382 protein-coding genes, 12 tRNA genes and 1 pseudogene (2 of these 395 only partly in view) are annotated in these 459104 nt (G+C 73.0%); 162 read left to right on the top strand and 233 right to left on the bottom strand.

Annotated features, from left to right (window positions below; translation table 11 throughout):
* Positions 1-876, bottom strand: the 5' portion of a protein-coding gene (locus ACFZA0_RS02690) for a glycoside hydrolase family 3 C-terminal domain-containing protein (RefSeq protein ID WP_391010076.1). The gene continues 1566 nt to the left of window position 1, outside the view; the window shows 876 of its 2442 coding nt (coding positions 1-876); it begins with the start codon at positions 874-876; its stop codon lies beyond the left edge, outside the window.
* Positions 877-983: 107 nt separating this feature from the next.
* Here ACFZA0_RS02690 and ACFZA0_RS02685 point away from each other — a divergent pair, with 107 nt between their 5' ends.
* On the top strand, positions 984-1601 hold the full coding sequence (locus ACFZA0_RS02685) for a TetR family transcriptional regulator (protein ID WP_391010074.1): 618 nt from the start codon (positions 984-986) through the stop codon (positions 1599-1601).
* A gap of 26 nt (positions 1602-1627) precedes the next feature.
* Here ACFZA0_RS02685 and ACFZA0_RS02680 read toward each other — a convergent pair whose 3' ends face one another.
* The 3 genes from ACFZA0_RS02680 to ACFZA0_RS02670 form a co-directional block, all read right to left on the bottom strand.
* The gene (locus ACFZA0_RS02680) at positions 1628-2002 is read right to left on the bottom strand and encodes a DUF2568 domain-containing protein (protein WP_391010071.1); all 375 of its coding nucleotides are present in this window, start codon (positions 2000-2002) and stop codon (positions 1628-1630) included.
* A 67-nt stretch (positions 2003-2069) separates the two neighbouring features.
* Positions 2070-2885, bottom strand: coding sequence for an EI24 domain-containing protein (locus ACFZA0_RS02675; protein ID WP_391010068.1), 816 nt, complete (start codon positions 2883-2885; stop codon positions 2070-2072).
* 120 nt (positions 2886-3005) lie between these two features.
* The gene (locus tag ACFZA0_RS02670) at positions 3006-4028 is read right to left on the bottom strand and encodes a zinc-binding dehydrogenase (RefSeq protein ID WP_391010065.1); all 1023 of its coding nucleotides are present in this window, start codon (positions 4026-4028) and stop codon (positions 3006-3008) included.
* A gap of 120 nt (positions 4029-4148) precedes the next feature.
* Here ACFZA0_RS02670 and ACFZA0_RS02665 point away from each other — a divergent pair, with 120 nt between their 5' ends.
* Positions 4149-4583, top strand: coding sequence for a MarR family transcriptional regulator (locus tag ACFZA0_RS02665; RefSeq protein WP_391010062.1), 435 nt, complete (start codon positions 4149-4151; stop codon positions 4581-4583).
* Positions 4584-4629: 46 nt separating this feature from the next.
* Here ACFZA0_RS02665 and ACFZA0_RS02660 read toward each other — a convergent pair whose 3' ends face one another.
* Positions 4630-5460: a hypothetical protein gene (locus ACFZA0_RS02660; protein WP_391010059.1), complete on the bottom strand. Its 831-nt coding sequence runs from the start codon at positions 5458-5460 to the stop codon at positions 4630-4632.
* A gap of 393 nt (positions 5461-5853) precedes the next feature.
* Between ACFZA0_RS02660 and ACFZA0_RS02655 the strand changes: the two genes are divergently transcribed.
* From ACFZA0_RS02655 to ACFZA0_RS02625, 7 genes are all read left to right on the top strand, one after another.
* Entirely contained in the window at positions 5854-7011 is a 1158-nt protein-coding gene (locus ACFZA0_RS02655) for an enolase C-terminal domain-like protein (protein ID WP_391010056.1), read from the top strand.
* Complete coding sequence (locus ACFZA0_RS02650) at positions 7008-8030, top strand: alcohol dehydrogenase catalytic domain-containing protein (protein ID WP_391010054.1); 1023 nt, start codon at positions 7008-7010, stop codon at positions 8028-8030. Before ACFZA0_RS02655 ends, ACFZA0_RS02650 begins: the two co-directional genes overlap by 4 nt.
* 118 nt (positions 8031-8148) lie before the next feature.
* A complete protein-coding gene (locus ACFZA0_RS02645; RefSeq protein WP_391010051.1) occupies positions 8149-9159 on the top strand; it encodes a hypothetical protein in 1011 nt (336 codons plus the stop codon).
* 6 nt (positions 9160-9165) lie between these two features.
* Positions 9166-10278: a multiple monosaccharide ABC transporter substrate-binding protein gene (chvE, locus tag ACFZA0_RS02640; protein ID WP_391010048.1), complete on the top strand. Its 1113-nt coding sequence runs from the start codon at positions 9166-9168 to the stop codon at positions 10276-10278.
* Between the two features lie 36 nt (positions 10279-10314).
* Positions 10315-11865, top strand: coding sequence for a multiple monosaccharide ABC transporter ATP-binding protein (gene mmsA, locus ACFZA0_RS02635; RefSeq protein ID WP_391010045.1), 1551 nt, complete (start codon positions 10315-10317; stop codon positions 11863-11865).
* Entirely contained in the window at positions 11862-13106 is a 1245-nt protein-coding gene (mmsB, locus tag ACFZA0_RS02630) for a multiple monosaccharide ABC transporter permease (RefSeq protein ID WP_391010042.1), read from the top strand. Before mmsA (ACFZA0_RS02635) ends, mmsB begins: the two co-directional genes overlap by 4 nt.
* Before the next feature lie 62 nt (positions 13107-13168).
* Positions 13169-14323: a galactose-1-epimerase gene (locus ACFZA0_RS02625; RefSeq protein ID WP_391010039.1), complete on the top strand. Its 1155-nt coding sequence runs from the start codon at positions 13169-13171 to the stop codon at positions 14321-14323.
* A 66-nt stretch (positions 14324-14389) separates the two neighbouring features.
* On the opposite strand, the gene ACFZA0_RS02620 is transcribed toward ACFZA0_RS02625, so the two are convergent.
* From ACFZA0_RS02620 to ACFZA0_RS02605, 4 genes are all read right to left on the bottom strand, one after another.
* Positions 14390-14953 (bottom strand): Uma2 family endonuclease, encoded by a 564-nt coding sequence (locus ACFZA0_RS02620; protein WP_391010036.1) that lies wholly within the window; start codon positions 14951-14953, stop codon positions 14390-14392.
* Between the two features lie 183 nt (positions 14954-15136).
* Complete coding sequence (locus tag ACFZA0_RS02615; protein ID WP_391011794.1) at positions 15137-15613, bottom strand: hypothetical protein; 477 nt, start codon at positions 15611-15613, stop codon at positions 15137-15139.
* A gap of 135 nt (positions 15614-15748) precedes the next feature.
* On the bottom strand, positions 15749-16198 hold the full coding sequence (locus ACFZA0_RS02610; protein WP_391010033.1) for a hypothetical protein: 450 nt from the start codon (positions 16196-16198) through the stop codon (positions 15749-15751).
* Positions 16195-16380, bottom strand: coding sequence for a hypothetical protein (locus ACFZA0_RS02605; protein ID WP_391010030.1), 186 nt, complete (start codon positions 16378-16380; stop codon positions 16195-16197). Before ACFZA0_RS02605 ends, ACFZA0_RS02610 begins: the two co-directional genes overlap by 4 nt.
* A gap of 164 nt (positions 16381-16544) precedes the next feature.
* Between ACFZA0_RS02605 and ACFZA0_RS02600 the strand changes: the two genes are divergently transcribed.
* The 6 genes from ACFZA0_RS02600 (at position 16545) to ACFZA0_RS02575 (ending at position 20426) form a co-directional block, all read left to right on the top strand.
* Complete coding sequence (locus tag ACFZA0_RS02600; RefSeq protein ID WP_391010027.1) at positions 16545-17372, top strand: Scr1 family TA system antitoxin-like transcriptional regulator; 828 nt, start codon at positions 16545-16547, stop codon at positions 17370-17372.
* Positions 17369-17587 carry a DUF397 domain-containing protein gene (locus ACFZA0_RS02595; protein WP_391010023.1) on the top strand — a complete coding sequence of 73 codons (219 nt, stop codon included), beginning with the start codon at positions 17369-17371 and terminating at the stop codon, positions 17585-17587. Before ACFZA0_RS02600 ends, ACFZA0_RS02595 begins: the two co-directional genes overlap by 4 nt.
* A complete protein-coding gene (locus tag ACFZA0_RS02590) occupies positions 17584-17799 on the top strand; it encodes a DUF397 domain-containing protein (protein WP_391010020.1) in 216 nt (71 codons plus the stop codon). The genes ACFZA0_RS02595 and ACFZA0_RS02590 overlap by 4 nt, the downstream gene beginning before the upstream one ends.
* Positions 17796-17999 carry a DUF397 domain-containing protein gene (locus ACFZA0_RS02585; protein WP_391010017.1) on the top strand — a complete coding sequence of 68 codons (204 nt, stop codon included), beginning with the start codon at positions 17796-17798 and terminating at the stop codon, positions 17997-17999. The genes ACFZA0_RS02590 and ACFZA0_RS02585 overlap by 4 nt, the downstream gene beginning before the upstream one ends.
* Positions 18000-18137: 138 nt before the next feature.
* Positions 18138-20015 carry an aminotransferase class I/II-fold pyridoxal phosphate-dependent enzyme gene (locus ACFZA0_RS02580; RefSeq protein ID WP_391010014.1) on the top strand — a complete coding sequence of 626 codons (1878 nt, stop codon included), beginning with the start codon at positions 18138-18140 and terminating at the stop codon, positions 20013-20015.
* Positions 20016-20063: 48 nt separating this feature from the next.
* Positions 20064-20426: a VOC family protein gene (locus ACFZA0_RS02575; RefSeq protein WP_391010011.1), complete on the top strand. Its 363-nt coding sequence runs from the start codon at positions 20064-20066 to the stop codon at positions 20424-20426.
* A 16-nt stretch (positions 20427-20442) separates the two neighbouring features.
* Here the strand turns inward: ACFZA0_RS02575 and ACFZA0_RS02570 are convergent, their stop codons facing one another.
* The 3 genes from ACFZA0_RS02570 to ACFZA0_RS02560 are packed head-to-tail and all read right to left on the bottom strand — an operon-like array spanning position 20443 to position 22605.
* A complete protein-coding gene (locus tag ACFZA0_RS02570; RefSeq protein WP_391010008.1) occupies positions 20443-20901 on the bottom strand; it encodes an Rrf2 family transcriptional regulator in 459 nt (152 codons plus the stop codon).
* Positions 20902-20953: 52 nt separating this feature from the next.
* Positions 20954-21835 carry an SMP-30/gluconolactonase/LRE family protein gene (locus ACFZA0_RS02565; RefSeq protein ID WP_391010005.1) on the bottom strand — a complete coding sequence of 294 codons (882 nt, stop codon included), beginning with the start codon at positions 21833-21835 and terminating at the stop codon, positions 20954-20956.
* Positions 21832-22605: an IclR family transcriptional regulator C-terminal domain-containing protein gene (locus ACFZA0_RS02560; protein ID WP_391010002.1), complete on the bottom strand. Its 774-nt coding sequence runs from the start codon at positions 22603-22605 to the stop codon at positions 21832-21834. The genes ACFZA0_RS02565 and ACFZA0_RS02560 overlap by 4 nt, the downstream gene beginning before the upstream one ends.
* A 191-nt stretch (positions 22606-22796) precedes the next feature.
* Between ACFZA0_RS02560 and ACFZA0_RS02555 the strand changes: the two genes are divergently transcribed.
* Positions 22797-23417 carry a hypothetical protein gene (locus tag ACFZA0_RS02555; protein ID WP_391009999.1) on the top strand — a complete coding sequence of 207 codons (621 nt, stop codon included), beginning with the start codon at positions 22797-22799 and terminating at the stop codon, positions 23415-23417.
* Positions 23418-23485: 68 nt separating this feature from the next.
* On the opposite strand, the gene ACFZA0_RS02550 is transcribed toward ACFZA0_RS02555, so the two are convergent.
* Positions 23486-23983, bottom strand: a complete 498-nt coding sequence (locus tag ACFZA0_RS02550) for a lamin tail domain-containing protein (protein WP_391009996.1) — start codon at positions 23981-23983, stop codon at positions 23486-23488.
* A 108-nt stretch (positions 23984-24091) separates the two neighbouring features.
* Positions 24092-24985 carry a RimK family alpha-L-glutamate ligase gene (locus ACFZA0_RS02545; protein WP_391009993.1) on the bottom strand — a complete coding sequence of 298 codons (894 nt, stop codon included), beginning with the start codon at positions 24983-24985 and terminating at the stop codon, positions 24092-24094.
* A 198-nt stretch (positions 24986-25183) separates the two neighbouring features.
* On the opposite strand from ACFZA0_RS02545, the gene ACFZA0_RS02540 reads away from it, so the two are divergent.
* Together ACFZA0_RS02540 and ACFZA0_RS02535 are read left to right on the top strand one after the other, a co-directional pair.
* Positions 25184-26359 (top strand): MerR family transcriptional regulator, encoded by a 1176-nt coding sequence (locus tag ACFZA0_RS02540; protein WP_391009990.1) that lies wholly within the window; start codon positions 25184-25186, stop codon positions 26357-26359.
* 85 nt (positions 26360-26444) lie between these two features.
* Entirely contained in the window at positions 26445-27056 is a 612-nt protein-coding gene (locus ACFZA0_RS02535) for a class I SAM-dependent methyltransferase (RefSeq protein WP_391009987.1), read from the top strand.
* Between the two features lie 362 nt (positions 27057-27418).
* Here the strand turns inward: ACFZA0_RS02535 and ACFZA0_RS02530 are convergent, their stop codons facing one another.
* Entirely contained in the window at positions 27419-31075 is a 3657-nt protein-coding gene (locus ACFZA0_RS02530; protein ID WP_391009984.1) for a S8 family serine peptidase, read from the bottom strand.
* Positions 31076-31364: 289 nt separating this feature from the next.
* Here ACFZA0_RS02530 and ACFZA0_RS02525 point away from each other — a divergent pair, with 289 nt between their 5' ends.
* Positions 31365-31970 carry a CU044_2847 family protein gene (locus ACFZA0_RS02525; RefSeq protein WP_391009981.1) on the top strand — a complete coding sequence of 202 codons (606 nt, stop codon included), beginning with the start codon at positions 31365-31367 and terminating at the stop codon, positions 31968-31970.
* A 468-nt stretch (positions 31971-32438) separates the two neighbouring features.
* Positions 32439-33476 (top strand): rod shape-determining protein, encoded by a 1038-nt coding sequence (locus ACFZA0_RS02520; protein ID WP_391009978.1) that lies wholly within the window; start codon positions 32439-32441, stop codon positions 33474-33476.
* A gap of 118 nt (positions 33477-33594) precedes the next feature.
* Here ACFZA0_RS02520 and ACFZA0_RS02515 read toward each other — a convergent pair whose 3' ends face one another.
* The 4 genes from ACFZA0_RS02515 to ACFZA0_RS02500 form a co-directional block, all read right to left on the bottom strand.
* On the bottom strand, positions 33595-34374 hold the full coding sequence (locus ACFZA0_RS02515) for an SDR family oxidoreductase (protein WP_391009976.1): 780 nt from the start codon (positions 34372-34374) through the stop codon (positions 33595-33597).
* Between the two features lie 115 nt (positions 34375-34489).
* Positions 34490-34945, bottom strand: coding sequence for an anti-sigma factor antagonist (locus ACFZA0_RS02510; protein ID WP_391009974.1), 456 nt, complete (start codon positions 34943-34945; stop codon positions 34490-34492).
* Between the two features lie 44 nt (positions 34946-34989).
* Complete coding sequence (locus ACFZA0_RS02505; RefSeq protein ID WP_391009971.1) at positions 34990-36315, bottom strand: SpoIIE family protein phosphatase; 1326 nt, start codon at positions 36313-36315, stop codon at positions 34990-34992.
* A 635-nt stretch (positions 36316-36950) separates the two neighbouring features.
* Positions 36951-37295 carry an STAS domain-containing protein gene (locus ACFZA0_RS02500; protein ID WP_391009969.1) on the bottom strand — a complete coding sequence of 115 codons (345 nt, stop codon included), beginning with the start codon at positions 37293-37295 and terminating at the stop codon, positions 36951-36953.
* Between the two features lie 214 nt (positions 37296-37509).
* On the opposite strand from ACFZA0_RS02500, the gene ACFZA0_RS02495 reads away from it, so the two are divergent.
* Together ACFZA0_RS02495 and ACFZA0_RS02490 are read left to right on the top strand one after the other, a co-directional pair.
* Complete coding sequence (locus tag ACFZA0_RS02495) at positions 37510-37923, top strand: ATP-binding protein (protein ID WP_391009967.1); 414 nt, start codon at positions 37510-37512, stop codon at positions 37921-37923.
* A 416-nt stretch (positions 37924-38339) separates the two neighbouring features.
* The gene (locus tag ACFZA0_RS02490; RefSeq protein WP_391009965.1) at positions 38340-38693 is read left to right on the top strand and encodes a hypothetical protein; all 354 of its coding nucleotides are present in this window, start codon (positions 38340-38342) and stop codon (positions 38691-38693) included.
* Positions 38694-38829: 136 nt separating this feature from the next.
* Here the strand turns inward: ACFZA0_RS02490 and ACFZA0_RS02485 are convergent, their stop codons facing one another.
* Entirely contained in the window at positions 38830-39702 is an 873-nt protein-coding gene (locus tag ACFZA0_RS02485; protein ID WP_391009962.1) for a SigB/SigF/SigG family RNA polymerase sigma factor, read from the bottom strand.
* A gap of 542 nt (positions 39703-40244) precedes the next feature.
* On the opposite strand from ACFZA0_RS02485, the gene ACFZA0_RS02480 reads away from it, so the two are divergent.
* A complete protein-coding gene (locus ACFZA0_RS02480) occupies positions 40245-42110 on the top strand; it encodes a glycosyltransferase (protein ID WP_391009959.1) in 1866 nt (621 codons plus the stop codon).
* Positions 42111-42213: 103 nt separating this feature from the next.
* Positions 42214-43722, top strand: coding sequence for a cellulose binding domain-containing protein (locus ACFZA0_RS02475; protein ID WP_391009956.1), 1509 nt, complete (start codon positions 42214-42216; stop codon positions 43720-43722).
* Between the two features lie 9 nt (positions 43723-43731).
* Here ACFZA0_RS02475 and ACFZA0_RS02470 read toward each other — a convergent pair whose 3' ends face one another.
* From ACFZA0_RS02470 to ACFZA0_RS02455, 4 genes are all read right to left on the bottom strand, one after another.
* Positions 43732-45759 carry a phosphocholine-specific phospholipase C gene (locus ACFZA0_RS02470; RefSeq protein WP_391009953.1) on the bottom strand — a complete coding sequence of 676 codons (2028 nt, stop codon included), beginning with the start codon at positions 45757-45759 and terminating at the stop codon, positions 43732-43734.
* 310 nt (positions 45760-46069) lie between these two features.
* A tRNA-Ile gene (locus tag ACFZA0_RS02465) sits at positions 46070-46143 on the bottom strand.
* 165 nt (positions 46144-46308) lie between these two features.
* A tRNA-Asn gene (locus ACFZA0_RS02460) sits at positions 46309-46381 on the bottom strand.
* A gap of 5 nt (positions 46382-46386) precedes the next feature.
* Positions 46387-46459: transfer RNA gene (locus tag ACFZA0_RS02455), tRNA-Asn, on the bottom strand.
* Positions 46460-46614: 155 nt separating this feature from the next.
* Between ACFZA0_RS02455 and ACFZA0_RS02450 the strand changes: the two genes are divergently transcribed.
* The 4 genes from ACFZA0_RS02450 (at position 46615) to ACFZA0_RS02435 (ending at position 52345) form a co-directional block, all read left to right on the top strand.
* Positions 46615-46920 (top strand): YtxH domain-containing protein, encoded by a 306-nt coding sequence (locus tag ACFZA0_RS02450; RefSeq protein WP_391009951.1) that lies wholly within the window; start codon positions 46615-46617, stop codon positions 46918-46920.
* 89 nt (positions 46921-47009) lie between these two features.
* The gene (locus ACFZA0_RS02445) at positions 47010-48464 is read left to right on the top strand and encodes an FGGY family carbohydrate kinase (protein WP_391009948.1); all 1455 of its coding nucleotides are present in this window, start codon (positions 47010-47012) and stop codon (positions 48462-48464) included.
* A gap of 219 nt (positions 48465-48683) precedes the next feature.
* Positions 48684-50417, top strand: coding sequence for an ABC transporter transmembrane domain-containing protein (locus ACFZA0_RS02440; protein ID WP_391009944.1), 1734 nt, complete (start codon positions 48684-48686; stop codon positions 50415-50417).
* Entirely contained in the window at positions 50417-52345 is a 1929-nt protein-coding gene (locus tag ACFZA0_RS02435; RefSeq protein ID WP_391009941.1) for an ABC transporter transmembrane domain-containing protein, read from the top strand. Before ACFZA0_RS02440 ends, ACFZA0_RS02435 begins: the two co-directional genes overlap by 1 nt.
* 71 nt (positions 52346-52416) lie before the next feature.
* On the opposite strand, the gene ACFZA0_RS02430 is transcribed toward ACFZA0_RS02435, so the two are convergent.
* Positions 52417-53703, bottom strand: a complete 1287-nt coding sequence (locus ACFZA0_RS02430) for a sigma-70 family RNA polymerase sigma factor (RefSeq protein ID WP_391009938.1) — start codon at positions 53701-53703, stop codon at positions 52417-52419.
* Positions 53704-53841: 138 nt separating this feature from the next.
* Here ACFZA0_RS02430 and ACFZA0_RS02425 point away from each other — a divergent pair, with 138 nt between their 5' ends.
* A complete protein-coding gene (locus ACFZA0_RS02425) occupies positions 53842-54540 on the top strand; it encodes a hypothetical protein (RefSeq protein WP_391009935.1) in 699 nt (232 codons plus the stop codon).
* Entirely contained in the window at positions 54537-55547 is a 1011-nt protein-coding gene (locus tag ACFZA0_RS02420; RefSeq protein WP_391009931.1) for a nucleotidyl transferase AbiEii/AbiGii toxin family protein, read from the top strand. The genes ACFZA0_RS02425 and ACFZA0_RS02420 overlap by 4 nt, the downstream gene beginning before the upstream one ends.
* Positions 55548-55559: 12 nt before the next feature.
* Here the strand turns inward: ACFZA0_RS02420 and dnaG are convergent, their stop codons facing one another.
* From dnaG to ACFZA0_RS02400, 4 genes are all read right to left on the bottom strand, one after another.
* Positions 55560-57488: a DNA primase gene (gene dnaG, locus ACFZA0_RS02415; protein WP_391009928.1), complete on the bottom strand. Its 1929-nt coding sequence runs from the start codon at positions 57486-57488 to the stop codon at positions 55560-55562.
* 47 nt (positions 57489-57535) lie between these two features.
* A complete protein-coding gene (locus ACFZA0_RS02410; protein WP_391009926.1) occupies positions 57536-58801 on the bottom strand; it encodes an FAD-dependent oxidoreductase in 1266 nt (421 codons plus the stop codon).
* 153 nt (positions 58802-58954) lie between these two features.
* Positions 58955-60295 carry a deoxyguanosinetriphosphate triphosphohydrolase gene (locus tag ACFZA0_RS02405; protein WP_391009924.1) on the bottom strand — a complete coding sequence of 447 codons (1341 nt, stop codon included), beginning with the start codon at positions 60293-60295 and terminating at the stop codon, positions 58955-58957.
* 113 nt (positions 60296-60408) lie between these two features.
* Positions 60409-61224 carry a CbiX/SirB N-terminal domain-containing protein gene (locus tag ACFZA0_RS02400; protein WP_391009921.1) on the bottom strand — a complete coding sequence of 272 codons (816 nt, stop codon included), beginning with the start codon at positions 61222-61224 and terminating at the stop codon, positions 60409-60411.
* 332 nt (positions 61225-61556) lie between these two features.
* Between ACFZA0_RS02400 and ACFZA0_RS02395 the strand changes: the two genes are divergently transcribed.
* Complete coding sequence (locus ACFZA0_RS02395; RefSeq protein ID WP_391009919.1) at positions 61557-62279, top strand: ElyC/SanA/YdcF family protein; 723 nt, start codon at positions 61557-61559, stop codon at positions 62277-62279.
* 33 nt (positions 62280-62312) lie between these two features.
* Here ACFZA0_RS02395 and ACFZA0_RS02390 read toward each other — a convergent pair whose 3' ends face one another.
* Together ACFZA0_RS02390 and cutA are read right to left on the bottom strand one after the other, a co-directional pair.
* Complete coding sequence (locus ACFZA0_RS02390; RefSeq protein WP_391009916.1) at positions 62313-62762, bottom strand: gamma-glutamylcyclotransferase; 450 nt, start codon at positions 62760-62762, stop codon at positions 62313-62315.
* A 92-nt stretch (positions 62763-62854) separates the two neighbouring features.
* Positions 62855-63202: pseudogene (gene cutA, locus ACFZA0_RS02385) on the bottom strand (divalent-cation tolerance protein CutA); the annotation flags it as partial.
* 371 nt (positions 63203-63573) lie between these two features.
* On the opposite strand from cutA, the gene ACFZA0_RS02380 reads away from it, so the two are divergent.
* The 4 genes from ACFZA0_RS02380 (at position 63574) to nirD (ending at position 68109) form a co-directional block, all read left to right on the top strand.
* Positions 63574-64107 carry a hypothetical protein gene (locus ACFZA0_RS02380; protein ID WP_391009913.1) on the top strand — a complete coding sequence of 178 codons (534 nt, stop codon included), beginning with the start codon at positions 63574-63576 and terminating at the stop codon, positions 64105-64107.
* Between the two features lie 105 nt (positions 64108-64212).
* Positions 64213-64833, top strand: coding sequence for a class F sortase (locus ACFZA0_RS02375; protein WP_391009910.1), 621 nt, complete (start codon positions 64213-64215; stop codon positions 64831-64833).
* Between the two features lie 178 nt (positions 64834-65011).
* Complete coding sequence (gene nirB / locus ACFZA0_RS02370) at positions 65012-67663, top strand: nitrite reductase large subunit NirB (RefSeq protein WP_391009907.1); 2652 nt, start codon at positions 65012-65014, stop codon at positions 67661-67663.
* Positions 67660-68109 (top strand): nitrite reductase small subunit NirD, encoded by a 450-nt coding sequence (gene nirD, locus ACFZA0_RS02365; RefSeq protein WP_391009904.1) that lies wholly within the window; start codon positions 67660-67662, stop codon positions 68107-68109. Before nirB ends, nirD begins: the two co-directional genes overlap by 4 nt.
* Here nirD and ACFZA0_RS02360 read toward each other — a convergent pair.
* The 4 genes from ACFZA0_RS02360 to ACFZA0_RS02345 all read right to left on the bottom strand — a co-directional run bounded on the left by ACFZA0_RS02360 (position 68088) and on the right by ACFZA0_RS02345 (position 75566).
* Positions 68088-69014: an oxidoreductase gene (locus ACFZA0_RS02360; protein ID WP_391011791.1), complete on the bottom strand. Its 927-nt coding sequence runs from the start codon at positions 69012-69014 to the stop codon at positions 68088-68090. The genes nirD and ACFZA0_RS02360 overlap by 22 nt on opposite strands.
* A 122-nt stretch (positions 69015-69136) precedes the next feature.
* Entirely contained in the window at positions 69137-71002 is a 1866-nt protein-coding gene (nhaA, locus tag ACFZA0_RS02355) for a Na+/H+ antiporter NhaA (protein WP_391011788.1), read from the bottom strand.
* A 174-nt stretch (positions 71003-71176) separates the two neighbouring features.
* Positions 71177-73933 (bottom strand): pyruvate, phosphate dikinase, encoded by a 2757-nt coding sequence (ppdK, locus tag ACFZA0_RS02350; RefSeq protein ID WP_391009901.1) that lies wholly within the window; start codon positions 73931-73933, stop codon positions 71177-71179.
* A 406-nt stretch (positions 73934-74339) separates the two neighbouring features.
* On the bottom strand, positions 74340-75566 hold the full coding sequence (locus ACFZA0_RS02345; protein WP_391009898.1) for an ROK family protein: 1227 nt from the start codon (positions 75564-75566) through the stop codon (positions 74340-74342).
* A 119-nt stretch (positions 75567-75685) separates the two neighbouring features.
* Between ACFZA0_RS02345 and ACFZA0_RS02340 the strand changes: the two genes are divergently transcribed.
* From ACFZA0_RS02340 to ACFZA0_RS02330, 3 genes are all read left to right on the top strand, one after another.
* A complete protein-coding gene (locus ACFZA0_RS02340) occupies positions 75686-77167 on the top strand; it encodes an amylo-alpha-1,6-glucosidase (RefSeq protein ID WP_391009895.1) in 1482 nt (493 codons plus the stop codon).
* 19 nt (positions 77168-77186) lie between these two features.
* Positions 77187-79124, top strand: a complete 1938-nt coding sequence (locus tag ACFZA0_RS02335; RefSeq protein ID WP_391009892.1) for a glycogen debranching N-terminal domain-containing protein — start codon at positions 77187-77189, stop codon at positions 79122-79124.
* A 1594-nt stretch (positions 79125-80718) separates the two neighbouring features.
* Positions 80719-82458, top strand: a complete 1740-nt coding sequence (locus tag ACFZA0_RS02330; protein ID WP_391009890.1) for a CDP-alcohol phosphatidyltransferase — start codon at positions 80719-80721, stop codon at positions 82456-82458.
* A gap of 50 nt (positions 82459-82508) precedes the next feature.
* On the opposite strand, the gene dusB is transcribed toward ACFZA0_RS02330, so the two are convergent.
* On the bottom strand, positions 82509-83642 hold the full coding sequence (gene dusB, locus ACFZA0_RS02325; protein ID WP_391009887.1) for a tRNA dihydrouridine synthase DusB: 1134 nt from the start codon (positions 83640-83642) through the stop codon (positions 82509-82511).
* A gap of 201 nt (positions 83643-83843) precedes the next feature.
* Between dusB and ACFZA0_RS02320 the strand changes: the two genes are divergently transcribed.
* A complete protein-coding gene (locus ACFZA0_RS02320; protein ID WP_391009884.1) occupies positions 83844-85289 on the top strand; it encodes a DHA2 family efflux MFS transporter permease subunit in 1446 nt (481 codons plus the stop codon).
* A 385-nt stretch (positions 85290-85674) separates the two neighbouring features.
* Here the strand turns inward: ACFZA0_RS02320 and ACFZA0_RS02315 are convergent, their stop codons facing one another.
* Positions 85675-87138: an MFS transporter gene (locus ACFZA0_RS02315; protein WP_391009881.1), complete on the bottom strand. Its 1464-nt coding sequence runs from the start codon at positions 87136-87138 to the stop codon at positions 85675-85677.
* Between the two features lie 200 nt (positions 87139-87338).
* Here ACFZA0_RS02315 and ACFZA0_RS02310 point away from each other — a divergent pair, with 200 nt between their 5' ends.
* Entirely contained in the window at positions 87339-87794 is a 456-nt protein-coding gene (locus ACFZA0_RS02310; protein WP_391009878.1) for a MarR family transcriptional regulator, read from the top strand.
* Positions 87795-87827: 33 nt separating this feature from the next.
* Here the strand turns inward: ACFZA0_RS02310 and ACFZA0_RS02305 are convergent, their stop codons facing one another.
* Both ACFZA0_RS02305 and ACFZA0_RS02300 read right to left on the bottom strand, forming a co-directional pair.
* Positions 87828-88832 carry an aldo/keto reductase gene (locus ACFZA0_RS02305; RefSeq protein ID WP_391009875.1) on the bottom strand — a complete coding sequence of 335 codons (1005 nt, stop codon included), beginning with the start codon at positions 88830-88832 and terminating at the stop codon, positions 87828-87830.
* A 267-nt stretch (positions 88833-89099) separates the two neighbouring features.
* Positions 89100-90482, bottom strand: coding sequence for a glycine--tRNA ligase (locus ACFZA0_RS02300; protein ID WP_391009872.1), 1383 nt, complete (start codon positions 90480-90482; stop codon positions 89100-89102).
* A 208-nt stretch (positions 90483-90690) separates the two neighbouring features.
* Here ACFZA0_RS02300 and ACFZA0_RS02295 point away from each other — a divergent pair, with 208 nt between their 5' ends.
* From ACFZA0_RS02295 to ACFZA0_RS02280, 4 genes are all read left to right on the top strand, one after another.
* Positions 90691-91659, top strand: coding sequence for a metal ABC transporter solute-binding protein, Zn/Mn family (locus tag ACFZA0_RS02295; protein WP_391009869.1), 969 nt, complete (start codon positions 90691-90693; stop codon positions 91657-91659).
* A complete protein-coding gene (locus ACFZA0_RS02290; RefSeq protein ID WP_391009866.1) occupies positions 91656-92492 on the top strand; it encodes an ATP-binding cassette domain-containing protein in 837 nt (278 codons plus the stop codon). Before ACFZA0_RS02295 ends, ACFZA0_RS02290 begins: the two co-directional genes overlap by 4 nt.
* Positions 92492-93391 (top strand): metal ABC transporter permease, encoded by a 900-nt coding sequence (locus ACFZA0_RS02285; RefSeq protein ID WP_391009864.1) that lies wholly within the window; start codon positions 92492-92494, stop codon positions 93389-93391. The genes ACFZA0_RS02290 and ACFZA0_RS02285 overlap by 1 nt, the downstream gene beginning before the upstream one ends.
* 65 nt (positions 93392-93456) lie before the next feature.
* Positions 93457-93882, top strand: a complete 426-nt coding sequence (locus ACFZA0_RS02280) for a transcriptional repressor (RefSeq protein WP_391009861.1) — start codon at positions 93457-93459, stop codon at positions 93880-93882.
* A 14-nt stretch (positions 93883-93896) separates the two neighbouring features.
* Here ACFZA0_RS02280 and ACFZA0_RS02275 read toward each other — a convergent pair whose 3' ends face one another.
* The 9 genes from ACFZA0_RS02275 to ACFZA0_RS02235 form a co-directional block, all read right to left on the bottom strand.
* Complete coding sequence (locus ACFZA0_RS02275; RefSeq protein WP_391009858.1) at positions 93897-94457, bottom strand: YcxB family protein; 561 nt, start codon at positions 94455-94457, stop codon at positions 93897-93899.
* A gap of 194 nt (positions 94458-94651) precedes the next feature.
* On the bottom strand, positions 94652-95491 hold the full coding sequence (locus ACFZA0_RS02270) for an isoprenyl transferase (protein ID WP_391009855.1): 840 nt from the start codon (positions 95489-95491) through the stop codon (positions 94652-94654).
* A 68-nt stretch (positions 95492-95559) separates the two neighbouring features.
* Positions 95560-96306 carry a DNA repair protein RecO gene (gene recO, locus ACFZA0_RS02265; protein WP_391009852.1) on the bottom strand — a complete coding sequence of 249 codons (747 nt, stop codon included), beginning with the start codon at positions 96304-96306 and terminating at the stop codon, positions 95560-95562.
* A gap of 103 nt (positions 96307-96409) precedes the next feature.
* Positions 96410-97483 (bottom strand): DUF6879 family protein, encoded by a 1074-nt coding sequence (locus ACFZA0_RS02260; protein ID WP_391009849.1) that lies wholly within the window; start codon positions 97481-97483, stop codon positions 96410-96412.
* Between the two features lie 145 nt (positions 97484-97628).
* On the bottom strand, positions 97629-98597 hold the full coding sequence (locus ACFZA0_RS02255; RefSeq protein WP_391009847.1) for an SCO2521 family protein: 969 nt from the start codon (positions 98595-98597) through the stop codon (positions 97629-97631).
* A 1-nt stretch (position 98598) separates the two neighbouring features.
* Positions 98599-99582 (bottom strand): SCO2522 family protein, encoded by a 984-nt coding sequence (locus tag ACFZA0_RS02250; RefSeq protein ID WP_391009844.1) that lies wholly within the window; start codon positions 99580-99582, stop codon positions 98599-98601.
* A complete protein-coding gene (locus ACFZA0_RS02245) occupies positions 99579-100496 on the bottom strand; it encodes an SCO2523 family variant P-loop protein (protein WP_391009841.1) in 918 nt (305 codons plus the stop codon). Before ACFZA0_RS02245 ends, ACFZA0_RS02250 begins: the two co-directional genes overlap by 4 nt.
* Positions 100497-100499: 3 nt before the next feature.
* Positions 100500-102344, bottom strand: coding sequence for an SCO2524 family protein (locus ACFZA0_RS02240; RefSeq protein ID WP_391009838.1), 1845 nt, complete (start codon positions 102342-102344; stop codon positions 100500-100502).
* A 63-nt stretch (positions 102345-102407) separates the two neighbouring features.
* Complete coding sequence (locus ACFZA0_RS02235) at positions 102408-103211, bottom strand: SCO2525 family SAM-dependent methyltransferase (protein ID WP_391009835.1); 804 nt, start codon at positions 103209-103211, stop codon at positions 102408-102410.
* Between the two features lie 266 nt (positions 103212-103477).
* Between ACFZA0_RS02235 and ACFZA0_RS02230 the strand changes: the two genes are divergently transcribed.
* Positions 103478-104002 (top strand): GNAT family N-acetyltransferase, encoded by a 525-nt coding sequence (locus tag ACFZA0_RS02230; protein WP_391009832.1) that lies wholly within the window; start codon positions 103478-103480, stop codon positions 104000-104002.
* Between the two features lie 64 nt (positions 104003-104066).
* Here the strand turns inward: ACFZA0_RS02230 and ACFZA0_RS02225 are convergent, their stop codons facing one another.
* Both ACFZA0_RS02225 and leuA read right to left on the bottom strand, forming a co-directional pair.
* Entirely contained in the window at positions 104067-104762 is a 696-nt protein-coding gene (locus ACFZA0_RS02225) for a TerB family tellurite resistance protein (RefSeq protein ID WP_391009829.1), read from the bottom strand.
* A gap of 198 nt (positions 104763-104960) precedes the next feature.
* The gene (gene leuA / locus ACFZA0_RS02220) at positions 104961-106682 is read right to left on the bottom strand and encodes a 2-isopropylmalate synthase (RefSeq protein ID WP_391009826.1); all 1722 of its coding nucleotides are present in this window, start codon (positions 106680-106682) and stop codon (positions 104961-104963) included.
* Positions 106683-107025: 343 nt separating this feature from the next.
* On the opposite strand from leuA, the gene ACFZA0_RS02215 reads away from it, so the two are divergent.
* The 3 genes from ACFZA0_RS02215 to ACFZA0_RS02205 all read left to right on the top strand — a co-directional run bounded on the left by ACFZA0_RS02215 (position 107026) and on the right by ACFZA0_RS02205 (position 109883).
* On the top strand, positions 107026-108096 hold the full coding sequence (locus tag ACFZA0_RS02215) for a M4 family metallopeptidase (RefSeq protein ID WP_391009823.1): 1071 nt from the start codon (positions 107026-107028) through the stop codon (positions 108094-108096).
* Between the two features lie 113 nt (positions 108097-108209).
* Positions 108210-108476: a protealysin inhibitor emfourin gene (locus tag ACFZA0_RS02210; RefSeq protein ID WP_391009820.1), complete on the top strand. Its 267-nt coding sequence runs from the start codon at positions 108210-108212 to the stop codon at positions 108474-108476.
* 99 nt (positions 108477-108575) lie between these two features.
* A complete protein-coding gene (locus ACFZA0_RS02205; RefSeq protein WP_391009817.1) occupies positions 108576-109883 on the top strand; it encodes a GH1 family beta-glucosidase in 1308 nt (435 codons plus the stop codon).
* Positions 109884-109923: 40 nt separating this feature from the next.
* Here the strand turns inward: ACFZA0_RS02205 and era are convergent, their stop codons facing one another.
* Complete coding sequence (gene era / locus ACFZA0_RS02200; RefSeq protein WP_391009813.1) at positions 109924-110874, bottom strand: GTPase Era; 951 nt, start codon at positions 110872-110874, stop codon at positions 109924-109926.
* A gap of 259 nt (positions 110875-111133) precedes the next feature.
* Between era and ACFZA0_RS02195 the strand changes: the two genes are divergently transcribed.
* Positions 111134-111472 (top strand): P-II family nitrogen regulator, encoded by a 339-nt coding sequence (locus ACFZA0_RS02195; RefSeq protein WP_391009809.1) that lies wholly within the window; start codon positions 111134-111136, stop codon positions 111470-111472.
* 59 nt (positions 111473-111531) lie between these two features.
* Here the strand turns inward: ACFZA0_RS02195 and ACFZA0_RS02190 are convergent, their stop codons facing one another.
* A complete protein-coding gene (locus tag ACFZA0_RS02190; RefSeq protein ID WP_391009806.1) occupies positions 111532-111885 on the bottom strand; it encodes a cytidine deaminase in 354 nt (117 codons plus the stop codon).
* 99 nt (positions 111886-111984) lie between these two features.
* Positions 111985-112806 carry a helix-turn-helix domain-containing protein gene (locus ACFZA0_RS02185; RefSeq protein ID WP_391011785.1) on the bottom strand — a complete coding sequence of 274 codons (822 nt, stop codon included), beginning with the start codon at positions 112804-112806 and terminating at the stop codon, positions 111985-111987.
* A gap of 157 nt (positions 112807-112963) precedes the next feature.
* Between ACFZA0_RS02185 and ACFZA0_RS02180 the strand changes: the two genes are divergently transcribed.
* Positions 112964-114457 carry an MFS transporter gene (locus ACFZA0_RS02180; protein WP_391009803.1) on the top strand — a complete coding sequence of 498 codons (1494 nt, stop codon included), beginning with the start codon at positions 112964-112966 and terminating at the stop codon, positions 114455-114457.
* On the opposite strand, the gene ACFZA0_RS02175 is transcribed toward ACFZA0_RS02180, so the two are convergent.
* The 6 genes from ACFZA0_RS02175 to ACFZA0_RS02150 form a co-directional block, all read right to left on the bottom strand.
* Complete coding sequence (locus tag ACFZA0_RS02175; RefSeq protein WP_391009800.1) at positions 114419-114778, bottom strand: MmcQ/YjbR family DNA-binding protein; 360 nt, start codon at positions 114776-114778, stop codon at positions 114419-114421. The genes ACFZA0_RS02180 and ACFZA0_RS02175 overlap by 39 nt on opposite strands.
* Positions 114775-116082 (bottom strand): CNNM domain-containing protein, encoded by a 1308-nt coding sequence (locus ACFZA0_RS02170; RefSeq protein ID WP_391009797.1) that lies wholly within the window; start codon positions 116080-116082, stop codon positions 114775-114777. The genes ACFZA0_RS02175 and ACFZA0_RS02170 overlap by 4 nt, the downstream gene beginning before the upstream one ends.
* Positions 116079-116576, bottom strand: coding sequence for an rRNA maturation RNase YbeY (gene ybeY, locus ACFZA0_RS02165; protein WP_391009794.1), 498 nt, complete (start codon positions 116574-116576; stop codon positions 116079-116081). The genes ACFZA0_RS02170 and ybeY overlap by 4 nt, the downstream gene beginning before the upstream one ends.
* 13 nt (positions 116577-116589) lie before the next feature.
* The gene (locus tag ACFZA0_RS02160) at positions 116590-117660 is read right to left on the bottom strand and encodes a PhoH family protein (protein WP_391009791.1); all 1071 of its coding nucleotides are present in this window, start codon (positions 117658-117660) and stop codon (positions 116590-116592) included.
* A 149-nt stretch (positions 117661-117809) separates the two neighbouring features.
* Entirely contained in the window at positions 117810-118931 is a 1122-nt protein-coding gene (locus ACFZA0_RS02155; RefSeq protein ID WP_391011782.1) for a PfkB family carbohydrate kinase, read from the bottom strand.
* 219 nt (positions 118932-119150) lie between these two features.
* Positions 119151-120458, bottom strand: coding sequence for an enolase C-terminal domain-like protein (locus ACFZA0_RS02150; RefSeq protein ID WP_391009788.1), 1308 nt, complete (start codon positions 120456-120458; stop codon positions 119151-119153).
* A gap of 165 nt (positions 120459-120623) precedes the next feature.
* Here ACFZA0_RS02150 and ACFZA0_RS02145 point away from each other — a divergent pair, with 165 nt between their 5' ends.
* Together ACFZA0_RS02145 and ACFZA0_RS02140 are read left to right on the top strand one after the other, a co-directional pair.
* A complete protein-coding gene (locus ACFZA0_RS02145) occupies positions 120624-121418 on the top strand; it encodes an IclR family transcriptional regulator C-terminal domain-containing protein (RefSeq protein WP_391009785.1) in 795 nt (264 codons plus the stop codon).
* Positions 121419-121640: 222 nt separating this feature from the next.
* Positions 121641-122960: an MFS transporter gene (locus ACFZA0_RS02140; RefSeq protein WP_391009782.1), complete on the top strand. Its 1320-nt coding sequence runs from the start codon at positions 121641-121643 to the stop codon at positions 122958-122960.
* A gap of 367 nt (positions 122961-123327) precedes the next feature.
* Here the strand turns inward: ACFZA0_RS02140 and ACFZA0_RS02135 are convergent, their stop codons facing one another.
* The 9 genes from ACFZA0_RS02135 to hrcA form a co-directional block, all read right to left on the bottom strand.
* A complete protein-coding gene (locus ACFZA0_RS02135; RefSeq protein ID WP_391009779.1) occupies positions 123328-124329 on the bottom strand; it encodes an adenosine deaminase in 1002 nt (333 codons plus the stop codon).
* Positions 124330-124401: 72 nt separating this feature from the next.
* Complete coding sequence (locus tag ACFZA0_RS02130) at positions 124402-125307, bottom strand: ribonuclease Z (RefSeq protein ID WP_391009777.1); 906 nt, start codon at positions 125305-125307, stop codon at positions 124402-124404.
* A 5-nt stretch (positions 125308-125312) separates the two neighbouring features.
* The gene (locus tag ACFZA0_RS02125; protein ID WP_391009775.1) at positions 125313-125666 is read right to left on the bottom strand and encodes an HIT domain-containing protein; all 354 of its coding nucleotides are present in this window, start codon (positions 125664-125666) and stop codon (positions 125313-125315) included.
* A gap of 123 nt (positions 125667-125789) precedes the next feature.
* Complete coding sequence (locus ACFZA0_RS02120; RefSeq protein ID WP_391009772.1) at positions 125790-129047, bottom strand: S41 family peptidase; 3258 nt, start codon at positions 129045-129047, stop codon at positions 125790-125792.
* Positions 129048-129157: 110 nt separating this feature from the next.
* A complete protein-coding gene (locus ACFZA0_RS02115) occupies positions 129158-129709 on the bottom strand; it encodes a hypothetical protein (RefSeq protein ID WP_391009769.1) in 552 nt (183 codons plus the stop codon).
* 165 nt (positions 129710-129874) lie between these two features.
* On the bottom strand, positions 129875-130624 hold the full coding sequence (locus tag ACFZA0_RS02110; RefSeq protein WP_391009766.1) for a 16S rRNA (uracil(1498)-N(3))-methyltransferase: 750 nt from the start codon (positions 130622-130624) through the stop codon (positions 129875-129877).
* Positions 130621-131742: a nitronate monooxygenase gene (locus tag ACFZA0_RS02105; protein WP_391009763.1), complete on the bottom strand. Its 1122-nt coding sequence runs from the start codon at positions 131740-131742 to the stop codon at positions 130621-130623. The genes ACFZA0_RS02110 and ACFZA0_RS02105 overlap by 4 nt, the downstream gene beginning before the upstream one ends.
* Positions 131743-131910: 168 nt before the next feature.
* On the bottom strand, positions 131911-133047 hold the full coding sequence (dnaJ, locus tag ACFZA0_RS02100; protein ID WP_391009760.1) for a molecular chaperone DnaJ: 1137 nt from the start codon (positions 133045-133047) through the stop codon (positions 131911-131913).
* Positions 133048-134064 (bottom strand): heat-inducible transcriptional repressor HrcA, encoded by a 1017-nt coding sequence (gene hrcA, locus ACFZA0_RS02095; RefSeq protein ID WP_391009757.1) that lies wholly within the window; start codon positions 134062-134064, stop codon positions 133048-133050.
* Between the two features lie 137 nt (positions 134065-134201).
* Here hrcA and ACFZA0_RS02090 point away from each other — a divergent pair, with 137 nt between their 5' ends.
* On the top strand, positions 134202-134927 hold the full coding sequence (locus tag ACFZA0_RS02090; protein ID WP_391009754.1) for an MBL fold metallo-hydrolase: 726 nt from the start codon (positions 134202-134204) through the stop codon (positions 134925-134927).
* A gap of 35 nt (positions 134928-134962) precedes the next feature.
* The gene (locus ACFZA0_RS02085; RefSeq protein ID WP_391009751.1) at positions 134963-135769 is read left to right on the top strand and encodes a DUF3097 family protein; all 807 of its coding nucleotides are present in this window, start codon (positions 134963-134965) and stop codon (positions 135767-135769) included.
* Here ACFZA0_RS02085 and ACFZA0_RS02080 read toward each other — a convergent pair.
* The 3 genes from ACFZA0_RS02080 to ACFZA0_RS02070 form a co-directional block, all read right to left on the bottom strand.
* Positions 135759-136343 (bottom strand): Uma2 family endonuclease, encoded by a 585-nt coding sequence (locus ACFZA0_RS02080; RefSeq protein ID WP_391009748.1) that lies wholly within the window; start codon positions 136341-136343, stop codon positions 135759-135761. The genes ACFZA0_RS02085 and ACFZA0_RS02080 overlap by 11 nt on opposite strands.
* Before the next feature lie 99 nt (positions 136344-136442).
* Positions 136443-137675, bottom strand: a complete 1233-nt coding sequence (hemW, locus tag ACFZA0_RS02075; protein WP_391009745.1) for a radical SAM family heme chaperone HemW — start codon at positions 137673-137675, stop codon at positions 136443-136445.
* 69 nt (positions 137676-137744) lie between these two features.
* Complete coding sequence (locus ACFZA0_RS02070) at positions 137745-139703, bottom strand: SpoIIE family protein phosphatase (protein WP_391009742.1); 1959 nt, start codon at positions 139701-139703, stop codon at positions 137745-137747.
* A gap of 176 nt (positions 139704-139879) precedes the next feature.
* Between ACFZA0_RS02070 and ACFZA0_RS02065 the strand changes: the two genes are divergently transcribed.
* Complete coding sequence (locus ACFZA0_RS02065) at positions 139880-140155, top strand: hypothetical protein (protein ID WP_391009739.1); 276 nt, start codon at positions 139880-139882, stop codon at positions 140153-140155.
* Positions 140152-140736 (top strand): response regulator, encoded by a 585-nt coding sequence (locus ACFZA0_RS02060; protein WP_391009736.1) that lies wholly within the window; start codon positions 140152-140154, stop codon positions 140734-140736. Before ACFZA0_RS02065 ends, ACFZA0_RS02060 begins: the two co-directional genes overlap by 4 nt.
* Before the next feature lie 33 nt (positions 140737-140769).
* Here ACFZA0_RS02060 and ACFZA0_RS02055 read toward each other — a convergent pair whose 3' ends face one another.
* Positions 140770-142644, bottom strand: coding sequence for an AMP-binding protein (locus ACFZA0_RS02055; RefSeq protein ID WP_391009733.1), 1875 nt, complete (start codon positions 142642-142644; stop codon positions 140770-140772).
* 318 nt (positions 142645-142962) lie between these two features.
* Complete coding sequence (gene lepA, locus ACFZA0_RS02050; RefSeq protein WP_391009731.1) at positions 142963-144837, bottom strand: translation elongation factor 4; 1875 nt, start codon at positions 144835-144837, stop codon at positions 142963-142965.
* 295 nt (positions 144838-145132) lie between these two features.
* Between lepA and rpsT the strand changes: the two genes are divergently transcribed.
* Positions 145133-145399 (top strand): 30S ribosomal protein S20, encoded by a 267-nt coding sequence (gene rpsT / locus ACFZA0_RS02045; RefSeq protein ID WP_391009728.1) that lies wholly within the window; start codon positions 145133-145135, stop codon positions 145397-145399.
* A 976-nt stretch (positions 145400-146375) separates the two neighbouring features.
* Here the strand turns inward: rpsT and holA are convergent.
* The 8 genes from holA to leuS all read right to left on the bottom strand — a co-directional run bounded on the left by holA (position 146376) and on the right by leuS (position 157950).
* Positions 146376-147356 carry a DNA polymerase III subunit delta gene (holA, locus tag ACFZA0_RS02040; RefSeq protein WP_391009725.1) on the bottom strand — a complete coding sequence of 327 codons (981 nt, stop codon included), beginning with the start codon at positions 147354-147356 and terminating at the stop codon, positions 146376-146378.
* Positions 147357-147424: 68 nt separating this feature from the next.
* Positions 147425-147670 (bottom strand): hypothetical protein, encoded by a 246-nt coding sequence (locus ACFZA0_RS02035; protein ID WP_391009722.1) that lies wholly within the window; start codon positions 147668-147670, stop codon positions 147425-147427.
* Positions 147671-147764: 94 nt separating this feature from the next.
* Entirely contained in the window at positions 147765-148646 is an 882-nt protein-coding gene (locus ACFZA0_RS02030) for a YceI family protein (RefSeq protein WP_391009719.1), read from the bottom strand.
* A 357-nt stretch (positions 148647-149003) separates the two neighbouring features.
* A complete protein-coding gene (locus tag ACFZA0_RS02025; protein WP_391009716.1) occupies positions 149004-151715 on the bottom strand; it encodes a ComEC/Rec2 family competence protein in 2712 nt (903 codons plus the stop codon).
* A 74-nt stretch (positions 151716-151789) separates the two neighbouring features.
* Positions 151790-153034 (bottom strand): helix-hairpin-helix domain-containing protein, encoded by a 1245-nt coding sequence (locus ACFZA0_RS02020; protein ID WP_391009713.1) that lies wholly within the window; start codon positions 153032-153034, stop codon positions 151790-151792.
* Between the two features lie 102 nt (positions 153035-153136).
* Positions 153137-153982 carry a DegV family protein gene (locus ACFZA0_RS02015; protein WP_391009710.1) on the bottom strand — a complete coding sequence of 282 codons (846 nt, stop codon included), beginning with the start codon at positions 153980-153982 and terminating at the stop codon, positions 153137-153139.
* A 90-nt stretch (positions 153983-154072) separates the two neighbouring features.
* Positions 154073-154798 (bottom strand): hypothetical protein, encoded by a 726-nt coding sequence (locus tag ACFZA0_RS02010; protein ID WP_391009707.1) that lies wholly within the window; start codon positions 154796-154798, stop codon positions 154073-154075.
* Positions 154799-155076: 278 nt separating this feature from the next.
* A complete protein-coding gene (gene leuS, locus ACFZA0_RS02005; RefSeq protein WP_391009704.1) occupies positions 155077-157950 on the bottom strand; it encodes a leucine--tRNA ligase in 2874 nt (957 codons plus the stop codon).
* A gap of 403 nt (positions 157951-158353) precedes the next feature.
* Between leuS and ACFZA0_RS02000 the strand changes: the two genes are divergently transcribed.
* Together ACFZA0_RS02000 and ACFZA0_RS01995 are read left to right on the top strand one after the other, a co-directional pair.
* Positions 158354-159622 carry a cytochrome b/b6 domain-containing protein gene (locus ACFZA0_RS02000; RefSeq protein WP_391009701.1) on the top strand — a complete coding sequence of 423 codons (1269 nt, stop codon included), beginning with the start codon at positions 158354-158356 and terminating at the stop codon, positions 159620-159622.
* Positions 159619-161229, top strand: coding sequence for an NADH-ubiquinone oxidoreductase-F iron-sulfur binding region domain-containing protein (locus ACFZA0_RS01995; RefSeq protein ID WP_391009698.1), 1611 nt, complete (start codon positions 159619-159621; stop codon positions 161227-161229). Before ACFZA0_RS02000 ends, ACFZA0_RS01995 begins: the two co-directional genes overlap by 4 nt.
* A 63-nt stretch (positions 161230-161292) precedes the next feature.
* Here ACFZA0_RS01995 and ACFZA0_RS01990 read toward each other — a convergent pair.
* The 9 genes from ACFZA0_RS01990 to ACFZA0_RS01950 form a co-directional block, all read right to left on the bottom strand.
* Positions 161293-161365: transfer RNA gene (locus ACFZA0_RS01990), tRNA-Ala, on the bottom strand.
* A gap of 277 nt (positions 161366-161642) precedes the next feature.
* Positions 161643-161876: a hypothetical protein gene (locus ACFZA0_RS01985; RefSeq protein WP_391009695.1), complete on the bottom strand. Its 234-nt coding sequence runs from the start codon at positions 161874-161876 to the stop codon at positions 161643-161645.
* A gap of 453 nt (positions 161877-162329) precedes the next feature.
* Positions 162330-162402 (bottom strand) — tRNA-Ala (locus ACFZA0_RS01980).
* A 93-nt stretch (positions 162403-162495) separates the two neighbouring features.
* On the bottom strand, positions 162496-163167 hold the full coding sequence (locus tag ACFZA0_RS01975) for a histidine phosphatase family protein (RefSeq protein WP_391009692.1): 672 nt from the start codon (positions 163165-163167) through the stop codon (positions 162496-162498).
* Complete coding sequence (gene rsfS / locus ACFZA0_RS01970) at positions 163164-163610, bottom strand: ribosome silencing factor (RefSeq protein ID WP_391009690.1); 447 nt, start codon at positions 163608-163610, stop codon at positions 163164-163166. The genes ACFZA0_RS01975 and rsfS overlap by 4 nt, the downstream gene beginning before the upstream one ends.
* A gap of 113 nt (positions 163611-163723) precedes the next feature.
* Positions 163724-165607: a LytR C-terminal domain-containing protein gene (locus tag ACFZA0_RS01965; protein WP_391009687.1), complete on the bottom strand. Its 1884-nt coding sequence runs from the start codon at positions 165605-165607 to the stop codon at positions 163724-163726.
* A gap of 16 nt (positions 165608-165623) precedes the next feature.
* Positions 165624-166298: a nicotinate-nucleotide adenylyltransferase gene (gene nadD, locus ACFZA0_RS01960; RefSeq protein ID WP_391009685.1), complete on the bottom strand. Its 675-nt coding sequence runs from the start codon at positions 166296-166298 to the stop codon at positions 165624-165626.
* An 82-nt stretch (positions 166299-166380) separates the two neighbouring features.
* Positions 166381-166542, bottom strand: coding sequence for a hypothetical protein (locus ACFZA0_RS01955; protein WP_391009682.1), 162 nt, complete (start codon positions 166540-166542; stop codon positions 166381-166383).
* 181 nt (positions 166543-166723) lie between these two features.
* Positions 166724-166885: a hypothetical protein gene (locus ACFZA0_RS01950; protein WP_391009680.1), complete on the bottom strand. Its 162-nt coding sequence runs from the start codon at positions 166883-166885 to the stop codon at positions 166724-166726.
* A gap of 132 nt (positions 166886-167017) precedes the next feature.
* Between ACFZA0_RS01950 and ACFZA0_RS01945 the strand changes: the two genes are divergently transcribed.
* Positions 167018-168136: a M48 family metalloprotease gene (locus tag ACFZA0_RS01945; protein WP_391011779.1), complete on the top strand. Its 1119-nt coding sequence runs from the start codon at positions 167018-167020 to the stop codon at positions 168134-168136.
* Positions 168137-168200: 64 nt separating this feature from the next.
* Here the strand turns inward: ACFZA0_RS01945 and ACFZA0_RS01940 are convergent, their stop codons facing one another.
* From ACFZA0_RS01940 to proB, 5 genes are all read right to left on the bottom strand, one after another.
* Positions 168201-169277: a hypothetical protein gene (locus ACFZA0_RS01940; protein WP_391009677.1), complete on the bottom strand. Its 1077-nt coding sequence runs from the start codon at positions 169275-169277 to the stop codon at positions 168201-168203.
* 105 nt (positions 169278-169382) lie between these two features.
* Positions 169383-169961 carry a hypothetical protein gene (locus ACFZA0_RS01935; RefSeq protein WP_391009675.1) on the bottom strand — a complete coding sequence of 193 codons (579 nt, stop codon included), beginning with the start codon at positions 169959-169961 and terminating at the stop codon, positions 169383-169385.
* A 99-nt stretch (positions 169962-170060) separates the two neighbouring features.
* Positions 170061-171347, bottom strand: a complete 1287-nt coding sequence (locus ACFZA0_RS01930; protein WP_391009672.1) for a glutamate-5-semialdehyde dehydrogenase — start codon at positions 171345-171347, stop codon at positions 170061-170063.
* Between the two features lie 81 nt (positions 171348-171428).
* Complete coding sequence (locus ACFZA0_RS01925; RefSeq protein ID WP_391009669.1) at positions 171429-171896, bottom strand: hypothetical protein; 468 nt, start codon at positions 171894-171896, stop codon at positions 171429-171431.
* Between the two features lie 180 nt (positions 171897-172076).
* Complete coding sequence (proB, locus tag ACFZA0_RS01920; protein WP_391009666.1) at positions 172077-173219, bottom strand: glutamate 5-kinase; 1143 nt, start codon at positions 173217-173219, stop codon at positions 172077-172079.
* A gap of 210 nt (positions 173220-173429) precedes the next feature.
* Here proB and ACFZA0_RS01915 point away from each other — a divergent pair, with 210 nt between their 5' ends.
* Positions 173430-174881 carry a polysaccharide pyruvyl transferase family protein gene (locus tag ACFZA0_RS01915; protein ID WP_391009659.1) on the top strand — a complete coding sequence of 484 codons (1452 nt, stop codon included), beginning with the start codon at positions 173430-173432 and terminating at the stop codon, positions 174879-174881.
* 78 nt (positions 174882-174959) lie between these two features.
* Here ACFZA0_RS01915 and ACFZA0_RS01910 read toward each other — a convergent pair whose 3' ends face one another.
* From ACFZA0_RS01910 to ACFZA0_RS01845, 14 genes are all read right to left on the bottom strand, one after another.
* Entirely contained in the window at positions 174960-176180 is a 1221-nt protein-coding gene (locus ACFZA0_RS01910) for a glycosyltransferase (protein WP_391009656.1), read from the bottom strand.
* Between the two features lie 262 nt (positions 176181-176442).
* Positions 176443-178557, bottom strand: coding sequence for a hypothetical protein (locus ACFZA0_RS01905; protein ID WP_391009653.1), 2115 nt, complete (start codon positions 178555-178557; stop codon positions 176443-176445).
* A gap of 170 nt (positions 178558-178727) precedes the next feature.
* A complete protein-coding gene (locus tag ACFZA0_RS01900) occupies positions 178728-180227 on the bottom strand; it encodes a D-ribitol-5-phosphate cytidylyltransferase (RefSeq protein WP_391009650.1) in 1500 nt (499 codons plus the stop codon).
* Positions 180228-180441: 214 nt separating this feature from the next.
* A complete protein-coding gene (locus ACFZA0_RS01895) occupies positions 180442-181632 on the bottom strand; it encodes a hypothetical protein (protein ID WP_391009648.1) in 1191 nt (396 codons plus the stop codon).
* Positions 181633-181763: 131 nt separating this feature from the next.
* Positions 181764-183314, bottom strand: a complete 1551-nt coding sequence (locus ACFZA0_RS01890; RefSeq protein WP_391009645.1) for an alkaline phosphatase D family protein — start codon at positions 183312-183314, stop codon at positions 181764-181766.
* 195 nt (positions 183315-183509) lie between these two features.
* Complete coding sequence (obgE, locus tag ACFZA0_RS01885; protein ID WP_391009642.1) at positions 183510-184946, bottom strand: GTPase ObgE; 1437 nt, start codon at positions 184944-184946, stop codon at positions 183510-183512.
* A 164-nt stretch (positions 184947-185110) separates the two neighbouring features.
* A complete protein-coding gene (gene rpmA, locus ACFZA0_RS01880; RefSeq protein ID WP_391009639.1) occupies positions 185111-185365 on the bottom strand; it encodes a 50S ribosomal protein L27 in 255 nt (84 codons plus the stop codon).
* Positions 185366-185381: 16 nt separating this feature from the next.
* Entirely contained in the window at positions 185382-185702 is a 321-nt protein-coding gene (gene rplU / locus ACFZA0_RS01875; RefSeq protein ID WP_007381993.1) for a 50S ribosomal protein L21, read from the bottom strand.
* Between the two features lie 185 nt (positions 185703-185887).
* Positions 185888-186502: a dTDP-4-dehydrorhamnose 3,5-epimerase gene (gene rfbC / locus ACFZA0_RS01870; protein WP_391009635.1), complete on the bottom strand. Its 615-nt coding sequence runs from the start codon at positions 186500-186502 to the stop codon at positions 185888-185890.
* Between the two features lie 164 nt (positions 186503-186666).
* Positions 186667-187698, bottom strand: coding sequence for a dTDP-glucose 4,6-dehydratase (rfbB, locus tag ACFZA0_RS01865; RefSeq protein ID WP_391009633.1), 1032 nt, complete (start codon positions 187696-187698; stop codon positions 186667-186669).
* Complete coding sequence (locus ACFZA0_RS01860) at positions 187695-188762, bottom strand: glucose-1-phosphate thymidylyltransferase (RefSeq protein WP_391009631.1); 1068 nt, start codon at positions 188760-188762, stop codon at positions 187695-187697. Before ACFZA0_RS01860 ends, rfbB begins: the two co-directional genes overlap by 4 nt.
* Before the next feature lie 229 nt (positions 188763-188991).
* Entirely contained in the window at positions 188992-192942 is a 3951-nt protein-coding gene (locus tag ACFZA0_RS01855; protein WP_391009628.1) for an Rne/Rng family ribonuclease, read from the bottom strand.
* A 261-nt stretch (positions 192943-193203) separates the two neighbouring features.
* Entirely contained in the window at positions 193204-193980 is a 777-nt protein-coding gene (locus ACFZA0_RS01850) for a TIGR03936 family radical SAM-associated protein (RefSeq protein WP_391009626.1), read from the bottom strand.
* Positions 193981-194133: 153 nt separating this feature from the next.
* Entirely contained in the window at positions 194134-195246 is a 1113-nt protein-coding gene (locus ACFZA0_RS01845; protein ID WP_391009623.1) for a hypothetical protein, read from the bottom strand.
* A gap of 74 nt (positions 195247-195320) precedes the next feature.
* Here ACFZA0_RS01845 and ACFZA0_RS01840 point away from each other — a divergent pair, with 74 nt between their 5' ends.
* On the top strand, positions 195321-195665 hold the full coding sequence (locus ACFZA0_RS01840) for a CU044_2847 family protein (protein WP_391009620.1): 345 nt from the start codon (positions 195321-195323) through the stop codon (positions 195663-195665).
* A 57-nt stretch (positions 195666-195722) separates the two neighbouring features.
* Here ACFZA0_RS01840 and ACFZA0_RS01835 read toward each other — a convergent pair whose 3' ends face one another.
* From ACFZA0_RS01835 to ACFZA0_RS01785, 11 genes are all read right to left on the bottom strand, one after another.
* On the bottom strand, positions 195723-197690 hold the full coding sequence (locus ACFZA0_RS01835; protein WP_391009617.1) for a TIGR03960 family B12-binding radical SAM protein: 1968 nt from the start codon (positions 197688-197690) through the stop codon (positions 195723-195725).
* 102 nt (positions 197691-197792) lie between these two features.
* The gene (locus tag ACFZA0_RS01830) at positions 197793-199292 is read right to left on the bottom strand and encodes a CHAD domain-containing protein (protein WP_391009614.1); all 1500 of its coding nucleotides are present in this window, start codon (positions 199290-199292) and stop codon (positions 197793-197795) included.
* 139 nt (positions 199293-199431) lie between these two features.
* A complete protein-coding gene (gene rodA / locus ACFZA0_RS01825) occupies positions 199432-200631 on the bottom strand; it encodes a rod shape-determining protein RodA (RefSeq protein ID WP_391009612.1) in 1200 nt (399 codons plus the stop codon).
* Positions 200628-202892 (bottom strand): penicillin-binding protein 2, encoded by a 2265-nt coding sequence (gene mrdA, locus ACFZA0_RS01820; RefSeq protein ID WP_391009609.1) that lies wholly within the window; start codon positions 202890-202892, stop codon positions 200628-200630. Before mrdA ends, rodA begins: the two co-directional genes overlap by 4 nt.
* 229 nt (positions 202893-203121) lie before the next feature.
* Positions 203122-203793, bottom strand: a complete 672-nt coding sequence (gene mreD / locus ACFZA0_RS01815; RefSeq protein ID WP_391009607.1) for a rod shape-determining protein MreD — start codon at positions 203791-203793, stop codon at positions 203122-203124.
* 14 nt (positions 203794-203807) lie between these two features.
* Positions 203808-204752: a rod shape-determining protein MreC gene (gene mreC / locus ACFZA0_RS01810; RefSeq protein ID WP_391009605.1), complete on the bottom strand. Its 945-nt coding sequence runs from the start codon at positions 204750-204752 to the stop codon at positions 203808-203810.
* Positions 204753-204917: 165 nt separating this feature from the next.
* Entirely contained in the window at positions 204918-205937 is a 1020-nt protein-coding gene (locus ACFZA0_RS01805) for a rod shape-determining protein MreB (protein WP_391011776.1), read from the bottom strand.
* A 369-nt stretch (positions 205938-206306) separates the two neighbouring features.
* Positions 206307-206720, bottom strand: coding sequence for a nucleoside-diphosphate kinase (gene ndk, locus ACFZA0_RS01800; RefSeq protein ID WP_391009603.1), 414 nt, complete (start codon positions 206718-206720; stop codon positions 206307-206309).
* A 175-nt stretch (positions 206721-206895) separates the two neighbouring features.
* A complete protein-coding gene (locus tag ACFZA0_RS01795) occupies positions 206896-207270 on the bottom strand; it encodes a DUF4233 domain-containing protein (protein WP_391009600.1) in 375 nt (124 codons plus the stop codon).
* A gap of 6 nt (positions 207271-207276) precedes the next feature.
* Positions 207277-208797: a glutamate ligase domain-containing protein gene (locus tag ACFZA0_RS01790; RefSeq protein ID WP_391009597.1), complete on the bottom strand. Its 1521-nt coding sequence runs from the start codon at positions 208795-208797 to the stop codon at positions 207277-207279.
* A 104-nt stretch (positions 208798-208901) separates the two neighbouring features.
* The gene (locus ACFZA0_RS01785; RefSeq protein WP_391009594.1) at positions 208902-211523 is read right to left on the bottom strand and encodes a valine--tRNA ligase; all 2622 of its coding nucleotides are present in this window, start codon (positions 211521-211523) and stop codon (positions 208902-208904) included.
* A gap of 138 nt (positions 211524-211661) precedes the next feature.
* Here ACFZA0_RS01785 and ACFZA0_RS01780 point away from each other — a divergent pair, with 138 nt between their 5' ends.
* Positions 211662-212639: a hypothetical protein gene (locus ACFZA0_RS01780; RefSeq protein ID WP_391009591.1), complete on the top strand. Its 978-nt coding sequence runs from the start codon at positions 211662-211664 to the stop codon at positions 212637-212639.
* A gap of 70 nt (positions 212640-212709) precedes the next feature.
* Here ACFZA0_RS01780 and clpX read toward each other — a convergent pair whose 3' ends face one another.
* The 5 genes from clpX to ACFZA0_RS01755 all read right to left on the bottom strand — a co-directional run bounded on the left by clpX (position 212710) and on the right by ACFZA0_RS01755 (position 217742).
* Positions 212710-213999 (bottom strand): ATP-dependent Clp protease ATP-binding subunit ClpX, encoded by a 1290-nt coding sequence (gene clpX, locus ACFZA0_RS01775; RefSeq protein WP_391009588.1) that lies wholly within the window; start codon positions 213997-213999, stop codon positions 212710-212712.
* A 183-nt stretch (positions 214000-214182) separates the two neighbouring features.
* Positions 214183-214863, bottom strand: a complete 681-nt coding sequence (locus ACFZA0_RS01770) for an ATP-dependent Clp protease proteolytic subunit (protein ID WP_391009585.1) — start codon at positions 214861-214863, stop codon at positions 214183-214185.
* Between the two features lie 129 nt (positions 214864-214992).
* Positions 214993-215598, bottom strand: coding sequence for an ATP-dependent Clp protease proteolytic subunit (locus ACFZA0_RS01765; protein ID WP_391011772.1), 606 nt, complete (start codon positions 215596-215598; stop codon positions 214993-214995).
* A gap of 445 nt (positions 215599-216043) precedes the next feature.
* Positions 216044-217450: a trigger factor gene (gene tig, locus ACFZA0_RS01760; RefSeq protein ID WP_391009582.1), complete on the bottom strand. Its 1407-nt coding sequence runs from the start codon at positions 217448-217450 to the stop codon at positions 216044-216046.
* 215 nt (positions 217451-217665) lie between these two features.
* Positions 217666-217742, bottom strand: a tRNA-Pro gene (locus ACFZA0_RS01755).
* 188 nt (positions 217743-217930) lie between these two features.
* On the opposite strand from ACFZA0_RS01755, the gene ACFZA0_RS01750 reads away from it, so the two are divergent.
* Positions 217931-218004: transfer RNA gene (locus ACFZA0_RS01750), tRNA-Gly, on the top strand.
* A 50-nt stretch (positions 218005-218054) separates the two neighbouring features.
* On the opposite strand, the gene ACFZA0_RS01745 is transcribed toward ACFZA0_RS01750, so the two are convergent.
* Together ACFZA0_RS01745 and ACFZA0_RS01740 are read right to left on the bottom strand one after the other, a co-directional pair.
* Positions 218055-218918, bottom strand: a complete 864-nt coding sequence (locus tag ACFZA0_RS01745; protein ID WP_391009579.1) for a DUF2785 domain-containing protein — start codon at positions 218916-218918, stop codon at positions 218055-218057.
* A gap of 37 nt (positions 218919-218955) precedes the next feature.
* On the bottom strand, positions 218956-219150 hold the full coding sequence (locus tag ACFZA0_RS01740) for a hypothetical protein (RefSeq protein WP_031130848.1): 195 nt from the start codon (positions 219148-219150) through the stop codon (positions 218956-218958).
* 596 nt (positions 219151-219746) lie between these two features.
* Here ACFZA0_RS01740 and ACFZA0_RS01735 point away from each other — a divergent pair.
* The gene (locus ACFZA0_RS01735; RefSeq protein WP_391009576.1) at positions 219747-220970 is read left to right on the top strand and encodes an acyltransferase family protein; all 1224 of its coding nucleotides are present in this window, start codon (positions 219747-219749) and stop codon (positions 220968-220970) included.
* Between the two features lie 76 nt (positions 220971-221046).
* On the opposite strand, the gene ACFZA0_RS01730 is transcribed toward ACFZA0_RS01735, so the two are convergent.
* Positions 221047-222225, bottom strand: a complete 1179-nt coding sequence (locus ACFZA0_RS01730; RefSeq protein ID WP_391009573.1) for a SpoIIE family protein phosphatase — start codon at positions 222223-222225, stop codon at positions 221047-221049.
* A 163-nt stretch (positions 222226-222388) separates the two neighbouring features.
* On the opposite strand from ACFZA0_RS01730, the gene ACFZA0_RS01725 reads away from it, so the two are divergent.
* Positions 222389-223630: a GNAT family N-acetyltransferase gene (locus ACFZA0_RS01725; protein ID WP_391009570.1), complete on the top strand. Its 1242-nt coding sequence runs from the start codon at positions 222389-222391 to the stop codon at positions 223628-223630.
* 22 nt (positions 223631-223652) lie between these two features.
* Here ACFZA0_RS01725 and ACFZA0_RS01720 read toward each other — a convergent pair whose 3' ends face one another.
* From ACFZA0_RS01720 to ACFZA0_RS01710, 3 genes are all read right to left on the bottom strand, one after another.
* Positions 223653-224471, bottom strand: coding sequence for a DNA-formamidopyrimidine glycosylase family protein (locus ACFZA0_RS01720; protein ID WP_391009567.1), 819 nt, complete (start codon positions 224469-224471; stop codon positions 223653-223655).
* A gap of 76 nt (positions 224472-224547) precedes the next feature.
* Positions 224548-225033: a ribose-5-phosphate isomerase gene (locus ACFZA0_RS01715; protein ID WP_391009564.1), complete on the bottom strand. Its 486-nt coding sequence runs from the start codon at positions 225031-225033 to the stop codon at positions 224548-224550.
* Between the two features lie 86 nt (positions 225034-225119).
* Positions 225120-227678, bottom strand: coding sequence for a protein kinase (locus ACFZA0_RS01710; RefSeq protein WP_391009560.1), 2559 nt, complete (start codon positions 227676-227678; stop codon positions 225120-225122).
* Between the two features lie 222 nt (positions 227679-227900).
* Between ACFZA0_RS01710 and ACFZA0_RS01705 the strand changes: the two genes are divergently transcribed.
* Positions 227901-228629 carry an LPXTG cell wall anchor domain-containing protein gene (locus tag ACFZA0_RS01705; protein ID WP_391009557.1) on the top strand — a complete coding sequence of 243 codons (729 nt, stop codon included), beginning with the start codon at positions 227901-227903 and terminating at the stop codon, positions 228627-228629.
* A gap of 67 nt (positions 228630-228696) precedes the next feature.
* Here ACFZA0_RS01705 and ACFZA0_RS01700 read toward each other — a convergent pair whose 3' ends face one another.
* Positions 228697-229278, bottom strand: coding sequence for a biotin transporter BioY (locus tag ACFZA0_RS01700; protein ID WP_391009554.1), 582 nt, complete (start codon positions 229276-229278; stop codon positions 228697-228699).
* A 369-nt stretch (positions 229279-229647) separates the two neighbouring features.
* On the opposite strand from ACFZA0_RS01700, the gene ACFZA0_RS01695 reads away from it, so the two are divergent.
* A complete protein-coding gene (locus ACFZA0_RS01695) occupies positions 229648-229821 on the top strand; it encodes a hypothetical protein (protein WP_391009551.1) in 174 nt (57 codons plus the stop codon).
* Between the two features lie 23 nt (positions 229822-229844).
* Here ACFZA0_RS01695 and ACFZA0_RS01690 read toward each other — a convergent pair whose 3' ends face one another.
* A complete protein-coding gene (locus ACFZA0_RS01690; RefSeq protein WP_391009548.1) occupies positions 229845-230507 on the bottom strand; it encodes a DsbA family protein in 663 nt (220 codons plus the stop codon).
* A gap of 212 nt (positions 230508-230719) precedes the next feature.
* On the opposite strand from ACFZA0_RS01690, the gene pepN (ACFZA0_RS01685) reads away from it, so the two are divergent.
* Together pepN (ACFZA0_RS01685) and ACFZA0_RS01680 are read left to right on the top strand one after the other, a co-directional pair.
* Positions 230720-233302 carry an aminopeptidase N gene (gene pepN / locus ACFZA0_RS01685; RefSeq protein ID WP_391009544.1) on the top strand — a complete coding sequence of 861 codons (2583 nt, stop codon included), beginning with the start codon at positions 230720-230722 and terminating at the stop codon, positions 233300-233302.
* A gap of 275 nt (positions 233303-233577) precedes the next feature.
* On the top strand, positions 233578-234627 hold the full coding sequence (locus tag ACFZA0_RS01680) for a hypothetical protein (RefSeq protein WP_391009541.1): 1050 nt from the start codon (positions 233578-233580) through the stop codon (positions 234625-234627).
* A 117-nt stretch (positions 234628-234744) separates the two neighbouring features.
* Here the strand turns inward: ACFZA0_RS01680 and ACFZA0_RS01675 are convergent, their stop codons facing one another.
* Both ACFZA0_RS01675 and ACFZA0_RS01670 read right to left on the bottom strand, forming a co-directional pair.
* Complete coding sequence (locus tag ACFZA0_RS01675) at positions 234745-236544, bottom strand: TIGR03767 family metallophosphoesterase (RefSeq protein ID WP_391009538.1); 1800 nt, start codon at positions 236542-236544, stop codon at positions 234745-234747.
* Between the two features lie 287 nt (positions 236545-236831).
* Positions 236832-237293 (bottom strand): NUDIX domain-containing protein, encoded by a 462-nt coding sequence (locus tag ACFZA0_RS01670; RefSeq protein ID WP_391009535.1) that lies wholly within the window; start codon positions 237291-237293, stop codon positions 236832-236834.
* Positions 237294-237708: 415 nt separating this feature from the next.
* Between ACFZA0_RS01670 and ACFZA0_RS01665 the strand changes: the two genes are divergently transcribed.
* Positions 237709-238725, top strand: coding sequence for an aspartate-semialdehyde dehydrogenase (locus tag ACFZA0_RS01665; protein ID WP_391009533.1), 1017 nt, complete (start codon positions 237709-237711; stop codon positions 238723-238725).
* Positions 238726-238897: 172 nt separating this feature from the next.
* On the top strand, positions 238898-241477 hold the full coding sequence (pepN, locus tag ACFZA0_RS01660; RefSeq protein WP_391009530.1) for an aminopeptidase N: 2580 nt from the start codon (positions 238898-238900) through the stop codon (positions 241475-241477).
* A gap of 221 nt (positions 241478-241698) precedes the next feature.
* Here the strand turns inward: pepN (ACFZA0_RS01660) and ACFZA0_RS01655 are convergent, their stop codons facing one another.
* The 4 genes from ACFZA0_RS01655 to ACFZA0_RS01640 form a co-directional block, all read right to left on the bottom strand.
* Complete coding sequence (locus tag ACFZA0_RS01655; RefSeq protein ID WP_391009527.1) at positions 241699-241983, bottom strand: hypothetical protein; 285 nt, start codon at positions 241981-241983, stop codon at positions 241699-241701.
* 227 nt (positions 241984-242210) lie between these two features.
* Entirely contained in the window at positions 242211-244415 is a 2205-nt protein-coding gene (gene malQ / locus ACFZA0_RS01650; RefSeq protein WP_391009525.1) for a 4-alpha-glucanotransferase, read from the bottom strand.
* Positions 244416-244745: a hypothetical protein gene (locus ACFZA0_RS01645; RefSeq protein WP_391009523.1), complete on the bottom strand. Its 330-nt coding sequence runs from the start codon at positions 244743-244745 to the stop codon at positions 244416-244418.
* Positions 244746-245070: 325 nt separating this feature from the next.
* Entirely contained in the window at positions 245071-245607 is a 537-nt protein-coding gene (locus ACFZA0_RS01640; RefSeq protein WP_391009520.1) for an HNH endonuclease, read from the bottom strand.
* A gap of 364 nt (positions 245608-245971) precedes the next feature.
* Between ACFZA0_RS01640 and ACFZA0_RS01635 the strand changes: the two genes are divergently transcribed.
* The 8 genes from ACFZA0_RS01635 (at position 245972) to ACFZA0_RS01600 (ending at position 258470) form a co-directional block, all read left to right on the top strand.
* Complete coding sequence (locus ACFZA0_RS01635) at positions 245972-247081, top strand: mechanosensitive ion channel domain-containing protein (RefSeq protein ID WP_391011769.1); 1110 nt, start codon at positions 245972-245974, stop codon at positions 247079-247081.
* A 267-nt stretch (positions 247082-247348) separates the two neighbouring features.
* The gene (locus tag ACFZA0_RS01630) at positions 247349-248821 is read left to right on the top strand and encodes a hypothetical protein (RefSeq protein ID WP_391009518.1); all 1473 of its coding nucleotides are present in this window, start codon (positions 247349-247351) and stop codon (positions 248819-248821) included.
* 20 nt (positions 248822-248841) lie between these two features.
* Positions 248842-249891: a transporter substrate-binding domain-containing protein gene (locus ACFZA0_RS01625; RefSeq protein ID WP_391009515.1), complete on the top strand. Its 1050-nt coding sequence runs from the start codon at positions 248842-248844 to the stop codon at positions 249889-249891.
* A gap of 101 nt (positions 249892-249992) precedes the next feature.
* Entirely contained in the window at positions 249993-251315 is a 1323-nt protein-coding gene (locus tag ACFZA0_RS01620) for a hypothetical protein (RefSeq protein ID WP_391009512.1), read from the top strand.
* Positions 251312-253972 (top strand): tetratricopeptide repeat protein, encoded by a 2661-nt coding sequence (locus ACFZA0_RS01615; protein ID WP_391009510.1) that lies wholly within the window; start codon positions 251312-251314, stop codon positions 253970-253972. Before ACFZA0_RS01620 ends, ACFZA0_RS01615 begins: the two co-directional genes overlap by 4 nt.
* Complete coding sequence (locus ACFZA0_RS01610; protein ID WP_391009507.1) at positions 253973-255433, top strand: protein phosphatase 2C domain-containing protein; 1461 nt, start codon at positions 253973-253975, stop codon at positions 255431-255433.
* A gap of 274 nt (positions 255434-255707) precedes the next feature.
* Positions 255708-257054 (top strand): VWA domain-containing protein, encoded by a 1347-nt coding sequence (locus ACFZA0_RS01605; protein ID WP_391009504.1) that lies wholly within the window; start codon positions 255708-255710, stop codon positions 257052-257054.
* 123 nt (positions 257055-257177) lie between these two features.
* Positions 257178-258470, top strand: a complete 1293-nt coding sequence (locus ACFZA0_RS01600) for an FHA domain-containing protein (RefSeq protein ID WP_391009502.1) — start codon at positions 257178-257180, stop codon at positions 258468-258470.
* A gap of 137 nt (positions 258471-258607) precedes the next feature.
* On the opposite strand, the gene ACFZA0_RS01595 is transcribed toward ACFZA0_RS01600, so the two are convergent.
* Positions 258608-259639 (bottom strand): methyltransferase domain-containing protein, encoded by a 1032-nt coding sequence (locus ACFZA0_RS01595; RefSeq protein WP_391009500.1) that lies wholly within the window; start codon positions 259637-259639, stop codon positions 258608-258610.
* A gap of 107 nt (positions 259640-259746) precedes the next feature.
* On the opposite strand from ACFZA0_RS01595, the gene ACFZA0_RS01590 reads away from it, so the two are divergent.
* The gene (locus ACFZA0_RS01590) at positions 259747-260151 is read left to right on the top strand and encodes a globin (RefSeq protein WP_391009497.1); all 405 of its coding nucleotides are present in this window, start codon (positions 259747-259749) and stop codon (positions 260149-260151) included.
* A gap of 48 nt (positions 260152-260199) precedes the next feature.
* On the opposite strand, the gene ACFZA0_RS01585 is transcribed toward ACFZA0_RS01590, so the two are convergent.
* From ACFZA0_RS01585 to ACFZA0_RS01555, 7 genes are all read right to left on the bottom strand, one after another.
* Complete coding sequence (locus tag ACFZA0_RS01585; RefSeq protein WP_391009494.1) at positions 260200-260874, bottom strand: hypothetical protein; 675 nt, start codon at positions 260872-260874, stop codon at positions 260200-260202.
* Positions 260871-261302 (bottom strand): thioesterase family protein, encoded by a 432-nt coding sequence (locus ACFZA0_RS01580; protein ID WP_391009491.1) that lies wholly within the window; start codon positions 261300-261302, stop codon positions 260871-260873. The genes ACFZA0_RS01585 and ACFZA0_RS01580 overlap by 4 nt, the downstream gene beginning before the upstream one ends.
* Before the next feature lie 2 nt (positions 261303-261304).
* On the bottom strand, positions 261305-262969 hold the full coding sequence (gene ettA, locus ACFZA0_RS01575) for an energy-dependent translational throttle protein EttA (RefSeq protein ID WP_391009488.1): 1665 nt from the start codon (positions 262967-262969) through the stop codon (positions 261305-261307).
* 248 nt (positions 262970-263217) lie between these two features.
* Positions 263218-264567, bottom strand: coding sequence for a Cys-Gln thioester bond-forming surface protein (locus ACFZA0_RS01570; protein ID WP_391009485.1), 1350 nt, complete (start codon positions 264565-264567; stop codon positions 263218-263220).
* Positions 264568-264882: 315 nt separating this feature from the next.
* Entirely contained in the window at positions 264883-265452 is a 570-nt protein-coding gene (locus ACFZA0_RS01565) for a single-stranded DNA-binding protein (protein WP_391009482.1), read from the bottom strand.
* Positions 265453-265800: 348 nt separating this feature from the next.
* A complete protein-coding gene (locus ACFZA0_RS01560) occupies positions 265801-268023 on the bottom strand; it encodes a GTPase (RefSeq protein WP_391009479.1) in 2223 nt (740 codons plus the stop codon).
* A 3-nt stretch (positions 268024-268026) separates the two neighbouring features.
* Positions 268027-269637, bottom strand: coding sequence for a dynamin family protein (locus ACFZA0_RS01555; RefSeq protein ID WP_391009475.1), 1611 nt, complete (start codon positions 269635-269637; stop codon positions 268027-268029).
* A gap of 334 nt (positions 269638-269971) precedes the next feature.
* Here ACFZA0_RS01555 and ACFZA0_RS01550 point away from each other — a divergent pair.
* From ACFZA0_RS01550 to ACFZA0_RS01540, 3 genes are all read left to right on the top strand, one after another.
* A tRNA-Arg gene (locus tag ACFZA0_RS01550) sits at positions 269972-270044 on the top strand.
* 440 nt (positions 270045-270484) lie between these two features.
* Positions 270485-270733, top strand: a complete 249-nt coding sequence (locus ACFZA0_RS01545; protein WP_391009472.1) for a hypothetical protein — start codon at positions 270485-270487, stop codon at positions 270731-270733.
* Positions 270734-270800: 67 nt separating this feature from the next.
* Positions 270801-271760 carry an NAD(P)-dependent oxidoreductase gene (locus ACFZA0_RS01540; RefSeq protein ID WP_391009469.1) on the top strand — a complete coding sequence of 320 codons (960 nt, stop codon included), beginning with the start codon at positions 270801-270803 and terminating at the stop codon, positions 271758-271760.
* A 19-nt stretch (positions 271761-271779) separates the two neighbouring features.
* Here ACFZA0_RS01540 and ACFZA0_RS01535 read toward each other — a convergent pair whose 3' ends face one another.
* On the bottom strand, positions 271780-272460 hold the full coding sequence (locus tag ACFZA0_RS01535) for a DUF2087 domain-containing protein (protein ID WP_391009466.1): 681 nt from the start codon (positions 272458-272460) through the stop codon (positions 271780-271782).
* A 209-nt stretch (positions 272461-272669) separates the two neighbouring features.
* Between ACFZA0_RS01535 and ACFZA0_RS01530 the strand changes: the two genes are divergently transcribed.
* Positions 272670-272993 carry a chaplin family protein gene (locus tag ACFZA0_RS01530; protein ID WP_391009463.1) on the top strand — a complete coding sequence of 108 codons (324 nt, stop codon included), beginning with the start codon at positions 272670-272672 and terminating at the stop codon, positions 272991-272993.
* 132 nt (positions 272994-273125) lie between these two features.
* On the opposite strand, the gene ACFZA0_RS01525 is transcribed toward ACFZA0_RS01530, so the two are convergent.
* From ACFZA0_RS01525 to chpG, 7 genes are all read right to left on the bottom strand, one after another.
* Positions 273126-273992 carry a tyrosinase family protein gene (locus ACFZA0_RS01525; protein ID WP_391009459.1) on the bottom strand — a complete coding sequence of 289 codons (867 nt, stop codon included), beginning with the start codon at positions 273990-273992 and terminating at the stop codon, positions 273126-273128.
* Complete coding sequence (locus ACFZA0_RS01520) at positions 273976-274551, bottom strand: tyrosinase family oxidase copper chaperone (RefSeq protein WP_391009456.1); 576 nt, start codon at positions 274549-274551, stop codon at positions 273976-273978. The genes ACFZA0_RS01525 and ACFZA0_RS01520 overlap by 17 nt, the downstream gene beginning before the upstream one ends.
* A 133-nt stretch (positions 274552-274684) precedes the next feature.
* Positions 274685-275206, bottom strand: coding sequence for a hypothetical protein (locus tag ACFZA0_RS01515; protein WP_391009453.1), 522 nt, complete (start codon positions 275204-275206; stop codon positions 274685-274687).
* A gap of 158 nt (positions 275207-275364) precedes the next feature.
* The gene (locus ACFZA0_RS01510; protein WP_391009450.1) at positions 275365-275862 is read right to left on the bottom strand and encodes a DUF5949 family protein; all 498 of its coding nucleotides are present in this window, start codon (positions 275860-275862) and stop codon (positions 275365-275367) included.
* Positions 275863-276215: 353 nt separating this feature from the next.
* The gene (locus tag ACFZA0_RS01505) at positions 276216-276506 is read right to left on the bottom strand and encodes a hypothetical protein (RefSeq protein WP_391009447.1); all 291 of its coding nucleotides are present in this window, start codon (positions 276504-276506) and stop codon (positions 276216-276218) included.
* Positions 276507-276776: 270 nt separating this feature from the next.
* Positions 276777-277367 (bottom strand): hypothetical protein, encoded by a 591-nt coding sequence (locus tag ACFZA0_RS01500; protein WP_391009444.1) that lies wholly within the window; start codon positions 277365-277367, stop codon positions 276777-276779.
* 244 nt (positions 277368-277611) lie between these two features.
* Positions 277612-277851 carry a chaplin ChpG gene (gene chpG, locus ACFZA0_RS01495; RefSeq protein WP_391009442.1) on the bottom strand — a complete coding sequence of 80 codons (240 nt, stop codon included), beginning with the start codon at positions 277849-277851 and terminating at the stop codon, positions 277612-277614.
* A gap of 290 nt (positions 277852-278141) precedes the next feature.
* On the opposite strand from chpG, the gene ACFZA0_RS01490 reads away from it, so the two are divergent.
* From ACFZA0_RS01490 to ACFZA0_RS01450, 9 genes are read left to right on the top strand one after another with little or no spacing between them, the layout of a single operon-like run.
* Positions 278142-279350: a DUF3344 domain-containing protein gene (locus ACFZA0_RS01490; RefSeq protein WP_391009440.1), complete on the top strand. Its 1209-nt coding sequence runs from the start codon at positions 278142-278144 to the stop codon at positions 279348-279350.
* 49 nt (positions 279351-279399) lie between these two features.
* Positions 279400-280581, top strand: a complete 1182-nt coding sequence (locus ACFZA0_RS01485) for a glycosyltransferase (protein ID WP_391009437.1) — start codon at positions 279400-279402, stop codon at positions 280579-280581.
* The gene (locus ACFZA0_RS01480) at positions 280578-282032 is read left to right on the top strand and encodes an exopolysaccharide biosynthesis polyprenyl glycosylphosphotransferase (RefSeq protein WP_391009434.1); all 1455 of its coding nucleotides are present in this window, start codon (positions 280578-280580) and stop codon (positions 282030-282032) included. Before ACFZA0_RS01485 ends, ACFZA0_RS01480 begins: the two co-directional genes overlap by 4 nt.
* Before the next feature lie 4 nt (positions 282033-282036).
* Entirely contained in the window at positions 282037-283434 is a 1398-nt protein-coding gene (locus ACFZA0_RS01475) for an O-antigen ligase family protein (RefSeq protein ID WP_391009431.1), read from the top strand.
* Entirely contained in the window at positions 283431-285281 is a 1851-nt protein-coding gene (gene murJ / locus ACFZA0_RS01470) for a lipid II flippase MurJ (RefSeq protein WP_391009428.1), read from the top strand. Before ACFZA0_RS01475 ends, murJ begins: the two co-directional genes overlap by 4 nt.
* Positions 285265-286029, top strand: a complete 765-nt coding sequence (locus tag ACFZA0_RS01465) for a polysaccharide deacetylase family protein (protein ID WP_391009425.1) — start codon at positions 285265-285267, stop codon at positions 286027-286029. Before murJ ends, ACFZA0_RS01465 begins: the two co-directional genes overlap by 17 nt.
* A gap of 50 nt (positions 286030-286079) precedes the next feature.
* Positions 286080-287234 (top strand): glycosyltransferase, encoded by a 1155-nt coding sequence (locus ACFZA0_RS01460; protein WP_391011766.1) that lies wholly within the window; start codon positions 286080-286082, stop codon positions 287232-287234.
* Positions 287231-287887: a lipopolysaccharide biosynthesis protein gene (locus ACFZA0_RS01455; RefSeq protein WP_391009422.1), complete on the top strand. Its 657-nt coding sequence runs from the start codon at positions 287231-287233 to the stop codon at positions 287885-287887. Before ACFZA0_RS01460 ends, ACFZA0_RS01455 begins: the two co-directional genes overlap by 4 nt.
* The gene (locus tag ACFZA0_RS01450; protein WP_391009419.1) at positions 287884-289029 is read left to right on the top strand and encodes a GNAT family N-acetyltransferase; all 1146 of its coding nucleotides are present in this window, start codon (positions 287884-287886) and stop codon (positions 289027-289029) included. The genes ACFZA0_RS01455 and ACFZA0_RS01450 overlap by 4 nt, the downstream gene beginning before the upstream one ends.
* 55 nt (positions 289030-289084) lie before the next feature.
* Here the strand turns inward: ACFZA0_RS01450 and ACFZA0_RS01445 are convergent, their stop codons facing one another.
* Positions 289085-290485, bottom strand: a complete 1401-nt coding sequence (locus tag ACFZA0_RS01445; protein ID WP_391009416.1) for a glycosyl hydrolase — start codon at positions 290483-290485, stop codon at positions 289085-289087.
* A 171-nt stretch (positions 290486-290656) separates the two neighbouring features.
* Here ACFZA0_RS01445 and ACFZA0_RS01440 point away from each other — a divergent pair, with 171 nt between their 5' ends.
* Positions 290657-291937 (top strand): ATP-grasp domain-containing protein, encoded by a 1281-nt coding sequence (locus tag ACFZA0_RS01440; protein ID WP_391009413.1) that lies wholly within the window; start codon positions 290657-290659, stop codon positions 291935-291937.
* Positions 291937-293208: an NAD(P)-binding domain-containing protein gene (locus tag ACFZA0_RS01435; RefSeq protein ID WP_391009410.1), complete on the top strand. Its 1272-nt coding sequence runs from the start codon at positions 291937-291939 to the stop codon at positions 293206-293208. The genes ACFZA0_RS01440 and ACFZA0_RS01435 overlap by 1 nt, the downstream gene beginning before the upstream one ends.
* A 99-nt stretch (positions 293209-293307) precedes the next feature.
* On the opposite strand, the gene ACFZA0_RS01430 is transcribed toward ACFZA0_RS01435, so the two are convergent.
* From ACFZA0_RS01430 to ACFZA0_RS01420, 3 genes are all read right to left on the bottom strand, one after another.
* Entirely contained in the window at positions 293308-294276 is a 969-nt protein-coding gene (locus tag ACFZA0_RS01430; RefSeq protein ID WP_391009407.1) for a chaplin family protein, read from the bottom strand.
* A 95-nt stretch (positions 294277-294371) separates the two neighbouring features.
* Positions 294372-294599, bottom strand: a complete 228-nt coding sequence (gene chpD, locus ACFZA0_RS01425; RefSeq protein WP_391011763.1) for a chaplin ChpD — start codon at positions 294597-294599, stop codon at positions 294372-294374.
* A gap of 319 nt (positions 294600-294918) precedes the next feature.
* Positions 294919-295329 (bottom strand): rodlin, encoded by a 411-nt coding sequence (locus ACFZA0_RS01420; protein WP_391009404.1) that lies wholly within the window; start codon positions 295327-295329, stop codon positions 294919-294921.
* Between the two features lie 274 nt (positions 295330-295603).
* Between ACFZA0_RS01420 and ACFZA0_RS01415 the strand changes: the two genes are divergently transcribed.
* The 3 genes from ACFZA0_RS01415 to ACFZA0_RS01405 all read left to right on the top strand — a co-directional run bounded on the left by ACFZA0_RS01415 (position 295604) and on the right by ACFZA0_RS01405 (position 297727).
* Positions 295604-296014, top strand: a complete 411-nt coding sequence (locus ACFZA0_RS01415) for a rodlin (protein WP_391009400.1) — start codon at positions 295604-295606, stop codon at positions 296012-296014.
* A 130-nt stretch (positions 296015-296144) separates the two neighbouring features.
* Complete coding sequence (locus ACFZA0_RS01410; RefSeq protein WP_391009397.1) at positions 296145-297170, top strand: LCP family protein; 1026 nt, start codon at positions 296145-296147, stop codon at positions 297168-297170.
* A 149-nt stretch (positions 297171-297319) separates the two neighbouring features.
* Positions 297320-297727, top strand: a complete 408-nt coding sequence (locus ACFZA0_RS01405; RefSeq protein ID WP_391009393.1) for a rodlin — start codon at positions 297320-297322, stop codon at positions 297725-297727.
* 100 nt (positions 297728-297827) lie between these two features.
* On the opposite strand, the gene ACFZA0_RS01400 is transcribed toward ACFZA0_RS01405, so the two are convergent.
* From ACFZA0_RS01400 to iolC, 8 genes are all read right to left on the bottom strand, one after another.
* The gene (locus ACFZA0_RS01400) at positions 297828-299747 is read right to left on the bottom strand and encodes an AMP-binding protein (RefSeq protein WP_391009390.1); all 1920 of its coding nucleotides are present in this window, start codon (positions 299745-299747) and stop codon (positions 297828-297830) included.
* 127 nt (positions 299748-299874) lie between these two features.
* Positions 299875-300738 carry an ABC transporter permease gene (locus ACFZA0_RS01395; protein ID WP_391009387.1) on the bottom strand — a complete coding sequence of 288 codons (864 nt, stop codon included), beginning with the start codon at positions 300736-300738 and terminating at the stop codon, positions 299875-299877.
* Complete coding sequence (locus ACFZA0_RS01390; protein WP_391009383.1) at positions 300735-303416, bottom strand: alpha/beta fold hydrolase; 2682 nt, start codon at positions 303414-303416, stop codon at positions 300735-300737. Before ACFZA0_RS01390 ends, ACFZA0_RS01395 begins: the two co-directional genes overlap by 4 nt.
* Positions 303417-303498: 82 nt before the next feature.
* The gene (locus ACFZA0_RS01385; RefSeq protein WP_391009380.1) at positions 303499-304908 is read right to left on the bottom strand and encodes an amino acid permease; all 1410 of its coding nucleotides are present in this window, start codon (positions 304906-304908) and stop codon (positions 303499-303501) included.
* A 375-nt stretch (positions 304909-305283) separates the two neighbouring features.
* Positions 305284-306786 carry a CoA-acylating methylmalonate-semialdehyde dehydrogenase gene (gene mmsA / locus ACFZA0_RS01380; protein ID WP_391009377.1) on the bottom strand — a complete coding sequence of 501 codons (1503 nt, stop codon included), beginning with the start codon at positions 306784-306786 and terminating at the stop codon, positions 305284-305286.
* Between the two features lie 14 nt (positions 306787-306800).
* The gene (gene iolD, locus ACFZA0_RS01375) at positions 306801-308684 is read right to left on the bottom strand and encodes a 3D-(3,5/4)-trihydroxycyclohexane-1,2-dione acylhydrolase (decyclizing) (protein WP_391009373.1); all 1884 of its coding nucleotides are present in this window, start codon (positions 308682-308684) and stop codon (positions 306801-306803) included.
* The gene (gene iolB / locus ACFZA0_RS01370) at positions 308681-309529 is read right to left on the bottom strand and encodes a 5-deoxy-glucuronate isomerase (RefSeq protein ID WP_391009370.1); all 849 of its coding nucleotides are present in this window, start codon (positions 309527-309529) and stop codon (positions 308681-308683) included. The genes iolD and iolB overlap by 4 nt, the downstream gene beginning before the upstream one ends.
* Positions 309526-310476 (bottom strand): 5-dehydro-2-deoxygluconokinase, encoded by a 951-nt coding sequence (gene iolC, locus ACFZA0_RS01365; protein ID WP_391011760.1) that lies wholly within the window; start codon positions 310474-310476, stop codon positions 309526-309528. The genes iolB and iolC overlap by 4 nt, the downstream gene beginning before the upstream one ends.
* A gap of 376 nt (positions 310477-310852) precedes the next feature.
* On the opposite strand from iolC, the gene ACFZA0_RS01360 reads away from it, so the two are divergent.
* The 3 genes from ACFZA0_RS01360 (at position 310853) to ACFZA0_RS01350 (ending at position 313206) form a co-directional block, all read left to right on the top strand.
* Positions 310853-311788, top strand: coding sequence for a helix-turn-helix domain-containing protein (locus ACFZA0_RS01360; protein WP_391009367.1), 936 nt, complete (start codon positions 310853-310855; stop codon positions 311786-311788).
* A gap of 490 nt (positions 311789-312278) precedes the next feature.
* Entirely contained in the window at positions 312279-312479 is a 201-nt protein-coding gene (locus ACFZA0_RS01355; protein WP_391009364.1) for a MerR family transcriptional regulator, read from the top strand.
* Positions 312480-312576: 97 nt separating this feature from the next.
* Positions 312577-313206, top strand: coding sequence for a GNAT family N-acetyltransferase (locus ACFZA0_RS01350; protein ID WP_391009361.1), 630 nt, complete (start codon positions 312577-312579; stop codon positions 313204-313206).
* On the opposite strand, the gene ACFZA0_RS01345 is transcribed toward ACFZA0_RS01350, so the two are convergent.
* A complete protein-coding gene (locus tag ACFZA0_RS01345) occupies positions 313181-314224 on the bottom strand; it encodes a zinc-binding dehydrogenase (protein WP_391009358.1) in 1044 nt (347 codons plus the stop codon). The genes ACFZA0_RS01350 and ACFZA0_RS01345 overlap by 26 nt on opposite strands.
* A gap of 315 nt (positions 314225-314539) precedes the next feature.
* On the opposite strand from ACFZA0_RS01345, the gene ACFZA0_RS01340 reads away from it, so the two are divergent.
* The 3 genes from ACFZA0_RS01340 to ACFZA0_RS01330 all read left to right on the top strand — a co-directional run bounded on the left by ACFZA0_RS01340 (position 314540) and on the right by ACFZA0_RS01330 (position 318196).
* Positions 314540-315490 carry a PrsW family glutamic-type intramembrane protease gene (locus ACFZA0_RS01340; protein WP_391009355.1) on the top strand — a complete coding sequence of 317 codons (951 nt, stop codon included), beginning with the start codon at positions 314540-314542 and terminating at the stop codon, positions 315488-315490.
* 52 nt (positions 315491-315542) lie between these two features.
* Positions 315543-315782, top strand: a complete 240-nt coding sequence (locus ACFZA0_RS01335; RefSeq protein ID WP_391009353.1) for a cation transporter — start codon at positions 315543-315545, stop codon at positions 315780-315782.
* A gap of 92 nt (positions 315783-315874) precedes the next feature.
* Entirely contained in the window at positions 315875-318196 is a 2322-nt protein-coding gene (locus ACFZA0_RS01330; RefSeq protein WP_391009350.1) for a heavy metal translocating P-type ATPase, read from the top strand.
* An 804-nt stretch (positions 318197-319000) separates the two neighbouring features.
* Here ACFZA0_RS01330 and ACFZA0_RS01325 read toward each other — a convergent pair.
* From ACFZA0_RS01325 to ACFZA0_RS01305, 5 genes are all read right to left on the bottom strand, one after another.
* On the bottom strand, positions 319001-320290 hold the full coding sequence (locus ACFZA0_RS01325; RefSeq protein WP_391009347.1) for a citrate synthase: 1290 nt from the start codon (positions 320288-320290) through the stop codon (positions 319001-319003).
* A gap of 179 nt (positions 320291-320469) precedes the next feature.
* A complete protein-coding gene (locus ACFZA0_RS01320; protein ID WP_391009345.1) occupies positions 320470-322770 on the bottom strand; it encodes an ATP-dependent RecD-like DNA helicase in 2301 nt (766 codons plus the stop codon).
* A gap of 310 nt (positions 322771-323080) precedes the next feature.
* A complete protein-coding gene (locus ACFZA0_RS01315) occupies positions 323081-323881 on the bottom strand; it encodes a TIM barrel protein (RefSeq protein ID WP_391011757.1) in 801 nt (266 codons plus the stop codon).
* A 64-nt stretch (positions 323882-323945) separates the two neighbouring features.
* Positions 323946-325127: a DUF993 family protein gene (locus ACFZA0_RS01310; protein WP_391009342.1), complete on the bottom strand. Its 1182-nt coding sequence runs from the start codon at positions 325125-325127 to the stop codon at positions 323946-323948.
* Positions 325124-326275, bottom strand: a complete 1152-nt coding sequence (locus ACFZA0_RS01305) for a Gfo/Idh/MocA family oxidoreductase (protein WP_391009339.1) — start codon at positions 326273-326275, stop codon at positions 325124-325126. The genes ACFZA0_RS01310 and ACFZA0_RS01305 overlap by 4 nt, the downstream gene beginning before the upstream one ends.
* Before the next feature lie 701 nt (positions 326276-326976).
* On the opposite strand from ACFZA0_RS01305, the gene ACFZA0_RS01300 reads away from it, so the two are divergent.
* Positions 326977-328023, top strand: coding sequence for a substrate-binding domain-containing protein (locus ACFZA0_RS01300; protein WP_391009337.1), 1047 nt, complete (start codon positions 326977-326979; stop codon positions 328021-328023).
* A 123-nt stretch (positions 328024-328146) separates the two neighbouring features.
* On the opposite strand, the gene ACFZA0_RS01295 is transcribed toward ACFZA0_RS01300, so the two are convergent.
* Positions 328147-329574: an alkaline phosphatase family protein gene (locus ACFZA0_RS01295; RefSeq protein ID WP_391009334.1), complete on the bottom strand. Its 1428-nt coding sequence runs from the start codon at positions 329572-329574 to the stop codon at positions 328147-328149.
* Between the two features lie 327 nt (positions 329575-329901).
* On the opposite strand from ACFZA0_RS01295, the gene ACFZA0_RS01290 reads away from it, so the two are divergent.
* Positions 329902-330795 (top strand): TIM barrel protein, encoded by an 894-nt coding sequence (locus ACFZA0_RS01290; protein WP_391009331.1) that lies wholly within the window; start codon positions 329902-329904, stop codon positions 330793-330795.
* Here the strand turns inward: ACFZA0_RS01290 and ACFZA0_RS01285 are convergent.
* Together ACFZA0_RS01285 and ACFZA0_RS01280 are read right to left on the bottom strand one after the other, a co-directional pair.
* Positions 330764-331447, bottom strand: coding sequence for an alpha/beta hydrolase (locus tag ACFZA0_RS01285; protein ID WP_391009328.1), 684 nt, complete (start codon positions 331445-331447; stop codon positions 330764-330766). The genes ACFZA0_RS01290 and ACFZA0_RS01285 overlap by 32 nt on opposite strands.
* A 97-nt stretch (positions 331448-331544) precedes the next feature.
* Positions 331545-332507 (bottom strand): EamA family transporter, encoded by a 963-nt coding sequence (locus ACFZA0_RS01280; RefSeq protein ID WP_391009325.1) that lies wholly within the window; start codon positions 332505-332507, stop codon positions 331545-331547.
* 87 nt (positions 332508-332594) lie between these two features.
* Here ACFZA0_RS01280 and ACFZA0_RS01275 point away from each other — a divergent pair, with 87 nt between their 5' ends.
* From ACFZA0_RS01275 to ACFZA0_RS01260, 4 genes are all read left to right on the top strand, one after another.
* Positions 332595-333506 (top strand): LysR substrate-binding domain-containing protein, encoded by a 912-nt coding sequence (locus ACFZA0_RS01275; RefSeq protein ID WP_391009322.1) that lies wholly within the window; start codon positions 332595-332597, stop codon positions 333504-333506.
* 375 nt (positions 333507-333881) lie between these two features.
* Positions 333882-335819, top strand: coding sequence for a glycoside hydrolase family 3 N-terminal domain-containing protein (locus ACFZA0_RS01270; protein WP_391009319.1), 1938 nt, complete (start codon positions 333882-333884; stop codon positions 335817-335819).
* Between the two features lie 182 nt (positions 335820-336001).
* A complete protein-coding gene (locus ACFZA0_RS01265) occupies positions 336002-337648 on the top strand; it encodes a hypothetical protein (RefSeq protein ID WP_391009316.1) in 1647 nt (548 codons plus the stop codon).
* 168 nt (positions 337649-337816) lie between these two features.
* Complete coding sequence (locus tag ACFZA0_RS01260) at positions 337817-338473, top strand: hypothetical protein (RefSeq protein ID WP_391009313.1); 657 nt, start codon at positions 337817-337819, stop codon at positions 338471-338473.
* 19 nt (positions 338474-338492) lie between these two features.
* Here the strand turns inward: ACFZA0_RS01260 and ACFZA0_RS01255 are convergent, their stop codons facing one another.
* From ACFZA0_RS01255 to ACFZA0_RS01230, 6 genes are all read right to left on the bottom strand, one after another.
* The gene (locus ACFZA0_RS01255) at positions 338493-338909 is read right to left on the bottom strand and encodes a hypothetical protein (RefSeq protein ID WP_391009310.1); all 417 of its coding nucleotides are present in this window, start codon (positions 338907-338909) and stop codon (positions 338493-338495) included.
* A gap of 227 nt (positions 338910-339136) precedes the next feature.
* Positions 339137-343015: an ABC transporter transmembrane domain-containing protein gene (locus ACFZA0_RS01250; protein ID WP_391009307.1), complete on the bottom strand. Its 3879-nt coding sequence runs from the start codon at positions 343013-343015 to the stop codon at positions 339137-339139.
* A 96-nt stretch (positions 343016-343111) separates the two neighbouring features.
* The gene (locus ACFZA0_RS01245; RefSeq protein ID WP_391009304.1) at positions 343112-344161 is read right to left on the bottom strand and encodes an esterase-like activity of phytase family protein; all 1050 of its coding nucleotides are present in this window, start codon (positions 344159-344161) and stop codon (positions 343112-343114) included.
* 64 nt (positions 344162-344225) lie between these two features.
* Positions 344226-344477, bottom strand: coding sequence for a hypothetical protein (locus ACFZA0_RS01240; RefSeq protein WP_391009301.1), 252 nt, complete (start codon positions 344475-344477; stop codon positions 344226-344228).
* 65 nt (positions 344478-344542) lie between these two features.
* A complete protein-coding gene (locus tag ACFZA0_RS01235; RefSeq protein ID WP_391009298.1) occupies positions 344543-344830 on the bottom strand; it encodes a hypothetical protein in 288 nt (95 codons plus the stop codon).
* Positions 344827-345171 carry a hypothetical protein gene (locus ACFZA0_RS01230; RefSeq protein WP_391009296.1) on the bottom strand — a complete coding sequence of 115 codons (345 nt, stop codon included), beginning with the start codon at positions 345169-345171 and terminating at the stop codon, positions 344827-344829. The genes ACFZA0_RS01235 and ACFZA0_RS01230 overlap by 4 nt, the downstream gene beginning before the upstream one ends.
* Before the next feature lie 126 nt (positions 345172-345297).
* Here ACFZA0_RS01230 and ACFZA0_RS01225 point away from each other — a divergent pair, with 126 nt between their 5' ends.
* Together ACFZA0_RS01225 and ACFZA0_RS01220 are read left to right on the top strand one after the other, a co-directional pair.
* Positions 345298-346086 (top strand): Scr1 family TA system antitoxin-like transcriptional regulator, encoded by a 789-nt coding sequence (locus ACFZA0_RS01225; protein ID WP_391009293.1) that lies wholly within the window; start codon positions 345298-345300, stop codon positions 346084-346086.
* Positions 346079-346288 carry a DUF397 domain-containing protein gene (locus ACFZA0_RS01220; protein ID WP_391009291.1) on the top strand — a complete coding sequence of 70 codons (210 nt, stop codon included), beginning with the start codon at positions 346079-346081 and terminating at the stop codon, positions 346286-346288. Before ACFZA0_RS01225 ends, ACFZA0_RS01220 begins: the two co-directional genes overlap by 8 nt.
* A 68-nt stretch (positions 346289-346356) precedes the next feature.
* Here ACFZA0_RS01220 and ACFZA0_RS01215 read toward each other — a convergent pair whose 3' ends face one another.
* Positions 346357-346629 carry a DUF4190 domain-containing protein gene (locus tag ACFZA0_RS01215; RefSeq protein WP_391009288.1) on the bottom strand — a complete coding sequence of 91 codons (273 nt, stop codon included), beginning with the start codon at positions 346627-346629 and terminating at the stop codon, positions 346357-346359.
* A 336-nt stretch (positions 346630-346965) separates the two neighbouring features.
* Between ACFZA0_RS01215 and ACFZA0_RS01210 the strand changes: the two genes are divergently transcribed.
* The 4 genes from ACFZA0_RS01210 (at position 346966) to ACFZA0_RS01195 (ending at position 350356) form a co-directional block, all read left to right on the top strand.
* Entirely contained in the window at positions 346966-347352 is a 387-nt protein-coding gene (locus tag ACFZA0_RS01210; protein ID WP_391009285.1) for a hypothetical protein, read from the top strand.
* Entirely contained in the window at positions 347352-348680 is a 1329-nt protein-coding gene (locus tag ACFZA0_RS01205; protein WP_391009282.1) for a caspase family protein, read from the top strand. Before ACFZA0_RS01210 ends, ACFZA0_RS01205 begins: the two co-directional genes overlap by 1 nt.
* Before the next feature lie 164 nt (positions 348681-348844).
* Positions 348845-349147 carry a hypothetical protein gene (locus ACFZA0_RS01200; RefSeq protein WP_391009279.1) on the top strand — a complete coding sequence of 101 codons (303 nt, stop codon included), beginning with the start codon at positions 348845-348847 and terminating at the stop codon, positions 349145-349147.
* 705 nt (positions 349148-349852) lie between these two features.
* Entirely contained in the window at positions 349853-350356 is a 504-nt protein-coding gene (locus ACFZA0_RS01195) for a hypothetical protein (RefSeq protein ID WP_391009276.1), read from the top strand.
* Between the two features lie 49 nt (positions 350357-350405).
* Here ACFZA0_RS01195 and ACFZA0_RS01190 read toward each other — a convergent pair whose 3' ends face one another.
* The 3 genes from ACFZA0_RS01190 to ACFZA0_RS01180 all read right to left on the bottom strand — a co-directional run bounded on the left by ACFZA0_RS01190 (position 350406) and on the right by ACFZA0_RS01180 (position 354723).
* Positions 350406-352091 carry a thiamine pyrophosphate-dependent enzyme gene (locus ACFZA0_RS01190; protein WP_391009273.1) on the bottom strand — a complete coding sequence of 562 codons (1686 nt, stop codon included), beginning with the start codon at positions 352089-352091 and terminating at the stop codon, positions 350406-350408.
* Between the two features lie 81 nt (positions 352092-352172).
* On the bottom strand, positions 352173-353141 hold the full coding sequence (gene speB, locus ACFZA0_RS01185; protein ID WP_391009271.1) for an agmatinase: 969 nt from the start codon (positions 353139-353141) through the stop codon (positions 352173-352175).
* A gap of 55 nt (positions 353142-353196) precedes the next feature.
* Positions 353197-354723, bottom strand: coding sequence for a sodium:solute symporter (locus ACFZA0_RS01180; protein ID WP_391009268.1), 1527 nt, complete (start codon positions 354721-354723; stop codon positions 353197-353199).
* Positions 354724-354925: 202 nt separating this feature from the next.
* Here ACFZA0_RS01180 and ACFZA0_RS01175 point away from each other — a divergent pair, with 202 nt between their 5' ends.
* Positions 354926-356512 (top strand): helix-turn-helix domain-containing protein, encoded by a 1587-nt coding sequence (locus tag ACFZA0_RS01175; RefSeq protein ID WP_391009265.1) that lies wholly within the window; start codon positions 354926-354928, stop codon positions 356510-356512.
* Positions 356513-357668: 1156 nt separating this feature from the next.
* Entirely contained in the window at positions 357669-358457 is a 789-nt protein-coding gene (locus ACFZA0_RS01170; RefSeq protein WP_391009262.1) for a phosphatase, read from the top strand.
* A 66-nt stretch (positions 358458-358523) separates the two neighbouring features.
* Here the strand turns inward: ACFZA0_RS01170 and ACFZA0_RS01165 are convergent, their stop codons facing one another.
* From ACFZA0_RS01165 to ACFZA0_RS01150, 4 genes are all read right to left on the bottom strand, one after another.
* The gene (locus tag ACFZA0_RS01165) at positions 358524-359543 is read right to left on the bottom strand and encodes a cation diffusion facilitator family transporter (RefSeq protein WP_391009259.1); all 1020 of its coding nucleotides are present in this window, start codon (positions 359541-359543) and stop codon (positions 358524-358526) included.
* 4 nt (positions 359544-359547) lie between these two features.
* Positions 359548-360429 (bottom strand): acyl-CoA thioesterase domain-containing protein, encoded by an 882-nt coding sequence (locus tag ACFZA0_RS01160; RefSeq protein WP_391009256.1) that lies wholly within the window; start codon positions 360427-360429, stop codon positions 359548-359550.
* A 35-nt stretch (positions 360430-360464) separates the two neighbouring features.
* The gene (locus tag ACFZA0_RS01155) at positions 360465-361622 is read right to left on the bottom strand and encodes an acyl-CoA dehydrogenase family protein (RefSeq protein WP_391009253.1); all 1158 of its coding nucleotides are present in this window, start codon (positions 361620-361622) and stop codon (positions 360465-360467) included.
* A 230-nt stretch (positions 361623-361852) separates the two neighbouring features.
* The gene (locus ACFZA0_RS01150; protein ID WP_391009250.1) at positions 361853-362497 is read right to left on the bottom strand and encodes a TetR family transcriptional regulator; all 645 of its coding nucleotides are present in this window, start codon (positions 362495-362497) and stop codon (positions 361853-361855) included.
* 85 nt (positions 362498-362582) lie between these two features.
* Between ACFZA0_RS01150 and ACFZA0_RS01145 the strand changes: the two genes are divergently transcribed.
* The 7 genes from ACFZA0_RS01145 (at position 362583) to ACFZA0_RS01115 (ending at position 371256) form a co-directional block, all read left to right on the top strand.
* A complete protein-coding gene (locus tag ACFZA0_RS01145; protein WP_391009247.1) occupies positions 362583-364238 on the top strand; it encodes a carboxyl transferase domain-containing protein in 1656 nt (551 codons plus the stop codon).
* A gap of 21 nt (positions 364239-364259) precedes the next feature.
* Complete coding sequence (locus tag ACFZA0_RS01140) at positions 364260-366245, top strand: biotin carboxylase N-terminal domain-containing protein (RefSeq protein ID WP_391009244.1); 1986 nt, start codon at positions 364260-364262, stop codon at positions 366243-366245.
* Positions 366242-367183, top strand: a complete 942-nt coding sequence (locus ACFZA0_RS01135) for a hydroxymethylglutaryl-CoA lyase (protein ID WP_391009241.1) — start codon at positions 366242-366244, stop codon at positions 367181-367183. Before ACFZA0_RS01140 ends, ACFZA0_RS01135 begins: the two co-directional genes overlap by 4 nt.
* Before the next feature lie 3 nt (positions 367184-367186).
* Positions 367187-368350 carry an acyl-CoA dehydrogenase family protein gene (locus ACFZA0_RS01130; protein WP_391009238.1) on the top strand — a complete coding sequence of 388 codons (1164 nt, stop codon included), beginning with the start codon at positions 367187-367189 and terminating at the stop codon, positions 368348-368350.
* A gap of 146 nt (positions 368351-368496) precedes the next feature.
* On the top strand, positions 368497-369543 hold the full coding sequence (locus tag ACFZA0_RS01125) for an ABC transporter substrate-binding protein (RefSeq protein ID WP_391009235.1): 1047 nt from the start codon (positions 368497-368499) through the stop codon (positions 369541-369543).
* A 101-nt stretch (positions 369544-369644) separates the two neighbouring features.
* Positions 369645-370202: a GNAT family N-acetyltransferase gene (locus tag ACFZA0_RS01120; RefSeq protein ID WP_391009232.1), complete on the top strand. Its 558-nt coding sequence runs from the start codon at positions 369645-369647 to the stop codon at positions 370200-370202.
* A 130-nt stretch (positions 370203-370332) separates the two neighbouring features.
* Positions 370333-371256, top strand: a complete 924-nt coding sequence (locus tag ACFZA0_RS01115) for a DUF4429 domain-containing protein (RefSeq protein ID WP_391009229.1) — start codon at positions 370333-370335, stop codon at positions 371254-371256.
* 109 nt (positions 371257-371365) lie between these two features.
* Here the strand turns inward: ACFZA0_RS01115 and ACFZA0_RS01110 are convergent, their stop codons facing one another.
* A complete protein-coding gene (locus ACFZA0_RS01110; protein ID WP_391009226.1) occupies positions 371366-372943 on the bottom strand; it encodes a fibronectin type III domain-containing protein in 1578 nt (525 codons plus the stop codon).
* A gap of 165 nt (positions 372944-373108) precedes the next feature.
* Here ACFZA0_RS01110 and ACFZA0_RS01105 point away from each other — a divergent pair, with 165 nt between their 5' ends.
* Entirely contained in the window at positions 373109-373366 is a 258-nt protein-coding gene (locus ACFZA0_RS01105; RefSeq protein WP_391009223.1) for a hypothetical protein, read from the top strand.
* Positions 373367-373443: 77 nt separating this feature from the next.
* Positions 373444-375261: a glutamine--fructose-6-phosphate transaminase (isomerizing) gene (gene glmS, locus ACFZA0_RS01100; RefSeq protein ID WP_391009220.1), complete on the top strand. Its 1818-nt coding sequence runs from the start codon at positions 373444-373446 to the stop codon at positions 375259-375261.
* Positions 375262-375451: 190 nt separating this feature from the next.
* Here the strand turns inward: glmS and ACFZA0_RS01095 are convergent, their stop codons facing one another.
* Together ACFZA0_RS01095 and ACFZA0_RS01090 are read right to left on the bottom strand one after the other, a co-directional pair.
* The gene (locus ACFZA0_RS01095) at positions 375452-376024 is read right to left on the bottom strand and encodes a GPR1/FUN34/YaaH family transporter (protein ID WP_391009217.1); all 573 of its coding nucleotides are present in this window, start codon (positions 376022-376024) and stop codon (positions 375452-375454) included.
* Between the two features lie 258 nt (positions 376025-376282).
* Entirely contained in the window at positions 376283-376810 is a 528-nt protein-coding gene (locus tag ACFZA0_RS01090) for a universal stress protein (protein ID WP_391009214.1), read from the bottom strand.
* Between the two features lie 576 nt (positions 376811-377386).
* On the opposite strand from ACFZA0_RS01090, the gene ACFZA0_RS01085 reads away from it, so the two are divergent.
* From ACFZA0_RS01085 to ACFZA0_RS01070, 4 genes are all read left to right on the top strand, one after another.
* Entirely contained in the window at positions 377387-377674 is a 288-nt protein-coding gene (locus tag ACFZA0_RS01085) for a hypothetical protein (protein ID WP_391011754.1), read from the top strand.
* 378 nt (positions 377675-378052) lie between these two features.
* On the top strand, positions 378053-379303 hold the full coding sequence (locus ACFZA0_RS01080) for a helix-turn-helix domain-containing protein (protein ID WP_391009211.1): 1251 nt from the start codon (positions 378053-378055) through the stop codon (positions 379301-379303).
* Positions 379304-379442: 139 nt separating this feature from the next.
* Positions 379443-380045 (top strand): oligoribonuclease, encoded by a 603-nt coding sequence (orn, locus tag ACFZA0_RS01075; protein ID WP_391009208.1) that lies wholly within the window; start codon positions 379443-379445, stop codon positions 380043-380045.
* A gap of 129 nt (positions 380046-380174) precedes the next feature.
* Positions 380175-380247: transfer RNA gene (locus ACFZA0_RS01070), tRNA-His, on the top strand.
* Between the two features lie 71 nt (positions 380248-380318).
* Here ACFZA0_RS01070 and ACFZA0_RS01065 read toward each other — a convergent pair.
* The 9 genes from ACFZA0_RS01065 to ACFZA0_RS01025 all read right to left on the bottom strand — a co-directional run bounded on the left by ACFZA0_RS01065 (position 380319) and on the right by ACFZA0_RS01025 (position 390075).
* A complete protein-coding gene (locus tag ACFZA0_RS01065) occupies positions 380319-380819 on the bottom strand; it encodes a hypothetical protein (protein WP_391009205.1) in 501 nt (166 codons plus the stop codon).
* Between the two features lie 61 nt (positions 380820-380880).
* On the bottom strand, positions 380881-381321 hold the full coding sequence (locus tag ACFZA0_RS01060) for a hypothetical protein (protein ID WP_391009202.1): 441 nt from the start codon (positions 381319-381321) through the stop codon (positions 380881-380883).
* Positions 381322-381429: 108 nt separating this feature from the next.
* Positions 381430-382737 carry a hypothetical protein gene (locus tag ACFZA0_RS01055; protein ID WP_391009199.1) on the bottom strand — a complete coding sequence of 436 codons (1308 nt, stop codon included), beginning with the start codon at positions 382735-382737 and terminating at the stop codon, positions 381430-381432.
* 68 nt (positions 382738-382805) lie between these two features.
* Complete coding sequence (locus tag ACFZA0_RS01050; protein WP_391009196.1) at positions 382806-383210, bottom strand: hypothetical protein; 405 nt, start codon at positions 383208-383210, stop codon at positions 382806-382808.
* Positions 383211-383432: 222 nt separating this feature from the next.
* Complete coding sequence (locus ACFZA0_RS01045; RefSeq protein WP_391009193.1) at positions 383433-383786, bottom strand: DUF4333 domain-containing protein; 354 nt, start codon at positions 383784-383786, stop codon at positions 383433-383435.
* A gap of 789 nt (positions 383787-384575) precedes the next feature.
* Positions 384576-386027 (bottom strand): GH1 family beta-glucosidase, encoded by a 1452-nt coding sequence (locus tag ACFZA0_RS01040; protein WP_391009190.1) that lies wholly within the window; start codon positions 386025-386027, stop codon positions 384576-384578.
* A 276-nt stretch (positions 386028-386303) separates the two neighbouring features.
* Positions 386304-387218, bottom strand: a complete 915-nt coding sequence (locus ACFZA0_RS01035; RefSeq protein WP_391009187.1) for an ABC transporter permease subunit — start codon at positions 387216-387218, stop codon at positions 386304-386306.
* Positions 387219-387232: 14 nt separating this feature from the next.
* Positions 387233-388225: an ABC transporter permease subunit gene (locus ACFZA0_RS01030; RefSeq protein WP_391009184.1), complete on the bottom strand. Its 993-nt coding sequence runs from the start codon at positions 388223-388225 to the stop codon at positions 387233-387235.
* Between the two features lie 524 nt (positions 388226-388749).
* The gene (locus ACFZA0_RS01025) at positions 388750-390075 is read right to left on the bottom strand and encodes an extracellular solute-binding protein (RefSeq protein WP_391009181.1); all 1326 of its coding nucleotides are present in this window, start codon (positions 390073-390075) and stop codon (positions 388750-388752) included.
* A 505-nt stretch (positions 390076-390580) separates the two neighbouring features.
* Here ACFZA0_RS01025 and ACFZA0_RS01020 point away from each other — a divergent pair.
* Complete coding sequence (locus tag ACFZA0_RS01020; protein ID WP_391009178.1) at positions 390581-391624, top strand: substrate-binding domain-containing protein; 1044 nt, start codon at positions 390581-390583, stop codon at positions 391622-391624.
* 353 nt (positions 391625-391977) lie between these two features.
* On the top strand, positions 391978-393453 hold the full coding sequence (locus ACFZA0_RS01015; protein WP_391009175.1) for a GH1 family beta-glucosidase: 1476 nt from the start codon (positions 391978-391980) through the stop codon (positions 393451-393453).
* A gap of 67 nt (positions 393454-393520) precedes the next feature.
* Here ACFZA0_RS01015 and ACFZA0_RS01010 read toward each other — a convergent pair whose 3' ends face one another.
* From ACFZA0_RS01010 to ACFZA0_RS00995, 4 genes are all read right to left on the bottom strand, one after another.
* Positions 393521-394576, bottom strand: coding sequence for a substrate-binding domain-containing protein (locus tag ACFZA0_RS01010; RefSeq protein WP_391009172.1), 1056 nt, complete (start codon positions 394574-394576; stop codon positions 393521-393523).
* A 299-nt stretch (positions 394577-394875) separates the two neighbouring features.
* Complete coding sequence (locus ACFZA0_RS01005) at positions 394876-396351, bottom strand: cellulose binding domain-containing protein (RefSeq protein ID WP_391009169.1); 1476 nt, start codon at positions 396349-396351, stop codon at positions 394876-394878.
* Between the two features lie 1136 nt (positions 396352-397487).
* Positions 397488-398861 carry an ATP-binding protein gene (locus ACFZA0_RS01000; RefSeq protein WP_391009166.1) on the bottom strand — a complete coding sequence of 458 codons (1374 nt, stop codon included), beginning with the start codon at positions 398859-398861 and terminating at the stop codon, positions 397488-397490.
* A complete protein-coding gene (locus ACFZA0_RS00995) occupies positions 398858-399562 on the bottom strand; it encodes a response regulator (RefSeq protein ID WP_391009163.1) in 705 nt (234 codons plus the stop codon). Before ACFZA0_RS00995 ends, ACFZA0_RS01000 begins: the two co-directional genes overlap by 4 nt.
* A 100-nt stretch (positions 399563-399662) precedes the next feature.
* Between ACFZA0_RS00995 and ACFZA0_RS00990 the strand changes: the two genes are divergently transcribed.
* On the top strand, positions 399663-400205 hold the full coding sequence (locus ACFZA0_RS00990; protein ID WP_391009160.1) for a hypothetical protein: 543 nt from the start codon (positions 399663-399665) through the stop codon (positions 400203-400205).
* Between the two features lie 45 nt (positions 400206-400250).
* On the opposite strand, the gene ACFZA0_RS00985 is transcribed toward ACFZA0_RS00990, so the two are convergent.
* Both ACFZA0_RS00985 and ACFZA0_RS00980 read right to left on the bottom strand, forming a co-directional pair.
* Positions 400251-401120, bottom strand: coding sequence for a fused MFS/spermidine synthase (locus tag ACFZA0_RS00985; protein ID WP_391009157.1), 870 nt, complete (start codon positions 401118-401120; stop codon positions 400251-400253).
* Positions 401121-401303: 183 nt separating this feature from the next.
* Complete coding sequence (locus ACFZA0_RS00980; protein ID WP_391011751.1) at positions 401304-401735, bottom strand: hypothetical protein; 432 nt, start codon at positions 401733-401735, stop codon at positions 401304-401306.
* A gap of 424 nt (positions 401736-402159) precedes the next feature.
* Here ACFZA0_RS00980 and ACFZA0_RS00975 point away from each other — a divergent pair, with 424 nt between their 5' ends.
* Positions 402160-403617 carry a hypothetical protein gene (locus ACFZA0_RS00975; protein ID WP_391009155.1) on the top strand — a complete coding sequence of 486 codons (1458 nt, stop codon included), beginning with the start codon at positions 402160-402162 and terminating at the stop codon, positions 403615-403617.
* A gap of 150 nt (positions 403618-403767) precedes the next feature.
* On the opposite strand, the gene ACFZA0_RS00970 is transcribed toward ACFZA0_RS00975, so the two are convergent.
* Positions 403768-404364, bottom strand: coding sequence for a histidine phosphatase family protein (locus ACFZA0_RS00970; protein ID WP_391009152.1), 597 nt, complete (start codon positions 404362-404364; stop codon positions 403768-403770).
* A 201-nt stretch (positions 404365-404565) separates the two neighbouring features.
* On the opposite strand from ACFZA0_RS00970, the gene ACFZA0_RS00965 reads away from it, so the two are divergent.
* The 7 genes from ACFZA0_RS00965 (at position 404566) to ACFZA0_RS00935 (ending at position 411007) form a co-directional block, all read left to right on the top strand.
* Positions 404566-405540 (top strand): phosphatase PAP2 family protein, encoded by a 975-nt coding sequence (locus ACFZA0_RS00965; protein WP_391009149.1) that lies wholly within the window; start codon positions 404566-404568, stop codon positions 405538-405540.
* Positions 405491-406657 carry a hypothetical protein gene (locus tag ACFZA0_RS00960; RefSeq protein ID WP_391009146.1) on the top strand — a complete coding sequence of 389 codons (1167 nt, stop codon included), beginning with the start codon at positions 405491-405493 and terminating at the stop codon, positions 406655-406657. Before ACFZA0_RS00965 ends, ACFZA0_RS00960 begins: the two co-directional genes overlap by 50 nt.
* The gene (locus ACFZA0_RS00955) at positions 406648-408282 is read left to right on the top strand and encodes a hypothetical protein (RefSeq protein WP_391009143.1); all 1635 of its coding nucleotides are present in this window, start codon (positions 406648-406650) and stop codon (positions 408280-408282) included. The genes ACFZA0_RS00960 and ACFZA0_RS00955 overlap by 10 nt, the downstream gene beginning before the upstream one ends.
* The gene (locus ACFZA0_RS00950; RefSeq protein WP_391009139.1) at positions 408279-409649 is read left to right on the top strand and encodes an AAA family ATPase; all 1371 of its coding nucleotides are present in this window, start codon (positions 408279-408281) and stop codon (positions 409647-409649) included. The genes ACFZA0_RS00955 and ACFZA0_RS00950 overlap by 4 nt, the downstream gene beginning before the upstream one ends.
* Positions 409650-409753: 104 nt before the next feature.
* On the top strand, positions 409754-410131 hold the full coding sequence (locus ACFZA0_RS00945) for a hypothetical protein (protein WP_391009136.1): 378 nt from the start codon (positions 409754-409756) through the stop codon (positions 410129-410131).
* A gap of 179 nt (positions 410132-410310) precedes the next feature.
* The gene (locus tag ACFZA0_RS00940; protein WP_391009133.1) at positions 410311-410943 is read left to right on the top strand and encodes a bifunctional DNA primase/polymerase; all 633 of its coding nucleotides are present in this window, start codon (positions 410311-410313) and stop codon (positions 410941-410943) included.
* Positions 410934-411007: transfer RNA gene (locus ACFZA0_RS00935), tRNA-Lys, on the top strand. Before ACFZA0_RS00940 ends, ACFZA0_RS00935 begins: the two co-directional genes overlap by 10 nt.
* A gap of 153 nt (positions 411008-411160) precedes the next feature.
* On the opposite strand, the gene ACFZA0_RS00930 is transcribed toward ACFZA0_RS00935, so the two are convergent.
* Positions 411161-412399 carry a M6 family metalloprotease domain-containing protein gene (locus ACFZA0_RS00930; protein ID WP_391009130.1) on the bottom strand — a complete coding sequence of 413 codons (1239 nt, stop codon included), beginning with the start codon at positions 412397-412399 and terminating at the stop codon, positions 411161-411163.
* A 728-nt stretch (positions 412400-413127) separates the two neighbouring features.
* On the opposite strand from ACFZA0_RS00930, the gene ACFZA0_RS00925 reads away from it, so the two are divergent.
* Positions 413128-415128 carry an EAL domain-containing protein gene (locus ACFZA0_RS00925; protein ID WP_391011748.1) on the top strand — a complete coding sequence of 667 codons (2001 nt, stop codon included), beginning with the start codon at positions 413128-413130 and terminating at the stop codon, positions 415126-415128.
* Between the two features lie 76 nt (positions 415129-415204).
* Here the strand turns inward: ACFZA0_RS00925 and ACFZA0_RS00920 are convergent, their stop codons facing one another.
* Positions 415205-416293 (bottom strand): MsnO8 family LLM class oxidoreductase, encoded by a 1089-nt coding sequence (locus ACFZA0_RS00920; protein WP_391009128.1) that lies wholly within the window; start codon positions 416291-416293, stop codon positions 415205-415207.
* Between the two features lie 162 nt (positions 416294-416455).
* Positions 416456-417187, bottom strand: coding sequence for a decarboxylase (locus ACFZA0_RS00915; protein WP_391009125.1), 732 nt, complete (start codon positions 417185-417187; stop codon positions 416456-416458).
* 477 nt (positions 417188-417664) lie between these two features.
* On the opposite strand from ACFZA0_RS00915, the gene ehuB reads away from it, so the two are divergent.
* The 9 genes from ehuB (at position 417665) to ACFZA0_RS00870 (ending at position 425524) form a co-directional block, all read left to right on the top strand.
* Complete coding sequence (ehuB, locus tag ACFZA0_RS00910) at positions 417665-418603, top strand: ectoine/hydroxyectoine ABC transporter substrate-binding protein EhuB (protein WP_391009122.1); 939 nt, start codon at positions 417665-417667, stop codon at positions 418601-418603.
* Complete coding sequence (ehuC, locus tag ACFZA0_RS00905; RefSeq protein WP_391009119.1) at positions 418600-419346, top strand: ectoine/hydroxyectoine ABC transporter permease subunit EhuC; 747 nt, start codon at positions 418600-418602, stop codon at positions 419344-419346. The genes ehuB and ehuC overlap by 4 nt, the downstream gene beginning before the upstream one ends.
* Positions 419343-419993, top strand: coding sequence for an ectoine/hydroxyectoine ABC transporter permease subunit EhuD (gene ehuD / locus ACFZA0_RS00900; protein ID WP_391009116.1), 651 nt, complete (start codon positions 419343-419345; stop codon positions 419991-419993). The genes ehuC and ehuD overlap by 4 nt, the downstream gene beginning before the upstream one ends.
* Complete coding sequence (gene ehuA, locus ACFZA0_RS00895; RefSeq protein ID WP_391009113.1) at positions 419983-420774, top strand: ectoine/hydroxyectoine ABC transporter ATP-binding protein EhuA; 792 nt, start codon at positions 419983-419985, stop codon at positions 420772-420774. The genes ehuD and ehuA overlap by 11 nt, the downstream gene beginning before the upstream one ends.
* 425 nt (positions 420775-421199) lie before the next feature.
* Entirely contained in the window at positions 421200-421997 is a 798-nt protein-coding gene (locus ACFZA0_RS00890) for an IclR family transcriptional regulator C-terminal domain-containing protein (protein ID WP_391009110.1), read from the top strand.
* A gap of 65 nt (positions 421998-422062) precedes the next feature.
* Positions 422063-422136: transfer RNA gene (locus tag ACFZA0_RS00885), tRNA-Lys, on the top strand.
* A 173-nt stretch (positions 422137-422309) separates the two neighbouring features.
* Entirely contained in the window at positions 422310-423542 is a 1233-nt protein-coding gene (locus ACFZA0_RS00880; RefSeq protein WP_391009107.1) for a tyrosine-protein phosphatase, read from the top strand.
* 174 nt (positions 423543-423716) lie between these two features.
* On the top strand, positions 423717-425087 hold the full coding sequence (locus tag ACFZA0_RS00875; RefSeq protein WP_391009104.1) for a tetratricopeptide repeat protein: 1371 nt from the start codon (positions 423717-423719) through the stop codon (positions 425085-425087).
* Complete coding sequence (locus ACFZA0_RS00870; protein WP_391009101.1) at positions 425087-425524, top strand: hypothetical protein; 438 nt, start codon at positions 425087-425089, stop codon at positions 425522-425524. The genes ACFZA0_RS00875 and ACFZA0_RS00870 overlap by 1 nt, the downstream gene beginning before the upstream one ends.
* Before the next feature lie 130 nt (positions 425525-425654).
* Here the strand turns inward: ACFZA0_RS00870 and ACFZA0_RS00865 are convergent, their stop codons facing one another.
* From ACFZA0_RS00865 to ACFZA0_RS00855, 3 genes are all read right to left on the bottom strand, one after another.
* On the bottom strand, positions 425655-426260 hold the full coding sequence (locus ACFZA0_RS00865; RefSeq protein ID WP_391009098.1) for a lytic polysaccharide monooxygenase: 606 nt from the start codon (positions 426258-426260) through the stop codon (positions 425655-425657).
* A gap of 167 nt (positions 426261-426427) precedes the next feature.
* Positions 426428-427561, bottom strand: a complete 1134-nt coding sequence (locus tag ACFZA0_RS00860) for an SPFH domain-containing protein (protein WP_391009095.1) — start codon at positions 427559-427561, stop codon at positions 426428-426430.
* Positions 427562-427710: 149 nt separating this feature from the next.
* The gene (locus ACFZA0_RS00855; protein ID WP_391009092.1) at positions 427711-429054 is read right to left on the bottom strand and encodes a peptidoglycan-binding protein; all 1344 of its coding nucleotides are present in this window, start codon (positions 429052-429054) and stop codon (positions 427711-427713) included.
* 218 nt (positions 429055-429272) lie between these two features.
* Between ACFZA0_RS00855 and ACFZA0_RS00850 the strand changes: the two genes are divergently transcribed.
* Positions 429273-429346 (top strand) — tRNA-Lys (locus ACFZA0_RS00850).
* 429 nt (positions 429347-429775) lie between these two features.
* Here ACFZA0_RS00850 and ACFZA0_RS00845 read toward each other — a convergent pair.
* From ACFZA0_RS00845 to ACFZA0_RS00830, 4 genes are all read right to left on the bottom strand, one after another.
* Positions 429776-430468 (bottom strand): class F sortase, encoded by a 693-nt coding sequence (locus tag ACFZA0_RS00845; RefSeq protein WP_391009090.1) that lies wholly within the window; start codon positions 430466-430468, stop codon positions 429776-429778.
* Between the two features lie 11 nt (positions 430469-430479).
* Positions 430480-431037: a hypothetical protein gene (locus ACFZA0_RS00840; RefSeq protein ID WP_391009087.1), complete on the bottom strand. Its 558-nt coding sequence runs from the start codon at positions 431035-431037 to the stop codon at positions 430480-430482.
* A 91-nt stretch (positions 431038-431128) separates the two neighbouring features.
* Positions 431129-431929: an HAD-IIA family hydrolase gene (locus ACFZA0_RS00835; RefSeq protein WP_391009084.1), complete on the bottom strand. Its 801-nt coding sequence runs from the start codon at positions 431927-431929 to the stop codon at positions 431129-431131.
* A gap of 71 nt (positions 431930-432000) precedes the next feature.
* Positions 432001-433038, bottom strand: coding sequence for an AsnC family transcriptional regulator (locus ACFZA0_RS00830; RefSeq protein WP_391009081.1), 1038 nt, complete (start codon positions 433036-433038; stop codon positions 432001-432003).
* Positions 433039-433471: 433 nt separating this feature from the next.
* On the opposite strand from ACFZA0_RS00830, the gene ACFZA0_RS00825 reads away from it, so the two are divergent.
* Positions 433472-434614 (top strand): FAD-dependent monooxygenase, encoded by a 1143-nt coding sequence (locus ACFZA0_RS00825; RefSeq protein ID WP_391009078.1) that lies wholly within the window; start codon positions 433472-433474, stop codon positions 434612-434614.
* Positions 434615-434669: 55 nt separating this feature from the next.
* Here ACFZA0_RS00825 and ACFZA0_RS00820 read toward each other — a convergent pair whose 3' ends face one another.
* Positions 434670-435650 (bottom strand): hypothetical protein, encoded by a 981-nt coding sequence (locus ACFZA0_RS00820; RefSeq protein ID WP_391009075.1) that lies wholly within the window; start codon positions 435648-435650, stop codon positions 434670-434672.
* A gap of 121 nt (positions 435651-435771) precedes the next feature.
* Positions 435772-437007, bottom strand: a complete 1236-nt coding sequence (locus ACFZA0_RS00815; protein ID WP_391009072.1) for an ROK family protein — start codon at positions 437005-437007, stop codon at positions 435772-435774.
* Positions 437008-437055: 48 nt separating this feature from the next.
* Here ACFZA0_RS00815 and ACFZA0_RS00810 point away from each other — a divergent pair, with 48 nt between their 5' ends.
* The 3 genes from ACFZA0_RS00810 (at position 437056) to ACFZA0_RS00800 (ending at position 439762) form a co-directional block, all read left to right on the top strand.
* The gene (locus ACFZA0_RS00810; protein WP_391009069.1) at positions 437056-438150 is read left to right on the top strand and encodes a Gfo/Idh/MocA family oxidoreductase; all 1095 of its coding nucleotides are present in this window, start codon (positions 437056-437058) and stop codon (positions 438148-438150) included.
* Entirely contained in the window at positions 438147-438656 is a 510-nt protein-coding gene (locus ACFZA0_RS00805; protein WP_391009066.1) for a heme-degrading domain-containing protein, read from the top strand. Before ACFZA0_RS00810 ends, ACFZA0_RS00805 begins: the two co-directional genes overlap by 4 nt.
* A 200-nt stretch (positions 438657-438856) precedes the next feature.
* Positions 438857-439762 carry a TIGR03620 family F420-dependent LLM class oxidoreductase gene (locus tag ACFZA0_RS00800; RefSeq protein WP_391009063.1) on the top strand — a complete coding sequence of 302 codons (906 nt, stop codon included), beginning with the start codon at positions 438857-438859 and terminating at the stop codon, positions 439760-439762.
* Positions 439763-439769: 7 nt separating this feature from the next.
* Here ACFZA0_RS00800 and ACFZA0_RS00795 read toward each other — a convergent pair whose 3' ends face one another.
* The 7 genes from ACFZA0_RS00795 to ACFZA0_RS00765 all read right to left on the bottom strand — a co-directional run bounded on the left by ACFZA0_RS00795 (position 439770) and on the right by ACFZA0_RS00765 (position 449544).
* Positions 439770-440537: a hypothetical protein gene (locus tag ACFZA0_RS00795; RefSeq protein WP_391009060.1), complete on the bottom strand. Its 768-nt coding sequence runs from the start codon at positions 440535-440537 to the stop codon at positions 439770-439772.
* A 7-nt stretch (positions 440538-440544) separates the two neighbouring features.
* A complete protein-coding gene (locus tag ACFZA0_RS00790) occupies positions 440545-445317 on the bottom strand; it encodes a putative T7SS-secreted protein (protein WP_391009058.1) in 4773 nt (1590 codons plus the stop codon).
* 53 nt (positions 445318-445370) lie between these two features.
* On the bottom strand, positions 445371-446009 hold the full coding sequence (locus ACFZA0_RS00785; protein WP_391009055.1) for a hypothetical protein: 639 nt from the start codon (positions 446007-446009) through the stop codon (positions 445371-445373).
* Complete coding sequence (locus ACFZA0_RS00780; protein ID WP_391009052.1) at positions 445999-446412, bottom strand: hypothetical protein; 414 nt, start codon at positions 446410-446412, stop codon at positions 445999-446001. The genes ACFZA0_RS00785 and ACFZA0_RS00780 overlap by 11 nt, the downstream gene beginning before the upstream one ends.
* 367 nt (positions 446413-446779) lie before the next feature.
* Entirely contained in the window at positions 446780-447637 is an 858-nt protein-coding gene (locus ACFZA0_RS00775) for a fumarylacetoacetate hydrolase family protein (protein ID WP_391009049.1), read from the bottom strand.
* A gap of 198 nt (positions 447638-447835) precedes the next feature.
* Positions 447836-449335 (bottom strand): sodium:solute symporter, encoded by a 1500-nt coding sequence (locus tag ACFZA0_RS00770; RefSeq protein ID WP_391009046.1) that lies wholly within the window; start codon positions 449333-449335, stop codon positions 447836-447838.
* Positions 449332-449544, bottom strand: coding sequence for a DUF3311 domain-containing protein (locus tag ACFZA0_RS00765; RefSeq protein WP_391009043.1), 213 nt, complete (start codon positions 449542-449544; stop codon positions 449332-449334). Before ACFZA0_RS00765 ends, ACFZA0_RS00770 begins: the two co-directional genes overlap by 4 nt.
* A gap of 219 nt (positions 449545-449763) precedes the next feature.
* Here ACFZA0_RS00765 and ACFZA0_RS00760 point away from each other — a divergent pair, with 219 nt between their 5' ends.
* Complete coding sequence (locus tag ACFZA0_RS00760) at positions 449764-450780, top strand: SEC-C metal-binding domain-containing protein (RefSeq protein ID WP_391009040.1); 1017 nt, start codon at positions 449764-449766, stop codon at positions 450778-450780.
* 220 nt (positions 450781-451000) lie between these two features.
* Positions 451001-452350, top strand: a complete 1350-nt coding sequence (locus ACFZA0_RS00755) for a DNA (cytosine-5-)-methyltransferase (protein WP_391009037.1) — start codon at positions 451001-451003, stop codon at positions 452348-452350.
* Here the strand turns inward: ACFZA0_RS00755 and ACFZA0_RS00750 are convergent.
* From ACFZA0_RS00750 to ACFZA0_RS00735, 4 genes are read right to left on the bottom strand one after another with little or no spacing between them, the layout of a single operon-like run.
* Entirely contained in the window at positions 452288-452743 is a 456-nt protein-coding gene (locus tag ACFZA0_RS00750) for a DNA mismatch endonuclease Vsr (RefSeq protein WP_391009035.1), read from the bottom strand. The two genes, ACFZA0_RS00755 and ACFZA0_RS00750, sit on opposite strands and share 63 nt — an antisense overlap.
* A gap of 49 nt (positions 452744-452792) precedes the next feature.
* Positions 452793-454649, bottom strand: coding sequence for an SNF2-related protein (locus ACFZA0_RS00745; protein ID WP_391009032.1), 1857 nt, complete (start codon positions 454647-454649; stop codon positions 452793-452795).
* Positions 454610-456046 (bottom strand): hypothetical protein, encoded by a 1437-nt coding sequence (locus ACFZA0_RS00740; RefSeq protein WP_391011745.1) that lies wholly within the window; start codon positions 456044-456046, stop codon positions 454610-454612. The genes ACFZA0_RS00745 and ACFZA0_RS00740 overlap by 40 nt, the downstream gene beginning before the upstream one ends.
* A 20-nt stretch (positions 456047-456066) precedes the next feature.
* Positions 456067-456756 (bottom strand): hypothetical protein, encoded by a 690-nt coding sequence (locus tag ACFZA0_RS00735; RefSeq protein WP_391009029.1) that lies wholly within the window; start codon positions 456754-456756, stop codon positions 456067-456069.
* A 492-nt stretch (positions 456757-457248) separates the two neighbouring features.
* Between ACFZA0_RS00735 and ACFZA0_RS00730 the strand changes: the two genes are divergently transcribed.
* Positions 457249-458049 carry a hypothetical protein gene (locus ACFZA0_RS00730; protein WP_391009026.1) on the top strand — a complete coding sequence of 267 codons (801 nt, stop codon included), beginning with the start codon at positions 457249-457251 and terminating at the stop codon, positions 458047-458049.
* A gap of 30 nt (positions 458050-458079) precedes the next feature.
* Here the strand turns inward: ACFZA0_RS00730 and ACFZA0_RS00725 are convergent, their stop codons facing one another.
* Positions 458080-458715, bottom strand: coding sequence for an ATP-binding protein (locus tag ACFZA0_RS00725; RefSeq protein WP_391009023.1), 636 nt, complete (start codon positions 458713-458715; stop codon positions 458080-458082).
* Positions 458716-458938: 223 nt separating this feature from the next.
* On the opposite strand from ACFZA0_RS00725, the gene ACFZA0_RS00720 reads away from it, so the two are divergent.
* Positions 458939-459104, top strand: partial view of a Scr1 family TA system antitoxin-like transcriptional regulator gene (locus ACFZA0_RS00720; protein WP_391009021.1) — the start only. 680 nt of this gene lie beyond the right edge of the window; 166 of the gene's 846 nt are visible here — the first part of the coding sequence; it begins with the start codon at positions 458939-458941; the stop codon falls past the right edge of the window.

Here is a 459104-nt window from a genome sequence, read left to right as displayed (position 1 = left end):
GGCTGCCAGGCGCAGGACGTTGCGCACGGCCTCGTCGACCTCGGCCTCGGTGGCGTCGCCGCCGCGCACGGCGGCCGCGAGCGCCTCGCCGTAGACCGTGCGGGGGCCCGGCATCGCGACGTCGAGACCGCCGCGCAGGGCGCCGAGCGTGGAGCGGGCCGCGGTCCAGTCGGAGACGTTGAACCCGTCGAAGCCCCACTCGCCGCGCAGCACCTCGTTCACCAGGTACCGGTGCTCGGTCATCGTGGTGCCGTTGACGGTGTTGTAGGCGGTCATGATCCCCCAGGGGGCCGCCTCGGCGACGATGTGCTCGAAGGGCGCGAGGTACAGCTCGCGCAGGGCGCGCGCCCCGACGAGGTTGTCCACGGTGAAGCGGTCGGTCTCCGCGTCGTTGGCGACGAAGTGCTTCACGGTGGTGCCGACGCCGCCGGACTGCACGCCTCGCACGTACCCCGCGCCGATCCTCCCGGTGAGGTACGGGTCCTCGCTGTACGCCTCGAAGTGCCGCCCGCCGAGCGGCGACCGGTGCAGGTTCACGGTCGGCGCGAGCAGCACGTGGACCCCCTTGCGGCGGGCCTCCTGGGCGAGCAGCACCCCGGCCCGGCGGGCGAGTTCCGGGTCCCAGGTGGCCGCCAGCGCCGTCGGCGAGGGCAGCGCCACGGACGGGTCGTCCGCGCTCCAGCGGACGCCGCGCACGCCGATCGGGCCGTCCGACATGACCAGTCGGCCGAGGCCGATCTCCGGCAGCGCGGGCAGGGCCCACATGTCCCGGCCGGCCAGCAGCCGGGTCTTGGCGTCCAGGTCGAGCTTGCCGAGAGCCGTCTCGACGACCGCCTCACGGGCCCGGTCGGCCGGGGTCGGGCGCTTTCCCGCCATGGAGGTGCCTCCTCGTTGAGTCCGGCCTCCCATCCTGCACCGGCGACCTGTAAGTCGGTAGGTTTCGTGACCCCGACGTTACTTCCGCGCGGTTCGGACGCGTCCGGATGACGTACGGTGACGCCATGAACGGCAGGGTCAGGAGCGAGGAGCGGCGGGACGCGATCGTCGGCGCGACGCTCGAAGTGATCGCCGAGCGCGGCTTCCGCGGCGCGAGCCTGGCGGCGGTGGCGGAGAAGGTCGGGCTGACCCAGCAGGGGCTGCTGCACCACTTCCCGTCCAAGGAGGCGCTGCTCGTCGCCGTCCTGGAGGAGCGCGACCGCTGGGACTCGATACCGGCCACCGGCTGGCGCCCCGAACTGCTCGCCACGCTGGTCGAGTACAACGCGATGCGGCCCGGCATCGTGCAGACCTTCTCGGCCCTGCTCGGCGAGAGCGTCACCGAGGGGCACCCCGCGCGGGACTTCTTCACCGGCCGCTACACACGGGTGCGGGAGGGGATGGCGACGGCACTGCGCGCCGAGTACGGCGACCGGCTGCCGTGCGGCCTCGCCCCGGAACGGGCGGCCCCCCTGCTGGTGGCGGTCCTCGACGGCCTCCAGTACCAGTGGCTGCTCGACCCGGACGCGGTGGACATGCCCGCCGCGTTCCGCGACTTCCAGGCACTGCTGGGCGACGGCGACGGCGACCGCGACCGCGACGCCGGAGGCGACAGCGGGAGCTGAACTCCCGTGCTGCGGGCTCCGGTTGACTACTGATGCCAGAGCACCGCGAGGCCCTTGCTCAGCACGACCACACCGGCCAGTACCAGCGCCGGCACCGGCGCCCCGGCGAGCAGCAGCGCGGCCACCCCGGCCCCGAACCACAGCACCTCGAAGGCGACCCGGACCGCGCCGCGCGTCTTGTGCGACGCCCCGGGCGAGCCGAACAGCGCCCACAGCACGACGAGTACGGCCGGTGCGCCGAGGCCGAGCAGCCAGGCCGCCGGGGTGCGCACGTCCCGGGTGAAGCCCCAGTAGGACACGGCGGCGAGAGCGGCGAGTTCGATCAGGAACAGCACGCCGAGGTTCACGCCCCGGGCGGCCTTCGCCGCCCCGGAGGCCCGCCCGGCGTTCACGGTCGTCATGCCACGGAGTATGGCCCGCCGGACGTGGCGCCCGCCCCGATTTCCGCGCGCGCGGGCGGAGTTGCGATCAGACGGGCTTGCGGAGCGAGGCCCTGCCGTCGGCGCCGTCGGCGTCCCCGGAGCCGTCGGGCGCTCCCGCCGTGGTCTCCTCGCCCATCAGGTCGCGGGCCATCAGCGTGGCACCGGCGACCGCGCCGGGCATCAGGAAAACGGCGACGAACGGCACCAGGAAGGCCAGGCCGAGCGGGGTGCCGAAGCCCCAGACCATGGTGCGGCGCGAGCGCAACAGGGCCAGACGCTCGCGGAGTTGGACGCCGCGCCGCTGGAGCGCGACGCCGGCCAGTTCCTCGGTGAGGAAGAAGCCGGTGACGAAGAAGCCGATCACCGGGACCACCGTCTGGCCGACGACCGGCAGGAATCCGAGCGCGAACAGCAGCACGCTCCAGATCAGGGCGCGCACCAGGATGCGCAGGCTGTCCCGGGCGGAGATCCACAGGTCGCGCCACAGCGGCAGGCCCGACTCGGGCGCGGTGCCGTCCGGGGAGACGTCGCGGTCGACGCGTTCGCTGAGGCTCTCGTAGAAGGGCTGCCCTATCACCAGCGTGGCCGCGGTGAAGGTCAGCACGGCGAGCAGCAGGCTGAGCGCGAACAGCACGGCGGTGAGCAGGCCGCGGAAGACGCCCGCCCACGACCAGTCGTCCGCGAACGGGGTGGCCCAGGTGACCGCGTCCTCGCCCCACACGGCCAGCGCGACGAGCGCCGCGATGTACAGGACCAGGGTGATCAGCCCGGGGAGCAGGCCGAAGCCGTACTGCCTGCCGTGCCGTGCCACCCATCGCTGGCCCTTGAGGAGATAGCCGAACCCCGCCCCGAGATCACGCATGACGGGAACTCTAGTGCCCATGACGGGCACATGACGGACAGGGCCGCGACGGATCGCCCGGCCGGTGCGGACCGGCCGGGCCACCGCGGGACGAACCGGGACGAGTCCCGGGGACCGCCGTCAGAGGCGGACGATCATCTTGCCCGTGTTGTCGCCGCGCAGGACCCCGAGGAACGCCTCCAGGTTGTTCTCGATGCCCTCGGCGAACGTCTCGCGGTACTTGAGCTCGCCGGAGCGCACCCACGCGCCGACCTCGTCGACGAACTGCGGCTGGAGGTCGTTGTGGTCGCCGACCAGGAAGCCCTGGATGCGGCCCCGGGTCTGGATCAGGCGCGCGAGGTTGCGCGGGCCGGGTGCCGCCTCGGTGTTGTTGTAGACGGAGATCATGCCGCAGACGGCGATGCGGCCGTCCCGGTTCAGGGAGCCGATCGCGGCTTCCAGGTGGTCGCCGCCGACGTTGTCGAAGTAGACGTCGACACCGTCGGGGGCCGCCTCGCGCAGCTGCCGGTGGACGTCGCCGTCCCGGTAGTTGAACGCGGCGTCGAAGCCGTACTCCTCGACGAGCAGCTTGACCTTCTCGTCGGAGCCGGCCGAGCCGATGACCCGGGAGGCGCCCTTCAGCTTGGCGATCTGGCCGACCTGGCTGCCGACCGCGCCGGCCGCGCCGGACACGAAGACGCTGTCGCCCTCCTTGAAGGAGGCGACGCGCAGCAGGCCCGCGTACGCGGTCAGGCCGGTCATGCCGAGCACACCGAGGTACGTGGACAGCGGCGCCGCGTCGGCGTCGACCTTGACGACCTGCTTGCCGTCGACGGCGGCGTACTCGCGCCAGCCGCCGAAGTGCAGCACGTGGTCACCGGCGGAGACGCCCTCGGCACGGGAGGCGACGACCTCGCCGACGGCGCCGCCCTGCATGACCTTGCCCAGCTCGAAGGGGGCGACGTAGGACTTGGCGGCGCTCATGCGGCCACGCATGTACGGGTCCACCGAGAGGTACTCGTTCCGCACCAGGACCTGGCCCTCGCGCGGCTGCGGGACCTCGGCCTCGACCAGGGCGAAGTCCTCGGGCTTCGGCCAGCCCTCGGGGCGCTGGAGCAGGTGCCATTCGCGGCTGACGGCGGGGAGTGCGGCGGTGTCGGACATGGAGACCCTTCTCTGTGGCGCGACCGGGGGCGTGCCGCGGCCGCGCAATTGCTTCACTACCTGAAACAACCATGCTCCTGAATATTTCAGGAAGTCAAGTAAGTGGGTACCATGAAGCCCATGGCCGTCCCGCACAGAACCCGCCCCGACACGCTCTCCCTGGAGGTCGTCGAGCTGATCGGCGACGTCGTGGCCAAGTTCCACGAGGACTACGAGGCGGCCGCCGCCGAGCACTCGCTGACCGGCGCGCAGGCGCGGCTGCTGAGCCTGCTGTCCCTGGAGCCGCTGCCGATGCGCAGGCTCGCGCAGCGGCTGAAGTGCGAGCCCTCCAACGTCACGGGCATCGTGGACCGGCTGGAGGCACGCCGTCTCGTGGAGCGGCGGCCCGATCCCGCCGACCGCCGGGTGAAGCTGGCCGCGGTGACGGAGGAGGGGCGCCGGGTGGCGGCGGGACTGCGCGGCTCCCTCCGCTTCGCGCGCGCACCGCTCGCGGGGCTCTCGGACGACGAGCGGTCGGTCCTGCGGGACCTGCTGCGGCGCATGCTGGAGGAGTGAATCCGGCCGGGGCGTGCCGGGTCGAGCCGCCCCTCGACCCCTGACGCTACGAGCACCACCACAGGAACCGCCGGCACGTGCTGGACGGCGCCGGCTGCGCGGTCGTGGCCGTCGCGCTCGGCTGCGCGGACGTCGTGCCCGTCGGGGTCGCCGGGGGACTCGCGGTCCCGGTGGCCGGGGCCGAGTCGCCCGTGGCGGGCGCGGAGGGCGTGGCCGGTGCGCGGGTCCCGCCGTGGGAGCCGCCGGAGCCGCCGCGGGTCCGGGTGGCGGCCGGGGTGGGCGACTTCGCGCCACCGGACGCCGTGGCCGCGTCCGCGGCGGCCGCCGTGGACGGCGCCGCGCTCCCGTCGGCGGTGCCGCTCGCGCTCGGCGCGGGCCGTGCGCTCTTCGTGGCGGCGGCCCGTGACGGCGTGGCCGCCGCCGGTTCGGCCACCTCTCCGGCGGTCGCCGAACGCGTGGTGGGCGCCGGCGCGTCGGTGCCGAGCTCGGCGAGACTCAGCCCGCCGGCCGCCAGCACGAACCCCGCGACGATCCACAGCGCGCGACGGCGGCGGCGCCGGTGCGCCGCCCTGCGGTCACGGCGGCCGGTGCCCGCGACCCCGGCGCGCCGGGCACCGCCGTGCGCGCCGTGGGTGCCCGACGCGGCCGGTCCGCCGTCCGCGCCCTCACCCTCGCCCTGTTCCCCGTGCGCCGTCGGGCCGGCGGGCACCCTGCCGCGCCGCGCGGCGCGGCCGCCCGCACGGGGGCCGCGCGAGGCGTGATGGCGCACGGGAGGGACAACGCCCGCGCCCTCGACGGGTGTTGAGGCCGGGGCGCCGCATCCCGGGCAGACGAGGGCTCCGTTGAGGTGCCGTCGGCAGGGGTCGCAGTAGTCCATGACGCGGGAAGAGTAAGGCGCGGGAGGGGGGATGCCTAGTGACCGATGTGAAGGTCGGGTGAGGAACCGGCCCCGGCGGCACGTCCCGAACCGGCCCGTTCCCGCGCTTTGTTCCGGGCCCCGCGCGTGTCCGTTCGCCCTCGTCCGCCCCTTCCGTCCCCCGCCCCGAACCCCTCGCGCCCCGTGCGCCCCACGGGCAGGACGGCCGCCGGCACCGCCCTCCGGCACCGGACAGCCCCGCGAAACCGTTGCCGAAACCGTTATGTGCCCGACCCATTGACACCCCCCGCGCGGGCTCCCTACTGTCACGCCAGCATTTCGAACGCGTGACGAAATCTCGAACACGAGCGCCGGGCCGACGCGGCGCGGAAGAAGCAGCGAGGGGCAACTGCCGTGCGCATCACCGGAATCAGCACGTTCGTGGTCGGGACACCCTGGCGGAACCTGACCTACGTCCAGGTGCACACCGACGAAGGGCTCACGGGTGTCGGCGAGACCCGGATGCTGGGCCACACCGACGCGTTGATCGGGTACCTGCGCGAGGCCGAGGCCAATCACATTGTGGGCTCCGACCCGTTCGCCGTCGAGGACCTGGTGCGCCGGATGAAGTACGGCGACTACGGGCGGGCCGGCGAGATCGTGATGTCGGGCATCGCGGTCGTCGAGATGGCCTGCCTGGACATCAAGGGCAAGGCCCTCGGCGTGCCCGTGTGGCAGCTGCTCGGCGGCAGGGTGACCGACAGGGTCAAGGCCTACGCGAACGGCTGGTACACCACCGAGCGCACGCCGGAGGCGTACCACAAGGCCGCGCGGGAGGTCGTGGCGCGCGGCTACCGGGCGCTGAAGATCGACCCGTTCGGCACCGGCCACTTCGAGCTGGACCACGAACAGACCCGCTACTCCGTCTCGTTGATCGAGGCGGTGCGCGACGCGATCGGTCCCGACACCGAGTTGATGCTGGAGATGCACGGCCGGTTCTCGCCGTCCACGGCGGTCCGCCTCGTGCGGGACCTCGCGCCCTTCGAGCCCGCGTGGCTGGAGGAGCCGGTGCCGCCGGAGAACCTGAAGGCGCTGGAGAAGGTCGCCGCGAAGGTCGACCTGCCGGTGGCGACGGGCGAACGCATCCACGACCGGATCGAGTTCCGCGAGCTGTTCGAGAGCCAGGCCGTCGACATCATCCAGCCGGACGTCGGCCACATCGGCGGCATCTGGGAGACCCGCAAGCTCGCCGCCACCGCCGAGGCGCACTACGTGCTGGTCGCCCCGCACAACGTGGGCGGTTCCGTGCTCACCGCGGCATCCCTCCAAGTCGGCTTCTCCACGCCGAACTTCAAGATCCTGGAGCACTTCAACGACTTCGCGGACGCGGAGATCAAGAAGGTCGTGAAGGGCGCCCCCGAGGTCGTCGACGGCTACTTCCACCTCTCCGACGCGCCGGGTCTCGGCGTCGAGCTGGACGTGGACGCCGCCGCCGAATTCCCGCAGCAGCAGGCCCGGTTCGACCTCTGGGCGGACGGCTGGGAGCAGCGCAGGCCGAAGGCGGACCGGTGAGCACCGCGGGCGCGGCGGGCTCCGCCGTCGTCGTCGAGGCGCCCGGCCGGCACGTGCTGGTCGCGCACGAGTCCCGCGAACCGGGGCCGGGCGAGGCGCTGGTGGCCGTGCACGCGGTCGGCGTCTGCGGCAGCGACCGCGAGGTGTACCAGGGCAACAGGCCCGAGGGGTACGTGCGTTACCCGCTCACCCCCGGCCACGAGTGGTCCGGCACGGTGTGCGCGGTGGGCGCGGGCGTACCGGCCGGCCTGCTGGGCCGCAAGGTGGTCGGCGAGGGCTTCCGCAACTGCCAGGTGTGCGAGCGGTGCCACGCCGGTGAGACGACGCTGTGCACCGCCGGTTACGAGGAGACCGGGTTCACCGAACCGGGCGCCATGGCGGGCACGCTGACGCTTCCGGCGCGGCTGCTGCACGTGCTGCCGGACGGCGCGGACCTGACGGCCGCGGCCCTGCTGGAGCCGGCCGCGTGCGTCGCCGCCGCCGCGCTCAAGGCGGGTGCCCGGCCGGGCGCGCGGGTCGCCGTCGTGGGCACCGGGACGCTCGGGATGCTCGCGGTGCAGTTCCTGCGCGCGGTCTCCCCCGCCGAGCTGCTCGTGGTCGGGACCCGGCCCGACCGGGCGGAGCTGGCACGGGAGTTCGGGGCCACCGCCTTCCGTACCCGGAACCAGGATCTCCCGGCCGACATCGATGTCGTGATCGAGACGGCCGGGTCCGCGTCCGCCGCGCGCACCGCTGCCTCCCTGCTCAGGCGCGGCGGACGCCTGGTCCTCACGGGCATTCCGGCGCCGGGTGCGGACGGCCTGGACCCCACCGATCTCGTCGTGCGCCAGCTGGAGGTGCACACCGTCTTCGGGGCGCCTCCCGACGCCTGGGCGCACACGGTGCGGGTGTTCGCCGCCGGGCTGCTCGACCCGCTGCCCCTGGTGACGCACGAACTGCCGCTCACCGCGTTCTCGCAGGCCATCGAGTTGGTGGGGGCCGGCGACCCGAAGGTCGGAAAGGTGTTGCTGCGGCCGTGACGGTCCGGTCCGCGCGCCGGCGCGGAGCCCCCTGACAGCTCCGTGCCGGCGCGCGTCCGCACCGGCCCGTACCCCGGACCGCGAACCTCGTCCGAAATACCGAACAAGAAGGACAGCTGTGACCGACGCTTCCGCCACGGCGGCCCGCAGGCCCGGTGAGCAGGCGCTCACCACCCTCGGCCTGGGCGCGCCCGACCTCTCCCCCGCCGACGCCTCGCCGCACGCCTTCCCCGGCGGCGGGCAGTGGCGCACCGAGATCCCCTCGTGCGAGGGCCCCGAGGCGCTGGCCGTCGTCCTCAAGGAGTCCGCGCGGCTCGACGTGCCGATCCACCGGATCAGCCAGGGCAGCGGCGTGTGGATGCTGACCGACGCCGAGATCACCGAGATGGTCGGCGCCGCGTCCGAGCGCGGCATCGAGCTGTGCCTGTTCACCGGGCCGCGCGGCACGTGGGACATCGGCGGCTCGGTGCGCAGCGACTCGCGCGGCGCGGGGCTGCGGGCACGCGGTCACGACGCGGTCGCCGGGTGCGTCGAGGACGCCATCCGGGCCACCTCGCTCGGCGTCACCTGCCTGCTCGTCGCCGACGAGGGCGTGCTGTGGACGCTGCACCGGGCGCGGGAGGCCGGCATCGTCCCGGCGGACACCACGCTGAAGGTGTCCGCGCTGATCGGACCGGTCAACCCGGCCTCCTACGCGCTGTTCGAACGCCTCGGCGCGGACTCCGTGAACGTCCCCAGCGACCTGACGCTCGACCATCTCACCGAGATCCGGCGGGTCTCCGCCGCGCCCATGGACATGTACATCGAGGCCCCCGACGACCTCGGCGGCTACGTCCGGATGTACGAGGTCGCCGAGCTGATCCGGCGCGGCGCACCGCTCTACCTGAAGTTCGGCCTGTCCCGGGCGAACGGGATCTACCCGTACGGCACCCACCTGCGGGACCTGGCCCTGGACACCGCCCGGGAGCGGGTACGGCGCGGCCGTCTCGCCCTGGACCTGCTCGCCCGGCACGGCGCGGACGGCGGCATGGCGCCGCTCGGATCGCGGCTGCCCGGCCCGCTGCACCGCTTCCCCGCGGCCCCGACCCAGGGGCGCACCACTGTGAACGACGAGACGAACAAGGACTGATGCATCATGCGCAACCGGAGAGCCGCTCTCGCCGCCGTCGCCACCGCCGCGTCCCTGGCCCTCGCGCTGTCCGCCTGCGGGCAGAACAGTGAGGGCGGGAGCAAGGACGACAAGAAGGACGCCAAGGGGTCCACGGTCGGCATCGCGATGCCGACCAAGTCGTCGGAGCGCTGGATCGCCGACGGCAACAACGTCGTCAAGGACCTGAAGTCCAAGGGCTACAAGACCAAGCTGGTCTTCGGCGAGGACGACCCGGACACCCAGGTCTCGCAGATCGAGAACATGATCACGCAGGGTGTGTCCGCGCTGATCGTCGCCGCGATCGACAACAAGTCCCTGGACAACGTCCTCCAGCAGGCGGCCGACGCGAAGATCCCCGTCATCGCCTACGACCGTCTCATCCTCGACACGAAGAACGTCGACTACTACGCGTCCTTCGACAACGAGAAGGTCGGCGAGCTCCAGGGCAACTACATCCTGGAGAAGCTGGGCCTGAAGGACGGGTCGAAGAAGGGCCCGTTCAACATCGAGCTGTTCGCCGGCTCCAACGACGACAACAACACCAAGTACTTCTTCAACGGCGCGATGAACGTCCTCAAGCCGTACATGGACAAGAAGCAGCTGGTGGTCAAGTCCGGCCAGACCGCGATGAACCAGGTCACCACGCTGCGCTGGGACGGCGGCACCGCGCAGAAGCGCATGGACGACATCCTCACCTCGTCCTACAAGAGCGACCGGGTCGACGCGGTGCTCTCCCCGTACGACGGCATCTCGATCGGCATCCTGTCCTCGCTGAAGTCCGACGACTACGGCTCCGCGAGCAAGCCGCTGCCGGTGGTCACCGGTCAGGACGCCGAGGTCGCCTCGGTGAAGTCGATCATCGCGGGCGAGCAGACGCAGACCGTCTACAAGGACACCCGCAAGCTCGCCGACGTCGCCGCCGGGATGGTCGACGACGTCCTCAACGACAAGAAGCCCGAGGTCAACGACTCCAAGACGTACGACAACGGCGCGAAGGTCGTCCCGGCCTACCTGCTCCAGCCGGTGAGCGTCGACAAGTCGAACTACCAGCAGGTCCTGATCGACGGCGGCTACTACACCGAGGCCGACCTCAAGTAACTCCCCTCCCGCTACGAGTGATTGGAAGGCACGACCATGGCGGGACCCGTCCTGGAAATGCGCTCGATCGTCAAGACCTTTCCCGGCGTAAAGGCACTGTCGGACGTCACCCTGACGGTCCGCCAGGGCGAGGTCCACGCCATCTGCGGGGAGAACGGCGCCGGCAAGTCCACCCTGATGAAGGTGCTCTCCGGCCTGCATCCGCACGGGAGTTACGAGGGCGAGGTGCTCTTCGAGGGAGAGGTCTGCCGCTTCAAGGACATCCGCGCGAGCGAAGAGCACGGCATCGTGATCATCCACCAGGAACTGGCCCTGGTGCCGTACCTGTCGATCGCGGAGAACATCTTCCTCGGCAACGAGCACGCCACCCGCGGCTTCATCAGCTGGAACGAGACACTGCGGCACGCGTCCCAACTGCTGCGCAGGGTGGGCCTCGACGAGCATCCGCAGACCCGCGTGGCCGACATCGGCGTGGGCAAGCAGCAGCTCGTCGAGATCGCGAAGGCCCTGTCGAAGTCGGTGAAACTGCTGATCCTCGACGAGCCGACCGCGGCGCTGAACGACGAGGACAGCGGCAAACTCCTGGAACTCATCCAGGAGTTGAAGAAGCAGGGCATCACCTCGATCATCATCTCCCACAAGCTCAACGAGATCCGCCGGGTCGCCGACTCGGTGACCATCCTGCGCGACGGGCGGTCCATCGAGACCCTCGACGTGAAGGCGGCGGAGACCACCGAGGACCGCATCATCTCCGGCATGGTCGGCCGCGACCTCGACCACCGCTTCCCGGAGCGCACCCCGCACGAGCCCGAGGAGGGCACGGCCCCCGCGCTGGAGATCCGCAACTGGACCGTGCACCACCCCATCGACCAGCAGCGCAAGGTCGTCGACGACGTGTCGCTGACCGTGCGGCGCGGCGAGATCGTGGGCATCGCGGGGTTGATGGGAGCCGGCCGCACCGAGCTGGCGATGAACGTCTTCGGCCGCGCCTACGGGCGCTACGCGGGCGGCACGGTCCTGAAGGACGGCACGGAGATCCGTACGAAGACCGTCGCGGAGGCGGTCAAGCACGGCATCGCGTACGTCACCGAGGACCGCAAGCACTACGGCCTCAACCTCATCGACACCATCGGCCGCAACATCTCGCTCACCGCGCTCGGCAAGGTCGCCACACGGGGCCTGGTCGACGAGCACGAGGAACGCCAGGTGGCCGAGGGCTTCCGCAAGTCGATGAACATCAAGGCGCCGACGGTCTTCGAACCGGTCGGCAAGCTGTCGGGCGGCAACCAGCAGAAGGTCGTCCTCAGCAAGTGGATCTTCGCCGGTCCCGACGTGCTGATCCTCGACGAGCCGACGCGCGGCATCGACGTCGGCGCCAAGTACGAGATCTACACGGTCATCGACCGGCTGGCCGCCGAGGGCAAGGCGGTCGTCTTCATCTCCTCCGAGCTGCCCGAACTGCTCGGCATGTGCGACCGCATCTACACGATGGCCGCCGGGCGGCTGACCGGCGAGGTGCCGCGGTCCGAGGCCACGCAGGAAGTGCTGATGCGTCAGATGACGAAGGACAAAGAGGTAACGCGATGAGCACCGATGTGACCGACAAGAGCCCGGCCGCCGCACCACCGGGCGGCGGCTCCTCAGGCGCGGGCGGCGGCCTGCTCGGCCTGATCCTCGAAGGCATGCGCCGCAACATGCGGCAGTACGGCATGCTCTTCGCGCTCGGACTGATCGTCGTCCTGTTCGCGATCTGGACCAACGGGGACCTGCTGCTGCCGCGCAACGTCTCCAACCTGGTGCTCCAGAACAGCTACATCCTGATCCTCGCGATCGGCATGATGCTGGTCATCATCGCGGGCCACATCGACCTGTCCGTCGGGTCGTTGACCGCCTTCGTGGGCGCGGTCGCGGCCGTCCTCATGGTCAACCACAAGATGTCCTGGCCGCTCGCCGTGCTGCTGTGCCTGCTGCTCGGCGCCGCCGCGGGCGCGCTCCAGGGCTTCTTCATCGCGTACGGCGGCATACCGTCGTTCATCGTCACCCTCGCCGGGATGCTGCTGTTCCGCGGTCTGACGGAGATCGTCCTCAAGGGCCAGACCCTCGGCCCGTTCCCGGACGGTCTGCAGAAGGTCGCCAACGGCTTCATGCCCTCGGTGGGGCCGAACACCAACTACCACAATCTGACACTCCTGTTGGGGCTGCTGCTCATCGCGTTCGTGGTCTTCCAGGAGTTCCGCGACCGGCGCAGGCAGCGGGAGTTCGCCCTCGACGTGCCGCCGGCCGGGCTGTTCGTGCTGAAGATCGTGGCGCTCGTCGCGGCCGTCCTGGTCGTCACGATGCTGCTCGCGAGCTACAAGGGCGCGCCCATCGTGCTGCTGATCCTCGGTGTGCTGGTGGCGGGCTTCGGCTACGTGATGCGCAACGCGATCATCGGCCGGCACATCTACGCCATCGGCGGCAACCTGCCCGCGGCCAAGCTGTCGGGCGTGAAGGACAAGAAGACCACCTTCCTGGTCTTCCTGAACATGGGCGTGCTCGCGGCCCTGGCGGGACTGGTCTTCGCCGCCCGCTTCAACGCGGCCTCGCCCAAGGCCGGCGTCAACTTCGAACTGGAGGCGATCGCCGCCTCGTTCATCGGCGGCGCGTCGATGAGCGGCGGCGTGGGAACCGTCCTCGGCGCGATCATCGGCGGTCTGGTCCTGGGCGTGCTGAACAACGGCATGAACCTCGTCGGCATCGGCACCGACTGGCAGCAGGTCATCAAGGGCCTGGTCCTGCTGGCGGCGGTCGGCTTCGACGTGTGGAACAAGCGCAAGGTCGGTTCATAGTCAGGTCCGCTTCCGGGCCCCGCCCCATGGCGGGCGGGGCCCCTCGACAGCAGGAGCCGCACATGGAACTGAGCAGACGCACCGTCATCGCATCGGCCGCGGCCGTCGGCGTCACCGCCGCCGCGACCGGCACCGCCCACGCGGCGGGTACCGGCAGCACACGCACACCTTCCAAGGAACTGTTCGGCGTCCTCGCGGACGGCACCAAGGTCCACCGCTGGTCGCTGGCCAACGGCGGCACCCGCCTCAAGGTCCTCTCGTACGGCGGCATCGTCCAGTCGCTCGAACTGCCCGACCGGCACGGCAAGTACGCGAACGTCTCGCTCGGCTACGACAACCTCGCCGACTACGTGGCGGGCACCACGTACTTCGGCGCCCTCATCGGCCGGTACGGGAACCGCATCGGCAAGGGGCGGTTCACCCTCGACGGCACCGCCCACCAGGTGGACGTGAACGACGGCGTGAACAGCCTGCACGGCGGCAAGGCCGGCTTCAACACCAAGGTGTGGGCGGTGGAGGGCTTCTCCTCCGGCCCGGACGTCGGCCTGCACCTGTCGTACACCAGCGCCGACGGCGAGATGGGCTACCCCGGCACCCTCCAGGTCCGGGTCACCTACACCCTGACCCGCACCGGTGCCTGGCGCATCGACTACCGCGCGACCACCGACAGGCCCACGGTGGTCAACCTGACCAACCACACCTACTACAACCTGGCCGGCGAGGGCAGCGGCGGCATCTACGACCACGAACTCACGCTGGCGGCGAGCAGGTACACGCCCACCGACAGCGGTCTGATCCCGACCGGCGAACTGGCGAAGGTCGCGGGCACCCCCTTCGACTTCCGGCACGCGAAGGCGATCGGCCGAGACATCCGCGCCGGACACCCGCAGCAGGTCCTCGCCAAGGGCTTCGACCACAACTGGGTGCTGGACAAGGGGATCACGTCCTCCCCCGTCCACGCGGCCACCCTGCGTGACCCGTCGTCGGGCCGCCGCATGGGCATCGCCACGAACGAGCCGGGCCTGCAGTTCTACTCGGGCAACTTCCTCGACGGCACCCTCACGGGCACGTCGGGCCGCACCTACCGGCAGGGCGACGGCCTGGCCCTGGAGACCCAGCACTTCCCGGACTCCCCGAACCAGCCGTCGTGGCCGTCCACGGTCCTGCGCCCGGGGCAGACGTACCGGACGTCGACGGTGCACACGTTCGGGGCGTAGCCGCTCCGCACCGCACGGGACACGGCGTGCCCGGCCTCCTCTCACGGGGCCGGGCACGCCGTGCGTCTACTGGCGGACGAGCCCTGCGGGGTCGATCTCGACGGGGAACGGGGCGGTGAGGCGGGTGGTCGCGCCCGCGAGAGCGGTGGTCCGCTCCACGTACCGGCCGCCTTGCAGCTCGTAGGCGACGAGCAGGGGAGCGGGGGCGAATTCGAGACGCCAGAAGTGCGGGACCGCGGCCTCCGCGTACAGCAGGGGCTTGACCTTGCGGTCCATGGTGCTGTTGCCGGGGGAGACGAGTTCGACGACGAGCTGGACGGCGTCCACGTCAAGATTCACGGGGTCGTCGGCGGTCGCTCCGGCGTCGGCCACGACCACGTCGGGAACGACGAGACCCGAGTGCAGGACGACGTTGACACCCTCCAGCACCTCCACTGCCGCACCGGCGACCCGGGCAGCCGTTTCCAGGGCCACATGGAGGCGGAACGAAGCACGCTGGTGCCGGATCCCGGGAGCCGGGGACATCACGAGGGATTCCCCCAGCAGTTCGTAACGGGTGGTGCGGTCCTCGGGCAGGGCGAGGACGTCGGTGACGGTCCAGGGCCCCGTGTGGTCGGTCGCAGCGCCCATTCCCTTTCGCCTCCTCGTCCGCGCGGACGGCGCGGATGTGCTCCGGCCGACGGTACCGCCAGGATACGGGCGCACCCACCCGCCGACATCTTTCCCAGCGCCACGGATGGCGCCTCGCACAGGCGTGCCCTGCCCTCCGCCCGCGAGGGACCGGGCAGACCTGCCGCCGTCCGGCGTGAGCACTCAGTACACCGTGATGTCCCAGTGGTTGCCCTCGTCGCAGTAGAGGTTGCCCGAGGCCGCCTGCCACTGCGGGTAGCCGTCGCCGCGGTAGCCGATGTAACTGAAGCTGTTGTGGACGTAGTTGTCGATGCACGTGTTGTGCGAGATGTCGACCTTGTAGCCGTTGTAGTGGCTGTACGTGCCCGACGCGTGGCCGACCTCGGTGCCGCCGGTGATGTTGATGGCGCAGCCGCTGGCGCTCTTCAGCGTGAGCATCGCGTTGACCGTGCCGGAGTTGATCTGGTCGAACGACGTACAGGTGGAGTTGGAGCGGGTCGTACAACCCCCGCTGGAACTCCAGGTGATGCCGGCCCCGGACAGCTTCGAGGCCGCCGCGGACTGGGTCATCTTGGTGCCGCTGGCCTGCGCGGCCGGGGCCGCGACCACGAGGGCGGCGGCCGCCACGAGGGTGGGGACGGCGAGCAGGCTGGGACGCATGGACACGGGGCCTCCTGGGGTGGGGGTAGAGGCTGGACACGTAGATCCGGCAGGGCCATACGCTAGTCGGAATCGCGGACATGACAAGTGGCCCTCGAAGGGAACTCGGAGATCGCTCTCCCGCCCGCACCGCCGTCACGGGCCGCCGGGCAGCCCCCAGCGCTCCGGAGCCTCGGCGACGTCCCGGGCCAGCGCCTCGACGGTCGGGTCGCGCACGTCCCACGCGTGCGGGACCGGGTGACCGGCGTGCAGACCGCAGGCGTCGCCGTCGGCGGCGGAGGCCGGACACCAGGCGAGGGTGGCGAAGCGGTAACGGCAGCCGCCGCCCGCGCCCTCGCCCTCACCGGTCCACAGGAACCACACCGCGTCGTCGGGACCGTCCCCGTCCCACAGGTGGTCGGCGTGCTCGCCCGGGTGGTTCTCCGCCAACTCGCAGAGTACGTACGTGCCTTCACCGCCCGCGAAGTCCACGGGAGCGCCGGCGAGGAACAGGGCGAGCGTCTCGCGCAGCGGCAGGGCCCGGAAGGCGGTGCACTGCACGGCGGGCCGCGCCTCCCAACGGCCGTTCCGGCGGGCGGTGTTCACAGCACCTCACCCCGGCTGCGGGCGTTGGCACGGGCGGTCCCGGCACGCAGCCGCTCCTCGGCGTCCGCCGGGCGGACCTCGTCCGGCCGGACGGTCCATTCGAGGCCACCGGTCACCGGACGCAGCGACCACGCCCCGCACCACTCGCCGCGGAATTCCCCGACCCGGCCCTGCGCGTCCACGAGGAGTATTCCTCGCTCGGGAACACGGACCGGGCTCTGATGTTCGACGGAAACGCCCTTTTCTGACACGTCGGTTCCTCTCCGCAGCCATTCCGCCACCGGGCCGCTTCAGCGTGTCCTAGGGTCGAAAGCCGTTCAACTTGTCGTGGGGGGAGGAAGAGGCATTGAATCTCAAGGACCTGAACCCGGACGGTTCGCCCCAAGCGGCGTTCGGCGCCAAACTTCGCAGGTCACGTGAGGCACACGGCTGGTCCCAGGAAGAACTGGGCAGGCGCATGGACTACTCGGGAACGCACGTCTCGGCCGTCGAAACAGGCCGCAAGATTCCGACTCTGCGGTTTTCGCGCAGCGCGGACCAGGCCCTCGGAACGGGCGATCTCTTCGAACGCACGTGGCGGGAGATCCGGCACGGGGTGCTGCTGGAGGGGTTCCCGGAATACGTGGGGTACGAGGGCCGGGCCGTCGAGATCAGGCTCTACGAAATCGGCATCGTGCCGGGTTTGCTACAGACCCCGGAATACGCCCGGATCCTCGCGCAGAGCGCGGTCGAGCGCGGCGCGATCACGCCCGAACTCGCTGAGGAGCGGCTGGCGTTCCTCGCCGAGCGGCAGCAGTCCCTGGAACGGCCCAAGCCGCCGATGGTGTTCGTGGTGATGGACGAGAGCTGCGTACGGCGGCCGGTGGGCGGCGCCAAGGTGATGGCGGCCCAGTTCGACCGGCTCATGGAGTTCGCACGGCAGCCGAACACGGTGCTTCAGGTGGCGCCGTTCGCGATGGGTGAGCGTCGCACGCTGGACCTCCCCGTGAACCTACTCACCATGTCGGACCGCTCTGTGTGTGCCTACGCGGAGTCGCAGTCCCGTGGCCACTTCGACCGCGAATCCACGGGCGTTGTCACGCTGTTGACCGCCTACCATCAACTCCAGGCCGAGGCTCTGTCCCAGGCGTCCTCCGTGGCCTTGATCACCGAGTTGCGAAAGGGTTCCCCGTGACCGAATCCCCCCGCTGGACCAAGTCCTCCTACAGCAACAACGGCGGCAACTGCGTCGAGGTCGCGGCCAACCTCGGCGCCCCGCACGGCATCGTCCCCGTCCGCGACTCCAAGCGCACCGACGGTCCCGTCATCACCCTCACCGCGTCGGCGTTCTCCGCTTTCGTGGCTGGCCTCACGACGGGCCGGTCCGACACGGAGGGGGTCGTGCAGTGACCCAACCCCGCTGGACCACGTCCTCCTACAGCAACAACGGCGGCCAGTGCATCGAGGTGGCCACCAACCTCGCCGCTCACCACGGCATCGTCCCCCTGCGCGACTCCAAGCGCACCGACGGACCTGTCCTCGCCCCGACCGCAGCGGCATTCACCTCCTTCGTGAAGGCCGTCAAGGCAGCAGGCTTCGGCACCGAGGGGACCATCCTGTGACCCAACCCCGCTGGACCAAGTCCTCCTACAGCAACAACGGCGGTGCCTGCGTCGAGGTCGCAGCCGGCCTCGCGGCTGCGCACGGCATCGTCCCCGTCCGCGACTCCAAGCGCACCGACGGCCCCGTCATCACCCTCACCAGGGCCGCCTTCTCGGCCTTCGTGACCGGAGTCTCGGCGGGCGGCTTCCGTCGCGGCTGAGTTTTCTCCCGGTGGTACAGGGTGGTGAACGCGGAGCGCCCGTGGGACGTATTCGTGTGTGGCCCGCGCTCCCCCGCGCGGGCCACCCGCCACGACGGGCGCCGGCCGTCCCCGCCGCGCCCGCCCCACGGAGGTTCCATGGCCGGCAACGTCACCTCGCTGTTCCGCAGCACCACCGCGCACAGCCCGTCGATGGCGGCACTGGCCCGCGAGGGCGGCGGCTCGGGGCCCGTCGACTTCTGCATACCGTGCAACCCGTACTTCCCCACCCCCGCCATGTTCGACGACCTGCGGGAGCGGCTGCACGAGATCATCACGTACTACCCGAGCAGCGCCGACACCATCACCGCCGAACTGTGCGGCCTGCTCCAACTGCCGCCGCAGGCCGTCGCGATGGGCAACGGGTCCACCGAACTGATCACCTGGATCGACCACTTGCTGGTCCGGGAGTCCCTCGCCGTACCCGTGCCCACCTTCGGGCGGTGGACCGACCAGCCGATGGAGACCGGCAAACGCGTCGACATGTTCCCGCTCCAGGAGTCCGACGGCTTCGCCCTCGACCTCGCCAAGTACGCCGAGTTCATCCGCAGGCGCGGCACCCGGACCGCCGTGATCTGCAACCCCAACAACCCCGACGGCGGCTTCCTGCCCCGGAGTTCCGTGGTGCGGTTCATGGACGAGATGGCCGACCTGGACCTGATCGTCATCGACGAGTCCTTCCTGGAGTTCGCCGACGCCGAGGCCGAACCGAGCGTTGTCCAGGAGGCGATGCTGCGGCCCAACGTCATCGTGCTGCGCAGCCTCGGCAAGAACTTCGGCCTGCACGGCATCCGCTTCGGCTACCTCGTCGCCAACCCCTCGCTGGCCGGCCGCGTCCGCTCGATGCTGCCCAAGTGGAACCTCAACTCCTTCGCCGAGCACGTGGTGTTCATGCTGAAGCACCACGGCACCGAGTACGCGCAGAGCCTGCGCCAAGTGCGGCGCGACCGGCTGGAGATGGCCTCGCAGCTGTGTGAACTGCCGGGTCTGACCGTCTATCCGTCGCAGGGCAACTTCCTCTTCGTCCGGCTGCCCGTGGGCGCCGAGGGCACCGTCGTGCGGGACCGGCTGCTGACGGAGCACCGGGTGCTGGTGCGCGAGTGCGGCAACAAGATCGGCTCGTCCAGCCGCTTCCTGCGGCTCGTGGTGCGCCCCCAGGACGACGTCCACCGCCTGGTGTCCGGCCTGGCAGGGGTGCTCTACGGGCCCGGGAGGGGAGCCGCCGTGCCGGAGCACGCCACAGGGACCGGCTACAGCTCCGGCACGGCGCTCGTGGAACGCCTGGTCAGTGAGACCAACGGCGCGGGCATGCGGGGCCTCGCCGACCGTGCGGTGAACGCGGGCGCCGCCGCCTCGGCGCCCGCGCTGCCGACGGGGGGCGGCTCGGTCGTCGTCCAGGCCGCGCTGGCCGCGCAAGCGCAAGCGCAAGCGCAGGCACAGGCGCACGCGCAGACGTACATCCAGGGCCAAGTGCAGGCCCAACCCGGGTACGCGGAGCAGCAGTTCGCGCAGGCGGCCGCCGGGGACCGACCGGACCGGGCCCCCGGCCCGGGGCGGTATCCCGAGCCCGAGCAGCTCCGGGCGGCTCCCGCACCCGCGCCGGTGCCGGAGCCGTACCTCGTCACCGACCCGTACGTCGCGTACGGGCAGACCGGCGCCCCGGACCCCATGACGGCGTCCGGCCCGCTCCCGATGATCGACCCGATGACGGCCTCGGGCCCGCTCCCCGTGGTCGACCCCATGACCGCGTCGGGCCCCCTCCCGATGGTCGACCCGGCCGTCCCCGCCCCGCCGCCCGCGCCCCCGCGCGGTCCGGTCGGGTACGTCACCGGCCGCACCCCGCCGGGCGTGCCCGCGGGTGGCGGGCTCACGGCGGCGCAGGTGAGGGGCGCCACCAGCCCGGCGGGCATGGCGTTCCCGATTCCCGTGGCGGGGCAGAGCTGGCCGGACGCGGCGGGCATGGGCCGGGCGGGCTGAGGGGCTAGCGTGGCAGGCGCCGCCGCCCCGACAACCCACGGAGAACCGATGCGAGCCGTACGTGTCATCAGCGTCGTCGCCGACCTTCAGGTGGACGACCTTGCGTCCGCCGAGGACTTCTACGCGGACTATCTCGGCCTGAGCCGGGAGGAGTTCAGCCTCGGCTGGGTGGCCCGCCGCACCTCCCCCGACACCGGCGCCCACCTCCAGCTCGTGACCCGGGACGCGAGTGCCCCGGAGAACCCGGTGGTCTCCGTCAAGGTCGAGGACGTGGACGCCGCGTACGAGGAGGCCGTGCGGCGCGGCTACGAGATCGTGCACCCGCTGACCGACGAGCCCTGGGGAGTGCGCCGCTTCTTCGTGCGCGCCCCCGACGGCAACGTCCTGAACATCGTGCGGCACCGGGAGTAGCCGCGGCCGGGAGCGGCTACGGGTTCTCCCACGCCGCCGGTTCCGCGGACAGCGCCCGGACCTCGGCGGGCAGTTCGTCCGCCGCGAGGTCCGCGACCGTGACGCCTTCGAGGATCTTGCGGACGTTGGCGCGCAGCGCGATCCACAGCGGCAGCAGCGGTTCGGCGGAGCCGGTGTAGGCGAGGCCGGTCGGGCGTTCGCCGCGGACCGAGACGATCGGGCCGTCGACCGCGCGGACGATGTCCGCGACGCTGATCTCCTCCGCCGGGCGGCCGAGCCCGTAGCCGCCGTTGCCGCCGCGCCTGCTGGTGACCAGGCCGGTGCGGCGCAGGTCGCCGAGGATGCCTTCGAGGAACTTGTGCGGGATGTCCTGCACCGCGGCGATGGACTCCGCCTTCACCGGGCCCCCGCCCTGCCGTACGGCGAGCTCCAGTACCGCCCGTACCGCGTAGTCCGCCCGTGCCGAGATCCTCATGCGTCCATTGTGAGCGGTACGGGGGGCCGCCGCGTGGCCAGGGGCCGCGCCGTCAGCCCGCGAACGCCGGCAGCGCGAGGCCCGAGCCCGCCCCCGGCAGCACCAGCAGGGAGCCCGCGAGCGGCGGCGCGGGGGCCAGGCCGGTACGGGCCGAGGTGACGTAGAGGTCGGTGAGGCCGGCGCCGCCGAACGCGCACGCCGTCGGACGCGGCACCGGCAGCGGCACGACGCGGTCGAGCGTGCCGTCGGGGGTGTAGCGGCGCAGGGCGGCGCCGTCCCACAGGGCGACCCACACGCAGCCGTCCGCGTCCACGGTCATGCCGTCCGGGTAGCCCGCGCCGTCCTCGACCGTCGCGAGGGGGCGGCGGCCGGTGGCCGTGCCCGTGTCCGCGTCGTAGTCGAAGACGTCGATACGGCGGGTGGGGGTGTCGGTGTAGTACATGAGGCGCCCGTCGGGGCTCCACCCGGTGCCGTTGCTCACCGTCACGTCGTCGAGGACGGTGAGCGCGCCGCCGTCGCCGGTGAACCGGGTCAGCGTGGCGCCGCCGGCCGCCTCGTCGTAGCGCATGGTGCCGGCCCACAGCGAGCCGTCGGGGGCGACGGCCGCGTCGTTGGCGCGGCGGCCGGCCACCGGCTCGTGGTGCAGCCAGCGGAACTCCTCGCCGTCGCGGACGAGTCCGATCCCGTCGCGCAGGTTGAGCACCAGGCCACCGCCCGCGCGGGGCTTCGCGGCACCGACGTGCTGCCCGGTGGTGCGGACCGTGCGGTGCCCGGTGGCCGGGTCGTACGTGTACACACGGGAGTTGAGGATGTCGATCCAGATCAGCCGCCGCGCCTCGGCGTCCCAGGTCGCGCCCTCGCCGAGGGCCGCCTCGGCCCGGACGGCCACGTCCACCGTCACCCGGGCGCCACCGGCCGCTGCTTCGTACGTCATGCCACGCTCCGGTGTCCCAGCCGCTCCGACAGTTCCACGGCGCCCTTCGCGGCGAGTTGTTCCAGCTCGCCGCGGCGTTCGTCGCTCCAGCGGATCATAGGCACCGAGATCGACAGCGCGGCGACCACCCTGCCCGTCCGGTCGCGGACCGGGGCGGCCACGCAGGAGACGTCCGGGTTGGACTCGCGGCTCTCCACGGCGATGCCCCGCCGCCGGATCTCCGCCAGCGCCTCGCGCAGGGCGGCGGCGCCGGTGATGCTGTTGGGCGTCATCGCGGGGAGTTCTGCGCCGTCGGGGATGCGGGACGACAGCTCGTGCTCGGGCAGCGACGCGAGCAGCATCTTGCCGACCGAGGTGCAGTGCGCGGGCAGCCGGCGGCCGGCCGCGGAGACCATGCGCACCGCGTGCGTGGAGTCGACCTTGGCGATGTAGATGACGTCGGTGCCTTCGAGGATCGCCACGTGCACCGTCTCGTCGCAGGTCTCGGCGACGGACCGGGCCACCTGCTGGCCCTCGGCCGCGAGGTCGAGCTGCTCGGCGTAGCGGCTGCCCAGCTGATAGGGGCGCACCCCGAGCCGGTATCGTCCGTGCTGTCCCGGTACGGGCACCAGGTAGGAGCGCGCGGCGAGCGTGGTGACCAGCTCGTGGACGGTGGTGCGCGGGAGTTGCAGCCTGCGCACGATGTCCGGGGCGGAGAGGGTCCCGTCCCCGTCGAGGAACAGTTCCAGGATGTCGAAAGCCCGGGTCACGGCTGGTACGAGGCGTCCCACGACCGGTCCCCCTCCCTTAACGGCCAGGCCGTTGCGTCGCGTCGTGTCGTGTCCGGTGTCGTGTCCCGGCGCGTGTGTTCTTGTTCGATATTTCAACAGGCGATCGGGATGACGAACACAGGCTAGTCACGAAGGGTGGTAGGGGCAATGGTCCACAGCGCCTCCCCGGTCCCGCGCGCGACGATGGACCCATGTCACCCGGAGCGCAGCGCACACCACCCGGCACGCCCTTCACCCCGCTCGACTTCCAACTGGTCCTGCTGCGGCGCATGGCCGACCACAACCCGGACCTCGTCGACGGGGCCCGGCACCGGCTGGGCGTCTCGGCCGCCGGCATGCGCGAGGCGAACCGGCGGTGGCAGGCGATGGCCCGCGCACCGCGCGGGCGGTCGGCGGCAGCCCGCTACCGCTCGGTGCTCGGCGCCCCCGAGTCGGTCGTCACGCGCCGCGTCGGCGACCTGGAGTGCGAGGCCCGGCTGTGGCCGGTGCCGCTCTGGCCCGGCCTGCGCTTCGAGGTGCTGCTCGCGCCGAACGGGGCGGTGTGGAACGAGTGGCTGGTCCGCGCGCCCGGCACCCCGGGCCCGGAGCCGGCGACGCTGGACGACCTCGCCCCCTGGTCCTGCACGGTCGACGAGGTCGCCCGCGCGTTCGCCCCGGCCCGCCCGCTGGAGGGCTCGGCGCCCACCCGGTGGGGCCTGGCGTTCACGGCACCGGACGCGGACGGCCGACTCCAGGACTGCGTGGCCGAGTTCACCTGGGGACTGCTGCAACGCACCGCGGTGCGCGGACCGGCGGCGCGGCCGGGTGCCTGAACACGCCTGCGGGGCCGCCCGGTCGAGGACGGCCCCGCAATGCGTGCGCCTGCGCGGCGCGCTGCGGCTCAGCCGTGGAACGTGATGTAGCCGTTGCCGTCCCGGTCGGAGCCCGACTTCGTGTAGGAGTGCACGTCCGCGCGGGTGGCGTTCGGCTTCACCAGGTAGATCGTGTCCTTGGTGTTGTTCCACATGAAGTTGCAACTCTGCCGGTACGCCACGTTGTTGGCGTCCGACTCGGTGCCCTTGCCCCCGCGCAGCTTCACGTAGTCGCCGGGCTGGAGGTAGTGGTTGGCGGTGAAGGCGAAGCGGTTGCCCGCGGCGTCCTTGACCACGTACCCCTTGAGGTTCACCGTCGCGGTCTTCGAGTAGTTCTCGATCGTCAGGTATTCCTGCTTGGTGTTGCCGGTCGCGCACGCGTTGGAGTCCGTGCCCGGCGCGTCGTACTGGATGCCGTGGATCTTCAGGGCCGAGCTGTACTCGGTGGCCTGGGCCGGCGCGGCGAGCACGAGGGCCGTCGCGCAGGCGGCCGCGGCGACGCCCATGTGGCGCAGGTGAATACGCATGAGGTTCCCCCCTCATTGGTGCGGTTGAAGCTCCGTGAGCCTACACATCACGTGAGGTCCGGGTGAACGGAACGTGGTGATCCCGTGAAGGCCGCCGCCCGGCCCGGGTCAGCGCCCGGCCGCCGCCATGACCGCGGCGGCCACCGCCCGGACCGACCCCGGGTGCAGCCACAGGAAGAAGTTCGGCTCCACCAGCTCCAGTTCCATGACGACGGGCCGGCCGTCGTCGCCGTCCACCAGGTCGACCCGCGCGTACAGCAGCTCCCGGCCGGTGGACGCCGCGTCGGGCACCGCCGCCAACGCCCTTTCGGCGACGCCCCGTTCGGCCTCGGTCGGGGTCCACCGTTCGAGGCCGGGGTGGGCCACCTTGCGCTCGTCGTAGGGCGTGCCCGGCGTGAGGACCGCACCCTTGCGGCTGGCGTGCAGGAGCCCGCCGCCGACGTAGAGGAGCGCCCGCTCCCCCGTGACGTCGATGTTCCGGGCGTAGGGCTGCACCATCGCGGTGAGGCCCTCGGCGTGCATCCGGGCGATCTGCGCCCGCGCGGCAGGGAGTTCACCGGGCAGGTACCGGGCGGCGAACCGGGCTCCGGCGCCGGAGGTCGGCTTGACGACGAACTCGTGGTCGCCGGGCAGCTCCACCGGCTCGCCGGGGGCGACGTACCGGGTGGACACGGTCGGCACGCCCGCGGCGGCGAGTTCGCCGAGATAGCGCTTGTCGGTGTTCCAGCGCACCACGGCCGCCGGGTTCACGATGCGGGTGACCTGCCCGCACTTCTCCGCCCAGGCGACGAACTCGGCGGCCCGCCAGCTGTAGTCCCAGGTGGAACGGATCACGACGAGGTCGAAGGCTGCCCAGTCGACGGCGGGGTCGTCCCAGACCCGGGCGGACGCCTCGGCCCCGGCCCGGCACAACTCCTCGACCAGCACCGGGAGATCGCGGTCCGGGTTGACCTGGGGCGCGGTACGGCAGGTGGCGAGGGCGACGCGGGGCTTGCGGGGCACGGCTGGCTTCCTCCTGTACGGGCTCGCCGCCGACGGGGCCCCGCCGGCGGTCCGGGCGGGCGGCCGCGGTGTCGTGGGACGGCCGCCCCTGCCATTCTCTCCCCGGCCGTCACGGCCGCCGGGCACCGCTTGACCTTCCCCTTCGGTGAAAGCCCAGCATCGGTCGTGGAAGAGGAACGGAAGAGGTCGGAGCACCCCATGCGGAACCAGGACAGTGAGTACGGCGTCGGCCGCTCCGGCGGCGACGGCCGGGGCGGAGGCCCCGATGCCGCAGCGGCCGGACTGACGATCGGCGCCTTCGCGAAGGCCTGCCGGCTGTCGCCGAAGGCGCTGCGCCTGTACGACGAGCTGGACCTGCTCAAGCCCGCCCGGGTCGACCCGTACACCGGCTACCGCTACTACGCGCCCGCCCAGTTGGAGCGGGCGCGGCTGGTGGCGTGGCTGCGGCGGATCGGGATGCCGCTGGCCGCCGTGCGGACGGTGTGCGCCCTCGAACCGCACGCCGCCGCCCGGGAGATCCGCGCCTACTGGTCGCGGGTCGAGGCGGAGACGGCGGTACGACGCGACCTCGCCGCGTTCCTCGTCGACCAGTTGACGGCGGCATCGGCGACCGCGCCGCCCGCCGCCGCACCGAGGAAGGACACCACCATGCTCGAACTCCGTTACTCCGCGCACTCGGACACCGGACGCGTGCGCCCCGCCAACCAGGACAGCGTCTACGCCGGCGACGGACTGCTGGCCGTGGCCGACGGCTTCGGCACGGCGGGAGCGCCCGCCAGCACCGCCGCCGTGACCGCGCTGCGCACCCTGGAGAGGGCCGACCTCCCGGCGGGCGAGGTGCTCAACCTGCTGAAGGACACGGTGCGGGACGCGGCCCGGACGGTGGAGGGACTGGCCGACGGACCGGACGGCACGGCGGGCACGACGCTGACCGCGCTGCTGTGGACGGGCTCGCGCCTCGCCCTCGTCCACATCGGCGACTCGCGCGCCTATCTCCTGCGCGACGGCGGCCTGTTCCGCATCACCCACGACCACACCGTGGTCCAGTCGCTGATCGACGAGGGCCGGCTGACACCGGAGGAGGCCGCGACCCACCCCCAGCGGTCCCTGCTGCTGCGGGCGCTCGGCGCGGACGGCGACGCCGCCGTCCCGGACACGGGGCTGCACGACGCGCTGCCGGGCGACCGCTACCTGCTCTGCTCGGACGGCCTGACCTCCGTGATCGCGGAGAGCGCGGTCCGCACCCTCCTCGACCCGGCCGCCTCCGCCACCCCGGACGACGCGGTGCGCGCCCTGGTCACGGCGGCGAACGACGCCGGCGGCCCGGACAACGTGAGCTGCGTGGTCGCGGACGTGGTGGAGACGGCGGCCTGACGCCCCGCCCCCGGCAGGCCGCCCGTCCCGCCCGCCCCCGCTCGGGCCCTGTCACCGCCGCTGCCCGCGGTGCGAGGATCACGGGATGTCGGTCATCGGAACGGCCTCGCACCTGAACCTGGCGGCGGACACCCTGCCACCGCTCGTCGCGCGGGCGGTCGACACCGCCCGCGCCCAGGACTTCGCGTACTCCTGCCGGCCCGAGCAGGGGCGGCTGCTGCACGCCCTCGCCGGGGGCGCCCGCCGGATCGGCGAGACCGGCACCGGCTGCGGTGTCGGCCTCGCCTGGCTCCTGGCCGGCGCACCGGACGGCGCCCGGCTCGTCAGCGTGGAGGCGGACCCGGGGCACGCCCGCGTCTGCGCCGGGCTGTTCGGGAGCGTGCCCGGGGTCGAGATCCTCGCCGGGGACTGGCCACGGATCGCCGAGCGGGCACCGTACGACCTGCTGGTGCTGGACGGCGGCGGCATGGGCAAGGCGGACGGCGATCCCCCGGCCGACGTCGGGCGGCTGCTCGCCCCGGGCGGCACAGTCGTCGTCGACGACTTCACCCCGCCCGACGCCACTCCCCCGGAGCTGCGCGAGGCGCTCGACGGCGCCCGGCAACACTGGCTGGAGCACCCGCTGCTGCGCACGGTCGAACTGCGGCTCGCCCCGGACCTGAGCACACTCGTGGGAACACTGCGATCCGGCCACTGAGGCTCAATTCGCCTACTCAGACGTCGAGTTGAGGCCCTGTGGCGGCCCCGTGATCCGAACAGGGGATCACCTGTTCCCTGGAACAGGTGATCGTCGATCTTTCGCTCGTGCGGGGTTCTCGGGGCGGACGATACTGACGGTGCGCGAGCGACGGGCTGCAGACCGTGGTCACGCGTTGTCCCACACAGCTCTACCAAGGAGAAGCACCACCATGAACTTCCTCACCGACGTCCTCGCCGGCCTCGTCCACCTCGTCGGCTGGCTGGTCTGACCCCACGGTCCGACCCCGTCGGAACCGCAGCGGCGCCGTCTCCCCGTCCCAGGGAGGCGGCGCCGCCGTGTGTGCGGTGGTGCGGGAACCGCTACTTCGCCACTCCCACCGCCCGGACGATCTCCTGCTTCACGGAGCCGCCCCTGTCGTCGGCGGCGGAGGCCCGCAGCGAGATGTACCCGGCGTTCTTCGGCACGGTCAACTCACCGTGCCAGGACGCCTTGCCGCCGGTGAGCCGCACGCTCCGCCAGGTCTTGCCGTCGTCGTACGACACGTCGAGCCTGCCGCCGCCGATGGTGCCCGTGGCCGGGGCGCCCACGACGTACTCGGCGTGGATGCCGACCGGCAGCCGGGATCCGGCCCGCACGTCGCCCGCGAGGTCGGTGTCGACGTCGAAGGCGAGGTTGATCAGGGGCAGGAAGGTCCACCGGTCGTCCGGGGTGGCCGCCGAGCGCACCGTCCACTCGGAGTGGCCGGCGGTGGACAGTTCCCAGCGGTCCGCGTCGCGCGTCGTGTCGGTGACGACCTTGTACGTGTGCGTGTCGGCGGGCGCCTCCCACTGGTAGGCGGTCGAGTCGGCGCTGCGGGAGACCAGTTGGCCGTCCTGGTAGAGCGACGTGGTCTGCGCGAGGCCGTTGCCCTCGGTGTAGACGTCGCCGAACCCGGTGTGGTCCGGACCGGAGTCGCCCCAGCCCGGGGTGTTGAACTCCAGGACGCTGCCCGAGCGTTGCTGCCCCCAGCCCAGACCGGTGCCGAGCCACGGGTGCAGCACCGGCTTGAACCAGTCGAGGGTGTCGCGGGTGCCGCCCCGGTAGGAGACCAGGCCGCTGCGCTCCTCCAGCGTGGAGTCGCCGACGACCACGGACTGCATCCACGTCTGCCCCTTGCCGGTGGACACGTAGTCGGTCCGCTCGGCGGGCATGTCGACGTGCTCCAGGAAGCCGATCCCGATCGGGAACGCGTCGGTGATCGAGTACCGGAACTCGCCGCCGCTCTCGTCCCGCGTGGCGTGGAACTTCGAGTCGAGCACGGCGAGTTCACGGCCGGTGGGCCGGTAGGTCAGGTCGCCCTTCGGGACCGCGCCGGTGTGCCCGTCCGAAAGGTCGTACACATAGGGCGTGTTGAGGGTGCCCGTCATGTCGACGGTCCTGGCGGCACGCAGTTTCGCCGCGTCGGCGTTGTTCACCGAGGCGATCTGGAGGGGCAGCGAGGTGCCGTCGTCCGCGCCCCACCAGTCGCTGAGCCGGCCCGCCGCGTCGTCGGAGACGAACAGCGCCCTGGCGCCCGCGGCGGAGGCGGCCCTCGCGAGCGCCGGCGCGTCGGCGCCGTCCGCGAGGTGGGCGAGGACCGCCTTGCCCCGGACGTCGCGCCCGGCGACACCGCCGTCACCCACGTTCACCAGCGGCAGCGTGCGGTGCCCGGTCAGCAGCGTGCCGCCGGCCTGCACGAGCGCGTCGCCGACGCCCTTGACCTCCAGGAACGGCTTGCCCAGCCGCCACACGGTGCGGTACTCGAACGAGCCCTGTGCGACCTTGGTGGTCGGCGCGGCGAAGATGCTGTCGTACTTCAGCGGCACCTGGGCGGTCTCGGTGAGGTTCGCGCCGTTCGCGACGCGGTTGTACTCCATGAGCAACTGCCGGGTCTCCGTGCGCCGCCCGACCACCGCCGACACCTCCTTCAGCTTCCGGGCGTCCAAGGTGATGTCGCGGTCCCCGTCGAGCGTGACCTCCGGGGCCGCGAGGAACCCGATGCCGAGCGAGTCGGCGCCGTGGCTGCCCCGCACGTCGAGGAACGACGCGACGCTGTACGTACCCGGCTTGAGCCGCAGCTCGAGGGTGCCGGAGTCGCCCACCGCCGCCTGCGCCGGGTCGACGCCCGCCGCGAGCTGCTGCACGACCAGGTCGGCGGCCGTCGCGGCGCCGTCACGGTCCTTGACGTGGACGGTGAGCGTGTAGCGCTCGTCCTCCTTGACCAGGCCGAAGGCCGTGTGGGCGACCGGAGTTCCGTCCAGGTCGGCCACGATCTGCCCGCTGGTCTCGCCCACGGGCGCCGCCGCGCCGTCACCGGTGACGGTGGTGGACGCCGTGCCGTGCGCGGGCACGGTCAGGGTGGTGTCGGCGAGGGTCGCGACGCCCTCGGCGGCCCCCTGCGTCGACAGGGTCAACTCGGCAGGCGTGTCACCGGAGTTGCTGTAGGTGAGGGTCTTCGTGACGGGCTTGTCGGCGTCGTAGGGCCAGCTGACGTAGCCGAGGTCGGCGCTGCCGGTCGCGGTGATCCGCGCCTTGACGGCGTCGGGGACGCTGACCCGGCCGGAGCCGAGCGTGTAGACCGAGGCGGTGTCGTCGAGCCGCTTGGACGTCGACATCAGCGCGTCCTTGAGCTGCGCCCCCGTCCAGTCCGGGTGCTCCTGCGCGAGCAGGGCGGCCACTCCCGCGACGTGCGGGGTCGCCATCGACGTGCCGCTCTCGGAGACGTAGTAGCCCGTCCCGTCGACGAGTTGGGAGCGCGCGGCGAGGATGTCGACGCCGGGGGCGGATATGTCGGGCTTCAGCGCGTTGTCGCCGTACCGGGGTCCGGCGCTGGTGAAGTACGCGGCCTGGTCGGCCGAGTCGACCGCTCCGACGGTCAGGGCGTCGTCGGCCGCGCCGGGCGAGCCGATGGAGGAGGGGGCGCCGGTGTTGCCGGCGGCGATGACGAAGAGGGCGCCCGTCTCGGCGGTGAGCGTGTTGACGGCCTCGGCCATCGGATCCGTGCCGTCGCTGGCCTCGGTGGAGCCCAGGCTCATCGAGATGATCTTCGCGTGGACGTCGCGGGCGGCCCACTCCATGCCCGCGATGATCTGCGACTCGCTGCCCTCGCCCGCGTTGCTGAGGACCTTGCCGACCGCGAGCGTGGCGTCGGGGGCGACACCCTTCTCCAGGCCGTCGGACGCGGCGCCGGTGCCGCCGATGGTCGACGTGACGTGGGTGCCGTGACCGTTGAGGTCGGCGACCTCCTCGCCGTCGATGAAGCTCCTGGACTGCGCGACGCGCCCGGCCAGGTCGGGGTGCCCCGCGTCGACGCCCGTGTCCAGCACGGCGACCGTGACGCCCTTGCCGGTCAGCCCGGCCTCCCAGGCGGCGGACGTGCCGATCTGCGCGTTGCTCTCCGCCATGTCGGCGGTGACCCGGCCGTCGAGCCAGAGGCTCTTGATGCCGTCCTGCGCGGTGAACGACTTCCAGAACGAGCGGCCCTTGTCCGCGTCGACGGCGGCACCGCGGACGCTGGGCAGCGACCGGGTCCGCTCGGCGCCGCGCGGGGTCGCCGTGCTCGCGTTCCTGTCGTAGGTGACGATCAGCGGGGTCTCGTCGGTCTTCTGGTCGGTGAGCCCCTGCTTGATCAGCTCGCTCACGTCGAACAGCCGCTTGTCGAGCGTGCCCGCGCGCAGGTAGGGCAGCGCCTCGTCCGGGATCACGCTGATCGTGCCGTTGGAGGTCTGGGTACGTACCGCCCCGGTGGCCCCGCGGGGCCGCTCCACCGCCACGGTCTCCCGGCCGCCGCCGAGGTCGGTGACGGTCACCTTGTCGCCGGTGACGAGGGTGACGGTACGGGTGGCCGTCGCCGTCCTCGCCGTGGCGGGGGTGCTGCCGGTGGCGGGCGGAGTGCCGTTGGCCGCGGCGCTCACGTCGGCCGCGGGGAGCACGGCTAGCACGAGCCCGGCCGACACCGACAACACCGCAGCACCGCGTCTGACTGGTCCTCTGGTCATGCACGCCTCTCTTCGTCTCTGCTGCGACGAGTGTCAGGGGGCTTGTGTTGCAGGGAAGTTGACCGGTCCTGGCGGGTAGGCGCCTGGCGGGTTCCCGCCACCGCCACAGCCGGCGGACAGGCAACCGAAAGCGGACGGAAAGCATCGGCGCGGCGAAACCGGGCGCGCCGGCCGCCCGGAACCGCACGGCCCCGGCCGCACGTCCGTCCGCCGCGGTCAAATCCCCTGCGTCACAATGGAGTTCACCTCAGCACCGCCGAACGGGGCTGGGCCGAGCCGGAGGAGCCCGATGGACGACGTGGTGGAGTTCAGGACCGCGGACGGTGCGGTGGTCATGGTCCAGGGCTCCGGCGGCGGCCTGCCGGCCCCCGGCTTCACGGCGGGCGACGACGTACCGACGCGCGCCGCCCGGACGTTCGAGGGCGCGCTCGACGGGGTGCGCGCGGCGGCCGACTCGGCGCTGCGGGTCTTCCGCGACGGCTCCCTCAAACCCGACTCCGTGGAGCTGGAGTTCGGCGTGACGCTCAGCGCGGAGGTGGGGGCGGTCATCGCCAAGGGGTCGGGCGAGGGACACCTGGTGGTCCGGCTGAGCTGGTCGCCGGCACCCGCACCGGACCGGTCGGCGCGGTCCTCCGCCGCGGACTCCGGCGCCGCGGCTCCGGTCGCCACAACTCCGGTCGGTGCGGGCCCGGTTGCCGACCCGGCGCCCCAACCCGTGCCGCAGCGGCCGTCGTTGCCGCCGCAGCCGCCCCGCCTGCCCGGTTCCGCCCCGCTGTCGCAGCCGGTCGCGGTGGTGGTGGGTCCGCCGGAGGCCGGCGCGGGGAGCCCTCCCGGTCCGGGGGCCGGTCCCGCGGAGCGGCCGGAGGCACACCCGGCCCTCGACCCGACGAGCTGACCCGAGCGGGACGCGGGCGGTTCCGGGAGCGGTTCCCTGCGGGGGCGGAGGCCCGGACCACCGCACCGCGCGGCCTCCTTCCCGGGTCACCGGCTCCTCCGCCGCCCGCCCGCGACGTATACGAAGCCGACTCGCGACGCCAGCCGGAGGCACGCCACCGGCCGCCCCGGCACCGGTGCCGTGCCCGCCCCGCGCCCGTCCCGCGCCGTCCCCCCGACCCGACTCCCGGCCCGTCTCCCGGCCCAGGGCCGGTCGGTGTCCCCCGGCGGAAAGGGTCCCGGAAGCGGGCCCGGAAGAGGCCCGGAAGGGGCCTCGGCGGGAGCCCCCGCAGGGCTCCCGCACAACCACCCGTACGGCCGCACCCCGCACGGCCCATCCCAACAGGCGCTCCGCTCCCGGCGACCGCACGATGCGAAGGGGCCGCCGCCCGGCCGGCCCCCACGGTCCGTGCTCTCGGGAGGATCCGCCATGACCGCAAGTCTGGAGCAGCTGCGTCGCTGCCACTTCGCCGTCGACCTCGGTGCCGCGCGCACCCGCGTCTACGTGAAGGGCGCCGGCCTCGTCGTCGACCAGCCCTCGGCGGCCGCGGTGAACACCCGCACCGGCGCCCTGATCGCGGTGGGCGAGTTCGCCGAGAAGATGACGGGCCGCACCCCCAGCTACATCCGCGTCGTCCGCCCCGTCTCCGGCGGCAGCGTCGTCGACATCGAGATGGCCCAGCGGATGCTGCGCCACCTGATCGGCGACAAGATGCGCCGGGCGCTGCGCCGCAAGCCGCGGCTGCGCGCGGCGGCCTGCACCCCGCACGACGCCGACCCGCTGGCGCAGCGCGCGACGATCGAGACGCTCGTGGGCCTCGGCGCCCGCCGCGTCGAACTGGTCGACACCCTGCTCGCGGCGGCCGTCGGCAGCGGACTGCCGGTCGAGCAGCCCGAGGCGTCGATGATCCTGGTGTGCGGGGCGGCGGCGACCCAGGTCGCGGTGCTGTCGCTCGGCTCCATCGTGACCGCCCAGCGGATGCCGGTCGGCGGCGAGGCCGTGGACAACGCGATCGTGCAACTACTGCGCCACGAGCACGAGTTGATGCTGCCGAGCCAGTCCGTGCGACCGCTCCAGCTCGCCCTGTCGGGGGCCGGCCTCACCACGCAGGGCCCGTCGACCACCGAGATCCACGGACGGGACGTCGCCACGGGCCTCGCCCGTTCCGTGCGCGTCGACACCGCCTCCGTGCGCGACGCCATCCAGCACCCGCTGACCGCCGTGCTCGACGGCATCGGCAAGGTCCTGCGCGACTGCCCGCCCGAGCTGGTCGCCGACCTGGCCGACCGCGGCATCACGATGGTGGGCGGCAGCGCGCTGCTGCCGGGCCTGGACCAGATGCTCCGCCAGGCGACCGGCATGCCGGTGCACATCGCCGAGCGCCCGGACGTCTGCGCGATCCAGGGCCTGGGCGCCATGCTGGAGGGCAAGATCGAACCCCTGGTCCTGAACCCGCTGGCCGCCTGAGCACCCGCCTCCCGGCCCCGGTCCGACGAGCTCGACGTCCCCGTCGCAAGGCCCCGCGCGCCCACGCCCGCGGGGCCTGCGTCGTTCCGGTGGCGCGGCCGACGGCGTGCACGCACCGCTAGTGGACCGAGAAACCGCCGTCGACGAAGATCGACTGCCCTGTGACGTACCCGGAGCCGCGGCCGGCCAGGAACACCGCCGCCGCCTCGAAGTCCTCGGGCAGGCCGTTGCGGCCGACGAACGTGCGCGTGGCCAGCGCCGCCACCTTCTCCGGGTCGGACGACAGCCGCTTGTTGAGCGGGGTCATCACGAAGCCCGGGACCAGTGTGTTGCAGGTGACCCCGTACGGCGACCAGGCCTCCGCCTGCGAGCGGGCCAGCGACTCCAGCGCCCCCTTCGACACCCCGTACGCGCCGCTCTGGACGAACGCGCGGTGGGCCTGCTGCGAGGTGATGTGGATGATCCGCCCGAAGCCGCGCTCGGCCATGCCGGGCCCGAACCGCTGCCCGAGCAGGTGGGGCGCCTCCAGGTTCAGCGCCATCGTGACGTCCCACACCTCGTCGTCCAGCTCGCCCAGCGGCGGACGGAGGTTGACGCCCGCGCTGTTGACGAGGATGTCCGGCTCGCCGAAGACCCGCGCGGCCCGCTCCGCGGCGTCACGCACACCGGCACGGGTGCCGAGGTCGGCGGCGACCCAGGCGGCGCGGCAGCCTTCCGCCGTCAACGCGTCGACGGTGTTGGCGAGTTCGGTCTCGCCCCGGGCCATGATCACGACGTTCGCACCCGCCCGCGCGAGAGCGGTGGCGATGCTCCGTCCGATGCCGGAACTGCCGCCGGTCACCAGCGCGGTCGTGCCGTCGAGCGAGAAGAGTTGGGCGAGGTACTTCTGCGAGGTCATCAGCGCAGCCTAGGACCCGGCCGACGGCGGTCGTCCGGCGGCCCGTGGCCTGCGGCTCGCGGCCCGTGACGTGGCCCGCGGACGCGGCCTCGGCGGGCGGCCGGGGCGGTGGCGGTCAGTCCGCCCGCGCGTCCGTCGCTCCGGGGCCGGGTTCGGAGCCGGGTTCGGGGCCGGGGCCGGGTTCGGGGTCGGCGGGTTCGTCGGCGGCGTCCAGCGCGTCGAGGGCGGTGGCGAGGGTGGGATGCGTGGTGAAGACGTCGGTGGTGCCGGTCACGTCGAGCCGTCTGCGGAAGCTGTCGCAGATGGGTCCCACGAGAGTGACGGTGACGGTGGGGTCCGCGGTGCGGGCGGTGAGGAGGAGACCGAGGAGGAGTTCGTCGCCGAAAGTGAGTCCGGAGAGGTCCACCACCAGGTCCAGTCTGCTGCCGTGGACCTGGTCGAACGCTTCCTCCATGTCCTTGTGGACCTGGAGATCGGCGTCACCGCGCAGGGCGATGACATAGGCGGGGGGAGCATGGTGCCGGGTGGTGACCACCTCTAGGCCGCGGTCGCCCGCGGCGGTGCTGCTCATCGGCCCAGCATGCCACCCCGGCTACTCCGGCGGAGCCGGGGCGGTCAGGACGGGCGCTCGGGGACCTTCAGCGCGAGCAGCGCGGTGTCGTCGCTCGCCCAGTCGCGGGTGTGCGCGGACAGGACCGCGCCGAGGCGTTCCACGGTCTGCGCCGCCGTGAGTCCGGCGCAGTCGGCGAGGGCCGCCGCCAGCGCCCTGTCCCCGAACTGCGGCCGGTGGCCGCCGGGCACCGTGGCGGGCGGCCGGGCCTCGGTGGCGCCGTCGGTGTAGAGCAGCAGCAGGTCGCCCGCGCCGAGCCGGAACCGGACGTCGGCCAGGCGCACGTCGGGCAGTATCCCGAGCAGGGTGCCGTGCCGGCCCAGCGGCTGCACGCGCCCGTCGGCCCGCCGGATCAGCGCGGGCGGGTGCCCCGCCGTGCACAGCCGTCCCGCGACGCCGCCCGGCGTCCGGCGGAAGGTCGCGTAGACGGCGGTGAGGAATCGGGCCTGTCCGACGCGCTGTTCGAGCATGGCGGCGTTGAGTCGTTGCAGCACCTCGGCGGGCGAGACGTGCTGGGTGGCCTCGGCGCGCAGCGTGTAGCGGGCCAGCGCGGTGATCTTGGCGGCCTCGGTGCCCTTGCCGCAGACGTCGCCCATCACCGTGCACCACCAGGGGCCGCGCGCGTGGAAGAGGTCGTAGAAGTCGCCCACGACCGTGGTGCCGCCCGCCGCCGGAAGGTAGGAGGCGGCGGCCTCCAGACCGGGCACCGGGCGCAGCGCGGGCGGCAGCAGGCTGTCCTGGAGGCTGCGGGCCAGCTCGCTGGAGACGGCCAGGGCGTCCTCGGCGGTGGCCAGGGAGGTGCGCAGGTTGATCTCGTTGCTGACCGCGCGGGCCATGGTGGCGAGGGTGGCCAGTTCGGAGGGCTGCCACTCGTGCAGGTTCTCGTCGATCACGCACATGCTGCCCAGCACCTCGCCGCCCGGCCCGAGCACGGGATAACCGGCCCACGCGCCGATCTTCATCGTCACGACGGAGGGGTGGTCGCGGGTGCGCCCGTCGGTCCGGGCGTCGTCGACGACGAACGGCGCGCCGTCGAGTTCGATCAGGTACTGGCAGAAGCTGTCCTCGACCGGGATCTGCCGGTCGCCGGTGCCGGTGCCGCTGGTGGCGGGGCTGTCGACCCCGACGCAGGACTTCCAGAACGAACGCCGGTCGTCGACGAGGGTGACGAACGCCCGCCCGCATCCCGTGACCGCGGCGGCCAGCCCGGCCAGATCGTCGAACGCGTCCTCCGGCCCGGTGTCCAGGAGCCCGGTCGCCCGCACCGCGGCCAGCCGCGCCGGGTCGAACACCTGCCGGGGCAGTCCCCCGGCCGATCGCACTGCCGTCAAGCTCTCCACCAAGTCCCGTTGTCCGCCCCGGCCCCCGGTATTCGCGCGGGAGGGGTCCGGGCCCAGCGTATCGGGGCGGCACGGGCCGGAGGAGCCGTCGGAAAGGAATCGATCCGGGACGCCCCGGGAAGAGCCGGCAAGCCGGGGCGGGCCGTCCCCGTGGACGGCGGACGAGGGGCCGTCGGGCGGCGCACGACGGCCGGGGCGGGCGCGTGGCCAGGGGGCAGGCGGACGCGTGACCCCCGGGGGGCGGGCGGACGCGTGGCCCCGGGGGCGGGGGTTGGGCCTGCGGCCGGGAGTCATGGGTCCCGGGCTGCCCGGGGCCGGGGGCCCCGCCCGGAGAACCGGAGGCCCGAAGCCCGGAGGCCGAAGGCCGCGAGAACCGGAAGCCCGCAGGCCCGGAACCCGCAGTCCCGCAGGCCCGAAGCTCGGAAGCCCGGGTCCCGAGGCGCCCAGGGCCGGGAAGCCGAGAGGCCCGGAAGCCGGAAGGCCCAAAGCCCGGGTCCCGAGGTGCCCGGGGCCGGGCCGCAAGACCGAACGGGCGGCGGCCGGGGACGGAGACGGCGGCGGGCCGGGGCGGCCGCCGGGGACGGAGACAGCGGGCCCGGACGGCGGCCGCCGCCCGGCCGGGCAGGTCAGCCGGTGTGGTCCTCCCCCGGCGTGCGGGGCCGCGGCACCTGCGCGGCCTGGACGCTCGGGTAGACGCTCAGCACCGTGTCGGTGCCGGTGATGGCCAGCAGCCGCGCGACGGCGGGCGAGGGGGCGGCGACCCGCAGGTCGGTGCGCCGGTGGAACGTGAGCAGGACGTTGAGGAACGACGAGTCGGCGAACTCGATGCCCTCGGCGTCCAGGACCAGCCCGGGGTGCAGGGTCCCGGCACTCTCCAGTTCGTCGGCCAGGGGTGGCACGGTCTCCGCGTCCAGGTCGCCCCGGGGCGCGATCACCGGAAGCTCCGGGTCGGCACTGTCTTTTGTCGACATGCCCCCGAGTATGCCGAAGCCGCGGCACCCGCAGGAACACGGCTACGTCCCGGTCCGGCAAAGACACCGCGGCCCTCCCGCCCGGTCTGCACCTTTGACCGCACCTTTGAACCCGGATGTCTGGGTACCCGTGTGACGAGGGCAAGGACGATTCCCGCGTCCCGGGCGGCAGGACGCGGGCATCCCAGGACTGTGCGCCGGAGCGGAGCTACTGATGGAACTGCGGCTGAGCGAGGTCTACGACGGCACCCCGCCCTGCATCGCGGCGGCCCGGCGCGCGGTACGGGGTTTCCTGAACCGCGTGGGGTCGGACCGCCCCGCGGCGGCCCGGGACGACACGGTGGGCCGGGCACAGCTCGTCGTCAGCGAGCTGGTCACCAACGCCGTCCGCTACGCGGGCGGTGCCTGCCGGCTCGACCTCGCCTACCGGGGCAACGGCACGGACAGCCTCGACATCACCGTCTGGGACGCCTCGCCCGAGAGCGGCACGGTCCAGCACCGGGACCCGAACCGCCCGAGCGGCCACGGCCTGGAGATCGTCCACGCGATCTGCGGCGCCCTCGACATCGCCCGGACCGCGCACGGCAAGCGCGTCCAGGTCCGGATGCCGGTGCCCACGCCGGGCTAGGCGCGCGGGGCCGGGCGCGGACCGCGTTCCGGGCGGGACGTGCGGCGCCCGGCGCCGGGCCGGAGGCGGCGGTGCGGTCGCCGTGTCGATCGCGACGGAACGTCGTTGAGTACGGGCGACGCGGGGGCACGCGCGTCGCCCGTACCGCGCCCCGCCCGACCGCCGTCCGCCCGACCGCCCGTCCAGCCCGGAGGGACCGCCCGTGAACCATGCCGAGTTCGTCGCCCTGACCCGCGCGCTGCGCGTCCTCGGGGATCACGGGGAGAACCTCGACGGCAACGTCGACGACGCCCGGCTCAACGAGCTGAGAACCGACCTGAAGCGGGCCATGGCGAAGCTCGACGAGGTGATCGGCAACCCCCAGCAGACCACCCGCTGCCGCGAGCACCCCACCGGCCCGGTGGACGAGGACGCCAGTGACCTCTGCCCGGCGGCGCGGCGGACGCGCGCAGGAGACCCAGCGCCGTGCGCGGGACGAGGACGGCACGAAGATCGTGCGGGTGCAGTCACGGTTCGGGCTGCGGGAGCACGACCCGAAGCCGCACGAGCGCTGGATCCCCGAGCTGTGGAACGGGATCTCCTGGCAGCTGTGCGGGACCCCGCGCACCGACCGGCACGAGGCCGAGCTGTACGTCAACGCCCAGCTCCGCCGGCCGCGGGCGGCACCGGCGTACCGCGTCGTGCACGCGTTCACGGACCACTCGGTCGTCCGGACCTGGGGCGACACCAGCCGCCGGCCCGCACCGCCACCGGGCCCGGCGCCGTGGTGAACCGGCGCCCGGCCCCGCCGCGGAAGCAGGTGCGGCGACCGCGCGACGGATGCGGCCCGGTCCGTCCCGCGAGGGACGGACCGGGCCGCATCCGTGGGGGGTCGGGCCGACCGGAGCCGAAGGCGGTACCGCCTGCTCAGCTGGTGGTGAGCATGCCCTCGCGAAGCCGGGCGAGGCAGCGGGAGAGCAGCCGGGAGACGTGCATCTGGGAGACGCCGAGACGCTCGCCGATCTGGGCCTGGGTGAGTTCGTCGACGAACCGCATGTGCAGGATCTCGCGGTCACGCTCGTCCAGGGCCGCGATCATCGGCGCGAGCGCGTGGAAGTCCTCGACCAGCTCCAGGGCCTGGTCGTCGGCGCCGATGAAGTCCGAGAGGGCGGTCTCGCCGTCCTCGCTGGTGCTCAGCGCGGCGTCCAGGGAGGCCGAGTTGTAGCCGTTGGAGGCGATCCGGGCCTCGACGACCTCGTCCTCGGACAGGCTCATCAGCGCGGACAGTTCCTTGACCGTCGGCGTGCGGCCGAGGCGGCTGCGCAACTCCTCGGTGGCGCGGGCCAGTTGGACCCGGGCCTCCTGAAGGCGGCGCGGCACGTGCACGGCCCAGCTGGTGTCGCGGAAGAAGCGCTTGATCTCGCCCACGATGTACGGGATGGCGAACGAGGTGAACTCGACCTCACGGGTCAGCTCGAACCGGTCGATCGCCTTGATCAGTCCGATCATGCCGACCTGGACGATGTCCTCCATCTCCTCCGGCCCGCGGCTGCGGAAGCGGCCGGCCGCGAAGCGGACGAGGGACATGTTCATCTCGATCAGCGTGTTGCGGGCGTAGCTGTACTCGGGCGAACCCTCTTCCAGCACGGTCAGCTGGTCGAAGAACAGCCGCGAGAGCTCGCGCGCGTCCCTCGGCGCGACCTTGGAGGGGTCACCGATCTCCGGCAGGACCGACTGGCCGGTCCTGGCGGCCGACCCCGGTATCTTCGTCTCCGTCTTGGCCGCAGTCACTGTCGCCATGATGCTTCCCTCCCCATCCCGCCAACGCCGGCCCCGAACGGGCCAACGACACGCGGGTACCCCGCCGTTCCGGCTCCATGCGTCGAAGAGCCGAAATCGCGAAGCCGGTTGCCCGCGGCCGTCGCAGCACGCGCCGCACGCGCCCCGACCCTGGGACGGCCCGGGGCCGAACACCGCGCACCTTCCTCATGACGGGCGCGAATACCACAGGTTCACGCGAACACATGCGTCACATCTCCGTAACGGTGGCCACGACATGTGTGCACGTTACGAACACATGATCCACTCAAGAACCATTTGTCCGTTCATAAGATTTCTGCACCAACAACGTACACAGGAGTCACAGCCGTCCGGGCCGGAACACCGGCCCGGGAGGATCGCACGGCTGGGCTCCCTCGGCATGCCGCGCGTCCGTGCGTCCGCGTCGTGCCGAGCGAACCGACCACCCGTCAGCGATCGGCGGCACCCGGACGCACCCGCCGGGGAAACAGCCAGGACGCGCTCAGGCCGACGGTGCCGGAGCCCAGTGAGGCGGCCTTTCCATGCACCTCTCCCTCGACTCCCTCGCGCACCTCGGGAAACACGCGCACTGGTACGGCCTCGCCGTCGGCGCCCTGCTCGGCACCAAGCTGCTCCTGTCGATACGCCGGCGGCGGCAGCCGGACATGATCTTCCAGAAGCCGCTGAACCAGCACGTGATCCACGGTGTGGTGACGACCTACAACGAGGCCCCGGCGATGCTGCGGCGCTGCCTGGAGTCGATCCTCGGCCAGACGCTCACGCCGCAGTCGCTGACCATCGTCGACGACTGCTCCAGCGACCAGTCCGCGCACGCGGTCGTCGAGGAGATGCGCCCGAAGTTCGAGGAGGCGGGCATCCGGCTCGACTTCATCCGCTTCGCCGTCAACCAGGGCAAGCGGCACGGCCTGGCGGCCGGCTTCCGCGAGGCCCCCGAGGCGGACGCCTACCTGTGCGTCGACTCGGACACCGTGCTCGACGAGCACGCCGTCGCCGAACTGGCCGAGCCGTTCAGCAAGCGCCGCGTCCAGTGCGTCACCGGCCTGGTGCTCGCCCACAACCGCAGCGTCAACCTGCTGACGCGGCTGATCGACATGCGGTACGTCAACGCCTTCCTCGGCGAGCGCGTCGCGTACTCGCGGCTGGGCTCGGTGCTGTGCGCCTGCGGCTCGCTGGCGATGTACCGGGGCTGGGTGGTGCGCAAGCACCTGGACGACTTCCTCGACCAGCGCTTCCTGGGCCTGCCCGCCACCTTCGGCGACGACCGGCGGCTCACCTACTACTGCCTCACCGAGGGCCTGTCGCTGATCCAGCCGTCCTCGGTCGGCTACACCGACGTCCCCGAGCGCCTGAACCACTACATCCGCCAGCAGGTCCGCTGGGGCAAGTCGTTCATCCGTGAGGGCTTCCTGCTGCTGGGCAAGTTCCGCGTCTCGCGCATGTACTGGTGGCTCAACCTGATCGAGCTGGTCACCTGGGTCGCCTTCACCGTCGCCCTGCTGGCGTCGCTGTTCGCCATCGTGCTGCACCCCACCGGCTGGCAGCTCCTCGCGACCTACCTCGCCTACATGTGCGTGATGGCGTGGGTCCGCTCGATCCACTACCTGCGCGGCGCGGCCGGCGTCGGCCCGCTCGACCGCACCCTCACCTTCCTCGCCGCCCCGCTGTACGCGCTGATGAACCTCTGCCTGCTGCTGCCGCTGCGGCTCTGGTCGCTGGCCACGCTGCGGCAGACCAAGTGGGGCACCCGGTCCACCGTCGAGGTCGGCGAGGCGGAGAGCGTCACCGGCACGGCACCCGCGGAGTCGTTCGAGGACCGCGGCGACGCGTACGCGCGGCCCGGTGCGGCCGGTGTCCCGGCCCAGCCCCCGGCGCACGCGACGGCCCGGATCCCGGCCCAGCCGACCGGCGGGCCCGTCCACCCCCGGGAGATGCCGGTGCCCGTCGGCCACGCGTACCCCCCGGCCCACGGCGAGCAGCCGCAGCAGTGGCAGCAGAACCAGTACGAGTACGCGGGGTACCCCGGCCACTCGGGGCAGCCGCAGCCGCAGGCCGCCCAGCAGTACGGCCGCCCGATGCCGCAGCAGGCCGGCCAGGAGCAGCACCCCGAGCAGCACCCCTACGACGGCTCCCCGTTCGCCTACGGGGCGCAGGACATGTACGGGGCGCAGGGCGGCGCGTACGGCACGCAGCAGCCGTACGGCTCCCAGGACCCGTACGGCGCGCAGGGCGGCCACGGCGAGTACGCCGGCCACGGCGGCCACAACACCCATGACCCGTACGGGAATCCGGCGCCGTACGCACCCCCCGCACCGTACGGCGTCCGGGACGACGCGCCCGCGCAGAATCCGCCCCACCCGCACGGCCACGAGGCGTGGGCACCCCAATGAGCTGACCCGCCGCCCTCCCCCACCGCCGCCGGCCCGGGCCCCTCCCCCGCCCCGCCCCGCCGTGCCGCGGGCCCGGCCATCCCATCCCCCCGAGAGGTACACCGTGGGTCACGCCCGTGACGGCGCCCAGCAGCACCGGCCTTCCCGTACGTCGCGCCCGGAGAACCCCCGCTCGCGTCAGGCGCCGAAACGGCGGAGCCCGGTCCGGACGTTCCTCAAGGTGGTGCTGGTGCTCGCCGTGCTGGCCGGGGCGGGTGCCGTGGGGTACCCGCTGTGGAAGAAGGCGCACGAGGACAAGCCGCCGCTGACGGTGCAGTACAAGGCGGGCGACGCCGGGAGCAGGTCGGTGAGCCAGCCCTGGCTCGAAGTGATCAACGTGTCGGACAAGCGGGTCGCCCTCGCCGACGTGACGATGCGCTACTGGTTCAAGGAGGACGAGGGCGCCGACTACGCGTTCAACTGCGTCCGGGCGCCCGCCGGTTGCGCGTCGGTGACCGAGCGGATCGTGGCCATGCCGACGCCGACCGGCACCGCGGACCACTACCTGGAGGTCGGCTTCACCGCCAAGGCCGGCAGCCTGGCGGCGGGCGCCAAGGGCGGCGCGGTGGAGGTCCAGGTGTACCGGACCGACGGCAGGCCGGTGACGGAGTCCGGCTACTACTCGTACGACGCGGGCGACAGCACGTTCAAGGTCTCCCGCAAGGTGACCGCCTACCTCGACGGCGCCCTGTCCTGGGGTGACGAGCCGACCGGCGCCTCCGCCGAGGCGGCCGTCAACTCCGCCTCCTCGCCCACGCCTTCGCAGGCGGCGGCCCCGCCGACCGCGCCCGCGGACACCTACTTCGACGCCTTCCACTACAGCGGTCCGGACGACCCGGCGCTGCGGGAGAACGGCTGGATCGTCCGAACGAGCAAGGGCGGCCCCGGCATCGAGAACACCTGGACCGCCTCCGGTGTGTCCTTCCCGCCGGTGAAGGGCGCGAAGGGCGACCAGGCGCTCCAACTGCGCGCCACCACCGACGGGACGGCCCGCAGCACGACCCAGGCGGAGTTGCAGAGCGACTCGTCGAAGTTCTTCACCGGCACCTACGCGGCCCGGATCAACTTCCACAACGACCCGACGAGCGGGAAGAACGGCGACGAGATCAACCAGGCCTTCTTCATGATCTCCAAGGACCAGGAGAAGTACAGCGAACTGGACGACGAGTACGAGCCCAACGGCGGCTGGGGCTCGCCGGGTCCGCGCCTGGACACCACCACCTGGTACAGCGCGGACGCCGGCGACCGGGTCACCCAGCAGAACTTCATCGACCTCGGCGGCTGGCACACCGTCGTCATCACCGCCGCGCACGGCACGGTGACGTACTCCATGGACGGCAAGAAGATCTTCACCAGCTCGGGCAAGTACTACCCCCGGGAGAGCATGTCGGCGAACTTCAACACCTGGTTCGTGGACCTGCCGTTCACCGGAAAGCGCACGTGGGACATGGACGTGAACTGGTTCTACTACAGGTCCGGCGAGGCCCAGTCCGCCGCCCAGGTCACCCAGCAGGTCAACAGCCTGTACGGGAAGGGCCAGACCTACGTGGACACGGTGAAGCCCCTTTCCTGAGGCGCCGGTTCACCCGCTGACGCTGACCGCGCCCGTCTCGATGTGACCGGTGAACCGGCGCGACCAGGTCGCGTCGGAGTCCACCGTCACGGTGAAGTCGTACCAACCGCCTTGATAGGCAACGGCGTTGAAGTAGTCCTGGGCGGAACCGCCCGCGGCCACCCGGTAGGTCCACGGGCCGTCGGTGCGGTAGTGGTTCGACGTGATCGTGAACGTCACGGCGGCGGTGGAGGTGTTGGTCAGGGTGAACCACAGGGCGGTCCTCCCGGTGCCCGGTTCGACGGCGAAGCGGGGAATCGCCTCGACCGCCTTCCCCGCCTTCGTGGCGTCGCCCCGGAAGCGGCGCAGGAACCGGTTCGGACCGGCCATGGAGATGTCGTACGCCCCGGCACCGTAGCCCGTACCGATGTTGAAGTAGTCGCTCGCGGCGCCCTGGGCGTCCACCGTGTACTGCCAGGGAGTGGTGTCCCGGTAGGCGTTGGGGTGGATGGAGAAGTGCGCTGCGCGGGTCGCCGGGGTGCCCTGGTTGGCCATGGTGAACCAGGCGAGGATCTTGCCGCCGGTGCCGAACTCCAGGTGGTCCAGGTAGCCGTTGGGCTGGTAGGGCAGTGCGCGGGCCGGGCGGGTGCCGGTCTCCTGGACGGGCGGGGCGTTGGTGGTGGGCGCCGGATTGGGCAGCGGGGCACAGGTGTTGATGCCGATGACGCTCGTCGCGGGCAGGGCCACCGCGCCGTTCACCGGGTGGGCGAAGTCGAAGACGCCGGTGAGGTCGCCGCTGACCCTGCGGCGCCAGTCGCTGATGTTGGCGCAGGCCGCGGGCTTGCCGAGGGCGGTGGTCCAGGTCTCCAGGAAGCGCAGCACCGAGGTGTGCTCGAAGACCTCGGAGGAGACGTAACCACCGCGCGTCCAGGGCGAGACGACGATCATCGGGACGCGGAAACCGAAGCCGTACGGAACCCCGTTGAGGAACTCCCCCGCGGTGCCGGCCGGGGGTGCGGGCGGCGGCACGTGGTCGAAGTAGCCGTCGTTCTCGTCGTAGTTGAGGAAGAGCACCGTCGAGTCGAGGACGGCGGGGTCGGCGGCGAGGGCCTGGTAGACCATGCCGACGAAGTGGGCGCCGTCGCCGGGCGGGGCGTAGGGGTGCTCGGAGAACGCCTGGTTGGCGACCACCCAGGAGACCTGCGGCAGGGTGCCCGCGACGACGTCGGCCCTGATGGCGGCGGCGATGTCGTCGGGGGTGGAGCCGGTGACGGCGGGAACCGAGGCCATGCCGCGGTCGTGCAGCGGGGTGCCCGCGGCGGCGGAGGTGAAGTTCTTGAAGTAGGCGCAGCCGTTGTCGCCGAAGTTGTCGTCGGCGTTCTGGTAGACCTTCCAGCTCACGCCCGCGTTCTGGAGGGACTCGGCGTACGTCTGCCAGGTCAGTCCGGACTCGTCGCCGCCGTCGTAGCTGGCGCTGTCGACCTTGCCGCTCCACAGGTAGGTGCGGTTGGGGCCGGTGGCGCTGAGCGTGGAGCAGAAGTAGGCGTCGCAGACGGTGTAGTTGTCGGCGAGCGCGTAGTGCAGCGGGATGTCGGTGCGGTCCAGGTAGCCCAGCGAGCGGACACTGCCCACGCCCGCCACCCAGTTGTCGAGGCGGCCCTTGTTCCAGGCGGCGTGCTGGGAGGACCAGGAGTGCGGCAGGTCACCGTTGCACTGCGCGAGGGTCTCGCTGTCCACCCCGCCGGCCGCCGCGGTCGCGCTGAGCTTCCACGGGTACTGGCGCGACAGGAGGTTGGGCTGGTTGAAGACCGAGTAGCCGCCGGACAGGGTGATGCCACTGCGGTCGTCGAAGCCGCGGACGCCCTTGAGACGCCCGAAGTAGTGGTCGAAGCTGCGGTTCTCCTGCATGAGGATCACCACGTGCCTGACGTCCTTGACGGTGCCGGTGGCCGCAGCCGCGGCGGCACTCGCGGAGGTCCCCGTACCGGCCCCCACCGCGACCCCCGCCGCCACGGACGCGCCCAGTCCCACGAAGCCTCTTCGGCTGATCGGTGTCATCCACTCCACCCTCGCCCCAGGGGTGCCCGCACGGCACACACGACCCACCAGAGTGCCGGGCGGCGGGCACGACCGTAAGTCCGCCGGGGTGACCCGGGGGTGAACAACAGCGGCGGGCCGGAGAGCGCGGCGGGCACAACGACCGGCGCGAATGCGACACGCCTCCGGAAGCCCGCGAAACAGCCCGGGGCTCTCGCGTCCCGGTCCCGCGGAAAACCCGACGGCCGCCCGGCGAAGTGCCGGGCGGCCGTCGACGGGGAAGGCGGACCGAACTCCGTTCGGACCCACAAGGGCCGGAATCCGTTCGCGGTGGGGCGGGTGGGACTCGAACCCACGGCCGACGGATTATGAGTCCGCTGCTCTAACCGGCTGAGCTACCGCCCCTTACGGCGCGTCGCGCACATTTGTACGCGCCGTCTGCCGCAGCATAGCCGGTCATACGATCTCCTGCCTCGGATGGTCGGCTTCGCATGACCATGAGGACTCGGCCCAGGACGCGGTGGTTCCGCAGGGCATGAAAAAGGACCCCGAAGGGTCCTTGTTCCACTGCTCCCCCGACTGGACTCGAACCAGTAACCTGCCGGTTAACAGCCGGCTGCTCTGCCAATTGAGCTACAGGGGACCGAGCTCCCCCGACTGGACTCGAACCAGTAACCTGCCGGTTAACAGCCGGCTGCTCTGCCAATTGAGCTACAGGGGAACGTCTCGTTTGCATCGAACGCACCCACCTGGGTATCCGCCAGGGGGCGCTTGCTCGCTGCGACACATACATTAGCGCAAGCAGGGGGGTGCTCCGCCAATCGGCAGTCTCCGCACTCCTCGGCATGGATGCCTACGCAAGGGAAGGGTGGCCGTATGCGATACCGGCTCACGTTCGTTGTCGGCCTCGCTCTTGGTTACGTGCTCGGCACGAAGGCCGGGCGCGAGCGCTACGAGACGTTGAAGAAGTCGGCCCGCCGGGTCGCGCAGAACCCCGCGGTGCGCAACACCGCCGAGACCGCGACCCAGCAGGGCCGCCAGGTCGCCGGCCGGGCGTACCACGTGGTGAGCGAGAAGCTCGGCGACCGGATGCCCGACTCGGTGGCGCAGCGGGTGCGTTCGCTGCGCGAGCGCAGCGCGGGCGGGACGGGCAAGGACGACTGGGGAACCAGTACTCCGTAACGCCCGGAACCCCTGGTGAGGGAGATCCGTACGAGGTGACCGTGCCGCGATGGCACGGTCACCTCCGTGTGTGCGGCAGAATTTTCACCATGGGGATAGTCGCTGGGCTGGACAGTTCGCCCGATTTCACTCGTATCGTCGTCTGCGACGCGGACACGGGGTCCGTACTGCGGCAGGGGTACGCGCCGCATCCGGTCGACGGCCCCGAGGGCGGTGGCCGTCCCGCCGACATCGATCCGCAGGCCTGGCTGCTGTCGCTCGGCGAGGCCGCCGGGGGCGGGCTGCTGGAGGGTGTGCAGGCCATCGGCGTCTCCGCCCAGCAGAACGCGCTGGTCCCGCTGGACGCGCAGGGCACCACCGTGCGGCCGGCGCTGGTCGGGGGCGACCGCCGGGCGCAGGTCGCGGCGGCCGATCTCATCGACGCGCTGGGCGGGCGCGAGGCGTGGGCGCAGGCCGTGGGGAGCGTGCCGCAGGCCGGGCACCCGGTGACGAAGCTGCGCTGGCTCGCGAAGAACGAGTCCGACGCCGCGCGGCGCACCGCGTTCCTCATGCAGGCCCACGACTGGCTCGTGTGGCAGCTGCTCGGCCGGCCCGTGCGCCGGACCACCGACCGCGGCGGCGCCTCCGGGACGGGCTACTGGTCGGCGGCGACCGGCGGTTACCGGCCCGACCTGGTCGAGATGGCGCTCGGCCACCGGGCCGCGCTGCCCGAGGTGATCGGCCCCTCCGACGCGGCCGGCACGACCCCCGAGGGGCTGCTCATCTCGGCCGGCACGGGCGAGACGATGGCGGCGGCGTTCGGGCTCGGCATCGGGCTCGGTGACGCCGTGGTGTCGCTGGGCGCGTCCGGTTCCGTGATGGCGGTGCACCGGGAGGCGCTCGTCGACCAGAGCGGGATGATCACCTCGCTGGCGGACGCGACGGGCATGCACCTGCCGGTCGTCACCACCCTGAACGCCGTGCGCACCCTGCGCGGAACCGCCGAACTGCTGGGCACCGGGGACCTGGAGGGGCTGTCCGACCTGGCGATGAAGTCGACGCCGGGCGCCCACGGGCTGGTGCTGCTGCCGTACCTGGAGGGCGAGCGGACGCCGAACCTGCCGCACACCGCGGGCACCCTCGCGGGGCTGCGGCGCGAGTCGATGCGGCCCGAGCACCTGGCGCGGGCGGCGTTCGAGGGCATGCTGTGCGGGCTCACCGACGCGCTGGACGTGCTGCGCGGGCGCGGGGTCGAGGTGCGGCGGGTGTTCCTGCTGGGCGCGGCCGCCGAGCTGCCCGCGGTGCAGGCGTGCGCGCCCGCGCTGTTCGGGGCGCAGGTCGTGGTGCCGCAGCCCGCGGACTACGCGGCGACCGGGGCCGCGCGGCAGGCCGCGTGGGCGCTCGGCGTCTCCCGGGGCACCCTCGACCCGCGCACCCCGCCCGCCTGGCAGGGGCCGGCCGCACAGGTGCTCGACCCGGGCGACGAGCTGGCGGTGGGGCAGGCCGTGCGGCAGCAGTACGTGGCGGTGCGGGAGCAGACGTACCCGGGCGCCTTCCAGGGCTGAGGGCCCCGCGCGGGCGGGCGGCGCCTGCCACGGTCGGCGCAACGGGGCCCGTCGGGTGCCGGGGGGCCCGGACGGCGGTCGTGGGGCGGCAGGCTGACGCCGGGTCGGTTCTTGGTCTGCTGTTGGCTTAATGGGTTGAGGTAACACCGGTGGAGTGTCGGACGATAGGGCGTGGTGCACCCTGTGTGCCGCCCATCCGCCGACATCGAGAGACCGCGCGTGCTCATACGACTCCTGCGGGCCCACCTCCGGCCCTACAAGAAATCCATCGTCCTGCTGGTGCTGCTGCAGCTCCTGCAGACCTGCGCCACCCTCTACCTGCCCACGCTGAACGCGCACATCATCGACAACGGTGTCGTCAAGGGCGACACCGGTTACATCCTGTCCTTCGGGGCGGTGATGATCGGTATCTCGCTGGCCCAGGTCGTCTGCAACATCGGCGCGGTCTACTACGGCGCGCGGACGGCGTCCGCGCTCGGACGGGACGTCCGCGCCGCGGTGTTCGACCGCGTGCAGTCGTTCTCGGCACGTGAGCTGGGTCACTTCGGCGCGCCCTCGCTGATCACGCGGACCACCAACGACGTGCAGCAGGTCCAGATGCTGGTCCTGATGTCGTTCACCCTGATGGTCTCCGCGCCGATCATGTGCGTCGGCGGCATCGTCCTGGCGCTCGGTCTCGACGTGCCGCTGTCCGGCGTGCTCGTCGCGGTGGTGCCGGTGCTCGGCATCTGCGTGACGCTGATCGTGCGGCGGCTGCGCCCGCTGTTCCGGGCGATGCAGGGGCGCCTCGACCGGGTCAACCAGGTGCTGCGCGAGCAGATCACCGGCAACCGGGTCATCCGCGCCTTCGTGCGGGACGGTTACGAGGAGGAGCGGTTCCGGAAGGCGAACGTCCGGCTGACCGAGTCGGCGCTCGGCACCGGCAGGCTGCTCGCGCTGATGTTCCCCATGGTGATGACCGTGGTGAACGTGTCGTCGATCGCGGTGGTCTGGTTCGGCGCCCACCGCATCGAGAGCGGCGGGATGCAGATCGGTGACCTGACCGCGTTCCTCGCCTATCTGATGCAGATCGTGATGTCCGTGATGATGGCCACCTTCATGTTCATGATGGTGCCGCGCGCGGAGGTCTGCGCCGAGCGCATCGAGGAGGTCCTCGACACCGAGAGCAGTGTCGTGCCGCCGACCGCGCCGGTCCTGGAGCTCAGGCGGCACGGCCATCTGGAGCTGCGCGGGGCCGGGTTCCGGTACCCGGGGGCCGAGGAGTCGGTGCTGAAGTCCGTGGACCTGGTGGCCCGGCCGGGCGAGACGACCGCCGTCATCGGCTCGACAGGCAGCGGCAAGTCGACCCTGCTCGGGCTGGTGCCCCGGCTGTTCGACGCGACCGAGGGCGAGGTCCTCGTGGACGGCGTGGACGTCTCCACGATCGGTCCGAAGCTGCTGGCCCGCACCGTCGGCATGGTGCCGCAGCGGCCGTACCTGTTCGCCGGCACGGTGGCGACGAACCTGCGGTACGGGAATCCGGACGCCACCGACGAGGAGCTGTGGCACGCGCTGGAGGTCGCGCAGGCCAAGGAGTTCGTGGGCCGCCTGGAGGGCGGTCTCGACGCGCCGATCGCGCAGGGCGGCACCAACGTGTCGGGCGGCCAGCGCCAGCGCCTGGCCATCGCCCGCACCCTCGTGCAGCGCCCGGAGATCTACCTGTTCGACGACTCGTTCTCCGCGCTCGACTACGCCACGGACGCGGCGCTGCGTGCCGCGCTCGCCGAGGAGACCGCCGAGGCGACCGTGGTGATCGTCGCGCAGCGCGTGGCGACCATCCGGGACGCCGACCGGATCGTGGTCCTCGACGAGGGCCGGGTGGTCGGCACCGGCCGGCACCACGAGCTGATGGCGGACAACGAGACCTACCGGGAGATCGTGCTCTCCCAGCTCACGGAAGCGGAGGCAGCCTGATGGCCGGGCCCATGGGGCGGATGGCGGCCGGGGGCGGCCCCCAGGCGCGTTCGATGGATTTCGTCGGCTCCGGAAAACGGCTGCTGGCACGGTTCCGCCCGGAGCGGCTGACCATCGTGGCGCTGCTGGCCTGCGTGGTCGTGAGCGTGGCGCTGAACGTGGTGGGGCCGAAGATCCTCGGCAACGCCACCGACCTGGTCTTCGGCGGCATCATCGGGCGGCAGATGCCGGCCGGGCTGACGAAGGCGCAGGCGCTGGACGCGATGCGCGAGCGCGGCCAGGGCGACATGGCGGACATGCTGCGCAGCACCGACTTCACGCCGGGCCAGGGCATCGACTTCGACGCCGTGGGCCGCGTACTGCTGCTCGCGCTCTGCACGTTCCTGGTGGCCGGCCTGCTGATGGCGGTCGGCACCCGGCTGGTGAACCGGACCGTGAACCGCACCGTGCTGCGGCTGCGCGAGGACGTGCAGACGAAGCTGTCGCGGCTGCCGCTGTCGTACTTCGACAAGCGGCAGCGCGGCGAGGTGCTCAGCCGGGCGACCAACGACATAGACAACATCCAGCAGACGCTCCAGCAGTCGATGGGGCAGCTCATCAACTCGCTGCTCAGCATCATCGGCGTGCTCGCGGTGATGTTCTGGGTGTCGTGGATCCTCGCGCTGGTCGCGCTGGTGACGGTGCCGCTGTCGTTCGTCGTCGCCACCCGCGTCGGCAAGCGGTCGCAGCCGCACTTCGTGCAGCAGTGGCGCACCACCGGCAAGCTCAACGCGCACGTCGAGGAGATGTACACGGGCCACGCGCTGGTGAAGGTGTTCGGCCGGCAGGAGGAGTCCGCCGCCCAGTTCGCCGAGCAGAACGAGGCGTTGTACGAGGCCGGGTTCAAGGCGCAGTTCAACAGCGGGATCATGCAGCCGCTGATGATGTTCGTCTCGAACCTCAACTACGTGCTGGTGGCGGTCGTCGGCGGTCTGCGGGTCGCGTCGGGTTCGCTGTCGATCGGTGACGTGCAGGCCTTCATCCAGTACTCGCGGCAGTTCTCGATGCCGCTGACGCAGGTCGCCTCCATGGCGAACCTGGTGCAGTCGGGCGTGGCCTCCGCCGAGCGGGTCTTCGAACTCCTCGACGCCGAGGAGCAGGAGGCCGACCCGGTGCCGGGGCTACGGCCGGAGGAACTGCGCGGCCGGGTGGCGCTGGAGCACGTGTCCTTCCGCTACGACCCCGACAAGCCCCTCATCGAGGACCTGTCGCTGACCGTCGAGCCGGGGCACACCGTCGCGATCGTCGGCCCGACCGGCGCCGGCAAGACGACGCTGGTCAACCTCCTCATGCGGTTCTACGACGTGTCGGGCGGGCGGATCACACTCGACGGCGTGGACGTCCTCGACATGACCCGCGACGACCTGCGCGAGCGGATCGGCATGGTGCTTCAGGACACCTGGCTGTTCGGCGGCACCATCGCGGAGAACATCGCGTACGGGGCGTCGCGGGAGGTCACCCGCGAGGAGATCGAGGAGGCGGCGCGCGCCGCCCACGTGGACCGTTTCGTGCGGACGCTGGCCGACGGCTACGACACCGTGATCGACGACGAGGGCACCGGGGTGAGCGCGGGCGAGAAGCAGCTCATCACCATCGCGCGGGCGTTCCTGTCGGACCCGGTGATACTCGTGCTCGACGAGGCGACCAGCTCCGTGGACACCCGTACCGAGGTGCTGATCCAGAAGGCGATGGCCAAACTCGCGCACGGGCGGACGTCGTTCGTCATCGCGCACCGGCTGTCGACCATCCGGGACGCGGACACGATCCTCGTCATGGAGAACGGTGCGATCGTCGAACAGGGCGCGCACGCCGAGCTGTTGGCGGCGGGCGGCGCGTACGCGCGGCTCTACCGGGCGCAGTTCGCGCAGGCGGTCGCCGAGGTCGACTGACCCGGGGCCGTGTCGTCGGGGCCGCTCACCTCGGTGGGCGGCCCCTTCCGCGTCCCCCGGCGGGCGGCCGTTCAGTCGAGGTAGCCGCGGAGCTGGTCCGCGTAGGCGTGGTCGCGGAGCTTGTTCAGCGTCTTCGACTCGATCTGGCGGATGCGTTCGCGGGTGACGCCGAAGATGCGGCCTATCTCCTCCAGCGTGCGGGGCCTGCCGTCCATCAGCCCGTACCGGAGCTGGACCACCTTGCGCTCGCGCTCCCCCAGTGTCGACAGGACCGCTTCGAGGTGCTGGCGCAGCAGCAGGAACGCGGCGGACTCGACGGGGCTCGTGGCGTCGCCGTCCTCGATGAGGTCGCCGAGCGCGACGTCGTCCTCCTCGCCGACCGGGGCGTGCAGCGAGACGGGCTCCTGGGCGAGGCGCAGCACCTCGCTGACGCGTTCGCCGGGCAGGTCGAGGTGGGCGGCCACCTCGGCGGGGGTCGGCTCGTAGCCGCGCTCCTGGAGCATCCGGCGCTGGACGCGCACGACACGGTTGATCAGCTCCACGACGTGGACGGGGACGCGGATGGTGCGGGCCTGGTCGGCCAGTGCCCGGGACATCGCCTGGCGGATCCACCAGGTCGCGTACGTCGAGAACTTGTACCCGCGGGCGTAGTCGAACTTCTCGACCGCGCGGATCAGGCCGAGGTTGCCCTCCTGGACCAGGTCGAGCATGGTCAGGCCGCGGCCGACGTACCGCTTGGCGACCGACACGACCAGGCGCAGGTTCGCCTCGATGAGGCGCCGCTTGGCCATCCTGCCCAGGACGACCAGCCGGTCCAGGTCGAGGACGAGCCGGCTGTCGAGGCCGACGGCGCCCGCCAGCTTCTCCTCGGCGAACAGCCCGGCCTCCACCCGGCGCGCCAGGTCGACCTCCTCGGCGGCGGTGAGCAGCGGGATGCGGCCGATCTCCCGCAGGTACTGGCGGAACAGGTCCGAGGAGGGGCTGCCGTCCCCGGCGCGGGGCGGCCGCACCGGGGCGGCCTCCGGGGCGTCGGCGGGTTCCGGCTCGTCGGCGGCCGGTTCGGCCGGGCGCGTCCCGGGGTGGTGCGCGGCGCGGCCCTGCGGCGGCACGCCGGGGACGACGTCGTTCGCGGCGTTGCGGGCGTCCGGCTCGTCCTGCGTACCGTCGCCGGTCGGGATGAGGGTCTGGGTCTGCACGGGGGCGACCTCCAGGATGATCGCTGCTGAGGTGTACGGCAGCGGTACTTCGGGAGCGGAACCGGCGGCCTCGCCGCCGTCCGTCCCGCACGCGATGAGTGGGACCGCGGGGCTGTCGCACCCGCGGGGGACGGATCGGCCGCACTCCGGGAACTCGGGCACCGGGACCCAGTGTGGCGTACGACACATCGCCGAAACGAGGGGCGTGCGACGACTTTCTGCATCCGTTCCGTGACCGTGCGGTTACCCCCTCGCGAAACCGGCATGCGGGCGCGGGGGCGTCTCTGGCACCATCCGGTGGTGGCCGAATCCCTGTACGAAACGCACGTCACCGTCCACTGCGACAGCCCCGACGAGTGGGAACGGCTGCGGAGTTGGGCCGCCGAGGCGGGCTTCCGGGCGACCCGGATCGAGCTCGCGCGTGGCCGGAAACCGTCGCAGCCGATGCTCACCCTGCGCGGATCCGCCTCCTACGCACAGGAGTACGCCCACGCCTACGAGGTCGCCGCGCGGCTGCGGGCGGACGGCTTCGCACCGGTGCGGGTCAAGATCGAGTCGGCGCCCCGGGCGGCCGAGGCGGTCTCCGGCCCGGCCTCCGCCGGAGCCGAACGACCCTGCGACGGCGGCTACTTCGAGCACCACGTGAAGCTGCGGCTGCCGGCCGGGGCGGACCTGGAGGCGCTGGCGGCACTCGTCGTGCCGCACGGCGCGCACCTGTCGTGGAACGCCCGGCGGGTGCTCGGCGGCGGACTGCACGAGCGGTTCGTGACCCAGCGGGTCCACGAGGGCGACGCGGCGACGGCGGGACGGGCGCTCGACGCGTTGCTCGCAAGGCTCACGGAGTTCGAAGTCGTCGAGGTGGAGCGGGAGTTCGTGCTGCACGACAGCGACGTGTCGGTGGACGACGGCTGGCTGGCCGCAGCGACGACGCGCGGGACGGCACCGGAGGCGGACCCCGGGACGACGCGGCCGACGGAACGAGAGGCGGTACGGCGATGACCGGAACCGAGTGGGAACGGCTCTACGGCGAAGAGGAGTTGCCCCGGGTCCCGTTGGACGACGCGACCCGTGCCGTGACCGGTCTGCCGCTGACCCTGCGGCCGGTGACGGGCGACGACGTGACCCAACGCCTGCTCTTCGAACCGGCGTTGAAGCAGCACCCCAACGCGTTCCGTGCGTCCGACCCGGAGTTCACCGACCCCGGGCGCACCGAGGCGTGGCGGGCGGCCCGGCGCACGGCCCTCGGCCTGGTACCCGCCGCGATCGCGGCCTCCGGGTTCGCCGACGCCCTGGTCCTGCGGGGCAGCGCCCTGATGGCGGCCTGGTTCGGCGACGCAGCCCGGGAGCCGCACGACCTCGACTTCGTCGTCACCCCCGACACCTGGGGCGTCGACGAGCCGCGCACCGAACGGCTGCTGCGCGGGGTGGCGCTGGCGGCCGAGGCGCTGGCCCGGGAGCGGGGCGGTCCCGTCACGTTCACGGCGGACGGCGCGGTGACCGAGGGCATCTGGACCTACGACAGGGTGCCGGGGCTGCGGACGGCGCTGCCGTGGAGCGCTCCCGGGCTGCCGGGCGGGTACGTCCAGCTCGACTTCGTCTTCAACGAGAAGCTGCCCGAACCGCCCGTCGGCGTGCGGCTGCCCGACGGTACGACCGTGCGGGGCGCGTCGCCCGCCCTGTCGCTCGCGTGGAAGCTGATGTGGCTGTCGGACGACATGTACCCGCAGGCGAAGGACCTCTACGACGCGGTCCTGCTCGCCGAGCGGTACCCGCTGCCGTACTCGCTGCTCGACGCGGTGTTCCGGGCGGCGGGAGGGCTGCCCGAGCGGTGGCCGGGCCCGCTGCTGGAGGACCTGACGGCGAACGTGACGGACCTGTCCGACGAGGAGTGGGACACCTTCGCGTCGGAGTACCCGCACCTCGCCGTGGACCGGGCGCGGCTGCCCGAGCGGCTGCGGCTCGCCGTCGCGGACACCTACGCGGGGTACTTCGACCGCCCGCGCTGAGGTGGCCCGGGGCTACAGCGCGTCCGCGCCCCGGACGCGCAGGGCCTGGTCGTACTGCTGGAGGACCCAGAGTTCGTTCTGCACCGAGGCCAGGTGGGCCGGGTCGCCGCCCGATCCGAGGCGGGTCAGGGCACCCTGGATGTCGCGGATGCGGCGCTCCACCGCGCGGCGGCGCACGGTGACCAACTGGGCGCCCGCGTACGTCTCGTCGACCTTGCGGTGCAGCATGATCGGCTCGACGGCCAGTTCCGTGACCATCGCGCGGACCGCGTCGTCGGGGGCGGCCTCGCGGACCCGGACCAGGTACTCCTGCGGGTCCTGGACGCCCAGTTCGGCGCCGCCGGCCTCGATCACGGCCTGACGGACCGCCGCGTACGGCGGGGCGGTGAACTCGTCGACGCCGTACGCGTCGAAGGCCGGGGACACCAACTCCGGGATCTGGAGCGCGAGTTTGAGCAGCTCGCGTTCGGTGGCGAAGACCGGGTTGCGCAGGTTGAGGGCGGGCCCGGAGGGGCCTCGGCGGTCGCCGGGGGGCTGTTGGGCCGCCGGTCCTCCCCCGCCCTGCTGCCTGCGGCCCTGGTCGGGCGCCGGGCCCTTGCCGCCGCGGTCGCGGGACCAGCGGGCGATCTGCGCGACGCGGCGGACCACGAACTGGGTGTCGAGGATGCCGAGCATGCCGGCGAGCTGCACGGCCACCTCGTGCTGCGCGCCGCTGTTCTTGATCCGGGCGACCACCGGCGCCGCCTCGTCGAGGGCGGCGGCGCGGCCCGCGGGGGTGTCCAGGTCGTAGCGCAGGACGATCTGGCGCAGCGCGAACTCGAAGAGCGGGGTGCGGGGTTCGACCAGGTCGGCGACGGCCTCGTCGCCCTTGGCCAGGCGCAGTTCGCAGGGGTCCATGTTGTCGGGGGCGATGGCGATGTATGTCTCGGCGGCGAACTTCTGGTCGTCCTCGAAGGCGCGCAGGGCCGCCTTCTGGCCGGCCGCGTCGCCGTCGAAGGTGAAGATCACGCGGGCCGAGCCGTTGTCCATGAGCAGTCGGCGCAGGATCTTGATGTGGTCGTTGCCGAACGCGGTGCCGCAGGTCGCGATGGCCGTCGTCACGCCGGCCAGGTGGCAGGCCATGACGTCGGTGTAGCCCTCGACGACCACCGCGCGGCTGGACTTGGCGATGTCCTTCTTGGCGAGGTCGATGCCGTACAGCACCTGCGACTTCTTGTAGATCGCGGTGTCGGGCGTGTTCAGGTACTTGGGGCCGTTGTCCGACTCGTAGAGCTTGCGGGCGCCGAAGCCGACGACCTCGCCGCCGATGTCGCGGATCGGCCACATCAGCCGGCCGCGGAAGCGGTCGATGGGACCGCGGCGGCCCTCCTGCGCGAGGCCGGACAGGAGCAGTTCCTTGTCGGTGAAGCCCTTGCCGCGCAGATACCGCGTGAGGTGGTCCCAGCCCTGGGGGCTGTAGCCGACGCCGAAGTGGGCGGCGGCGGCCTGGTCGAAACCGCGCTCGGCGAGGAAGGTGCGGCCGGTGTCGGCCTCGGGGCTGTTGTCGAGCTGCTCGACGTACCACTGGGCGGCGGCCTTGTGCGCCTCGACCAGACGGATCCGCTCGCCGCGCTGGTGGGCGGGGTTGTAGCCGCCCTCCTCGTAGCGCAGGGTGATGCCGGCCTGCGCGGCGAGGCGTTCGACCGCCTCGGAGAAGGTCAGGTGGTCGACCTTCATCACGAAGGTGAGGGTGTCGCCGCCCTCCTGGCAGCCGAAGCAGTGGAAGAGCCCCTTGCTCGGGCTGACCTGGAAGGACGGCGACTTCTCGTCGTGGAACGGGCAGAGGCCCTTGAGGTTGCCGCCGCCCGCGTTGCGGAGCTGGAGGTACTCGGACACCACGGCGTCGATCGGGACCGCGTCCCGTACCGCCTTCACGTCCTCGTCGTTGATCCGTCCAGCCACGCGTGAATTCTACGGTCCCCCTGTGACGGCCGACGTCGCGCGGCGCCTCACGGGACCAGGCTCTCCAGCGGTACGCGCGGGTCGGCGAGGGCGTCCGTGTCCACGCGGGCCTGTGCCCGCACCAGGCTCTGCACGGTCTCTGTGACGTCCCACACGTTCACGTTCATGCCGGCGAGGACGCGGCCCTCCTTCACCCAGAAGGCGATGAACTCCCGCTTGCCCGCGTCCCCCCGGATCACCACCTCGTCGTACGAGCCCGGGGGCGCCCAGCCGGAGTACTCCATGCCGAGGTCGTACTGGTCGGAGAAGAAGTACGGCACGCGGTCGTAGGGCTCGGCGCGGCCGAGCATCGCGCGGGCGGCGGCGGGGCCGCCGTTGAGGGCGTTGGCCCAGTGCTCGACGCGCAGGCGGGTGCCGAACGTGGCGTGCGGGAAGGCGGCGACGTCGCCCGCGGCATGGATGTCCGGGTCGGAGGTGCGCAGCCGTTCGTCGACCGCGATGCCGCCGCCGTGTGCCGCGTCGACGAGCTCCAGGCCCGCGGACTCGGCCAGCGAGGTGCGCGGGGCGGCGCCGATCGCGGCGAGCACGGCGTGCGCGGGGTGCTCCTCGCCGTCGTCGGTGCGCACGGCGAGGACCATGCCGTCCTGGCCGACGATCTCGGTGAGGCGGGCCCCGAAGTGGAAGCGGACGCCGTGCTCGCGGTGGAGTTCGGCGAAGAGCTGGCCGCACTCCGGGCCGAGCGCCGAGTGCAGCGGGGTGCGGCCGGAGTCGACGACGGTGACCTCGGCGCCGTACTCGCGGGCGGCGGCGGCGACCTCCAGGCCGATCCAGCCGGCGCCCGCGATCACCAGGTGGCCGTTGTCCCGGCCGAGGGAGGCGAGGACGCCCTTGAGGCGCTCGGCGTGCGCGAGCCGGCGCAGGTGGTGCACTCCGGCGAGGTCGGTGCCGGGCACGTCGAGGCGGCGGGGCTCGGCGCCGGTGGCGAGGAGCAGCTTGTCGTAGTGGATGGCGGTGCCGTCGTCGCCGAGGCGGACCGCCTTGTTCTTGCGGTCGATCGTCACCACCGTCTGCCCGAGGTGCAGCTCGATGTCGTTCTGCGCGTACCAGGCGGGTTCGTGGACGAAGACGCTGTCCCGCTCCTCCTTGCCGATCAGATAGCCCTTGGACAGCGGCGGGCGCTCGTACGGGTGGTCGCGCTCGTCACCGACGAGGATCACCCGCCCGGTGAAGCCCTCCGCCCGGAGTGTCTCCGCCGCCTTCGCGCCGGCCAGACCTCCTCCGACGATGACGAATGTCTGATCCGCGTCGACCACTTGATGCCTCCTCGTAAGGGTGCCGCCACATGCGAGCGTCCCGCACGGAGCTGGGTGCGGGAAGAGGGAGTGCCCCGATCAGGCCACGGAGGGTCACCTCCGGGGCTCACGGGTCACAGGTGTCCCTCAAGGTTGCGGGGCCCCCGTCCAGTTTTACGGATGCCCCGTCAGCCGGGCGTGAAGAGATCGCGCCGAGGCGTCGGTGAGCGCCGCTATCTGGTCGACGATCACCCGCTTGCGCGCGAGGTCGTCACCGGCCCGGTCGAACTGCGTGCGGAACAGCGGGTCGAGGCCCTCCGGCGCGCGGGCGGTGAGCGCCTCGGCCAGTTCCGCGACGACGACGCGCTGGTCGGCGCGGAGCAGCTCCTGCTCGGCGCGCTGCATCACGTACCGGTCGGCGACCGCCTTGAGCACCGCGCACTCCAGGCGGGCCGCGTACGGGACGACGAGCTCGGCCGCGTACCGGGTGAGCCGGCCGCCGCCGTACGCGGCGCGCGTGGCGTTCTCCGCGGCCAGGCAGAAGCGCCCGATGAGCTGGCTGGTGGCGTCCTTCAGCCGGGCCTGCGCGACCGCCGAGCCGTCGTAGCCGTGCGGCCACCACTCCTGGTCCTGGAGCCGGTCGAGGGCCGCGGCGAGGTCGGCGGGGTCGGTGTCCGCGGGGACGTACCGGCCGACGGCGACGGCGAAGATCTCCCGGCGTTCGGGGCCCGCGTACAGGCAGTTGGGGTCGATGTGGCCCGCGTGCAGGCCGTCCTCGACGTCGTGCACCGAGTACGCCACGTCGTCGGCCCAGTCCATGACCTGGGCCTCGAAGCAGGTGCGCCCGGCGGGCACCCCCGCGCGCACCCAGTCGAAGACGGGCCGGTCGTCGGCGTACACGCCGAACTTCCCGGAGGCGGCGTCGGTGGGGTGGGCGCCGCGCGGCCACGGGTACTTGGCGGCGGCGTCGAGGGTCGCGCGGGTGAGGTTCAGGCCGACGCTGACGGGCTCGCCGCCGGCCTCGGCCGCGGTGAACCGCTTGGGTTCGAGGCGGGTGAGCAGGCGCAGCGACTGGGCGTTGCCCTCGAAGCCGCCGCAGTCCCGCGCGAACTCGTTCAGCGCCTGTTCGCCGTTGTGGCCGAAGGGCGGGTGGCCCAGGTCGTGCGAGAGGCAGGCGGCCTCGACGAGGTCGGGGTCGCAGCCGAGGGCGGCGCCCAGTTCCCGGCCGACCTGGGCGCACTCCAGGGAGTGGGTGAGCCGGGTGCGGGGGCTCGCGTCCCACACCTGGCTGTGCTGGCCGGGCGTGACCACCTGCGTCTTGCCCGCGAGGCGGCGCAGCGCCCCCGAGTGCAGGACGCGGGCGCGGTCGCGCTGGAAGGCGGTGCGGCCGGAGCGCTTGTCGGGTTCGGCGACCCAGCGCTCGACGGCGGACGCGTCGTACCCGGAGGCCTGCCGGACCTCGTGCTCGTCGGTGTTCTCGTAGGCGCGGGGTGCTTCGGACGTGATGCCTTCCATGCCCCGACAGTAGTTGCAGGCGGTGACAATCGGGACACCACCGCCCGTTCGCGGCCACGCGGTGCGGCTTCGCGAGCGCGGGCCGGGCGGGCCCGAGTGGGCCCGGCCGGGGCTCAGGCGCGGGTGAGGGCCGGTGCGGCGGGCAGGGCGGGGGCGGCGAGCGCGCGGTCGTGGCGGTGCAGGACCAGCCGGGCCACCGCGGGGTGCGCGCCGAGCGGGGCGGAGGCGATCCAGGGCGCGGCGGCGGCGCACTCGGTGGCGAAGCGGCCGGGGGCGGTGAAGTACGCGGCGACGGCCACGCGTGCGTACCCCCGGGCGGTCAGCGCGCGGACGGCGTCCGGCACGGTCGGCGCGGCGGCCGAGGCGTAGGCCGGGACGACCGGTACGCCCAGGCGTCCGGCGAGCAGTCGCGCGGCGCGGTCGGTGTCGGCCGCCGAGTCGGGGTCCCGGGACCCGGCGGCCGCCAGGACGACGGCGCGGGAGCCGTCCGGGACGTCGGTTCCGTCGGTCCAGCCGGCCTCGGCGAGGCGGGCGTGGAGGGTGTCGGCGAGCAGCGGGTGCGGTCCCAGCGGCGGGGCGACGCGGACCCGGGCGCGTGCGGCGGCGGCCGCGGTCGGGATGTCGTGCTTGACGTGGTGGCCGTGCCCCAGCAGCAGCGGGACGAGGACGGCGGGGCGGTCGCCGAGCTCCGCGAGGGTGTCGGCCAGCAGCGGTTCGTTCAGTTCGATGTGGCCGAGCCGGACGTCGAGGCCCGGCCGCAGCGCGCGGACCCGGTGGGCGAGGGCGGCGACCGTGCGCAGCGCGCGCGGGTCGCGGCTGCCGTGGGCCACGAGGACGAGGACGGGCGGGACGGGACCCGCGCCGGCCCGCGGGAGCGCGCGGAGCCGGGCGGCGAGGTGACCGCCGAAGCGGCCGTGGCTGCTGTTCATCGGGGGCACCGTGCTGTCGGGGCGGGTGCCCGGTGGCCGGGGGTCCTGTCGTGCGAAGGGTTCGACGCCGTCATGGAACGATCCTGTCGGCCGGAGGTTGCCCTCCCGTTGCGCGAGGGTCACGCGTCTTTGCCGGGGCTTCACCACCAGGGTACGGGCGCTGTGAGGTCCGGGGCCGGGACGCCGGCCGCCCGGCCGCGGTGAACCGGAACGGCGCGAACCGCGTCCTCGTTGATCGGGGCCCGGTCGTGGCGGGGACGGCGGGCGCCCGGACGGCCGGGGAACGGCCGTCACGTGCGCGGTCCCCGGGGGCCGCCGGGGAGGGGACTTCGATGCGGCGACCGGGCCTGGACCGACTGCGATCCCTGCGGCCGACGCGCCCCCGGTGGCTGCGGCTGCCGTCGGCCGTGGCCGGGCGGCGGCGGCTGGTGCGGGTGGCCGTGCTGGTCTGCGTGCTCGTACTGCTGCCCGCGACCTGGCTGCGCCTGTCCACCGGCGACCGGCTGCGGACCGTGGCGGACGTGCCGCACACCGGGGTCGCCGTCGTCTTCGGCGCGGGTCTGGAGCAGGACGGCCGACCGTCGCGCTACCTCGCCGGACGGCTGGACGCGGCGGCGCGGCTGTACCGCGCGGGGCGGGTGGACGTCGTCCTGGTCACCGGCGACAACAGCCGCGACGACTACGACGAACCGGACGCCATGCGCGCGTACCTCACGGGACACGGCGTGCCCGCCGGGCGGATCGTGCGGGACTACGCGGGCTTCGACACCTGGGACTCGTGCGTCCGCGCGAAGAAGATCTTCGGGGTGGACCGGGCCGTCCTGGTCAGCCAGGGCTTCCACATCCGCCGCGCGGTCGCCCTGTGCCGGGCGGCGGGGCTCGACGTGTACGGGGTCGGCGTCGATCAGGACCACGACGCCACCTGGTACTACGGCGGCGCGCGCGAGGTCCTCGCGGCCGGCAAGGCGGCGCTGGACGTGCTGTTCCACCCGGACCCGCACTTCCTCGGGCCGAAGGAGGACGGGGTCACGCGCGTACTGGCGCACGGCCGGTGACCACCGGGGAGAACGCGACGCCCGTGCCCCGCGTCAGCGCGGGGGCCGGACGGCACGCGCGTACGCGCGCCAGTCGCCGCCGGTGATCGGTCTCCCGTGCGCGCGCAGACGCGCGGCGACGGCGGGCCCGGCGACGTAGACCCAGGCGCGGACGCGGGTGCCGTCGCCCAGGACCGCGGCGCGCGCCACGCGCACGTACGGGCTGTTCGGGTCGCCGGGGACGTACTCCTCCAACTCGTCCAGCCCGGCGAGCAGTTCGGCGTACGCCCCGGGGTGCGGGGTGACGATCCCGCCGCGCACGCCGGGCCCGGCGGCGCTCGCGGCCGGCGGTTCCTCGACCGCGTACGGGTAACCGGGGCCCGGGTACAGGACCGCGCCCGGGAGGACCGCCGGTTCCTCGTGGCGGGTGCGGCCGCGCAGGTGGCGGTCGTGGTGGGCGCCGCCGGGCAGGAGGGTGCCGTAGACGAAGAAGGGGAGCGTCACCGGGCGTCCGCCCCACCGGCACCGCCACCGTCGCCGTCGCCGTCGCCGGGCGGAGGCGTCCGCGTCTCCGTCTCCGCCTCCGTCTCCGTCTCCGTCTCCGTCTCCAACCAGCGCAGGTAGTCCGCCGAGCCGCGCACGATCGGGGTCGCGACGATCTCGGGGACGTCGTAGTCGTGGGCCGCGCGCAGGTGCGCCTCCAGGTCGGCGTACCGGCGTGCCGTCGTCTTGAGGAGCACCTGCCACTCGGCGGCGGTCTCCACGGCACCCTGCCAGCGGTAGACCGAGGTCACCGGGCCGGAGATCTGCGCGCACGCGGCGAGCCGCGCCTCCACCGCGCCGCGCGCCAGCGCCTCCGCCCCGGCCGCGCTGCCGGTGGTCGTCAGGACGGTCAGCCAGCGCGCCTCCGGTACTGCGGACGACGCGGCGTCGGTCACGGGCATGTCGGGCTCCTTCGCGGGCGGGCGCGGGCACCTCCGGCCCGTCGTCGGGCTCCAGGATGCCGGGCGGTGCCTGCGGGCGGCGCGACCGCCGTCCGGATCCGGTCGGCGGCCCGGGTCACCCGTTCACACCCGTGCGCCCCCACGCATCCGAACCCCGGCCGCCGTTCGTGCGGCGCACGGCGGTGACCTGCCGAAACGGCGCCGGACGCGAGCGGTACGGGCCGCGCGGGACGGCCCTGCGCGGCGGAATCGACGGCTCATCGGCAGGCGGAGCGGCCCCGGTGCCACTTTCCTCGGGAGGGCAGGGACGCGACCGACGCAGCGGCACATGGGGGTGCCGCGGGCCGTGCCCCTCTCGGAGGAGCAAACCGATGCGACGCACCGCCCGACTGCTGTCCGGTTCCGCGCTCGCCGTCGCCGCCGCGTGGCTGGTCGCCCCGGCCGCGCACGGCGTGGAACGCGGCAGCCTGACGGTGTCCCCGTCCAGCGTGGTGCCCGGTGACCGGGTCACGGTGGACACCGCCGCCTGCGGCGAGGCCGGTGCCGCGGCGGGTGACGCCAGCGCCGTCGGCGCCGGGCAGTTCACCCTGGCGCCCGGTGCGCACGGCGCCGAGGCGTCCGGCGAGTTCCGGGTGCCGCCCAGCGCGCAGCCCGGCACGTACGAGATCGTCGCGCGGTGCGCCGAGGGCGACCGCCAGGTCAGGGGCGACCTGGTGGTCACCCTCACCTCGGCGGCCGGGCGGACCCAGGCCCAGGTGTACCCGCGCGGAAGTGTGAAGACGGGGGTCGGCGGTGCCTCGGACCGCGACCCCGTGCAGACCGCGGCCGGCGTGGCGGCCCTCGCCGTCGCCGCCGCGGGCGGTACCTGGCTCCTGCATCGCCGGGCGAGCGGCGACGGGATCTGACGGACACCCTCCGCTGTCCGTCCGCCGGTACCGCATGTCCCCACCCCCTCCGGGCCCGACCCCCCTCGCGGCCCGGAGGGGGGCCGGGTCGTCCAGGAGGCTCGCGTGCGCACTCCCAGCAACTCCGTCATAGCCGTCGTCACCGCCGCCGCGCTCTGCACCGGCGCCTGGCTGCTGCACAGCGGTGCGGCGACCCACGCCCCGCCGCAGCCCGCCGCGGCCGAGAGGTCCGCCGACCCGGCGGCGGGACTGCCCGCGGCGCCCGCGCTGCCGCCGTCCACGCCGACCCGCGTGCGCATCCCCTCGATCAGGGTCGACGCCCCGCTGATGGGCCTCGGGCTGACCTCCTCGGGCAGCCTGGACGTGCCGCCGGCCGCGAAGAAGAACCTGGCCGGCTGGTACGAGGCCGGTACCGCCCCGGGCGCGACGGGCACCGCCGTGGTCGCCGGGCACGTCGACAACACCGAGGGGCCCGCCGTCTTCTACGACCTGGGCGCCCTCAAGCGGGGCGCCCGGATCGAGGTGGACCGGCAGGACGGGCGGGTCGCGGTGTTCGCCGTGGACGCGGTGGAGGTCTACCGGGCCGAGGCGTTCCCCGACGAGAAGGTGTACGGCGCGGCGAGGCGGCCCGAGCTGCGGGTCATCACCTGCGGCGGCGGGTACTCCCGTTCGACCGGCTACCAGGGCAACGTGGTGGTCTTCGCCCATCTGACCGGGACCCGCTGAGCCCGCGTGCCGTCGCGGGCATCCGGCGGGCCGCCCGGCCACCCGGCCGGCGGGCCGTGTCCGGGCGGCGTCCGGTCGGCGTCCTCACACCGGGTCCTCGGGGCCGCTGAGCGCAGCGTTCCGCGCGGGAAACGACGGTGATGCGGCCGGGTAATGTCCCCGCCGCACGCTCCTTCGCATGACTTCGGACAGGCGTGACACGGCGGACAGGCGTGAGACGGCCGGCAGCCGCGGGACGGCGGACCTCCCCGTGATCGTGCTCGTCGGCCACGGCATGGTCGGCCAGCGTTTCCTGGAGGCGCTCGCCGAGCGCGGCCTGACCGCCACGCACCGCGTGGTCGTGCTGGGCGAGGAGACACGGCCGGCGTACGACCGGGTGCGGCTCACCTCGTACTTCTCGGGCACGACGGTCGACGAACTGGCCCTCGGCGAGCCGGACTTCGCCGCCCGGCACGGCATCGAGCTGTGCACGGGCGAGGCCGCGGAGGCCGTCGACCGGGCGGCGCGCACCGTCAGGACGTCCGCCGGGCGCGTGATCGGCTACGACGTCCTCGTGCTCGCCACCGGTTCCTACCCGTTCGTGCCGCCCGTGCCGGGCCGGGACGCGGCGGGCTGCTTCGTGTACCGGACGGTCGACGACCTGCTCGCCATCGAGGAGTACGCGCGCGGCAGGGCGGCGACCGGTGCGGTGGTGGGCGGCGGGCTGCTCGGCCTGGAGGCGGCCGGCGCGCTCAAGGGGCTCGGACTGGCCACGCACATCGTGGAGTTCGCGCCGCGGCTGATGCCGGTGCAGGTCGACGAGGGCGGTGGCGCCGCGCTGCTGCGCACGGTCGAGGACATGGGTCTCGCGGTGCGCACCGGCGCCGGCACGCGGGAGATCGTGGCCGGCGCGGACGGCGCGGTGACCGGTATGCGGCTCACCGACGGGTCCGAACTCGCCGTCGACATGGTGGTGTTCTCGGCCGGTGTGCGCCCCCGCGACCAACTGGCCCGCGACTGCGGCCTGTTCGTCGGCGAGCGCGGCGGCGTCGGCGTGGACGGGCAGTGCCGCAGCGTCAGCGACCCGAGGGTGTTCGCGATCGGCGAGTGCGCGCTCGCGGCGGACGGCCGGGTGTACGGACTGGTCGCGCCCGGCTACGAGATGGCGGTGACCGCGGCGGCCACGATCGCCGCCGACGAGGCCGCGTTCACGGGCGCCGACCTGTCGACGAAGCTGAAGCTGCTCGGCGTGGACGTGGCCTCGTTCGGCGACGCGCACGGCGCCACCGCGGGCTGCCTCGACGTCGTCTACGCCGACGCCCGCGCCGGGACGTACAAGAAGCTGGTCGTGGGACGGGACGGCGTGCTGCTCGGTGGCATCCTGGTCGGCGACGCGGAGGCGTACGGCACGCTGCGGGCCCTCACCGGGACCGTACCGCCCTTCTCCCCCGAGCAGTTGGTGCTGCCGGCCGGCTCCGCCGGGGGCGCGCGGCTCGGGCCCTCGGCGCTGCCCGACGACGCGGTGGTCTGCTCCTGCCACAACGTCACCAAGGGAACGGTCCGCGGCGCGGTGACCGACCACGCGTGCGGCTCCGTGCCCGAGGTGAAGAGGTGCACCAGGGCCGGTACCGGGTGCGGCAGTTGCGTGAAGGTGCTCGGGCAGCTCGTCACCGCGGAGCTGGCGGCGTCCGGCGTCGAGGTCGACACGGGGCTGTGCGGCTGCTTCGCGCAGACCCGCGAGGAGCTGTACGAGATCGTGCTCGCGCTGCGGATCACCTCCTACCGGGACCTGCTGGACCGGTACGGCCGCGAGGGCGCCCGGGGCGGCGACGGCTGCGAGGTCTGCAAGCCGACGGTGGCCTCCGTCATCGCCTCGCTCGCGCCGACGATCGGCGCCCCCGGCCACATCCTGGACGGCGAACAGGCCGCCCTCCAGGACACCAACGACCACTTCCTCGCCAACCTCCAGAAGAACGGCTCCTATTCGGTGGTGCCGCGCATCCCCGGCGGCGAGATCACCCCCGAGAAGCTGATCGTGATCGGGGAGATCGCCCGGGACTTCGGCCTCTACACGAAGATCACCGGTGGTCAGCGCATCGACATGTTCGGCGCCAGGGTGGAGCAACTCCCGCTGATCTGGACCCGGTTGGTGGACGCCGGCTTCGAGTCGGGCCACGCGTACGGCAAGTCGCTGCGCACGGTGAAGTCCTGCGTGGGGCAGAGCTGGTGCCGGTACGGCGTGCGGGACTCGGTGCGCATGGCGATCGACCTGGAGCTGCGCTACCGGGGCCTGCGCTCCCCGCACAAGCTGAAGTCGGCGGTGTCCGGGTGCGCGCGGGAGTGCGCGGAGGCGCAGTCGAAGGACTTCGGCGTCATCGCCACCGCCACCGGCTGGAACCTGTACGTCGGCGGCAACGGCGGCGCGACCCCGCGCCACGCGGACCTGCTCGCCCAGGACCTCTCCGACGCCGAACTGGTGCGCCTGATCGACCGGTTCCTGATGTTCTACATCCGCACCGCCGACCGCCTGGAGCGCACGTCGGTGTGGCTCGACCGGCTGCCGGGGGGCCTCGACCACGTGCGGGACGTCGTGGTCCACGACTCGCTCGGCATCTGCGCCGAGCTGGAGTCGCTGATGGCGGACCACGTGCGCGGCTACCGCGACGAGTGGGCGGCGACGGTCGACGACCCCGAACGGCTCGCCCGGTTCGTGTCGTTCGTGAACGCGCCGGACACCCCGGACCCGGTGGTCGGGTTCGTCCCCGAGCGCGACCAGATCAAGCCCGACCTGCCGCTGCTGGCCATCGGCCGGCGCCCCGCGCACGACCTGGAAGGAAGCGCCCCGCGATGACCCCCGTTCCCGAGACCGCCGCGCCCCGCACCGACGGCCACACCACCGGCACCGGCACCGGCACCGGCACCGGCACCGGACCGAGGGTCCAACTCCTGTTGGAGGGAGGCTGGTTGGACGTCTGCTCCCCGGAGGCGCTGCTGCCCGGCCGCGGGGTCGCCGCCCTGCTGCCCGACGGCTCGCAGGCGGCCCTGTTCCGCGACCGCGCGGGCCTGCTGTACGCGATCGGCAACCGTGACCCGTTCACCGGGGCGGCGGTCCTGTCCCGCGGCCTCACCGGCACCCACGAGGGCCGCCCGTTCGTGGCGTCCCCGCTGTTGAAGCAGCGCTTCGACCTGCGGTCGGGCCAGTGCCTGGACGACCCGGCGGTACGGGTGGAGACGTACGAGGTGCGGGCGGCCCGAGCGGTGCCGCCCGCGCCCGCTCAGCCCTCCAGCGCATCGTAGGTGACCCCCGTCAGCCGCTCCGAGGCCGCCCACAGCAGCTCCCCCGCCCGGTCGTCACGCGTCCAGGGCATCCGGCGGGAGGGGGCGGGGGCGCCGCGCCACATGGCGAAGCCGGGGCCGAAGAAGGAGTCGGGGCGGACGTCCGGGGCCGTCGCCGCGTACAGGGTCGGCAGGGCGCCGGCCCCGGCCGGCTGCGCGACCACCCGCGTCGCCAGCTCCGCGAACCGCTCGGCGACGCGGCGGCCCTCCATGCGCGGTCCCGCCGTCTGGAGGTTGGTCGCCGCGTAGCCGGGGTGGGCGGCGGTGGCCACGACGTCCGCGCCGCGGGCCGCGAGGCGGCGGGCGAGTTCGTGGGTGAACAGCAGGTTGGCGCTCTTGGAGCGGGCGTAGGCGATCCAACGCCGGTACTGGCGTTGGCTGTTGAGGTCGTCGATGTCGATGTTGGCCATGGCGTGCACCATGCTGGAGACGGTCACGACGCGGGCACCGGGAGTGCCGAGGAGTGCCGGCAGCAGCAGCCCGGTCAGCGCGAAGTGGCCGAGGTGGTTGACGCCGAACTGCGTCTCGAAGCCGTCCGCGGTGGTGCCGTACGGCAGCGCCATCACCCCGGCGTTGTTCGCGAGCAGGTCGAGCCGGTCCCCGGGGAAGGCCGCCGCGAACTCCCGCACGGAGGACAGGTCGCCGAGGTCCAGCCGCGCGAACTCGGCCTGAGCGTCCGGGACTTCGGCCACGAGGCGCTCGACGGCGGCGCGGCCGCGCGGCTCGCTGCGGCAGGCGAGCAGGACCCGGGCGCCGTGCCGGGCCAGTTCGCGGGCGGTGACGTACCCGATCCCGCTGTTGGCCCCGGTGACGACGGCGACGCGCCCCCGCCGGTCGGGGATGTCCTGAGCGCTCCAGCCGGGCATGGGCGGGTACTCCCTTGTGACGGTGACGGTGGCGATGACGGTGGGTGTCGTCGGCTGCTCCGGGTCCAACGTACGGGCCTCCGCCGCCCGTGCCCGGGAGGCGGGTCCGCGGGCCGCTTCCCTCAGTCCCGTCCCGGCGCCGTGACCAGTGCCCGCTGCCGCGCCTGTTCCACCGCCTCCGACAGGGACGCGACGTCGTACGCCCCGTGGTGGCGGCGGCCGTTGACGAAGAACGTCGGGGTGCCCGAGACGCTGCTGAGGTCCGCCGAGTCGACGTCCTCCGCGATGCGGCGCGCGCCCCGGTGCCGGAACAGGTCGCGGCGGAAGGCCGGTACGTCCAGGCCGAGTTCGCCGGCGTAGCGCAGGAGGTCGGTGGGGGTGAGGGCGTCCTGGCGGGTGAGGAGCAGGTCGTGCATCTCCCAGAACATGTCCTGCTCGGCCGCCGCCTCGGCCGCCTCCGCGGCCAGTTGGGCGCGCGGGTGGACGTCGGTGAGCGGCAGGTGGCGCCAGACGTAGCGGACGTCCGTCTCGGTGCCGAGCAGGTCCCGTACGACCGGCTCCGCGAGGCCGCAGTACGGGCACTCGAAGTCGCCGTACTCGACGACGGTGACCGGCGCGTCCGCCGGCCCCCGGACGCGGTCGTGCCGGGGGTCGACGGCGACGGCGAGGTCGGTGAGCGGCTCCGCGCTGCCCAGCAGGGCGCGGGTGCGGCGGGCCGGGGACAGCAGGCCGACGGCGGCGGTCACCGCCTGGCTGACGAGGAACGCGCCGATCAGCGTGGCCAGGACGCCGATGCGGGCCTGGTCCAGCTCCGGGCCGTCGAACGCCAGCGCGGCGATCAGCAGCGACACCGTGAACGCGGCCCCGGCGATCGCGCCGCCTGCGGTGACCGCGCCCCAGCCGACGTTGGGGCGCAGCCGGCCGCCGGTGAGCTTCTGCGCGGCCGCCATGGAGCCGACGATGCCGATCACCTTGCCCGCGAGGCAGCCGGCCACGATGCCGAGGGTGACGGGCGAGGTGAAGGCGTCCGAGAGGGTGTGCGCGTCGAGCGGGATGCCCGCGTTGGCCAGGGCGAACAGGGGCACGATGCCGAAGCTCACCCACGGCAGGAACATCTGTTCAAGGCGCTCGTTGGGCGAGATGGCCGCGGCCAGCCCCTGGACCGCCGAGCGCTGGAGTTCCGGCGTGGGCTGTTCGCGGAAGTCGCGGAACAGGCCGCTGGCCCGCTCCAGGTCGCCGCGCGCCGCCGGGTAGGCGATCACCAGGGCGCCCACCGCGAGCCCGGTGACGACCGGGTCGACGCCCGCCTCGTGCAGGGCGAGCCAGACCACCACCGACAGGACCGCGCAGTACCGGCCGTGCCGCACCCCGGACAGCCGCAGGCAGACGATCAGGAGGAGGACGCCGATCGCGACCAGCAGCGGGACGAGGTGGATGTCGTCGCTGTAGAAGACGGCGATGACGAGCAGCGCGACGAGGTCGTCGACGACGGAGACCGACAGCATGAAGGCGCGCAGCGAGGCGGGCAGCCGGGAGCCGAACAGGGCGAGGATGCCGAGCGCGAACGCGGTGTCCGTGGACATGGCGACGCCCCAGCCGTGCGCGGTGGTGCGGCCCGCGTTGAAGCCCCAGTAGACGAGGGCCGGTACGACCATGCTGCTGAGGCCGGCGATCGCGCTGAGCAGCACCCAGCGCCGGTCGCGCAGTTCGCCCATGTCGAACTCGCGCCGTGCCTCCAGGCCGACGACGAAGAAGAACAGGCTCATCAGGCCCGAGTTGATCCACTCGTGCAGGGTGAGCGAGATCCCGTGGGAGCCGAGGCGGAAGGACAGCCGCGTGCCCCACACCGCGTCGTACGAGCCCGCTCCGGCGTTGGCCCAGATCAGCGCCACCACGACGGCGGCGAGCAGCAGGGTGGCGCTGCCGGTCTCGGTGCGGACGAAGCTGCGCCAGCGGTCCGTCCCCTCGCTCGACGACGTACCGTCCATCGCTGCCGCGTCGCTGTCGCTCACAGGGGCGATTATCACCGGGCGGGACGCGCGAAGAGGGGCGGCACCCCCGCACAAGGGTGCCGCCCCTCCCGCTGACCGGGTCCGCCGCCGCGTCGGTGAGGGTCGGGGTTGACGCGGCCGCGGTCCCGGGTGCCTGCCCGGTGGCGGTGCCTACCGGTGGTCGCTGCCCTGCGACGCGGACGCGGCCCGGCCCGCCTCCAGGCGGGCGACCGGGATGCGGAACGGGGAGCAGGAGACGTAGTCGAGCCCGACCTCGTGGAAGAAGTGCACGGACTCGGGGTCGCCGCCGTGCTCGCCGCAGACGCCGAGCTTGAGGTCGGGGCGGGTGGCGCGGCCGGCCTCGGCGGCGGACCGCACCAGGGCGCCGACGCCGTCGCGGTCGATCGTCTCGAACGGGGAGACGCCGAAGATGCCCTTCTCCAGGTACGCGGTGAAGAAGCTGGCCTCGACGTCGTCGCGGCTGAAGCCCCAGACCGTCTGGGTGAGGTCGTTGGTGCCGAACGAGAAGAACTGCGCGGCCTCGGCGATCTGCCCGGCCGTCAGAGCGGCGCGCGGCAGTTCGATCATCGTGCCGATGGCGAGCTTCAGCTTCGTGCCGGTGGCGGCCTCGACCTCGGCGATGACCTGGTCGGCCTCCTCGCGGACGATCTCCAGCTCCTGCACGGTGCCGACGAGCGGGATCATGATCTCCGCGCGGGGGTCGCCCTTGGCGGCCCGGCGTTCGGCGGCGGCCTCGGCGATCGCCCGTACCTGCATGGTGAACAGGCCCGGGATGACCAGGCCCAGGCGCACGCCGCGCAGGCCCAGCATCGGGTTCTGCTCGTGCAGCCGGTGGACGGCCTGGAGCAGGCGCAGGTCGTTCTCGTGGGAGTCCTGGCGGGACTCGGCGAGGGCGACGCGCACCGACAGTTCGGTGATGTCGGGCAGGAACTCGTGCAGCGGCGGGTCGAGCAGCCGCACGGTGACCGGGAGGCCGTCCATCGCCTCGAACAGCTCGATGAAGTCCCGCTTCTGGAGCGGCAGCAGCTGCTTGAGTGACTCCTCGCGCTCGTCGTCGGTGTCGGCGAGGATCAGCCGTTCGACGAGTTCGCGGCGGTCGCCGAGGAACATGTGCTCGGTGCGGCACAGGCCGATGCCCTGGGCGCCGAAGCGGCGGGCGCGCAGCGCGTCCTCGGCGTTGTCGGCGTTGGCGCGCACGCGCAGCCGGCGCTTGCGGTCGGCGAACGCCATGATCCGGTGCACGGCCTCGACGAGTTCGTCGGCGTCGTCGGCGCCCGCGTGCATGCGGCCCTCGAAGTACTCGACGACCGGGGACGGCACGACCGGTACCTCGCCGAGGTAGACCTTGCCGGAGGAGCCGTCGATGGAGAGCAGGTCGCCCTCCTCCACGACGTGCCCGCCGGGCACGGTCATCCGGCGCCGCTTGGTGTCGACCTCCAGCTCCTCGGCACCGCAGACACAGGTCTTGCCCATGCCGCGCGCGACGACGGCCGCGTGGGAGGTCTTGCCGCCGCGCGAGGTGAGGATGCCCTCGGCGGCGATCATGCCGTCGAGGTCGTCGGGGTTGGTCTCGCGGCGCACGAGGATGACCTTCTCGCCGGAGCGGGACCACTTCACCGCGGTGTACGAGTCGAACACGGCCTTGCCGACGGCCGCGCCGGGCGAGGCGGCGATGCCCCGGCCGACCTGCGCGACCTTCGCCTGCTCGTCGAAGCGCGGGAACATCAGCTGCGCCAACTGGGCGCCGGTGACGCGCTGGAGGGCCTCCGCCTCGTCGATGAGGCCCTGGTCGACGAGTTGCGTGGCGATGCGGAAGGCGGCGCCGGCGGTGCGCTTGCCGACGCGGGTCTGGAGCATCCACAGGTGACCGCGCTCGATGGTGAACTCGATGTCGCACAGGTCCTTGTAGTGGTTCTCCAGCGTCGCCATGATCGCCATGAGCTGCTCGTACGACGTCCTGTCGATGTTCTCCAGCTCGGCGAGCGGCACGGTGTTGCGGATGCCGGCGACGACGTCCTCGCCCTGCGCGTTCTGGAGGTAGTCGCCGTAGACGCCCTGGTGGCCGGAGGCGGGGTCGCGGGTGAAGGCGACGCCGGTGCCGGAGTCGGGGCCGAGGTTGCCGAAGACCATCGAGCAGACGTTGACGGCGGTGCCGAGGTCGTGCGGGATGCGTTCCTGGCGGCGGTAGAGCTTGGCGCGGTCGGTGTTCCAGGAGTCGAAGACCGCGTGGATGGCGAGGTCCATCTGCTCGCGCGGGTCCTGCGGGAAGTCGCGTCCGGCCTCGGACTTGACGATCCGCTTGAAGCGGGTGACCAGCTTCTTCAGGTCGGCGGCGTCGAGTTCGGTGTCGTCCGCGACCTTCTTGGACTCCTTGGCCTTCTCCAGCGCCTCCTCGAAGAGGTCGCCGTCGACGTCCAGGACGGTCTTGCCGAACATCTGGATGAGGCGCCGGTAGGAGTCCCAGGCGAAGCGCTCGTCGCCGGCCTGCTCGGCGAGTCCCCGCACGGACCTGTCGGAGAGGCCGATGTTGAGGACGGTGTCCATCATCCCAGGCATCGAGAACTTGGCGCCGGAGCGGACGGAGACGAGCAGCGGGTCGTCGGCCTGGCCGAGCTTCTTGCCCATGCGGGCTTCGAGGGCGTCGAGATGGGCGCTCACCTCGTCACGCAGTGCCGCGGGCTCGGTGCCGCTGTCGAGGTAGACCTTGCAGGCATCGGTGGTGATGGTGAAGCCGGGCGGGACGGGAAGGCCCAGATTGGTCATCTCGGCGAGGTTGGCACCCTTGCCGCCGAGGAGATCCTTCAGATCCTTGTTCCCCTCGGTGAAGTCGTAGACGAACTTCGTGGACTTCACGGCCTCAACGCTCTCGTCCCGCTGAGCTACCTGGGGATCTTTGTTTTCCGACACGGGTCTCGACTCCTCGGGACGCGGGTGGCTGCCCTGACGGCCAGGAACATACCCAGATCGAAGGCTCCTGGGTACGTCCACTTGCGTGTCATGCGCCCGTAACCAGCCGTCCGCCAGCGGATCTAAAGTCACGGCACGGCGAGGCGATCACGCCCGAAGCGTTCACCTCTTGAACGGATCGACGCCCGTAGACCCAGCCAAACGCTCACATGAGCGGCCTGCGACACGCCTGAGTTCGATCGATGAACGATCAAGGGGTGGCACTGAGTGCCACCCCTTGGAGAAGTGCAGTCGTTCTTGATCCGCTCATCCGAGCGGAACCCCTATCAAGCGTGGCGAGAATCACGCCTGCCGGTGGACGCGGATTTCACCATGCGGACCGGTACACACCGGCAAAACACGGCTGTCACACACCGAGGGCCAGCAGGCGCTCCTCGGCGCGCTCGGGCGCGTAGAGGTACTCGACGACCATGGCCCCCGCCCCGACCAGCCCGGCCCGCTCCCCCAGCCGCGCGGTCACCACGTCGAGGTGGGCCGTGGAGCGCGGCAGCGCCCGCTGGTAGAGAAGCTCCCGCACGCCGGTGAGGAACGGGGTCCCGGCCAGGTCGCCCGCGATCATCAGGACACCGGGGTTGAGCAGCGTCACGACGGTCGCCAGGACGTCGCCGACCAGCCGCCCCGCGTCCCGGGCGAACGCCGCCGCCTCGGGGTGGCCCTCCGCGAGCAGCGCGCGCACGTCGGAGCCGGACGCCGCCGGCACTCCGGCCTCCGCCAGCCGGCGGGCGACCGCGCCGCCGCTGGCCACGGCCGCGAGGCAGCCGCGCGAGCCGCACCGGCACACGGCGTCGGCGCCCACCCGGATGTGCCCGAGGTCGCCCGCGCCGCCGTCGACGCCCCGGTAGAGGGCGCCGTCGACCACGACGCCCGCGCCGATGCCGGTGGACACCTTCACGAGGACGAAGGCGGAGCAGTCCGGGTAGCCGGTGCGCTGCTCCCCGTAGGCCATGAGGTTGGCGTCGTTGTCCACCAGGACCGGTACGGGCGGTGCGCCGGTGTGCTCGGTGAAGGCCCGAGCGAGGCGGCCCCTTATGTCGTAGCCGTGCCAGCCCGGCATGATCGGCGGCTGCACCACCCGGCCGGTGTCGCTGTCGACGGGGCCGGGCACCGCGAGACCGATCCCGCACACCTCGGCGGCCCGGTGCCCCGACTGCTCCAGCAGGTCGGCGAGCCACCCGGCGAGTTCGCCGAGGACCGCCTCCGGGCCGTCCTCGACGGCCAGTCCGCCGGAGCGCTCGGCCAGGATCTCGCCGGTCAGGGTGAGGACGGCCGCGCGGGCGTGCCGGGTGTCCAGGTCCGCGGCGAACACGATCGCGTGGGCGTCGTCGAACTCCAGCGTGATGGCGGGGCGTCCGCCGAGCGGCGAGTCCACCGGGCCGCCCGCCCCCTCGCGCAGCCAGCCCGCGCGGAACAGCCGCTCCAGGCGCTGCCCCACGGTGGCGCGTGAGAGTCCGGTCACCTGCTGGAGGGCGCCGCGCGTGGTCGCCCGTCCGCTGCGGACCAGTTCGAGCAGCTCACCGGCGCTCGCCTGGTGCGTGCTCCTGCCGTTGCCGGTCCTGCCGGGCCGTCCGGTCATGCGCACCCCCTTGTGTTTCTCAACCCTGCATTACATATTGAGTTTTGCGTGTTAAATAGACGTAACCCTACGGTAGCCACTGCCGAACTGGTCGGCCGGACGTCCCCCGGGAGCTCTGAGTGGACCGCACAACCCGCCTCACCGCCCGCCGCACGGAGCACACGGAACTCGTGCGCACCTCGGCCCCGCCGCCGTTCCCCGGCGAGGGGCAGGCCGGCGGACCCGTCCCCATTGCATACGATCCGGGCGCCGTCCCGGGGTCGCTGCACATCAGGGCGTCCCGGGTGCTGGAGGGCAACTGGACGGGAACGTCGACCGTGCCGTCGCACGGCCTGTACCCCCACCAGTGGTCGTGGGACTCCGCGTTCATCGCGATCGGGCTGCGCCACCTGTCGCCGCTGCGGGCCCAGACGGAACTGGAGACCCTGCTCGCGGCCCAGTGGGCGGACGGGCGCGTCCCGCACATCGTCTTCAACCCCTCCGTGCCGCTCGACGCCTACTTCCCGAGCCCCGACTTCTGGCGGTCCTCGACCGCCGGGCGCGCCGCGGGCGCCCCGCGCACCGTACAGACCTCCGGCATCGTGCAGCCACCGGTGCACGCGCTCGCGGCCTGGCTGGTGCACTGCTCCGACCCCGGCCTCTCGCGGGCCCGCGGCTTCCTGGCGCGCGTCTACCCGCGCCTCGCCGCCTGGCACCGCTATCTGCTGCACCGCCGCGACCTCGGCGGCGGGGGCCTGGCCTCGGTGGTCCACCCCTGGGAGCAGGGCATGGACAACAGCCCTTGCTGGGACGCCCCGTTGGCCCGCATCTCCCCCGTGCCGGCCCGCGACTTCCGCCGTGCCGACCTCGACCACGGCGCCGCCGAGGACCGGCCCACCGACCTGGACTACGGACGCTACGTCCGCCTCGCGACGGACTACCGCGACGGCGGATACGCGGACGGGGCGGGCGGGTTCGCGGTCGAGGACCCGCTGTTCAACGCCCTGCTCATCGCCTCCGAGCACGCACTCGCCCGTATCGCACGGGAGTTGGGCGCCGCGGGCACCGGACGGCACGAGCGGGCCGAGCGGCTGACCGCCGCCCTGGTCGAGCGGCTGTGGGACCCGGCCGCGGGCATGTTCCGGTGCCGGGACGTGCGCGGCGGGGGGCTCGTGCCGGAGCGGTCGGTCGCCGGCCTGGTCCCGCTGATGCTGCCCGGCCTGCCGCGCGACATCGCCGCCGCCCTCGTCCGCACCCTGACGGGACCGCACTTCGGGCTCGGCCGCACCACCCGCCTCGCCCCCAGCTACGACCTGCTCGGCGAGGCCTTCGACCCGCACCGCTACTGGCGCGGGCCCGCCTGGTTCAACACCGCCTGGCTGCTGGAGCAGGGGCTGCGCGCGCACGGCGAGACGGGCAGGGCGGACGCGCTGCGCGACGCGGCGCTGGACACCGCGGACGCCACCGACTTCGCCGAGTACGTCGATCCGTACACCGGCGAGGGATGCGGCGCGACCGGCTTCAGCTGGACCGCCGCGCTCACGCTCGACCTGCTCCACCAGCCCCTCGGACACGGTGTGTCCCCCGTGGGCGACGGCACGTTCGACAAGACCGGAAAGTGAGAAGGGGAGGGGACCGGGGATGACGGAGCGGCATCATCTGCTCGTGCACGGGGGGACGTTCGCGGCCGTGGGAGACGGCGGCGACATCGGCGGGGCACGCGGGGCCGCCTTCCCGGACGGGCTGTTCGTACGCGACGCGCGGCACCTGAGCCGCTGGCAGCTCACCGTCGACGGCGGGGTGCCCGAGGCGCTGACGCCCGTCACCGAGGGGGACACCGCGCGGTGCGTGCTGGTGCCCCGGGGCGGCCGCCAGGAGCCGCCCGCGTACACCCTCTTCCGCGAACAGGCGGTCGGGGACGGCACGTTCGTCGAGTCGCTGCGCGTCACCAGCAACCGTCCGACGCCGACCACGGTCCGGCTCGCGCTCACCGTGGACGCCGACTTCGCCGACCAGTTCGAGCTGCGCTCCGACCACCGCACGTACAGCAAGACCGGCGCCGTCCGCTCCCGTCAAGTCACCGACGAGGGCGTGGAGTTCGGCTACCGGCGCGGCGAGTGGCGGTCCGGTACCACCGTCACCTCCGAGCCCGCCCCGGACGGTGTGGAGGAGACCGGGACCGGCGCCCGGCGTCTGGTGTGGACCCTCGACCTCGCCCCGCAGGGCGCCGCCGAACTGGCCCTGCGCGTGGTGGCCCGCCCGCACGGCCTCGGGACGGCCCCGCGGGTGCCCGCCTCCCCCGCCGAGGCGACCGAGCAACTCCGGTCCCTCGAAGGCGAGTTCACGGAGGGCGTGGCCCTCCCCACCGGCTGGCCCGAACTGGCCGCCGCCTGCGAGCGCGGCCTCGCCGACCTCGCCGCCCTCCAGGTGCCCGCACCCGGCGTGGACGGGGAGGAGGTCCGCGTCCCGGCGGCCGGCGCGCCCTGGTTCCTCACCCTGCTGGGCCGCGACGCCCTGCTCACCTCGCTGTTCGCGCTGCCCTACCGGGCCGGCCTCGCCGCCGCCACCCTCTCCGCGCTCGCCGCCGCCCAGGCCACGGAGGTCGGCCCCGAGTCGGCCGCGCAGCCCGGCAAGATCGTGCACGAGGTGCGGCACGGCGAGCTGGCCCACTTCGGGCAGGTCCCGTACGGGCGTTACTACGGCTCGGTGGACGCCACCCCGCTCTTCCTGGTGCTGCTCGACGCGTACGTCGAGCAGACCGGGGACACGGACCTCGCCCGCCGTCTGGAGCCCAACGCCCGTGCGGCGATGGGCTGGATGCTCGACCACGGCGGACTGACCTCGCTCGGCTACCTCGTCTACCGCTCGGACCACGGGGGCCTCGCGAACCAGAACTGGAAGGACTCCCCCGGCGCCATCTGCTGGGCCGACGGCACCCGCGCGAGCGGCCCGGTGACGGCGGCGGGGGCCCAGGGCTACGCGTACGACGCGCTGCGCCGCACCGCGCACCTCGCGCGCACCGTCTGGGACGACGAGGTGTACGCGGCGCTCCTCGAACAGGCGGCGGCCGACCTGCGCGACCGTTTCCAGCAGGACTTCTGGATGCGCCGGCACGGCTTCCCCGCGCTCGCGCTGGACGGCGACGGCCGCCAGGTCGACGCGCTCGCCTCCGACGCGGGGCACCTGCTGTGGTCGGGGCTGCTGGACAAGGAGTACGGCGAGGTCGTCGGCCGGCGGCTGGTCGAGCCGGACTTCTTCTCCGGCTGGGGCGTCCGCACGCTGGCCTCCGGCCAGGCCGCCTACCACCCGCTGTCGTACCACCGCGGTTCGGTCTGGCCGCACGACAACGCCCTGATCACCCTGGGCCTTGCCCGCTACGGCCTGCACGACGAGGCACGCTCGGTCGCCCACGCGCTGGTCGACGCGGCGACGGCGACCGGTCACCGCCTCCCCGAGGTCCTCGCCGGTTACGGCCGCGACAGCCACGCGGAGCCGGTCCCGTACCCGCACGCGTGCGTACGGGAGTCCCGCTCGGCGGCGGCACCGCTCGCGCTGCTCACGGCCGTCGGCGGCGGTTGACGTCAACGGCGGTGCGCCGCACGGTACTTGGCAGGTGTCGCGCCGGGGCCGGACCCCGACGGGTCCGGCCCCGGCCGCCTTTGACGAGGCGTTTGCCCGGTGTTTGCCGAGCGCTGGGGGCCTTGCGCTGAACACGGCCCACGGGCAGCCCGTACGGGAGTGCGGCGGAACGGTGACGTACCGGCTCCGCCGCTCACCGGGCTTCGTACGGGAGGACCTTCGGGTGTCCGTCTTCACCGCCATCGCACGCTTGCGCCAGCCGGCGCACCCCGCGGCAGCCGCACCGGCACCGCCCGACGCACCGGAGGGGACCGGGGTGAACGACCCTGCGACAGGAGGGGAGTTGGCGGACCCGGCGGACGGGGACACCGCGGGGACGGCGGCGGACGGGACCGACACGGCCGAAGCACCGGGGGCCGCCACCGAGCCCGCACCGGAACCCGGCGGGGAGAGCCAGGACGGCGCCCCCGGCTCGCCCCGGTCCGCCGGGGCGGCGGACAGGACCGACACGGCCGGAGCCCGCGCCGAAGCCGGGACGGAAACCGTGGCGGGGCCGCCGCCGGGCCGATCGACCGACGGCGAGCCCCCGGAACAGGCCGGGAAGGCCACGGAAAGCGACGCGTCCGCGACAGGGTCGGCCGCCGGGCAGCAGGATCATCAAGTGCGCGACGCCGCACGGGAGTCGGAACCAGGCAGCGTCACCCCCGAAGCCGACGTGCTCAACTCCCCGGCGGCCCCTGCCAGGCCGACGCCGGCACGGCCGACCGGCGCAGACGAAAACCCCGCGCCGGGCAAGGCAGCCAACGGAACCCGCGCCCCCGGGACCAAACCGGCCGCCGAGAACCGGACCGCCACCGAAGCATCGCCCGACCAACTCACCAGCACCGCCCGAGAGTCGGAACCCGGCACGCATACCCCCGAAGCCGACGCGCTCAACTCCCCGGCGGCCCCTGCCAGGCGGCCGACGCCCGGCCACTCAACCGACCCCGGCGAAAACCCGGTACCGAGCAAGGCAACCAACGGAACCCGCGCACCCGGGACCAAACCGGCCGCCGAGAACCGGACCGCCACCGAAGCATCGCCCGACCAACTCACCAGCACCGCCCGAGAGTCGGAACCCGGCACGCATGCCGCCGAAGGCGACGCGCTCAAGTCCCCGGCGGCCCCTGCCAGGCCGACGCCAGGCCACTCGACCGACCCCGGCGAAAACCCGGTACCGAACAATGCGGCCACCGGAACCCGCGCACCCGGGGCCAAGCCGGCCGCCGAGAACGGGGCTGCCGCCGGTACGTCACCCGACCAACTCCCCGGCACCGCCAAGGAGTCGGAACCCGGCACGCATACCCCCGAAGCCGACGCGCTCAACTCCCGGGCGGCCCCTGCCAGGCCGACGCCGGGCGGCTCGACCGACCCCGGCGAAAACCCGGTACCGAGCAAGGCAGCCAACGGAACCTGCGCACCCGGGACCAAACCGGCCGCCGAGAACCGGGCCGCCACCGAAGCATCGCCCGACCAACTCACCGGCAACGCCGAGGAGTCGGAACCCGGCAAGCGTGTCGCCGAAGCCGAAGCCGACGCACCCGGCCCACGCGCGGTGGCCGGTGACGGCGGCGCCCCGACTCCGGCCGCCGCAGCCGCTGTTCCGGGTTCCCGGCGTGGACCCGTCGTGCGGTGGCGGGAGGTGCGGCGGGCGCATCCGGCCGCGTCCCGGGTGCTGCGGGTCACGACCACCGTGCTCGCCGCCGTGCTCGTGCTCGTCGCGCTGCTGATGCCCAACCAGGTGCACGCCCTTCAGGCGGACCGGTTCCTGCGGCTGCCCGCCGAGGCCGTCGTCGGGGCCGTCGTGCTGCCGTGGCTGCCGCGCCGCTGGCGGACCGCGCTGGCCGCCCTCGCCGGGACCGCGCTCGCCTCCACCACCGTGCTGAACCTCCTCGACATGGGGTTCAACGAGTACCTGGGCCGCGCGTTCGACCCGATCCTCGACTGGGAGCTGCTGGACGACGCCCAGTCGTACCTGAAGGACTCGTTCGGCGGGACCGTCACCCTCGCGCTGACCGTCGGCCTCGTCGTGCTCGTGGTGCTGCTGCACGTGGTGCTGGCCCTGGCGATGGTCCGGCTGGCCGGGCTGCTGGCCGGCCACCGCCGTGCCGCCCTGCGCGGCACCCTCGTCGCGGCCACCGTCTGGATCACCTGCACCGCGCTCAGCGTGCAGGTGTCGGGCGTGCCGTTCGCGGCGCAGCGCACCACCGACGCGCTGAAGATCGAGGCGCGGCGGGTGCGGACCACGCTGCACGACGAGGCGGCGTTCCAGAAGGAGGCGAAGTCGGACGCGTTCGGCGCCACCCCCGCCGCCCAGCTCGTGCCGGACCTGCGCGGCAAGGACGTCATCTTCACGTTCATCGAGAGCTACGGCCGCAGCGCGATCGAGGACCCGGTGATAGCACCCGGCGTCGACAGCACCCTCGACACCAGCACGGCGGCGCTCGCTGCCGCCGGGTTCCACGCGAAGAGCGGCTGGCTGACGTCGGCGACGTACGGGGGCAACAGCTGGCTGGGGCACTCGACGTTCATGTCCGGCCTGTGGATCGACAACCAGAACCGCTACCGCACCGTCACCTCCAGCGACCACCTCTCGCTGACCAAGGCGTTCCAGAAGACCGGCGACTGGAACACCGTCGGCATCATGCCGGGCGTGCAGAAGGGCTGGCCCGAGGCGAAGTACTACGGCCTCGACAAGGTCTACAACGCCTTCCAAATGGGTTACCAGGGACCGAAGTTCAGCTGGTCGACGATGCCCGACCAGTACGCCCTCGAAGCGTTCCAGCGGCTGGAGCACGGCAAGAAGCAGGACAAGCCGCTGATGTCGGAGATCATCCTGACGTCAAGTCACCAGCCCTGGGCGCCCGTTCCGAAGATGGTCGACTGGGACACCCTGGGCGACGGCTCGGAGTTCGGGAGCATCGCCGACGCGGGGGTGAAACCGTCGGCGATCGTCACCGACTCCACCCGTTCCAAGCAGGAGTACGGCAAGTCGGTGTCGTACTCGGTGACCGCCCTGACCCAGTTCCTGGAGCGGTACGGCGACGACGACACCGTGCTCGTCTTCCTCGGCGACCACCAGCCGATCGCCCGGGTCAGCGGGGAGAACGCCAACCGGGACGTGCCGGTCGCGATCGTCGCCAAAGACCCGAAGGTGCTCGACGCCGTCTCGTCGTGGAACTGGACGGACGGGCTGAAGCCGGCGCACAACGCGCCGGTGTGGAAGATGAGTTCGTTCCGCGACCGGTTCCTGACGGCCTTCGGCTCGACCCCGCACCCGTCGCGGACGAAGTGAGCGCGCGGCGGCCCTCCGGGCACGGAGGGCCGCCGGGCGCGGAAGGGACGTCAGCCGCCGGAGGTGTCCAGTTCCGCGTCCTCGCCGATGCCCGCGCAGTCGTACGGGTCCTTCAGCCAGCCGTCGGGCAGCACGACGCGGTTGTTGCCGGAGGTCCGGCCGCGCGGGCCGTCGGCACCGGCCGGCCACGCCTGGTCGAGGTCCAGTTCGTCGAGGCCGGCCCGCAGGTCGTCCAGCGACGAGGTGATCGCGAGCCGCTTGCGCATGTCGGAGCCGACGGCGAAGCCCTTGAGGTACCAGGCGACGTGCTTGCGGAAGTCGATGACGCCGCGCTTCTCGTCGCCGATCCACTCGCCGAGCAGTGTCGCGTGCCGCACCATCACGTCGGCGACCTGCCGCAGGCCGGGCCGCGCGACGTCGTCGGGGCGGCCCTCGAACGCGGCCACCAGGTCCGCGAACAGCCACGGCCGCCCCAGGCAGCCGCGTCCGACGACCACGCCGTCGCAGCCGGTCTCGCGCACCATCCGCAGCGCGTCGTCCGCCGACCAGATGTCGCCGTTGCCGAGCACGGGGATCTCCGGGACGTGCTCCTTCAGCCGCGCGACGGCCTCCCAGTCGGCGGTGCCGCCGTAGTGCTGGGAGGTGGTGCGCCCGTGCAGCGCGACCGCGGTGACGCCCTCCTCGACGGCGATGCGGCCGGCGTCGAGGTAGGTGAGGTGGTCGTCGTCGATGCCCTTGCGCATCTTGATCGTGACCGGCAGGTCGCCCGCGCCGGCGACCGCCTCGCGCAGGATCGCCCGCAGCAGGTTCCGCTTGTACGGCAGCGCGGAGCCGCCGCCCTTGCGGGTCACCTTGGGGACGGGGCAGCCGAAGTTCAGGTCGATGTGGTCGGCGAGGTCCTCCTCGACGATCATGCGGACGGCCTTGCCGACCGTGGCCGGGTCCACGCCGTACAGCTGGATCGAGCGCGGCGTCTCGGTCGCGTCGAAGTGGATCAGCTGCATGGTCTTCTCGTTGCGCTCGACCAGTGCGCGGGTCGTGATCATCTCGCTGACGAACAGGCCCTTGCCACCGCTGAACTCCCGGCACAGGGTGCGGAAGGGGGCGTTGGTGATCCCCGCCATCGGCGCCAGCACGACGGGCGGCGCGACGGTGTGCGGACCGACGGACAGGGGGTGGCTCATCTGGGAACTCCGGGACGGGGGCGGGACCGCGTACGGACGGGCGGGCATCCATTGTCCCCCACCGCGCGGGCGGACCGTCCGGCACCGTCCGGCACCGCCCGCCGCGCTCCCACCGCGGGCGCTCCCCGCGCGCCGGTCCGGTGATCCCGTGCACCGGTCATTAGTTAACCGCACTATCGATGCCCGCGTACGATGGTGTCCATGCCCGAGCTCTCACACCGCCGACGAATGCTCGTGCTCGCCATCTGCTGCATGAGCCTGCTGATCGTGAGCCTCGACAACACCGTTCTCAACGTCGCGCTGCCCTCGATGCAGCGCGACCTGCACGCGAGCACGTCCGGTCTCCAGTGGACCATCGACGCCTACACCCTGGTGCTGGCCACCCTGCTGATGCTCTCCGGCTCCACGGCCGACCGAATAGGCCGCAAGCGGGTCTTCATGTCGGGCCTGGTGATCTTCAGCATCGGCTCGCTGCTGTGTTCGCTGGCGCCGAACCTGACCCTGCTGATCGTCTTCCGCATGCTCCAGGCGATCGGCGGTTCGATGCTGAACCCGGTCGCGATGTCGATCATCACCAACACCTTCACGGACCCGCGCGAGCGCGCCCGCGCGATCGGTGCCTGGGGCGCGGTGGTCGGCATCTCCATGGCGGCGGGGCCGCTGGTCGGCGGGCTGCTCGTGGAGTCGGTCGGCTGGCGCTCGATCTTCTGGCTGAACCTGCCGGTCGGCGTGGCCGCGCTCCTGCTCACCCTGCGGTTCGTCCCCGAGTCCCGGGCGCCGCGGGCCCGCCGCCCCGACCCGGTCGGGCAGGTCCTGGTGATCGCCCTGTTCGGCTCGCTGACGTACGCCATCATCGAGGCGCCCGGCTCGGGCCTGGCGACCGTACTGCCGTTCGCCGTGGTGGCCGCCCTCGCGCTCGGCGGGCTGCTCTGGTTCGAACCGCGCCGCAAGGAACCCCTGATCGAGCTGCGGTTCTTCCGTTCGGCGCCGTTCAGCGGGGCGACCGTGATCGCGCTGTGCGGGTTCGCGGGGCTCGGCGGGTTCCTGTTCCTGTCCTCGCTCTACCTCCAGAACGTGCGCGGCCTCGACGCCCTGCACGCCGGCCTGTGGATGCTGCCCATGGCCGTGCCGACGTTCCTGTGCGCGCCCCTGTCGGGCCGGCTCGTCGGCAGCCGGGGACCGCGGCTGCCGCTGCTGGTGGCCGGCTGCGCGATGACGGTGAGCGGGGTGCTGTTCGCTGCGTTCGAGGCCGAGACCTCGAACGTCACGCTGTTCGTCGGGTACGTGCTGTTCGGCATCGGCTTCGGCTTCATCAACGCGCCCATCACCAACACCGCGGTCTCCGGCATGCCGCGCGACCAGGCGGGCGTCGCCGCCGCGGTCGCGTCCACCAGCCGCCAGATGGGCCAGACCCTCGGGGTCGCGGTGATCGGCGCGGTGCTGGCGTCGGGCATCAGCGCGTCGGCGTACAAGGACACGTTCGTCGCGGCGGCCAGGCCCGGCTGGTGGATCCTCACCGCGTGCGGTGCCGTCGTGCTCGTCCTAGGCCTGCTGACCAGCGGCCGCTGGGCCCGGCGAACCGCCGAGGAGACGGCGGACCGGCTGCGCGCCCCGGAGGTCCGGGAGGCCGTCGGCACGAGCGCCTGAGCGGCGGGCGGGCGGACGGGCGGGGCCCGCGCGACCGCCCCGGCACCCGGCGCACCCGTGGGCACCCGCCCCGGGCGGGACGGGCGCCCGCGAACAGGCACCTCGTTCCTCCCCGCGCACGACGGCGGTGGGGCCCCCGGGCCCCGGGCCCGGGGGGCCCCCCCCGCCGGCGGACGGGCCCCCCCCCGGGGGCGGCGGCGCCCCCGCCGGGCCCCCGGGGGGCCCCCGGGGCCCGGGGGGCGGGGGCCCGGGGGGGCCCCCCCCCCGGGGGGGCCGGGGCGGCCCCCCCCCCCCCGCGGGCCCCCCCCCCCCCCCGGGGGGGGGGCCGGGGGGCCCCCGGGCGCCGGCCCCCCACCGCCGTCGTCCGTACGGACGCCCGCGAGGGTCAGGCGTCGACCGCGCTGTCCTCCGGGGTCGCCGCCTTGGCCGTGGCGTCGGGGTCCGGGGCGGCGACCGCCGCGCGGGCCGCCGGGATGACGAACGTGATCAGCGCGGCCACGAGGGCGACACCGCAGCCGATGAGCAGGCCGGTGCGGAAGCCGTTCTCGGAGGTGAAGGTGAAGCCGCCCTTCGAGACCGTCATGTGGGCGAGGACCACGCCGATGACGGCGGAGCCGATCGTGGTGCCCAGGGAGCGCATGAGGGTGTTGAAGCCGTTGGCCGACGCGGTCTCGGACAGCGGGACCGAGCCCATGATCAGCGCCGGCATGGCGCCGTAGGCGAGGCCGACACCGCTGTTGATGACGATGATGACGATCATCAGGCCCCAGGCGGAGCCCATCAGGGCCATGGACAGGGCGTAGCCCGCGGCGATGACCAGCGTGCCGCAGGCCAGCGTGAACTTCGGGCCGCGGGCGTCGGTGAGCTTCCCGCCGAACGGGGAGACGATCATCATCATCACGCCGCCGGGCGCGAGCCAGAGGCCGGCCGCCAGCATGGACTGACCCAGGCCGTAGCCGGTCGCCTCGGGGAACTGGAGCAGCTGCGGGATCACCAGCATGCTCGCGTACATGCCGAACCCGACGAAGACCGAGGCGACGTTGGTCAGCAGCACGCGGGGGCGCGCGGTGGTGCGCAGGTCGACCAGCGGGTCCTTGGTGCGGGTCTCCCAGAAGCCCCAGCCCAGCAGCACCACGACGGCGAAGGCGAGCAGGCCGAGCGTGGTGGCCGAACCCCAGCCCCAGTCGGCGCCCTTGGAGATGCCGAGCAGCAGCGCGACCAGGCCGGCGGCCAGGCCGAGGGCGCCGGGCGTGTCGAAGCGCTGCCCCTTGGCGCCCGCGGGCACGTCCGGGATCAGGAACCAGACCAGCGCGCCGATGATCAGGGCCAGCGCGGCGGAACCCCAGAACAGCACACGCCAGTTGGTGTACTGGGCGACGGCCGCCGCGATGGGCAGGCCGAGGCCGCCGCCGATGCCCATGGAGGCGCTGACCAGTGCGATGGAGGAGCTGAGCTTCTCCTTCGGCACGACGTCGCGCAGCAGGGCGATGCCGAGCGGCACCATGCCCATGCCCATGCCCTGGAGACCGCGTCCGATGATCATGGGCACGACCGAGGAGGCCGTCGCGCAGACGACGGAGCCCACGATGAGCGGGACCGTGCAGGCGAGCAGCATCCGCCGCTTGCCGAGCAGGTCGCCGAGGCGGCCGGTGATGGGCACGCAGACGCCGCCGACCAGCAGGGTCACGGTGATCACCCACGCGGCGTTGGAGGACGACGTGTGCAGGTAGTCGGGCAGCTTCGCGATCAGCGGGGTGACCAGCGTCTGCATGATCGCCGCCACCGTGCCGGCGAAGGCCAGTGTGGCGATCACTCCGCCCGGACGGGCGGCGATCTGGGGGGCGGCCATGACGGAGCTCCTCGGTCTGGACAGGGCGCCGCCGGGCGGGCGACGATGTGCATCGTACACGCTACATGCATTCAGCATGTTAAATGCACTGGCCACGTTATGTGTGTCATACACATGAATGTGGAAGAATGGCCCGGCCGGTCCACGACGCGACGCGTGACGGTCCGAGGCACACGCACGAAGCAGAAGGCGGCGAGGACATGGGCGAGCCCACCCACGAGGTCGAGTACGAGCAGATGCTGCTCAGCCGCCATACGTTCCTCACCCAGCGGGGCGGACGCCGCAAGGACAGCGTCATGGAGCGCAGCGCCTACATCCTGCTCAGCCGTATCCGGGTGCAGGGGCCGATGTCGATCGGGGAGCTGAGCGAGGCGTTCGGGCTCGACGCGTCCACCCTCAACCGGCAGACCGCCGCCGCGATGCGCGCCGGCCTCGTCGAGCGCATCCCCGACCCCGACGGCGGGATGGCGCGCAAGTTCCGCATCACCGAGGAGGGCACGCGGCTGCTCGACGAGGAGCGCGAGGGCATCGTCGGCGACCTCGACCGGGTGATGGCCGACTGGTCGGACGACGACGTCGCCGCGTTCGCCTCGTACCTGCGGCGCTTCAACACCGACATCGAACGGCTGGCCGGCCGCCCCTGGCCGCGCCCCTAGGGGCCGCCCCGGTCCGGCCGGGGCGGTGTCCCGTCAGCGCTCGCTGTCGAGGTGCTGCATCTGGGCCTCCGGGTAGCGCGCCCCGGCGGCGGCGCCGTGCGGCACGGCCTCCTCGATCGCCGCGAGGTCGGCCGCGTCGAGCGTGACGTCCAGCGCGCCCAGCGCCTCCGTGAGGCGGTCGCGGCGGCGGGCGCCGATCAGCGGCACGATGTCCTCGCCCCGGGAGAGCACCCACGCGATCACGGTCTGCGCGACGGAGACGCCCCTGCCCTCGGCGACCTTGCGCAGCGCGTCGACCAGGTCCAGGTTGTGCCGGAGGTTGTCGCCCTGGAAGCGGGGCGAGAACGCGCGGAAGTCGCCCTTGCCGAGCTGCCGGTCGCGGGTGAAGTGCCCGGAGATCAGACCGCGCGCGAGCACTCCGTACGCCGTGATGCCGATGCCCAGTTCGCGGGTGGTGGGCAGGATGTCGTCCTCGATGCCGCGGGAGATCAGCGAGTACTCGATCTGGAGGTCGGAGATCGGCGCGGTGGCGGCGGCCCGGCGGATCGTCTCCGCGCCGACCTCGCTGAGGCCGATGTGCCGCACGTGGCCCTTCTCGACCAGTTCGGCGATGGCGCCGACGGTCTCCTCGATCGGCACGTCGGGGTCGACCCGGGCGATCCGGTAGACGTCGATGTGGTCGACGCCCAGGCGCTGGAGCGAGTACGCGACGAAGTTGCGCACGGCGGCCGGGCGGCCGTCGTAGCCGGACCAGCCGCCGTCCGGGTCGCGCAGCGCGCCGAACTTCACGCTGAGCAGGGCCTGTTCGCGGCGGGCCGGGGGCGCGGCGCGCAGGGCCTCGCCGATCAGCAGCTCGTTGTGGCCCATGCCGTAGAAGTCGCCGGTGTCCAGCAGCGTGACGCCCGCCTCCAGGGCCGCGTGGATCGTCGCGACGGACTCGGTGCGGTCCGCCTCGCCGTACAGCGCGGACATGCCCATGCAGCCGAGGCCGAGGGCCGACACCTGGGGGCCGGTGGTTCCGAGGGGGCGGGTGAGCATGCGGACTCCTGGGCTCGGGCTCCTGGGGCGGTACGGCGCCAGCCTGGCACGGGGCCCGGCGGGCATCAACCGCGGCCGGGCGACCGGCGGTACGGGTGCTTCCGGTCCGGCGCGGGCGGCGCCCACCGGTGCCCGCGGCGCGGCCCGCACCGGAACGCCGGAAACGCCGGAACGCCGGGCGGGCCGCCCGTGAGGGCCTGCCCGCCCGGCGTCCGGACGGTACTGCGGTACTGCGGTTACCGCGTGGTGCGGGGCGGCCGGGGGCCGCTAGCAGCCGATCAGGCGCGAGGCGAGGTAGCCCTCGATCTGGTCGAGCGAGACCCGCTCCTGCTTCATGGTGTCGCGCTCGCGCACGGTCACCGCGTTGTCGTCGAGGGTGTCGAAGTCGACGGTGACGCAGAACGGCGTACCGATCTCGTCCTGACGGCGGTAGCGGCGGCCGATGGCGCCGGCGTCGTCGAACTCGATGTTCCAGTGGCCGCGCAGCGTCTGCGCGAGGCCCTTGGCCTTCGGCGACAGGTCGGCGTTGCGGGACAGCGGCAGCACGGCGACCTTGACCGGCGACAGGCGCGGGTCGAGGCGCAGCACGGTGCGCTTCTCCAGCTTGCCCTTGGCGTTGGGCGCCTCGTCCTCGACGTAGGCGTCCAGGAGGAAGGCCAGCATCGCGCGGCCGACACCGGCGGCGGGCTCGATGACGTAGGGGGTCCAGCGCTCGCCGGCCTCCTGGTCGAAGAACGACAGGTCCTGGCCGGAGGCCTTGGAGTGGGCGTTCAGGTCGTAGTCGGTGCGGTTGGCCACGCCCTCCAGCTCACCCCACTCGCTGCCGCCGAACTGGAAGCGGTACTCGATGTCGGCGGTGCGCTTCGAGTAGTGGGAGAGCTTCTCCTTCGGGTGCTCGTACCAGCGCATGTTCTCGGTACGCATGCCGAGGCCGGTGTACCAGTTCCAGCGCTGCTCCATCCAGTACTCCTGCCACTGCTCGTCCTCGCCCGGCTTGACGAAGAACTCCATCTCCATCTGCTCGAACTCCCGCGTGCGGAAGATGAAGTTGCCGGGCGTGATCTCGTTGCGGAAGGACTTGCCCATCTGCGCGATGCCGAACGGCGGCTTCTTGCGCGAGGCGACCTGCACCTGGGCGAAGTTGGTGAAGATGCCCTGGGCGGTCTCGGGGCGCAGGTACGCGACCGAGCCGGTGTCCTGGGTCGGGCCCAGGTGCGTGGAGAGCAGGCCGGAGAACTGCTTGGGCTCGGTGAACTGGCCCTTGTTGCCGCAGTTGGGGCAGTTGACGTCGGCGAGGCCGTTCTCGGGGAGGCGGTTGTGCTTGGCCTCGTACGCCTCTTCCAGGTGGTCCGCGCGGAACCGCTTGTGACAGGCGGTGCACTCGGTGAGCGGGTCGGAGAACGTGGCGACGTGGCCGGAGGCGACCCAGACCTCGGGGGCCAGGATCACGGACGAGTCGAGACCGACCACGTCCTCGCGCGACGTCACCATGTAACGCCACCACTGGCGCTTGAGGTTCTCCTTCAGCTCGACACCGAGCGGTCCGTAGTCCCAGGCGGCCTTCTGACCGCCGTAGATCTCACTGCAGGGGAATACGAAGCCACGGCGCTTGCTCAGGCTGACGATGGTGTCGATCTTGTCGGCGGCCACGGTGCTCTCTTCATAACGACGACGGGCGACGAAGCGGCGAGGTGCGCTTCGACGAAGCGGTGTGCTTCAGAGCGAATGCTTCAGATTACCGGCGGGGCATCCCCTCCAATCAAATCGGTTCCGGTTCGGGGCCCGTGGGGCGGGTGCCGCGAAGGGCGTCCGGAGGGCTTGTTGACAACGGTTTCCATTTTAGTTGAAAATGAGTGTCATGAACGTACGACGACGCCTCATATCCGGGACCGCCTCCGTCGCGACCGCGGCACTCGCCCTCGGTGCCCTCTCCGCCTGTTCCTCCAGCAGCGCCGCGACCGACAACGCCAACGGCACGGACACGTTCGACGTCGTCGCGTCGTTCTATCCGATGGCCTTCCTCGCCGAGCGGATCGGCGGCTCCCACGTCCACGTGACGAGCCTGACCTCGCCCGGCCAGGAGCCGCACGACCTGGAGATCAGCGCCCGGCAGACCGCGAGCATCGAGGAGTCGGACGCCGTCCTCTACCTGAAGAACCTCCAGCCCTCCGTGGACTCCGTCGTGGCGCAGTCCGGGGTGCGGACGAAGATCGACGCCGCCTCGCTGACCACCCTGGAGAAGCACGGCACCGAGGTCGGCGGGCACGCCGCCGCGCACGACTCGCAGCAGAGCGCCGAGGACGCCGGCCTCGACCCGCACATCTGGCTCGACCCGGTGCGCTACGCCCAGGTCGCCCGGGGCGTCGGCAAGGCCTTCGAGAAGGCCGACCCGGACCACGCGGCCGCCTACCGCAAGAACACCGCGACGCTGGTCGGACAGCTCGACGACCTCAACACCCGTTACCAGAACGGGCTGCGGAGCACGAAGACCAAGGTGTTCATCACCACGCACGCCGCCTTCGGCTACCTCGCCGAGCGCTACGGCCTCACCGAGGAGGCCGTCAACGGCCTCGACCCCGAGTCGGAACCGAGCGTGAAGCGGGTCAGGGAACTGGAGAAGCTGGCGAAGGCCGACGGCGTCTCCACCGTCTTCTACGAGACGCTCGTCAGCGACAAGACCGCGAAGACCGTCGCCCAGGACGCGGACCTGCGCACCGACGTCCTCGACCCGATCGAGGGCATCACCGCCAAGTCCCGCGGCGACGACTACTTCTCGGTCATGGACGCCAACCTCACCGCGCTCCGGAAGGCGCTGGGCGCCTCGTGACCGCCCCCGCCCGCGACCGCCAGGAGGCCGCCCCCGTGTCCGAGTCCCTCGTCTCCCTGCGCGGTGCGCACGCCGAACTGGGCGCGCGTCCCGTGCTGCACGGCATCGACCTCGGCGTCGGCCGCGGCGAGGTCGTCGCCCTGCTCGGCGCCAACGGCTCCGGCAAGTCCACCGCCGTCCGCGCCGCCATCGGTCAAGTACCGCTGACCGCGGGCGAGATCGAGCTGTTCGGCACCCCGCTGCGCCGCTTCCGCGACTGGGGCCGCCTCGGCTACGTGCCGCAGCGCACCACCGCCTCGGGCGGGGCCCCGGCCACCGTCACCGAGATCGTCGCCTCCGGACGGCTGTCGCGAACCCGCTTCGGGTTTCTGCGCCGGGCGGACCACGAGGCCGTGCGCCGCGCCCTGGAACGGGTCGGCATGGCGGACAGGGCCGGGGACTCCGCCGAGGCCCTGTCCGGGGGCCAGCAGCAGCGCGTGCTGATCGCCCGCGCGCTGGCCGCCGAGCCCGAGCTGCTGATCATGGACGAGCCGATGGCCGGCGTCGACCTGGCCAGCCAGGAGGTGCTCGCCGGCACCCTGCGCGAGCAGGTCGCGCTGGGCGTCGGTGTGCTGCTGGTGCTGCACGAACTGGGGCCGCTGGAACCGCTGATCGACCGTGCCGTCGTGCTGCGCGACGGCCGCGTCCTGCACGACGGCCCGCCGCCGCGCGCACTCCACGACCCCGCCCGCCCGTCGCCCGCCACCGCCCTCGGCGACGGCGCCGCGCACCACTGCCCCGGCTCGCGCGACGCGGGCACCGACCTCACGATCCGCACGGGACTGCTGAGCTGATGGACCTGTTGAACTACGCCTTCATGCAGCGGGCACTGCTCGCCGCCGTCCTCGTCGGGATCACCGCGCCCGCCATCGGCATCTACCTGGTGCAGCGCCGCCAGGCCCTGATGGGCGACGGCATCGGGCACGTCGCGATGACCGGCGTCGGCCTCGGCTTCCTGCTGTCCACGTCCCCGGTCTGGATGGCCACCGCGGTCTCGGTGCTCGGCGCGGTGGTCATGGAACTGATCCGCTGGTACGGCCGCACCCGCGGCGACATCGCCCTCGCCATGCTCTTCTACGGCGGCATGGCCGGCGGCGTGATGTTCATCAACCTCGCGCCCGGCGGCTCCAACGCCAACCTCACCTCGTACCTCTTCGGCTCGCTGTCGACGGTGAGCGAGTCCGACGTCACCGCGATCTGCCTGCTCGCCGCGTTCGTGGTGCTGGTCACGGTCGGGCTGCGCCGCCAGCTCTTCGCGGTCAGCCACGACGAGGAGTTCGCCCGGGTCACCGGTCTGCCGGTGCGCGCCCTGAACCTGCTCGTCGCCGTCACCGCGGCGGTCACCGTCACCGTCGCGATGCGCGTGGTGGGCCTGCTGCTGGTGTCCGCGCTGATGGTGGTCACCGTCGCGGCGGCCCAGCAGCTCACCCGGAGCTTCGTGGCCACCTTCGCCATCGCGGTCGCCCTCGGCGTGACGGTGACGGTCGGCGGCACCGTGACCTCGTACTACCAGGACGTGCCGCCGGGTGCGACGATCGTGCTGATGACCATCGCGGTCTTCGTGGTGCTGACACTGCTGGCGGCACCGCTGGCCCGCCGCCGGGCCGGGGCGCGGGCCGCCGCCGGCCCGGACGACCCCGCCGAGTACGCGATCCCGGCGGTGCGGCGCCCGGCCGAGGACGCCGGGGTCTGACCGCCCACCGCCGGGGCTGGCACAATGGCCCGGCAGCCGGCAGCAGACCCCATGAGGAGGCAACGGTGACGACGACCGGTCCCCCCGTACGGGGACGTTCCACCCGCCAGCGGGCCGCCGTGGCGGCGGCGCTCGGCGAGGTCGACGAGTTCCGCAGTGCGCAGGACCTGCACGACATGCTCAAGCACAAGGGCGACTCCGTCGGGCTGACCACCGTGTACCGCACGCTCCAGTCCCTCGCCGACGCCGGCGAGGTCGACGTCCTGCGCACCTCCGACGGCGAGTCCGTCTACCGGCGCTGCTCGACGGGCGACCACCACCATCACCTGGTCTGCCGCACCTGCGGCAGGGCGGTGGAGGTGGCGGGCCCCGCCGTGGAGAAGTGGGCGGAGGCCATCGCCGCGGAACACGGCTACGTGAACGTCGCCCACACCGTGGAGATCTTCGGCACGTGCGCGGACTGCGCGGCGGAGGAGACGGACGCCGGCTGAACCGGCGCCCAACGTCAGCGGCGCGGGAGGTGTTCCGCGAGCAGCGCGCGCAGGCGGTCGACATCACCCTGCTCGGCGACGCCCGACTTCGGCAGCAGAGTCGCGAAGACGGTGGCCCGCCCCGGCCCGGTCAGCACGAACGTCCGCGGGCCCTCCAGCCAGCCGTCGTATCCCGCCCAGTTCATCCGCTCGTCACCACCCGCACTCCGCGTCCGGACACCGTCCGCGTCCACGAGGACCTCGACCGGCCCCTGCGGAGAGAGCGTCTCGGCCGAGGTCCGGGCGGACAGGCGCGGTACGAGCAGCGGAACCAGGCCGAACACCAGGGACGCGACGATCAGGCCCAGCGGGACCCTGCCCCCGGCGAACCAGTCCACCAGGAGCACTGCCGACAGCAGCAGGAAGACCACCGACGTCACGGGGTGGTAGACGACCTTCGAGTACTTCTTCCGCGCGCGGATGGCCAGTCTGATCGCCTCGACGTGGTCGGCCCTCTCGTGGGTGAACGTGAGGCACACCCCGCCGCCGTCGTCCGGTCGCGGCTCCCCCGTCGCCTCCGCGGCAGTGACCGCCACGCCTCCGGCCTCCTCCGTGCCCGCTCTGTCCTGCTCGGCCGGACCCGTCATGTCGTTGCCCTCCCCTGTCGTCCGGACCGCTGCGGTCCGGACGACAGGAGGGTAGATCACCAAGGCACGTCGGAGATCGCTCCGCCGCCCCAAGTTTTCCCCAACGACGTCGCCGCGAAGGCCCGTTGGTCCGCCGGACGGCGTCAGGCCCCGCCCGCCTCGCCCTCCAGCGAGGCCAGCACCTCGTTCGGGGTCGCCCCGCCGAAGCGGCGGTCGCGGGACGCGTACTCGACGCAGGCGCGCCACAGGTGGGTGCGGTCGAAGTCGGGCCACAGGACGTCCTGGAAGACCATCTCGGCGTAGGCGCTCTGCCAGATCAGGTAGTTGGAGACGCGCTGCTCGCCGCTGGGCCGCAGGAACAGGTCCACGTCCGGCATGTCCGGGTAGTACAGGTACTTCGCGAAGGTCTTCTCGTTCACCTTCGACGGGTCGAGCCGGCCCGCCCGCACGTCCTCCGCGATGGCCCGCGCCGCGTCCGCGATCTCGGCCTGGCCGCCGTAGTTCATGCAGAAGTACAGCGTGAGCCGGTCGTTGTCCTTGGTCTGCTCCTGGGCGATCTCCAGCTCGCGGGCCACCGACTTCCACAGCTTCGGCATCCGGCCGACCCACCGCACCCGCACCCCGAGGGCGTCGAGCTGGTCGCGGCTCTTGCGGATGAAGTCGCGGTTGAAGTTCATCAGGAAGCGCACCTCGTCGGGCGAGCGCTTCCAGTTCTCCGTGGAGAACGCGTACAGCGAGATGCTGCCGACGCCCTGCTCGATCGCGCCCTGGAGCACGTCGAGGACGCGTTCCGCGCCGACCTTGTGGCCCTCGGTGCGGGGCAGGCCGCGCGACTTGGCCCAGCGGCCGTTCCCGTCCATGACGATCGCCACATGGTTCGGGACCAGCTCGCCGGGCAGCTTCGGCGGGCGGGCGCCGGAGGGGTGCGGTTCGGGCGTCCGGTACTCGCGGCGCTGGCGTCCCAGGATCCCGCGTACAGCCATGTGTCTCTCGTTTCCTCGGCTTCTTCGGCTTCTTCGGCCTCTACAGGTGCGTCGTCCGCCGACGACTGCTACTTCTCCACGTACCGCAGCGAGCGCAGCCCGCGCTCCAGGTGCCAGTGCAGGTAGGCGGAGACCAGCCCGTTCCCCTCCCGGACGTAGCGCGACTCGCAGGCGTCCGCGGTCTGCCAGTCTCCCGTGAGCAGCGCGCCGAGCAGTTCCAGGGCCTGCGGTGAGGGTACGACGCTGCCGGGAACCCGGCAGTCCGCGCAGACGGTTCCTCCCGACCCGACCGAGAAGAAGCGGTTCGGTCCCGGCATGCCGCATTTCGCGCAGTCCCCGAAGCTCGGGGCGTAGCCGTTCACGGCGAGCGAGCGCAGCAGGAACGCGTCGAGCACCAGGTGCGCCGCGTGCTCGCCGCGCGACAGGGTGCGCAGCGCGCCGACGAGCAGCAGGTACTGCTGGACCGCCGGTTCGCCCTCGTGGTCGGTGAACCGCTCCGCCGTCTCCAGCATCACGGTGCCGGCGGTGTAGCGGGCGTAGTCGGTGACGATGCCGCCGCCGTAGGGCGCGATGGTCTCGCTCTGCGTGCACAGCGGCAGACCGCGCCCGACCAGCTCGCTGCCGCGCGCGAAGAACTGCACGTCGACGTGGGAGAAGGGTTCCAGGCGGGCGCCGAACTTCGACTTGGTGCGGCGCACGCCGCGCGCCACGGCACGCACCCGGCCGTGACCGCGGGTGAGGAGCGTGATGATCCGGTCCGCCTCGCCGAGCTTCTGGGTGCGCAGCACGATGCCGTCGTCGCGGAACAGACTCATGCCCCCATTCTCGCGCACGGCGGGACGGGGACGGGGCGGGCTGCCGGAACGGACCGGGAACGGGCCGCGCCACCGGGCGTCCGCCCGGCCGCGCGGCCCGCGGTCAGCCGGAGGCCACCGTCGGCTCGGGCCGCTGGTTGGGCGGCTCGGCGCGCGGACCGGGCATCGCGGGCGCGGGTGCGGGCCCCTGTCCCGCGGGCTCGGTCGCCTCCCACAGGACGTTGAAGCGCTTGATCCGCTCCTGCACGTGCTCCCGGGTCATCTTCAGCGTGGTCTTGGCCGGCACGACCTCCACGTCCGGCTCGGTCTCGTAGCAGAGCTGGCCGTCGAAGACGATGAAGTCGTTGAGCGGGGTGACCTGGGCGCGCGGCGGAAGCTGCGAGCGGATCGCGATCCGCGCGTCGATGCCGAACTCACGGTGCCGGGCGCACAGCATCTCCAGCCCGCCCGTCGCCTCCTCGGGCCTGCTGACCAGGAACAGTCTGCGCACGATCACGTTGCGGTGCTTGATCGCCTCCTCCTGGGCCTTGAGGTAGCGGTTGGCCGGCTCGCTGAACCAGAAGTCGCGGTCCACCGAGGTGCTCGTCGCGTAGACCGTCTGCCGGGCGCACGTGGTCAGGTCGATCAGCCAGTCGTGGTTCTCGCCGGGGCAGTCGGCGCTCCCGTTGCTCAGGGACTCCATCAGCGAGGCGAGCCTGCCGATCTCCTCCTGGGCGAAGGTCTTCACGATCTCCGAGCCGTGCTCGCCGACCTGCGTGTACTTGCGGGCCAGCCGGGTCACCCCGTCGGAACGCAGCACCGAACCGTCGACCTGGCTGAACAGCTCCGTCGCGTCGTTGATCTTCGCGAAGCTCTCCTCGACGGCACGGCGCATCTCGGCGTGGTGCTCGGCGAGGCTCTCCTTCATCTCCCGGATGGAGGTCTCCTGGCCGCCCTCCATGGATTCGAGGCGCTGCTCGAAGTCCACGAGGTACTGGATGATCAGTGCCGCGCCGCCGAGGACGATGGACACGGTCAGCAGCCAGACCTGGTCCTTGCTCTGGTTCAGGACGTTGGTCAGCACCCAGGTGCCGCCCGCCACCAGTACGGTGACGAGCGTCTTGCGCAGCAGCTTCGATATGTGCTGTTCGTCGCCGTTGGTGGGCACGGTCCGGACCTCCCCTGTAGCTCCGCTCATTTCTCTCTCCCCCGTCGGGTTCTTCTCCTGCGGTCCCGCTTCTTCGTGGTGCCTGTTCGGTCGTGTCTCCCGGTCGCGGGTCGTGCGTCGCGGGTCGTGCGTGGTGGGTCGTGCGTGGTGGGTCGTGTGCGTGGTGGGTCGTCTCTCAGCGCGCGGTCAGCGCCTCGTGCAGCAGTGGTACGGCCTGGACGGCCAGTTGGTCGCGGATGCGCTGTTCCAGGGTCCGCCACTGGCGGGTGAACCCCGGCTCCCGTTCGAGGACGTCCCAGAGCGGAACGAGGGCCCGGTCGACGTGCGCGCCCGGCATCCACAGGTGCAGCAGGTGGTCCACGGCCGGGCGCAGCGCGAGGACGGCCGCGGTGCCCTCGACCGCGCCGAGCCGGCTGCTGTCGAGCATGTGCACCACGGTGGTCAGCAGCCAGTCGTGCAGGGCCAGGTCCTCGCACAGCCCGGCCGCGGCGGTCGGGTCCACGTCGGCGGGGAGCCTCAACTCCACTGTACGCAGACCCTCTTCGGCCAGGGTGAAGCATTCGAGGGCGGGCTCGCTGCCGGGCGGCCCCAGACGGGCCACCCAACGCAGGTGCGTACGACGGGACTTGAAGGGCGCCTTGTGGTCGAGCAGCGGGTGGCGCAGGAGTTGGGAGAGCAGCCCGGCGGCGATCATGCCGAGGTCGAGTTCACCGCGGGCGGCGCCGAGCAGTGCGCCCTCGGCGACCGCCTTCTCCGGCAGCTTCCCGAACGGCTCGACCAGGCCGGGCCGCACCAGGTAGTGCCCCCAGGGCCGCCGCAGGTCGGGCCCGCCCGCCGGGGCGCCGATGTGGGCGGTCGCCTGGAGCAGGCGGCCCTCGGTGAGGGAGGCGCGGGCGGCGACGGTGCCCACCGCGCGCACCTTGGTGCCGTTGGCGGCGGGCAGCCGGCAGTCCACGCCGGTCAGGAGCTGCGGGGACAGCGCGTACATGTTGGGGCGTTCGGAGACCCGGACGGGTTCGTCGGCGCGCAGCCGCAGCAGTTGGGCGGCGGCCCGGCCGTCGAGGGCCTGGAAGGAGGGCAGCAGGCAGGTGTGCACCTCGCCGCAGAGCAGTGCGACGGGGGCCGGCTGTCCGGGGGTCCGCATGTCAGCCCCGCTCCGGCGGGAACGCGGGGGCGGGCTCCTCGTAGAAGACGTAGGTGGCGCGCTGCGCGACGGCGGCGGGGACGGGGACGCCCTCGCGGGCGGAGCGTTCGGCGACCTGGGCCAGTGCCTCCGGGTCGACGGCGGTCTGGTCGAGCACCAGCCGGACGGCGTCCTCGACGGCCAGGAACCGGTTGGGCATCAGCGTGCAGGTCCGGTACGCGCTGAACGGCTCGGCCGCGCCCTCCAGTTGGAGCAGCGGCGGTAACTGGTCCCAGCTGTCCGGGAACTGGTCCTTGTCCCACGGCTGCGGCACGAGGACGGGCTCGCCGAGGTGGCGCAGCAGGCCGAGACGGGCCAGCTGCCAGACGGCGGCGAGGAACGGGCAGGACCACAGCCGTCCCCCGTCCGGGCCCTGCTCCGACCAGAGTTCGACGTCCATGAAGACGGAGTGCATGCGGGCCGCGGTCTCCTGCGGCGGCTGCCAGCCGGTGACCTCGGACATCGCGTTGCGGGCGACGGGGCTGCGCTGCCCGTTGGCGAGCCAGCCGGTCTGGCTGACGGGGGGCCGCGATCCGTAGCTGCCGACGGGCGGCGCCTCGACCAGGCGCTGGCGCACGGACTCGGCGGGCTCGACGCGGCCGGCGGTGGCGCAGCCCGACTCGCGGGCCAGGTAGTCGACGGTCAGCCCGGCGCGCTCGGCCTCCTTCAGTACCAGGGGCAGCAGTTCGGCGGGGGTGGAGAAGCGGCTGAAGTAGTCGTCGACGAGGAAGCAGGTGCTGATCCTGGGGCGCCTGCTGCGGCGCGCGGCGGAGGCGCGGGCGGCCGGCACCCAGGCGGCGACCTCGGCGAAGTGCTCGCGCAGCCGCTCGGGGCCGGCCTCGAAGTCCTCCATGTAGAGATGGCCCAGCTCCAGCGAGAGATGGGCGAGCGGCACGGAGCGGGTGCGCGACTCGGCCGTGGTCTCCCGGAACACCGCTCCGGTCATGCGGGCCCCCAGTACGTGTCGTCGGTGAGGCGGGCGGCCAGTTCCCCCAGCGCCTTCCAGGTCTCCACGGTGGCGATCTGGCTGTCGAGGACGTCCTCGTCGGTGATCAGCTGCTCGCGCCACTGCAGGACGGGTTCCAGCGGGATCGAGCCGAGGAGGGTGCTGTAGCCGATGCCCTGGGCGGAGGCGAGCGCCTTGAGGTCGCCGTCGCACTCGCGCATCCATGCGGACTGGGTGGGCGAGACCTGCGACCACAGTGCCGACTCCGGATCGGGCACGGCGGCCCGGACGAAGCGGATGCTGCCGCGCAGGTCGTCCTCGCCGTGGCCGCGGGCGACGCCCCCGGCGACGATGCCGCGCTTGCCGAAGACGAGGGAGGCGGCGGCCATGACGTGCTGCCGGGTCCACCGGTGGAAGACCAGCCACCGGGCCTCGACGCCGCTCAACTCCCGCTGGGAGGTGGCCTCCAGGGCCATGTCGACGGCGTAGCTGCGGCCGGCGCTGAGGTCGACGACGATCAGGTCGAACTCGCCGTTGAGCCGCAGCAGGAGGTCGACGCAGCGCCGCAGGGTGTCCTGGTCGGTGGCGAACTCGCCGCCGCTGAGGTCGCCGGGCATCAGCACGAGCCGGCCGGAGCCGGCCGGCCGGTCGCGCAGCACGCGGTGCTCGGTGTCGGCCCACACGTCGACGCGGAGGGGTTCGCCCACCTCGCCGACCAGGTAGGAGTGCAGGCCGCGGTCCTCGGATGCCTGGCGGGCGTCGGGCACGTCGAAGACGGCGGAGGCGGTGGGCGAGCCGAAGTCGAAGTCGAGGTAGCAGACGTCGTCACCGGCGAGCGCCCGGTGGTAGGCCAGGTTGGCGCTGGTCACGCTGCGGCCGGTGCCGCCCTTGTCGGAGGCTGCGAAGACGAGCACGGGTCATCCTCCCTGGGCCGCGGCTTCGCGGGCCCGCGCGAGGGCGTCCAGCTGCCCGAGGACGTCGAGCGACAACGAGACGGCGGTGCCGGGCTGTTCGTCCGCCAGGTCGCGGGCGCGGCGCAACTTGATCTCGATGCCGCGCAGTTCGCGGCCCCGGTTGCCCTCGGTGGCGGGCGCGGGCTCCAGTTGTTCGTTGCCCAGCAGGTGGGCCGACTCACTGAGCAACGACCGTGCCAGGACGACCAGTTCGGAGCTGCGGATGGGCGGCTGGCGGTACAGGTGGTGCACCTGGACCATGCACTCGGTGATCCGCTCGGTGATGGCCCAGGACACCGGCCCGTCGTGCGCGGGCGAGTCGGGGTAGACGGCGTGGACGTTGTCCCACAGGCCGACGCCGAGTCCGTCGGGGATGCGGCGGCGCCACAGGTGTCCGAAGACGTCCTCGGCCAGGCTCAGCAGGCGGTCGTGCGAGACGCGGTTGCGCGAGAGGCTGCACATCTGGATGGTCCGCTTGAGCAGTTGGGCGGAGAAGTCCGTCATCTTCCACTGCATGGGCGGGCCGATGGCCTCGCTGCCCTGGAGCGGCAGGGTCACCCCGGGGTTGTGCAGATGGACCATGGCGTCGTCGCGGGTCATGCGGCTGATGATGCGGCCGCGTTCGGCGAGGCGCTCCATGACGGCGACGGTGCGGGTGAGGTCGTCGTCCGTGGCGCGCCGGCGCATCAGGTCGTGGACGAGGATGGCGGCCACGGAGAGCGAGAAGTACTCGGACTCCAGGCGCTGCCCGGTGGTGCGCCAGGGGATGTCCTCCAGCGGCCACTGGTCGTCGTCGAAGCGGGCGATCAGCGACCAGTACTGCTGGGTGATCTCCCAGCGCAGCCGGAGCGCCTCCGCGAGCCGCTGCTGTTCGGCGTTGAGCAGGCCCAGGGTGAGGGTCCGGTCGGAGAACAGGTCCTGGATGCCGTCGAGGGCGACGACGGTGAAGTACAGGTAGGGCACCTGGGTGGCGATCCCGGCGGGCTGCTCGCCGATCCCCTCGGCGTCGGCGACGGTCACCTCGGGCGCGTCCTTGACCAGGGACCACGACCAGCCGCACTCGAAGAACTGGCTCTCGTCGCGCAGCCCCTCCTCGACGTCGACGCCGAGCACGAAGCTCTCGCCGATGGCGGCGCGCAGCGCCTGGAAGCGGCGCTGGAAGCGCTGGAGCACGTGCCGCTGCGACAGCCGTCCCTGGCCGAGGAGTTCGCACAGGGCCTCGCCCGGGGCGGAGTCGGCGGCGAAGGCGTTGACCGTGAACGAGCGCAGCAGGCTCACCATGGCGGCGGTGAGCCTGCTGCTGGTGGCCTTCTTCAGCTCCGCGATGGTGGCGAGCACGTCGGCGCGGCGCGTCTTGGTCTCGTAGACCTTGAGGAAGCCGAGGGTGGCGAGGCAGAGCGTGACGGACATGGAGTACGAGTCGACGACGCCGAGGTTGCGCTGCTCCTTGGTGAGGTCGTTGTCCTCGTCGCCGGAGATGAAGTAGTAGCCGCCGGCGAACGAGGGCCGGTCGCCGTCTATGTGCTCGCCCATGAACTGGGCGACCGCCTCGACGAGGTTCGCCGGGACCTCGAGCCGTCCGCCGGCCCTGCGCAGGGCCTTCTGGACGTCGTCCTCGGTGGTGTCCGGGTCGTCCAGGCGGAACGGCGGGATCTCGGTCGCGGGATAGAGCAGGCAGAGCAGCCGCTCCGCGTCGCAGACGCTGCTTTCACCGCCCCATTTGCCCCAGGCCCATTGCCCGTTCTCGAACGAGTGGCGCGAAATTGACTGCCAGATGTCCAGCAGGTGCTGGCGTGGCTTGATCTGCATCTCGTGCCCCTCCCGCAGACGGCTCCCCTTTACCTGTGGAGAGCCGCGTACCGCACCGTTGATTCACCGACGGTCAACCGGAGCGGAAAAATCCGAATTCCGGTGCCCGCATGCCACGATCATTCCCGAATAACCTTCGCGCACCGCCGCGGGCGCACCCAGCCGCAGCGTTTCGAACTTGGCCGAGAACGGCCGGAGACTGTCGCTCACCTCGGCCTCCCCCACGTCGCACGCGGGAAAGAAGTGGGAACCCGCGGGATAGCCGCGCGAATGCTCCATGAACGCGGCGGCGAACGGCGCGCCGGGCGCCAGGGCCCGCATGAAGCACTCGACCCCGCGGTCGAACTCCTCGATCGAGGACGTCATGGACTCGGCGACGAAGAACATCGTGCCCACCTGCCAACGCCCCTCGTGCTCGGGGAGGTCGAAGATGTCGCCCTGTTCCACCCGACCCCGCACGGCCTCCCGGAACTTGGCACGGGGGTCCATGTCGAGGGCCGCGTACGCGTCGCTCTTGCACAGCACGCGCCAGAACTGGTCCCAGTTGTCGTCGTACCCGCCCACCTGGCTTCGCAGGTACTCGACGTTGCGCCGGGAGCGCTCGAAGAGGGTGATCCGGTCGCACCACGGCAGCATGGCGAGCGCGGGATAGAGGTTGGAGCCCGGACCGACGTCGATTCCGGAAAAGGACCCGCCGCCGTGCTCGCGGAAATGGTCACTGAAATGATCGCGAACGATGTGAAGGATCTCCGCGTCCTCCGCATGTAAGTCACGGTAATTGTGATCTACATACGCAATGGGGTCGAATGTGTCATCCCAGGACACTTCCGCGTTGAGTTGCACATCGCCCGGCGATCTCGACGTCATTCACCAACGGTACCAACACAGCCCTGCGGGAGGGATCCCTCTTGCGTAAATGCGACAGCCGGCGGGCACGGTACGCCAGGGCGCACGGCAGGCGCACGGCGGCAGAGATTTTTAGGGCCTGATCAGGTCTTGAACAGCCCGGTTCCCGCCGCTCAAGATGGTTCGGAACTCCGCCGCGCGCACCCGGACGGCGGAGGCCCGCGCCGGCCGCCCGCACCACCCGTACGAGTGGCCCGCGTCCTTGACTTCTTCCCGCAGGGGGCGGCATGACTGCTCTTCCAGGAGAACGTTTCCCCTCACCCGTCGGCATCCCGCTCTTCCCCGACCCGCCCCCGGCCGGCAGGCCGCTGACGCTGCGCGAGGCGGACGAGCACGACATGCCGGAGCTGGTCCGGGTCGACAGGGAGGTGTTCCCGGAGGACCCCTATCCCTACTTCGTGCTGCGTCAGCTCGTCGACGTGCACGCGGGACAACTGCTCGTCCTCGCCGACGGGCGACGACTGCACGGCTACGTACTGTTCGTGAACTCGCCCCGGATGAAGGGCAGTTGGGTGATGAGCCTCGGTGTCACCCGGGACCAGCGGGGGCGCGGGCTCGGCCGCCGGCTGATGTCCGAGGTGCTGGAGCGGCTGCGCGCCGAGGGGGTGCGCGACGTGCGGCTGACCGTCGAGCCGGCCAACGCCCCGGCCATCATGCTCTACCGCTCGCTGGGCTTCACGGCCGGCGAGGAGGTGCGGCGGGACTACTTCGGACCGGGCGAGGACCGGATCGTGATGGAACTCCGGCTGTAGGGAGCCGGCCGCGGAGACCGGCCGCCGGGAGCGCGGGCCGGGCGGCCCGCCCTCCCCCGTGGTCTCAGGAGGGCGTGCGGGCGGCCGCCAGCAGGCGGGTGACGTCCGGTGCGCCGATCGTCAGGGCGGTGCCCACCGTGCACAGCACGTCGTGCTCCGCGGGCGTGTACGGGCCGTCCGCGAGGGCGATGCGGGCCGCCTGGAGCAGGATCGTCTCGCGCCCGGACGGCGCCAGGTGCGGGGCCAGCGGGTCCAGCGCCTCGTGCAGCTCTATGGCCAGACCCGCCCCGCACGGCCGGTCGACGGGTCCGGTGTCGCCGGCCAGCGCCGCCACGAGGGCGCCGAGCTGTTCGTCGGTGCAGTCGTCGAAGCCGGCCGCGCGCACCGCGTCCGCCGCCGTGTGCAGGGAGGCGGGGGCGCAGGTGATGTCGGCGGCCAGCACCGCGAGGGCGACGGTGTGCACGGCGTCGCGCAGCATCGCGGAGAAGCGGGTCGTGGTCGGGTGGCCCAGCACCTCGGTGCCGAAGTGCCCCGCGCAGGCCGCGCACTCGACGACCGGCCCGGCCTCGCCGCGCCGCAGCACGGGCACCCCGAGCACGCACAGCCTGCGGCGGCCGGTCAGCCGCTGGTAGTTGCGGTCGCCCCCGCAGGACGGGCAGAAGAACTCCCCGTCGCCGACGACCGTCCACGCGGTGCGGGTGCCCAGGGCGAGCGCGGCGCGCCGCCCACCATGTCCGTCTCGTCCCCGTTCTGGCAGCACGTCGTCGCACCTCCGTAACCACGCGGCAACATCGCCGCGCTGGCGTGATGTTAGCCACACCACCGGGGCCTAGTCAGCACCCTGGACGAGACCTTCCCGTGACCTTCACCGGGAATGGCCGGTACCCGACGGGACGCGGCGGGGCCCCGCCCGCCGGATCGCGGCGGACGGGGCCCGGGAAAGCGCCGGTGGGAGGGGTCAGCGGGTGGCGCGGTTGACGGCCGAGACGACCGCCTTCAGGGAGGCGCGCGTCGTGTTCGCGTCGATTCCGATTCCCCACAGAACCTTGTCGCCGACGGCGCACTCGATGTACGAGGCGGCCTGCGCGGAGGCGCCCTCGCTCATCGTGTGCTCCTGGTAGTCCAGCAGCCGTACGTCGATGCCGACGGCCTGGAGGGCGTCGAAGAAGGCCGAGATCGGTCCGTTGCCGGAACCGGTGAGCACGGTCTCCACGCCGTCGACGACCGCCTCGACGGTGAGGGTGTCCACGCCGTCCTTGTCGGTCGTCGTCTGCCCGGTCCTGACCTGGACGCGGCCCCACGCGTTGTCCGGGTTGGGCAGGTACTCGTCCTCGAAGGCGGCCCAGATGTCCTTCGGCGTGACCTCGCCGCCCTCGGCGTCCGTCTTCGCCTGGATCAGCTTCGAGAACTCGATCTGCATGCGGCGCGGCAGGTCCAGCTTGTGGTCGTTCTTCAGGACGTAGGCGATACCGCCCTTGCCCGACTGGGAGTTGACGCGGATGACGGCCTCGTAGGAGCGGCCGACGTCCTTCGGGTCGATCGGCAGGTACGGGACGGCCCACTCGATGTCGTCGACCGTGACGCCCTTGGCCTTCGCGTCGGCCTCCATCGCGTCGAAGCCCTTCTTGATGGCGTCCTGGTGGGAGCCGGAGAAGGACGTGTAGACCAGGTCGCCCACGTACGGGTGGCGCGGGTGGACCTCCATCTGGTTGCAGTACTCCCACGTACGACGGATCTCGTCGATGGCGGAGAAGTCGATCTGCGGGTCGACGCCCTGCGAGAACAGGTTCATGCCGAGGGTGACCAGGTCGACGTTGCCGGTGCGCTCGCCCTGGCCGAACAGGCAGCCCTCGACACGGTCCGCGCCGGCCATCAGCGCCAGTTCGGCGGCGGCGACGGCGGTGCCGCGGTCGTTGTGCGGGTGGACCGACAGGACGACGTGCTCGCGGCGGGACAGGTTGCGGTGCATCCACTCGAACCGGTCCGCGTGCGTCGACGGGGTCGAACGCTCCACGGTGGCGGGCAGGTTGAGGATGATCTCGCGGCCCGGACCGGGCTGGTAGACGTCCATCACCGCCTCGCAGACCTCCAGCGCGAAGTCCAGCTCGGTGTCGGTGAAGATCTCGGGGCTGTACTGGTAGCCGAAGGTGGTCTCCGGGCCCAGCAGCTTCTCCGCGTACTCGACGACCAGGCGGGTGCCGTCGACGGCGATCTGCTTGATGTCGTCCCGGGAACCGCGGAAGACCACGCGCCGGAAGACCGGGGCGGTCGCGTTGTACAGGTGGACGGTGGCGCGGCGGGCGCCCTTCAGCGACTCGACCGTGCGCTCGATCAGGTCCTCGCGGGCCTGGGTGAGGACGGAGATCGTCACGTCCTCGGGGATCGCCGTCGGGTCCTCGACGATCGACCGTACGAAGTCGAAGTCCGTCTGCCCCGAGGCGGGGAAGCCGACCTCGATCTCCTTGTAGCCCATCTTGACCAGCAGGTCGAACATCGCGCGCTTGCGGGCGGGCGACATGGGGTCGATCAGTGCCTGGTTGCCGTCGCGCAGGTCCGTGGAGAGCCAGCGGGGGGCGGTGGTGATCCGGGCGTCCGGCCAGGTGCGGTCGGGGATGTCGACCTGCTCGTAGCGGCCGTACTTCTGGATCGGCATGGCACTGGGCTGCTGACGGTTGACCATGATGCGGGGGCTCCTCGAAGGCGTGGTCCGTGAGACGGCCGACGGCGCAGCACCGAACTCCGCGGGGAGGGAGCCGGCCTTGTCTACAGGCCCTCGCCGCGGCAGCTAAGGAGAAGCAGCCCGAAACGCATGATGCTCCGCAGCCTAGCCCACCGCCGTCGGATGCGAGGAACGGTCCCAGTATGCGGGACCGCGGGGGCGTACGGAGCAAAAGGTGCGCAATACCACTTCGGTCGCACCGCGGGACGGAAGTACCGTCCGAATGTCCCGTATTTCGTCAATCTCGCACCAATATCTCGCAGAGGTAATGACACCGTCATGCGGCGGTGCCAGGGTGCCGGACATGACGACTCCCGGGGGCCACGAGCCCGTCTTCTGCACCATCGTCCCGCCGCACCTGCTCGACAGGCTGGCGCAGAACGAGGACCCGGCGCTGGCCGGTCCCGCCCGCCAGACCCTGGAGCGCGACTCCTTCGAGCGCACCCGGCGCCGGCTGACCACCGTCATCGGCGCCCCCGCCGTCGCGGCCCCGCTCTCCGCGCGGGCGGGCGCGCCCAGCCGCACCATCTACGACGCGGGCCACGGCACCGCCCTGCCCGGCGACAAGGTGCGCGGCGAGGGCGACGAGGCGGTCAAGGACGCCACCGTGAACCGCGCGTACGCGGGCCTCGGCGCGACGTTCGAGCTGTACCTGAACGCCTACGGGCGGGACTCCATCGACGGCGACGGCCTGCCGCTGGACGCGAGCGTGCACTACGACGAGAAGTACAACAACGCCTTCTGGAACGGCGAGCAGATGGTGTTCGGCGACGGCGACGGCGAGATCTTCCTCGACTTCACCATCCCGCTCGACGTGATCGGCCACGAGCTGACCCACGGCGTCACCCAGCACACCGCGAACCTCACCTACTTCGGGCAGCCGGGCGCCCTCAACGAGTCGGTGTCCGACGTCTTCGGCTCGCTGATCAAGCAGTACGCGCTGGGCCAGAACGCCTCCGAGGCGGACTGGCTGATCGGCGCGGGCCTGCTCGCGCCCTCGGTCACCGGCCAGGCGCTGCGCTCGATGAAGGCCCCGGGCACCGCGTACGACGACGACGTGCTCGGCAAGGACCCGCAGCCGGCGACGATGGACGACTACGTCACCACCGGCCGCGACAACGGCGGCGTGCACCTCAACTCGGGCATCCCCAACCACGCGTTCTTCCTGGTGGCGGACGCGCTCGGCGGTCACGCCTGGGAGCGGGCCGGACAGATCTGGTACGACGTGCTGACCGGTGGCCGGCTCCCCGCGCAGGCCCTGTTCAAGGACTTCGCCGCCCTCACGCTCACGGCGGCCCGCGACCGCTTCGGCGACGGCGAGGAGGCCCAGGCCGTGGCCAAGGCGTGGGAGCAGGTCGGGGTGGACACGCAGTAGCCCCGGGCCGGCCGTGTCCCGGGCCGCCACCCGGGGCGCGGCCGGCGGCTGTGGTTGTGTGTGCACCGGGAGTACCGGGGGATCCGTACCGGAGGACCACGGGAGAGGGACCCATGCGTATTCAGGTCACGCGCAGCGGTGGATTCGCGGGCATCGAGCGGCACGCCGAGGTCGACACGGCGGAGCTGCCGGACCCGGAGCAGTGGCACGACCTGGCCCGGAGGGCGCTCGCGTCCGGCGCGCAGCGGCCGCCCGCCGGGGTCCCGGACGGGTTCGGCTACGAGATCACGGTGGACGGCAGGACCTTCCACTGCGCCGAGCCCCGGCTGACCGAGGAGCAACGGCAGCTGGTGTCGCGGGTGTTGAAGGAGGGCGCGTGATCGCGGTCAACGACCGTACGGAGACGACGAGTTGACCTGACGGGCCGACTTGCGACCGGGCCGTTGACGCGGGGCGTCCGGGGTGCGGATGATCCGCGCATGGCGACGCGAGCGATGCCCCGGTTCCCGGACGGCTTCCTGTGGGGCGTGTCCACGTCCGCCCACCAGATCGAGGGGGCGGCCGACCTGCGCGGCCCCTCCGTGTGGGACCTGTTCACGGACGGTGCCGGGCGTGTGCGGGACGGCTCGACCGCCGCCGTGGCCTGCGACCACTACCACCGCTACCCCGAGGACGTGGCGCTGCTCGCGGACCTCGGCGTGGACGCGTACCGCTTCTCGGTGTCCTGGCCGCGCGCGGACACCCCCGGCGGCCTCGACTTCTACGACCGGCTGACGGACGCCCTGTGCGCGGCCGGGGTGCGGCCGGTGGTGACGCTCTTCCACTGGGACCTGCCGGCCGCGCTGGACTGGCTGGAGCGGGACACCGCGGTCCGGTTCGCGGACCACGCGGCACGGGTGGCGGCGCGCCTGGGCGACCGCGTGCACAAGTGGATCACCCTCAACGAGCCCGCGGAGCACACCCTGCTGGGCCACGCGCTCGGCGTCCACGCGCCGGGCCGGCGGCTGCTGTTCGACGCGCTGCCCGCCGCGCACCACCAGCTCCTCGCGCACGGCCTCGCGGTCCGGGCGCTGCGCGCCGCCGGGGCCGCGGACATCGGCATCACCAATTCGCACGGCCCGACCTGGGCGGCCTCCGACGACCCGGCGGACACCGGCGCCGCCGACTTCTACGACCTGCTGCTGAACCGTCTGTTCGCCGACCCGGTGATCCTCGGCCGCTATCCCGACGGCATGGACGCGCTGATGCCGGGCGACGTGGCGGCCGACCTCGCGGTGATCGGGGAGCCCGTGGACTTCTACGGCGTGAACTACTACGCGCCGACCCGGGTGGGCGCGCCGCAGGAGACGGCGTCCGAGGTGGGCGGCGTCCCGATACCGCCCGAACTGCCCTTCTCCGTGCGGGAGATCGAGGGCCGCCCGCTCACGGACTTCGGCTGGCCCGTGGTGCCGGAGGGGCTGACCGAACTGCTCACCGGCTTCCGCGACCGCTACGGCGCGAAGCTGCCGCCGGTCGTGATCACCGAGAACGGCTGCTCGTACGAGGGCCTCGACGACCAGGACCGCATCGCCTACCTCGACGGTCATGTGCGGGCGCTGCACGACGCGTACGAGGCGGGTGTCGACGTGCGCGGCTACTTCGTGTGGTCGCTGCTGGACAACTTCGAGTGGGCTGAGGGCTACACCCGCCGCTTCGGCCTGGTCGACGTGGACCGCGAGACGCTCGCGCGCACGCCGAAGGCGTCGTACGGGTGGCTGCGGGAGATGCTGCGGGAGCAGCGGGGCTGAGGGCCGGGGCGGGGGCCGGCGGTGCCGCCGCCCCCGGCGCTCAGAAGCCGAGCTTGCGCAGCTGCTTGGGGTCGCGCTGCCAGTCCTTGGCGACCTTGACGTGCAGGTCGAGGAAGACCGGCGTGCCGAGCAGCGCCTCGATCTGCTGGCGGGACTTGATGCCGACCTCCTTCAGGCGCTTGCCCTTGGGGCCGATGATGATCCCCTTCTGGCTGGGGCGCTCGATGTAGACGTTGGCGTGGATGTCGAGCAGCGGCTTGTCCGCGGGGCGGTCCTCGCGCGGCAGCATCTCCTCCACGACCACGGCGATCGAGTGCGGCAGTTCGTCGCGCACGCCCTCCAGGGCGGCCTCGCGGATCAGCTCGGCGACCATGACCTGCTCGGGCTCGTCGGTGAGGTCGCCCTCCGGGTAGAGCGCGGGGCTCTCCGGCAGCAGCGGGACCAGCAGGTCGGCGAGCAGGTCGACCTGCTGCCCGGCGGTCGCCGACACCGGCACGATCTCGGCCCAGCTGATGCCGAGTTCCTGGCCGAGCTGGTCGATCGCGATGAGCTGCTCGGCCAGCACCTTGCTGTCGACGAGGTCCGTCTTGGTGACGATGGCGACCTTGGGGGTCTTCTTGATCCCGGCCAGTTCCTTGGCGATGAACCGGTCGCCGGGGCCGAGCTTCTGGTCGGCGGGCACGCAGAAGCCGATCACGTCGACCTCGGCCCACGTGGTGCGCACCACGTCGTTGAGCCGCTCGCCCAGCAGGGTGCGGGGCTTGTGCAGTCCGGGGGTGTCCACGAGGACGAGCTGCGCCTCGGGCCGGTGCACGATGCCGCGCACGGTGTGCCGGGTCGTCTGCGGCCGGTTGGAGGTGATCGCCACCTTCGTACCGACGAGAGCGTTCGTGAGGGTGGACTTGCCCGCGTTGGGACGGCCGACGAAACAGGCGAAGCCCGCCCGGTGGACGGTCTCGGTCGACTCGGATGACTGACTGCGAACGCTCATGGCCCCCATTCTCCCTGATCCGGGAGCGCCTGCTGCACGCGCGGCCGTCATGACCCCGACAACGGGGTGGGAACGGGCCCTCCGCGACCCCGCGGCACCCGCCCCGACGGCCTAGGATCACGGAGTCCCGGGCCAGGTGCCCCGGTCGCGCGGGCGCCCGTACCGGCATCCGTACCGCCGTCCTCACGGCGTGCGCACCCGCTCCTCGTCCACCTCCGGATCAGCCGGATCCGCCACGCAGAAGGCCGGGCCACCGGGCATGAAGCTCATCACCGCGATCATCAAGCCGCACCGCCTCGACGAGGTCAGGACCGCGCTCCAGGAACTCGGCGTGCGGGGCCTGACCGTCACCGAGGTCAGCGGCTACGGCCGCCAGCGCGGCCACACGGAGGTCTACCGGGGCGCGGAGTACCGCGTCGACCTGGTGCCGAAGATCCGTGTCGAGGTCCTCGTCGACGACGCCGACGCGGAGGCGGTCGTCGACGGTGTCGTGACCGCCGCCCGCACCGGCAAGATCGGCGACGGCAAGGTGTGGGCCCAGGCCGTGGAGAGCGTGGTGCGCGTGCGCACCGGCGAGCGCGGGCCCGACGCCCTCTGATCCGCCGCGCACGGCGAAGGGGCGCCCCGCCGAGCGGGGCGCCCCTTCGCCGTGCGCTCTCAGCCCGCCGTCACCGTCGCCCGGACCGTGCCGTCCGGACCGGCCAGCAGTACGGGGGTCCCCGGGCCGCCGAGGTCGCGGACGGCCGCCCGGTCCTCGTCCGGCACGGACTCCGCCCCGGTCACCACGGCCGCCGCCTCCAGGGACCGCGCGCCGGACGCGACGGCCATCGCCACCGCCGTCCGCAGCGCGCTCAGCCGCAGCGAGTCGAGCGCCACCGTCCCGGCGACGTAGGTGCGGCCCGTCTCGTCGCGCACGGCCGCGCCCTCGGGCACGCCGTTGCGGGCCCGCGCCGAGCGGGCCAGGGTGACGATCTTGCGGTCCTCGGGGTCGAGCGCGCTGCTGTCGGTCATGGCCGAAAGCATACGAGCGGCCCCGGCGCCCGCGCCGCCCGCCTGGTCCGCACCCGGCCCGCCCCCGTTCGGCCCGCCCTGCGCCCGGCCCGCCACCGTTCAGCCCGCCACCGGGTACATCGCCCCGCGGCGCCCCTCCGGGGAGACCAGCCACTCCAGCTTCGCCGCGGTGTTCGCCTCGTCCAGCGGGGTGTGCAGCACCACCGTCAGGTCCGGGCGGGCCGGCAGCTTCATCGCGGACGACTCCACGCACAGCAGCCCCACCAGCGGGTGGTCGAGCTCCTTGCGGATCTGCCCCTGGTCCTCGATGTCCCGCTCCGCCCACAGCGCCGTGAACTCCGCGCTGGAGGCGTGCAGTTGGGCCAGGACCTCCTGGTAGCCGCCGTCGTCGGGGCGGGCCGCGCAGGCCGCGCGGAACTGCGCGACGACGCGGCGCGCGTTGTGCTCCCAGTTGCGGGCGCGGGAGCGGTAGAGCGGGTCGGTGAAGAAGTCGACGACGCAGTTCTGCGTGTTCTCGGGCCGCATGCCGAGCACGAGGGCCGCACTCTCGTTGTAGAGCACGCAGTTGAAGTAGGGGTCCATGATGTGCGCCGGGAACGGCATCCACGCGTCGATCAGCCGCCGCAGCCCGTCGCACATGTCCCGCAGCGCCGGATCGACCGCCGGCACCGGCGGGTTCATCCCCGCGAGCAGATACAGGTGGCGCCGCTCCACGTCGTTGAGCCGCAGCACCCGCCCCACCGAGTCGAGCACCTGCGGCGACACCGTGATGTCGCGGCCCTGCTCCAGCCACTGGTACCAGGAGGCGCCCACACCGGCCAGCACGGCGACCTCCTCGCGGCGCAGCCCGGGGGTGCGGCGGCGCGGGCCGCCGCCCGGCAGGCCCGCCTCGGCCGGCGTGACCTTCGCCCGCCTGCTCATCAGGAACTCGCGCAACTCGGCCCGCCGGCCGTCGCGCAGCCCGTTGCTCACCGTGCCGTCGGCCACCCGTCGGTCCCCCCGCAGTCGTGTGGTGGTGTCACCACCACCACAAGTACCGTCTCCCCACGGATATTCCGCGGGCCCGACGCTGTTGTGCATGGCGATCGACACCACCTCCTCCCCGCAGCCCTCCAACTCCCCGGCGGTTCCCGCCCGTTCACCGGTCGCCGGCGGCGTGCCCCGGCTGTCGGCGCGGGACCGGCTCGTGCTTCTGGTGCTGTGCGCGGCCCAGTTCATGGTCGCGCTCGACTTCTCCGTCCTGAACGTCGCGCTGCCCGTCCTCGGCCCCGACCTCGGCATGCGGCAGTCCGACCTCCAGTGGGCGGTGACCGCGTTCGCGCTGCCGTCGGGCGGCTTCCTGCTGCTGTTCGGGCGGGCCGGCGACCTCTTCGGCCGGCGGCGGCTGTTCCTCGGCGGCCTCGCCCTGTTCGGTGCCGCCTCGCTGCTCGCCACCCTCGCGCAGGACCCGGCGACGTTCCTCGCGGGGCGCGCGCTCCAGGGGCTCGGCGCCGCCGCGATCGTGCCGACCGGCATGTCCCTGCTGACGACGACGTTCCCCGAGGGCCCCGCCCGCGACCGGGCGCTCGGCATCTCCGGGACGCTGCTCTCCCTCGGCTTCACCGTCGGCATGGTCGCGGGCGGCGTGCTCACCGACGCGCTCGGCTGGCGCTCCACGATGGCCCTGCTCACCCTGTTCGCCGTCGTGGTCCTGCCCCTCGCCCCGCGCCTGCTGCCCGAGTCCCGCACCCCCGACCGGCCCCGCCTCGACGTGCCCGGCGCGGTCACCGTCACCGGCGGGCTGCTCGCGCTGATCTACGCCCTGTCGACCGCCGCCGACCGCGGCTTCGGCGGCACCGACGTCCTTCTCACCCTGGTGGCCGGAGTGGTCCTGCTCGCCGCGTTCGCGGTCGTCGAGTCACGCACCGCCGCGCCGCTGGTGTCGCTGCCGATGCTGCGCCGCCGCACGGTGGCCTTCGGCAACCTGGGCGGGCTCGTCACGTTCTCGATGATGTCCACGGTCGTCTTCGCGCTGACCCTCTACCTCCAGGAGGTGCTGGGGCTCTCGGCGTTCGAGACCGGGCTGGTCTTCGGCGTGCAGGGGGTCATGTCGGTGCTCGCCGGCTCCCTCGCGTCCCGGATCGTCGGCCGCTTCGGCGCCCGCCGGGTCCTCGCCGCCTCCCTCGCCGGACAGGGCGCGCTGACCGCGGCGCTGCTCGGCCTGACCGACGGCACCTGGTCGGTGGTGCTCGCCACGGCCGCCGTGTCCCTCGCGAGCATGTGCCACCTCGGCGCGATCATCTCGTACGGGCTGACCGTGACCTCCGGCGTCCCCGACGACGAACAGGGCCTGGCCACCGGCCTGGTGACCTCCACCCAGCAGGTCGGCATCACGGTGGGCATCCCGCTGCTCGGCGTGCTGGCCACCACCGCCACGGACCTGATGTCCGGCGTGCGCACGGTGTTCCTGGTGGACGCGGTGGTCGTGCTGGCCGCCGCGGCGGCGGTCGGCGCGGGGCTGCTCGTCCGCACCGCCCCCGCGGCGGCGGTGGGCTCAGGGGCGGTCGAGGCGGAGCCGGTCGGCTCGCGGTAGACCGGCCACCACCAGGTCGTAGCTGTCCTCCACCAGCTCCCGGACCAGCCGGTCCGGGAGCCCGCCGTCGACCGTGACGGTGTTCCAGTGCCGCTTGTTCATGTGCCAGCCCGGCACGACGAGGCCGGGGTGCGCCGCCCGCAGCCGCACCGCGTCGTCCGGGTCGCACTTCAGGTTCACCGTCAGGGGACGCCCCTCCAGGGCGCTCAGCGCGAACACCTTGCCGAGCACCTTGAAGACCGACGTCTCCGGGTTGAACGGGAACTCCTCCGCCGTCGCGTTGAACGACAGGCACAGGGCACGCAGCTCGTCGGCCCTCACGACGGATCGCTCTCCTCGTCCGCGGGCGTCCCGTCGGCCGTCGGCTCCACGAGAACGGTGACGATCTTGTTCCGGCGGCCTGCCGCCGCCTCCGCCGTCAGCCTCAGCATCCGGCCGTCCGGCAGCTCCACGACCGACGACGCCCCGGCGATCGGCACCCGGCCGAGCGCCTTCGCGAGCAGCCCGCCGACGGTCTCCACGTCCTCGTCGTCGTACTCCTCCAGGCCGTACAGCTCGCCCAGGTCGCCGATGTCGAGCCGGGCGGTGACCCGGTAGCGGTCGTCGCCGAGCTTCTCGACCGGCGGCAGCTCACGGTCGTACTCGTCGGTGATCTCACCGACGATCTCCTCCAGGATGTCCTCGATCGTGACGACGCCCGCGGTGCCGCCGTACTCGTCGATGACGACCGCGACGTGGTTGCGCTCCTGCTGCATCTCGCGCAGCAGGTCGCCCGCGTTCTTGGTGTCCGGCACGAAGACCGCCGGGCGCATCGCCGTGGACACCAGCTCGCTCTCCGCGTCCCGACTGATGTGCGTCTTGCGGGCCAGGTCCTTCAGATACACGATCCCGACGATGTCGTCCTCGCTCTCCCCGGTGACCGGGATGCGCGAGAACCCCGAGCGCAGCGCGAGCGTGAGGGCCTGCCGGATCGTCCGGTACCGCTCGACGACCACCAGGTCGGTGCGCGGCACCATCACCTCGCGCACCAGGGTGTCGCCCAGTTCGAAGACGGAGTGCACCATGCGGCGCTCCTCGTCCTCGATCAGCGACTCCTGCTCGGCGAGGTCCACCAGCGCGCGCAGCTCCGCCTCGGACGCGAACGGGCCCCGGCGGAAACCCTTGCCGGGGGTGAGCGCGTTGCCGATGAGGATCAGCAGCGACGGGATCGGCCCCATCACCCGGGCCAGCGGCACCAGGACGTACGAGGCGATCGTCGCGGTGTTCATCGGGTGCTGGCGGCCGATGGTGCGCGGCGAGACGCCGACGGCGACGTAACTGACCAGCACCATCACGGCGATGGCGACGACCAGCGCCTCGGCGGTCCCGCCGAAGCTGTGCAGGCAGGCGTACGTGACGAGGGCGGCGGCGGCCATCTCGCAGGCGACGCGCACCAGCAGCGCCACGTTGAGGTAACGGGTGGGGTCCTCGGCGACCTTGGCGAGTTTCGCGCCGCCCCGGCGCCCGGACTTGACCGCCTCGTCGGCACGGAAGCGCGACACCCGCGCGAGGCCCGCCTCGGCGCAGGCGGCCAGCCAGGCCACGACGATCAGGGCGACCGCGCCCAGGACGAGCGGGGCGCTCATGAGACGGTCGGAGCCGGCGAGGGACCCTCCATGCCTTTCTCGGCACGCCAGCCGTCCACGATGGCCGCCTGGAGCCCGAACATCTCGGCCTTCTCGTCGGGCTCCTCGTGGTCGTAGCCGAGCAGGTGCAGCACACCGTGGACGGTCAGGAGCTGGAGCTCCTCGTCCATGGTGTGCTGCGTCGGCGCCTCGGTGCCCTGCTTCTCGGCGACCTCGGGGCACAGCACGATGTCCCCGAGCAGACCCTGCGGCGGCTCCTCGTCGTCCTTCGACGGCGGCCGCAGCTCGTCCATCGGGAACGACATGACGTCGGTCGGGCCGGGCAGGTCCATCCACTGGATGTGCAGCTGCTCCATGGCGTCGGCGTCCACGACGATCACCGACAGTTCGGAGAGCGGGTGGATGCGCATCCGCGCGAGGGCGTAGCGGGCGATGTCGAGGATCGCCTGCTCGTCGACCTCGGTTCCGGACTCGTTGTTGACGTCGATCGACATGGTGGTGCTCGGTCTACTTCCCCTTGTGGCCGGCCCCGTTCCGGCCGCCCTTGTGGGTGCCGTTCTCGGTGCCGTGCTCGCTGTCGTACTTCTCGTACGCGTCGACGATACGGCCGACCAGCTTGTGCCGTACGACGTCCTGGGACGACAGGCGGGAGAAGTGCACGTCGTCGAGGCCCTCCAGGATGTCCTGCACCTGGCGCAGACCGGACTTCGTGCCGCTCGGGAGGTCGACCTGGGTGACGTCGCCGGTGATCACGATCTTCGAGTCGAAGCCGAGCCGGGTGAGGAACATCTTCATCTGCTCGGGGCTCGTGTTCTGGGCCTCGTCCAGGATGATGAAGGCGTCGTTGAGCGTCCGGCCACGCATGTAGGCCAGCGGCGCGACCTCGATCGTCCCGGCCGCCATCAGCTTCGGGATCGAGTCGGGGTCGAGCATGTCGTGCAGCGCGTCGTACAACGGGCGCAGGTACGGGTCGATCTTCTCGTAGAGGGTGCCGGGCAGGAAGCCCAGGCGCTCGCCGGCCTCGACCGCGGGGCGGGTCAGGATGATGCGGGTGACCTGCTTGGACTGGAGCGCCTGCACCGCCTTCGCCATCGCCAGGTACGTCTTGCCGGTACCGGCGGGGCCGATGCCGAAGACGATCGTGTGCTTGTCGATGGCGTCGACGTAGCGCTTCTGGTTGAGGGTCTTGGGGCGGATGGTGCGGCCGCGCGAGGACAGGATGTTCTGCGTGAGGACCTCGGCCGGGGTCTCCGGGCCGTCACCCTCCCCGTTCTCACTCGCCCGCAGCATGGCGATCGAGCGTTCCACTGCGTCCTCCGTCATCGGCTGCCCGGTGCGGAGCACGAGCATCATCTCGTCGAACAGGCGCTGGACCAGGGCCACGTCGGCGGGGGCTCCGGTCGCGCTGATCTCGTTTCCCCGGACGTGGATGTCGGCCGCCGGGAAGGCCTTCTCGATCACGCGCAGGAGGGAGTCGCCGGACCCCAGCACGGCCACCATGGGGTGCTGGGCGGGAACGGTGAAATGCGCTTTCGCCTGCTCCTGCGCGGGGGTGTGTGCTGTGGGTGTCTGAGTCATGGGCCGGCTCGTAGCCTTGCTCGTCCTCCTCGGTATGACTCGCCCGCCCCTGGGGCGGCCTGGCGCGTTCCAGAGTACGCCGCGGGGCTGACAACGCCGTAGGGCTTTTCAAGGTCACGGCGCCGGTCGCCCGTACGCGTGCGGGGCGCTCAGGCCGAGCGGCCGAAGCCGATCGTGGGGACCGCGCGGCGCAGCGGCCAGGAGCGGGGGGTGCCGGGCGGGAGCAGCGACTCCAGGAACGCGTAGCGGGCCAGTGCCGCCGGGTCCTGGGCGTCGACGCTCTGCACGCGGCGCCACCAGGCGGCGATCTCGGACCAGCCGGGCGCGGACAGCGAGCCGCCGAACTCCTGCACGGACAGCGCGGCGGTCAGCCCGGCGAAGGCGAGCCGGTCGGCGAGCGGCCAGCCGGCCAGGGTGCCGGTGACGAACCCGGCGACGAACACGTCCCCGGCGCCGGTCGGGTCGAGCGCCTCGACCGCGATGGCGGGCACCTCGGCGCTCTCGCCGGTGCGCCGGTCCACGGCGTACGCGCCGTCCGCGCCGAGGGTGACGACGGCGACGGGCACGTGCTCGGTGAGGGCGTGGGCCGCGGCGCGGGGGCAGTCGGCGCCGGTGTAGCGCATGGCCTCGGCGGCGTTCGGCAGGAACGCCTCGCAGTGCTCCAGGTCGGGCAGGCCCGCGAGGTCCCAGGCGCCGGTGTCGTCCCAGCCGACGTCGGCGAAGATGCGGGTGCCGCCGGCCGCGGCCTCGGCGATCCAGGGATCGCGGCGGCCGGGGACCAGGGAGGCGACGGCGGCCCGCGCGCGCGGCGGGTGGTCGGGACCGGCCTCGCCGGGGGGTGCCTCGTGGCCGTGGGAGACCATCGTGCGTTCGCCCTCGTACGCCATGGAGACGGTGACCGGGGAGTGCCAGCCGGCCACGGAGCGGGAGGGCGACAGGTCGATGCTTTCGCCCTGTTCGAGGGTGTCCCAGCAGTACTCGCCGTAGTGGTCGTCGCCGAAGGTCGCGGCGAGGGAGGTGCGCAGGCCGAGGCGGGCCAGGGCGGTCGCCATGTTGGCGACGCCGCCGGGGCTGGAGCCCATGCCGCGCGCCCAGGTCTCGGTGCCGCGCACGGGGGCGGTGTCGAGTCCGGTGAAGACGATGTCGAGGAAGACGGTGCCCGTCAGGTACACGTCCCAGGGCGGGTCCGCGGGGCCGCGCAGCGCGGCGAGCGGGTCGAGCCGTTCGCCCTGTCCGGCGGGGCGGGCGAGGTGGGCCCCGGGGTGGGGCACGCCGCCCCTGGTGACGGACCCGCGCGGCGGCGCCGCGGCGGGCGCGGGTCCCTTTCCGGTGGACGCGGCGGACGCGGTCACGGTGTGCTCCCTGACGTTTCCCGACGTTGGCTGGGCGGTTGGGTACGGATCAGGCCAGTGTGCACCACCGGGCGGGCGTCGGACCGGGACCGGGGGCGTCCGCCGCCCGCGCGTGTCCCGGCCGCGCGCCGGGCCCTCCTACCAGCGCGGGACCGCCGGGGTGACCCAGCCGGGTTCGGCGACGCGCATCGCGGCGGCGTCGTCGCGGTCCCGGTACGTGCCGTCGTCGTCGAGCCAGCGGCGGTGCAGTTCGCGCAGCCGCTCGCGGTCGAGGGTGACGCCGAGGCCGGGGGCGTCGGAGACGGTGACGCGGCCGTCGGTGAAGGCGAGGCGCTCGGTGAGGACGTCCTCGGACTGCCAGGGGTAGTGCGAGTCGCAGGCGTGGTGGAGGTTGGGCACGGTGGCGGCGACGTGCGTCATCGCGGCGAGCGAGATGCCGAGGTGGGTGTTGGAGTGCATGGACACCCCGACACCGAACGTCTCGCAGATCGCCGCGAGCCGGCGGGTGTTGCGCAGTCCGCCCCAGTAGTGGTGGTCGGAGAGGACGACCTGCACGGCGCCGGTGGCGAACGCCTCGGGGATCTCCGCGAACGTCGTCACGCACATGTTGGTGGCGAGCGGCACGCCGGTGCGCCGGGCGACCTCCGCCATGGCGGGGGTGCCGAGGGTGGGGTCCTCCAGGTACTCCAGCACGTCGCCGAGTTCCCCCGCGACCGCGACGGACGTCTCCGTGGACCAGGCGCCGTTGGGGTCCAGGCGCAGCGGGTGGCCGGGGAAGGCGGCGGCGAGGGCGCGCACGGCGGCGGTCTCCCGCTCGGGCGGGAAGACGCCGCCCTTGAGCTTGAACGAGGTGAAGCCGTACCGCTCCTTGAACGCGCGGGCCTGCTCGACGATGCCGGCCGGGTCGAGGGCGGCGCCCCAGTCGTCCTGTTCGGCGGGGCGGCCCGCGGGGTGGGAGGCCCACTTGTAGAAGAGGTAGGCGCTGTACTCGACGGCGTCGCGGACCTTGCCGCCGAGCAGTGCGTGCACCGGCAGGCCGAGGGCCTTGCCGAGGGCGTCGAGGCAGGCGACCTCGAAGGCGGAGACGACGGACAGGCGCAGCTTGTCGGCGGTCTGCACCCCGCGCAGGCCGCCCGTGTCCACGGCGTCGTCGGTGCGCTCGGCGGCCACGGCGACCTCGTCGGCGAGCCGGAACAGGCCGTTCATGTCCGTGACTTGACGACCCGTCAGTTTCTCCGCGAACGGCCGGGCCAGTTCCAGGTACTTGGTGTCGCCGTACGTCTCGCCGACACCGGTGACGCCGTCGGCCGTCTCCACCTCGACGATCAGCCGGGGGGTGTAGGGCTGGTGGACGCCCTGGGTGTTCAGCAGCGGCGGGTCGGCGACGAGGATCGGCGTGAGGCGTACGCCGGTGACGGTGAGGTCGCGCGCGGGGGCGGGGGTCATGGGCGGCAGCTCCGGTGTCGGCGGGGCGAGGGGCAGTGCCGGTCTCCCCATGTGGATGTCGTCTACGTATGAAGACAGAGCCTAGGGAGGTGAACCGCCGCACGTCAACGGCGGGCGCACCGCCGGGCGCACCGGCCGCCCCGTCCGGCCGTTTACGATCGGCGCATGTCGGAGACGGGCGGCGGGGTGCGCGAGGTGAAGTCCGCGGCGCGCACGGTCGAGCTGCTGGAGGTGCTCGCCGCGCGCGGCGACCGGCCCGCCCGGCTCCAGGAACTGGCGGACGCGCTGGGCGTGCCGCGCAGTTCGATGTACGCGCTGCTCCAGACCCTGATCGCCCGGGGCTGGGTGCGCACGGACGTGACCGGGTCCCTGTACGGGATCGGCATCCACGCCCTGCTCACCGGGACCGGCTACCTCGACTCGGACCCGCGGGTGCGGCTGGTGCGGCCGCATCTCGACGAGGCGTCCGAGGCGCTCGGCGAGACGATCCACCTCGGACGCCTCGACGGCCGGAACGTGGCGTACCTGGCGACCCGCGAGTCCCACGAGTACGTGCGCGGGATCAGCAGGGTGGGGCGCAGGCTGCCCGCGCACGCGGGCGCGCTGGGCAAGGCGCTGCTGGCCGAGCGCGACGACGCGGACCTGCCCGACGGCCCGTACGAGGCGCTGACGCCGAACTCGCACACCGCGCGCGGCCCCCTCCTGGCCGACCTCGCCGGGGTGCGGCGGCGGGGCTACTCCGTGGACCGCGAGGAGAGCGTCACCGGGATCGTCGGCTTCGGCTTCGCGCTGCGGTACGACGAGCCGGCGCAGGACGCGATCAGCTGCTCGGTGCCGGTGGGGCGGGTGACACCCGCGCACGAGGAGCTGGTCGTGGCGGTGATGCGGGAGGTCCGCGCGAGGATCGAGGCGGCCGCGCCGGGCGCGAGGGGCGCGGGCGGCGCCCCCGACTGGCGCTAGACACCCCGACGTTGCCCGGCGTCCACCGCCGAAAGGGTGCGCGCCTACCCGCCCCCTCCCACCCCAAACCACCCTGTGACACAGCTCACACTGTCCGGCCTCGTGTGTCCCACCTGCGGCTTGATACAAATTGCCCGCGCGTTCCTGTCCGTCGACAGCAGCTCGTCCCCCTCCCCCGTGAGCCGCCGGCAAGGCGCTCCTTCAGCATGCCCAGGAACGCCCGTGTACGCCGCCCGCACCCCCGTCTGGCCCCTCGTCGCCCTTTTCACGGCCGGGTACCTCGCCCCCTATCTGCTGCCGACCACCGTCGGCCGACTCGACGCCGGGCTGCCGCTCTCCGCGACGCAGGCCGGTGCCGCCGGTTCCGTGCTGCTGCTGAGTTCGGCGTCCGCCGGGTTCCTGCTGGCCGCGCGGGTCGAGCGGATCGGGCCCCGGGTGCTCGCCCGGGTGGGGCTCGTCCTGGCGGTGCTCGGGTACGGGAGTGCCGCGCTGGCCCACGCCGTTCCGGCGGTCGTGGCCGGTCTGGTGGTGGGCGGCCTCGGTTCGGGCACGGCGACCACGGTGGCCGCCGCCGGTATCGCGGCCCGGCGCGACCCGCACCGCGCGTCCACGCTCGGGCTGCTCGGCGTCTCCGCCCTCGCGGGCGCCGTGTACCTGACGGTCCCGCACCTCGGGCACGGCCACGGCCAGCCGCTCGCCGCGCTCGCCCTGACCGCGCTCGCCGTGTGGCCGGCGACGGGCCGCCTCACAGGCGGTGCCCCCGCGTCCCGTACCGCCCGCCGGGACACCGCCCGGCCGCCCGCCATGAAGGCGGGCGTGGTGCTGGCCGCCGCGATGCCGTGCTGGTCGCTGGCGCAGAACGCCCTGTGGGGCGTCAGCGGCCGGATCGGCGTGACGCAGGCGCACCTGTCGGAGGTCACCGTCGGCATGGTGTTCGCGGTGGCGCTGGGCGCCGCCCTGCTCGGGGTGCTGGGCGCGGGCGCGCTCGGGTCACGCCTCGGGCGGGCGCTGCCGATCGGTCTGGGCACGGTGCTGATCGCGGGCTGCGTCGCCCTCAGCGCGTCGGCGCACGGCCTCGCCACGTTCGTGACCGGCGAGATCGCCTGGAACGTGCTCTACCCGGTCGTGCTGTCGTACCTGATCGGCCTCGCCGCGTCGCTGGACCCGCGCGGGCGCTGGGCGGTGTTCGTGGGGTCCGCGGGCTCGCTGGGCACGGCCGCGGGCCCGGTGACCGGGAGCCTGCTCTCGGACCGGGCCGGGTTCGGCGGCATGGGTCTGCTGCTGGCCGCCGGACTGCTGGTGGTCGCGGTGCCGATCACCGCGGTCGCGCTGCACGCGGGCGGCCGCCCGCTGCTGTCGGGAGCGGTCCGCCGCCGCGGCGGCAACCCGGCCGCGGTGGTCGCGGCGGTCACGGGCACCCCGACGGGCGCGGTGCCGCGGATCGGCGCCCCGGAGCAGCCGGTGGTCGCCATCGCCATGGACGCCCCGGCACCGGCCCGCACGGCGTTCGACACGGCGGGACCGCAGCGGACGGGGGCCTGACGGCGCCCCGCGGCGGGACGGCCCACCGCCGGACACCCCCGAGGGCGGCGAACGGCCCCGGCCGCACCCGCGCCGCGCGACCACGGGCCCGGGACGCCGCCAACACCCTTATGGGTGCGGGGTGTTCGGCCCCGGCAGGCGGCAACAGCCGCACGGCGCCCACGCACGTGTCGCCCCGAGAACACCCGCACGGCGCGGCCGACCGCCAACTCCCGTACGCGCAGCCGCCGTTCCAACGCGGCGGACGGCGGCCCGGCGCAACGGCGGGCCGTCCGCCACCGAATCCACCAACCCCCGTGCGCGCGACGGGCGTTGAGCCCCGGCCCACGCCGAAGTCGGGCCCCGGCCCGCTGCGCCCCGTGGACGGTTACTCGTTCGGGCCGAACTCGTACGCCTCGACCTCTGCCAAGTACCGTGCGCGGCGCGGCTCGTCGTGTTCCAGGAAGGACGCGGTGAACGAGTTGCGGGCCAGTTCGCGCAGGCGGTCCTCGTCGATGCCCAGGGCCGTGCGGACCGCGTCGAACGTGTCGCCCGCGTAGCCGCCGAAGTAGGCGGGGTCGTCGGAGTTGAGGGTGCACAGCAGGCCGGCGTCGAGCATCGCGGGCAGCGGGTGCTCGGAGAGGACGTCGACGGCGCGCAGCCGGACGTTCGACAGCGGGCACAGCGTCAGCGGCACGCGCTCGCGCGCCAGGCGTTCGACCAGTGCCGGGTCCTCCATGCAGCGCAGCCCGTGGTCGATGCGCTCGGCGCCGAGCAGGTCCAGGGAGTCGGCGACGTACTGCGGCGGCCCCTCCTCCCCCGCGTGGGCGACCCGGCGCAGGCCCAGGGCCGCCGCGGCCGCGTAGACCTCCTGGAACTTCACCGGCGGGTGGCCGACCTCGGCCGAGTCCAGGCCGACGCCGACGATGCGGTCCAGGTACGGCTCGGCGGCGCGCAGCGTCTCCATGGCCGACTCGGCGGACTCGTCGCGCAGGAAGCACATGATGAGCTGGGTGGAGACGCCGTGGTTCGCCTCGCTCGCGCCCAGTGCCCGCCACAGTCCCTCGACGACCGTGCCCAGCTCGACGCCCCGCGCGACGTGCGCCTGCGGGTCGAAGAAGATCTCGGCGTGCCGTACGCCCTGCGCGGCGGCGCGGGCGAGGTAGGCGTCGGCCAGGTCGGCGAAGTCCTGCTCGGTGCGCAGGACCGCCATGAGCCCGTAGTACAGGTTCAGGAAGGACTGGAGGTCCTCGAACCGGTACGCCTCGCGGAGCGCTTCGGTGTCCGCGTACGGCAGGGTCACACCGTTGCGCGCGGCGAGCCGGAACGCCAGCTCGGGTTCGAGGGTGCCTTCGATGTGAAGGTGCAGTTCAGCTTTGGGGATGGGCATCGAAGTATCGTACGGGCGTTTGGACCGCAATGCGGAACCAGGTATTCCGGGCCGCTCGGGGTCCGACGGCGCTCAGCGGCGCTTCGGCACCGGGACCCGTTGCAGATCGCGGGCCACGGTCAGCCCGCCCGTGTACCCGGCCGCGCGCGCCTGGCGCTCGAACTCGCCGGGGTCGGCGTAGCGCTGGCTGAAGTGGGTCAGCACCAGGTGGCGCACGCCTGCCGCGGCCGCGACCCCGGCGGCCTGCCCGGCGGTGAGGTGGCCGTGGTCGGCGGCGAGGGCGGCGTCCTCGTCGAGGAACGTCGACTCGATGACGAGCAGGTCGCAGCCCTCGGCGAGGGCGGGCACCCCGTCGCACAGCCGGGTGTCCATGACGAACGCGAACCGCTGCCCGCGGCGCACCTCGCTCACCTCGTCCAGCGTGACCCCGTTCAGGACGCCGTCGCGCTGGAGGCGCCCCACGTCCGGGCCGGCGATGCCGTGCGCGGCGAGCCGGTCGGGCAGCATGCGGCGGCCGTCCGGTTCGACGAGCCGGTAGCCGTAGGACTCCACGGGGTGGGAGAGGCGGCGCGCCTCCAGCGTGTACCCGGGCACGGTGGCGACCGGGCCGTCGGCGTCGACCGGCGCCTCGGTCAGCTCGACCGTCTCGTGGTAGGCGGTCGCGTACCGCAGGCGCTCGAAGAAGTGCTGCCCCGAGCGCGGGTAGTGCGCGGTGACCTGGTGCGGGACCCGGTCCAGGTTGATCCGCTGGATCACACCGGCCAGGCCCAGCGAGTGGTCGCCGTGGAAGTGCGTGACGCAGATCCGGTGCAGGTCGTGGGCCGCGGCGCCGGCGCGCAGCATCTGCCGCTGGGTGCCCTCGCCGGGATCGAAGAGGATGCCCTCGCCGTCCCAGCGCAGCAGGTAGCCGTTGTGGTTGCGGTGCCGGGTGGGGACCTGGCTCGCGGTGCCGAGCACCAGCAGTTCGCGTACGGACACGGCTGCTACCCGGGAGGCCAGTTCAGGCCGCGTCCGCCCAGTACGTGCGCGTGGGCGTGGAAGACCGTCTGGCCGGCCCCGGCGCCGGTGTTGAAGACGATGCGGTAGCTCTCCAGCTTCTCCTCGTCGGCGACCGCGCGGGTCTCGCGCAGCACGTCCGCGGCGAGCGCGGGGTCGGCCTCGGCCAGGGACGCCGCGTCGGCGTGGTGGGCGCGCGGGATCACCAGGATGTGCGTGGGCGCCTGCGGGTTGATGTCCCGGAAGGCGACCGTGGTCGCCGTCTCCCGGACGAGGGTCGCCGGAATCCGCCCGGCGACGATCTTGCAGAACAGGCAGTCGTCCTGCTGCTCCCCAGCCATACGGGATCTCCTCACGGGGGTGGTGATCGGTACCGAAGCATCGTAGTCCGCGCGCCCCCGCCGGCCCGTCCGGCGCTTGACGACAAGGCCGTGCGGGCCGGCGGGGACGCGGCCCCGCCGCCGCTACACCTCCGGCAAGGAGGGCGGCACCTTGGCCGGTGTCTCCTCCAGCGCGGCCAGCGCCACCCGTACCGCCTCGTCGAGCTGCGGGTCCCGCCCGGCCACGGAGTCCTGCGGCCGGTGCACCACCTCGATGTCCGGATCCACCCCGTGGTTCTCCACGCCCCAGCCGTAACCCTCCAGCCAGAACGCGTACTTGGGCTGCGTGATCAGTGTCCCGTCGACGAGCCGGTAGCGGGCGTCGATGCCGATGACACCGCCCCACGTGCGCGTGCCGACCACGGGTCCGATGCCGAGCGCCTTGATCGCCGCGTTCACGATGTCGCCGTCGGAGCCGGAGAACTCGTTGGCGACGGCGACGACGGGCCCGCGCGGGGCGTCCTGCGGATAGCTCGTCGCGCGCATGCCGCGCGGCAGGTCCCAGCCGACGATCCGCCGGGCCAGCTTCTCCACGACGAGCTGGGAGGTGTGGCCGCCGCGGTTCTCCCGCACGTCCACGACGAGCCCCTCGCGGGTCACCTCGACGCGCAGGTCGCGGTGGATCTGCGCCCAGCCGGGCGCCTGCATGTCGGGGACGTGCAGGTAGCCGAGCCGGCCGCCGGACTTCTCGTGGACATGGGCACGCCGGTCGGCGACCCACGCGTGGTAGCGCAGCGGCTCCTCGTCGGAGAGCGGGACGACGACCGCGTGCCGCAGGTCGCCGCCGCCGGCGGGCGCGACGGTGAGTTCGACCGCCTTGCCCGCGGTGCCGACGAGCAGCGGTCCGGGACCGGCGACCGGGTCGACCGGCTGTCCCGCGACCGCGACGATCGCGTCCCCGGCCCGCACGGCGACACCGGGCGCGGCGAGCGGCGAACGGGCGTCCGGGTCGGACGTCTCGGAGGGCAGGACCCGGTCGACGCGCCAACTGCCGTCCTCGTGACGGGAGATGTCGGCGCCGAGCAGGCCCTGCCGGGGGCCGTTGCCGAAGCCGCCGCGCGGGGTGACGTAGGCGTGCGAGGTGCCGAGTTCGCCGTGCACCTCCCACAGCAGGTCGACCAGGTCGTCGTGGGTGGCGACGCGGTCGAGGACCGGGCGGTAGCGGTCGAGGACGCCGGTCCAGTCGACGCCGTTCATCTCGGGGTGCCAGAAGTGGTCCCGCATGATGCGGCCCGTCTCGTCGAACATCTGCCGGTGCTCGGCCGCCGGGTCGACGGTCTGCCGGACCCGGCCGAGGTCGACGGTGATGTTGCTGTCGCTGTCGTCGTCGCCGGACGCCCGCCGGTCGCTGGGGACGACCTTCAGCTTGCCGTCGGCCCACAGCAGGACGCGCTTGCCGTCGCCGCTGACCCAGAACCGTTCGGCGTCGCCCGCGAGATGCTCGACGCGCTGCTGCGCGAGGTCGTAGCGCTCCAGCTCGGTGTGCGGGTCCGGGTCGTCGGGGTTGGCGCGGGAGGCGCCGAGGACACCGCGCACGGGGTGGCGCAGCCACAGCACGCCGTCCTTCGCCGCGCGCAGCCCGCTGTAGCGGCCGGCCTCGACGGGGAACGGCACGATGCGGTCGGCGATGCCGTCGAGGTCGACGCGGGTGGCGGGGGCGCCCTCGCTGTCGGGCGTCTCGTCCTTGTCGGGTGCCTCGAAGGGGCGGCCGTGGCGCTGCGGGCCGAACGGCGAGGGCGTCGTCGCGGCCAGCGTGATCAGGTACGGGCGCGACCCGACGACGAACGCGAGGTCGAAGACGTGCTCGTCGTAGACCGGGTCGAAGGCGCGGCCGGACAGGAACGCGAGGTGCTTGCCGTCGAGGGTGAAGGCGGGCGCGTAGTCCTGGAAGCGCAGCGGGGTCGCCTCGGTCACCGACAGGTCGGTGGTGCTGGCGAGCTTGAGCTGCCGCAGCGGCTCGGGGCCGGGGTGCGACCAGGCGAGCCAGCCGGAGTCGGGCGAGAAGACCAGGCCGGAGGCGTCGCCGTCGGCACTGCGGTCGACCTCGCGGACCTCGCCGGAGTCCCGTTCGACGAGCAGGACCCGGCCGTCGTGCGCGGCGACCGCGACCCGGCCGCCGTCGGGCGCGACGGCCAGCGACAGCACCCGGCCGAGGCGGCCCGCGGCGATCCTGCGCGGGGCGGTGCCGGGGGCGAGGCCGGTGGCGGGCGCGAACTCCAGGGCGTCGTCGCCCTCCGCGTCGGTGACCCAGACGACCCACTCCTCGCCGTCCGCGCGGAAGCTGTGCGGCAGCCGGGTGCGGACGCCGGGGGTCGCGGCGAGCACGCGGGCCGGTCCGGCACGGTGGGTGACGAAGTGGACGCCGCCGCGGACGCCGACGGCGCTGCCGCGCCCGGTGTGGTCGGGGGACGCCGAGCCGAACCAGCGCGCGGCGTTGACGGGGCGCGGCCGGAGGTCGGTGCGGGGGCCGCCGAGCCGGACGTCGAGCCGGCGCGGCCCGGTGCCGTCGAGGTCGTCGAGGATCCACAGTTCGCCGGCGCCGGCGTAGACGAGGCGGGTGCCGTCACCGGCCAGGTGCCGGGCGTAGAACCCGTCGAGCGGGGTGTGGCGGCGCAGGTCGGAGCCGTCGGCGAGGGAGGAGTAGACGGCTCCGGTGCCCTCGTGGTCGGAGAGGAACGCGATCCTGCCCCACGTCTCGCGCCGGTCCTCGCGCACGGCTTCCGGGTCACCGGTCCACACCGGGTACTCGATGTTGCCGTCGAGGTCGGCGTGCAGCCGGACGAACTCGCCCTCGCCCGCGCCGCCCTCGCCCGCGCGGTCGATCCACAGCTTGCCCGCGGTGCCGCCCCGGTAGCGCTTCCACCAGGCGGCCTCGCGGCCCATGGTGACGGACTGGAGCACGGTGGCCGGGCCGAACGCGACGTCGCCGACGGGGCCGTAGGGCAGCTCGGGGGCGGGGCCGCCGTCGAGCGGGACGGCCCGCGCCCAGCTCCGGCGCAGGCTGGCCCTGCCCTGGGTGGTGACGGCGAGGACCTGGCCGTCCGGGGTCCAGCCGCGCACCTGGGTCTTCCAGCTCCCCCAGTGCGTCAGGCGCCGCGAGGGGCCGCCCTCCACGGGGGCGACGTGCACCTCGGGGGCGCCGTCACGGGTCGAGGTCCACGCGACGGTGGTGCCGTCGGGCGATATGCGGGGGTGGTTCACCGGGACGTTGTCGGCGCCGGCCCGCCAGGCCCGGCCGCCGTCGAGTGGCGCGAGCCACACGTCGTCCTCGGCGGTGAAGGCGACCAGGTCGCCGTGCAGATGCGGATACCGGAGATACGCGGAGGCTGCGGACTGTGTCACTCGTGCACCCTATGCAGCGGGCGCCCCGCTGGACAGGGGTTTGGATCACCCCGGTGCACGGGACACGGACCCGGGGCACGGGCGTTTCGTCAACGCCGGTGCGGGCGGCGCTACTTGCCCTGGATCGGCCAGCAGGTCGGGTCGCCCTGGCACCAGATGGTCCTCGTGACGGTCACGGTGACGTCCGGCTGCGGCTGCCCGGCGGTGGGGCGGTAGGTGACGACGGGGGTGGGCGTGGCGTCGCAGTCGCCGAGGCCGCTCACGTGGAAGATCTGCTTGCCGCCCACCTTCGCGGTGAGATCGCCGCGCACGCACGCGCCCTCGACCGTGCGGGTGACCTTGCCGGTGACGGTGATGTCCCGGCCGTCGTCGGTCCTGCCCTGGCAGTCGACGCTGGCGACGGTGTCCTCCGAGGCGGACGGGGCGGGTGTCGCCGAGGAGTCGTCCTCGTACGCGGCCGTGCAGTTGAGCCACTGCACCTTCACGTTGTCCTGTTCCAGCTTCTTCGTGGCCGTCTGGTCGGTCGTGTAGGCCACGGCGGCGGAACCGAGTCCGATCGGGTCGCAGGCCGCGCCCGCCCCCACGACCAGCACCACGAGGATCGCGGCGGCTGCGGCCCGCGGGCCGCGCGGCCGGCACCGAAAACGCCTCAGCACCCCCATGAGAGGCAGCCTGCCACCGACTCGGCCCGCTGGATAGGGCGCAAACGGCCACAAGGGCGCCGGAGTGCGCGGCGCACGGGCCGGGGTCGGACCCTCAACAGCCGCGCACCGCAGGCGAGTTCGGCACCCGCGACACCCCCGGCACGCGGGACGCCGTGCGCCCCCTCAGGCCCAGCGTCCCGTGCGCCCCAGCAGCAGCGCCGTCGCCGCCGTGCCGGCGGTGGACGTGCGCAGGACGCTGCGGCCCAGCCGGCAGGTGCGGGCGCCCGCCTGCTCGAACAGGGTCAACTCCTCGGGGGAAACGCCCCCTTCGGGACCCACGACCAGCACGATGTCGCCGGAGGCGGGGAGTTCGACGGTCGCGAGCGGTGTGCTGCCGTAGGCGCGGTCCTCGTGCAGGACGGCCGCGAAGTCGCAGTCCGCCAGAAGTGCCGCCACCTGCTTGCTCGTTGCCGCCTCCGCGACCTCCGGGAAGCGGACCCGGCGGGACTGCTTGCCCGCCTCGCGGGCGGTGGCGCGCCACTTGGCGAGCGACTTCCGGCCGCGCTCGCCCCGCCACTGGGTGACGCAACGGGCCGCCGCCCAGGGCACGATGGCGTCCACACCGGTCTCGGTCATGGTCTCCACGGCCAGTTCGCCCCGGTCGCCCTTGGGCAGCGCCTGGACGACGGTGATGCGGGGCGCGGGGGCCGGTTCCTCGGCGGGCGCGGCGCGCAGGTCGAGCACGAGCCGGTCCTTGCCCTCGGCCGCGGTGACGACGCCCTCGGCCCAGCGGCCCCGGCCGTCGGTGAGGACGACGTCCTCCCCCGCGTGCAGCCGCCGTACCGACACGGCGTGCCGGCCCTCCGGCCCTTCGAGGACGAACTCACCGGCGGTGGAGCCGAGTTCGTCGACGACGAAGACGGGTGCGGTCATCGCGGGCCGCCCGCCGACAACGTCGTGCGGGCCGCTTCGAGTTCGGCGGCGAGGACCTCGACGAGCCGGCCGGCCGGCAGCTCACGGGCCAGGCGGTGGCCCTGGCCCGCCCACAGCGCCATGCCCTGCGCGTCGCCCGCCTTGGCGGCGGCCTTGCGCAGCGGGGAGGTCAGGTGGTGGATCTCGGGGTAGGCGGCGGGCGCGTACGGGCCGTGCTCGCTCATGAAGCGGTTGACCAGGCCGCGGGCCGGCCGCCCCGAGAACGCGCGGGTCAGTTCGGTTCGCACGAACAGCGGGTTGGTCAGCGCCTGCTTGTGCACGACGTTGGCGCCCGACTCGGGGGTGGCGACGAACGCGGTGCCGAGCTGGGCGGCGGTGGCGCCCTCCGCGAGGACGGCGGCGATCTGGCTGCCCCGCATGATGCCGCCCGCGGCGACGATCGGCAGGTTGACCGTCTCGCGGACCTGCGCGAGGAGGGCGAGCAGACCGATGCCGGTGCCCTCGTTCTCGGGGAGGTCGCGGTGGGTGCCCTGGTGACCGCCGGCCTCGAAGCCCTGCACGATCACGGCGTCGGCGCCCGCCCGCTGCACGGCGAGGGCCTCCTCGGGCGTGGTCACGGTGACCAGCGTGAGGGTCCCGGCGCGGTGCAGTGCCTCCAGCGCCTCGGGGGTGGGGCAGCCGAAGTGGAAGGAGGCGGCCGGCACCGGGTTGTCGAGGAGGACGGCGAGCTTGGCGTCGTAGCCGTCGTCGCGTCCGCCGTCCGGGTCGCCCAGCTCGGTGTCGTACCAGGTGGCCTCGCCCGCGAGCTGGTCGGCGTAGACGCGGACCGCGGCGGACGGCGGGGCGACGCCGAGGCCCGTGCCCGCGCCGGATCCGGCGGTCGCGCCGGGCTGTTCGGGCTGCGGCATGAAGATGTTCACGCCGAAGGGGAGACCGGTCAGGCCCCGTAGCTGCTTGATCTCCTGGTACATGCCGTCGGCCGTCTTGTACCCGGCGGCGAGGAATCCGAGCCCGCCCGCCTCGGACACGGCGGCGGCAAGCTGCGGCACGGAGACGCCGCCCGCCATGGGTGCCTGCACGATCGGATAACGGAAGAGATCGGTCAGCTCGGAGGACATGACGGCATCGTGCCACGTCCGCCGAACAAGTCCGAATCCGGCCTTCCGGTCCGGTTCCGGGCCCCGGGCAGGCCCGCCGGACGCCGTCGGCCGGTGCTCCGCCGGAGCCGGCGGCCCGGGCGGGGACGCCGCCGGAGAGCCTCGCGGCCCCGGCGGCGCCCGGCGGGCTCAGCGCCCGTTGAACGCGTCCTTCAGCCGGGAGAACAGGCCCTGCTGGCCGGGCTGGAACTGGCCGGTGGGCCGCTCCTCGCCGCGCAGCTTGGCCAGTTCGCGCAGCAGCCGCTCCTGCTCGGGGTCGAGCTTGTTCGGCGTCATCACCTCGACGTGCACGATGAGGTCGCCGCGGCCGCCGCCGCGCAGGTGCGTGACACCGCGGCCGTGCAGCGGGACCGACTGGCCGGACTGCGTGCCCGGCCGGATGTCGATCTCCTCCATGCCGTCGAGCGTCTCCAGCGGCACCTTGGTGCCCAGCGCGCCCGCGGTCATCGGGATGGTGACCGTGCAGTGCAGGTCGTCGCCGCGCCGCTGGAAGGTGGAGTGCGGCAGCTCGTGGATCTCGACGTACAGGTCGCCGGCGGGGCCGCCGCCGGGGCCGACCTCGCCCTCGCCCGCGAGCTGGATCCGGGTGCCGTTGTCGACGCCGGCCGGGATCTTCACCGTCAGCGTGCGGCGGGCGCGGATGCGGCCGTCACCGGCGCACTCCGGGCACGGCGTGGGGACCACGGTGCCGAAGCCCTGGCACTGCGGGCACGGCCGGGACGTCATGACCTGGCCGAGGAAGGACCGGGTCACCTGCGACACCTCGCCGCGGCCGCGGCACATGTCGCACGTCTGGGCCGAGGTGCCCGGCGCCGCGCCCTCACCGTTGCAGGTGTTGCAGACGACGGCCGTGTCGACCTGGATGTCCTTCGTGGTGCCGAAGGTCGCCTCGTCCAGCTCGATGTCCAGCCGGATCATGGCGTCCTGGCCGCGCCGCGTGCGCGAGCGGGGCCCGCGCTGCGACGCCGTGCCGAAGAAGGCGTCCATGATGTCCGAGAAGTTCCCGAAGGAGCCGGCGCCGAAGCCGCCCGCGCCCCCGCCGCCGCTCTGCGAGAGCGGGTCGCCGCCGAGGTCGTAGACCTGCTTCTTCTGCGGGTCCGACAGCACCTCGTAGGCGGCGTTGATCTCCTTGAACCGCTCCTGGGTCTTCGGGTCCGGGTTGACGTCCGGGTGCAGCTCGCGCGCGAGCCGGCGGAAGGCCTTCTTGATCTCGTCCTGCGACGCGTCGCGGCTCACGCCGAGCACGGCGTAGTAGTCCGTGGCCACTTACGACTCCGCCAGGATCTGTCCGACGTACCGTGCCACTGCGCGTACCGCTCCCATCGTTCCCGGGTAATCCATGCGGGTCGGTCCGACCACGCCGAGTTTGGCTACTGCCTCAACGCCCGAACCGTAGCCCACCGACACGACGGACGTGGAGTTGAGTCCCTCGTGGGCGATCTCGTGACCGATGCGTACCGTCACGCCCGGATCCTTCGCCTCGCCGAGGAGCTTGAGGAGGACGACCTGCTCCTCCAGCGCCTCCAGGACGGGACGGATCGTGAGGGGAAAGTCATGTCCGAAGCGGGTGAGATTGGCGGTGCCGCCGATCATCAGCCGCTCCTCGGTCTCCTCGACCAGCGTCTCCAGCAGGGTGGAGAGCACCGTGGCGACCGTACCGCGGTCCTCGGCGTCGAAGGCCTCCGGCAGATCCTGCACCAGCGGCGGCACGTCCGCGAACCGGCGCCCGGCGACCCTGCTGTTGAGCCGGGCGCGCAGGTCCGCGAGGGCCGTCTCGCCGAACGGCGACGGGCAGTCGACCATGCGCTGCTCGACGCGGCCGGTGTCGGTGATCAGCACCAGCATCACGCGGGCCGGCGCCAGCGACAGCAGCTCGACGTGCCGCACGGTCGAACGCGTCAGCGAGGGGTACTGCACGACGGCGACCTGGCGCGTGAGCTGCGCGAGCAGCCGCACCGTGCGGGCGACGACGTCGTCGAGGTCGACGGCGCCGTCGAGGAAGTTCTGGATCGCGCGCCGCTCGGGCCCGGTCATCGGCTTGACGCCGGCGAGCTTGTCGACGAAGAGGCGGTACCCCTTGTCGGTGGGGATGCGCCCGGCGCTGGTGTGCGGCTGGGCGATGTACCCCTCGTCCTCCAGCGCGGCCATGTCGTTGCGCACGGTCGCCGGGGACACCCCGAGGCTGTGCCGCTCGGTGAGGGCCTTGGAGCCGACGGGCTCCTCGGTGCCCACGTAGTCCTGGACGATGGCGCGCAGCACCTGGAGCCTGCGTTCACTGAGCATCGCGCACACCTCCAGTTTCCGTCCCCGCGGCGCCTGCCTGGCACTCGGGGCCCTTGAGTGCCAACCTGCTCGGGCCAGTGTACGGCCGTGGGGTACGCCGGGGGCAAGGGCGGGCCGCCACCGGTAGCGTCACGGTTGTGCCGGTGACTTGGGAAGAGCGGGGATGGCAGCGGCTGGGCGGACGGGCCGGGCGGTGCCGGCTCCCGGTGTGGGACTGCACCGCCGGGCTGGTGGTCGGCGCGGACGGGATCCTGCTGGTGGACGCGGGGTCGAGCCTCGCCGAGGGGGCCCGGCTGCGGGACGCCGCACACGCCCTCACGGGCCGCCGTGTGACCCATCTCGCGCTGACCCACCCGCACTTCGACCACGTCTTCGGAGCGGCCGCGTTCCCCGGCGCGGAGGTCTTCGCGGCCGCGGACGGCGACGGCGTGTCCGGCCCGGCGGACGCGGCGGCGCTGCGCGCGGACGCGGTCGCCAACGGCCTCGCCCCGGCGGCCGCCGCCGAGGCCGCCGCGGCACCGGTCGCCCCGGCCCGCCCCGTCACCGGCGAGCTGGCCCTCGACCTGGGCGGCGGCGTCCGGGCCCTGCTGGTGAACGCCGGCCCCGGCCACACCGGGCACGACCTGGCGGTGCGGGTGGAGGGCGACCCGGCGGTGGTGTTCTGCGGTGACCTGGTCGAGGAGTCGGGCGAGCCGCAGGCCGGCCCGGACGCCGTTCCGGGGCGGTGGCCCGCGGCACTGGACCGGCTGCTCGCGCTCGGCGGCCCCGACGCGCTGTACGTGCCCGGTCACGGAGCGGTGGTCGACGCGGCCTTCGCGCGGGCCCAACGCGACGTCCTGGCAACGCGTTTCGGCGTGTCGTAGGGACCGTCCGGCGCCGTCTTCCTATCGTCGTTCGAATGCGCCAGTACTCACCGGACCTGACCCCGCCGTGGAAGAAGTCCCGGCCCGTCCCCGAGGTCCCGGCCGACCCCGGCCTGGTGGTCGAGGAGCCCGGCACCGGCTTCTGCGGCGCGGTGATCGGCTGCGAGGCGGGCACGGTCACCCTGGAGGACCGCTTCGGCAAGCACCGCGTCTTCCCGATGGAACCGCGCGGCTTCCTCCTGGAGGGCCGGGTGGTGACGCTGGTCCGCCCCGCGTCGGGCGCACCGGTCCGGCCGACCCGCACGGCCTCCGGCTCGGTCGCGGTGGCGGACGCGCGGGCCCGGGTGGCGCGGGCGGGACGCATCTACGTCGAGGGGCGCCACGACGCCGAACTGGTCGAACGGGTCTGGGGCGACGACCTGCGCATCGAGGGCGTGGTCGTCGAGTACCTGGAGGGCATCGACGATCTGCCGTCCGTGGTACGGGAGTTCGGGCCCGGCCCGGACGCCCGCCTCGGCGTCCTGGTGGACCACCTGGTCCCCGGCACCAAGGAGTGGCGCATCGCCCAGGAGGTGACCGGCGAGCACGCGCTCGTGGTGGGCCACCCCTACATCGACGTGTGGGAGGCGGTGAAGCCCGCGTCGGTGGGCATCGCCGCGTGGCCCCGGGTCCCGCACGGCCAGGACTGGAAGACGGGCGTGTGCCGCGCCCTGGGCTGGCCGGAGAACACCGGCGCGGCCTGGCAGCACATCCTGTCCCGGGTGCGCTCCTACAAGGACCTGGAGCCGGAACTGCTGGGCCGGGTGGAGGAGTTGATCGACTTCGTCACGGTCACGGAGTGAGCCACCGGTGCGGCCTGGCGTTCGGCAGGGTGCCGAAGCCGGCGGTGTCCAGTTCGACGCCGAGGATGTCGACCGCGAGCGGGTCGCCGAAGGCCGCCCGGCGCTGCACGGTGTAGTCGGCGTCCTCGCCCTTCCCCGCGGGCTCGGTCAGCAGCACGCACCGGGCCATGATCGGGTCGACGATCAGGTAGGCGGGAATCCCGCCGGCCGCGTAGATCGACCGCTTGACGCCGTGGTCCCGGTCCACGCTGGTCCTGGACACCACCTCCACCACCAGGGTGACCACGGTCGACGGCAGCAGCCGCCCCGAGGCGGGCAACGCCTCCGGCGCGGCCACGACCAGGTCCGGCACGGGCTCACTGGCCTCCCGGGCGATGTCGAGGTCCTGGGTCTGGAGCCGGACCCAGCGGTTGCGCGGGATCTGGTCCTGGATCTCGGTGACGATCAGGTTGTGGACCAGATCCGGCCCGGCCATCATCACAATTTCCCCCCGCAGGAGCTCTGCCGTCACGCCCTGGGGAGGATCGAGGTCCTCGTAGTACGTGGTCATGGCTCGTTCGTCCACCGCGGTCATCTCCGTGGTCCTCCACATCGCCGCGCGCTGTCGGCGGCAGCCTGGGAACCAGGGTAGGGACCTGCCCCGGGTTCCGCACCGATTCACCCCTGGGGGTGATCAGTCCACCAGGTCCCGCACCACCGCGTCCGCGAGCAGCCGCCCCCGCAGGGTGAGGACCGCGCTGCCCTGCTCGTGGCGGACCGGGTCCAGCAGGCCGTCCGCCACCGCGCGGCGGGAGGCCGCGAGGCCGTCGGGGCGCAGGAGGTCCAGCGGGGCGCCCTCGACGAGGCGCAGTTCCAGGAGGACGCGTTCCACCCGGCGGTCCTCGTCGGTCAGGAGTTCGCGGCCCGCGCCCGGGGAGCGCCCCGCCGCCAGGGCCGCCGCGTACGCGCCCGGGTGCTTCACGTTCCACCAGCGCACCCCGCCGACGTGGCTGTGGGCGCCGGGTCCCGCGCCCCACCAGTCGGCGCCGCGCCAGTACAGCTCGTTGTGCAGGCAGCGGGCGTCGGGCGTGGCCGCCCAGTTGGAGACCTCGTACCAGTGCAGGCCGGCCGCGCCCAGCATCTCCTCGGCGATGAGGTAGCGGTCGGCGTGGACGTCGTCGTCCGTCATCGGGACCTCGCCGCGGCGGATGCGGGAGGCGAGGCGGGTGCCGTCCTCGACGATCAGCGCGTACGCGGAGACGTGGTCGGGGCCCGCGCCGAGGGCGGCGTCGAGGGAGGCGCGCCAGTCGTCGTCGGACTCGCCGGGGGTGCCGTAGATCAGGTCGAGGTTGACGTGGTCGAAGCCGGCCGCGCGGGCCTCGGCGACGCAGGCCTCGGGGCGGCCGGGGGTGTGCGTGCGGTCGAGGATCCTCAGGACGTGCGGGCGGGCGCTCTGCATGCCGAAGGAGATCCGGTTGAAGCCGCCCTCCCGCAGGGCCGCCAGGTACGCGGGGTCGACCGAGTCGGGGTTGGCCTCGGTGGTGATCTCCGCGTCGGCGGCGAGGCCGAACTCGTCGCGGACCGCGTGCAGCATCCGGACCAGGTCGGCGGCGTCGAGGAGGGTCGGGGTGCCGCCGCCGACGAAGACCGTGCGGACCTCGCGGGGGTCGTCGCCGAGCACCTTGCGGGCCAGGCGCACCTCGTCGACGAGGGTGTCCGCGTAGTTGTCGCGGGAGGCGAGGACACCGCCGGTGCCGCGCAGCTCGGTGGCCGTGTAGGTGTTGAAGTCGCAGTAGCCGCAGCGGGTCGCGCAGTACGGGACGTGCAGGTAGAACCCGAGGGGCCGCTCGGCGGCCCCGGCCAGGGCGTGCGCGGGCAACGCCCCGTCGTCGGGGACGGGCTCACCGTCGGGGAGTGCGGAAGGCATGCGTTCCATTGTCCGGCATCGGGGAGCGGTCCGGCTCCGCGCGGGCCGGCGCCGGTCGGCGGGCCCCGGCTACCCCGCGGCGGCCCCGGCCGTCTCCGCCTGGAGGACCAGCAGCGCCAGGTCGTCCTCCGGGGGCTGCGGGCCGAAGGCGTGGACGAGGCGGCGGATGCGTTCGGCGATCAGGTCCGCGTCCAGGCCCACGCAGCCGGCGAGGGCGGCCGCGAGGCCCTCCTCGTCGTCGAACTGCCGTGATCCGGAACGCCGTTCGGTCACGCCGTCGGTGACGCAGAGCAGGGTGTCGCCGGAGCGCAGCTCGAAGGACTCGCTGGTGTACGTGGTGTCCTCGAAGACACCCAGCAGCGTCTGCGGGTGGGCCGCGGTGCGCACCGAGCCGTCGGCGCCGAGCAGCAGCGGCAGCGGGTGCCCGGCGGAGGCGACGGTGCAGCGCACCCCGCCGTCGAAGGGGGTCAGCTCGCCGTAGAGCAGGGACAGGAACCGGGTCTGCGGTCCGTCGCCGGGGCCGACGGGCTGCCCGCCGGCGGCGACGAGGGCGCGGGCGGCGGCGTCGGCGGCCTCCGTGGCGTCGTCGAGGAGGAGCTGGTTGAGGCGGTCCAGGACGTCGGGGACGCCGTAGCCCTCGCGGGCCAGCAGCCGCAGCCAGGGCCGGGCCAGACCGATGACGACGGCCGCCTCGGGCCCCTTGCCCTGGACGTCGCCGACGGTGAAGCACCAGCGGCCGTCGCCGGCCGGGAAGATGTCGTAGAAGTCACCGCTGGGGCCGCCCTTGTCGCACGGTTCGTAGACGAGGGAGCTGCTCAGGCCGGGGATCTGGGCGACGGCGCCGGGCAGCAGGCCGCGCTGGAGGACGGCGCTGATGGTGGCCTGCCGGGCGTACTGGCGGGCGGCGCCGATGGCGAGCGCCACCCGGCGGCCGAGGTCCTCGACGAGACCGCTGATCTCGTCCGGCAGTCCCGCGGTGCCCGCCCGGCCGATGACGAGGGTGCCCAGCGGCCGGCCGCCCGCGACGAGCCGGTAGGCGAGGGCGGCGCCCTCCCCGGCTTCCGGGCCCAGCGCCCGGCCGGGCCAGGGGACGGGCACGGGCCCGGACCGCGGCAGGGCGTCCGACAGCCGCGGGGGTTCCTTCTCCAGGGCGGTGCGCAGGTCCTCGATGCGGTTCTCGCTGCCGTGCCACACGCGGGCGAGGCGGGGGCCCGGGGCGACGGTGGAGCGGTCGCCCCCGTGGCCGCGGCCCATGGACTCGTCCTCCAGCCACACGGCGCACCAGTCGGCCAGGCGCGGCACGACGAGCTGGCAGCTCAGGGCGGCGACGAGGTCCTCGTCGAGCTGTCCGGCGAGCAGGTCGGAGGCCTCGGCGAGGAAGGACAGCGCGCCGCGGCCCAGCCAGTCCCGCTCGTGCTCGGCCGGTTCGGGTCCGGCGGCGGGCAGGCCGGCGACGCGCAGCCCGCGCTCCAGGTCGTTCTCGTCCTCGTCGTACGGGCCGGTGTACGCCTCGACGTCCGGGAGCGGCGGCTGCCCGGCGGGGCCGAGCGCCGCCCACACCGTCTTGGCGCCGGTGCGGTAGGTGATGCCCCAGGACTCGGAGAGCGCGGCGACCAGGCGCAGGCCGCGCCCGTACTCGGGGGTGCCGTACGAGGGTTCGGGGCGGCCGTCGCGCGGGGCGCGGGAGGGGTGGTGGTCCTCGACCTCGACGAACACCAGTCCGGTGGCCGCGTCCAGGCGGCAGACGAGGTCGACGTCGGTGCCGGCGTGGACGACGGCGTTGGTGACCAGTTCGCTGACGACGATGACCGCGTCCTCGGCGGTGCGGTCGGTGAGGAGGTCCGCGCCGGGCAGCAGGCAGTGGGCCCAGTCGGCGAGGGCGGCACGCACGATCGCGCGCGCGTTGCTGGGCGCGAGGGGGCTGCCGTGCAGGGTCGCGCGCACGTGCGCGAGGCGGTCCGCGCCGTGCTGCTCGGGCGCGGCGGAGACTCCGGAAACGGTCTCCCGTTGCGTCGGAATGGCCCCCATGGACAGCCTCCGGGCAGTTCGGACGATTAGGCCTCGGTCGATGCGGACAGAGTGACAGACTGGCCCCGCCCATAAGCACCGAGTTACCGAAGTGGGCCGGCATGAGTGAGAACAGTGCTACAGATGCACTCGAAGACGGGCAGATTCGGCCATCGGACCCGCGTCCCCTGTCCGCGGTGGCGACGGCGGTACGCAACGGCGGCTTCACGCAGGTGCCGGGGGCGGGCGCCCGGGGCGCCGACGGCCACGCGCCGGAACCGGTGGGCGGGGACCAACCGCCCTCCGCCGTCGGCGCGTTGGCCGACCCGCGGGGCGAGGGCCGCCGGCGGGGACACCCCCGGCACGGCACGGCCGACGGGCACCGGCGCACGACGACGACCACGACCGACCTGACGACCGCGGCGGTGGCGACGGACGCGCCGACCGCGACGAATGAGGCATCCGCGGCATGAACACGCTTGAGGACACGACCGACGCGCCCAGCGGAATCCTCCTGGTGGACGACATGGAGGACAACCTGATCGCCCTGGAGGCCGTCCTGGGCTCCCTCAACGAGCCGCTGGTGCGCGCCCGTTCGGGCGAGGAGGCGATGAAGGCGCTGCTGCTGCGCCGGTTCGCGGTCGTCCTGCTCGACATCCGGATGCCCGGCATGGACGGCTTCGAGACCGCCGCGAACATCAAGCGTCTCGACCAGACCAAGGACGTCCCGATCATCTTCCTGACCGGCACCGACTCCGACGCCGGGTACGCGTTCCGCGGGTACGCCACCGGTGCGGCCGACTACCTGACGAAGCCGTTCGACCCGTGGGTGCTGCGCGCCAAGGTCACCGTGTTCCTCGAACTGCACCGCAAGAACCAGCAGTTGGAGCATCTGCTGGCCCGTGAGCAGGAGCAGTTCGCCGAACTGGCCGCACGCCTGTCGCAGGTGGAGTCGCGGCTGGCGGCCAGCACGGAGGACGAGGTGCGCGGCCTGCGCCACCACGTGCGCCGCATGGAGGAGACGCTGACCGACATGCGGCGGGGCCGGCCGTGACCGGCCCCGCGCACCGTGCCGTGACGCGGCGGCTCAGGCTTCGCGCGTCCCCGCGTACATCTCGTCGATGAGGTGCCGGTAGGCGCGCTCCACGACGGGCCGCTTCAGCTTCAGGCTCGGCGTGATCTCGCCGTGCTCGATGTCGAGGTCGCGCGGCAGCAGGCGGAACTTCTTGATGGTCTGCCAGCGCTGGAGGCCCTGGTTGAGCTCCTCGACGTACTCGGCGACCATCTCGACCGTGGCGGGCGCGGCCACGACCTCCGCGTACGACCTGCCCTCCAGGCCGTTGTCCTTGGCCCACTCCAGGATGGACGGCTCGTCCAGCGCGACGAGGGCGGTGCAGAAGTTCCGGTCGGCGCCGTGCACCAGGATGTTGGAGACGTACGGGCACACCGCCTTGAACTGCCCCTCGACCTCGGCGGGCGCGATGTACTTGCCGCCGGACGTCTTGATGAGGTCCTTCTTGCGGTCGGTGATGCGCAGGTAGCCGTCGGGCGACAGCTCGCCGATGTCACCGGTGTGCAGCCAGCCGTCGGACTCCAGCACCTCCGCCGTCTTCTCCGGCAGCCTGTGGTAGCCCTGCATGATGCCGGGGCCGCGCAGCAGCACCTCGCCGTCCTCCGCGATGCGCACCTCGGTGCCGGGCAGCGGCTTGCCGACGGTGCCGGTGCGGTAGGCCTCGCCCGGGTTCACGAACGACGCCGCGGACGACTCGGTCAGGCCGTAGCCCTCCAGGATGTGCACACCGGCGCCGGCGAAGAAGTACCCGATCTCCGGGGCGAGCGCGGCCGACCCGGAGATGCAGGCGCGCAGGTTGCCGCCGAACGCCTCGCGGATCTTGGAGTAGACGAGCCGGTCGGCGACCTTGTGCTTGGTGCTCAGGCCGGCGGGCGCGGAGGCGGTGCCGGTGCGCCGGAAGTTGTCCTGGGTGACCTTCGCGTACTCGCGGGCGACCCCGGCCGCCCACTGGAAGATCTTGTACTTGGCCGCGCCGCCGCCGCGGGCCTTCGCCGCGACCCCGTTGTAGACCTTCTCGAAGATGCGCGGCACGGCGGCCATGTAGGTGGGCCGGACGACCGGCAGGTTCTCGATGATCTTGTCGACGCGTCCGTCGACCGCGGTGACGTGCCCCACCTCGATCTGGCCGGAGGTGAGCACCTTGCCGAAGACGTGCGCGAGCGGCAGCCACAGGTACTGCACGTCGTCCGGGCCGACCAGGCCCGTCGCGGCGATCGCCTTCGCCATGTACGACCAGCAGTCGTGCGGCAGCCGCACGCCCTTGGGGCGGCCCGTGGTGCCCGAGGTGTAGATGAGGGTGGCGAGCTGGTCCTTGGTGATCGCGCCGACCCGCTCGGCGATCAGGTCGGGGTTCTTCTCCAGGTAGGTGGCGCCCCGGCTCTCCAGCTCGGCCAGCGTCAGCACCCCGTCGCCCGGTTCCACGCCGTCCGCGTCGATGACCACGATGTGGGTCAGCTCGGGCAGGCCGGCCCGTACCTCCTGGGCCTTGGCGAGCTGCGCCGCGTTCTCCGCGATCAGCACCTTGCTCTCGGAGTCGGAGAGGATGAACGACGACTCGTCGGCGTTGGTCTGCGGGTAGATCGTCGTGGTGGCCGCGCCCGCGCACAGGATGCCCAGGTCCACGAGGATCCACTCGACGCGGGTGGACGACGCCAGCGCCACCCGCTGCTCGGGCTGCACGCCCAGCTCGATCAGTCCCGCCGCGACGGCGTGGACGCGCTCGGCGGCCTGCGCCCAGGTCAGCGACCTCCACTCGTCCGGGCCCTCGCCCTCGGCGGGCGGTACCGGGTACCGGTAGGCCTCGGCGTCCGGTGTGGCCGCGACGCGCTCCTGGAACAGGGCCGCGACGGTCGGCGGACGGTTCTCGATCAGGGTCTGTGTGTCGCTCACGACATCCTCCGGGCCCGCGACGGTGCGGCTGGCTCTCAGTGCGGCTGTTTTGGCTCTCAGTGCGGCTGTGCCCACTCGCGGTCACTGTTTAACTCGCGAGTAACTATCGGGCAGGGGATCAGAGTAGAGCCCGACCGGCCGGTACGTAAGGGGCGGCAGGGTGTCTCTTGCTACACACCGCGGACGCCCGACCGGCGGCCGGACACCCCGCGCGCACGCTCCGTGCGCGCCGCGGGCCCGCCGCGCCGAAGCGCGACGGGCCCGTGAACCCCGGGCGGGCGGCACCGCGCACATCCGCGCGACGGCCGCCCGCGCCGGTTACTTCTTCGCCTTGCCGGAGCCGGCGTTCTCGTCGCTGGACAGCACCGCGATGAACGCCTCCTGGGGAACCTCCACGGAACCCACCATCTTCATCCGCTTCTTGCCCTCCTTCTGCTTCTCCAGGAGCTTCCGCTTGCGGGAGATGTCACCGCCGTAGCACTTGGCGAGGACGTCCTTGCGGATGGCGCGGATGGTCTCGCGGGCGATGACCCGGGCACCGATGGCCGCCTGGATGGGCACCTCGAACGCCTGCCGCGGGATCAGCTCCCGCAGCTTCGCGACGAGCCGCACCCCGTACGCGTACGCGGCGTCCTTGTGCGTGATCGCCGAGAAGGCGTCCACCTTGTCGCCGTGCAGCAGGATGTCGACCTTGACCAGGCTGGAGGACTGCTCGCCGGTGGGCTCGTAGTCCAGCGACGCGTAACCGCGCGTCTTGGACTTGAGCTGGTCGAAGAAGTCGAACACGATCTCCGCGAGCGGCAGCGTGTAGCGGATCTCCACCCGGTCCTCGGACAGGTAGTCCATGCCGAGCAGGGTGCCGCGCCGGGTCTGGCACAGCTCCATGATCGAGCCGATGAACTCCGACGGCGCGAGGATCGTGGCACGCACGACCGGCTCGAACACGTCGGTGATCTTGCCCTCGGGGAACTCGCTGGGGTTGGTGACCGTGTGCTCGGACCCGTCCTCCATGACCACGCGGTAGACCACGTTCGGCGCGGTCGCGATCAGGTCGAGGCCGAACTCGCGCTCCAGCCGCTCCCGGATCACGTCCAGGTGCAGCAGACCGAGGAAGCCGACGCGGAAACCGAAGCCGAGGGCGGCCGAGGTCTCCGGCTCGTAGACCAGGGCCGCGTCGTTGAGCTGGAGCTTGTCCAGCGCGTCGCGCAGCTCCGGGTAGTCCGAGCCGTCCAGCGGATACAGACCCGAGAAGACCATGGGCTTCGGGTCCTTGTAGCCGCCGAGCGCCTCGGTGGCGCCCTTGGACTGGCTGGTGATGGTGTCACCGACCTTGGACTGGCGGACGTCCTTCACACCGGTGATCAGGTAGCCGACCTCGCCGACGCCGAGACCGTCGGAGCTGGTCATCTCGGGCGAGCTGACGCCGATCTCCAGCAGCTCGTGCGTGGCGCCGGTCGACATCATCCTGATCCGCTCGCGGCGGTTGAGCTGACCGTCGATGACACGGACGTAGGTGACGACACCGCGGTACGAGTCATAGACCGAGTCGAAGATCATCGCGCGGGCGGGGGCGTCGGCGACACCCTGCGGCGCGGGGATGTCCCGGACCACCCGGTCGAGCAGCGCGTCGACACCGACACCGGTCTTCGCCGAGACGCGCAGCACGTCGTCGGGGCTGCAGCCGATCAGGTTCGCCAGTTCCTCGGCGAACTTCTCCGGCTGCGCGGCCGGCAGGTCGATCTTGTTCAGCACCGGGATGATCGTGAGGTCGTTCTCCATCGCCAGGTACAGGTTGGCGAGGGTCTGCGCCTCGATGCCCTGGGCGGCGTCCACGAGGAGGACGGTCCCCTCGCAGGCGGCCAGCGACCGGGACACCTCGTACGTGAAGTCGACGTGCCCCGGGGTGTCGATCATGTTGAGGATGTGCGTGCTGCTCTGCCCCTCCTCCACGGTCGGCGCCCACGGCAGACGGACCGCCTGGGACTTGATCGTGATGCCGCGCTCACGCTCGATGTCCATGCGGTCGAGGTACTGGGCACGCATCTGCCGCTGCTCGACCACACCGGTCAGCTGGAGCATCCGGTCGGCGAGCGTGGACTTGCCGTGGTCGATGTGCGCGATGATGCAGAAATTGCGGATCAGCGCCGGGTCGGTACGGCTCGGCTCGGGCACATGGCTGGGGGTCGCGGGCACGCAGGGTCCTGATTCTTGAGGCGTCCGCAGGGTCTGCGGTCTCGGGTCGGATCTTTACGTAGCCTCCATCGTCCCATGGGCGGGAGGTGCCGGACGTTTTACCCCGGCTCGGCCCCGGTCCGGACAGGGCCGGGGGCGGGGCCGGGGGCGGGCTCCGGGCGGGTTTGGGGGCCCCGGAGAGCGGCTGGTAGCCTGGGTGGCTGTGTCTCCTGCCCTTCCGGTGCGGGGCACACCTCAAGAAATCATCGGTGCGGGACCCTCGCGGCCCCGTGCCTGAACCTGCAAAGGCTCATTCGTGGCGAACATCAAGTCCCAGATCAAGCGGATCAAGACCAATGAGAAGGCTCGGCTGCGCAACAAGGCCGTCAAGTCCTCCCTCAAGACCGCGGTCCGCAAGGCCCGTGAGGCCGCTGCCGCGGGTGACGTCGAGAAGGCCACCGAGTACCAGCGCGCTGCCGCGCGTCAGCTCGACAAGGCCGTCTCGAAGGGCGTCATCCACAAGAACCAGGCCGCCAACAAGAAGTCGGCCCTGGCCACCAAGGTCGCGGCCCTCAAGGGCTGATTCTCCTTGCCGGTCCGCACGGACCGGCCGCCGAAGGGAACCAGGGCCGGCCCTCTATCCGCCCCCCGACGGCACACCGAGTTCCGTACACGACTGCGTTCGCCACGCGGGTACGGACTCACCGGGTTTGAACCGAAGGCCCCCGGCCTCCCCCGCATTCTCAGGGTGGAGCCGGGGGCCTTCGGTCTGCCGGGCACCTACCGGGGGCCATCGCCGGCGGGGGCTGTCAGTGCCGGGGCACTCGGTGCCGGGGGTACTCGGTGCCGGGGGCACTCGCTGCCGGGGGCACTCGCTGCCGGGTGGGCGGGCCGAGGGTCGACGGGAGCGGGCCGAGGAGCTCGACTGGCGACGGGAGCGAGCCAAGGGCTGACGAGAACGAGCCGAGGGCCGACGGGAGCGAGCTGCGGATCAGCGGGAGCGGACCGGGGGCCGACGCGAGCGAGCCGCCGGTCAGCGAGACCCAGCCGCGCGGGCGACGGAAGCGGGCCCCGCAGCCGACGGGAGCGAGCCAAGGACTGACGGGAGCGAGCCGGGGGCCGACGCGAGCGAGCTGCCGGTCAGCGAGAGGCAGCCCCGCGGGCGACGGAAGCGGGCCGCGCAGCCGACGGGAGCGAGCCGAGGGCCGACGGGAGCGGACCGGGGGCTGACGGGAGCGGGCTGCCGGTCAGCGAGAGCCAGCCGCGCGGGCGACGGAAGCGGGCCGCGCGGGCTACGGGAGCGAGCCAAGGGCTTACGGGAGCGGACCGGGGGCCGACGCGAGCGAGCCGCGCAGCCGACGGGAGCGAGCCAAGGGCTTACGGGAGCGAGCTGCGGGTCAGCGGGAGCGGCCCGGGGGCCGACGCGAGCAAGCTGCCGTTCAGCGAGAGGCAGCCCCGCGGGCGACGGAAGCGGGCCGCGCAGCCGACGGGGGCGAGCCGAGGGCCGACGGGAGCGAGCTGCGGGTCAGCGGGAGCGGACCGGGGCCGGCGGGAGCCGGTCAGCGGGAGCGGGCCGCGCGGGCGATCGCCACGACCGCCTTCTCCAGGGCGTACTCGGGGTCGTCCCCGCCGCCCTTCACCCCCGCGTCCGCCTCCGCGACGGCCCGCAGGGCGACGGACACCCCGTCCGGGGTCCAGCCGCGCATCTGCTGCCGCACCCGGTCGATCTTCCACGGCGGCATGCCCAGTTCGCGCGCGAGGTCGGCGGGACGGCCGCCCCGCGCCGACGACAGCTTCCCGATGGCCCGGACCCCCTGCGCCAGCGCGCTCGTGATCAGTACGGGGGCGACCCCGGTCGACAGCGACCAGCGCAGCGCCTCCAGCGCCTCGGCCGCCCTGCCCTCCACGGCCCGGTCGGCGACGGTGAAACTCGACGCCTCGGCCCGGCCCGTGTAGTACCGCCCGACCACGGCCTCGTCGATCGTGCCCTCGATGTCGGAGACCAACTGCGCGGCGGCGGAGGCCAGTTCGCGCAGATCGCTGCCGATCGCGTCGACGAGCGCCTGGCACGCCTCCGGGGTCGCCGACCTGCCGAAGGCCCTGAACTCGCCCCGCACGAAGGCGAGTCGGTCCGCCGGCTTCGTCATCTTCGGGCAGGCCACCTCGCGCGCGCCCGCCTTGCGCGCCGCGTCCAGCAGCCCCTTGCCCTTGGCCCCGCCCGCGTGCAGCAGGACGAGGGTGATCTCCTCGGCCGGGGACCCCAGGTACGCCTTGACGTCCTTGACGGTGTCGGCCGACAGGTCGTGGGCGTTGCGCACGACCACGACCTTGCGCTCGGCGAAGAGCGACGGACTGGTCAGCTCGGCGAGGGTGCCCGGCTGGAGCTGGTCCGACGTGAGGTCGCGCACATCGGTGTCGGAGTCGGAGGCGCGCGCGGCGGCCACCACCTCCTGCACGGCGCGGTCCAGCAGCAGTTCTTCCTGCCCCACCGCGAGGGTCACGGGGGCGAGGGGATCGTCGTTCGCACTCTTCCTGGCCATCGCCCCCAGCATCCCACGGCCCACCGACAACCCGGCGCGCCCCGGACCGCCACCCGCCCCGGGGCGCTCTACGGCTCTTCCCGCCAGCCGTCCCACTCGCGCGCGAAGGCGTCCAGGGCGGCGGCGTCGAGGCTGCCTCGCTCGTCCCGCAGCACGACCAGCCACTGCGCGTCCTCGGCGTCGTCCTCGCCGGCCAGCGCGTCCCGCACCAGCCGCGGTTCCTCGTCGACACCGAACCGCTCCCCGAGCGCCTCGGCCGCCTCCTCGGCGGCGTCGCGGTCGGGCAGGACCAGCACATGTCTCACATCACTCACGGAGACATTCTCCGGCACGGCGGACGGGCGGCCGCCGCCGGGCCGGGCGGAACCCGGGGTCGCGCGGTGCGGCCCCGGGGACGTCCGGACCCGCTCAGGCCTTGGGCACGATCTGGACGTCGAGGTCGATGCGGATGCTGGGGCCGACCACCGCGATGCCGCGTGCCAGCATCGTCTGCCAGCTCACGGTGAAGTCGTCGCGGTGCAGTTCCGTGGTGGCGCGGCAGGCCGCGCGGGTCTCGCCCTCGACGCCGTTGCCCAGGCCCAGGTACTCCGTGTCGAGCGTCACCGTGCGCGTGACGCCGTGCAGCGACAGGGCGCCGGTGACGGCCCACTTGTTGCCGCCCTTGTGCACGAACCGCTCGCTGTAGAACTCCAGCGTCGGGAAGTGCTCCACGTCCAGGAAGTCGGCCGACCGCAGGTGGTCGTCGCGCATCCTGACGTTGGTGTCGATGGTCGACGCGTCGATGACCACGTGCATCGCCGACTGGTCCATCGGGTCGGCGATGCGCACGGCACCGGCGAAGGCGTTGAACCGGCCGTGGATCCGGGCCAGTCCGATGTGCCGGGCGGTGAAGGCTATCGAGGAGTGCTGCGGCTCGATCTCCCAGTCGCCGACGGCCGGCAGCACCGGAGGCTGCGCGACCTGGAGGGTGACGTCCCCGAGCGAGGCGAGCGCGTGCTCACCGACCTGGGCGGTCGCACGGTACGGCGCGTACCCCTCGGCGGACACGGCGAGGCGGTACTCCCCCGCGGGCACGGTGGCCACGAAGGACCCGTACGGGTCGGTGCCGCCGCTGATCACCTTGCGGCCCATGGCGTCGCTGACCGCGAACTCGGCATGCGTCACCGGGTCGTTGACCGGATCGAGCACCCGGCAGCTCAGCACCCCGGCGTTCGGCGGGGTCTGTACCGCCGCGAAGGGACTCGTCCTCTGCGCTCGGTTCGTGCGATTTCCCAGCCAACGGCCGATCACTTACGACACCCCTGTGGCACTTGAACTCAACTGTCTCGGACAGTTCCGATGTTTCCGAAGGTTCATTCGATCACTGTTGTCGCTTTCGAGGCAACACGGCACCGCATGACATGAAACCTAGCCATCCGCCGCGACTGCGCACGAGTGACCCGTTGCGACCCGAATTCACCACGCCCGCACGGGCGTACACGCGACTCAGCGCCCCACCCGGTCGGCGTGCGGCGCCGCACGCCCACGCAACGCTTACGTGCTCCATGCACCTTCCTCACACCGTACTCGGGCTTCCTGTCGACGATCACACCGAGGTGCCGCCCCGCACCCCCGCGCCGCCGCTCCGCACTCCCCTGCCACGCCCCCTCAACTCCGGCTCACCCGCAGCCCCGTGCCCGAACCGGACACCGCCAGGGCGCCGTCCCTGTCCGTGCGCAGCACCGTCGCACCCTCCGCCTCCAGCGCGGCGACCGTGGCCGGGGCGGGATGGCCGTACGGGTTGTCGGCGCCGCAACTGACCAGCGCCAGCCGCGGCGACACCCGGCGCATCAACTCCGGGTCCTGGTAGGCCGAGCCGTGGTGCGCGACCTTCAGCACGTCCACCGGGCCGAGGAGCGCGGCGGCCGGTGACAGCAGCAACTCCCGTTGCGCTTCCGGCTCCAGGTCGCCGAGCAGCAGCAGCCGCAGCCCGGCCGTACGGACCAGGAGGGCGACACTCGCGTCGTTCGGCCCCTCCGCCTCCGGCGCGGGAGACGGTCGCGGCGGCGGCCACAGCACCTGCCAGGACAGGTCGCCCGCACGCCGCCGTTCGCCCGCGACCGCCCGCACGAGCGGGACCCCTCGCGCGGCCGCCTCCCTCCGTACGAACGCGACCTGGTCGACCGGCGCGTCCAGGTCCGTCGTCTCGATCGCGCCCACCGTCCGCCCCCGCAGCACCCCCGGAAGTCCCGCAACGTGGTCGGCGTGGAAGTGCGTCAGGACCAGCAGCGGCACCGTGGTGATCCCGAGCGCGGTCAGGCAGCGGTCGACCGCCGCCGGGTCGGGACCCGCGTCCACCACGACACCCGCCCCCGCACCCGCGGCCAGCACCGTCGCGTCGCCCTGCCCGACGTCACACATCGCGAACCGCCAGCCCGGCGGCGGCCACCCGGTGATCACCCGGGTCAACGGCGGCGGACGAACCACCGCGAGGAGCAGCAGCAGACCGCACGCCCCGCACAGCCACGGGTGCCGCGACAGCCGCCCGCCCACGAGCACCACGGCCACCGTGACCAGCGCGAGCAGCAGCGCCCCCGTCCAGCTTCCCGGCCAGTCCACCCCCGCGCCGGGCAGCCCCGCGCCGGTCCGCGCCACCCGCGCGATCCACCCGGCCGGCCAACCGGCGCACCACGCAAGCCACTTGGCGACCGGCATCGCCACCGGGGCGACCGCCAGCGCCGCGAACCCCAGCACCGTGGCCGGCGCGACCGCCACCTCCACCAGGATGTTGCAGGGCACCGCGACCAGGCTGACCCGCGCCGACAGCACCGCGACCACGGGCGCGCACACGGCCTGCGCGGCTGCTACCGCCGCCAGCGCCTCCGCCCAGCGGTCCGGCACCCGGCGCGCCCGCAGGGCGGCACTCCAGCGCGGTGCCAGCGTCAGCAGCGCTCCGGTGGCCAGCACCGACAGCAGGAACCCGTAACTCCGGCCCAGCCACGGGTCGTACAGCACCAGCAGCAGAACGGACGCGGCCAGCGCGGGAATCAGCGACCGGCGGCGCCCCGTGGCGAGCGCGAGCAGCGCGACCCCGCCGCAGGCCGCCGCCCGCAGCACGCTCGGGTCCGGCCGGCACACCACGACGAAGCCGACGGTGAGGACGCCGCCCAGCAACGCGGTCCCGCGCAGGGGGACGCCGAGCCGGGCCGCGAGACCACGGCGCTCCGCGAACCGTGCCAGCCCCGGCGGCCCCACGAGCAGGGCCAGCAGGATGGTGAGGTTGCTCCCCGAGACGGCGAGGGTGTGCGTGAGGTCGGTGGCCCGGAACGCCTCGTCCAGCTCGGGGGTGATCCGCGAGGTGTCGCCCACCACCAGTCCCGGAAGCAACGCCCGCGCGTCCGGCGCCAGTTCACCCGTCGCCTCCCGCAGCCCGGCCCGCAGCCGCCCCGCCGTCCGCTGCGGCCAGGAGGGACCCGCCGCCACCCGCGGCCCCTCCGCACCGTCCACTCGCAGCACCGCGGCGACACGGTCCCCACCGGTCAGCGGAGGGGCCGGCCGGGCCGACACCTTCAGCCGGGTGGAGGGGAGGAGCCGCAGCCACGCCCCGGTCACCGCCTCCGGCCCACCGGTAACCGCCTCCGGCCCGTCGGCCCCCACGTCCGCGTGCGCGTCCGACTTCACGTCCGGCTTCGCGTCGGAGTGCACGTCCACGATCAGGAGCACCGGGGTCCTGGTGGTGAGGGTGGCAGGGGCGCCGGGGGTGGCGGGAGCGCCGGGGGTGGCGGGGGCGCGGGCCGCTGGGACCGATTCGCCCACCGACCCCGGCACCGGCCCCGCTCCCGGCCCTGGTGCCAGTTCGGGTACCGGTTCCGTTGGCGCCTCCGGTGCCGTGACGCTCCTCACCTCGCCCTCGATCAGTACGGACTCCGGCACCGCCCGGTCGCCCCTGACCCGGGGTCGGCTCAACCGCGGGTCGGACGTCAGCTCCACCTCGGCCGTGACGGTGGCGTACTGCCGGGCCAGCTCCGGCACCGGCCCCCGGCGCAGGTCCGCCCCGCGCAGCCCGGCCGAGGCTGCCGCCGCCGCGACGCACAGCAACACCGCACCGGCGGAGACCCGCGACCATCCGCCCGGCGGCCGGCGGCGATCACCCGGGCCGGGGTCGGTCCCGGCCACCCTTCGCCCGCGCCCCGTCAACAGCAGCACCCCCGCCAGGACGACGCACACGGCCACCACGCCCGTGACCCACCCCGGTGACGCGTGCAGCGCCCACGCGCACGTGCCCCAGGCCGCCGCCGCGGGCGGGACGAGCCGCAGGTCGGCGGTTCCCTCCTGCCGGGGGTTCGAGGCGCCGAGCCGCTTGCCCGCGGCCGCGTGCACGGTCCTCCGCGCGGCGGGGCCGCCCGTCCCGGGAGCCGCCGCCCCGCTCCCGCCGCTCCCGTCCCTCCCGCCGTTCACGGCCGCACCAGGTCGCGCAGGTCGGCGAAGCGGCGGTCGCCGATGCCGTTCACCTCGCGGAGCTCGTTCACCGAGCGGAAGCCGCCGTGCTGCGTGCGGTAGTCGACGATGTGCTGGGCCAGGACGGGCCCCACCCCGGGCAGGGTGTCGAGTTGGTCGGCCGTCGCCGTGTTCAGCGCGACGGGCGCCGCCGGTCCGGCCCCCGGAACTCCCGCTCCCCCGGCACCCGCAACCGCACCCGCACCCCCACCCGCGGAGACCGGCCCGGGCCCCGGCACCGTTCCGGGGGCGGCGGAGGCGCCCACCAGCACCTGTTCGCCGTCGACGAGGAACCGGGCCCGGTTCAGGCCGTCCGTACCGACCCCCGGCCGCACTCCGCCCGCCGCCCGCAGCGCGTCGGCCACCCGTGACCCGGCCGGCAGCCGCCGCACGCCCGGGCGGCGGACCTTGCCGCCCACGTCGACGACGATCTCCGCCCCCGGCGACCCCGCGGCGGCCGCCGTTCCCGCACCGGCGCCCTCACCAGCCGTCGTACCGGCCGGAGTTGAGGCCGCTCCGGCCGTCGGCGCTCCGAAGGTCCCCTCGCCGCCCGCGCCGGACGCCCGGCCCGCCGCTCCCACCACCGCCGGTGCGCGCACCGCCTGCGTACGACCGGCCCGGAAGTACTGGACCGCGAAGAGCACGGCCACCGCGAGCACCAGGGCCAGCGCGACGACCGACCTGCGCTCGACGGCACACCGCGCCTGTAGCCACACCGGCAGCCGCTCCCGCACGGCGAGCCCGGCGCGTTCGCGCCACGCCCCCGGCACCGAGGCCGTCCGTGCCCGGCGGGGGCCGGAGGACTCACCGTCCCGAACGGCAGCCCCCGCGAACTCCCGCCCCGCGTCATCGAACCCCGCATCCTCGAACCCCGGGTCCACCGCATCCCCGCCCGCGTCGGCGGCCTCCCCCTCGCGCCACCCCTGCGACCCCCCTCCCCCTCCCCCACCCTCCCCCGCCTCCCCCAGCAACAGCCGCGCCCGCAACCGCAGTTCCTCCGCCGGAGTGGCCGGGAACGCCGCGGTGGCCGAGGTCGCCGGAGCCTCCGAAGTCGCCGATGTCGCCGGAGTCGCCCCCGCACGCCTTCGGTCGCGAGGCCCGGCGGCGGGTGAACTCCTGTGCCGCGTCCGGCTGTCGGAAGCGGGGCCGCGCCCCGGGCCGCTGCCCGCCGTCGCGTGGTGTGAACGTGATCGAAGTGCCATGCCGGAAGCATCCGGCTTTCCGCGCCTTCATGTTGATCTTGGTGAAAAACGGTGGAGAGGTGCCCAGTTGTGGACAACTCCGTCACTCACAAGGAGGAGGTCTCACCGCGGAGAGACCACGGCCCCCAGCAGCCCCGGCCCCGTGTGCGCGCCGATCACCGCGCCGACCTCGCTGACGTGCAGGTCGGCCAGTCCGGGCACCCGGGCGCGCAGCCGCTCCGCGAGGGCCGAGGCGCGGTCGGGTGCCGCGAGGTGGTGCACGGCGATGTCGACCTGGGCCTCGCCCGCCCGGTCGGCGACGATCTCCTCCAGGCGGGCGATCGCGCGGGACGCGGTGCGGACCTTCTCCAGCGGTTCGATGCGGCCCGCTTCGAGCTGGAGCAGCGGCTTCACCGCGAGCGCGGAGCCGAACAGGGCCTGGGCGGCGCCGATACGGCCGCCGCGGCGCAGGAAGTCGAGGGTGTCGACGTAGAAGTAGGCGGTGGTGCCCGCGGCCCGTTTCTCCGCGGCGGCGACGGCCTCGTCCGCCGTGCCGCCGGACTCCGCCGTCTGCGCCGCGGCCAGCGCGCAGAAGCCGAGGGCCATCGCGACCATCCCGGTGTCCACCACGCGCACCGGCACCGGGGCCTCGCGCGCCGCGAGGACCGCGGCGTCGTAGGTGCCGGACAGTTCGGCGGACAGGTGCAGCGAGACGATGCCCTCGGCGCCGCTGTCGGCGATCCGGCGGTAGGTCTCGGCGAAGAGCTGGGGGCTGGGGCGCGACGTCGTGACGGGCCGCCGCTTCTGGAGGGCCAGGGCCAGTGAGCGGGTCGAGATCTCGGTGCCCTCTTCGAGGGCCCGGTCGCCGAGGACCACGGTCAGCGGGACCGCGGTGATGCCGTGCCGTTCCATCGCCCGCGACGGCAGGTAGGCCGTGGAATCGGTGACGATCGCGACATGGCGGGACATGAGCTGGAGGTTACCTCGCGTAGCGGCCGTGAGGCAGCCCGGCCCCGGACGGCGACGGCGGGACCGTCCCGCCCGTACGGGCCGACGGGCTCACGTCGTGCTCTCGGGGCGCGGCTTCTTCTGCCACGCCTGCCACGGGTAGGACGCGCGCCGGGGCGGTGCGACCTCCGGCCGGGTCGGCTCCTCCCCGGTGCGGGGGGTGCCGGGCCAGGTCTGGCGGGCGGCCTGTTCGTCGGCGGCGGGGGCCTGCGGCCACGCGTCGGCGGGGGTGGCCGTCGTCCAGTGGCGCAGGGCGCCGGCCTCCAGGTCGATCTGTTCGCTCAGGCTGTCCAGGTCGTCGTCGGCGAACCGGTGGGCCCGGTCCCGGGCGGCCCAGCGCAGGGAGTCCGCGGACCGCGTGATCCGCTCGGTGCGGGTGCGCAGCGCGGGCAGGCGTTCGGCGAGGGTGGCGCGGTCGGGCTCGGACTCCAGGTGCCGCAGTTCCACGTCGAGTTCCTGGCCGTGCCGGCTGAGGCGCTCGAAGAGGCCGAGGGATTCCTTGAGGGACTCGTCCTCGGGGGAGGCGGCGTGCAGGGCGTCCTGCGTCGCGCGCATGGAGGTGCGCAGGGCGAGCCTGAGCTGTGCCAGCTCGCCCGCAGGGCCGGGCTGCGCGAAGGACCTCGCGCGCAGGGTGCGGTCCTCGACGGTGCGGCGGGCCTGGGAGATCGTGCGGTCCACGCCGCGCTTGGCGGCCCGGACGGCCCGCGTGGTGACGTAGATCCCGAAGGCGGTGAAGAACAGGAAAATCAGGGCGAACACGGTGACGGCGACTTCCACGGTGCTCCTCCTCCGGACTCCCACGGCATGCGCCGCGTCCTTCCACCGTAAACGCACCGCGCGGTGACCGAGTTCCACAACGGCCCCGGACCGTCCCGGGATCGTCCCGGAGCGGACCCTGAGCGGACCCGGACGGGGCCCCCGGGGGTCGCCCTACCCCCGGGCACGGCGGGCCCCCCACCGCCCGCGCGTGGAGCACCCGCACGCGGGCCGGACACGGGAACACCGGGGAGGCGACCGCCTCCCCGGTGTTCCCCGTTCCCCGTTCCCCGCCGCAGCTACGCGGAGACGATGTTGACCAGCTTCGGCGCGCGCACGATCACCTTGCGGACGGCCGCGCCGCCCAGGGCGGCCACGACCTTCTCGTCCGCCAGCGCCAGCGTCTCCAGCTCCGCGTCGGAGATGGCCGGGGACACCTCCAGGCGTGCCTTGATCTTGCCCTTGATCTGGACGACGCAGGTCACCGTGTCGTCGACCAGGTACGCGGGGTCGGCGACCGGCAGGTCCTGGTGGACCACCGAGTCGGTGTGGCCCAGGCGGCGCCACAGCTCCTCGGCGACGTGCGGTGCCAGCGGCGCGACCAGCAGCACCAGGGCCTCCGCGACGGTGCGGGACAGCGGGCCGCCCGCCTTCGTCAGGTGGTTGTTCAGCTCGGTGATCTTGGCGATCGCCGTGTTGAAGCGCAGGCCCTCCAGGTCGTGGCGCACGCCGTCGACCGTCTTGTGCAGGACGCGCAGGGTGGCCTCGTCGGGCTCGGCGGCGACGACGGTGGCCTCGCCGGTCGTCTCGTCGACGATGTTGCGCCACAGGCGCTGGATCAGCCGGAACTGGCCGACCACGGCGCGGGTGTCCCACGGCCGCGAGACGTCCAGCGGGCCCATGGCCATCTCGTACAGGCGCAGGGTGTCGGCGCCGTACTCGGCGCAGATCTCGTCCGGAGTGACCGCGTTCTTCAGGGACTTGCCCATCTTGCCCAGCAGGCGGCTGACCTTCTCGCCCTGGTGGTAGTAGGCGCCGTCGCGCTCCTCCACCTCGGCGGCGGGCACCGCGATGCCGCGGCTGTCGCGGTACACGTAGGCCTGGATCATGCCCTGGTTGAACAGCTTGTGGAACGGCTCGGCGGACGAGACGTGCCCCAGGTCGAACAGGACCTTGGACCAGAAGCGGGCGTACAGCAGGTGCAGCACCGCGTGCTCGGCGCCGCCGACGTACAGGTCGACACCGCCGTGCGGCATGCCCTCGCGGGGGCCCATCCAGTACTGCTCGATCGCGGGGTCGACCAGTGCCCGGTCGTTGTGCGGGTCCAGGTAGCGCAGTTCGTACCAGCAGGAACCCGCCCAGTTGGGCATGGTGTTGGTCTCGCGGCGGTACTTCTTCGGTCCGTCGCCCAGGTCCAGGGTGACGTTGACCCAGTCCGCGTTGCGCGACAGCGGGGTCTCGGGGCGGGTGTCGGCGTCGTCCGGGTCGAAGGTGCGCGGGGAGTAGTCGTCGACCTCGGGCAGTTCCAGCGGCAGCATCGACTCGGGCAGCGCGTGGGCGACGCCGTCCTCGTCGTACACGATGGGGAAGGGCTCGCCCCAGTAGCGCTGGCGGCTGAACAGCCAGTCGCGCAGGCGGAAGTTGACGGTGCCCTCGCCGATGCCGCGGCCTTCCAGCCACTCGGTGATGCGGGCCTTGGCGTCGGCGACGCCCAGCCCGTCCAGGCTCACCTCGGCACCGGCCGAGTTGACCAGCTTCGCGTCGTACGAGCCGAAGGCGTCGTCCCAGGTGGACGGGTCGGTCCCGCGGTCGTCGGACGGCTGGACGACACAGCGCATCGGCAGCTCGAAGGCGCGCGCGAACGCGAAGTCGCGGGTGTCGTGGGCGGGTACGGCCATGATCGCGCCGGTGCCGTAGCCCATCAGGACGTAGTCGGCGACGAAGACGGGGATGCGCTCGCCGGTGACCGGGTTGGTGGCGAACACACCGGTGAAGACACCGGTCTTGTCCTTCGCCTCGGCCTGGCGTTCCACGTCGGACTTGGCGCCGGCCTGCGCGCGGTAGGCGGCGACGGCCTCGGCGGGGGTGGCGTGGCCGCCGGTCCACACGTCGCGGGTGCCCTCGGGCCAGGCGTCCGGGGTGAACTTGTCGGCCAGCGGGTGCTCGGGGGCCAGCACCATGTAGGTGGCGCCGAACAGGGTGTCCTGGCGGGTGGTGAAGACGGTGATCGACTCGTCGTCGAAGGGGAAGTCGACGCGGGCGCCCTCGGAGCGGCCGATCCAGTTGCGCTGCTGCAGCTTGATGGCCTCGGGCCAGTCCAGCGCGTCCAGGTCGTCCAGCAGCCGGTCCGCGTAGGCGGTGATGCGCATGTTCCACTGGCGCAGCTTCGACTTGAAGACGGGGTAGTTGCCGCGTTCGGAGCGGCCGTCGGCGGTGACCTCCTCGTTGGCCAGGACGGTGCCCAGGCCGGGGCACCAGTTGACCGGCGCCTCGGAGGCGTAGGCCAGGCGGAACTCGCCCAGCACGTCGGCGCGTTCGGTGTCGGTCAGTGCGCTCCACGCGCGGGTGTGGCCGGGGACGGCACGCTCACCGCTTTCGAACCGGGCGACCAGTTCGGTGATCGGACGGGCGCGGCCGGCCTCCTCGTCGTACCAGGAGTTGAAGATCTGCAGGAAGATCCACTGGGTCCACCGGTAGTACTCGGGGTCGATCGTCGCGAACGACCGGCGCCTGTCGTGGCCCAGGCCCAGCCTGCGCAGCTGGGCCTTCATCGTGATGATGTTGGCCTCGGTGGACACGCGGGGGTGGGTGCCGGTCTGCACGGCGTACTGCTCGGCGGGCAGGCCGAAGGCGTCGAAGCCCAGGGTGTGCAGGACGTTGTGGCCGGTCATGCGCTGGAACCGGGCGTACACGTCGGTGGCGATGTAGCCCAGCGGGTGGCCGACGTGCAGGCCCGCGCCCGAGGGGTACGGGAACATGTCCATGATGAACTTCTTGGGCCGGGCGACCAGTTCGGGGTCGCCCGCCAGGTCACCGGTCGGGTTCGGCGCCGCGTAGGTGCCCTCGGTGTCCCAGAAGTCCTGCCAGCGTGCCTCGATGTCGGCGGCCATGGCCGCCGTGTAGCGGTGCGGCGCGGCCACCTCGGAGGTGACCGCGGGGTTCGTCTCGCTCATGATCCTCAAAGCTCCATCGATCGTCTCTGCAGGCGGCTACGGCATTCGCGGCGTTTTTGGAAATGAAAAATCCCCTCGCACAGGAGGGGACGCCGCGCTGATTCCAACCACTCGGTTCGTCGGTGGTCGGGACTGATCAGCGCGGCCCGCTAAGCAGAAGGCGTACGGCACGCATGGCGTCAGGGTACCGCAGGGCCCGCGGAGGCCGCGACGAGGTTCCGGACGGCCGCCGCCACCGCAGGGGCCGCGACGTTACTTCGCGTACCGCCCCACACGCGGACATCACAACGACTCGATCGCCTCTTGATAACGACGCAATAACTCAAACCCCTGTGCTCCCCGGAATCCGGCCACTTAGAGTGCGGCCTCGGGACCGCTTTCCCGAACTGCCCGGAGTGCCACCATGAACTCACGTCGTAGTAGTAATGGCCCGCTCCCCAGACCCGGCCGGTCCGCCCGCGGCGCGGCGACCGGCTTCGCCCTGCTCCTGATCCCGGTGATCGTGCTGGCGGGCGGCGACCGGGTCAGGGACTTCCTGAATTTCGGCGCGGGTGTGCTCTCGCTCGTCTCCCTGAGCTGTTCGGTCATCTGGGGTCTGGCCGCCCAGGACCGCGTCTTCCTCAACACGCGCCAGCGCCTGGTGGGCCAGGCCGTGCACCGCACGACCGCGGTGGCCTCGATCGCGTTCCTGCTGCTCCACATCACCACCAAGATCGCCATGGACCACACCACGGTGATCGCCGCCGTGGTCCCCTTCTCCCTCGGCGTCCGGGGCAGCGGCGGCCTGATCGGGCTGGGCTCGGTGGCCGCCCTGCTGATGATCTTCGTCGGCATCACCGGCGCCCTGCGCAGCAACTTCGCCTCCCCCGCCGAGAAGGCGGCCCGCTGGCGCGCGATGCACATGCTGGCCTACCCGGCGTGGTGCGCGGCGCTGGTCCACGGCCTGTACGCGGGCCGGCAGGCGAAGCCGGTCTTCGTGATCCTCTACGGGCTCTCGCTGTTCGGCGTCATGGCGGCCCTGGCCCTGCGCGCGGCCCCGAGCCCGTTCAAGCGGCGTCTGGTCGACCGGGTCGGCGCCCTGCTGGACGCGGGCCGCCCCGCCGAGCGGGAGACCCGCTCCGCGGAGGCGGGCCGGGACGGGCGGGGCGCGGGAGCGGCCCGCCCGGAGCGCGAGACCCCGGACGCCCGGCCGTCCCGCGGGGCGCCGGCGTCCCCGTACGGGTCCGTACCCCCGCAGTACTCCCCGGACGGCACGGGCCCGCAACAGCAGTACGTCCCGCAGGGCGCCCCCGGCCCGCAGCAGGGGCCCGGCTTCGCCGCGGCCTACCGCGCGGTCGCGCCCCAGCAGTACGCGGCGCCCCCGCCGCAGCCCCAGCACGCGGATCCGCGCTGGCCGGTGCCGTCGCCGCCGCCGGTGGGCGAGGCGCCGCCGTCCGCGTACGACCCGCTCCACGACACCGGACACACCATCCCGGCCTACGGCAATCCGGGCGGCGGCGGGTACGGCGGAAGTGACGTGCGCGACACCGGTGAGTGGGACGGCCGGTACGGCACGTACATCAGCGACGACAGGTACAAAAGCGGTCCCGTCACTGAACGACCCACCGGCGCGTCCCACGACACGCCGGTTTCCGGCGAATCCTGGAACACGCCCTCCGGAGGCTATGAGTGAACGAGGCCCTGCCCGACGTCCCCGAGGTCCGCGTCGTCGGGCTTCCCCAGCTGACGTCCGGCTTCGACCTTGTGGAACGGCTCGACCTGCCCATGCACCTCAAGGTGCACGGGCCCCTCGACCTGCTGCCGGGCGAGCGGCTCGCGAAGCTCGCCGAGAACATCAACCTCAGGGGCCGCGGCGGCGCGGGCTTCCCCTTCCACAAGAAGCTGCGCTCGGTCGCCGAGGCGGCGATCAAGCGCGGTGTCCGGCCGGTCGTCGTCGTCAACGGCAGCGAGGACGAACCGGCCTGCCGCAAGGACACGGTGCTCATCAACCGGGCGCCGCACCTCATCCTGGACGGCGCCCTGCTGTGCGCGGAGGCGATGGGCGCCCGCACGCTGGTCATCGGCGTGACCCGGGACTCCACGCAGGCGTCCATGGAGGCCGCGCTCGCCGAGCGCGGCCTCGGCAACCGGCGCGGGTCGCCGATCCGCGCGCGCGTGCAGCGCAATCCCGTCCGGATGGTGACCGGCGCGGCCGCGTCCCTGATCCGGTCCATCGACGGCGGCCCGGCCATCCCCCCGGGCCGCAAGACCAGCGCCTCGCAGAACGGCGTGGGCGGTGCGCCGACCCTGCTCTCCAACGCCGAGACGTTCGCCCAGCTCGCCATCGCGGCCCGCATCGGCCCGGAGCGGTACGGCGGCACCGGCCTGTACGACGAGCCGGGCACCGTGATGCTCACGGTGTCGGGCGCCGTCGCCCGCCCCATGGTGATCGAGGTGCCGACGGGCGTGCCCCTGCGGTACGTCCTGCAACTGGCGGGCGCCCCGCCGAACCCGCAGGGTGTGCTGACCGGCGGCTACCACGGCAAGTGGATCGACACGGCGACCGCGAACGAGGCGGTCGTCTCGCGCAACTCCCTGGACGCGGTGGGGGGTTCGCTCGGCGCGGGCGCGATCCTGCCGATCACGCAGGAGACGTGCCCGCTGGGCGAGGCGCTGCCGGTGGCGCAGTGGCTGGCGGAGGAGAGCGCGGGCCAGTGCGGCCCCTGCTACCTGGGGCTGCCGGCGGCGGCGCGGGGCCTCCAGGACATCCTCAACGGCGGCGGCCCGCCCGCCCTCGAGGCGTTCAAGCAGGTGGCGAGGAACGTGAAGCGGCGCGGCGCGTGCTCGCACCCGGACGGCTCGGCGATGTTCCTGGAGTCGACGGTCAAGGCGTTCACCGACGACCTGGCCGCGCACGTCCTCGGCAACGGCTGCGGGCGCCCGGTGCAGGGCGTGCTGCCGCTCTTCGAGGACGGCAGGACCCCGACGGGCCTGCCGGGCGGCGGCCAGAACGCGGACGCGGGGCCCAGCCGCCAGAAGATCCACGTCGACTGGACGCTGTGCCGGGGACACGGACTGTGCGCGGACATCCTCCCGGAGGTCTTCGAGCTGGGCGCGGACGGTTTCCCCACGGTCGCCCAGGCGTCGGTGCCGCGGTACGCGGAGGCGAAGGCGCTGCGCGCGGTGCGCCGCTGCCCCGCGCTGGCGCTGCGGCTGGAGGAGGACACCTCGAAGCAGGCGCCCGCCCGCAATCTGCCGGTCCTCTCGCAGAACCGCGGCCGGCGCGCGCTGGGCCGCTGACGAAGGCCGCCGACGAAAAGGAGAGAGGCCAAGGTCCGCGGACCTTGGCCTCTCTCTTCTTTGTGGAGCTAAGGAGAATTGAACTCCTGACCTCCTGCATGCCATGCAGGCGCTCTACCAACTGAGCTATAGCCCCTCGTGGTGTTCCGCCCGGTTTCCCCGGCGGCGACGCCAACATTAGAGGAAGACCCGGTGCACCGCCAAATCGATTCCGGGCCGCCCGCGCGGGGGCGGCCGGCGGCCCGTGCGGCGGTGATCGCGCCGCGTCGTCCCACGGGTGGGGGCGGCGGCCGGACAATGGCCGGAACCGCACCACGGCGCGGCCGAGTTGGCGCCGTCCGCGCGCCATCCGGTGCGCGGCGCCGACCCGTTGGCGCAGGCCGGGGCCCAACTGCCGCGGCCGCGCGCCCCGCTCAGGCCGTCACGAACGAGTAGAACCGCTTGAGGGTGCAGTGCTCCTCCAGGAGCCGCCCGTAGATCGGCTCCCCCTCCAGTTCGCGGTAGGTCTCGATCGGGTCGCCCTTTATGATCAGCGCCCGCGCGCATTCCTCGCACCAGTACTGGTAGTCGGCGTTCAGCGGCTCCATGTCACGCACGATGGGGGTGCCGCTGCCGCACCAGTCGCACTTTCGCCTGTGTGCACCCATCGATCAGCTCCAGCTGTGGCCGCAGGAGGTGCACACGTAGGAGATCCCGCCGTTGTCGCCGAGGACTTGGGCCACGTGCGCGGATCCACAGGAGGGGCAGCTGAGACGGGTGGCCGTGCCCCGTGTCCGTGTCGCACCGAGGAGGGGATTGCCCCCCTCGGGGATGCTCGCAGGCATCGCTACTCCCTCCCGTCGGGCCGCGCCCCCTTCCGGCCGTTTGATTCTGCCACGGCCGGGCCAATACGGTCAGCGACGCCTCAGTACCATTCCGGACACGGCGCCCTCCCGGAGGGTCCCGACCGGCGTGAACTCCCGTGTCACCGGGGCTTTCCCCGATGTATACGCCTCGGGGAGGCAAGCGACTCAAGGGAGTTGGAGAAGCAGAAGATCCCGCCCCCAGGGGGACGGGATCTTCCGGTAACGATCTTCGGCGACGCTGCGGTGCCGGATCTGTGGAGCTAAGGAGAATTGAACTCCTGACCTCCTGCATGCCATGCAGGCGCTCTACCAACTGAGCTATAGCCCCTCGTGTTCTTCCCGCCCGGCGGGCTGAACAAGAAGAACTTTAGCCTGCGACCTGCCCGAAAGTGAAATCCGGGCCGGGGCCGGGGGAACGGGCTCAGTCGTCGTCGCCGAGGACCGGTTCCGGCAGGGTGCCGGCGTTGTGCTCCAGCAGGCGCCAGCCGCGCGCGCCGACGCCGAGGACGGACCAGCAGCAGTTGGAGAGGCCGCCGAGGCTCTCCCAGTGGCGGGAGTCCAGGCCGAGCAGGCGCCCGATGGTCGTGCGGATGGTGCCGCCGTGGCTGACGACGACGAGGGTGCCGTCCTCGGGCAGCTTGTCCGCGTGCCGCAGCACGACGGGGGCGGCCCGGTCGGCGACCTCGGTCTCCAGCTCACCGCCGCCCCGGCGGACCGGTTCGCCGCGCTTCCACGCCCGGTACTCGTCGCCATGCCGGGCGATGATCTCGGTGTGGGTCAGCCCCTGCCAGACGCCCGCGTACGTCTCGCGCAGCCCCTCGTCGTGCGTGACGTCGAGGCCGGTCAGCGCGGCCAGCTCGGCGGCCGTCGCGGCGGCCCGGCCGAGGTCCGAGGCCACGATGGCGTCGGGGTTCAGCGAGGCGAGCAGCCGCGCGGCGCGGCGGGCCTGGCCGACCCCGGTCTCGGTGAGGGGGACGTCGGTGGTGCCCTGGAAGCGGCTCTCCACGTTCCAGGCGGTCTGGCCGTGCCGCCAGAGGATGACCCGGCGGCCGCGGCCGGCCGGCCGGCCGGTGCCCTCGGGGGCCGCGGTCATCGCCAGTCACCCCCGGGGCCGTCCGCCTCCTCGGCGTCCTGGGTGCGGGCGTGCTCCGCGCCCTTGCCGCGGGTCGCCTTCGCGTCCTCGGGCAGCTCCAGCTCGGGGCAGTCCTTCCACAGCCGCTCCAGGGCGTAGAAGACGCGCTCCTCGCTGTGCTGGACGTGGACGACGATGTCGACGTAGTCGAGCAGCACCCAGCGGGCCTCGCGGTCGCCCTCGCGGCGGACCGGCTTGGCGCCGAGCTCCTTGCTGAGCCGCTCCTCGATCTCGTCGACGATCGACTTGACCTGACGGTCGTTGGGCGCGGAGGCCAGCAGGAAGGCGTCCGTGATCGACAGGACGTCGCTGACGTCGTAGGCGATGATGTCGTGCGCGAGCTTGTCGGCAGCCGCCTGCGCGGCGGCGGTGATGAGTTCGAGGGAACGGTCAGTGGCGGTCACTACAAGGCTTTCCGTCGGCGGTCGCTGAACCCCAAGGGTCTCACGGACCGCCGACGGCACCCGCCGCACGAACGGGACGCCGCACGTCGCGCGCGCCCCGCCCGTGCGCCGGGCTACGACGAGGCCGGCTTGTAGTCCTGGCCGAGAACGACGGAGACGTCCGCGTTGGCGCCGACCTTGCCCTTGGCGACCGCGCTCGCGGCCAGGCCCAGGGTCTTGGCGGCCTCGGTGGCGTTCTCCTTGTCGGAGGCGTCCGCGTACAGCACCCGGGACGCCGCCTGCGACGCGGCGGGGGTGCCGCCGTCCAGGTAGGTGAAGCCGCCGTTGAGGAGGGCCACGCGGGCCTTCTCGGCGTCGGCCTTGACGCCGGTGGCGTTCTGCACGGAGACCCGTACGGCGCTGCTCTCGTCGGGGCTCTTGGCGGTGCCGCCGAGGATGTCCTTGACCACGCTGTCGCTGGTCGCGGCGGTCAGGGTGCCGTCGGACTGCACGGGCAGCAGGGCCGACCTGTAGTCGCCGTCCTTGGCGAGGTCGGCGAGCTTGGCGAGGAAGGTGCCGAGGTCCTTGTCGGTGAGCGGCGGGTCGAGGATCTGCGCCAGGGTCTGCACGGTGATCGTCGCGGCGCCCGCGTCGGACGACATCTTGCGCAGCACGCCCTGCATGACCTGTCCGAACCGCTGGAGCTGGGCGTTCTCGCTCTCGCCGGACGCCTGGTAGGTGGCGTACGCGACGGCCATCTCACCGCTGAGGGTCTGGTCCTTGCCCTGGTGGACGAGGGGCGCGGTGCCCTTCGTCTTCGCGTCCGGGTCGGGGACGGCGGCGTCGGTGTCGACGTCGATGCCGCCGACGAGGTCGACCAGGGTCTGGAGGTAGGGGGTGTCCAGCCGCCAGGTGCCCTCGATGTCGGTGCCGAGGACGGTGTCGAGCTGGTCCTGGGTCCCGGAGGAGCCGTCGTCCTTGACCGACTTGGCGAGGGTGGTGGTGGCGCCGTCGTCGTCGGTGAGCGCGAGGGAGTTCGGCAGCAGGACGGTGGTGCCCTGCTTGGTGGTGGTGTTGTCGACGAGCAGCGCCGTGGACGTGCCGCCCTTGGCGGTGTTGTGCAGGTGGACGACGAGCACGTCGCGGTTCTGGGCGCCGGCCGCGGTGGTGGCGCCCTTCTTCGCGGCGGTGGACGACAGGCCCGGGATCTTGCCGGCGTGCCAGAGGTAGCCGACACCGCCGGCGACGACGAGCGCGAGGACCACCACGAGGGCGACGACGCGGCTGCGGGCGCGGCGTCTGGCCTCCTCGCGGCGCTCGGTGCGGTTCTCCGTGAACTTCATCCAGTCGATGACGTCCTCGGAGTCGGCGGCCGGCTCCTCGACGAACGCGAACTGCTCGGTGCGGTAGTCCCGTTCGGGTTCCCGTCCGTCGGCGCCGCCCGGTCCGCCCTGCTGCGGGATGTACGCGGTGCGGCCGGACTGCTCCTGGTGCGGCGCCTGTTGGCCCGGGTACTGCCCCGACTGCCGTGCCTGCGCGGCCTGTTCGGGAACGCGCGGCTGCTGCCCGGTCCCGGTGACGGCGCCGTACGGATCCTGGGCGGGCGCGGTGCCGGTGCCGTACTGCTGCTGCGCCTGCCGGTCGGCCCCGTAGGAGGGCACCTGACGGTGCGCGCCGGTGTCGTAGGGCGACGCGACCGGCTGGGCACCGGTGTCGTAGGGCGACACGTTCCGGTGGGCGCCCGTGTCGTACGGGGAGACCGCCGGGTGGGCGCCCGTGTCGTAGGGGGACGCCGCCGGGGCCGCCCCGGTGTCGTACGGGCCGGAGCCGTAGGGGTCCTGCTGCTGGGCGCCCTGGGCGTACGGGTCGTAGCCGTAGCCCTGTTGCTGGGCGTACGGGTCGTAGGTCTGCCGGGGGGCCTGCTGTTCCGGCTGCCGGTAGACCGGCCTGCCGTACTCGTCGTAGCCGACGACCTGGTAGTCGTCGCCCCCGTACCCCGCGTCGTATCGGTCGTTCACCGGTGCCCCTCTCGGTTCACTCGCCGCGGTACAGCTCGCGCTTGTCGATGTAGCGCACGACACCGTCGGGCACCAGGTACCAGACGGGGTCACCCTTGGCGACTCTCGCACGGCAGTCTGTGGACGAGATCGCGAGCGCGGGGACCTCCACGAGGGACACCCCGCCCTCCGGGAGCCCCGGGTCGGACAGCACGTGTCCGGGCCGGGTCACGCCGATGAAGTGCGCGAGGGAGAACAGTTCGTCGGTGTCCCGCCAGGTGAGGATCTGGCCGAGGGCGTCGGCGCCCGTGATGAAGAACAGGTCCGTGTCCGGGTTCAGGGCGCGCAGGTCCCGCAGGGTGTCCGTGGTGTACGTCGGGCCGCCGCGGTCGATGTCGATGCGGCTGACGGAGAACTGCGGGTTCTCGGCGGTCGCGATGACCGTCATCAGGTAGCGGTCCTCGGCGGGGGTGACCTGGCGGTCGCTCTTCTGCCAGGGCTGCCCGGTCGGCACGAACATCACCTCGTCGAGGTGGAACTGCGCGGCGACCTCACTGGCCGCCACGAGGTGTCCGTGGTGGATCGGGTCGAACGTCCCGCCCATCACGCCGAGTCGGCGTTTTCCCGGGTTGGACGGACCCCTGCCGGGCCCGTACTCGGGGGGCCTCACCTGGTCGCTCGTGGGACCGGTGGGCATGTCCTGCTCTCCCATGCGTGCAGACACTACCGGCCCTGCCGGGCGGGTCCGCCCGCCAGACCCCCCGGCGGGCGCCGGGGGCGGGTCCGGGCGGGGCTCAGCGGTCGCGGTTGAAGCGCGTGACGATGAACAGCAGGAGCAGCAGGATGATGAACGCGCTGCCACCCGTGACGATGGGGTTGAGGCTGTCGTGGTTGCCTCCGCCCTCACCCTCGGCGGCGAGCGAGACCAACTGGGCGGCGGTGGCGTTGAGGCTCATCTTCGGCAGACCTATCCGGTGTGTGCGGGATAAAGATGTCGGCCCATCGTAAGCGGGGACCGCCGGGACGATCACGCCGACTCCGCCGTTGGGGAAGCGGGTTGCCGCGTCCGGGGCCGCCGGGTGTCACCGGCGGGGCGGACGCCGGACTCCGGACGCCCGCGGGAACCTCACGGGTCCCTCAGTCGTCCTCCCGTTTGTAGCCCCGCAGCAGGAACCAGGCGGTGAGGACGCAGCCGAGGACCATCACGACGAGGACGATCCGCAGCAGGTCGCCCGCTCCTTGCTGCTGGGCGGCGGCCGCGGCCTCGGTGAGGCCGGTGGTGAGGGGACTGTGCTCCATGTGCGGGCTCCTTCGCTGTACTGCCCGTCCACGGTATCTCCGCCTAGGCTGGGCGCTGCTTCGGGGGCACCTCGGGCCGTTCGGGCCCGGATCGACGCGCTTGTGGGCACACTGACGCAACTGGGGGACGGCATGGCCGACGAAGGGCACGAGCACGACCTGCGCAAGAACCTGCCGGGACGGCAGCGCAGGCGCTTCCCGGGGATCTCCTCGCGCGCCTACGAGCACCCCGCCGACCGGTCGGCGCTGGTCGCGCTGCGCAGGCTGACGGGTTTCGACACGGTGTTCAAGGCGCTCAGCGGGATGCTGCCGGAGCGCAGCCTGAAGCTGCTGTTCCTCTCGGACTCGGTCCGGGTCTCGGACCAGCAGTTCGCGCACCTCAACGACATGCTGCGGGACGCCTGTTACATCCTGGACCTGGAGAAGGTCCCGTCGATGTACGTGACGCAGGACCCGCGGCCCAACGCGATGTGCATCGGTCTGGACGAGCCGATCGTGGTCGTCACGACGGGCCTGGTCGAACTGCTCGACGAGGAGGAGATGCGGGCGGTCGTCGGCCACGAGGTGGGGCACGCGCTGTCGGGCCACGCGGTGTACCGCACGATCCTGCTGTTCCTGACGACGCTGGCGCTGCGGGTGGCGTGGATACCGCTGGGCAACGTCGCGATCATGGCGATCGTGACGGCGCTGCGCGAGTGGTTCCGCAAGTCGGAGCTGTCGGCGGACCGGGCGGGTCTGCTGGTGGGCCAGGACCTGCGGGCCTCGATGCGCGGCCTGATGAAGATCGCGGGCGGCAACCACCTGCACGAGATGAACGTCGACGCGTTCCTCCAGCAGGCCGAGGAGTACGAGGCCGGGGGCAGCCTGCGCGACTCGGTGCTGAAGATCCTCAACGTCCTGCCGCGTTCGCACCCGTTCACCACGGTGCGGGCGGCGGAGCTGAAGAAGTGGGCCGAGTCCCGCGACCACCAGCGGATCATGGACGGGCACTACCCGCGGCGCGAGGAGGACAAGGACACCTCGGTGCGGGACGCGTTCCGCGAGTCGGCGGCGAGCTACGCGGGCACGGTGCGCGACTCGAAGGACCCGCTGATGAAGTTCGTGAGCGATCTCGCGGGCGGGGCGGGCGACCTGGGCGGCCGGGTGCGGCGCGGCTTCGGCGGCTTCACGGGGTCCGCCCCGCCCAAGGACGCGAACGGCTCCGGGGCGCCCGGGGACACCCCGCCGGAGGGCGGCACGGCTCCGGCCTAGGCCGGGCCCCGCGGGCTGGCCGCGACGTGGCACGGCAGGGGCGCGCTCCCATGGCGCGCCCCCGTCACAGCTTCGGCTGGGCGGCGTTCGCGAGGGTGCCGCACAGGGCGGTCGCGTCGGCGTTGGCGTACGGGTCGGTGCCGGCCGGGCCGCCCGCCTTGGCGCTCTGCCCGGCGAACAGCGGGTGCAGGCCGCTGGTGGCGTCCTCGGAACAGGACGCGGGCCCGGCCTGCGTGGACGAGACGACCAGCCGGGTCTGGCGCAGCCGCAGGTCGTCGCGGTCGAAGCGGAAGTGCAGTTCGCGGCGCACGGTGAAGAGCGAGGCGGCGGCGTGCGCCCCGGCCCCGGCCGGCCGCAGCGCGTAGACGAGGGTGTGGTCGGCGACGACCTCCAGGGTGTCCGGGCCGGCCTCGTCGATCCGCAGGGTGCCGTTGACCCTGATCCTGCTGTCGGCGAGTTCGGTGCCGGCCGGGTCGAAGCGCACCACCCAGCCGGTGGGCACGTGCCGTCCGTCGGCCGCGGGCCGCCGGAAGCTCAGGTCGAACTGGTCGAGCTGGTCGGCGTCGAGCAGTGCGCGCGCGGGGGCGGTCCGGCCGCCGGTGAGCACCTCCGGGTAGAGCGCGGAGTGCACGACGTAGTCCTTGGCGACGGTGAGGGCGGCCAGTACCTGGCTCTCGGTGAAGTGCGTGGTGCGGCGCACGGCCGGCAGGGTGACGCCGTCGGCGCCGACGCGGAACTGGGCGGCGGGGCTGTGCGCGAAGAGCCGTTCGGGGTCGTCCGACCCGGGCACCCGGCCCAGCGGCGAGAGCGGCACGACGGTGGCGCGCAGGCTCTCGGCGGGGGTGGTCCGGCCGGGGTGCGAGGACTGGTACGGGTGTCTGACGCCCATGTAGATCGCGGTGCCGAAGGCGACGGAGATCAGCAGCACGAGGACCAGCGCCTGGAGCGGCAGCCCCCGGCGCAGTGCGGGACGGCGGCGCACGGCGGGCGCGTGGTCGGCCATGCGCTCGCGGGCGGAGGACTCCTGGAGCCGGGCAGCACGGACGAACGATTCGTCGAAGACGACGGATCGGTACTCGTCCTCACCGCCCTGGGGGGTGCCCTCGGGTGCCCCCTCAGGTGGGTCCGCTGGCCCGCCCATACCTTCAGGGTAGGTCCGCCGAAGCTCGCATAAACGCCCTGGTACGCGACAAGTTCTGACAGGTTCTCACCACAACGGCCGAGAACCGACGCCATCGCCGGACCGCTACCGGCCGCCGCGCGGGACGGCGGGCACCGCCGGCTGGGAGTAGTCCGCCGAGGCCGAGGGAACGGCCGTGACGCCTTGTTCCAGGCCGGTGGAGGCGGGCGGCGGGGCCTGGTCCCTGCTGTCCGCGGAGGCGCCGCGGTAGACCGCGGAGAAGGCCAGCGCGACCATGCCGACGCCCATCACCACGGCCAGCAGCCACGCGACGGGCCGATGCCACCGAACGGGTCGCCCGTACGCCCAACCGGGGCTGTGGCGGCCGTCGTCGGCGTCGGTGCCGTCCAGGTCGTCGAGGTCGGCGTCCAGGCCGAAGCCGTGGTCGCCGGGGCCGAGTCCGTCCCCGGCGCCGCGCGCGGTCCTGCCGCGGGCCCGGCGGGCCTCTGCCTCGGACGCCTCGGCCCTGGCGCGGGCCGCGGCGAGGAGGCGTTCGACGGCGGTCGGCTCGTGCACCACGGCCGACCGTACGAAAGCCTCGTCGAAGACCACGGAGGCGAACTCTTCGTCCGGCACCCCGTGGTCGTGGTCGTCGTCGGGCTCCCAGCCGTCAGCAAACGGCGAACCCCCCACGTCCTCCGGCACGTGTCCAGACTAGACCTGGGGGGTCATTTTGGGCAGACGGTACGGAAATTCGTCCCCGGCTCCCGGGAGCTTCCGGGAGCTCCCGCGGAGGGCGCCGGGTCAGCGGCGGACGTGGCCGTCGCCGGTGACGATGTACTTGGTGCTGGTGAGTTCGGGCAGTCCCATGGGGCCGCGCGCGTGGAGCTTCTGGGTGGAGATGCCGATCTCGGCGCCGAAGCCGAACTGGCCGCCGTCCGTGAACCGGGTGGAGGCGTTGACCGTGACGGTCGTGGAGTCGACGAGCTGCGTGAACCGGCGGGCCGCCCGCTGCGACGACGTCACGATGACCTCGGTGTGGCCGGAGCTCCACAGCCGGATGTGCTGCACGGCCCGGTCCAGGGAGTCGACGACGCCGGCGGCGATGTCGTAGGAGAGGTACTCGGTCTCCCAGTCCTCCGGGGTCGCCTCGACGACGGTGGCCTTGGAGTTCTCCCCGTAGGCGGCGACGCGCTCGTCGGCGTGCACGGTCACGCCGGCCTCCGCGAGGGCGTCGAGGGCGCGGGGCAGGAACGCGTCGGCGATGTCCTGGTGGACCAGCAGGGTCTCGGCGGCGTTGCAGACGCTGACGCGCTGCGCCTTGGAGTTGATGAGGATGTCGATCGCCATGTCGATGTCCGCGTCGGCGTCGACGTACACGTGGCAGTTGCCGGTGCCGGTCTCGATGACGGGGACGGTCGACTCCTGGACGACCGTGCGGATCAGGGAGGCGCCGCCGCGCGGGATGAGGACGTCCACCAGGCCGCGGGCGCGCATCAGTTCGCCCACCGACTCGCGGCCCTCGCCGGGCACGAGCTGCACGGCGTCGGCGGGCAGTCCGGCGCCCCCCACGGCGTCGCGGACGACGCGCACCAGCGCGGTGTTGGAGCGGTAGGCGGAGGCGGAGCCGCGCAGCAGGACCGCGTTGCCCGACTTCAGGCACAGGGCGGCGGCGTCCACGGTCACGTTGGGGCGGGCCTCGTAGATGATGCCGACGACGCCGAGCGGCACGCGGACCTGGCGCAGGTCGATGCCGTTGGGCAGGGTGGACCCGCGCACGACCTCGCCCACCGGGTCGGGCAGGGCCACCACGTCGCGCACGTCGGAGGCGATGGCGCGCACCCGCTCGGGGGTGAGGGTGAGGCGGTCGACGACGGACTCGGCGGTGCCGGCCTCGCGGGCCTTCGCGACGTCCTCGGCGTTGGCCTCGACGATCTCCCGCGTGCGTACTTCCAGGGCGTCCGCGATGGCGAGGAGCGCGTCGTCCTTCTCGGCCCGCGGCAGCGGCGCGAGGTCGGCGGCGGCGGACTTCGCCCGGTAGGCGGCACGGGCGACCGGGGACATGGAGTCGTACGGCGAGAGCGTCGTCATGGGGGAAGGGTAGTGCGCCGGACGGGGCCGGCCGGTGGTGTTCCACAGCGCGAGACGGGCGCCAACGGGGCAAACCGGCGGTCAGAAGGGGTGCACGCCGACCGGCGCCGCGGGCAGCGGGCCGTACCCCTCGGCGATGCGCTGGTGGTAGGTGTCGCGGTCGACGACCTCCAGGCCGACGATCTCCCAGGGCGGCAGCTTCGCGGTGCGGCGGTGCTCGCCCCACAGGCGCAGGGCGACGGCCGCGGCGTCGTGCAGGTCGCGGGCCTCCTCCCAGTACCGGATCTCGGCGTGGTCGTTGGCGTATCTGCTGGTCAGCAGGAAGGGGTGGTCGTGGGCGAGCTGTTCGAGGGCGCGGCGCACCTCCTTGAGGGGTGCCTCCTCGCCGGAGACGCTGAGGGTGACGTGCCACAGCCGCGGAACGTCCTTGGCCTCCGGCTCCTCGTAGCGCTCGCCCGCGGCGACGCTCGTGAGGGTGCGCTCCTCGCCGGGCGCGCGGGAGGGGGCGCCGCCGCGGGATGCCGCCGCCCCGGGGCGTACTCGTCTCACGACGGCCTCCTTCCACTGCGCGGTGCGCGACCGGACGTGTCCCTGCGCACAGTTGACCAGCCCGCACGCCGCCGCGGGGCGGTTTTGCGGAACGTCCACCTCGGGGCACGGGCTTTGCCGGACGTTCTCCCGGTTTTCGGGCACCGTGCCGGACGGACCGCGGGTGCGGCCGGGGCGGTGTCAGGGGCGGAGGATCACCAGGTCGTCGCGGTGCACGACCTCCCGCTCGTAGGCGGGGCCGAGCTCGCGGGCGAGGTCGTGGGTGGAGCGGCCGAGGAGCTGGGGGATCTCGCGGGCGTCGAAGTTGACGAGCCCGCGGGCCACCGCGCGCCCCCGGGTGTCGCGCAGCTCGACGGGGTCACCGGCGCTGAACTCGCCCTCCACGGCGGCGATCCCGGCCGGCAGCAGCGAGGTGCGGCGTTCGACGACCGCGCGCACCGCGCCGTCGTCGAGGGTGAGGGAGCCCTGCGGGGCCGAGGCGTGCTGGAGCCACAGGAGGCGGTCGGCGGAGCGCTTGCCGGTGGGGTGGAAGTACGTGCCGGTGTCGCCGCCGCCGAGGGCGTCGGCGGCCCGGGGCGCGCTGGTCAGCACGACGGGGATGCCCGCGGCGGCGGCGATGGAGGCGGCCTCGACCTTGGTGACCATGCCGCCGGTGCCGACTCCGGCCCGGCCCGCGCTGCCGATCTCCACGTGCGCGAGGTCGGCGGGGCCGCGCACCTCGGCGACGCGCGCGGTGCCGGGCTTCGCGGGGTCGCCGTCGTAGACGCCGTCCACGTCGGAGAGCAGCACCAGCAGGTCGGCGCGCACGAGGTGGGCGACGAGGGCGGCGAGCCGGTCGTTGTCGCCGAAGCGGATCTCGTCGGTGGCGACGGTGTCGTTCTCGTTCACGATCGGGAACGCGCCCATGGCGAGCAGCTCGTCGAGGGTGCGCGACGCGTTGCGGTGCTGGGAGCGGCGGCTCATGTCGTCCGAGGTGAGCAGCACCTGCCCCACGCGCACTCCGTACCGGGCGAAGGAGGCGGCGTACCGGGCGACGAGCAGGCCCTGTCCGACGCTGGCCGCGGCCTGCTGCCGGGCGAGGTCGCGCGGCCGGCGGCGCAGGCCGAGCGGGGCGAGTCCGGCGGCGATCGCGCCGGAGGAGACGAGCACGATCTCCTTGTCGCCCTCCTCGCCGTGGCCGGTGCCCCGGCTCTTGGCGAGCGAGTCGACGAGCGCGTCGACCCGGTCGGCGTCGAGACCGCCCGCGGCCGTGGTCAACGAGGACGAGCCGACCTTGACGACGATCCTGCGGGCCTCGGTGACGGCCTGCCTTGCCCCTGCCACGTGCTGACTTCCCCTCGCGTAGGTCCGGCTGCGCCGGTGGGCAATTTACGCGACGGCGGCGGGCGGCGCTGCGGGGTCCAGTGCGCGGACAGGATCGGGACGTTCGCGGCCGTACGGTGCGCCACCGGTCGTTCACGGTATGCAAACGAACAAAAAGTTGTACTCAAGGCCTATGGCATTCAAAGACGAAGTAAACTTAACTTTGCTCGTGTGGCACCTACCGTTCCGCGCACCAAGCGCATCCTGCTCCGGTCGGGCAAGAGCCCGTACGACGTCGTCTCCGTCGAAGAGGCGATCCGTCGGGACGTCATCGGCACCAATTCGGGCAACCTGATCTTCAGCGACGCCTCTCACAAGATCCTGGAGACACCCGGCACCGAGATCGTGTCCAACGGCATAGCCACCGACGTGGCCGCCGCCGGACGCATCAACGAGCAGTACGACGCGTTCGTGGTACCGCTGGCGAACGCCTTCCGGCCGTCCTTCGAGAACTCGCTGGCCCGGCTCACCCGGCTCATCGGCCGGCTGAAGATACCCGTCGTGGTGCTCGGCAGCGGCGCGCAGGCGGGGCTCGACTACAACGCCGACCGGCTCAAGCCGATGGAGCCGACGGTCCGCGCCTTCGTCTCCGCGGTGCTCGACCACAGCGCGTCCATCGGCGTGCGGGGCGAGTTCACCGAGAAGTACCTCAAGGACATGGGCTTCCGCGACGTCGAGGTCATCGGCTGCCCGTCCATGTTCCTGCACGGCAAGGACCTCGCCGTGCACAAGCGGGTCGCCGCCCTCGGCCCCGACTCGCGCATCTCCGTGAACGGCTCGCACAACGCGGTGCAGAAGCAGCGGCTCGGCCAGATCATCGACAACGCCCACGCCCGCTACCCGCACCTGCGCTTCGTCGGCCAGAACCTCACCGACGCCCAGCAGCTGCACTGGCGCGACCTCTCCCACCCGAACTCCCGGGTGACGGCGCTGCCGACCCACCCGGACCACCCGATGTACCGCGAGGACAAGGTCCGCGTCTACATCGACCCGGTGCGCTGGATGGACGACCTGAAGGAGTTCGACTTCTCCTTCGGCTCCCGCATCCACGGCAACATCGCGGCGCTGCTGGCCGGTACGCCGGCCACCGTGCTGTGCGGCGACGCGCGCACGCTGGAGCTGTGCCGCTACTTCGGCATCCCGCACCGCAGGATCGGCGACGTGCCCGCGGACCTCGACCCGGCGCAGCTCTACGAGGAGGCCGACCTCGCCCCGCTGATGGACGGCCACCAGGAGCGGTTCGAGCGCTTCACGGCGTTCCTCGACCGCAACGGGCTGCAGAACACCTTCACCCACGGGGACGGCGGCGCCGCCTACGAGAAGCGCGTGCGGTCGCTGGACCTCCCGGCGGGCATCCGCCCGTGGAACGACGTCGACATCGCCTCGATGGCCTCCCGGATGAGCTGGCTCCAGGGCCGTACCACCGAACTGGCCGCGGAGAACACACGGTTGAGGCAGGAGCTGGCCCAGGCCCGCCGCAGTTCCCGGGCGCAGGCGGCCGTCCAGCCCGCCGTGAAGACGGCGGCGAAGTCGGGCTCCACGGTCTACCGCCGCGCCCGCCGCGTGGTGGGCGGCCCGATCCGCCGGGCACTGAACCCGGGCCGCGGCACGGGCACTTCGTAGGCGCCCCGCCCGACCGGCAGCAGAACGGCGCCCGTTCCCCCGGGGGGAGCGGGCGCCGCCCTGTGCCGCTCGCGGCCGTCAGGCCGCCGTGGCCGCTCCGCCGGCGCCGCGCGCGAGCAGGGCGCGGCGGGCGCCCCGGGCCGCGCGGCGCAGCACGCCGCCGTCCTCGGCCGGGCCGCGGAAGCCCTCGAAGGGGGCCGCCTCGCGCGCGGTCGCGCGGTAGACCCAGTCCGGTATCCCGGCCCGGCGCGAGCGGAAGTGCGGATAGACCAGGTAGACGCGGCGCCCGCGGCGCTCCAGGACGGCGGCGGCCGTCCGCTTGGACTTGACGAACTTCACCACGTCCGCCAGGAGTTCGGGCCGCCGCTGCGCCACCAGGTACAGCCGCAGCCGCTGGTGGACGTTGAGCCGGCGGGCGAGGCCCTCGTTCCAGTAGGCGTCCATCAGCGGTGCCGCCAGCTCGAACTTGTGGCGCCTGACCTCTTCGCTGTCGGTGAGGTAGCGCGGGCCGAACTGCCCGAGCAGGGTGACGCCGAACGGCCGCACCATGAGCACGTCGCGCCGGCCGCCCGGCGGCACGTGCTCGGCTATCAGGTTCATGAGGGCCCGCGCGGAGTCGAAGCGCAGGGTGTAACTCCCGCTCTGCGTCACGTGTTTGCCGTCGTCGCGGCGGACCAGGTAGTAGCAGGTGCGGTCGGCGAGCACGGAGACGCCGTCGGCCCGCAGATAGGCCTCCATCGTGAACAGCGCGTCCTCGCCGGTGTACAGCGACTCGTCGAACCGCATGCCGTGCCGTTCGAGCAGCGCCCGGCGGAACAGCTTCTGGGCGCTCAGCGTGAACTTGATGTTGGAGGAGTAGACGTCGGTGCGCTCCTGGGTCTCCTTCCACACCGACCTCGGCGCGGGCCGCCCGACGCCCTCGACGCGGCCGACCACGACGTCGGTGCCGTTGCGGTCGGCCATGGCGACCATCTGCTCCAGCGCGTCGGGGCCCAGCCGGTCGTCGGCGTCGAGGAAGAAGACGTACCGCCCCGCCGCCTTGCCGAGCCCGACGTTGCGCGGGCCGCTGGGGCCGCCGGAGTTGTCCTGCCGGACCACCGTCACCGTCATGGCGGCGCGGGCCGCGAACTCCTCCAGGCACTCCCCCGAGCCGTCGGTGGAACCGTCGTCGACGGCTATCACCTCCAGGCGGTCCGCCCCGATGGTCTGTGCCTCGACGGACGCCAGGCACTCGACCAGATAGGGCATCGCCTCGTACGCCCCGATGATCACGCTGACGTCAGGCTGTGTCGTCGCCACGTAACCCCCTCCTCATCGCTTCCCCCCTCTTGAACGGACGCTCCCCCGGTGTCCGTTCATCGGTCACCTGCAAGACGGCCGTACGCCGCCCCCGGTTGTCCCCGGGTGTCGTCTTCGTGACCGGAGTCACAACGGAAACGGACAGCCGGCGCACCGGAACCGCATGGGGGCCGGATCGGCGGGCGGCCGGGCGGGACGGAAACGGCCCGGCCCCCGAGGAGTCCCTCGGGGGCCGGGCCGTTCGCCGGTGCGTGACGGGCCGTCAGCCCGCGTTCACGCCGCCGTCCGGGGTGCCGGTGGCCGACGCCCACTGCTCGTTCAGGATGTCGCCGGGCTCCGCCTCGGCGGCGCCCGCCTCGGCGCCCCGCGGCTCCTGGCCGAGGTTGCGCGCCTCGGCCTTGGCGGCGAGGTCCGCGACCGCGGTGTTGAACTGGTCGATGGACGCCGGTTCGTCGGGGCCGAGCAGGTACTGCTTGAGCTCCGTGCGCTCCGCCGCCAGCGGGTCGGCGGCCGGGTCGCGCACCGCCGCCAGCAGCCGGCCGAGTTCGGTGGCCTTGTTGGAGAGGATCACCGCGGCGCGCACCGCGGTGTTCTGCCGCTTGAACTCCTCGACGCCCAGCTCGGCGGAGTCGGTCACCGCGTACGGCTTGCCGCTCGCGATGAAGTCGGAGACCACGCTGGAGATGTCGGAGACCATGGCGTCGGAGACGTTGAAGCAGTCGTACAGGCGCGGTTCGGCGCCCGTGATGACCCGGTGCTCCCAGCTGCCGAAGGAACGCCAGTAGGCGTCGTTCCACTCGGCGCGCAGCCGGGCGACCTCGGCGTGCCGCTCGACGTCGATGACGCCGTCGCGGGTGGCCTCGGCCTCGTCGCCCTTCTCGGTGCCGGTGCCCGACAGCTCGTCGATGCGGGCCTGGATGCGGGCCAGGTCCGCGGCGGCCTGCGCCTTGACCGTCACGTCCGCGGTGAACGCGGGGTCGGCGGCGCGGGCCGCGGCGGCCTTCTGCACGAGGGCGGTGATCCGGTCGTGCGTGGCCTTGGCCGCGGGGCTGCGGGTGCCGGTGAAGGGGTGCGGCTTGTACAGGACGCGCACCGGCGGGTCGGCCTTCACGAGGCTGCGCACGATGTTCTCGCCGGCCAGCAGCAGGGAGGTGTTGCCGGGGTTGTCGTCCCAGCCCTCCCAGGTCGGCGCGTACAGGACCGTGGGCATCCGGTCCGCGGGCACGCCACGCCAGGTCTCGATCGGCGCGAGCTGCGGGCGGCCGACCTCGACGATGTCCTCGTCGCGCACACCGACGTCCGCTATGGCGTAGCGGTCGCGTCCGGCGCGTCCGGCGGTCCAGACCTCGTCGTAGACCTTGCTGAACGGGTTGACGCTGGCGAGCTTGTCGCTGTCGCCGTGGCCGATGAAGACGTGCTGGACGGTCGGAACGCGCAGCATGTGGATGTTCTTGCCGACGTTCGCCGCGTACAGGGCGACGCGCACCGTGGAGAGGTCCATGTTCATCAGGTGCACCCCTCCGGGCACGCAGACGACGGGGACCGTGGTGGGCGTCATGCGCTCCAGGATGGCGCGCTCGCGCAGCAGGACCAGCGGACGGGAGTCCAGCTGCTCCATCGTCTCCAGCCACATGTTGACCTGGTAGGCGGAGTCCTTGGAGCCGGAGAAGTAGAGGACCGTCTCCGGCTTGTAGGCGCCGAGCCACTTGTCGACGGCGCCCAGGACCACGTCCGTGCCCGGCGGTATTTTCGAGCCGCGCACGTAGGGAAGCAGCGCGAGGGTGTAGACGCAGCCCAGGACGAGGGTGACCGCTATGCCGACGACACCGGGCAGCGCCGTGTCGGTGGCGCCGGAGACCAGCAGGCCCACGACGGCCGGCAGGTCGAGGTGGAGCATCTTCTCGGCCGAGCGGTTGAGCAGCGAGCGCGGCGGCGCGTCCGGGATGCGGATGTACGACGTCAGGTCGACGTTGCGGGTGGCCACCGGCATCTTGCGGCGCAGCCTGATCAGGGTGACCAGGGTGCTGTGCGGTGCCTGGAGGCCGTAGAAGACGATGAAGCAGGCGATGGCGCTGTAGAAGACGGCGTCCTGCGTCAGCGCGAGGCGCGCCAGGAGCAGCAGCAGGAGCAGCTGCCGGACCAGGAACCGGATCGACAGACCGGCCCGGACCTTGCTGAGCCGGTTGATCAGGTAGCTGCCCTGGCGGTGCAGGTAGTGGTCCGTCAGGTACGTGACGGCGGCCGCGGCCGCGAACACGGGCACGCTCGGGACGAGGGCCGCGACCATGAGGACGGGGAAGCCCAGCATCATGAGCGCCGCCGCGGCCAGCTCGGCCACGCTGCCCACCCGGGCGACGCGAATAGCAGTGGATATCACGGAAAACCTGCTCTGGGAGGGGTGCCGGTTTCTTGGTACCGAAAAGACCTGAAAAGATCCGGAAAGCGTATTGTGCGCGATCGGTGTGAATTACGGACTCAGGCCCCCGTGAATGCGCCATGAACGGGCAAACACAGAGGCCTGAATGACCGAAGGCTAATTGATGTTGATTATGCCACGCCGTCCTGCCGGTCCAGGACACTGGCGAGCGCCTGCTCGAAGCCCGTCGCGCGGCTGGCACCGGCGGTCGGGTCCTGCTGGCGGACGTCGATGACATGTCCGTTCAGTTCCGAAAGCAGCACGTCGAGCGAGGTGCGGGCGACCGCCTCCGAGGAGAGCAGGCTGCCCGCGGGCTCGTCGCCGAACGCCTTGGTGCGCATCGGGGTCGCGGTCCGCTCCGGGTTCACGCAGTTCACCCGGATGCCGTCACCGGCCCACTCGTCGGACAGGGCCTGGGTGAGGTTCACCATGGCGGCCTTGGTCGAGGAGTAGAGGCTGTACTCGGCGCGGCCCCGGGTGTAGCTGCTGGAGGTGTACAGCAGCAGCTGGCCCTTGGTCTCCGACAGGTACTTGTAGGAGGAGCGGGCGATCTGCACGGGCGCCAGGTAGTTGACCTTCAGCGCTTCCTCGATGGTCGCGTTGTCGGTCTCGGCGAGCTTGCCGATGCGCAGGACGCCGGCCGTGTTCACCACGTAGTCGATGCGCCCGGTCTCGCCGTACGCCTTGGACAGGGCGTCGTCGACCTCCTCCGGGTTCTCCACGTGGGTCCCGGTGGTGGAGCGGCCCAGCGCGTAGACCTTGGCGCCGTAGGACTCCGCCAGTTCGGCGATGTCCTTGCCGATGCCGTACGAACCGCCGAAGACGACGAGCGTCTTCCCGGTGAGCAGGCTGCGGTACGCCTCCTCGTCCTTCTGCTCGGGGGCCGCCGTGGAGGCGAGCTGGAAGAGCTTGTCGGCGATGAAGACGTCGACCGGCTGGGTGACCTTCATGTTGTACTCGTCGCCCGCGACGACGTGCACCGGCACGTCCGGCAGGTACTTGAGCACGACGGAACAGTCGTCCGTGGCCTGGAAGTTGGGGTCGTCCGCGGCGACCTCGTAGGCGCGGCGGATGGTGGACAGCTTGAACGCCTGGGGCGTCTGGCCGCGGCGCAGCCGGGAGCGGTCCGGGATCTCGGTGATGAACTCGCCGTCCTCGCCGTGCGTGCGGGTCACGATGATCGTGTCCGCGGACGGGATGGCGACGTCGACGGCCTGGAAGCGGTCCAGCGCGACGACGCAGTCGTCGATGACGCGCTGCGACAGCAGCGGGCGCACGGCGTCGTGGAACAGGACGTTGCGGTCCTCGCCCTCGGCCAGGCCCTCGCCGAGGGCCGCGATGGCGCGCTCGGTGGTCTCGTTGCGCGTGGAGCCGCCCTCGATGACCTTGGCGACCTTGCGGAAGCCGGCCTTCGCGACGATCTTCTCGACGTCGGGGACGTACCCGGGCGCCATCAGCACGATGATGTCGTCGATCGAGTCCGCGTTCTCGAAGGTGGTCAGCGTGTGCTCGATGACTGCCTTGCCGGCGATCTTCAGCAGCTGCTTCGGGATCGACAGACCCACGCGCTGGCCGGTACCCCCGGCCAGGATCACTGCGGTGGTACGGGGCTTGGCTATGCGCTGAGACACAGGTGACCTACCTCGGGACAACGGGGAACCGGGAAATGGTCCCACTTGTGGTTACCGCAGTGCAAGGTGAGCGCCTCCCGACGCATTTGTGCGCGCCATCTGTCATTCACCTCGCACTCCTGATGATGGGCGGTTCCCCCGTAACGTGCCCCCGGAGTCGCTGTGCGTCACCCCGTCGGCCTTCCGCCGTGACTGTGAGTCGTACCGTACGCGCTCAGTGCCGCCGCAGTCGCCTCAGGGCGCGGCCGCCGATGACCTTCACCAGATCTTTGGAAGAGGTCTGCTGCACCGTGCGCGCCTTGACCGGCGCCGTGTGCCGCACGGGGGCGTCGGCCGCGGCGGCCAGCGCGCCGTAGAGCGCCTGCGCGGCGGCCTCCGCGGAGACCCGGGGCGGCCCGGCCGGCGCCGGCAGCGTCGGTGCCGCGGCGGGACGCGCGACGGCCGACAGCAGGGCCGGGTCGCCGATCACCCGGACGCCCATCGCACCGATCCGCTCGGTGATCTCCGCGCCCACGGCGGCGGCGGCCTCGACGGCCCACGGCGGTGTCACGATCCGCGCCTCGTCCTTCGAGGGCGCGCACGTGTTCTTCATGTGCATGATCGCGCCGTACCGGATCAGCCGGGAGTACAGCTCCTCGGGCAGCTCGTGCCCGCGGAACTCCACGTTGAGCTTGCGCAGCATCTCGGTCTCGGCCAGCGTGAGCGAGCGGTTGGCGGTGTCCGGCACTTCCCGGAGCAGGTCGGCGGGCAGGCCGAGCAGGGTCTCGAAGGTCCGCATCAGGCCGCCCCGGTCGCGGTCGTCGACGACGACCACCATGAGGTTGTCCCGGCCGACCACGCGCGCCCAGCGCTCCACCAGCCGGTCGTGGCGGTGGCGGCGCCAGAAGCTCGGGTTCGGCTTCTCGTAGGGCGCCTTGCGCAGCATGTGGTCGAGCCAGTCCTCGTAGCCCATGCGCAGCCCGTTCTGGACGTACTGCTGCCACTGCGACGGCATGATCTTCACCAGCGGGCGCAGGGTGACCAGCACGTGCACCCGCTCGCCGCCCAGTTCCCGCACGACTCGCGCGACGATCTCGTCGTCGGCGGCGTCGGCGAAGAACTCGCTGCTGATCACCGAGGTGCGGTCGCCCGTCGCGTCCACCTGGGCGACCAGCCGGTCCCAGTGCTTGTCGGTGGGCCGGGTGTTGCCCATCATCCCGGGCCGCGCGCAGACCGCGAGGACGGCCTCCATGGGGTGCCGCGTGGCGGCCGGGAACGCGACGCCGTGCGCCGCCATCGCGTCCTTGGCGGCGAACAGCGCGCCCTGGATGGATGTCGTGCCGGTCTTGTGCGGCCCGATGTGCAGCAGCCGCGTCCCGGCCGGGAGGGGCCTGGCCCCTTCTGTTCTTCTACAGTCCGTCTCCATACCCGCAGGATGTTAAGGACGGTTCCTGAGAACGTGCTGAGAACGGTGTGGAACGGACATGAGTGTTCCCCGCCCCCGGCGGCGTCCCGGGGCCCCGCGCGCCCCGGCGGCCCGCGCCGCCCCGCCGCCGGTCAGACCGTGCGCACGCCCGGCTTCCCGGCGTCGACGCGCAGCCGGCTCAGGGTGGAGAACAGGGCGTCGGGCCGCGTCACGGTGTCCACCACGCGGACGGTGGCGTCGATGCCGTCGCGGTCGATGTCGAAGAGGTGGTAGCCGCGGTGGGCGTCGATCACCTTCCAGTGCGGGTTGTCCGGCATCCGGGGGTCCCACTCGTCGTGGAACGCGGCCTGGTCCTGGTCGCCGTTGCTGGAGACCGACGTGCCGACGAACTCGGCGCCGACGACCGCGGACGCCGGGTCGGCGAAGTCGGCCTTCAGGTCGCTGATCATCGTCAGGTGCCGGTCGCCGCTGAGCACGACCGGGTTGCGCACCGTCCTCAACTCCCCCAGCAGGGCGTTGCGTTCGGCCTGGTAGCCGTCCCAGGCGTCGTAGTACCAGAGCTTGCCCTCGCCGATCTGGAGGTCCGTCTCCGCCATCATGATCTGCGAGGCGATCAGGTTCCAGCGCGCCGGTGACCCGTGCAGCCCGTCCACCAGCCACTTCTTCTGCTTCGCCCCGAGCATCGTCATGGCCGGGGACAGGGCGCCGGCCTGCGTGGTCGTCTGGTCGGAGCGGAACTGGCGGGTGTCCAGCACGTTGAGGCGCACCAGCGCGCCGAACTCCAGGCGCCGGTACATCTGGATGTGCGGCCCGCTCGGCACGGCGGTCGCGCGGACCGGCATGTGCTCGTAGTACGCCTGGTAGGCGGCGGTCAGCCGGGCGGCGAACGCCTCCGGCGACTGCTTCGCGGGGTCCTGCGGCACACCGCCCGCGAAGTCGTTGTCGACCTCGTGGTCGTCGAAGGTGACCACCCAGGGTGCGCGCGCGTGCATCGCCCTGAGGTGCGGGTCGGTGCGGTACTGCGCGTAGCGGTTGCGGTACTGGGTGAGGGTGTACGGCTCGTCGCTCCCCTCGTGGCGCCGCACGGCGGTGGCCGAGGGGGCGGACTCGTAGATGTAGTCGCCGACGAAGAGGACCACGTCCGGGTCCTGGGCCAGCATGTCCTGGTACGCCGTGAAGTAGCCCTGCTGCCAGTTCTGGCAGGACGCGAGGGCGACGCGCAGGCTGCCGCCGGTGCTGCCCGGCGCGGGCGCGGTCCGGGTGCGGCCGGTCGGCGAGATCTGCCCTCCGGCGCGGAAGCGGTACCAGTACGTGCGACCGGGCCGCAGCCCGCGGACATCGACGTGAACGCTGTGCCCGTACGTGGGCAGGGCGGTGGCGGATCCCCGGCGGGCGATCTTCGCGAAGCGTTCGTCCTCGGCCAGCTCCCAGGTCACCACCACCGAGCGGTCGGGCATGCCGCCGCCGTCGAGCGGGTCGGGGGCGAGCCGCGTCCACAGCACGATGCCGTCCGGCAGGGGGTCGCCGGAGGCCACGCCAAGGCTGAACACCCCCGCGGGCAGGGCGCCTTCGGCGGCGCGGGCGGATCCGGGCAACCAGAGCTGGGCGGTGGCGGCGGCGCCGAGGGCGGCGGCACCGGCGGTCAGAAAACGGCGACGGTCGGGCGACTGCGCGGCGGTCATCGGCGGACTCCCTCTGCTCGCGGAAAGGTCGGGCAGCGAACAACCGGAAGCTCCCACGCCCGCACGGTCCGCCCGCTGAACACCAACATGCGCGTGCATGACAAGTGGGCAGACAACGAGAGACCACCGTGGCACGGGCCCCGCGGGCGACAGCTCAACGGCCCGGTGCGGTCGGAACCGCCCGGTGCGGTCCGGTCAGAACGGCTCGAAGTCGTCGAACTCCTGCTGCGACTCGTCGCGTTCGGCGTCGCGCTCGCGCTTGCGCTGCGCCGCGGGCCGCACGCCTTCGAGGCGGTGGTCCTCGCCGCGCCGGCCGAGCATCTCCGCGCCGGCCATGACGGACGGCTCCCAGTCGAAGACGACCGCGTTGTCCTCGGGACCGATGGCGACGCCGTCGCCGCCGCGGGCGCCGGCCTTCAGCAGCCGGTCCTCGACACCGAGGCGGTTGAGGCGGTCGGCGAGGTAGCCGACGGCCTCGTCGTTGTTGAAGTCGGTCTGGCGCACCCAGCGTTCGGGCTTCTCGCCGCGGACGCGGAAGAGGCCGTCCTCCTCCTGGGTGACGGTGAAGCCCGCGTCGTCGACGGCCTTGGGCCGGATGACGATCCGGGTCGCCTCCTCCTGCGGGCGGGCCGCGCGGGCCTTGCCGACGAGGTCGGCGAGCGCGAACGACAGCTCGCGCAGGCCGATGTGGGCGACCGCCGAGACCGCGAACACGCGGTAGCCGCGCGCCTCCAGGTCGGGGCGGACCATCTCGGCGAGGTCGGCGCCGTCCGGCACGTCGGTCTTGTTCAGGACGACGATGCGGGGCCGGTCGTCGAGGCCGCCGTACTGCTTCAGCTCCTCCTCGATGATGTCGAGGTCGGAGACCGGGTCGCGGTCGGACTCCAGGGTCGCCGTGTCCAGCACGTGCACGAGGACGCTGCACCGCTCCACGTGCCGCAGGAACTCCAGGCCCAGGCCCTTGCCCTGGCTCGCGCCGGGGATCAGACCGGGCACGTCGGCCACGGTGTAGACGGTCGAACCGGCCGTCACCACACCGAGGTTGGGGACCAGCGTCGTGAACGGGTAGTCCGCGATCTTCGGCTTGGCCGCACTGAGCACGGAGATGAGCGACGACTTGCCGGCGCTCGGGTAGCCCACGAGCGCGACGTCGGCGACCGTCTTCAGCTCCAGGACGATGTCCTGGAGGTCACCGGGCACGCCGAGCAGCGCGAAGCCGGGCGCCTTGCGGCGGGCCGAGGCCAGCGCCGCGTTGCCGAGGCCCCCGCGGCCGCCCTGGGCGGCGACGAACGAGGTGCCGTGGCCGACGAGGTCCGCGAGGACGTTGCCGGCCTTGTCGAGGACGACGGTGCCGTCCGGCACGGGCAGGACCAGGTCCTCGCCCTCCTTGCCGGAGCGGTTGCCGCCCTCGCCGGGCTTGCCGTTGGTCGCCTTGCGGTGCGGCGAGTGGTGGTAGTCGAGAAGCGTCGTCACGGACTGGTCGACGGTGAGGATCACGTCGCCGCCACGGCCGCCGTTGCCGCCGTCCGGTCCGCCGAGCGGCTTGAACTTCTCACGGTGGACGGAGGCACAGCCGTGGCCTCCGTTACCCGCGGCGACATGGAGTTCGACGCGGTCCACGAAGGTGGTCATGGTAGGTGCCTCCAGCACTGTGGTTCTGCGGTTCTACGTGTGGTCGTGCGTTCGCGTTCTCCTGCGTAACACGCGAAAGGCGGACCCGCCTTCCCGCCCGGGAAGTGAGGTCCGCCTCGCGAGTTTCCGCGAAAGGATCGCGAAGGTGTCGAACTGTGTCCGGGTCAGCCGACCGGGACGATGTTGACGACCTTGCGGCCGCGGTGGGTACCGAACTCCACCGCACCGGGAAGCAGCGCGAACAGCGTGTCGTCGCCGCCGCGGCCGACGCCGGCGCCGGGGTGGAAGTGGGTGCCGCGCTGGCGGACCAGGATCTCACCGGCGTTGACGGTCTGACCGCCGAAGCGCTTCACACCGAGCCGCTGAGCGTTGGAGTCGCGACCGTTCCGAGTGGACGATGCGCCCTTCTTGTGTGCCATGTCTCAGTCCCTACCCTTACTTCGCAGCCGCGGGGATCTCAGTGACCTTGATCGCCGTGTACTGCTGGCGGTGGCCCTGACGACGGCGGTAGCCGGTCTTGTTCTTGTAGCGAAGGATGTCGATCTTCACACCCTTGTGGTGGTCCACGACCTCGGCCTGGACCTTGATGCCGGCCAGCACCCACGGGTCGCTGGTCACAGCGTCGCCGTCGACAACGAGCAGGGTCGAGAGCTCGACCGTGTCGCCAACCTTGGCAGTGGAAATCTTGTCAACCTCAACGATGTCGCCGACAGCAACCTTGTGCTGGCGACCACCGCTGCGCACGATGGCGTACACGCGGATCTCACTCTCTCGCTCGGGAACGGCACCCCCGCAGTCCAGCCGCCCGGCACGCGAGCGGCCTCTCCCGACCGGAACCGACCGGGAGGATGAGGTTTACGGGGATGTGACGCGTCTAGGGACACGCCGACGGTCAAGGTTACGGGGCCACGGCCGAACGGGTCAAACCGGGCCGCGGCCGCTCAGCCGCCGGAGGTCCCCCCACCGGCCCCGAGGGCCTGCCGGTGGGCGACGCACTCCTCGTAGGAGGGGAGCAGACCGCGCTCGCGGGCCTCGGCGAGGCTCGGGGCCTGCCGGTCCTTCGGCGACAGCAGCGGGGTGACGTCGGCGGGCCACCCGATGCCGAGTTCGGGGTCCAGCGGGTCGATGCCGTGCTCCCGCTCGGGCGCGTACCCCTCCGAGCAGAGGTAGACGACGGTGGCGTCGTCGGTGAGCGCCATGAACCCGTGGCCCAGCCCCTCGGACAGGTACACCGCGTGGTGGTCGCGGTCGTCGAGGCGGACCGCCTCCCAGCTGCCGAACGTGGGCGAGCCGGTGCGGATGTCCACGATCACGTCGAGGACCTCGCCGCGCACGCACTTGACGTACTTGGCCTGGCCCGGCGGCACGTCCGCGAAGTGGACGCCGCGCAGGGTGCCCCGGCTGGAGACGGACATGTTGGCCTGCGCGAGGGTGAGCGGATGGCGGGCCGCGTCCTCGAAGACGGGGGCCTTGAACCACTCGTGGAAGCTGCCCCGACCGTCGGGGAAGACCTTCGGTTCGTACACCCACGCGCCGGAAATCGAAAGAGGTCGCATCTCGGGTCCTTCAGCTCCTCAGCTCTTCTTCTGCGGGTTGGTCAGGGCACGGCCGCTCCGGCGTCTCGTCGCCGAGCCGGTCGCCGTGGTCGACGATCATCACGTACTCGCCGCGCGCCGCGTCGGTGCCGGGGCCGCAGACAGCCAACTCCCGGTGCCCCGCGTCAGCTCAGCGCCGCCCGTTCCTTCAGCGGCTCCCACCAGGCGCGGTTGTCGCGGTACCACTGGACGGTCTCCGCGAGGCCCTGCTCGAAGCTCTTGCGCGGCTCGTAGCCGAGTTCGTCGCGGATCTTGGCGCAGTCCACGGAGTAGCGGCGGTCGTGGCCCTTGCGGTCCTCGACGTACTCGACGGAGGTCTCCCAGTCGGCGCCGCACGCGGCGAGCAGCAGACCGGTCAGCTCCTTGTTGGAGAGCTCGGTGCCGCCGCCGATGTTGTAGACCTCGCCTGCGCGGCCCTTCGTGCGGACCAGTTCGATGCCCTGGACGTGGTCGTCGATGTGCAGCCAGTCGCGGACGTTGGCGCCGTCGCCGTAGAGGGGGACCTTCTTCCCGTCGAGGAGGTTGGTCACGAACAGCGGGATGACCTTCTCCGGGAAGTGGTGGTGCCCGTAGTTGTTGGAGCAGCGGGTGACGCGGACGTCCAGGCCGTGGGTGCGGTGGTAGGACAGCGCGATCAGGTCGCTGGACGCCTTCGCCGAGGAATAGGGCGAGTTGGGCTGGAGCGGGTGGGTCTCGGGCCAGGAGCCCTCGTCGATCGAGCCGTAGACCTCGTCGGTGGAGATGTGCACGAAGACCCCGATGCCGGCCCGGTGGGCGGCGTCGACCAGCGTGTGCGTGCCGACCACGTTGGTGCGCACGAACTCGGCGCCGCCGTCGATGGACCGGTCCACGTGCGACTCGGCGGCGAAGTGCACCACCTGGTCGTGCTCGGCCATCAGCTTCGCGGCAAGCGCGGGGTCGCAGATGTCCCCCTCCACGAAGGCGAAGCCGGGGTGCTCGCGCACCTCGTCGAGGTTGGCCGGGTTGCCCGCGTACGTCAGCTTGTCCAGGACGGTGATCTCGACGTCACCGGGGCCCTGCGGGCCGAGCAGCGTGCGGACGTAGTGCGAGCCGATGAAACCGGCGCCGCCGGTCACCAGAATCCGCGTGGGGCGCACGGGAGTCGTGGGGTGCGCGGGGTTCGGGGAGGCCGTCATGAAGAGATCTGCACCTTGCTGTGATCGCCCAGTACGAGGCGGTGGGCCGAGGGGTGACGGGGTGCGGGCGTGATCTCGACGTCGCGCCCGATGAGCGAGGCCTCCACGCGGCGCACGCCGGTCAGCGACGAGCCGCGCAGCACGATGGAGTACTCGATTTCGCTGTCCTCGATCCGGCAGTCCTCGGAGACCGAGGTGAACGGACCGACGTAGGCGTCGCGCACGACCGTGCCCGCGCCGATGATCACGGGGCCGACGATCCGGCTGCCGCTCACGCGGGCACCCGCCTCGACGCGCACCCGGCCGATGAGTTCGCTGCTCTCGTCCACCGTGCCCGCGTTCAGGGGCTCCAGGGTCTCCAGGACGGACCGGTTGACCTCCAGCATGTCGGTGACGTTGCCGGTGTCCTTCCAGTAGCCCGAGATGGTCGTGGACCGGACGTCGCGCTTCTCGTCGATCAGCCACTGGAGGGCGTGGGTGATCTCCAACTCCCCGCGCCAGGAGGGCTGGATGGCGCGGACGGCCTCGTGCACGGCCGGGGTGAACAGGTAGACGCCGACGAGGGCGAGGTCGCTGCGGGGCTCCTTCGGCTTCTCCTCCAGGCCCACCACCCGCCCGTCCGGGCCGAGTTCGGCGACGCCGAAGGACGTCGGGTTCGGCACCCGGGTCAACAGGATCTGCGCGTCCGGGCGTTCGGCCCGGAACGCCTCGACCACACCGGTGATGCCGCCCACGATGAAGTTGTCGCCGAGGTACATCACGAAGTCGTCGTCACCGAGGAAGTCCCGCGCGACGAGCACCGCGTGGGCCAGCCCGAGCGGGGCCTCCTGCGGGATGTAGGTGACGCGGAGCCCGAACCGGGAGCCGTCCCCCACCGCTTCGCGGATCTCGTCCGCGGTGTCGCCGACGACGATGCCGACCTCTTCGACGCCCGCGTCGGCGATCGACTCCAGCCCGTAGAAGAGGACGGGCTTGTTGGCGACGGGGACCAGTTGTTTGGCGGATGTGTGCGTGATCGGCCGCAGGCGCGTACCCGATCCCCCGGAAAGCACGAGAGCTTTCACGTGATCCCCCCATGTTGCGGCGGGCGCGGAATGCCACTCCACCCGCCGGAATTGGTTTTGTTTCCCCGTACATATCGTATCCACTTGTGGATCTCGGGTTTACCTTGCATTAACTTGACCGAACGGCGGGTACCCCTGGGCGGCCGGAATGCACGGCCCCGGAAAAACGAACCCGCCCCCGGCCGATGCGGCCGGGGGCGGGTTCGTTCACCGCGGGTGACGGGACGGATCAGTCCTCGTCGGCACTGCTCGAAACGGACCGGGGCGGCTGCTGTTCCGCCGCCGAGGTCTTCTTCGCCGTGCTCTTCTTGGCGGCCGTCTTGGCGGTGGTGGTCTTCGCCGCCTTCTTCGCCGTGGCCTTCTTCGCGGCCGTCTTCTTGGCCGGGGCCTTCTTGGCGGCGGCGGCCTTCGTCGCCGTCGCCTTCTTGGCCGTCTTGCGCGCCGTCTTCTTCGCGGGAGCCGCCTCCTCGGCGCTCTCCTGCCCGGCGGCCTCCGCCGGGGTCTCCGCGGCCGACGGGACGACCGTGACGGCCGCCTCCTCGGACGCGGTCGGCGCGGTGGCCTTGCGCACGGCACGGCGTCGCGGCCTGGCCGGGGCCTCGGCGACCGGCTCGGGCGGCTGGACGACCGGGTCCTCGACGGCCTCCGGCTGGGCGTGCGCCTCGGCCGCCGACGGCACGGTCTCCGGGACCGTCACCACGGCCGCCTCGGCCCCCGCCGGCGAACCGGCGGGCGCGGAGGCCGTACGGGTGGCCCGGCGGCGGGTGCGGCCCTTGGGCGCGCTCTCGGCCGGGGCCTCGACGGGCGCCGGGGTCTCGGCCGGGGCCGGGGCCTCGACGACCGGGTCCTCGACGGCGACGGGCTCGGCCTGCGCCTCGGCGACCGGCGCGGGCGCCGGCTCGGACGTGCGGGCGTCGTCGCGGACGGCGGCCTTCGGCGCGCCCGCCGGGGCGGACGCGCGGCGGCTCGCCCGGCGGCGGCCCCTGCCGCGGGACGCGGCGGCCTCCGCCTCGGCGGCGCTGCTGTACAGCTCCTCGTCGGGCGTGAACTCCGGCTCGGGCAGCGCGCGCGGCGCGGCGGCCTCGGCGGCCACCTCGGCCACGGACTCCTCGGCGGTGTCCGCCGCCGCGTAGTCGTCGTGCTCGTGCTCGTCGTGACGGCCGTCGTGGTCGTGGTCGTGCTGGTGCTCGGAGCCGCCGCGGCCGCGCTTCTTGCGCTTGCCGCCACCGCCGCCACCACCGGAGCTGGGCTGCTCCAGGTGGACGATGACACCGCGTCCGTTGCAGTGGACGCAGGTCTCCGAGAACGACTCCAGCAGGCCCTGGCCGACGCGCTTGCGGGTCATCTGGACCAGACCCAGCGAGGTCACCTCGGCGACCTGGTGCTTCGTACGGTCCCGGCCCAGGCACTCCAGCAGGCGCCGCAGCACGAGGTCCCGGTTGGACTCCAGCACCATGTCGATGAAGTCGATGACGATGATGCCGCCGAGGTCGCGCAGCCGGAGCTGGCGCACGATCTCCTCGGCCGCCTCCAGGTTGTTCCTGGTGACGGTCTCCTCCAGGTTGCCGCCCTGGCCGGTGAACTTGCCGGTGTTGACGTCGACGACGACCATCGCCTCGGTCCGGTCGATCACCAGCGAGCCGCCGCTGGGCAGCCACACCTTGCGGTCCAGCGCCTTGGCGAGCTGCTCGTCGATCCGGTACGACGCGAAGACGTCGACCTCGCTGGTCCAGCGCTGGAGGCGGTCGGTCAGGTCCGGGGCGACGTGCGAGACGTACCCGTGGACGGTCTGCCACGCCTCGTCGCCGCTGACGACGACCTTGGTGAAGTCCTCGTTGAAGATGTCGCGCACGACACGGACGGTCATGTCCGGCTCGCCGTAGAGAAGGGTCGGGGCGTTGCCGCTCTTCGCCTTCTTCTGGATCTCCTCCCACTGCGCCTGGAGGCGCTCGACGTCGTGCCGCAGCTCCTCCTCGCTGGCGCCCTCGGCGGCGGTGCGCACGATGACGCCCGCGTCCTCGGGGACGATCTTCTTGAGGATGGTCTTCAGCCGGGCGCGCTCGGTGTCGGGCAGCTTGCGGCTGATGCCGGTCATCGAGCCCTCGGGCACGTAGACCAGGTACCGGCCGGGCAGCGAGACCTGGCTGGTCAGGCGGGCGCCCTTGTGGCCGATGGGGTCCTTGGTGACCTGGGTCAGCACGGACTGCCCGGACTTCAGCGCGACCTCGATGCGGCGCGGCCCGTTGGCCATGCCGAGCGCCTCGAAGTTGACCTCGCCCGCGTACAGGACGGCGTTGCGGCCCTTGCCGATGTCGATGAAGGCGGCCTCCATCGAGGGCAGGACGTTCTGCACCTTGCCGAGGTAGACGTTGCCGACGTACGAGGTCGCCTGCTCCTTGTTGACGTAGTGCTCGACGAGCACCCCGTCCTCCAGGACGCCGATCTGCGTGCGCTCGCCGTACTGGCGCACCACCATCACGCGCTCGACGGCCTCGCGGCGGGCCAGGAACTCGGCCTCGGTGATGATCGGAACGCGGCGGCGGCCCTGCTCGCGGCCCTCGCGGCGGCGCTGCTTCTTGGCCTCCAGGCGGGTCGAGCCCTTGATGGACTGGACCTCGTCGGAGGCGTCGCCCGAGCGCTCGTCCTTCTTGCGGGGCTCGCGGACCTTGACGACGGTGCGCTCCGGGTCGTCGGCGGGCGTGTCGCCGTCGCCGCCCGCGTCACCGGCCCGGCGCCTGCGGCGGCGCCGGCGGCGGCTGCTGGAGCTGCCGCCCGCCTGGTCGCCCGCGTCGTCCTGCTCGTCGTCGCCCTCGGCGTCGGTGTCGTCCTCGGCCTGCGCGGAGTCGTCCTCCTGCGCGGGCTCGTCGGCGTCGCCGTTGTCGTCGTGCTCGGCGTCGCCCGCGTCGCCCCGGCGGCGGCGACGGCCGCCCCGGCGACGACGGCGGCGCGAGCCGGTGTCCTCGTGGTCGTTGTCGTCGTGCTCGGCGTCGTCGGCGTCCTCGACCTGGTCGTCGGCCTGGTCGTCGGCGTGCTCGTCCTGGGCGGCGGGCTCGGCGGCCGGCGGCACGGGCTGCTGCGGGGCGGCGTCCTGGGCGACGGCCTCGTCGCCCTGGTCCGCACCGCGGCGACGGCGCCGGCGGCGGCCGGGCTGCTCGTCGGCCTGCTGCTCGGCGGCACGGGCCGGGGCCTGCGCCGGGGCGGGCTGCTGCCGGGGGGTGCGCTCCTCGGCCTCGACGGCGGCGTCGTCGTCGTTGCCCGCGCGGGACGCGGCGGCCTCGGCGGCGGCGCGCTGCGGCGTCTGGAACTGGAACTTGGGCTCGGCGAACACCGGCGCCTGGAACACGGCGACCGAGGGGCGCGCGGGGCGGCGTCCGGAGTCGTCGCCGGAGGCCTCGGCGGGGGCCGGCGCGGAGAAGCCGCCGGCGGCCTTGCGGGCGGCCCGGCGGCGGCCGCGGCGCGGGGCCGCGTCCTCGGCGGGGGCGTCCCGCGCGGGCTCGGGCTCGGCGGGCTGCTCGGCGGCGGGCGCCGGCTGCTCGGGCTCGGCGGCAGCGGCGGGCGCGGTGACCCGGCGGGTGGCACGACGACGGGCACGCGGCGGAGCCGCCTCCTCGACGGCCGGCTCGGGCTCGGCGGCCACGGCCTGCGCAGCCTCGGCAGGCGCCTCGGCGGACACCACCGTCTCGGCGGCCTCCTCCGACGCGGGCGCGGCGACCGGCGCGGACACCCGGCGGGTGGCACGACGACGGGCACGCGGCGGAGCCGCCTCCTCGACGGCCGGCTCGGGCTCGGCGGCCACGGCCTGCGCAGCCTCGGCAGGCGCCTCGGCGGACACCACCGTCTCGGCGGCCTCCTCCGACGCGGGCGCGGCGACCGGCGCGGACACCCGGCGGGTGGCACGGCGACGGGCACGCGGCGGAGCCGCCTCGGTCTCCACGGGGGCGGCGGCCTCCGTGACGGGGGTCTCCTGCTGCTCCTCGGCGTCCTCGGCCGGGGAGTCGGCGGAGGCGACGGCCGGTATGGCCGGCGCGTCGTCCGCGGCCGCGGAGGCGGCGGGACCGGCGGGCGGACCCGCGGGGCGCGACGCGGCGCGGCGCCTGCGGCGCGGCGGCAGGGTGTCGCTGGGGGTGTTGTCGGTTTCGGAACCCGTTGCGGGTCCGGCGGATTCGATCGGTTCGAGCATGCGGGCGTTTCTCCCGTCAGGCTCCCGGGCGCCGCGCCTGGTCCGGCAGTACCGGTGACGTCCGCGGCTCGCGCGATGCGCGGTGCCGCCGTCCGGGGCGCGTGCGCCGCACGGGAGCTCTCCGTGTCCTGTCTCGCCGGTTCCGTCCGCCGATTTGCGGACGGCCTGGCGAAAGTCTTGTGGTCGGGTGCGCCGCCCGACCCAGGTGGCTCCCGGATACGAGGGCTGCGCTACGACGTGCGTCCCTGCGCGGGACCTTCCTTACGCCGGCGCCTTCGCGGTGGCAGTCGCTCCGGCCATGGGCGGCTCGGTCGCTACTGCCTCGCGGTCGGGCGCGAGCGGGTCGGTCACCTCGCCGGTCTCTTCATCGAACAGCCCCTGCGCCAGCCTGGTCACCGCTGCGGGGACCGGCGGCGCCAGGTCGGCCACGGCGCGAAGACCGGACAGGACGTCGTCGGGTCGTACGGCAGGCGTCACGTGCCGAACAACCAGCCGCAGTATCGCACAGGGCCGGTCGCTCGGCCTATCAGCCTGGGAAGTGTCCGTCCCCACGCGTTCGAGCCCGGCGACGGCGGAGCGGGCGTCGAAGGTGCGGACGCCGTTCTTCGCCATGCGCGAGACCTCGACGGTGGCGGCCCGGTTGAAGGCCTCCACCGCGCGGTCCGCGTCCTCGGGGTCCACGCCGTCGAGGCGCAGTTCCCACACGGACGCCGTGAGCCGGTCGGCGAGACCCGGGGTACGGGCCTCCACCGCGTCGACGATGTCGAGCCCGGCGGGCAGCGACTCGTCCAGCAGCTCGCGCAGCGTCTGCGGATCACGTGCCGCGGCGAGGGCGATCTCCAGGTATTCCGCCTCACTGCCCGTGCCGGTGGGTGCGGCATTGGCGTACGACACCTTCGGATGCGGCGTGAACCCCGCCGAGTACGCCATGGGCACCTCGGCGCGGCGCAGCGCACGCTCGAAGGCGCGCTGGAAGTCACGGTGGCTGGTGAACCGGAGGCGGCCGCGCTTGGTGTAGCGCAGGCGGATGCGCTGCACCGCGGGTGCGGGCGGCGGGCCTTCGGGCTGTCGCTTGCCCAGTGGTACGTCTCCTTGTGTACGGCGGCCCGGGGCCCTCACCGCAGGTGCGGGGAGCGGGGGCCGGCCCCCTGCCGGGCGCCGGCGCCGGGGGACGCCCCCCGAGGGGGTCGTTCAGCTTCCGGGCCTTTTCTCTAGAGTACGCGCAACGTCCCCCGCCGGTTCCCGCACCGGGACGGGCGCCCGTCCGGGCGCCCCGGACCCCGGCAGCAGCCGGCGCAGGTCGGCACGGGCCCGACGGACGGCGTCGCGCGCCGAGCCCAGCGCCTGCCGGACGGTACGGCCCGCGGCACGCGCGGCAGCGGCGGCGGGGCGCAGCAAGAGGTCCCGCACGACGTGGCCGACGGGTGTCAGAACGTACGCGTGGACGGCGCGGGCCGGAGTGACGACCAGCACCCGGAGAACGGCGGCGAGGAAGCGGCCCACGGCGGCGGAGACCGGACCGGTGATCCGCCACGCGTGGCCGAGGGCCGCCACGAGCTCGCCGAGGAGTACCGCGAGCACCCGGCCGACGGGCACGAGGACCCACCGCCACAGGGCTGCCGCGGGGAGCACGAGCAGCACGCGCCCGGTCCGGTACAGGGCGAGGCCGACGCCCCGCAGCGTCCACCGGGCCGTCCGCGCGAGCAGCCGCCCGGCCGGGGCCAGCACCCACCGGTACAGGGCCGCGGCCGGAACGGCGACCAGGACGCGCAGCACGGCCGAGACCCCGGCCCACCCGCCCCGGCCGACGGCGGCGAGCAGCCGGGCGAGGCCGCTCGCCAGGGGGACGCAGACGTGCGCCCACAGCCAGGCGGCGCCGTGCCCGAGGGGGGTCAGGACGTGGCGGTACAGCAGGACCAGCGGGGCGACGACGAGCACCTCGACGAGCCACGCGGTCGCCCTGCCGCACGGCACGACGGCGTACCGCCACAGCACCCCCAGCGGCACGCCGACGAGGATCCGCGCGGCCCACAGCAGGCCCCGCCCCAGCGGCCGGAGCACCGACCGGCGGGCGAACCGTCCGGCCGCGACGAGCCCGTCCCACGCCAGCCGCACCGGCAGCACCAGCAGCACGACGGCGATGCGCAGCGGCAGCCGGACCGCGACGACGAGGCAGCCGCCCTCCCCCGGGCCGGGCCGGGCGGTGGACGCGACGGCGGGCGGGGCCGGTTCGGGGCGCATGCAGAGCAGGACGCGCGGGCCGCCCCGACGGATGCGCGGGAACACGCGGGAGATTCGCCACACTCCGGCCATTTTTGTTTTGTCGGACATGTGAACGGGGTAGTCCCCCGCAACTCAGGGGGAGAGGCGGCCGGGGCATGACCGAACTGACGCGATTTCAGGTGGCCGGCGCGGAGCCGGTGATCGTGGAGACGGACGGCCCGGACGGCCCGCGTCCGGCGTCGGGACGCCGCCCGGTGCGGGAGGCCCACGCGGAGTTCACCGCGCGGCTCGACGCGATCGGGGACGCGGTCGCGGTGTCGCTGCACACCCTGCGCGGGAGCCTGCGGCCCGACGGGATGACCGTGACGTTCGGCGTGACCATGAGCGCGGAGGCGGGCGCCGTCATCGCCAGGACCGTGCAGGAGGCGACCTTCCAGGTGGAGATGGTGTGGTCCCGCAACCGGCAGGGGCCGACCGGGAGCACCGGGACCGGATCGTGAAGAACGCCCGCCCCGTGGACCGACCGGTCCCCGGGGCGGGCGCGCAGGTCGCGCGTCTCAGTGCGCGTGGCCGCCGGACGCCGACGCGGGCGCCGGTGCCGCGTTCTTCACCGTCAGCGGGAGCAGCTTCTTGCCCGTCGGGCCGACCTGGATGTCCAGGTCGAGCTGCGGGCAGACGCCGCAGTCGAAGCACGGGGTCCAGCGGCAGTCCTCGACCTCGGTCTCGTCGAGGGAGTCCTGCCAGTCCTCCCACAGCCAGTCCTTGTCGAGGCCGGAGTCGAGGTGGTCCCAGGGCAGGACCTCCTCGTAGCCGCGCTCGCGGGTGGTGTACCAGTCGACGTCGACGCCGAACGGGGCCAGCGCCTTGTCCGCGCAGCTCATCCAGCGGTCGTACGAGAAGTGCTCGCGCCAGCCGTCGAAGCGGCCGCCGTCCTCGTACACCGCGCGGATGACCGCGCCGGTGCGGCGGTCGCCGCGGGAGAGCAGGCCCTCGACGATGCCGGGCTTGCCGTCGTGGTAGCGGAAGCCGATGGAGCGGCCGTACTTCTTGTCGCCGCGGATCTTGTCGCGGAGCTTCGCGAGGCGCGCGTCGGTCTCCTCGGCGGAGAGCTGCGGCGCCCACTGGAACGGGGTGTGCGGCTTGGGCACGAAGCCGCCGATGGAGACGGTGCAGCGGATGTCGTTGGCGCCGGAGACCTCGCGGCCCTTCTGGATGACGTGCGTCGCCATGTCGGCGATCTGCAGGACGTCCTCGTCGGTCTCGGTGGGCAGGCCGCACATGAAGTACAGCTTCACCTGGCGCCAGCCGTTGCCGTACGCGGTGGAGACCGTGCGGATCAGGTCCTCCTCCGAGACCATCTTGTTGATGACCTTGCGCAGCCGTTCCGAGCCGCCCTCGGGCGCGAAGGTCAGGCCCGAACGGCGGCCGTTGCGGGTCAGCTCGTTGGCGAGGTCGACGTTGAACGCGTCCACGCGGGTCGACGGCAGCGACAGGCCGATCTTGTCGTCGGTGTAGCGGTCGGCGAGGCCCTTGGCGATGTCGCCGATCTCGGAGTGGTCGGCGGAGGACAGCGACAGCAGGCCGACCTCCTCGAAGCCGGTGGCGGACAGGCCCTTCTCGACCATCTCGCCGATGCCGGTGATGGAGCGCTCGCGCACCGGGCGGGTGATCATGCCGGCCTGGCAGAAGCGGCAGCCGCGGGTGCAGCCGCGGAAGATCTCCACGGACATCCGCTCGTGCACCGTCTCCGCCAGCGGGACCAGCGGCTGCTTCGGGTAGGGCCACTCGTCGAGGTCCATCACGGTGTGCTTGGACACCCGCCACGGCACGCCGGAGCGGTTGGGCACGACGCGGGCGATGCGGCCGTCGGGCAGGTACTCGACGTCGTAGAACGCGGGGACGTAGACGCCGCCGGTGCGGGCGAGGCGGAACAGGATCTCCTCGCGCCCGCCGGGGCGGCCCTCCGCCTTCCAGGCGCGGACCAGCTCGGTGACCTCCAGGACCGCCTGCTCGCCGTCGCCGATCACCGCGCAGTCGATGAAGTCCGCGATGGGCTCCGGGTTGAACGCCGCGTGCCCGCCCGCCATGACGATCGGGTCGTCCAGGGTGCGGTCCTTCGCCTCCAGCGGGATGCCCGCGAGGTCCAGGGCGGTGAGCATGTTGGTGTAGCCCAGCTCGGTCGAGAAGGACAGGCCGAACAGGTCGAACGCCTTCACCGGCCGGTGGCTGTCCACCGTGAACTGCGGGACGTGGTGCTCCCGCATCAGCTCCTCCAGGTCGGGCCACACGCTGTACGTGCGCTCCGCGAGGACGCGGTCCCGCTCGTTGAGCACCTCGTAGAGGATCATGACGCCCTGGTTGGGCAGTCCGACCTCGTACGCGTCCGGGTACATGAGCGCCCAGTGGACGTCGCAGTCGTCCCATGGCTTGACGGTGGAGTTGAGCTCTCCGCCGACGTACTGGATCGGCTTCTGCACATGCGGGAGCAAGGCTTCGAGCTGCGGGAAAACCGACTCGACGGGCATCGCGGGAACTTTCGTCGCGGGGATGGTCTGACAGGCGTGACCATCCAGGCTAACGCGGGCCGGCGACCGCTCCGTACGGCCGGACCCCGGCCCGCCGCCGGTTCACAGCGCCGTGCCCGGCCCGATCTTGGCCCAGCGGCGCGGGAGTTGGGCCTCCACGGCGCTCGCGCCGCGCTCCTCGCGCCCGTACAGCAGGCCCCAGGTGAAGGAGCTCTCCCCCGCCGCCTGCGCCGCGTCCGCGATGTCCAGGAGGGCCTCGCGGGCCATGACGGCGTCCTGGTGCTCGCCGAGCAGCTTGGTCAGTCTCTTCGTGTTCCCGGCGACGCGGGACGCCCTCTCCCCCAGTGCCGGGACGGCCGCCTCGGCCGCGTAACGGGCCCGCTTGGCCTTCTTGCGGGCCTCGTGCAGCGCCACGTCCAGCTCGGGTCCGGGTGACAGGCCGAGCGCGTGCCCGATCCGGTCGGCCACCTTCCGGGTGTCCTTGCGCACGGCCTTGGCCAGCACCTTCTCCGGTTTGCGGGCGGCGGCCGGGCGCAGCGGCGGATCGGCGGCGAGGGCGTCCAGGGAGGCGAGCAGGGCGAGGTAGCGGTCGCTGTCGAGGGCGTCGAGCAGCCGTTCGCGGGCGCCCGCGTGCCGGCCGTCGGACCAGGCGTGCAGCCTGCCGCGGACGGGTCCGGTGCGCAGCCGGGCGGGGAGGCCGTCGAAGGCGCCGGTCAGGCGCTCGGTGAGCACCTCGCGGTCGCGGTCCACGCCCAGCTCGCCGGCCAGCCACTTCAGCTCCGCGCGCAGCGGTTCGGTGGCCCGGCGGTCCAGCACCTTGCCGTACGAGCGGAAGACGCTGCGCAGCCGCCGGGTGGCGACCCGCATGCGGTGCACCGCGTCCTCCGCGTCGCGCCGCACGCCGGGGTCGAGGTCGACGAGGGCGTCGACCTGTTCGCGCACGTAGGCGAGGACGTGGTCGCCGGCCGTGCCGGGCGGCCCGGCGGCGGGGGCGCGGGGCACCTCGGCGCCGGTGTCGGCGAGGGCGCGGGCGAGCTTGGACGGGGAGTCGGCGGGGCGCACGCCGGCCTCGCGGAGCCGTTCCTCCACGGTGTCGAGGAAGGCGGGGTCGCCGCCCGGGGCCAGTTCCACCTCGATCTCGGTCCAGCGGGCGGTGCCGCCGTCGCCGGTGAGGCGTTCCGCGTGGACGGTGTCGACGCTCGCCTCCGCCAGCAGGGCGCCCTCCGCGTCCACGAGGTGCCGCAGGTCGCGCTCGGTGCGCAGCCGGACCACGGGGGCCAGCGGCAGTTCCCGGGCCCGGGAGCGGACCAGGGCGGTGAGCGCGGGCGGCGGCTCGTCGGAGAGCGGGGCGTGGATCTCCTCGCGGACTCCCGGCGCCACCGGGAGCTTGAGGTGCCAGCCCGCGTCACGGCCCCCGGTTCTGCGGCGCAGGGTGAGCCGGGCGGCGGCCAGGCGCTGGTCGGCGGTGTCGTAGTAGGTCGCGTCCAGGTGCTCCACGCCCTCGTCCCGGACGGCCGCGACACCGGCCACGCCGGTCAGGTCGGGCAGCGGTCCCCGGTCGGTGACGTACTTACGCTCGATTTCGCGCTGAGTGTCCGCCATGGTTCGAATCTAGTCGCCGGCTGATCGGAACGGGAGAGTCCGTACCGGCCCGGACGCGGCCGGGCGGCGGCCGGAAAACGGCGCGGGGCCCCGGTCACCTCGCGGGTGACCGGGGCCCCGTACGTCGTGCGTGGCCGGCTCAGGCCGACATGGGCCGCTGCACCCTGATCGACTGGAGCAGCCCCACCGCGACCCAGACGGCGAACATCGACGATCCTCCGTACGAGACGAACGGCAGCGGCAGACCCGCCACCGGCATGATGCCGAGGGTCATGCCGATGTTCTCGAACGCCTGGAACGCGAACCAGGCGATGATCCCGGCGGCGACGATCGTGCCGTACAGCTCGGTCGTCTCGCGGGCGATGCGGCAGGCGCGCCAGAGGATGACGCCGAGGAGAACCAGTATCAACCCGGCGCCCAGGAAGCCGAGTTCCTCGCCGGCGACGGTGAACACGAAGTCGGTCTGCTGCTCGGGCACGAACTGGCCGGTGGTCTGCGAGCCGTGGAACAGCCCCTCGCCGGTCAGTCCGCCCGAACCGATCGCGATGCGGGCCTGGTTGGTGTTGTAGCCGACACCGGCCGGGTCGAGGTCCGGGTTGGCGAAGGCCGCGAAGCGGTTGATCTGGTACTCGTCGAGGATGTGGAGCTGCCACACGGCGACGGCGCCGAGGACGCCGACGCCGAGCAGTCCGAAGATCCAGCGGTTGGACGAGCCGGACGCCAGCAGCACCCCGAGGATGATGATCACCATGACCATGACCGACCCCAGGTCGGGCATCAGCATGACGATCAGGATCGGCACGGCGGCCAGGCCCAGGGCCTGGAGGACCGTGCGGTGGTCGGGGTAGGGCTTGTCGCCGGCGTCGACCCGCGCGGACAGCAGCATCGCCATCCCCAGGATGATCGTGATCTTCACGAACTCCGAGGGCTGGAGCGAGAATCCGCCGCCGAACACGATCCACGCGTGCGCGCCGTTGACGGTCGCGCCGAGCGGGGTGAGCACCAGCAGGATCATGAACACCGAGAGCCCGTACAGGATCGGGACCGCGGTGCGCAGGGTGCGGTGGCCGAGCCAGATGGTGCCGATCATCAGGGCGAGCCCGATGCCGGTGTTCATGAGGTGCCGGATGAGGAAGTAGTACGGGTCGCCCTGGTTGATCTCGGTGCGGTTGCGGGTCGCCGAGAAGACGAGGGCGGAGCCGATGCCGGAGAGCGCGAGCGCGGACAGCAGTATCGGCCAGTCGAGCCTGCGGGTCACCGAGTCGCGGGCCAGCAGCCTGGTCCAGCCCGCGCGTTCGGGCCCGTACCCGGAGACGGAGAAGGTGTTCGCGCCGGTCATGTGAGCATCCTCCGGCTTCCGGTGCCGCCCCGCCGTCCGCCCCCGCGCCGTCTGGTGTCACGGTTGGGGTTGGCGGCCGGTGTCGCGGTCGTGGCGGGTGTCTGCTGGTCGTCCGTGGGGGTCTCGCCCTCCTCGGTGGCCTTCTCCTTCTTGACCGCCGGGTCGCCCGTGACCTTCGGCGAGGCGATCGTGCCGTCGGTCTTGATCTTCGGCAGCGACTTCTGCGGCGTGGACAGCAGCGCCTTGCTCTTGTCGATCGAGCCGTCCTCCTGCACCCCGTACAGCGCGTCGTAGATCTTGCGCACGGCGGGGCCGGAGGCGCCGGAGCCCGTACCGCCCTGGGAGATCGTCATGACGATCGTGTAGTCCTTGGTGTACGTGGTGAACCAGGACGTCGTCTGCTTGCCGTAGACCTCGGCGGTACCGGTCTTGGCGTGCATCGGGATCTTGTCCTGCGGCCAGCCCTGGAACCGCCAGGCGGCGGTACCCCGGGTGGCGACGCCCGCGAGGGCCGAGTCGATCTGCTTGATCGTCGCGGCGCTGTCGGGGAGCTTGCCGCGCACCTGCGGCTTGATCGTCTGCACGGTCTTGCCGTCCGCGCTCACGATCGCCTTGCCGACGGTCGGCGTGTAGAGGGTGCCGCCGTTGGCGAGCGCGCCGTAGATGCTGGCCATCTGCACCGGGGTGACGAGGGTGTCGCCCTGGCCGATGGAGTAGTTGATCTCGTCGCCCTCGCGCATCTTGTTGCCTTCGAGGCAGTTCTCGTACGCGATCTTCTGGACGTAACTGCCGTCCTTCTTACCGGTCTTGCACCAGGAGTCCTTGTTGGCCGCCCAGTACTCCTGCTTCCACTTGCGGTCCGGGACGCGGCCCGCGACCTCGTTGGGCAGGTCGATGCCGGTGGTCTTGCCGAGGCCGAACTGGTGGGCCGCCTTGAAGAAGTAGTCGTTCGTCTTCTTCTTGGGGTTGATCCCTCCGTCCTTCTTCCACTCCTTGTCGGCGATGCCGTAGAACACGGTGTCGCAGGAGACCTCCAGGGCGCGGCCCAGGGAGATCGGCCCGAAGTTCTCCGACTCGAAGTTCTTGAAGACCTGGCCGCCCACCGAATAGGAGCTGGTGCAGGGGTAGTTGCCGTCGAAGGGGTAGCCGGCCTCGATCGCGGCGCTCGTGGAGATCACCTTGAACGTGGAGCCCGGCGCGGACTGACCCTGTATGGCGCGGTTCAGCAGCGGGTAGTTGCTGTCCTTGCCGGTCAACTGGTCGTAGTCCTTGGCGGAGATGCCGCCGACCCAGGCGTTCGGGTCGTACGACGGGTTCGACGCCATCGCGACGACCCGGCCGGTCTTGGCCTCCATCACGACGACGGCGCCCGAGTCGGCCTTGTAGTTCTCGTTGGTGTTGGTGTCGAACTCCTTGCGCGCCGCCTTCATCGCCTCGTTCAGCTCGTACTCGGAGATCCGCTGGACCCGGGAGTCGATGCTGGTGACGAGGTTGGAGCCGGGCTGCGCCTGGTCGCTCTCGGCCTTGCCGATGACGCGGCCGAGGTTGTCGACCTCGTAGCGGGTGACGCCGGCCTTGCCGCGCAGCTGCTTGTCGTACTGGCGCTCCAGGCCGTTGCGGCCGACCTGGTCCGAGCGCAGGTAGGGCGAGTCGGTGTCCTCGGCCTGCTTGATCTCGTCGTCGGTGACGGGCGAGAGGTAGCCGAGCGCCTGGGCCGCGTTGGCGTTGCCGGGACTCGGGTAGCGGCGCACGGCCTCGGGCTCGGCGGTGATGCCGGGGAAGTCCTCGGAGCGCTCGCGGATCTGGAGGGCCTGCTTGGCGGTGGCCTCGTCGGTGATCGGGATCGGCTGGTAGGGCGAACCGTTCCAGCACGGCTGCGGCGTCTTCGCGTCGCAGAGCCGGACCTTCTCCTGGACCTCCGACGGCTTCATGCCGAGGACGGCGGCGAGTTTGGCGAGGACCGCCTTGCCGTCGTCCTTCTGCTTCATGAGGTCGGTGCGGGAGGCGGAGACCACGAGGCGGGTCTCGTTGTCGGCGAGCGGAACGCCGCGCGCGTCCAGTATCGAACCGCGGGTGGCGGGCTGGACGACCTGCTGGACGTGGTTGCCGGAGGCTTCCTTGGCGTACTCGTCACCGTTGCGGATCTGGAGGTACCACAGGCGCCCGCCGAGGGTGCCGAGCAGGGAGAGCACGAGGACCTGGATGACGACGAGCCGGATCTGCACCCGGGGGGTGCGGCCGGTCTCGGGGATGTTGGTCATGGGCGAGGCCCATTCGTCGTAGCGAGGGCCGAGGATGAAGTCGCTTGCGGCCGGGGTGCGTTGGTCATGGGCGGAGCCCATTCTGGCGAGGGGTGGTGGGAGAGGTGCGGGCGGGGCCCGCCGCCGGCGGTCCGCCCCCTCTCCGGCACTGACGAGTCATACGAGTACACGCTCAACCTGTGTGCGCGGAAGCCGCGTTGGCGCCGCGAGGTTGCCGTGACGACACCGCTCACAGCCGCTTGACCCCCTTGATACGGCCGGCCCGCGCCATGCGCGCCCGCGTGGTGCGCACCTTCAGCCCGCCGCGCTGACGTCCGATGCGCAGCCCGGTGCCGGCGGACAGCCACCCGGCGGCGATGTCGCCGCCGCTCCCGGCGGAGGTGCTCTCGCCGAGCGGGTCGTTCTCCGCGCGGCGGGCCAGCCACATCACGCCGGGCACGACGAAGGGGGCGAGCAGCAGGTCGTACAGGGCGGCGCTGAACAGCAGCCCGCCCAGGCCCACATGGCGGGCGGCGGTGTCGCCGACGAGGGCGCCGACACCGGCGTACAGCAGGGTGGAGCCGACCGCGGCGGCGACCACGACGGTCATCGGCGCGAGGGCGGACTTGATCCGTCCGGTCTCGGGCTTGATCAGGCCGGCGCAGTAACCGACGACGCAGAGCACCAGGGCGTACCGCCCCGCGGCATGGTCGGCGGGCGGCGCGAGGTCGGCGAGCAGTCCGGCGCCGAACCCGACGAGGGCGCCGCCGACGTGGCCGTAGACCATCGCGAGGCCGAGGACGGTGAGCAGCAGCAGGTCGGGGACGGCACCGGGCAGGTGGAGCCGGGCCAGGACGCTGACCTGGACCACCAGGGCGACGACCACCAGTGCGGTGGAGAGCAGGATCCGGTTGACGCGCATGGGGAGTTCAGCTCCTACTGCTCTTGTTGCTGGTCGCCGGCGGGCGCGTTCGCCGACGGGGTGACCGTCACGGTCACCGTCGGGGTGGGGATGGGCTTCGCCTTCTTCGGCAGCACCGTGTCGCGCGGGTCCTTCTTGGGCGCCTCGACGACGACCCCGACGACGTCGAGCTTGGTGAAGCCGACGTACGGGGTGACGTAGACGGTGCGCGTCAGGTCGCCGCCGGAGGGGTCGACGCGGGAGACGACGCCGACCGGGACACCCGGCACGAACGGCTTGTCGTGCTGCGAGCCGAAGGTGACGAGCCGGTCGCCCTTCTTCACGTCGGCCTTGCCGTTGAGCAGTTGGACGCGCAGCGGGCGGTCGCCCTGCCCGGAGGCGAAGCCGAGTTCGTCGCTGCCCTCCATACGGGTGCCGACGGTGAAGTCGGGGTCGTTGGCGAGCAGGACCGTGGCGGAGTCGGGCCCGACGGTGGTGACGCGGCCGACGAGGCCGTCGCCGTTGAGGACGGTCATGTCGCGCTGGATGCCGTCGTGCGCGCCGACGTCGATGGTGACCGTCCAGGAGAAGCCCTGCGCCGCCCCTATGGCGATGACCTGGGCGCCCTTGATGCCGTACTGGCCCTCGCCCGCGAGCTTGAGCATGCCGTCGAGCTGGGCGAGGCGGCTGCGGTTGCGGGCGCCGCTGCCGAGCTTCGCCTTGAGCGCCGCGTTCTCGCGCTCCAGCGTGGCGAGCCTGCTGTGCCGGTCACCGGAGTCGCGGACCGCGGCGACCGCGTCGCCGACGGGGTTGACCGCGGAGGAGACACCGTTCTCCACCGGGCCGAAAACGGTGGCTGCTGCCTGACGGGCGCCGTCGACGGGGGAGTTCTGCCCGCCGCGGATGTCGACTGTGATCAGCGCGAACGCGACGGCGACCAGCAGCACCAGGAGCAGCCGGCTTTCTCGTGTGTCCCTCACGTGCTGCGGCCGTGCCCTTCCTCGTAGGAATTCGGGGGAAACCTGAAAACGTGGAACGACCCGGGAGATCCCGGGGAGGATTCTTTTGTGGGAGCTTATGCCTCTATATCAACGATCCGCCGCACGAGAGGAGATCATCTCGTACGGCGGAATCGAAGAGTTACCTCATCTGCGCGGCTGGGCGTCCAGAACCTGCTGAAGTGCCTCGAATTCCTCGACGCACTTTCCGGAGCCGAGCGCCACGCTGTCCAGCGGGTCCTCGGCGATGTGGATGGGCATGCCCGTCTCGCGGCGCAGCCGCTCGTCGAGGCCCCGCAGCAGGGCGCCGCCACCGGTGAGGACGATGCCGCGGTCCATGATGTCGCCGGACAGCTCCGGCGGGCACTTGTCCAGGGTCGTCTTCACGGCGTCCACGATCGCGTTGACCGGTTCTTCGATCGCCTTGCGGACTTCGCCGGCCGAGATGACGACGGTCTTCGGCAGGCCGGAGACCAGGTCCCGGCCACGGATTTCGGTGTGCTCGTCGGAGTCCAGGTCGTACGCCGAACCGATCGTGATCTTGATCTGTTCCGCCGTCCGCTCACCCAGCAGAAGGGAGTACTCCTTCTTGACGTGCTGGATGATCGCGTTGTCCAGTTCGTCGCCGGCGACGCGGATGGACTGCGCGGTGACGATGCCGCCGAGGGAGATGACCGCGACCTCCGTGGTGCCGCCGCCGATGTCCACCACCATGTTGCCCGTGGCCTCGTGGACCGGCAGGCCGGAACCGATGGCCGCGGCCATGGGCTCCTCGATGATGTGCACCTGGCGGGCGCCGGCCTGGGTCGACGCCTCGATGACGGCGCGGCGCTCGACTCCCGTGATGCCCGAGGGCACGCAGACGACCACACGCGGGCGCGCGAGATAGCGCCGCTTGTGGATCTTCAGGATGAAGTAGCGGAGCATCCGCTCGGTGATCTCGAAGTCGGCGATGACGCCGTCCTTCAGCGGTCGCACGGCCACGATGTTGCCGGGCGTGCGGCCGATCATCTTCTTCGCTTCGGCACCGACCGCCAGGATCCCACCGGTGTTGGTGTTGATCGCGACGACGGACGGCTCGTTGAGTACGATCCCGCGACCCCTGACGTACACCAGCGTGTTGGCGGTCCCGAGGTCGACAGCCATGTCACGGCCGATGAACGACATTGAGTTCCCCATCAGGATTCGTCTGGCCTTCCCAGGAGCTTTTGAGGGCTTTTCAGGTAGGCGAGGTGGGTGCTGTGACGTGAAGGCTTCCATCGTAGACGCGCCTGCACGAACACTGCGCGAGGGTCTTCGCCATTGTCAGCAGATGATGCGCCGCCGCGCTCCCGGAGACGGCCCATCGGGGGCGTCCTTCCCCCGATCGGCGCGCACACGCAAACTCGTGACAGGTGTGGACGGCGATCTGCCCGGGGCTGTCCGGGGCCTTTCCGGAACGCTTCCGGAAAGGTCCGCGAACCTTCGCGGCACCGCCCGGCGGCGTCCGGACGGGCGCCTGACGGGGCGTCGGGACGCCCCGCCCGAGGGGCCGGCTCAGACGCGGCCGGGGAAGAAGATCTTCAGCTCGCGTTCGGCGGACTCCGGCGAGTCGGAGGCGTGGATCAGGTTCTCGCGGACGATCGAACCGAAGTCGCCGCGGATGGAACCGGGGGCCGCGGCGATCGGGTCGGTCGGGCCGGCCAGGGTGCGCACGCCCTCGATGACCCGCTCGCCCTCGACGACCAGCGCGACGACCGGACCGGACGCCATGAACTCCATGAGCGGCTCGTAGAAGGGCTTTCCCTTGTGCTCGCCGTAGTGCTGCTCCAGCGTGTCCCCGTCGAGGGTGCGCAGCTCCAGTGCCGTGATCGCCCAGCCGGCCTTGCGCTCGATACGGCTGATGATCTCGCCGGTCAGGCCGCGACGGACGGCGTCGGGCTTGAGCAGGACGAGGGTGCGCTGGGTCACGGAAGGGCTCCTTCGATCAAGGATGGTGCGGGGAGAAGAGGCTACAGGGCCCCACCGCGGGGTCGTCACGCAGCGTCAGGCTTGTGACGAGGCTGTCGCGGTGGGCTGCCGGGACGCCACCCCACTGTCGCACCGGGGTCACGCTCCGTTCCCCGGCGGGAGCGCGCCGCGCCGCTCAGGCGCCCGCGCCCGCCGGGCCGGCCGGCTCCGCCGCGTCCGCCGCGCGGGCCGCGAACCGCGCCTTCGCCTCGTCGATCTTGCGGCCGTAGTGCACCGACGCCCACCACAGGGCGCCGAAGACCACGCCGAGGAAGAACATCGTCGGGACGACGAACCCGGCGGCGAACAGCGCGACCTGGAAGGCCCAGCCGACGGCCACACCGCCCGGACGGGTGACCACGCCGCACAGCACGAGGGACAGGAACATCGCGACACCGCTGACCGTCCAGACCGTGGCCTGGGTCAGGTCGGGGTCTTTCATCGCCACGAGTCCGGCGAAGCCGATCACGAAGAACTCGCCGATCAGGGTGGAAGCACAGAGCGTACGCACGGAAAGTCAGCCCCTCCCCAGAAGCAGTCGGGCCTCGCCGACGGTGATGACGGAGCCGGTGACGAGGACGCCGCCGCCGCTGAACTCGCCCTCCTCCTCGGCCAGGGTGATCGCGGCCTCCAGGGCGTCCGGGAGGTTCGGCTCGACCTGGACACGGTCCTCGCCGAAGATCTCCACGGCGACGGCCGCCAGTTCGTCGGCGTCCATGGCGCGGTGGCTGCTGTTCTGCGTGACGACGACCTCGGTGAAGATCGGCTCGAACGCCTCCAGGAGCCCGCGCACGTTCTTGTCGCCGCTCGCGCCGACCACGCCGATGAGCCGGCTGAAGTCGAACGCCTCCCGCACCGCCTCGGCCGTCGCGACGGCACCCGCCGGGTTGTGCGCCGCGTCCAGGACGACCGTCGGCGAGCGCCGCACGACCTCCAGGCGGCCCGGCGAGGACACGGCCGCGAACGCCTTGCGGACGGTGTCGATGTCCAGGCGCTGCGAGTGCTGCGCGCCGATCCCGAAGAACGCCTCCACCGCGGCGAGCGCGACCGCCGCGTTGTGCGCCTGGTAGGGGCCGTGCAGCGGCAGGTACACCTCCTCGTACTCGCCGCCGAGACCGCGCAGGGTCAGCAACTGGCCGCCCACGGCGACCTGCCGGGCGAGGACGCCGAACTCCAGGCCCTCGCGGGCCACGGTCGCGTCCACGTCCACGGCCTTCTTCAGCAGGACCTGCGCCGCGTCGACCGGCTGCTGCGCGAGGATCACGGTGGCGCCCTGCTTGACGATGCCCGCCTTCTCGGTGGCGATCTCGCCGGTCGTGGAGCCGAGCCGGTCGGTGTGGTCCAGGGAGATCGGCGTGATCACGGCGACCGAGCCGTCGATGACGTTGGTGGCGTCCCAACTGCCGCCCATGCCGACCTCGACGACGGCCACGTCGACGGGCGCGTCCGCGAACGCCGCGTACGCCATGCCGGTCAGCACCTCGAAGAACGACAGCCGGTACTCCTGCCGCTCGTCGACCATGCCGACGTACGGCTCGATGTCGCGGAACGTCTCGACGAACCGCTCGGCGGAGATCGGGGCCCCGTCCAGGCTGATCCGCTCGGTGATCGACTGCACGTGCGGCGAGGTGTAGCGGCCGGTGCGCAGTTCGAAGGCGCCGAGCAGGGCCTCGATCATGCGGGCCGTGGACGTCTTGCCGTTGGTGCCGGTGATGTGGATCGAGGGGTACGCGCGCTGCGGGTCGCCGAGCACGTCCATGAGGGCGGCGATGCGGGCGACCGACGGCTCCAGCTTGGTCTCGCCCCAGCGCGTCGCCAGTTCGGTCTCGACCTCGCGCAGCGCGGCGTCGACCGCGGGGTCGGCCGGGCGCGCGGGGACGTCGGCCTCGGGCGGGGCGCCCTGCGTGCGCAGGGTGCGGCTGCCGGCCTCGATGACGGCGAGGTCCGGGTCGCGCTCCGTCTCGGCGGCGATGATCTCGTCGAAGGAGTCGAGCGGGTCGGGCTGCTCGCTGCTGTCGTGCGGGGGGTGGTCGCTCACGGTCCCCAGTCTACGGAGGCCGCCGCGGGAAGGCCGAAGGCCCCGGCACCGTACGCGCGGGTACGGTGCCGGGGCCTTCGTGACGCCTGGCCGCCCGGTGGCTGTCAGGCCTCGGGCAGGGCGGCGAGCTGGGCCTCGATACGGGCGGTGTCCTCGTCGGCCTTGGCGAGGCGGGCCCGGATCTTGTCGACGACCGGCTCGGGCGCCTTGGCGAGGAACGCCTCGTTGTTCAGCTTGGCGTCGGCCTGCTGGCGCTCCTTCTGGGCGGCGGCGAGGTCCTTGGCCAGGCGCTTGCGCTCGGCGGCCACGTCGATCGTGCCCGACAGGTCGAGCGCGACCGTGGCGCCGGAGACCGGCAGGGTCGCCGTCGCGGTGAACTCCTCGCCCTCCGGCTGGAGGCGCAGCAGCTGCCGGATGGCGGCCTCGTGCGGGGCGAGCGCCGTCCCGTCGAGGGTGAGCCGGGCGGGAACCCGCTGGCCGGGCTGGAGACCCTGGTCGGCACGGAAGCGGCGGACCTCGGTGATGACCGACTGGACGGTCTCGATCTCCCGCTCGGCGGCGGCGTCCCGGAAACCGGAGTCCCGCGGCCAGTCCGCGACGACGACGGACTCGCCGCCGGTGAGGGTGGTCCACAGGGTGTCCGTGACGAACGGGACGACGGGGTGCAGCAGCCGCAGGGTGACGTCGAGGACCTCGCCGAGGACGCGGCCGGAGACCTTCGCGCCCTCGCCGCCGGCCATGAACGTGGTCTTCGACAGTTCGACGTACCAGTCGAAGACCTCGTCCCAGGCGTAGTGGAACAGCGCGTCGGAGAGCTTCGCGAACTGGAAGTCGTCGTAGAACGCGTCGACCTCGGCGACCGTCTCGTTCAGCCGGGACAGGATCCAGCGGTCGGTCGCCGACATGGCGGACGCGTCCGGGAGCGGGCCCTCGACGGTGGCGCCGTTCATCAGCGCGAACCTGGTCGCGTTCCAGATCTTGTTGGCGAAGTTGCGCGAGGCCTGGACCCAGTCCTCGCCGATCGGCACGTCGGTACCGGGGTTGGCGCCGCGGGCCAGGGTGAAGCGGACGGCGTCGGAGCCGTACTTGTCCATCCAGTCCAGCGGGTCGACGACGTTGCCGAAGGACTTCGACATCTTCTTGCCGCGCTCGTCGCGGACCAGGCCGGTCAACGCGATGGTGCGGAAGGGGACTTCGCCGTCCATGGCGTACAGGCCGAACATCATCATCCGGGCGACCCAGAAGAAGATGATGTCGTGGCCGGTGAGCAGGACGTCGGTCGGGTAGAACTTCGCGAGGTCCGGGGTGCGTTCGGGCCAGCCCAGGGTGGAGAAGGGCCACAGGCCGGAGGAGAACCAGGTGTCCAGGACGTCGGTGTCCTGGGTCCAGCCCTCGCCGGTGGGCGCCTCGTCGTCGGGGCCGACGCAGACGACCTCGCCGTCGGGGCCGTACCAGACGGGGATGCGGTGGCCCCACCAGAGCTGGCGCGAGATGCACCAGTCGTGCATGTTGTCGACCCAGTCGAAGTAGCGCTTCGACATGTCCTCGGGGTGGATGGCGACCCTGCCGTCCCGGACCGCGTCCCCGGCCGCCTTCGCCAGCGGGCCGACCTTGACCCACCACTGCATCGACAGCCGCGGCTCGACGGTGGTGCCGCAGCGGGAGCAGTGCCCGACCGAGTGCTGGTAGGGGCGCTTCTCGGCGACGACGCGGCCCTGCGAGCGCAGCGCGGCGACGATCGCGGAGCGGGCCTCGTAGCGGTCCAGGCCCTCGAACGGGCCGGGGACGGTGATGATCGCCCGCTCGTCCATGACCGTGATCGACTCCAGGCCGTGGCGCTGGCCGATGGCGAAGTCGTTGGGGTCGTGGGCGGGAGTGACCTTGACGGCGCCGGTGCCGAACTCGGGGTCGACGTGCTCGTCGGCGACGACCGGGATGGTGCGGTCGGTCAGCGGCAGCTTGATGCGCCTGCCGACGAGGTGCCGGTAGCGCTCGTCGTCGGGGTGGACCGCGACCGCGGTGTCGCCGAGCATCGTCTCGGCGCGGGTGGTCGCGACGACGAGGGTCTCGTCGCCCTCGCCGTACTTCAGGGAGACGAGCTCGCCGTCGTCGTCCTGGTACTCGACCTCGATGTCGGAGATCGCGGTCAGACAGCGCGGGCACCAGTTGATGATGCGCTCGGCGCGGTAGATCAGCTCGTCGTCGTACAGGCGCTTGAAGATGGTCTGGACGGCCTGCGAGAGGCCCTCGTCCATGGTGAACCGCTCGCGGGACCAGGCGACGCCGTCACCGAGGCGGCGCATCTGGCCGAGGATCTTGCCGCCGTACTCCTCCTTCCACTGCCAGACACGCTCGACGAACTCCTCGCGGCCCAGGTCCTGTCGGGACTTGCCCTCTTCCGCGAGCTGCTGCTCGACCTTGTTCTGGGTGGCGATGCCGGCGTGGTCCATGCCGGGCAGCCACAGCGCCTCGAAGCCCTGCATCCGCTTGCGGCGGGTGAGCGCGTCCATCAGCGTGTGCTGGAAGGCGTGGCCGAGGTGCAGCGAGCCCGTGACGTTCGGCGGCGGGATGACGATGGTGTACGGGGGCTTCTCGCTCGCCGCGTCCGCCTCGAAGTACCCCCGCTCCACCCAGCGCTCGTACAGCGGCCCCTCTACATCGGCCGGCGCGTACTGGGTCGGCAGGTCGGAGACGGGCGCTGGCTGCTGCTGAGGGTTCTCGGTCACGGAGCCAGTTTAGAGGTGTCACGGGGCAGTCCCGAAACGCGTTTCTTGTGTAACGGTGCGGCCCCTGGCACCCGGCCCCGTGACCCCCTGGTCCAGGATGTCAGGGCCACATAAAGCATTCGGGAGGGGAACACCGCGATGAGCCACAACCAGCCGGGCCCGTACGGCGGGCAGCCGCAGCAGCCTGGGCCGTACGGTCAGCAGGGACCCTACGGCCAGCAGCCGCAGGCGCCCCAGCCCGGCTACGGCTACCCGCAGCAGCCGGCCGGTCAGCCCGGTTACGGATACCCGCAGCAGCCCCAGCAGCCGCCGCAGGGCGGCGTCCCGCCGCAGCAGGCCCCGTACGGCCAGCAGCCCGGCCCCTACGGCCAGCAGCCGCCCTACGGCCAACCGCCGTACGGGCAGCCTCCGTACGGTGCCCCGCAGCCCGCGCCGGGCGGCGGCAAGAAGCGGACCGGGCTCGTCGTCGGCGGGGTGGCCGTCGTCGCGGCCATCGCCGTGGGCGCGTACTTCCTGTTCAACTCCGGTGGCGGGGGCGGCCTTTCGGACGACGGCCCGCACAAGCTGTCCGCTCCGGCGTCGGTGCTGGGCGCCAAGTACAAGCGGGTGGGCGCCCCTTCGCAGCAGAAGGTCTCCGCGAGCGACGCGAAGGACCTCGCGACCGCCGGAGTGACCAACGCCACCTCCGTCGCCGCGATCTACTCGACGATCGACCTGTCCAAGCTCGACACGAGCGACCCGGCGGACGTGGCGAAGGCCTCGACCGCCGAGAACTTCACGTACTTCGGGGTCTACGGCAAGATCAAGGACCCGCAGAAGGCGCTGGACACCACCTTCGGCCAGCTCACGAAGGAGATGGACGACGACGACGCGAAGCTGATCGGCGGCGCGAAGACGGTCTCGCCGGACGGGCTCGACGGCGCGGTGATGAAGTGCCAGCAGGCCGAGAGCAAGAACCAGGTGACGGGCAAGACCCAGGACACCTGGATGTGCATCTGGGCCGACTACAGCACGATGGGCATCGTCGAGCCGACGTCGGGCGTCAAGACGTACTCGCTCGACCAGTCCGCGCAGATAGCGGCCAACGTCCGCAAGGAGGTCCGCGTCAAGGTGTGACCCGGGCACGGAAGAGGGGGTTCCCGGCGGCTCTCGCCGCCGGGAACCCCCTCTTCGTGGGCCGGAGTTGCTACGCGCTCTTCTGCTCGCCGGGGCCGCGGCCCCCGCGGGCGTCGCGCGGGATGAGCGTCGGGTTGACGTTGGAGCGCACGACGTCGGCGGTGACGACGACGCGGGCCACGTCCTTGCGGGACGGCACCTCGTACATCACCGACATCAGCACCTCCTCCATGATGGCGCGCAGACCGCGGGCGCCGGTCTGCCGGAGGATGGCCTGGTCGGCGATGGCCTCCAGTGCCTCACGCTCGAAGTCCAGTTCCACACCGTCGAGTTCGAAGAGCCGCTCGTACTGCTTGACGAGTGCGTTGCGCGGCTCGACGAGGATCTGGAGCAGGGCCTCGCGGTCCAGGTTGTGCACCGAGGTGATGACCGGGAGCCGGCCGATGAACTCGGGGATCATGCCGAACTTGACGAGGTCCTCGGGCATGACGTCCTGGAACTGGTCCTTGGCCTCCAGCTCCCGCTTGGACAGGATCGTCGCGCCGAAGCCGATGCCCTTGGCACCCGCGCGGCCCTCGATGATCTTCTCCAGGCCGGCGAACGCGCCGCCCACGATGAACAGGACGTTCGTCGTGTCGATCTGGATGAACTCCTGGTGCGGGTGCTTGCGTCCGCCCTGCGGCGGCACCGACGCGGTGGTGCCCTCCAGGATCTTCAGCAGGGCCTGCTGGACGCCCTCGCCGCTGACGTCGCGCGTGATCGACGGGTTCTCGCTCTTGCGGGCGACCTTGTCGATCTCGTCGATGTAGATGATCCCGGTCTCGGCCTTCTTGACGTCGTAGTCGGCCGCCTGGATCAGCTTGAGCAGGATGTTCTCGACGTCCTCGCCGACGTAGCCCGCCTCGGTCAGCGCCGTGGCGTCCGCGATCGCGAACGGGACGTTGAGCATGCGGGCCAGGGTCTGCGCGAGGAGCGTCTTGCCGGAGCCGGTCGGGCCCAGCAGCAGGATGTTCGACTTCGCCAACTCGATGGCGTCGTCACGTCCTTGGGCCCCGCCGTTCTCGCCGGCCTGGACGCGCTTGTAGTGGTTGTACACCGCCACGGAGAGCGCCTTCTTGGCGGGCTCCTGACCGACGACGTACCCCTCCAGGAACTCGAAGATCTCGCGGGGCTTGGGGAGTTCCTCCCAGCGCACCTCGCTGGTCTCCGCCAGCTCCTCCTCGATGATCTCGTTGCAGAGGTCGATGCACTCGTCGCAGATGTACACACCGGGCCCTGCGATGAGCTTCTTGACCTGCTTCTGGCTCTTGCCGCAGAACGAGCACTTGAGCAGATCGCCGCCGTCACCGATGCGTGCCACGGTGTGCTTCCCCTTCGCCTGGGAGACGCCTGGATCCAGCGGCTCCTGGTGCTGCCTTATGTCCGACGGTACCTTGCCGGGACCCCCGTTCGGGCCCCCCTTGGCACGGTTCACTTCCACGTGCGTCTTTTACCCGCACCGTGTGGTACCCGCGCCAAGGGGCGAGGCGACCCGGCCTCCGCCTCAGCGGACGGACTCGTTGTTCAGCTTGCGCGTCGAGACGATCTGGTCGACAAGGCCGTACGCCAGGGCGTCCTCGGCCGTGAGGATCTTGTCGCGCTCGATGTCCTCGCGGATCTTGTCCAGCGGCGTGGTGGAGTGCTTGGCCAGCATCTCCTCCAGCTGCGAACGCATCCGCAGGATCTCGTTGGCCGCGATCTCCAGGTCGGAGACCTGACCGCGTCCGGTCTCACTGTAGGGCTGGTGGATCAGGACGCGGGCATTGGGGAGCGCCATGCGCTTGCCCGGGGTGCCCGCGGCCAGCAGCACCGCGGCGGCGGAGGCCGCCTGGCCCATGCAGACCGTCTGGATGTCCGGCTTCACGAACTGCATCGTGTCGTAGATCGCGGTGAGCGCGGTGAACGAGCCGCCGGGGCTGTTGATGTAGATCGAGATGTCGCGGTCGGGGTCCATCGACTCCAGGCACAGCAGCTGCGCCATGACGTCGTTGGCGGAGGCGTCGTCGATCTGCACGCCGAGGAAGATCACGCGCTCCTCGAAGAGCTTCGCGTACGGGTCGTACTCGCGCACGCCCTGCGAGGTGCGCTCGACGAAGCGCGGGATGACGTAGCGGGACTCGGCCACGGGGCCGGTGTACTCGGCGCTCGCACGGCCGTAGAGGCCGCTGCCGGAAATGTCGTTCACGGTGTCTCCTGGAAAGGGCTGAGGCGGTGGCTGAGGGCTGGAACGGTCGGCGCCGAACCCGGTCCCGGGCGCCCCGGGCGGCCGTCGCGCGGGGCGCGTGCCGGCCGGGCGGGTGCGCCGCGGGAGGGTCTAGGCCGCGCCGGTGCCGCCGCCGCCCGGCATGCCGGCGGCCGTCGGGATCACGTCGTCGATGAGGCCGTACTCCTTGGCCTCGAAGGCGTCGAACCAGCGGTCGCGGTCCGAGTCACGGGTGATCTGCTCGATCGTCTGGCCCGTGTGCTGGGACGTCAGCTCGGCCATGCGCTTCTTGGTGTGCAGCAGCCGCTCCGCGTGGATCTTGATGTCGGAGGCCGAACCGGCCAGGCCGGCGGAGGGCTGGTGGATCAGGATCTCGGCGTTCGGCAGCGCGAAGCGCTTGCCGGGCGTGCCCGCGCTGAGCAGGAACTGGCCCATCGACGCGGCGAGGCCCATCGCGATCGTCACCACGTCGTTCTTGATGAACTGCATCGTGTCGTAGATCGCCATGCCGGCCGTGATCGAGCCGCCGGGGCTGTTGATGTAGAGGAAGATGTCCTTGTCCGGATCGGCGGCAAGGAGCAGCAACTGCGCGGTGATCTTGTTGGCGATGTCGTCGTCGACCGCCTGGCCGAGGAAGATGATCCGCTCGTTGAGCAGTCGGTTGTAGACCTGGTCGCCGAGGCCACCGATGGAAGGCTCGCCGGCGGCTGAAGGCATCAGATTCGTCACGTATCCACCTGCTCGTCTTACGACGGCGCCGGGCCGTCTCACGTGTTCTGCCGGGGCGTGGGACCCCGGCGCGCGCCGCTCGGGACGGCTTCGGGGACTCCCCTGCCCTCGTATTCATGGACCCTAACGCGCAGGCAGGGCGGCGCCATCCCGGTTCTCGGACTGTTCGCTGTGAGCGCAGGGTCGGCGGCTCCCCGTGGGCGCCCGCGGGCCGGGCGCGGCAAGGGCGCCGGAGGGTGCCGGGCGGGCCCGGGACGGGGCCCCTGCGGGGTCTCCGGGCGGGGACCGGGGCCGACATGCCGACGGGCCCGCCGGGACGCTGTGGTGCGTCGCTGCGGGCCCGTCGTCGAGCGTGCCGGTGCGGCCCCCTCCGCGCGGAGCCGGGGCCGGACCGGAGCGGACCGGGCGCCCTCGCGCCCGGTCCTGGGACTGCTTACGCCTCGGTCTTGTCCTCGGCCTTGTCCTCGGCGTCGGCCTCGGCCGCCTCCGGGGTCTCGGCGGTGACCGTCTCGGCCGTCTCGTCCTCGTCGTCGTCGCTCAGGTCGACGACCTCGCCCTTGGTGTCCTTGACCGTGGCGGCCTCGACCACGACGGCCAGGGCCTTGCCGCGGGCGACCTCACCGACGAGCAGCGGGACCTGGTTGTTCTGGACGATCGCCTGGGCGAACTCGTCGGGCTGCATGCCGGAGGAGGCGGCGCGGCGCATGAGGTGCTCGGTGAGCTCCTCCTGGCTGACGTTCAGCTTCTCCTTGTTGACCAGCTCGTCGAGGACGAACTGGGTCTTGATGCCCTTGACCGCGGCTTCCTTGGTCTCGGTGTCGAACTCCTCGGCGGTCTTGCCCTGGATCTCCAGGTACTTGTCCAGGTCGAGGCCCATCTGACCGAGCTGGTGGTGCTCCAGGTTGTGCTTGCGGGTGTTGATCTCGTCCTCGAGCAGCTTCTCGGGGACGGGCACCTCGACGAGCTCCAGCAGCTTCTCCAGGACGCGCTCCTGGGCCTGCGTGGCCTGGTCGTACTGCTTCATGTTCTCGAGGCGCTTGCGGCTGTCCGCGCGCAGCTCCTCCAGGGTGTCGAACTCCGAGGCGAGCTGCGCGAAGTCGTCGTCCAGCTCGGGCAGTTCGCGCGCGGCGACCTGGGTGACCCTGACGGTGACCTCGGCCGTCTTGCCGGCCGCCGAGCCGCCCTTGAGCTCGGAGGTGAAGGTGGCCTCGCCACCGGCCTCCAGGCCCTTGACGGCGTCGTCGATGCCTTCGAGGAGCTCGCCGGAGCCGATGGTGTAGGAGACGCCCTCGGCGACACCGTCCTCGACGACCTCGCCCTCGACCTTGGCCTCCAGGTCGACGGTGACGACGTCACCGTCCTCGGCAGCGCGCTCGACGGGGGTGGTGGAGGAGAAGCGCTCGCGCAGCTGCTCCACCGACTCGTCGATGTCCTTGTCCTCGACCTCGACGGCGTCGACCTCGACCTCGATGCCGGAGTAGTCCGGGATCTCGATGGCGGGGCGGATGTCGACCTCGGCGGTGAAGTTCAGCGTCTCGCCGTCCTTCAGCTCCGTGATGTCGACCTCGGGCTGGCCCAGGGGGTTCAGCTCGGCCTCGTTGACGGCGTCGGTGTAGAACTTCGGAAGCGCGTCGTTGACGGCCTCCTCCAGGACGGCACCGCGCCCGAACCGCTGGTCGATGACGCGGGCGGGAATCTTGCCCTTCCGGAAGCCCTTGACCGTGACCTGCTGGTTGATCTTCTTGTACGCCGCGTCGAGGCTGTCCTTGAGCTCCTCGAAGGGCACCTCGACAGTGAGCCGAACCCGGGTCGGGTTCAGGGTCTCCACGGCGCTCTTCACGGTTCGGTCTCCTTGTGGCTGACATCTGGGGGTTGCCGGATCCGGATCGGTTCCGGCGGATTGGGTCGCCCGGGAGACTTCAGACGTGAGACCACACGGGCGCGCCGCTTGCATAGTAGCCGCAGCCGCTCAACGCCCCAAAAGGGCGATCTTGGCAGGTGGTGCGCCGCCGGTGCCGCCCGGTGACGAACGACGGGCCGGCGCTTCGCGACAACTGGTCGGGGTGGCGGGATTTGAACCCACGGCCTTCCGCTCCCAAAGCGGACGCGCTACCAAGCTGCGCCACACCCCGTCTGGTGCGTCACGTAGGGTACATGCCCGCGAGGGGTGCGCAGGGCCGCTTTTCGACGTGGCCGGACGGCCTTCCCCAACGGGGTCCGGGGGAACGGGGCGGGGCTCCGCGACGCGGTGTGCGACGAGCGGGTACGACCCGCTACGATGCCTGTGTGCCGCGGCCGGTGACGACTGCGTACAAGTTGTGCGGGCGTAGCTCAATGGTAGAGCACTAGTCTTCCAAACTAGCTACGCGGGTTCGATTCCCGTCGCCCGCTCCAGGTGAACGAAGGGCCAGGTCCGAGAGGTTTCGGACCTGGCCCTTCGGCGTTCACGACAGCCAGTGGCAGGGCAGGCGCAACAGGTCCGCGACGCGGTCGGCGACCGCCTCCGCGTGCGGTGGTGCCGCTTCGCCGGTGATGCCGCGCGTCAGGTGCAGGTGCAGGGACTGGAGGGTGGCGAAGGTGTTGAACGCCCAGACCGGCACCGGGCCGGGGCCGCCCGCCTCCAGGGGCGCCGCCACCACGTCCAGCCAGCCGGTGGCCTCCGCCGGGGTGAGGCCGGGGTCGCGCAGGATGCGGGTGACGGCGCGGGCGACGCGCGCGTCCTCCAACTGGTGGTAGCGGTAAGGGGTTCGGGCCTCTGTGACGCGGCGGGCGCAGAGGTGGAGCAGTTCCCTGCGGCGGGCCGGCAGCGCCTGGGCGAACGCCGCAGCCGCGTCGGCGCCGTGGGCGACGGCGTGCAGCCAGCCCAGGGAGTCGTCCCAGCCGCGGGTGTCCCGCTCGGCCGGGTACCAGGCCGCGAAGCGGGCGTACCAGCGCTCGACGGCCCCGGCGGGAACGAGGCCCGGAACGGCGGCGCCGCGAGTGACGACGCGGCACAGGATCAGGGGCGCGAAGGTGCGGGCCTGCACCTCGGGGTGGTCGAACCGGGTGGCGGCGGTGTCGCCGAGTTCCGTGAGGACCTCGTCGAGGCTGCCCGCGTCGATCCAGCGCGCGGCCGCCGCGTAGGCCAGGTCGTCGCGGATCACCGGGTCCGGCGAGACGAGCATGGCGGACAACTCGGCGGCCAGGCGGGGTGCCCCGGCGCGCTCGGGGAAGGGGAATCCGTCGGCCGCGAGGGACTTCCAGTCCAGGGCCGGGCCGCCCCCCGGGGACGGCGCCACCGTGGTGGCCCCGGCCCCGGCGGCGGTCACGGACGGCTTCTTCGTTCTCGCGGCGGACACCGGTCGGTCAGAAGCTGATCGAGTTGATGGTGTCCGCTATCGAGTTGAGGAATCGGTTGATGGACGGCGCCATCCCGGTCGAGGCCAGGAAGAAGCCGAAGAGGATCGCGACGATGGCGGGGCCCGCCTTGATCGACCCGCCCCGGATCAACACCACCAGGATGATCGCCAACAGCAGCACCACTGACAGCGAAATGGCCACAACTGATCACACCCTCGATCGGTCCACTCTCCCGGTTCGGGGGTGCCAACCCCACACCCCCGCCAGGGACCATCGTGCCACCAACCGGCCCCGGGTATGCGGCTGCTGACGCATCGTCCGCCACGGAAGTCCACTTCCACCCGGTACGTACGGTCGGACGCGAGCCGGGCGCACGCGGGCGCACGTTCACGCGCGGGTCCGCGGGCGGTCGCACACAGGATTCCAACAGGGTTGTGCGGGGCGGAAATTGAACACGACCGTTGCCGTGTCCACACAACTCGCGCCCAGCTAATTCGAATTCGGACCGAACGCCGGGACGGGTACCCCCGCCTCCCACCCGGCCGCCCCCTTCGGGGCACACCATAACGGGACCAAAACGGTCAAACTGGGCTTAGGTGAAGGGTGTGTTGGAGTCGGACGGGTACACCGGTTTCTGTGAATGCGTGAAGCACGGGAATCCCCGGAACGAATAGCGGGCGGAGTTTTACGGAATCGGTCGGCGCCGCTAAGGTGCCTCAAATGTTCCACGCTGCCTCGTCCCCCGCTCACGCGGCGAGGTCCCGGTCGCCCTTCCCCCGTTCTCGGCGGGAGGGCCTGTGACACATTCGCCGCGGCCGCACGACCACAGCAGAACTCCCCTCCCGGCCGCGCGGCGGCCGGAGCCCGGAGCGCCCGGGGCCGCCGCCCCGCCGGCCGCCCCGTCGGCCCCGCCTCCCGGCAGACAGCGCGACGCGTTCTTCGACAACGCCAAGTACCTGGCGATCGTGCTCGTCGCCATGGGGCACTCCTGGGAGCCCCTCAAGAGCGGCCACCGCGTCCTCGAAGCCGTGTACATGGTCGTGTACGCGCTCCACATGCCGGCGTTCATCGTCATCTCGGGCTTCTTCTCCCGGAACTTCGAGATGCGCCCGGACAAGATCAAGCGGCTGATCACCGGTGTCGCCGTGCCGTACATCGTGTTCGAGACGGCCTACCCGCTGTTCAAGCGCTGGGTGTTCGACTCCCCCGACCAGGAGATCAGCCTTCTCGACCCCTGGTTCCTGACCTGGTTCCTCGCCGCGCTGTTCATCTGGCGGCTGACCACCCCGCTGTGGAGGACCGTGCGGTGGCCGCTGCCTCTCGCGCTGGTCGTCGCGATGCTCGCGACCCTGTCGCCGAGCATCGGTGACGACCTCGACCTCCAGCGCGTGCTCCAGTTCCTGCCCTACTTCGTGCTCGGCCTGTGCCTGAAGCCGGAGCACTTCCGGGCGGTGCGCAGCCGCCGGGTGCGCGCCGCGGCGGGGCCGGTGTTCGCCGCCGCCCTCGTCACGGCCTGGTGGGCCGTGCCCCGGATGAACGCCGCGTGGTTCTACCACCGGGACTCCGCACGGGAGTTGGGCGCACCCAGCTGGGTGGGGCCGGTCATGGTCCTCGCCCTGTTCGGGTGCTCGCTGGTGCTGACCGCCTGCTTCTACTCGTGGGTGCCCGGCCGCCGGACGTGGTTCACGTCACTGGGCGCCGGCACGCTCTACGGCTACCTGCTGCACGGTTTCCTGATCAAGGGGGCCGACTACGCGGGCTGGTTCGACCACGCCCGGCTGCACCGCCCGGCCGGCGAACTGCTGGTGACCGTCCTCGCGGGCGCGGCCGTCACGCTGCTGTGCACGGCGCCGGTGCGGAAGGTCTTCCGGTGCGTGATGGAGCCGCGGATGGACTGGGCCTTCAAGCGGGACCAGGGGCGCCCGGCCGCCCGCGGCGCCGGTACCGCCCCCACCGCCGTCGCCGTGGAGGCGCCCGCCGCCCGGGAGCGGGCGGAGTCGTCCGCCGGCGCCGGGGCCTGACCCGGGAGCAGCGCCCCCGTTCCCGTGCCGGGCGACCGCGTACGGGACCGGGGGCGCCCCTCGTCGAGGGCCGGGGTCAGCGCAGCGCCTGGGCCGTGGGGCCCTCGCGGCAGACCAGGAGCAGTGCCCGGTCGTCGTTGACGTCCTTGGCGACCGCCTCGATGAGGTGCCAGGCGGCGCCGTGGAAGCCGCCCGCGACGTAGCGGTCGGCCTCGCCGGTCAGCCGGTCGATGCCCTCGGCGATGTCCCGGTCGGAGGTCTCCACCAGGCCGTCGGTGAACAGCATCAGCACGTCGCCGGGGCGCAGGGTGCCCTTCACCGAGTGGAACTGGGCGCCGTCGTACACGCCGAGCAGCGGGCCGTCGGCGGACTTCTCCTCCCAGCGTCCGCTGCCCGCGCTGAGCTGGAGGCCCGGCGGATGTCCGGCCGAGTACAGCTCGTAGTCGCCGGACTCCAGGTCGAGGACGAGGTGGATCGACGTCGCGAAGCCCTCGTCCCAGTCCTGGCGCAGCAGGTAGCCGTTGGCGGCGGGCAGGAAGGCATGCGGGGGCAGCGAGCCGAGCAGGCCGCCGAACGCCCCGGACAGCAGCAGCGCGCGGGAGCCGGCGTCCATGCCCTTGCCGGACACGTCGGTCAGCACGACCTCCATGGTGCGCCCGTTGTTGGTGCGGGCCGCGACCACGAAGTCGCCGGAGAAGGACTGGCCGCCGGCCGGGCGCAGCGCCATCTCGCGGTGCCAGCCCTGGGGCAGCTTCGGCAACTTGCTCTGCACGCGGATGCGTTCGCGCAGGTCGAACAGCATGGTGCCGCCGCGCCGCCAGGGCACGCCGACCCGGCTGCGGAACTGGGCGATGAGCAGCCCGAAGAAGCCGCAGGCGGCGACGACGAGGACGACGCCGGGGGTGACCCTGGACGGGCCCTCGGTGTAGGGGCCCAGCCGTACCGACTCGACGATCAGGGCGGTGGCCGCCGCCGCGTACAGGCCGAGCAGGCTCGCGGGGCGCAGCAGCAGCCCGCCGGCGACGATCGGCAGGACCAGCGCGGCCGGTGAGCACCAGACGGAGTTGGCGAGTGTGACGGCCGCGATCACGGGCACGGTGAGGAACAGTCCGACCAGTGCGATCCAGTCCGAGCCGTCGCCGCGGAAGTAGTCCACGGCGGCTCGGCGCACGGCGATGCGGGCCCGGTGCCACCGCATCTTCCACCGGGCCGTGAACGTCTCGGCTTCCGATCGCCGCTCTCGTCCTGCTGCCATTAGTTCGGGACCCTATCCATCGGACCGGCTGCTTGGCACGGGAGGTCCCACTTGTCCTCCCTCCGAGGCTCGACTTCACAGTGAACTTGAAGGAACGCCGCCGCGCTGCCACCCGGCCGAAATTGTCTCGCTCCTTGTGGACGGCGCTGGTAGGGATGGGGACATGACTACTGACCTCGGGATCGAACTGCGGGCACCACGACCGGAGGAATGGGACGTCTGGTACGGGAGCGTGCTGCGGGCGTTCGGCGGGGTCGCGGAGGCTCCCGAGGAGCGCGAGCTGTGGCGTGAACTCACCGACTTCGGCCGCACACTGGGCAGTTGGGAGGGCGACGCCTGCGTGGGCACGGCGGGCGCCTTCGACTTCCGGCTGACCGTGCCGGGCGGCGCGCAGGTGGCCGCGGCGGGGATCACGATGGTCTCGGTGGCCGCGACGCACCGGCGGCGCGGGATCCTCACGTCGATGATGCGGCGGCAGCTCGACGACGTCCGGTCCTGGGGCGAACCGCTGGCGGTGCTGACGGCGTCGGAACCGGCGATCTACGGACGGTTCGGCTACGGCGCCGCGACCTTCCACGTCAGCGCGGAGATCGACACCCGTCTCGTCCGTCTGTCCGTGCCGGCGGGGACGGACGACGTACAGGTGCGGTACGCGGACGCGGCGGACGTCCTGGACGCGTGCGAGGCGGTCTACGCGCGGCTGGTGCCCCGCCGGGCGGGCATGACGGCCCGGCGGCCCGGCTGGGAGCGGCTCGCGCTGCTCGACGCGGAGAGCGACCGCAAGGGGGCGTCGCCGCTCCAGTGCGTGGTGGCGCGCCTCGACGGCGAGGTCACCGGGTACGCGCGCTTCCGCGTCAAGCCCGCCTGGGAGCGCGGCGGACCCGCGGGCGAGGTGGTCCTCCAGGACCTGGACGCGCTCGACCCCGCCTCCGGGGCGGCCCTGTGGCGGTTCCTGTTCGGGATCGACCTGACGTCGCGGCTGACCGCGCGCGGGCGTCCGGTGGACGAGGCCTGGCAGTACCAGGTGTCGGACATCCGGCGCTGCCAGGTGCAGTCGCGGGACTCCCTGTACGTGCGGCTCGTCGAGCTGGGCGCGGCGCTGGAGGCCCGTACCTACCAGGCGCCCGTGGACGTCGTGCTGGAGGTCGAGGACGCCTTCTGCCCCTGGAACCAAGGGCGTTGGCGGCTGACCGGCGACGCGAAGGGCGCGGTGTGCTCGCGCACCGCGGACCGTGCCGATCTCGCCCTGTCGGCACGGGAGTTGGGCGCCGTCTACCTGGGCGGGGTACCGCTGGACGCGCTGGCGGCGGCCGGGCGGGTGCGGGAACTGCGGCCGGGTGCGGTGGCGGAGGCGTCGACGGCCTTCGGCACGGTGTCCGCGCCGTGGCTGTCGCACGGGTTCTAGGAACGGTCCGGCGGGCGGGCCGTCAGGTCCGCTGGCAGGCCGGGCACCAGAAGAGGTTGCGGGCGGCCAGTTCGGCGGTGCGGATCTCGCCGCCGCACAGGTGACAGGGGCGGCCCGCCCTGCGGTACACGTAGACCTCGCCGCCGTGGTCGTCGACGCGCGGCGGGCGGGCCATCGCCTCGGGGGTGTGCTCGGGGCGGACGGTGTCGATGCGGTTGTTGCGCACGCCCTCGCGCATGAGGTCCACGAGGTCGGCCCAGATCGCGTCCCACTCGGCCCGGTCGAGGTCCCGGCCCGGACGCCGCGGGTCGATGCCGTGCCGGAACAGCACCTCGGCCCGGTAGACGTTGCCGACGCCCGCGACGACCTTCTGGTCCATCAGCAGCGCCGCGACGCTCGTACGGCTCCGGGAGATCCGCCGGAACGCGGCGTCCGGATCGGCGTCCGCGCGCAGCGGGTCGGGGCCGAGGCGCGCGTGTATCGCGTCCTTCTCGGCGTCGTTGACCAGCGCGCACGCGGTGGGACCGCGCAGGTCCATGTGGGCCGTGTCGTTCTCCAGGCGCAGCCGCACGGTCGGGGCGGGCGCCGGGGCGGGCACGGCACCGAAGTTCACCTTGCCGAAGAGGCCGAGGTGGATGTGGACCCAGTCGCCCGACGCGGCGGCGCCGAAGCCGAGGAAGAGGTGCTTGCCGTGCGCGTCGGCGGTGCGCAGGAGCGCGCCGTCGAGCAGGGCGGCGGAGTCGGCGAACCGGCCCTGGGGACTGCCGACGCGCACGGGGGCGCCGCCGAAGCGGGCCGCGCAGTCCTGTGCCAGGCGGTGGATCGTGTGCCCTTCCGGCACGGTACGTGCTTCCTTCCTCGACCGGCTCCGGCCGCGGCCCCGCACGGCGGACCGTGCGGGGCCGACGGGCCGCCTGCTACTGCTGGGGGTGGTGCGCCGGTACGGGCGGCAGGTCGCCGGTGGCCTCGTAGCCGAGCAGCATGTCGATGCGGCGCTGGTGGCGCTCGTCGCCGGAGAAGGGCGTGTTGACGAAGGTCTCGACGAACTTCGTGGCCTCCTCGGTGCTGTGCATGCGCGCACCGACGGCGACGACGTTCGCGTTGTTGTGCTGGCGGCCCAGCGAGGCGGTCTCCTCGCTCCAGGCCAGCGCCGCGCGGACGCCCTTGACCTTGTTCGCCGCGATCTGCTCGCCGTTGCCGGAACCGCCGATCACGATGCCCAGCGAGCCGGGGTCCGCGACGGTGCGCTCGGCGGCGCGCAGGCAGAAGGGCGGGTAGTCGTCCTGGGCGTCGAAGATGTGGGGTCCGCAGTCGACGGGCTCGTGCCCCGCCTCCTTCAGCCACTCGACGAGGTGGTTCTTGAGTTCGAAGCCGGCATGGTCCGAGCCGAGATACACGCGCATGCTCCGAGTGTGACACGAGGGAATCCCGGCGGCAGTGCCGGGGGACGCCCCCTCCCCCGCGTCCCGGCCGGGCGCCGCCCGTGTCCTCACAGCACCGTGAAACCGTCCCTGACCCGGTGGTAGGTCCGCACCGCCTGGTCGGCGACGGCCGGCTGGTACCAGGTGTTGACCTGGAACGACGTGCCCCTGGCGTCGAACCCGAGCAGCCGCGCGTGCCAGGGAACACCCTGAAGCGTGAACGTGTACTCCCACACGACCGCGGGATACCCCCGGAACGTCGTCCGCTCCAGGCGGATCTTGCGGTAGTCGGTGCCCTGGTGCGCGTTCTGCTCGGAGGTCTGCCAGGACTCGAACAGGTCGCCGCGGGCCAGCGCGGACTTGGCGACCAGTTCCTGCCGGCCGTCCGGCGACGTGTAGTGCACCTCGGCACCGGTCTTCACGTCCCGCCGCCAGCCCGCCGGGGGCGCCCACGCGTAGCCGCCGGCCTCCCGGTGCGCGCCCGGCGGCAGGCTCTCGGGGCGCGCGGTGCCGGCCACGGTGGACGACGCGGAGGGCGACGGCGAGGAGGTGGCCCCGGAGGACGGCGGGCCGCTCGACGCGGACCCGGACACGGAGGCGGAGGCCGCCCCGCCCGCCGCGGTCGCGTCGTCGCCGCCACCGCCCGTTCCGCCGTCGGCGAGGAGGACGGCCGCCACGACCGCGCCCGCGACGGCGACCGCCGCCCCCGCCAGCAGGCCCGCACGGCGCGCGCGGCGCGGGCGCCCGGCCGGTACGGCGGGACCGGGGAGCTCGCCGGGAGGCGTCGGCGGGACGCCGGACGGCGTCACCACCCCGGCGTCCGGCGCGGGGTGCGGGGCGGGGTGCGGGGCGGCGCCCCCGCCGGGTCCGGGGGTGGGCTGCACCTCGGTGGGCGCGTGCGCACGGTTCAGGGAGACCCCCGGACGCGCGGAACCGCCGGAGGCGGGCGCGGAGTCGGGGCTCCGGGAGGGCCGGGCGGAGCGGGGCACGGCCGGCGGGGCGGCGGTGCGCGGGTCGGCGGGCCGGACCAGGGACACGGGGGTCGCCGCCGCGTCGGGAACGGGGGGAGGCGGTCCGCCCCTGCCCAGGACCTGCGTGCCGGTGGGGACGGCGTCCGAGGGTTCGCCGGGGACGCCGGGTTCGCCGGGGGCGCCGGGGACGTCAGGGGTGTCGGGGGCGTCGGCCGTGGGGGGCCGCTCGGGCTTCCGGGCCTCCGGGGGCGTCCCGTCCGGGGCACCGGTGGGCCGCGGGCGCGGGGAAGCCACCGAGCGTTCCCCGGTGGGCGGGCGCTCGCCCGCCGGGGCCTCGGCGGGCACCCCGGCCGGGGAGGGCCCGGCAGCATCGGCCGGCCGCGGAAGGGCGGCCTCCTCGGCGAGACGGCCGGACGCCGCGCCCCGGAGCGCCTCCCCTGCGGAGCCGGACGGCGCGGGCCGGGGCCCGGACCCGGGATCGGGCTCGGCATCGGGATCGAGGTCAGGGGCGGGTTCGGGTTCGAGGCCGGGGCCGAGGCCGGAGCCGGGGCCGGGCGATCCCTCCGCTTCGGGCTCACGCGCGGGCTCCGCCGGTGCGGGGGTCGGCTCCGCTACCTCCGGCTCACCGGGTGACGGGTCAAGCCCCGCTTCCGGGCTGGGAGTTGGCGCGAGTGCCGGGGCCTGATCCGGCACCGGACCCGGAGTCGCCCTCGCGGCCGGGGTCGGGGCCGGATCCGCAGCCGGACCCGGAGTCGCCGTCGGGGTCGGACCCGGACCTGGACCCGGCCCCGGAGCCGAGGTCGACCCAGGGGTGGTCGCCCGGCCCGGTGGCACGGCGGTTCCCCACCCCGGCGGACCCTCCGCCGGCTGCATGCCTCCGGCCGCCGGCAGGGTCGGTGTGGGCGACGGGTACGCGACCGGGCGCAACGCCTCCGCCACCTCCGCGAGGCCGGGCCGCACCTCGGGTTCCTTCTCCAGCAGCGCGCCCAGGATCCGCGTCAACGGGCCCGCGCTCGGCGGCAGTCGGGGCTCCTCGTAGAGGACCGCGTGCAGGGTCGCCAGGGTGGTGGCGCGGGAGAACGGCGAGCGGCCGTCCAGGGCGGCGCAGAGGGTCGCGCCGAGGGACCAGACGTCGGACGGCGGCCCCTGATGCCGGCCGGAGATGCGCTCGGGGGCCATGTAGTCGGGCGAGCCGACGAGCATGCCGACCATCGTGAGCGCCTTGGTGTCCTGGATGGCCGCGATGCCGAAGTCCGTGAGGACGACCCGGCGCCGGACGGTCTCCACGAGGACGTTGCCCGGCTTGATGTCGCGGTGCAGGACACCGCCCGCGTGCACCTCGCGCAGCGCGTCCACGAGCCCGAGGCCCACCCGGGCGGCCTCCGCCGGACCGATCGGGCCGTCCTCGGCGACGATCTGCTCCAGGGACCGCCCGGCCACCAGCTCCATCACGATCCACAGGTGCTCGCCCTCGTCCACCACGTCGTACACGCGCACGACGTTGGGGTGGTCGATGCGCGCGGTGGCGCGGGCCTCGCGCAGGGTGCGTTCACGGCGGGTGCGGGAGTCCTCGGCGTCCACGCCGCCGATGCGCATTTCCTTGACCGCGACCGGCCGGTCGAGAATTTCGTCGACCGCTCGCCACACCCGCCCCATTCCCCCCTGGCCGATACTTTCGGCCAGCCTGTACCGCCCCGTCACCAGTAACCCTGGAATCCCGCCGCCACTCGCTTTTCCCGGCAATCCGCCGCACCCCCCTGACGACCGCCCCGCCCGGAACACAATGGTCACACTTCGTGCGGTACCAGCATAGTGCGGAGAAATCTTGTGGTACCTCTTCAAGTACTGCGAATTCAGGCGCAGCCAAGGGGGACGAACATGATTGCTCGTCGTACGACGACCATCACGGGATCACTGGTCGCAGGAGCCTTCTCGGTGGTGATGATCCTTCCGTTCACCGCCGGTGCGGACGATCAGGGACCCGCGAGCAGCAAGGGGGGAAAGGCCGTCGACGAGGCACCGGCGGGCGTGCGGACGACCACCACACTGCCCGAGAAAATCTCGGTCGACAACAGTTCGAAAAAGACAGAAATCACCGCGACGGTGAAGAACGGGGGGACCAAGGAAAGCGGCGGTCTCCGCCTTCTCGTGGTCGGATTCGACGGACTCGTGGTCAAGGACGTGCAGGGCTGTTCCGCACTGGCGAAAAAGGATCTCCCGCCGGGTTCGAACAGTGCGTTCAGCTGCGCGGTCGGAAGTCTGAAGGCGGGTGCGTCGAAGTCCTATTCCGTGGACGCCACGTTCGACCTGGGAAAGACCGGGAAGATCTGCCTCCCGGTGCAGACGGCCGACGGGAAGAAGACCTACTGGCAGCAGGGCCCGGTCCCCTTCGGCACGACGAACCCGTCACCGAACGCGCCGGCCACCCCGCTGCTGCTCGGCACCGACAACAAGCCGGTCGCGCCCGCCGGTGACACGACCCTGCCGAAGACCGGTGTGGGCGACGACGTGCTGCCGTGGGGCGCGGCAGGCGCGGCCCTGCTCGCGGTGGGGGCGGGCGGCCTCTGGTGGTCGCAGCGCAGGCTGGCGGGACGGCCCGCGGGCTGACCGGTCCGGAAACGCGGAAGGGGCGCCCGGCAGGCGGGCGCCCCTTCTCGAACGGTGTCGCCGGACGTCAGTCCTTGGCGAGCTTCCACGCGGTGGGCAGCACGCCCATCGCGAGGGCGGCCTTGAGCGCGTCACCGAGCAGGAACGGCGTGAGGCCGGCCGCGACGGCGGCGGAGGCGGACATCCCGGTGGCGAAAGCCAGGTAGGGGACGCCGACGGCGTAGATGATCGCCTCGCCGAGCAGCATCGTCCCGGCGGTGCGCAGCACCGAGCGGTCGGCGCCGCGGCGGGCCAGCGCGCCGACGGCGGCGGAGGCGAGCAGCATGCCGAGGACGTAGCCGAAGGAGGGGGCGCCCGCACCGGAGCCGCCGCCCGCGAACCACGGCACCCCGGCGACGCCGGCCAGCGCGTACAGGGCGAGGGAGAGGAAGCCGCGGCGGGTGCCGAGCGCGGTGCCGACGAGCAGCGCGGCGAAGGTCTGGCCGGTGACGGGGACCGGGGAGCCGGGCACGGGGAGCGAGATCTGCGCGGCGACGCCCACCAGCGCGGCACCGCCGAGCACGAGCGCGACGTCACGGACACGGGACGCGGGGAGCAGGTCGGCGAGGACCTGACCGGGGCGGGCGGGTGCTGCGGCAGTCGTGCTCATGGGGGCTCCCCGGAGGTGAGGGCAGTGCGGGACACGGCGACGCTATCCCAGCGCCCTGGAGCCGATCACCGTCTGCGCTCGACAAAGGGTGGATCACCGCCGTGGTGGACTCCCGACAAACCCCGGGGAGTACACCCCCTGGCGCGTGACGCCGGTCACTTGGGCGGCGAGTGCTTCCGCACGCCGGGCGGCGCGGGGGCCGTCTGTGGGGTTTCGCCAATTCGCCCGCGGACCGCGCGCTCTTGGCTTCCTGACGGTCCGTCGGCCCCTAGGCTCTGCGCACCGGCGGGCGCGGGTCCGCGCGTCCGGCGCCCCCGTTCCCACCCGGAGGTGGTCACCCTGTACGTATGGTGTCCGAATTGCCGAGGAATGCAGGACTTCGGGCGGCTCGGCCCGGACGAGGAGGAGCACGTCCGCACCGCACACGGGAACCCCCGCCCCGGCGGGTTCCGGCGCTGCCTGCGGGACGGCTGCCGCCGCTTCCAGTGGTGGTCCGACTGGCGTGACGGCGGCAGCTTCCCGAAGAAGGACGACTCCGCGTAGGAGGCGACTTCGCGCAGGAGGGCCTACAGGTTGCTGAAGTCCGGGCCCACCGTGCGCGAGCGCTTCAGCTCGTAGAAGCCGGGGACCGAGGCGACCGCCACGGTGCCGTCCCACAGCCGGGCCGCCTGCTCGCCCTTGGGGGCGGGGGTGACGACCGGGCCGAAGAAGGCGATCTGCTCGCCGTCGGGGCCGGGCACCGCGATGACCGGGGTACCGACGTCCTGGCCGACCTTGTCGATGCCCTCCTTGTGGGAGGCGCGCAGCTCGGCGTCGAACTCGAAGTCCTCCTGGTCCGCGTACTCGATCAGGTCGGCCGGCAGGCCCACCTCGGCGAGGGCGGCGGCGATGCCCTCGCGGGTCGGGCCCTCGCCCTCGTTGTGGAAGCGGGTGCCGAGGGCCGTGTACAGCGGGCCGAGGACGTCCGCGCCGTGCTTCTGCCAGGCCGCGGTGACCACGCGGACGGGCGCCCACGCGGTGGTCGTCATCATCTCCTTGTACTTGTCGGGCAGCTCGTCCAGACGGGGCTCGTTGAGGACGGCGAGGCTCATGATGTGCCAGTGCACCTCGATGTCCCGAACCTTCTCCACTTCGAGGACCCAGCGGGACGTCATCCACGCCCAGGGGCACAGCGGATCGAACCAGAAGTCGACGGGGGTCCTCGCGGACGTGGTCGCGCTCTCGGACATGGCTCTCCTCGGAAAAGCGGTGGAATACCGGGTACCGCGCTACGGCACGGGCTCGCCTGAAGCCCGTGTCCGGGCAACACCGATCCGGGCCCGTGCCATTCCCCGTGTGCCGCGACAGGAGCACATGGCAGGATCGGTGCTGTTCCAGCGTGTCCGGCAGGGGTCGGCACGCCCGACGAACGTAGCGAAGAGAACCTGAGGGAGTGCAGCCGGTGCCCGGTGAGAATCTGACCCGCGACGAGGCCCGGGAGCGGGCCGCCCTGCTGTCCGTCGAGGGGTACGAGGTGTCCCTCGACCTGCGGTCGGGGGTCGGCGACGCACCGGAGGAGGGCCCCCGGACCTTCCGTTCGGTGACCACGCTGCGGTTCCGCTGCGCCGAGCCCGGCGCGTCCAGCTTCGCCGACCTGATCGCGCCGGCCGTCACGAGCGTCTCCCTGAACGGGCGGGACCTGGACCCCGGCGCGGTCTTCGACGGCACGCGGATCCTGCTGGAGGACCTCGCCGCCGACAACGAGCTCGTGGTGGACGCGCAGTGCGCCTACTCCCGCACCGGCGAGGGCATGCACCGCTTCGTCGACCCGGAGGACGGCGAGGTGTACCTGTACACCCAGTACGAGCCCGCCGACTCGCGGCGCGTCTTCGCCAACTTCGAGCAGCCCGACCTCAAGGCGCCGTTCCGCTTCGAGGTGCGCGCCCCCGAGGGCTGGACGGCGTGGAGCAACGGCGTGGGTGAACTCACGGACGGCGTCTGGCGGTTCGCGGAGACCAAGCCGATCTCCACGTACATCACGTCGGTCCTCGCCGGCCCGTACCACTACGTCACGGACTCCTACAGCCGTGTGTTCGCGGACGGTTCGAAGCTGGAGATCCCGCTCGGCGCCATGTGCCGCAAGGGTCTCGCCCCGCACTTCGACGCCGACGACGTGTTCCTGGTGACGAAGCAGGGCCTGGACTTCTTCCACGACCACTTCGACTACCCGTACCCGTTCGGCAAGTACGACCAGGCCTTCGTGCCCGAGTACAACCTCGGTGCCATGGAAAACCCCGGACTGGTCACGTTCCGCGAGGAGTTCATCTTCCGCGGCAAGGTCACGCAGACCTCGTACGAGGGCCGCGCCAACGTGATCCTGCACGAGATGGCCCACATGTGGTTCGGCGACCTGGTCACCATGGTGTGGTGGGACGACCTGTGGCTGAAGGAGTCCTTCGCCGACTTCATGGGCACGTTCGCCAACGTCGGCGCGACCCGCTTCAAGGACGCCTGGATCACCTTCGCCAACCGCCGCAAGGCGTGGGCGTACCGCGCGGACCAGCTGCCCTCCACGCACCCGATCACGGCCGACATCCGCGACCTCCAGGACGCCAAGCTCAACTTCGACGGCATCACGTACGCCAAGGGCGCCTCCGTCCTCAAGCAGCTCGTCGCGTACGTCGGCCAGGACGCGTTCCTCGAAGGCGCCCGCCGCTACTTCAAGCGCAACGCGTACGGCAACACCCGCCTGGGCGACCTGCTCTCGGTGCTGGAGGAGACCAGCGGCCGGGACATGGCCGGCTGGGCGCGCGCCTGGCTCCAGACGGCCGGCGTCAACTCCCTCACGCCGCAGACCCTGTTGAGCGCCGACGGCAGGATCACCGAGCTGGCCGTGCTCCAGGAGGCCGCCCCCTCGCACCCCGAACTGCGCCCGCACCGCGTCGCGGTGGGCCTGTACCGGCGCACGCCCGAGGGCGCCCTGGAGCGGTACGCGCGCGCCGAGGCCGACGTCGACGGGCCGCGCACGGTGGTGACCGAGCTGGCCGGGGCCGAGGCGCCCGAGCTGGTCCTGGTCAACGACGACGACCTCACGTACTGCAAGATCCGGTTCGACGAGACCTCCCTCGACACGCTGCGCGCCCACCTCGGCGACCTCACCGACCCGCTCGCGCGGGCCCTCGCCTGGTCGGCGCTGTGGAACATGACGCGGGACGCGCTGCTGCCCGCGCGGGACTTCGTCGACCTGGTGCTGCGGTACGCGGGCCGCGAGTCGGACATCGGCGTGCTCCAGATGCTGCACGCGTGGTCGGGCACCGCGCTCGTCCACTACGCGGCGCCCGACTGGCGCGGGACGGGCGGGCGGCTGCTCGCCGAGGGCGCGGTCGCCGAACTGCGGCGGGCGGAGCCGGGCAGCGGGCAGCAGCTGGCCTGGGCCCGCTTCCTCGCCTCGGTCGCCGCCGCCCCCGCCGACCTGCAACTGCTGCGGGGTCTGCTGGACGGCACGGCCCGGATCGACGGCCTGGAGGTCGACCAGGAGCTGCGCTGGACGTTCCTGGAGCAGCTCACCGCGCACGGCGAGGCCGACGAGGCGGCGCTCGACGCCGAACTGGCCCGCGACGACACGGCCACCGGCAAGCGCCACCAGGTCCGCTGCCTGGCCGCCCGGCCGTCCGCGGCCGTGAAGGCGCAGGCGTGGGCACAGGTCGTCGAGTCGGACGCGCTGTCCAACGCGCTGGTCGAGGCGACGATCGCGGGCTTCGAGCGGTCCTCGCAGCGGGACCTGCTCGCCCCGTACGCGGGGAAGTACTTCGCGGCGATCGCGCGGGTGTGGGACGAGCGGTCGATCCAGATCGGCATGGACGTGGTGCGGGGCCTGTTCCCCGCGCTCCAGGACTCGCAGGCCACCCTGGACGCGACCGACGCGTGGCTGACGGCCCACGAGGACGCGGCCCCCGCCCTGCGCCGCCTGGTCCTGGAGGCACGCGACGACCTGGCCCGCGCCCTGCGCGCGCAGGACTGCGACGCGGCGGCGACGACGCGCTGACGCCCGCCGCGACCACCCGTGCCCTCCCCGGCCGCCCGGCCGGGGAGGGCACGGCCGTTTCCGGGCGCCCGTCGCCGGACGGTCCGCCGGACCTCCGCCCCCGGCCCGACTCTCCGCGACCGTTACGCAATGCAGAAAATCCCACCCGTAACCCCCGAACGGACCAGGGCTTTTCGGCAGCCGGACTCGAACCCTTTAGTGCGAGAGTGTCCTGGTTTTCCGACAGACGTGTAACAGGGGTTAAAGGACGGATCGGACGCGGGAAATCCCCGGACATGAAGAACAACACCCCGCTCTCCCCCCGCCCCCTGCGCCACCTCTGCGACGCCCAGCGCCGGGTCCTGACGACCGCTCAGCTCCGCGCCCACGGGGTGTCGTCGGCCGAGACCAACGAGCGGTGCCGGCCGGGCGGGCCCTGGCAGCAGGTGCTGCCGGGCGTCGTCATGCTGCACGCGGGGCCGCCCACCACGGAGGAGCGGCTGCACGCGGTGCTGCTGTACGCGGGGCGGGGACCGCGCGGGGGCAAGGGGCCCGGGGTGCCGGCCCAGCCGGGGGCGGAGTCGCCGCACCGCCCGGTGTACACGGAGGCCGTGGTCACCGGACCGGCCGCGCTGACCCTGCACGGCTTCACCGAGGGGCCCGCGCTGTTCGGCGTGGAGCGGATCGACGTCCTGGTCCCCCGCTCGCGGCGGCTGCGCTCCACCGGCTGCGCCCGCCTCCTGCGCACCCCCGCGCTGCCCCTGCCGCAGTACGTCGCCGGTCTCCCGGTCGCCCCGGCGGCACGGGCCGTCGCGGACACGGTGGCCGAGATGACCGACCCGGACCGGGTGCGCCGCCTGCTGACCGAGGCGGTCCGCGACGGCCACTGCGAACCGGCGGCCGTCGTAAGGGAGTTGACGCAGGCGCGGCTGCTCGGCCTGCCGCACGTGGTGGACGCCGTGGACGCGCTGCTCGCGGAGGGGCGCGGCGTCGCCGAGGACCGGCTGTACCGGATGGTGCGGGACTTCGGACTGCCGGACCCGGTGTGGAACGTGGACCTGCGGCTGCCCGGCGGCCCCCACCTCGGGGGGCTCGACGCCTACTGGCCCGAGGAGGGGGTGGCCGTCGAGCTGGACACCCGGGCGCCCCGCCAGGACGAGGACGCCCTGTGGGCGGAGTACGCCCGCAAGCGCGAGACGCTGGAACGTCTCGGCATCACCGTCGTGCACATCACGCCCCACAAGCTGCGCGAGGCGGTCGAGCAGCAGGCGGCCGTGGTCCGCACCGCCCTGATGGCGGCGGGCGACCGCGATCCGGCCGCGTACGTCGTGGTGCTGCCCCGGTAGTGCGCCGGCCGGGGCAGCGCCACGACCGGCGGGGAGGGGGAGGAGGGGCCGCGGGGCCGCCGGGGCACCCGCCGGCCCCTCCTCGCGTCCCGGCAACTCCCGCCCCGGCGTGGTCGGTCACGCCTTCTTCAGCAGCAACTCGGTGTTGCGGTCGGCCGCGTGGCCGCCCAGTGCCGTGCTGGCTCCCGCCGCGTTGACGGCGAACTCGCGGTAGAGGGCGGCGAGTCCGGGCTGGGACAGGTCCGCGAAGTCGGTGCGGTGCGGTGCCGCCGACTCGACGAGGGTGGTGAGCACGGAGAGCGTGCCGTCGGCGTTGTCCACCAGCTCGATCACGCGGGCGAGTTGGGGGTGGTCGACGTGGGAGGCCGTGGAGATCTCCCAGAACGTGTGGCCGCCGGACGTCCTGTGCGGGGTGATGTCGTTGCGGTGGATGTGCCCGTTCACCCAGGCGACGACATGGGCGTGCCGGCCGAGCAGCGCGAGCAGGTCGTCGCCGCCGTGCCGCTTCTCGTGCGGACGGGCGGGATCCGTACGGGTGTTGGTCATCGTCCTGCTCGTGTGGTGGCTGAACACCACCACGTGCTCGTCGCGGTGCGCGGCCAGGGTGGTGTCGAGCCAGCTCAACTGGGCGGCGCCGACGGACCCTTCGTAGAAGCCGCCCGGGTCGGTGGTGTCGAGGCTGACGCCGAGCACGTCGTCGGAGATCCGGAAGGCGTAGTACTGCGTGCCCTCGTCGAGGTTCGCGGCGGTGTAGCCGTGGCCGGTCGGTCCCGCGCCGGTGTACGCGGTGTCGAGGTGGGCGCGCAGGTAGTCGGCCGGCGTGTACGGCGCGCGCCGTTCGTCCGGGGTGACGGGCCGCATGGCGCGGGTGTGCGCCCGGAGCATGTCGCGGAAGCCGGCACCGGCCGGGTCGGCCGCCGTCTTGAGGGCCTTCTGGAGCTTCTTCGCCTCCGCGGCGGACAGCGTCATCAGCTTCCGGTCGCCGACGGCGTACTCGGCCAGGTACGGGTCGCCGTGCCCGTAGCAGCCCAGCGGCATCGCGTCGTGGTTGCCGACCGTGGAGTACCAGGGCAGGTCGAGGCCGGGGCTGCGCACCTCGCGGATCGCGGCCGCCAGGAAGCCCTCGATGCGCGGGAAGCCGCGCTGCTTGTCGGCGTCCCGCAGGGCGGCGTCGGCCTGCCAGTACTGGGCGAGTCCGCTGTTCTGGACCCCCTCGTAGCGGCCGGCGGCACCGGAGTCGGGGCTGAACCGGCCGCCGCTCATGATCTTCATGAACCATTCGAGCTCGGTCTTCGCGTTGTTGTCGGTGTTGTCGCCGGTGGTCATGACGAAGTCGAGCGGGGCGCCGGTGACGGGGGCGCCCCGCAGCGAGTTGATCCGCTCGACGAGCGAGATCGCGCCGTGCACGGTCAGCGCCTCCTGGGGGCGCCAGGCGTGCGGGTCGGTCGAGCGCAGGTACTCCAGGCGCATCGGGTGCTGGGTGTCCATCAGGTGCAGGTCGGTGACCTGCACGAACGCGGCGAGGGTCCGGCGCCGGTCGGCGCGGCCGGACGTGGCGGCGGCGAGGTCGTCGCGCACCACGCGGCGCCAGCCCGGCCCGTCGCCGAGCCGCCGGTAGCCGGACCCGGAGCCCGGGGTGGCGACCGTGGCGAGGGTGGTGCCGCCGGTGTACGGGGCGAGCGGCGCGGCCGGTGCCGCCGCGGCGGTCGTGCGGGAGGCGGCGGGGACCCCGGAGGCGGCGGGCGCGGCGGTCGCCGCCTCGCTGTCGGTGGGCCGCAGGGCGTAGCCGACGCCGGCGGTCAGGGACACGGCACCGGCGGCGGCGAGGACGGTACGGCGGTCGACTCCCCGGGCCGCTTCGGCGGCGTGGGCGGCGGTCGTGGTGACGGAAGTGACTACAGAGCGTATGCGCGGCATGGCGCGGTCTCCCCGAGTGCGGACGCGTCGGCAGTGGGCGGCGGCCGGCCGCCTGGGCGGACCGGACGCTCCTACCGGATGCTTGGCACCGGGAATGGCCTGCGCGTGAACGAGACGGCAACGCGCAACACCGATCACCGTACGTGGATCTTGGGCCACCCTCCGCGTCCTCGGACCGCTCCCGGACGTGCGGAGGGCGGTCACTCCGTGTTCATGTCGCGGGGTAGGGGTGGGGTTCACGCGGGGCCGCGGGGCCGCCCGCCGGGGGAACGGCCGGCCCCGCCCCGTCAGTCCTTGGTGTCCGCCGCGCGGCCCACCGCGGGCCGCTCGCGCCACAGCCGCAGGCCCACGTCGACGAGGTCGACGCGTTCGAGCGCGGCCACCTCGCCGAGCGGGTGCCAGGCCGCCATGTCCGTCGAGCCGTCGACCTCGAAGCGCAGTTCGCCCCCGGTGATCCGGCCCTCGTACACGATCCGCAGGCCCTGGAGGTCGGTGCTCGCACGGCCCATGCGGCGCTCGGCGATCCGCCGGTTCGTGTCGAGGCCGAGCAGGGCGACCGGCTCGACGGTGTAGCCGGTCTCCTCGTCGACCTCGCGGACGACGGTGTCGTAGGGGTCCTCGCCGTGGTCCATGCCGCCGCCGGGAAGTGTCCAGCGCCGGGTGCCGTCGCGGGCGACCCAGCGGGCCAGCAGTATCCGTTCGTCCTGTACGCACACGGCGTACGCGGCCACTCTCAACTCCTGTCGCATGGGCAGACGCTACGGCAGCGCGGGCGCGGGGCGGCGGGACTCCGCCCCGGCGCGGGAGACCGGCGCGGGCGAGTCGTACGTCACACCGGTACGGGCGCGGGAGCCGGCCGCGGCCGGACCGGGGCGCCCCGGCGCGGTCCGGCCGCGGGGCGCGCGCCGCAGGAACGCCTGTGCGCCGTGGGCCGCCCGCGCACGGCTTGCGGCGCACGGCCCGTTCCCGGCGCAACATCCGCACCGGGGCGCGGACGGCGCACGTCCGCCCGGCCCGGTACCGGACGGGGGGACCGCACGCCCGTACGCCCCGTCGCGCGGGCAAAGGATTGGACACGCACGCCCTGGTGAGACGCATGATGGAAACGCCCCGGCCACGCGGAAGGCCGGGCAGAGGGCGCAACTGCCACACGAAGGAGTCGCTGTGAGGGTCGGAATCGTCGGAGCCACCGGGCAGGTCGGCACGGTCATGCGCAGGATCCTGGTGGAACGGGACTTCCCCCTCGACGAGCTGCGCCTGTTCGCCTCGGCACGCTCCACGGGGACGGTCCTCGACGGCGTGACGGTGGAGGACGCGTCGACGGCCGACTACACGGGCCTCGACATCGTGCTGTTCTCCGCGGGCGGCGCCACGTCCAAGGCGCTCGCGGAGAAGGTCGCCGCCCAGGGTCCGGTCGTGATCGACAACTCCTCGGCCTGGCGCCGCGACCCCGACGTGCCGCTGGTGGTGTCCGAGGTGAACCCGCACGCGATCGCGGACCGCCCCAAGGGCATCATCGCCAACCCGAACTGCACCACGATGGCCGCGATGCCGGTTCTCGCCCCCCTGCACCGCGAGGCGGGCCTCGCCGCCCTGGTCGTCGCGACCTACCAGGCGGTCTCCGGCTCGGGCCTCGCGGGCGTCGCCGAGCTGCACGGACAGGCGCAGAAGGTCGTCGCCGACGCCGACAGGCTGACCCACGACGGCGGCGCGGTCGACTTCCCGGAGCCCGGCGTCTACAAGCGCCCCATCGCCTTCAACGTCCTGCCGCTGGCGGGCAGCATCGTGGACGACGGCCTCAACGAGACCGACGAGGAGCAGAAGCTCCGCAACGAGTCGCGCAAGATCCTGGAGATCCCCGGCCTGAAGGTCTCCGGCACCTGCGTGCGCGTACCGGTCTTCTCCGGCCACTCCCTCCAGGTCAACGCCCGCTTCGAGCGCCCGCTCAGCCCGGAGCGCGCCGCCGAGCTGCTCGCCGACGCGCCGGGCGTCGAGGTGACCGACATCCCGACCCCGCTCCAGGCGGCCGGCAAGGACCCGTCCTTCGTGGGCCGCATCCGGGCCGACGAGACGGTCGACAACGGCCTCGCGCTGTTCGTCTCCAACGACAACCTCCGCAAGGGCGCGGCGCTGAACGCCGTGCAGATCGCGGAGCTGGTCGCCGCCGAGCTGCGCGGCTGACGCCCTCCGCGACGGCCCCCGGGCGGGGCGGGACGGCCGGTTCCCCGGCCCTCCCGCCCCGCCCGTCGTCGTACCCGGACCGGGCCGCCCACCGGCGCGGACATCGGCATCGCGCGCCGTGCGCGTCGCGTGGAAGGATGGCGCAACCCACACATAACGAGGAGATGACCGCGTGCCTGGCACAAACCTGACTCGCGAAGAGGCGCGGCAGCGGGCGAAGCTGCTCACCGTTGACTCGTACGAGATCGATCTCGACCTCTCCGGAGCGCAGGAGGGAGGGACCTACCGGTCCGTCACCACGGTGCGCTTCAACGTCGCGGAGGGCGGCACCGAGTCCTTCGTCGACCTGGTCGCCCCCACCGTCCACGAGGTGACCCTCAACGGGGACGCGCTCGACCCGGACGCCGTCTTCAAGGACTCCCGGATCGCGCTCGCCGGCCTGCTCGACGGCCCGAACGTGCTGCGGGTCGTCGCGGACTGCGCGTACACCAACACCGGCGAGGGTCTGCACCGGTTCGTCGACCCGGTCGACCAGCAGGCTTATCTGTACACGCAGTTCGAGGTGCCGGACGCCCGCCGCGTCTTCGCCTCCTTCGAGCAGCCCGACCTCAAGGCCACGTTCCAGTTCACGGTGAAGGCCCCCTCGGGCTGGACCGTGATCTCGAACTCGCCGACGCCGGAGCCGAAGGACGACGTCTGGACCTTCGAGCCGACGCCGCGGATCTCGTCGTACATCACGGCCCTGATCGTCGGCCCGTACCACAGCGTGCACAGCGTGTACGAGAAGGACGGCCGGTCCGTCCCGCTCGGCATCTACTGCCGCCCCTCGCTCGCCGAGTTCCTGGACTCCGACGCCATCTTCGAGGTGACGCGCCAGGGCTTCGACTGGTTCGAGGAGAAGTTCGACCACGCGTACCCGTTCAAGAAGTACGACCAGCTCTTCGTGCCCGAGTTCAACGCGGGCGCCATGGAGAACGCGGGCGCGGTCACCATCCGCGACCAGTACGTCTTCCGCTCCAAGGTGACCGACGCGTCGTACGAGCTGCGCGCCGAGACCATCCTGCACGAGCTGGCCCACATGTGGTTCGGCGACCTCGTGACCATGGAGTGGTGGAACGACCTGTGGCTGAACGAGTCGTTCGCCACGTACACGTCGATCGCCTGCCAGGCGTACGCGCCGGACAGCCGCTGGCAGCACTCGTGGACGACGTTCGCCAACTCCATGAAGACGTGGGCCTACCGGCAGGACCAACTGCCGTCCACCCACCCGATCATGGCGGAGATCAACGACCTCGACGACGTCCTGGTCAACTTCGACGGCATCACGTACGCCAAGGGCGCCTCCGTCCTCAAGCAGCTCGTCGCCTACGTCGGCCAGGACGAGTTCTTCGCCGGTGTGCAGGCGTACTTCAAGCGGCACGCGTTCGGCAACACTCGCCTCTCCGACCTGCTGAGCGCGCTGGAGGAGACCTCCGGGCGCGACCTGAAGAACTGGTCGAAGCAGTGGCTGGAGACGGCCGGCATCAACGTCCTGCGCCCGGAGATCGAGACCGCCGAGGACGGCACCGTCACCTCGTTCGCGATCCGCCAGGAGGCCCCCGCGCTGCCCGCCGGCGCGAAGGGCGAGCCGACGCTGCGCCCGCACCGCATCGCGGTCGGCCTCTACGACCTGGACCCGGACAGCGGCAAGCTGGTGCGCGACGAGCGCGTCGAGCTCGACGTCGACGGTGAACTCACCCCGGTCCCGCAGCTCCTGGGCCGCCGCCGTCCCGACGTGATCCTGCTCAACGACGACGACCTCTCGTACGCGAAGGTCCGCCTCGACGAGCAGTCCCTCGCGTTCGTCACCGAGCACCTGGGCGACTTCGAGTCCTCCCTGCCGCGCGCCCTGTGCTGGGCGTCGGCGTGGGACATGACCCGGGACGCCGAACTGCCCACCCGCGACTACCTGTCGCTGGTGCTGTCGGGCATCGGCAAGGAGTCCGACATCGGTGTCGTGCAGTCGCTGCACCGCCAGGTCAAGCTCGCGATCGACCTCTACGCGGACCCGTCCGCCCGTGAGGCGCTGCTGACCCGCTGGACCGACGCGACGCTCGCGCACCTGCGCGCCGCCGACGCCGGCAGCGACCACCAGCTCGCGTGGGCGCGGGCGTTCAGCGCCACGGCTCGCACGCCCGAGCAGCTCGACCTGCTCGAAGCGCTGCTCGACGGCTCGCAGACCGTGGAGGGCCTGGCCGTCGACACCGAGCTGCGCTGGGCGTTCGTGCTGCGCCTCGCCGCGGTCGGCCGCTTCGACGAGGCGGAGATCGCGAGCGAGTACGAGCGCGACCGCACCGCGGCCGGCGAGCGCCACGCGGCGACCGCCCGCGCGGCCCGCCCGACGGCGGAGGCCAAGGCCGAGGCCTGGGCGTCGGTCGTCGAGTCGGACAAGCTGCCCAACGCCGTGCAGGAGGCGGTCATCGGGGGCTTCGTCGAGACGGACCAGCGCGAGCTGCTGGCCTCGTACACCGACAGGTACTTCGAGGTGCTGAAGAGCGTGTGGGACTCGCGCTCGCACGAGATGGCCCAGCAGATCGCGGTCGGCCTGTACCCGGGCATCCAGGTCTCGCAGGACACCCTGGACCGCACGGACGCGTGGCTGGCCTCCGCCGAACCGGGCGCCGCGCTGCGCCGCCTGGTCTCGGAGTCCCGCTCCGGCGTGGAGCGCGCCCTGCGCGCCCAGGCCGCGGACGCGGCGGCACCGCGGGCGTAACCCCGCGAACGGCAGGAGGAGGCCGCCCGGTCGCAGCGACCGGGCGGCTTCGTCGTACAGGGCCGAGGACGGGGCCGGGGCCGAACGGCGACAGGCGTCGGCCCGTGCCCCGTACGGCAGTTGCTCGTACGGGGCACGGGCCGACGCCTGTGCGGACGCCGTCAGCGGGCCGCCGGTGTCGGCGGGCACCGCGGCGGCCGGGCGGCCTCGCGGGGGTGTCGTCAGACCTTCGCGTCGGCCTTCGCGACCGCGGAGGAGGGCTTGGGCTTCAGCACCCGGTGCTCCTTCTTCGACTTGTCGAGGGCGACCACCAGGCCCGCGATCACACCGAAGATCACCAGCGGGGCGAAGACGTAGAGACCCAGCGTCTGGATGACACTCAGGCCAGAGCCGGGGTCGTCGCCGTCGTCACGCGTGAGCGCGAGCGCGGGAGACGACATGAGCAGCATCATCAGCGTCGTACCGGCGGCCAGGGCGCCGGCGCGCAGGGCGTTCTTGTTGTCCACGGTGCAAAAGTAGCGAACGCCCGGACGGGCCGCGCGCCCGGGGTGCCGTACGGGGCCCCCGGCCGGGCGGACGGCGTGCTCGTGCCGCGGGTCCCAACGCCCTTGCCGGGGGCGGCCGGACCCCTGCCGTGCGGCTCCCGCGGCGGGCCCGTGCGGGACGCGCGCGGCGGGGTTGGCCCGTTGGGGGCACACGGGGGCCGCGGTTGACCCCCGTGCGCCCGCCGCGGCTACCCGGGCCCGGCCCCCGGCGTCCCCGTGGCCGTCGGGACGGCCGCCGGGGCCGGTGCGGCGCTTCCCGCCCGCCCGGTCCCCGGGTCCGGGCCGAGCACCGTGCCGCGCGGTCCGGCCTCCGAGCGCACCATGCCGAGGAGGGCGCGCAGCCGCGGCGACGACGTCAGCTCCTCCAGCGTCACCGGGCGGCCCGCCGCGTCGGCGATCGGCAGCCGCCAGTTCGGGTACTGGTCCCAGGTGCCCGGCAGGTTCTGCGGCCGCCGGTCCCCCACCCCGTCCGGCAGCCAGACGCCGACCATGCGGGCCGGGGTGCGCAGCAGGAAGCGGTGGACGGCCCGGATCTCGGCCTCCTCCGTCTCCTCCGGCGTCCCGGCGCCGCTCCCCGCGGTCTCCCGCAGCAGGCCGAGCCGGGTGAGCAGGTCCAGCCACTCGGCCGTGTCGGCGGCGGCCTCGGCCCGCTCCTCCGCGACCGGGCGGGTCAACAGGCCGAGCCTGTCCCGGAGTTCGACGTGGTCCCCGGTCAGCCGGGAGGCCGTGGGCGGCAGGTCGTGGGTGGTGGCGGTGGCCAGGCAGTCGGCGCGCCACCGCTCCGGGGGCAGCGGGTGCCCGTCGCCGTCCCAGTCGCGCTCGAACCACAGCACGGACGTGCCGAGGACCCCGCGCCGGTCCAGCGTCTCGCGCACCCCGGGCTCGACGGTGCCGAGGTCCTCGCCGATCACCAGCGAGCCGGCCCGGGACGCCTCCAGGACCAGGACCGCCAGCATGGCCTCGGCGTCGTAGCGCACGTACGTGCCCTCGGTGGGCGGCCGGCCCTCCGGCACCCACCAGAGCCGGAACAGGCCCATGACGTGGTCGATGCGCAGGGCGCCCGCGTACCGGAACAGGGCGCGCAGCAGGCGGCGGTAGGGCGCGTAGCCCGACGCGGCGAGCCGGTCGGGGCGCCAGGGCGGCAGGCCCCAGTCCTGGCCGCGCGCGTTGAACGCGTCGGGCGGCGCGCCGACCGACATCCCGGCCGCGAAGTGGTCCTGCTGCGCCCACGCGTCGGCGCCCTGCGGGTGCACGCCGACCGCGAGGTCGTGGACGACGCCGACGGGCATGCCGGCCTCGCGGGCGGCGCGCTGCGCGGCCGTGAGCTGGATGTCGGTGAGCCAGGCCAGGCGGCTGTGGAGGTCGACGCGGTCGGCGAGGGCGCGGCGGGCGTCGGCGGTGGCGGGCGAGCGCGGGTCGCGCAGTCCGTCCGGCCAGGAACGCCAGTCGGGGCCGTGCGTCTCGGCGAGCGCGTACCAGGTGGCGTGGTCCTCCAGGGCCTGGCCCTGCTCGGCGAGGAAGTCCTGGTAGGCGGCCCGGCGGCCGGGGCCCAGCGGCACGGCCAGGACCTGTTCCAGTGCCTCGCGCTTGAGCGCCCAGACGGCGTCCCGGTCGATGAGGGCGCCCTCGTCGAGCACGGCCGCGCGCAGCCGCTCCGCGCGCGCGAGGACGGCGTGCAGCCGCTCGCGGTCCGGTACGTGCGCGAACTCGGGGACGTCCTCGACGCGCAGGTGCACCGGGTCCGGGAAGCGGCGGGACGAGGGCCGGTACGGGGACGGGTCGGTGGGGGCGCCGGGTACCGCCGCGTGCAGCGGGTTGACCTGGACGAACCCCGCCCCGAAGGCGCGGCCGGCCCAGCCGGCGAGTTCGGCGAGGTCACCGAGGTCGCCCATGCCCCAGGACCGGCGGGACAGCAGGGAGTAGAGCTGCACGAGCAGTCCGTACGAGCGCCCCGCGGGGGTGGGCAGCCGGGCCGGGGCCACGACGAGGTGCGCCTCGCCGGTCCGGCCGTCGGGCGCGGTGGCACTCACCCGGTGCACGCCGGGCGGCAGGTCCTCGGCACCGGCGCGGGTCTCGCCCTGCTCGGTGTCGACGCGCAGGACGGTGCCGGGCGGCAGGTCGGCGAGGGCGGTCGGCGGGTCGCCCTGCCAGCACACGACGGTCGGCGGCAGGAGCCGTCCGGCCAGTTCGCGCTCACGGGCGGCGAGGGCGTCCCGTACGGCCTCCGGGGTGGCCGCGGGAACGCCGAGGGCCGCGAGGGCGGCGACGACGGCGAGCGGCGAGGCGGGGACCGTCCGGTCGGGCGAGGGGCTGTAGGAGGCGGCGACGCCGTGCAGGGCGGCGAGCCGGGTCAGGTCCTCGGACAGGGGCTGGGCCGGCCGGGGTGCCGTCATCTACAACTCCGCGCGGAAGAGGTCCGGGTACGACGGGTACGAAGGGGCGCCGGCCGGCCCGGGAACGTCGTCGGGGCCGTCGGCGGTGTCGGCCTCGCTGGTCAGCGGCGCGGCGTCGGCGAGCGGCGGTTCGCTGGTGAGCGGTTCCGCGTCGGGCAGCGGGGGTTCGCTGGTGAGGGGGGCCTCGGCACGGCTGCCGGGCACGCCCACGGTGCCGAGGACGCCGGGCGGCGGGTCCTCGGGGAGGGTCTCGGGGAACGCGGGGCCGGCGGACGCCTCCCCCGCGTGTTTGGACAGGGCCGAGAGCAGCAGGTGCGCGGATGCGGCCACGGGGGCCTCCTTGTCGTGTACGGCGTGGGGCCCGCGGCCCGACCGGCGGGTCGCCCGCGGCCCCCGGCGGGTTCTTGCAGCCCTACCCAGCGGGCGCGACGGCAGACACGACCGGGCCGACAAGGTGGCTGTGCTCACACTGGGGCAGCCGCGGCGCGCACGCCCGGTGACACGGCGGAACGCGCGCCCGCGTACGCGCGTGCGGCCCCGCGGGCGGGCGCGGGCCGCCCTCCGCCGCCGGTCCGGGCGCACCCGTACGCGCGCGCGTACGCACCCGGTGGCGCCCGGCCGGACCGGGCCACCAGGTGCGCGAAGGCCCGGACCGTCAGGCGGAGATGCCGTCGATCCGGGCCAGGGCGTCGTCCGCGCCGTACGGCTGCAAGTAGGGCAGCCAGCGCGGGTCCCGGTGCCCGGTGCCGATGATGCGCCAGGCGAGTCCGGTGGGCGGGGCGGGTTTGTGGCGCAGGCGCCAGCCGATCTCGGTGAGGTGCCGGTCGGCCTTCACGTGGTTGCAGCGGCGGCAGGAGGCCACCACGTTGTCCCAGACGTGCTTGCCACCGCGTGAGCGCGGGACGACGTGGTCGACGCTGGTTGCGACGCCACCGCAGTACATGCACCGGCCGCCGTCGCGCGCGAAGAGCGCCCGCCGGGTGAGCGGGACCGGTCCCCGGTAGGGAACGCGGACGAAACGCTTGAGCCGGACCACGCTGGGTGCGGGGACTGTGACGGTCGCGCTGTGCAGATAGGCGCCGGACTCCTCGAGGCTGACGGCCTTGTTCTCCAGGACGAGGACGAGCGCGCGGCGGAGCGGTACGACGCCGAGTGGCTCGTACGACGCGTTGAGGACCAGGACATGCGGCACGGGTGCCTCCTTGTACGCCGGCGGCGCGTGGCTCGCGCCGGGACGATCTGTGGTCAGTGTCCCCTCATGCCTGGTGGATGCGCCACCATGTCCGGGTAACGGGCCATGAGTGTTTTCGACCACAGCCCGTACGCCCCCGCGGACCGCGGCCGTCCTCCCCGGGTGAGCATGGTCTCTCCTCCCCGGATCGCGCCGACCGGCCCCCGCTCCCCCGTTAGTGTGGTGGTTCTGCCCGTCCGGTGACCCTTCCGTGAACCAGGCGGCGTCGGCCACGGTGGTCGCCGACGGCCGACGCCCGACCCGCCGTACCCGGGGCAGACCACTGCACCTGGAGGTACCAGCCGTGTTCCTGTCCGACGTCCTCATGGCCGCCGGCCCGTCGCCGTCACCGTCCCCCACCCGGACGTCCGGATCGACGACACCGACCCTCCAGGACGCGCAGGAGGGCGCGACGAACGCGGCGAGCTGGGTGTCCCAGAACTGGTCGACCTGGCTGGCCATCGGTCTGCGGGTGCTGCTGATCCTGGTGATCGCGACCGTGCTGCGGGTGGTGGTGCGGCGGGCGATCACCAAGCTCATCGACCGGATGAGCCGCACCGTGCAGGCGGTCGACGGCACCGCGTTCGGCGGCCTGCTGGTCAACGCCGAGCGGCGCCGCCAGCGCTCGCAGGCGATAGGTTCCGTGCTGCGCTCGGTGGCGAGCTTCATCATCCTGGGCACGGCCGCCCTCATGGTCCTGGGCACCTTCCAGATCAACCTGGCCCCGCTGCTCGCGTCGGCCGGTGTGGCCGGTGTCGCGATCGGTTTCGGCGCCCGCAACCTGGTGACGGACTTCCTGTCCGGCGTCTTCATGATCCTGGAGGACCAGTACGGCGTCGGGGACACGATCGACGCGGGGGTCGCCTCCGGCGAGGTGATCGAGGTCGGGCTGCGCGTGACGAAGCTGCGCGGCGACGGCGGCGAGATCTGGTACGTCCGCAACGGCGAGGTCAAGCGGATCGGCAACCTCTCGCAGGGCTGGGCGACGGCCGGGGTCGACGTGACCGTCAAGTCGTCCGAGGACCTGGACAAGGTGAAGGCGACGCTCGACGAGGTCGCGGAGCGGATGACCAAGGAGGAGCCCTGGAACGAGCTCCTGTGGGGCCCGGTCGAGGTGCTCGGGCTGGACAGCGTGCTGCTGGACTCCATGGTCGTGCGGCTCACCGCGAAGACGATGCCCGGCAAGTCGCTGGCGGTCGAACGCGAACTGCGCTGGCGCGTCAAGCGGGCCTTCGACGCGGCGGACATCCGCATCGTGGGCGGTGCCACCGCGGTCGTCGAGGAGTCCGAGACCGTCGACCCCACCGAGTCGGTCGCCGCCCCCTCGGCGTTCTCCAACGCGGCCTCCCCGCAGGTGGCCGCGGCCTCGCCGATCGTCCCGGTGCAGAACGTCCCGGCCCAGGGCGCCGGAAAGCAGGACAACCCGGCCAGGTAGCGGCCGGACCGGCCCGGGACGCCCGCCCCCGGGCGCCCCGGGCCCTCCGCACGCCCCGCGCGCTCCCCGCCCGCGTCCCGGGAACCGAAGCCCTTCCCGGGACGTATTCATGCTCAAGGGGGGCCGTGGGGCGTCGCGTTGGACCGGCGGGGCAGACTGTGCCGCCGGAGGACGCCGCGATCCGATCAAGATCCGGCGAAGGCGGGTGCGGATGTCGGTGTCCGCGGCGATACTTGCGGCGACCGATGACCATGGGGGAGGTCGACAGTGACACAGCCGCCGAACGGCAGCGCGGGACCGCCCGGTTCGCGCACGCCCACGATGCCCGCCGTGCCGCCGCCCGGCGCCCCCCGCGCGCCCGTGGCGCCCGCACCGCGCGCCGCGGTTCCCCCGCCCCCGGCGGGCGCACCGCGCCGCACCGCCTTCGCGGAGGGCACCGAGCGGCTGCGCGCCGCGGCGACGACGGAACCGGGGCGGCTGCGGCTGATAGGCGCCGTACTGGCCCTGCTCGTCGTCGCGTTCGGGGCGGTGGGCGCCTGGCAGATGAACGACCGGGCCGACGCCGCGGACGACGTGCTGCACAGCAGCCAGCCCCTCACGGCGGCCTCCGCCGCCATCTACCGCTCCCTCGCCGACGCCAACACGGCAGCCTCCAGCGGCTTCCTGGCCGGCGGGCAGGAGACGAAGGCGTCCCGCGACCTGTACGAGCGGGACATCCGGACCGCCGCCGGCAAGCTCGTCACGGCGGCCAACAGCTCCGAGCCCGGCTCCTCGTCCGCGAAGACCATCGAGCAGCTCAACACCCTGCTGCCGCAGTACAAGGGCCTCGTCGAACGCGCCCGCGCCAACAACCGCCTGGGCTATCCGCTGGGCGGCGCGTACCTGCGCTACGCGAACGACATGATGCAGAACCAGATGCTCCCGAAGGCCAAGTCCCTCTACACCAGCGAGAACGAGCGGCTGCGGGACGACTACGCGGACGCCACGCCCTACCCGTGGGCCGCGCTCGCCCTCGGGGTCGCCGCGGTCGCCGTCCTGGTGTGGGCGCAGCGGCGCAACTACCGCCGTACGAACCGGCTGTTGAACCACGGTCTGGTCGCGGCCACCGCGAGCGCGGCCGTCGTGCTGCTGTGGATGGCCGTCGGCCACACGGTGGCGCGGGCCGGGCTCGACGACTCCTACGACCACGGCGTGCGCTCGCTGCGCGTCCTGGACGACGCGCGCATCGCCGCCCTCAGCGCCCGCAGCAACGAGAACCTCACCCTGGTGAGCCGGGGCGCGGACACGGTCGAGGTGAACGGCGTCGACGAGGACAAGTACGACGTCGAGTTCAACGCGTCGATGAAGACCCTCGACCAGGGGCTCGCGCGGGCGGAGTCCCTGGCGGACGACAAGGCGGGCGCGCAGCCCGTGAAGACCGCGACGGACGACATGCAGGAGTGGAAGCGCCGCCACACGCAGGCCCGCGACAAGGACAACGACGGCGACTACCAGGACGCGCTCTACCTGGTCATCGGCGGCTCCGACGACCCGGAGCTCAAGCCGACCGGCGACTGCTTCGCCGGTGTCGACGAGAGTCTCGGCGCGGCCGTCGACCACGAACAGGCGGAGTTCGAGCGGGCTGCGGCCGACGGGCGGGACGCGATGACCGGACTGCCGGCCGGCGCCGCGGTCCTCGCGCTGCTCGGCGCGGCCGGCGCGCTGCTGGGCGTCGGGCGCAGGCTGGCGGAGTACCGGTGAGGGCGGGAGGGGGCGTCACCATGCGAGGCATACGCGCGCGTACGGGTCTCACGGGCCCACGCACGGGTCTTCGGGGATGGGGCGGCGTCGCCGCCATGGCGTTCGTGTGCGCCCTGGCGGTGGTCTGCGCGCTGCTCCTGCCGCGCGCCGCCGGACCGCACACGGCGGCGTCGGCGGCGGGCGGCGGGCGGACCGCGCGCGCGGCCCAGGCCGAGGCCGACGCGTGCACGGACCCGCAGGATCAGAGCGTCCCCCCGTCGACGGCCGAGGGCACGGCGATCGCGGCGATCAAGAAGAGGGGCCACCTGTCGGTCGGCGTCGACCAGAACAGCTTCAACTGGGGCTACCGGGACCCCAACAGCACGGACAAGAACGTCCAGTTGGAGGGCTTCGACATCGACCTGGCCCGCCGGCTGGCGAAGGACATCTTCAACGACTCGGACCCCGCCAGGATCCGCTTCCAGGCGATCCCCACCACCGAGCGCGTGCCGGCCATCCGGAAGGCCCGGGTCGACGTCGTGGTCCGCACCATGACGATCACCTGCGACCGGCTGAAGGACGTGGCGTTCTCCGCGCCGTACTTCGTCACGGGCCAGCAGGTCCTCGCCCCCAAGTCGTCCGACATCACGGGCTACAACGACACCCTCGACGGCAAGAAGGTGTGTTCCGCGAAGAGTTCGACGGCGCTCGACCGGCTCACCGCCGACAGGAAGAGCGGCGAGCTGGCCTCCTCGGTGGACATCAGCACGGTGGTCCCCAACCAGCTCGACTGCCTGGTGCGGCTCCAACTCGGCCAGGTGGACGCGGTGCTGACCGACGGCGCGCTCGCCGCGAGCCAGGCGGCGCAGGACCCGACGGTGGAGCTGAAGGGCGACCCGCTCACGCCGGAGTACTACGGCGTGGCGATGAAGAAGGACGCCACGGACCTGGAGGCCCGGGTCAACAAAATCCTTGAGGACTACCGCAAGGACGGCAGCTGGGCCGACTCGTACCGGAAGTGGCTGGCACCGACACTGGGGGCGGACTTCGGCCCCGCGATGCCGCCGGAGCCCCACTACCGCGCAGGATGAGGGACCGGGGGCGCACCGCCCCCGACTTCCCTACCGCGAGCCAGAGTTCGGTACCGACAGCGGCACCACAGGCAGAACCCGACAGCAGCGAGAGGTGATCGATGGGCGTCACGGGACCCCCCGAGCCGGTGCTCGACCGGGACGAGGTGGACCGTGCGCTGGCGCGCCTCGGCGCGGAGCACGAGGCGATCGAGACGTCGCTGCTCGCCCTCCAGGACCACGCGGGCCGCCGGCTCCTCGAAGGCGCCGAACTCACCGGCACCACCAAGGACCGCTGGGCGTCCACGGAGGCGTCCATCACGCTGCTGTGGGCCTACTACGACGCCTACACGGCCACCCTGCGCACCGCCCGGGAGATCCGCTCCCGGCGCCGCTGGTCCAGCCGCGAGGACCTGGTGGAGCTGACGGAGCTGCTGCGCGGCGAGTCCGTCACGGTCGCCGACACCCCGGGCACCGCGGGCGCGTCCACCCCGGCCGGGCCGGGGAAGCTGAGCCGGCGGTTCTCGCTCGGCACGCTGGTCGACCTGATGAACGAGCTGTACGCGACGTCGCTGGACGTCGTCGTGACCGCCGACGCGGTGTGGTCGGCGCTGCCCGCGCGGATAGATTTACTGGCCGCGGAGCTCCAGCGCACCCGGCGCCTGGCCCACTCCGTGGGCGTGCGCCCCGGCGAACACCCCGCGGGCGACGACCTGGAGCGCATCACCCGCACCCTGACCTCGCTGCGCGAGCGCGTGGTGTCGGACCCGCTGGACTTCTGGGTGCCCGCGCAGGGCAGTTCCGCGCCCGGCGGCGGCCGGCCGGACACCGCGGTCTACGACCGCGAGGCCCGCGCCCTGGACGACGTGCGCCGTGAGATCGACGCGGTGCTCACCGTCCGGCAGGACGCCGAACAGCGCCTGGTGCGGCTGCGGGACGTCCTCAGCCGCGCGGACCGCACCCTCGCCGAGGCGCGCACCGCGCGCGGCGAGGTGCTGGCGAAGATCGCGGCGACCGAGGTGCCGGTGGTGAGCGGCCCGCCGACGGCGCTCCAGGAGCAGCTGTCGAACGCCGCCGAGTACCGCAGGCACGCGCAGTGGCACCGGCTGTCGCCGCTGCTGGAGTCGCTCGAACAGCAGGCGGAGGACGAACTGCTGCGCGCACGCGAGTCGTTGACGGCCGTGACCGCGCCGCTCGCGGTCCGCGCCGAGCTGCGCGGGCGCCTGGACGCGTACCGGGCGAAGGTGTCGCGGCACGGGTTCGCGGAGGACCCGCTGCTGGTGGAGCGGTACGACGCGGCGCGGCGCATGCTGTGGAGCGCGCCCTGCGACCTGCGCGTCGCCGAACAGGCCGTGCTGCGCTACCAGCACGCGGCCGTCGAGCTGCTCGGCGGCCCGCGGGTGCCGCAGCAGAGCGGTCCCGAGGACCGGAGGGGGCAGTCATGAGTCAGGCAGGTCAGCCGTGCCAGCGGCCCGGCTGCGACGGGTCGTACGAGGACGTGGGCGGGGGCGAGCTGTACTGCGACACCTGCGGTCTGGCGCCGGTCGTCGCGGCGAACGGTGTGGTCGGCTCCCCGGCCACCGGCGTCGCCGGGGGCGGCAACTCACGTTCCAGTGAGCCGAGTTCACCCGGTTCCGCCGGTTCCGGCATGTCCTCGCAGCCGTCGTCGCGGTCCTCGCAGTCGGCGCGGTCGCGGCGGTCGGTGTCGGGGCGGCTCTCCCGCTCGGGAAGCTCCGCGAGCCGCTCGGTGTCGGTGCGCAGTTCCGGTTCCGCGTCCGGGTCGAGCACGCGCGGCCGGCTGGGCGTGGGCCTGGTGCAGGTGCCGGACGTGCCGCGGCCGGACCCGCGGGCGATGGTGCAGGAGAACCCGGAGGTCCCCGAGCGCAAGCGGTTCTGCTCGCGTTCGGACTGCGGCGCGCCCGTCGGGCGCTCGCGGGGCAACAGCGCCGGGCGCACGGAGGGCTTCTGCACCAAGTGCGGCCACCCGTACTCGTTCGTGCCGAAGCTGAAGTCGGGCGACGTCGTGCACGGGCAGTACGAGGTGGCGGGCTGTCTCGCCCACGGGGGCCTCGGCTGGGTGTACCTCGCCGTGGACCGCGCGGTGTCCGACCGGTGGGTGGTGCTCAAGGGCCTGCTCGACACCGGCGACCAGGACGCGATGGCGGCGGCGATCTCCGAGCGGCGCTTCCTCGCGGAGATCGAGCACTCCAACATCGTGCGGATCTACAACTTCGTCGAGCACCTCGACCAGCGCACGGGTTCGCTCGACGGCTACATCGTCATGGAGTACGTCGGCGGCAAGTCGCTCAAGGAGATCGCCAACGACCGCCGCACGCCGGACGGCAGACGCGACCCGCTGCCGGTGGAGCAGGCGTGCGCGTACGGCATCGAGGCGCTGGAGGCGCTCGGCCACCTGCACAGCCGCAACCTCCTGTACTGCGACTTCAAGGTCGACAACGCGATCCAGACCGAGGACCAGCTCAAGCTGATCGACATGGGCGCGGTCCGCCGCATGGACGACGACGAGTCGGCCATCTACGGCACGGTCGGCTACCAGGCGCCCGAGGTCGCGGAGACCGGCCCGTCGGTGGCGAGCGACCTGTACACGGTGGGCCGCACGCTCGCCGTCCTCGCGTTCGACTTCCAGGGCTACACGAACGTCTACGTGGACTCCCTGCCCGACCCCGACCACATCGAGGTCTTCCGCCGCTACGAGTCCTTCTACCGGCTGCTGGTGCGCGCCACCGACCCGGACCCGCACCGCAGGTTCGCCTCCGCGACGGAGATGGCGGAGCAGCTCACCGGCGTGCTGCGCGAGGTCGTCTCCGTGCAGACGGGCCGGGCGCGGCCCGCGCTGTCGACGCTGTTCGGCCCCGAACTGCGGGTGACGGACACCGAGTTGTTCCCCGAGCTGCTGGACGACGTGTCGCGCCTCGGCGCGCGCTTCCCGGTGCGGCGGGGTTCCGGCGCCGCACGGCGCGGCGCCCCGCCCGTGGTGGCCGGCGCCCTGCCGGGTGCCGCGCCCGCGGCACCGGCCCTGTCGGGCCCGGGAGTTCCGGAGGCGGCCCGGATCGGGGCGGTCGTGCCGGCGCAGGCCGGACCGCTCGTCCCCGCGCCCGACGCGCCGCCCGTCCCGCCCTCCGGGCCGCCGGAGGGTGCCCGGCTGGTGCGCCGGATCGACGCCGTGGCGGCCGGACTCGCCCTGCCCGTACCGCGGGTGGATCCCGCCGACCCCAACGCGGGTTTCCTGGCGGGCCTGTTGACCTCGGCTCCCGGCGAACTGCTCGCCGCGCTCGCGGCGGTGCCCGCCCCCTCGGTGGAGACCCGGCTGCGGCAGATCCGCGCCCGCCTGGAGAACGGTGAAACCGCCGCCGCACACCAGGAGTTGACGGCCCTGGAGGCGGAACGCCCGGACGACTGGCGGGTGGTCTGGTACCGGGGCGTCGCCGCCCTGGTGACGGGCGACCACGAGGGCGCCGCGCTCTCCTTCGACGCGATCTACGACGCGTTCCCGGGCGAGATCGCGCCCAAGCTCGCGCTCGGCCTGTGCGCGGAGGTGCTGGGCCAGCTCGACAACGCGGCCGAGTACTACCGCCTGGTGTGGTCGACCGACCCGAGCTGGGTCAGCGGCGCGTTCGGCCTGGCCCGCGTCCAGCTCGCCGGCGGCGACCGGCCGGGCTCGGTGCGGACGCTGGAGTCGGTGCCGGAGTCGTCGATCCACTACACGGCCGCCCGGGTCGCGGCGGTCCGGGCCCGGCTGCGGCACCGCGCGGCGTCCGCGTCCGACGGGCCGTTCCTCGACGACCTGACGGCCGCCGCGGGACAGGTCGAGGCGCTCGACGCGTACGGCCTCGACCCGGCCCGGCGCGAACAGTTGTCGGCGGAAGTCCTCGGTTGCGCCCTGGACTGGATACTCTCCGGTGGCCGTAGTTCCGCTCCTGCCGCCCGGCGGGCGCTGCTCGGCAGCGACCTGGACGAGCGGGGCCTCCGCTTCGGCCTGGAGCGTTCGTACCGCACGCTCGCCCGGCTCGCGCCCGGCGGTGAGAAGAGGATCGAACTGGTGGAACGTGCCAACCGTTACCGCCCCCGGACATGGGTGTAGTTGATGTCGCAGATCCCCCAGCTGTCCGCCTGCCCGAGCTGCGAGGAGCCGCTCGAGTCGGGTGACCGTTTCTGCGGTGCGTGCGGATTCGACCTGTCGGCGACCCCGCCGACGGCCCGGCCCGCCGTGCCCGCGCCCGCTCCCGAACCGGGCGGTCCGCCCGCACCGCCGCACGCGGCGGGCGTGGACTGGCCGACGGCCTCCGGGCCGGGCGCCACCGGCGCGCCCGCCCTGCTGCCGACCGACCTGCCGGGCACCGACTCGGCCGGCGGCCTCCTGCCCCCGGCCGCACCGCCCCCGCCACCGCCGCTCCCGGTGGCGGGCCCCCACCCGGGCGCGCCCGACGCGGGTGCGCCCGTGCCGTCCGCCTCCCCCGAGGCGTCGCAGGCGCCCGCCGCGGGCGTCCGGTTCGACCGTCCGGCCGAGGCCGGGACCGTCGCCGGGGCCGGGGCCGGGGCCGGGGCCGGGGCCGGGGCTCCCGAGGAGTACCCGCTCCAGGCGCCCGACCCGCGCACCGCGGGCGCCGCGGCCTCCCCCGCCGGGAGCACGGCGGTGTGCGTGGCCTGCCGGGCCGGCCGGGTCGACGACGACGGTTACTGCGAGAACTGCGGGCACGCCCAGCCGCGCGAACGGGACCACATGGAGCAGGAGTCGGGGCCCGTCGCCGCCGTCAGCGACCGCGGTCTGCGCCACCACCGCAACGAGGACGCCTTCGCGCTCGGCAACACCGTGCTGCCCGACGGTTCCCCGGCGCTCACGGCGATCGTCTGCGACGGGGTGTCCTCGGCGACCCGTCCCGACGACGCCTCCCTCGCCGCGTCACGCACCGCGAGCGCCGCCCTGCTGGCGGCCCTCGGCCAGGGCACCCACCCGCAGCAGGCCATGCACGAGGCGATCGTCGCCGCGTCGCAGGCGGTCAACGCCCTCGCCGAGGAACCCGAGACGGCCCGCCAGCACGCCCCGCACCAGAACGCCCCGGCCTGCACCCTGGTCGGCGCGGTCGTCGCCGGGGGACTCCTGGTCGTCGGCTGGGTCGGCGACAGCCGCGCCTACTGGCTGCCCGCCGACCCGAACTCGGTGCCGGTCCGGCTCACCGAGGACGACTCGTGGGCCGCGCAGATGGTGGCCGCGGGAGTGATGAACGAGGCCGAGGCGTACGCCGACGAGCGGGCCCACGCGATCACCGGCTGGCTCGGCGCGGACGCCTACGAACTCGACCCGCACACCGCCTCGTTCAAGCCCGACCGGCCCGGCGTGATCGTGGTCTGCACGGACGGGCTGTGGAACTACGCGGAGGCGGCGGAGGAGATGGCCCGCGCGGTTCCCCCCGACGCGGCGGCCCGCCCGCTGCACAGCGCGCAGGTTCTGGTCGGCCTCGCCCTGGACGGCGGGGGCCACGACAACGTAACAGTGGCCCTCCTGCCGTTCCCGGCTCCGCCGCAGGGGGCAGGATCGGCCTGAGACGCCGCGTCCGGACGACCGGCGGCCCGCACCGCGCGGGCCGTCGCCGGACCGGGCGGCACGCGTACGGGTTTCAGGCCCCGTACGCGTCGCTCGCACAGGCCGGCGGCCCCGGACGGGACCGCGCGGCCGCAGCGGTCTCAGCGGTCTCAGCGGTTTCAGCGGTTTCAGCGGTTTGAGCACACGCAGGCCCCGGCGGGCCGGCCGGGGAACCGGTCCGCCGCGGAAGACCGTCTCCACCTCGGGTGGAGGCACGAGGGGGAGCCGGACAACCATGGCCAATTTCTCGAAGCCGAACGTTCCGCAGTTCTCGGTGGACGTGTACCAGAACGAGTTCCTGCCGGACGGCGGCCGCGAGGTCAACGCGATCGTCACCGTCACGTCGACGGGAGGCGGCACGGTCGGCACCGCGGCCGGTGCACCGCACCAGTACGCCGCGGCCCGGACACCGGACGCCGCCGTGGCGCTCATGGTCGACTGCTCGGGGTCGATGGACTACCCGCAGAGCAAGATGCGCAACGCCCGCAACGCCACGGCCGCCGCGATCGACACCCTGCGCGACGGCACGCACTTCGCGGTGATCGGCGGCACGCACGTCGCCCGGGAGGTCTACCCCGGCAACGGCCGCCTGGCGGTCGCCGACTCCGCCACCCGCGAGCAGGCCAAGCAGGCGCTGCGCAAACTGACCGCGGGCGGCGGCACCGCCATCGGCACCTGGCTGAGACTGGCGGACCGGCTGCTGTCGTCGGCCGGCGTCGCCATCCGGCACGGCATCCTGCTGACCGACGGCCGCAACGAGCACGAGTCGCCCGAGGACCTGAAGGCCGCGCTGGACGCGTGCGCGGGCCGTTTCACGTGCGACGCACGCGGTGTGGGCACCGACTGGGAAGTGAAAGAAGTCACAGGGATAGCCTCCGCGTTGCTCGGCAGCGCGGACATCGTCGCCGATCCGGAGGGCCTCGCCGAGGACTTCACGCGGATGATGGAGGCGGCGATGGGCAAGGAGGTCGCGGACGTCGCCCTGCGGCTGTGGACGCCGGTCGGCACGACGGTGAAGTTCGTGAAGCAAGTGGCGCCCAGCGTCGAGCAGTTGACCGACCGCCGCACCGAGGCCGGGCCGCGTGCCGGTGACTACCCCACCGGTTCCTGGGGCGACGAGTCCCGCGACTACCACGTCTGCGTGGAGGTCCCGGCGGCCAGTCTCGGCCAGGAGATGCTGGCCGCCCGCGTCTCCCTGGTGGTGCCGCAGCCCGACGGGTCCGCCCAGCCCCTCGGCGCCCAGGGCCTGGTGAAGGCCGTGTGGACCGACGACATGGTGGCGTCCACCTCCATCAACCCGCAGGTCGCGCACTACACGGGCCAGGCGGAACTGGCCCGTGCCATCCAGCAGGGCCTGGACCTCCGCAAGGCCGGCGACATGGACGGGGCAACGGCCAAACTGGGAAGGGCCGTTCAGCTGGCGAGCGCCTCCGGCAACGCCGATACTGCGAAACTGCTTGCGAAGGTGGTGGACGTCGTCGACGCCGCGGCGGGTACTGTGCGATTGAAGGCCCGGGTCGCGGAGGCCGACGAGATGACCCTGGAGACACGGTCCACAAAGACTGTTCGTGTAAAGAAGTGACCTGACGCAACGCCGTACCGCCGCATCGCGCCCGCCGCGTCGGCGTCCGCGAAGACCGACCTGCCCCCCGGGGCCGGAGCAAACCGGCCCGAGGGCCGGAAGAGGAGAGGGGGAAGCGCCGACATGCCGACCTGCCCGAACGGACACCAGTCGGGTTCCGACGACTGGTGCGAGGTCTGCGGTCACCGCATGGCCGGTGCCGTACCTCCGCCCCCGCCGCCGCCCCCGGCCGGCGGCTACGGCTTCCCGCCGCCGCCCGGCCCGTCCGGCGGCCGTCAGGGCGCCGAGCCCGAGCTGTGCCCGCAGTGCCGCACCCCGCGCGAGGGCGGGGCGCCCTTCTGCGAGGAGTGCCGGTGGAACTTCCTCACCAACACCGCCACCTCGTACACCCCGGCCGCGCCGCGCCCCGCGACGCCGAGCCCCACGTCGCAGGGTCCGGGCGCCCGCTTCCAGCCTCCCGGCCAGGGCTACGGCACCACCGACTCCTTCGACTACCAGGGCAGCCGGCCGTCCCAGATAAACCGGCCCGCGGAGCCGATCCCGGCGTTCGGCGACCCGGGCGGTCCGGGCGGCCAGGGCGGTCCCGGCGGTCAGGGCGGCGCGGGCTACGGCAACCCCGGACAGGGCCCCGGCGGCCCCGGATACGGGGGCCCCTCGCGTCCCGGGCCCCAGCAGCCCGGCCCCGCGCAGACGGCGGGCGCCCCGCAGGCGTTCCAGCAGCCCGGCACGCAGGCTCCGCGGGGCTTCCCGCAGACGGGCACCCAGGCTCCGTCCGGTTTCCCGCAGGAGACCCGCAGGCCCCCGCAGCAGGGCGGTCCGGGTCAGGGCGGTCCCGGGCAGCAGGGCGGACAGCCCTTCGGCGGCGGCAACGACGACTGGGTGATCTCCCCGCCGTCGTCCCAGGGCCAGGGCGGCCCCGGCGGTCCCGGCGGTCCCGGCGCGGGACAGGGCGGCGGCACGTACGGGTACCCGCAGGCGGGCCCGCAGCAGCAGCAACAGCAGGCGGGGCCGGCGACCTGGCTGGCGACGATCGGCCCGGACCGCGACTACTTCATGGCGATGATGCAGCGCTCCGGCCCCGAGGCGGCGGGCCTCAACCTGCCCGCGTACTCGCCGGAGCAGCAGCGCACCCTCACCGGCAACCAGATCACCATCGGCCGGCGCCGCCACTCCACCGGTGACACCCCCGACATCGACCTGTCGGTGCCGCCGGAGGACCCGGGCGTCTCGCACCAGCACGCGGTGCTGGTGCAGCAGCCGGACGGAAGCTGGGCGGTCGTCGACCAGAACTCGACGAACGGTACGACGGTCAACGGCGGCGAGGAGCCGATCCAGCCCTTCGTCCCGGTGCCGCTCCAGGACGGCGACCGCGTGCACGTGGGCGCCTGGACGACGATCACCGTCCGCCGGGGCTGACGGCCCCCTCCGACGACACACGGCCCGGCACCCCCGGCAGGGGTGCCGGGCCGTCGCACGCGCCCGGCCCACCCGGGCGCCCGCCTCACAGTCGGCTCGCGGCACCCGACGCGCGGCTCGCGGTCGGCTCGCGGCTCTCAGCCGAGCGGCCACACGTCCGGGCCCGCCGGATCGTCCAGCCAGGCCCGTGCACCGTCCGGCCCCGCCGTGACCCCGAACCGCTCACGGCCCGGCCGCTCCGCGCGCTCCCACAACCGGTACGCCTCCCGGGGGCCGAGCAGCCCCCGGGTGAGCCCCGCCAGGAACCGGAACCGTTCGTTCTCCCGCACCCGGCGCGGCAGCCCGCCCCACTCCCCCTCGTCGTCCCGCCCGTCCGCGCCGGGCTGCCCTCCGGCGGGCGGTCCGGCGCCGCGCAGGGGCACGAAGTAGGCGGGCGTGTGCAGGAACCGCCCCGCTGCCCGCCCGTCGTCCCCCACCCGCAGGAGCAGCAGCCCCGTGGCCAGCGGCGTGAGCACGAGCGCCCCGGGCCTGCACTGGGCGAGCCAGGCACCGGGCACCGTCGACAGCTCGCAGGTGGCGACGATCCGGTCGTACGGCGCCCGCTCCGGCACCCCGCGCATGCCGTCCCCGGTGACGACCGCCGGGCGGTGTCCGGCGGCGGCCAGGTGTGCGCGGGCCGACTCGGTGATCTCGGGGTCGAGGTCGACGCTGGTCACCAGGCCGTCGCCGAGCCGGTGCGCGAGCAGCGCCGCGTTGTAGCCGGTCCCCGCGCCCACTTCGAGGACCCGGTCACCGGCGCGGACCCGCAGCGCGACGAGCATCGTGGCCATCAGCGACGGCTGGCTGCTGGACGACAGCAGTTCCCCGTCCCGCATCCGCGTGGCCAGCGGGGTGTCGGCGTACGCACCGCGCACCCAGCGCTCCCGCACCGCCGGGTCGTGGCTCTCGCCCCACAGCCGCTCGTACCCGCCGGGTCCGGCCACGTAGTAGTACGGCACGAACAGATGGCGCGGCACCGCCAGGAACGCCTCCCGCCACACGGGGTCGGCCGCCCAGGCCCCCTGCGCGTCGATCTCCCGCACGAGCGCCTGCCGCGCGGAGCGGGCGAGTTCGCCGAGGGTGCCCGGTTCGTCCGGGCCACCGGGGCGGTCGGAGCGTGCTGCGGCCATACGTCCACTGTGGGGCCCCGGCGCGACGGGGGCGAGCGGCGGGCCCCGCCCCGGGCGGGTGGTCCGCAGCCCCGGGGCCCGGTCGCCGCGTCTGAGACCATGGAGGGGTGAGTGAGATTCGGCGCGGCACGCTTCAGGAGCAGACCTTCTACGAGCAGGTCGGCGGGGAGAAGACCTTCCGCCGGCTCGTTCACCGTTTCTACGAGGGGGTCGCGGAGGATCCGGTCCTGCGGCCCATGTACCCCGAGGAGGACCTCGGCCCCGCCGAGGAACGCCTCGTGCTGTTCCTGATCCAGTACTGGGGCGGCCCCACGACCTACAGCGACCAACGCGGACACCCGCGGCTGCGCATGCGGCACGCGCCCTTCACCGTGGACCGGGCCGCGCACGACGCCTGGCTGAAGCACATGCGGGATGCTGTGGACGACCTGGGCCTGTCCGAGGAGCACGAGCAGACGCTGTGGAAGTACCTGACGTACGCGGCGGCGTCGATGGTCAACACCCCCGGCTGACGGCGCGGTCGGGCTCCCCGCCGGGGCAGGGCGCCGCGCGCGCCCGCCTCAGCGGACGCTGAGCCCCAGCGTCCCGGCGCCCGCCCGGCGGACGGCGACCGAGCCGTACGGCGTGCGCAGCCGCAGCCAGCTCCCCGACGAGAAGAGCCCCAAGTGCCCCTCGCCCGCGGGGCGCAGGAAACCGAGGGACTGGGCCGCGTGCACGGCGCGCACCGGGAGCGGGGTGCCGCCCACCGTCCGGGACCAGATGTCCCGCCCGATCCGGTCGAGTTCACCGCGCGTGCGCAGCTCCGGCGCCAACTCCCCCGTACGGGACTTGAATTCACCGACCGCAGCGGCGACCAGCGCCCGCAGCGCCTCCGGCGCGGGGAGCCCCGGCTCGGCCTTCCAGCCGCCGCGCGGGGGCAGCACACCGGCCCACGGCGGCCCGGTCACCGCCGCCGGCACGGTCAGCGTCGCGGCCGACTCGTCGACGGACTCCAGGAGTTCACCGGCGGAGACGGTCACGTCCAGCGTGGATTCGAGACCCTTCTCGTACGGCTTCGCGAGCCGCGCCGCGCGGACCACGAGAACCTCGAAGGACGGGGGCCTGCCGAACACCGCGAGGGCCGTCCCGGCCGCCTGGAGGCGCACCGCGGCCGCCCGGTCGTAGTGGACGAGACGGGACAGGAACGCGGCGAGGTCCGCCGCCTCCCCGTCCTCGGCGAGCTGGAGCGCCGTCATACGACGACGGCCTTCCTCGCGCCGTCCTTGTCCTCGCCGGCCTCGTCCATGTACCCGCGCAGGAACGCCCGTTCCTCCGCGGTGATGCGGCGGGGCCGCTGCGCCTCGAAGTCGAACGGCACTATCACCGTGGAGGCCCGGACGTACAGCACGCCCGGGTCCTTGACCTCGTAGGCGAGCGTGAACGACGCCGCCTTCGTCTCGGTGACCCACAGCTCCACGTCCACCGGCTCGTGCCGGTGGACGAGTTGCCGCTTGTAGTCGATCTCGTGCCGCGCCACCACGGACCCCTGCCGGAACTCGATGTCCGGGCGGAACAGGAAGTCGATACGGGCTTCCTCCAGGTAGCGGAGGAAGACCACGTTGTTGACGTGGCCGTACGCGTCCATGTCCGCCCAGCGCAACGGGCAGCGGTAGATGTGGCGCAAGATCAGCCCCGGGTCAGCTTCTTGTGGGTGGCCCGGTGCGGACGAGCCGCGTCGGCGCCGAGACGGTCGATCTTGTTCTTCTCGTACGACTCGAAGTTGCCCTCGAACCAGTACCACCGCGACTCACCCTCGTACGCGAGGATGTGCGTCGCGACCCGGTCCAGGAACCAGCGGTCGTGGGAGATGACCACCGCCGCACCCGGGAACTCCAGCAGCGCGTTCTCGAGCGAGGACAGGGTCTCCACGTCGAGGTCGTTGGTGGGCTCGTCGAGGAGCAGCAGGTTGCCGCCCTCCTTGAGGGTCAGCGCCAGGTTCAGCCGGTTGCGCTCACCGCCGGAGAGGACACCCGCGGGCTTCTGCTGGTCCGGGCCCTTGAAACCGAAGGCGGACACGTAGGCCCGCGACGGCATCTCGACCTGGCCGACGTTGATGTAGTCGAGCTCGTCGGAGACGACGGCCCACAGCGTCTTCTTGGGGTCGATGTTGGCGCGGCTCTGGTCGACGTAGCTGATCTTGACCGTTTCGCCGACCTTGATCGTGCCGGAGTCCGGCGTCTCCAGGCCCTGGATCATCTTGAACAGCGTGGTCTTGCCGGCGCCGTTCGGGCCGATGACGCCGACGATGCCGTTGCGCGGCAGGGTGAAGCTGAGGTCGTCGATGAGGACCTTGTCGCCGAACGCCTTGGAGAGGTTCTGGACCTCGACGACGATCGAGCCCAGTCGCGGGCCCGGCGGGATCTGGATCTCCTCGAAGTCCAGCTTCCGCATCTTGTCGGCCTCGGCCGCCATCTCCTCGTAACGGGCGAGGCGGGCCTTGGACTTGGTCTGGCGGCCCTTGGCGTTGGACCGGACCCACTCCAGCTCTTCCTTGAGCCGCTTGGCGCGCTTCTCGTCCTTGCGGCCCTCGACCTTGAGGCGGCTGGCCTTCTTGTCCAGGTAGGTGGAGTAGTTGCCCTCGTAGGGGATGGCGCGGCCGCGGTCCAGTTCGAGGATCCACTCGGCGACGTTGTTCAGGAAGTACCGGTCGTGCGTGACGGCGACGACGGCGCCCGCGTACTTCTGGAGGTGCTGCTCCAGCCAGTTCACCGACTCGGCGTCGAGGTGGTTGGTGGGCTCGTCGAGGAGGAGCAGGTCCGGAGCCTCGATCAGCAGCTTGCAGAGCGCCACGCGGCGCTTCTCGCCACCGGACAGGTTGGTGACCGGCCAGTCGCCGGGCGGGCAGCCCAGGGCGTCCATGGCCTGTTCGAGCTGCGCGTCGAGGTCCCAGGCGTTGGCGTGGTCCAGGTCGTCCTGGAGCTTGCCCATCTCTTCCATGAGCGCGTCCGAGTAGTCGGTCGCCATCAGCTCGGCGACCTCGTTGAAACGGCTCAGCTTGCCCATCAGCTCGGCGGCGCCGTCCTGGACGTTCTCCAGCACCGTCTTGGACTCGTCCAGCTCCGGCTCCTGCATGAGGATGCCGACGCTGAAGCCGGGCGACAGGAACGCATCTCCGTTGGAGGGCTGCTCGAGGCCCGCCATGATCTTGAGAACGGTGGACTTACCCGCACCGTTCGGCCCGACCACGCCGATCTTCGCACCCGGGAGGAAGCTCAGGGTGACGTCGTCGAGAATCACCTTGTCGCCGTGCGCCTTGCGCGTCTTGCGCATGGTGTAAATGAACTCAGCCAAGAGAAACCGTCCGGACGCTTGAAATCGGCAGTGGGCAGATACACCCCATCTTGCCGCATGGCCCGCTACCGGCGAAAACCGCCTGGTGACCGTGGTCCGGGAGACCGCCGCAGGGCCGATGCGGGGGCGCACCCGCTGTTCCGCGCCCATGACTCACTGTTGATTTGCCAAGGTTCGGGGTCGAGGTCGGTATCGGGGTTCGGTCTTCGATGTCGGGGTTCGGGGTCGGAGCCCGGGGTCCCGCGGGTTCAGTTGCCGGCGGGCCTGCGCTTGCGGATCACCGCGAGCGTCAGGGCGCCGATCGCGACGAACGCGAGGCCGGCGGCCGTCAGCTCCGACGTAGCGCCCGAGCTGCCCGTGTCGGCGAGGTCGACCCCGCCCGTGGTGGTGTCGCCCACCGCGACCGGGCTGGGTTCGTCGAGCGTCTGCGTGGAGTCGCCGCTCGCCGCCACCGCCTGCGTACGGCAGTCGAGGACGCCGGTGAACCGCTTCTCGAAATTGTTGGGTCCGGTGATGGTGAAGTCGTAGGCCTGGTCCTCCTCCAGCGGGACCGTCACCGTCTGCCTGGTCCCGGCCGCGATGGTGTGCTCGGTGCCGAGCAGCTCGTACGTGAACGGCTGGTCGCCCTGGTTGTCCGTGCTGATGTCCACCCCGCCCGCGGCGCAGTTCTTCGCCGCGGACAGCGCCGGTATCGCGCCCTTCACGGCCCAGGCCGCGCTCGCGGTGGCGGAGACAGTGGACTCGCTGGAACCGGCGAGTATCTGCGTCTGACTGTGGCTCTCCGAGGTGAACGCGCGGCCGACCGGGACGGTGGCCGACGCCTGCACGGTCAGGTCGGCCGACCCGTCGGCGGCGTCCGCGGGGACGTCGAAGTAGAGCTGCCCGCCGTCGGCGACCGACGTGACCTCCTTGCCCTTCTTGTCCACGATCCGCACGCCGCTCGTGACGGCGTCCGCCGGCGGAGCCACCGTCGCGGTGCCGGCGTTGGTGTGCACGGTCACCGGCCCGACGAGTTCACCGGGGTGCCCGGACACGGCGGCCGGAGCGAGGGACAGCGACGCCTTCGGCTCCGCCGCCCCGCGGGCGTTCTTCTCCAGGTAGTCGGCGAGCTTCTCCGCCTGCGGATCGACGGCGTCGACGTCCGCCCCGTCCGAGTAGCGCCAGATGGCGACCTGGGTGCCCGCCGCGGCGTCCTGCTCGGTCAGCCCGCTCCTGACCCCGGCCCTGGCCGCGAGCGCGGCGAGGTCGTTGACCTGCGGGTAGGAGTTGCGCAGGATCCAACGGATCCTGCCCGCGTCCTTGTTGGTGCCCAACGACGTGCCGCTCCAGTCGGTCTCCTGGTACTTCGCGTCCTTCTGCGTGGGGTTGTGGAGGTCGACGCAGTAGGTCTGGAGGGTGCCGCCGTCGTCCACCGACATCTCGAACAGCCCTGCGGAGACGGTCTGTTCGTCGCCGTTCTCCTCGTGGATCACCGCGTCGCCGTAGGTCTTGAGGCCGCCGATGGTCGCGGTGGCGCCCGCCGGAACCTGCGGCGCCACGTCGTCGGCGGCGGCCGGCTGGGCGACGACCGCGAGGCCGGTGACAACTACGCCCGACATCAGCGCCGTTGCCGCGGCACGCGCCGCGCCCCGTCCGTGGCGGGACCACACAGCGAACACAGAATGCACAGAATTCCCTTTCAGGCAGGGCGTGTTGAGGTGAGCAAACCCGCCCCGCCGACAGAATCAGGAGCCACCAGGACTCCGTTCGGCATCCTAAGTACCTCCCGCACCGGACTCTCGGAGTCCGAACCTCACGGGCTCGATCCGACTCGGAATCGTTATCGCCCGGCCTGTATCCAGCCGCGTCCGGCCGTGCCGGGCGACTCAGGGCGTCCTCAGGGTGACTCCGGGCGGTTCCGCGGTGCTCCCCACTCAGGCGAGCACGGCGGGCTCCCACTCCGGTCGGCGGTCGCCGTCCGGCACGGGCGTCTCCCACACCGGCTCCGCGTCCGGCACCTGCCCGGCCCCCGTCCGCGACTCCGGTCCGGCCCCGCCGCCACCGCCGCCACCGCCCCCTCCGGCGCCGACGCCGGTTCCCGGCCCGCCACCCTCCGGCGGCCCCACGGCCGCACCCCCCGCTTCCGGCCGGTTCACCCGCCGGAAGGCCGACGTGCCCCGCGCCAGGTCGTGCCCCACGGCCACCGCCTCGACGTCCGCCGACGTCCGTGACTGCCTGTCACGGTTCTCCACCCGCACCTTCAACCGCCCCTGCACCACCACCGGATCCCCCACGGCGAGGGACGCCGCCGCGTTCGTCGCCAGTTGCCGGCGGGCCCACACCGTGAAGAAGTTGGTGTGCCCGTCCGTCCACGCGCTCCGCTCGCGGTCCCAGTACCGCGAGGTGACGGCCAGTCGGAACCTCGCCGAGGCACCGGCCGCCGTGTCCCGGTACACCGGCTGGGTCGCCACGTTCCCCACCACGCACACCATCGTCTCGTTCATCGCACACCCCTCCCAGCCCGGACACTCACGCCGGGCGGACACCCGAACGGGCCCGTCCCGTACGGCTGCGTCTGCCGCGGCGACCGCTTCCGTCGCGATCCCCGCACTGACAGACTGCCTCCGTCCGGGCGAGCCCGCTGGAGCCTGTGGACCACCGCCCACCTGTGGAAAACCTCGTCGCCCTCCCGGGGGACGGAACGGCCGAGGGCGACCGCGGCACCGCGCCGCGGCAGGGCCTTCACGCCGGTGCGGGGCCGCTCCCCGCGGGGACCGGCCCCGCACCTGGACCGGGACCGGGACTGGGACTGAGATCGGGACTGGGACCGGGACCTCCCGCCCGGCCCGCGCTCAGTGCGCGGCCACCTGCGCCCCCGTGACCCGTACGTACTGCTCCCTGACCTCCCGGTACCGCAGCAGTTCCGCCGCCACCGGATCGAGCACCCGGGCCCGGCCGCAGCCCGCCGAGGCCTCCCGCAGCCGCCGTTCCGCGTCGAGCCCGTAGCGCCGGGCGGGACCGCGCGCGGCCATCCGGGAGCCCCACTCCACGAGCGGACCGCCCACGATGCCGATCACCATCAGCAGGACGGGCACTCCGAGGTTGGGCGACATGAACCCGATGATCTGGCCCGTCAGCCACAGGCCGCCCACGACCTGGAGGATCGTCATGGCCGCCTGGGTCAGCACGGCCACCGGCCACCAGCCCGGCCGCGGCGGCCTGCCCGTCGGCAGTCCGGCCCGTACGGCCAGTTCGTCGAGCGCCTCCGGCAGCCCGTGCGAGCCCCGCACGGCGGCCTCCCGCACGGCCTGGGCCCACGGCGTCGGCAGCCCGGCGGACGCCCGCTCGGACACCGTGCGCACCGCCTGCTCCACCCGCTGGCGTGCCGTGACCTCCTCGTCCTCCTGCGTCCGCAGCACGAGCCGCCCCGTGACGGGCTCGCGGCGCTCCTGGTGCCAGCGCCACAGCCGCAGCCAGGGCGTGCCGCAGGCGCGGTTCGCGTTGCGCAGCCAGGCGCGTTCGGCCGCCTCACCGGCGGCGGTGGCCCCCACGGCGTCCGCGAGCCGGGCGGCGAACTCGTCGCGCGCCTCCTCGCTCAGTCCGGCGCGGCGCCCCGTGGCGTAGACCGGCCGGAGCCCCGCGGCCGCGGCGTCCACGTCGGCGGCGATGCGCCGGGCGGCGGCACCCCGCTCGGACACGAACTGGCCGAGCGCCTCGCGCAGTTCGTCGACGCCGTCACCGGTGCACGCGGAGAGGGCGAGGACGTTCGCGCCCGGGTCGCCGTACTCGCCGAGGGCGATGCCGTCGTCGTCGAGCAGCCGCCGCAGGTCGTCGAGGACCTGTTCGGCGGCCTCCCCGGGCAGCCGGTCGACCTGGTTGAGCACGACGAACATCACCTCGGCGTGCCCGGCCATGGGCCGCAGGTAGCGCTCGTGGAGGATCGCGTCGGCGTACTTCTCGGGGTCCACGACCCAGATGACCGCGTCGACCAGCCGCAGGATGCGGTCCACCTGCTCACGGTGCTGCACGGCCGCCGAGTCGTGGTCGGGCAGGTCGACAAGGACCAGCCCGCGCAACTGGCCGTCCGGGTCGGAGCTGTGCGTGGGGCGGCGCCGCAGCCGGCCGGGGATGCCGAGCCGGTCGATGAGGGTCGCGGCGCCGTCGCTCCAGCTGCACGCGATCGGCGCGGAGGTGGTCGGCCGCCGTACGCCCGTCTCGGAGATCGCCACCCCGGCAAGGGTGTTGAAGAGCTGCGACTTGCCGCTGCCGGTCGCCCCCGCGATGGCGACGACCGTGTGCTCGCCGGAGAGCCTGCGCCGCGCGGCGGCCTCGTCGAGGACCCGGCCCGCCTCGGCGAGCGTGCGGCTGTCCAGCCGCGTGCGGGACAGGCCCACCAGCTCGCGCAGCGCGTCGAGCCGGGAACGCAGCGGCCCGTCGTACGCGAGCGGCTCGACGGTCTGCGGGGTCGAGGCGCGCGCCTCGACCGCGAGGGCGGCGGGGGCCGACGGGGCGAACACGGCCTCGTCGGGCGCGAGATGCGCGGAGTAGGCGGAGAGGCGCGGGGAGGTGTGCGGGCCGGCGGCTCCCGCCGCTCCGCTCACCCGGCGGGCGATCAGCCCGTCGTCCCAGACACCCGTGCCGCCGGGCTCCTCGCCGTCCTCGCCGTCATCGTCGATGCCGGAGTCGCGGTCGGGACCGGAGTCGTGCTCGGGGTCGAGGTCGAGATCGGCCTCGGTGTCGGGGCCGACCTCGAAGGCGTCGTCGTCGTGACCGTGTTCGTGGTCGTGCCCGAGGTCGTCGCCCCGGAGGACGCCCGGTCCGGCGGCGACCACGCGCGCGGAGTCCTCCCCGTCCGGTACGTGCGCGTGGTCGACGCCCGCGCCGGGCTCGGCGGGGGAGGCGGCGTGCTCTCCCGCGTCCTCCGTTCCGCCCTCGGGCGCCGGGGCCGGGGACGCCGCCGGGACGGTCTCCCCCGCCCCTCGGCCGGCGCGATCGGCGTCCCTGTCCGCGTCCGCGTGCCCGGGGCGGGTGTGATCCGTGTGATCCGTGTGGTCGTGGTCCGTGACGGCGGTCATCGGTCACCTCTCCTTCTGCAGAACGGACAGCGCGGCGATGAGTTCGGCCTGGGGTTCCGGGTGCACTTCGAGGGCGTCGAGGGGGGCGAGGCGGCGCTCGCGCTCGTTGCCGACGACGCGGTCGAGCTGCTCGTTGAGCAGGCGTCCGCCGCGGTCGCGCAGCCGCAGCGCGCCCTGGGCGCCGACACGCTCGGCGAGGCTCTCGCCGGCCGAGCGGACGCGGTGTCCGCCCAGCAGCACGATCGCGACGAGCGCGGCGACGGCCTCGGGGTCCGGCGCGACACTGCGGTCCAGGTCGCGCACCTCCTCCTCGGCGTACTCCTCGATCTCCCGGCGCCAGCGGCGCACGGCCATGCCGATCCGGTGCTCCGCGCTCTCCAGCACCGGGTCGCGGCCCGCGAGGAGGCCCGGGGCACCGGCCCCGGGCTCGCGCCGCCAGGCCTCGTCGACGCGCTCGTCGGCCGCGGTGACCGCGCACAGCAGGAGCGCGCTGAGGCTCTCCACGAGCGCGTCGAGCAGCTCCCCGGCCGAGCAGTCGAGGGGGAAGGCACGCCACCGCTTGAGCGCGTCCCCCGCGAGCACGGCCCCGGCCTGGAGCCGCCCCCGCAACCGCCCGTACTCGGAGTCGTACGCGGTGTCCACGGCGCCGGTGAGCCGGAGCGCCGCGGCGTACTGGGCGGCGGCGGCACCCGCCAGCTCGGGCATCCGCGACTTGAGGGAGTCGAGGACGCCGTACGCGGTGCGGGCCATGGAGTGCTGGCGGGCGGCGGGGTCCTGGGACTGGTGCACGAGCCAGGTACGCAGTGACGCCACCGCGGTGGACGGCAGGAGCCCGCCGCCCCAGGCGGACTCGGGCAGCTCGGGGACGGTGAAGCGCGGCACCTCTCCGAGGCCCGCCTTGGTGAGCAGCGCCCCGTACTGCCGGGAGACCTCGGAGACGACCTGGTGCGGCACCCGGTCGAGCACCGTGACGAGGGTGACGTCGTACTCCTTGGCGGTGCGCAGCAGGTGCCACGGCACGGCGTCGGCGTAACGGGCGGCGGTGGTGACCATCACCCAGACGTCGGCGGCGCAGATGAGCTCCGCGGCGAGCGCGCGGTTGTCGGCGAGCAGGGAGTCGACGTCCGGTGCGTCGAGCAGGGCGAGGCCGGCGGGGAGGGTGTCGGCGGTTTCGATGCGCAGTACGCGCGTGGAGTCGCCGTCGGGAAGCAGCAGTTCGTCCCCCGGCTCCTGGTGGGGGACCCAGGCGCGGGTGAGGTCGGGCAGGATGCGCATGCTGCTGAACCAGTGGTGGTCCTCGGGGTTGCACACGAGCACGGGCGTACGGGTCGTCGGCCGCAGCACCCCCGCCTCGCTGATGCGGCGCCCGACGAGGGAGTTGACGAGGGTCGACTTGCCGGCGCCGGTCGATCCGCCCACCACGGCCAGCAGCGGTGCGTCCGGATCTCTGAGCCGGGGCACCAGGTAGTCGTCCAGTTGGGCGAGCAGTTCGTCGCGGTTGGCACGCGCGCGTGGAGCCCCCAGCAAGGGCAACGGGAAGCGTGCGGAGGCGACACGGTCGCGCAGGGCTGACAGTGCGTCGAGCAGTTGAGGCCGTACGTCCAAGGTCACCACATGCGAAGAATGCCCAATTTCGGGGCATTTATGAAGCACATAGACATACCTGCGCGCCGACCGGACACCGAGGAGACACGGGGGACGGAAGGGACGACCGGGACGTGCGCCCGGCAGAGGCATAACGAGTGCACAACACCCGTGGCGCGAGACGCCAAAAGCGATGCACGATTCGTACCTGCCTGCGATTATCAGGAGCGCTTCACCGAACCTCCACATCGAGCCACGGAGGCGAAGCTGCCGGGACAAGGATCCGGGAGCCCTATCCTTGACCCCGGCAACGTCGAGGATCAGCCCACCCCAGGGCACCACGACAGAGGCCAGCACACACCCGGCCCCCGTAGCTCAGTGGATAGAGCAGGCGCCTTCTAAGCGCTTGGCCGCAGGTTCGAGTCCTGCCGGGGGCGCCCACTCCGACCCTCCCTCCGGGGAGGGTTCTCTGCTGCCACCCGCGGTTTCCTCCGGGTGCGCGAAGCCGTCGGCCCACCCGCTCCCCAGCCGCGCGACCGCCATCCCGGCGCCGAAGAGACGCCGTCAAGCCGAGGCCGCCCGGAACGAGTGACCTGGAAACGAAGAAGGCGAGCAAGCGACGCCGGCGTCGACTGCGGATTCGTCGGGCGCTCAACAGCGGGTTCTGCAATTGGCGCATCGACTTCACCTACGCCGACACCGGTAACCGGACATACCGGGTCGCCCGGGGAACAACGCACCGGGAGTGCAGGATCGACCCGATGCGCAACAACTCGCCCAGCCGCCTTCGGCATTTCGGCAAGGCGTGCGCCCGGCTCTACGTCACCGGCAAGCGCCTTGCCGGCCAATGCCACGACATCACGAAGTGAGCGCGCGCGTGACTGATCAACGGCACAGCACCAATGGCGCCGGTACGGCGGAGAAGCAGGACGAGGTCCGGATTCGCCGGGCGTGCGTCGCCGCGTTCGTCGTCGGCTTCGGGACGTCCCTCGCGTTCTTCGTCCTCTTTCCCGGGATGCCGCACGTCGTCGACCTGGGCGCCCTCCTGGCGTCCTTCCTCGTCGGAGGTCTCGCGCAGTGGGGGTGCCGGGTCCTGATGGTGCGGCGGGTGGGTGGCCGGGGCTGACCGGGGCTGCGGGGGCTCCCGGCCGCCCCTCCGATAGGGTCGCCGAGGGAAACGAGGAGGGTGTGACGTGCGGTTTCGGTGTGCTGTGCTGGACGACTTCCAGGGTGTCGCTCTCGACTGTGCCGACTGGGGCGCGATCGCCGGAGACGTCGAAGTCGTCGCGTTCCGGGAGCACTTCGAGGGCGAGGACGCTCTCGCCGGCGCCCTCGCCGACTTCGACTTCGTCGTCACACTGCGCGAACGCGTGCCGTTTCCCGCCTCGTTGATCGCCCGGCTGCCGCGGCTGAGGCTGCTCGTGGCCACCGGGATGCGCAACAGCGTCATCGACTACGAGGCCGCCGCCGCGCACGGCGTCACCGTGTGCGGGACCCAGAGTTCCTCCGCGCCCGCCGTCGAGCTGACCTGGGCGCTCCTGCTCGGTCTCGCCCGAGGGGTGGTGACCGAGAACAACTCCCTGCGCGGGAACGGGCCTTGGCAGAGCACAGTGGGGGCCGACCTGGAGGGGAGGCGGCTCGGGCTGCTGGGACTCGGGAAGATCGGCGGGCGGGTCGCCCGGATCGGGAACGCCTTCGGGATGAAGGTCGGCGCCTGGAGTCAGAACCTGACCGCCGAACGCGCCGCCGAGCACGGCGTCGAGCTCGCTCCCGACAAGGAGACCCTGCTCGCCGGGAGCGACTTCGTCTCCGTGCACCTCGCGCTCGGTGACCGCACCCGCGGCCTGCTCGGTGCCGCCGAACTCGCCCTGCTGAAGCCCTCCGCGTACCTGATCAACACCTCGCGCGCGGCCATCGTCGACCAGGACGCCCTGCTCGCCGCCCTCCACGAGGGCCGTCTCGCCGGCGCCGGGCTCGACGTCTTCGACATCGAGCCACTGCCCGCCGGCCACCCCGTGCGCACCGCTCCCCGGCTGCTGGCCACGCCCCACATCGGTTACGTGTCGCGCGCCAACTACGAGACGTTCTACGGCCAGGCGGTCGAGGACGTCGCCGCGTTCCTCGCCGGGGCGCCGGTGCGGCTGCTCCCCTGAACCGTCGGCCGGGGGTTTTTCAGTCCGTCCCGGCCGGATCCGCCGTCCGGACGTAGACGCCGTCGCTCCGGCGCAGGTGGGCCAGGTCCACCAGGTAGCGCCGGAGCGTCACATGGTCGACCTCGCCGTCCTCGCACCAGGCGCGCAGTTTGTCGTTGACCATCCGCTCCGGGTACTCGACGTCCGGCTCGAAGGTGCGCTCCGCGATGTGCCGCAGCACGATCTTCTTGCGGGTCCAGCGGGCCGGGAGCCGGACCAGGCGGCCGTCGCGCACGAACGTCCGCAGGATCATCTCCGTCGGCCCGTCGTCGCCCTCGCCGCCCTCGGCGGCACCCCCGTCACCGGCGTCCGCCCGCTCCGCCGCGGTCACCGCGGCACGTGCGGCGTCACGCAAGTGACCGTAGTCGACACCCAGTTGGCCGTACCTGCCGGCCACCACCGCGCCGCTGTCCGTCAGGCGCCGCAGCGCCGCCGCCGTCTCGCGCGCGGTCAGGCCGGCCGCGCTCGCCACCTCGCCGGGGCGCTGGGCGCCGAGCACGACGGCGGCGAAGGCCCGCACCCTGCTCTCCTCGGCGAAGAGGCGGACGAGGTGGGAACCGGCGCGGTCGGCGGCCGGAGCCGCGGGCCCGGTGGACCGCTCGGCGGTGGGTGCGATGGCGGGTTCGGCGGTGGCCGCTTTCTCCGGTTCGTCGGTTGGCATGCCGGGAGGGTAGCGGCGGGCGCGGGCCGGGACGAAGTGAGTTTTTCTGTCCACCTCCACGGCCGCGATGCTCCGGACGGGCCGATTCCGCAGGTGAAGAAACGGGAACCCGGCCGTTCGCCGTGACCAGCGGTCGGTGACCGCGTTGAAGGGGAAGTGCGGGTGGCGAGTCCTGCTTCCGCACTCACCGAGTCACTAAGGAGAACGTGATGTCTTCTCGCATCGCGAAGGCAGCAGCCGTCGCTCTCGGCACGGGTGCCGTGGTGGTCAGCGGAGCGGGTCTGGCCATGGCGGACGCGGGCGCCCAGGGTGCGGCCGTCGGCTCGCCCGGCGTCGTGTCGGGCAACGTCATCCAGGTTCCGGTCAACGTCCCGGTCAACCTCTGCGGCAACACCGTCGACGTCATCGGCCTGCTGAACCCGGCCTTCGGCAACACCTGCGTCAACGGCGGCGGCCACGACCGTCACCACGACGACGGCGGCTACGGCCACGACCGTCACCAGGGCGGCAACCACGGCGGCTACGGCAGCTGACGCCCCCTTCGCACCGCGTACGACCTCCCCGCCGGCCCACGGCGGGAACCGGACGCACGAAGAGCCCCGGCACCCTGAGCGCCGGGGCTCTTCCCCGCGGCGGGCACGGCCCCGCCGCATCCGCTCCGCCGGTCAGGCGTAGCGGTACAGCGCGCCGTGGTCCTCCAGCGACTGGGGGGTCACGTCCCACGGCGGCATCTTCTGGTTCCGCGCGACGATCCGGCCGTACTGGGCGTTCCCCCGCCCCGGCGGCTCGGCCGGCAGGTAGCGGGCGCCCTTGTGCCTGGTCTGCCAGCGCGACCACTGGAGGTCAAGGAACGCGTGGTGCAGCCAGAAGACCGGGTCGTTGACGGACGCCCCGCCGAGCATCGCGCCGCCGACCCACCGGTGGACGCGGTTGTGGTTGCGCCACGACACACTGCCCCGGCCGCTCCCCCACCCCTCCAGCTTGTTGCGGAAGCCCGAGCGCGCCGTCGAGTCCCACGGCGACACGTCGTAGACGGTGGCGGCGAGCGCGTCGTCCAGCTCGCTCCGCGTGGGCAGGTCGATCGGGTCGCGGGAGCGGCCCAGGTCCCGGGTCAGGTACTTCTCGTCGGTGACGTTCACGGTGATCCTCCAGTCGCCCGCCGCGTAGGCGAACGGCCCGTCCAGCACCTGCCCGTCGGAGCGGCGGCCGGTGCCGCCCAGCAGGTCGGCGGTCCACGGCGACGACGTCCTCGTGCGGTCCCGGGTCCAGTCCCAGTACGGCAGGGTGACCGACGCGTCGACCTCGCGCAGCGCCCGCTCCAGCTCCAGCAGGAAGCGGCGGTGCCAGGGCAGGAAGGACGGCGTCATGTGCGCGGCCCGCAGGCCCTTCTCGCCGTCCGGCACGTAGAACTGGACGTGCGTGCGCACCAGTTCGTCGTACTCGCCGCGCCGTTTGACCGCGAGCATCGCGTTGACGAACCGCCGCTTCTCGGCGCCGGTGAGCGTGCTGACGTCCTTACGCGTGTACACCACCGCGGTGGCCTCCCATCCGCATTCCGCCGGAGCCGGCGCCCGCACCGTCGCCGTGGGCTCCCTCGCCCTCGTAAGTGCCGTGTTCCGCAAGGAGGTTGCGGTGGGGGCCGAGAGCGTCGACCGCCGCTCGCGCCGCCGCGAGCGGGGTCGGGTACGAGCAGTAGTGGTCGACCATGCTGAGCCAGGTGCCGTCCGCGCGGCGCATCAGGTGCAGCGGACGGCCGTCGACGGTGACGTGCCACGCCTCGCCGTCCGACCCCGCCGGGGCGACCCGGACACGGCGCCCGAGGTAGGTCTCCTCGAAGTTCCCGGGGCCGAAGTCCTCGTCGCCGGAAGCCTGTTGCTGCTTTCGGTGGGCGGCGCGCACGGCTGCCGCGACCGGTGCGAGGACCGCGACCAGTCCGGCGGCGAGCAGCCCCCGGGCCACGCCCCGCCGGGCCGGGCGGGCGGGCGCCCCGCCCGTGCAGGCCGCCGTGTCCCACGCCGGGTGCGGGCCCGGGGGCGACTCCCGCGCTCCGGTGTCCGTTTCCGCCGGTGTTCCGCCGACGCTGAAGGCCATGACTCACTCTCCTCGTCCGGTTCGGTTGTCCACAGCCGTAACCGAGGAAAGGCCCGTGGAGTCACCGCCGGGCGGCGGAACACCGGCGGAGCGGCGCGGTCGTACCGCGTGGGTCGGGCGTCGTGCGGCGGTGCTACAGGCCGGGGCCCGTCGCCAGGTCCGCCGCCGGGACGGCGCTCAGCGCCGGTGCCAGGACGCCCGCCTGCGGCGGCTTCAGGCCGGGGACACCGAAGTTGCCGGCGTCCGGCGCGGTCAGCGGGGCGTCCAGGGAGGCGCCGGGGGCCAGGGCGTTCACGGCGCTCGCCGGGGCGCCGGCCGCCGCGTGGTCGAAGTCGTCGCCGAGGACGCGCGGCAGCGGGGCCCTGACGTCGGCGCCGGGAAGTCCGGCCTCCACGGGCAGTTGGGGCAGCGCGCGGTCGGGCAGCAGTCGCCCCTCGGTGTACCGGGGAGCCTCGGGCGAGCCCGGCGTCGGCAGCGGCAACTCGACTCCGGCGTGCGGCAGTTCCATGTTGAGGGAGTTCTCGACGCCTTCGAGCGGCACCGGGACGGGCACCGAGCCGGCCGCGGCGGCGGGCGACGCGGCCACGGCTCCGGCCGCCGCTGCCGCCACGCAGGTGATCACGGCGGCCAGGGTTCCTCGGACAGTGGGCTTCATCTCGGGTACGGTCCCTTTCACTTGCGGGAGGCGCCACGGGCCCGCGGACGGCGGGCGCGGCGTGCTTACCTCGTAACGAGCCCGGAAACCGCTTCAGTTCAAGAATCGCCCGTCTGCCGCAGTAGTACGACGGCAGACGGGCGGTGGCTCCGGTGCCGTCAGCCGCGCAGGGACTTGGCCGGCAGGACGACGTGCGCCGCGGCGTTCAGCGTCTCGTCGGCGCCCGCGAACTCGGCCAGCGCCTCCGGGGTGACCGGCTTGCCGGGCTCGGCCTCGGGCCAGGGCCGGGTGGTGAACACGAAGTAGGCGAAGCCCCGTTCGGCGATCGCGTCCAGCCACTCCGGGGGCGGCGTGCACTGGGCGTTGAGGGACGGCATCCGGACCACGGCCTGGCCGGCCTCGACGAGCAGACTGACGGGCAGGCTCGGCTTGTTGGCGCCGTCGACCAGTTCGCCGCCGACGGGCAGGCCGTTGCTGACGAGGAGGTTCTCCACGGCGGCGGACGTGACGTCCGGGCCGCCCGCGGCGTCACCGAGGGAGTAGGCGAGCAGGTAGGGCATGTCGCCGTCGGGAGCCTCGCCGCTCCAGGGCATCACGACGAGCGTGCCGAGGTCGGCGACGCTGAACGGGCGTGTTTCGCTTGGGGTTGAGGTCACCGCGCGACCATATCGACGGGCCGCCGGGCGCCCCGGGCCCACTCACCCGACCGGGCGACGCCCCGCACGGTGTCCACACGAACGAGGGACGCGCCTTCGAACAGGGCCTGCCCGCACCGACCGCGGGCCGCCCCGGACACCGGGAGCCGAAAGGCAGGACGGCGGGGGGCGAAAGGCAGGACGCCGGAGGCGGAAGGCAGGACATCGGAAAGGGAAAACGCCGAGGGCCGATTCCGCGCGATGCGAAATCGGCCCTCCGGGAAAACACTTCGGCCGCGCCGCCGACGACAACTCCCATAAAAAGCAACTTCGTTGAGAGCAACCGTTTCGGCGTGACCGGGTGTCCGGCTGCGTCAGCCCTGGAGCGGAAGGCCGCCGAGCAGCTTGCTGTGGCTGTTGAGGGCGCCGGTCGCACCCTTGACGGCGTTCAGCGCGGAGCCCTTGTTCTCGGTGTCGAGGGCGTCGGACTGGTTCTGCAGCGGCATCAGGTCGACGGGGCCCCTGAGGCCCTCCGCGATCGAGTTCACGCCGCCGTTGAGGCTGGTGGGCGTGAGGTTGGCGGTGTTCTGGGCGAACGCGGGAGTCGCGGCACCGGCGAGGGCCACGGTTCCGGCGACGACGGCTACGGCCTTGAGGGACTTCATCGGATTCGGGTTCCTTTCGTCGGCAACTCACGTCGCCGCGGGCGTTGGTGACGCCATGCCCAACGACGACCGGCCACGACGGAAACCCCGGTCACGGAATTTTTCCGGGTCCCACCCGAATACGGGGATCGGCTCGTCCGCGTTTCCCGACCTCGTACGGGAAGACGCCGTCGAACCGCCGCGCACGCGAAAGGCCGTTGGGTCGGACCGGTGCGAACGGCCGACCCAACGGCCTTTTCGGAGCGCCCTGTTGACCTCGCTCACATCACCTCAGGAGGCGGACGGCGCGGCCAGTCCCGTCAGACTCGGCGCGGGCAGGCCGCCGGTGGCGAGCGCGGCGGCGATGACGTCCACCAGGCCCTGCACCAGCTTCTTGACCGTGGCGTCCAGGGTCCCGTTCCCGCTTCCGGCGTCGCCGGAGGTGGATGCCGTGAGCAGCGCGTCGACGGCGCCCGCGAGGTCGGCGCGCGCGGTGCCCGCGGCGTCGGGGGCGGGGGCCGGGTCGCTCTTCGGGAGGGCCGGTGCCGCCGGGGCGGGCACGGCGGTCGTGGCGGGAAGCGCCGCGAGGGCTTCCTTCACCGCGTCGGTGAGCTTCTGCGCCTGGGCGGGCTGGAGTTGACCGTTGTCGGCCTTGAGCACGGCGTTCAGCAGGGCGGTGACCGGAGTGAGGATGCCGAGGACGTCCCCCAGATCCCTGGTCTGCGCGAGCAGTGCGTCGTTGTCGGAGGTGGGCGTCCGGGGGACGGCGAGCGGGCGCTGGTGGGCGGGCTCGGCGGCCGCGGCCAACGGACCGGTGATGCCGGTCAGGAGGCAGGAGCAGAGGACGGTGGACGCGATGCGCCGCGCGGGCAGACCACGCATGGGTGTTCCCTTCGATGTGCAACAAACCTGAGCCCACCGTGGAATCGCCGGGCACCCGGCGCAACCGCGCACGGACGGCCGACGGCCGCCGCGTCCCGGGGGTGACGGCATCGGCCCTGGTGGGACGGCGCGCGACGGCCGTCCGGCCGCGGGGCGGCGCAGGTCCGTACGGGGGAACGCACAACCGGCCGCCCCCACGGGAGAAGCACGTGGGGGCGGCCGGCCGAAGGGAAGCGCGTCGACGTCAGCCGTTGACGCAGGTGTTGCCGAACGCCGGGTTCAGGAGACCGATGACGTTCACGGTGTTGCCGCAGACGTTGACCGGGATGTGGACCGGAACCTGGATGACGTTGCCGGAGAGCACACCCGGGGAGTGGGCGGCAGCGCCCTGCGCGCCGCTGTCGGCGGCGGCGATGCCGGCGGTGCCCGCCACGGCGGCGGCGGCAACAGTGGTGAGGGCCAGGCCCTTCGCGATACGCGACATGGAGAAGTGCTCCTTGGATTGACGCAAACATCCGGGCGGTATGGCCCGGCGCTGTGTCAACGCGTCGAGCCGCCCGGGGTTGTGCCGCCAATGGGGTGATCCCGCACGGAAGTTGCTTCACCAGTCCGACACACATGTCTGTTTTCTGTGGATTAGTACGGATAGCGACTAGTGTTGCGCACCGCGCTCCGCACGCTTATGACGCCGATACGCCGTACCACCGGCCGCCGACCGCCGCTTCGCGCGGGGCTGCCGTTCCACGAGCGATTCTCGAAAGGGCAATGACGGCCATGCGCACAAACCCGGGCCCCCCGCTGCGCCGCACGATCGTGGGCGCCCTCGCGCTCGGAGCGCTCTGCGTCCCGGCCGCCGCCGGTGCCGCCACCCCGCCGCCCGCGCCACCGGCCCAACTCGCCGCCCCCGCCCCGTCCGTCGGGGCCGCGCAGGCCGGACCCCAGCAGACCGGGCAGGGCGCGGCCGCCGCGCCGGGCGAGGCACGGGAGGTTCCCTTCGCGCAGCGCTACCACGCGCTCCAGCACGGCGGCATCGTCCGCGCCGCCAACTCCTCCATCAGCTGCCGGGCCACCTCGCCCGCCTGCGCGAACGCCCGCGCCGGCCGGTCCGTGGCCGGGGCGCGGGCCAAGGGGCCGAGGGCCGGCGTCAACGGCGACTTCGACATGTTCTACGTCGACACCGACACCGACCCGAACACCTACAACTCCTCCCGCGCGGAGGTCCGGACGCCCAAGGGCTCCCGGGTGTCGTACGCGCGGCTGTACTGGGGCGGCAACCTGCGCGTCGGCGAGCAGAAGCCGCCGAAGGACAACGGGCGCGTGCTGTTCGCGGAGCCCGGCGGTTCCTACAAGGCGGTGACGGCCGACACCGTGGTCGGGCACCGGGCGGCGTACGGCGCGGACGCCTACCAGGCCTCCGCCGACGTCACCCGGCTGGTGCGCGACAGCGGCCCGGGGCAGTACACGGTGGCGCAGGTCAACGTGGCGATGGGCCGTTCGGCCGCCGGGGCGTGGGGCGGCTGGACGCTGGTCGTCGCGTACGAGAACCCGGCGGAGCCGCTGCGGCACCTGGCGCTGTGGGACGGGTTCGGTCCGCTCGGCGCGGGGGCGGACCGCACGGTGCGGCTGCGCGGGATGCCCTTCCCGGCGAAGGCGTCCGGCCGCGCGGGTCTGGTGGCGTACGACGGCGACCGGGGCACCACGGGCGACTCGCTCACACTGTCGACCGGCCGTACGGCGACGACCGTGCTCGGCGACGGGGCCAACCCCGGTGCCGACGTACTGAATTCCACGATCAGCGAGCCCGGACGCGCCGTCTCGGGCCGTACGCCCGCGTACGCGAACACGCTCGGCTACGACTCCGACGTGTTCGAACTCGGCAAGGCGCTGCGCCGCGGTGGTGACCAGCTGGCCTTCCGGCTCGTTTCCCAGCGGGACGCGGCGTGGGCGGGTGCGCTCTTCGTCGCGGTCGACGCCCGGAAGTAGGGCGCGCTCCCGTCCGTCCCGAGCGCCCCGTGAGCGAGGAAGCCCCGCCATGCACCAGTCAGCAACCGACCCTCCGCCACGCGTCCTGCACCTCGCGCAGCCCGTGGACGGCGGCGTCGCCCGCGTCGTCGTGGACCTGGTGCGCGCCCAGCTCGCGTCCGGTCTCGACGTGACGGTGGCCTGCCCCGGCGGTGCCCTCGCCGACGACGCCGCCGCGCTGGGCGCCGGGGTGCGGCACTGGCGGGCCTCCCGGTCGCCGGGGCCCGGCCTGTGGTCCGAGGTACGGGGTCTGGCCCGGCTGCTCGACGAGGTGCGGCCCGACCTCGTGCACGCGCACAGCGCCAAGGCCGGCCTCGCCGGGCGACTCGCGCTGCGGGGCCGCGTGCCGACCGTCTTCCAGCCGCACGCCTGGTCGTTCGAGGCGGTCGGGGGCGTCACCGCCGCGCTCGCGCTGCGCTGGGAGCGGTGGGGCGCGCGGTGGGCGTCGCGGCTGGTGTGCGTGAGCGAGGCGGAGCGGCGCACCGGGGAGCGGTCCGGGATCGCCGGGCGGTGGAGCGTCGTCGCCAACGGCGTGGACGCCCGCCGCTTCCGCCCCGCCCGCGTCGGCGCCGTCCGCACCGCCCTGCCCGCACTCGCCGAACTGCCGCCCTCGGCACCGCTGGTGGTCTGCGTGGGGCGGCTGTGCCGGCAGAAGGGGCAGGACGTCCTGCTCGACGCCTGGTCGACGATTGTCACACAACTGCCGGGTGCGCGGCTCGTGTTGGTCGGTGACGGACCCGACCTCGACGAACTGCGCTCCCGTGCCCCGGAGTCGGTGCTGTTCACCGGCGCCGTCGAGGACACCGTGCCCTGGTACCAGGCGGCCGACCTGGTCGTCCTGCCGTCCCGCTGGGAGGGCATGGCGCTGGCCCCGCTGGAGGCGATGGCGTGCGGACGGCCCGTGGTCGTCACCGACGTCGACGGCGCCCGCGAGAGCCTGCCGCCGGGGCTGGCCGGGCGCTGCCTGGTACCGCCGGGCAGCCCGGCGGCGCTGGCGGAGGCGGTCACCGGCCTGCTGCGCGACCCACTGCTGCGCGAGTCCCTCGGCGAACGCGCACGCCGTTACGTCCTGTCCACGCACGACGTGCGGCACACCGCCGAGCAGTTCGCGGACGTGTACCGCGACCTGCTCGGCCACGGGGCCGCAGCGCTCGTCGAGCCCACCGAGTGCAGGGAGTCCATCCACTCGTGACTGCGGAAAGCACCGTCCCCTCCCCCGGCGGACAGCCACGGGAGCACGGACTCTCGGCCGTCTCGGTCATCGCCTCGCGCGGCACGTCCGGGCTCCGGTTCCCGGCCGCCTTCCGCTTCCCGGCCGGCCGAAGACCTCCACTGCGCCGCCCCTCCGCCGTGCCGCTGCTCGCCGCGGACTGCGCGGCCGCGCTGTGCGGCGCGCTGGTCCTGACCGGCGAGCGGATCCAACCGGCCTTCGCAGCAGCCCTGTTGATCGGCGTCGTGCTCCTCAACGCACAGGCGGCCCTGTACCGCTCGACCGGTGTGCCGGCCGTCCTCGGCGAAGTGCCCGCCGTGTGCGGGCGGATCGCGGTCGGCTGGGCGGTCCTCGCGGCGGCCGTGGCCGCGCGGGCCCCCGAACACGCGCTGCCCGCGGCCGTCCTGGCCGCCGGGCCCCTCGCGCAGGCCGCGGTGAGCTGCGCGGGCCGGGGCCTGGTCCACTGGCGCCGCCGCACCCGCCTGCTGCGCCGCCCGCACGCCGCGCTGGTGGTGGGCCCGGCGGCGACCGCCCAGCGGGTGGCCGCCGCCGTGCTGCGCCACCCGGCGTGCGGGGTGCGGCCGGTGGGTGTCGTCGCGGAGCGGCCCGAGGGCACCGGCGGGCTGCCGGTGCTGACGACCGGCGACGACGTGGAGCGCGCCCTGGTGCAGAACGGGGTGCGCGCGGTGCTCGCGGTGCACCCCTCGGTGCGCACCGAACAGGGGCCGTTGCTGCGGGCGTTGGCCGAGTCGGGCTGCGCGGTGTGGGAGGTCGACGCGGACTCCCCGTCGTACGAGTCGCGCGAACGTCTCGCCGGGTTCTCCTGCCGCCGCCTGGAGACGGGCGTACGGCGGCGGCCGCACCCGGGCAAGCGGGCGCTGGACGTCGCGGTGTCCGGGACGCTGCTGCTCGCGGTGAGCCCGCTGCTGCTGCTGTGCGCGGTCGTGCTCAGGGCGTGCGACGGACCGGGCGTGGTGTTCCGGCAGGAGCGGATCGGCCGGGGCGGACGGCCGTTCACCCTGCTGAAGTTCCGCACCCACAGCCCGGTCGACGCGCACGAGTCGGCGACCCGGTGGAGCGTGGCGAACGAGCAACAGATGCGCTGGTTCTGCCGGTTGCTGCGCCGCACCTCGCTGGACGAACTGCTCCAGCTCTGGAACGTCCTGCGCGGCGACATGAGCCTGGTCGGTCCGCGCCCCGAACGCCCGTACTTCGTCGGCCAGTTCAGCCAGACCTACCCCGGCTACGCGGCCCGGCACCGGATGCAGACCGGCATCACCGGCCTCGCCCAGGTGCACGGGCTGCGCGGTGACACCTCCATCGAGGACCGCTGCCGGTTCGACAACGCCTACATCGACAACTGGTCGCTGTGGCAGGACATCTGTCTGCTGCTGCGCACCGCGGTCGCCCTCGTGCGGCCGACGGGGAGCTGAGTTCATGAGCCTCGCACTCGCGCTGCCGCGCCGGGTGGCGTCCTTCACGCCGGTGCTGCCCGTGGTGGCGGTGATCGCCCTGCTCGGGCTGCCGCTGGCACCGGGCGACGACGGCGGTGCGGGGCCGGCCGACGCGGTCTCCGGCCTCGTGGTGCTGGCCTGCGCCGTACGGCTGCTGCGGGCCCGGCGCCGGCCGCTGACCCGGACGGCCGCCGTGGTGCTGGGGCTGCCGGTGGTCGGGCTCGCCGTCGCGGCGGTGGGCGCCTCCTCGCCGGAGGCCGGGCTGACCGGTCTGGGCCGCTACCTCCAGGTGTTCGTGCTGGTGCCCGCCGCGGTCCTGCTGCTGATCCGCGACCGGGCCGACTTCCGCACCCTGGCCTGGTCGTTCGTCGGTCTGGCCGGATGGCAGGGCGCGGTCGGCGTGCACCAGTACGTCACCGGTACGGGCGCCTCGTACCAGGGCGAGGACGTGCGCGCGGTCGGCACGTTCGGGCCGACCGACGTGATGGGCATGGCCACGGTGGTGGCGTTCGGGCTGGTGTGCGCGCTCGGGCTGGCGCTCGGGCGGGGTCCGGCGCGGCAGCGGGCGGTGGCCGCCGCGTGCGCGCTGGCGCTGCTGGTGCCGCTCGCGCTGTCGTTCAGCCGGGGCGCCTGGATCGCCACGGTCGTGACGTGCGGGCTCCAGCTCGTCCTGGCCGGTGTGCGGCGGGCGTTGAAGGTCGCGGCGGTCGCCGTCGCGGCCGGGGTGGTGCTGGTCGGCGGTTTCGGGGTCGGCTCGGCGATGCTCCAGGACCGCATCGACAGCATCACCCGCGTCACCGACGCCCCCGACCAGTCGGTGGTCGACCGCTACACGATGTGGGCGGCGGCGACTTCGATGTGGCGCGAGCAGCCGCTGACCGGGGTCGGCCTCAAGGGCTTCCCCGAACACCGCGACAGCCACGCCTCGCTGGCGCTGTCGTCCGGCAGCGACACGGAGGGCGCGGGCGCCTCGTTCCAGCGCCAGCCGCTGCTGTCGCCGCACAACATGTACCTGCTCGTGCTGAGCGAGCAGGGCCTGATCGGTCTGCTCGCCCTCGGCGGGAGCTGGCTCGCGCTGCTGGTGTGCGGACTGCACGGGCTGCTGCGGGCGCGCGGCCCGCGGAGCGACGCGGACGGTGCGGAGTCCGGCGGCACGCGCGCACCGGGTGTCCCGGAGTGCGGGCTCGTCGCGTGCGGGCTGCTGGTGTGGCAGCTCGTCGACTTCCTGTACGCCGACATCGGCGGCCCCTCCACCGTGCTGACCGCCGTCGTACTGGGCCTGGTGGCGTGGTGGTCGCTGGCCAGCCGGCACGCCGACGCCGTGCCCGGTGCGCCGGCCGCGCCGGTCCGCGAGCGCGCCGGGGAGGCCGTGTCCCGATGACGGTGACGCCCCGCCCCCTGCCCGACGCGCCCGGCACCGCCCCCGGGGCGCCCGGCGCCCCGGGAGCCCTCGCGACGGACGACGGCACTGCCGCCGCGCGCCAGCTCCCGCACGCCGAGGTCCACGTGCCGGGTCCGGGCGGTGGCCCGCCGGCGGAGCGGGGCACGGAGGCGGACGTGCTCACGGCTCCCGCTCCCCCGCCGGACGCGGCCCCCGGAACGGAGGTCCCGGGCGCGGAGCCCGACGCCGCCCCGGGCACCGGGGGCTCCGCCCCCGAGTCGCGCGGCTTCCTCGCCCGCGCCACCCTCCTCACCGCCGCCCTGTCCGTCGCCGGCGCCCTGCTGGGGCTGGTCCGGGACCAGGCGCTCGCGCGGCTGTTCGGGGCCGGGTCGGAGACGGACGCCTTCCTGGTCGCCTGGACGGTGCCGGAGTTCGCGTCCACCCTGCTGATCGAGGACGGGCTCGCCTTCGCCCTCGTACCGGCGTTCAGCGTGGCGCTGGCCCTGCGGGCGCGCGGGGGTGCGGGCGATCCCGTACGGGCGCTGGTGGCGGCCACGCTGCCGCGGCTCTCGCTGGCGTTCGTCGCGGTGTCGGCGCTGCTCGTGGCGACCGCCCCGTACCTCGTCGAGGCCCTCGCGCCCGGTCTGCCCGACCCGGCCCTCGCGGTGGACTGCACCCGGCTGACCGCGACCTGTGTGCTCAGCTTCGGTCTCGCCGGGTACTGCAGCGCCGCGCTGCGGGCGCACCGCAGCTTCCTGGCACCGGCGGCGATCTACGTGGCCTACAACGTGGGCATCGTCTCCGGGATGTTCCTGCTCGGCGGGCGCTGGGGCGTGCGCTCGGCGGCGGCCGGTGTCGCGATCGGCGGCTGCCTGATGGTGGCCGTCCAACTGCCCTCGCTGTGGCGGAGGTTGCGCACCACGAACGCGGGGGCGGCGGTCACTGCGGGCGGTGCGCGGACCGCGGCGGCACGTCCGATGGACATCGCGCTGCTGTCGACCGTGCTGCTCTTCGCGCTGTGCCGGCAGACCCAGGTCCTCATCGAGCGCTTCCTCGCCTCGCACCTCCCGGCCGGCGCCATCTCGCACCTGAACTACGCGCAGAAGGTCGCGCAGATGCCGATGATGCTCTCGATGATGCTGTGCACCGTCACCTTCCCGGTGGTGGCGCGGGCGCTCGCCGAGGGCGACACCGAACGGGCCCGCGACCGGGTCGAACAGGACCTGGCGGTCGCCGCGTGCACGGTCCTCCTCGGTACCGCGGCCGTCGTCGCGTGCGCCCCGCAGATCGTCGAACTCCTCTTCCAGCGCGGCGCGTTCACCGCCCGCGACACGGCCGCCACCGCGGACGTGATGCGGGTGTACGCGCTCGGACTGCTCGGCCAGACCCTGGTCGGTGTCCTGGTCCGCTCGTACTTCTCGGCGGGCCGTCCCTCCTGGTACCCGGTCGCCGCGATGGCGGCCGGGATCGTCGCCACCGCGTGGATCGGGGTGTGGGCCGTGGACGCCTGGGGCGTCTGCGGCATCGCCGCCGCCAACGCGGCCGGCATCACCCTGACCGCCGTACTGCTGCTGTACGGCACGGGCCCCCGCAGCGTTCCGATCCGCGTGCGCCGCGTCCTCACCGAGCTGAGCCGCCCGGTGCGGGCGGCGGTGGCCGCGGCCGTGGCCGGGGTCTTCGCGGGAAGGTGGCCGGCCTCCCCGGTCGCCGGTCTCGCGGCCGGTTCGCTCACCGTCACCGTCGTCTTCGTCCTGCTCTGCGGCGTCCTCGGCGCCCAGGGCTTCGCCCCCGCATTCCGTTCCGTACGTACCGTCACACGAAGGCTTGCGCATGTCCGCTTCCGTTGACACCGGTGCCAGAGGCACACGCGTCGCTCCGCGACCGGGCCCCGTCCCGTGGGTGGCGATGTACCACTCGGTCGGCGACTGTTCCGCCGACCCCTACCGCATCACCGTGACCCCCGACCGGCTCGCCCGGCAGCTGCGCTGGCTCACCCGGCGCGGGCTGCGCGGCGTGTCCGTCGGCGACCTGCTCGCGGCGCGCGCCCGCGGCCGGGGCGACGGCCTGGTCGGGCTCACCTTCGACGACGGGTACGCCGACTTCGTCGACAACGCGCTGCCCGTGCTGCGCCGCTGGCAGTGCGGCGCGACCCTGTTCGTCCTGCCGGGGCGGCTCGGCGGGGAGAACGCGTGGGACCCGCTGGGGCCGCGCAAGCCGCTGCTGACCGCCGACGGCATCCGGCACGCGGCGAGCGAGGGCGTGGAGATCGGCTCGCACGGTCTCACCCACGTCGACCTGACCCGCGCGGACGGCGACCTGCTGCGCGCCGAGGTGCACGAGAGCCGCGACCGCCTCGCCGAGCTGACGGGCACGGCCGTGCAGGGCTTCTGCTACCCGTACGGGTCGGTGGACCGTCGTGCGGTGGACGCCGTCCGGGACGCCGGCTACGACTACGGGTGCGCCATCGCGCCGGGCCGGCTGACCGGGCCGCACGCGCTGCCGCGGCTGCACATCGGGCAGAACGACACCTCCCCGCGGCTGCACCTGAAGCACAAGCTGCACCGGCTGCGCAGGCGCCCGGTGGAGGGCGTGTGATGCGGGCCGCGCGGCGCTCCCCGGCCCGCCGCCGGGACCCGGACGCCCGGCTGCGCGCCCTGCACGTCATCACCGGGCTCGGGGTGGGCGGCGCGGAGCAGCAACTGCGGCTGCTGGTGCGCCATCTGCCCGTCGACTGCGACGTGGTGACCCTGACCAACCCGGGCGCGGTCGCCGACGGGCTGGGCGCGGACGGGGTGCGCGTCGTGCACCTCGGCATGGCCGGCAACCGCGACCTGGGCGCGCTGCCGCGCCTGGTGCGGCTGATCCGCGCGGGCGGCTACGACCTCGTGCACACGCATCTGTACCGGGCCTGCGTCTACGGGCGGCTCGCGGCGCGGCTGGCCGGGGTGCGGGCGGTGGTGGCCACCGAACACTCGCTGGGCGACTCCCAGATGGAGGGGCGGCCCCTCGGCGCGGGCGTGCGCGGCCTCTACCTCGCCAGCGAGCGGCTCGGCTCGTCGACCGTCGCCGTCTCGTCCACGGTCGCGGAACGGCTGCGGCGGTGGGGCGTGCCCGCGCCGCGCATCGAGGTCGTGCCCAACGGCATCGACCTGGACCGCTTCCGCTTCGACCCGCTGACCCGGCTGCGCACCCGCGAGCGCCTCGGGCTGCCCGACGACGCGTACGTGATCGGCGGGGTCGGCCGGCTCGCGCCCGGCAAGCGCTTCGACGTCCTGGTGCGGGCGCTCGTGGACCTCCCGCGCGCGTGCCGGCTGCTCCTCGTGGGCGGCGGCGAGGAGGAGCGGGCCCTGCGGGCGGGCGCGGCCGAGGCGGGCGTGGGGGACCGGGTGCTGTTCACCGGAGAACGCCCCTACCTGCCCGACGGTTCCCCGGGGCCCGACCTGCCCGCCCTGCTCTCCGCGATGGACGTGTTCGCGTCGCCGTCGCACGAGGAGGCGTTCGGGCTCGCGGCCGTCGAGGCCCTGGCGTCCGGGCTGCCCGTGCTCTACGCCTCGTGCCCCGCGATCGAGGACCTGCCCGCCGGGTCCGCGCCCGGCGCGCGGCGCGTCACCGGCGGACCCGACGCCTTCGCCGACGCGCTCGCCGCGGCCCGCGCGCGGGGGCCGCTGCCCCGGCACGCGGCCGACGCCGCGCACCACTACAACATCGCGCGCAGTGCCGCCCAGCTCATGGACGTGTACGCCGCCGCCGTCTCCAGCCAGCAGTCCTCCACACCTCAGCAGGGAGCCCGTTCCTCATGACCGACATCCCCAACCGGCACCACCGCCAGGCCCCGGCCCTCCTGCGCGGCAGGAGACTCCCGGCCTGGTCGCTGCTCGCGGCGGGTGCCGTGGCGGGCGGCGTCCTCGGCGGCACGTACGGCGTGCTCAGGACGCCGACCTACACGGCGACGAGCTACGTCGTGGCCGTGCCGATCCAGAGCGCCGACCCGGCCGCCGCCCTCGGCTTCGCGCAGGCGTACGGGCGGGTCGCCACGCAGGTCGCGGTGCTCGGGGACGCGCAGGTGTGGGCGGGCGTGCCGGTGAAGACGCTCCAGAAGAGCGTGCAGGCCGAGACCTCGCCGGACGCGCCGATGGTGTCGGTGACGGCGACGTCGTCCCGCGCGGACGTCGCGGCCGACATGGCCAACGCGGTGACCCGGGCGCTGACCCGGCACGCCAACGACACGAAGGCCGACACCCACGTCGAACTGCTCCAGTTCTCCCGGGCGGTGAAGCCCGCCGCGCCGTCCTCGGCGTCCTGGGCGGTGACCGGTCTGGTGGGCGCGAGCGCGGGCGGCCTGCTGGGCGGTCTCGCGCTGCTGGTGCGCCCGCGCCGCGAGGCGGAGGCCACCGCCCGCCCGGCCTCGGTCCCCGGCCCGGCGCACGCCGCCGACGTGCACGGTCAACTGTGAAGCCGGTGTACACGACGCAACTGGTCACCGAGGAAGCCGACTTCGCGGCGCTCGCCCCCGAGTGGGGCCGCCTGTACGGGCGTTGCGCGTCGGCGACCCCGTTCCAGAGCCACGCCTGGCTGCACTCGTGGTGGCTGTCGTACGGCGTTCCGGGCCGGCTGCGGCTGGTCCTGGTGCGCGACGGCGCCGAACTCGTCGCCGCGGCGCCCCTGTTGCTCGTACGGGGACCGGTGCCGTCGCTGGTGCCGCTCGGCGGGGCGATCTCCGACTACGGGGACGTGCTGATCGACGACGAGCGGGCCGACGCCGCCGCGGACGCGCTCGCGCGGGGTCTGTCGGCCGTCGCGCGGACCGCGGTCATCGACTTCCGGGAGGTGCGGCCGGGCGGCGCGATCGAGCACGTGTGGGAGCGCTGGCGCGGTCCGCGCCGCCGGGTCCTGGACTCGCTGTGCCTGGAGCTGCCCGCCGTGCCGATGGACGAGCTGGTGTCCCGCCTGCCGTCGAACAAGGCGCAGCGGGTGCGGGCGAAACTGCGCAAGCTGACGGCGCTCGGTGTGCAGCGGCACGTGGTCGGGGCCGACGGCGTCGACGCGGCGCTGCGCCGGCTGCTCGAACTGCACGCGCTCCAGTGGCAGGGCCGCAAGGTGACCACCGAGCACCTGCGCACCCGCTTCTGCGAGCACCTGGTGCGCTCGGTGGGCCCGATGGTCCGCTCCGGGAACGCGGTGGTCACCGAGTTCCGGCTCGACGACGACGTGGTGGCCGTGGACCTGACCCTGGTGTCCCGGCGGCTGGCGGGCGGTTATCTGTACGGCGCGCACCCGCGGCTGCGGGAGCGCAAGGCGGACGTCGCGGTGATGCTGCTGGACGCCTGCGCCGAGCGGACCGGCGCGCACGGCGGCGGCACGCTGAGCCTGCTGCGCGGCAACGAGCCGTACAAGCACCACTGGCGCCCCGAGCAGGTCGTCAACGAGCGGCTGCTGCTCGCCCGTCGGCGTACCGCGCCGCTGATGTCGGCGGTCGTGTGCGACGTGGCGGCGCGCCGGCACGGCAAGGAGCTGCTGCGCCGCTGGGAGGAGCGCCGGGGCGAGCGTGCCGCGGCCGGCCGCGGCGGGGAACGTGCCGGTGGCGGCGGACCCTGACGCGGGCCCGCCGCCACCGGCGGGTTCGGCGGCCGGGGTCGCACCGGCCGGCGGTTCAGTTGTCGCGGGACCACCAGTCGAGGCGGACGCAGAGCTTGCCGCCCAGCCAGTACTCGACCCAGTCGCCGAGGTCCAGCCGCGAGCAGTTCGCCGGGGGCTTCGGCGCGACGGGCTCGGTGGGCGTGGGCGTCGGCTTCGGGGTGGGGGTGGGTGTCGGCGTCGGGGTGGGCGTCGGGTTCGGGTCGTCGGTGCGGCCGTAGAGCACGGACCGGTAGACCTTGGACGCCTGCGGGTTCTGCGCGCACTGCCACACGCCGTGCGGGCAGTAGTCGGTCAGCGTGTTGTACAGCGGGTGGTGGTCGTCCATCCACCGGAGCATGCGGCGCATGTAGTCGGCGTTGTCACCGTTGCGGAAGAGTCCCCATTCCGGATAGGAGATCTCCTTTCCGTGCGCCTTGGCGAAGTCGACGTGCTGCTGAAGCCCGTAGGGCTCCTTGATCTGCTCGTCGAACGACTCCCCGGAAGGCTGGTCGTACGAATCCATTCCGACGATGTCGACGACGTCGTCACCGGGATAGCACTCGGTCCACGGAACGGCGTCACGCCCGCGGGTCGGCGCGAAGTCGAACCGGAATTTCTGTCCCGGCACCGACCGCATGGTGGTGACGATCCGGTTCCAGTACGCCTTCCAGGCGGCGGGGTCGGGCCCGCAACGGCTGGTGTAGGTGGTGCCGTTCATCTCCCAGCCGAGCACGACGACGGTGTCCGGCACCTTCAGGTCGACGAGCCGCTGGGCGAGCGCCCTGTAGTGCTGGTCGAAGTCGCCGGCGGAGCCCCTGCGCAGCAGGGTGCGGACCTCGGCGTCGGAGACGTTGCCCTCGTTGTTCTCCTGCATCGGGACGTTGAGCACGAGCATCCGGTCGGCCTTCTCGCGCCGCCAGTCCGCCCACACGTCGAGGAAGCCGTTGGCACCCTCGATGTTGCTCCACCGGTCGCCCGGCAGATAGGTGTGCCCGACGCGCAGTTCGGCACCGCCCAGCCACTCGCTGAGCTGCGCGATCCGCGAGACGCCGCGTGCCCCGTAGTCGAGGTACGCGCCGAACGCGGAGGCCTTGCCGGCCGGTCGCGGGGAGGCGGACGGCGCCACGGAGGCGCCGACGGACGGTGCCGGGGAGGCGCCCGGGGGGACCGCCGCGGCGGCGGCCGGCGACGCCGCCGGGCGCTCGGGAACCGGCGGGATCTGCGGGACCGGCGTGTTGTCGGCGGGCGCGGGCCCGGTGGCCGGTTGGATCACTCCGGGGGCCGTTGCGGCCGGCGTCGGAGCGGGCGCGCCGGCGGCCCGCACCACCCCCGCCGAGAATCCGGGACCGGTTGTCAGCGCGGCCGACGCGGCGACCGTCGCCGCGATGACGGCCAGCCTTTTCGACCGGGTCCGCAGTCGCTGCTGTGGAGCCATGCCTGCTCCTTTCTCCACTCTTGTCTCGATGCCCCTGAAGGTCATCTTCTTTTGCTCTCAGGGTTACTGACACTCAGTCATACGAATAGGAATTACGCCACTTGTCGGTGTGGCTTTCGAGTGCTCCGACCGCCCGTACGGGTGACAGCCGATGCAATGGGAGAGAAATCCGTGTCGCTCCTGGACACTCGCGTTCCCGCCGTTCTGCTGCGTGTCGACCGCAATCCCTTTCACCACGGAACCCTGGGCGCCGTCCGCTCGTTGGGCCGGGCCGGTGTCGACGTCCACCTGGTCGCCGACACCGCCGGCGGACCGGTCGGCGCCTCGCGCTACGTGCGTCAACTGCATCCTCCGCCCCGGCCCGGCGCGTCGGCGGACGACATCGCCGGGGTGCTGCGGCGTGTCGCGCGGGAGATCGGCCGGCCAGCCGTCCTGGTCCCGATGGACGACGTCGGCGCGATCGCGTCCAGTGCCCTGCGCGACACGCTCGCGCCGCACTACCTGCTGCCCGACCCGCCGGGCGCGCTGCCCGAACGGGTGGCCGACAAGGCCGAACTCGCCGCCGTCTGCCGTGCCCTCGGCGTGCCGCACCCGGTGACGCTGGTGCCGGGAAGCGCGGCCGAGGCGGCGGCCGCCGTCCGGCGCCTGGGCCTGCCGCTGGTCGCGAAGTGGAGCCGCCCCTGGCAGCTCCCCACCGGCGTCGGGCTGCGCAGCACGGTGCTGGTGCGGGACGCGCGGCAGGCGCGGGAGCTGTACCTGCGCTCCGAGGAGGCGGGCAGCAGGCTGCTGTTGCAGGAGTTCCTCGCCCCCGGCCCGGACCGCGACTGGTTCTTCCACGCCTACGCCGACCGCTCCGGGGTGCTCAGGGCGTCCGGCGCGGGCCGCAAGCGCCGCGCCTGGCCGCCGGGCGCGGGCCTCACCGCCGTCGGCTCGTGGACGCCCAACCCCCGGGTGGAGGCGCTCGCCACGCGGCTGTGCGCGGAGCTGGGCTACCGCGGCGTCCTCGACCTCGACTTCCGCCGCTGCGGCGTCGACGGCCGCTACCACCTGCTCGACTTCAACCCCCGCCCCGGCGCCCAGTTCCGGCTGTTCACGGACACCGCCGGCGTGGACGTCGTGCGCGCCCTGCACCTGGACCTGACCCGGCGCGCCCCGTCCACGGGCGGGGCGCGGCCCGACCGGACGTTCGTGGTGGAGAACTACGCGCCGCTGACGGCCCTGCGTCCGGCGCGCGGGCGCGAACTGGCCTGGCACGCCCGGGACGATCCCGCCCCCGGGCGCGCGCTGCGCTCGCTGTGGTGCCGCCACGTGGCCCGCAGGCTGCTGGCGCGCGTCGGGCGGCGCGCCGAGCGGGAGCCCCGCCCGTACGTGGTGCGGCAGGCGGTGCCGGCCCAGGCCGGTCCGGCGGCTTCCGGTCCCCTCAACGACGACGAGAGAGCGAGCAGTTGCTGATGTACGACCTGTTGGTGGTGGGCGCGGGCCCGTACGGCCTGTCCATCGCGTCGCACGCCGCGGCGGCCGGACTGAGGATGCGTGTCCTGGGCCGGCCCATGGCGTCCTGGCGCGACCACATGCCCCGGGGCATGTTCCTGAAGTCGGAGCCGTGGGCCTCGGACCTCTCCGACCCCGGGGGCCGCAGGCGCCTGGGCGCCTACTGCGCCGGGCAGGGGGTGACGGCGCGGCACGGCGAGCCGATCCCGGTGGAGATGTTCGCGGACTACGGCCTGTGGTTCGCGCGGCACGCGGTGCCGGAGGTGGACGAGCGGATGGTGTCCCTGGTGGCGCCGGTGCCGGGCGGCTTCGAGGTGGTCCTCGCGGACGGCGAGACGCTGCACGCGCGCACCGTCGCGCTCGCGGTGGGCGTGATGCCCTTCACGGAGATCCCGGCGGCCCTGCACGGCCTCGACGCGTCCCTCGTCTCGCACAGCAGCGACCACGCCGACCTGGACCGTTTCCGCGGTACGGACGTGACGGTCGTCGGCGGCGGACAGGCGGCGCTGGAGACGGCCACGCTGCTCGCGGAACAGGGCACCCGCACCCGGGTGCTGGCCCGCGCCGACCGGCTGTACTGGAACGACGTGCCGCCGCCGTGGCAGCGCCCCTGGTGGCGTTCCGCCCGCAGCCCGCACAGCGGCCTGGGCTGCGGCTGGCGCAACTGGTTCTACGCGGAACGCCCCGGCGTCTTCCACCGGCTCCCCGAGGCGACCCGGACCCGCGTCGCCGACAGCGCGCTCGGCCCGGCGGGCGCGTGGTGGGTGCGCGACCGCTTCGAGCCCCGTGTCGAGGTGCTGCTCGGCCACGGGATCACGGCGGCGCGCCCGGTGCCGGGCGGCGGGGTGCGGCTGGAGGTGGCCGACCGCGCGGGCGCCGTGCGGTCGCTGGAGACGGGCCACGTGGTGGCGGCCACCGGGTTCCGGGCGACCCGGGAGCGGCTGGCGATGCTGGAGGCGGACCTGCGCGCCGGGCTCGCCGAGCTGGCCGACGGATCGCCTTACGTGGGGCGGGAGTTCGAGTCGTCGCACCCCGGTCTCTTCATGGCGGGGCTGGTGACGGCGTCGGGCTTCGGCCCGGCGATGCGGTTCGTGCACGGCGCGGGCTTCACCGCCTCGACGCTGGTGCGCGGGGTGCGGCGGCGGCTGCGCTCCGGCCCGCTCGGGGTGACGGTGCCGGCCCCGGCCGGCCGTGCGCGCGGCGGCGCCGCGAGGGCGGTCGCGGGCAACTGACCGGGCTCGGGAGCCCGGGTCCCGGCCGGCGACCTCCCCGCCGGCCGGGACCCGGGCTCCCGTCAACTCCGTTTTCAGGTGGCTGAGTTGGTCTGACTGCTAACGCTGCGACGCGACCCGGCCGCGGCGGTAGAGGACGGCGCCGCCCGCGATCAGCGCGGCAGCGGCCGCGGCGGCACCCGCCAGGTCCGAGCCGGCGCCGGTCTCCGCGAGCGCGGGCGCCGCCGCGTGGTGGCGGGCGACGGAGGAGCCCCGCGGGTGCGCGGGCGGGGTGCCGTGCGACGGAGGCGTGCCGGGCGGGGTCTCGCCGGGCGGCATGTTGCGGGTCGTCGGCGGGTGGTGGGGGTGGCCCGGCGGCGTCCTCGTGGGCGGGGTGTCGTCGCCGTAGCCGCCCGGGGTGTCGCCGTAGCCGCCGGGGCTGTCGTCGCCGTAACCGCCCTGCTCGCCGCAGGAGTTGCCGAAGGCGCCGTTGCCGATGCCGACGATGTCGACCGTGTTGCCGCACAGGTTGACCGGCGCGTGGACGGGGACCTCGACGCTGTTGCCCGAGCCGATGCCCGGGGAGTCCGATGCGGGACCGTGCGCGAAGGAGCCCTCGTGCCCGCCGCGGCCGTGCCCGGAGTTTCCGTAACCCGAGTCGCCGTAGCCCGAGTCCCCGTAGCCCGAGTCCCCGTAGCCGGAGTCCCCGTGACCCGAGCCGCCGCGACCGGATTCCCCGTAGCCGGTGCCGCCGGTGCCGCCGTGGGTGCCCCGAGCGCCGTGCGCGGCGGACGGGGTGTGCTGGGCGGGGACGTGGGCCTGGCCGTGGTGAAGACCCTGCGAACCGCTGCCGCCGCCGCAGGAGTTGCCGAAGGCGGGGTTGAGCGCGCCGACCGCGTCCACGGAGTTGCCGCAGGCGTTCACCGGGGCGTCGACGGGGGCCTGGATGCTGTTGCCCGACAGCAGACCGGGCGAGTCCGAGGCGCCGCCGCTCGCGTACGTGTCGGCCTGAGCGGTGCCGCCGCACAGGGACAGAATGCTCGTCGCGGCGGTCGCCGCGACCACTGACCGGCTCAGGGTCTGTCGCATTTCGTGGTCTTCCTGCTGGTAGAAGTGGGAAAAGCCGGCCCCGGAGCGGAAAGCGGTCCGGGGCCGGCCACAGCCGATGCGGCTGAGAGGTGACGTCAGCCGTTGGCGCAGACGTTGCCGAACGCCGGGTTGAGCAGGCCGACCACGTCGATCGAGTTGCCGCACACGTTGACGGGCACGTGGACGGGAACCTGGATGACGTTGCCCGACAGGACACCGGGGGAACCGACGGCGGCACCCTCGGCTCCGGCGTCGGCGAAGGCCGGGGCGGCCATGCCCAGGGCCATGATGACGCCCGCGACGACAGCAGCGCTCTTCTTCATGAAACTTCCCTTCTCTGCGGTCATGCCTCTTTGACGGCCGAAACCGGGCGAGCACGACATGAACGGCTCACCTCATGACCTGCAGGCTGTAAACGAGGGATAGACGAATCAAGAAACGACGGAACGTGCGTCGCCCGGGAATTCACTCGAACGCCCCCGCAGAACCCCGTCGCGGGGCAAGAACGCCCGCACAGAAAATACAGGGGGGCCAGAAAGTACAGAACAAACAGAAAGAACAGGACCGGACCGGGCCGCGCCGACGGCAAAGAGCTCGGGCAGCCCCGGAGTCCGGAGCTGCCCGAGCCGCCTTCGGGGAACGTCAGCCGTTGCGGACGCCGTTGCCCGCGAGGACGGAGATGTCGTCCACGAGGTGCGACAGCGGCTCGTCGCCCTTGGCCTGCGTCGAGTTCTCGGCGCACTGCTGGTTCTGCGGCGCCGACAGGATCGGGACGTCCTGGACCGCGATCGGCACGAGACCGACGAGCGAACCGACGTTGGCCTTGACCGGGATGCCGGCGCAGAGCTTGTTGACCGAGCCCTGGACGAGGGCACCCTGCGGGCTCAGGTTGCCCTTGGTGACCGCGTTGCCGAACGCCTCGTGGGCGCCGTTGCCACTGGCCGAGGTGGTGCCGGTGTCGTCACCGATGGCAAGCGCCTGGGGGGCTGCCGCCGCCGACACGCCGACGACAGATGCGGCGACCGCCGCAACGGCCATTGCCTTCTTCAGCATTTCGATATTCCTTTCCTGGTCCCGTACGACGAGGTCGCCGGCCGGGACGCGCGTTCCTGCCTCCGCATCAACCTGATCGGCGGGATTTGGTTGCGGCGTGTCACCCGATCGGAGCGTGTCGGCGACCGGAATTCCCCGGAAACAACGGGGAGGCCCGCGCGGGGCGCGTTTTCCGTGATGTGGGCCATCGGAGTGAAGTGGCACAACCAAACGGGGCCGGGGGAGTTGACCAGCGTGGCTCCGGTGGACGGGGTTTCCTCAGAAGGGACATCAAGTGATCAAGAAGGTTCTGGCCACCGCCGCGGTCGCCGCTTCCGTCGTCGGCGCTTCCGCCGCTGTCGCGTCGCCGGCCCTGGCGATCGGCAACGACGGCGGCACCACGTCCGCCAGCGGCAACGGTGCCATGCAGTCGTTCGGCAACTCCGCCACGTACGGCAACATGAGCCCGCAGATGGCGCTCATCCAGGGCTCGCTCAACAAGCCCTGCATCGGCCTGCCGGCCAAGGCGAACCTCGGCTCCCTGGTCGGCCTCGTGCCGATCGCCGTCCAGGACATCCCGGTCCTGTCGGCCCCGCAGAACCAGCAGTGTGTCGAGAACTCGACGCAGGCCAAGGGCGACGAGCCGCTGTCGCACATCCTGGACGACATCTCGGCCCTGTCGGGCAACGGCGCCGGCAACCGCTGAACCTCGCGGCGGCCACCACCGTACGAACGACGGGCTTCGCCGCCTCGCGGCTGAGCCCGGGGGCTTGATTTTCCAGTCCCGCCAGCGGGCCGCCGGTCACCCGGCGGCCCGCTCGCCTAGCGTGCGCCGGGTGACGCAGAAGAGAATCCTTTCTTCCCTGTCCCCCTCCCCCGGCACGGCCTTCCCCGTTCTTCCCGCGCGCGGCCGGTCGGCCCGGCCGCTCCTCGGTGCCGCGCTCACGGCCGTCGCCGCGCTGCTCGTCGGCGGCGCCGCCCTGCCGGGCCCCCCGTCGCCGCCGCACGGGACGAACATCCTGGTGATGGGCACCGACGGCCGCCCCACCGCCGGGGGCGCCTGCGACTGCGCCGACGCGCTGATGCTGGTCCACGTCTCCGCCGCCGAGGACCGCGTCAGCGTGGTCGGTCTGCCGCGCGAGTCCGCCGCCCGCCTCCCCGCGCACCGCGACGTGCGCACCGGCCGGGAGCGTCCCGCGCGCACCGCGCGACTCGGCACCGCGTACGCGGAGGGCGGGTCCGCGCTGACCGTCCGCACCGTCGAGGCGACGACCGGACTGCGCGTGGACCGGTACCTCCAGGTCGACTTCCGGCGGTTCACCGCCGCCGTCGACCGGGTGGGCGGCGTCGAGACGTGCGGCGCGCGTCCGCCGGAGGGCGCGTCGCCCGCCCGCCGGCTGCTCGCGGGCGGGCCCGCCCTGCGGTACCTCCGCTCGCGGCACGCCGACGGCGGCGCCGGCCGGGTCCGGCGCCTGCAGCGGTTCCTGGTCGACGCGTTGCGGCGGCTCCAGGCCCGGCGGCTGCTCACCGACCCGGTGGGCGCGGCCCGGCTGGCGCGCACGGTGCTGGGCGGTGCCGAGCAGGGCTACGACACGGCGGGGCTGGTGCGGCTGGCCGGCGTGCTGGACCGGGTCCCGGCGACGGCCACGGAGTTCGCGGAGGTGCCGGTCACCCGGTTCGCCCCGGCCCGGCGCGGCAGCGGCGCCGCCGTGGCGTGGGACGGGGAGCGGGCGGCGCGGATGTTCTCGACCCTGGACGCGGACCACTCGCTGACCGGCGCGGCCGGGGCCCCGGCCGCCGGGGACCCGCCGCGCTTCGGCAACCACCCTGCGGTGCGCGGCGGTTCGCTGGCCTGCCCCTGACGTGCGGGGCTCGTGGGGCGTGGGGGGCGTTCTTCCCTTCATCGGAATGCGCTGGTCCGATCGGGGCAAACTGCGCAACCCCCGGGCGGGCGACGGCGTTGACGATCACGCAGCTCCTCACCGGAGTCCGCTCTTCGAAGGGAATGAACATGAAGAAGCTGTGGGCAACCGCGGCCATTGCCGCCTCGGTCGCCGGTGTCGCCGGCGCGGCAGCCCCCCAGGCGATGGCGATCGGCAACGACGGCGGCACCACGTCCGCCAGCGGCAACGGCGCCTCGCAGGAGTTCGGCAACTCGGCCACGTTCGGGGACATGAGCCCGCAGCTCTCCCTGGTCCAGGGTTCGCTGAACAAGCCCTGCATCGGCCTGCCCGCGAAGGTCAACGCCGGTTCGCTCGTCGGCCTGGTGCCGATCGCCGTCCAGGACATCCCCGTCCTGTCGGCGCCGCAGAACCAGCAGTGCGTCGAGAACTCGACGCAGGCCAAGGGCGACGAGCCGCTGTCGCACATCCTGGACGACATCTCGGCGCTGTCCGGCAACGGCCAGGGCAACCGCTGAGCTTCGGCTCCGCGCTGAGTCCTCCCGCTCCGCACCGACGGCGGGTCACCGGTCTCCGGTGGCCCGCCGTCGTGCTGTTCCCAGGGGGCGGCGGGCGGGGTCAGCCGCCGTACAGCTCGTCGATCTCCGCCGCGTACGCCGTGGTCACCTCGCGGCGCCTGATCTTCAGGGACGGGGTGAGCAGCCCGTTCTCCTCGGTGAACTCGGCGCCGACGAGCCGGAAGGCGCGGATCGACTCGGCGCGCGAGACGGCCTCGTTGGCGTAGTCGACGGCCTTCTGCACCTCGGCGACCAGTCGCGGGTCCTCGACCAGCTCGGTGAGCGGGGTGTCGGCGGGCAGCCCGCGCAGCGCCAGCCAGTGCGCGACGACCTCGGGGTCGAGGGTGACCAGGGCAGCGACGAATGGGCGGTTGTCGCCGACCACGACGCACTGGCCGACCGGCGGGCGGCTGCGCAGCCGGTCCTCCAGGACGGCCGGGGAGACGTTCTTGCCGCCGGAGGTGACGAGGATGTCCTTCTTGCGGCCCGTGATCGTCAGGTAGCCGTCGTCGTCGAGGGCGCCGAGGTCGCCGGTGGCGAACCAGTCGCCGCGCAGTACGCCCGCGGTGGCGACCGGGTTGTTCCAGTAGGCGCCGAAGACCGCGCCGCCGCGGACCAGGACCTCACCGTCCTCGGCGATCCGGATCGCGGTGCCGGGGACGGGCAGGCCGACGGTGCCGGGGCGCGGTGCCAGAGGCGGGACGACGGTGGCGGCGGCCGTGGTCTCGGTGAGGCCGTAGCCCTCGTAGATCATGATGCCGGCGGCCTGGAAGAAGAGGTTGAGGTTGCGGTCGAGCGGGGAGCCGCCGCTGATGGCGTAGCGGACCCGGCCGCCGAGTTCCTTGCGGATGCGGCGGTAGACCAGCAGGTCGTACAGCGCCCAGGCCGCGTACAGCCGGGGGGCGGGGCCCGGACCGGTGCCCAGGAAGCGGCGGATCACCGCCTCGCCGAAGCGGACGCCGATCCGGTCGGCGCGGTCGAAGGAGGCGCCGCGGCCGATCTTCTCGGCGGTGGCCCGCCCGGTGTCGTGGATCTTCTCGAAGAGGTACGGCACCCCGACCAGGAACGTGGGCCTGAACTCCTTGAGCATGGGCCGCAGTTCGGCGGGCTTGATGCTGGGGCAGTGGCCCAGCTCGATGCGGGCGAGCAGGCAGGCGATCTGGATGGTGCGGCCCAGGACGTGGGCGAGCGGCAGGAACAGCAGGGTCGACGCGGACTGCCCGGTGACCTCCTTGAAGATCGGGTGCAGCAGCTCGACCGTGTTGGCGGCCTCCGCGTGCAGGTTGGCGTGGGTGAGCACGCAGCCCTTGGGGCGCCCGGTGGTGCCGGAGGTGTAGCAGATGGTGGCGACGTCGTCGGGGGTCAGGGCGGCGCGCCGCGCGGTGACCTCCTCGTCGGGTATCTCCCGTCCCAGTGCCGTGAGTTGGCCGATGGCGTCGGCGTCGAGGCGCCACACGCGCGGGGGTTCGGAGTGTCCGGCGGTGGCGGAGGCGACGGTGGCGGCCATGTCCGCGGTCTCGGTGACGACGAACCGGGTGACGGAGTCCCGGACGATCCACTCGACCTGTTCGGCGGAGGAGGTCGCGTACACGGGGACGGACCGGCCGCCGGCCGCCCAGACGGCGAAGTCCAGCACCGTCCACTCGTAGCGGGTGGCGGACATGAGGGCGACGCGGCCGCCCGGCTCCAGGCCCGCCGCGATCAACCCCTTGGCCACCGCGGTGACTTGGGCGGCGAACTCCGCCGCCGTCACCGGCTGCCACGCGCCGCCCGCTCTGCGGCGCAGCACCACGGCGCCGGGCGCCTCGGCCGCGTTGGTGAAGGGCAGGTCGGCGACGCTGCCCGTCTTCCGCTCCGGCGCGAGGGCGGCTGTGCTCACCTCGCGGACGGTGCCCTTCTCGTCCCTGACCAGCTCGACCCGGGTGCGGCCCGCCAGGTCGGTGCGCTGCCGCGCCTGCTTGAGTTCCCTGCGTACGCCCACGACGGCTCCCGTTGACGGCTCTACTGGCGTGCTGAAGACCGTACTTACCGGGGAGTAAACTTACTCGCGCGTAGCCGGAGGTCAATGGGGCGGGCGTTCCCCGTCGGACCTCGCGGTCCCCTCCCGGCTACGACACGATGTCCTTGCCCGCGAACCCCCGGAACGCCAGGGCGAACAGGATCAGCGCGTACGCCACGGACACCGAGGCGCCCTGGACCATGCCGGACCACTCGGCGTGCGGCTGGAGGACGTCGGCCCACGCGAACTGCCAGTGCGCGGGCAGGAAGTCGCGCCAGTGGCCGAGCGCGGTGACCGCGTCCAGGACGTTGCCGACGATGGTCAGGCCCACCGCGCCGCCGACCGCGCCGAGCGGGGCGTCCGTCTTGGTGGAGAGCCAGAACGCCAGTGCTGCGGTGACCAGTTGGGACACGAAGAGGTACCCGACGGCCACCGCGAGACCGCGTACGGCGGTGCCCGCGTCGAGGGCGCCGCCGGTGGGGACCTGCAACGGACCCCAGCCGTAGGCGGCGGCGCCGACCGCCAGCGCGACCAGCGGCAGCAGCACCATCGCCGCGAGGCTCAGGCCGAGCCCGACGACGAGCTTGGACCACAGCAGCCGGGCCCGGGGCACGGGCGCCGCGAGCAGGTAGCGCAGCGAGGACCAGCTCGCCTCCGAGGCGACGGTGTCGCCGCAGAACAGCGCGACCGGCACCACCAGCAGGAAGCCCGCCGAGACGAACAGGTTGACGGCCGCGAAGTTGGCGGCGGACGAGGTGGCCGTGTCCATCAGGGTCACCTGGTTGTTGCGCGCCCCGGGGGCGCCGCCGATCGCGAAGGCGACGGTCAGCACGAACGGCAGGGCGAACAGGATCGCGCCCATCACGAGGGTGCGGCGGCGCTTCAACTGCCGTACCAGTTCCACCCGTACGGGCAGGGTGCGGCCCGCGCGGTAGCCGGTGGCGACCTCGGTGCGGCCGGTGAGCGTGCTCATGCGGAACCTCCGATGAGGGTCAGGAAGGCGTCCTCCAGGCGGCGGTGCGGGCCGACCGACGCGACGGGCACGCCGAGCCGGACCAGTTCCGCGACCAGGCCCACGGTGCCGGTGCCGGGGTCGAGCCGGACCAGGACGCCGCCGTCGACGGGCAGGGCGGACGCGACACCCGGCAGGGCGGCGACCTTCTCCAGGAGGGCCGCGTCCAGCGGCGCCGGGGTGCCGACCAGCAGGGTGTCGCCGGAGCCGACGATCTCCCGCACCGGGCCGGCCTGCACCAGCCGGCCGCGGTCCATGACGACCAGGTGGGTGCAGGACTGCTCGACCTCGGAGAGCAGGTGGCTGGAGACGATCACGGTGCGGCCGGCCGCCGCGTACCGGATCATCACCTCGCGCATCTCGCGGATCTGCGGCGGGTCGAGGCCGTTGGTCGGTTCGTCCAGGATCAGCAGGTCGGGCAGGCCCAGCATGGCCTGCGCGATGGCCAGGCGCTGGCGCATGCCCTGCGAGTACGTGCGCACCGCGCGGGACAGCGCCTCGCCGAGGCCGGCGATCTCCAGGGCCTCGTCCAGGTGCGCGTCGCCGGGCGGGCGGCCCGTGGCGCGCCAGTACAGCTCCAGGTTGTCGCGGCCGGAGAGGTGCGGCAGGAAGCCCGAGCCCTCGACGAAGGCGCCGACGCGCGACAGGACGGGCGCGCCGGGGCGGACCGCGTGGCCGAAGACGCGGATGTCGCCGTCGTCGGGGCTGATCAGTCCCATCAGCATGCGCAGGGTCGTCGTCTTGCCCGCGCCGTTCGGGCCGAGCAGCCCGAGCACCTGGCCCTTCTCCACGCCGAAGGTCAACTCCCGTACGGCGTACCGGTCGTTGGAGCGTGCGTAGCGCTTGCTGAGGCCCGTGATGCGCAGCGGGACCTCGGCGAGCGCGGGGTCCGGGGCCGGGTGCGCGGTGCGGCGGCGTGCCGTGAGCAGCAGGGCGAGCGCGACGGCGGCCGCGGCGAGCGGCAGCCACCACACCCACGCCGGCAGCGGCGCCGCCGCGGTGGTGACCCCGGGCGCGGTCGGCACCGTCAGCCGGTCGGACCCGGCGAGGGAGACGGTGTACGTGGCGGGGGCCGCCGGGGAGGCGTAGGCGAGGTCGGTGGAGGCGAGGACCAGGCGCAGCCGGTGGCCCTTCTGCACCTCGTGGTCGACGGCGGGCAGGGTGACCCGGACGTCCTTGCCCTGCTTCGCGCCCTCCACCCTTAGGGGCGTGACCAGTTGGGCGGGCAGCACCTGCTGCGCGTCCGTGCCGACGTCGTACAGCTTGGCGAACAGGACGGCGTCGTCGCTCGTCGAGGTGACGTGCACGGTGACCGTGGGCGAACCGGTGATGCGCAGGTTGTCCGGCAGTGGCGCGGAGTCGAAGCGGGCGAACTGGCCGGGGAAGTCCAGCGAGACGCCGACGCCCAGCGAGGAGAGGCTCGACAGCCCCGCCGCGCCGCCGAGGCCGGGCAGGGCGGAGACCGCGGGCGGGGTGCCGCCGGCCGGGTTGACGACGCGCTGCGTGGTGCTGTCCAGGCGCACGGCGTGCGGGCCGCTGTCGAGGCCGGGGTAGCTGTCGCTGCTCGCGCCGCGTTCCTGGGCGGCGCCGTCGGTGGTGTCGACGCCGCCGGTGCGAGTGACGCGGAAGGCGGGGCCGGTGTCGGCGCCCTTGTCGCCCTTGAGGTACCGGTCGAACCAGGACGTGACCCGGCCCTGCACGCGGGACGCCTCCATGTCGCCGCCGTCGTGGCCGCCCGCGATCCAGTCGACGTCCACGGGCGCGCCGTTGGCGCGGATCGCGCGGGCGGCGGCGTCGGCCTGGCCGAGCGGGAAGAGGGAGTCGGTCTGGCCCTGCACGAGGAGGGCCGGCACGTCGATGCGGTCCGCCACGGCGGACGGCGAGCGCTCTTCGAGGAGGGAGCGGGCGGCGGCGTCGGGCTTCCCCGACTCGGCGACCCGCTCGTACATCGCGCAGAGCTTCTTCTCGAACTGGGCGCAGCCGCCGCCGGAGTTGACGAAGATGCCCGCCCACAGCTTCTTGAACACGCCGTCGGGGAACAGGGCGTCGGCGAGGTTCCAGTAGGTGATCTCGGGCGCGATGGCGTCGATCCGGTCGTCGTACCCGGCGGCGAGCAGGGAGACCGCACCGCCGTAGGAGGCCCCGGTGACACCGACGCGCGGGTCGCCCTTCGCGTCGAGCTCCACCTCGGGTCGGGCCGCCAGCCAGTCGACGAGCCGGGAGACGTCGGCGACCTCGCCCGCGGGGTCGTTGAGCCCGATGCTGCCGCTCGACTTCCCGAAGCCGCGCGCCGACCAGGTCAGCACCGCGTACCCGTCGGCGGCGAGCCTCTGGGCCTGGCCCCGCACGTCGTCCTTGCTCCCGCCGAACCCGTGGGCGAGCAGCACGGCGGGGCGGCGGCCGGTGGCGTCCGAGGTGAAGTACGTGGTGTCGAGGCGTACTCGGCCCCCCATGGACAGGGTCCGGTCGGTGCTGTGCACGGTGCCGGAGCCGCCGGCGGCGGCGGCCGGCACCCCGGACGCGGTGGCGGCCCCGGCCAGCACGGCGAGCACCGCGAACAGGGCCGGCAGGCGCCGCGGCCCGCGTGCGCGGCGCGGCGGACCCGGGCGGCGCCGCGCTCCGGGGAGTCGAAGATCCATGACTCAACGGTAAGCGGGGCGCGGGCCGCAATCTGCCGCCTGAGGTCTGAACCGCGTTTCCTCCCAAGGGAGTAGAGCGGGCCTACTCCCGCATGTCTTCCGGGATCGACACCAGCCAGCGGGTGTCGCGGCGGGGACGGAGGTAGAGGGCCCAGTAGAGCGTGGCCACCAGGACGATGCCGCCCGTCCACAGCAGGTAGCCGGTCTCCTGCTGGGTCAGGACGTAGCCGAGGACCACGATCAGCAGGATCGGCAGGGCCGGCCACAGGGGCATGCGCCAGGCCTTGGCGTGGCGGTGGGCGCCGCGGCGGGAGAGCAGGGCGGCGACCGCGACGAGGAGGTACATGCCGGTCACGGAGACGCCGGTGACGCCGTAGAGGGTGTCCAGGTTGACGAAGCAGAGGATCGCGCCGGGCACGCCGACCGCGAGGGTGGACACCCACGGGGAGCCGAAGCGGCCGAGCTTCGCGAAGACGTTGTTGACCGGCTCGGGCCACGCCTTGTCGCGCGCCGAGGCGAACAGGACGCGGGAGTTCTGGATGACCATGACGATGCCCGCGTTGATGATCGCGAGGGCGACGCAGAGGCTGACGAAGGTGCCGACGGCGGAGTTGGACCACGCGGTGACCATGCCGCCGAGGTCGCCGGAGGTGAGCTGCTGGAGGCTGTCGGCACCCATGGTGATGGCGACGACCGGGACCAGGATGATCACGGTGGAGATCGCGAGGGTGGCGAGCACCGTGCGGGCGACGTTGCGGCGCGGGTTCTCCAGCTCCTCGGAGAGGTAGACCGCCGTGGAGAAGCCCTGCGTGACGAACAGCGCGATGGCGAGGCCGGAGACCACCAGCATCGCGGTGACGGCGTCGGTGTGGCCGTGCTCGCCCGCCACCTGCATGGAGACGAGGCTGCCGGCGCCGCGGTGGCTGTGCGCGAAGCCGAGGACGGCGACGACACCGGCCGCGATGACTTCGAGGACCAGGAAGATGCCGGTGATCCAGGCGTTGGCGCGCAGGTCGAGCAGACCGGCCAGGGTGGCCAGGATCATCACGCCCGCGCCGGCCATCGACGCGTTGAGATGGACCAGGGGCGCGAGATAGTCGGCGGTGCCGATCGCGATCACCGGCGGCACGATCATCACGACCAGCAGCGACAGCACGAAGACGAGCCAGCCCGCGAGCCGCCCGGCCATCGTGGAGACCATGGCGTACTCGCCGCCCGCGCTGGGGATGAGGGTGCCCAGCTCCGAGTAGCAGAACGCCACGGCGATACAGATCAGGGAGCCGATGGCGATCGTGAGGGCGGTCGCGGTGCCGAGGGTGCCGAACAGGTCGGGGACCACCACGAAGAGCGTCGAGGCGGGCGTCACGCAGGACAGCGTCAGCAGGGTGCCGCCGACGACGCCGATGGAACGCTTGAGCTTCCGGGACCCGTCGTCGATCCTGTCGATCGTGTCGGCGACGGCGTGCTCGACGGAGCGGAGCGTGTCGGTCATGCGCGGTTCCGTTCGGTCAGTACGTGAGAAGGTCGCGTCCGGGAGCGCCATCGCCTCCGGCGGCTGCTCTGCGTGCTGTTCGTCCGCTCCCGGTGCTGCATGGAACCCCGACGAAAACCATCACGTCAATGGCCGTTTACCTGCGGAATCCGCAGCCGCGGAGCGACGCAGGTCACATCGATTTCCCAGGACATCCGGGCTCGACAGCTCATTCATCACCCTTGTGCGCGACACGACCTTGCTTTCCAAGGTGATCGAGCGGAGTGACCTACGTCATCCTTTTCCTCCCGGATGAACGGGAACCGCAGCGGGGGTGACGAAAAAATGTCGGGCCGTCCGCATAGCGAACAGCCCGACACGGCGTGACGGTGACGGTCAGTGGTTGCTGGGGAACCCGAGGTCGACGCCGGAGGGGCCCTCGGCCGGGTCGGGCCAGCGGGTGGTGACGACCTTGCCGCGCGTGTAGAAGTGCGTGCCGTCGTTGCCGTAGACGTGGTGGTCCCCGAACAGGGAGTCCTTCCAGCCGCCGAAGGAGTGGTAGCCCACCGGCACCGGGATCGGCACGTTCACGCCGACCATGCCCGCCTCCACCTCCAGCTGGAAGCGGCGGGCCGCGCCGCCGTCGCGGGTGAAGATCGCGGTGCCGTTGCCGAACGGCGAGGCGTTGACGACCGCGAGGGCCTCCTCGTAGGTGTCCGCGCGCAGCACGCACAGCACCGGGCCGAAGATCTCGTCCGTGTACGCCTTCGCCGTGACCGGCACCCGGTCGAGCAGGGAGATGCCGATCCAGTGCCCGTCCTCGTGGCCCTCGACCGTGTGGCCGGTGCCGTCGAGGACGACCTCGGCGCCCTCGGCCGCCGCGCCGCTCACGTACGAGGCGACCTTGTCGCGGTGGGCCGCGGTGATCAGCGGGCCCATCTCGGAGGCCGGGTCGTTGCCGGGGCCGATGACGATCTTCTCGGCCCGCTCGCGGATCTTCGCGACCAGTTCGTCGCCGATCGCGCCGACCGCGACGACAGCGGAGATCGCCATGCAGCGCTCGCCGGCCGAGCCGTACGCGGCGGAGACGGCGGCGTCGGCCGCGGCGTCCAGGTCGGCGTCGGGCAGCACCAGCATGTGGTTCTTGGCGCCGCCGAGCGCCTGGACCCGCTTGCCGTGCGCGGTGGCCGTGGTGTGGATGTAGCGGGCGATGGGCGTCGAGCCGACGAAGGAGACGGCCTTGACGTCCGGGTGCTCCAGCAGGCGGTCCACGGCCGTCTTGTCGCCGTGCACGACGTTGAAGACGCCGTCGGGCAGCCCGGCCTCGCTCAGCAGCTCCGCGATGCGCACGGCGGCCGACGGGTCCTTCTCGGACGGCTTGAGCACGAAGGTGTTGCCGCACGCGATGGCGATCGGGAACATCCACATCGGCACCATGGCCGGGAAGTTGAACGGCGTGATGCCCGCGACGACGCCCAGCGGCTGGCGGATCGAGGACACGTCGACCCGGCTGGCGACCTGCGTGGACAGCTCGCCCTTGAGCTGGACGGTGATGCCGCAGGCCAGTTCGACGATCTCCAGGCCGCGGGCGACCTCGCCGAGCGCGTCGGAGTGGACCTTGCCGTGCTCGGCGGTGATCAGCCCGGCGATCTCGTCGCGGTGGGCGTCGAGCAGCGCGCGGAACGCGAACAGGATCGAGGTGCGCTTCGCGAGGGACGACTGGCCCCAGCTCACGTAGGCGTCCTTGGCCGCGGCGACCGCGGCGTCGACCTCCTCGACGGAGGCGAAGGCGACCTTGGTGGTGACCGCGCCGGTCGCCGGGTCGGTCACCGGCCCGTACGTGCCCGACGCGCCCTCGGCGGGCTTGCCGCCGATCCAGTGGTTGACGATCTTCGTCATTCCCCAGTACTCCTTCACAGATGGCGGCGTCGCGTCATGGCCTGACGTTCGTACGACTCCCGGGCCCGCACCGCGGACGGCCGGGTCGCGGTCTCGGCCACGGGTACATCCCACCAGGCCTGCCCGCCCGGCGCCCCCGACACTGTGTCTGCCGTTGCGGTCTCCACGTAGACACATGTGGGAGTGGCCGCGTCCCGGGCCTCCAGGAGGGCGGAGCCCAGTTCCCGCACGGTGGTGGCGCGCAGCACACGCATGCCGAGGCTCGCCGCGTTGGCCGCGAGATCGACCGGCAGCGGAGCGCCCGTCAGGGAGCCGTCGGCCGCCGGGAGGCGGTACGCGGTGCCGAACCGCTCGCCGCCGACCGCCTCGGACAGGCCCCCGATGGAGGCGTATCCGTGGTTCTGCACGAGGACGACCTTGAGCGGCACGCCCTCCTGCACGGCGGTCACGATCTCCGTCGGCATCATCAGGTACGTGCCGTCGCCCACCAGTGCCCACACCGGGCGCCCGGGGGCCGCGAGGCTCACCCCGATCGCGGCGGGGATCTCGTAGCCCATGCAGGAGTACCCGTACTCCACGTGGTACTGGTCGCGCGAGCGCGCCCGCCACAGCCGGTGCAGGTCGCCGGGGAGCGAGCCGGCCGCGTTGATCACGACGTCGGTGGCGTCGACGACCGCGTCGAGGGCGCCGAGGACCTGCTCCTGCGTGGGGCGCGCGTCCGGGTCGGCGGCGGTGAAGCAGGCGTCGACGCCGCGTTCCCAGGCGGCCTTGCCGCGCGCGTACTCGGCGGCGTAGTCGTCCGCCACCCGGTACGCGTGCGGGCGCAGCGCGGCGGTCAGTTCGGACAGGCCGGTGCGGGCGTCGGCGATCAGCGGGGTGCCGGCGAGCTTGTGGCCGTCGTGGGGCGCGACGGTGAGGTTGAGGAAGCGGACGCCGGGTTCGGCGAACAGGGTGCCGGAGGCGGTGGTGAAGTCCGTCCAGCGGGTGCCGACGCCGATCACCAGGTCCGCGGTGCGGGCGAGCGCGTCGGCGACGGCCGTGCCGGTGTGCCCGACACCGCCGACGTCCTGCGGATGGTCGAAGCGCAGCGAGCCCTTGCCGGACTGGGTGGAGGCGACGGGGATGCCGGTGGTCGCGGCGAACTCGCAGAGGGTGTCCTCGGCGCGGCTGTGGTGGACCCCGCCGCCCGCGACCAGCAGGGGGCGCCGCGCGGACCTGATCAGCCGTACGGCGGCGGCGAGTTCGGCCGGGTCGGCGCCCGGCCGGCGCACCGCCCAGACCCGTTCCGCGAAGAACTCCTCGGGCCAGTCGTACGCCTCCGCCTGGACGTCCTGCGGCAGGGCGAGGGTGACGGCGCCCGTCTCTACGGGGTCGGTGAGCACCCGCATCGCTTCGAGCGCGGCCGGGACCAGCGCCTCGGGGCGGGTGATCCGGTCGAACCAGCGGGACACCGGGCGCAGGCAGTCGTTGACCGACACGTCGCCGGCGTAGGGGACTTCGAGCTGCTGGAGGACCGGGTCGGCGGGCCGCGTCGCGAACACGTCGCCGGGGAGCAGCAGGACGGGCAGGTGGTTGACGGTGGCGAGCGCGGCACCGGTCACCAGGTTGGTGGCGCCCGGTCCGATCGACGTCGTCACCGCGTGCGTGGAGAGCCGGCCCGACTGCCGGGCGTAGCCGGTCGCCGCGTGCACCATGGCCTGTTCGTTGCGGCCCTGGTGAAAGGGCATGACGTCGGCGTACTCCAGGAGCGCCTGGCCGATCCCGGCGACGTTGCCGTGCCCGAAGATGCCCCACGTCGCGCCGATCAGCCGGGCGCGGGCGCCGTCCCGTTCGGTGTACTGGGCGGCGAGGAACCGCACCAGTGCCTGGGCCGTCGTCAGCCTCACCGTCGCCGTCACCGGTAGCCTCCCGCGGTCGCCGTGTGGTCGGGGTGGAAGCAGATCCGCCACTCGCGCTCGGCGCCGGGCCCCGCCATGACGTTGAGGTAGTACATGTCGTGGCCGGGCTGCGCGACGGACGGGCCGTGCCAGCCGTCGGGGACGAGGACGGCGTCGCCCGAGCGGACCTCGGCGAGCACGTCGGCGCCGCCCTCGCGGGAGGGGAACACCCGCTGGTAGCCGAAGCCGCCGCCCTCGATCTCGAAGTAGTAGATCTCGCAAAGCTCCGACTCCAGCCCGGGGCGGTCCTCGTCGTGCTTGTGCGGCGGGTACGAGGACCAGTTGCCGCCGGGGGTGATGACCTCCACGGCGATGAGCCGGTCGCACGCGAACCCCTCGGCCGAGGCGAAGTTCCGTACCCGGCGGGCCGTCTGGCCGCTGCCGCGCACCTCGACCGGTACCTCCGGTGCGGGACCGTAGCGGGCGGGGAGTCGTCGCCCGCACTTCGCTCCTGCCAGGGCGAAGCGGCCTCCCGCACCGGAGGCGATCTGTGCGCGGGCGTCCCGGGGCAGGTACGCGAAGTCACTGACGGACGCGAACACGCTGTCCCTGCCCAGCAGATGGAACGTCTGCTCCGCCACGCGCACGGTACAGCCGCCGGTGAGCGGCAGCACGATCCACTCGCTTTCCCCGGTGTCCAGTTCGTGAACACCGCCCGCCGCCAACTCCAGTACGCGCAGGGCCCCGTGGGGCCAATCGAGCACGTCGGGTCCGATGTCGAGGGCGTAATCCCCTTGCGCTGTCGTGCCGTTGGGGAGGTGGAGCTCGCGGCGCGCCGCCGGCCGGCCGGTACCGTCCGCCGTCACAGGACGGCCCCGGCGGTGAGCGCGCCCTCGATCTCGGCGACCGTCGGCATGGCGGAGGAACACTCCAGGCGGGAGGCGACGATCGCGCCGGCCGCGTTCGCGTACCGCAGGGTGCGGGCCAACTCCCAGCCGGACAGCAGTCCGTGGCAGAGCGAGCCGCCGAAGGCGTCGCCCGCCCCGAGGCCGTTGAGGACGTCGACCGGCAGCGGCGGGACCTCGGCCTCGGTGCCGTCGCGGTGCAGGGCGAGCACACCGAGCGGGCCCTGCTTGACGACGGCGAGTTCGGCACCGGCGTCGAGCAACGCCTGGGCCGCGGCGCGCGGTTCGCGCTCGCCGGTGGCGACCTCCACCTCGTCCACGTTGCCGACGGCGACGGTGGCGTGCCGCAGCGCCTCGGTGTAGAAGGGGCGGGCGGCCCGCGGGTCGGGCCAGAACATGGGGCGCCAGTCGAGGTCGAAGACGGTGGTGCCGGCGCGGGCGCGGTGCGCGAGGGCGGCGAGGGTCGCGGTGCGGCTGGGCTCCTCGCTCAGGCCCGTCCCGGTCACCCAGAAGACCCGGGCGCGGCGGACGGCGTCGAGGTCCACGTCGTGGGCGTCGATCTCCAGGTCGGGCGCCTTGGGCTGCCGGTAGAAGTGCAGCGGGAAGTCGTCGGGCGGGAACACCTCGCAGAAGGTGACCGGGGTCGGCAGGCCCGCGACGGGGGTGACCCAGCGGTCGTCCACGCCGAAGTCGCGCAGGGCCTGGTGGAGATAGGCACCGAAGCCGTCGGCCCCGGTGCGGGTGACGACGGCGGTGCGCCGGCCGAGCCGGGCCGCCGCGACCGCGACGTTCGCCGCCGAACCGCCGAGGAACTTCCCGAACGAGGACACCTGCGCCAGCGGCACACCGGTCTGCAACGGGTAGAGGTCCACCCCGATCCGCCCCATGGTGATCAGGTCGTAGGCCATCAGGTCGTCGGCCATCAAGTCCCCTTCGTGTCGCTCCTCACGGTTTCTAGCCCCGCCCGGGGAACCGTGTCAATGCTTTGTCCGGACATTCGGACCAGATGGTGGCACCCTCGTGCGGGGCATCTCCTGCCCACTCCTCCACCCTGCCCCGTCGCGCCCTCCCGGTTCCGTCCTCTCACGTTTCCCCCGCCCTGTCCCGCCCTCCCGCGCCCCGCCTCCGCCGGGTTCCCTTTCCTGTTCCTCTCCCTTCTCCTCCCTTTCTCCTCCCCGGTGCGATTCCGCGATCCGCCGTGCCGTAGCACCATGGGCGCTCTCGAACGGGTGCCCGAAGACGCGGGGGTCACGGGTGCCGTCCGGCAGGGACGGGGAGAAGCGAATGGCCAGTGCGGTGCGCACCCGGTCGGGCCGGGGGCCCGACGGGACCTGGGAGATCGCGTTCGCGCGCCCCCATCCCCGGCTGCGGCCCGGCGTCCTCGGCTACCGCGGGACCAGGATCGACATGGCGGGGCCGCGCCGCCGCCTGGAGGCGCCGATCGGCGCGGTGACCCTGCTGCTCGACCTGGAGGGCCGGGTGCGGATCTCCGCCCCCGGCCGGGAGCCGGTCACCCTGGCCTCGCTGTACTCGGGCATGACCACCGGCGCGGTCGTCGGGGAGCACGGCGGGCGGCTCACCGGCATCGAGGTACTGCTCACCCCCTGGGCCGCGTTCGGGATGTTCGGCACGCCCCAGCACGAACTCGCCGGGCGCCCGGTGGATCCGGACGAGCTGCCGCACGCCCTCGGCGCCCGCGCGAACGCGCGACGGTGGCACGACGTCGCCGGACTGAGCGACGCGCTCGCCGCGCTGCCCGGCTGGCCGGCCCGGATGCGGCTGCTCGACGACGTCCTCACGTACTGGACCGGGGCGGGTGGGCGGAGTTCGGCCCGGGTGGTGCGCGCCTGGTCCGAACTGACGCGCACCGGGGGGACGTTGCCCGTACCGCGCCTCGCCGCCGAAGTGGGCTGGAGCGTACGGCAGTTGGAGTCCCGCTTCCGGGAGCAGATCGGGCTCGGCCCGAAGGCCGCCGCCCGGGTGCTGCGGCTCCAGCGCGCCCGGCGGCTGCTCGCGGCGGGACGCGGCCAGGCGGAGACGGCCGCGCTGTGCGGCTACTACGACCAGGCCCACCTCGGCCGCGAGTTCCGCGCGATGACGGGGTGCACCCCCGGGGAGTTCGCGACCGCCCGCACGGCCGCGGCCGCTCCGCCCGCACCGTCCGCGCTCCCCGCGACCGACCGGATGGCGGGAGAGGCGACCAGCCTCGTCCTCACCTGACGGGCCCCCGGGGCGCGCCCCGGCGGGCCGCCGACCCGCCCTCCCGGCAGCCGATTCCGGCCACCGCGCATTTTTCCAAGACCGCGCGGGCGGGCCGGCCGCACCCTGGTGATCCGGCCGGTCGGTTCGGGGGAGCGCCGGAAGCCGGCGGGCCGGGTCCGTCGCAGCGGACCCGGCCCGCCTCGCCGTGCGCGCGGCCCGCGGAACGGGACGGCCGGTTCCGGTCCCCGGCGGCGCCCGCAGGGACGGCTGTCAACGTGCCGCGCCGCCGCGGCCGCGCCCGCCTGTGTGCCACTCGCGTCACGAACGCACCCCGCGTGTCACACATGTCGCGTGTACGCGGGTTCCCTGTCACACCCGGTCGACAGCACCGGCCCTGCGGTCACTCCGCGTCGTTGACCGGGCACAGGCTTGGTGATCACCAGCGCGCCCGGCCCCCCGACGGCCGTTCCCCGGCCGCCGCCGCGGCGCGCTCAGGGAGGTACGGTTCATGACCGACCGACGGCTCTGGTCGTACAAGGACATCGCGGCGCACATCCGGGTGCAGCCCGACACCGTGCGGTCCTACCGCAAGCACGGGCTGCTGCCGCCGCCCGACCACGTGGAGGGCGGAAAGCCCTACTGGTACGCGGACACCGTCCGCGCCTGGGTGGCCTCGCGGCCGGGCAACCGGGGGCGGGGGACGGACTGAACCGCGGGCGGCCGTCCGGCCGCCGGGCCCCCGCGCGCGTCGCGGGGGCCCCGATATCCGGTTGCCCGGCCACCCGCGCGGTGCGCACGATCGCCGGATGAACCTCTCCGTCAAACCGGTACTGACCGGCGAGAAGACCGTTCTCAGGCCCTTCACCGCGGACGACGCGGACGCCGTCGCCGAGATCCTGCGGGACCCCGAGGTGATCCGCTTCACCTTCCCGGCCGACGGCTCGCTCACCCCGGAGCGGCTGCGCGCCTGGTACGGGTCGCGGTCCGCCCGGGACGACCGCCTCGACCTCGCGGTCACCGACCGGTCCACCGGTGAACTCCTCGGCGAGGTCGTCCTGTACGAGTGGGTGCCCGAGGCGCGCGCCTGCACCTTCCGCACCCTGCTCGGGCCGCGCGGCCGGGGGCGCGGAACCGGCACGGAGGCGATCCGGCTGCTCCTGGAGTACGCGTTCGGGGAACTGGGCCTGCACCGGGTGCAGTTGGAGGCGTGGTCCGACAACTCCCGGGCGCTGCACGTGTACCGGAAGGTCGGGTTCGTGGTGGAGGGAGTCCGGCGGCCGACCCGGATGCGGGACGGCGCGTGGGCGGACGAGGTGCTGATGGCGGTGCTGGAGGACGAGTGGGCCGGCCATCACGGGCGCCCGGCGACGGGCGCCGCCGTCAACGACCGTGCGGCGGGCGGTGGTTCGGTCAGCTCCACGGCAGGACGACCGTGACCCCGGACCCCGGCGCCGCTCCCATCGCCGCGAGGGCGGCGGGGGCCGCGTCGAGCGGGATCGTCGACGTCACCAGCAGGTCGGGGCGCAGCACACCCGCGCGGACCAGTTCGAGCATCGGCGGGTAGGCGTGGGCGGCCATGCCGTGGCTGCCGAGGATCTCCAGTTCCAGGGCGACCGCGCGGGCCATCGGCACGGGCGTGCCGCCGGTGCCGCCCGGGAGCAGGCCGACCTGGACGTGCCGGCCGCGGCGGCGCAGCCCGTTCACCGAGGCCGCGCAGGTGGCGGGCGAGCCGAGGGCGTCGAGCGAGAGATGGGCCCCGCCGCCGGTCAGTTCGCGGACCGCCGCCGCCGGGTCGGGGGTGCGCGTGACGTCGACGCAGTGCTCGGCGCCGAACGTCCGGGCGAGGTCGAGCGCCCGCCGGGAGACGTCGACCGCGACCACGCGCGCACCGGCCGCCGCCGCGATCATCACGGCCGACAGGCCGACCCCGCCGCAGCCGTGCACCACGGCCCACTCCCCCGCGGCGACCCGGCCCTGCCGCGTGACCGCGCGGAACGCGGTGGCGAAGCGGCAGCCGAGGGACGCGGCGGTGGCGGCGGACATCCCGTCGGGGACCGCGACCAGGTTCACGTCCGCGTGGTCGAGCGCCACGTACTGGGCGAAGGAACCCCAGTGGGTGAAACCGGGCTGGGTCTGCCGCTCGCACACCTGCTGGTCGCCGGCCGCGCAGGCGGCGCACGTGCCGCACGCGCACACGAACGGGACCGTCACCCGGTCGCCGGGGCGGACACCCGTGACGCGCGCCCCGACCGCCTCGACGACGCCCGCGAGTTCGTGGCCCGGCACGTGCGGAAGGACGATGTCCGGGTCGTGGCCCTGCCAGCCGTGCCAGTCGCTGCGGCACAGGCCGGTCGCCTCGACGCGGACCACCACCCCGTGCTCGGCCGGCGCCGGGTCCGGCACCTCCCGCACCTCCGCCGGCTCCCCGAACCGTTCGAACACCACCGCGCGCATACGTCCCTCGCCCTCACGTCGGATCCCCGGGCCTCTGCCTGCCCACCCGTCCCCGCACGCTAACCGGAGGGCACACGGTTCGGCCCCGCCTGCCTCCCCTACGCGTTCCCACCCGTCCGGCGGTACCCGGCGTCCGCCCGTGCGCGTACCCGCGCCCCGCGGCGCGGCCGCGACAACGCGCGTGTACGGCGCGCGTTTCCGGCCCCGGCGGGTACCGGGCGCGCCTCCGGCACCGGACGGCACACCGCACATCTGCCATAAAGTGCGGACAAATCCGTCCACCAGGAGTCAGCAGGAGCCAGAGGGGACTTTTCCGTGACCCACCCTCCGCCACCCGGCGCGCCCCGAGCCCGGATCCCCCACCCGCAGCAGCCCCCGCCCCCGTACCCGCGGATCAGGGCCGGACTGTGGCGGCACTGCCTGTGGGGCGGGACCGCCCTGTGGGCGCTGACCGCGGTGGTCACCTACGCGACGCAGAACACCACGCTGCTGCCGACGCTGATCCTGCTCGGCAGCTTCCTGATCCCGGTCACCTTCGTCCTGTGGGCGTACGAGCGGCACGGGCGCGACCTCGGTGTCGACCTGCTGCTCGGCTGCTTCCTGACCGGCGGCACGCTGGGCATCCTCGGCGCCTCGCTGATGGAGACGTATCTGCTGCACCCCTCGGCGTGGATGTTCGTCGGGGTCGGGCTGATCGAGGAGGCGGTGAAGCTGGGCGCGCTGATGCTGGTCACACGCCGCCGCACCCTGGTCCGCGGGGTACGGGCGGGCGTGGTGCTCGGCGCGGCGGTCGGCTTCGGCTTCGCGGCACTGGAGAGCGCGGGGTACGCGTTCAACGCGGCGGTGTCCACCGAGGGCTTCGATCTGCGGGCGCTGCTGGAGACGGAGATCCTGCGCGGGGTACTCGCCCCCTTCGGGCACGGACTGTGGACGGCGATCGCCGGCGGTGTGCTGTTCGCCGCGCGCAGGCCCGGTGGCCGCTTCCACATCACCGGCCCGGTCGTCGCGACGTACGTGGGCGTCTCCCTGCTGCACGCGCTGTGGGACTCGACGCACGGCATCGCGGTCTGGCTGGTGGCGCGGCTGACCAGCGTGCCGTTCGACCAGGAGCTGTTCGCGCAGGGGTACCTGACCCGGCCGACCACCGAGCAGGAGCACCTGTTCACGGTGCTGTCGATTGCGGGGCTGGTGTTCGTGTCGCTGATCGGGATCGCCTGGGTGCGTTCGCTGACGCGGCGGGACCCTTCTTGGAGAAATACCCCCTAGGGGTATAGCCTTTTCATCGTCAGCCCCATGCGCCCCGACGAGGAGTAACGACATGACCGCCCAGACCGACACCGCCGGCTCCGTCACCACCGTCTACCGGGTGACCGGGATGAGCTGCGGGCACTGCGAGGGCGCCGTCTCCGGCGAGCTCTCCGCGCTGCCCGGCGTCAGCTCGGTCAAGGCCGTCGCCTCCACCGGCGAGGTCACCGTCGTCTCGGCCGCCCCGCTCGACGAGGAGGCCGTGCGGGCCGCCGTCGACGAGGCCGGCTTCGAGCTCGCCGCCGGGGTCTGACCTCCTCCCGTCCCCCGCACCCGTTCATCCCTCCGGGCCGTACCGCTCGCCGTCGGCGGCCGTACGGCCCGCTCCGCGTCTGGAGCCCGGACATGCCCAGCACAGCAGCCGCCACCGGCGGCACGGCACACGGCCCGTCGGCACCGCCCGCCGGCATCCCCGCCGCCACCGGTGCTTCCGGGGACGCCGGCGGCGGGCTCGCGCGGGCCGAGCTGCTCATCGGCGGGATGACGTGCGCCTCCTGTGCCGCCCGCGTGGAGAAGAAGCTCAACCGCATGGACGGCGTGACGGCCACCGTGAACTACGCGACCGAGAAGGCACGGATCGTCCACCCCGCGGACCTGCCGGTGGCCGAGCTGATCGCCACCGTCGTGCGGACCGGGTACACCGCCGAGGAACCGGCGCCGCCGGAGCCCGCCCCCGCCGAGGACGACCACGCCGGCACCGCGCGCGAGCCCGAGGACCCCGAGTCCGCCGCGCTGCGCGTCCGGCTCACCGTCTCCGCCCTCCTCGCCGCGCCCGTGGTGCTGCTGGCCATGGTGCCCGCCCTCCAGTTCGACAACTGGCAGTGGCTCTCGCTGACCCTCGCCGCGCCCGTCGTGGTCTGGGGCGGCCTGCCCTTCCACCGGGCGGCCTGGACGAACGCGCGGCACGGCGCGGCCACCATGGACACCCTGGTCTCGGTCGGCACGCTCGCCGCGTTCGGCTGGTCGCTGTGGGCGCTGTTCCTCGGCGACGCGGGCATGCCCGGCATGCGGCACGGCTTCGAGTTCACCGTCTCGCGCACCGACGGCGCCTCGACGATCTACCTGGAGGTCGCGGCCGGCGTCGTCGCCCTGATCCTCCTCGGCCGCTGGCTGGAGGCCCGCTCCAAGCGGCGGGCCGGGGCGGCCCTGCGCGCCCTGCTGGAACTGGGCGCCAAGGACGTCGCCGTACTGCGCGACGGACGTGAGGTCCGCGTGCCGGTCTCCGCGCTCGTGACCGGCGACCGGTTCGTGGTGCGGCCCGGCGAGAAGATCGCGACCGACGGCACGGTCGTCGAGGGCGCCTCGGCGGTCGACGCGGCCATGCTGACCGGCGAGTCCGTGCCGGTCGACGTGGGCGTCGGCTCGACCGTGACCGGTGCGACGGTGAACGCGGGCGGGCGGCTCGTCGTCGAGGCCACCCGGGTCGGGGCGGACACGCAACTCGCCCGGATGGCACGCCTGGTGGAGGACGCGCAGAACGGCAAGGCGGCCGTGCAGCGGCTCGCCGACCGGGTCTCCGGGATCTTCGTCCCGGTGGTGCTGGTGATCGCGCTCGGCACCTTCGCCGGGTGGCTCGCGGTCACGGGCGACACCGCCGCCGCGTTCACCGCGGCCGTCGCGGTCCTGATCATCGCCTGCCCGTGCGCGCTGGGCCTGGCCACACCGACCGCCCTGATGGTCGGCACCGGGCGCGGCGCCCAGCTCGGCATCCTGATCAAGGGCCCCGAGGTCCTGGAGTCCACGCGCCGCGTCGACACCGTCGTCCTCGACAAGACCGGCACCGTCACCACCGGCCGGACCGTGCTGCGGGACGTGTACGCGGGCGAGGGCACCGACGAGCGGGAGCTGCTGCGGCTGGCGGGCGCCCTGGAGCACGCCTCCGAGCACCCGGTGGCGCGCGCGGTGGCCGCCGGGGCCGAGGAGCGGGTGGGGGCGCTGCCCCCGGCCGAGCACTTCGAGAACGTCCCCGGACGCGGGGTGCGCGGGCGCGTGGAGGGCCGCGAGGTGGCCGTGGGCCGCCTCTTCGAGGACGTGCCGCCCGCCGTGGCCCGCGCCCGCGAGGACGCCGAGAGCCGGGGCCTGACCGCCGTGCTGGCCGGCTGGGACGGGGTGGCACGGGGTGTCGTCACCGTCGCCGACGCGGTCCGCGACACCAGCGCCGAGGCGGTGCGCGACCTGCGCGCGCTCGGTCTCACCCCGGTCCTGCTGACCGGCGACAACCGGACCGTGGCCGACGCCGTCGCGCGCGCCGTCGGCATCGACCGGGTGGTGGCCGAGGTGCTGCCCGAGGAGAAGGTCGCCGTCGTGCGGAGCCTCCAGGCGGAGGGCCGCACCGTCGCCATGGTGGGCGACGGGGTCAACGACGCCGCGGCCCTCGCGGTCGCCGACCTGGGCCTGGCGATGGGCACGGGGACGGACGCGGCGATCGAGGCCGGCGACCTGACCCTGGTGCGCGGCGACCTGCGGGTGGCGGCGGACGCGATCCGGCTGTCCCGCGCCACGCTCCGCACCATCCGGGGCAACCTCGCCTGGGCGTTCGGCTACAACGTCGCGGCCCTGCCGCTGGCGGCCGCCGGGCTGCTGAACCCGATGATCGCGGGGGCGGCGATGGCCTTCTCGTCCGTGTTCGTCGTCACCAACAGCCTGCGGCTGCGCCGCTTCCGCTGAGCACGGGTGCGGGTCCGGGCGCCCGTACCGGGGCCCGTGCGGTGGCGAGAGCCGAAATTACCGAACGTATCCCGGAGTTTGCCGAAGTCGAGAGGGATGCACCCCTGGAGTCCCGGGGCTGCCTCACATAAGCTCTTCACACGGCTCGCGCATCATCCTCACGCCTGGGTCCCGGTTGCCGTATCGGGGCTCTTCCGCATCTTGGGGACAAATGCAAGAGACGCAGATCACAGTGATGTGAACGTAACCATCGAAGGAGTTCGAGGGTCTAAGTTGACAGTGTCGGAAAGCGTCTTGGGGGGCGCCGACCGGCATTCGGGGTTGTCTTGGGGGACGGCTCCGAAGGATGCGTTGCCGGGACACGTACAGCGGGAAGCTTTGAGCGGCCCTCCCGGTCGTACGGGTCCCGGCAGACCGCACCGCAGCGTCAACGGATCCTCGGCTCACGGTTGAGCACGGCCGCGGGACGGCGGCAGGACCACGGGTCCTGCCCGGTCCCGCGTCAGCACCAGCGGGGCGGCGCTCGTCGCCGCCCCGTACACAGCGAATTCAGGCGCTGTCCTCACAAAGCGCCCGGGCCGGATCCCGTGGGGGGAATCCGCACCGGGGCATGGGAAGGCGCCCTGGTCGTCGGCCCGTGGGGGGACTGACGCACCGGGGCGCCTTCTTCTTTGCCCCGACGGCCCCCGCGCCTCCCCCTTCCCCTCCTCCCCTGCCCGTGCGCACCGCCGCTCCCGGAACGCGAAAGAGCCGGTGTCCCGGGCGGTACGCCCAGGGACACCGGCTCCGTCACGACCGGTCGGGTCAGCGCTCCTCGACCGGGACGAAGTCGCGCTCGACGACGCCCGTGTAGATCTGGCGCGGACGGCCGATGCGGGAGCCCGGCTCCTTGATCATCTCGTGCCACTGGGCGATCCAGCCCGGCAGCCGGCCCATGGCGAACAGGACCGTGAACATCTCGGTCGGGAAGCCCATGGCCCGGTAGATCAGACCCGTGTAGAAGTCGACGTTCGGGTACAGCTTGCGCTCGACGAAGTAGTCGTCGGAGAGCGCGTGCTCCTCCAGCTTGAGGGCGATGTCGAGGAGCTCGTCCTCCTTGCCCAGCGCGGAGAGCACGTCGTGCGCGGCGGCCTTGATGATCTGGGCGCGCGGGTCGAAGTTCTTGTAGACCCGGTGGCCGAAGCCCATCAGGCGTACGCCGTCCTCCTTGTTCTTCACCTTGCGGATGAAGGTGTCGACGTCGCCGCCCGCGTCCCGGATGCCCTCCAGCATCTCCAGGACCGACGCGTTGGCGCCGCCGTGCAGCGGACCCCAGAGCGCGTTGATGCCGGCGGAGATGGAGGCGAACATGTTGGCCTGCGAGGAGCCGACGAGGCGGACCGTCGAGGTCGAACAGTTCTGCTCGTGGTCGGCGTGCAGGATGAGGAGCTTGTCCAGCGCCGAGACGACGACCGGGTCGAGGTCGTACTCCTGGGCCGGCACCGAGAACGTCATGCGCAGGAAGTTCTCGACGTAGCCGAGGTCGTTGCGCGGGTAGACGAACGGGTGGCCGATCGACTTCTTGTACGCGTACGCGGCGATCGTCGGGAGCTTGGCGAGCAGCCGGATCGTCGAGAGGTTGCGCTGCTTCTCGTCGAACGGGTTGTGGCTGTCCTGGTAGAAGGTGGACAGCGCCGAGACGACGGACGAGAGCATCGCCATGGGGTGCGCGTCGCGCGGGAAGCCCCGGTAGAAGTTCTTGACGTCCTCGTGCAGCAGGGTGTGCTGCGTGATCTCGTTCTGGAAGGTGGTGAGCTCGTCGACGCTCGGCAGCTCACCGTTGATCAGCAGGTAGGCCACCTCCAGGAAGGTGGAGCGCTCGGCCAGCTGCTCGATCGGGTAGCCCCGGTACCGGAGGATGCCCTCCTCGCCGTCGAGGTAGGTGATCCCGGATTTGTAGGCGGCGGTGTTGCCGTAGCCGCTGTCCAGGGTCACCAGACCGGTCTGGGCGCGGAGCTTCCCGATGTCGAAGCCCTTGTCGCCGACGGTACTGTCGATCACCGGGTAGGTGTACTCGTCATTGCCGTACCGCAGTACTACAGAGTTGTCGCTCACGTCTTCCCTCACCGACGTTGTGCCTCATCTTCGAGGTTGCCCTGACTGTCTCTACCATCCCCCGTTTGGCTCAGGAGAGTGCACTCGGGGTCGACCATTGGGCCTATCGGCGGCACTGAGTGCCGCCAACCTGCTCATCCTGCCCCCTTATCCCGGCGACAGGAAGTGCTGTGTGACCTTTACGACTCGTTTGATCGATCATTTATTACGTTGAGCGGACCGGGAGCCAGCCGGAAGTCGAGGGCCGTACACCGGCGGCCCGCCGAGACCGTGCGCACCGCCTGCCCGATCGCCCTGCGCGACCCCACGAGAACGACGAGGCGCTTCGCGCGGGTGACCGCCGTGTACAGGAGGTTGCGCTGGAGCATCGTCCACGCGCTCGTGGTCACCGGGATCACGACCGCCGGGTACTCGCTGCCCTGCGAGCGGTGGATGGTCACCGCGTAGGCGTGCGCCAGTTCGTCCAGTTCGTCGAATTCGTACGGAATTTCCTCGTCCTCGTCCGTCAGCACCGTGAGGCGCTGGTCCACCGGGTCGAGTGACGTCACGACGCCGACGGTGCCGTTGAAGACGCCGTTGGCGCCCTTCTCGTAGTTGTTGCGGATCTGGGTCACCTTGTCGCCGACGCGGAAGACCCGGCCGCCGAACCGCTTCTCCGCGAGGTCGGGGCGGCCCGGCGTGATCGCCTGCTGGAGCAGCCCGTTGAGGGCGCCCGCACCGGCCGGGCCGCGGTGCATGGGCGCGAGCACCTGGACGTCCCGGCGTGGGTCGAGCCCGAACTTCGCCGGAATCCGCCGTGCCGCCACGTCCACCGTGAGCCGGCCGGCCTCCTCGGTGTCGTCCTCGACGAACAGGAAGAAGTCCTTCATGCCCTCGGTGACCGGCGGGCGGCCGGAGTTGATGCGGTGCGCGTTGGTGACCACGCCCGACTGCTGCGCCTGCCGGAAGACCCGGGTCAGCCGGACCGCGGGGACGGGGCCGCCCTCGGCCAGCAGGTCGCGCAGCACCTCCCCGGCGCCCACGCTGGGGAGTTGGTCGACGTCGCCGACGAACAGCAGGTGCGCGCCGGGCGGTACGGCCTTGACGAGCTTGTTGGCCAGCAGCAGGTCGAGCATGGACGCCTCGTCGACCACCAACAGGTCGGCGTCCAGCGGGCGTTCGTGGTCGTAGGCGGCGTCGCCGCCGGGCCTCAGCTCCAACAGCCGGTGCACGGTGGACGCTTCGGCGCCGGTCAGCTCGGCGAGGCGCTTGGCGGCGCGGCCGGTGGGCGCGGCGAGGACCACCTTCGCCTTGCGGGCGCGGGCCAGTTCGACGACCGAGCGGACCGTGAACGACTTGCCGCAGCCGGGGCCGCCGGTCAGCACGGCGACCTTCTCGGTGAGGGCGAGCTTCACGGCCGCCTCCTGCTCGGGCGCCAGTTCGGTGCCGGTGCGGGTCCTGAGCCAGCCGAGGGCCCTGTCCCAGTCCACGTCCCGGAACCAGGGCATCCGGTCCTCCTCGGCCCGCAGCAGCCTGCCGACGCGGCCGGCCAGGGCCTGTTCGGCCCGGTGGAACGGCACCAGGTACACGGCGGTGACGGGCGGGCCGCCGTCCGGGCCGGGGACCTTCTCGCGCACGACGCCGGGGTCCTCGCCCTCCTCCGCGGGCGCCGCGAGTTCGGCGAGGCACTCGATGACGAGGCCGGTGTCCACCTGGAGGAGTTTCACCGCGTCCGCGATGAGCCGCTCCTCGGGGAGGTAGCAGTGGCCCTGGTCGGCGGACTGCGAAAGGGCGTACTGGAGGCCCGCCTTGACCCGTTCCGGGCTGTCGTGCGGGATGCCGACGGACTGCGCGATCTTGTCGGCGGTCAGGAAGCCGATGCCCCAGACGTCGGAGGCGAGCCGGTAGGGCTGGTTCTTCACCACGGAGATCGAGGCGTCGCCGTACTTCTTGTAGATGCGCACGGCGATCGACGTCGAGACCTCGACGGTCTGGAGGAAGAGCATGACCTCCTTGATCGCCTTCTGCTCCTCCCAGGCGTCCGCGATCTTCCGGGTGCGCTTGGGGCCGAGGCCGGGCACCTCGACGAGCCGCTTCGGCTCCTCCTCGATGATCCGCAGGGTGTCCGTGCCGAAGTGCTGGGTGATGCGGTCCGCGAAGACCGGGCCGATGCCCTTGACCAGACCCGAGCCGAGGTAGCGGCGGATGCCCTGCACGGTGGCGGGCAGCACGGTCGTGTAGTTCTCGACGAGGAACTGCTTGCCGTACTGCTGGTGGGAGCCCCAACGGCCCTCCATCCGCAGCGACTCGCCGACCTGCGCGCCGAGCAGCGCGCCGACGACGGTGAGCAGGTCGCCGGCGCCGCGGCCGGTGTCGACGCGGGCGACCGTGTAGCCGTTCTCCTCGTTGGCGTACGTGATCCGTTCGAGGACGCCTTCGAGAACGGCGAGCCGCCGCTCCCCCGTCTCCGCGCCGCTCGCGCCCCGGGTCTGACTGGACATGACCCGACGCTACCGCCGGGGTCGGACATCACGGGCGGCGGGCCGGGGACGGCCGGGGCGGCCCCGGCGTCCTCGAACGCCCCAGGGGGCGGCGGGCACGGAAAAGGGGGCCCGGTCCGCGGACCGGGCCCCCTCGGGCTTTCCCTTTCGGGTTCCCTCCCCCACAAGGCCCCGGGCTCCCCCGAATCCCCCCGGATCCCCCACCCGGAAGCCTTGATGCCATGTACGACACGCTGGGTGCCGGAAGGGTTGCACGGCGTCCGGAATTTTTTTCCGCGGTCTTCCGCGACCCCGGTGGCGGGCCCCCGCGTCAGCCGGACGCGTGGGTGCGGAAGCGGGACGCCGTCTCCGCGAGGAGGGCGCGGCCGTCCCGCGCCCACAACTCCTCGTTGAACAGCTCGACCTCGACCGGCCCGGTGTACCCGGCCGCGTCCACCAGGGACCACCACTCCCGCATGTCGATCACACCGTCGCCGAGCTGGGCACGCCCGTTGAGGACGCCTTCCGGCAACGGGGTCGCCCAGTCCGCGAGTTGGAACACGCACAGGCGTCCGCCCGCACCCGCGCGGGCGATCTGGGCGGGCGCGGTGTCGTCCCACCACACGTGGTACGTGTCCACGGTGATCCCGACCTGGTCGGCCGGGAAGCGTTCGGCGAGGTCGAGGGCCTGCGCGAGGGTGGAGACCACGCAGCGGTCGGAGGCGAACATGGGGTGCAGCGGCTCGATGGCCAGGCGGACGCCCGACCGCCCCGCGTAGGGGGCCAGTTCGGCCAGTGCCTCCGCCACGCGCTCGCGGGCGCCGCGCAGGTCGCGGGAGCCGGCGGGCAGGCCGCCCGAGACCAGCACGAGGGTGTCGGTGCCGAGGGCCGCCGCCTCGTCGACCGCGCGCCGGTTGTCGTCGAGGGCGCGGGCGCGTTCGGCGGGCTCCACGGCGGTCAGGAAGCCGCCCCGGCACAGCGTGCTGACGCCGAGCCCCGCCCGGCGCATCAGTTCGGCGGCTGCCCCGACGCCGTACTCCTGGACCGGCTCGCGCCACAGGCCGACCGACCGGATCCCCGACTCCGCGCAGCACGAGGCCAGTTCGTCGAGCGAGAGCTGCCTGACGGTCATCTGGTTGATGCTGAAGCGGTCCGGACCCCTGTTCCGGGCCGCGGCCGCCGCCTCCTTCGTCAGCTCACTCACCGGTCACCCCGTACAGGGCCAGGAGGGTCCTCATGCGGTCCTCCGCGAGCTTCGGGTCGGGGAACAGGCCGATTCCGTCGGCGAGTTCGTAGGCGCGGGCGAGGTGCGGCAGCGAGCGGGCCGACTGGAGGCCGCCGACCATCGTGAAGTGGGACTGGTGGCCCGCGAGCCAGGCCAGCAGGACCACCCCGGTCTTGTAGAAGCGGGTGGGGGCCCCGAAGAGGTGCCGGGCGAGCGGCACGGTCGGGTCGAGCAGCGCGCGGAAGCCGGTGACGTCCCCGGTGTCCAGGACCCGCACGGCCTCCGCCGCCAGCGGCCCCAACGGGTCCAGGACGCCCAACAGGGCGTGGCTGAAGCCGTGTTCGTCGCCCGCCATCAGGTCGGGGTAGTGGAAGTCGTCACCGGTGTAGCAGCGCACCCCGCGCGGCAGCCGCCGGCGCAGGTCCACCTCGCGCGCGGCGTCCAGCAGGGAGATCTTGACGCCGTCCACCTTGTCGGGGTGGGCCGCGACGACGTCGAGGAACGTCCGTGTGGCCGTGTCCAGGTCCGCCGAGCCCCAGTAGCCGTCGAGGGCCGGGTCGAACATGGGGCCGAGCCAGTGCAGGACCACCGGCTCGGCGGCCTGCCGCAGCAGGTGCGCGTACGTCTCCAGGTAGTCGTCGGGGCTCTGGGCGGTCGCGGCGAGCGCGCGGGAGGCCATCAGCACCGCGCGGGCGCCCGACTCCTCCACGAGGGCGAGCTGCTCCTCGTACGCGTGGCGTACGTCGGCCACCGTGAGGGCGGCGCCCTCCGGGGACGCGGCGTCGGGGAGCTGGTCGGTGCCCACGCCGCAGGCGACGCGTCCGCCCGCGGACCGCGCCTCGGCGGCGGAGCGGCGGATCAGTTCGGCGGCGGCCGGCCAGTCCAGGCCCATGCCGCGCTGGGCGGTGTCCATGGCCTCGGCGACGCCGAGCCCGTGCGACCACAGGTGGCGGCGGAAGGCGAGGGTGGCGTCCCAGTCGACGGCGGCGGGTGCGCCGGGACCGGCGTCCGCGAGCGGGTCGGCGACGACGTGGGCGGCGGCGTAGACCGTGCGGGACACGAGCGGGGTGCCGGGGGCGTGCGGGACGAAGGGTTCGGCGCGCGGCTCGTAGCGGCGCAACCCGCCTGCCGCGTCCGGGAGTCGGAGGGTCACAGCGCGATCTCCGGAACCTCGACGCGACGGCCCTCGGCCGACGACCTCAGCCCCAGTTCGGCGAGTTGGACGCCGCGGGCCCCGGCGAGCAGGTCCCAGTGGTAGGGGGCGTCGGCGTAGACGTGGCGCAGGAAGAGTTCCCATTGGGCCTTGAAGCCGTTGTCGAACTCCCCGTTGTCCGGGACCACTTGCCACTGGTCGCGGAAGACCTCGGTGGCGGGGACGTCGGGGTCCCAGACCGGTTTGGGGGTGGCCGAGCGGTGCTGCACCCGGCACTCGCGCAGCCCCGCGACGGCGGAGCCCTCGGTGCCGTCCACCTGGAACTCCACGAGTTCGTCGCGGTGGACGCGCACCGTCCAGGACGAGTTGATCTGGGCGACCGCGCCGCCCTCGATCTCGAAGATCCCGTACGCCGCGTCGTCGGCCGTCGCGTCGTACGGCTTGCCGTTCTCGTCCCAGCGCTGCGGGACGTGCGTCGCGGTGAGGGCCTGCACGGAGGTCACCCGGCCGAACAGCTCGTGCAGGACGTACTCCCAGTGCGGGAACATGTCGACGACGATGCCGCCGCCGTCCTCCGCGCGGTAGTTCCACGACGGGCGCTGGGCGTCCTGCCAGTCGCCCTCGAAGACCCAGTAGCCGAACTCGCCGCGCACGGACAGGATCCGGCCGAAGAAGCCGCCGTCCACGAGCCGTTTCAGCTTGCGCAGGCCCGGCAGGAAGAGCTTGTCCTGCACGACGCCGTGCCGGATCCCGGCGGCGTGGGCGAGGCGGGCCAGTTCGAGGGCGCCCTCGAAGCCGGTGGCGGTCGGCTTCTCCGTGTAGACGTGCTTGCCGGCGGCGACGGCCCTGCGGATCGCCTCCTCGCGGGCGGAGGTGACCTGGGCGTCGAAATAGATCTCGACGCTGTCGTCCGCGAGCACCGCGTCGAGGTCCGTGGACCAGTGGGCGAGGCCGTGCCGCTCGGCGAGCGCGCGCAGCACGTGCTCGCGGCGGCCCACCAGGACGGGCTCGGGCCACAGCACGGTGCCGTCGCCCAGGTCGAGCCCGCCCTGTTCCCGCAGGGCGAGCAGGGAGCGGACCAGGTGCTGGCGGTAGCCCATGCGCCCGGTCACGCCGTTCATGGCGATCCGCACCGTCTTGCGTGTCACGTGGTTCCCTTCGTCGGCCGTGGGACGCCGCTCTCGCCCGGCCGGGCGGACCGGGGACGGGGGCCCGGGTCCGCCGGCCGGGGTTCGCGGCCCGGGACCGTGAACTCCCGCGCCCCGAGCGCCGTTTCCGCCGTGCGGCCCGTCGCGGGTTCCGCGTCCGCCGCCCTTCCCGCACCGACTGGTGAGCGTCGCAGCAAGCGCTTTCTATCCAAGGAGAAGCTATCCGCTGCACGGCGCTGCGGACAAGGGTGCGTGGTGGCGGCGGGGCCGCGGTCCGAAGGCACCCGGGGGTGCGGCGGGGGGCCGGGCGGCGGCGCGGGCGGGCGGGGCGCGGCGTGAGCGCGGGGCACGGGCGCGGGGCGCGAGCGCGGGGCACGGGCGGCCGCAGGCGGCGTGGGCAGCCGTCGTGGGCAGCCGTCGTGGGGCGCCCTTGCCCGGAGCGGCGCTCCGGAGGCCCGCCGGAGCGGTCCCCGGGGGCCGGTCGCAACGGTCCCGCCGGTGGCCGTTCCGTGAGGTCGCCCGCGGCTGCCCGGCAGTTCGCGGCGCGGCCCCGCGCGGCCCCGGGGGCGGATCGGCAGGTCCGGTCGAACGGGGAGGTCCGGGCACCGTAAGGTCGCCTCGAACGGCTCGGACCGTGCGGCCACGCGGCCGGCGCACGGGCGGGACGCGAGACGCGTGACGTGTGACCGGAGGACGACGAGATGACGGTGACCCTGGCGGACGTTGCGGCCCGCGCGCAGGTCTCCCCCGCGACGGTGTCGCGCGTGCTGAACGGCAACTACCCCGTCGCCGCCTCCACCCGCGAACGGGTGCTGCGCGCGGTCGCCGACCTGGACTACGTGCTGAACGGGCCCGCGAGTTCACTGGCCGCCGCGACGTCCGACCTGGTCGGCATCCTGGTCAACGACATCGCGGACCCCTTCTTCGGCGTGATGGCCGGTGCGATCCAGTCCGAGATCGGCGGCGCGGGCGGCCGTGCGGGGGGCGAACGCCTCGCGGTGGTGTGCAACACGGGCGGCTCCGCGGAACGCGAACTCACCTACCTGACGCTGCTGCAACGCCAGCGGGCGGCGGCGGTCGTCGTCACCGGCGGCGCGGTGGAGCACGCCCCGCACGCCGCGGCGGTGGCCGCGAAGCTGCGCAAACTCGCGGACGCCGGGACCCGGGTGGTGCTCTGCGGCCGGCCCCCGGCGGCGGACGCCGGCGCTGTCGCGCTGGCCTTCGACAACCGGGGCGGCGCACGGGAGTTGACCGACCATCTCGTCGCGCTCGGGCACCGGAGGCTCGGATACATCGCGGGACCGCGCGAGCGCACGACGACCCGCCACCGGCTGGAGGGCCACCGGGCCGCGCTGGCGGCGGCCGGAGTCGCGGAGGACCCGGAGCGGACCGTGCACGGCCGCTACGACCGCCGCTCGGGCTACGACGCCACCCTGGAACTACTGCGCAGAGAGCCGGAGTTGACGGCGATCGTCGCGGCCAACGACACGGTCGCCCTGGGCGCCTGCGCGGCTCTGCGCGACTCGGGGCTGCGGATCCCGGACGACGTGTCCGTGGCCGGCTTCGACGACCTTCCGTTCAGTGTCGACGCGGTGCCCGCCCTGACGACCGTACGGCTCCCCCTTGCCCAGGCGGGCGCCCGCGCGGGCCGTATCGCCATGGGCCGCGAGGAGCCACCGCCCGGCGGGATCGCCACGGTGCGCGGCGAGTTGATGGTGCGCGGGTCCACGGCGGCACCCCGGGGCTGAGGCCCGCCCGCCGCGACGGGCCGACGGCGGAGGGCATCGCCCGGCCGCGACCCGCGCGAACGGCCCGCGGCCGGGCCCCCGCGGTGGCGGGGGCCCGGCCGGCCGGGGCGACGGCGAGTACGGCTACACGTGCGGGCGGCGGCCCGGTTCCTGGTGGGGGAACCTCTGGTCGGCGCCCGGCAGGGTCGGCGCGGGCAGGGTCGCGACCTCGTCCTCGGCCTTCTCCAGTTCCTCCGCCGTGTTGTGCGGGAGCCGGGGCGCGTTGACCCGGGCGTCGGAGAAACGGAAGGCGGAGCTGAGGTCGCCGAACGTCCGGCGGCGCCAGTCGCTGACGTTGGTCTCCTTCACCCCGGTGAAGTTCTCCAGGAATTGCAGACCCGAGGTGTGGTCGAACGCCTCCGAGGCCACCCAGCCGCCCACGGTCCAGGGCGAGATGATGATCGCGGGGACCCGGAAGCCGCCGCCGATCGGCAGTCCGCCGATGTACTCGTCCGGGGTGCCGGCGGGCGCGGTCGGCGGGGCGACGTGGTCGAACAGCCCGTCGTTCTCGTCGTAGTTGAGGATGAAGGCGGTCTTGCGCCAGACCTTCGGGTTGGACGCGATCGCCTCGATCTTGGAGGCGACGAAGTCCGCCCCGGCCGCGGGCAGGTAGTCCGGGTGCTCCGACTGGTAGCTGGTCGGCATGATCCAGGAGACCGCCGGGAGCCGGTCGTTGCGGGCGTCGTCCTCGAACGTCCCCTCCGGCTGCGGGCGTACGCCGCGCTCGTAGAGGTCCGAGCCGGGCTGCGCGTCCTTGAACGCCTGGAACTGCTCCAGCATGTTGCAGCCGTAGTCGTCGTCCTGCTGGTAGACCTTCCAGCTCACCCCGGCGTCCTGGAGGCGCTCGGCGTACGTCTTCCACCGGTACGGCGTGGGCGCGACGTTGCTGATGACGGGGCCGCCCCGCGTGCCGCCCGGGTCGATCGTGCCGGTCATCCACATGAGGCGGTTGGGCCAGGTGGGGCCGAAGACCGAGCAGAAGTAGTTGTCGCAGACGGTGAAGGTCTCGGCGAGCGCGAACTGGAACGGGATGTCCTCGCGGGTGTAATAGCCCATCACGTACGGCCCGTTGACGCCGTCCGCGGCACGGTGGGCCGGCAGCCACTGGTCCATCTTCCCGTTGTTCCACGCCTGGTGCTGCACGGACCAGGCGTGGCTGGTGGAGGGGATGGCCTGGGCGCTGGAGGTGCGGGTGTCGAGGTGGAAGGGGAGCAGGTAGCCCTTCGGGTTCGGCGCGTCGGGCTGGTAGAAGACCGACCGTCCGGTGTCCAGCCTGAGCGCCTTGGGGTCGGCGAAGCCGCGGACACCGGAGAGGGTCCCGAAGTAGTGGTCGAACGACCTGTTCTCCTGCATCAGCATGACGACGTGCTCGATGTCGCGCAGCGAACTGTGCCGGGGCGGTTCGGCCGCCACCGCCTTCTGCACGCTCGGCGGGAGCAGGGAGAGCGCGGCGGCACCGCCCAGCGCGCCGGCTGCCGAACCCAGAAGTCTGCGACGTGTCAACTCGGCCATGTCCAACCCTTCTTGAGCGAGTGGGGTCGCCCCAGGAGCTGCCGCCCGGAAGCGACTGTGCGGTCCCTGCGGAAGCGGGCCGCCGTTCACTCTCCGCCGGGCCGGCGACGGCCATCAGGGGGCTGCCGGTGAACATGAGATCAACGGGCGGGATGGGGTTGGCCAAGTCATGACCCGCGCCACCCGGGCGTCGCGTGAACGTCACCCGGACGTGGGAGCGGTTGCCGAATACACACATACGGCCCGTCCCGCCGGCCGGGCGTGGACGGCAGGGGACGGCAGGAGACCGCAGGGGACGGCAGGGGACGGCAAGTAGGCTCGGCGGCGATGAAGTTGGCGTTCTCCACCCTCGGTGTCCCCGGCCTCCCCCTCCCCGACGTGATCGCGCTCGCGACCGGGCACGGCTACCACGGTGTCGAACTGCGCGCCCACCCCGAGGAGCCGGTGCACCCCGGTCTGGGACCGGCCGAACGGACGGCCGCGGCACGGCGGTTCGCGGCGGCGGGGGTCGAGGTGACCGGGGTGGCGGGGTACGCGCGGGTCGCGGCCCCCGGCGATGACGCCCCCGTCCTCGCCGAGGTGCGTGAACTCCTGCGGCTGGCACACGACATGGGGGCTCCCTTCGTCCGGGTCTTCCCGGGCGGGGACGGAGAACGGGGCCGGAGCGCCGCGCGGTCCGACGTCAGAGCCGCGCGCCGACTGGGCGCGGTCGCCGACGACGCGGCCGCCCTCGGCGTGCGCGTCCTGCTGGAGACGCACGACTCGCACCGCACCGGCGCCGCCGCCGCCCGCGTCCTCGGCCGGGTCGCGCATCCCGCGACCGGTGCGCTCTGGGACGTGATGCACACCTGGCTGGGCGGCGAACGCCCCGCCGAGTCGTACGCCGCGCTCGCCCCGTACCTGGGATACGTGCAGGTCAAGGACGTCGCGTCGGCCGCCGAAACGACCCCGCTCGCGCTCGGCGGGGGCGTGCTGCCGCTCGCCGGGTGCGTGGGCGAGCTGGTCCGCGCGGGCTGGGACGGCACGCTGTGCTGGGAGTACGAGCGGCGCTGGTACGCGGACGCCGCCCCGCTGCCCGAACTGCTGGGCCCCGGACGCCGCCACCTGGAACGCCTGGTGGGCGGGGCGGCGCGGGCCGGGGCCGGGACGGACACGCGGGCTGACACGCGGGCTGACACGCGGGCGGAGGCTACCCGGGGGGAGACTCCGGACGCGCCTTGATCCGCGCCCGCGGGTCCAGGCACCAGTCGACCAGGGCGGGCCAGGCCCCGTAACCCGCGTCGAGGTCCAGGTGCGCGCCGCCCGGGACGAGGTCCGTCGGCACGCCGAGCGGATCGCCGTACACGGTCTGGGCGTTGCCGGGGCAGTACGGGTCGTCGTCACCGGCGGCGAGACGGGTCGGGCACGGCAGCACGAGGTCCAGCGGCGGCGGCGCGAACCCGGCGACCTCCGGGTACCGGGCGAGCACCTGCCCGGCGGGCGGTGACACCAGGAGCACCCGGTCGACGCCGAGCCCCGGCACCCCGCGCGCGACGGCGTGCAGCCACAGCACGGCGGACAGGCTGTGCGCGACGACGACGTGCTCGCCGTGTCCCTCCCGGGGCAACTCGGCCAGGTGGCGCGCCAGTTCGGTGAGCCAGACGTCGAGGTCGGGATCGTCGGCGTCGGGCAGTTGCGGGTACGAGACGTGGTGGCCGAGAAGGGCGAGGCGGTCACCGGCCCAGCGCTGCCAGTGCCCGTCGGGGCGGTGGTTCTGCCAGCCGTGCAGGAACAGGTAGGCGCGCGGGGCGGCTGCCGTGAAGCCGGCGGCGTCGGGGGCACCGGCGAGGAGACCGGAGGGGTCGGAGGTGCCGGCGGGGTCGGAGGCGGTCATGGTCCAGAAGGGTGCCCGTCGCCGGCATCCTGGTCCAGTACATACCGGGGGTCCGGCGCGAGGCCGCGGGCCGCCCGGCCGCCCGCGGCGTCCCACGTCACACGCGCACGGCTCCGGGCGCCGGACCCGCCGCCTCCGCGCCCTCGGCCCCCTCCGCGGCGGCCCTCTCCGGCTCCCGCTCCGCGCGCCGCGCGCCCCACCACCCCCGCGGCGACGGCAGGGACGTCAACGCCACCCCGCCCACCAGCAGTGCCGCCGCGCACCACTGCGCCGGGCTCACCCCCTCGCCCAGCACCACCGCCGCCGACGTCATCCCGAAGACCGGGACCAGCAGCGAGAACGGCGCGACCGAGGACGCGGGGTGGCGGCGCAGCAGCCACCCCCACGCGCCGAAGCCGAACACGGTGGTGACCCAGGCGACGTAGGCGACCGTGCCCGCGCCCTGCCAGTCCAGGCCGCGCAGCGCGTCGAGGTCGGTCGACGCGCCCTCCCGCAGCAGGGACAGGCCCAGCAGCGGCAGGACCGGGACCGTGCTGACCCACACCATGAAGTTGAGGGAGTCGGGGGGTGCCGCGCGGCGGGTCAGGACGTTCGACGCGCCCCAGCAGACCGCCGCGAGGACGACGAGCACGAACGCCGTCATCGGCCCGGACGTCCCCTCGTCCACCGCCGCCACGCCGATCCCGGCGAGTGCCACCGCCATGCCCGACACCCTTACGCGGGTGGGCCGTTCACCGAGGAACAGGAAGGCGAACAGGGCGGTGAAGACGGCTTGGACCTGGAGCACCAGCGAGGACAGGCCGGCCGGCATGCCGGTGTCCATGCCGATGAACAGCAGGCCGAACTTGGCCACTCCGAGGACCAGGCCCACCGCGACGATCCACTTCCACGCCACCTTGGGCCGCCCGACGAAGAACACGGCGGGCACCGCGGCCACCAGGAACCTCAGCGCGGAGAACAGCAGCGGCGGGAAGTGCGCCAGGCCGATGTCGATGACGGTGAAGTTGACGCCCCAGACGGCGGCGACGAGGACGGCGAGGGCGAGGTGCGCGGGCTTCATGTTCCGAGGATCACGGACCACGACCGTGAAGCACCAGCGACAATGACTGCACGGTTGGATGTAGCGAAACTGATGAATGGGGGCCCCGTGCTCGACCTTCAGCGACTGCGTGCCCTGCACGCGGTCTCCGTCCACGGCACGGTCGGTGCCGCGGCCACCGCCCTCGGGTACACGCCGTCGGCCGTGTCCCAGCAGATCGCCAAGCTGGAACGGGAGACCAGGACCGTCCTGCTCGAACGGGAGGGGCGCGGCGTCCGGCTCACCGACGAGGCACGCCAACTGGCAGCCACCGCACAGCAGTTGATGGCCATCGTCGAGCATGCCGAGACCGGCCTGGAGCAGCGGCGCGGCGTGCCCGCCGGGCGGCTGACGATGGCCGCGTTCCCGTCCGCCGCACGGGGACTGCTGCCGTCCGTGCTCGCCGACCTGGCGCGCCGGCACCCGGCGATCGACGCGCGACTCTCCGAGGTGGACCCGCACCTGTCGGTGGACCTGGTGGCCAAGGGCGCGGTGGACCTCGCGGTCGCCCACGACTGGGACATCGCGCCGTTGCCCGCGCCCGAGGGGGTCGACCATGCGTTCATCGGCGAGGACCCCTGCGACCTGCTCGTCCCCGAGGGGCACCCCTTCGCGGCACGGACCGCCGTGCGGCGGGAGGACCTCGGCGGCGAGCGGTGGATCTGCCAGCCGCCGGGCCGGGTCTGCCACGACTGGCTGGTGCGCACGCTGCGCGCGGCGGGGCACGAGCCGGACATCGTCCACCAGGCGGACGAGAACCCGACCCTGGTCGCGCTCGTCGCCGCCGGTCTCGGTGTCGCGCTCCTGCCCCGCCTGGGCCGGGGCGCGCTGCCGCCCGGGGTCGTCGAGGTGGCCCTCGACCCGCTGCCGGTAAGGCGGTTGTACGCCCTGTGGCGCACCGGGGCGGCGCGCCGTCCGGCCATCGCGGAGACGGTGCGCACCCTCCAGGAGCACTGGCCCCCGGCCGCCGCGCACCGGTAGCCGCGGCGGCCCGCGGCCCGGCTTCTTCACGAACCGGCCGGAACCAGGAACCCGGCGCCGCTCCCGCCCGTCCAACCGGCGACTGCCGGACGAGTCACCGCATCGCGGCCCGGCACCGCACTGGCAGCGGTGCCGCGTACCCTCCCGCCGCGTGCGGCCGGCAGCGTCGCCGTCGGCGCGCCCCTCTCCTTGCGCCGACGGCGGCTCCCCCGCGCACCGCACCCGGGGTCACCGGCACCTCCACGACGCGTACGGCGCGGCACGCACAGCGTCTTGACTGGAAGAAACTTCCCGGATACTGCTGTCCTTTCGGCAGTTTCCTTCAGCGTTGGTGTTCGACTTCAGCGGTTTTCGAGGACTCCGGAAGGAGCACACGTGCCCGAGACCAGCACAGGAGACAGAGGGAACACGGACAGCGGCGGGGGCCCCGACGGCACGGGCGGCACGGTCCCGGCCCACCGCCTGCGCACCTCCCGGCGCCGGGTCCTGGCCGCGGGCGCGGGCCTCACCGCCGCCCTGGCCGTGAGCGGAGCGGCCCCCGGCCGGCCCGAACCGGGTGCGGGCGCCGCGCCCGCGGCCCGTCCGGCATCCGGCACGCGGCGTCCCGACGAGCGCAAACTCCGGGCGCTGGTCGCCCGGATGACGCTGGAGGAGAAGGTCGGCCAGCTCTTCGTGATGCGGGTGTACGGCCACTCCGCGACCGAGCCCGACCAGGCGGACGTCGACGCCAACCTCGCCGAGATCGGCGTGCGCACGGCGGCCGAGCTGATCGCCAAGTACCACGTCGGCGGGATCATCTACTTCATCTGGGCGCACAACACCCGCGACCCGCACCAGATCGCGGCCCTCTCCAACGGCATCCAGGCCGCCTCGCTGGGCCGGCCGCGCGGTCTGCCCGTACTGATCTCCACGGACCAGGAGCACGGGCTGGTCTGCCGGATCGGCGAGCCCGCGACGCTGTTCCCGGGCGCGATGGCGGTGGGCGCCGGCGGTTCCCGCTCCGACGCGCGCACCCTCGGCCGGATCTCCGGCGCCGAACTGCGCGCCCTCGGCGTCCGGCAGGACTACTCCCCCGACGCCGACGTGAACGTGAACCCGGCCAACCCGGTCATCGGCGTACGGTCGTTCGGCGCGGACCCGAAGGCGGTGGCGTCGCTGGTCACCGCCGAGGCGGCGGGCTACCGCTCGGCCGGGGTGGCGGCGACCGCGAAGCACTTCCCCGGGCACGGCGACACGACGGTGGACAGCCACCTCGGCATCCCGGTCATCACGCACAGCCGCGAGGTCTGGGACGAGCTGGACTCGGTGCCGTTCCGGGCGGCGATCGCCGACGGCATCGACGCGATCATGACGGCGCACCTCATGGTCCCGGCGCTCGACCCGTCCGGCGACCCGGCGACGCTCTCCCACCCGATCGTCACCGGCATCCTGCGCGGGGAACTCGGCTACGACGGGCTGGTGGTGACGGACGCGCTGGACATGGAGGGCGTGCGGACCAAGTACGGCGACGACCGCGTCCCCGTCCTGGCCCTGCTGGCCGGGGTGGACCAACTGCTCAACCCGCCCCACCTGGACGTGGCGTGGAACGCGGTGCTGGCGGCCGTGCGCGACGGCGAGCTGACCGAGGCGCGGATCGAGGAGTCGGTCCTGCGGGTACTGCGGCTGAAGGCACGCCTCGGCCTCTTCGAGGAGCCGTACGCCGACCCCGCCGCCATCGACCGGACGGTGGGCACACCCGCCCACCTCGCCTCCGCCGACCGCGTCGCCGAGCGCACGACCACCCTGCTGACCAACGGGAGTTCGCTGCTGCCGCTGTCCCGCCGCAGCCACCGGAACGTGCTCGTCCTGGGCGCCGACCCGGCCTCGCCGTCCGGCACCACGGGCCCCCCGACTACCACCCTCGCCACCGCCCTCTCCGAACTCGGCTTCACGGCAACGGCGTTGTCCACGGGCACGGCACCCTCCGCCGCCACCGCCGACAAGGCGGTCGAGGCGGCGCGCACGGCGGACGCGGTCGTGATCGGCACGTACAACGTCACCGCGGGCAGCGCTCAACAGGCCCTGGTGACACGGCTGGTGGCCACCGGCACCCCGGTGGTCGCGGTCGCGATCCGCAACCCGTACGACGTGGCCCACGTCCCCGACGCCACGGCCCACCTGGCGACGTACTCGTGGACGGACGTCGAACTCCGGGCAGCGGCACGGGTGATCGCCGGCCGCGCCCACCCCCGCGGCCGGCTCCCGGTACCGGTCCCGACGGCCGACGACCCGGCCAAGGTCCTGTACCCGATCGGCCACGGCCTGACGTACTAGCCCGCGCCGGCGACGGGAACCGCGGTCGGCCCGGAGCGTACGCCCGTGCCGTCCCCACGCGGGACGGCACGGGCCTCGACGGAAACGAATCCGCCGCAATCGCACGTAAGCCGCTCAACTTTGTGACCGCGTTACTAACCTGATGGGTCATCTGTTGGCGACTCCCGCACAGGCGGCCCTGTATGGAACCTCAGAACTACCGCATGGTCGTGTCGACCGCGCAGGACTTCGTCACGGTCTCCGCGGAGGCCGACCGCCAGTTGCACCGCTGGCTGGGCGACATGAAGCACTACGACACCTCCGCGATCGACGCCGGACGCAACGACATCGCGGACGGCGTGACCCTGGACCGGGACGGCACGGCGGGTCGGCACGGTTCGTACTCCCGCTGGCGCCTGCGGGAGACCCGGGGCGGGCACGAGGGAACCTGGCAGTCGACCCTGGTCGTGCGTTCCGGCAGCCGTGCCGACGCCCGGCGAACCTGGCTCCAGGTCGACATCGAACACCAGCCCTCCCCCGGCCGACGCCACGTCCGGGCCTTCACACCAGGCATAGCCAAGCTGCTGCTGGACGCCCTCCCCACCCAGGACGGTCTCGCCGACGTCGGCACGCTGCCGAAGTACATCGAGCCGGACGACGTCGACGAGGTGATCGAAGAGCTGTGCGACCAGGAACGCAGGCTCCCCATCGTGGTGGCGAGCGTCCCGTTCGGGCAGCACTCCAAGGTCTGGACCGAGAACGTCGTCGAGCCTGTCTTCCGGAACCTCAGCGGTGTCGCGGTCATGTACGTCCTGCGTCCCGAGGCCCAGCAGGCGTTCAACACGGTCCTCGTCCACCATCCCGTCTTCGGCGGGGGCATCCGCACCTACCTCCCGGCGGTCGATCCGGCCTGGCAGCCCGACGCCCAGCGGCACCCGGTGATGTCCCGTACGACGGTCGAAGGGGATCTGTCGCGGGCGGCGGCGATCCTCTCCTCACTGCCCCGGCGGCTGGCATTGAGCCGCCCCCTTCCCGAGCCCCTGGACACGTTGCCCGTCCAGCGCACGCGCCCCCGCCCTGCCGCCGACACCTCCAGCCTGGAGCAACTGCGCGACGAACTGCGGGCGGCCGAGGTATTGCTCCAGGAGGCGGAACAGCGGGAAGAGTCCAGCAGCGACGACATCCGTGACTTCCGGCGGCGGCTCAAGGAGGCGGAGGACAGGGACTTCGAGCAGATCGTCGAGAACGACCAGCTCTACGGCGACCTCCAGGACGCCCTTGGCCGGGTCCGTTTCCTCCAGAAGCAGTTGGAGGCTGCCGGGTTCCACTCACCGGCGCACGCCACTCCTCCGCCGGCGGAGGACCGGCCCGCCACCTTCGCCGCGATCCTCGACCGGATGGCCGAGTTCCCGCACCTGCGCTTCACGGGAAGCGCGCGCAGGGCCAAGGAGCTTGACGCACAGTGCATCGGCAATTGGGTCACCGTCGCCTGGGACGCGCTGCGCGCGCTAGACGACTACGCGGGTGCGTCCGCCGCGCGCACGGCCGGCGGCGACTTCCGGCACTGGTGCGATCACCTGCCCAGTGGATGCGAGCACCCCTTTCCGTCCGGCAAGGTCAAGATGAAGGAGTCCGAGTCGGTCGGCAACAACGGGGCGTGGCGCCGTCAGCGCACCTATCCCGTGCCGAAGTCCGTCGACCCCTCGGGCAGCCTCTTCATGCAGTCGCACCTGCGCATCGGGGGCGGGAACACCGTCTCCCCGCGTCTGTACTTCCACGACGACACCGCGGGCACGGGTCTGGTGTACGTGGGGTACATCGGACCGCATCCCGACAACACCCAGACCTAGAAGGGGACTTCACGCGGACCCCGGCTGCGGCGTGAGCCGCCCGCGCCCGGCGTACGCGGTGTACGCCCCGTGTGGGCCGCGGCTGTCGCAATGGGCGCAAAGGCTCCGGTGCGTCTGGCGTGGGTGCGTGGGGCGGGTCACGCTGGGTGTGGTTCACCGGGGGGCACCATGCGCGGGAGACGGTTCACGGGGAGTGCGGCGGGGGGAGCGGGGTCCGTGCCGCTCCGTGCCGTCGTCACGGTGCTCGTCGCCCTGGGCGCCACGGCCGCGTGCCAGGGCGGGGGCGCCGACGGGGACGGGCGGCTCGCCGCGACCTCCCCGGCCGCGCCCTCCCCCGGGTACGGGGCGGTGTTCCTCGGGGTCGACGAGTGCAGCTCCTTCGGGACGACGAGCTTCACGGAGGTGCCCTGCGCCGGCGAACGGGCCTCCGCGCGGGTCCTGGCGCGTCACGACGGCGCGATGAGCGGCGGTCCGGCCTGTCCCGGTGACACCGACTTCGTGCTGCACATCGCCCGGCAGCGCCCCGCGCCCGGCACGACGGGCGGCGCCGTGGTCCCCGCCGGTTACGCCTGCATGCGCAACCTCGAACCCCCGCACCCGGGCGACCCGGGCGCGGGCGGCGGCCCCCGCACGGTGGTCGGCGACTGCGTCTACGGCTCGGGCACCGGCGAGGTGCACGAGACGGCCTGCGACGGGACGGGGCCGCGCGAGCCGGAGTACCGGGTCGTACGGGCGGTGGCGCGGCGTGCCCAGTGCCCGGCGGCGACCCGGCTGTACGTGCGCATCGGCGGCGTCCGCCCCGTGGGGTGCGCCCGGCCGGTGTGAGAGGTGTGCACCGCCGGGGTCAGCAGAGGATCCAGCCGGTCGTCGTCGACCCGGTCCCGACCGTGCCCCCGACGCGTACGCACCGGTGGCCCGCGTGCACGCGGACCGGGCCCGCGCGGTAGGCGTACCGGCCCCGGTCGACGACCGCGCGGTTGCCGCGCGCCTGGACGCTGACCGACATCGTGCGGCGGGTGCCGGGATGCCTGGGGACGGTGACGGCGCAGACGTAGCCGTCGCGCTTGTAGACGCGCACCGAGCCGGTGGCGAACGGGACGGTCCTGGCCAGGTGGCCGGGGCAGCCGGAGGTGCCGGCGGCCACCGCGGTGGCCGGTGCGAGCAGTCCCAGCAGGACGGCGGCGGTCAGCACGGCCGCTCCGAGCACGGGCGCCCGTCGTCGCCGACCGCCCGGTGAGGGCCTCGCGTCGTCCCTGTGCACGTCCGTCCCTCCTTCGCCGCGACGATCACCGTACTGGTGTACGGACGTGCGGGTGGGGCGGATGGTTGCGCCGTGCGCGCCCGGCGCGCACGGACCGGCCCGGCCGCGCGCCCCGGAAGCCACGGCCGACGGCTCCCCGGGTGCCCGCTGCCGCCCGGCGCTCACCTGCGTTTCCCGCGCGGCGGCGCCCCTGTGCCCGGCGGTGTGCCGCCCACCGCGCGCCAGGGTCAGCGCCGGACGCCGACCGGCTCCTCCGGCTCCGTGTCGCCGCCGACGCCCCTGCCGGAGCCGTCCGCGTCGCCGGAGTCGTCGGCGTCGCCGACGAACGTGTGCCACAGCTTCGCGTACCGGCCGTCCAGGGCGAGGAGTTCGTCGTGCGGGCCGTCCTCGGCGACCCGGCCGCGGTCCATGACCACGATCCGGTCCGCGCGCGCGGCCGTCGTCAGGCGGTGCGCCACGACCAGGGTGGTGCGGCGGCCGGCGAGCCGGTCGGTCGCCCGGTTGACCTGCGCCTCGGAGGCGAGGTCGAGGGCGGCGGTCGCCTCGTCGAGCAGCAGCACGTCCGGGTCGACGAGCTCGGCGCGGGCCAGGGCGATCAACTGCCGCTGCCCGGCGGAGAGGTTGCGCCCGCGTTCGGCGACCTCGTGGAGGTAGCCGCCGGACAGGGAGGCGATCATCTCGTGCGCGCCGACGGCCCGCGCCGCCGCCTCGACCTCGGCGTCGGTGGCCTCGGGGCGCCCGTACGCGATCGCGTCGCGCAGGGTGCCCGGGAAGAGGTACGCCTCCTGCGGGACGACGCCGAGGCGGTGCCGGTACGCGGCCATGTCGAGGTCGCGCAGGTCGGTGCCGTCGGCGGTGACCCGGCCGCTGGTCGGGTCGTAGAACCGGGCGACCAGCTTGACCAGGGTGGACTTGCCCGCGCCGGTCTCGCCGACGAAGGCGACGGTCTGCCCGGCGGGGATGCGCAGGTCGATGCCGGTGAGGGCCTCCTCCTCGCCGTTGTACGCGAAGTGCACGTCCTCGAAGGCGATCTCGCCGCGCAGGCCGGGCACGTCGAGCGGGTGCTCGGCCGCGCCGGTGGACGTGGGCTCCTGGAGGAGTTCCTGGATGCGGCCGAGCGAGACGCTGGCCTGCTGGTAGCCGTCGAAGACCTGCGAGAGCTGCTGCACGGGGGCGAAGAACAGGTCGATGTAGAGCAGGTAGGCGACCAGCGCGCCCGTCGTCAGGGTCGCCGCGTCCACCCGGCCCGCGCCGGCGATCAGCACGGAGGCCGCCGCGACGGACGAGAGGAACTGCACGAACGGGAAGTACACCGAGATCAGCAACTGCCCGCGCACGCGCGCGGACCGGTACGCGGCGCCCCGCTCGGCGAACCGCCGCCCGCCGTCGTGCTCGCGCCGGAACGCCTGCACGATGCGCAGCCCGGACACCGTCTCCTGGAGGTCCGCGTTGACCACCGACACGCGCTCACGGGCGAGTTGGTACGCCTTGACGCTCGCGCGGCGGAAGAAGAACGTGGCCACGAACAGCGGCGGCAGCGTCGCGAAGACGACGAGGGCGAGCTGCACGTCGATGACGAGCAGGGTGCCCATGATGCCGAAGAACGTGACGACGGAGACGAACGCGGTCACCAGACCGGTCTGGAGGAACGACGAGAGGGCGTCGACGTCGGTCGTCATGCGGGTCATGATGCGGCCGGTCAACTCCTTCTCGTAGTAGTCGAGTCCGAGCCGCTGGAGCTGCGAGAAGATCTTCAGGCGCAGCGAGTACAGGACGCGTTCACCGGTGCGGCCGGTCATCCGCGTCTCACCGACCTGGGCCGACCACTGCACGAGCACCGCGGCGAGGCCGAGCAGCGAGGCCGTCCAGACCGCCCCGATCGCCATCTTGTTGACGCCCGAGTCGATGCCGTGCCGGATCAGCACGGGCAGCAGCAGGCCGGTCCCGGCGTCGATCGCGACGAGGACCAGGCTGACCAGCAGCGGCAGTCCGAAACCGCGCAGCAGGCGGCGCAGGTTGTAGGACTCCTCGGGGCGTACCGCGCGTTCCTCGTCGATGTCGGGGACGTCGGTCGCGGGCGGCAACGCCTCGACCTGGGCGAGGAGTTCGGGCGTGGACGGCATCCCGGCCAGCGCCTCGTCGCGGCGTTCGCGGTCGTCGGCCCACAGCCGGGGCGTGACCCCGCGTTCGGCGTCGAACTCGGCGTCCAGCTCGGCCCGTACGGCGTCCGCGGAGGTGTCCTCGGGCGGCCCCGCGGGCAGTTGGTGGCCGGGCGAGACGGCGCCGAGCTCGTCCGGGTCGGTGAGCAGGCGCCGGTACAGGGCGGAGCGCTCCTGGAGCTCCTCGTGGGTGCCGATGTCGGCGAGGCGGCCGGCGTCGAGGACGGCGATGCGGTCGGCGAGGCCGAGGGTGGAGCGGCGGTGCGCGATGAGCAGGGTGGTGCGGCCCTCCATGACCTGCTCCAGCGCCTGGTGGATCTCGTGCTCCACACGGGCGTCCACGGCGGAGGTGGCGTCGTCGAGGACCAGCAGCCGCGGGTCGGCGAGGATGGCGCGGGCGAGCGCGACGCGCTGGCGCTGGCCGCCGGACAGGGTCAGGCCGTGCTCGCCGACCTTGGTGTCGTAGCCGTCGGGGAGTTCCGCGATGAACCGGTCGGCCTGCGCGGCGCGCGCGGCGGTCCGGATCTCCTCGAAGGTGGCGTCGGGGTGCCCGTAGGCGATGTTCGCGCGCACGGAGTCGGAGAAGAGGAACGAGTCCTCGGGGACCATGCCGATCGCGGCGCGCAGTGAGTCGAGGGTCAGCTCGCGCACGTCGTGGCCGCCGACGAGGACGGCGCCGTGGGTGACGTCGTAGAAGCGAGGCAGGAGCAGCGAGACGGTGGACTTGCCGGAGCCGGAGGCGCCGACGACGGCGAGGGTCTCGCCGGCCCGGATCTCGAAGCTGAGGCCGTCCAGGACCGGGCGGTCCTCGTCGTAGCCGAAGCGGACGCCGTCGAACTCGACGGTCGCGGGCGCGTCGGCGGGCAGTTCCCGCGTGCCGTCGGCCAGCGACGGCTCGGTGTCGATCAGCTCCAGGACGCGTTCGGTGCCGGCCCGCGCCTGCTGTCCGACGGTCAGGACGACGGCGAGCATCCGCACGGGCCCGACGAGCTGTGCGAGGTAGGTGGAGAAGGCGACGAACGTGCCCAGGGTGATGTGCCCGCGCACCGCGAGCCAGCCGCCGAGCGCCAGCATGGCGACCTGCCCGAGGGCGGGCACGGCCTGGAGGGCGGGGGTGTAGCGGGCGTTCAGCCGGACGGTGCGCAGCCGCCCGGCGAACAGCCGCCGCCCGACCGTGCGCAGCTTGCCGGTCTCTTGGTCCTCCTGCCCGAACCCCTTCACGACGCGTACGCCGGTGACGGCGCCCTCGACGACCCCGGCGACGGCGGCGGCCTGCGCCTGGGCGAACCAGGTGGAGGGGTGCAGCTTGACGCGGCTGCGGCGGGCGATGAACGCGATGGCGGGTGCCACGGCGAGCGCGATCAGGGTCAGCGGCAGCGACAGCCACGCCATGATCACCAGCGACATCACGAAGAGCAGGACGTTCCCGATGGTCATCGGGAGCATGAACAGCAGGCCCTGGATGAGCTGGAGGTCGCTGGTCGCGCGGCCGACGACCTGCCCGGTGGACAGTTCGTCCTGGCGGCGCCCGTCGAGCCGGGTGATCGTGCCGTACATCTCGTTGCGCAGGTCGTACTGGACGTCGAGCGCCAGCCGCCCGCCGTAGTAGCGGCGCACGAAGGTGGAGACGTAGATGAGGACGGCGGCGCCGATCAGCGCGCTCGCCCACGGGGCCATCGAACGGGTGTGCCCGCCGATGACGTCGTCGATGATGACCTTGGTGAACAGCGGGACGACGGCGGTGACGGCCATCCCGACCAGTGAGGCGCCGAGGGCAAGAACGACGTCCTTGGGGTAGCGCCAGGCGTAGCCGACGAGCCGGCGGGCCCAGCCCTGCGGCTCCCCGGTTTTCGCGCCCTTCTTCTCCCCCTGTTGCGCTGCCACGCGGTGCCCTCCTGCTGATCTGGTGTTCCGCAGGTCTGCAACGCGAGCAGGAGCGGATTTCATCCCTCCGCAACAATCGGGGCGGCGGCTCGCGCGCCCCTGGTGGGCGCGCGGACCGGCGCGGGACCTACTTTCCGTGGACGTTGTGTTCCGCGGGCGTCACTTTCCGTGGGCGCGGGCGGGGAGCTCGGCCGTGAACCGGTAGAAGCGGGTGACCTGGGTGGCGCCCTGGTTGTCGTCGCTGACGAGCAGCAGCCGGAGCCGGTCGCCGTGCGCCCCGGTGACGGCCATGCCCTCGATGTTGTCGAGCAGCGGGTTGGGCTGCGGCTGCTTGGCGGTGGCACCGAGGGAGGGGCAGAGGGCGATGTCGGCGAGCCGCGTCTTCCCGATCAGGCGCACGCCGGGCTGCCCGGTCAGGTTCGTGACCCGGCCGGTGTCGGTGGCGCGCGCCGGGTCGGCCAGATAGAGGTGCACGGTGTTGCCGACGCCCGCCGTGAAGCCGCGCTCCAGGACGAGCAGCCGTCCGTCGGGCGTGGCGGTGATCTCCGAGACGCCGAGCCCGTCGTCGGCCCGGTACGCGTACTGCGCCCCGAGGACGAAGCGGTCACCGTGCCGCCGCCAGGTCTGGAAGCGGACGAGACCGGCGTCGTCGCCGGCGAGCGCGTACTCCATGGAGGCGACGAGGGTGCGCCCGCCGGGCAGCAGGGTCAGGCCCTCGAACGTCCCGTTGGAGACGGCACGGCCCGCCGGGGCGACCCGGAGTTCCGCGGGGACGGGGAGGCGGTCGAGGATGCGGCCGTCGCGGGAGTAGCGGCGGACGGACGGCTCGGTCTCCGACGTCACGAGCCGCGTGCCGTCCCGGTCGACGACGAGCCCCTCGGAGTCGAGCGCGGCGCCGGTCTCGTCGGCGAGCGGGACGACTCCCCCGGGCCGCAGGGTTTTCGCGTCGAGGGAGAAGAGGGACGACCGGTCGGAGAGGGCGGCGATCGAACCGTCCCGGTCGACGGCGAGCGCGGAGAAGTTGCCGACGAAGGTGTCCCGGTAGGTCGTCTTGTCGAGGGCGTCGGAGTACCCCTCGATCGAGACGAGCGGTGAACAGGCGTTGCGCTGCGGGGACTTGGCCGCCTGGGCGACCGCGGGGGTCGCGGACAGCGCGGTGGCGGCGGCGAGGGTGGCGGTGAGGGTCGCGATAACGGTTCTCAGACGCATGGGCGCCACGGTAGCCAGGAGGGACGGCCGCACTGTTCCCAACGGGTGGCGTTTCAGCCGCCGTTCAGCCCTTGTTGGCCTGCGGGAGCGGGGCGGCGGCCGCCTGCCTGAGGAGCCGCCGGGCCCGCAGCGCCTTCCGCACGGTGAACACCCGCATCACGGTGAACACGAGCACGGCGGCGCCGAGCAGCGCCCCGATCGGCTCCCCGTCCCGGGCGCCGGCGTAGAAGAGCGCGGCGCTGAAGGGGAAGCCGACGACGATGAGCAGCGGTTCGCGCACCCAGAAGGGGAGCACCCGGAGAACGAGTCCGATCACGGGGTCACTTCAACAGGTACATGACGACGACGCCGTGATGGAGGCCACAATTCCGCGAGGCGGACTCACCCGGGCGCCGGCAACCGGGCGCCACGGCTCTCGGCGACCCGGTGGACGTCGCGCAGCGCCTCGGCCAACCGGGCCGCGAGGTAACGGAGTTGCACGGCACTGGCCGCCTCGTCACCGAGCAGGTCCGCCGCGTGGTCGAGGAGTTGGGCGGCCATGCCGAGCTGAACACTCTCGACGTTGTCGGCGACGCGGGAGAGGGGACCGTGCCCGTCGGTGACGAGGTAGCAGGGCTTGCCGTCCTCTCCGGCCCAGGGGAGCAGCCGAAGGGCGCCGTCGCGGGTCATGCGGTCACCTCGACGCCGTGGATGACGCGGGGCCCGACGTCGACGCCGTGCACGGCGAGCCAGAGGGTGCGGCGGCGGGCCCTCTGGAGCCGGGCGCGTTCGCGCAGGCGCGCCCGCTCCTCACGTTCGTACGCGAGGACGTACGGGCGGACCAGCGCGTGGTCCTCGCCGCGCAGCGGTGGTCCGCCGAGACGGCGGACGGTCGAGCCGACGGGACAGGGGGCGGCCACCGGGTCCACGGCGACCCTCGCCGGGCGCCCGCGACGGCCCGCCCCCGGGAGGAGGAGCCGCGACAACATCTCCAGAAGTTCGCGGAAGTGGCTGCTGGTACGGGAGTTCAAGGCGTCGCCTTCCCTTCGCGTGGATCGGTCGCCATCCGTGGCGATCCGGTCACAGCGTGAGACGGCGCGGGCTAGCCTCGCCAGAGGGGTCGATGTGACAAAGCATTTCGCACACGGGAGTTGGCCATGGGCACCACCTACGGTGACTGGTTGCGGCAGCAGCGCGAGGCGGCGGGACTGACCCAGCAGGAGCTGGCGGACCTCGCGGTCATGACCCGTTCGCACATCGCGCACATCGAGGCGGGCCGCAGATTCCCGTCGCCGGAGGACGCGCGCCGGCTCGACAAGGTCCTGCACACGGGAAACGTACTGACAAGCTTCCTGCCGGCGGAGGACGTCGCGGTCCCGGACTACTTCGAATCGGCGCGGCTTCTCGAACAACAGGCGGTCATGATCAGGGAGTTCGCCCTGTCGTTCGTCCCCGGCATCCTTCAGACGGAAAGGTACGCACGTGCGGTTCTGAGCACGTCGTTCCCTCCTGTGAGTGAACAGGAATGTGACAGGCTCGTTGTCACACGCCTTGATCGCGCGAAGATCCTGGACGATCCGGTGAGTCCGGTGGTCTGGGCCCTGCTGGACGAGGCGGTGCTACGCCGGGCGGTGGGCGGCAGGGACGTGATGGCGGAGCAGTTCATCCATTTGGTTCGGCTCGCGGAGTCCGGCCGCATCCGTGTGCACGTAGTGCCCTTCGGCCTGCACCCCCTGCTGAGCAACATGCTGACCTTGATGTGGTTCGAGGACCAGCCACCGGTTGCCTACAGCGAAGGGCTGCACATGGGGAAGATCCACGATGTACCTTCCGTGGTACAGGAGTTGCAGAGTCGCTACGCTCTCGCACTGAGCGACGCGCTGCCGCTCAAGGAGTCGATGAGACTGCTCAGGGCGACTGCAAAGGATTACGAGCGGCATGACTGACCGACCCGCAACGGCCTTCACGGGCACCTGGCGCAAGTCCTCCTACAGCAACGACCAGGGCGGCAGCTGCGTCGAGGTCCTGGACGGTCACCCCGCCGGCGTCCCCGTCCGCGACTCCAAGGTTCCGGGCGGCCCCGCGCTCGTCCTCTCGGACCGCGGCTGGACCCGGTTCGTGCGGGCGGTCAAGGCCGACGCGGTCTGAACGCACCGCGCCCGCGCGGCCCAAGGGGCGGCGCGGGCGGTGAGGGGGTGCTGCGGCAGTACGGCGGCTCAGCCCACGTGCCAGGAGAAGCTGCCACCGTTGTTCGCCGCGACGACGAACATCACGATCATGAGCAGGATGTCGACGATGCCGAGGCCGACGGCCCACTTGGCCATCGTCGCGCCGGTCTGACGCAGCGCGACCGCACCGAAGATGATCGCCAACGGGCCAAGGACGATCGGCAGGAGGAACAGGCCGAGGATGCCGCAGACCAGTCCCGCGATGGCCAGACCGCTCGTCCGACTCGTCCGCCGTGCGCTGCTTCCGCTGTAGCTCGTCATGACTTCGTCTCCCGATCCCGAATTGTCACCGTACGTTGCCTATGGCCGTTCAGTCACCTTCTGGTTACCCGTGACCGCGCGGCCATGCCTGCTCGTCGCCAACAAATGCCGTCATTCACAACGGAGTTGGGGCGAGGCACAGGAAGTGGAAGGGATCGGCGCCCGCTCTGGCCCCGAGGTTCCCCGGGAGCCGGAACCCCGGGGCCTGCTCCACGGATTCGTCCCGTCGCCGGTGCGCGGCCCCGGCCGCCGGGCCCCGGCGACGGAACCCACGGTTGCCGCCCGCCGACTCCGGGCATTCCTTGGCCAATTGGGCGCGATCACACGGGGGGACCCATGCTTGTGCGTGTGTCGATGGTGCGGGACGACGAGAGTGAAGAGATCAAGTCCCTGTACCGGTGGCTGAGCAACGATCCCGACGTCCACCGTGCGGGCGAGGTGTCGCTGGGGTCCGACGAGTCCCGGCCGGGCTCGATGGGCTGGGACGCGGACAGCGTCAACATCCTCGTGTCCAACACCATCGCGGGGGTCAACACGGTCATCGCCGCCGTCGCCCTGTGGCGGGCCAACCGGACCTCGGGCTCGCGGGACGTGCGCGTCGACACGGACGACACGTCGGTGGTGCTCACGGACGAGAGCCCGACGGGCGCCACCCCGCCGCCCGCCCCGCGATCCGGTCCGGCGGATCCCTCCGGCACCGGTGGCGCGTCCGGGGAACGCTGATGGAGGGCACGAGACTCGCCGACCCGGCCGCCTCGCGCGCGGTGCTGGCCGGGATCTGGGACTACGAGTGGCTGGACGAACTGCCCGCGGTGGCGAACAACGTGACAGCGCTGCGGGACGCCCTGATCGACCCGCGCGTCTGGGGACTTCCCCCGGAGCACGTCCGCGTCGTCGAACCGGGCGCCGTCCAGGCCGAGTTCATCCAGGCGATCGCGACAGCGGCACAGGAGGCGACGGACACCGTGGTGGTGTACTTCGCCGGCCACGGCATCCCCGACGACCTCTCCGACGACCTGTATCTGGGCCTGCCCGGCACCCGGCGCAAGGACCTCGACACCGCCCTGCGGTACGAGTTCATCAGCCGACGCCTGCGTCTGAACGCCACGAACGCCCAGCACGTCGTCATCATCCTGGACTGCTGTTTCAGCGGCCTGGCGCTGCGGGCGAGGATGGCGGCCGGACAGCGTCTCGCCGACATGGCGGCCATCTCCAGCAGGACGGTCTTCACGGCCTCCTCCGAGACGAAACTCGCCATGGCGCCGGAGGGCGACACCTACACGGCCTTCACGGGTGTGCTCCTGGACCTGCTCGACCGCGGCGTCCCGGACGGGCCCGAACTGCTCACCATGGAGACCCTGCACGTGCACGCCCATACCCGGCTCGGGGACCAGCAGCCCGAGTTGGGTTCGCGCGGCGCCGGCAGCCTGGTGTGCGTCGCGAAGAACACCGCGTTCGACCCGGCCGGTCCGACGAAGGCACCGGTCCCCGGCGAACGCCGGAGCCCCGCCCCCACCACGCCGGCCGAACTACCTCCCAGGTTGCCGGCGTTGGTCCGCCGGCTCCTGCTCGACCTGGTGCCGCGCGTCAAGGGCCTCGCGGTGGTCACGCCCGGCTCTCCCGCCCCCGACTGGCTCCGCGACGAGACCCCCCGTCTCGGTCTCGGCAACGGCGAGGAACTGGTCGCGGTCTGGCGGTGGCCGGCCCGGATGTTCTTCCGGCCCCAGAACCGGGGCTGCCGGGTGGCCTTCACCAGCACCGGGCTGCGCGTGCGGCAGGGCACCACGCTGATGTACTTCCCGTACGCCGACTTCGGACGGACCGGCTTCGAGATCACGACGCACGTCCACGAATCGGCCACCTCCGACGTGTTCACCAACGCGACCAGCTGGACGACCACCTCGTACTCGCAACTGTGCGTACGGGGCGCCGACGGCCAGACCTGGAAGTCACCGTGGGTGGAATCGGACACCGCCGTCCTGGAGACGCTGTGCCAGGCCCTGGAACGGACTCGGGCGCTGGCGGCGGGCGTCGCGACCGAGGCCGGGTGAGGCTCCGGCAGCCGGCCGATCTCGCGCGCACGCCCCCTCGTCCACCCGTCCCTGTCGCCCGCGGCCCCGACGGCGGCCAGGATGGGCGCATGACGAAACTCTCCGTGCGGCCGGGTCGCCGCGGCTCCTCCGGTTCGGTTCTCTCGCTGTAGTCCACGGACTCCGTGCTGTCGATCGGCTCGGTGGGGTCGGTGCTGTCCGTGGGGTCCGTCGGGTCGGCGCTGTCGGTCGGCTCGATCGGCAGCGCCCTGTCCGCCGGGTCCATCGGGTCCTCGCTGTCGCTGATCTCGGCGGGATCGTGGCTGAGCACCGGGTCGGTGCTCTCCGCGCAGTCGCGGTGGTCGGTGCTGTCGTGGCGTTCGACCCGCGGGTTCATGGCGGCCGGGGCCGTGGGCGCGGTGGCCGGTGGCGCCCTGCTGCTGGCCCAGGCCCTGCACCGGACCGAACACGGTGGCACCCGGTACTGAGGGGACGGGGGACCGGGCGGGCGGGGCAGTGCCGCGCCGGGACAGACCCGCGGCACGAGTTCCACGGCCCGGGTGTCGCGGGCAGGGTCCTCAGGAACCGGGACTGCTCCCCGTGTCCCGCGCCGGCCCCGGCTCACCCTCCGGCGACCCGGACCACCGCGACCAGTCCTCGACCCGCTCGGCGGTGACCGGAGTGACCGGCGTTCCCGCCGGGTGCGGGGAGGCGAGGGTTCCGTATCGGCCGCGCAGGACGTGCCGCGTCCGACCCGGGCCCGTCGTCCCGCTCGGAGAGGTCCGCACCACCTCGCAGGTCGACTCCCCCGGGCCGCCCAGGAGATAGTCGGCGTCCGGCTCAAGGTCCCAGGGCACGGGCGTGATCCTCATGGCCTCTCCGCGCACAGTGCGGAGCGGCTCCGCGAGAGTCGTCGGCGGGGCGCCCGGCACCGGCCGGAACACGTGACCGCCACGGGCGGAACCCTCGTCGTCCGTGTCATCGGCCGGAACCTCGTCGGCGCGGCCGCGTCGCCTTCCCCGGAACCCCATGGCTCCATGGTCCTCGCCACCCACCGGCCCGCGACAGCGGCCCGCCCCGGCCCGCCCCCAGGGCCGCCCCCAGCGCCCTGCCCACTCCCGTCCCGTCGTTCCCCGAGCGCCCGACCGCTGCCACAATCACAGTGGTTGCGGCGAACGCGCAAAGGGGGGCGGGTGGCTCAGTCGGAGATACCTGTGGCGCTCATCGGGCTGGGGAGCGCGGTGGCCGGGGCCGCGGCGACGGTCGTGGTCGGGCGCCTCGCCGGGCACGCGAGCGTCAAGGCGGCCACCGTCGCGAAGGTGGACGTCCTCCAGAACGAACTCACCACGTTCTGCGCCCCGTTCGTGGAGGCGAGGGTGCAGCTGCTGCCCGCGCTCACCGGGCGCACCCCGACCGAACCGTGGCTCGCCCTGGCCCCCGGGATGTCACGCGCCGCACCGCCCTGGACGTCGATGGCGGTGGACCCCCTGACCCTGTGGGAGATGCCCGGCGTGGTGCGCCGCAAGGCGGCCTACGTCGACGGCGCGATCCGCTCCCACCAGTCCCGCTCCGACCAACTCCTCGTCACGGAGGCGCAGGTGGCGGTGCGGGAGCTGTATCAGGAGGCCAAGGAGCTCATCCACACGTACACCCGTGAGTTCCGGCGGCTCGCCAAGCGGGGCATGGGCGTGCTGTGAAGGCCGCCGTCCCCGCCGGGCGGCTCCGTCCGCCGTCCGCACCCGTGCCTCACCCCAGGTGCGTCGGCGCGAACATCCGCAGTACCGCCGGGAGCACCACCACGGACGGACCCGGTGTCGCCAACTCCTTGGCCAGGTCCGCCTCCAGGGTCTGCGGCGTCGTGCGGACGCCGCGCACCCCGAAGGACTCGGCCAGGGCCGCGTAGTCCGGGCGGGACAGTTCCGTCGCCGTCGCCTCGCCGAACGCGTCCGTCATGTACTCGCGCAGGATGCCGTAGCCGCCGTCGTCCACGATCAGCCACGTCACGTTCAGGTCGTACTGGCGGGCCGTGGCCAGTTCCGCGATCGAGTAGAGGGCGCCGCCGTCGCCGGACACCGCCAGCACCGGGTGCGTCGGGTCCGCGACCGCCGCGCCCAGGGCGGCCGGGAAGCCGTAGCCGAGGCCGCCCGCGCCCTGCGCCGAGTGCATGGTGTTCGTGCCGCGCGGGTCGAACGCCGACCACGCCCAGTACGCGAGGATCGTCATGTCCCAGAACGACGGGGCGCCCGACGGGAGGGCGGCGCGGACGGCCGCCAACACGTCCCGTTCCAGGGTGAGTTCCTGGCCGTCGATGCGCTCCGCCACCCGTGCCAGCACGTCCCGCACACGATCCGCCGCCGTCGCGTCCTCGCGCGGCTCCACCGTTTCGAGCAGTGCCTGGACCGCGAGGCGGGCGTCCGCGTGGATGCCCAGCGCGGGGTGGTTGGACTCCAGTTTGCCGAGGTCCGCCTCGATCTGGATCACCCGGCCGCGGGGCTTGAACGTGTGGTAGTTCGAGGAGAGTTCGCCGAGTCCCGAGCCGATCACCAGCAGGACGTCCGCGTCCTCCAGGAAGTCGGTGGTGTGCCGGTCCTCCAGCCACGACTGGAGCGACAGCGGGTGCCGCCACGGGAACGCGCCCTTACCGCCGAACGTCGTCACCACCGGCGCGTTCAACGTCTCGGCGAGCGTGCGGAGTTTGCCCGCCGCGTCGGCGCGGACCACGCCGCCGCCCGCGACGATCGCCGGACGTGCCGCCCTGGACAGCAGATCGGCCGCCACCGCCGTGAGTTCGGGGCGCGGGACCAGTTCGTCGGGGGTCGCGTCCATCGCCGTGACGACCGGCAGCACGGCCGGCGCGAGCAGCACGTCCTGCGGGATCTCCACCCAGACCGGGCCGTGCGGCGCGGTGAGCGCGGAGCGCCACGCCTCCGCGATCGCCGACGGGATCTGCGACGCCGTCCGCACGAGGTGCACCGACTTGACCACACCCCTGAACGAGGCCGCCTGGTCCGGGAGTTCGTGCAGATAGCCGTGCCGTCCGCCGCCCAGCCCGGCCGCCGGGACCTGGCTGCCGATCGCCAGTACGGGCGAGGACGCCGCCGCGGCCTCCTGGAGGGCGGCGAGCGAAGTGAGGGCGCCCGGACCGGTGGACAGCAGCAGCGGCGCCGCCTCCCCCGTGATCCGCCCGTACGCGTCGGCCGCGAACCCCGCGTTGTTCTCCACCCGCAGCCCGACGTACCGCAGGTCGGAGCGGCGCAGCGCGTCGAACATGCCCAGCGCGTGCTGGCCGGGCAGCCCGAAGACCGTGGTCGCGCCGAGGCCGGCCAGCGTCTCCAGCACCAGGTCGCCGCCGTTGCGGCCGGCCGGCGGGTTCAGCGCCGCCCGCCGCTGGGCCTCGGTGGGACGGAGTTCCAGGTCGTGGTCGTGGGTCACGTCGTCGTCTCGGTCTTCCTGGGTGTCGGAGGGGTGGGGGGAGCGGGACGCGGCGCCGGACGGACCGGCGCCCCGGGGATGCTACTTCGCGCGCCCCGCCGCGATCTGACGGCTCATCAGCGTCGTCAGCTCGTACGCCGTGTGCGAGGCGGCCACCGCGGTGATCTCGGCGTGGTCGTAGGCCGGGGCGACCTCGACGACGTCGGCGGACACCAGGTTGCAGGAGGACAACCCCCGCAGGATCTCCAGGAGTTCGCGCGAGGTCAGGCCGCCGGCCTCCGGCGTTCCCGTGCCGGGGGCGTGCGCCGGGTCGAGGCAGTCGATGTCGATGGAGATGTACAGCGGGCGGTTGCCGATGCGCTGGCGCAGCTGGTCGGCGACCTCGTCGGCGCCGCGCCGGTAGACGTCCGCCGAGGTGACGATGCCGAAGCCCATCTTCTGGTCGTCGGTGATGTCCTGCTTGCCGTACAGCGGGCCGCGGATGCCGACGTGGGAGAGCGCCGAGGTGTCGAGGATGCCCTCCTCGACCGCCCGGCGGAACGGCGTGCCGTGGGTGTACTCCGCGCCGAAGTACGTGTCCCAGGTGTCGAGATGGGCGTCGAAGTGCAGCAGCGCGACCGGGCCGTGCTTCTTCGCGACGGACCGCAGCAGCGGCAGCGCGATGGTGTGGTCGCCGCCGAGGGTCATCAACCGGGCGCCGGTGTCGAGGAGTTCGTCGGCGGCGGCCTCCACGGTCTCCACCGCCTCGTTGATGTTGAACGGGTTGACGGCGATGTCGCCGGCGTCCGCGACCTGCGCGAGGGCGAACGGGGAGGCGTCCTGTGCCGGGTTGTAGGGGCGCAGCAGCCGGGACGCCTCGCGGACGGCGTTGCCGCCGAAGCGGGCGCCGGGCCGGTAGGAGACGCCCGAGTCGAACGGGACGCCGACGACGGCCACGTCCGCGCCGCCCACCTCGTCGAGGCGGGGCAGCCGCGCGAAGGTCGCGGGGCCCGCGTAGCGGGGGACGCGGGAGGAGTCGACCGGGCCGCGGGGCGTCTCGTTGCTGCTCATCCTGTTTGCCTTCTTTCCTGCGTTTGTCGTGAATGTACGTACGACGTCCCCGACTCTACTGCCGAGTCGGGACGGGATCGGACACGGGTTCGGGACCGGTGGCCCCGGCTTCCGCGTCCGGGGTGCGGCCGGCGAGGCGCTCGCGCCAGGCGGCGAGGGTGGCCGGGTCGGTCGGGCGGGTCGCGAGCGAGACGACGACGTAGGCGACGAGGGACGACAACAGGCCGTAGTACACGGGCTCGTTGGCGAGGATGCCGAACCACGCCATCAGGCCGATCACGGAGAGGCCGCCGACCGTGACGGCGGCGAGCGCCCCCTGCACGGTGCCGCGCCGCCACAGCAGCCCGCCGAGGATCGGCACGAGCAGGCCGCCGACGAGGAGGTTGTACGCGACGGTCAGCGCCTGCACGACGTCGTTGAGCGCGATCGCCGCGCAGATCACCACGACGCCCATGAGAAGGATGAACGCCCGGTTGCCGCGCACCTCGTCGTGCGCGCCGGAGTCCGCGCCGTCGCCCGCCGCGTCCGCCCCGGTCGCCCCGCCGCGCCGCACCGCGCCGCGCAGCCGGGACCAGATGTCGTTGTTGGCGACCGTCGCGCAGGCGATCAGCGCGCCCGACGACGTCGACATCACCGCGGCCAGCGCGGCGGCCAGCACCAACCCCCGCACGCCGACCGGGAGTTGGTCCTTGACGATGGTGGCGAACGCGTCGTCCGCGCTCGGCAGCCTCGGGTAGAGCACCTTGGCCGCCGTGCCGATGACGGCGCCCGCGACCGCGTACACGAGGCAGTACGTGCCCGCGACGGTGCCGCCCCAGCGGGCCGTGCGGTCGCTGCCCGCGGTGAAGACGCGCTGCCAGATGTCCTGCCCGATGAGCATGCCGAACGTGTAGATCAGCACGTACGTGAAGATCGTCTCGCCGCCGATGCCGAGCGGATCGAAGTAGCCGGTCGGCAGCTTCGCCCGCATCTCCGCGAAGCCGCCCGCCCGCACGACCGCGATCGGCAGCAGGAGCAGCAGCACGCCGATCGTCTTGACGACGAACTGCACCATGTCGGTGAGCGTGATGGACCACATGCCGCCGAGCGTCGAGTAGGCGACGACGATGGCACCGCCGATGACGATCGACACCGTCCGGTTCAGGTCGAACAGGACGTCGAAGATGGTCGCGTACGCGATCGTCGAGGTGACCGCGAGCATCAGGGTGTACGCCCACATGACGACGCCGGAGATGACGCCGGCCCGGCCGCCGTAGCGCAGGTCGAGCATCTCGGACACGGTGTAGACCCGCAGCCGTGCGATGCGGGCGGAGAAGAACAGCGAGAGGGCGAGCAGGCCCAGGCCGATCGTGAACACCATCCAGGCGCCGGACAGGCCGTACTGGTAGCCGAGGCCGACGCCGCCGATCGTGGAGGCGCCGCCGAGCACGATGGCGGCCATCGTGCCCGAGTACATCGCCGGTCCCAGGCGGCGGCCCGCGACGAGGAAGTCGCTCTTGGACCGCGCCCGCCGCATGCCCCACCAGCCCATCGCGAGCATGCCGAGCAGGTAGACGACGATCACCGTGTAGTCGACGGCCATGTGGGGCCCTCCTTCGCACACCGCGCGCGGGCGGTGCGTCGTGCGGGTCGTGGGGTCGGGTCGCGAGGTCCTGAAGTCGTGGATCCGGGGTCCGTGGCCGGGGTCGTGGGGGCGCGCTGCACCGACCCTAGGTGTCCGCAAGACGGCTGCGAAGTGTACGTTTCATCCACTCAAGGCCAACGGAAGGGATGAAACGTCCACCATGCGGAGACCGCCCGCCTCCGGAACACCGGCGGACCCGGCAGCACCGGACGCGCCCGTGCCGCCCGCCGCGCCCTCCCCCGCGCTGCCGCCCACACCGCCCGTCCCGCTCGCCGCCCTGCTCGCGCGCGACGACCTGGCGCTGCGCCACGTCGCCGGCCCGGCCGACGCCGACCTGCACGCGGCGCACACCTCCGAGATGGCCGACCCCTACCCGTACCTGCTGGGCGGCGAGCTGCTGCTGACGGCGGGGGTGCACATCGGCGGCTCCGGGGCCGGGGACCCCGCCGCCGGCTTCGACCCCGACACCTACGTCCGCCGGATCGTGGCGGCGGGCGGCGCGGCCCTCGGCTTCGGGCTCGCCCCGGTGCACGACGCGGTGCCGCCCGCGCTGGCGGCCGCCTGCGCGGCGCACGGGCTGCCGCTGCTCGAAGTGCCGCCGCGCACCACGTTCTCCGGAGTCGCGCGCGCCGTCTGGCAGTTGATGGCGCAGGCCCGGCTCGCGGAACTGCGCCGGGTCGCGGAGGCACAGCAGAGCCTGGCGGCGGCGGCCTCCCGGCCCGACCCCGTGCCGTCGGTACTGCGGCAGCTGGGCCGCCGGATCGGCGGCTGGGCGGTGCTGTACGGACCGGACGGGACGCGCGGCGCGGCGGCGGGCCGCGAGCCGGCGGCCGGGACCCGCGACGCCCTGGCCCGCCTCGCCGAGGTGGTCCGACCGACGGACGCGCCGGGGCCCGGCGCGGACGCGCAGCGACCGTCGGCCCCCGCCTCGGCGACCGACACCCACGCCGGGTCCCACCTCGCGGCGTACGCCCTCGGTCCGGGCCGCGGTTTCGTGCTCGGCGTCTGCGCCCCGCGCCGCGAGAGCGGGGACCACACCGTCGCGTCGGTCGCCGCGGTCCTGCTGACGCTGCTGACCGGCGAGCACCACAGCGGCTCGGGAGCCGCCCGCACCGGCGCGCTGGTACGCCTGCTGCTGGGCGCGCCCCCGGCGGACGTCGCCCCGCTGCTGGGCGGCGACCGGTGGCTCGTCGTGCACGCCCGGCCGGACGCGTCGCGGCCCGACCCCGTGGCCGCCTCGGCCCTCGGCGCCGCGCTCGGCTCGGCCCTGGTCGACCTCGCGGACGGCCCCGACGGCGATGTCGTACGGGTCCTGGTCCCGGCCGGCCACGAACCCGAACCGCAGCCCGGCTGGACGCTCGGCGTCAGCGCCCCCGCCGGGCCCGAGGAGTGGCCGGCCGCCGACGCGCAGGCCGGCCGCGCGCTGGCACGCGCGCGTGCGGTGCGCGCCCCGCTGGTGCGGCACGCGGCACGGCCGGGGCTCGCCGGCCTGGTACCGCCGGACGCGGCACGCGCGTACGCCCGCACCGTGCTCTCCCCGCTCGCGGACTCCCCCGCGCTCGCCGAGACCCTGCGCACCTGGCTCTCCCTGCACGGCAGTTGGGACCGCACGGCGGTGGCCCTGTCCGTGCACCGCAACACGGTCCGCCAGCGCATCGCCCGCTGCGCGGCCCTGCTGGGGACCGACCTGGACGACACGGACGCCCGCATGGAGCTGTGGTTCGCACTGCGCCAGCCGGAGCGGTGAGGGCCCGCGCGGCGCGCACGACAGGGGCCGCCCACCCGCGCGCGGACCCAGTCGCCACGACCACGGCCCTGCGGCCGCGCCTCGCGCTCACGCCCCGCGGGCCTCCACGGCGGGTGGCCGCCCCGCCACCGGTCCCCCGCACCGCCCCGGCACCGCCGCTCGGGCGCCGCGCACGCGCCCGGCGCGACCAGAGGCTCTCCGACACACACCAGGGGAACCCGCACAAACACCCACCCGCACCCGCCGACCTGACCCGGCCCGCCACGCCCAGCGGCCCGCGCCTCGCGCGCCTCCACGGCGGCGCCGCCCCGCCACCGGTCCGTCCCCCGCGCACCCGGCGGTGCGCGCCGCACACGCCGACCCGGCCCGCGCCACCGCCGCTCCAGCGCCGCACACGCGCCCAGCGCGACCAGGGGCTCTCCGACACACACCACGGAACCCGCACAAACACCCACCCGCACCCGCCGACCTGACCCGGCCCGCCACGCCCAGCGGCCCGCGCCACCGGTCCCCGGCACCGCCGCTCCGGCGCCGCACACGCGCCCGGCGCGACCAGAGGCTTCCGGCACGCACCGCACCACGGGAACCCGCACAGACACCCACCCGCACCCGCCCCGACGCGGGCGCCGCACACGCCGACCCGGCCCGCCACGCCCCGCGCCTCGCGCCCCGCGCCTCGCGCGCCTCCACGGCGGGCGCCGCCCCGCCACCGGTCCGTCCCCCGCGCACCCGGCGGTGCACGCCGCACACGCCGACCCTGCCCACCACGCCCCGCGCCCCGCGCCCCGCGCCTCGTGCCCCGCGCCCCGCGCGCCTCCACGGCGGGCGCCGCCCCGCCACCGGTCCGTCCCCCGCGCACCCGGCGGTGCGCGCCGCACACGCCGACCCTGCCCGCCGCGCCCCGCGCCGTGCGGCCCCGTGCACCCGCCACGCCCCGCCGCGCCCTGCGGCCCCCCATCCCGCACCCCACCCCGCGCGCCCCGCCGCCCGCGCGCCCCGCCGCCCGCGCGCCCCGCGTGCCCCCGCCCCGTCCGTCGGGCGTCCCTCGCCCCACGCGCCCCTCGCGCGCCCCGCGTCTCCGCCTCCCCGCCGTGACCTGTGTCCCAGCCGCCGGGACGGCCGGGACGCGCACGACGGCCTGGACCACAATGGGGACATGCCGATATCCGGGACACCCAGCCGCGCCGAACTCGTCGACCATCTCGTCCGGACCCGCATCGCGGGCGACGTCGCCACCCCGCGCGAGAACAACCTCTCCCACTACCGGAAGCTCGCCAACGGCGACCGCAACTTCTGGCTCGGCCTGGAGCTCGGCGACCGCTGGACCGACGAGCAGGACGTGCTCGCGGTGATGGCCGAGCGGGTCGGCGTGATCGACGACCCGGAATTCCGGCACGGGCAGGACACCATCGACCCCGAGCTGACCGTCGACGGCCTGGACCGGATGGCGCGCAGGCTGCGCAAGGCGGCCGACGGCGCCCAGCGAGTCCTGTTCGCGACGGGCCACCCCGGCGGCCTGCTCGACGTGCACAGCGCGACGGCCGCCGGGCTGCGCGCCGCCGGCTGCGACATCGTGGTGATCCCCGAGGGGCTGCACACGGACGAGGGGTACGTGGCGCAGTTCGCGAGCGTGGCGATGCTGGAGCACGGGGCGAGCCTGTGGCACACCCACTCGGGCGAGCCGATGCGGGCCATCCTCACCGCCCTGGAGCGCACCGGCCGCCCGCTGCCCGACCTGGTGGTCGCCGACCACGGCTGGGCCGGTTACGCGGGACAGCACGGCGTGGACTCGATGGGCTACGCGGACTGCAACGACCCGGCGCTCTTCATCGCCGAGGCGGAGGGCACCGTCCAGGTCACCGTGCCGCTCGACGACCACGTGACCAGCCCGCGCCACTACGACCCGATGACGGCGTACCTGCTCTCGGCGGCCGGTCTGTCCTGACGGGACGGCTGTTCCGTCCGCGCGGGCGACACGGGAGGACGGGGGCGGGCGGGCCGTGCGGGCGACCTACGGCCACGGGTTGAGCCCCTCCTCCCGTCGCTGCGCGAACCCCGGTGTCGGGTCCAGGTAGACGCGCGCGACCACCGGGACGGCCTCCCTCAGCCGGGCCTCCGCCTGTTCGCAGGCCCACTCGATCTGCCCGGCCGTCGACCGGTCCCGGAAGTCGATCTTCGCCGCGATCAGGGCCTCCCGGGGGCCCTGGACCAGCGTGGTCAGCTCCAGTACCGCCTCGATGTGCTCCACGCCCAGCAGTTCGGCGCGGATGCGCTCGCGCACGGCGAGCGGCAGCGGGCGCCCGACGAGGAGTTCGGCGTTGGAGCGGCCGAGCACCCACGCCACGTACAGCAGCAGGACGCCGATGCACAGCGAGGCGATGCCGTCCCAGACGCCGGAGCCGGTGAGCTGTCCGCCGAGCAGGCCGCCCGCGGCGAGCAGCAGGCCCACCAGTGCGGCGGAGTCCTCCAGGACGACGGCCTTCACGGCGGTGTCGGGGGTGTTGCGCAGATAGCGGCGGAACGGCGCCCCGTAGCGGCGGGCCTCGCCGCTCGCCTGCTTCACGCCCGTGCGCAGCGAGTAGCCCTCCAGCAGGAAGGCGACGGCCAGCACGATGTACGACACGAGCGGGTTGCCGAGCTCCTCGCCCGCGACCAGGGTGTGGATGCCGTCGTAGAGGGAGAACACCGCGCCGCCGACGAAGGTGGCGACGGCGGCGAGCATGGCCCAGATGTAGCGCTCGGGGCCGTAGCCGAGCGGGTGTTCCTCGTCGGCGGGCTTCTCGCTGCGCTTGAGGGCGGTCAGCAGCAGCACCTCGGTGACGGTGTCGGCGACCGAGTGCGCCGCCTCCGACAGCATCGCGCTGGACCCGCTGATCACGCCGGCCACGACCTTGGCGAGGGCGATCCCCAGGTTGGCGACGGCGGCGACGATCACCGTGGCGGTGCTCTCGCCCCCGCCCTCGGCCTCCTGCTGCGACTGCGCCAGCGACGGCGGCGGCTGATGTGACGGTGCGGTGCCCGGTGAACCCATGCAGTCAGTGTTCCCGAGGTACGCGAACCACGCCTTCCTGGATCACCGAGATCGCCAGCCGCCCGTCCTGCGTGTAGATGCGGGCCTGCCCGAGGCCGCGCCCGCCGGAGGCCGACGGCGACTCCTGGTCGTACAGCAGCCACTCGTCGGCGCGGAACGGGCGGTGGAACCACATGGCGTGGTCCAGGGACGCGCCGACCACGTCGCCGACGGCCCAGCCGCCGCGCCCGTGGGCGAGCAGCACCGAGTCGAGCAGCGTCATGTCGGAGACGTACGTGGCGAGGACGACGTGCAGCAGCGGTTCGTCGGTGGCGCCGCCGAGCTTGCCGTTGGTGCGGAACCACACCTGGGAGTGGGGTTCGCGGGGGGTGCCGAACTCGCCGAACGGGGGCTCGTCGACGTACCGCAGGTCGACCGCGTCGCGGGTGACGAGGAACTTCTCGACGATGTCGGCGGGCAGGTGCGCGTAGCCGCGCAGCCGGTCCGCCGAGGTGGGCAGGGTCGCCGGGTCGGGCGCGGACGGCATCGGGGCCTGGTGGTCGAGGCCCTCCTCGTGGGTCTGGAACGACGCCGAGAGGTGGAAGATCGGCTGCCCGTGCTGGACGGCGACCACGCGGCGGGTGGTGAAGGACCGCCCGTCGCGGATGCGGTCCACCGTGTAGACGATGGACGCGCCGGGGTCGCCCGGCCGCAGGAAGTAGGCGTGCAGGGAGTGCGGGAGGCGGTCCTCGGGGACCGTGCGTCCGGCGGCGACCAGGGCCTGGGCCGCCACCTGCCCGCCGAAGACGCGCGGGACGACGGCGGACCGGGACCGGCCGCGGAAGATGTCCCGCTCGATCCGCTCCAGGTCGAGCAGATCGAGCAGGGACTGAAGTGCCTGGCTCATGAGGTCAGTTGTACCGGGGTGATGTTGCGCGGACCTTAAAGGCCCATGTTCTTCGCGATGATCAGCTTCATGACCTCGCTGGTGCCGCCGTAGATCCGGTTGACGCGGTTGTCCGCGTACAGGCGGGCGATCGGGTACTCGTTCATGTAGCCGTAGCCGCCGTGCAGTTGGAGGCAGCGGTCGATGACGCGGTGCGCGACCTCGGTGGTGAACAGCTTGGCACTGGCGGCCTCGGCGGGCGACAGCTCACCGGCGTCCAGGGCCTCCAGGGCGCGGTCGGCGACGGCCTCGGCGGCGTCCACCTCGGCCTGGCAGGCGGCGAGTTCGAACTTGGTGTTCTGGAAGTGCGCGACGGGCTTGCCGAAGACGGTGCGCTCGCGCACGTACTCCTTGGCGAACCGGACGGCGGCCTTGGCCTGCGCGTAGGCGCCGAAGGCGATGCCCCAGCGCTCGGAGGGCAGGTTGGCGCCGAGGTAGTGGAAGCCCTTGTTCTCCTCGCCGAGCAGGTCCTCGGTGGGCACCTTCACGTCGACGAACGCCAGCTCGGCGGTGTCCGACGTCTTCAGGCCGAGCTTGTCGAGCTTGCGGCCGACCGAGTAGCCCTCGGACTTGGTGTCGACGGCGAACAGCGAGATGCCGAAGCGGCGGTCGTCCTCGCGGGGCGCGGAGGTGCGCGCGCAGACGATGACCTTGTCGGCGTGCACGCCGCCGGTGATGAAGGTCTTGGCGCCGTTGAGGACGTAGTGGGTGCCGTCCGCGGAGAGCTTGGCGGTGGTCTTCATGCCGGCGAGGTCGGAGCCGGTGCCCGGCTCGGTCATCGCGATGGCCCACATCTCCTCGGCGGAGACGAACTTCGGCAGGAAGCGCTTCTTCTGCTCGTCGGTGGCGAGCATCTTGAGGTAGGGCAGGGCGAGCAGCACGTGCACGCCGGAGCCGCCGAAGGACACGCCCGCGCGGGCGGTCTCCTCGTACTGGATCGCCTCGAACTTGTGCGACTCCAGGCCGGCGCCGCCGTACTCCTCGGGCACGTTGATGCCGAAGAGGCCGAGATCGGCGAGCTTGTAGTAGAAGTCGCGGGGGGCGATGCCCTCGCGGAACCAGTCGTCGTAGACCGGGACGACCTCGGCCTCGATGAAGGCGCGCAGGGTCTCCCGGAACGCCTCGTGATCCTCGTTGAACACCGTACGGCGCACTACCGCCACCTCCACCCGGTCCTGCATGCCACGACATGCCCGACATCACTCTGTCTAAGCGCTTGCTCAGACAGAACGGTACCGGCGAGTACGGACGCCCGTCCAGACCGGCCGCCCCCGTCGGCCCGTAACGCTCGTCACGCGGGCGGGCCCGCCGTCCCGGCTCCGGCCCGGTTCCAGCGTCCCACCGGGGTGCGCCGCACGCCCGCGCGGGCACGCGCCCGCGCCGGTCACCGCGCGGCCGCCGCCGCGAGCGCGCCGCGCGCCATCCGCCGCAGCAGTTCCGCCGTCGTGGCGCGGCCGGGCAGCGCGCCGGGGCGGCCCAGGTGCGGGGTGGAGTTCAGCAGGCCGAAGACGGAGTGCACCGCCGAGCGGGCGGTGGCCTCCACGACGTCCGGGTAGACGCGCCGCAGGACGTCGACCCAGAGCTCGACGTACTGGCGCTGGAGCTGGCGCACCAGCTTGCGGTCGCTGTCGCGCAGCCGGTCCAGCTCGCGGTCGTGCAGGGTGATCAGCGGCCGGTCGTCGAGCGCGAAGTCGATGTGCCCCTCGATGAGCGAGTCGAGCAGCGCGCCCGGGTCGGCCGCCCCGCGCACGGCCGCCGCCGTCTCCGCGCCCTCGGGCGCCGCCGCGCCGCCCGCCTCGGCCACCCGGCGCCGGGCGCCGGTCAGCAGCTGCCCGCTGATGCCGACGAGCAGTTCGGCCAGCATCGCGTCCTTGCCGGGGAAGTGCCGGTACAGGCCCGGCCCGCTGATGCCGACCGCGGCGCCTATCTCGTCGACCCCCACGCCGTGGAAGCCGCGTTCGGCGAAGAGCCGGGCGGCCTCCTTGAGGATCTGCTCGCGGCGGGTGGGGGCGTCGGTTCTGGTGGCCATGCGAACGATTCTAGACAGGATGGTTAGCGGTCGTTAACCTGAAGGCAGTTCGTTAACGGTCATTAACCGGTGAGGGGACCGCGGGATGCAGGAGGCAGCAGAGCCACGGGCCTGGGAGGCGCCGGAGCTGACGAGCGCGGCCGACCCCGCCGCGCCCGCCTGGCGGGCCAACGAGGAGGCGCACCGCGCGCTCGGCGAGGAGCTGCGCACCCGGCTGGCGGCGGCCCGGCTCGGCGGCGGCGAACGGGCCCGCGCCCGGCACACGGCGCGCGGCAAGCTGCTGCCCCGCGACCGGGTCGACACGCTGCTGGACCCCGGCTCGCCCTTCCTGGAGCTGGCCCCGCTGGCGGCCGAGGGGATGTACGAGGGGCAGGCCCCCGCGGCCGGTGTGATCGCCGGCATCGGACGCGTCTCCGGCCGTACGTGCGTGATCGTCGCCAACGACGCGACGGTCAAGGGCGGCACCTACTACCCGATGACGGTGAAGAAGCACCTGCGCGCGCAGGAGGTGGCCCTGGAGAACCGGCTGCCGTGCCTCTACCTGGTCGACTCCGGCGGCGCGTTCCTGCCGATGCAGGACGAGGTCTTCCCCGACCGGGACCACTTCGGGCGGATCTTCTACAACCAGGCGCGGATGTCCGGCGCGGGTGTCCCGCAGATCGCGGCCGTCCTCGGCTCGTGCACGGCGGGCGGCGCGTACGTGCCCGCGATGAGCGACGAGGCGGTCATCGTGCGCGGGCAGGGCACGATCTTCCTGGGCGGCCCGCCGCTGGTGAAGGCCGCGACCGGCGAGGTCGTCACCGCGGAGGAACTGGGCGGCGGCGAGGTGCACTCGCGCGTCTCGGGCGTCACCGACCACCTCGCGGAGGACGACGCGCACGCGCTGCGCATCGTGCGCACCATCGTCGGCACGCTCCCGGCGCCCCCCGCCCCGCCCTGGGAGGTCACCGCGGCGGTCGAGCCGAAGGTGGACCCGGCGGGCCTGTACGGGGCGGTGCCGGTGGACTCCCGCACTCCGTACGACGCGCGCGAGGTGATCGCGCGCGTGGTGGACGGGTCGCGGTTCGCCGAGTTCAAGGCCGAGTTCGGGCAGACCCTGGTGACCGGCTTCGCCCGGATCCACGGCCACCCGGTGGGCATCGTCGCGAACAACGGCATCCTGTTCTCCGAGTCGGCCCAGAAGGGCGCCCACTTCGTCGAACTGTGCGACCAGCGCGGCATCCCGCTCGTCTTCCTCCAGAACATCTCCGGCTTCATGGTGGGCCGGGCGTACGAGGCGGGCGGCATCGCCAAGCACGGCGCCAAGATGGTCACCGCCGTCGCGTGCACGCGCGTACCGAAGCTGACGGTGGTGGTCGGCGGCTCCTACGGCGCGGGCAACTACTCGATGTGCGGCCGGGCGTACTCACCGCGCTTCCTGTGGATGTGGCCCGGCGCGAAGATCTCCGTGATGGGCGGCGAGCAGGCCGCGTCCGTCCTCGCGACCGTGCGGCGCGACCAGATGGAGGCGCGCGGCGAACAGTGGCCGGCCGAGGACGAGGAGGCATTCAAGGCCCCGGTCCGCGACCAGTACGAGCGTCAGGGCAGCGCGTACTACGCCACCGCCCGGCTCTGGGACGACGGCGTGATCGACCCGCTGGAGACCCGTCAGGTGCTGGGCCTGGCACTGACCGCGTGCGCGCAGGCGCCGCTTCCCCGACGGGACAGCTCCGCGCCGGGCTTCGGCGTCTTCCGGATGTGAGGGTGTGAGGTGAGGGTGGGAATGTTCGACACCGTCCTGGTGGCCAACCGCGGCGAGATCGCCGTCCGGGTCGTCCGCACGCTGCGCGCCCTCGGGGTGCGCTCGGTGGCCGTGTTCAGCGACGCGGACGCCGACGCCCGGCACGTGCGCGAGGCCGACACGGCGGTCCGCATCGGCCCGGCGCCCGCGACGGAGAGCTATCTGCGCGCGGACCGGCTGATCGAGGCGGCGGTGCGCTCGGGCGCGCAGGCCGTCCATCCCGGGTACGGCTTCCTCGCGGAGAACGCGGACTTCGCGCGTGCGTGCGCCGAAGCGGGCCTCGTCTTCGTGGGCCCGCCGCCGGACGCGGTGGCGCTGATGGGCGACAAGATCCGCGCGAAGGAGACGGTCGCTGCGGCCGGTGTCCCGGTGGTGCCGGGCTCCACGGGCGGCGGCCTCACCGACGCCCGACTCGCGGACTTCGCACGGGAGACGGGCCTGCCGGTGCTGCTGAAGCCCAGCGCGGGCGGCGGCGGCAAGGGCATGCGGCTGGTGCGCGACGCGGCGGACCTGGCGGAGCAGATCGCCGCCGCCCGCCGCGAGGCCCGCGCCTCCTTCGGCGACGACACGCTGCTCGTCGAGCGGTGGATCGAGAGCCCCCGGCACATCGAGATCCAGGTGCTGGCCGACGCCCACGGCAACGTGGTCCACCTCGGCGAGCGCGAGTGCTCCCTCCAGCGGCGGCACCAGAAGATCGTCGAGGAGGCGCCGAGCGTCCTGCTGGACGCCGCGACGCGCGCGGCCATGGGCGAGGCGGCGGTCCGCGCGGCCCGCTCCTGCGGCTACGAGGGCGCGGGCACGGTGGAGTTCATCGTGCCGGGCGACGACCCGGCGGCGTACTGCTTCATGGAGATGAACACCCGCCTGCAGGTGGAGCACCCCGTCACCGAACTGGTCACCGGGCTCGACCTGGTGGAACTCCAGCTGCGGGTCGCGGCGGGCGAGCCGCTGCCGTTCGGTCAGGACGACGTCACGCTCACCGGGCACGCGGTGGAGGCGCGGCTGTGCGCCGAGGACCCCGCCCGCGGCTTCCTCCCCTCGGGCGGCACCGTGCTCAGGCTGCACGAGCCGCGCGGCGACGGCGTGCGCACCGACTCCGGGCTCGACGAGGGCACCGAGGTCGGCAGCCTCTACGACCCGATGCTGTCCAAGGTGATCGCCTACGGGCCGGACCGGGAGACCGCGCTGCGCCGGCTGCGCGGCGCGCTCGCCGGCACGGTCACGCTGGGCGTGCCGACCAACGCCGGGTTCCTGCGCCGCCTGCTGGCCCACCCGGCGGTCGTGGCGGGCGAGTTGGACACCGGTCTGGTCGAGCGGGTGGCGGACGGGCTGGTCCCGACGGAGGTTCCGCCCGAGGTGTACGAGGCCGCCGCGGCGGTCCGGCTCGACGCGCTGCGTCCGCGCGGCACCGGCTGGACGGACCCGTTCGCGGTGCCCAGCGGCTGGCGGCTCGGCGGCGCGGCCGAACCGGTCCGCTTCCACCTGCGGGTGACCGAACCGGTCGAGCACACGCCGGGCGGCGAGCACACCGTCACCGAGGACCGGGTGTCGGTCGTCCTCGACGGCGTCCGGCACACCTTCGAACGCGCCGGGAACTGGCTCGGCCGGGACGGCGACGCCTGGCTGGTGCGCGACCACGACCCGGTCGCCGCGTCCCTGACGGGCGCCGCCCGCGCGGGCGCCGACTCGCTGACCGCGCCCATGCCGGGCACGGTCACGGTGGTGAAGGCGGCCGTGGGCGACGAGGTGACGGCGGGCCAGAGCCTGCTGGTGGTGGAGGCGATGAAGATGGAGCACGTCGTCTCCGCCCCGCACGACGGCACCGTCACGGAGCTGGACGTCTCCCCCGGCACGACGGTCGCGATGGACCAGGTCCTCGCGGTGATCACCCCGCACGACACCCCGGCGGGGAACGACGCGGGCGGCGGGCAGGAACCCGCCCCGGTGCGGACGGAGGACGGACGATGACCGTGAACGGGCTCCCCATGACCGTCCCCGCGGCGGGCCTGCCCGCGCGGGTGCGCATCCACGAGGTCGGCGCGCGCGACGGCCTCCAGAACGAGAAGAACACCGTCCCGACCGAGGTGAAGGCGGAGTTCGTGCGCCGCCTCGCCGCCGCGGGCCTCACCACGATCGAGGCCACCAGCTTCGTGCACCCCAGGTGGGTGCCCCAACTGGCCGATGCCGAGCAGCTGTTCCCCCTGGTCTCGGACCTCCCGGTGGCACTGCCCGTCCTCGTCCCGAACGAGCGGGGCCTGGACCGGGCGCTGGCCCTCGGCGCGGACCGGGTCGCGGTCTTCGCGAGCGCCACGGAGTCCTTCGCCAAGGCCAATCTCAACCGCACGGTCGACGAGGCCCTCGCGATGTTCGCGCCGGTCGTCTCCCGCGCGAAGGACGCCGGCGGGCACGTCCGCGGGTACCTGTCGATGTGCTTCGGCGACCCCTGGGAGGGTCCGGTGCCCGTCGGCCAGGTCGTCCGCGTGTGCCGCGCGCTGCTCGACCTCGGCTGCGACGAGCTGAGCCTCGGCGACACCATCGGCGTCGCCACCCCTGGCCACGTCACCGCCCTGCTGACCGCCCTCGGCGAACAGGGCGTCGGCGCCGAGGTGCTGGGCGTGCACTTCCACGACACGTACGGGCAGGCGCTCGCCAACACTCTGGCCGCCCTCCAGTACGGCGTGAGCACCGTGGACGCGTCGGCGGGCGGTCTCGGCGGCTGCCCGTACGCGAAGTCCGCCACCGGCAACCTCGCCACCGAGGACCTGGTGTGGATGCTCCAGGGCCTCGGCGTCGAGACCGGCGTCGACCTCGCGCGGCTCGCCGCCACCAGCGTGTGGATGGCCGCGCACCTGGACCGGCCCAGCCCCTCCCGCACCGTTCGCGCCCTCACCCCCCAGGAGCTGTGACCCATGGACCACCGCCTCACCCCCGAGCTCGCCGAACTCCGCCGCACCGTCGAGGAGTTCGCGCACGACGTGGTCGCCCCGAAGATCGGCGACCTCTACGAGCGGCACGAGTTCCCGTACGAGATCGTCCGCGAGATGGGCCGGATGGGCCTGTTCGGGCTGCCGTTCCCCGAGGAGTACGGCGGTATGGGCGGCGACTACTTCGCACTCGGCATCGCGCTGGAGGAGCTCGCCCGGGTCGACTCGTCGGTCGCGATCACCCTGGAGGCGGGCGTCTCGCTGGGCGCGATGCCGCTGCACCTGTTCGGCACGGAGGAGCAGAAGCGCGAGTGGCTGCCTCGGCTGTGCGCGGGCGAGATCCTGGGCGCGTTCGGCCTGACCGAACCGGACGGCGGCTCCGACGCGGGCGCCACCCGCACCACGGCCCGCCTGGACACCGCCACCGACGAGTGGGTGATCAACGGCGGCAAGTGCTTCATCACCAACTCGGGCACCGACATCACCGGCCTGGTGACGGTCACGGCGGTCACCGGCCGCAAGCCCGACGGCAGGCCGCTCATCTCCGCGATCGTCGTGCCGTCCGGCACCCCCGGCTTCACCGTCGCCGCCCCGTACTCGAAGGTCGGCTGGAACGCCTCGGACACCCGCGAGCTGTCCTTCAGCGACGTGCGCGTACCGGCCGCGAACCTGCTGGGCGAGGAGGGCCGCGGGTACGCGCAGTTCCTGCGCATCCTCGACGAGGGCCGCATCGCCATCGCCGCGCTGGCCACGGGTCTCGCGCAGGGCTGCGTGGACGAGTCGGTGTCCTACGCGAAGGAACGGCACGCGTTCGGCCGTCCGATCGGCGCGAACCAGGCGGTCCAGTTCAAGATCGCGGACATGGAGATGAAGGCCCACACCTCCCGCCTGTCCTGGTACGACGCGGCGTCCCGGCTCGTCACGGGCGAACCCTTCAAGAAGCAGGCCGCGCTCGCGAAGCTGTACTCGTCGACGATCGCGGTGGACAACGCCCGCGACGCCACGCAGATCCACGGCGGCTACGGCTTCATGAACGAGTACCCGGTGGCCCGCATGTGGCGCGACTCCAAGATCCTGGAGATCGGCGAGGGCACGAGCGAGGTGCAACGGATGCTGATCGCCCGGGAGTTGGGCCTGCCGACGGGCTGAAGGGCCCGTCACCGCGTCCGCGACGCCCACCGGCGCCCCGCTCTCCCGCGATCACCAGGTGAGGTTAGGTTAGGTTAACCTAAACCGCCGCGCGGCCCTCACGCCGCGCGCCTCTCCTCACCGTCAGACGAAAGCGGAGCAGCGCCATGCCCAAGTCCGGTCCCGCCTCCCCCACCCGACGCGGCGTTCTGGCCGCGGCCGGCGCGACAGGCCTCGGCGCGGCGCTCGCCGCCTGCGGCGGGAACGACGACAACACGGCCGGCTCCGGCTCGACGGCGGCGGCCGGGTCCGGCTCCTGGACCTTCAAGGACGACCGCGGCACCGCGGTGAGGGCCGGCCACGTCCCCTCGGACATCGTCGCGTTCGTGGGTGTCGCGGCCGCCCTGCACGACTACGGCGTGGGCGTGAAGGGCGTGTTCGGCCCGACCACCACCAAGGACGGCAAGGCCGACGTGCAGGCCGGCGACATGGACGTCAGCAAGCTGACCGTACTGGGCAACGCCTGGGGCCAGTTCAACATCGAGAAGTACGCGGCCCTCGCGCCCGACCTCCTCGTCAGCACGATGTTCGACGACCGGGGCACCCTCTGGTACGTGCCGGAGGAGTCGAAGAAGAAGATCCTCGCCGTCGGCGCCCCGACCGTCGGCCTGTCCGTCTACGACCGGCAGTTGACCGAGCCGCTCCAGCGGATGCTGGCGCTCGCGGACTCCCTCGGCGGCGACGTGACGTCGGCTCCGGTCACGGCGGCGAAGAAGCGCTTCGAGGACGCGGCGGCCCGGCTGCGCGCGGCCGCGAAGGCGAAGCCCGACATCAAGGTGCTGGCGGGCTCGGCGGCCGACACGATCTTCTACGTCTCGGGCACCGACCTCTCCGTCGACCTGGAGTACTTCAAGGCCCTCGGCGTGAACTTCGTCGAGCCGACGGACAAGGACAAGACCGCGAGCGGCGGCTGGTACGAGAGCCTGAGCTGGGAGAACGCGGACAAGTACCCGGCGGACGTCATCATGATGGACAACCGCACCTCGGCCGTCCAGCCCGCCGACATCACCGAGGGCACCTGGAAGAAGCTGCCCGCCGTCCGGGCCGGCCAGGTCGTCGCCCGCAATCCGGAGCCGATCCTGTCCTACGACAAGTGCGCGCCGCTCCTGGAGGACCTGGCGAAGGCGATCGAGGACGCCCGGAAGGTCTCCTGACCCCGGCCGCCCACCCGACTCGACTTAGGTTAGGCTAACCTAAGTTGAGTCGTCGTGATCGTGACGGCCCGTCCGCACGGACAGCCAGCTGGAGGACCCGTATGAGCACCATCACCCGCCGCGGCCGCCTCGCCTTCCGCGCCTTCGACCCGCTGCGGGACGCGGAGTTGCTGCACGGCTGGGTCACCGATCCCGGGGCGTCCTTCCGGACGATGCGCAACGCGAGACTCCAGGACGTCGAACGCGCGTACATGGCCGTCGCGGCGAGCGAGCACCGCCACGCGTGGCTGGGTCTGCACGACGGACTGCCCGCCTTCCTCATGGAGACGTACGACCCGCGGTACACCGAACCGGGCGGCCCGTACGCGCCCGAGCCGGGTGACATCGGCGTGCGGCTGCTCGTCGCACCGCCGCACGCGTCGTCGTACGGCTTCGCGCGGGCGGTCGTCGCCGCGGTCCTCGAACGGCTCTTCGCCGACCCGGGCACCGCCCGCGTCGTCGTCGACCAGGACGTGCAGGACACGGTCGCCGAGGCGCTCGACGAGAGCGTCGGCTTCGCACTCGTGCGCGAGATCCGCACGGCGGAGCGGCGCAGCCTGCTGAGCCTGTGCACGCACGAGCGGTACGCGGCCGCCTCACGGCCCCGCCGGGCCGCCTGAGACCGGCGGGCACCCCGGCAAACGGTCCCTGCCGGGGCGCCCGCCCACCTCCCCTCCCGCCCAACAGCCGTGCGAGGCACGCGCGTTCGCGGGGCGGCCGGCCCTTGCGCTCCGGTGGAACAATCCCCCCATGGCGGAAATCATCCAGCGGGACGGCACCTGGGTCTTCGACGGTGACGCCCTGCGGCTCACCCCCGGACGGGACAAGAACGTCAGCGTGCTCCGCCGGACGCTGGGTGAACTCGTGGTCCCGCTCGGGGCGTTGGCGGGCATCTCGTTCGAGCAGGGCAAGAAGTCCGGCCGCCTGCGGCTGCGGCTGCGCGACGGCGCCGACCCGCTGCTGCACGCGACGGGCGGCCGGCTCACCGAACCGCACGACCCGTACCTCCTCGCGGTGGACTCCGACCGCTACGGCGTCGCCGAGTACTTCGCCGACGAGGTGCGCAACTCCCTGCTGCTCGACGAGGTGCCGGCCGACCCGGTCGACGCCTTCCTGCTGCCGGGGCCGGCCGTCCCGCTGTCGGTGTCGGCCGGTGACGGCACGGCGGTCTTCGACGGCGAACGGGTGCGCCTGGAGTGGAACTGGAAGACGGAGGACGCCAAGTCCCTGGCCGGCGCCCGCACCCTGGCCCTGTCCGACATCCTCGCCGTGGAGTGGCGCCCCTCCGCCGGGCTGGAGAACGGCTGGCTGCGCTTCACGGTGCGGGGCGCGTCCCCGCGGGTGCCCGCGAAGTACGACCCCAACGCGGTGGAACTGTGGGGCTTCAAGAAGGACCCGCTGATGGCCCTGCTCGCGGCGGCCGTGCAGGTGCGCCTCCCCCACCCCTCGGCCTCCGCCGCACGCGAACCGGCGGACGGTGCACCGCGGTTGCCGCCCCCGCGGACCGGTCCGTCCGGCACGGACCCGGCCCCCGGAGCGCCGCGGGCCGCCGAGGACACGCACGACGCGCTGCTGCGCCGGCTGCGGGAGCTGGGCGAGCTGCGCGGCTCCGGGGTGCTCACCGAGGAGGAGTTCGCGCACGCCAAACGGGCGGTCCTCAAGCGGATGGAGTGAACTCCGGCCGCCCGGGAACCGCCCGTCGTGAACCCCCTCGTCCGCGCACCGCCGGCGCGTCCGCGAGGACCGCGCGCCGACAGGGCGTCGAACAGGGCGTCGGCCAGGGCTACTTGGCCTTGCGCGAGACGATGAAGTGGTCGACCTGGGCGCCCGTCTCGGCGATGCCGCGCACCTTCAGGGTGGCCTGGCGGCCCTTCGACGCGGGAGTGACGTCGACCCGCAGGAAGGAGTAGTTCAGGTACCGCACGCGGGACCAGGCGACCGTCTCGTTCTGCTTGGCGCCGTCGGCCAGGCAGACGAACGCGGCGACCTCGTTGTTGTCCTTCTCGTGGCCCTCGTAGCTCTGGTCGGCGCTGAAGCCGTACAGGCTGCGGCCGGCCGCGCCCGCCGTCACGTAGACGACGCCGTCGGTCTCCGGGTACGCGGTGCCGCCGATCGGCAGCTCCTTGGAGACGGCGTTCTTCTTGATGACGTCGGTGCGCTCGTACACGTGGTTGTGGCCGTTGATGACCAGGTCCACGGTGTACTTCTCGAACAGCGGCACCCACTCGTTGCGCACGCCGCCCTCGGAGGAGTGCGTCGTCGAGGTGCAGTAGGCGCAGTGGTGGAAGAAGACGACGACGAAGTCGACGTTCTTCGAGGCGCGGAACTTCTTGAGCTGCGCCTCCAGCCACTTGGTCTGCGTGCCGCCCGAGATGCCGAGGTTGGCCGGGATCTCGAAGGAGATGTCGTTGGCGTCCAGCGAGATGACCGCCGTGTTGCCGTAGACGAAGGAGTAGACGCCGGGCAGGTTCTTCCTGTCCGGGCCGTTGTCCGGGAGCAGCCAGCGGGCCTCCTCGCCGCCGTAGCCGTTGGGCGAGTACCAGGCCTCCATGTCGTGGTTGCCGTAACTCACCATCCACGGGACCTGCTTGGCGACCGACTCGGTCTGGTACAGGAACTGGTCCCAGGTGCGCGCGTCGTACCCGGTGTCCGAGGTGACGCCCGCGCCGGACGGGTCGCCGTAGGCGATGTCACCGGCGTGCAGGTGGAAGGCCGGGTTCTGGCCGAGGATCAGCGCGTCGTTGGCGAGGCCGTGGTAGCTGACGCCCTGGTCGCCGAAGGCCGTGAAGGTGAACGCCTCGGACTTGCCGGGAGCGGTGGTGAAGGTGCCGAGCGTGCCCAGCAGGTGGTGGTCGGCCGGGTCGAAGCCCTCGTGGCCCACGCCGTAGTAGTACGTCTTGCCGGGGCGCAGGTTGCTGAGCTTGGCGTGCAGGTAGTACTGGGTGTAGTCGGCGCTGGCGCCGACACCGGCCGGCGTGTAGAGCGAGGTCAGCTCCGCGTCGATCTTGCGGGAGAGGTCGAGCGGGCTGGCACCGATGCGGATGAAGGGCTTCTTCACGGCGACCGGCACCTGCCAGGAGACGGTCATCTCCGTGCTGGCGTCGTTGCCGTAGGCGAGGTGGCGGCCGAACGGCGCGACGAGCGAGCCGTCGACGGCCGCCGAGGAGGAGGGGGACGACGTCTTGGAGGACGACGTCTGCGTGGCGGCCTGGGCCGCGCCGGGCACGAACGCGCCACCCACGACGGCGCCGAGGGTGACGGCGCCGCCCCTGACCATCGTGCGCCGCGAGAACTTGGAGCGCAGGTACTCGTGCTGCTCGGCCATGCTCATCTTGTCGGCGAGCTGGTCGGGTACGCCCATACGAGGAATGTCCATGGCGTCTGAAACTCGTCTCCCCAGGCAACGGCACCCCGGATGGAAGGTGGACGGCTTGCGAACAACGGCCCATAAGAATTCCAACAGCATCTTGCCCGATATCGGGCAGATTTCTTGCCAAAACACCCGGGGTACTCCAGGATCGACCGAGTGCACGACGAACTGGTCGATCATCTGACGCAATCCTCACCCCTGAGCCGGGGCGAGGCGCAGCGCGTGATCCAGGAGGTGCTCGCCTACTTCGACGAGACCACCGAGGAGTACGTCCGCCGCCGCCACCGGGAACTGCAGGCCAGGGGGCTGGTGAACGCGACGATCTTCGAACAGGTCGAGGGGGAACTGAAGCACCGCGCGGTGACACCGCCGGAGCTGTCGCTGCGTCAGCTGCGGCGCATCGTCTACGGCTGACACGGCCGAGCGCCCGTCGGCACCGCGGACCTCGCGAGCACCACCACCAGACCCGAGCCGGGAACAAGGGGACACACATGTGCGGAATCGTCGGATACGTGGGCAGGCGCGACGTCGCCCCCCTGCTCCTGGAGGGTCTCCAGCGACTGGAGTACCGGGGGTACGACTCCGCCGGCATCGCCGTGACGTCCCCGAAGGCGACCGCGCTGAAGACGGTCAAGGCCAAGGGCCGCGTCCGTGACCTGGAGGCCAAGGTCCCCGCCCGCTTCAAGGGCACCACCGGTATCGCGCACACCCGTTGGGCCACCCACGGCGCCCCCTCCGACCTGAACGCCCACCCGCACCTGGACGGCGAGGGCAAGGTCGCCGTCGTCCACAACGGCATCATCGACAACGCGGGCGACCTGCGCCGCAAGCTGGAGGCCGAGGGCGTCGTCTTCCTCAGCGAGACCGACACCGAGGTGCTGACCCACCTCGTCGGCCGCTCCCCCGCCGAGACGCTGGAGGAGAAGGTCCGCGACGCCCTGCGCTCGGTCGAGGGCACGTACGGCATCGCCGTCCTGCACGCCGACTTCCCCGACCGCATCGTCGTCGCCCGCAACGGCTCCCCGGTGGTGCTGGGCATCGGCGAGAAGGAGATGTTCGTCGCCTCCGACGTGGCCGCGCTGGTCACCCACACCCGCCAGATCGTCACCCTCGACGACGGCGAGATGGCCACCCTGAAGGCCGACGACTTCCGCACCTACACCACCGAGGGCACCCGCACCACGTCCGAGCCGACCACCGTGGAGTGGGAGGCCGAGTCGTACGACATGGGCGGCCACGACACGTACATGCACAAGGAGATCCACGAGCAGGCCGAGGCCGTGGACCGGGTGCTGCGCGGGCGCATCGACGACCGGTTCTCCACCGTGCACCTCGGCGGCCTGAACCTCGACGCCCGGGACGCGCGCGCGGTGCGCCGCGTGAAGATCCTCGGCTGCGGCACCTCGTACCACGCGGGCATGATCGGCGCCCAGATGATAGAAGAGCTGGCCCGCATCCCCGCGGACGCCGAGCCCGCCTCCGAGTTCCGCTACCGCAACGCGGTCGTCGACCCCGACACGCTGTACGTGGCGGTGTCCCAGTCCGGCGAGACCTACGACGTGCTCGCCGCGGTGCAGGAACTGAAGCGCAAGGGCGCCCGGGTGCTGGGCATCGTCAACGTCGTCGGCTCGGCGATCGCCCGCGAGGCCGACGGCGGCATGTACGTGCACGCGGGGCCCGAGGTCTGCGTCGTGTCCACCAAGTGCTTCACCAACACCACGGTCGCCTTCGCCCTGCTGGCACTGCACCTGGGCCGCACCCGCGACCTGTCGGTGCGCGACGGCAAGCGGATCATCGAGGGCCTGCGCCGGCTGCCCGGCCAGATCACCGAGATCCTGGAGCAGGAGGACGACATCAAGAAGCTGGCCGAGCAGTACGCCCAGGCCCGCTCGATGCTGTTCATCGGCCGCGTGCGCGGCTACCCGGTGGCCCGCGAGGCGTCGCTGAAGCTCAAGGAGGTCTCGTACATCCACGCCGAGGCCTACCCGGCGTCCGAGCTGAAGCACGGCCCGCTGGCCCTGATCGAGCCGGCCCTGCCGACGGTCGCGATCGTGCCGGACGACGACCTGCTGGAGAAGAACCGCGCCGCCCTGGAGGAGATCAAGGCCCGCAGCGGCCCGATCCTCGCCGTGGCGCACCGCGAGCAGGAGAAGGCGGACCGCACGATCGTGGTCCCGAAGAACGAGGACGAACTGGACCCCATCCTCATGGGCATCCCGCTCCAACTCCTCGCGTACCACACGGCGTTGGCCCTGGGCCGCGACATCGACAAGCCGCGCAACCTGGCCAAGTCGGTGACGGTGGAGTAGTCCTGACGGACTCTCACCGAAGTGGGTCAACGGGCTTGTGCAAGGCCCCGGTTGAGCCCGCCCCCGAACGCGAGCGACCCCCCGTGCGCCACCAGCACGGGGGGTCGCTCTTCGAAGGCCGGGGCCGCCCTCGGGTCCGCGTCCGGTGCGTGCCGGTGGCGCGGGCCGTCCGTCCCCGGCCGCGGCTGCCTCAGCCGGTGGCCGTCACCCGCCGGCGGGCAGCACGTCGTGGGGCCGTGGTGGGCCAGTGCGCGAGGGCCGCCGTCGCGGCGTACCAGGCCACCGCGCCGGAGGCGACGGCCACCCAGCCGCCGGTCTTCGCGAGCGTGCCGCTGTCCGCGAAGCGGCCGAGCGCCAGCAGCAGGAACGCCAGGAAGAGCAGCCCGTAGGTGCCCTGGCCGAGCAGGTCGCCGCCGGTGACCGTCAGGGTGAGCGCGACGAGCGCGAACAGGAGCAGGAACAGCCCCGCCGCGTTGTCCGAGACGGCCGCCCCGGCCGACACGGCCCAGGTGAACCAGAGGGCGCCGATCACGGTGTACGCCGTACCGGCGGCGGTGTCGCGGTCGCGGAACGCCAGCAGGCCGACCGCGAACAGGGCGACTCCGCCCACGTAATGGGCGAGCGGGACGGCGTCGGCCGGCGTGAGGCCGTCGACGACACCGGTGTACCCGAGGCCGAAGGCCAGCAGGGTGAGAGCGAGGGTGAGTCGGCCGGCGGCCGTGATCGTGCTTGCCGTGCTTCCCGCGGAGACGTCGTTGTCCACAGCGGGCTCCCTTCGTGCGATGCGCAGTTGTGCTGCGGCGGTGTCCGGTCGCGTGGTGGGACCGGCGTCCGGTATATGCCCTTCACAAGGGCACAAACACCCTCTACGCACGAGTAGGTTGACGTGACGGTCCGTCAACCGAAGCGCTGCGGCGGCACGTTGGCGCGACGGGCGGACAACAGGTCCCGCCGCGCGCACGCGTGAGGGGTGCTCCCGGGCGGGAGCACCCCTCACGTACGAAACAGGTCCCGCGCGGCGCTACGGGATGACGATGACGGGCCGCCGGGCCCGCTTGGCGAGCCGGCCGGCGACCGAGCCGAAGATCCGCCCCACGACCCCGTGGGTGGAACCGACGACGATCGCGTCCGCCTCGTACTCGTGGCCGACCTCTTCGAGCTCGTGGCAGATGTCGCCGCCCCGCTCGACGAGGATCCAGGGCACCTCGGCCAGGTACTCCGCACAGGCCAGTTCGAGACCCAGCACTTCTGTGCGGTGGTCCTGCACGTCGACGAAGACCGGCGGCTCGCAGCCCGCCCACACCGTGGTGGGGAGCCTGTTGGCGACATGGACGATGATCAGGCCCGAACGGGCGCGGTGAGCGATGCCGATCGCGTACGCCAAGGCGCGCTCACTGGACGTGGAGCCGTCGAAACCGACGACGACGCCGTGCTTGAAGGCGGGATCGCACGGAGAGCGCAGCTCATCCGCCGCGAGAGGCTCGGCCGCCGTGGGATCGGCGATCGGCCGCTTGCGGTCCGCAGGTTCGAAGAATTCGTGACCGGCCATGGGTGTCTCGGCGTTGTGATCCTCGTGGTGGGGACGACAGATGACGCAAGTGCCGTGCGGAGCTGTGTCCGGGAATCATCTTCCCAACCCCATACCCCCAAGGGTACGGCGGCACGCCTCCTTCGCCCAGTTCCCGTGCACGCTCCGTGGCGGTTCACCGGAGCATGCACGAGGCGCGCCCGTAACGCAATGGCCCATGCCCGTTGCAGGCGGTTTGCACAGGGTTCCCTTACGCCGGGCGAACAGCCGGGCGTACAGGGGTGCGCGGGCCTGCGGGAGGCCGCCACCGGTCCGTTCGGGTACCCCCGGCAGTGACCGCATGATCGAACAGGCGTTGAACCCGGGAGCACGGAAGCCCACTGCCACAGGGAGCACGCCATGCCCGTCACACCCGCCCCCGAGGTCCTCCGGCGGACGCCGGCCCGGGAGACCCCGCCCTCCGAGGCGCACGCGCGCGAGGCCCACCGCCCCGGGGCGCACCCGGACCCGGCACACCCCTCGGCGCCGCACCGGCCCGAGGCGGGCCCGCCGGAAGGCCGCCCGCCCGCCGCGGCACCGCCGGACACCGCGGGCGACGTGGTCCGCTGGGCCGTCTTCAGCTGCTTCCTCGTCCCCGTGGTGCTCGTCGGATACGGTGCCTCCCTCGCCGGCGCCACCGGCACGGCGTTCGGCCTCGCGGCGGTCACCGCCGTCTGCCGGGTGCTGCTGCGGCAGTCCGAGCGGGGCGCGGAACGGCTGCGCGCCGAGGAGCGGGCGCCCCATCGCGGACGGCAGCGGAAGACCGGTTCGGGAACCCACCGCGGCAGCCGTCACGCGAGCCCTTACGGACCGGCCGAGAGTCCGTCCGACGGCCCGGTCGACTGACCGGTTTCCGCACCCCCGTCCGCCTCTTTTCAGCCAACTTCCGGGCACCGGGGATTCCTTGGCCGAACCACCCCCCGCACACCGTTCCACCTGCACCGAATGCCTCCCGGGGAGCTCAGGCACCCTGTGGGGATTGGCCACTGCCACGAGGCGTACTTCCCTGCACGGCCCGCGAGTGCAACGCTTCGTGATCGAATGCTTCACGCCAAGTTGCCATGTCGACAATATGCCGCGTGCTGAACTGGCCACCCGGGCACGGCCGGACACAGTAGATTCGATCTTGACTGTCTTACGGCGGGGGACCCGTGCAGGACCGAGGGGAAACGTGCAGGAGCGACACAGCCGAGGAGCCGCGACCACCGAGGGGGGCTTAGCAGGATGAGCCACGACTCCACTGCCGCGCCGGAAGCCGCAGCCCGGAAACTCTCCGGGCGACGCCGCAAGGAGATCGTCGCGGTGCTGCTGTTCAGCGGCGGTCCCATCTTCGAGAGTTCCATACCGCTGTCGGTGTTCGGCATCGACCGGCAGGACGCCGGCGTGCCCCGCTACCGACTGCTGGTCTGCGCGGGAGAAGAGGGTCCGCTGCGGACCACGGGGGGTCTTGAACTCACCGCGCCCCAGGGCCTGGAGGCGATCTCCCGGGCCGGCACGGTCGTCGTGCCGGCCTGGCGGTCCATCACCTCGCCGCCACCGGTGGAGGCCCTCGACGCGCTGCGCCGCGCGCACGAGGAGGGCGCCCGCATCGTCGGCCTGTGCACCGGCGCGTTCGTCCTCGCCGCCGCCGGGCTGCTCGACGGGCGGCCCGCGACGACCCACTGGATGTACGCGCCGACGCTGGCCAAGCGCTACCCGTCCGTCCACGTGGACCCGCGCGAACTCTTCGTGGACGACGGCGACGTACTGACCTCGGCGGGCACCGCCGCCGGGATCGACCTGTGCCTGCACATCGTGCGGACGGACCACGGCAACGAGGCGGCGGGCGCGCTGGCCCGGCGGCTCGTGGTCCCGCCCCGCCGCAGCGGCGGCCAGGAGCGCTACCTCGACCGGTCTTTACCGGAGGAGATCGGCGCCGACCCGCTCGCCGAGGTCGTCGCCTGGGCCCTGGAGCACCTGCACGAGCAGTTCGACGTGGAGACGCTCGCGGCACGCGCGTACATGAGCCGGCGCACCTTCGACCGGCGGTTCCGCTCGCTGACCGGCAGCGCGCCGTTGCAGTGGCTGATCACCCAGCGGGTGCTCCAGGCGCAGCGGCTGCTGGAGACGTCCGACTACTCGGTCGACGAGGTCGCGGGGCGCTGCGGGTTCCGTTCGCCGGTGGCGCTGCGCGGTCACTTCCGCCGCCAGCTCGGCTCGTCGCCCGCCGCCTACCGGGCCGCGTACCGGGCCCGCAGGCCGCAGGCCGAACGGCCCGGCGACGGTGACGGCGGGCTGGGCGCACCGCTCGGCGCACCGAGCGGGCTGCCGTCGGACGGTCCGGTTCCGCACCAGAGCCGGCGGGCCGCCGCGAGTGCGGTGGGGTCCTCCGGGCACGCTGCCCGCGAGGGCGCGGCGGCCGGCCCCGGAGCGGACCACGGCCGGGACCCGTACCTGGCGACGGGCCGCCTCCAGGGGCTCCAGAACGCCACGTGATCACGGATACGCGCAGGTACCGGGCCCGCGGGGACGCACCTCTCCCCCGCGGGCCCGGTACGTGCGCGGGGCGCGCGGGGAGGCACAAGGTCACGCACGGCCGGTCCGGCTCACGGACGCGCGCCGTAAGGTGAGACGCATGAACGATCGCATGGTGTGGATCGACTGCGAGATGACCGGCCTCTCGCTGTCCGACGACGCTCTCATCGAGGTGGCCGCCCTCGTCACCGACTCCGAGCTGAACGTGCTCGGGGAGGGAGTGGACATCGTCATCCGCCCGCCGGACGCGGCGCTGGAGACGATGCCCGACGTGGTGCGCAAGATGCACACGTCCTCCGGCCTGCTCGACGAGCTGCCCGGCGGCACGACCCTCGCCGACGCCGAGGCCCAGGTCCTCGCCTATGTACGGGAACACGTCAAGGAGGCCGGAAAGGCCCCCCTGTGCGGCAACTCCGTGGGCACCGACCGCGGCTTCCTGCTGCGCGACATGCCGGCGCTGGAGGGCCACCTCCACTACCGGATCGTGGACGTCTCCTCCGTCAAGGAACTGGCCCGCCGCTGGTACCCGCGCGCGTACTTCAACAGCCCGGACAAGAACGGCAACCACCGCGCGCTCGCCGACATCCGCGAGTCGATCGCCGAGCTGCGCTACTACCGCGAGGCCGTCTTCGTGCCGCAGCCGGGCCCCGACTCGGACACCGCGAAGGCGATCGCCGCGAAGTACGTCCTGCCCGCGCAGTAGCCCCCCGGAAGCCGCCCGCGAGGGTGCCGCACCACCCACCGCGAAAGGCGGGCGCGAGCACCCCTCCGGACCCTGTACACTTTTTCTCGGCCGGTCGGAGAAGCGGAAACGTCGAAACCGCCGGACGTGGTGGGTGTAGCTCAGCTGGTAGAGCACCTGGTTGTGGTCCAGGAAGTCGCGGGTTCAAGTCCCGTCACTCACCCTCGAAGGGGAAGCCCCCCGAACAGTGGAAACACTGTTCGGGGGGCTTCTTCGTGCCCGCGCGCCCAGCGCTCAGGGCTTGCCGACGAGCACGCCGCGCCAGGTCCAGCCCGCCCCGAGGACGATGTTCCGCAGAGGGTCGCGCAGCTCCGAGCTGTCGTAGCGGAAAACCTGCGTCGCCGTGCCGCCACCGACCGAGTAGTAACGGGTCACGGTCCGGCTCGGCCCGCGCGTGACCTCGGACGACACCACCATCCTCGGCGGATTCCCGACGCGCCTTACCTCCCGCTGCTCCTCGACGACGCGGACCTCGTGGCTCTCGGCGACCAGGCGCATGCGGATCCTCACCGCGCGGGACATCTGGGAGTCGAGGAAGAGCGCGTGCCAGCGAGGTTCCGTCATCCGCCACTCCGCCACCAGGTCGGCGGTGTCGTCCGCGGGAGCGTCGCGAACGACGTACGGCGCGTCAGAGCGGTTGACGCCGAGCAGCGCCTCCCGCATCCGCGCCGCCGGGACCGCCGCAACGCCCGCTGCGGGGCGCCTCGTACCGTTCAGCTTGTCGAAGAATCCCATGTCCCAGCCTCCGCGGGTCGGATCGGTCGTACAGGAACCGCCACGGACGTGACGTCTGATGTCACGCCCCCGCCGCCGTGTCCGGACGGACGGTACGCACGAACTCCTGGAAGTCGGGCAGGACCACGGGGTGTTGCGTCGAGGTGGCGGTCAACACCAGACGGATCAGCGCCCATTCACTCGGATCGGAGTCGTCCGGCATCGCCAGGTACACCTGCGACTGGACGAGGTCACGGGGCACGCCGCCGACGACACCCGAGACGGTGAGGGTCTGCGTGAGGCCCGGCGCCTCCGCGGAACCGACCTCGCGCCGTACTACGACCTCGACCGCCGTACCGGCCCCGCGCAGACGGGCAACGGATCCGTCGGCGATCTCCGGCAGTGTCGCCGCGTCCGACCGACGGGCGCCGTCAACAGTGATGTTCGCGGCGAATCCGGCATCCGGCTCCGGATGAAGGGCAAGGAACGCCGAACCCGGTGCGCCACCCCGATCAGGGGGCACAGCACGCCAACCGTCCGGGAGCCGAAACGTGATCGGCAAGGGCATGGTCGCTGTCATCGCGGGTCTCCTTCACTGCGGCGTCCGGGCATTGCGGCGGCGGAAATGCTCTCAGAAGATGCCGCCGATGACGTCTCCGACGGCACTCGCCGCATCTCCGACGGTTTTGATCACCTTTCCCGGATTGACACCGAGGTCAAAGCCCACACCGCCACCGAGGCCGGGAGACGCGCCGACCTTGGTCGAAAGCCTCCAAGTGCCGCTCTCATCCTTGCTGACTCCCAGGGTCGCCTCCGCGCCGGGGCCCGCGTAGCCGTCGGCCATGACCCCGGCCTCCAGGCCACCGAGATCCGCTTCTCCGGACACGGAACCCTTCGCGCCCGCGAAAGCCTCCGCGCTCGCGCTCATCCCGTCGGTGCCGGCCTCGGCACCGGCAGCGGCCGAGAGGCCGGCGAGTGCCTCGGTCTTGCCGGTGACGCCGAACGGTCCGGCATAGGCGCTCCCTTCGGCCGAGCTCTCGCCGCCCGCGAGCGCGCTGGACTCACTGCTCAGTCCGTCTTGGCCGACGCTGCCGCTGATGGAACCCTTGACCCCCGCGTATGCCTCGGCTCCACCTTCCAGTTCCATCGGCCCATTGGCCAGTTCGCCCTTCGCGCCCGCGCTGCCGAGGTCCGCGTGCGCTTCCGCCTCGCCCAGTGAGCCCTCGGACCAGTCGGGCCCCGTGGCCGACGCTCCGGCACCGGGACCGGACACCTCGATCTCGGACTGCCAGCCCCCCTTTTTCTCCTTGGCCCTCGCCATGGCCTCTTTGGCCGCCTCGACCTCATAGCTCTTCACGTCGCCTCTGGCCCGGCCGTTGAAGCCGTCGAGGGTGCCGTCGTCGGGAGTGCCGTCGAGCACTACCCGCCCGAGAGCCGTCTTGAGACCGGCGTCGGCGTGGCCGATCTCCTGCACAAACCGGTCGAGATGCAGTTGCCAGGAAGTGACGGCCTTGCTCACGGACCGCTGGTAATCCGGGTCGTGGTGCAGGGCATTGCGCTCGCCGTCGCTCAGCTTCGTGGTGTCGTAGGACACCACTCCCTCTTCGGACACCGCCATCCCGGCCGCGACGGCGTCCTGCCTGGCCGACTTCAGGTTCCCGCGCAGATTCGTGAACTGCGCGTGCGCGTCCCGCAGCAGCGAGGCGACGGACTTGGCTTCGATCTGAGCGTTCTTGTACTCGTTGAGTGTGATGGCGAACCGCCTGTTCGCGGCGTCCGCGCTCAGCCCCGACCAGCCTCGCCCCATGGAGATGTGGAAGACATCCCGCTTGTACGCCGTCTCCTGGGTGTGGAACTTCTTCGCCATGGCATCCCAACTGTCCGCCGCCGTGGTGAGGGCAGACAGCTCGGTCGTCATGATCTCGGCGTAGGTCGGCATGGAATCCCCGTTGCTCTCGACGCGGCGGGCCGGCCCGCGAACCCGGGCAGTCCGCCGAAGCGCCCCGCTCAGTACCCGTCGATCACCGACACCGACCGTGAGTTGGCTCCCACCTCGGTGTCCGTGCTGTGGAACACGTTGTTCGCCGCCCGCAGAGCCGCCTTGTCCGACGAGAGCCGATTCATCAACGTCCTGACCTGCTCGTCCCACGCGGCGTGCGCCCTTTTCAGCGCACCCGATGTGACCCATCCGTCGCGGAACTCCGTGACGGCTCCGCACGTCGGTGCGTTCGCCCAGTCACCCGCCGCACGGGTGTCGGGCTCGATGTGATCCTCAATGGCCTTCGCCGCAGCCTTTTTCTCGGCGGGCGAGGAGGCCAGATCGGGTTGACTGCCGAACCCCGGTGAACCGGTGGAGTCCGTGACGTCACCCGGCAGTTGGTCGAGCCGCGTCCCGACGGACCGTTCCGTCACTTGCCCTCCCGTCCCCTCCGCGCCGTTCCACGGCGCGGGCCTGCGCAGCACCCCGTTCGGGCCGACGAATGAACAACGGCTGCTCGATCAGGTCGCACCATAGCTTTTCACCACAGGGGTCCCGCCCGCTACGACGCGAATCTGCGCCACCGCGGCGCTGAGGTCCATGCCTTCACCAGGACTCGGTCCCTCGCGCGCAACTCGCCCTCGCCGTACGAGATTTCAGCTCGGAGCCGGCGAAGCCGAGTCGTCCGCACGGTAGTCGTAGTTGATGGTGTTCTTGTCGACCGACGTCACCTTGATCGTCACTCCCAGAGTGCTGCCGTCGTCAGCCGTGAGCTTGCACCGTGTGGTCGTCCCGACCTTGCCCCTGAGATCCTCGGGGCAGCTGACGTCCGGCTTCGGCTGCCCGGTTGTCCTGGCCAACTTCTCGGCGACCTGGGCGGCCAATTTCTCCGCTGACAATTTCGGCGTGGACGTTCCGACCTGTACCGAGGCCGAGCAGCCGACGAGGAGCGCGCCGACGGCAACGACGGTGAGGATCGGCGTTGCCGCGGGCGGCCGAGGGGTAGCCATGTGAGCTCCAGGTAGGGGGGCATGACAAGAGGATCAGGAAGCATACTGGGCGAGCGGTTCGTCGGGCACGGCCGGACCGGCCGCTCCCCGGGCGAGGAAGAACGCCGTGTGACCCTCGGCACGGGTCGCGGCGACCGTGCGGGGTGGTCCCTCCGGAGGTCCGGGCGAGGGCGTCAGGCGTTAAGGCAGTCGGTCGTGGGGGCCGACGAGGGGCCATCGACGTAAGGGAGCCAGTCGGTCATGTCGCCCTAACCGTGCCGCCAACTGTGGTTACAGGGCCCGTAGTCGGCGGGTCGGCCGCGATGTGCGAGAACAGAACAGGGCGCCTGGTCGGCACAAGAGCCGACTGAACCGCAGTTCGAGGGCCGGTTCAGCGACCCGGACGGCCGTCGAGGCCGGGATGAACGGGAACCGGCCTACCGAGGGCGTCAGTTCGGGGCCTGCCGAGAATGCCCCGGGCACCGAGAACGGGCAGGGACGGCCCGCCGGTACTTCAGGGCGCGCCTTGGTCGTCCATCGTGACTCCGGCCGCGGACCGTGCCGAACGGCCTGCGGCACAAGGAAGTTGGCGTCGATCCAGGGCGCCGGGCCGGCCCGGGCGGGTGAGTCCGTCCCCTTGGGGACAGGGCGCCGTCGGCGGGTGCCCGCCAAGAGGAGGGGGAGAACCCGGCGATCCCGCCTCCGGCGCGAACATGTCTGGTCGAGCGGCAGCGAGTGACCGCTCGGCGACAGGACCGAGGGGCGCCGCCCAGCCACGGCGGTGCCCCTCGGCGTTCGGTGGGTGCGGGGTCAGTCCTCGCTGTCCGGCAGGGCGTTCCGCTTGATGACGTCCGCGTACCAGCCCGAGCTCGCCTTCGGGATGCGGCGCTGGGTCGAGTAGTCGACGTAGATCGTGCCGAAGCGCTTCGAATAGCCGTAGGACCACTCGAAGTTGTCCATCAGCGACCACAGGAAGTAGCCGCGCACGTCCGCGCCGTCGGCGATGGCGCGGCGGACCGCGTCCAGGTGGCCGTGCAGGTAGGCGATGCGCTGCGGGTCGTTGACGACGCCCTCGGGCGAGATGTAGTCGTCGAAGGCCGCGCCGTTCTCCGTGACCATGAGCGGGAGTTCGGGGTGCGAGGCCGCCAGGTCGGTCAGCAGGCGGTACAGGCCCTGCGGCTCGATCGACCAGTTCATCGCCGTCACACGGTCGTTGGCGAGGTGGAAGGAGACGTCCTCCGCGCCGGGCCACGGGGAGTGCTCGCTCGCGCCGTGGCCGTCGTTGCGGGCGTTGTCCGCGCTCTTGTCTCCCTGCGAAACGACGGTCGGCGAGTAGTAGTTGACGCCGAGGACGTCGATGGGGCGGGAGATCTCGGCCAGGTCGCCGTCGTGGACGAGCTCGCCCCAGTCGACGATGTGCGCGGTGTCCGCGCGCAGGTCCTCGGGGTAGTCGCCGTCCAGGACGGGGCCGGTGAAGACCCGGTTGCCGACGGCGTCGATGCGGCGGGCCGCCTCGACGTCGGCGGGCGCGTCGGTGAGCGGGTTGACCTGGTGCAGGTTGAGGGTGAGGGAGATCTGCGCGCTGTTCGGCAGGACCGAGCGCAGCGCGCCGACGGCGAGGCCGTGGCCCAGGTTGAGGTGGTGGGCGGCGCGCAGCGCGGCGGCCGGGTCGGTGCGGCCGGGGGCGTGCACGCCGGAGCCGTAGCCGAGGAACGCCGAGCACCAGGGCTCGTTGAGGGTGGTCCACACGCCGACCCGGTCGCCGAGGGCCCGGCCCATGATGTCGGCGTACTCGGCGAAGCGGTACGCCGTGTCCCGCTGCGGCCAGCCGCCCGAGTCCTCCAGCTCCTGGGGCAGGTCCCAGTGGTAGAGGGTGGCGACGGGGGTGATGCCGGCGCCCAGCAGTTCGTCGGTGAGCCGGCGGTAGAAGTCGAGGCCGCGCTGGACGGCGGGACCGCGGCCGGTGGGCTGCACCCGCGACCAGGAGACCGAGAAGCGGTACGACTTGAGGCCGAGGTCCTTCATCAGGGCCACGTCGTCGCGGTAGCGGTGGTAGTGGTCGGCGGCGATGTCGCCGGTGTCGCCGTTGAGGACCTTGCCGGGGGTGTGGCTGAAGGTGTCCCAGATCGACGGGGTGCGGCCGTCCGCGGCCGCGGCGCCCTCCACCTGGTAGGCGGCGGTGGCGGCGCCCCAGACGAACCCGGGCGGGAAGGCGGTGTCGGAGACCCGCTGGGCAGTGGTCTCGGGTCGTACGGCGGTCATCGTGAGAGCACTCCCAAGGTGGCGTGTGGAGGAGCCGGGCGGTGGCCCGACGGCCGGGACGGCTGGGTGTCCGGGTGGCGGGGGACGCGGTGGCGGTCCCCCGCCACCCGGACGGCACGGTGGTGTTGGCGGGCGGGCGGCGGCCCGGCGGCCCGTCCCCCGCGGCAGCTGTGCGGAGCCGCGGGGGACGGCGGGCGGGGCGAGTGCGCGCCCGGCACCGGACTGCGGGGCACGGTGTGCGCAACTCCCGTCTCGGTGACGCAAGTTGACGTGGCGTCAGCCCTTGACGGCGCCCGACATGATGCCGCCGACGATCTGCTTGCCGAAGACGACGAAGACGAGCAGCAGCGGCAGGGTGCTGATCAGCGCACCGGCCATGACGATGCTCTGGTCGGGGGTGTAGGAGGCGCTGAGCTGGCCGAGTGCCACCTGGATCGTGGGGTTGTCCTGGTTCAGGGAGAGGAACGGCCAGAAGAAGTCGTTCCACGCCTGCACGAAGGTCAGCATGCCGAGCACCATCATCGCGGGCCGGGCCGCGGGCAGCACGACGTTCCAGACGATGCGCAGGTTGTGCGCCCCGTCGACCTTCGCCGCCTCGATGAGCTCGTAGGGCAGGGCCTCCAGGAGGTACTGCCGCATGAAGAAGACACCGAACGCGCCGACCAGGGTCGGGAAGATCACCGACTCCAGCTTGCCGCCCCAGCCGATGTCGGACATCAGCATGAACAGCGGGACGACGCTGAGCTGCGGCGGGATCGTCAGGGTCGCGATGACCGCGCCCATCAGGAAGCCGCGGCCGCGGAAGCGCATCTTGGCGAACGCGTAGCCGGCCAGGGTGCAGAAGAACAGCGTGGCCGCGGTGATGCAGCCGGCCACGATGGCGGTGTTGACGATCGCCTTGCCCAGGTGGGCCTGTTCCCAGGCGGCCTGGATGTTGTGGAACAGGTTGCCGCCCGGGATCAGCGGCGGCGGGTTGTCCAGGACGCGCTGCTGGTCGTGCGAGGCGGCGACCAGGGTCCAGTACAGCGGCAGGATCGAGCCGAGGCCGACGACGATCAGCGCGAAGTAGGTGAACGGACCGCCCTTGAGCTGCTGGCCGGCGCCGATCTTGAACCGCCTGCGCCCCCCGCCCTCGGGGGCGGCCGCGGGGGCCTCCGACTGCGCCGGGCCGGCGGACGTGGTCGTGGTCATGGATGTCGCTCCCATCAGGCCGCGCCCTTCCGCATGAACTTGCTGACTGCCCAGTTGAGCAGGGCGATGATCAGCAGCAGCGCGAGCATGGCCCAGGCCACCGCGGCGGCCGGGCCCAGGTGCCCCAGCTTCCAGCCGTAGTTGTAGAGGTAGATGCTGAGGGTCTCGTACTGGTGCTCGCTGCCGCCGATGGAGCCGAGCGTGCCGCCCTGGAGCAGCAGCGGCTCACCGAAGAGCTGCATGGAACCGATGGTCGAGATGACGATCGTGAACAGGATCGTCGGCCGCAGCGAGGGAATGGTCACCTTGCGGAACTGCTGCCAGCGGGTGGCGCCGTCGAGGGACGCCGCCTCGTACAGGTCGGTCGGCACCGCCTGCATGGCCGCCAGGTAGATCAGCGCGTTGTAGCCGGTCCAGCGCCAGATCACGATGACCGAGATGGCGATCTTGGACGTCCACTCACCGTTGCCCCAGTCGGTGTTGCCGGCGCCGAAGAAGTGCAGGATCCAGTTCAGGATGCCGCCGTCGGCCCGGAAGACCAGTGCGAAGACGAGTGCCGCGGTGGCCACCGAGGTGGCGTACGGGGTGAGGATGATCGTCCGCCAGAACGTGCTGGCGCGCAGCTTGTAGTTGAGCAGGTGGGCCAGGCCCAGCGCCACGAGGAGCTGCGGCACGGTCGAGATCACGCCGATGATGAACGTGTTGGCGACCGCGGTCCAGAACTCAGAGTCCTCCAGGATCTTCTGGAAGTTGTCCCAGCCGACCCAGGTCGACTGGTCGAGGCTCGTCATCTCCACCCGGTGCAGGGCGATCCAGCCGGTGTAGATGAGCGGATAGAGACCGAAGGCGCCGAAGATGAGGAAGAAGGGCGCGATGTAGGCGTACGGCGACGCCTTGTCGTCGAAGCGCCACAGCCGAGCGCGCCAGGCAGGCTTGCCGCCGGCTGCCTGCGGGGCGGCGCCGGGTGGCGGGGTGGTGGCACCCCGTGCGGGTGTCGTTGTTGCCACGGGGAGAGTTTCCTTCCCTGGGGGGTTCGGCCGGGTGCGGAGGAGGAGCCGTGTCACCGGGCCGACCGCTGGTTCCGCCGCGGTGACCCCAACGCCGGTGCTGCGCTGGGTGGTTGCCGCGGCCCGAAGTCCGTTGGGCGGGGTCCGTGGAGTGCGGACCCGAGGACGGTTGGGGCGGGACCCGGGACACCTCGCGGGGTCCGGCGGGTCGGGACCCGGCCCCGCGGGGCCGGGCCGGTCCTCGCCCCCTCCGGCGCCGGCGGATCGGGGTCGGCCGATCCACCGGCACCGGACGAGGCGAGGGCCCGTGTGCGCCGTGCGACGGGGCGCTCCAAGCTGCGGAACGCCGCGTCGCGCGCCGCGGGTGACGGGGTGTGCCGGGCCGCGCCGTCCGGCCGGAACCGGACCCGCTCGCCACGCACGTACGGCCTTCCGTGCCGTGCGGCACGGAAGGGCCGTGGGAACCCCGCGCCTCGGCGCGAGTGCGGTGCGGGCGGCCGGTGGGCCGCCCGCACCGCGGGTCGTCAGCCGATGGCCTTGTCGATGGAGTCGGTCGCGGCCTTCCACGCCTTGTCGGGCGAAGTGCCGTGCTGCTCCATGTTGTTGATCTGCGTGGAGATCGTGTCCTTGATCGTGGCGTCCTTCGCGCCGAGGACGGCCTCGGGGATGGTGTTCGCCTCGGAGGAGTAGATCTCACCGATCGGGGCGTTGTTGAAGTAGGGGAGCTTCGCGTCCTTCACGCCGGGAAGGTCGTAGGCGCCCTTGTTCGACGGGAAGCTGCCGATCGCCTTGAAGACGGCGGCCTGCTGCTCGGGGGCGGTCAGCCACTTGACCAGGTCGCTGGCTTCCTTGACGTGCTTGCCGGACTTCGGCACGGCCAGGAAGGAACCGCCCCAGTTGGCGGCGGTGTCGCCGGGCGCCTTGGCGATGTCCCACTTGCCCTTGTACGCGTCACCGGAGTTGACCGAGATCTGGCCGGCCATCCAGGCCGGGCAGGCCACGGTGGCGATGGTGCCCTTGCGGAGCGCCGCGGTCCAGGCGTCGGTGAACTGCGGCAGGCCGCCGCTCAGCTTCTTGCTGGCGGCCTCGGCGGCCAGGTTCCAGCCCGTCTTCACGGACGCGCTGTCCTTGTAGATCGGGTTGCCGTCGGCGTCGTAGTACTGCTTCGAGTCCGAGCTGACGACCGCGTTGTACATCGCGCTGGCGGAGTCCATGAAGACCGTCCCGGCCGGGGCGTTCTTCTTGTACTGCTCGCCGAGCTTGAGGTAGTCCTCCCAGCCGCCCGCGACCGCCTTGGCGACGGCGTCACGGTCGGTCGGCAGGCCGGCCTTCTTGAAGAGGTCGGAGCGGTAGCAGAGGGACATCGGGCCGATGTCGGTGCCGGCGCCGATGACGGAGCCGTCGGCCGCGGTGGCCTGCTTCTCCTTCCAGGAGACGAAGTCGTTCACGTTGATGACCTTGCTCAGGTCCGTGAACTTCGCCGCCTGGGTGTCGACGACCTCCTTGATGCGGCCGACCTCGATGCCCGTGACGTCCGCCAGGCCACTGCCCGTGTTCAGCTGCTGAAGCAGCTTCGGGTAGTAGTCGGTCTCACCCGCGGTGGTCTGCTCCTTGACCGTGATGTTCGGGTGCAGCTTGTGGTACTCGGCGAACAGCTTGGCTTCCTTGTAGCCGAACTGTCCGTAGTCGGCGACCGTCAGCGTGATGTTGCCGTCGGAACCCGAGGCGTTCGAGTCGTCGTCGTCGCTGCCGCCGCAGGCCGTGGCCAGCAGGGCGGTGGCCGTCAGGACCGTCGTCGCAAGAACCGCTGTTCTCCGGCCGTGACCGCTGCCTTTGCGGGTGATACGCATTCCACTACTCCTTGTTCCAGTGGGAACGGGACCTCAGGAATCAGACCGCCGAACCCCGACGGTCCGGACCTGCCCTCACGGTTCGAGCAGCGGCCTTTCCGTCGAACCCCCTGAGGTACGACGGAAATTGCTGGTGCAGTGACGCCAAGCGAGATGGAGGGAAGGGCCGTTGGTACTCCGATCCACGCAGGAGTAATCCCCCCCGATGGACCGTGGGACCGCTCCCACGCGGCATGCCGGAAGACTGGTTCCTACCGGGCCCAGTGTCAAGACTTGAAAACGGCGTTGTTGCCCTAGCGTGTCCGACGCGTCACGTGAACGTGTCCGGCCGCGAACCGAAACCGGGCCACAACGCGTCCGCCGCCTGCGGTATTTGTTGAGGTCACAGAGGCGTCATCGGGGCACGCCGCGCCCGGCGCCGTCCCCGGCCCCCGCCGCCGGGACCTGCCGCGCGGATCCTGGGTCACAATTGGCCCCCGCCGCCCAGCACGCCGGAAGGTGAACGATGAACCCTGCCGCCCAGCCGTCCGACGCCCCGGGGGCCCGGCGTCCGACCCTGAACGCCGTGGCCGCGCGGGCCGGCGTGGGCCGCGGCACCGTCTCCCGCGTCATCAACGGCTCCCCCAAGGTCAGCCCCCGGTCCCGCGCGGCGGTGGAACAGGCGATCGCCGAGTTGGGGTACGTCCCCAACCGCGCCGCCCGCTCCCTCGTGACCCGGCGCACCGACTCGGTCGCCCTGGTCGTCCCCGAGGCGGAGGACCGGCTCTTCACCGAGCCGTACTTCTCGGGGATCATCCGGGGCGCGTCCTCGACCCTCTCGGCGGCGGGCATGCATCTGCTCCTCGTGCTGGAGCGCGACGAGGACGAACAGTCCCGGCTCGCCTCGTACCTGTCCGCCCACCGGGTGGACGGGGTCCTGCTGATGGCGGTCCACTGCGACGACACGCTGCCCGACCTCCTGGACCGGCTCGCCGTGCCCACCGTCCTCGCGGGCCGGCGCAGCGAGGCCGAGCCGCTGGGCCACGTCCGCGCCGACAACATCGGGGGCGCCCGGGACGCCGTCGGGCACCTGCTGGCCCGGGGCCGCCGGACCATCGGCACCATCACGGGCCCCCTGGACATGGACGCCGCCCGGGACCGCCTCGACGGCTACCGCGACGCGCTGCGACACGCCGGCATCGCGGTCGACGAGAGCCTGATCGCCTACGGCGACTTCACCGAGGAGGGCGGCCGGGCCGCCATGCGCGAACTGCTGGACAGACGCCCCGGCCTGGACGGACTCTTCGCCGCGTCCGACGTGACGGCGTCGGGCGCGGTGCAGGTGCTACGCGCGTCCGGGCACGACGTGCCGCGCGACGTGGCGGTCGTCGGCTTCGACGACTCGATGGTCGCCCGGCACCTCGACCCCCCGCTGACCAGCGTGCGCCAGCCGATCGAGGAGATGGGCCGCACCATGGCACGGCTCCTGCTGGACGAGATCGCCACCCCCGGCACCGGCCACCGCCAGGTGGTGCTGCCCACGGAGCTGGTGCTGCGCGACTCGGCCTGAGCGCGCGGCACGGGCCGCGCGGGAGCGGGGCCCGACCGGAGGCAGCCCCTTCGGGAAACACACGCAGAACGACGACGGCCGACTACGTACTCGGCACGAGACGCCGTACGCGTTCGCGCCGCACCGGTCCGGCAACAGGGCGACCCCGGCCTGGTTCCGGCCCCGAAACCGGCCACGAAGTCCGGCCCCCGCCGACCCCGCGCCGGCCCGAACCGGCCCGGTGGGTTCCGTCCGATGCGGTCCGGTCGCGGGCCCGATCCGATCCCGATCGAACACACAGGGACTTCCCCCTTTCAAAATGGGAGCGCTCCCATGCACAATGTGAGACCCGTCCGCCCCCTAGGAGCGCATCCATGCCTGAGCCCTTGACATCCGCTGCCTTCCCTCCCGGATTCCTCTGGGGAGCGGCGACCTCCGCCTACCAGATCGAGGGGGCGGTTCGGGAGGACGGCCGTACGCCGTCGATCTGGGACACCTTCAGCCACACCCCCGGCAAGATCACCGGGGACGACAACGGCGACGTCGCCGTCGACCACTACCACCGCTACCGCGACGACGTGGCGCTGATGGCCGACCTGGGGCTGACCGCCTACCGCTTCTCCGTGTCCTGGTCGCGCGTGCAGCCGACCGGCCGCGGACCCGCCGTGCAGAAGGGGCTGGACTTCTACCGCCGGCTGGTGGACGAGCTGCTGGCCCACGGCATCAAGCCGGCCGTCACGCTCTACCACTGGGACCTGCCGCAGGAGCTGGAGGACGCGGGCGGCTGGCCGGAACGGGAGACCGCCCAGCGTTTCGCCGAGTACGCGCGCATCGTCGGCGAGGCCCTCGGCGACCGCGTCGAGCAGTGGATCACCGTCAACGAGCCGTGGTGCAGCGCCTTCCTGGGGTACGCCTCCGGCGTCCACGCACCCGGCCGGACCGACCCGGCGGCGTCACTGCGCGCCGCCCACCACCTCAACCTGGGCCACGGGCTCGCCACTTCGGCCCTGCGGTCGGTCATGCCGTCCCGCAACTCGATCGCGGTGAGCCTCAACTCCCAGGTGATCAGGCCGTTCTCGCAGAGCCCCGGCGACCTGGAGGCGTACCGGCGGATCGACGACCTGGCCAACGGGGTCTTCCACGGCCCCATCTTCCAGGGCGCCTACCCGGAGACCCTGCTGACGGCCACCTCCTCGCTCACCGACTGGTCCTTCGTCCGCCCCGGCGACCTTGAGGCGATCAACCAGCCGCTGGACGCGCTCGGCCTGAACTACTACACCCCGGCCGTGGTCTCCGCCCCCGGCACCGAGGTGGAGGGCGGCCAGGCCGAGACCCACGGGGCGAGCGAGCACGCCCCGTGGCCCGGTTCGCAGGACGTGGTCTTCCAGCAGGTCCCGGGCGACCGTACGGACATGGGCTGGGCCGTCGACCCGAGCGGTCTGCACGAGCTGATCATGCGCTACACGAAGCTGGCCCCCGGCCTGCCGATCTACGTCACCGAGAACGGTGCGGCGTACGACGACAAGCCCGACGCCGACGGCTTCGTCGAGGACACCGAGCGCGTCGCCTTCCTGCACAAGCACCTGCTCGCGGTCCAGGAGGCGGTCGCGGACGGCGCCGACGTGCGCGGCTACTACCTGTGGTCCCTGCTGGACAACTTCGAGTGGGCCTGGGGCTACGCCAAGCGCTTCGGCGCGGTGTACGTGGACTACGCGACCCTGAAGCGGACCCCGAAGGCGAGCGCGCTCTGGTACTCCGAACTCGCGAAGTCGGGGACGGCGCGGGAGCCGGAGGCGGCCGGGGCGGCGCAGGAGCCGCAGGCGGCGGGGGCCGCCGAGAACCTGACCTGACGGGGGTTCGCGTCGTGGCGGCGGGCGCGAGCCGTCCGCCGCCGCGGCGCCCACTCGCCGGAGACCTTCAGGAGGACGCCCGTGTCATCAGCCGCGTCGCCAGTTCGACCTGGTGGCGTTCCGTGCCGCGCACGGCGGACGGGCGGCGGTCGGCGATCTCCGTGAGCAGGAGGTTGATCATCGTGCGGCCCATCTCGACGATGGGCTGGCGCACGCTGGTGAGCGGGGGCTCCATGTGGCGGGCGATGGCCGAGTCGTCGTAGCCGACGAGGGCGACGTCCTCGGGGATGCGGCGTCCCTCTGCGCGCAGCACCTGGCGGGCGCCCGCCGCCATCACGTCGGAACCGGCGAAGACGGCGTCCAGGTGGGGCCGGCGCTCCAGCAGGCGGGTCATCGCGCGCCGGCCGCCGTCCTCGGTGAAGTCGCCCGTCTCGACGAGGAGTTCGTCCACGGGGCGGCCCGCGTCGCGCAGTGCGTCGCGGTAGCCGTCGACGCGGCGCTGCGCGCCGTACACGTCGAGGCGCCCCGTGATGTGCGCGACGGTGCGCCTGCCCCGGTTCAGGAGGTGCTCGACGGCGGAGCGCGCGCCGCCGTAGTTGTCGGAGTCGACGGACGGCAGCGTCTCGGCGGCGGAGCGCGGACCGCTGATCACGGCCGGGATCTCCAACTGGCCGAGCAGGTCGGGCAGCGGGTCGTCGGCGTGCACGGAGACCAGCAGGACGCCGTCGACGCGGTGGGCGGCCAGGTACTCCGCCAGCCGGCGTCTCTCACGGTCGTTGCCCGCGAAGATGAGGAGCAACTGCATCTGGGTGTCGGCCAGTTCGGCGCCGACGCCGCTGAGCATGTCGGAGAAGTAGGGCTCGCGGAAGAAGCGGGTCTCCGGCTCCGGCACGACCAGGGCGATGGCGTCCGTGCGGTTGGCCGCGAGGGCGCGGGCCGCAGTGTTCGGGACGTAGCCGAGTTCGGCGACGGCCGCCTCGACGGCGGCGCGGGTCGTGTCGCTCACGCGGGGCGAGCCGTTGATGACCCGGGACACCGTCCCGCGCCCCACTCCGGCCCGTGCGGCGACCTCTTCCAGAGTCGGCCGCCCGCCGCTCCGGCCCCGCGCTCCCTGGCCTGCCATGGTCCGCCTCCCGTCCCGCCGCGCCGCGCGCGACTGACGTGGAATGTAACAGCACATCCCATGCGGGTGAGAAGGTCCACCTTCCCCGGCCCCCGCGCCGACCTGCGCCGGTGGGTCCGCCCCCGCGGGCGCGGGCCGGGTGCCCCGGCGCGGGACGGCCTCCGGCCGGCGGTGCCACGGGCCGGCGCACGCGCACGCCCCGGCCGGGTGGGGGGAAGTCTCCGGCCGGGGCGCGCGTCCCCCGTTGCACAGTGGCTGTCGGTCGCTCCGAACTGCCCTGCCGTGTACGCCTGTCGGGACTAGCCGACGGTGGCGAACGCCTTCGAGAAGGCGTAGGCGTCCTGGACGACCGAGCTGCACGTCGGGTCGGCGTACGTCTTCGCGCCGCCCGAGCACTGCTTGTCGCGGGTGGCCGACCACATCGACAGCCAGCCCAGGCCCTTGGACTTCGCGAACGTCGCGAGCTGCGTGGCGTCGGCGACCGTGAACGTCTCGGCGGCGACGTCGTTGACGCCGATCATCGGGGTGACGGCGACCGCCTTCCACGCCGCGCTGTCGGACAGGCCGAGGGCGCTCTTGATCTGGGCCTGCGTGGCGGTGGCGGCCTGCTCGGCGTAGGTGCCCATGTCGCCGGTGTACGAGCCGCCGTAGTCCATGGCCATGATGTTGACGGTGTCGATGGCGACGCCGTCGGCCTTGGCGGCCGTCAGCAGGTTCACCCCGTCCTGGGTCAGGCCCTCGGGCATCACCGGGAGGGTGAACGAGACGTCCAGGTCCGGGTGTTGCTTCTGGAGCTGGGCGATCGCCTGCGCCCGCAGGGTGTTCGCGGCGGTGTTGGGGAGCGCGCCGCCCTCCACGTCGAAGTCGATTTTGGTCAGGTCGTAGGCGTCGACGACCTTGCCGTACGCGGTCGCCAGGGCCGACGCCGAGGAGCAGCTGGTCGCCAGTTCGGTGCCGGAGGCGCCGCCGAAGGACACCCGGACGTCACCGCCCTTGGCACGCAGCGAGCCGATCTGCGCGGCCACGGAGTCGCTCGCTAGGTCGGTCACGCCGCCCCACTTGGGGGTGCAGCCGCCGCCGTCGGTGATGAACGCCAGGTTGTACTGCTTGACGCCCGACGCGTCCGCCGCGGCCAGCAGGTCGAAGGCCGGGTACAGCGAGGTGTCGACGTACGGCGAGAAGCCGGCGCTCGTGGTCGTGCCGGTACCGGTCGACGCGGTGGCGGTGGGGGTCGCGGTGGCCGTCGCCGTCGGCGTGGCCGTGGCGGTCTTGGTCGGCGTCGCGGTGGGGGTGGCCGTCGCCGTGGCCGTCTCGGTGGGCCGGCCGCTGGGCTCGGGGGTCGCGCCGGTGTCGGTGGAGCACGAGACGCCGTCGATGACGCAACCGGTCGGGTCGCCGCCGCCGTTGACGACGAACCCGACGGTGACGGACTCGCCGGCCGCGAGGCCGTCGGTGTCCCAGGAGGCCGACGTCACGGTGACGTGCTTGCCGCTGACGCTCTTCTCGGCGTTCCACAGCGAGCTGAGCGTGGCGCCGGAGGGCAGGTCGAACTCCAGCTTCCAGCCCTTCTCGGCGGACCCGCTGTTGTTCGTGACGACGTACTGCGCGCTGTAACCGGACGACCAGTCACTGGTCTTGGTGTACGCGGCGCCGACACCGGCCGCGGACGCGGTGCCGGTGAACGCGAACGCCGCACCGCCCACGGCCGCCACGGCGACGACAGCGCCTATCGCCTTGTTCCTGCCACTGATTCTGCGCCGGTGCGTGGTGCTCATCGGGGGCCTGCCTTCGGTGTTCACGGGGGAGTTCACAAGGTCCTGGGGTGCGCCCCGCGATGTTCCGGTGATGCCGTGGGGGGCCGCTTTCCGGTGCGGGGCGCATCCGCACGCTAGCGATCCGGAACCCGGCAAAACGCCCGATCGGGGCCGGGGGCGGTGATCTTAGGGTGCGCTTAAGGAAGGGATCGGGGGGCGTTAAAGGTAGAGACCAGTGAGGCGGCGGGAGCTGCGCAACTAGCGGATCGGGGCGGGGGGTTGAGGGGCGCGCCGCGCAGGGGAGCGGCGTGGCCAGGCACGGGGCGGGCGCGGCCGCCGGGCGGCGTGGGGGCACGGGGCGGGTGCGCCGCCGGGCGGCCGGAGGCGCGCGGGGTGAAGTCCCGACCCGGGCAGCCGGAACCGGATGGCGCGGGGTGGGGTCACGATCCGGAAGGCCGGGGGCGCGCGGGGCAACCGGAACCGGATGGCGCGGGGCGACCGCGGGAAGGCGGGGCGACCTCACGGCCCGGGTCGACCCCAGGACGTGCCGCGAGCCCACCGCGCGGGGCGACCAGAGGGCGGCGGCTCACACGGCGCAGCGCGACCGCGGGACGCGGGCAACCGACGGCGCGGGGCGACGGACGGCACAGGGCAGCCCGAGGACACGCGGCGACCGCGGGCGGCAACCGCGCAGGACAGGGCGACCGCACGGGCCGGGCACCCCAGGACGCACCGCGACCCCACCGCGCGGGGGCAACCACGAAGGCGTGGCCGACCGCGGGAGGGCGGGACGACCTCACGGCCCGGGTCGCCCCCCAGGACGTGCCGCGAGCCCACCGCGCGGGGCGACCAGAGGGCGGCGGCCCACACGGCGCAGCGCGACCGCGGGACGCGGGCAGCCGACGGCGCGGGGCGACGGACGGCGCAGGGCAACCGGAGGACACGCGGCGACCGCGGGCGGCAACCGCGCAGGACAGGGCGACCGCACGGGCCGGGCACCCCAGGACGCGCCGCGACCCCACCGCGCGGGGGCAACCACGGAGGCGGGGCCGACCGCGCGAGCCACGGCAACCGCACCGCGCGAAGCACCCCGGGACGCACCGCGACCCCACCGCGCGGGGCGGCCGCAGGTCTGCGGTGGCCTCCCCCGGCGCAGGTCAGCGCACCGCTGCCCTGCGGCGTCTGCGGACCGTGCCGCGGTGGCCCCGGCGGACCGGGTCGCCGTTCGCGAGCTGGATCCATACGCGGACCTCGGTGCCGCCGAGCACCGACGATCCGATGCGGACGTCGCCGCCGGTCGTCTCCGCGAGGCGGCGCACGATGTCGAGGCCGAGGCCGGTCGAGCCCTGGCTGCCGGAGCCGCTGCCGCGGGCCATCGCCGCCTCGGGGTCGGGGATGCCGGGTCCGGCGTCGGAGACGAGGACGATCACCGCGTCCTCGCCGTTGTGCACGTCGACGGCGAAGGCGGTGCCCTCGGGGGTGTGCCGGAAGACGTTGCCGAGCAGCGCGTCGAGTGCCGCCGCCAGGTCGGCACGGGCGACCGGGATGCGCACCGGGCGGTCCACACCGGCCACCCGCACCTTGCGGTCCTCGTCCTCGGCGAGCGCCGACCAGAACGCCATGCGCTCGCGGACCACCTCCGCCGCGTCGCAGCCGGAGCCGGGTCCGGGCGCCGCCGTCTGCGGTTTGGCCTCGCGCGCGGTCCGGATGATGGTGTCGACCTCGCGCTCCAGCTGTGCGACGGCCGTGCGGGTCTGCTCGGCGGCCGGACCGTCCCCGAGCGAGGCGGTGTTGAGCCGCAGGACGGTCAGCGGGGTGCGCAGCCGGTGGGACAGGTCCGCGGCCAGTTCCCTTTCGTTGGCGAGGAGTTGCACGACCTGGTCGGCCATCGAGTTGAACGCCGCGGCGGCCAGGCGCAGTTCGGTGGGACCCTCCTCGGGCACGCGGGATCCCAGCTTGCCCTCGCCGAGTTCGTGCGCGCCCTCCACCAGCCGCTGCGCCGGCTGCACCATCCGCACCCCGAGCCGGTCGGCGACCGCCACCGAGCCGAGGACGAGCGCGACCCCGACCCCGGCGAGCACCGCCCAGGCCGTGCCGACGCCGTTGCTGACCTCGGACTCCGGGACGTACACCTCGACGACGGCGATCTCGCCGGAGCTGAGGGCGATCGGCTGGAGCAGGGTGAAGCCGCCCGGCACCCCGGTGGTGGACGCGCGGCCGAGGTTGCGGGTGGCGGCGATGGTGTCGTCCGCCGCGCGCTGCCTGCCGATGTCCAGGGCGGCCACACCCTCGGACGCGGGCACGTGCACGGCCATGCCCGCGTCGGCGCCCGCCGAGGCGACGACGCGCTCCAACTGGTCGCGGTCGGTGGTGATCGAGAGCGCGGGGGCGACCGCCGCGGCCTCCCGCTCCGCGTTGGAGAAGGCGCGGTCGCGCGCCATCTCCCGGATGACGAGCCCCAGCGGCACCGCGAAGGCGACCACGACCATGGTGGTCACCGCGAGGGCGACCTTGACCAGTGCCCATCTCATCGCGAGAGCTCCGTCCCCGGCGGTTCCAGCTTCACGCCCACCCCGCGCAGGGTGTGCAGGTAGCGCGGCCGGGCCGCGGTCTCGCCCAACTTCCGCCGCAGCCAGGACAGATGGACGTCGATGGTCTGGTCGTCGCCGTAGGACTGCTGCCACACCTCGGCGAGCAGCTCCTTGCGCGGGACGACAACTCCCGGGCGTCCGGCCAGGAACGCGAGCAGGTCGAACTCGCGTCGCGTCAAGTCGAGGCGTACGCCGTCCAGTTCCGCCTGGCGGCGCAGCGGGTCCACGGTCAGGCCGCCGACGCTGATCACCGTGGGCGGCGGCGCGTCGCCCACGGCGGTGCGGGCGCGGCGCAGTACGGCCGCCATCCGGGCGGAGAGGTGCTCGACGGAGAACGGCTTGGTGAGGTAGTCGTCCGCGCCGGCGTTCAACAGCCGTACGATCTCGGCCTCGTCGTCCCGCGCGGTGGCGATGATCACCGGGACGTCGGTGATGCCCCGCAGCATCTTCAGCGCCTCGGAGCCGTCGAGGTCGGGCAGTCCGAGGTCCAGGATGACCACGTCGAAGGGGAGATGGGCGACCTCGCGCAACGCCTCCAGCGCGGTACCGACGCTGCGCACGGTGTGCGCGGCCTCGGTGAGGTGCCGGATGAGGGCGGAGCGAACGAACTGGTCGTCCTCGACCACGAGCACACTTGCCATGCGCCGCACCGTACGCCATACGGGCGAGGGCGGTCCGGGCACCTGCGAGAACGAGCGGGGTGTGCGACCGGTGCGACACCCGTGGTGCGGGTGGGGCAGTATGGCCGCGATGCGCAGAGGACTGGTTCACGTACTCGCGTGGTCGTGCGCCACGGGCGCCGCGGTCACGCTGTCCTGGTGGGGCGTGCACACGGTGATGACCGGCACCGCGTACGACCCGCCCCGCGCGCTGCCGATCACGGCGGCCGTCGCGCCCGCCACGTCGTCGCCCGCCCCCGTCACCCCCTCTCCGTCGGTGACTTCGCCGTCCCCGTCCTCGGCCGGTCCGTCCCCCCGGCCGTCCGCCGACCGCGGCGCCTCTCCCCGACCCTCCCCCTCGCGGGGGAAGTCGACGACCCCCGGTCCGTCGCCGACGGTCTCCGGGCAGGTCAAGAGCTACGCCACCGACGGCGGCCGGGTGGTGTTCGACCTCGCCGCGGCGTCGGCGACGCTGGTGTCCGCGACGCCGGACTCCGGCTGGGCGATGCAGGTGTGGAAGACGGACACGTGGATCCGGGTGGAGTTCACCTCGGGCGAGAACAAGGTGTCGGTGATCTGCGCGTGGCACGACGGTCCGCCGCACGTGGACGTCGGCGCCTACTAGCGGGCGGCCCGCACGCCGGCCCGTGCGGACGGGAGTTCGCGCGCCTCAGCGGAAGACGGACGGCGGCGGGGCGGGCGACGCGACGGCCACCGCGTCCGTGACCGGTGCCGCCCCGCCGGTGAAGTCCCGCAGTGCCGCGCCGTGTTCGAGGCGGGCGGGATGCGGGTCGGAGGCGGCCCGGCGGGTCAACTCGGCGACGGGCAGCGGAAGATCACCGGCGACGAGGACCGCGTTGCCGAACCGCTTGCCGCGCAGGACCGTCGGGTCGGCGATCAGGGCGAGTTCCGCGAACCGGGCGGCGGCGGTGGCGATCTGACCCCGCAGATGGGCGAGCGGCGGACCGTCGGCGAGGTTCGCGGCGTACAGCGCGCCGGGCTTGAGGGTCCTGCGCACCTCGTCGAGGAACTCCGTGGACGTCAGGTGGGCGGGGGTCCGTGCCCCGCTGAACACGTCCGCGACGACGAGGTCGGCCCAGCCGTCGGGCACCTTGGCGAGTCCGGCGCGGGCGTCGGCCGGGCGCACCCGCACGCGGGCGTTGGCGTCGAGGGGCAGTTCGCGGCGGACCAGCCGGACGAGGGCCTCGTCGCGTTCGACGACCTGCTGCGTGGAGCGGGGCCGGGTCGCGGCGACGTACCGGGCGAGGGTGAGCGCGCCGCCGCCGAGGTGCACGACGTGCACGGGAGCGCCGGGCGGGGCCGCGAGGTCGACGACGTGGCCGAGACGCCGCAGGTACTCGAAGGAGAGGTGGGTCGGGTCGTCCAGGTCGACGTGCGACTGGGGAGCGCCGTCGACGAGCAGTGTCCAGGCGCGGGGCCGGTCGCGGTCGGGCATCAGTTCGGCGAGCCCGCCGTCGACGGGCTCGACGACCGGGTCGGCGGCCCGGCGTCCGCGCCGGGCGTTCCTGGACTTTCCCATGCGGCCATTATCGGCGGCTCCCCGGTGACCGGCCCGGCGGGGGCGGGGCGGCGGGACCGGGCCCGCGCTCGGGGGCGGGCCGGGACGGGGGGCGCGGCGGGCGTGCGGGGCCCGGCCGCGTCGGGTGCCCGGCGCCGGGGGTGCGCCGGTACGGAGGGGTGTCGCGACGGAAGTGCCGTCGGCTCAGCGGCAGTTGTCCGCGGCTTCGAGCAGCCGGGCGGCCTCGCCCAGGGCGGCGCGCAGGACCGCCGGGTCGGTGGCGGGGTCGGACTCGCCGGGCGGAAGCACCCAGTCGGCGCCGTCGGCCTCCCTGCCCGCGGCCTCCTCGCCGTCGGCCGAGGGCGCCGGGGGGAGGCGCAGCCCGCGTCCGTCCGTCTCGGTACAGGTGGAGCCGGGCACGTCCCAGCCGGCCGCGGTGCCGGAGGGGACCACGAAGTTGACGGTGTCGGCGCCGTCGTCGTGGAGCACGGGGCCGACGGCCTCGCAGGCGCCGCGGCGCAGGATGTCGACCGCCTCCAGCCCCTGCCGAGTGGGGACCGTCACCAGGTCCCACGCGGCGTCCGTGCCGGGCGGCGGCGCACCGCGCTGCCCGGTCGGCACGTACGCGACGGCCATGGTCCGGCCACGTCGTTCGGTCGCCTGACTGCTGTGCATCCCGGCCTCCACCACGGAACTCCTCCTCGGACGAGCGGGCAGGAAGCCGGCGGCCTCCGGTCCACGGGGTTCAACGCCTCGGAGCGTCAACGGCTACGGCACGGTTCGCCCGCAAAGGATGGCACTTCATGGCAGATGTTGGATGAGATATCCGGTTTGTAGGCAAACACCGGGTGTCGCCCCGGACACAGCCGGTACGTTCATGCCCGTCGGAACCGGGGCGCCACGGACGGAACGGCGTTCCCTCGGGCACTGCGGACACCCCGCGCACCACGGCCGCCGTGGACGGCACGGGCGGCGCAGGCCGACGGGAGCAGCGCGGACCGTGTGACCAACTCGCCCCGGACCCGGCTTGGTTCGACGGTTCGCACGAGAGGGCCCGGCCATGGCGTCGTCAGCGGTGACCCCGTATTCGTTCCCCCCGCCGGGGCCGAACAGCGCCTTCCGGCAGCTGCGCGGCGCGCGTTCACCGGCCGAGTTCGCCGCCGCGGTGCGCCGCGCGGCACGGGAGATCGGAGAGCGGGTCAGCTGCGACGCGCGGTACGTCGGCCGGGTCGAGGCGGGTGAGATCCGCTGCCCCAACTACGCGTACGAGCGGGTGTTCCTGCACATGTTCCCCGGCCGCACGCTGGCCGACCTGGGGTTCGCACCCCGTTCGTCCGTCCGCGGCCGCAGGGCGCGCGATCCCGAGGACGCGGCCCCCGCGGCCTCCGCGAGCCCCGAGTCCGTGACGGGTGAGACAGGAGGGGCCCACGAGCCGTACTACCGGCAGGACTCCCACGAGTCGCACGAGTTGCATGAGTCGCACGAGAACAACGAGGAGAGCGACGTGCTGCGTCGCGCATTCATGACCGGCGGTGGCGCCACCGTCGCCGCCGTCTCGCTGGGCCCGCTCGGGCTCGCCCCGGACGCCGCCGCCGCGGACCGCCCGGTACTCCGGGCCGGGTCGAGCGAGGCGAGCGCCCTGGAGGAGGCCGTCCGCAGGATCCGGCTGCTGGACGACCGGCACGGCGCGGACGGATTGTACCGGCGCGCGGCCCAGCCGCTGCGCGCTGCCTACGCGCTGCTCGACGCGGGAACGGCCCGGCAGGCGACCGCGGACCGGCTGCACGCGGGCACGGGCGAACTGGCCGTCTCCGTGGGCTGGCTGGCGCACGACTCGGGCCGCTTCGACGACGCCCGCTCGCACTACGGGGAGGCGCTGGCCACGGCCCGGATGACCGGGGACGAGGCGCTGGAGGCGCACGCCTTCTGCAACACGGCGTTCCTGGCCCGGGACGCGGGCCGCCCGCGCGAGGCCGTCCGGGCGGCGCAGGCCGCGCAGCGCGTGGCCCGGCCGCTGGGCTCGGCCCGGCTGATGTCCCTGCTCGCGCTGCGGGAGGCGGGCGGCTGGGCGGGGCTCGCGGACCGGCCGGGCTGCGAGCGGGCGCTGGTACGGGCCCAGGCGCTGTTCGCCCGCGGGCGGTCGGACGCCGACCCCGAGTGGATGAGCTTCTACGGGGAGGCCGAGCTGGAGGGCCTTGAGGCGCAGTGCTGGTCGGCGCTCGGCGACTGGCCGCGCGCGGCCCGGCACGCACGCCGCGCGGTCCGCCTCCAGGACCCGCACTTCACCCGCAACATCGCGCTCTACACGGCCGAGCTGGCCGACGACCTGGCGCGCGGCGGCCGGCCCGACGAGGCCGCGGCGGCCGGCACCCGGGTCCTCGACCTGCTCGACCTGGTCCAGTCGTCGCGGATCCAGACGATGCTGGCGGGCACCGCGCGCGTACTGCTGCCGCACCGGCGCTCGCCGGAGGTCGGCGCGTTCCTGGAGCGGCACACGAACCGGCCGCGCGCCGTGTGACCGGGAGCGCGCGCCCACCGCGCGCGGTGTGACCCGGGGGTGTGCGCACCCCCCGTGGCCGGGCGCACACCTCGTGGCCGGTGCGCGCCCGCCGCGCACACCTCGCCGCCATGGCGCGCGCGGCGGGCGCGCACGCCCGGCGCGGGCCCCCTACGCCGTCAAGTGCCCCGTCTCGTTCCAGCTCTCGACCGCGGGCTCCCCGTACGCCCAGCTCAGCACGGACAGCGAGGCCGGGGAGAGACGCAGGCGCGCGCCGAAGGCCGGCGGCAGGCCGAGCCAGCGGGAGGCGAGGGAGCGCAGGATGTGCCCGTGGGCGAAGACCAGCACGTCGCCGTCCCCGGAGCGTGCCCAGTCGATCACCTCGTCCGCGCGCTCGGCGACCTGCTCCGGGCTCTCGCCGCCGGGGACGCCGTCGCGCCAGATCAGCCAGCCGGGGCGGACGTCCTGGATCTCCTGGGGCGTCATGCCCTCGTAGTCGCCGTAGTCCCACTCCATGAGGGCGTCCCAGTCCTCCGCGCGGTCGCCGAAACCGGCCAGCGCGCACGTCTCCCGCGCGCGTACCAGCGGACTCGTGCGCACGCGCGCGTCCGGGAGACCGTCGAACGGTGCCCCGTGCAGCCGGTTCCCGAGCAGCTTGGCGCCGACGACACCCTCCTCCAGGAGAGGGATGTCCGTCCTGCCGGTGTGCTTGCCGGACAGCGACCACTGGGTCTGTCCGTGCCGGGCCAGCAGGATGCGCGGTGCCATGAGGAGCCTTTCTCCGGGAACGCGAGGAAGCGGAATGCATCCATCATGGCGCACGGCGGAAAGGGGCAACCCAGGGGGCAATCTCTGCGTCTCTCAGGGCCGGGGGCCGTCCTCACCGAGCGGACACATACGCCGTAAAGTGGCACGACCGGATCACCGGGGCCACGCGATGAGAGACGGGAAGAAGGGGGAGACGACCGGATGCTGCAGACCGCGACACCACGCACCAGGGAGAACGTGCCGCTCCGGCTGCGCTGGTGGACCGAACTGCCGCTGATAGTGCTCGTGTACGCGTGCTATTCCGCGGGCCGGCTACTGGTCCGCGGCGACGTACAGGGGGCCGTCGACCACGGCCGGGACATCCTCTCGATCGAACAGACGCTGCACATCAACGCCGAGCACCCGCTCAACCGCCTCTTCACCCGCGAACCCTGGCTCGGCATACCCGCCGACTTCTGGTACGCGTCCCTGCACTACATCGTCACGCCGGCGATCCTGATCTGGCTGTTCCGGTCCCGCGCGGACATCTACCGCTCGGCGCGCACCTGGCTGATGACGTCGACCTTCATCGGTCTGATCGGCTTCACCCTGCTCCCGACCTGCCCGCCGCGGCTGCTGTCCGCCGGGCACGGCTTCGTGGACACCATGGCGAGCTACAGCTCGTACGGCTGGTGGGGCGGCGACGCGAGCGCCCCGCGGGGCCTGGGCGGCATGACCAACCAGTACGCGGCGATGCCGAGCCTGCACGTGGGCTGGGCACTGTGGTGCGGGGTGATGCTGTGGCGCTACGGGCGCACCCGTACGGCGCGCTTCTTCGCGGTGCTCTATCCGCTGACGACGACGATCGTGGTCATGGGCACCGCCAACCACTACCTGCTCGACGCGGTCGCGGGCGTCGCCGTGATGGGCGCCGGGTTCCTGCTGGCCCCGTACGTCTCACGGCTCGCGGACCGGATCACCGCCCGGCTGACGCCCCTGGCCTCCCGGCTCGTCTCCCGCGTCCCGGCCGTCGCACGGCGCTCGGGGGGCTCACGTTCCCCGATTGTCAGTGACGGGTGCCAGACTTCCGCGGGTGAGCGATTTCCAAGGCAGCGCGAGCCCCGGTTCCCTTCCGGAGCCGAGTCCGGTGCCTCCCCCAAGGACTCCGGGGAAGGCGCTCCGGCAGCGGCTCGCTGACCTGCGCGGCCCGGACGTACCCGCCAAGTCCCTCGACGCGCGCGCCCTCGCGGCGCTCGCCGCGAACCCGGGGTGCAGACGCCGGGCGATCCTGGACGGCGCGGGCGTCGACAAGGCGGCGCTCGCGGGCGCGCTGGGCTCCCCCTCGGGATTCGGGCAGTCCCAGTTCGCCCTCGTGCGGGGCAACGTGTTCGAGGCGCGGGTCAAGGCCGACGGCGGCGCCGAGCTGCTGCGTCTGGCGCACGAACACCTCGACCCGGCCGCCGAACCCCCGGCCGGCGCACATGTCCCGGAGCTGACGGCGACGGGCCCCGAGGGCCGCTCCGCCCGTACGGCGCTGGCGCTGCGCGAGGCCGTGGCCGCGGGCGGCTGGACGCTGCTCGACCACCCGATGCTCACCCTGGAGGTGGCGGGCTCCCCCGCGCACCTGGAGCCGGACGCGGTCGTGGTGCACCCGGACGGCAGCTGGTCGGTCGTGGAGATCAAGTCCTTCCCGATGCTGGACGGTTCGGCCGACCCCGCCAAGGTGGGCGCGGCGGCGCGCCAGTCCGCGGTGTACGTGCTCGCCCTGGAGGCGGTCGCGGCACGGCTCGACCCGGCCCCCGAGGTGCGCCACCAGGTGCTCCTCGTGTGCCCGCGCGACTTCTCCAACCTGGCGACCGCCCGTGCCGTCGACGTGCGCAAGCAGCGGGCCGTCACCGCCCGCCAGCTCGCCCGGCTGACCCGCGTCGAGGAGATCGCGGACGCGCTGCCGGAGGGCGCCTGCTTCTCCCCCGCCGTGCCCGCGGCCGAGCTGGCCGCGACGGTCGAGTCGGTTCCCGCGACGTACGCGCCCGAGTGCCTGTCCGCGTGCGAGCTGGCGTTCCACTGCCGTGCCCGCTCCCGCGCGAGCGGCGCGGTGACGGCCCTCGGCCGGCAGCTCCGCGCCGAGCTGGGCGGCCTGAGCACCGTCGAGGACGTCCTCGCGGCGGCCCGCGGCGAGAGCGGCGACGCGGCCGACCCGGCGGTCTCCGCGCTGCGCCGGGCGGCGGCACTGCGCGCGGAGGCGCTCGCCGCGGCGGGCGCCCGCCCGGCACCCGCCGCCGACGTCCTCGCCGAGGAGGTCCCGTGTCGCTGATCGCCACGCTCGCCCGGCTGGAGGCCGTGAGCACGGGGCGCGCGCAGCCCGCCGCGACCGTGCGGCACCGGCACCTGTCGGACCGGCCGCTCGTCCTCGTCCCGCTGACCACCGCGGGCGAGACGGGCGCCCCGCTCGGCGCGCTCGTCGGCACCGACCGCGACCGGCCCCGGCTGCTGGTGGTCGAGCAGCCGCGCGACCGCGACCTGCGGTTCGCGTTCCTCGCCGAGCTCGCCGACACGGTGCTCCCGTACATCGACGCGTACGCGGACGTCGTCGAGGCCGCCGAGCGCACCGAGACCGACCCGGAGACCGGCAAGCGGGTCAAGGTCGAGGTCGACCTGTGCGCGGACGCGCCGCAGCTGATCGTGCCGAGCCGGGCCGGCATCGACCTCGTACGGCTGCTGGGGCGCTCCACGCGGTTCCGGCGCACCGCCGAGCAGGACCCGGAGGCCCCGCACCCGGCGCCCCCGCGCGTACCGCTGTTCGGCCGCTGGCTGACGCACTACGGCGAGCGGGCCCGGGTGCCGGGCTCCTCGCTGCTGCTCGCGCTCTCCGACGTGCTGGCCCGGCACTGGGCGACGGGCCAGTCCGGCGTCGAGGACCAGCACCTGGGCGCGCTGCTCGCGTGGATCGATCCGCCGGCCGGACTCGACGGCGCCGCCGCCGCGCACGAGGCGGAGCTGCGGCGCGACGAGAAGGGCCAGCTGCTGTGCCCGCCCGCCGGTCCGGCCACCGACCCGGCGTTCGACAACAAGCTGCTGGCGCCCGCCGTCGAACGCTACGACCGCGCGCGCACCGCGCTCTCCGCCGCCGAGGACGGTCTCGCGGCGGACGACCGGCTCGGTGAACTGACCGCCGCGGAACGGGCGATCCGTGCCCTGGTCGAGAGCCGCACCCGCCCCACGTGGGACGCGGTGTGGCGCGGGTACGACCTGCTGCGCGCGCTGCCGGAGGGCGCGCACGTGGAGGAGCGCTGGACGCGCGACCGCTGGTCGTTCACCGGGCACCGGGACCGGGTCCTGGCGGGCGAGCCGCCGCAGCCGCGCCGCGACGACGCGGTCACCGCGGCGAACAAGCTGGCCACCCGCGAGCGCGAACAGGCCCGCCTGGAGGCCCAGGAGGCGCTGGACGACCCGCTGGTCATGGCCGCCCGGCGGCTGGCCGGGGAGGCGTTCGCGGGCGAGGTCGTCGAGGTGGTCGCCTCGTACAGCGAGGGCAAGCGGCCCAGCCCCCGCCCGCTGGTGACCGTCCGCACGACGGATCGCCCGCACCTGGGCGAACGGGCCCGCGCGTACCGCTCGTTGGGCGGCAAGCCGCAGACGGTGGAGTTCGCCGGGTACGCGGAGCCGGACCCGGGCCCCGATCCGGCCGGGACCGCCGACGACGCCGAACTCCTCGTCGTCGTGCGGGTGTTGGACAAGATGGGCCGCGGCAAGGAGCCCGAGGCCGGGTCCGTCCCGGAGCCGGGCGAGCGGCTCTGCTTCACGCTGTTCGAGCACGAGCAGCGGGGCGGCGCGAAGCTGCCCGACGCGGAGGAGACGCCGTGGACCCACGGCGGCCCGCCGGGCGCGCAGGCAGCCGCGCCCGCCCCCGACCCGGTGACCGAGGAGGACGTGCTGTGAACTCCCCCGCCCCGTCCGGCCCCGCGACCGCGGGCGCGGGCGCCCTCGACCCGGGTGCCGCGGCGGCCCGCGCCACCGACGCGATCCTCGCCGACACCCTGCACGGCACCTCGCGCGGTGTCGTCGTGGACTCCCCGCCGGGCGCCGGCAAGTCCACGCTGGTGGTGCGCGCCGCGCTCGAACTCGCCGAGGCAGGGCGCCCGTTGATGGTCATCGCGCAGACCAACGCCCAGGTCGACGACCTGGTGACCCGGCTCGCGGAGAAGAACCCGGAACTGCCCGTCGGCCGTCTGCACAGCAGCGACAGCGACCCGTACGACAAGGCGCTGGACGCGCTGGCCAACGTACGGAAGTCGGCGAAGGCGGCCGACCTCGCGGGCATGGACGTCGTGATCTCGACGGCCGCGAAGTGGGCGCACGTCAAGGGCGTCGAGCCGTGGCGGCACGCGATCGTGGACGAGGCGTACCAGATGCGCTCCGACGCGCTGCTCGCGGTGGCCGGGCTGTTCGAACGGGCCCTGTTCGTCGGCGACCCGGGCCAGTTGGACCCGTTCTCCATCGTGGGCGGCGACCAGTGGGCAGGCCTGTCGTACGACCCGTCGGCCTCCGCGGTGACGACGCTGCTCGCGCACAACCCCGAACTGCCGCAGCACCGTCTGCCGGTGTCCTGGCGGCTGCCGGCCTCGGCGGCGCCGCTGGTCTCGGGTGCGTTCTACCCGTACACGCCCTTCCGCAGCGGAACGGCCGACGGGGACCGGGAGTTGACGTTCGCGGTGCCGTCGGACGGTTCGGGCCCCGACCGGGTCATCGACGAGGCGGCGCGGTCCGGCTGGGGCCTGCTGGAACTGCCCGCCCGGCACACCCCGCGCACCGACCCCGAGGCCGTGCGCGCGGTCGCGGCGGTGGTGCGGCGCCTCCTCGACCGGGGCGGCGCGGCCCTCTCGGAGCGCTCGGACGAGCCGTCCGCGCTGACCGCGGACCGGATCGCGGTGGGCACCGCGCACCGCGACCAGGCGTCCGGGGTGCGCGCGGCGCTCGCGGACCTCGGGGTCGCCGGGGTCACCGTGGACACCGCGAACCGGCTCCAGGGACGGGAGTTCGACGTCACGGTGATCCTGCACCCGCTCTCTGGCCGTCCCGACGCGACCGCGTTCCACCTGGAGACGGGCAGGCTGTGCGTGCTGGCGTCCCGGCACCGGCACGCGTGCGTGGTGGTGTGCCGGGCCGGCGTCACCGAGCTGCTGGACGACCACCCGTCGACGGAGCCGGTGCAGCTCGGGGTGACGGTGAAGTTCCCGGACGGCTGGGAGGCGAACCACGCCGTCCTCGCCCACCTGCGGGAACACCGCGTCGCGTGGCGCCCCTGACGGCCGCGCGCCGCGTTCCGACGGCCCTCTTGCGCGGCCGGGGGACAATGGACGGTGGCCCAACGCACCTGCGGGCCGTCCGGTACGTACGAGGAGGACAGAACATGGCGGAGCCCACGCCGGGTCGGGGCGAACCGCGGCTGCGCCCCGCGCCGCTGCTCTTCGAGCCCGCGCAGGCGGGTGCCGACGAGGAGCACTTCTTCGACCTGGAGTCGATCGACGACCCGCGCGCGCTGCTGGAGCGGGCGACGGAGCTGACGCAGGCCTTCCGGGCCGCGGCGGACCGCGCGGTGGAGTTCCAGGCGCTCGCGGCGGCCCAGCTCGCGGACCCGCGGCGCTTCGACCGGCTCACGCCCGCGGACATCGCGGCACGGGCCGAGTGGACCGAGGACTACGCGGTGAAGATGGTGGAGTTCGGCCGGGACCTGATGCGCGGCACGGAGGGCGAGGGCCCGCGCGCCGGGCGGACCGACCTGCTCTGAGGTCGCGCCCGGCCGGGACCGGGGCGGCGCGGAGGGGGTGGCGAACCCCGGTGGCGAAGCCGGTGGCACATCCCCTCTCGCATATGCCACGGCGCAAGATACGCCCCCTGGTCCCGCCCTGTCCCTATTTCTCACAACCCAACGGGGTCACCCCCTCACGCCCAGTAGATCTATGCAGCATGAGCAGCACAGGAAACGACCCGCTCCCCGACCGGTACGACGCAGAGCGGCTGGGCGCCGCGGGTGTCACCGCGGACGGTGCCGCCTGGCTCGCGTCGGCGGGATCCCACCCCCGCTCCACGCTCGCGCTCTGGGACGAACGGCCCTACGCCCCCGTCGTCCTGCCGTGCGGTGCCGCGTTCGACGTGGTGAGCGCGCCGGCCGTCTTCGGGCGCCGGATGCTCGACCAGCTCTGGGAGGAGGGCCCCGGGTCCGGGCCGGTCGCCGTCCACCGGGGCCGCGTGCACCTGTTCACCGCGCCGGGGACCGCGCAGCGCCTGCCGTCGCTCCTGGAGTGGGAGGAGTGGGGCACCCGGGGCCGCACGGAGTGCCGGACCGCGCAGGTCCCGCCGCTGCTGTGCCACGGCACCGGTGACGCGGTGACCGTCCCGGCGCCCTCGCCGTCGCCCGGGGCCGACGACCGCCAGGGCTCGCGCTGGCTGGTCGCGCCGGACACCCGTCACCCCTGGCTGCCGGGGCCCGAAACGGTGCTGTGGGCGGCGGTACGGGCGGCCCGGACGGCGGTCCGGATATCGATTTTTCCTCCCGCGGATCAGGATGCTAAGGTCTACGACGTCAGCAGGCGCCGCTAGCTCAGTTGGTTAGAGCAGCTGACTCTTAATCAGCGGGTCCGGGGTTCGAGTCCCTGGCGGCGCACAAGCGATCAAGTAGCTGACCTGGGCGTTCTCGATTTTCGAGAACGCCCTTTCGCTTTCCCACCGCTCCCGCCTCTTCCGCGTCTCCCGCCTTTCCGGCCCTCCCCTCCCCCGCCGCCCCCTTTCCCCTCCGCACCGCGCAACAGCGGCGCCCTCAGCCCGGCGTGATGGTCACCGTCCAGGCGCCCGACGCGGTGCGCCCCTCGACGTCCACCCGGACCCCGTCGCCCGGCACCGTGAAGCTCTCGCCGGCGCCGACCGGGGCGTCCGCGAGCGGCGGATACACCGACTGCTCCCAGCACGCCTGCGTCCTCGGGTGCGCGTCGACCACCTCGACCGGGCCGCCGCCCGACGCGGCCTCTCCGTTCACGCGGTACACGAGCACCCCCCGCCGGCAGGTCGCCGCGTCGTTGCCCGCGCCGCCGCGCGCCTCGAAGGCCAGCGCGCTGTCGCTGCCGGTGCGCACCACCGCGAGCTTCGTCCCGCCGCCGAGCCCGAACCCGGGCGGGGCCGCCGCGCCGTCCGCCGCGTGCGAGCGCCGCGCACCCCGGCCCGCCTCCAGCGGTTCGAGCGTCAGCCGGGTGGGGCCCGCCCCCTGCACGCAGGTGACCTGGCGGTTCGACAGCCAGCCGAGCTTCCACTTGTGCCAGCCGAACAGGTCCGGGGACATGCCGAACTGACTGCCCATCAGGTCCCAGTCGCCGACGTAGGTGTCCCAGTCGCCCTTGCCGTCGGCGGGGCGGTGGTAGAGGTCGGGGAGGTCGAAGACGTGGCCCGTCTCGTGCGCGAGGACGAGGCGGTCGGGCGGGTGCCGCTCGAAGACCGTGACCACCCGGCGGATGTCGGTGCCGTCGGCCCGCAGCGGGGTGTCCAGGTTGACGACCTTCGTCGCGTCCGAGTCGACGCCGGGGGCGTCCGGGTCGGCCACGAAGTAGACGATGTCGTACCGGGAGAAGTCGACGTGCGGGTCGGCCGCGGCGAGCGCGTCGTGCAGGTAGGCGGCGCGGTGGGCGGCGTTCCAGTCACGGCGTATGGCGTACGAGGTGGACGCGTGCGGCATCTCGATCCACCGGCGCAGCGGGTGGTCGCGCAGGTCGAACGTCCCGTACGAGGCGCGCCGGAAGAAGCGGCTGGTGGCCGGGAAGTGGTCGGCCGCCAGCTCGTCCGGGGTGGTCGCCGGGTGCGCGTCCGGGAACGACAGGAACACCATGACGGCGTTGAGCCGGCGGGTGGGCCGCGGATAGGCGGCGTTCCAGCTGTCGAGCCCCTCCGAGTGGTGGGCGTCGGTGCGGCGCAGCGCGCACGGCGCGGCCGAGAACGGTTCGGCGACCGAGGGGCCCGTCACCAGGGAGGTCGCGGCGACGGCGGACAGCACCGTGGAGACGGCGGCCACGCTCCTGAGCCGGGGCCTCGAGCCCGCCCCGCCCGGCCGCCGCCCGGGTCCGCCGGACCCCCGGGCTCCCCGCGCCCGCCGGGTTCCCGGAGCCCCGCCGAATCCCCCGAGGACCTCGCGGACGAGTCCTCTGAGGGGGAGCTGACGCGGCACGTGGACCTCCGGGGAGCGGTTCGCGGGACACCGCCACCAGCCTTGGTCACTTTGTCGTACTACGCCCTGTTTGCCTGCACCAGAAGAGTGAGGAGCGCACGCCGCGCCCCCGAAGTGACCCCGGCGCCGCCGAAGCGCGTCGACCGCACGCCGACACCCCCGGGCACTCACGGAACGTCACAATCGGTCGATGGTCCGTAGAAGCCGCCCATCCGTGGGCAGAAACGATCGGGCGGGGCCGCGGTCGGTCCACGGGTGCCGTACGACGGCTGGAAGGGGCCCGGAGACAACCTCTATGATCGGCACACTTTCCTTACCCTTTCCCGCTCGGACGCCTCCGGGCCGGGCACCACCGCCCGGCAGGTCGCCCCGGGGGACCCACACGAAGAACGAATGCACTGCGGGAGCGAGCGGTGAACGGAACGTCCGAAGGGCAGACGCCCGCGGCGGGTCTCGCGCGGCCGGTCGTCACAGACAGTCATGCGCAGGCCGCCCCTTCGGCCGAGGGGCGCGGCGAACCCGTGCCACCGGGGCCCCTCGACGCCGCCCCGCTCGCCGCCGCGCTCACCGGTGCGGTGCTCGCCGGTCCCGCGCTCACGGGCGCCCCGCTCACCGGTACCGCGTTCGCCGTGTCCGGCGCGGTCAGGGCGCCCGCCGCACCGCCGGTGCCGGACACCCCGCGGGCCGCCGCCCTGCCGCCGGCCACCGTGCTGTCGCCCGAGGCACCGGCGCCGGCCCCCTCGGCCCTCGCCCCGGCGGTGGCCCCCACCCCGGACCCCGCACTGCCGGACGATGCCCAACCACCGCTCCTGCGGGCCGCGTTCGGGGCGGCGCCGCTCGCGATGGCGGTGGTCGACCGGGGCGGTCTGGTCGTCGGGGCCAACGACGCGTTCGGCGCGCTGCTGGGCGCGCGGGCCGACGCGCTGGCCGGACGGGTCGCCGCGGACCTGGTGGAGCTGGCGTCCGACCCCCGCACCCACCGCGCGTACAACGAGGTGCTGCGCGGCCGGCGTGCCGAGCTGCGGTGCACGCGACGGCTGAAGTCCCGGGACGGGCGCGCGCGTTGGGTCCAGGTCGTGGCCGCGCCGCTGGCCGCCGCCCCGGGGGGGCCGGCCGACGGCGGCGACGCCCCCGCCGGGGACGGGGTGCTGGTCTCCGTGTCCGACATCGGGGCCCGGCGTGAACTCCAGGCGCGGCTGCGGCACTTGCAGATGCACGACCCGGTGACCCGGCTGCCCAACCGGACGTTGTTCTTCGAGCGCCTGTCGGCCGCCCTCGGCGCCGAGAAGTTCGGGCAGGCGGGGACCGGCCGGGTCGGCGTCTGCTACCTGGACCTCGACGGCTTCAAGGCGATCAACGACACCCTGGGGCACCGGGCCGGCGACGCGCTGCTGTCCGCCGTCGCCGAGCGCCTGACGGGATGCGCGGACGGCGCGGGGCGTACGGCACCGCCCTTCTCGCCGCTGGTGGCACGGCTCGGCGGGGACGAGTTCGCGCTGCTGGTGGAGGACTCGACCGGCCCCGAACAGCTCACGGAACTCGCCGAGTCGGTGCTGACCGCGCTCCAGGAGCCGTTCGACGTGGCGGGCGGGCGGCTGTCGGTGTCCGCGTCGATCGGCGTCGTGGAGCGGCGGTCCGCCGGCACGAGCGCGACCGCGCTGATGCAGGCCGCCGACACCACGCTGTACTGGGCGAAGGCCGACGGGAAGTCCCGCTGGACGCTCTTCGACCCCGAGCGCAACGCGCACCGGATGACCCGCCAGGCCCTCGTCTCCACCCTGCGGCCGGCCATCGAGCGGGGTGAATTCACCCTGGAGTACCAGCCGTTGGTGGGCATGACGGACGGCCGGGTGCACGGGGTGGAGGCGCTGGTGCGCTGGCGGCACCCGCAGTTCGGGGCGCTCGCGCCGAACCGCTTCATCCAGCTCGCCGAGGACGACGGCTCGATCGTGCCGCTGGGCCGCTGGATCCTGGCCACCGCCTGCCGCCAGGCCCGCCGTTGGCAGCTCGACCACCCGGACCGGCCGCCGATCTTCGTGAGCGTGAACGTCGCGGTCCGCCAGGTCTGGGACTCCGACCTGGTGGCGGACGTGGCGGGCATCCTGGAGGAGACCCGACTGGCCCCGGAACTGCTTCAGTTGGAGCTGACGGAGTCGGCGGTGATGGGGTCGTCGGGCCGGCCCATCGAGGCGCTGCGGGCGCTCAGCGACATGGGTGTGCGCATCGCCATCGACGACTTCGGCACCGGCTACTCGAACCTCGCCTACCTCAGCCGGCTGCCCGTCTCCGTGCTGAAGCTCGACGGCGCCTTCGTGCGCGGCTTCCCGTACGAGGAGCGCGACGCCTCCGCCGAACTGCCCGACCCCGCCGACGAGGTGATCGTCGAGGCGATGATCCAGCTCGCGCACCGCCTCGGTCTCACCGTGACCGCGGAGTGCGTGGAGACGTCGGCGCAGGCCGGGCGGCTGCGGCGGATCGGCTGCGACACCGGGCAGGGCTGGCTGTACTCCCGCCCGGTGGCCCCGGAGCGGATCTCCGAACTGCTGGGCGCGGGCGGGGAGTCGGCGCGCTCGTGACACGCGGAAGGGCCCGGCCACCCGTGGGGGGCCGGGCCCTTCCCGTGCCGTCTCGCGCGGTCAGAGGCTCGTGCGGTCAGAGGGTCGGCAGTCCGTACGCGTCGGCGATGAGCTCGTAGGACCGCAGCCGGACCGAGCCGGTGTGGGCGTTGGCGGTGATCATCAGCTCGTCGGCGCCGGTCCGCTTGGCGAGCCCGTCCAGACCGGCCCGCACCTCGTCGGCGGTGCCGTGGATGACGTTGGAGTTCCAGCTGCTGACGAACTCCTGCTCCATGGGGCTGAATTCGTGCGCCTCGGCCTCCTCCGGCGTGGGCACGAGACCGGGCCGGCCGGTGCGCAGCCGGACCATGTTGAGGGCGGCGGCCAGCACCTGGCGGCGGGCCTCCTTCTCGTCGTCGGCGGCGAGCGCGGAGACGCCGATCAGGGCGTACGGCTCGTCCAGCACCTCGCTCGGGCGGAACGAGTCCCGGTACAGGTCGAGTGCCGGGATCGTGTTCTGCGCGGAGAAGTGGTGCGCGAAGGCAAAGGGCAGCCCGAGGGCGCCGGCGAGCTGCGCGCTGAAGCCGGAGGACCCGAGCAGCCACACCGGCGGCCGGTGCGGGGACTGCACCCCGCCCGGCGAGGTCGCCTGCACCGGGCCGGGCACGGCGTGGATGCGGCGGTAGGGGTGGCCGTCGGGGAAGTCGTCGTCGAGGAAGCGGGTCAGCTCGACGAGCTGCTGCGGGAAGTCGTCGGCGCCCTCGTTCAGCCGGTCGCTGCGCCGCAAGGCGGCGGCGGTGGCACCGTCGGTGCCGGGCGCCCGGCCCAGGCCCAGGTCGACGCGGCCCGGGGCCAGCGCCTCCAGGGTGCCGAACTGCTCCGCGATCACGAGCGGGGCGTGGTTGGGCAGCATGACGCCGCCCGAACCCAGGCGCACGCGCTCGGTGTGGGCGGCGAGGTGCGCGAGGATCACGGCCGGCGACGAGGACGCGACGCCCGGCATGGAGTGGTGCTCGGCCACCCAGTAGCGGTGGTAGCCGCGCGACTCCGCGAGCTTCGCCATGGTGACGCTGGTGCGCAGCGCGTCGGTGGCGGTGGTGCCCGCTCCGACCGTCACCAGGTCGAGTACGGAGAGGGCGACGGGGGCGGTGCCGTGCACCGGGCCCCGGATCTCGTCTGCCGCCACGGTGGGTGCCTCCTGTTCGGTGCGGTGCTGGTCCGCGGCATTGCAACAGGGGGGAGTCCCCGGTTATTCCGGGAACCGTTCGCCGGGGGTTCCGCGGGGCCGTCCCGGGAGGCGGCCCGCCGCCGCGTGCGGCCGGGCGCCGGGGGGGGCGCCCGGCCCGGGTCAGGCCTGCACGATGGGTTCCCGGGTGAACAGCGCGCCCATCGTCGGCGCGTTCACCCGGCGGTCCGCCAGCCGCAGCCCCTCCCAGACGGTGACCTGGTTCGCGGTGAGCACCGGCTTGCCCAGCTCCTTCTCCAGGGCCGGCAGGTGCAGCGCGGTGTGCAGGGCGCCGTCCGGCAGCAGTACGGCCTGCGCGTCCGGCAGGTCGGCCGCGCGGGCCAGGTCGAGGATCTGGTGCTCGTCCCAGGCTGCGGCCTCGGCGGCGCTGGCGACCCCGGAGCTGTGCGTGCCCAGCACCTCCGCTCCCCCGGCGGTCAGGAACCGGGCGAACAGCGCCGTCACGTCCTCGGGGTAGGTCGCGCCGACGGCGACGCGGCGCAGGCCCAGTTCCGCCAGGGCGCGCACGAAGCCGAACGAGGTGGAGGAGGCCGGCATGCCGGTGCTCACCGCGAGCGAGCGCACCTGCTCCTGGGCGCCCTCCCAGCCGTACACGAAGCTGCCGCCGGCGCTGGCCCAGACGACCGCCTCGGCCCCCAGCATCCGCAGCTCCTCGACGCCCGCGGCCAGCCGGTCCGCCGCGCCCGCCCGCAGCAGGGCGTCGGTCCCGCGGACGTCCTCGCCGATGTCGGTGTGGACCACGTCCAGCCGGATGTCGCTGCCCAGGAGCTGTTCGATGCGTGGGTAGTCGTCCTCGGCGGAGTGGCCCGGGTAGAGAAATCCGAGTGCGGTCATGTCCAGCCTTCCTGCTGTTCCTCCGGCGGTACCGGCCCCCCGGCGCGCACCACGATCCCGGCGGCGCCCGGCAGCCCCGGTCTCCCGGGTACCCAGTCGGCGCGGGGCTGCCCACCCTGTGCCCCGGTCGGCCGGTACCGGCGTCCGCGGCGCCCTCCGCGGCCACCCGGTGGAGCCGCCCCGTGACGCCGCGTGCCCGCCCGGGGCCGCCGGCGTCCGCGACCTGTCGCCGCCCGTGCGCGGGAGGCCCGGCGGGGCGGCACCCGGCGTCGCGGCGGAGGCGGCCGGTTCCGGGCACGTCACCTGGTCGGCGCCCGCGCCCGCGAGCGGCGCGGACACGGGCCCGGAAACCGACATCCCGTGCCCCGCCTGCGCGTTCGCCCGCACACGTCGTCACCTCCGTTCACAGGGGCCCGTGTTCGGGCGGGACTCGAAAAGATCGGAATACCGGCCGGGCGTTCGGGTAGCGGCGCGCCCATGGCTCCACCGCACAGAGGTACCGAACGCACAGCACGCAAGGCCGTCCGCACGGACAGACACCCGGCCGCGCCCCGGCGGCGAACGCTGCTCGCGGGGGCCGCGGCGCTCGGCGCCCTGGGCGCCGCGGGGTGCAGCCGCGTGGCCACGGCATCGAGCACGAAAGGCGGTGATCTGCTCGAACGGCTGCGCGCCCAGGGTGTCGTGCGGCTCGGCATAGCCGGCGAGATCCCGTTCGGGTACATCGACCGGAACGGTGATCTGACCGGCGAGGCGCCCGAGTTGGCGAAGGCGGTCTTCAAGCGGCTCGGCGTGGACCGGGTGCAGCCCGTGCCCACCGAGTTCGGATCACTCATCCCCGGGCTCGACTCCCAGCAGTTCGACGTGGTCGCCGCCGGGATGTACGTCAACAAGGAGCGCTGCGAGCAGGTCCTGTTCGCCGACCCCGACTACCAGATGCTCGACGCCTTCGTCGTGCGCAAGGGAAACCCGAAGGGGCTGCGCGACTACCAGGACGTGGTGCGCGAGAAGGCGAAGTTCGCCACCGGCACCGGGTACGCGGAGATCCAGTACGCGGTCGACGCCGGGTACAGGGAGAGCGACATCCTGATCGTCCCGGACCAGGTCGCCGGGCTGAACGCCGTCGAGGCGGGCCGGGTCGACGTGTTCGCGGGCACCGCGCTGACCGTCCGCGAGGTGGTGAAGAAGTCCGCCAAGGCCGAGGCCACCGAGGCGTTCGCCCCCCGCGTCGACGGCAAACCCCACGTGGACGGCGGCGCGTTCGCGTTCCGCATGGCGGAGACGAACCTGCGCGACGCCTTCAACGCGGAGCTGCGCAAGCTCAGGAAGAGCGGCGAACTGTTCCGGATCCTGCGGCCCTTCGGTTTCACGAAGGCCGAGATGACGGACATGACCGCGAAGGAGCTGTGCGCCCAATGACCTCCGGACTGTGGGAACTTGTCCTCAAGGGCGTCTGGGTCACCGTCCAACTGCTGTTCCTGAGCGGCCTGCTGGCCGCCGCGGTGTCCTTCGGCGTCGGCATCGCCCGCACCTCCTCACGGTGGATCGTCCGCTTCCTCGCGGGCTTCTACACCGAGGTGTTCCGCGGGACCTCGGCGCTCGTCATGATCTTCTGGGTGTTCTTCGTGCTGCCGCCCGCCTTCGGCTGGCAGCTCGTCCCGCTGTGGGCGGGCACCCTCGCGCTCGGCCTGACGTACGGCGCGTACGGCTCGGAGATCGTGCGCGGCGCGCTGACCGCCGTCGACGCGGCGCAGCGGGAGGGCGGCATCGCGCTCGGCTTCACGCCGTGGCAGCGGATGCGGCTGATCCTGCTGCCGCAGGCGGTGCCGGAGATGGTGCCGCCGTTCTCCAACCTGCTGGTCGAACTGCTCAAGGGCACCTCGCTGGTGTCGGTCATGGGCATGGGCGACCTGACGTTCAGCGCCAACCTGGTGCGCCTCGCGCTCCAGCAGAGCGCCGAGATCTACACGTACGTCCTGCTGATCTACTTCGTGATCGCGTTCCTGCTCACCCGCGTGATGCGCGGCCTGGAGAAGCGGCTGCGCGGCGGACCGCGCACGCGGGGCACCGCGGGCCTGACCGGTACCGGCCCGACGGGCGGGACGACCACGGGCGTCGACGCCGCGGCCGTCGGCGCTGCCCGCATCGGAGGTGCCTCGTGACCTGGGACTGGAGTGCCGTCTCCGACTTCATGCCGCACTTCTGGGACGGCCTGCTGGTCACCCTGGAGGCCCTGGCCCTCGGGTCGTTGATCTCGTTCGCCCTCGGGCTGGTGTGGACCCTGCTGATGCGCGCGCCGACCCGCTGGGTGCGCTGGCCGGTCGGGGTGGTCACGGAGTTCGTGCGCAACACCCCGCTGCTGGTGCAGCTCTTCTTCCTGTTCTACGTGCTGCCCGAGTGGGGCGTGACCCTCTCGGCGCTGACCACCGGGGTCTGCGCGATCGGGCTGCACTACTCGACGTACACGATGCAGGTCTACCGGGCCGGCATCGAGGCGGTGCCGGCGGGCCAGTGGGAGGCCGCCACGGCGCTGAACCTGCCGCGGCGGCGGACCTGGACCGCGGTGATCCTGCCGCAGGCGGTCCGCCGGGTCGTGCCGGCGCTCGGCAACTACGTCATCTCGATGCTCAAGGACACACCGCTGCTGATGGCGATCACGGTGCTGGAGATGCTGGGGCAGGCGCGCCTGTACTCCCAGGAGCACTTCCAGTTCACCGAGCCCCTCACGGTCATCGGTGTGGCCTTCATCGTCGTGTCCTATCTGGCCTCCCTCCTCCTGCGAGCCCTGGAGCGTCGTCTTGTCCGTTGACACCGCACCCACCCCCGACTCCCCCGGCGCCCCCGGTCCGGGCGGCGGCGAGCTGATCCGGCTGGACCGGGTGACCAAGCGGTTCGGGGACCACACCGTGCTCGACCGGCTCGACTTCTCCGTCGACGCGGGCAAGCACGTCACCCTGATCGGCCCGTCCGGCTCCGGCAAGACCACGATCCTGCGGATGCTGATGACGCTGACCAAGCCCGACGAGGGCACGATCACCGTCGCCGGCGAGCAGCTCTACCCGGCGCCCGAGAAGCGGCTGCGCGAGATCCGCAAGAAGATCGGCATGGTCTTCCAGCAGTTCAACCTGTTCCCGAACATGACGGTGCTGCGCAACGTCACCGAGGCTCCCGTCACCGTGCTCGGGCTGTCCAGGGACGAGGCCGACGCGCGGGCGCGGGAGCTGCTCGACATGGTGGGCCTCGCCGACAAGTGCGACGCGTACCCCTCGCAGCTGTCCGGCGGCCAGCAGCAGCGCGTCGCGATCGCCCGCGCCCTCGCGATGCGCCCGCAGGTCCTGCTCCTCGACGAGGTGACCTCGGCACTGGACCCGGAGCTGGTCGCGGGCGTCCTGGACGTGCTGCGCGACATCGCGCGCAGCACGGACATCACGATGCTCTGCGTGACCCACGAGATGAACTTCGCCCGCGACATCTCGGACCGGGTGCTGATGTTCGACTCCGGGCACGTCATCGAGTCGGGCCCGCCGGAGAAGATCTTCGGCGAGCCGGAGCACGAGCGGACGCGGGAGTTCCTCGGCGCGGTGCTCTGACCGGTACCGTCCGGTGCCGCGTCCGGTGCCGCGTCCGGGCGCGACGCCGGCGCGGCACCGGAACGCCCGCCGCGCACGGGGCGCACGCCCGCGCACGTCAGGTGCCCGCCGAGCCCCCGAGGGCCACGCACGGCGCCCGGACCGTCACGGACGGTGTCCGTCAAGGTCCCGGCGCCGTGGCATGACCGGGGCATGTGCCAACTTGCCCCGAGGCCCCCCGCGGCGGCCCGACAATCCCCAACCACCCCGCCGAGCAGGCCCGTTGCCGGTTATCGTGGAGGAAGATTCACCGTCCGGACGACGGCACGGGACGCGACCGCGAGGGGGTTCGTGACGCCGCCGTGCGACACCGGGGACCGTCCGCAGCCCCCCGGCACAGGCACGACACGTCCCCCATCCGGTGCGCCAACGTGAGGTGAGCTGCTGTGAGGCTCGGCCCGATCGCCCTTCACCACTCGGCCCAGGACGCCCTGCGCGTCCTCGACGCCGTGGCGGAGCACCCCACGGGTGTCACCGGCACCGAACTCGCCCGCCGCACCCGGCTGGGCGCGGAGCGGCTGGTCCCGCTGCTGCGGATACTGCGCCGCGAGGGCTACGTCGCGCAGGCGGGCGACGGCGTCTACGTCACCGGGGAGACCCTCGCCCGTCTCGGCTCCTCCGCCGCGGCCCGCGACGAGACCGCTCCCGACCCGCTCCAGCGCACCCTCGACCGGCTGCGCGACACACTGGGTGCGGCGGTCCGCCTCTGCCGGTACGTCGACGGCGAGGTCCGCGTCACCCACCGCTCGCACGGCCCGGACGCGCCCGCGGTCCACGAGTGGTTCGACTTCCGCAGCGCGGCGCACGCCACCGCGGCCGGCAAGTGCCTGCTGGGCCAGCTCGACGACACCGCACGCCGCGACCACCTCGCCCGGCACCGGCCCGCCCGCCTCACCTCGCGCACGATCACCGGCGAGACGCTGCTGCTCTCCCGGCTCGACGCGCAGCCGCCCGGGGTCCCGGTCCTGGACCTCCAGGAGTACGCGGTCGGCACGGTGTGCGCGGCGGTCCCGGTCACGGCGGGCTCGGCGGTGGGGTCGCTCTCGCTGTCGCTGCCCGTCGAGCAGGCGCACCGGCTGCGCCGCGCGGCGGACACCCTCAACCGGAACGCGGCGCGGGTGCTGCTGCCGGCCGTGCTCCAGCCCCTGTCGTCCCCGTCCCGGCCCGCACCGCCGTGGTCGTGAGCACCCTCGCGGACCAGGTAGTATTTTTCTCGTCGCCGCCCGCGAAAGCGGACGGCGGGAGTCATGCGCCGCTAGCTCAGTTGGTTAGAGCAGCTGACTCTTAATCAGCGGGTCCGGGGTTCGAGTCCCTGGCGGCGCACAGCGAAGAGGGCGGGTTCCGTCCGGGTCACCCCGGACGGAACCCGCCCTCTGTCGTTCCCGCGTCCACCCGCGCCGTTCGCCGTGGCCGGAAATCGCCGTACGCACTGGTCGGACGCCTCCCGTTGGCCGTGGCTTCATCTTTTGCCCCCGTGCGGGACAGCCGGAGCGCCAATGGTTGCCCCAAGCAGCCAACAGCTCTGGGAGATCTTCATGGACGTGAATCCTCGCTCGACCCGCCCGGCCACCGAGTCCGGCGAACCCCGCCGGACCGGCCGGCGCGCGGTGCTCACCGCGGGTCTGGCGGGCGCTCTCGCCGTCGGCGGTGTGGCTGTCGCGGCGGGTCCTGCGGGCGCGGCCACGGCGAAGCGGTCCACCCGTTCCGGCGGCAAGCAGGTTTCGGCCAGGCACCGCGCCGCCTCGCGCGGCATCCCCTTCACGGCGGCCGAGGTCGTCAAGAACGACGACGGCTCGTTCACGGTCGGCTGGGCCGCCAAGAACGCCGGCCGGGTCACCGTCTACACCGGCCGCGAGCAGAACGCCATAGCGCGCCGCTCGGCGGTCGCGCACGGCGCGAGCACCGCCACCGTGACGGTGCGCGGGCTGGGCGACGCGGACCGCCAGTGGTTCGAGCTGGTCCCCGAGCACGGCACCCCGCTGATCCTCGCGGACCGCTCACTGCACCTGGCGACCGCCGCCAACTTCCGTGACGCGGGCGGCTACCGGACCTCCGACGGCCGCTGGGTGCGCATGGGTGTGCTCTACCGCTCGGGCGACCTGAGCAAGCTCACCGACGCCGACCTCGCCAAGCTCAAGCGCCTCGGCATCCGCACCGACATCGACCTGCGCACCGAGGGCGAGCGCACCGCGGCCCCCGACCGGCTGCCCGCGGGCGCGACCTACATCGTCGCGGACGTGCTCGGCGGTTCCATCAGCACCACCACGCTGCCGGCCACCGCGTACGAGGCCGTCGCGTACATGGAGGCGGCGGAGCACACCATGGTCAGCTCCGCGACCGCGTCCGCCGCGTTCAACACCGTGCTCGGCAAGGCCGGCGACCGCCGCGCCTCCTCCGTCGTCTACCACTGCTCGGCGGGCAAGGACCGTACGGGCTGGGCGAGCGCGACGATCCTGACGGCGCTGGGCGTGCCGAGCGCGACCGTGTTCAAGGACTACCTCGCCAGCAACACCTACCGGGCCGCCGAGAACGCCGCCGCGCTGGCCGCCATGCCGGAGTCGATGCGCGCCGCGTACGCGCCGATGCTGGAGGTCCGTGCCACCTACCTCCAGGGCGGCTTCGACCAGGTGAAGTCCGAGTACGGGACCTTCGACGCCTACCTGCGCAAGGGTCTGAGGCTCAGCTCGAAGGACCTGGCCGCCCTGCGCGACCTGCTGCTGGTCGGCTGACCCCGCCCCGCTCCCGCCACGACGCCCGACCGCGTGCCACCGGTCGGGCGTCGCCCGTCGCGCCACCCACTCCCCCGGACCGGCCGTCCGCCCCAACCGTGTTGCGGGACAAGGCTGTTGGGTATCACCACATGACGGACACCGGGGCGTTACGCTCCGGACGGGGGGTGTGCTGTGGCTGTGCACTGGCAGGCTCTGATCGCGGGCGCGCTGACGGTACTCGCCCCGGTGAGGTCCCGCGACGGGGCGGCGGACGAGGACGCCGAGTGGTCCGGCGGGCGCGCGGCGGGCGACCTGACGCGCCGCATGGCCGCCACGTACGAGGCCCTCGGCCCCCCGCCCTCCGCCGGCGGCGACACCCCGGACGCCGCCGCCCGCACCGCGCCGACCGGCCCCCGGCTCGCGGACCGCCGGTCCCTCGCGCGGGAGTACGTGGAGGTCGGCAACACCGCACTGGCCGTCCGCCTCTTCGAGCAGGCCTACGACCAGGCGCCCGCCGACCCGGACGTACTGAGCGAACTCGCCGACGCCCTCGCCGCCGACGGCCGGTACGCGGAGGCCGAAACCGCCCTGCGCAGCGCTCTGTTGATGCAGACGGACCGGCCGCCCTCGCTGCTGCCGGTGGCCGCGTTCGCGTGGCTGCTGCGGTTGCGCGGCCGGGCGGAGGAGGCCGAGACGCTGACCCGTCCGGGGCTGACCCGGGCCCGGCTCGTCGACGTCCTGGCCCACCTCGACCTGCCGGCCCCGGCCGCCGAGGACGACGACCGCACGCCACCGCCCCTTCCCCCGGGGCCACTTGCGCTGCCGGCCCCGCCGGGGGCCGCACCGGCGCGGCCGCCGGCCGACGCCGACAGCGAACTGACCCTGCTGGAGGGGCGCGTCGAGGATCTGCGGGCCTTCGAGCGGGAGTACCGGGTACGGCTGACGTCCTTCCTGGAAAGCCAGTTGAGGCAGGTGGAGGAGCTGTCGGCGCGGCAGGCCGGCGCGTCGCGGGACGCCGCGGGCACCGCGGAGGCCGTGCGCGACTTCGAGCGGGAGCACCTGGTCCGGCTACGGGCCTTCATCGAGGCCCAGTTGAGGCAGGTGCGGATGTCGGACACCGCCTCCCGGGGGCCCGGCGAGAGCGCCCCGATGGCCTACGCGGCGGCGGCGGGCACCGCCTCCGGACGGCCCGTCCCGCCGCGGATGCCGCCGATCCGGGCGTGGAGCGCGGGCGGCGGCGGTCCGGCTCCCCGGACCCCGGCCGTCACGTCGCCGGACTTTCCCGACACCGCTCCCCCGCCGGAGACCACGGAGGCGGGCCTGCCGCGCAGGAGCCCGCGCGGCCGGGCGCCGGCAGCGCCCGCCCCGGCGACCAGCGCGGCCCGGGGCCTGTCCGCGTCCCGTTCGCGGCTCGCGCGGGGCCTCGCCGACGGGCTGCGGCGCCGCGAGGGCGCCCCCGCGCCCGGAGGCCCCCCGCCGGACCCCGCCCCGGACGACGACAACGACAACGACGGCAGTGACGGCAGCGACGGCGAGAGCGGCAGCGGGGAGGGGCGCGACTGATGGCCCGTCAGAACATGAACCGATGGAGCGACATGCTCCCGCCGCCGAGGGCGGCGCAGGAGTGGGAGGCGCTGAAACCGGGGCTCGCGGCGGAGATCTTCGAGGAGTCGCTCGCCGAGGAGCGGCACCGCCGGCGTCTGGCCACCGCGCGGGTCGCCACGAAGATCCTCGGGCAGTTCCTGGCGCTCGGCTCGGTCGCCCTGATGGTCCTGATCGCCAAGTACGCGCTGGACGCGGGGGAACCGATCGTCGCGGGGTTCGCGATCGGCGCCCCGTCCGTCTCCCTCGCCGTGATCTTCGCGCTGTCCCGTGCCCCCGACCGCCGCCTCACCGAACGGCTGGGCACGGCCGCCCGTACCGCCCCCGCCGCCGAGGGCGGCGCGCCGCCCCCGCTCGCGGCGGCACCCGAGCCGGGCGACCCGGCGCAGACGGCGTAGCGGCCGGAGGCCGGCCGCGCGACGCGCGCGGCTCCCGCCCGGGTGGGGACCGGGCGGGAGCCGCGGCCGTACGGGTCCCGCGGACCGCCCGGCCTCGTGGACCGCGCGGGCCGCCAGGGCCGTACGGGCCTCAGAAGGTGACGTCCGAGCAGGCGTAGAACGCGTTGGCCGTGTCCGCCACCGTCCACACCGCGACGATGACGTGGTGACCGCTGAGTCCGCCGGGCAGCGTGCCCGTGTGGCTGAGCGTGGACGGCGGGCGGGCCCCGTTGTACGGGACCTTGAGGAACGGGGTCGTGTTCAGGTCCGCCCTGGTCAGCGCGTGGTTCTGGTTCCAGCCCTGCTTCGTCGCGTAGTACGAGAAGTCGGTCGTGGAGTGCATCGCCGTGAACTGCCACCGGAAGGTGTAACTCGCCCCGGCCGTCAGCTTCGTGGTGGGCCACGCGGTGCCCGCCGGGGTGGTCGGGCTGTTGAGCTGGCCGAACCGCGTGTTGTTGCCCGAGCAGATCTGGCCGTCGGCGGGTCCGGCGGCCGGGAAGCCCTTGGGGCCCTCGACGCTCTGCGGTTCGTACTGGATGTCACCGCAGTTGGCGACGGTCCCGTTGGCACAGAGTTTCTGCCTGCTGAGGGGCAGGTCGGTGTAGCCGTGGCCGCTGGCGGCGCCGGTCGACAGGGCGATCGCCCCGGCGCCGACGAGGGATATCACGGCGGCGTACAACTTGGTCTTTTCGCGCATGCTGCCGCTCCTGGAGAACGTGGGGGAGGTTCACTGAGCCGTGCAGGTGCCGATCGCTGCCGCCGTCCGTGGTCCGCGGTGCCGGGCATCGCGGACCACGGGTGCGGATCGTTCAGGTCTAGACCAAGTCCCAGATTATTGACGCCCGTTCGACATGTCCAGACCAATCACGGCGACGTTTCGCCGCGCCCCGAGCAGAACGCCACCGTGAGGTCCTTCACCAGCGCCTTGCGCTCGTAGTCGTCGAGTTCGACGAGTCCGCGCACGGTCAGCCGGGTCACCGTGTCCTCCACCGAGTCGACGACCGAGCTGAGCACGCTCGCCCGGTGCTCGGCGTCCAGGGCGGCGATGCGGCGGCGGTTCATGGCGGCGGCCACCTCGGGCGCGTACTCGACGCGGACCGGCCGCACCGTGAACACCTCCAGGCCGACCGCCGCGGCGTCCGCCGCCACCAGCCGGGACAGGTTCTCGGCGGACGCCTCCACCGCGCCCGTCCCGGCACCCGGCGTCGCGACGGGGACGCGGGCCAGCGCCGCCTCCACGCACTCGCGCAGATACGTCTCGTGGTCCTCGACGCCGAGGGTGGCCCGCGCGGTGTCCCGCACCCGCCACACCACGAGCACGACGACGCGCAGCGCGACCCCGCTGCGGTCGGACGCGGGCATCTCCCCGCTGCGCCAGTGCCGCAGCCGCACGTCGACCCGGCGGCGCAGCACCAGCGGGTTGACCCACATCAGGCCGGTGCGCCGGACGGTGCCGCGGTAGCGGCCGAACATGCCGAGCACCCAGGCCCGGCCGGTCCTGCCGCGCGCCAGCCCGCCGAAGCCGAACAGCCCGAGCGCGCCGGCGCCCGCGTACGCCGCCCATTGCGCCGGGCCGAGCCCGGCCGGCACGGACGCGGGCAGCCCCAGCGCGTCGACGGCGAGCGGCGGCAGCACGCCCGCCCACCACGAGGTCGCCGCGCAGCCCGCGGCACCGCACGCGCCGGCGAACACACCGGCCGCGCCGGGCAGCACCCGCGCCGGGCGCTCCGCCAGCCCGGGGTCGACCTCCGCGACGGGGCGGGGCCGCGCGGCGGCCGGCCTGCGCAGCCGGGGCTGTTCCCCGGTGCCCTGCCGCCGGGCGACGACGGCCGGGGCGAGCCGGACCGCCGACGGCTCGGGGTCGTCGCGGAACAGCAGGTGGACGGGGATCTCGGTGGTCGACTCGTTCTGGATCAGCCGCGCCGGGCGAGGGGCGAGGACGTCGGTCTCGTCGGGGTCGGGGGTGGGTGCTGCGGTGCTCGGGGTGGTCGTGGTCATGGGTGCTCCAGCCTCCGCGCCAGATGCGTCACAACAGGGGGTCCGTGCGATGGGACGGGCGGATCGGCCGGCCCGGGGCACCGCGTGCGAGCGCGGAGGCCGCCTGGCCGGGACGGTTCGGGTCGGGTGCGGGTGGGCGGGCGGGGCGGCTACAGGAACAGCCGGCGCCAGGTCTCCGGGCCGGGGAAGCCGTCGGCCGCGCCGCCGCGCCAGCCCTGGGCACGCTGGAAGGCCTCGACGTTGCGCCGGTCCGCCTCGCCCCAGCGCGGTCCGGGCCCGGACGTGTAGTACTTGCCGAACCCCTTCTTGATCAACTGCCGCCCCAACTGGGTGACATGGGCGTTGTCGGCGCCCGGCCGGAAGCTCGCGCGCCCCGGGTAGGCGGGCGCGGCGGGCTTGGCGGGAGCGGCCGGTTTCGAGGGAGCGGCGGGCTTCGCGGGCTTTCCGGCCGGTCCCGCCGCGCCCGCCATGATGTCCTTGCCGGACCCGGTCGCCAGCAGCTGCCAGGTGCGCGGGCCGGGCAGCCCGTCGGCGTCCGCGCCCCGCCAGCCCTGCGCCTGCTGGAACGCCTGCGTGGCCCGGCGGTCCGCGTCCGACCAGCGCGGCCCGGGACCCGTGGTGTAGAAGCGCCCGGCACCGCGGCCGACGAGCAGGGTGCCGAGCTGGGTGACGTACTTGTTGTTCGCGCCGGCCCCGAAGTACCTCGCCCCCGGGTACGGCGTCGAGGTGCCGGAGGCGGGCTCCGCCTCCGCGCCGCCGGCCCCGGCGGCAAGGCCCTTGTAGCGGTAGCCGAGGTACTGGCCCGAATGGCTCCAGTACGCGTACGGGGTGGTCTGGCGGCGGGTGCCGGGGCGGGTCTGCTCGTAGGCCGTGTAGTAGGTGTGGGTGTAGTCGGTCCAGCCGCCGAACAGGACGACGTGCGAGCCGTTCGTCGGGTTGGCGGGGTTGTGGAAGAGCAGGATGTCGCCGGGCTGGAGGTCGCCCTTGGCGACCCGCGTGCCGTACTTGCCGAGGCTGCCCGTCCACTCGTTGCCCGTCAGGCCCCAGGCCATGGAGACGAACCCGGAGCAGTCCTGCCGGTAGCCGTCCGACCAGTACTTGGTCATGCTGTACGGCACCTTCGCCGCCACCCACTTCTTGGCCCGGTTGATGATCTCCGCCCGGGTCGTCGAGGGCGCCGCCGCGGCGAGCGGCTCGGCGGACGCACCGCCGGGACCGTGCAGCGGTGCGGTGCCGCCCTGCGGGGTGGCGGGCTCGTCGCCCGCGGGAGTGCCGGGCCGCTCGGCCACGTGCGCCACCGCGGCGGCCGGCGAGGCGTTGCCCGCCGCGAGCACCGCCGCCGACGCGGCCGCCAGCAGCAGGGTCCGGTGGGCCGCCGGGTGGCCGCCGGCCCGGCCGTCCGCCGCGTGCGGCAGGACCCGGCGCCACAGGACGCAGCCCGGACAGTCGCAGTCACTCGCGGGATCGACTTCCTCGAAGACCGGAGTCCCCATGCGATTCCCCTCACACTCCAGGTCCGGATGTCCTCGCTGATGCACATTCGCCAGTTTCACAACTGTCGTCCCGATTCGCATGTTGACGGTCCGAATGATGTACGCGCCCCGGCGCGGCGCCCCCGCACCCCGTCCCGCGCCCCCCGGGGCCGGTCGGGGCGGGTGCCGGGCGGTCCGGAGCACCCTCCGGGGTCGGGTAGAGTTGTCGACGTCAGCAGGCGCCGCTAGCTCAGTTGGTTAGAGCAGCTGACTCTTAATCAGCGGGTCCGGGGTTCGAGTCCCTGGCGGCGCACAGCGGAAGAGGGCGGGTTCCGTCCGGGTTCACCCGGACAGGGCCCGCCCTCTTCGTGCACCCGCCGTGCGCTCCCCCGCCGGCCGCGCGTCCGGATCGGCTCGCGGGTGCCCGACGGTCCTCGGTGCCGCGGACGTGCGTGCCGGACCCCGCGTCCGCGGACCGAGCCGAACGACAACCCCCTAGGCTCAGGCGCTCATCCGTTCTACAGTTTCAGCAGACTGCCCCTGCCCCCGGCCGTCGTCCCGTCCAACGACCGAACGCCCGTCCGTGGCGCCGGTCGTCCTCGAACCTCCCGCGCAGACGCCGGGTTACTCCCGCAACCCGTGCGCGCGCGGTCGAGGACCAGCCCGGTCGACGACTTCGGGGGAGTGGTCGTCGACCGGGCATGGTGCCCAACAGGACTTCCGGCAGAGGGAGTTAGGGAGTTCAGGACGTGCCGGACGCCGGGTCCGTGAGGCCCGTGAGGTACGCGGACACGATCACGTTGGCCGTGTAGCCGCCCGCGGCGCGGTCGAAGGTGCCGCCGCAGGTGATCAACCGCAGTTCCGCGCGCCCCGACCGCCTTGCCCCGTACGCCTGTTGGGCGTCGAAGTGGCGGCGGGACTGCACCCGTACGTCGTCCACGGTGAACTCCGCGACCCGGCCGTCGGCGCGGGTCACCCGTATCCGCTCGCCGGTGCGCAGCGTGCCGAGCCGGTGGAAGACGGCGGGCCGCGACTCCGTGTCGACGTGCCCCACCATGAGCGCGGTGCCGACCGCCCCGGGCCGTGCCCCGGCCGCGTACCAGCCCACCGTGCCGGCCCGGTCGAAGGGCGGCGGGTCGACGGCCCCGTGCCCGTCGAGGCCGCGGGCCACGACCCGGGCCCGGACACCGGCCGCCGGGATCTCGACACTCAGCGGGCGCGCGCCCGTCGCCGGGCGGTGCGCGGGCGGCAGCCCGGCCTCGGCGGGCCGGCCCACGGCCGCGATGTCGCCGGTGGTCGGCGCGGCGATCCCCTGCCGCGCGTCGCTCACGCCCCGGCCGCACGTCCACAGGCCGAGCAGCAGCAGTACCCACGCGGCGCCGGTGAGCTGCCTGCCCGCGCCGGCGCAACGCCCGCGGTGCTCACGGTCGGACATCGCCGGCCCCCTCAGTCGTTCCCGCGGCCCCGGCGGACGCTGCGCACCGCCACGGCCACCGCCGCCACCCCGGCCAGCACCAGCCCGACGACCGCCTGCGCCGTGCCGGGACCCGTGGCCCGGGGTTCGGCGGCGGCCACCGGCGCGGCACCGCCGCCGCCCGCGTGCACGGGGGCGACGGGCGAGGCGGGGACGTGCGGCGAGGGGGCGGCCGGCGGGGGCGTGGCGCCGTGCGCGCGGCCCACGGTGAGGCGGCCGGACGGGCGCACGGCGGAGCCGTCGCAGACGACGCGCACGGCGTAGCTGCCCGCCGTCAGACCTGCGCGGACACGGCTCTCGCCGACCAGCGCGCCGTGCTCGCGGGTGAGCCGGACGTCCGCCGCGAAGGCGGCCGACGCCGCCGTGCCGGTCCGGCCGCCGCAGCCGTCCACGCGCAGGGCGACGCCACCGCCGGGTCCCGGCTCCGACGGGGTGACGACGACCCCGCCGCCGTCCGCCGCGTACGCCGTCGGGGCGAGTGCGGCGGCGGTCAGCAGTCCCGCGCAGAGGACGAGTGTCCGTGAGCCCATCGTGAACCTCCCACGGGAAGGCTCCCCGCCCGGCCCGGCGGACGCATCCGGGCGGGGCGGGCGTTGGGCCGTCGGAGGGACGGGCGGGCCGTCAGCCGGTCGGGTCGGCGGGGTCGATCAGCTCGACGAGGTCGGCGATCGAGTCGACGATCTGGGACGGCCGGAAGGGGTAGTTGTCGACCTGCTCCGCGCGGGTCAGCCCGGTGAGCACGAGGAACGTCTGCATCCCGGCCTCCATGCCGGCGAGGACGTCCGTGTCCATCCGGTCGCCGATCATGGCGGAGGACTCCGAGTGGGCGCCGAGCGCGTTGAGGCCGGTGCGCATCATCAGCGGGTTCGGCTTGCCCGCGAAGTACGGCTGCCGGCCGGTGGCCTTGGTGATCAGCGCGGCGACGGCGCCCGTCGCGGGCAGCGGCCCCTCGGTGGACGGGCCGGTCTCGTCGGGGTTGGTGCAGATGAAGCGCGCCCCGCCGTTGATGAGCCGGACCGCCTTCGTCATGGCCTCGAAGGAGTACGTGCGGGTCTCGCCGAGCACCACGTAGTCGGGCTCGTGGTCGGTCAGGACGTACCCGATGTCGTGCAGGGCGGTGGTCAGCCCGGCCTCGCCGATCACGTACGCGGTGCCGCCGGGGCGCTGGTCGTCGAGGAACTTGGCGGTGGCCAGCGCCGACGTCCAGATGTTCTCCACCGGCACGTCGAGGCCCATCCGGCGCAGCCGGGCCTGGAGGTCGCGCGGGGTGTAGATGGAGTTGTTGGTGAGGACCAGGAAGGGGCGGCCGGAGTCGCGCAGCTTCTTGAGGAAGGCGTCGGCGCCGGGGATCGGCACGCCCTCGTGGACGAGGACGCCGTCCATGTCGGTCAGCCACGACTCGATGGGCTTGCGGTCTGCCATGTGCGGTTCTCCTGGCGTACGGGCGGGCAGGGGCGGGGCCGCCGGAACCACGGCGTGCCGACGGCCCCAGCCTAGGCCGTGCGCCACCGCGGCCAGGGAGCCGAACCCGGGGTCGCGGTCTCCCGGGTGAGGGTCTTGAGCCGGCGCAGGGTCGGCACCGTCTCCGCCGTGTGGACGCCGGGCAGGGCTCCCACCTTGTCGCTGAGGAACACGTACAGCTCGTCGGTGTCGCGGCACAGCACCGACAGCACGAGGTTGGCGGCGCCGGTGACCGCCGCCGCGAACCGCACCTCGGGGTGGCCGGCGACGGCCTGCCCGGCGGCGGCCAGCGCGTGCGGGGCGACGGTCAGCCAGCACAGGGCCTCGACGCTGCGGCCGAGGGGTTCGTGGTCGAACTCGACCGCGAGGTGCAGCACCCCGGTGTCGCGCAGCCGTTGCAGCCGCTTCTTCACCGTCGTCTCCGACTGGCCGGTGGCCGCCCGGAGTTCGGTGACGGGGGCCCGGCCGTCGCGGCGCAGCACGTCGAGCAGGACGCGGTCGACGGCGTCCGGGTCCTCCGCCGCACGGGTCCTGGCGGGCGGGCGCGGGCGGAGCGCCGCCTGTTCGTCGGGGCCGAGCGCGCTGATCTTGCGCAGCCAGCGCAGCGAGTTGCCGTAGTAGGAGTGCAGGACGCAGTGGGCGGCCACCGACGTCACCCCCGGGGTGCGCCGGAGACGTTCGAGGAGCAGGTCGTCGCGCTCCCGCCGGTCCCGCGGCCGGATCGCGCACACCACCTCGGTGCCGCCCGCGGCCAGGTCGACGTAGTACGTGTCCGCCCTGCGGGCGAGGGTGGCGGCCAGCGGCCCCGCCGTGTCGTGCGCGCATCCCAGGCGCACGATCCAGCTGGTCCTGCCCAGCCGCCCGTCGTCGACCGTGCCGGTCACCCGGAGGCCGGCGGTGGTGCGCAGCCGCCGGAAGCGACGGGCCACGGTCCGGTCGGAGACACCGATCACCTGCCCGATCCGGCTGAACGACGCCCGGCCGTCGAGTTCCAGCGCCTGGAGCAGCTTCAGGTCGAGCTCGTCGAGGGCGGGCGGCGCGTCGTGCGCACCGGGTGTCGGAGGCGTCACGCGTACTCCTGCACGGGCCGGGGCGGGCGCGGTCATCGTAGGCGGACGCCGGGAACGGGATGCGGCGGGGACCGGCTCTCCGCGGGGCGGAAACCGACCGTGCCGAATCGACGACGGGTCCGATCATGCGGCACGGGCGCAATACGCGGCAAGCCCTCCGTAGCCGCATCGGGAAACCCGACACGTCGGGCGGAAAGAGTGCGGGAATCCGTCCCCGACCCCGCTCACCGGGCGGTCCCAAGTCGCGTAAGCGCAGCTCACATTGCTGATCGGCGTGACGGAATTCCTCGCCGCCGGTTCGCAAGGTAACCCTTCGCGTCCCGCACTTCCGCCCTCTTTCCGGCGCCCCGCATTCTCATTTCCTGCGCCACGCAGAGGCCCCGGCGATTTCCGTCCGGGGCACGACGAACCAACGAACCGAGGTGGTTGTGAAATGAGCCGCGAGAACACCGCTCTCGTCGTGGGCGGCGGGATCGGCGGACTGTCCGCGTCGATCGCGCTGGCCGACGCGGGGTACGCCGTCACCGTCGTGGAGATCCGCCCCGACCTGCACTCCTCGGTGTACGGCGTCGGCATCATCCAGCCGGTGAACGCGCTGCGCGCCCTGGACGCGATCGGCTGCGCCGAGGCCTGCCTCGCCGCCGGCTACGCCACCACGGCCTGGGGCCAACTGCTGGACGTGGACGGCGGGTTGCTGCGCGAGATGCCGGGCGCCCGGATACCGGGGTCGGACCTGCCGCCCATGAACGGGCTGACCAGGCCGCAGTTGCACGCGATCCTCACGGACCGGGCGCTCGCGGCGGGGGTCACCGTCGAGTACGACAGGACGTTCACGGATCTCGTGGACGGTCCGGACGGCGTCGACGTCACCCTCACCGACGGCTCGCGGCGGCTCGTCGACCTCGTCGTGGGGGCGGACGGCGTGTACTCCGCGGTCCGCCCCTACGTGCTCGCCGAGGACCTGCGGCCGGTCTACGTCGGGCAGTCGGCGTTCCGCGTCAACATCCCCCGGCTGCCGGAGATCGACCGCATCGTGCTCCAGGCCGGCCCCGAGGGCATGGCCGGCTTCGTGCCCATCGGGCCCGACCTCGCGTACTTCTTCTACAACACGACGTGGGAGCGGGGCGTCCGGATCGAACAGGCGGAGACGGCGGCGGTGCTGAGGAAGCACCTGGCACCGTTCGGCGGTCTGGCGGGGCGGGTCCGCGACGAGTTCCTGGACGACCCCGACGCCATCGTGTTCCGTCCGGAGGAGTGGCTGATCGCGCCCGCGCCGTGGCACCGCGGCCGGATCGTACTGATCGGCGACGCCGTGCACGCGGTCACGCCGCACCTCGGACAGGGCGCGGCGCAGGCGGTGGAGGACGGCATCGTGCTGGCGCAGTGCCTGCTCGCCTGCGACGGACTGGAGGCCGCCTTCACGCGGTACACCGAACGCCGGTACGCGCGCTGCAAGTTGGTCGTCGAATCGTCGGTGGCGATCGGCGAGTACGAGATGAACCCCGCCGCCCACCGGGACTTCGACCACGCCGGGGTGACCCAGCACGTGCTGGAGGAGATGATCAGGCCGATCTGACGGCACCGCCGCCCGGCCCGCCGACGGGGCCGCCCGGCGGTCTCGTCGCCCCGCGTCAGCGGCGCAGCCGGCGTCCCGCGAGGAGCAGCCCGCCCCCGGCCACCAGGAGCCCGGCGACGGTCGTGAAGACGGCGGGCGGCAACCCCGGTCCCGTCTCGGCGAGTTCGCCGGTGAACGGGAAGAGCGCGCCCGGTGACGCGGCCCCGGACGGGACACCGGAGCCGGTGCCCGGGGAGGCCGCCGCCGAGGTGCCGCCGGACGGCGCGTAGGAACCGGCGGAGGAGGGCTCCGACCAGCCGCCCGTGCCGGACTCGGTGCCGCCGCCCGGTTCCTCGGTCGACGCCCCCGGCGGCAGTGCCGCGTCGGGGGACGCCGGGTCGGGCACGGCACTGGCCGGCACGTCGGGGCCGATCGCGAAGCGGTACGCGTTCGACTCCCCCACCCAGTCCCCGTCGCCGCCGTGCCGCTGCACCACGGCGGCGCGCGCGGTGACCTGGTTCGCGGCGGCGTCGGCGGCGAACGCGAGCCGGACGCGGACGCTGACCGTCCGGTGGGCCGGCACGGTGAACCCGGGGAAGCCGTCCTTGTCCCCGAAGGCGCCCACGAGTTCGTCCTCGTCGGTCCTCGTGAGGCGCACCGGGCGGTAGCGGTGCCCGTCGTCGAACTCCAGGTGCGGCTGCGCCGGGCGCAGCGCCCGCCGGTCGTCGACGAGGACGAGCACCGGGTGGATGCCGCCGCAGGCGCGGCCGGTGGTGTTGGCGAGGTCGACGGTCCACTGGCCGCGCCCGCCGCCGGAGGCGTAGCCGGTCGGGCCGCCGTGCACCCGCGTGGCGATCGGGAAGCGCCGCCCGGCGGGCGCGTCGCACGCGGCGGAGGCGGCCGCGGCGAGGGCGCGCGGGGCGGAAGGCGGGGCGGGCGCGGAGGCGGGGGCCGCGGGCGCGGAGGCGGGGGCCGCGTGCGCCGGAGCCGGTACGGCGAGGAACGCGGCCGCCACGGCGAGCGGGAGGGTCACGGACGGCGGGCGCGGTCGCATCATCCGATGACCTTGCCGGACGGTCGCGGCGGACGGGCGGCACCGTACCGGGCGGGCACCTCGAACGGCCCCGCCCCGCCGCCCGATCGGCCCACCGGCGCCCCGCACGGGACCGCCGGCCCCGTCAGGCGTCCCCGCGCCCGAACAGCGGTGCGAGGAGCAGTTGCGCGGCACCCTCGGCGACCCCGCGTTCGCCGTGCCCCGCCGCCCGCACGGGCACCGCGCCGGCCGGGGAGCCCTCCCGGCGGGCACGGGCGTCCAGGACGGCGGCGACACCCCGGACGTAGGGCCCGGGGGCGGCGGCGACGGTCCGGCCGCCGAGCAGGACGAGGTCGACGTCGAGCAGTCCGGCGAGGTTGGCGGCGCCCGCCCCGAGGACGCGGGCCGCCTCGTCCGCGTCGCCGCGCTCCACCGCCGCCAGGCACAGCGCCTCGATGCAGCCACGGTCGCCGCAGGTGCAGGGCGGTCCGTCGAGCTGGATCACCTGGTGGCCGAACTCCCCCGCCCCGGTCCTCGCCCCGCGGTGCACGGTCCCGCCGACCACGAGACCGGCGCCGAGGCCCGTGCCGAGGTGGAGGTAGGCGAAGGTCCCGTCCTCCCCGCCCACGGCGAGCGCGAGGGCCGCCGCGTTGGTGTCCTTGTCCACGACGACGGGCACGCCCAGCCGCCGGGCGAGGGCGTCCCGCAGCGGGAAGCCGTCCCAGTCCGGGAAGCCGGTGACGCGGTGCAGCACCCCGCGCACGTGGTCGAGCGGTCCGGGCAGCGCCACGCCCACGCCGAGCAGCGCGACCCGGGGCAGTTCCTCCACCTCGCGCGCGGCCGCCTCGACCACCGCCGGTCCGCCGGCGCCGAGGTCCAGCGGGGCGTGCCGCTCGGCGACGACCGCGCCGGTCACATCACAGAGCACGGCGGTGAGTTCGTCACGGTCGAGGTGCAGCCCGACCGCGTGCCCCGCGCCGGGCACGAGGCGCAGGACGGTGCGCGGCTTGCCGCCCGTGGACGCCCGGCGCCCGGCCTCCGCGGCGAAACCCTCCGCCCGCAGCCGGGCGGTGATCTTGCTGACGGCCTGCGGGGTGAGCCCGGTCCGCTCGGCGAGTTCGAGACGGCTGATGCCCTCGGACCCGGCGGTGCGCAGCAGGTCGAGCACGAGCGCGGTGTTGTGGCTGCGCAGGGCGACGAGGTTCACACCGCCGCCGCCCGCGCCCGCCCCGTTTCCGGCGACCGCCCCGTTCCCGGCACCCGCACCCGCCCGGCGCGCCCCCGCCGTACCGTCCGCGCCCGTACCGTCCGCGCCCGTACCGCCGCCGCCCGCGCGGGCCGCTCCGTCGTCCACACCGTCCACGTTGTCCACGCGACCCATTCTCCCTCCCGCTTGCACTTTGGCAACAGCGTTGCCAAAGTGGAGGGCATGACTGGAAGCATCACTGGAAGCGCCGACTCCCCCCTCCGCGTGGGCCTCGTCGGCTACGGCCTCGCGGGTTCCGTGTTCCACGCCCCGCTGATCGCCGCGACCGAGGGCCTGGTGCTCGACACCGTGGTCACCTCCAACCCCGAGCGGCAGGAGCAGGCGCGAGCCGAGTTCCCGGACGTCCGGTTCGCGGCGGGCCCGGACGAGCTGTTCGCGCGGGCGGACGAGCTCGACCTGGTCGTGATCGCCTCGCCGAACAAGACGCACGTGCCGCTCGCCACCGCCGCGCTGAAGGCCGGCCTGCCGGTCGTCGTCGACAAGCCGGTCGCGGGCACCGCGGCCGAGGCGCGGGAGCTGGCGGCGCTGGCCGAGGAGCGCGGGCTGCTGCTGTCCGTCTTCCAGAACCGCCGCTGGGACAACGACTTCCTGACCCTGCGCAAGCTGATCGCCGACGGCGGCCTCGGCGACGTGTGGCGCTTCGAGTCCCGCTTCGAGCGGTGGCGCCCGCGCCCCAAGGGCGGCTGGCGCGAGTCCGGCGACCCGGCGGAGATCGGCGGCCTGCTCTACGACCTGGGCAGCCACGTCGTCGACCAGGCACTCGTCCTGTTCGGCCCGGCGGTCTCGGTGTACGCGGAGAGCGACATTCGGCGCCCCGGCGCGGAGACCGACGACGACACTTTCATCGCGATCACGCACGCGGGCGGCGTCCGCTCCCACCTGTACGTGTCGGCGACGACCGCGCAGCTCGGCCCGCGCTTCCGGGTGCTGGGCTCGCGGGCCGGTTACGTGAAGTACGGCCTCGACCCGCAGGAGGCCGCCCTGCGCGAGGGCCGGCGCCCCGGCGGGGAAGAGGAATGGGGCACGGAGCCGGAGGGCGACTGGGGCCGGGTCGGTGCCGGCGAGTCCCCGCAGACCGGTGGCGGCCGCCCCGAGCCGACGCTGCCGGGCGACTACCCGGCGTACTACGCGGCCGTGGCCGCCGCCGTGCGCGAGGGCGCCCCGAACCCGGTGACGGCCCTGGAGGCCGCCGCGGCGCTGGACGTCCTGGAGGCGGCCCGCCGCTCGGCCCGCGACGGTGCGACGGTGACGCTGTGACGAACAGGCCCGGCATCACCCCGAAGTTCACGCCCGAGATCACCCCGACCGTGGAGGAGCTGGAGGCGCAGGAACGGCGCCTCATCTTCCGCCGGTTCACCAACGACGACGCGTGGGCGCTGGGCTCCCTGCTGGTGGAGCTGGCCCGCGAGCGCCAGGCGCCGGTCGCCGTCGACATCCACCGCGCCGGGCAGCAGCTCTTCCACGCGGCACTGCCCGGTTCGGCGCCGGACAACGACGCCTGGATCGCGCGCAAGCGCCGGGTCGTGGAGCGCTACGGCTCGTCGTCGTACCTGGTGGGGACCCGGTTCCGCGCCAAGGGCAGCACGTTCGAGGACTCCTCGCGCCTGGACCCCGACACCTACGCGGCGCACGGCGGTTCGTTCCCGGTCACCGTCGCGGACGTCGGGGTGGTCGGCGCGGTGACGGTCTCGGGACTGCCGCAGCTCGACGACCACCGGTTCGTGGTGGCGGCGCTGGAGCAGTTCCTCGGCCTCTCCGACTGAGGCACCTCCGGACGGGGGAACGGGGCCCCCGTCCGGAGTCCGCCGCCGGGTCCCCTCCGGGACCGGGCGGGCGGAACGGGAATGATCACGCGGAGGGGCCCGGTTGACACCGGGCGAGTACCGCAGAGGAATCAAGTGCCGCCCACCGCGGCCGAGTACTTGAGGAACCGCGTTCCCGCACGCACCAGGAGGACAGCTCGATGACCGACGACGACACGAATCCCACCGGCGACTCCGCCCAACTCCGCGCATCGCTCGGCCGCTACGGCGTCTGGAGCATCGCCCTGCGGTCCGAGGACCCCGACCGCCGTGACGAACTGGCCGACGCGGCAGCCGAGTTGGAGGAGCTGGGGTTCGGCACCCTGTGGCTGGGCGGCAGCAGTTCGGTGCGCAACGCGGTCCCGATCGTCGGGGCGACGTCCCGCGTCACGGTCGGCACCAGCATCCAGAGCATCTGGCAGCACGAAGCGGCCGACGCGGCACGGGAGTTCACCGAGCTGGACGCCACGCACCCCGGCCGCTTCCTGCTGGGCCTGGGCGTGGCCCACGCGCAGAACACCGAGCAGTACCGGCGCCCGTACTCGTCCCTGGTGGCGTACCTGGACGCGCTGGACGCCGCCGGGGTCCCCGCGCACCGGCGGGTGCTGGCGGCGATCGGCCCGCGCTCGCTGAAGCTGGCGGCGGACCGCGCGGCGGGCACGATCCCGTACCTCGTGACCCCGGAGTACACGGCGGAGGCACGCCGGACTCTCGGCGAAACGGCCCTGCTGGCACCGGAGTTCAAGGTGGTCCTGGAGACGGATCCGTCCGTCGCCCGGGGCCTGGCCCGCACGTCCCTCGCCCCGTACCTCCAGATGCCCAACTACACGAACAACTTCCAGCGCCTGGGCTTCACGGAGGACGACTTCACGGCCGGCGGCAGCGACCGCCTGATCGACGCCCTGTACGCCTGGGGCGGCGACGACCGCGTCCGCGACCGCCTGGAGGAGTTCCACACGGCGGGCGCGGACCACGTGGCGGTCCAGGTGGTGAGCGACGCGTCCCGGGAGGACCTCCCCCGCGACGCGTGGCGCCGGCTGGCGGGGCTGCTGCTGCCTGCCGCCTGACGGCGACTCACCAGTCGCCGTACGCGTCCACCGACGTGGCGATCAGGGCGAGCAGGGCCCGCGTCCGCAGCGGGTCCTCCGTCCTTGAGCGCAGGGCCCGTTCGGTGACGCGCAGCTTGCGCAGGGCGGCCTGTTCGCCGTCGATCAGGTCCTCGACCAGCGGGGTCGTGACGAAGTCGAGGCAGTCCGTGAACAGCCGCCGCGTCGCGTCGGAAGGCTGGTCCGGTTCGGGGGCCTCGTACCCGGCGGTCACGTGGCGGGCCGGGTCGGTCAGGCTCCAGCCGACGACCCGGCCGCCCTGGACGAGCAGCGCGACGTCGGTGGCGATGCCGACGCGGGCGTCCAACGGGGCGTCCAGGACGGCCGGATCGCGCAGCACGGTCAGCACCTCGTCACCGGGCGCCCGGCACAGCACGGTGCCGGGCCGCTGCCCGAAGTCCCGCACCTCATCGGCCCGCAGCCCGCCCGGCAGCACGGCGGGTCCGACAGGCAGCCGGGCGGACTCCTCGGCTGTGGCCGCCTCCTCGGGCATGCGCAGCTCGACGCCGACGAGGTTCCGGTCCGCCTTGTCGAAGCGGACGTAGTCCGGGTCGTCCCAGAGGAAGTCCTCGCTGCCGAACGTACGCACGCCGAAGTCGTGCCGCTCGAAGCGGTCCGCGTACGGCGCGACGACGAGGGTCACGCCGAGCAGCCGGGGCATCCACGGCAGCGGTTCGTCCGTCACGGTCGCGGGCAGGTCGCCGTCGAACAGGACCCTCGTGATCTTCGCCGTCATCGCCGCCTCATCTGATCTGCACCGCGGGGGGCTGGAAGCCGGTCTTGCCCGGGATCCTGCCCTGCGTGATGTCCGCGTCGGTGACCGGCGCACCGACGTCGGTGGGTTTGCCGCCCAGCGCGCTCACCCCGGAGTCCCCCTTGATGCCCGAGGGTCCGTACGCCGTGATGGCCTGGCCCTGGTGGATGCCGGGACCGTCGACGATCACGACGTCCTCACCCTGCCGGAAGGTGAACTTACCGTTCGACGCCTGGTAGATGGCGTCCGGCTCCTTCAGGATCTCGGCAACCCGCTCGTCCGTGAAGCCGTGTCCGGAGTCACCGTGGTAGTCGAAGCGCTTCTTGATCGCCCCGTCGCTCGCCGCCTGCTTGATGTCGTCCAGGACCTTGTCGAGCCGCTTCGCGGCCCGCTCCTCCCTGGTGTACTTCGGCATCAGCCCCAGCGGGTCGCACCCCGTGTACGGATTGGCCACGTAGGCCAGGGGGTTGGGGCCCGGGCCCAGGCCCAGTGGGTCCGGCGAGACGTAGCGGCCGGTCTCCGGGTCGTAGTGCCGGAAGCAGTTGTGATGGAGGCCGGTCTCCGGGTCGTAGTACTGGCCGGGGAACCGGAGCGGGATGTAGGCGGTGCTGTCGCGGGACCAGGCGGTGGTGCCCCAGAGGGTGGTGCGGGTGCGCCAGGCGATCTCCCCCTCCTCGTCGACGAGTTCGGCCGGGGCTCCGGTCAGGTCGGTGGCGATGGCGTAGAACCGGCGGTCGATCTCCTCCTGCCTGCTGTCGGCGGTGAGGATGCGCTCGGTCTGGGCGAGGGGGACGACGTCGCGATGGTCCCAGGTCAGGGCGACCACGTGCGGGCTGCCGGGATGGTGGACGGTCTGCTCGCAGAGGGTTAGCCCGTCCCAGGTGAACCGCACCTCCTCGACGACGCCCTCGCCGTCAACCCCCAAACGCTGCTTGGCCGTTCGTCGGCCGAGCGGGTCGTAGCGGTAGCGCCAGCGGGTGCCGTCGGGGGTGGTGACGGCGGTGAGGCGGTTCTCGGTGTCCCACTCGTAGGTCCAGGCGTCCGGCTTCCGGGAGAGCCTGGTGCGCTGCCGCCGGGTGACTCGGCCGAGGGCGTCGTGCGTGAGGTGGACACCGCCGGCTCGGACGAGGCTGGTGCCGGAGTAGGCCCTCTCCCCGGTGGCCTCGGCGCCGGGGTGCCGCTCGGGCCATACGGCCGAGGTCTGGTCGCCGGACGCGTCGTAGGCGTAGCGCTCGCTCCAGCCCTGGCTGTTGACCTCGGTGACACGGCCCGCCGCGTCGAGGTCGAAGGTGCGGGTGCCGCCCAGTCGGTCCGCCACGGAGACCGGGCGGCCGTCCGCGCGGTAGGACCAGGAACGGCCGGCGACGGTCCGGGCGCCCATGCCGAGGTGGCGGCCGGTGAGGCGGCCCGCGTCGTCCCACACCGAGGTCTCGACGAGCGCGGGGCCGAAGGCGCGGGTGAGTTCGCGGCCTGCCGCATCGTGCGTGAAGTCGACCGCGCGGCCACCGGTGGTGAGGCGGGCGGGCAATCCGTCGGCGTCGTACGCGTAAGCGGTCACGTGCCCGGTCGGGGTGGTCCGGCGCACCCGTCGGCCCAGGGCGTCGTAGGCGTACGTGATCGGGCGGCCGTCGACCAGTTCCGCGGTGAGCAGACCGCGCCGGTCGTAGCGGTTGACGAGGGTGCCGTCCGGTCCGACCGCCTCCAGCAGCCGGCCGGCCGCGTCGTACGTGTACCTGGTCACCCGGCCGTCGACCTCCTTGGCCAGCACTCTCCCCAGTACGTCCCGTTCGAAGGAGACGGTCCCGCCGAGGCCGTCCGTGCGCTGTGCGAGGCGACCCGCCGCGTCCGTGCGGTAGGTGAGGGTGCGCCCGTCGAAGTCGGTCTCGCGGGCCACCTCGCCCACCGCGTCGTACTCGTACGTCCAGCGCAGTCCGCGCGGATCGGTGACGCCGACGAGCCGCAGGTCGTGGTCGTGCTCCAGCTCGTGCCGGGCGCCGTCGGGGCCGGTGACGGCGATCGGCAGGTCGAAGTGGGTGTACTCCCAGCGGGTGGTGCCCCCGACGGCGTCGGTGCGCGAGAGGCAGTTGCCCTCGCCGTCCCAGCTCCAGGTCTCCTCGGCGCCGTCGGGACCGGTGCGACGGGCGAGCAGACCGTCCGCGGTCCATCGGTAGCCAGTGGCCGCGCCCATGGGGTCGGTGACGCGGACGGGGCGCCCCGAGCCGTCCCGCTCGATGCGGGTGGCGCCACCGGACGGCTCGACGACGAGTGTGGTCAGCCCGGCCGCGTCGCATTCCACCCGGGTCGTCGCCCCGAGCGCGTCCGTGACGAAGACAGGGCGCCCCCGGTCGTCGTACCCGAACCGCGTGGTACGACCGGCGGGATCGACCGTCAAGACCAGGTTGCCGCGCCTGTCGTACTCATACTCGGTACGGGTGCCGTCCGGCCCGGTCACCTCCACCGGAAGCCCCGACTCCCCGCGCTCGACTCGCACTTCACTGCCGTCAGCTCGCACAATCCGCACCGCCCGGCCCTCCGCGTCGTACTCGAAGCGGGTGGTCGCGCCCAGCGGATCGGTGCGGGAGACGAGATTGCCGTCCGCGTCGTGGTGGAAGCGGGCGGTGCGGCCCAGCGCGTCCGTGGTGGCGGTGATGCGGCTGTGCGCGCCGATCTCGTGCCGGGTGACACGGCCGTCGGCGGTGGTGAGGGTGGTGGTGCGCAGCCCGGTCGCCGGGTCGGGGGCGCCGTACGCGAGGGTGATCCGGACGTGCCCGGCCTCGCCGCCCTCGGCGATCACGCGGTCCTGGTCGTCGTAGGCGTAGTCGTAGCGGTGCCCGTTGGAGTCGGTCCAGGCGACGACCCGGTGCCGCTCGTCGTAGAGGAAGACGGTGGTGGCACCGGACGGCTTCGTGACGGACGTGAGGTCGCCGTCCTCGTAGCCGTACGCCATCAGCGGCAGCGGGACGCCGTCCGGGCCGGCCCCGGCGAGGTGGAGGCTGGCGATCCGGTCGCCGTCGAGGCCGAACACGATCCGTCGGCCGGCGGAGTCGGCGAGCGCCGACGGCCTCCCGCCGGGGCCGCGTTCGACGGTGACCGTGTTGCCGTTGCGGTCGATGACCCGTTCCAGCCAGGCGGTGCCGTCACTGCCCGGCTCGGCCCCGGCGGGCGGGGCGAAGGCGCGGACCAGACCGGAGACCGGGTCGGTGAGGGTGTAGCCGCCGTCGGTCTCGCGGGCCAGGATCTCGTGAACTCCCGTGGCGGTACTGCGCGTCGGGTCCCCGGGCACGGGGTGCGGGTAGGGCAGCAGCAGCCCGTCGGCGCCGACGTGGACGACACCGATCGCGTCCACGGCGAGACGTTCGTCGACGGTGGACGTCCACGACGGGCCGAGGAAGACGCCGGTGGCGTTGCCCGACTCGGTGCGGCGGGTGAACAGCAGCGGCAGCAGCCCCGGCAGGTGCACGTCGGTCTGCGGCAGGAACATCCGGCCGGTGGCCAGGTCGACGGGGTCGGTGCCGTCGGTGGTGCGGGCCCCGTCGGGCCGGTCGTGGGTGCCGTCGGCGGCGTCGTCGATCAGGTTGCGCACCCGGTTGGCGCCCGAGGCCGCGTCGGCGGCGTCCTCGGCCAGCCGGGCCGCCTTCACCCCGGCCCCGCCACCGCCCGTGCCGACGGTCAGCAGGATGTCGGGGACCAGCCGGCCCAGCCCCTCCGACGGGTCCTTCATGAAGTCCGTCAGCATCTTCGACCCGGTGCCCACCGGGTCGTTGGCCGCCGTCACCAGCCCGGCCGCGAGACTGTCCAGCGAGGTCAGGTACTCGGCGGGGTGCGTGATGTTGTACGGGTCCATCGGGTTGATCCCGCGCGCGAAGTTCACGATCCCCGCGGTCCCCTTGAGGATGCCGCCGGTGAAGTGTTCCTTCATCACGTCGACCTCGTCGAGACCGTCCTTCAACTGGTCCGCGTACGAAGGCTTCTTGGGCGCGGTGTCCCGCGCGGCACGTATCGCCGAACGCGCCGTCTCCGCCGCCGAGTTCCGCTGCTTGCGCGCGTCGGCCAGGATGTCCTGGGCCTCCTGCATCAGCGACTTGCCCGGGTCGTCGAAGTTCGACGCGGGGCACGGCGGAAGCGTCGACGGGTCACGCTTGTCGGAGGGCTGCGCGTTGTACCGGTCGACGGCCTTGTTGTAGTCGTCGACCTTCTTCTTGTGCGCGTCGGCCGCGTCCTCGGACGCCTTCGTGCCCGCCTTCCACTTGTCGATCGCGGTCTGCGCTCGCCCCTGCGCCCAGGTCACCGTGTCCGCGAACGTTTCCAGGGCGCCGGCCGCCTTCCCGCAGGCGTCGGCCCCCGTGTACCACTTCGGCGGCTGCTTCGCCACGGCGGTGCGCAGCGCGTCGGCCGTCTCCCCCTTCAGCTTCGAGGAGTCCAACCCGCGCAGCCCGTCACCGACTTGGTCGAACGAGGACTGGAACGCCAGCAGCGACTCGGCCGTGGAGCGGAGCTTGCTCGCGCTGCCGTAGACCAGTTTGGTCTTGTCGTCGGTCTCGCCGAGGTCCAGCTCGTCGACGTCGGCGCCCATCCGGTTCGCCACCGAACGGGACTGGTCGCGCACCCAGTCGGCGCCGGAGTCCCAGCCGACGTCGTCGAGGCGGTCGGCCGTCCAGTTCCCGGCGTCCTCGACGCGGTCACCGGCCCAGGACACCCCGTCCTTGATCTTGTCCTCGACCGAGTCCGGTGTGATGTCGCTGATGAAGTCGCCTATGCCCACGCCCGGTTACCCCGTCCCCCGTACTGATTTCACCGTCTGCGTCGATCGTCGTGCTACTGGTCCTGCTGCTTGGCCCGCTCCTCCGGCGACGGCCCGAACGTGTCGTCGAGTTGCTGCTGGAAGGTGTCGTCGTCGACGCCCAGAAGCCGGTTCGTCAGGTCGCTCTGCAACCCGCCCTGCCCGTCGGTCAGCAGACTGCGCCCGGTGTCCTTCCAGGTCTGCTCGGCCTGCTGCCCCGCCTTCTCGAACGACTCGGCGCTGTAGTCCGGGTGCAGGTAGTCGGGCGTGGCGATGTCGCCCCAGCTCTGCTTCTCGACGTCCGCCTCGCTCGCGTGCGGATTCCCGCCCAGCAGCGAGTTGCCGACCACCTTGAACGTCCCCTCCAGGTACTGGTCGTTCTCCCACTGGGTCCCGGCGGCGAGCCCGAGGCGCTGCGCGATCGCGCTGGTGTCCTGCACGAGCGCCCGCACACCCCACTCCCACCGGTCGCAGAAGTCCTCGAAGTCGTCGGCCAGTCCGTGGTGACCGGCCTCCATCTGCGTCATCGCGAGGTTCGAGAACCCCTTGCCCATCACCGACCCGGTGCTGTCGCCGATCTCGCCCAACTCGTCGATGGCCGCGCCGAGCCCCTTGGTGACCTTGGCGACCGCCGCCGGGTCGAGCGCGAGATCCTTGTCGTCGTCACCGCTCACGGCCGGCCTCCTCCGGGAGGCGGTCCACCGCCACGGCGTCCGGCACGATGCCCGTGACCGGCGGGAAGAACATGGCTCCGCCCTCCGTCGCGACGTCCACCGCGATCCCGGTGGGCCCGTCCAGCACGGGCACGATCTCGTCGACGATCCGGGCACCGAGCAACGCGGCGTAGTCCCAGGGGACTTGACCCTCCCCACGGGCGAGCGCGAACCGGGCGAGCGCGACCTCCCCGGTGAAGGCGCACACCCACCGGATGCCGCCCGCCCACTCCGCCCACAACTCCCCGCCGACCAGCGGCACGAGCAGCACGGCCCGCCGCAACTCCCCGACGAGCGCACGGGGATCGCCCACCCCGTCACGCCGCTCGCCGATCCGCTCGGCAAGATCACCACCGCCGGCCATCGCACCCTCCCCCGTCCACGCCAGAAGCTCCACAGAAGAACACGCACCCCACCACCCACACAGTTCCCCACCCCACCCAGGGGCGCGGGGAACTGCGCGGGGGAAGCGCAACCCCCGGCACCTCTCCAAACCCAGGCCAAGACCACCCCACCCAGGGGCGCGGGGAACTGCGCAACGGAAGCGCAGCCCCCGGGCACCTCTCCAAACCCGGCCCAAGCACCCCCCACCCAGGGGCGCGAGGAACCGCGCACCCGAAGCACAGCCCCCCGCACCCCACTCACCCCCGGTACCAACAGCCCGACATCTCAGGGGCGCGGGGAACGGCGCAAAAAAGGGGGCGCGAGGAACCGCGCGACCGCCCCGCCGACTACCCCGCCGCGAACACCTGCCGCTGCCGCCCCAGCCCCTCGACCTCCAGCTCCACCACATCCCCGGCCCGAAGAAACGGCTTGGGCTCCGCACACCCCATCGCCACCCCCGCCGGCGTCCCGGTATTGATCACGTCCCCGGGATACAGCGTCATGAACTGGCTGACGTACCGCACCACTTCCCCCACGGGAAAGATCTGCTCAGCCGTGTTCCCGTCCTGCTTCAACTCCCCGTTCACCCACAGCCGCAGAGCCAGGTCCTGCGGATCACCCACCTCGTCGGCGGTGACGAGCCAGGGCCCGAACGGGTTGAACGTCTCGCAGTTCTTCCCCTTGTCCCAGGTCCCGCCCCGCTCCATCTGGAACTCCCGCTCGGACACGTCGTGCGCGACGGCGTACCCGGCGACATGCCCGAGCGCCTCCTCGGCGGACTCCAGGTACCGGGCTGTGCGCCCGATGACGACGGCGAGCTCGACCTCCCAGTCCGTACTCGTGGACCCGCGGGGCACCAGCACCGTGTCGTGGGGCCCGACGACCGTGTCCGCGGCCTTGAGGAAGATCACGGGTTCGGCGGGCGGCTCGGCCCCCGTCTCGCGGGCGTGGTCGTGGTAGTTGAGCCCGATGCAGACGACCTTGCCGATGGCGGCCAGCGGCGGCCCGACGCGCAGCCCGTCCGCGTCGAGGGCGGGCAGCCCGCCCGCCTCGGCGGCGGCGCGGATCCGCCGCAGGGCGGCGTCGTCGGCGAGCAGCGGCCCGTCGATCTCGGGGACGACCCCGGACAGGTCGCGCAGGGTCCCGCCGTCGTCGAGCAGCGCGGGGCGCTCCGCTCCCGCCGTACCGACTCGCAGCAGCTTCATGAGCACAATCTCCCTCGATCGCGGGCGCCCGGCGACGAACCCGGCCGGTGCGGCGGACAGGCCCGTCGGAGGACCGGACGATCCTCCTGGCACACCCGCCCCGCACGCAACCCCGCGTACCCGCGGACGGCCGCCGCCCCCGCTCCCCGCCGCGCCGGCGCCGGTCGGACGACGCCGCCGGTCAGAGGACGACGCCCGTCAGACGGCGACGCCGGTCCCGGTGTCCGGCGCGGCCAGCACCTCGCCGTCCGGCCGCCCGTCGGCACGGTCGCGCGGCCCGGCGAGCGTCAGCGCGAGGGCGACGACGAGGTTGGCGCCGAGCGCGACGATCCCCGCGTTCACCCCGAACACCGGGTCGTGCCCGCCGAAGACGAGCACGCACACGAGCACCCCGCCCACGGCGAGCCCGCCCAGCCCCGCGAGCAGCGTGAACCGCCGCCACAGCAGCCCGACGAGCAGCATCGGCACGAACTGCGCCATCCCCTCGTACGAGATGAGCGACAGCCGTACGAGGGTGTCGGGCCGCGTGTAGGTGAGGACCAGCGCGATAGCGCCCGCGAGGACGACCACGGTCTGCGAGGCGAGCTTCTGCCGCGGGCCGGGGCGCAGCCGCGGTACGAGGGACAGCACGCTGCGCCCCCACATCGTCCCGATGACCAGCATGAACACCGCCATCGGCACGATGGACGACAGGGCGGCCGCGGCCCCCACGAGCCCGACCGCCCACCCCGGCAGCGAGTCCACGACGAGCTTGAACAGCGCGAGGTTGGAGCCGGCACCGGTCAGCCCCGGCACGACGAACACGGCCGCCAGGCCCAGCAGCATCGGCACGAACAGCAGCACGTTGTAGGCGGGCAGGAAGATCGCGTTGCGGCGCAGGGTGTCCCCGTCACGCGCGCCGAGGTACCCGGCGACGGTGGTCGGGAAGATGACCACGGTGAGGGCGTTGAGCACCGTCGTACTGACGAACCACGGCACCCCGAGCCCGCTCGCGCCGCCGCCGTGGCCGGGCAGCGTCAGCCAGTCGCGCCGCTCGTCGACGAGCCGGTCCAGGAAATCGCCGTAGCCGTGGAAGTAGTGCAGCGGCACGTACACGACGAGGAACGCGAGCGTCCCGATCACGAGCACGTCCTTGAGCACGGACACCCACGCGCTGCCGCGCAGCCCGCTCACCACGACGAAGCAGGTCGTCACGGCGAAGGCGACGAAATAACCCCAGTTCAGGCTGATCGAACCGTCGGAGATCGTCGAGACGACGACGCCCATGCCGGTGATCTGGAGCTGGATGTACGGCAGCAGGCACGCCGTCGCGAGCACCGCGGCGAGCGCACCGGCCCACGGCCGCCCGTACCGGTGGGCGATCATGTCGGTGATCCCGACGAGCCCGTGCCGTCGCGCGTACGCCCACAGCATCGGGCCGACGAGATAGCCGACGGCGTACCCGCAGGACATGTACGCGACCACGTACAGGACGGGCGCCCCGTAGTTGTAGCCCCAGCCGGCGGCTCCCAGGTAACTGAAGCTGGTGTAGGACTCCCCCGCCATCAGCACCCAGATGAACACCGTGCCGAGGCTGCGCCCGCCCACCGACCACTCGGCGAGCCCGCCCTGCCCGCCACCCCGCCCGCGCACGGCGAGCAGTCCGAGGACGACGGTGGCGGCCATGGCGGCGGCGAAGACCGCGACGGCGGCGTTCACGACCGCGTCCCCGTCCGCCGGGCCGCCCGCTTGTCCCCGCGCCAGGCCAGCCACACGGCGAACGGCGTCAGCACGGTCGCCACCAGCAGCCAGAAGAACAGGAACGGCAGCCCGAGCAGCACCGGATCGACCCGGTTCACCCACGGCAGCACGCCGAGGTAGAGCACGAACGGGGCGAGAAGCCACAGGTGATGCAGACGAGGTTTCACGAGGGTCGAGCCTATGACCCGCCGGGCCCGGCCCGCGGTCCCCTGCCTGGTGGCCCGGCCGGGCGCGGCGGTGAGGACCGCGGGCGCCCTCGTCCGGGCGACCGGGGCACACGCCGACGGGGGCGCCACGGGCCGGCGTCCCGGGGAAGATCCCCCGGACGACTTCCGTCCTGCGGACGTCCCTCCGTTTTCGGGCCCGACGGCAGTACGGTGTCCAGCATGCGCCCCGACACGCCCGCCGAGAACGTCGACCACCACGCCGAAGCGGCACGCCTGGAGCGGACCGCCGGCCTGTACCCGGAGGACGCCGAAGCCCTGCTCGTCAGGGCCGCGGCCCACCTGGAGGTGGCCGGCGACCGCTCCGCCGCGTCCACCCTCTACGACCGCCTGCTCCAGTCCGAGTCCGGCCTGGAGAACCCGAACCTGGTACGCGCCCTGAAGGCGTCGAACCTGTGGGAGTACGACCACGAGGCCGAGGCCCGAGCGATCATCGACGGCGTCCGCAGGGCGGCGCCCCGCGACCCGGCCGCGTGGGTCGTCGTGGCGGAGGCGCTGGAGTCGCACGACGAACTCGAAGCGGCGCAGGACACGTTCACGGAGGGCCTGACCCTGCTGCTCGGGGACTCCACCTCCCCCGAACCCCCTTACGCGACGCGCCCGTTGCTGGTCGGCCGCCACCGGGTCCGCCGCATGCTGGCCGTGGCCCACGACGAGTGGGACACCCTGGCCGACTCCCTCCCGTCCTCGTCCATCACCCTGGACGAACTCCACGACCCGAAGCGCGTCTGGTCCCTGGGCTCGGACAACCCGGCGGAACTGGAGGCGGAGATCAACCGCCTGCGCGCCGAACTGGACGCCTACCGCGAGGCGTTGTCCCGCCCGTTCCCGGTGGCGATCCTGCACTGGCCGGCGGCGGAACTCAGCGAACTGGTCGCGGCCTACCCGGACCTGGCCACGGAGTACCCCTCCTACGAGGAGCACCTGGCGACCATAGAGTCCTCGTTGCGAGAACTGGCCGCCTCCGGCACGGCCAACCTGGGCATCGTCCCGGGCACCTTCCCCTCCTACGAGGCCTTCGCCGCCTCGGAGGGCGCCTCCCCCTCGGACGCGACCCTGCTCCCCCAGTACGCGACAACACTGGCAGCGCGGGGCCTGGCCACGGCGTGGCCGCCGGAGCGGGGGGCGGCTTGTTGGTGCGGGTCGGGGGACACGTACGCGGAGTGCCACGGAAAGTGACGCTCTGAACAGTTACTGCTGAGCGGTCCAGCCCGGGTGGGATGGGAGGGGCCGCTCTTGGCGTTGTGCTGCGTGAGAAGGCCGAGCCAGGACACCATGGCACTTCACGTCTGAGCCGCTGGGTTGATCAGCACGTGCGGCAAGATGCGAGACTCTCGGTGTCAGTGGTACGCGATAGACCTGGCCCTGGCATCACGAAACGTCACACCGGAGGAGCGGCATGTCGCGCAGCGGCCACGCCAGACCACAGTTCGACCGGCCTTTGACCTCGGTTGAGATCTGCGCCGGCGCCGGCGGTCAGGCTGTCGGCCTCCACAACGCTGGCTTCGATCACCTCGCTCTCGTCGAGTGGGACGCGCATGCTGTGGAGACCTTGGGTGCCAACGTCGGCAAGTGGCCTGGCTGGACACCGTCGAAGGCACAGGAAATCCACCCCATGGACGTCAAGGACTTCCTGGATTCCGATGTCTGCAAAAAACTAAATCTGAAGAAGGGTGAGCTAAGTCTGCTGGCCGGGGGCGTCCCCTGCCCGCCCTTCTCGCTTGCGGGAAAACAGCTCGGCGCGGACGATGAACGAGACCTATTTCCCGCAGCCCTCGACATCATTGACGCGCTGGAACCGCAGGCGGTCATGATTGAAAACGTCCGGGGCATCGTGGAACCTCCGGAAGTATTCATCGAATATCGCAACCTGATCCTCAATACGCTGCGCGATATCGGATACATCATTCCGAAAATCGACACAAATCTGTCTCCGGCGGCCCAGGATATGCAGATGCGGCCCGTCTGGCGCCGCTTGGACGCCAATAACTTCGGCGTTCCGCAGCTCCGCCCGCGCGCAATTCTCGTAGCGATTCACAAAAACGCGCTCGCGAACCCGGAGGGATTCAGGTGGCCTAAAGCAGCACGTGACGTCAACCCAGACGTTCACACCATGCTCAGGAAGACGATGCTAGAGCGCTACCTGGAATTCTGGGACAGAAACAAAAAAGGCGAGAAAGCCAACGCGGGTGAAGTAACCGGCGAGGAAATGTACAACCGGTGGCTCAAGAACCTGCAGAAGGCGGAAGCGGCAGGTAGATCCATCGCTCCAACACTGGTGGGAGGCTCGCGAAAGCACGGGGGCGCGGACCTCGGGCCAACCAGGGCAAAGCGCGCATGGGCAGAGTTCGGCATCAATGGAATGGGCATTGCGAACGACGCGGATAGTGCCGATCCTGAACGGGATCTCTTCCGCCCTGAGGGCCCCATGCTGACCGTTCAGCAAGCTGCTGCAGTGCAGGGATTCCCTGCGAACTGGACGTTCCAGGGACGAAAGACGGCACGCTATCGCCAGGTTGGCAACGCTTTCCCCCCTCCGGTCGCCGAAGCTGTCGGCCGCGCTATCGCTACCGCGCTGCGCCCTGAGCACAGCGACGAACTCATGAAGCACTATGAAGTTGACTCATCGGACGCCGCCGATGCGAGCGAGACAGCCGGACAGACGGAAATCCCAATCCCGGTTCCGTCAGCCGCTTCCGCCCCTGCGCGCAATCACCGCCGCAGTGATCTCGTTGGCACACGCCGCTGACGGCTGGTGCTCCCAGAAACGGAGCACCAGCCACCCCGCTTCGCGGAGTTTCTGATCTGTTTCCCGGTCACGCGTCACGTTCCGCAGCACCTTCTCTGACCAGTAGCCAGAGTTCGTCTTGGGCGGCACATAATGCTCCGGGCAGCCGTGCCAGTAACAGCCGTCGATGAAGACGGCCACCTTCGCCGGACGGAAGACCAAATCTGCCGTCCGGCGAAGATCTGGAAGCGGGCGAGCCGCCACGCGATAGCGCAAACCTTGCGCGTGCACCAAACGCCGGATCAGCCACTCCGGCTTCGTGTCACGGCTGCGGATCGCCTGCATGTTGCGGCGGCGTGCGGCGGACGAGGCCCAGGAACCTTCCGGGGCTGTCCATTCGGCTTCGGAGGACACAGGCCCGAGGGTAATGGGCAGCGCCACGCCCACCGCACACAGGCCCGGTTTACCGCCTGCCCCCGAGGTGGCTCAGCAGGGCCTCGATGTCACTGTGTGCCAGGCCAGCCGCCACTGACGGTTCCTCCTCAAGATCAGCGAGCTGCTGGACCGTGGGGTCGTCCAGGATCTGACCCATGAAGTCCAGCTTCTGCTTCAGCCGCGCCTCAACAACCTCGTCGATCGTGTTCCGCACCGCGAGGACCGTGACACGCGTCTCCGTATCGGGTGCGAGCCCCAGCCGGTGAATACGGTCAAGGCTCTGGAGGAACCGCCCGGCCATGAAGTCACGGTCAACATAAACAGCGTCGTGGCAGATGTGGTGCAGGCTGATCCCTTCCCCGAGGGTCGCGGGGTTGGAAATAAGCACCTGACACGCGGGGTCCTCACGGAACCGCCGCAGCTGCTCCTCCCTGTCAATGGTCCCGCCGTAGACCACTGCCGGGCTGAACTTCTGGAGCATGTGCTCCAGCGTCGTCAGGCTCCGGACGAACGTCGTCCAGACCAGGGTCTTGCGTCCGGCCGCCGCGTTCTCAGCGATGATCGTGACGGCTTCCTTGTACTTCGGGGAAAGCTCGTAGTCCGGAAGGTTCTGCAGCTTGGCGTACAGGGAGTCCCCGTGAGGGATTTCCAGCGGAGGGAACTGGTAGACGAGCGGCTCGTACCTTGTGGCCCCCTCAAGAAGCAGTCCCGGGCTCGTTGCCGCCATGAGAAGCCGCAAGGCCGTCTTGCCGAGAGCGCCGAGGTCTTCTCTGGACGCCCCGCTACTCGTCCCGCTGACCAGCGAGGTGTAGATCTCGTCGTGCAGCGGGGGCATGTCAACGTAGCGGATGTTGAGATCGACGGGAGGCAGCCCGAGTTCCTGCTTGGTCGTCCTGGTGAACAGCGGACGCAGCACGGTGCTGGCGTGCTTGAGGTCACCTCCGGCGACAGCCCGTACGACGGTCCGCTGCCCGTGGCCAGGCCAGACGAAGCCGAGGAGATTCTCAAGGTCCTTGGAACCATTGGGCGCCGGCGTGCCCGTGAGGATCAGCCGTCTGTCAGCGTGCGGTCCGAGCGCCATGCATGCGGCACCGTACGTCCCCCTCGCCCCAAGCTTCATCCGGTGCGCCTCGTCCAGGATGATCATGGAGGGCTCGGCGGCGAGCCACGAGGTGAGCATCGACAACGAACGGTCAAGACGCTCGTAGTTGACGACCAACACCTCCGCCCACTGGTCGAGAGATCCGTCCAGAACGTTGACGCGAAGAGGGTGGGTAAGGCACTCAGCGGTTTCGAACCGCCAGGAGTCGTAGGCAGACTTGGGGCACACAACGAGAAGCCGCCGCGCGCTGCCCGCCGTCTTCTGCGCGGCGTACACCGCGAGCGCGACACGCGTCTTGCCGGCACCAGGAACACTGAAGTTGGCACCGTGCTGGAGTGACAGCAGCTTCGCGATGTCCCTGCGCTGGAACTCGCTCAGCTCGCCCTTCCAATTGTCACCGAGCAGGGCCATGACGCCGTCGGCCGATACCGCGTCGGCGGAACCACTTCCGTCCAACTGGGTCTGCACGGTCTGTGCGTCCTGGAGGACGCCAGTCGCCAGTTTGCGGAGAGGAGCGGACCACTCAACGCCGACGGGGTGCGGCCAGTCGCCGAGGATCTCAAGGTTGGCCAGGAAGTCGTCCAGAGCTACCGAGGCACTCGTCGCGTCCAGCTGGCCGCCCGTACGAAAGCGGGCGGCCAGCTGGACAAGATCCGGCTGATACTGATCAGTTGTCCTGAAGACAACGTTCGTGTGGCTGGCGTCGAAGCCCAGATGCAGGGACGTTTCACTCACTTCCGTCGTCACCGCGGCACCTCCGTGGCCGCCGCTTCCATCAGCCATGCCACGCCCTCGCCTGGTTCATCAAGACCACGCCCAGCCTGCTTGGCGAGCTTGAGCAGGCTCAGACGCAGCTTGCCCACAGCGTCGTCGAACGCCTCCTCATCCAAGCTGCGAGAGGTACGCGCCTGCACGAGATCGCTCACGCACTGGTCGATACTGGCGCACGCGTCCGCGAGCCTGGCCGGCGCCAGCTGCTTGCGCTTGCGCAGACGGGAACTGCGGCCGGCCGCGTCGATGGCCCCGTCAAAGACCGTCCGCGCCTCATCCAGAACGCTCTGGGCCCTCTCCTTGGCTTCGTTGCCAAGAGGACCGCTGTCGCTCTTGCTGCGCACAACGGCCGAAGCCCGGAGCAGACGGTCGTTAAGGGCCTTCATCTCAGAAACCGCCGAGGAGGCAGCCGTGACCTCCAGGCCCAGCCCCGGGATCACCACACCCGTCGGCTTTGCCGCCGGCTCGTCCCCGCCTCCGGTCACGGCCGCCAGCAGCTCCTGCTCCCGGCCCTCCTTGAGGAAGTCCTCATCAATATGCCGGACGTCGGTCTTGGAAAAGTTCAGCAGGATGGCCGCCAGTCGCAGTTCCTTGAGCACCTCCGCCTGGTCCCGGTCAAGCGTCTCCAACTTCACGTACAGGCGCTGCAGTTCCTTGAGCCGCTCCTGAGCGCCCTCCCAGTCGACCAACCGCAGCCCACCACCGTCGGCGTCCTGACTACGCTTGATCAACTCTCGGATGGTGGAGAGGATCCACCGTTCCTGGTGGTACGTCTTGACCTGGATCCGGAAATCCCGGGCGATCTGCTCAGGAGTGCGGCCGAGAGATGCCTGTTCCTCCATCGCGATAATGCGGTTGATGTAGGAATAGTCGCGTCGGTGGTCCTTGCGGAGCTGCAAGGACAGCTCCACGGCGTTGATGTCCGCCCAAGTGAAGGACTCCGGAAGTACCCCCACCCGCATCGTCTGCACGCCAAGCTCGTGCAGGGCCGCAGCACGGGTGTTGCCGTTGACGAGCACGCCCGTGTGGGTAACGAGGCCGGGGTCGTTCTGGCCGAACTCCTTGAGGCTGTCCTTGAGCGCATCGAAGTCGGGGTCACGCAAATGCGTATCCGTGGGCGACACCTTCAGCAGCAGGCGGAGGTACTCCTGGCTCTCCCGGATCCAGGGGGCCTGCTCCAGCACCACGTCGCGCTCGGGGTCATGGCTGCGCTGCGCGCGGATCCGGTGCGTACTGGGGTTGAAGTAGAGCTTGCTCAGCGGCAGGTCGATTACATCGACGTGAGCCTTCTGCTCGTTCCAGTCGACGGTCACGGTCTCCCGGGTACCCGTGGTCTGGGCCTCTGCGACCCGCTTCTTGATCAGTTCGGTCAGCTCGTCCGCCCCAGGCGGAGCCGGAAGTTCACGCATGATGTCCACTCAGTTCTGTCTTAGGCGTTCGGGCTGCGGAGGGCGTCGGCAACGGCCGCGCGGGACGGTGCGGGCAGGGTGCGGTACTGGCCCCAGACCCTGTCGACCGGGCTCAGGGAACGCCGGTCCTGGTCGATCCAGTTGGTGAGGACCCGCTGTTCCATGGGAGACAGGGCAGCGACCTGGTCCAGCACCTGCCCCAGGTCGGCCTGCCGGCCCGAGCTGCCCGCGCCGCACCGCTTGCACTCGGTGACGTTCTCGAATTCGGCGGTCCCGTCAGGCTGAATCACCTTCCGGCGTGCGACGTTGAGCACCGCTCCCGTGATCCCGTCCTCGTAGGTCTCGCCGACGGCGATACCGCACGTGCGGCAGACGTAACCGTCTTCGTCCAGCACCTTCGAGCGCTGGTTCGCCGTGAGGCTCGCCTTGTGCTTCGGCGCCTTCGACTGACCGGGAATCCAGACGTCGGCCCCCCGGGCCACGAACCTCTGCTCCTGCTGGCGGAGCGTGGGGTCTTCACGGCTCGTTGCGATCTTCCACCCGTGGTCGCGCAGATCCCGCATACGCCGGTCGATCTGCGCGACGTCCGGGAACGCCTCGCGCAGTTCGGCCTTCGTGAAAATCTGGTCCTCCCCCACCTTCTGCACCAGCCACAGCGCAGTCCGCGCCATGCTTCCGATACCGGTGTCCTGCCAGGACGGCATTGCCATTTGCTCACTCCTGTTGATGACATGCACACGTTTTTGGCAAAGGCGCATTCTGTCCGCATACGTAACTCACTCAGCGCACAGGCGACTTGGCCACCCCCCGCTTCCCGAGCGGCTAGAGCCATCATGCACCCGGAACCGGAAACCCAATCCTCAAACGAACACTTGCGCTTCAATCAGCAAGCGGGCACAACTCGCGTAACTTCAGGCACACTTGACCAAAACTGCTGCCAGCGGTGCGGCACGAAACGACAGATTCCGACAACAGCAAGCTCCACCGCGAGCGGTTCGCCTAGTTGATGCCGAATAGACGGGAAAGTCGGGTCAGTCATGTCACTGCCAAGAGGCGGCCACGGTCCTTACGGGTGGACGGATAAGGAATTCCACCCGAGCATCTCCCCAGCTCAGCAGGCACTTGCCGCGGAACTGCAGAGACTTTGCCGCTGCCTGCCGCCGGAGTTGGGGCCGAGGGGCGCCGCCCCCACACAAAAAGAGGTGGCGGAGTGGCTCCACTTCGGTGAGTCGACGGTCTCCAGGTACCTGACGGGCGAATACCTCCCCGGCATGGGAACCGTCGAGACGCTGCATGAACACGCGGGCGGCCCGGAGAAGACAGGCATCACCACCGCGGAACTCAAGGAGCTGCACTCCGCGGCTTCCGCGGAACGGTGCAGTAGTTGCGGGAAGTGGCGGGCAGAGGCGGAGGCACTGCGCCTGCAAGCGCGCGAAACGGGCGCACACATCGATGCCATCACGGCCGAGCGTGACGCTGCCCGAGAAGAGGTGGCAGGTCTGCGGAAGGCGGTCACGGCCTGGAGACGCAGGGCGCACGCTCTGGAGAACCGGGAGGCGCGAGCCGTGCCAGCGGAGAGGGCTGCCAGGGCAACCGATCAGGCCGGCCGACAAGTTCGTCCGAATGCGCAACCGATCGCAGCTCTGCTGCCGGTCCCCCCTCGGAGGGGGGACCGGCAGCAGAGCGATTCGGATAGACGGGCCGCACTGAACATCGCTGACCAGGCGAAGACCCTGCAGCGCGGCGGCCGGCAGGACGGCGTGCTGACATTGCTGCGCCACTCCGCCGAGGTCCTGACCCCCGCGGAGACGGCGGCTCTCCTGCACATCCTCCGGGAGCATCAACTAGACGAGCTGGCAGAGACGTTGATCTACATCTACGGACGGGACAAGCCGGACTTCGACGTCATGCAAACGGCAGACCAACTCCACCGCCGCGGGGTGCCCCAGGATGCCGCTGGGCTTCTGCACGCGGCACTGTCGAAGCGGAGGGGTTCTTCATAAGGGCCAGCCGCAGCGGGTCGCGGGGCGATGTCAGGCGGCAGCGGACCCCTCCGCCTCGAAGTGCGCCTGGGCCCGGTCAAGCATGTCGTCCGGATCCTGTCCCCGCGCCGCGGACCAGTGCAGCAGATCCGCGATCAGTTCAACCGCCGACTCCTCCAGAAGGAGTGCCCCGCTGCGGCCACGCACAGCCACGGCGGGATGCTCCTTCTCATACCTTTCCAGTGCTCCACGCGCTCGCTCAATGCGCCGACACGCAGCCTCAGGGCGCACGGCTACCTCACACCAGACAGACTTGCCGGCAGCGCTGAAAACGGTTCCCCAGTCCACCGCGAGCGCCGCGAGAAGATGCAGCCCGCGCCCGCACTCGTCGTCGCAGCTAGCAGAGACAGGCGACGGAGCCTTACGGCTCTTGTCGTGCACCTCAACCCGCAGCCGGCCCCGACGCAATTCCAGGATCAGCGTTGCCGACGCACCTTCACCAACATGTTTGATCACGTTGGTGGCCAGCTCGGTGACGAGTAGTTCTGCCTCGTCCACAGCAGCCATGGCACCCCACTGGCAGAGCTGAGCGGATGCCGCTCTGCGCAGCAGCCGCACTTCTTGCGGCGCGGCCTCGAACGGCATCACAGAACGAAGCCCGGTTCCGGCGTACTCGTGATCGGTCATGGCCTCACTCCTCCCATGCGCCACGGCGCCTGCGCCCGCCGTGTCCATACGGCTGCACCAGGTGACGCTTCGTGACGAGTATGGCAACGGGAAGTCCCGCCATGTAATTTCTCACGATGAACCACCACGAACGAGTGAACCGATCAGCTGCCCAACTCTCCTGCTATTTAGCCTGTGTGACGCTCACCAGGCTGTGGTCCGGCACCACACGGGAGGAAAATCCATGGCTCTCAGAACGACCACGCGGCGCCGCCAGCTAGGCGTGACCATGCGCAAGTTGCGGATCCAGAAGGGGATGACCCTGGAGGAAGCGGGACGACTCGTCGGCGTCTCCAAGGCGACGGTGAGCCGGTACGAGACTCAGGAAGGGCCGGTGAAGTGGCTCGTCG

This window comes from Streptomyces sp. NPDC008150, from assembly GCF_042956945.1.
Taxonomy (GTDB): Bacteria; Actinomycetota; Actinomycetes; order Streptomycetales; family Streptomycetaceae; genus Streptomyces.
This window is presented reverse-complemented; position numbering and strand designations above follow the sequence as displayed.

Coding starts and splice junctions, on each gene's coding strand:
- ACFZA0_RS02685 (WP_391010074.1), top strand. CDS start 984: ATGACGTACGGTGACGCCATGAACGGCAGGGTCAGGAGCGAGGAGCGG.
- ACFZA0_RS02680 (WP_391010071.1), bottom strand. CDS start 2,002: ATGACGACCGTGAACGCCGGGCGGGCCTCCGGGGCGGCGAAGGCCGCC.
- ACFZA0_RS02675 (WP_391010068.1), bottom strand. CDS start 2,885: ATGCGTGATCTCGGGGCGGGGTTCGGCTATCTCCTCAAGGGCCAGCGA.
- ACFZA0_RS02670 (WP_391010065.1), bottom strand. CDS start 4,028: ATGTCCGACACCGCCGCACTCCCCGCCGTCAGCCGCGAATGGCACCTG.
- ACFZA0_RS02665 (WP_391010062.1), top strand. CDS start 4,149: ATGGCCGTCCCGCACAGAACCCGCCCCGACACGCTCTCCCTGGAGGTC.
- ACFZA0_RS02660 (WP_391010059.1), bottom strand. CDS start 5,460: ATGGACTACTGCGACCCCTGCCGACGGCACCTCAACGGAGCCCTCGTC.
- chvE (WP_391010048.1), top strand. CDS start 9,166: ATGCGCAACCGGAGAGCCGCTCTCGCCGCCGTCGCCACCGCCGCGTCC.
- mmsA (WP_391010045.1), top strand. CDS start 10,315: ATGGCGGGACCCGTCCTGGAAATGCGCTCGATCGTCAAGACCTTTCCC.
- mmsB (WP_391010042.1), top strand. CDS start 11,862: ATGAGCACCGATGTGACCGACAAGAGCCCGGCCGCCGCACCACCGGGC.
- ACFZA0_RS02625 (WP_391010039.1), top strand. CDS start 13,169: ATGGAACTGAGCAGACGCACCGTCATCGCATCGGCCGCGGCCGTCGGC.
- ACFZA0_RS02620 (WP_391010036.1), bottom strand. CDS start 14,953: ATGGGCGCTGCGACCGACCACACGGGGCCCTGGACCGTCACCGACGTC.
- ACFZA0_RS02615 (WP_391011794.1), bottom strand. CDS start 15,613: ATGCGTCCCAGCCTGCTCGCCGTCCCCACCCTCGTGGCGGCCGCCGCC.
- ACFZA0_RS02580 (WP_391010014.1), top strand. CDS start 18,138: ATGGCCGGCAACGTCACCTCGCTGTTCCGCAGCACCACCGCGCACAGC.
- ACFZA0_RS02575 (WP_391010011.1), top strand. CDS start 20,064: ATGCGAGCCGTACGTGTCATCAGCGTCGTCGCCGACCTTCAGGTGGAC.
- ACFZA0_RS02570 (WP_391010008.1), bottom strand. CDS start 20,901: ATGAGGATCTCGGCACGGGCGGACTACGCGGTACGGGCGGTACTGGAG.
- ACFZA0_RS02565 (WP_391010005.1), bottom strand. CDS start 21,835: ATGACGTACGAAGCAGCGGCCGGTGGCGCCCGGGTGACGGTGGACGTG.
- ACFZA0_RS02555 (WP_391009999.1), top strand. CDS start 22,797: ATGTCACCCGGAGCGCAGCGCACACCACCCGGCACGCCCTTCACCCCG.
- ACFZA0_RS02550 (WP_391009996.1), bottom strand. CDS start 23,983: ATGCGTATTCACCTGCGCCACATGGGCGTCGCCGCGGCCGCCTGCGCG.
- ACFZA0_RS02540 (WP_391009990.1), top strand. CDS start 25,184: ATGCGGAACCAGGACAGTGAGTACGGCGTCGGCCGCTCCGGCGGCGAC.
- ACFZA0_RS02535 (WP_391009987.1), top strand. CDS start 26,445: ATGTCGGTCATCGGAACGGCCTCGCACCTGAACCTGGCGGCGGACACC.
- ACFZA0_RS02530 (WP_391009984.1), bottom strand. CDS start 31,075: ATGACCAGAGGACCAGTCAGACGCGGTGCTGCGGTGTTGTCGGTGTCG.
- ACFZA0_RS02525 (WP_391009981.1), top strand. CDS start 31,365: ATGGACGACGTGGTGGAGTTCAGGACCGCGGACGGTGCGGTGGTCATG.
- ACFZA0_RS02520 (WP_391009978.1), top strand. CDS start 32,439: ATGACCGCAAGTCTGGAGCAGCTGCGTCGCTGCCACTTCGCCGTCGAC.
- ACFZA0_RS02515 (WP_391009976.1), bottom strand. CDS start 34,374: ATGACCTCGCAGAAGTACCTCGCCCAACTCTTCTCGCTCGACGGCACG.
- ACFZA0_RS02510 (WP_391009974.1), bottom strand. CDS start 34,945: ATGAGCAGCACCGCCGCGGGCGACCGCGGCCTAGAGGTGGTCACCACC.
- ACFZA0_RS02500 (WP_391009969.1), bottom strand. CDS start 37,295: ATGTCGACAAAAGACAGTGCCGACCCGGAGCTTCCGGTGATCGCGCCC.
- ACFZA0_RS02495 (WP_391009967.1), top strand. CDS start 37,510: ATGGAACTGCGGCTGAGCGAGGTCTACGACGGCACCCCGCCCTGCATC.
- ACFZA0_RS02485 (WP_391009962.1), bottom strand. CDS start 39,702: ATGGCGACAGTGACTGCGGCCAAGACGGAGACGAAGATACCGGGGTCG.
- ACFZA0_RS02480 (WP_391009959.1), top strand. CDS start 40,245: ATGCACCTCTCCCTCGACTCCCTCGCGCACCTCGGGAAACACGCGCAC.
- ACFZA0_RS02470 (WP_391009953.1), bottom strand. CDS start 45,759: ATGACACCGATCAGCCGAAGAGGCTTCGTGGGACTGGGCGCGTCCGTG.
- ACFZA0_RS02450 (WP_391009951.1), top strand. CDS start 46,615: ATGCGATACCGGCTCACGTTCGTTGTCGGCCTCGCTCTTGGTTACGTG.
- ACFZA0_RS02445 (WP_391009948.1), top strand. CDS start 47,010: ATGGGGATAGTCGCTGGGCTGGACAGTTCGCCCGATTTCACTCGTATC.
- ACFZA0_RS02435 (WP_391009941.1), top strand. CDS start 50,417: ATGGCCGGGCCCATGGGGCGGATGGCGGCCGGGGGCGGCCCCCAGGCG.
- ACFZA0_RS02420 (WP_391009931.1), top strand. CDS start 54,537: ATGACCGGAACCGAGTGGGAACGGCTCTACGGCGAAGAGGAGTTGCCC.
- ACFZA0_RS02405 (WP_391009924.1), bottom strand. CDS start 60,295: ATGGAAGGCATCACGTCCGAAGCACCCCGCGCCTACGAGAACACCGAC.
- ACFZA0_RS02400 (WP_391009921.1), bottom strand. CDS start 61,224: ATGAACAGCAGCCACGGCCGCTTCGGCGGTCACCTCGCCGCCCGGCTC.
- ACFZA0_RS02395 (WP_391009919.1), top strand. CDS start 61,557: ATGCGGCGACCGGGCCTGGACCGACTGCGATCCCTGCGGCCGACGCGC.
- ACFZA0_RS02380 (WP_391009913.1), top strand. CDS start 63,574: ATGCGACGCACCGCCCGACTGCTGTCCGGTTCCGCGCTCGCCGTCGCC.
- nirB (WP_391009907.1), top strand. CDS start 65,012: ATGACTTCGGACAGGCGTGACACGGCGGACAGGCGTGAGACGGCCGGC.
- nirD (WP_391009904.1), top strand. CDS start 67,660: ATGACCCCCGTTCCCGAGACCGCCGCGCCCCGCACCGACGGCCACACC.
- ACFZA0_RS02360 (WP_391011791.1), bottom strand. CDS start 69,014: ATGCCCGGCTGGAGCGCTCAGGACATCCCCGACCGGCGGGGGCGCGTC.
- nhaA (WP_391011788.1), bottom strand. CDS start 71,002: ATGGACGGTACGTCGTCGAGCGAGGGGACGGACCGCTGGCGCAGCTTC.
- ACFZA0_RS02345 (WP_391009898.1), bottom strand. CDS start 75,566: ATGACCGGACGGCCCGGCAGGACCGGCAACGGCAGGAGCACGCACCAG.
- ACFZA0_RS02335 (WP_391009892.1), top strand. CDS start 77,187: ATGACGGAGCGGCATCATCTGCTCGTGCACGGGGGGACGTTCGCGGCC.
- dusB (WP_391009887.1), bottom strand. CDS start 83,642: ATGAGCCACCCCCTGTCCGTCGGTCCGCACACCGTCGCGCCGCCCGTC.
- ACFZA0_RS02320 (WP_391009884.1), top strand. CDS start 83,844: ATGCCCGAGCTCTCACACCGCCGACGAATGCTCGTGCTCGCCATCTGC.
- ACFZA0_RS02315 (WP_391009881.1), bottom strand. CDS start 87,138: ATGGCCGCCCCCCAGATCGCCGCCCGTCCGGGCGGAGTGATCGCCACA.
- ACFZA0_RS02310 (WP_391009878.1), top strand. CDS start 87,339: ATGGGCGAGCCCACCCACGAGGTCGAGTACGAGCAGATGCTGCTCAGC.
- ACFZA0_RS02305 (WP_391009875.1), bottom strand. CDS start 88,832: ATGCTCACCCGCCCCCTCGGAACCACCGGCCCCCAGGTGTCGGCCCTC.
- ACFZA0_RS02295 (WP_391009869.1), top strand. CDS start 90,691: ATGAACGTACGACGACGCCTCATATCCGGGACCGCCTCCGTCGCGACC.
- ACFZA0_RS02285 (WP_391009864.1), top strand. CDS start 92,492: ATGGACCTGTTGAACTACGCCTTCATGCAGCGGGCACTGCTCGCCGCC.
- ACFZA0_RS02270 (WP_391009855.1), bottom strand. CDS start 95,491: ATGGCTGTACGCGGGATCCTGGGACGCCAGCGCCGCGAGTACCGGACG.
- recO (WP_391009852.1), bottom strand. CDS start 96,306: ATGAGTCTGTTCCGCGACGACGGCATCGTGCTGCGCACCCAGAAGCTC.
- ACFZA0_RS02260 (WP_391009849.1), bottom strand. CDS start 97,483: ATGAGCGGAGCTACAGGGGAGGTCCGGACCGTGCCCACCAACGGCGAC.
- ACFZA0_RS02255 (WP_391009847.1), bottom strand. CDS start 98,597: ATGCGGACCCCCGGACAGCCGGCCCCCGTCGCACTGCTCTGCGGCGAG.
- ACFZA0_RS02250 (WP_391009844.1), bottom strand. CDS start 99,582: ATGACCGGAGCGGTGTTCCGGGAGACCACGGCCGAGTCGCGCACCCGC.
- ACFZA0_RS02240 (WP_391009838.1), bottom strand. CDS start 102,344: ATGCAGATCAAGCCACGCCAGCACCTGCTGGACATCTGGCAGTCAATT.
- ACFZA0_RS02235 (WP_391009835.1), bottom strand. CDS start 103,211: ATGACGTCGAGATCGCCGGGCGATGTGCAACTCAACGCGGAAGTGTCC.
- ACFZA0_RS02230 (WP_391009832.1), top strand. CDS start 103,478: ATGACTGCTCTTCCAGGAGAACGTTTCCCCTCACCCGTCGGCATCCCG.
- leuA (WP_391009826.1), bottom strand. CDS start 106,682: ATGGTCAACCGTCAGCAGCCCAGTGCCATGCCGATCCAGAAGTACGGC.
- ACFZA0_RS02215 (WP_391009823.1), top strand. CDS start 107,026: ATGACGACTCCCGGGGGCCACGAGCCCGTCTTCTGCACCATCGTCCCG.
- ACFZA0_RS02210 (WP_391009820.1), top strand. CDS start 108,210: ATGCGTATTCAGGTCACGCGCAGCGGTGGATTCGCGGGCATCGAGCGG.
- ACFZA0_RS02205 (WP_391009817.1), top strand. CDS start 108,576: ATGGCGACGCGAGCGATGCCCCGGTTCCCGGACGGCTTCCTGTGGGGC.
- era (WP_391009813.1), bottom strand. CDS start 110,874: ATGAGCGTTCGCAGTCAGTCATCCGAGTCGACCGAGACCGTCCACCGG.
- ACFZA0_RS02195 (WP_391009809.1), top strand. CDS start 111,134: ATGAAGCTCATCACCGCGATCATCAAGCCGCACCGCCTCGACGAGGTC.
- ACFZA0_RS02190 (WP_391009806.1), bottom strand. CDS start 111,885: ATGACCGACAGCAGCGCGCTCGACCCCGAGGACCGCAAGATCGTCACC.
- ACFZA0_RS02185 (WP_391011785.1), bottom strand. CDS start 112,806: ATGAGCAGGCGGGCGAAGGTCACGCCGGCCGAGGCGGGCCTGCCGGGC.
- ACFZA0_RS02180 (WP_391009803.1), top strand. CDS start 112,964: ATGGCGATCGACACCACCTCCTCCCCGCAGCCCTCCAACTCCCCGGCG.
- ACFZA0_RS02170 (WP_391009797.1), bottom strand. CDS start 116,082: ATGAGCGCCCCGCTCGTCCTGGGCGCGGTCGCCCTGATCGTCGTGGCC.
- ybeY (WP_391009794.1), bottom strand. CDS start 116,576: ATGTCGATCGACGTCAACAACGAGTCCGGAACCGAGGTCGACGAGCAG.
- ACFZA0_RS02160 (WP_391009791.1), bottom strand. CDS start 117,660: ATGACTCAGACACCCACAGCACACACCCCCGCGCAGGAGCAGGCGAAA.
- ACFZA0_RS02150 (WP_391009788.1), bottom strand. CDS start 120,458: ATGACCCCCGCCCCCGCGCGCGACCTCACCGTCACCGGCGTACGCCTC.
- ACFZA0_RS02145 (WP_391009785.1), top strand. CDS start 120,624: ATGTCGGAGACGGGCGGCGGGGTGCGCGAGGTGAAGTCCGCGGCGCGC.
- ACFZA0_RS02135 (WP_391009779.1), bottom strand. CDS start 124,329: ATGCCCATCCCCAAAGCTGAACTGCACCTTCACATCGAAGGCACCCTC.
- ACFZA0_RS02125 (WP_391009775.1), bottom strand. CDS start 125,666: ATGGCTGGGGAGCAGCAGGACGACTGCCTGTTCTGCAAGATCGTCGCC.
- ACFZA0_RS02115 (WP_391009769.1), bottom strand. CDS start 129,709: ATGGGGGTGCTGAGGCGTTTTCGGTGCCGGCCGCGCGGCCCGCGGGCC.
- ACFZA0_RS02110 (WP_391009766.1), bottom strand. CDS start 130,624: ATGACCGCACCCGTCTTCGTCGTCGACGAACTCGGCTCCACCGCCGGT.
- ACFZA0_RS02105 (WP_391009763.1), bottom strand. CDS start 131,742: ATGTCCTCCGAGCTGACCGATCTCTTCCGTTATCCGATCGTGCAGGCA.
- hrcA (WP_391009757.1), bottom strand. CDS start 134,064: ATGCTCAGTGAACGCAGGCTCCAGGTGCTGCGCGCCATCGTCCAGGAC.
- ACFZA0_RS02085 (WP_391009751.1), top strand. CDS start 134,963: ATGCGCCAGTACTCACCGGACCTGACCCCGCCGTGGAAGAAGTCCCGG.
- ACFZA0_RS02080 (WP_391009748.1), bottom strand. CDS start 136,343: ATGACCGCGGTGGACGAACGAGCCATGACCACGTACTACGAGGACCTC.
- hemW (WP_391009745.1), bottom strand. CDS start 137,675: ATGCCTTCCGCACTCCCCGACGGTGAGCCCGTCCCCGACGACGGGGCG.
- ACFZA0_RS02070 (WP_391009742.1), bottom strand. CDS start 139,703: ATGGGGGCCATTCCGACGCAACGGGAGACCGTTTCCGGAGTCTCCGCC.
- ACFZA0_RS02060 (WP_391009736.1), top strand. CDS start 140,152: ATGAACACGCTTGAGGACACGACCGACGCGCCCAGCGGAATCCTCCTG.
- holA (WP_391009725.1), bottom strand. CDS start 147,356: ATGGCCAGGAAGAGTGCGAACGACGATCCCCTCGCCCCCGTGACCCTC.
- ACFZA0_RS02020 (WP_391009713.1), bottom strand. CDS start 153,034: ATGGCACTTCGATCACGTTCACACCACGCGACGGCGGGCAGCGGCCCG.
- ACFZA0_RS02015 (WP_391009710.1), bottom strand. CDS start 153,982: ATGTCCCGCCATGTCGCGATCGTCACCGATTCCACGGCCTACCTGCCG.
- leuS (WP_391009704.1), bottom strand. CDS start 157,950: ATGAGCGAGACGAACCCCGCGGTCACCTCCGAGGTGGCCGCGCCGCAC.
- ACFZA0_RS02000 (WP_391009701.1), top strand. CDS start 158,354: ATGAACTCACGTCGTAGTAGTAATGGCCCGCTCCCCAGACCCGGCCGG.
- ACFZA0_RS01985 (WP_391009695.1), bottom strand. CDS start 161,876: ATGGGTGCACACAGGCGAAAGTGCGACTGGTGCGGCAGCGGCACCCCC.
- ACFZA0_RS01975 (WP_391009692.1), bottom strand. CDS start 163,167: ATGACCGCGGCCCCCGAGGGCACCGGCCGGCCGGCCGGCCGCGGCCGC.
- nadD (WP_391009685.1), bottom strand. CDS start 166,298: ATGGGAGAGCAGGACATGCCCACCGGTCCCACGAGCGACCAGGTGAGG.
- ACFZA0_RS01955 (WP_391009682.1), bottom strand. CDS start 166,542: ATGAGCCTCAACGCCACCGCCGCCCAGTTGGTCTCGCTCGCCGCCGAG.
- ACFZA0_RS01950 (WP_391009680.1), bottom strand. CDS start 166,885: ATGGAGCACAGTCCCCTCACCACCGGCCTCACCGAGGCCGCGGCCGCC.
- ACFZA0_RS01945 (WP_391011779.1), top strand. CDS start 167,018: ATGGCCGACGAAGGGCACGAGCACGACCTGCGCAAGAACCTGCCGGGA.
- ACFZA0_RS01940 (WP_391009677.1), bottom strand. CDS start 169,277: ATGGGCGGGCCAGCGGACCCACCTGAGGGGGCACCCGAGGGCACCCCC.
- ACFZA0_RS01930 (WP_391009672.1), bottom strand. CDS start 171,347: ATGACGACGCTCTCGCCGTACGACTCCATGTCCCCGGTCGCCCGTGCC.
- ACFZA0_RS01895 (WP_391009648.1), bottom strand. CDS start 181,632: ATGGAGACGGACTGTAGAAGAACAGAAGGGGCCAGGCCCCTCCCGGCC.
- ACFZA0_RS01890 (WP_391009645.1), bottom strand. CDS start 183,314: ATGACCGCCGCGCAGTCGCCCGACCGTCGCCGTTTTCTGACCGCCGGT.
- obgE (WP_391009642.1), bottom strand. CDS start 184,946: ATGACCACCTTCGTGGACCGCGTCGAACTCCATGTCGCCGCGGGTAAC.
- rpmA (WP_391009639.1), bottom strand. CDS start 185,365: ATGGCACACAAGAAGGGCGCATCGTCCACTCGGAACGGTCGCGACTCC.
- rfbC (WP_391009635.1), bottom strand. CDS start 186,502: ATGCGACCTCTTTCGATTTCCGGCGCGTGGGTGTACGAACCGAAGGTC.
- rfbB (WP_391009633.1), bottom strand. CDS start 187,698: ATGACGGCCTCCCCGAACCCCGCGCACCCCACGACTCCCGTGCGCCCC.
- ACFZA0_RS01855 (WP_391009628.1), bottom strand. CDS start 192,942: ATGCTCGAACCGATCGAATCCGCCGGACCCGCAACGGGTTCCGAAACC.
- ACFZA0_RS01840 (WP_391009620.1), top strand. CDS start 195,321: ATGACCGAACTGACGCGATTTCAGGTGGCCGGCGCGGAGCCGGTGATC.
- ACFZA0_RS01835 (WP_391009617.1), bottom strand. CDS start 197,690: ATGCCCGTCGAGTCGGTTTTCCCGCAGCTCGAAGCCTTGCTCCCGCAT.
- ACFZA0_RS01830 (WP_391009614.1), bottom strand. CDS start 199,292: ATGGCGGACACTCAGCGCGAAATCGAGCGTAAGTACGTCACCGACCGG.
- rodA (WP_391009612.1), bottom strand. CDS start 200,631: ATGACCGGCGCGAACACCTTCTCCGTCTCCGGGTACGGGCCCGAACGC.
- mrdA (WP_391009609.1), bottom strand. CDS start 202,892: ATGACCAACATCCCCGAGACCGGCCGCACCCCCCGGGTGCAGATCCGG.
- mreD (WP_391009607.1), bottom strand. CDS start 203,793: ATGCGCGTCAACCGGATCCTGCTCTCCACCGCACTGGTGGTCGTCGCC.
- ACFZA0_RS01805 (WP_391011776.1), bottom strand. CDS start 205,937: ATGTCGTTCATCGGCCGTGACATGGCTGTCGACCTCGGGACCGCCAAC.
- ACFZA0_RS01780 (WP_391009591.1), top strand. CDS start 211,662: ATGAGCCACAACCAGCCGGGCCCGTACGGCGGGCAGCCGCAGCAGCCT.
- ACFZA0_RS01765 (WP_391011772.1), bottom strand. CDS start 215,598: ATGCCTTCAGCCGCCGGCGAGCCTTCCATCGGTGGCCTCGGCGACCAG.
- ACFZA0_RS01730 (WP_391009573.1), bottom strand. CDS start 222,225: ATGGCAGCAGGACGAGAGCGGCGATCGGAAGCCGAGACGTTCACGGCC.
- ACFZA0_RS01725 (WP_391009570.1), top strand. CDS start 222,389: ATGACTACTGACCTCGGGATCGAACTGCGGGCACCACGACCGGAGGAA.
- ACFZA0_RS01715 (WP_391009564.1), bottom strand. CDS start 225,033: ATGCGCGTGTATCTCGGCTCGGACCATGCCGGCTTCGAACTCAAGAAC.
- ACFZA0_RS01710 (WP_391009560.1), bottom strand. CDS start 227,678: ATGGGGCGGGTGTGGCGAGCGGTCGACGAAATTCTCGACCGGCCGGTC.
- ACFZA0_RS01705 (WP_391009557.1), top strand. CDS start 227,901: ATGATTGCTCGTCGTACGACGACCATCACGGGATCACTGGTCGCAGGA.
- ACFZA0_RS01700 (WP_391009554.1), bottom strand. CDS start 229,278: ATGAGCACGACTGCCGCAGCACCCGCCCGCCCCGGTCAGGTCCTCGCC.
- ACFZA0_RS01695 (WP_391009551.1), top strand. CDS start 229,648: ATGCAGGACTTCGGGCGGCTCGGCCCGGACGAGGAGGAGCACGTCCGC.
- ACFZA0_RS01690 (WP_391009548.1), bottom strand. CDS start 230,507: ATGTCCGAGAGCGCGACCACGTCCGCGAGGACCCCCGTCGACTTCTGG.
- ACFZA0_RS01680 (WP_391009541.1), top strand. CDS start 233,578: ATGAAGAACAACACCCCGCTCTCCCCCCGCCCCCTGCGCCACCTCTGC.
- ACFZA0_RS01675 (WP_391009538.1), bottom strand. CDS start 236,544: ATGCCGCGCATACGCTCTGTAGTCACTTCCGTCACCACGACCGCCGCC.
- ACFZA0_RS01670 (WP_391009535.1), bottom strand. CDS start 237,293: ATGCGACAGGAGTTGAGAGTGGCCGCGTACGCCGTGTGCGTACAGGAC.
- malQ (WP_391009525.1), bottom strand. CDS start 244,415: ATGACGGCACCCCGGCCGGCCCAGCCCCTGTCCGAGGACCTGACCCGG.
- ACFZA0_RS01635 (WP_391011769.1), top strand. CDS start 245,972: ATGGCCGCCGGCCCGTCGCCGTCACCGTCCCCCACCCGGACGTCCGGA.
- ACFZA0_RS01625 (WP_391009515.1), top strand. CDS start 248,842: ATGCGAGGCATACGCGCGCGTACGGGTCTCACGGGCCCACGCACGGGT.
- ACFZA0_RS01620 (WP_391009512.1), top strand. CDS start 249,993: ATGGGCGTCACGGGACCCCCCGAGCCGGTGCTCGACCGGGACGAGGTG.
- ACFZA0_RS01615 (WP_391009510.1), top strand. CDS start 251,312: ATGAGTCAGGCAGGTCAGCCGTGCCAGCGGCCCGGCTGCGACGGGTCG.
- ACFZA0_RS01605 (WP_391009504.1), top strand. CDS start 255,708: ATGGCCAATTTCTCGAAGCCGAACGTTCCGCAGTTCTCGGTGGACGTG.
- ACFZA0_RS01600 (WP_391009502.1), top strand. CDS start 257,178: ATGCCGACCTGCCCGAACGGACACCAGTCGGGTTCCGACGACTGGTGC.
- ACFZA0_RS01595 (WP_391009500.1), bottom strand. CDS start 259,639: ATGGCCGCAGCACGCTCCGACCGCCCCGGTGGCCCGGACGAACCGGGC.
- ACFZA0_RS01585 (WP_391009494.1), bottom strand. CDS start 260,874: ATGACGGCGCTCCAGCTCGCCGAGGACGGGGAGGCGGCGGACCTCGCC.
- ACFZA0_RS01570 (WP_391009485.1), bottom strand. CDS start 264,567: ATGTCGGGCGTAGTTGTCACCGGCCTCGCGGTCGTCGCCCAGCCGGCC.
- ACFZA0_RS01565 (WP_391009482.1), bottom strand. CDS start 265,452: ATGAACGAGACGATGGTGTGCGTGGTGGGGAACGTGGCGACCCAGCCG.
- ACFZA0_RS01560 (WP_391009479.1), bottom strand. CDS start 268,023: ATGACCGCCGTCACGGACCACGACCACACGGATCACACGGATCACACC.
- ACFZA0_RS01535 (WP_391009466.1), bottom strand. CDS start 272,460: ATGCCAACCGACGAACCGGAGAAAGCGGCCACCGCCGAACCCGCCATC.
- ACFZA0_RS01530 (WP_391009463.1), top strand. CDS start 272,670: ATGTCTTCTCGCATCGCGAAGGCAGCAGCCGTCGCTCTCGGCACGGGT.
- ACFZA0_RS01520 (WP_391009456.1), bottom strand. CDS start 274,551: ATGGCCTTCAGCGTCGGCGGAACACCGGCGGAAACGGACACCGGAGCG.
- ACFZA0_RS01515 (WP_391009453.1), bottom strand. CDS start 275,206: ATGAAGCCCACTGTCCGAGGAACCCTGGCCGCCGTGATCACCTGCGTG.
- ACFZA0_RS01505 (WP_391009447.1), bottom strand. CDS start 276,506: ATGAAGTCCCTCAAGGCCGTAGCCGTCGTCGCCGGAACCGTGGCCCTC.
- ACFZA0_RS01500 (WP_391009444.1), bottom strand. CDS start 277,367: ATGCGTGGTCTGCCCGCGCGGCGCATCGCGTCCACCGTCCTCTGCTCC.
- chpG (WP_391009442.1), bottom strand. CDS start 277,851: ATGTCGCGTATCGCGAAGGGCCTGGCCCTCACCACTGTTGCCGCCGCC.
- ACFZA0_RS01490 (WP_391009440.1), top strand. CDS start 278,142: ATGCGCACAAACCCGGGCCCCCCGCTGCGCCGCACGATCGTGGGCGCC.
- ACFZA0_RS01485 (WP_391009437.1), top strand. CDS start 279,400: ATGCACCAGTCAGCAACCGACCCTCCGCCACGCGTCCTGCACCTCGCG.
- ACFZA0_RS01475 (WP_391009431.1), top strand. CDS start 282,037: ATGAGCCTCGCACTCGCGCTGCCGCGCCGGGTGGCGTCCTTCACGCCG.
- murJ (WP_391009428.1), top strand. CDS start 283,431: ATGACGGTGACGCCCCGCCCCCTGCCCGACGCGCCCGGCACCGCCCCC.
- ACFZA0_RS01465 (WP_391009425.1), top strand. CDS start 285,265: ATGTCCGCTTCCGTTGACACCGGTGCCAGAGGCACACGCGTCGCTCCG.
- ACFZA0_RS01455 (WP_391009422.1), top strand. CDS start 287,231: ATGACCGACATCCCCAACCGGCACCACCGCCAGGCCCCGGCCCTCCTG.
- ACFZA0_RS01445 (WP_391009416.1), bottom strand. CDS start 290,485: ATGGCTCCACAGCAGCGACTGCGGACCCGGTCGAAAAGGCTGGCCGTC.
- ACFZA0_RS01435 (WP_391009410.1), top strand. CDS start 291,937: ATGTACGACCTGTTGGTGGTGGGCGCGGGCCCGTACGGCCTGTCCATC.
- ACFZA0_RS01430 (WP_391009407.1), bottom strand. CDS start 294,276: ATGCGACAGACCCTGAGCCGGTCAGTGGTCGCGGCGACCGCCGCGACG.
- chpD (WP_391011763.1), bottom strand. CDS start 294,599: ATGAAGAAGAGCGCTGCTGTCGTCGCGGGCGTCATCATGGCCCTGGGC.
- ACFZA0_RS01420 (WP_391009404.1), bottom strand. CDS start 295,329: ATGCTGAAGAAGGCAATGGCCGTTGCGGCGGTCGCCGCATCTGTCGTC.
- ACFZA0_RS01405 (WP_391009393.1), top strand. CDS start 297,320: ATGAAGAAGCTGTGGGCAACCGCGGCCATTGCCGCCTCGGTCGCCGGT.
- ACFZA0_RS01395 (WP_391009387.1), bottom strand. CDS start 300,738: ATGAGCACGCTCACCGGCCGCACCGAGGTCGCCACCGGCTACCGCGCG.
- ACFZA0_RS01390 (WP_391009383.1), bottom strand. CDS start 303,416: ATGGATCTTCGACTCCCCGGAGCGCGGCGCCGCCCGGGTCCGCCGCGC.
- ACFZA0_RS01385 (WP_391009380.1), bottom strand. CDS start 304,908: ATGACCGACACGCTCCGCTCCGTCGAGCACGCCGTCGCCGACACGATC.
- mmsA (WP_391009377.1), bottom strand. CDS start 306,786: ATGACGAAGATCGTCAACCACTGGATCGGCGGCAAGCCCGCCGAGGGC.
- iolC (WP_391011760.1), bottom strand. CDS start 310,476: ATGGCCTACGACCTGATCACCATGGGGCGGATCGGGGTGGACCTCTAC.
- ACFZA0_RS01360 (WP_391009367.1), top strand. CDS start 310,853: ATGGCCAGTGCGGTGCGCACCCGGTCGGGCCGGGGGCCCGACGGGACC.
- ACFZA0_RS01355 (WP_391009364.1), top strand. CDS start 312,279: ATGACCGACCGACGGCTCTGGTCGTACAAGGACATCGCGGCGCACATC.
- ACFZA0_RS01350 (WP_391009361.1), top strand. CDS start 312,577: ATGAACCTCTCCGTCAAACCGGTACTGACCGGCGAGAAGACCGTTCTC.
- ACFZA0_RS01345 (WP_391009358.1), bottom strand. CDS start 314,224: ATGCGCGCGGTGGTGTTCGAACGGTTCGGGGAGCCGGCGGAGGTGCGG.
- ACFZA0_RS01335 (WP_391009353.1), top strand. CDS start 315,543: ATGACCGCCCAGACCGACACCGCCGGCTCCGTCACCACCGTCTACCGG.
- ACFZA0_RS01330 (WP_391009350.1), top strand. CDS start 315,875: ATGCCCAGCACAGCAGCCGCCACCGGCGGCACGGCACACGGCCCGTCG.
- ACFZA0_RS01320 (WP_391009345.1), bottom strand. CDS start 322,770: ATGTCCAGTCAGACCCGGGGCGCGAGCGGCGCGGAGACGGGGGAGCGG.
- ACFZA0_RS01315 (WP_391011757.1), bottom strand. CDS start 323,881: ATGACCGTCAGGCAGCTCTCGCTCGACGAACTGGCCTCGTGCTGCGCG.
- ACFZA0_RS01300 (WP_391009337.1), top strand. CDS start 326,977: ATGACGGTGACCCTGGCGGACGTTGCGGCCCGCGCGCAGGTCTCCCCC.
- ACFZA0_RS01295 (WP_391009334.1), bottom strand. CDS start 329,574: ATGGCCGAGTTGACACGTCGCAGACTTCTGGGTTCGGCAGCCGGCGCG.
- ACFZA0_RS01290 (WP_391009331.1), top strand. CDS start 329,902: ATGAAGTTGGCGTTCTCCACCCTCGGTGTCCCCGGCCTCCCCCTCCCC.
- ACFZA0_RS01285 (WP_391009328.1), bottom strand. CDS start 331,447: ATGACCGCCTCCGACCCCGCCGGCACCTCCGACCCCTCCGGTCTCCTC.
- ACFZA0_RS01280 (WP_391009325.1), bottom strand. CDS start 332,507: ATGAAGCCCGCGCACCTCGCCCTCGCCGTCCTCGTCGCCGCCGTCTGG.
- ACFZA0_RS01265 (WP_391009316.1), top strand. CDS start 336,002: ATGGAACCTCAGAACTACCGCATGGTCGTGTCGACCGCGCAGGACTTC.
- ACFZA0_RS01260 (WP_391009313.1), top strand. CDS start 337,817: ATGCGCGGGAGACGGTTCACGGGGAGTGCGGCGGGGGGAGCGGGGTCC.
- ACFZA0_RS01250 (WP_391009307.1), bottom strand. CDS start 343,015: ATGAAATCCGCTCCTGCTCGCGTTGCAGACCTGCGGAACACCAGATCA.
- ACFZA0_RS01245 (WP_391009304.1), bottom strand. CDS start 344,161: ATGCGTCTGAGAACCGTTATCGCGACCCTCACCGCCACCCTCGCCGCC.
- ACFZA0_RS01235 (WP_391009298.1), bottom strand. CDS start 344,830: ATGACCCGCGACGGCGCCCTTCGGCTGCTCCCCTGGGCCGGAGAGGAC.
- ACFZA0_RS01225 (WP_391009293.1), top strand. CDS start 345,298: ATGGGCACCACCTACGGTGACTGGTTGCGGCAGCAGCGCGAGGCGGCG.
- ACFZA0_RS01220 (WP_391009291.1), top strand. CDS start 346,079: ATGACTGACCGACCCGCAACGGCCTTCACGGGCACCTGGCGCAAGTCC.
- ACFZA0_RS01215 (WP_391009288.1), bottom strand. CDS start 346,629: ATGACGAGCTACAGCGGAAGCAGCGCACGGCGGACGAGTCGGACGAGC.
- ACFZA0_RS01210 (WP_391009285.1), top strand. CDS start 346,966: ATGCTTGTGCGTGTGTCGATGGTGCGGGACGACGAGAGTGAAGAGATC.
- ACFZA0_RS01205 (WP_391009282.1), top strand. CDS start 347,352: ATGGAGGGCACGAGACTCGCCGACCCGGCCGCCTCGCGCGCGGTGCTG.
- speB (WP_391009271.1), bottom strand. CDS start 353,141: ATGAGCAGCAACGAGACGCCCCGCGGCCCGGTCGACTCCTCCCGCGTC.
- ACFZA0_RS01180 (WP_391009268.1), bottom strand. CDS start 354,723: ATGGCCGTCGACTACACGGTGATCGTCGTCTACCTGCTCGGCATGCTC.
- ACFZA0_RS01175 (WP_391009265.1), top strand. CDS start 354,926: ATGCGGAGACCGCCCGCCTCCGGAACACCGGCGGACCCGGCAGCACCG.
- ACFZA0_RS01170 (WP_391009262.1), top strand. CDS start 357,669: ATGCCGATATCCGGGACACCCAGCCGCGCCGAACTCGTCGACCATCTC.
- ACFZA0_RS01165 (WP_391009259.1), bottom strand. CDS start 359,543: ATGGGTTCACCGGGCACCGCACCGTCACATCAGCCGCCGCCGTCGCTG.
- ACFZA0_RS01160 (WP_391009256.1), bottom strand. CDS start 360,429: ATGAGCCAGGCACTTCAGTCCCTGCTCGATCTGCTCGACCTGGAGCGG.
- ACFZA0_RS01150 (WP_391009250.1), bottom strand. CDS start 362,497: ATGGCCACCAGAACCGACGCCCCCACCCGCCGCGAGCAGATCCTCAAG.
- ACFZA0_RS01145 (WP_391009247.1), top strand. CDS start 362,583: ATGCAGGAGGCAGCAGAGCCACGGGCCTGGGAGGCGCCGGAGCTGACG.
- ACFZA0_RS01140 (WP_391009244.1), top strand. CDS start 364,260: ATGTTCGACACCGTCCTGGTGGCCAACCGCGGCGAGATCGCCGTCCGG.
- ACFZA0_RS01135 (WP_391009241.1), top strand. CDS start 366,242: ATGACCGTGAACGGGCTCCCCATGACCGTCCCCGCGGCGGGCCTGCCC.
- ACFZA0_RS01130 (WP_391009238.1), top strand. CDS start 367,187: ATGGACCACCGCCTCACCCCCGAGCTCGCCGAACTCCGCCGCACCGTC.
- ACFZA0_RS01125 (WP_391009235.1), top strand. CDS start 368,497: ATGCCCAAGTCCGGTCCCGCCTCCCCCACCCGACGCGGCGTTCTGGCC.
- ACFZA0_RS01120 (WP_391009232.1), top strand. CDS start 369,645: ATGAGCACCATCACCCGCCGCGGCCGCCTCGCCTTCCGCGCCTTCGAC.
- ACFZA0_RS01115 (WP_391009229.1), top strand. CDS start 370,333: ATGGCGGAAATCATCCAGCGGGACGGCACCTGGGTCTTCGACGGTGAC.
- ACFZA0_RS01110 (WP_391009226.1), bottom strand. CDS start 372,943: ATGGGCGTACCCGACCAGCTCGCCGACAAGATGAGCATGGCCGAGCAG.
- glmS (WP_391009220.1), top strand. CDS start 373,444: ATGTGCGGAATCGTCGGATACGTGGGCAGGCGCGACGTCGCCCCCCTG.
- ACFZA0_RS01090 (WP_391009214.1), bottom strand. CDS start 376,810: ATGGCCGGTCACGAATTCTTCGAACCTGCGGACCGCAAGCGGCCGATC.
- ACFZA0_RS01080 (WP_391009211.1), top strand. CDS start 378,053: ATGAGCCACGACTCCACTGCCGCGCCGGAAGCCGCAGCCCGGAAACTC.
- orn (WP_391009208.1), top strand. CDS start 379,443: ATGAACGATCGCATGGTGTGGATCGACTGCGAGATGACCGGCCTCTCG.
- ACFZA0_RS01065 (WP_391009205.1), bottom strand. CDS start 380,819: ATGGGATTCTTCGACAAGCTGAACGGTACGAGGCGCCCCGCAGCGGGC.
- ACFZA0_RS01055 (WP_391009199.1), bottom strand. CDS start 382,737: ATGCCGACCTACGCCGAGATCATGACGACCGAGCTGTCTGCCCTCACC.
- ACFZA0_RS01045 (WP_391009193.1), bottom strand. CDS start 383,786: ATGGCTACCCCTCGGCCGCCCGCGGCAACGCCGATCCTCACCGTCGTT.
- ACFZA0_RS01040 (WP_391009190.1), bottom strand. CDS start 386,027: ATGACCGCCGTACGACCCGAGACCACTGCCCAGCGGGTCTCCGACACC.
- ACFZA0_RS01035 (WP_391009187.1), bottom strand. CDS start 387,218: ATGACCACGACCACGTCCGCCGGCCCGGCGCAGTCGGAGGCCCCCGCG.
- ACFZA0_RS01025 (WP_391009181.1), bottom strand. CDS start 390,075: ATGCGTATCACCCGCAAAGGCAGCGGTCACGGCCGGAGAACAGCGGTT.
- ACFZA0_RS01020 (WP_391009178.1), top strand. CDS start 390,581: ATGAACCCTGCCGCCCAGCCGTCCGACGCCCCGGGGGCCCGGCGTCCG.
- ACFZA0_RS01015 (WP_391009175.1), top strand. CDS start 391,978: ATGCCTGAGCCCTTGACATCCGCTGCCTTCCCTCCCGGATTCCTCTGG.
- ACFZA0_RS01010 (WP_391009172.1), bottom strand. CDS start 394,576: ATGGCAGGCCAGGGAGCGCGGGGCCGGAGCGGCGGGCGGCCGACTCTG.
- ACFZA0_RS01005 (WP_391009169.1), bottom strand. CDS start 396,351: ATGAGCACCACGCACCGGCGCAGAATCAGTGGCAGGAACAAGGCGATA.
- ACFZA0_RS01000 (WP_391009166.1), bottom strand. CDS start 398,861: ATGAGATGGGCACTGGTCAAGGTCGCCCTCGCGGTGACCACCATGGTC.
- ACFZA0_RS00995 (WP_391009163.1), bottom strand. CDS start 399,562: ATGGCAAGTGTGCTCGTGGTCGAGGACGACCAGTTCGTTCGCTCCGCC.
- ACFZA0_RS00990 (WP_391009160.1), top strand. CDS start 399,663: ATGGCCGCGATGCGCAGAGGACTGGTTCACGTACTCGCGTGGTCGTGC.
- ACFZA0_RS00985 (WP_391009157.1), bottom strand. CDS start 401,120: ATGGGAAAGTCCAGGAACGCCCGGCGCGGACGCCGGGCCGCCGACCCG.
- ACFZA0_RS00980 (WP_391011751.1), bottom strand. CDS start 401,735: ATGGCCGTCGCGTACGTGCCGACCGGGCAGCGCGGTGCGCCGCCGCCC.
- ACFZA0_RS00975 (WP_391009155.1), top strand. CDS start 402,160: ATGGCGTCGTCAGCGGTGACCCCGTATTCGTTCCCCCCGCCGGGGCCG.
- ACFZA0_RS00970 (WP_391009152.1), bottom strand. CDS start 404,364: ATGGCACCGCGCATCCTGCTGGCCCGGCACGGACAGACCCAGTGGTCG.
- ACFZA0_RS00965 (WP_391009149.1), top strand. CDS start 404,566: ATGCTGCAGACCGCGACACCACGCACCAGGGAGAACGTGCCGCTCCGG.
- ACFZA0_RS00945 (WP_391009136.1), top strand. CDS start 409,754: ATGGCGGAGCCCACGCCGGGTCGGGGCGAACCGCGGCTGCGCCCCGCG.
- ACFZA0_RS00940 (WP_391009133.1), top strand. CDS start 410,311: ATGAGCAGCACAGGAAACGACCCGCTCCCCGACCGGTACGACGCAGAG.
- ACFZA0_RS00915 (WP_391009125.1), bottom strand. CDS start 417,187: ATGACCGCACTCGGATTTCTCTACCCGGGCCACTCCGCCGAGGACGAC.
- ehuB (WP_391009122.1), top strand. CDS start 417,665: ATGGCTCCACCGCACAGAGGTACCGAACGCACAGCACGCAAGGCCGTC.
- ehuC (WP_391009119.1), top strand. CDS start 418,600: ATGACCTCCGGACTGTGGGAACTTGTCCTCAAGGGCGTCTGGGTCACC.
- ACFZA0_RS00880 (WP_391009107.1), top strand. CDS start 422,310: ATGGTTGCCCCAAGCAGCCAACAGCTCTGGGAGATCTTCATGGACGTG.
- ACFZA0_RS00870 (WP_391009101.1), top strand. CDS start 425,087: ATGGCCCGTCAGAACATGAACCGATGGAGCGACATGCTCCCGCCGCCG.
- ACFZA0_RS00865 (WP_391009098.1), bottom strand. CDS start 426,260: ATGCGCGAAAAGACCAAGTTGTACGCCGCCGTGATATCCCTCGTCGGC.
- ACFZA0_RS00860 (WP_391009095.1), bottom strand. CDS start 427,561: ATGACCACGACCACCCCGAGCACCGCAGCACCCACCCCCGACCCCGAC.
- ACFZA0_RS00855 (WP_391009092.1), bottom strand. CDS start 429,054: ATGGGGACTCCGGTCTTCGAGGAAGTCGATCCCGCGAGTGACTGCGAC.
- ACFZA0_RS00845 (WP_391009090.1), bottom strand. CDS start 430,468: ATGTCCGACCGTGAGCACCGCGGGCGTTGCGCCGGCGCGGGCAGGCAG.
- ACFZA0_RS00840 (WP_391009087.1), bottom strand. CDS start 431,037: ATGGGCTCACGGACACTCGTCCTCTGCGCGGGACTGCTGACCGCCGCC.
- ACFZA0_RS00835 (WP_391009084.1), bottom strand. CDS start 431,929: ATGGCAGACCGCAAGCCCATCGAGTCGTGGCTGACCGACATGGACGGC.
- ACFZA0_RS00825 (WP_391009078.1), top strand. CDS start 433,472: ATGAGCCGCGAGAACACCGCTCTCGTCGTGGGCGGCGGGATCGGCGGA.
- ACFZA0_RS00820 (WP_391009075.1), bottom strand. CDS start 435,650: ATGATGCGACCGCGCCCGCCGTCCGTGACCCTCCCGCTCGCCGTGGCG.
- ACFZA0_RS00815 (WP_391009072.1), bottom strand. CDS start 437,007: ATGGGTCGCGTGGACAACGTGGACGGTGTGGACGACGGAGCGGCCCGC.
- ACFZA0_RS00810 (WP_391009069.1), top strand. CDS start 437,056: ATGACTGGAAGCATCACTGGAAGCGCCGACTCCCCCCTCCGCGTGGGC.
- ACFZA0_RS00800 (WP_391009063.1), top strand. CDS start 438,857: ATGACCGACGACGACACGAATCCCACCGGCGACTCCGCCCAACTCCGC.
- ACFZA0_RS00795 (WP_391009060.1), bottom strand. CDS start 440,537: ATGACGGCGAAGATCACGAGGGTCCTGTTCGACGGCGACCTGCCCGCG.
- ACFZA0_RS00780 (WP_391009052.1), bottom strand. CDS start 446,412: ATGGCCGGCGGTGGTGATCTTGCCGAGCGGATCGGCGAGCGGCGTGAC.
- ACFZA0_RS00775 (WP_391009049.1), bottom strand. CDS start 447,637: ATGAAGCTGCTGCGAGTCGGTACGGCGGGAGCGGAGCGCCCCGCGCTG.
- ACFZA0_RS00760 (WP_391009040.1), top strand. CDS start 449,764: ATGCGCCCCGACACGCCCGCCGAGAACGTCGACCACCACGCCGAAGCG.
- ACFZA0_RS00755 (WP_391009037.1), top strand. CDS start 451,001: ATGTCGCGCAGCGGCCACGCCAGACCACAGTTCGACCGGCCTTTGACC.
- ACFZA0_RS00745 (WP_391009032.1), bottom strand. CDS start 454,649: ATGGCTGATGGAAGCGGCGGCCACGGAGGTGCCGCGGTGACGACGGAA.
- ACFZA0_RS00740 (WP_391011745.1), bottom strand. CDS start 456,046: ATGCGTGAACTTCCGGCTCCGCCTGGGGCGGACGAGCTGACCGAACTG.
- ACFZA0_RS00735 (WP_391009029.1), bottom strand. CDS start 456,756: ATGGCAATGCCGTCCTGGCAGGACACCGGTATCGGAAGCATGGCGCGG.
- ACFZA0_RS00725 (WP_391009023.1), bottom strand. CDS start 458,715: ATGACCGATCACGAGTACGCCGGAACCGGGCTTCGTTCTGTGATGCCG.